This is a genomic window from Rania fehmarnensis (assembly GCF_056494185.1).
The window spans coordinates 3,881,789-4,343,161 of the sequence record NZ_CM151398.1 but is presented as its reverse complement, the minus strand read 5'-3'; the positions used below and the strand labels follow the sequence as shown (position 1 = coordinate 4,343,161).

The following is a 461,373-nucleotide window of genomic DNA, read 5'->3' as shown; positions in this document are numbered from 1 at the left end:
GGTGGTAGCAGACAATGGGATGGCCACTGGCATTGATACGTCGCACAGCAAAGCCTGAGCCACCCTATCTCTGGATGGGGCGGAGGTTCAGCGTGTGGCTGGAGTTGACCTCAGACGATTCTCACGAGGCCTTGGATGTAAACGTTGTCCAATTAATCGAACGATTCGCTGCCAAAGTAATTGAAGAGTATCCCCCAGGGGGCCACAACTGTGACAAAGAGTACATTACGCTTGCGATAGATGGCCAAGAGTTTATGCTCATGCGGCTTCGTCGTTTCGGAACACTGTCAGCCCAAGCTTGGTCCGAAGGCGGCCACCACCTGATAGCGGTCATGGCGTTCAGGAAGCTAGAGAAAAGTCAGCAGGCCGAGCTGATCCGGATCCTCAAAACGCACCCACGCTTCGAAAAAGACTGAAGTGCCTCATTACCTTACTCGACCTGAAATCGCGACGAGAGTTTTCGCTCTGTTATGAACACAGAATCATCCTATTTGAAGAGTGGCGTTTACGTTCATGCGTTCCTCGATGTGGATAATGGGACTTTAGTTCGCACAGCCGAGATTTGGAGAGCATTACGCTCGCAAAGGTCTGATATAAGCACGAGTGAATTGAAGGTGGCGGCCAAAGATGGTACCGGTATCTACTTGAAGACGCTTGACGCAGTCAATCTTCCGAACTTTTTCGTTCAGCTAGACGAGCTATTCTTATTGGCCAATAGAATTAAGTGTGATAACTTGCCCATTCGGCTCGTAGAAAACTATTCGGGTAACATCCTATCAGCGGAAGGCATCAAGGCTTCAATAGCTTTGTATCAAAGTCACCAGTTTTCGATGGTACCTTCGCTAATCGCCTTCTTCGATCGGCTCGAAAATGCTGATTGGCGCGCAGGCAAAGAGTTAACATACGTAAGCGGTTGCAAAACGGTTAATGATTTGCCACAAGAGCTTAGTCGACTGTCAGAGGTGATATTTGCGATTGCATATCATATTAGGCAAAGGCTGGATGCTGCTGGCTATCACATAGACTCTCTTGGGTATGGCTTGCGTGTGGTGGGTGGTCCCGCCAAAGATCTAGTGCGCAGGAAATTTGATGGTACTCAGTTGGCAGAGTACGAGGAATTTGTGTCGATCACTACGACGATAATAGAATGGGCATGCGCGCAATTGTTCTTTGAACCAGAAGGTGCCATGGAATTCGTAAAATGGTGCGATTTGATTTGTTGTGGATATCTGCCCGTGGGGTGGCATGGAACGAATGCCAACGGAACGCTTCTCCTATACGCAAATTGCGACAAAGACGATTGAGACATAACCCCCAACGCCTAGTATCCATCGACGCGACTTCGCTCTGCTACAATTTCCAAACGGCGCTCGGCTGGAACGAGTGCCGCTGCGGGATCTGGTGGATGATAGTGGGTATTGGAAGCGGTGAATATACGGGGTCAGGTCTCATTTTCGTGACTCAGCGAGCATCCGCTCAACTTCTCGCGTGGTTAACTTTTTGCTGGGCAAGGTCAAGTCAGTCGCGGATCAACTGAGTTAGGTCTAGATATGCCCCATTACGGTTGACGGCCAGTAAATGAGACCTGACCCCGTTATTTCGCTAGTTTAATCGGTCTGGTCCAACCAACTTCGCTTGCAAGCAGCATCAGATTAGTTGTTCCTCGAAGCAGTCGACTTGGCGCAACCAAGCGACCAGGCCCGAGGGGCCGGTATAGCCCTAGCCGGCGGTGTCAACCGCCGGTACCGATCACGCCACCATCAAGTGATCGCCCAGCGGAGTGAGCGGCGAGCCAATCGGCATCCAACACCATAAGCACGAAACCGGTGGCTGCGCCACCGGCTAAGGTTATGTCGGGCCTTCGGCCCTGGGCACACCCACTGACCAGCTGGCGTTCGCTAAGCACTTAACAGCTGAGAAGAAGACCGAGGAGTTCATTGCCTGCACGGGCATCGTCACGAAGTGGGAACGCATCCGAAAGGCCAACCACTGGTTCGATGCATTGTCTTACGCCTGCGCCATGGCGCATTACCTGGGAGTGCGGCTGGTGAAGGAGGAGGAGAAACCTAAGTCGGAGCCCAAGCCGCGTCGGGAGCCCCGCAAGAGCCCCTGGATTGATCGGGAGCGGTGGCGGGAGAGTCAACGGTGATTGCGGGATAGGAGGTGAGCCAAGGCAATGAAGGTTCGGTATTCTTCGCCGTAATGCTAGTTCCAAGCCAATTGCTGGCCTTCTATGTGTTTTAAATTTCTGCGGCCTAACCTCATTTTCATCGGCGATGCAGCAAGCTCTTACGATTGGAAATCGGTTTATTGACATCTATCGAAAGCTGCCTGAAAAACTCGTCTGCTGGCGCGGCGTTCATCGTGTCCACAGCAATTAGCTCACCTTCTCCAGACGTTCGGCTATTTAAAAAGTTGATAATTAAGAGTGCATCGATAGCTGTTATGAAAACATCTCCGCTCACGTCAAAAAACAGTGAAGTTGTATTACTACCACTCGGTGGCTGGCTTGTAGAGTTTGAATTTAACCAATTGATCACGTGGAGCACATCAAGTGGCACGACGACCCCGTCAGCGTTCACGTCCAAGGGGGCGGCAAAGTTGTGCCACGGGTTAGCACCTGTCACGCTTATGACTACATCTTGGCTGGAAACACCTTTTCCATCGCTAACGACAAAGGTAATCAAATGCTCTCCGCCTTGATCGGAAGACGGCGTCCAGCTGAAGATCTGCGTCGCTGGGTCAAACGTTGCCCCATTGGGCAATTTGTCTGCCGAATAAGTCAATTGATCCATTGGTCGATCCGCATCCGTAGCAACGACGTGGAAACTCAAGAACTGGCCCACCGATACAGATTTGTCCTCGATGCCAGTTATGACTGGCAATTGGTTTGCTTCTACTACGGTGACTAAGAATCGGCGGTTGGATGTAGCTGGTGTCGAGCCGCTATCGGTTACATTTACGGTAACCCAAAACGAGGTCCCGACCTGATCTTCTCGCGCGGTGAATTGAATCACACCCGTTGTTTCATCAACCCCGTTCCACGGCGGCCCATAGGTCAGTGCGGTTCTCTCTCGATCGCTCGCTTGGATTTGGTACGAAAAGTCTTCTCCGACTTTCAAGGTTATGTCATCAATCGGGGCAACCAGTGGTGGATAATTGGGTGGCGGCGCTGTTATCGGAATGAAAACGCCATTTCTGCTTCCTTGTTCATCGGTTGCTATTATCCGGACAGCCGTCTCTGAAAAGCCGTTTGGGGGCGATAGCGTTACGCCTCTAATGCTTCCCGTACCTGAAAATTGAACCCAATCGAGCGGCTGACTGAATGATGCGTCGGACATGGCATAAGCCTGTAGAGTAACAGTGTTGACGTTGCCGCCGGGGTCCGATAGGACGACTGGAATCACCGTGCTGGTTTCCCCACTGTAGATGTAGTCGCCACCAGTAAAGTCTAAGAAGCCCGGTGTGAATGTCATTTCACGTTTAAGCAGAATGGTCGGTGCCCAGTCGACTGAAAAAGTCCCTGGGTAGAATCCTCGATCAGCACCTGGGTCAGCGTTTGTTGTTATGATCCAACCAAGATGAAAGTTGGTTAAGTGCGGAAAATCATCTTCAATAAAAAGTCGGATCGTCGAATCAAGACTTCCACTTGACTGTGGGAGAACTCCATTGCTGAAGTTATAGGACCTCAGCAAAATGTCCGTTGTTGGATCTAAGGTCTCGTCAAGCGATGCATAGAAGTCAACGACTACAGTCTCGGCTAGTCGCTGCCCCCGGTTGTACGGAGTGAACCTGATTACGAAGCTATTATTGTGTATGGCGTTGCCACTATCGGTAACCAAACCGACCACGCCGGTCGGCGCAAAATCGTTGTGCGTGTCAAACAACTCGTCGTAACTGGCGATGATCGCACGATCTTCCACGGCTTCGGCCGGCGCGGTAGCAAAGTGAATCCCTGAACCAGATATGCCGGCCACCGAATTGAAATCAGTAACCATCCGCGTGGTGACGGGCGTGTAGATGTTACCCGACGGCCCACTATTGGATACGAGTCCGACAAATTGATACTCCTGACGACCACTCGAGCTGTCGTGCCATACCCATAGCGGACCACCACTCATCCCTTTGTAGGTATCTAGTCCAGACGTTAGGCGAAACTGTTGAGTTCGAAGATTGTATGCAGAATTGGTTTCACCAACCAACCTTGGTATCAAGGTGGACCACGGGTTAGGGATGGAGTAATCTCGTGCATCGGATTTGATTACGCCATTGGACGTGAAGTGTGCTGGGCCCGTTGAGACGACCTGCGGATAATTGAGATTGCTCCATGGCGTATCTGCTGGGTAACCTGATACAAAAAGTTGGTTTGTACCTGAGGGAGCTGACGAATCGTCAATGCTTTCGTTCACCAACTCGACTGTGGTCGCAGGCACTGGATAGAATGAAACCAGTGTGTTCGACTTTATATTTTGGTCGAGTTCGAGGAAGGCGTAGTCAAACAGTGCGGCACTTTCGGTTATTAGACCGTTTCTATGTCCCTCGTCCAAAGTTACATAGTTTTTCCATTCATTGGGCAGTAGAATTCGCTTTACACCGACGACTCCACCAAACGCTTCTAACCCATTCCAGCCAAAGCGAATGAACATTTGGCTAGCTTGTGACGTAATCAGTTGTCCGTTTTCATTGCGAGAATAGACAACGTGTGCAGCGGTCATTGCGTAGTTTGGCCGGACCAAAAAAGCTGTACCAGCGGTGTCAGTTCCCGTAAAATCGCGATCACCGTTGCGGTCAGTTATGACTTGTCCGATTCCCGAAAACGCGGCAATATTGCCAAGGCTGTCGACCGGATTGTCGAGCATGCGATCAGGAATCTGAATTCGCGAATCGAAGCCGAAGTTTGCGAAATTTAAACGTTCTTCAAGCGTCTCTGTTGAAAGCTTGCGCCCCAAGTGCCTTGAACTCATTGCTAGTTTCCGAAGGAACAAGAAACTTAAGAAAGTGAGCAGCTCACTGTAGTCATGAAAATCCGATGCTGCCAGGGGAAGACCCCCACAATCGCAGATCGTTTAGGCTCGTACGGCACTGCGGCTACGGGTCTGCGATGACAAGCCGCAGGTAGCACTGCCGAGGCGCTCAGAAGCTTTTTCGTTGAGTAATAAAAATGTAGCCTTCTACTTTACCTGTTATCAGTTGATGCTTTGGACTCCCCTGGTAGTCTTCTCGTGGCGACTGACGAGAGCAAAGCACGTTGTCCTTTATTTGGGTATTTCAATAATCGCTATCTTTTGGGGACCAGGTTTGGCTTCTGGGATCGAAAGAATCACAATGCCGAACTCGCGCTACAGTGACTGAGTCCATACTGAAATTTGTTCGTTGAGTGCATGCGAGTTGTAACAAAAAGACGCCCCAGCAAATGCTGAGGCGAAGTACGAGATGGCGAAGCAATACGGCGTACACACTGTCACGCGAAGGTGCGCCTTCACCGTAAACATGTTGCCCACGGTCCACAGGATCACGTGGAGCATACAACACGAGAAGACTCCGAGAGTTGCCATGGCGGATACCACTTCAAAGGAACGCACAAGATGTCAGGCCACCCCGTGAGTTGAGACTAGTCAGCAGTCGCGTGAATTTTCAAATCGAGTAGCACCAGATCCGCCACCACCAACCGCCTGAATCGATTTAGTTCCTCACACACCTGTTCATCACTGTAGTGCTCGCCGATCCACTGGTCGTTGGCGAAGGCATCGAGGAGAGCGGCGAGGCCTAGTTTGTCGGTGCCGTGGTGGTGGGCGGTGAAGGGCATGGTCGAAACTCCGCGTCAAGGATTTCTTTGATTAGGCGTTCCAGCGAGTCGTCATTGGACGTCTCGACCGTGGGCTGGATGTAACTGTATGATTAGCTTGAGGCCGGCCCAACGACCATTCTGCCAGGACCCGCCGATGACAGTCACTCCATACGAACCCACTTCCGACCCTGGCTTTGAAGTGGATCGTTCCCGTCGGCGTCTATAGGTATAACCATCGGCATCCCCTAAAAGCTATAATCGACGCCATCATGAAAACTACACTCTGCCTAATTCTAGCTCTCCTCCTGATCCTTCCGCCACTTCCAGCCCAAGCTTGGTCCGAAGGCGGCCACCACCTGATAGCGGTCATGGCTTTCAGGAAGCTGCCGAAGGAACAGCAGGCAGAGCTAATCCGCATCCTGAACGCGCACCCGCGCTTCGAGCAAGACTTCCGCTTACCGAAGAACGTCCGCAACGCCGACAAGTGGTTGATCGGTCGCGCTGGCTACTGGCCGGACGTTGCTCGTAACCAGCCAGAGTACAACAGGCCTGATTGGCACTATCAACTGGGCGGTTGTGTGGTGGTCGGAAATTGCGAGGTGCACGAGCGTTCGTGCGAATTCCCAACCGACGCCACACTGGAGACCAATTCTCTCCACATCGGTCAGGGGCTGAACCTCTGCGCGCGAATCCTCCACGACAAGACGAAACCCGACTCTGAACGCGCCATCGCACTCTGCTGGGTCGCGCACCTAGTTGCCGACGCGCATCAGCCATGTCATGCTGGTTCGCTGTACGTGGAAGGCGTCTTTCCAGAAGGCGATCGAGGTGCTAACGAGATCAAGACCCGCCAACGCAAGAACCTGCATGCGCTTTGGGATGGTTTGCTGGGTCCGAAGTGGGATGAGGCTGACGTGGATCGACGGGCAAGGGAGATGCCTAGTGCTGAGCTTCGTCCGCGGTGTGGAACAGTGGTTGGCTGAGAGCCGGGGACAAGCTATCCAGCACGTCTACACACCTGAGGTCATGGAGCCAGTGTCGGTGGCGCTACGTGGCGTATCTCCAAGCGGCTGGCTCCATTGCTCAGCAGCGGGCGGCTGAGGCAGCGGTGAGGTTGGCGGAAGTGTGGGACTCGCAATGAAACTAGTGGTGGAGTCTTTCGTGACAGTCAATTATTTCAGTGAAGGTACGTCAAGTGCAAAAAATACCGCCTCATCAAATTGCAGGATTTATTTTTGGTACTCTGGCGGTGTTGACCGTTTGGTTCTTTCCAACACCAGAAAAAATCTTCGCTAGAAAGCTAATCTTGGGCCTTTGGCTAACAATCCCGCCGATCTACGAGTTCTTAGAGTATCACCGCGTTCGTGGTGATTCCAAAACCGATGCGGTCAAGCTTCAAAACTTGTTAGGCAGCCAGGAAAAGGCTCGATATGTTTGGGCTGGCTACTCGGCATTGCTTGCGCTGATGTATTTCGACAAATCCTGAATCGAAAATAGGCTGGCTCAGTCAGCACATGGTCGGGCGACTTAAATCGAAAAGATACTGTTTAAGAATAGTTTTCAGCTCCCGCTGTGAACGCTTCTGTCGAGCAGGAGTCTGAGATGAATCGGGCCTCCACACTGAACACGCTCAGCGAAACGAGGTCAGGGCTGTCTTAGGTGGAAGTCGCGAATTTGCGCACACTTTCAAAGAACGTCTTACTAGGCGTCAGAAATCCTCGGACCGAATCGTGTGCAAAGCGCGAAGGATGTCCAAATTACAACCAAACAACCTGCAAATAAGCCAAACACAATGTTAGGTAATGTTAGCTCGGGTAGTCCATATGAATGCAAGGCTGCGGCATATCGATTTCCCAAAACTAGCATCAATACAATCGCGCCTAGAGCGATGGTTGCTATCGAAGCGGAATTTGCAGAAAAACGGCAATTGTTCGGTAGGGAGTGGATTGGCTTATCAATAGTTTTCATCCAAAGTACTGCAAACGCTAGAGTAAACAGCCCGAACGTCTCACGTGGGTCCCAGCTCCATAAACGGCCCCAATTGGCTTGAGCCCAAATAGCCCCAAGAATAATCCCCACAGCATATAATATCGCTGAAGAGAAAAGGATTCTCAGCTGAGTTGAGGAAGAAGAGCCTTGCGGTCGCGATTTTCGCCAATGATCAAGGAAGCAGCGGGAAATGGCAATCATCCAAGTGACTGCCATTCCTCCAAGACCAAGCATTAGCACTGTTACGTGGGCGATCAATAAAAGTCTAAGAGCGTAGCCCATATCACCTTTTTGCTGCGACGAGTCTGACGTCCTTTCTGCAAGTGTGCTCAACGGTCGTGGTTCGTTCACTGGATCAGAAAAGTCCTCGGCTACCTGTGCCCAGACCTCTGTCGACGCGATGCCACAAATGCAGAAAACCAACAAGCTTGCAGCCACCATCAGCCATGGATTAGTGCTGGCGTAAATTGAAGCCAGTGGGGCCGAGGTTTGAACAGGGACAGAAATGGAATCGCGAGCCGAATGTAATTGATTCATTGCACAATCAACTTCAGCAGGTGTTGGTTCGGTTGCAAGAAGCGAAGCGAGGGCCGAACAAATCGCTGGTTCGAGTTCTTCACCGTTCTGGACGACTATGGCAGCACGGCCGTTGGTAGCTCTACTCATGTGCATTCTCCGGTTTGTTAGTAAACAATTTGCGCAGACTTTTTCGTGCCTTGCAAAGCGATGTCGAAACACTGCTTTCGCTGATCGCCTCGATTACCGCGATTTCTTGATTTGTTAGACCCTCGACATATCGCAACCAAAAGCATCGAGACTGCTGTGGAGGCAGCCGCGAAATCGCTTCCCGCAATAAATCCGCACTTTCCTCGTTTTCAATGGCCTTTTCGACCGACCGAGACTCGAATTGACTGATATCGTCGTCAAGCGGCACGGTTGCAACGCGTTGACGAAGTCGGTCAATCGCTCGGAAAGCGGCAACGCGCCTCAGCAGAGATGCGTCCGGAATTTCTGGCATCCTGAACACCTCCAGGAGCACTTCTTGCGAAACATCTTCGGCATCATGGACGGATCGCAGCAGTCGATATGCGATTCGGAAAATCGCTTCGCCGTGTTCGTCGATGATCGATTGCCACGTCAATTTCTTGTAAATCCTTGCTCGCTGTCTTCCCTTCGGATCAACCAAGCTGTGATTAGCTCCGCCAGTAGCTAATCGATCGAGACAGGCCATTTGTCACCTACTTTTTGACACTTCCGCGAGAGAGTGTCGAAAAATCGATCCTTGTCTCGACGCATCAACTGAAATTGTCGCTGAGTCGCCGAAGTCACCATGCGTCGGAAGCCACAAGAGTTCTGGTTCGAAGGAGAAGCAGTCGTGGAGAGAGCAAAGCTAGTTGACGGCCAGGAAGTGCCGCTGTCACTTCGCTCCTGCCTCGGACGACGCACACGCCTGATAGCCATCGACGGCGACTTCGCTCTGCTACCATTTCCAAACGGCGCAGTCCTAGAGAAGGTGCCGCTGCGGGATTGGGTGGATGATAGCGACGAAAAACGTTCGCCCTGAAACTCGATGCCATCTTCCAGAACCTTCACCCTTAGCGTCCGACCTTTGTATTCCCGCGTGATCACCGTCCCCGGCGTCAGTCCCACCACGGCGGCGCGTGGCGCTATCGGGATCGATACTTGGCCTTTGGGCGGGATCACCCGGATGTCGGCGTCGTTGGCTAGTTCTGCGGCCCTACGTCGGGCACGCTCGGATAGGCCGCGCAGTGCATTTGCCTGCATCCGCCAAGCGATCCGTATGATCAACCACGATTTGTTGTTCGTGCGCGTGTCCTCGCCGAACACGTCCTGGTACTTTTCCCGCAGCTGGCTGACCTTCATCTCTGCCATCAACGAAACCTCACGTTCCACGTAGGCCCACGTGGCAGCGTTCATGGCACGACCGTTCTCAAAGAATGGTTAGAACGAGCAAACATTCCCTTGAGAACATCCGCGCATTCGCTTATGGCGACTCCGCAGTTTTCGCGCAACGATGCACTTGGCACCTCACGGAGACCGGCCATGCGGAAGTAGCATCTCTTTTCGTGGTCAGAAAAGGACGGGTCGCCCGCTATCAACGATTCACTGAGGTGCATGCTGCACTAGTGGCTACCGGCCTAGACGAATCAAACGAAGTAAATCTGCCTAACAAGTAACGCCATGCTCGACCGCCCCACCCAAATCAAACGCATCTAAGCTGGTAAGAAGTTCAAGATCCGTACCGCCTTGTCGATTCCACCGTGTTCAGTTCGACTATCATTGAGCAATTAATCCAAGTACTCCGCCATCACAGAAGGTTTCATCTCATGTCTCCGAAAACACAGCGAATCATTGGGTGGGTCTTGACGGGCCTAGTCACGGCGATGCTGTTGATGAGCGGAGTTACAAAATTCCTCGACTTTCCCGGCAAGGATGAAGCGATGGCAACGCTTGGCGTGCCCGTCGCCTTGCTTCCCAAACTTGGAGTTTTGGAGATCTGTATAACTCTGCTCTACGTGATTCCTCGCACTTCGTTTTTGGGTGCGATCTTGATAACCGGCTATCTTGGTGGCGCGATCATGACGCACCTTCGAATTGCCGAACCATGGCAAGTTCAGCTTCTGGTCGGAGTGGTCGCTTGGATCGGCCTAGCGCTTCGTAGGCCAATTTTGTTCAAGCTGCTCGTGTCTGACCGAGAAGCCGTTCTGGTTGAGGAAACGAAGTTCCAGTAAGCCGACGTTTACTTCCTTGCCGACGAAGCTCCACAGGACGTACTAGTGCCAGGCAACCGGTTCCGGCTTTTCGATGGAAAGAAGTGTGTGGCGAATGGTATCCTGCTAGACTCGCGTCCTTGTTAACCCGCCCACCACTTTCTCCCCGCTCGGAAAAACTAACCCTCCAGTTAACAGCCAGCGCGAGTTTTGGAAGTTGAGGGAGTGCGAGCGCACTTATCTAACAGAGGTTGGAGTCGAAGCATGATGGAGCGCTGTAGAAGCACCGGGTAGAGATGAACGAGCACACCCGGCAACAGCATCCAAAGTGCGCCCCACGGGTGCCCGGTGAAAACCGCCAGAGCAGCGAACAACATGTGGATTACAAAGCAGGCTCCGTGCGCACCTGCACCGCCTCGCGCAGCCAGCGCTCGAAGGGTTAAGCGGGTTCTCGTAATTGACAACTCCCACGCGGGATAGACGTTGCGGCGATTCCATCCGGAGCGCTCAAGCAGCCAGCCGAAGATGCTGACTCCCAGCATGCGGTGGAGTAAGTGCTCGCCCGACGGGACGCGATGCCAAGAGGAAGGCAAACGTTTCAAAACCGGGACGGCCAGTCCGGGCGTTAGAATAAACGTCCAAAGAGTTAGTATTAGCGCACAGGCCGGATGGTCCGGCCCGTGAGCGCACAACCAGACCATCAGAACGCCCAGGCCGATCAGCATCCCGATCCAGTACGCCACTGCGGCGTGAGTGTCGTTGTTGATGATTGTTACCAGGTCCCTGGACCCGTTTTTCGTTGACGCTTCAATGTTCACGCGTTCTCGCCAAACTAGTGTTCGACCCTCGAAGAGTGTAGAGTTCTACCACTCTTCAACTGCGCAGTTTGGGCTTGAGAGCATTGCTTTGTCAATCGGCAAGTGTCCGCATTTCCGGGACTAGACACCAGTTGGGATCATTCGCTGCAGACTCTCGCCCCAGTTAACTCTTCGCCCGTTTTCTTTCCATTCGGAAAAACTAACCCGCTCATTGCCCGCATCAGCGAGGTCTTTCCAGGCACTGCAGTTATCGATCCAGATTACTACTCGACACTGCTTCAACGATTCGTTGAAGTCGCGGCTCAATGAAAGTGCGGAAGGCCGACGCCAGGGCTATCGTCGCAGAAGGCAACGTGCGCAAGTTCAGCCAGAACGGCTATCTGCGAAACTTCCTCTTGTCGACCGGCTACGCAGTCCTAGTCGAAAGCTGCACCACGCGATCAAATCTGGGGCATCGGACTCGATGCCGATAACCCTCGTGCACAAGAACCTACCCAGTGGCGCGGGCAGAATCTGCTTGGCTTTGCGCTCATGGATGTGCGGGAGAGCGTGCCATTTGAACCTCCGGAATGTGAAAATAGACTTCAAACGAACACAAAAAACTTCCAAACCAGTGATGGGTGGTTTGGTGGTGGTATATTAGTGGCTAGGTTATAATTTCTATCGCGATTTCACAACTCTGCAGCGGGTAAATGCAAATGCGTGGAGATTTCCTTATTTTGCTTTGTGGCTCGTCACCAATCTGATACGAATGATGTCGAATCCGAACGTACCTGGAAGGTCCAAGCGAATACGTGGATCGATGCTAAGAGAGCTAAGGAGTCGGTGTGGTTGGACTCAAGAAGAACTGGCAGCTCGATCAGGGCTAACTGACCGCTCAATTCGGAGTGCAGAGGCAGGGCGGCCTATTCAGCTAAGTTCTATCAGAGCCCTTTGTGATGTATTCAATCTGGAGCTGATGTCGTCGTTATCACCTACACAGTTGATGGAGGCCCAAGGGTTAGCTTCTACAACTGAAAACTCTGCGGTTCTTGATCGCCTTCTCAAGTATATGTTTAGCTCAAGTGACGACCACGCGTTGAACGATTTGTTTTCAGATCAAGTTGTTTACTTTTGTGAACTTGGAACGCTGTTGGGCCTTGCCGAAGTCGAACATCGCATTTCAGCTGTGAGGAAGTCGTGTGAGTTCTTATCCCCTACTATTCTGGGCACGCGTAGATCGGGTCAATACGCCGCGGCGAGTTGGGGGTTGTTGCCGACCCCGTCTCACGTGCCGAGTGATGCGGTGCAGTTTGGGGTGACCTGCGTTCGCATCAACGACGATCGAATCGAAGAGGCGTGGGATTTTCCTGCTTGCTCGTCGAAAGTCGAGGACTTTCCAGGGCCAACTTCGGAATCTGTAGCGAAGTCAGTTAAAGTTCATGGCCAGCTACTACGAGTTCACAGGACTGCCAATGCCCTCACTCAAGCGGACCTCGCCTTCCGGACAGGCCTTAGCGTTCGACTGATTCGTCTAGCCGAGTCAGGAAAGTCGATCTCGATGAAATCGAGTGAGCTGATCGCGAAGGAGCTTGGTATTCCCTGCGTATCACTAGAACGCCATGATGTTAGCAATCAACCAGTGTCCACAATGGCAGCGCGGGCTAAAGAGTTTCTAGAGCAGGTCTGGAATCATGAAAACTACTCGGTAATTCAGTCACACCTTTCCCCGCAATTTCGTTTTCATCATGAAGCCGGCGTGGTTTGTGATCGCGACGAAATGAAGAAGCGAATCGAGAATTTCCGCGGTTCCTTCAGCGATTTTGTTTTTGTGGTAACCAACACGGTCGACTTCGGGTCGTTCATCGTATGTAAGTGGCATGTGGAAATGACTCACACCGGACCTTGGACTGATTTGCAATCAACAGGAAAACGCGTCACTGTCAACGGAGCGAGTTGGGTCCATGTGGTCGGTGAGAAATTCGGTGACGCGTGGGACTTTTGGGACCCTCGGCTGGTTTATTCACAGCTGTCCAAAAAGTAGGCCCTGGACAATTGATGCCTATATTGCCGGTATCTTTCCTGTTCTGCTCCCGCCGCAATCGACACAATGTTTGCGAACAGAAGCACCAAAATCGCCCTGTTGGTTATGCAGATTCGTCACCACGCTGCTAACGCTGCAACATGGCGCTGTTGCAATTACACTTGCGAAACTTAGGATACGGAATCTACATCATGGAGACATCTCGAAAGCCAACGCGACTGTTGGCAGTGGAATCCCTTGAGTCACGGTGCGTACTTGAAGGAAATCCACTTCTAGATTTGTCTTCAATAAGAGCGGATACCAATCGTGATCGCGGCATAACTGCGATCGATGCATTACTTGTCGTAAACGCCGTTAACACTCAAAGCTCGATTACCGAGAGCAACGACGTAAACGGCGACGGTACCGTTAGTCCTATCGACGCGTTGCTAGTCATCAACATGATCAATGTGAACCGAGGTGTCGCCGACCGACCAGAACAAATCATGGGCGAGGCTAGCAAGTTCCTTACAGCATCGGAGCAAGAAACATTGCTTGCGCTGATCGTTGAATCTTCAAGTGCATTTGCCTCAGGTGCACTTACGACCGATCAGCTTATTCGGCAACTGGCAACTGTCAATTTGGCAACTGTCACGAAGGCCGGCGCAAAACTGATAATTAATGCTACTGTTCTCAATGACGCAGTTTTTGTTCAGCGTCTTCAACAAGACGGTGTGTTCAAAATCGTTGTATCCAACTTCGATGTTCGGACAATTCTGTTCCCATCCGTTGGTATTGAGGTAGTCGAATTAAATGGCCTCAAAGGAAACGATACCTTAGTAAATCTCTCCGAAGTGCCAATGGCAATTGCGGGCGGGGAGGGCAACGATGATCTGTCCGGAAATACTGCTCAAGACTCGTTGTTCGGTGAAAGCGGAGATGATCTGTTGTACGGAAGCAATAACGTCGACAGCATTATTGTCATTGGCTCAACTCTAAGAGTTGGAGGCACAGACAAAGCAGATGCTCTTTCTGTCGCGCAAAACGATGGCTACATCTACCTAAGGGATGACGGAAAAGACTTGTACAAGGTCTCAACAGGGGATTCAGTAAGGTGGCCGTACCACGTTATAGCGGGCGAAAACGTTACGCTGACTAGGGTCGAACTCCTTGGCAATGGTGGTGATGACACGCTCACGACCATCGCCAGCGATATTCTTACAGTCCTCGATGGAGGCGACGGGAATGACACGATTCAAGGCAGCGGTAATGCCGCTGATTTTCTAACCGGTGGTCCTGGTACCGACACTCTTAACAACAGCAAGCAGATCGATAACTTGAGTTGGCAGGGTATTAGTTTGGTGATTGAGGGAACTGTTGGTTCCGATGAGTTTTCGATGGTGCCCAATGGCGACCGTATTAAGCTCCTAACGCGTTCAGCGGGGCAGGTGAACTGGACCGAAATGTTTGGTAGTGGTTTGTGGGCACCTAGCCAAGTGGAGATTTCAGCGCTCGGTGGCGATGACAAGGTTGAGAATACTTCGGGATTTAGGCTCATTGCACACGGTGGTGCGGGAGCCGACACATTATCGAGTAGCAATTACAGCGATGGCCTATTCGGGGACGCAGGCGATGACGTCCTAGATGGCAGTCCGAACATCGATTCCATTTGGGTAGAGGCCGATTATGTACTTCAAGTCCATGGAACCGAAGCTGGCAATTCCATCCACGTCGCACAAAACGACGGTTTTATTCTGATTCGCGACGGGGTCAAGGATCTGGTGCTTCCCAGTTCGGGCGCGACGGTCAAATGGCCCTACACTTCCATCCCGTCATCGAATGTCAAACTGCGCCGTGTTGAAGTGTACGGGGATGGCGGTGATGACACGCTCACGACCATCGCCAGCGATATTCTTACAGTCCTCGATGGAGGCGACGGGAATGACACGATTCAAGGCAGCGGTAATGCCGCTGATTTTCTAACCGGTGGTCCTGGTACCGACACTCTTAACAACAGCAAGCAGATCGATAACTTGAGTTGGCAGGGTATTAGTTTGGTGATTGAGGGAACTGTTGGTTCCGATGAGTTTTCGATGGTGCCCAATGGCGACCGTATTAAGCTCCTAACGCGTTCAGCGGGGCAGGTGAACTGGACCGAAATGTTTGGTAGTGGTTTGTGGGCACCTAGCCAAGTGGAGATTTCAGCGCTCGGTGGCGATGACAAGGTTGAGAATACTTCGGGATTTAGGCTCATTGCACACGGTGGTGCGGGAGCCGACACATTATCGAGTAGCAATTACAGCGATGGCCTATTCGGGGACGCAGGCGATGACGTCCTAGATGGCAGTCCGAACATCGATTCCATTTGGGTAGAGGCCGATTATGTACTTCAAGTCCATGGAACCGAAGCTGGCAATTCCATCCACGTCGCACAAAACGACGGTTTTATTCTGATTCGCGACGGGGTCAAGGATCTGGTGCTTCCCAGTTCGGGCGCGACGGTCAAATGGCCCTACACTTCCATCCCGTCATCGAATGTCAAACTGCGCCGTGTTGAAGTGTACGGGGATGGCGGTGATGACACGCTCACGACCATCGCCAGCGATATTCTTACAGTCCTCGATGGAGGCGACGGGAATGACACGATTCAAGGCAGCGGTAATGCCGCTGATTTTCTAACCGGTGGTCCTGGTACCGACACTCTTAACAACAGCAAGCAGATCGATAACTTGAGTTGGCAGGGTATTAGTTTGGTGATTGAGGGAACTGTTGGTTCCGATGAGTTTTCGATGGTGCCCAATGGCGACCGTATTAAGCTCCTAACGCGTTCAGCGGGGCAGGTGAACTGGACCGAAATGTTTGGTAGTGGTTTGTGGGCACCTAGCCAAGTGGAGATTTCAGCGCTCGGTGGCGATGACAAGGTTGAGAATACTTCGGGATTTAGGCTCATTGCACACGGTGGTGCGGGAGCCGACACATTGTCGAGTAGCAATTACAGCGATGGCCTATTCGGGGACGCAGGCGATGACGTCCTAGATGGCAGTCCGAATGTTGACATGATTTGGGTTGAGGACGGGAAGGTACTGCAGGTGGCTGGCACCGACAGCAACAATGAGTTGAGTGTTGCTCAAAATGACGGGTACATCTACATCCGCGACAAGGGAATTGACCTTTCTCAGTTATCCAGCGGTGCGCCTGTTAAGTGGCCTTACGTTCATGTAGCCGGTTCTACAGTGAAACTGACCAGCGTCGAGCTCCTGGGGGGCGACGGAGATGATACGTTAACGAGCATCGCGAGCGACGTGATTACAGTGTTAAGTGGTGGTGCCGGGAATGACCAGTTGCTGGGGTCAAGTGGCAATGACGTACTTAATGGCGGTTCCGGTGGTGATCGTCTTGTTGGGAGCCAAGGTGATGACACGTACTGGTTCGACGACGTCCCTTTAGATACTTTCGAACTCGATTCAATACTGGAGAGCCGAGACGGCGGTTGGGATAAATTAGATTTTTCGGCTATGTCCATCAGCGTTACTGTGAAATTGACAGAACGACTTAACATCGCTTATTCCCAGTCTCGGCTAGTAATTCCGGCAATTGATGAAGTCGGCGCATTTCTAGAGGAGGTACAAGGGGGAATCGGGGACGATTACATTTTTGGCAACAGTGGTGATAACAAAATTTATGGTGGACCCGGAAATGATCAGCTGGATGGCAGCTCAGGGAATGACATTCTCTTTGGAGATTCAGGGAACGATGGACTCTTTGGAGCTGAAGGTAGTGACTCGCTCAATGGCGGTGGTGGCTTCGACAGATTTTTGGTTAATGCAGAAGAGCATCCTTCCTTCACATCGTACAGGGGTGACACCATGGAGGATCGCGACAGTGACGATGCGTTGTTGCTGTTTATCGACGCTCAAATGAGTTGGGGCGATTCCGAAATTCGCAGGGCCGGAAGCCTTTTCAATGACCTTGTAGCTGCAACTGGCAATAACAGACTGTTGCGGCTGTCCCACACAGAGGCACCGCTCCGCTTTTACAGACAAGGATACAAAGCAAACACCCTTGGCGATAATGACAGCGACGGTACTATAAATATGTATCAATTGGCATTCGACCCATCCAACTGGTGGAATCCGGAATTGGTGTTGTGCCACGAAATTGGCCATAACTGGGATACACTTCACGAGGCTGAAGACAACCCTTTTTGGGGAAACTTCTTAGCAGCGCGGGCAGGTGGCGAAGGTTATACATCGGAATATGCTAAAGAAAGTCCATTTGAAGACTTTGCGGAGTCGTTCGCCAACTACTTCGTTCAATATGAAAATCTTTGGATCGGAAGTCGCGAAGTCATCAGAGAAAAACTTGACGTGGTAGGAAATCTCATTCAATGGTTGCGCTAAGTCGTTCGGGATTGGTGCGCGTCGAATCTCGGTATGCGCGCCCCAGTTAACCCGCTGCAACCTTTCCTCTCGTTCGGAAAAACCAACCCGCCAGTTAACAGCCAGCGCGAGTTTGCTACCACCGGTTCTCCGGCTGCAGACCACCGCTACGCCGCCACCACACCTTTTCCCTTGCAAATGCGTTATCTCTCGCGCCAGATTTCGAAGAGGGTTGGGTTCGGGGAGCTTTGGCTTCCAAGTGCCGAAATCTCACTACCCAAGTTTAAACGCCTGGAGCTGTTAAACAGCTCTCGGGCGTTTTTCGTTTCCACCAACAAATTCGTTGGTTCTGCGAGTCTCGCGCCTCAAAAGTTCGAAGAGGGTTGCTCTCGGGACCCCGAACCAAACCCATCGGGTTGGGATCGGTACCTATGCGCGAGGTATCGAACTTTCTGACTCTCTTTTAACAGCTAAACTGGGGAGTTAACAGGGTCTCGTTTCAGACCGAAAAGGTCTGATTTTCATGTGCGAGACTAACGCCAGCTGTGCGGCGAATCCAGATTCAGATCCGGAAAATGGAATCACCAATCGAGGAGCGCCTGATGACAGTGGGCTGATGCGTTCATGCTAGGTATGCAAGACTACTTTGTGTGGTGAGAATTCCCGAATACGAAAATCAACATCCTGACAGGATCAAAAAATGGACTTCAGTTTTGCAGACAATCATGCGCTCATTTCAGGTTCTAGTCATCGCAAAGACGTTACTCAGCGAGTGGTCACCAGCTACTGTTCGATCATCGCAGGGTCTAATCCTCTAGATGGTCGGCCATTGAGACTCTTATAGGATTGCTTTGTTGTTCTTTGCGTATCGACGCATGCGAACGCGTTTATACCGTTGATGAAACACGGGAAACAGGTTAAAGACTAGGTTCGTTCCAAGTATCAACATGCCTATAAAATATTGTTTCGAATAAAATGCATGAAACACCGTCAAGGTTCCGGCCAGGAAGAATGCAAGATGCCATCGTTCATTGGAGTATGTGCCATTAAGATGCTTCAGCAACGAGGCGCGGTCGTGGATGACGCGATAGGTAGGCTCGATTCGTCGCAAAAATCGGTTTATCAAATCACCATCCGTTGCGAGGTAGCGAAACCATCGTAACCCGAGTCTAGGATAGAAACCTCCGTATTCAAAACTGCGAGGTATGAAATACGATTGCGGCAGAAAGAACGGGAGGCACGATACCGCACATCCCATGAGAAAAACAAAGCCGGAAGGAACCGGCACTTCGAAATGAAAGGGCCTTGTCGGCGGGTAGAACCTCAACCAGTAATACGCCATTAGCCCGAACCACTGTCCAGGCAGTACAAGAACGGCTGTGTTGAGCCTGTCACGCCACTTCTCAAGTTGATCCACTTAACTTACTCTCCAGCCAAACGGCACGGTTCAGCGGGCGGCGAAAGTTTCAACCATAGCCCAAACGGTCGCCACCGCCGCCTCCACTACATGCGATGGTTACCCGCCGTTGGATTGCGATTCTCGTTCCATCCGTCGAAGACACCATCGCGTCGAAACGTCACCGCGCCGATACAAATCAAGCAAATCCGGTGTAGCCGCCCGTCTGTTCGGAGCGAAGCCGATCCATCGCGGAAAAGTTGAAGTGTAGCAGTCCCACATGGTGGTGTCATCCATCTTTGTACCCCGGATCAAGTGCGTACGAAGGTTGAAGACCATACGCAACGACCAGATCAGCTCGACAGGCATGTCCAATGTGGTTTCGTCTGACCAAATCAATGCATCGGACATCACATCGTACCGTGCGGTCGCGCTGGGATCAGCGGCATCGATCCCATTGAGCACATGAGCATGCTCGATTAGCACTGGATCTATTTTGACGTGCGGCATCGCATTGCAATTCTTAGCGAGATCAATCGGTCCCGTCGCAAGTCAGTGGGGTAACGACTCCGTTCACCCAGCCCGCGAGATGAAGGTAATTTATTTCAGAAGCACCTGAACGCGGGGTTGGGTGCAACGGTTGGTTACCGGCCTTCTGAATCACGTTCCGGCATCCCAGCATCGTCACGTTCGTCATTGTAATCGAGTTCATCGGATTCAGCCAACCGAGTAAACCGACCGAACGCAGCATACTTGAAGCCGGGATAGCCAAAAACAATAAGTCCAAATAAAGCTTTGAGCGCTGTGGTTGACGAGCGACGTCCATCGCCGAACCATTGGCCTGATACGATCATTAAAATGAGATATGCGAAATAGCCAACAAAGACAATGCCGCCGACGATTCGCCAGCACCAATTGAAGCGACGAGAATCATATAGACCGAAGAGTGTGAAGGTGGCGAGTGCTTCGAATGCCCCCAATACTATCCATCCAGGCAACCCGACAGGATTCGAAAGAAAGGGCAGGAGCGCTAGCGTCAGGACGATGAACGGCGCTGTACACCAAAACATGAATCGCGTCGGCCTTGGAAGGTTCTGGATTCGCACGGATTCTTAATCCCGTCTTCCCGGTAACGTTTGCGATCAGCCGGTTCGAGCGTTTGATTGGTTAGTAAGTTGACACGATCGAAAACTCGGTTGCATCGAATTGTTCCCGATGTTTTTCTGCACCCGGCAATACGGCGTGAAGTATAGCTATAGGTCAAGTTGAAAGCCACGACGAGGCGTCCTTAACGGCCGTTGTAGTCGATCCGGAAACAAGTAGCTCAACGACCCGAGTTTGTTCCTGGGGCGTTAGCGTGGCCCACAGGTCATCGAATTCCGACAGTGCTTTGGACGCTTCTTCGGGGTCGATGATGACGACGGCGGCTTTGGCTTCGTGGAGTTCGGTGGCTCGTTGCTCGGCTGCGGAAAGGCGTTCGTGTAGGTCTGTTTGTCGGTTGGTTGGAGCGGATGGTAGTTCTTTGGTCCATGCGGCGACGTCCTTCTTCAGCCGAGCCAGTTCCCGGTCCAGCGCCTCCACTTCTTCCCTCGCTCCTCTTCAATCGTCGATGCAGTCAGCGCCGGATCCTGGACAATGCTGCGGATATGCTGAACGACGTACTTCTCGATCTCCAGCGCGGGAATCGACTTCGATGGACAGTTCGACCAGCCGGTCGTCTGCGCGTTGTCAAAGAGCAGCCTGGTCGAATCAAATGCTTGAATTGTCATCGAGCAGTCAAGTAGAGCTTTTTACAGTTGCAATCGGCGTTCCACAACTCGTTAACTTCTCTCTGCGACAATTTTTAAACGGCGCTTAGCTGGAGCGAGTGCCGATGCGGGATTTGGTGGATGATAGTGGGTATTGGAAGCGGTGAGTTTGTATGCGTCTAGTATTGACGGTCAAACCTGATGAAGTCGCCAAAGTCCGCCGATTCGTGGAACAACATCGCGACAACTTGCTCGTTCGTCGACGGCAAATCAGAAACCTGAACGACTCGCATCCGTTTCCATCGCGAGAAGAAATCTGGGAGGCAATTGTCGCATGCTTGCTCACAACTCAACAGAAGTCGGGGCCAACCAATCCCGTCACAAGATTTCTTCCGACCGAGCCGTTCCCCTTGTCACGTGATAACACACATGAGCCATGGTTTTGCGACGGCAGCAAGCGGTCGTGCCCAGAGTTTCGTAATGTTTTCCTAGCTGGCCCAGGGACGCACGAATTGGCGCACGCGACGTTTATCCCAGCCTACGCCTTGGAATACGTGTCGGCGCAAATTGTGGCCTCACGGAGCCGTTCGGGCAGCTCTTCCAGCGGAGGGATGTGACCGTAGTGGCCATTGTGCAAATGTGCAACTTGCCAAAACGTAGACGTGCGGCCGGCCCTTAATTACACTCTTCCACATACTCCACCGCATAACATAAAGGAAGTGCCGATAAATGAACATGCTTTATTCGAGGTTCGCTTTATTCATAGTCTGGCTGACTGCCTCGAATACGGGCCTCGGTGATTTCCTATATGCCTACGATGGCATGAACTATCCTGCAGGTAGTCAACTGGTTCAACAGAATGGCGGATCTGGCTTTCTTGGATTCTGGACTGCAACAGGTTTCAACATTGCAAGAACGAATTTCACGAATTCGGTGACCACATTGCAGTACAACGGACTTAGCACAACGGACGGTAGAACAACTGCATCCTCCGGACAGACAATCAACGGAATCGGTCGAAGTGTCGATACGAATGTATCACTAGCTGGAACTCACTATCTGAGTTTTTTGATAAGGCGTGAGAGTACAGCCGGGGCGTTCAATGGCTTTGGAGGCTTGTACCTGGACGGAGCATTTTTGGATGTGTTCGTCGGAAAGCCGGGCACAAACAACTTGTGGTCCCTAGAGGACCGGGGCGGTACTAACTCACTTTCAAGCAACGTGACTGCGAATGTGGGCGAAACAACCTTGCTGGTCTTGAAATTCGAAACGCACGTCAACTCCAGTCTAAACGATCGATTCGAACTATTCATAAATCCAGTAGTTGGGGCAGCAGAACCTACTGCCAACTTGATTCGGAATACACCAACCATCGGCAGAATGACGCAGATTATTCTGTACAACAGCGGCGATTTCAGCTTTGATGAGATACGAATCGGTGATACTTTTGCCTCTGTCACACCTCTCGCGACTGCAGTGCCGGAACCAGCCACCTTGAGCTTTTTAGCAATGCTTCCTGTCGGCGCGTTTGCAGTTAACAAGAGAAGAAGGAAGGTTATCACTTGAGCGACATGGCAGCTGGAACCACGGGACTTTGGCCGGAACCCATACTTCTCAAGACAATGAAATCCATCATGAATTGTTTGCGCGACTCACGACATGTTCTATTTGCATTGCTGGTACTTGCGATAATGCCTGCCTCCACCGGGAGTGCTGCAATTGTCTACAATCTCAATAGCTATGCCGGTGAGCAAGAAGGGGGAACGCTGTCAGGCTTCATAACAGTCATCGACTCGGCCGCAGTTGATGGATTCTTAGAGCCATCCGAAATAACCAACTGGCGTTTTACATTAAGTCACCCGACACTTCCGACACTGAACGTCGACTCGCTAACCGCCGTGAATCCATCTTTATACATGAGCGGCGCGTTCCTGAGCATAGATGCCAACTATATTTCATTGCCTGCAACGCAGTTTGTTTTTCAGGACAACATTTTCGGGATGGGCGAGAATACACCGGACAATAGTGCCTATATAGGGCTAATCGACTGGCGTCGCTCAATTCCAGGAGTGTCTGAGGTGTACGTCGCCAGAAACGGTAAGGGCACGCCCGGAATCGCGGATGACGACGTGTATTGGGAACGGAGTACGTTCGCAAGTGATCCCCCACTAACACTTGGCGGCCCGAACCCTTGGATCATTGCATCTGTCGTGGCCGTTCCAGAGCCAACGTCTTTGGGATTAGTCTCCTTGTTCGCTGTCGTTCCGCTCGCTCGTCGGGCTCGACTCAGTCGTAAGCTACCAGCACATGTAGAGTGAACGAAGCACCAAAGAAAAATTACTCGATCCGGTCGCTGCTGGTGATTATGACTTTGCTGGCGGTGTGGATGGCAGTGCCCAAAGACTTTGTGCACATGACATTCGGTGGAATAAGCCCGGTGCTGTTTTCGTTGACCTGCACTTGGGCGCACCAATCATTCCCGTGAATACTTGTTTTCACGCTTGTCTCGCGACTGTCCGGCAAACTTAGAATCTTGCTCTACGCGGAAGCCGTCATTGTACTCGCGTTTTGGGGGACCTATCGCGTTTGCGATTGCTGAGGGTAACATGATTTAGTGGGCAACTATCCAATCCTGCGTTCTGCTCTCTCGGCGGGCGGCCTATACCAAGGCTATGTTGAACTTTGCGATAAGCTGTATGATTGGCTTGATTATGAGCCAGTCGAGCCCCCGACGACCTAGTTGACGACTAGTCTGAGATCCACGACAACTGAACTTATGTAGTCACATGTCTCTAGCTCCAATCGATGTCTCCAACGCCAAACCTTTCGGACAAAGGATTTGCCAACCTTGCCAATTCAATCTAAAGCAACCCCCACAAAGATCGCGGCTAGCCAGTGGCTAGACTTAACCAGTCCTCTGCGGGGACTACTAGAGGGGAAAACACTTCAAACCGGCATTACATTAATCCGCTACGTTACTGACGTTACCGGCGAAGGACCATCGCTTCACGTTCATCCTTATGACGAGATATTCACGATATCTGAAGGGCGGGCGCGCTTCACCGTTGGAGACAAAACAATCGATGCTGAAGCCGGTGACATTGTCTTCGGGCCAGCAAACATTCCACATGGCTATCAGAACTTGGGCCCAGGACGTCTTGATTCGCTGGATATTCATTTGAGCCCTGAGTGGATTCAATTCAACCTCGCGAACGGATGGGGAACAGCGAGGTTGCTCGTTTCCTCAGATTCGAAGGTGAGTGAAGCGAAATCGGACTCATGTTAACGGATCGGAATTTGCCCCCACCAAATCGATTGCTCTAAGATGGAGACGCCTTGCAAAGACGACCGTTGCATTTTCGAAGTCTCAGAAACCTTCACAATTGCAAGTGTGTATGCAGATGGTTCCTAGCACCCCCCGACGACATTGCCGACCACTGGGCCGAGATCCAGAAAAGCCTATCCGATGCACTCGTGCAGAATCAGTCGCCGCTAAGGCTGGGATCAAAGATGAGTCGGTACGCATACCGTTTGCTGACTCAGACGTTTACCGCGTGGTGAAGATAGAGGGTGCCGAATTTCGCATGTTGGACCTGCTTGTCCCGAAGCGGCTGGATGACTCGCAGGCCATTCACTAGCTGGTCACCCAGCGATCGCTACCTTAGGCCCCTCATGGAATCCCGTTCGGCAGTTCCTTTACAACCTGTAAGTTACAAGCTGTAAGGTGTAAGGTGTAAGCAAGAAGTGATTAGCTTATACCTTATTCCTTGTCGCGCAAAGCTTTTCGAAAGACACGTTTGTCGTCAATTGATGAGCCATCATTTCGACCGAGTTCATTATTTGAAAACCGAACTTGGAATGGATAGACTATTAACAGGTGAAATGGCTCGCCTCCAGACCCGCGGTAAGGGTTTAACCTCGCCAAGAAATGTTGCACTATATGTGTGATTGCATTCTTCTCAGTCTGCTGTGGGTCCAGGCAACCAAGGAGAATGACATAGCCAAGAAACTCGTATCTCGTCCCAATATCGACCACCTGCGTGCACAAGCCAAGCGATTGCTCGTTGAACTCAGGCAGGGGGACGTTTTCGTCATCAGCGGCTCTTGTAACGGAAAATCGCGATGGCGAAGCTGAGTGCCCAAGCCTTCCACCACGCTCGACGAAAAACCATAGTTGAAAGTCGATGCAAATGGATTTCTCGAATTCGATCATCACGTTCAAGATTCCAAGCCCATCAGTGGTAGGCCTGTTCAGCGCAAAGACCCGGCCTACGATCGATTCATGAAGCTCGCCAGCGTTTCGGTTGAATTCAACGTCCGTACGGAGGTCATCAAGTACTAACGTGTTCCAATGCCCACAGCTCTCAATAGTAGTGAACAACGTCAGGCGTTGGCGAAGCGAGCGATAAAGAAAATCGAACTGTTGATTGAAGTCTACGTCCTCTCTGATTGGTCGGGTAACGTTGGAATTCACCACGCCCGCGCGTTTGATCAACCATCAAGCAAAGCACCGTCGCGGGCTGTGGTGCAATTCTTAGTTCCCGATGTTTTTTTGAACCCGGCAACGCGGCTCGGAGTATAGCCGGTCTGCAGTCGAAGCCGCAACTGGTTTTGCCGATCGCCAGTTTCAACGATCAAGATTTTGAACCACGAAGATCACGAAGAGCACGAAGTTTCCGATTCAGTCCTTCGTGCACTTCGTGGTAGAAATCAATGATTCGGTCAACGAGCTTTGCGGCGCCTATCATGAACCTGCCAGCCATTTTGGCTGATCGTAGTAATCTTCGAAACAAGCCATCTCGAAGCAATGAGACCGGCAGAGATTCTACCGGCCCTTCAGGCCTGGACGTTCGCTGATGAGCGTTTACTCCTTCGATTCCAGACCAGCGGTCTGTGCAGCTAAGTTTCAATGCTCGGAGCGTTGGAGTCAAGCCAACTCAGTGTCCAGGCCTGAAAGGCCGATGGAACCTCTGCCGGTCGCCGTAAGGCACCGGCAGGCCGACAGCGCAACGGCCGGTACGAACAAGAGCAAGCATTAGTTTATGCATAAAGTCGGCATAAAGAAGCGTACCGAGGCGCGAGATCGTCAGTACCAATTTACTTTCCCGCTCGCTTGCTCAGTTCAACGCGGAAGTCCGGCAGGTCAAAATCCTCAAGCCCTTTTATCCTTGATCGGCTCATTTGATACCATTCGCGCCACCATTTGGCAGTCCACTGAGCGTCCACAATTGCTTGCATGTCAAACTGTTTTTCTTTGGCGATTGCATTGTAGAGTTGACGGACGAAGGCATTGCTCTCCTCCTTCATTCCTGCTTCGTCACATGCAACCCAGACACCAATCAGCATCGCAATCATGCGAGGATCAGGATACGACTCCAGTCCCTCGGCTGCGGTATCCAGTCGAGAATCTGCGATGGCGAGTTCGCGTCGAAGATAGTCCACGCGACCTTCAAACGTATCCATATTGGCAGGAAACGGTCGATAGGATTTTCCGTGTTCAGATTTTGGGAAGTCTGGAATTGGGACTGCCTGCACTTCTGGCGGAAAGCGATGTTTGTTCGCTTCCCACCACCGCCGCCACCACGCACCGTCATGATAGGGACTGTACTCGACACCAGTGAGATTCACACCCTTAAAAAAACCGAGTCCGTAGTATCCGAGTCCGTAGATCGTTTCGTATGAGTTATCCGAATCAATGGCTCCAATCAGGATTGGAATTCCCCGCAAATCCTGCTGCATGGAAAATAGCCACCCTAGACCAAAGTAATTAGGGCTATCCTCCTTAAGCTCTTGCTCTAGATAGGCCTTTAACCCCTCATGGGTATCCATGTCTGCCGGGAACGGCACATAGTCTTTACCAAACTCTGTCTTCGGGATGTCTCGAATGGCGACCTGCCGGAGAGGTTCGGGCATTCGCTGTCGGTGTTTCTCCCACCAGCGGCGCCACCACGGGCCATCGCGCATCGGTCTCAATTCCTCTCGAACCCACATCTCTCCAAGTCGAAAGGAGGTTAAAGCACCATCGATCGTGCCAATTGTTTCCCTGGAATTGTCACAATCCATAATGGCAATCAACTCAGGAATCGTACGCGGCTCACCCAACTCGGACAGTTTCCAGCACAGTTCATCGCGTATTCGAAATTCACCAGCTTTGTCGCTATTTTCATCCCGAGTGATCTCCTCAATCATTAGTAACATGGAGTCGATGGCTGCATCGCGATCAAGCTCGGCCAGTGCGATGGCAGCGGAAGAACGTAGCATCCATGGCCCCTTGGCATCGATCCATGACTGTAAGACAACCATGGATTCCAACGGACGCCCTGGGATTTGCCGAAGTAGCTTGCATGCATAGGCCATCTGGTCTTGATCGAGCGTGTTAGAGCGAATCCACTGTATGGGAAAGGCACCAATTCCAGATTCTCTGAGCGCGTTCCTCCGGACTTCGGACCACAGAGATTTCCACTTGTCGTCGATGGTTCGCTCCCGTTCCTGCAGCTTTTGAATCGCTTCTGTTGCAGGCAGTTTGTCGCACATCTGGGCGATCTCTCGATAGCCGTTCAGCAACACATCCTTGAGCGATTGTCCGCGGTGCTTCGCATACCACGCGGCGTATTCCGGCGAGCTCCTTTCGAATTTTTGCAGAGCCCAATAGCAAAGATAGTCTTGAGCGTAGTCTTGCACGACTGGATCGGCGTCCGTCATCCCGAGATGGAGTACCTTCAAAATGTTAGGACTTTCAGAGAACTGAAATGCTTTGAGGATGCCATTCTTGACTTGACCGACTTGAATCTGCGGCCAGGCACGTTCGATGATGGACAAACCTCTCTCTCGATCGAGTGCTACAATCTGAGGCCCATGTTCAAACGCTACAGGATTGTGAGATTTGGACGAAACCAGAATTGCGATCCACTCATCATCACTCCTCGACGGCACCTTTCGCGCGTCGTTTTTCTTTGCATCGCGTTTTTCATCGTCAGCAATCATTGTTGCGTTTTCGATCTTGGTCGACTGGCCCCGAAGAATTGGGATCGCAGTGCCCAGCAAGCATAGCGACGCAACGAGCTGAATTCCTAAGCGTTTCATTGACGAGAGAGGCTGTAGGTCGAGTTGAGTCACGTTACACAAGACCTGCATTCGTTGGGCAATATCCCCGACTTCATCCCCGATCGAGCTGAGGCAGGGCAAACGCAAACGAGGTTCAACAGCACACCGCGCGATCTGCAGCAATGCCTCCGCCAAGTTTCGACCGTCCCCTTCAATCTCGACGACTCTGTGATCGCAGAGAAGTTCACGAAGTTGGTCCAATTCCATGCTGCGTCGCAAAATCCACGGATGCCACCAATAAAGTGCATGGCACACTTCCTGTAACAGGCCGACATACGAGTCGCGTCGATCTAGGTGAGCCATTTCATGTATCAGGACGGCACGTTGCTGCTCCGGAGAAACTTGTGACGCAAAGAACTTCGGTACAACAATGATGGAGCTAAGAATTCCAAACGAAATCGGAACTGAATTCGACGACGATTGAAATATCTTTACATGGCCACGCAAACCGATCCGTTGTTGGGCTTGGTGCACAAGCAATAGCAGTTCCTGATCCTGGACGGCATCCAATCGCTTGAGCAAGAAGTGCAGCGATCGCAGATCTCGGACCAACCTGAAGAAGCAAACGAGCGAACCGATCAGCCAAGCCGTTCCAGTGAGAATCAAAGCCAAGCGAACCATTGAGACCCAACGGATCGTAACGGGCTGACTGGTATCGACGATGGCTATGGGACGATCGGTTTCGATTGGGACATGGATGGAGTTTACCTCTGCCGGCTTCCTGTCACTTTCCTTGTCACTTGGCCCAACACCAGGTTGGGCTCGAAACTGTTCGTCGATGTTTGGTTGCCAGCGTTCCGATGGCTCCCGAGGAACGTTTTCTATCTGGGCAATTTGTGAGAGCAATTCCCAGTCGAGATAAGCGACTCCAGATCGAGAAGCGATGGCCAGAGCTATTGGGGCGAGGAGAAACGTAGCAAGAAGGGCTAAGGTCAAGCAGTGGCGACTGGCGATCGTCCATCGTCGCGATACCGACGTGACAATGATTCCGAGGAGCGTCAAACCAACGAGGGCAATGAGCCAATTGAAAAGAAAAATCAGGGGGGAGTCGAGTTGAGTGCTTCCGAGCATGGCTTGGTTCCTATTTGGATCCAGGGGGATTCTTGTCGAGTATAGAACGCAGGTACTCAATGTCTTCCTTGCGGAGTCGTTTCGCCCCCAACAAGCTCATTACGAGTTTTGAGGCAGAACCGTCAAAGTAGTCATCCAGAAATTCACTGGCTATTTCTTTGTCAGTGGTGACTTTGGAAACAGCAGCGACATAGTGAATACCATCCTCGCGTTTGATTCGCTTGAGCCAGCGTCGTTCGACCAAGCGATCAAGTAGATTCTGTGCGGTTGTTCGAGCAATGGATCGTGAGGCATCCATCCGTGACCATACCCCTGTCACCGTCACCCCTATTTCTCCCGCATGCCATGCCATCTGCATGATCGAATGTTGTACAGGGGTCAATTTTCCATCTGGTGTCGCCATCGAACTCTTTCCTGCTTCTACGTCGTATCTCAGTGTTGAATCGACGACAGTGTGCAGACAACTGTCGGCAAACATCCTACAATTGCCGACAGATGTCGGCAATGGGAGTTCTAGATTTTTCTCACAAAGCGTGTGCTGTCTAACAACCACTCCACGTTTAAAAAAACGACGCGCTAGTTCGTAGATTGATATCAAACGTTGACGGTCAGCCTCGCTCGCACGCCTGAGGACCAAGTAGAGCAATTGCAACCGGCCCATCGTTGTGGATGAACTCGTCATCCATGTCGTCGAGGAGCAACTGTCCTAGGAGATCGCGCTGTACACTCGCACGTATTCTTAATTCCGTCTTACCGAATTTTCGGGGTCAGGTCTCATTTTCGTGACTCAGCGAGCGCCCACCAAAATTCTCGCTTGGCGCATTACCTCGGGGATGCAACGGAAAGGTAAAGTATAAGGCGGGAATGCGATTGGCAATTCATGGGCTGATACTGCATCAAGACTATGGCATTTGGTCCATTTGGGTTTACACTGCCTCCCTGCGCAGCAACTAGTCGACGGTTGCCCTAACGTCGAAACGCCGAATGAGTCCATCTTCCATCTGGAAAAAGTGGACCCCGGTTTTATCGAAAATGACCTCGCCGTCGAGGTCGCGCGCTGTGAGGTTGGTGCCGTGGTGGTGGGCGATGAAGTGCATGGTGGTAATATAAGGGGTTCTTTTGCTGAATCCAGTGCGATACCATTGCGGCGTGCAGTTGATTGGACGACACATGCCGATAGTTTACCAGTTTGACCAAGCACTTCAGGTGCTTGCGGTCCGAGCATTTAGTCATGTCACAACTTGCGAACGTGCGCAGTTCGTTGAAACTGTCCTCAATACTCGCTGAGTAGATGGATCGAGCAAATCTGTCGGTTGAAACGTTGCGGGGATATGCTCTGAATGATGCTGAACGCTTACAGTGAGCCAATTATGCAGACTGCCAGAAGCGGGAGCGGCGAAGCAATGAACAAGGCTACACCACCACGGAGCAGATGAAGCGGACAGACACCTGCCGGAACTCACCTTACGCGGCGGCGACCGAGTTGCTCTGCAACATCGAATAAGAAAGCTGAATCCTCAGCCGAATCGCCATACCAATACGAATCGATCAATGAGTCATCGACCGCAAAAGTCTTCGTCTGGTTCCCAACGTGCTGAGTCTCATTTATATGAAGACCTTCGAAGAACCTGGCCCTTTCGCCTTCCCCTTCTGCATTGAGACGTGCGAGATTGAGATCGTTGATTACCAATAAAGCATCAATCGGTGTCACTTGATAGTCGGCATTCACATCCAAATAAGGAGGAGCGCCGCCGCCGAGGTCTTCAATCGGCGTTGCGCCTCTTTGATTCAACTGGTTGACAATTAACAGTGCATCCAGCGCGGTGACGTTGGTATCGCCAGTAACATCAAACCTGTTACTCGGATTCTGGTAGAGGCTCCCATCTATCGTAATGATGACTTCTGCTGGCAGTGAACGAACGCCTAAAATATTCTCAATGGAATAACGAAACTGGGATTGTCCTAAGTACTTGGCCGCGGGTGAAAAGCGAATTTTTCCTTCGCTGACGGTTGCTTGCCCGTTGGTGGGCTGCTGTTCGATTCGCAGGGAATCCGGGACGAGTGGGCTCTGGACGAATGTGTCGTTGGCTAAAACATCGATAACAATGTCTTCATCGCGGCGAGCGCGACCTGCATCCCCGTTCGCATTGGGCCTTTCATTCAACAAAAGTTCGACTTGTGCAACATTCGAAATGGCACCGTTTACGTGGCGGATACGATAGGTGAAAGAGTCATTTCCAACTGAGTTACCAGTAGGTACGAATTCGATCTTTCCTTGCTTGACTTGGACGGTTCCTTTGCTCGGCTGGCTCACAATCTCAAGGCTGTTCAGTGCCAAGCTCGGGTCAAAATCGAGGTCATTGGCGGCAACGCTTAGTAATTGCGATTCTGTGATCAGTACCTCAAATTGGTCATTCACTGCGACCGGTTGATCGTTGACATTAGTTACTTGGATCGTAAACGGGGTCGCTATCCAGACGCCCTGGGCATCTGTGTTTCTTACGAGAATTGAATACGACGCCTTTGTTTCGAAATCGATCGGTACCCTCGCTTTGAGGACGTTCCCAGAGACTTCGAACGCACTATTCTCTAGTCCGCCATCAGCCAAATCAAAGGTATACCCAGCGCTACCAGCCGTGGTGGAAAGTGTTCCAATGACCGTGCCAATCGGGATGTTCTCGCTCATCGAAAGTTCACTTAAGGTATTTCGAGGTACCTTAGAATCGAGGGTATCGACCACTGGCAGTCCTGCTTTACTTTTGATCGTCACCCCTAAGTCTTCAAGAACGGCTAAGTCGAGTTTGCCAATATCCAGGCGGTTACCTTCATAGTTGCCGAATTGAAACAAGAGTCCGGAGGTTAGCGTATTACCAGGCAGATCAACATTGCCATAGTGGTCCTGCAACGCTCCTCCTAACCTTGGTGCCAGCGGTAGCTTTCCACCAAACACCTGTTCAGTAGCACTGCCAATGAAATAGTCGGTCCCGTCGATAGTTGTGGTGTTATTTCGAAACTCTTGAGTTGCGGCGAAGAAACCCATCCCGTGAAAGACTTCATGAAGAAAGACGCCGATGTAATCAAACTTCCCCGCTGGAACATCTGCTGGAACGTAATCGATCGGATTGGGATCGAACCAGACAGGGAGTCCATAATTCCGAATTTGGCCATCATCACCCAAGTAGATCGTCATGCCGACATCGGCGGCAAGCGGTTGGCGATCGATTCCTGTCTTGAATTCATAGAGCGTATCATTGCTCCAATCATTGTCGATCCACGATACGCTAGTTATCGATGGCAGCAAACCATTCGTGTTCGGAAAGGGATTGTCGGATGCAGGGCGAACGCGAACCTCAGCGTCAAGCGTACCCTGCCACGCTATATGTCTGGAAATGCGATTCAGAGCGTACTGCGCCGAATTTGCGATCGATTGTTCGGTTTCTGCCGGGATTAGATTGAGATCGTCGACGACTTGAAACGTATAGCCCGCGAAAACGGTTCGGGCTTCAAGCAATTCGGATAGTAGGCGCTTAGGCCGCATAAGATCACCGGCTGGTCTGACAATATAGCGTCCGTGGGAATGACAGAACTACCACTTTAGCTTAGTAGGATTTGCTGTCAAATCAGCGTTCGCTCCGGCGGCAAACAGAGATCGAAGGAAGGAACACTGATAAACGCTACTTTTCACTAATAAAGTATGTGCCAAGCCTGTGGTCGCGGCAAGGCGGCTCGGAGTATTCGTGGTAGAAATCAATGATTCGGTCAACGAGCTTTGCGGCGCCTATCATGAACCTGCCAGCCAGTTTTGCTGATCGTAGTAATCTTCGAAGCAAGCCATCTCGAAGCAGTGATAGGTGATTCCACTGCCATCCCGGCACCCGGCAACACGGCTTGAAGTATAGCCGGTATGCAATCCAAGCCGCAACTACGTTTTGCCGATCGCCAGTTTCATCAGTGTGCAGGAATACAAAAGACAGATCGAACCACAGAGACACGGAGACACAGAGAAGAACAACCGCAGTTGCCGTTCGTTGCTTTTGCGGCGCGTCTTTTCTAGCACCCACCAATCCGAGCTAGGTACAATCCGTGTCGGGCCGGAATGATCTATCTGTACAAGCGAGTCTTTCAGGTATGGCACTAGCACAGCGACTTCGGCAAATCAGCCTGAAAGAAATACTGGTCGGAATGATCATCGTTTCGCTTTTGGTCCTCATGATAACTCAACAGCAACGACTCGTTGCAGCGCACAAGCGAATCGTCGACCTCACAAGGCAACTGCACAGCCAATCACCATTGAGGCCTTTTGTCGAGATGGACGCTAGTGAGCAGCCAGTCAGATACAAACAAGGCGCTTCGATTGCTTTCACCGGTTATGCAAACCTGCCTCTGGGAACCTCGGTACGACCGCCGGTTCGTTTCAGGGCGATGCTGTTCGAGAATAGTTCAGCCAAAACAGTCTACGACGATGTATTCAAGGCTTCCAACAGCGCAAATCCACGACGAGCAGAATTCGCATACACCATTCGGAACACTGGCAACTTTGAAATTGGCACATATCTATTGGTAATCTCTGTGCTTGATGATCATGAGAATGCCCTTGCGCGGGCAAACACGTTAATCGAAGTCGTTGAATGACGAACTCACCACTTAACCTCAATCCCAAAGGTTGCGGGAGAAGTAATCGATTCAAAGGTCTACTGGCGCCTCAGTCGGTGAGCATCCCCAGAGGATAGAAACATCGTGGCGATTTATCAAAATATTTGAGGCCGGAGTATTCGTCGCAGTGGCATAGTTAGTTGACAAATCCCTTATGTACTTTCAACACCTGTGCCGCAAAAGGAGATTAGCCATGCCAGATACTTGTGACCCAATTCGCGCCGAAGTTGCCGATTTGGAAGTGCAACTTGGAAATACTGATCCATTCATCTTTGATCCAGAAGGGCCTCGTGCACCTCCTCGTCCAAACCCTGTGTATCGACAGATTCTTGCAAAGCTCAGAAATGCCAAGAGTAGACTGCGCGACTGCGAGGGACCGGTAGTTACACCTCCTGCCGTACCAGTCCCTGTAACGCTCAGTGCAAGCGGAGTCCGATGCTACGATCAGAACGACACGGATCGGGGAGGCATCTTTGATATCGAAGATGATGAACCCTACGTCCTGGCGTTCGCAGTCGATGTTTCACTCCCACTCGGCTTTACAAACTCGAAGGTAACGCGGATTGGCCCAATTAGCGACGTGGATGAGGAAGGCGCTTTTTATTCACTACCAAACAATCTGATCTGGGGATTAAATGGTTCCGCACAGTTGATCAGTGCAGCGAGGAACTTCATTTGTATTGTCGCGTGCATGGAAAACGACGACGCGAATCCAGACACGGTTAGGACGATTGTCGAGATAGATGCTCAAGCGTCCCTAGTTCGCAATCTCGCGCCTTACGCTGCAGGCCTGATATCAAGAGATGAGTTAGTCTCGCGACTCGTCAATGATTTAAATGGGGCAATTCCAATTGCTACGGTCGCCTTTCCTGGTCCCGATGACCAAATTGGTTCCGTGCAAGAACTGAGGTTCTCACAGGAAGAACTCGACGCCCTATATCGAGACCCTCAGCAAGTCTTAGATAAGAAGCTTTACTTCGAAGGTGACAGCGCCAAATATGATGTCTTCTTTCGTATGTCGCGATAGGTGAACGTCGAGCGTTAAAATCCGGAGATGATTCTACCAACGAAAATCGCCAGCCAACACATGCCCGTTTCTTTGCTGACTGGCGATCGAAGGCGACAAGGCACACTCATTGATTCGGACATCACTGGTTGTTTAAAAAATTGGGTTCATCACGGATTTTAGTGGGTGGCCTGCGAAAACTCACGGTGGCCCGGTACGATATTGGGCATGAGCCAATTAAGTGAACACTATCGGATGCTGCTAGGCCTGGACGATGCCTGGCAGGTTGATTCAGTCGATCTTCAGCTGGAGGAGCAGATGGTCGTCATTCGCTTGGAGCACAAAGGGCGGGGGCTCGTGTGTCCTGAGTGCGGAGGGGCCTGCACGCAAGCGGATCTTGCTCCTGAACGAACGTGGCGACATCTGGATACGATGCAGTTTACGACCGAGCTTCGGGCTCGCGTGCCGCGGTCCAATTGTAGCAAGTGCGGTGTGAAAACAGTTGATGTTCCATGGGCTGGCAAGCACTCTCGTTTCACTTTGATGTTCGAGGCATTTGCGATTGAAGTCTTGCAGGCTTGCAGCAATGTGAAGCGGGCGGCCACTCTGTTGCGATTACATTGGGACTCGGTCCAGGCGATTATGGAAAGAGCAGTTGAGCGAGGGCTGGAGCGTCGGAGCACTGAATCCGTCAAGCGAGTGGGCATGGATGAAAAAGCTTTCAAGAAGGGACACTCGTATGTGAGCATTATGACTGACATCGATGGTGGACGCGTGTTGGATGTGGCTCCTGAGCGGACACAGGAAGCAGCTGAGAAACTATGGGAAACATTGCCTCAATCACAGCGAGAGCAGGTTGACGCGGTAGCCATGGACATGTGGCAAGCGTATATGAACGCTGCCAAAGTGATGGCTCCCAATGCTGACATCGTACATGACAAGTTCCATATCGCTGCACACTTGAACGAAGCTGTCGATCAGGTTCGTCGGCGCGAGAACAAGCAGTTAAACAGCGAAGGAATCGGCGTACTCAAAGGCACTCGACAGATGTGGCTTTTCAGAGAGGAAAACCTCGATGATGCTTACCTGGAAAGCTTTGACTTCCTCAAGGAACTGAACCTCAAGACAGCCAAAGCCTGGGCTCTGAAAGAACAGTTTCAAGGCATATGGACATTCCGACTACCTGGCTGGGCCAAGAGGTTCTTTGAACGTTGGCACAAGTGGGTCGACGAAAGCGATTTGGCTCCTATGAAGAAGAAGGCCAAGATGCTCAAACGCTTCTTGCCAAACATCCTCAACTACTTCAAGCACTTCATCACCAACGCCACAAGTGAAGGCTTCAACAGCAGCATCCAGACAATCAAATCAGCTGCCAAAGGCTTCCGCACGTTCAAGAACTTTCGCATTCGAATCCTCTTCTATTGCGGAAAACTCAGCATGCAACCCGCCCTCGCCACCCACTAAAATCCGTGATGAACCAGCTTTTTGTCGCTGATATTGAAATTTCAATGTGAGGTTAAAACAATGGATCGTCTCGATCTTCAAACCGAGTATTTTGTAGAAACGAATCACCAATACAGAGTTGCTCACTATACACCTCGCGAACCGAATGCAGGTACGGATGAATGGGTATACGTCCATCTTCGTGGCCAACAAGGGGATGTAATACAGCTCCTTGCCAATCCACACGTAAACGAACGAGAGCAGGGTTCAAGCGATTCGTACTTTCTCTCAGCCGCCCACGTTGGACCAATTCAGGCTATCGGCTTTCGGCTTGTTAGACGTACCGACGATCATAATTGGGCGTGGTACTGTAGAAGTGTCTTGGAGACAATCTGACAACTGGATATTCTGCATACATAAAAGATTTTGGTTGGGTCAATGAATTCAACAAAATATTCTGGCGGTCGGCGTTCAATTTTGCCGGTGACTGAATGAACACAGATATCCGCGAAACTCGGCACGATGAGTTAAATATCAGTGGCGTTGAATGCCTCGATAACTAATCCAAGAGAGCATGGTGTGCTTCTGGACTCGCGCTCCTGTTAACCCGCTCGCACCTTTCTTCCCGTTCGAAAAACTAACTCACCGATGCTCGCAGAAGTTCACTGGCTTACGGAGAAAGAAGGTGGACGCGCAAAGCCACCAAGCGGCGTTGGCCTCAGTCCATACAGCGCGGTCGTGAGATTCGACGGCGATCCGTGGCCAGTCAACATCGGTTGGTCATTGCTCGTCGAGAGGATCAGCAGCGAGGGTGAGTTCGAGTGGAAAGCCGACGTTTACTTCCTTGCCGACGAAGCTCCACAGGACGTGCTAGCGCCAGGCAACCGGTTCCGGCTTTTCGAGGGAAAGAAGTGTGTGGCGACGGGCGTGCTGCTAGACTAACGCGTCTGATTGTTCGCCGCACGGCTACTTCTGTGGAATCTCGGTCACTACCGCGGCGATGAAAAATCCAATTCGGACAGAAATCAATTTGGGTTCGTCTTACCGGTTTTTCTTCACGGCTTTGAAGTGTGTGAACTAATTACTTGGAGCGGCGAAATACTCGCAGCTCAATTTCCGGAAGACTGGGTTGATTGGCTAGCATGCCGGAAACGATCCGTAGCTCTTCGTCTTTTAGATGGTAGATGAAAGTTCCACCAACCTCTGCACTGTTATCGAGGTACATCGTCAGTACTTTTGTACCGCCGCTTCTCGAAAGGTCGAAGCGACCTGATCGACCTCTTATCACTCGATCTTTTTCATCAACCCAGTGTGTCGTACTGTCGTTGCCAGAAAATGCGACTCGCATTCGCTCGGCTAACTTACCGTCTTTCCACAGCTCGCATCGCCAGCTACCTTGCAAGAGTTTAAGATCCGCTGAGAGCTCTGAATCATCTTGGCTGACGTTGTTTGCATCAATGCGCCCAGTGTCGATGATCGATTGCAGGCTAGACAATAAGCTCGTGCTTACCTTTCCAGAACTCATAAGGTTGTCGACTGCAGCGCGAAGTCGCTTTAAGTCAGGTTGAGATGGCGGTGCCAAGTGCTTTTTTTGCAAGGCTAAGTAAATTTCTAGTTGAGATACGGCTTCCTCGGTCCGCTCGGCGCGAACTAACGCAGAGGCATATTGTGGAAGAAGCAAAACTGTCCGTGATTTATCTTCAGAAGCTGAAAGGCCCTGCAAGAGGTCTCCGTATAGGTCAGCCGATAGCGAAGGGCTGTCGCCGCTTGATTCCAGCAGCTGTATGCGAAGGTTGCAAAGTGCCAGAAAGGTTGGATCGGAATATCCTAAGTCGCTCTTGGCTCGCTCATAGATGTCGGCGGTAAGTTGTAGTGCTGACTTAAGCTGCAGATGTTGGGCTAACCAAGTCGCGTGCCACACTGTGTATTGTGACTGACTCAACACCGCTTGATCGTCTTTGCCTTCGGCTTTGAGTTCTTTAACCTCTGCGAGCCAACCTTCAGCCAGTCGATTTGCTTCGGTTTCTGGAAGAAGCATTGATGCACCTGCTGCAGTAGCGGCGCGAATCGCTTGTCGTTCACGTGACTCCGCTTGAGCTTTCAATTCCAGCGCAGTTTTCGCAGCGTAGCCAGTTGCCGCGATTCCAATAAGCAGGGTTGCGACCACTGCGGTTGAAGCTAAGAGCAATACTCGATTACGCCGCGCGAACTTGCGAAACAAATAAAGACGACTGGGTGGTGTTGCCTCGACGGGTTCATCATTGAGGTATCGCTCGATATCGGCGGCGAGCTGACTGGCGGTTGGATACCTGCGGCTACGATCTTTATCGATTGCCTTAAGCACAATCCAATCCAGTTCCCCACGCAGCAAAGCACTTAGCTGTGACTTATCCTTCAGTAGTAGCGATCCCTGAGATGCATCCAGTCGAAGTGAAGACACCAAGACCGAAGGCCTCGAGGGCTCTTCTTCAAGAATCATTCGCTGAACTTCCATCCAACCTGCCGTGGATATTCGCCCTGGATCGATTGGCGTGCGTCCGGTGAGCATTTCGTACAACAACACGCCAAGTGAGTAGATATCGGTTCTCGTGTCGACGTCGACTCCCGATTGCTCAGCCTGTTCAGGACTCATATAGAGCGGAGTGCCCAGTAGTTGTCGAAATTCGGTGAACAACGTTTTATCCGTGAGCGGCCCGGTAGTAGCTTTTGCGATTCCAAAGTCGATTACTTTTACAACTGGCTTATCATCGCATACCGTCACTAGCACGTTGCTTGGCTTAATGTCGCGGTGAATGATGCCCTTTTGATGTGCATGTTCAACCGCACTACAAACATTTTGAAAGAGCCTCAGCCGCTCGTGGAGTGCTACTCGCCTTTGATCACAGAATTTGGTGATGGGGTCGCCGCGAACCAGTTCCATAACAAAGAAGGGACGCCCGGAAGTTGCAGTTCCCGCATCAATTACACGGGCGATGTTTGGGTGATCCATGACCGCCAGCGCTTGCCGCTCGGATTCGAATCGGGCAATGACTTGCTTGGAGTCCATTCCAGGTTTGATAATCTTCAATGCAACTCGCCGGCGAATAGGTATGTCTTGTTGGGCCATGTAGACAGTTCCAAACCCGCCTTCGCCGATCTGCTCCAACAGCTTGTAGGGGCCAATAGACGTACCCGGTTCCTCGATACCTGCGCTGTGAATCAAGGTCTCATCAAGAGGCTGATGGGAGTCTCCAACTGACCGGTCAAGGAAACGACCGGCTTGTTGGTGCGCAGCAAGTAAACTGCGAACGTCTGCTAGCAGCACATTGTCATCGCCGCATAACTTCAACAACTCTGACTCAATTTCATGGCTACTAAGATCGGAGAGGCTCTCGAAGATCTCAGACGAACGTTGCTTCATTTTGTTTCAACGTCCTTCTGGGGAGAATTCTGTGCCGATTTCAGCAACGCACCAAACATCGAGGTCGATCCGCCCGCAAGCATCAGCTGAAGCAGTGGCATCAGAATGTCAAATATCTTGGGGTCTTTGCCGGCGAAGGCAGGAGCGACGATTGGCAAGAGTATTGCAAATCCCCAAAGAGCCATATTTGTCAATTGAACTTTTCGCAATTGTTTTTCGATCATCGAAAGGGTCCTCAATCGTATTAGCGGGATCATGTCACGATTGAGCAACGTCAGGCGTCGCATCATCCGCCAGTTCACGGAACAGCCAAGCTCTGGCGAATTGCCAACGTCGATCAACGGTACGTGGTGCGATTTGAAGCAACTCGGCAATCTGATCCATGCTCAATCCAGCAAAGAACCGCAGCCGAACAACTCGGCCGACTTCAGGCTCTTGTTGCTCTAAGCGACAGAGGGCTTCATCGAGCGCCAAAATTTCGTCGGAATTTTCCATGGCTGCCACATCAGCCAGATTCAGGGCCTCACGAACTCGCTTTCCCCCTCTTTTTTGGCGACCTTTGGCCTTTGCATGATCTACCAGAATCTGCCGCATGGCTTCGGCCGCCGCCGCGAAAAAATGGGCTTCCCCCGCCCAGGGGGTAGCGCGTGGTCCGACTAGTTTCAAAAAAGCTTCGTGCACAAGGGCAGTCGGTTGAAGTGTGTGATCAGATCTCTCAAGCTTCATTCGCTGGGCAGCGAGTGCTCGAAGCTGGCCGTAAACCAAGGGGAGAAGATCCAGAGAAGCCTGTTGGTTGCCCTCCGCTGCCGCGCACATGAGTCTTGTCGCGTTATCTTGGTTTTCTGGGTTGCTGCTCATCCTTTACATTCTAATCCTAGCAACGCTCATCGAACGATTGGTACGAGTCTGGAATCCCGAATCCGTCACCGAAAATAGTCGTGAGTTCAAAGGTTCCGTTTACATCGCTCGCAAGTCAACGCTAGCCGATGTATCGTTCGTGGCGCTTGTCTGGTCGTTGTAGTTCAAGTCTTACAGAGACTTGCCTAGTGGTCTGTCCCTTGAGAAGACTAAGATTTTTCATCGACAACATCGGGGTCAGTCGTTGTCTATCGGAGCGGCGGTCATCTATTCTGTCACTTTCGGATTGGACTCAGCGTTCTTCACGGACTTCGACGGTTAGCGGTGCGGGTTGTTTCACACTTGATAGAAGACTAATCTTGAATAGGAGTCCGACCAACCCGAGCACTAGCAGGACGGTGGTGATAAGCACTACAAAGGTTCGATTCGAAAGTCGAGCCTGAGGGCCGGTGAGGTTACGCACACCCTGCAAGGTTTCCGGGTTCTTAATGATCTCAAGGTATACCCAACTGCAGTACGACATGAAGATCAACGTGGGGATGATTGCGGCTCCCATCAGCGTTCGCGACGAAATCTCGTTTAGATTGCCAGCAAAGGGCATCCGAGCCACCGTGGTCCAGAAATAGCCGAAAGCCATACAGCCCAACATCGAAGAACTCAGTAAGGCCCACGTTCGCAATGGTACACCGCTTGGTATAAAGATTTTTGTACCCAGCATCATCATGACCCAAATCCCAAACAATGAAGCTGGAAATTGAAATGCTTCCGCGATGAGCTGTGTCGAGTTCGCTGCCAAACTGAGTGTTGGGTGAAGGACTAATGAAAGCACGACTCCGCCCAGCGTCAACAGAATCCAGGTGCGACCGATCGACTTGACGGTTGTGTAGTGCAGTGCAGCTTCCAACGGAACGGACGTAACAATTCCGCCAAACTGCATGGAAACATTCTCGGTAGACGAGCCTACAAATGGAGCGTTGACGGACTTGGATTCAGTTTCGAACGCAGTTTGAGAGTATGCTTGCGATGTAACGCGTCGGTGTTTGCGACGTTCATTGACTGTAAAAAGGGTCTGAAGCGTCGCTGCAATTAAAGCTCCGAAAGCGGCAAGAGTTGGCATTTTTTGAGCGAACACATAAGTCCAAAAGTCTTGCTCAAGAATTGAGAGACTGTTTCCATTGCTTAAGTCTCGTACGGCCAGTGACGCTAGCCACAGAAAAGGCAATATCAACAGTGAGGCCACGACCAAGAACACTGAGAGAAACGCAAACCGATAGCTCAGCCAGCCAGTGTCGATCTTGATAGTTAGCCCTGCTTTGTCGTTAGTGGTTTGAATTACTGACGCAGCATCTTGGATCGTGTCGCCGGGCCTAGGTGACTCTGACCCCTTGGCGGGAACCTGCTGATTAATCGCCGAGTGTGAGCCAGACTCACTCGGGTGCTGAATGCGGGATAGATGCTTATCCAAAATCACCGCTAGATCGTTGGCGGATTGAAAACGATGCTCAGCCTTCTTCTGAAGAAGCGAGTTGATGATCTCAGTCAGCCAAGCCGGAATTTCAGGGTTTTGATCGGCTATGGATCGTGGCTCGTCTTGGGTGACTCGCTTGATGACATGAGCAATACTATCACCGCGAAAGGGACTATGGCCGGTACACATAGCGTACATCACACAGCCCAGACTGAATAAATCGCTGCGATGATCAACCCGATCGCCACAGGCTTGCTCAGGCGACATGTATTGCGGCGTGCCACAGACTTCACCTGTGCGAGTAACGGTTATATCGTCGATCGCTCGAGCCAAACCAAAGTCAGTAATTTTGACACGTTCGACACCGTTCTCGAGCAAGATGTTCGCGGGCTTGATATCGCGATGCACCAATCCTTGCTTGTGGGCAGCGGCGAGTCCATCGCTGATCTGTCGACTAATTCGAAGAATTTCCGTTAGTCGTAGCGGGCCAACTTTGTCAAGCTTCTGTTGTAACGATTGCCCGACGATACACTCCATGACGAGGAACGGTGGTACCGGCGTGCCAATATGATACTGATCGCTATCGTCTACCGCGTGGATTGAGACAACATGGGGATGGCTTATCGCGGCTGCCGCTTGTGCTTCTCTTAGAAACCGGCGTCTAGAGTTGGGGTTCGATGCCAACTCTGGCAACAAGGCTTTCACGGCGACAATGCGATTTAGTTTGGGATCAAAGGCCCGCAGGACAACACCCATTCCGCCTCGACCGATGGCTTCCAGCACTTCGTAAGGCCCGATGGTTCCCAGAACGCCATCCTTATTGCATGGCTTCAGGAATCCGAGTGAGATTGGGGCATTTGTAGGCCGATCCACCGCTGGGTTTTCGAGAAAATCACCCGCGTCTGCATGTGCCCTCAGAAGAGCCAGCACTCGCTTGCGGTTTTCTGGTTCGTTCTGACAATTGCGATCGAGGAAAGCCTCTCGATCCGATGGGGAAGGAAGTTGCAATGCCTGTAGGAACAAGCCTTCGATTGAATTCGGGGCGACGGATAGCTCCGGCTGCAATTGACTTTCGCTCGAAGCCGCACCGGCTGGCGCTGCTTCGGGGATGCCAGTTGGTTCATTGCGATGTTTTGTTTCTTCAGGTTCCGTCATGGTAGGTCGCTTCTTAGGGTAGTCGCCAAAGTAATCGTCTCAACCTGCCATGCGACATTAAAGTGTGGAGCGCCTCATCAAATTGCAGATTTTCACGTAGGCGAGTCACTCCGAGACTCGCGTGACCGGCTTTTCCCCGCGTCTAGTGTCTCGGAGAGACACCGCTACGTGGAAGATTCTAAACGTTGAAAAAGCCAGGCTCGGGAAAATGTCCACCAACGCGACGCGGTGGCTCGGGAAATATTCAACGTTTTTGCGGCTTCGTCTTCCGTCAAACCGACAAAATAGCGCAAGCGAACGAGTTCCGCCTTTGCCGGCTCCTCTTTTTCAAACGCACAAAACGCCTCATGGATGTCTAAAAGTTCCGAGTCCGAAACTTGTCCGGAAACTGCAATGTCCACTTCGATTAGATCAACTCGCTCGAGATTTCCACCCCGCTTGAGCTGTTGCCGGCGACGAGCTTGCTCGACAAGAATTCGTTGCATCGCCAGCGCGGCTGCGCCAAAAAAGTGTCGACGATTCTGCCAATTCAGTTGTTCACCGCTGGTCAAACGAAGAAAGACTTCGTGTACCAGCGCCGTTGCCTGTAACGTTTGGCCAGCACGCTCATGCTGCATCTGAGCACCCGCCATTCGGCGCAGTTCGTCATAGACCAACGGCAGCAGGTCTTCCGTCCTTGCTTGGCCTGATTCGATAGCGTGCAATACAAGAGTCAAGTTGTTCATGGTCGATAAAGTATAATACGAGCCGCGACTCTTTGCGGGCAGTGCCGATTACATACGCAACAATTGCTAGGGGTGCAATGTACAGAAGTAGGACGTCGAAAGTCCTTTCAACGCTGACGAACTTAGGCAACTAAAAACCAGTATTCCGCAGGCTCGGATGAATGGACGATGACTTTGGTTATACTTCTTTAGGGATCGCTTTGGACAACGTCGTTGCTCGAATCGGTTCAGGTTGCCAGCGCCTAATGGATGAACTGAGCTGATGTCAAACTCTCCTTTCAACGAATTCAACGGCCCTGGTGGACGCTACATTAGCGTTGATTCGGGGCGTATAGCAGAATGCATGGGTGAATGGCGGGCCAAGAAAATGATTGGTATCCATATTTCATCGATGGGTGCCTTCAAGGCTACAGACGTCAATTTTCTCAAAGACTATCCTGACGTAACCTCGGTATTTGTTAGTGAAGGTGGCGCGATCGACCTGAGGGGGTTACTGTTTTTGCAGGGGTTAACGAATCTTGGCCTTAACAACTACCAGAAACCGGTCCCTTTGAGCGAGTTCAAGAGGCTCAAGTCCTTCGCCGGTGATTGGTCGCCAGGTCTTGATCTAGGCGTTCATTGCAGGAGTCTAGAATCCGTCACACTTTGGAAATACAGAGGCAAGGACTTCACTGAGTTTCCGTTTGTACCATCACTTAACACTCTTGAGTTAGTCCAGCCAGCGTTCGTCTCGCTTGATGGAATCAAACGACACACACATATTCAAAGGCTACAGTTTGAACGATGTGCAAAGCTGACGTCAATTAATGCGATTGCTGAACTAGATGGGGGAAAGCTTGAGTCGTTAGTTTTTAGTCGATGCAGAAAGATTTCAGATTTCGGAGCACTTGGTAGGCTCGCGACCATAAAAAAGATTGTTATCGAGTTTTGCGGATCTCTAGACTCACTCGAATTTTTGACTGGGTGCAGCCAGTTGGAAACGTTTGGTTGTTTTGAAACGAGCGTAGTTTCTGGTGACTTAAGTCCATTGCTACGACTTCCCAAACTAACCTTTGCAGGTACCGGCAACAAAAAGCACTATTCACACAAGGAGTCTGATCTAAACGATGCTCTAAAACGGCAGAACGATAGCTTGATTTCGCGGATCAAAGACTCAGGGTATGCGGCTTCATAGTCTGATTTCTCTCAATTTATCGGCCAGTCGTTGATCGAACGGCCTGCGTGGATTGCAACACGCCATCAAGGCCCTGGCACCGCGTCTTGCCCACACGCCACTTGCTCGAAAACGTTTTGCTCGCGAAGCGCAGGCTGCTGCGGCGGTCGTCAATCTGCACGTAAATGCAATTCATCAGGTACAACCCAGTGGCCGCTTGCCGTTTCTTGTGACGCCGCTCTTGACTGGCGAATCGCTTGCACATCGACTAAAAGCATCGGGGACCATGGAGGTAAAGGAGATACTTCGCATCGGCATGCAAGCGGCGGACGGGCTTGCAGCGGCTCATGCACAAGGGTTGATTCATCGCGATATCAAACCGGCGAACATACTTCTTGAAAAAGGTGTAGAGCGTGCAGTGCTGACGGATTCTGGTTTGGCTCGAGCCGCCGATGATGTTTCGATAACTCGTCAAGGGTTCATCGCGGGGACGCCAGAGTACATGTCGCCCGAGCAAGCGCGTGGAGGGTCGCTGGATGGTCGCTCGGATCTCTTCAGTCTGGGTTGCGTGCTGTACGAGATGGCGACGGGCGTTTCGCACCGATTCCTCGCTCGCTACTCTTCGGCGGATCATCTTTGCTTCACTGAAAATCACTAAACCAGGAAAGTGTCTCAACGACGGACATTTGATGGTCTGGCACCGGTATCATCATTTCTTGGGCACACGAGCGAGTATATCTGATGGGCGGCAGATACGGCCTCCCCGCAAGATAAGTTCGATTTGCCTCGCATTCCGTATGTCTTCTAACGGGTTTGCCAGCAACAATAGAATGTCGCCCAGCTTTCCGACCGTCACTGATCCCAACCGATCTATTTCCCCTAACGCAGTTGCATTGTTCAACGTTGCGGCTCGCAACGCATCGGCCGGTGTCAAACCCGACTCCACTAGCATCTCCAACTCTTGGTGCATTGAGAATCCAGGGGTAACCTGGGGTTCAGGCGAGTCGGTTCCGACAAGGAGCGGCACGCCAGCTCGATACAATTTCCCCGTCAGTTCTTGGTACTTAGAAAACTCTCTCCGCCGGTCTTCCAACGGGCCACCTTGTGGACAGCCGGTTTGCTGCAAGTAGATTGGCCAAAACTCACGAAGCCGCTCTGGTACTAAAGCGTTGTCAAGGTGATCACGAATTTCTGGCACGTCGGGAAGGAGGATCATGTTTCTAAATACGGCCAGAGTTGGATCGACGTATACCTTTCGCTTTGCCAACTCGCCAACCAGCGAATCGCAGAGCGGATTGCTGAGATCAAGCTTTCCGCGATACCCTGGCTCTCGCTTGACGTCTGTAGGTATAACATAGTTGTACACCGACCAGATGTGCTCGAGCCCATCAATGCCATCAGTGACCGCGTCCTGTGCCGAGTAACTTCCTAGATGAGCGGTAACGAACATTCCCCGCCGATGCGCCTCTTCAATGATTTTTCTCGCGATGGGTCGTCCAGTGCCAGCATATATCTTTACCGTTTTGATATTCCACTTCGAAAGATCATCTATTAACGGCGCCACTTTGGCTGGATCAATGATGGCGTGCCCAACGTCCCGATGAATCGGCGGATCAGCGTCCAGCAACGGACTGCATGTGAAAACTCGTGGACACGATTGCGGATGCGCTGATGCAAACCGAGCAACAAGGGTCGCGGCCACGATTTCGTCACCGGTGCTACGGATTGAGGTTACTCCGGCGGCTAAATACAGAGGCAGGACCTCGTCCCCAGTGAGGTGCGCGAAGTCGAGCACATGCACAAGGTGTACATGAGCATCGATCAAACCCGCCATCACATACTTCCCTCGCCCATCAATCCGAATAGCGTCTTCCGGAACAGGACCAGTTTCGTCAGCGCCAGTGACGCTAACTATCCATTCGTTCTGAACAACGATCGTTCGCTCAGGTAGCATCTGCCCCGATTCGGGATCGAATAAACTACAACGCTCGATCACGACCACCGAATCATCAGATGCAATGCTCCGCGAAATACCACCCCACAGACTAACTACTGCTACTAAAACAAGCCATGTGCCGGCGATTTTTGGAAACACCGCCAACCAACTAGAAACCGCGCGGAAAATGATTAACAGTGTAGCCGCTCTTACTTTGGCAGGATTAAAGCCAAATGTATTCGTGTTGCCAGCGTTCCCCATCACTCCAACCTTTTTGGTGAAAATTGCCATCGCGGCTCGTTGTGACTGAACGCGAATGTCAGGCGGCGTTCCTGTGTATGAAGGCTCAGTCAGCACATTGGTATCCAGGATACCACTTTTTGGTGTCCTCGAAATTAAGCGTTGGCAACGCAAGGTTATCAATGGTTCGCAGACAGTTGTTCTGCCGGCGGATCGAAGGGTTGCTAACTCAACTGATCTCGATCGGTTCAAACATCCAGGCCGAAGTGACGTCGCTTCGGCCTGAGTCGTTTGAAGATCAGGGTGCAGAATGACCATCCAGAAAGTTTTTTGGAAAGATAAACTGGGGTGCTGTGTGTTACTTACAGAGGAATCCAGATGCACCATTGGCCGGAAACGAACGAAAGCTTGATTTTGCGGGTTAAAGACCCTGCGGATGCGGCTTCGTGGTCTGATTTTCTCTCAATTTATCGGCCAGTTGTGGTCCGCATGGCATGTGGGCGGGGATTGCAACACGCCGACGCCGACGACTTGGCACAGCAGGTTTTCCTGTCTGTCGCGAAAGCGATCGAGGATTGGGAGCCTGACTCGCGCCAGCCGCCGTTTCGAGTGTGGCTCTCTCGTATCACTCGCAATGCGATCGTTAACGCGTTGACTCGTAGAAAACCAGACGCTCCCGGCGGCTCAACCAGTGTGCAGGAGATGCTGCGTGAATTGCCAGAGCGAAACGATGAGACTCCCCAGCAGTTGATGGAAGAGAGCCGCCGCGAGGCCATGCGATGGGCGGCCGACGAGATTCGAAGTGAATTCACAGAAGCAATCTGGGCCATGTTTTGGCTGACATCAATCGAAGGCGAGAGTGTTGCCGATGTAGCTCGTCAACAAAACAAATCACCCGGAGCGGTCTACATGGCTCGCTTTAAAGTAATGCAACGATTGAAAGAAAAAGTGCTCGAAGTATCCGAAGTCTGGAGTGATGTGAAATGAAACTTTCTACTGAATGCCTGGAAGCGTCTCAAGTCGATTCGCTGCTGCACGGGAACTTGACTCCGGAAGAATACGAATCAGCGCAGGACCATTTGGAACTGTGCGAATCATGTCGGGCTCGCGTCGAAGCGACAATCGGACCCGAGCAGTGGTGGAGCGATGTCCAATGCGTGCTACGCAGCCATGCATCGCTTCACGTAGCAGCGTCTCTCCGAGACGCTGAAGACGGACGTGCTGATGTTGCGAGTCTCGGAGAGACTCGCCTACGTGAGAACGTTCTCGACTTACTCGGCCCGACCGATGATCCCAATATGCTTGGTCGCATCGGACCCTATGAGATCATCGGGCTCCTGGGGCAAGGTGGCATGGGAGCCGTCTTTAAGGGTTTCGATCGATCGCTCAATCGCTTCGTGGCTATCAAGATGTTGTTGCCGCATTTGGCTGCATCGGGAGCTGCTCGAAAACGCTTCGCTCGCGAAGGGCAAGCGGTCGCGGCGGTGGTCGATGATCACGTGATGGCGATTCACTGCGTCGACGAGTGGCAAGGTGTGCCGTATCTGGTGATGACCTATTCACGCGGCGTTTCATTGCAAAAGCGACTTAGCGACAACGGGCCATTGGAAGTTCGCGAGATCCTGCGCATCGGCATGCAAGCTGCCAAGGGACTAGCCGCTGCTCATGCACAAGGCATCGTGCATCGCGACATCAAACCGGCCAACATCTTTCTCGATCAAAACGTCGAACGCGTGCAGTTGATGGATTTTGGCCTCGCCCGCGCCGTCGATGACGCTAGTCTCACTCGTAGCGGAACACTCGCAGGTACACCGCAATACATGTCGCCCGAACAAGCACGTGCTGAAACAGTCGATCATCGCAGCGACTTGTTTAGTCTCGGCAGTGTCATGTACGCCATGTGTACGGGGCATGCTCCCTTCCGAGCCGAATCCAGCTACAGCGTCCTGCGTTTGATCACCGACAAAGAGCCTCGCCCAATTCGCGAAGTAAATCCTGATGTGCCCGAATGGCTGTGCACGATCATCAGCAAGCTGATGGCGAAACAAGCAAAAGATCGGTTTTCATCGACCCAGGAAGTTGCCCAGCTTCTCGAAGATTGTTTGGCTCACGTGCAACAGCCGACTATGGCTGCACTACCGGATGGACTTGTCGATAGGTCAGTACCTCGTGATTTCTCGTTTCGCTCTCGCACCATTGGAGTTTTCGCCATGTTCGCTGTCGTCTGTTCGATCATAGTGGCGATGTTGCTGATGCAATCTCCCGACAAACCAAACCAAGACGGTGTTAGAGACGCGGGCGGAGTGCAAGTTGCTTTAACCAATCCGGCGGATGCGCGTGATGCGGGCATGGCGAACTTGACCGAGTTACTCGAAATGCAGAAGCTGCGGGAGAAGTCGTTGCGTCAATTAAGTTTGGTTGGCAACATTCGTCAGACACAACAAATCGAGACAAAGCGAATCGAGGGCGAATCGAACGAAGAATATATCAAGCGCTATACTTCGCCGGATAGAAGCTTTGACGGGCTGGGACCGTTTCCAATGTTGATTGAGCGGGACTATACCGCCGATTTGGGGCACATCAGATACGGTGACCTCAACGGTAAGTTGCCCATTATGTTTCGGGAGTGGTTTTTCAAGCGAGATGTTTTCACGCAGCTTATAGGCGTGGAGGCAGGTCGCAGTCAGGCAACGATTACCAGGAAGCCAGCAGATGAACTTCGTCAACCCTGGTCAGGTTGGATTCGGGCTGACGTCTACACCTTCCGACCTATTCTCGATCACGAATTGTCTATCGTTCTGGAAAAGGCAGCTCACACGCCTGGCATTCCTGATCCCGCTGGACGGCCGTTGTTCCATTTAGACAAAAAGAAATCTGCTGATCAGAAGGTTCAATGGATCGCCACCTTTCTGCATCAGGAACCAAGTGAAGTGAATGGACGAACTGCGTTTGAACATCTTTGGTATCGAGTCTTCTGGGAACAAGTTGACAAAGAGCTACTTATTACGCGCGTTGATGAATTGAGCGTAGTAGGTGATGCAGACTCAATGCCACTTCGAGTTGCATTGGTCGACGATTACCGAACGATCGACAGTATCAAAATCCCTCACCGCGTTCGCACTTACATGTTTGCGAATCCTAGCGGGATGCTCGGCGCGGAGTTTGTCGCTTCGGAAGTAAAAGTCAACGACGCAGTGGATATGCCCACGCAATTGCGGATTCCGCCTGGGACCTCTGTCACAGATGAATTGACTGGCAAAAAATATCGCCAGCCTATTGATGTGCCGAAGAGCCCTCAAGACTCACCCAACGTCTCGACCGGCCATTCGGGAAGTACGACCATCAATCCCGATATTTCCGCCGTAGGCAAGCCGATCGACAAGAACAAGCTGCTGGATGAACTTCGTGAACGCGATCGTAAGTTCAGTCAACGCACTATCGAGTTGGAACGAACTTGGGACACGCTGACGTCACCGCGTGGAAAGGCCGAACAAGAGCGATTCCACAGCAGGAAGCTTGGTCAACCTGATCCCGGTATCCCGGAAGGACTGCCAGAAGATTATCAACAGCCGCACCGCATTCGATATATCTGGACGGGTCAAAATTTCGATAGTACACTCGAAGTACTTGCCGACCTTGAAACAGCCATTTATCCCGAGCACGGCAAACTCGAGTCGCGTTCCATCGAAAGCGATTGTTTCAGCTACTACCGGTATTGGAATCGGGATTCGGAGATCTTTCACCATAGCTCGGACATTGCCAAGCTCGGTGGCGGCAAAAAGGCTTGGGAATACTTGCTCCCCAGCGGAGTTGGAATCACGCAAAGCATGCTCAGCGTATCGAATGCCGTCGAAGTCGATGACGGATACGTGTTGAAAGGCCTGATCAGCCTCCCCAGTGCCACCATCGGCAATCGCAAGAACTGCTTTGAGATTCACCTCGACAAAGAGTTGATCCTCCGCAACGCGGTGATTCAGTACCACGTTTATGATTTTGTGATCGTGACATCTGGCCGGAGTGAGTTTGATGGAATGCCTCCCTTGGCGAAACTCGCAGCTGTCTCGATCCACAATATTGGACAAGATGAAAAACGGTTTAGCGATGTCGGTAACTACAAGTACGAATTGATTTCGCTTTCTGAGAAGCTGAGCAAAGAAGAGTATGACTTGCGAGTCAACTTTGCGATTCCCAAGGGTACGAAGCTATCCGCCGGTCTGAATCTTGTCGAAGTCAATCTGCAGGGACTCCCGGGCGTAACCCAGGTCGAACGCGATGCCCCCGCCGCGCGCCCTGCGATGACCCCTCGCAAACCAGATCAAGCGATGAACATTCTAAATCCAAAACGTCTCCAAATCCGCGAGGCGACTGGTGTGAAGGTCGGCACAGATTCATCCCAACAGTCCGTTGAGACCAAAGTCGTGGAGTTCTCCGGAATGCAGCTGCGACTTAATTCCGCTCAACCAGCGATTCTGACTGAAGATGACATCATGACGGTCGAGTCGGTCACCGACCCGAACAATCCTAAAGCGTCCCAAATCGTTTTGACTCTAACGCCGGAAGCTGGCGAACGATTTCTGATCGAAACAACTCGACTAAGCAGCCAGCCAAATCCTGGGTATTTGGTAATCGAGTTTGATGGGACAATTCTCAGTGCTCCGCGAGTGAACAATAAGATCAATAGCAAGGTGGCCATTTCCTTTGCTGAGCGAGATAGGCTCAACATGGGGAGAGTCGTGAGCGCAGTCCGTGAGTCGATCGCGTCTAGTAGTAAATTGGCCAAGAAGGTACCCGATGCCCGCACGGTTGTCGAAGCCTATGTTGCGGCAGCAATTGGAGATGATAGGAAGACGGTGCAATCGCTGACCGGAGGTAATTTGCAGGAACCGGAACAACTCGCCAAATCAATCGATTCTCTGATACTGAATCTTACAAAGCTCGAATCCTTGGCAACAAAGACGGTCTATGTCAACTCACCAGATTGTCCGTCGAAGGGGATTGCACTAACTGAAACACTCAAGTGGGAACATCCAACCAATTCGAGTGCTGATCGAAATGACGTGAGACTACGGTTTGAACTTAGGAAGAGCGATCAAAGATGGTCTGTCACCGAGATCGGCATCGAAACGGAGGAACTCGCCGATGAGTTTTTGACGAAGTTCGTTGAAGCCAACCCGACTGCGATCAGTGTTCTACCGCAGGGCAGCACCGAGAAGGCTTCGGGGGGAAACACTAAGTTCCTTGTCCTTGATTGTGATGAAATTAACGATCTTCGCCCTATCCTGGGACTAACGCAATTGGAAGAACTCTCTATAAACCAGTTCGTTCACCCCAGCACAGATTTCAAGATCCTTACGGACTTGCCGCATCTTAGAAAACTGACCTTTTCCAAATGGTCCGGTCTATCAAGCGATGAGATTGCAACGATCGCAGAGTCTCTACCCGGCATCGAGGTTGTCGAGGAGGAAAATCAACTGGATCGTAAGAACGCCCGCTCCGTCGTCGAAGCCTACGTTGCGGCGGCACTTGCAGGTGATGTCGCGAAGGCGGCGGCGTTGGCAAAGAACGCTCCGGCGGACCCGAAACGCATCAAGGAGCTTCCTGAGTTTCTCAACGTCCAGAGATTGAAGATCGAAACGGTCTACGTTAACGATCCTGCGAAACCGACGCGAGCCTTGGCACCCTCGCAGTCCATCAAGTTCGACGACGAACACAAGCAACCCGATGGCCAGCGCGATGGCTTCATGGTGTTCAGTCTTGAGCTGACCGATGACAAATGGCTCGTGATCGATATCGACTTTGAAACGGAATCAGGTGCCGAGAACGAACTGAAGCGATTCCTGGAAGCGAATCCAAATTCAATCGGACTGCCTCCGCTGACGTCCGGCGAAGTGGTTGTGCAAAATGCCAACGTTTCGGCGCCACCTGCTGACGATGCTGCCAAGGCGGCTCCAGCGGAATCGCCGTTGCTAGTCGAGGCAAGGAAAGCTCTACAGGCTTGCCAGAATTCTCTTTCTTGGAAACAAAAATTCGATATGCGAGTTACGAACTCGTACGTTCACAGTCAGGTGGGCAAAGTCACAATTGAAAGTCGAGTCCGCCGCGATGCGCCCCGCATGGTCGAAAGCAGTCTTCAAACATTTGACGATCAGCCCAAGGACTATATTCCGCTCGACAATTGGCGTCTTGACGATGGTGAAATGTTTATCAGTAGAACGACAACGGTCGGACAAAAGAAACTCACTGGGCTAGTAACGATCAAGGGTCGCCAAAAAGCAAGTTGGCGAATGTTTGAATCCAGCAGCAGCTTTGCCATGGAAGGACACTTTCCTGGAAATCAAGGAAGAACATTGATGGAACTCCTAATGGAGTCAAAGGAACCCGATGTTCGAATGGAGAAGATTGGCGACCAGGATTGTCTAAGGATTTCCGCCCGCAATGATTGGGGAACCATGACTGTCTGGATCGATGCTGGGCCATCGAGGCGTCTACGGCAATGGGAAAGCTCCAAAGAGAGGGGCAATCGCTTCGCTGACGGACGCGTTGGCGAAGACAAGGACACTGCAAATTTAGAGTCGTTCTCCTACTTCGTAGAAGACATTCAGTATCAGGTGTTAGATGGAATCGAAATCGCCGTAAGTTGCCGTCTCCGAAGTACATCGATTCCGAACGGCGGTACAAAGCAAGAAACCTCGACCGAATACAAGCGGACGGAGGTCCATCTGCGACCAGACTTCGCCATCAACAATCCCTTTGTAGGCGATTTCGATAATGGTGCCAGAATCAACGATGGCGATGCCTTCGATCGCGATGCAGCCTTTCGTTGGCAGGATGGCAAATTGACCGTGTTGTCTGGTCAAGCAAGCGGAAGCGGGTTAGATCCTTGAGCTTTTTACTGTAAGCTGTTGCCTCTAGCCTATGTATTCGAGCGTGCGCAGATTGGCGGATGACCAACAAAACTCGTGGGCTGCACAACTTTCGCGTGACATGCCGTCTGACATCCCGTTTTTGTGTCAGAATTCTGGGAAGGCTGTGTTTAGCCTTTTAGACGCGAGTTTATTCTAACCCCTGAGATCACCGTGACACAATTCCCCGAAACACGTGAAAGCCTGATAATTAGGTTACCTAGCAGCATCGCTGAAATACGCTGTGCCTTGCTTTCTATTCGCATCGTGGATGTGCAATGAAAGAAGATAATCGACAGTTCGGACCTCTCACAATCGGCGTTGCATTGGGTGCTTCGATTGGACTCGCAGTCGCCGCGTTTGGTCTTTATGTACTCGAGGCAGGTGGCAGCGACAACGATTACGATTCGATCCTAGTGGTAGCGTTATGCGCAGCGACGATAGGTTTTCTGCTGGGCTTCGCAGCCGAGTTGTTGCCATTGCATCCCAAGCTCGTGGGAAGACCGTGGATAAGGTACGTCATTCGGCCAATCTCATTTTGCTCTTTACCTTATGCAGTGCTTGCTTTGTCGCTTCGTCAATTCGGCTATGACAAGCTGATGGGCGGATTAGGCTTCTGGGTTTGCATTGTCCTCGTACCTTTGCTTGGGATAGCTGTTACTTTTCAACGGGTGAGAGTCATTCTGGGAAATCAGAATATTCCAGAAAAATCTGCGGGCTCGCGCAAGAAACCGACCTGACGTGGAACTTACTGGTGGCGACAATGTGCAAAACCACCAGCGAGTCCGCATGGTTGCCAGTCCACCCGAAACGACTTCGTGATTCTCATGATAATGAATATGTGCCAATCAACCTAACCAACGTAGCTTCCGCGAGTCATCCGATGTGCTCATCGCCGTCAATATCGTCCAGTAGTCACTCGAATTTGCCGGCAAATGCAACGCGGTTCGCGCTTGCATCAATCCTTGTGTTCGCCGCACTGATTATGGGCGGGCTCGGCGTCGCTCACACTTTTTCGATGCTTGGCAACAACTGGGTATTTCAGAAGCCAAAGAGAATTGCTGTTTTTGCGGCGTCTTTCTTTTCCGCCTTCATTTCTAGCTCGCTGTTTCTGGTTGCGGCGAGATTATTGTATTCCACAACACAACAGAAACCGATCGCGGGATCTCAGCGATTCTCCACGGCGGCGATTGTCTTAGCATTGTATGCCCCGTTCTATTGGGCCTTTAACAGCTCGTGGCTGCACCTGTTGCCTGTTCTCCCCGGATTCACAGCTGGCATGTTCACTAAGCCGCTGGATAGCAGGCTCGCGTTCTTCGCGGCAAGCGGCACATGCACCGTATTGTTGTTGGTCTCACTTTGCATCATTCGCAATCGGGTGCGTTACGGACGCTTTAATGCTCCCGTAATCGCATGGTGCGCTTCCGTCATCGCCTCTTACGCTGCTTATTCTTTCATGCGAGCATAGTCTTCCCGTCATGGTACGTAATAAAATTTTGGTATTCACCGGATATGAACCAGTCGATTTCCCAAATACGGGAACAGAATCAGCAACCACTTAGCTTGGAAAATCTGATGAACGAACGCACCGCTCACACTCAAATGCGTCAACTACTCTGCCTGCTGCTCTCTTTTCTGTATTCCGTCAGCGATATAGATGCCGTCCTCGCTCAACAGCGATATCAGGCAATGTCGTTGAGTTTTTTGACTGAACTCCCGGAGCGAGATGGATCTAACGTTCCATTTGCTTCGCAGCAGAAGCCGAACAAAGGCGAGCTGAAAGTCTCAAGCGAAGCCAGAATCACTCCTCCGTTCGCCTACGACCGGCCCGACCAATACGTAGCGCCCGATTTCAATTCCTTCTTCCCAGATGATCCAGCGGGGGGAAAACAACTGGATGCCTTATTTAGCGGCTCACTGGGCGGACATCACAAACCGGAAGATGTTCTGGCCGCGATTCGGCAGGGGCTCAGGCACACTCAGGTTTATCACAGTCAAGTGTTGGCACAGGTCGGGGGATTCGTTTGGGGCGTCAAAGAACAGAATCCGCAAGCGATCGAGTTGCTGTATCACGCCTCGGACGCTCGCGGGTCAGGGGCACATGAAGGGATGTACTACGGATTGACTGTATTGAAAGACCGTCCGCCGAATGTCGTCCGAACGCTCGTAAACAATTACGACCAATATGGCGGCCTTATGCAACAACGAATTGTCTGGGGGCTGAAGACGTATGGTGGTTCATCGCAGTTCGCCAATTCATTAGAGCAGTTGCTTGAGCAACCGGACACACTCAGTGACAACGCGGTGATCGCTGCGTTGGAATTGTATGAAAAAGCCACGGGTAAGCGATCATCCAAAACTAGCGATCTTGCCAATCGCGGAAGGTTTGTCGTAGGGTTTACGCACCAGGACGCGCAAAGCGATCAGGCACTACGAGAGCATCTTGAACGCTTTGTTAAGCCGAAGTCGATCCTATCCTTCGTGACGCGAATCGACCGAGGAAAACGCGTCGGTGTTTGTCTGTTGCAGGGTATCAGCGCGCGCGATCAGTTGATCGAAAAGCTGGACACTGACCCACGGAGCGAGATCGCATTGAAAGAAACGTTCTCCCCGATGGTGTTGCAGTATCGACAGCTCCGCGACTTTGCAGCGTTTCTGCCCGATGGCCTGCCCATCGGAGCCAAGCCGCCGTACGAGCCACCGCCAGTGAACGAATCCTTCGCATTCAACGCAACCGATGGCTATCAGCCGCCAGACTTCGAGAACTTCTTCCCCGCAGATGAAGCCGCTGGTCGACGACTCGATGAGCTGTACGAGAACCGTGAGAACACCAAACTCACAGCACGACAGCAACTCGAGATCTTTCGCAATGGACTCAAGAAAGCCAAAAATGGATTCAGAATATGTGGATGGGCGGCGGAACTTTCTGGCTGGCCAGAAGATCCATTGGCAAAGGAGATCTTCTATCACGCCGCAGACCCGAATTCGCCGGAAGTATTAAGGTATGATGCCATCTACAGTGGTTTGAGCGGCAACTGGGACATACCACCCAACGTACTGCAATTGTTTGCAGAAATACTGATTGGTGCTTCATCAAATTCCATGCATTCACGCGAAACAAACAGTCGAATTATTTGGTCTCTGACAACCGAACAACAGAAAAACGTCGTTGCGGCCCATCTCGAAAAAGCGCTGGAGAAGTACGATGTTTTTACGCCGGACAAGCTGGTCGAGCTGACTGCAATTTATGAGCAACTGACCAAGCGAAAGCCATCCAGTTTCGAGAAGTTTGCCGACGCGGGGACGTTTGTAGTTGCGTTTCGCCATCGTGATAAAGGTTCGCCTGAAGCCATGTCGGAGTTTTGCCAGACGCAGTTCCATGAAAAGCCTTACGTGGAGAAATATGTCATTGGCTCAGAAGGCAAAATCAAGGGTGCGGCAGCCGTGATCGTGAAAGGCCAGCGTGGCATTAAGCAGTGCGTTGAAGATTTGAAAAAGGATCAACGCATTCAATTTGGCTTTTCTGGAGCAATTTCCCAACTCAAGCAGATGCCGGAATGGAAAACGGCGCTGGAAGGCCAAACTGTGATCGAGGAATTGCCCAGTAACTACGCCGAAGCATTCGATCAGCTTTATCGAACGCTGGGTAATGACTACGCTCACTTTGAAATCAAACAGATCGACTGGAAAGCTGTCGGCGATGAGTTGCTGCCTCGCAGCAAAACGCTCAAGACACGAGACGAGTTCTGTCTATTGTGTCAGGAATTGGTGGCCAGGCTTGAAGACAGTCACGCTTACCTGATGCCAGGCAAGCTACAACCCGCAGTTGTTCCTGTGCCAACCATTGATCCCGGTTTCGCTTGTTTACTGGACGCTGAAGAGCGGTTGATCGCTTATCATGTTGACCCGCAGTCCTCAGCGCAGCAGGCTGGCTTGAAAGTCGGCAGTGTGGTCACGCACGTTGGCGGAATCGAAGCTGGCGAAGTGTCGAATCGAATCATGACGCAAACCAAACGCTACGCTGGTTACTCAAGCGAGCGTTACTTGAAATACCATGCGGCTCAATGGCTAGGGCGGCAAATGGAAAAAGGCACGCCGGTCACTTTGCGAGTGATCGAACCAGACGGTAATGAGAAGGAGCTGAAAACTAACGCGGAGAGTGGCGTTCGGTACTTGCCAAGGTTGCCGGTTCCCATCGAGGGCATTGAAGACTCGGCTAGTATCGACTGGATGCGTTTGGACGAAAAGACAGGATACATTTTCATCCGTCAGATCCGCAATGATTTGATCACTCAATTGGATACTGCTGTCAAGGAATTGGGTGACTGCAAAGGCTTGATTCTGGATGTGCGCGGCAACAGTGGTGGCGGATTTGATGCGGCGAGATCGTTTCGCAACTTCGATGTGACGGATAACACCGAACCAGATCGACCCAAGTTCGCTGGTCCGATCGCTGTCTTAATCGACTCGCGTTGTATCAGCGCCGGTGAGGGCTGGGTGAGTTGGTTTCGGGCGAATGAACGTGCCAAATTCTTTGGCACCACAACTGCCGGTGCCTCTTCACGCAAGAATACAATTGATATTCTCGGCGGAACTTACCGCGTAATCTACAGCGTCAAAGCCTATCGCGGTTTCCTGGATAGACCCATCGAGCGATTGGGAATCGAGCCCGATGTTGTCGTCCACCACAAAGCAGAATCTATCGCCCAGGGTAGAGATGAAGTGCTCGAAGCAGCCCGCAACTATCTTTCCAAACCGAAGGAATAGCCTTGGATCTCCGTTCAAATCGAAATGAACGAATCCGAGGAAACGGCCCAACTTGTCTTAGAGGGGGATAACTTGGACGATGGGGAAAACCCGGGACGGCAGGTTTGGAATGCACTTGTCTACAAACGAGGCAACGAAACTTTGATAATGAACTTTGAAGCCAAAGATATTGATCTTTGGGACGGTGGGATTTGGTTCTGTCGAGTTGTCGGTTAACGAGTCATTCCTATACATTTGCGCCAACCGCGATCATCTGCGCGTCTTGCACTGGTTGTTGCCATTTTCGGACGCAAAGTCGATACCCGCAATGATCTTGTGTGGCCACCGCTGCCAAGCGGAGCAGAATTACTTGGGGCGTTTACACCGTCTGGCGATGGTGGCTGCTACTATTTTTAGATTTTTGCGTGAAGACCGGGTGCGCTCTTGGCTATTCGCCGTTTAGATGGGTAATCCAGGAGCGTATGAGTGAAACAATCGGTGCAAGAACTACTAGATCTGCTTGAGACTGTCGGTCCACGCGTCCACGTTTTGTTGACGAAGTTGACTGGGCGAGTTGATGCTGCGGAGGATCTTCTCCAAGAACTGTTTCTCAAGCTTTCTCGATCTAGCGGATTCAAAACAGCTCCCAACCAAGAAGCGTACCTTCTGCGATCGGCGATTCACATCGCATTTGACTGGCGCAAACAGAATCGAAAGTTGATTTCACTGGAGGATTTCAAAACTGAAATCACCCAACCTGGAATTAGCCCTGCCGATGGCTTGATTCATGCAGAACTGGTTGGGAAGGTGCTACAAGCTTTGGAAATGCTCTCTGATAACGATCGTGAGTTGTTATGCATGCGATTCCTGGAAGAGATGTCGAATGAGACGCTCGCAACGCATTTGGGAGTAAGCGCACATCAAGTGCGATCTAAATGCTCAAAGGCGATGGATCGATTGCGTCGTATCCTGCAAGCCGATCAAGTCATAATTGCAAACGGAGATCAACCATGAATGATTCGACAATCATCGCAGCTGTTGTTTGTCATCTGCTTCAGCCCACGGCTGAGGAAACAGAAAGAGCACTTGAACGAACGCGGAGCGCCTTGCTAGCCGAATTGGATAGCCCGACATCGGACGTGCTGATTGAGAACACGGAACATCATGTCGCTGGAAGAGAGCGTTCGGTCCCATTTTTCAAAATGCGAAAGTGGACTCAAGTTGCAATTGCGGCATCGATCATTCTGATGGTGTTCACCGGCTGGGCTATCGTATCACCGAAGTCCGTTATGGCCCAAGCAATTTCGCAAATGGTACGTGCCAACTCATTTCGCCTTACGGTCGAAAGCCGAGGTAAGGACCGAAGTTGGGTTCGATCGGATGAAATGCTTTTTTCGCAGTCACTTGGGATACTTCACCGTAGTTTTGAAGATTCCAAAGTCGTACGATTGGAGAAGGATAATCGCCAGCATCACTGGTTGTATCGAGATGGTCAGTCCATCGCTATTCGTTCAGAGTCTATAGGTTTTGACGCCGCACTAGAACGCTTGCTAGGCCCGCTGGCTGAAAGCAAATCTAGCTTCAAAAATATCGCAGAAAAGAGTTTAGTCGTAAGCAATGAGAGACTGGAGTGTTACGTCTTGAGCGACAAGCGATCGAGGGCAACGATTTGGGTTGATCGAGTTGGCCGACTTCGTAGGTTTGCACTTGAGAGCTTGCAAGAAGATCAGTGGACGCAGTGGCAGCGAGGCGAAGTACTCTATGATGTTGCGATTGATGAGAACTTATTTAACAGTTCATTCGGTGAGGGCGTACGCGAGGTCGCTCCTCATGACTTGCTCAACGAGCAATTTGCGTTGGACCAAGCCATTCATCGAGAGGTCCAGTTGGGGTTCGAGATCGCCGTGCACGACCTAACGCGGCTTGACGAGAATCGATACTACATGCTGTTATCATTTCGCCCGACGGAAGCTACCAAGCGACGAGCAGAACTGCGACGAGGCGAAAAATTAAGCCAGTGGTACGTTGGATTTCGACAAGATGCTCCGGGAATCGTCGAATCGTCGTTCTCTTTAGCAGAGATTCAATCGGGCGATCTAACCATCTTGCCAGTCATCGGCAAGCTGGGAGGCTTTAACAAGGACAAAATAGATCGAGCGCGCCCCGCTTTCACTCTGTCTACCCATCATTCACTGTGGAAGGAGATGAAAGCGATTAGCCATCTTTCGATAGATGTTCCATTGCCAAATGAAACTACCGATATCGAGGATTCAATCCGTTCAGCATACGAGATTTGTGCGATTCTCGAATCGATTCCAATGGACACGCTGAATCTGGCCGACCCATGGGATACTCGGGAATTCGTTGATCATGAGAATGTTGGGTTTGGGCAATCGATGAGTCGACATCGAGTTGGTCGACCACGGCCGAGTGAAATCGACTTCAAGCTGTTCCTCGAACATATTCAGAGAAGTGAGCGAGGGGAAATGCCTCCCAACGAACCGGATCCTAAGCACAACATATCTAACTGACTTGATGAAAGCTGAAAGTGAGAGACATAATGAATGCAGATGAGTTCCTTCGATCGGCGAAGGTTTTGGATTTATCTTGCGATGTTGCTTCGGCTTGCCCAGACTACGAGTCCGCGGCTTCGATTGCTGGAAAGGCTATCATCCAGTTCATTTCAAAGTTTGAGATGCAATGCTCTCAGACGTCACGAGTTCTTGCATGCTGGCCTAAGACCAGATGGAACGATGACAATGAGGATAGTAAGTATACCCCTGGATTGCTTGCGGAAATCCTCACTATCTCCGCAGAGGAAGCTATTCGCGTAGCGACTTCACTGCTGGTTGGTGTCGCCATCGAGGGAACTCTAACGATCAGAGATAAGCATGTCGAGGAGTGAAGTTTTTTGGGTTGACGAGTCAGTTCGATGCCTCGAAAGCTCGCAGTTATTCAGAGTGGCAGTCTGCGAGGTGCTGAGTGACGACCCTACAAGACTCAATCGCGTTTCGACCAATACTCACTTTTCCGACTGGTGTGTGCGATAGCAACTACCAAGAGAGTTCCGTCCGGTTTTGGACGGAATACGACAATGTACGGAAAGCCAACAATACGTGCGTATTGATAGTGTTTTCGGATCTGTGCGAACTGCTCCGGCGATCGTTCTATTCTGGCGATCGTCGCTTGCAATTGAGCTTGGAAGCTGCCTGCAGCCCGTTGCGATCGTTCGGAGTACCATGCTTGAGCGTTCCTCGCCTCAGACAAAGCGAGTTCATGGAACTCAATCACTTGTTCAGATCGTCCTTCAATTGCTGGCTAACATCCTCCCAGGATACGGACTTGGTACCATCATGGAACCGCCGCTCAAGTTCCTTTTCGAATTCAGCATCATCGACTGAAAGACCAGGAAGCGTACCCGGAATTGAATCGAGTAACTCAGTTGCCAATAGGATTCGTTCCGACTCAGGGAGCGTCAAAGCTGTTTTGAGAAGGTCGTCGTGAGCGGTTGACATGGGGTAAATCCTCTTTCAGATATCTTACTCCGTTGATTCTAGCTTTCGAGAGGCAGGAAATAAAGGTCTTTAACCAATACAACTTCTCACTGGCAATGTCTTCGTTGCTTCAAATTTGTTCCAAAAAACTCTCTCGCTCATGCAAGATTCACGTCTGGCGTGGAATTTACTGGTGTAGCCACCGCTGCAAACGCAGCCACTGCTGCCAAGGGGTGGAGAATTGCCTGAAAACCATCCACCGTCTGGCGACGCTGGCTACGGGTATACTTGAGCGCCCATGATTCCCAGTCCACCCGAAACCAGAGCTAGCTTAATCGTGCGTCTTCGCGACGCGGCGGATGTGGCGGCATGGGATGAGTTCGTGGCTATCTATGGGCCGCTGGTGTACCGGCTCGCACTGCGTCAGGGGCTGCAAGCGGCCGATGCTGATGATGTCGTGCAGCAAGTTTTCGCTGCAGTGGCTCAGTCGGTCCACCACTGGCTGGAAAAGCCTCAGCGTGGTCGATTTCGCGGATGGCTACTGACGATCGCCCGCAACATTGCTATCAAGACATTGACTCGCAGGCCGCATGGAGGCATTGGGCAAGGCGGCGATCCAGGCATTGGAACGCTGAACGAGCTTGCTGCCCCCGATGCCGACGTTTCGAGCCAGTTCGACCTTGAGTATCGCCGCGAAGTGTATCGGTGGGCAGCGGAACAAGTTCGGGACGCGGTCGCTGCCAGCACTTGGAACGCTTTTCAACTCACTCACATCGAGGGAGTTTCGATCGCCGATGCGGCTAAGAGGCTGAATTTGTCTGTCGGCAACATCTACATCGCTCGCAGTCGAGTCATCAGTCGCCTGCGCGAGCTGGCCAAACAATTTGAGGTGTCCGAATGAACCCTTCATGCAACAGTTGCTCGGACGAACAGTTGTGGAACCTACTGCAAGCCGATGATGTCGAGGACGCCACGGTCTCAGCCAACCATCTGGCCGAATGCCCACATTGCCAGGCTCGCTTGGAGCAATTGGCCGCCGAGCCCGCGCAGTGGCTTGATATTCGAGACAGCCTGCAGCCAGATCAAGAGCTCGATGCAGGCAAGTCCTCTCAGATCGACATATTGAAACGGGACAAACCGCGTTGGGGCCGCGAGCGTTGGCAGCGACCGAACGCCTGGACGGAGTCGATGGCCAAGTCGTTGTTATCGACGGCCTGTCACCCAGAGATGCTTGGCCGAATCGGTCGCTACGATGTCGAACGCTTGATCGGCAGCGGCGGCATGGGGGTCGTCTTCAAAGCCTACGACACGGAACTCAATCGACCGGTGGCAGTAAAATTGCTGGCTCCCTATTTGGCCAGCAGTGGTTCGGCGCGGAATCGGTTTGCTCGGGAAGCTCGAGCTGCAGCAGCAGTCGTCGACGATCATGTCGTCCCGATTCACAACGTAGAAACGGATGGCGAACATCCCTTCCTGGTAATGAAGTTCATTGCAGGTGGCTCGTTGCAACAACGCATCGATCGCGAAGGACCGCTCGAAGTCTGCGAAGTGCTCCGCATCGGCATGCAGACCGCTAAGGGGCTTGCGGCCGCGCATGCTCAAGGCTTGATCCATCGCGATGTGAAGCCATCGAATATTTTGCTGGATGAAGGCGTTGACCGAGCGCTGCTGACTGATTTTGGATTAGCAAGAGCCACCGATGACGCCAGTCTAACTCGCAGCGGTTTTCATCCCGGCACACCGCATTACATGTCGCCAGAACAAGTTCGTGGCGAAGCGATTGACGCTCGTAGCGATCTGTTTGGGCTCGGCTGTGTGCTGTATGCGCTCTGTACCGGCCATCCACCGTTTCGTAGCGAAACCAGTTATGCCGTCCTGCGCCGCATCACCGATGACATTCCGCGATCCATCCGCGAAACGAATGCAAGTATCCCACAGTGGCTTGAACGAGTCGTGATGAAGCTACTCGCCAAATCGCCGGACGATCGCTATGCGTCGGCGGTTGAGGTTCACACGCTGCTTGAAAAGTGTCTCGCGCATGTTCAGCAGCCGACCACAGTAGAATTGCCTGTCGAGTTGCAGATAGAGGTAACTTCACGCAAATGGTTTGCCGCGTTGGCAATGGTGCCCGTTTGCATTGCTCTCGTCTGGGGCGTTTGGTGGTTCAACAATCGGCCTACAGAAATCGGTGACAATGCTGCATCGGCACAAACAGGAACATTGTCGCTAACGGCTGAGCCCCAGTTGCAATGGGAGAGCGATACGGCTGAGTTAGAATCACTTCGGCAAGATTTTGCACCAATAGAATTGAAAACTAAGAAGCTGTGGGACATTGAACCAACAAAGGAATGAATTTGGCTTTAAGCCCGAAGGGCTGACACATCCTCTGCCGGTGGAGATAACCACCGGTTGGACGGTCGAAATGAAGGATGGTGTGTCGGCCCTTCAGGCCCTTCCGATTCCATGTCAAACGTTACCGGGGCCTTCGACCCCGGCAGAGGATGTGCCAGCCCTTCAGGCTTAAAACCAGAAGAGCAAGCAGACCAGAAGAGCGAACAGACCAGAAGAGCGAACAGACCAGAAGGCTAGAGATAGACCTGAAGATCTAGAGATAGACCTGAAGATCTAGAGATAGACCAGAAGATCTAGAAACAGATCAGAAGACTCGAGATATACCCAAGAGGAAAGAAAGCGCTTCCAGCATCAACGGAAAAGACCAAAGGGGCTGGGAGCTGCTGTCCAGGTCGCCGGACCAGCAATTGAATTTAAGCCTGAAGGGCTGACACAACCTCTGCCGGTGGTGATAACCACCGGTTGCAGAACCAAACTGAATCGAAAGCCTGAAGGGCTGACACATCAATCGAACACATACTTTGGATCGTATTCAACTTCATGTTTAGCCAACATTGCCTGATATTCATCTTCAAAGGTTTGCTTCTTGTGATGCTCCATCTGTTTTTCAATGTAAGCATCCACTGCGTCTTTGGCAGAGAGGCTAACCGTGAAGGCTCCGTAACCATCCTGCCACCCAAACTTGTGGATCAAACCACTTGTGTCATTGATGTGCTTGCTGGTGTTGGCTTTGAGCTGTCCAACAAAATCGGAGACTGCGATCTTCGCTGGAATGCGAACAAGCAAGTGGGCATGATCATAGAACCCACCAACCTTGATCGCAAAACCGCTCAACTCTTTGGCAGTACCAGCCATATACGCAAAGACATTTTCTCTAAAACCGTCGGTGAGCCATCGTTGACGGTTCTTGGTGCTGAAGACGATGTGGTAAAGCAACTGTTGATGTGTACTCATCGTTATCCTTTCGCATTTGGTTTCTTGAGTTGTAGAGATCAGCATATAGGATTATTCTCGGGCCGCCAACCAATTTGTCAGGAGTTCCGTGGGTGTGTCGGCCCTTCAGGCCTTTCCGCTTCCATGTCATACGTTACCGGGGCCTTCGACCCCGGCAGAGGATGTGCCAGCCCTTCAGGCTTAAAACCAGAAGAGCAAGCAGACCAGAAGAGCGAACAGACTACAAGAGCAGACAGACTACAAGAGCAGACAGACTAGAAGAGCAGACAGGCCCAACTGGAAAGCTTGTGCTTCCAGCATGAATGAAACTGACCAAAACGCTGGGAGCTGCTTTCCAGGTCGCCGGACTAGCAATTGAATTTAAGCCCGAAGGGCTGACACATCAATGGACCTCACAACCACCTTTCAAACGGAGTTGAATTATGCCTTCTCATCAACGCAACCACACGGCGGTCATCAGATGGTTGCTCATTGTCTGCCTGCTTTATTCGGGCGCAGACGTTGAGGCCCAAACAGGAGTGGCAACAAGAGTGCCAACACCGGCAACTCCAACACAGGCAGCTCCATCCAAGTCAACCGAGGCTTCAGGCGGATTCGAAGAAAAACTTGTGACCTACCAACTCAAGCATGCCAAAGCCGACGAGGTACTGAAGATCTGGCAGAAACTCCTTGGCGGTTATGTGCGCAGCATTACCGTTGATGAACGGACCAATTCGATAGTGTTGATTGCAGTCAAAGCGACTGCCGATGAAGCACTAGCAACCTTGGCCTTACTGGATGGCGAATTGCCAAGCTCAATTGGTAACCGTCCGTCACCGGAAGTTCACTCTCAACTGCCGCTTCGCAAGGTCACATTCAAACATGCCAGAGCTGCAGATGTCTTGAAGATTATGCGGGATCTTGTAGGTGACGCTCTAGACGATGGAAAGGGATTCGTCGTCGATGAACGCACTAATTCGTTGCTCTATCTCTCACAGGATGTAAGCTCCCCCGAATTTGAAGAGGGCTGCAGTTCGCTAGATACTCCCACGCCATCTCAAGGCGATACAGGCAGCGGGAAATCGATCGATCTGCCCGCAAACGGCCCGAAACCTCAAGTGTTCAGTTTCTCAATCGGATTCGAACGCGGTGAATCACTTGAGTCACTCAAGCAGCGATACAACGAACTCGAGCAACAAACTCATCAGCTCGCGGACAAACTCAAGCTATCCAAGTCGCCAAGCGAACCAGAACGAACTGAACTAAAAGCTGCAGTTCGCAAATCCTTCGAAGCGCGCCAAGCACTGCAGCGTGCCGAGTTGGCCGATCTAGCTCAGCGAATGCAGAGCATGCAGCAATCGATCGACATGCGAGACAAGCTGGCTGAAAAGGTCATCGAGCGACGGGTCGAAGATTTGCTAAATCCCAATTTGAAATGGGATGCAGGGAAAGTGAGTGAGCAGCTTCTTGTTGCCCCGAATCAAAGCTCAAGCAACCTCGCAATGCTGTTGCCTCCGTCTGTTTCCCCGTCAAATGTAAGTATGCCATACGTCCCCCGTGAGCCACCGGCGACGGTTATCAGGAAGAGAATTCAGGGTCGATGGACAGTTCAGACGCATTCCGCTGGCAACAAAGATGCATTACCCGATTCGGCTGGTCAGGTGGAGGTCGAAATTGAGGGAAATTCGTTGAGATACCTGGTTGGCAAACAAGATACAACAGGACCAATCTTTCTGGCTGACTGCAAGGAAGTCGTATCGCCAACACTAACAGAAGAAGGTCCGCTTCCAATTGACTTTATTTATGACCCCAATGGAGATCCCCAAACTATTCGCGGAATTATTGCTTGCGATGGAACAAAGCTTTCAATTTGCATGGCAAGCGACGAAGGAAGGGCCAACAAGGACTTTCGTCCATCGTTATTCGTTCCCGGTACGAAGGTAACTTTGATCAAATGCCGCCGCGCTGAACCAGAGAACACAAAAGCAGTTTCGGTTGATCACGCAATTTGGAAGTCCCCAGTACAGCAAGCAACTTCGAAACTATTGGCTGCCTTTCCAGTTCCACCTGCAATTCATCAACACGACGCCCCAAAAGTGATCGCGATCGTAGATGTCGACTATCAAGGCAAACAAGAAGCGGTCAGTCTTCAAGAAGCAATTTACCAATGGATTGCGGCTGATATTCCGTTCGCGTGTGTCCAAGGCAGTTACTCGTTGCTTAGCCGCTCGGCCGTCAAACTCGCCATGCAGGAGACTGGACTTAGACCTCGCGACTTAACGCGCAGCAGCCCCTATTACATCGATAATCGAATGCAACTTCTTAAGCAGTTGAGGAGCCACGAATTGAAAGTGGACGCGCTTCTTATTACTTCTCTCAAGCACCTTGAAAATGTAGAAGACGCTTATCCAAGCCAATTCGAAATAGCGATTGAAGGGTTTATTGATGCTCGCACAACAAACTGGATTGAACGCGTAAACATCGACGGGAAGGCCAAAGGGCAGTCGAGTGAACTTCTGGGTAATTTGCTACCTCAATTCGACACTCCGCAAGCCTTGCTCGCTCGAGTGGACGAGTGCAGTAATAACGGATCGTACGAAGAGTTTGTATCGCTGTTTAGCGACGATGGGGTTCGCGACTTGGCGGGTAGTTTGATGGTATCGGCGATGCAAGTTACGACAATGACCGATTTAGCGAAACAAAACGGAGGTGACTTGGGTCAGGGACCAGCACGAATTCAAGAAGCCCTGAATCGCTGGTTGAAGCCCAATCCTACCCCCGAGCAACAGCAGGCGGCGAGTGAAGCACTCTCATTGATGTTTGCTATCGGATTCGGTGGATCGATACAGGATAAATCTGTGATCACCGCTTATGTTGCAGGCGTAAGGAAAAGCGCTGAAAGGGTCACCGACCTGCGCAAGTTTTCGGTCGACATGTTAAAGGCATACCATGAACTCACCGGAGAACCATTTGGGTACTTTAATAAGGAAAAAGATAGGGAATGGCGTGTCACACAAACCGGAGATAAAGCGGTGGCGACACTCGTTGTGAAGATTGAGCCAACGCCTGCAACTGTGGGTATCGGATCGAACATTGCGGAGCAGTCTTTTACTTCAAATGGTTCAGAACAATTGCCGGTGATGACTTTAACGAACCTAGATGGGACTTGGCGAATCTCTAGCTTGTTCGATGAACTGCTCAATGTTGTTCAACCAAACATTGAGACTCCCAGTGCGGCTGTCCCGGAACAGTCGAACTCTAAAATGATTACCCGCCGCTACTCCGTGGGGAGCTTTGTTACAGAGAGCTTCTTTACAGGCAAAGGCAATTACGACACGAAGCAAGTTTACGAAAAGTATGAAACCGACATCGAGCAGTCGCTAGAGGATTTGGCCAAAACCGTGACAGCGACGTGCAGTCAGCCTCCGAAGTTTGTGCAGGTCCTTAGTAGCTCGCGATGCTTGCTGATTGGGCACACGGAAGCGGGCCATCAGGAAATCGCAAATTTCATGAGCGATATCGGCATCAGCAACGACCGAATTCGCTTGCGCGGAGTCGGGATTGAGATCACCAAAGACGATGTAAAGTCGCTCGGCATCGACTTGACACAGGAGTTCATACAGTTACTTTCATCAGAGAAAGCTGAGGAACTACGAGCGTTTCAGAAAAATGAGAAGTCTGAAAGTGAGAACAGTTCGCGTGATTTCAGCTTTGTTGCGATGGACGAGGCGGTCCAATCAGGAACGCGTACGCACGTGAAGACAACGGCAGTTGGATTGCAATTCCCGTTTACAGCCCGAATCGTTCCAGGGACGAAGAACGTACAAATCCGCATGGACTTTCATAGTGCATCCGGCGGTGTTGAGATTTTCTCGCCTCGGATCCAATCTCTGAGCGACGCTCAATCGGTGCTGTTTGTATTTGGTGACGATCTCTATTGGCTCGCATCTGCAGATATCGTTCAGGATGCGATCGTCGGCGCTGAGCACAACGACAAAGCGGCTTCGAATCCTCTGCCATCAGACACGCCTGCAATGGAGAGCAGCCCGCAATGAATTCGAACGGAGAATCGCCGCCAACCGCAGGACCAACTTACTCTGGTCATTCGATCCCATGGTGGTTGGATAACTACTGGGACAACGCAACGGCGAATCCGAAGTCACAGGAAAATGGCGTTCAAGAATACGTGGCCACTGAAGCGATTCGTAAAATGCATAACTTGCCGGCCTGCCAGCCAGCAATCGAGGCCGCGTTAGCGAAATGGTTTGCTTCCGTAGACAGCGAATACAACGAGATCCAGTTGGTGCGAGCAGCCAAATGCATCATCGTCGCCGCTGGGCCGAAGCATCAAAAACTAGCGGTGGATTATCTGTTTACAATCTGGAAGCGACTGCCGACTCTCTCGCTTCAAAAACTAATGGAGCTGATGGATGGCAAGTATGGACTCAACGATGAGAGTGTTGGGGAACTCGTCGATGGGCGCATCGCAATCTTGAAGCAACTGGATCTCACTCTGCGAGACGTAGTTCGCGAGTCCGGGAAATTCTAAATGAGCCGAGAAACGGAATGCAGTGCGACGACTCCAATTGGATTATCGCAGTCAATCCAGGCACCTGGCTGAGTCGGTAAGCGGGCACACTATCCCGCTGGGAAAACGCTGAATCTGGTGCTTCATTGTACGGATTGGCTATCCGCTTTTAACTCGTTCTGCAGCGGTGGGCCGCCGTACCCTCGTGGATTCGTTTTCCACCATCCCAACGCAGCGATAAAGAAAAAAACAGCTAAAGCGAGCAATTGAGTACGCGAGCTACGACAACTCTTCGTGCGGGCCGCAATGCGCAATAAAACAAGAATGAAGACAAGCGTCATCACGTACTCAGGCCAGAGTGCTGCCAGGGTATTCAGGGGATCTAAAACCATCGTTTGTAGTGGAAAGAGAGTGCCGATTTGTGGTGAAAACGGAAGCGTTATGAGTAGGAGTACCGCGGCAGGTTGAGTTAGTCGGCCTAGGATCACAAGGATAATGGCTATCAGATATGCAACGACCATATCGACACTTCGAATGAACAATCCCCCCAATGATTCGCAGACAGGCGTTGGGAGTGTCGACATGAAGTTGGTCGATGCAATTGAGTCAAACCAAAATTTGGCAAATTCCCATTCCACATCATAAAGCAGATAGTTTAACGCCGCGTTTACATTGAATGCAGCGATTGCGACCAAAGGCAAAAGAAGTAGCTCTCTAGTACTGAACTGGTAGCGAGATTCGTTCATCAAAGTCCAATCGGATTACGTTCGCGTTGACCGGTACTGCGGCCCAAGATGCAAAAAGCTTGCTCGCTCGTTCCCCTCCAATGTATGGTTCGCCAACGGCTATTTCCTCCTGTGCTATCGATTCTTACAAACGATGCCAAAGCAAGCGAGATCATACCCCTCGATGCACCTCCTGTAAAATCAAGAGGCAGCGAACCCTAAGCCGCAGGTGACCTTCATGCGCCGAGCCCACCGACGCCTTAGGCTTGTCGTTTATCGTCTTTCTTGACGATTTCCTTTTCCGCGCGCACGCGGTGGCAAAGAAACTCCATAATGATGAGGTTGTGCTGTAAGGTTTCGCAATTCTCGTGTTTAATCCTTTAGATGCGAGAATTCCCGGCACTTTTCAGCAGCGAGACCTGTCTTGACGCCATTCCCCGAAACACGCGAAAGCCTGATCGTTCAGGTTAAAGACCCGAGCAATCGGTTGGCGTGGGAGCGGTTTGTCGCGATCTATCAGCCAGTGATCTACCGGATTGCGATCGCTCGCGGTTTGCAGGATGCGGACGCTCACGATGTGACTCAGCAAGTTTTGATGGCGATCGCGATGGCGATTCCACGCTGGGAACGCTCGTCTCCTTCGGCTCGGTTTCATCACTGGCTTCGGCGAGTCACGCGCAATGCAATCATCAACGCTGTGACTCGGCGGAAAGGTGAACTGGCGACAGGTTCGAGCAGCGCTGGTGATCTTCTTGCTGAGATCCAGCAACCGGAACCGGCAACGGAATCGCTGTTTGAGCTGGAGGTGCGTCGCGAGTTGTATGCGATTGCCGCCGAGACTGTTCGCGGCGAAGTTCACCCGGACACGTGGCGGGCTTTTGAGCTAACCGTGGTGGAAGGCATCAGCAATGCCGACGCGGCAACCACTTTGGGAAAAACAACGGGTTCGATTTACACCTGTCGCTGTCGCGTGATGCAAAAGTTGCGCGCGGCGGTTGAGAAGCTAGAGGACGTGAACGAATGAACATACAACAAACATGCGATCCCGATCGACTCGATGCCTTCGTGCGCGGCGAACTCAGTGAACAGCAGGAGAGCGAATTGACGGCGCACCTGGATCAATGTGCAAGCTGTGGCGAAGAACTGGAACGTCGCGTCGCAGCGGCAGACCAGTGGCGGGAGGCGGGCGAATTGTTGACTCATCGGGCGCGCCGATCCAACGTGATAGATCTTGCTAACAATCCAAGCACTAACGAAGGTCTAACAACTTCCACTACATTCGCTGAACAGATGGATCAAGTCGTTGGTATGTTGGCTCCCACCGACGACCCGGAGATGCTCGGTCGCATCGGGGGCTACGAAGTCTCGGGCGTGATTGGTTGCGGCGGGATGGGAGTCGTCTTCAAGGCGCATGACCGTTCGCTTGATCGTGTGGTGGCTGTGAAGGTCATGGCACCGCATCTGGCTGGCAGCGGCGCGGCGCGAAAACGGTTCGCTCGTGAATCGAAAGCGGCTGCTGCCGTGCTGCATCCGAACGTCATCGCCATTCACTGCGTCGCCGACGACCCAAAATTGCCTTATTTGGTGATGCCGTACATCGGCGGAGCATCGCTACAGAAACGTGTCGAAGCCGATGGGCCCCTGTGTACGCAAGACACGCTGCGGATCGGTCAACAAATCGCAGCCGGCCTGGCCGCCGCACACGCTCAGGGGCTGGTGCATCGCGATATCAAGCCAGCCAACATCCTGCTGGAACGAGGCGTCGAGCGCGTCACGATCACCGACTTCGGATTGGCCCGCGCGGTCGATGATGCCACGATGACTCGCAGCGGAGTGATCGCAGGGACGCCGCAGTACATGTCACCCGAGCAAGCACGTGGCGAATCGATCGATCATCGCAGTGATCTGTTTTCGCTGGGGAGTGTGTTGTACATGATGTGTGCTGGCCATTCCCCTTTCCGAGCCGAAACAACGTTCGGCATCCTCCGCCGCATCACCGACAACCAGCCAAGACCGCTTCGCGAGATCAATCCCGACGTGCCCGAGTGGCTGTGTGCGATCATCGAAAAGCTACACGCCAAGGAGCCGAGCGAACGTTTTCAATCGGCCGAAGAAGTCGCTGAGTTGCTCGAAGGCTGTCTGGCTCATGTTCAACAACCCACGTCCGCGCCTCTACCAGCGTCGCTTGTACCTCAAGCCACTACCGGCCGTTCTGTTTTCAATGTCACTCGTATAGGAGTATTGATAATGGTTGGTATTTTTGGAATGACTTTACTCGGAATGGTGTTATGGCAAGCTACCGAACCGCCCGACATCAGCGGACAATGGACCAGCGACGAATGGGGGACTGTGGTGCTCAACGATAAAGGGCTTGGAAAGTACGAAGGCACTTTTGGCGGCATCGGTGGCGACAGGCCGGCAGAGGACGATACTGCCAGACTTTTTGACGGTGGATCGCTCCTCAGACCTGTTCCCAATATCGCCATTCGCAAAGGCGAATCGGGCTCGTTGCGCTTGAAGTGGTCGCGTCTCGAACAACGCTTCAACGGCACTTGGAAGTCAGGCGAGAATCACAACGGCAAAATGTCGCTCCGACTGGTTGACAATGAAATCCGGGGGGCATGGACTACAAACAAAGGTACTCAAAAGGAATCCGGCAGTCCTAGGCTCGCTGATTTGACATGGAAGCGAAGCGTGGTCGCCGATGGTGTATACGGTGAACAAAAGACTTACGAAGATCCAGATTCAGGAGCGCACAACAACAACAACAACAACAAGTTACCCAAAACAGTTGCGCTGTACGTACGCTCTACAGATTATCAGGGGGGGCCATTTGACCTTGGTGACTATGTAGACGTCTATCAATCGCGAAGGAACTACGATCATGAGCCTTGGCGAGAATGGCATGTTTTCAAGAATGTGAAGATACTTTCGATAACGGAGTTCGTCGATACGCCAATTGATAACGGTTCCGCTTGGAGCTTTGAAGTGAGCTTAGGAGCCGATTCATACGTGACCGATGTTGATATGGCGACCATTTTGCCGTTGTACGAGAAGGCGATGCAACAAGGTAAAATGAGGTGGATCGTACGTCCTGCAAAAAACAAACAGAACGGTTCATCAGCAATCATTGTTCCCCTTGAGCATCCGAGTGCGGATTCAAAGGGAGGCGGCGACCTGGCTGCAGGAATTCCCAAAGGTTCGTCTAGTCAAGCAAGCGTTGACGACAAGGCACCTGAATTGGTCGAAACTCCACAACCACCGCAACAAGCGACTGCAAGTGACCCCGACACAAATCATTCAAGAGATTTGAACGGATTCTTGATTGCTTGGGACTTCAATTATCCTTTGCTTGGAAAGCGCATGGCAAAGCTCCGTGTTTCGACGGATATGAATCTGGAGTCCGTATTCCCTGGCCGGCCGAGCGTGAAAGGGAAAGCTCCCATTGAAGATGTCAAGAAACTGGTGGAGTTCATCGCCGCGCAAGTTGATTGGGCGGGGGATATCGGAGCGGAATATGAAAGTACCGTTTCGTCGATGGCTGAGTTCGAACGAGACGACACGAGTGTCCGCACCGAACGTGTTGCTATCAATCTAGAGGGAAGAGTGGGCGAGCTACAACTGGACAAGAGACGCAGAGAGCATCGTGAAATTGTTAACCGCTTATGGAGGCTCGAGGGAATTGTAGCCATTGGAGGAAAGGTGGGGTTGACCGAGCTATTGGCTGTTGCTGCACAGCGACTGAGTATCCAGTTTCCCGAAGTCAGATACAAACTGTCATCGGGAGACTTCCGGTTCGGCATCAAGGATGAGATGGGAACACGAATCGCCTACTTTCGTATCCCGCCTGATAGAAACAGGCAAGAAATGAACTTCACGCTCACTTTGCTGCCAACCGGTGAGCCAAAATTCGAACTCGACGAAAACTCAAACGACGAACCAACAAAAAATGAAGATACACCACCACAACCAAATGGAGACGCTCGATCTACCGATTCGTCGAAGATATACACGGTGGAAGAAGTTATTGCCAATGGAATGGAGCTCAGTAACAAACAACTGCCAATTAACGTTCGGGTCAAGGTGGTTTCGGTCCGACAAGAAGGAACTGTGAATGCCGATGGCACGAAGGCTCAGCATTGGTGGCTGAGCTCGAAAGCGTACAATGGTGGACTCGATCCCTCCGCACTTAAGATCCGTGTTTCGGAGAATGTTGAAAAGGCTCTTGAAAGAAACGGAGTGACAGACATCGTTGCTCACTTCACTGGGAAGGAACTGACGATCACAGGGAAGCTATCCATGGGAGGAGTAGATCTTCCGGGGCGCGACACGATTTTGCTTTTCGATATAAGCTTGGACAGCCTGGATCAACTAATCTTACCGGTCGCCGAAACCGAACACTCAAATGACGAACCAACTAAAAATGAAGATCCACCACCACAACCTAATTGATTCGCTCGTTCACCAGGTTCGTCAAAGATCTACACGGTGGAAGAACTCATTGCTAATAGGATGGAACTCAGCAATAAACAACAGACCTCCCTGCTCACTTCACTGGCAAAGAGCTGACGATCACAGGAAAGCTCTCTTTCGGTGTAGCAGACCTTCCATTCCAGGACGACATTTTCCTTTACGATATTAGCCTCGACAGCTTGGATCAACTACCAACGCAATCCAATCGCAGCGAAGGTAAAAGTAGCCAAGGTCAAGACCAGAAGCGCAACGTACAAGATTAATCTACTCGTGTTGGCAAGCGATGATTTAAAACCCGTCTCTGGGGCTACGGGGCGATGTCACAGTGAGCTCAAGCAATTCGACGGCGACAAGCTGTTGCTTTCTGTAACCTTGAAAGAGGGCGAATCGAAACCAGGTCGAGTTATCGTCGGCTTCGTGGCCGCGCGTGGCAATCTATCAACACTTTCCTTAGAAATAATTGCAAAGGATGCAAGCGGTAGCCGAGTCTCATACCTGCTACCTATGAAAGATTTTGTCGCAAAGCCCGAAGGGCCGACACAACCCTAGCCGGTGGTGCTCCCCCGGTTACGAAGAATATAGAACCAGAAAGGCCGAAGGGCTGAAAACAGCAAAGCCCAGCGGACTGCGATGTCAATCAAACAGGAATCTGGCAATCAACTCACCCATTGGAGAACACTGATGAAGCAAATCCTAACGCCACTCACGACCATTTTATTGTTTACCTTCGTCTTGCCGCTATATGCGGATTACGGCGTGACCGATCACGGAACTTGGCCCGAGAATTGGCCCAAGGAGTTGGAACCGCTGCGAAAGCAATCGCGAACGTTTGAAGGCCCAAAGCAGCCACTGCTTGCATATGCGATCCCATTCACCGAGCGCGCCGACTTCGAGGCCGCGTGGCCGCACTTACTCAAGGTGAAAAGCAAGGGAGCACCTATCGTTCTACGACGTGGTCCAAGTTTTTGGATAGATGGGAAGAGCCCTGGCGTTTGCATCCACACTCCGCCTAGAGGCCAAGTCGCCATCGCTGACGCAAAAGATGCCAAAGGAAACTGGGAGCAAACGATCTATATCGAACTGATTGTTGACGGCGAGATCATCGATCTCAATCGAATCCAACTTCCGCCCGATACACCCGTTATCGACGAACGTTTCAAGGCGCCAACAAGCAAATGAGATATCTAACACGAACTGTAGTTTGCATCACACTAAGCGTCCTTTGTTTCACGAACTCTGCCTATGCATTGTATTCGGTAGCCAACAAAGGACTTTGGCCGGATAGCTGGCCATCCTTTGTTTCGAAGAATCGAGTTGGCAGGAACCTGTGAAAGAACTTGCAATTCTACGCGTGTAGATTTTCTACATTGACATCCGGCGACCTTGATCGTAACATCTACAAGCGTAGATATTGCGGGCGTGAACAAGGAGATGCGATGAGACGCGTGAATCCGACGGAACTAGAACTGCAAGTATTGAAAGTCTTATGGGAGCAGTCGCCGATGACCGCTCGAGCGATTCGCGATCAGCTGGCGGAGCAAGGGCGTTCGCTGGCCTATACATCGGTCATCACAACCGTTCAGCGAATGGTGGACAAGCAGCTATTGAAACAGCTTGATCCGACAGAAGGTAAGGCCTTTCGCTTCCAGCCGCGCGTCAGCGATTCTCAAGTCACTCAGGGAATGTTGGGCGAATTCGTTGATCGCGTATTTGATGGGTCGGCGGAAGCGGTGGTGCTAAGTCTGTTTGATGCTGCCGAATTGGACGAAGACACAATCAAACGTCTGCGTCGCGTGTTCAACCAGAAACTGCGGGAGATGAACAATGAGTGAGCGTCTAAATGAACTGTTGTTGCTGGTGGGAAACGACCTGAGTCTCCGCTGGATGTTCACGCTAGCGCATTTTTTGTGGCAAGGCACCTTGATCGCTTTGGCTGCGGCAATATTTGCTAGAGTTTTTCAAAATGCGTCGGCGTCATTGCGATATGCAATCTACGCCGCAGCCCTATTTGGTTTTCCAGCCTGCGTTATTGGTACATTTGCAATGGTAGATGTGCCTGACGCCTTGCGAAAGACGTCACGCGCAGTTGTCAAAGTCGATTTTCCAGCGATTCCTATTCTTGAACAAGACTCTGGTCTCATCGCGGATCAGCCGGGGGCCAACTCAAGCTTGACACCATCGCCCTCACTCCCTGAACCGACTATCGAGAATATAGTTGCTAGTAATCCAGTCCCGATGATTCCGCCACAATCCATTGCGTCGCCACGGTTTTCATTGATCAGTTTTATGTGGTTGGCTCCTTGGATTTCGGCCGCTTATCTTTGTGGAGTTGTCCTGCTTCTGATGCGGCTCGGCAGGGCGCTTTGGGGCGGGCATAGACTGCGGTCCATTTCGCAACCACTTTCAGATTCTGCAGTGATCCAAGGCATGCGAGAGCAGGCAAATCGAATCGGTCTGCGAGTGATTCCAGTGGTAGGGTACTGCGAACGGGTCGCTGTGCCGACCGTGGTTGGTGTGTTGCGTCCAATGATCTTGCTGCCCGCTTCGATCATGACAGGATTGACGTCGCAGGAACTGTCTGCTGTTCTGAGTCATGAGCTGGCCCATATTCGGCGATACGACTTGTGGATGAATCTGATGCAGCGTTTGATCGAATCGCTGCTGTTCTTTCATCCGGCGGTATGGTTCATCAGTCGGCGACTAGGGGCTGAACGAGAGATCTGCTGCGACGATTTGGTCGTGCAATCAGGCCACACGCCGATGAATTATGCCGGTGCCTTGTTGAGAATGGCAGAACTGTGTGTTGCGGTGAACAAATCACAACTTGCAACCCTCGCCGCTGCTGGGCATTCCCCAAGCGAACTAGAACGTCGCATTGAACGACTGATGAATATCAGGCATCAGGCAACGCTGCGACTTACGCGAGCCGGAGTCATGCTCGTGATTGGATCACTGCTTACCTGTATTGCAACGCCTGCCATGCTTGTTGCGTTGGCACAGTCGGATACGCGAGAACAGGCGAAATCAGACGCATTTTTGCAGAGTGTACCCACGGACTTCGATCTGGCCACCAGCAGGAATATTCGCTGGCGAGTACCACTTGGTTCCGTCACCATGCGAGCTCCGCTTGTACATGACGATCATATTTACGTCGGCACTAACAATGACCACGCTTACAATTCGCGATATCCAACGAGCGTTGACTTGGGAGTACTGCTCTGTTTTCAAAAGTCGAACGGCAAGTTTCTGTGGCAGCATTCCAATGAAAAACTCCCCACGGGCCGCGATCATGATTGGCCCATGCAAGGTGTGACAAGCCGTCCCTATGTGGAAGGCGATCGTTTGTGGTACATCACCAATCGATGTGAGCTTGTTTGCTTGGACACTCAGGGGTTTCACGATTCGGAAAACGATGGATTCGTCAAAGATGAGCAACTGGCGGAAGCAAACGACGCAGATGTTGTGTGGCGTTACGACATGATGGATGAACTTGGCGTTCGTCCGCACAACATTAGCACCTGCACTGTCGCGGTATGGAAAGATCGAGTGTTTGCTGTGACCGGAAACGGTGTTGACGAGTCTCATCAAGCTGGTGTGGCGGATGCCCCGAGTTTCATTGCAGTCGACAAACAAACGGGCAAGCTGTTGTGGTCGGACGATTCGCCAGGGCAAAACGTCCTGCACGGACAATGGGGATCGCCGCTCATCGCGGAAATTGCGGGCAAAACGCAAGTCATCTTTCCTGGCGGCGACGGTTGGATTTACAGCTTTGATCCGTTGGGCACTGGGGACGGAAAGAGCAAGTTGATCTGGAAGTTCGACTGCAATCCGAAAGAATCGGTGTGGATATTGGGAGGCGGATTTAACGGAGGTAGTCGCGGCGCACGCAACAACCTGTTGCACGCGCCAACGGTCGACAAGGGATTGCTTTACATTGCCATGGGAGAAGATCCTGAACACGGTAGCGGACCAGGTCGAGTTTGGTGCGTTGATCCAAGTGGCACTGGCGATGTAAGCCCCGAGTTGGTCTTTAACAAAAGCGATCCGGACACACCAGTCCCTCATCGCCGCGTTCAAGCTTGCATTGTCGAAAATGGTGACTTTACACGACCTAATCCAAATTCCAAAGCCGTGTGGCAGTTTACGGGACAGGATGTCGACGGCAACGGCAAGCTGTCCATTGAAGAAACGATGTCGCGCAGCCTGAGTACGATTTCGATCAAGGACGATTTGCTGTTCGTCTCGGATATTGAAGGCATCCTGCATTGCTTGGATCGTCGCACTGGATTGCAGCACTGGGGATTTGATTTAATGGCAAACATTTATTCAACTCCCATGATCGCAGGCCAGTATGTCTACCTCGGCGATGAAAATGGTGCCCTTTCAGTTTTCGGTTGTTCGTCGGATCCGAAAGTCGCTATCCCCAACGGCGCTCCCCTCCGTCAGATGAATTTTAGTAATAGCATCAGTGCATCGATGATCATGGATGAAAGCGTAATGTACGTTGCCACTCGAAACGAACTAGTTGCGATTGGCGAGACGCAAGGAAAAGCACAACAAATCGATCTGGGCGATTTGAAGGTTGGCGATCCGAGCGTTAAGGACAGGCCGAAGGACCGGACGACGCCGGATGAATCAGACGCGTCGGCAAAACTCAAACAAAACTCTGGCCACGAGGAGAAGAATCCAATCCTCGGCCAGTGGGATGTGTTGTCGACGCCCGGAAGCAACAGTGTGGTTCCAATTGCGGAGTCGACGACGCTGAAATTTTCTGAGCCCGATAAATTTGATCGCTATGTACAAAAGCAGAATTACGTAGAATTCTCTACCGGCTCGTGGAAACTCGAGGGCGATAAAGTCTCGGTGAAGTTCCAATCGTTTGTGATGCAGCCAACCGACCAAGCGAAAGGCGAAGCGACATTGGAGATCGTGGCGCCCGATACACTATTGCTCGACGGAACTCGCTTTCGCAAACGCTCCGCCGCGACGCCGGTAACACTTGCAGCGAGTCATCCATTGCATGATTTGGCGAACGAATTGCTGGCAAAGCTGAACGCGGATACTCCTGCAGAAACTTGGCAAATTGTAAATCTCAGCGATCAGCCAACGGTGGTCGCTCGGCAAGTCGTTGACAACTTTGATGCAACGAAGTCAGCCGGTTATCGCTTGGTGCTCGCGCGAGATTACCGTGAATCAGGAAACCTGATGCAACAAGCGGTTATGTTACCAACTGACCAGCCGTTTCGATGGCGGACCGAACAGATCGAAATCGTGCTGTGCGCTGAACAACCATTGAAGGCTCCCATTGAGTTGAGATCGCGCATCGCGTGGTTGCCAGCCAAGTCACGTTGGCCAACTTACGACATGTGCTTAGGAGACGGGCTGGGTTACACGTGGTTTGTGCGAGCTCCGATGCAAGTAGGCTATTCATTGAAGTATGAGTTGCAGCTTGCGGGCGGCGACGACATGTTTGATGCGTTAGTTCAATCTGCGATTTCTATGAAGAACATGCCGCCCGCCGCTGATTCTCAAATGGCTTCGGCGTTGTTATCGGCCCATGGTGATCGCGCCGTTGCCGCTGTGGAGCAAGCTGTACGCAGGAAGAAGCCACAGGAGGACCTTTCTCGCCTCATCGGTTGCTTATCCGGTATTCGAACCGATGCGTCGACCAGGCTGTTGATTCAACTTTATCAATCTGACGATACGGACATTCGCAGTGCAGCAGCATACTCCCTGATCAACAAACCGTATCGCCCTGAAGCCTCGCCGGTTTATCTCGATTTGCTCAAGAACCGCATGAGAGTCGAAGCCGCGAGTGCAGCTTGTATCGAACTGGGCCTGAAAGATGCGATCCCGATTTTGAAAGAGCTGTTCTCGAACACCACCAAGCCATCTTCTTTGCGAGAGCTAATCACGATCTTTGCAGCCCGCCGAACTTTGGAAGGCAATCCGATTCCAAAATCGCTGTTGGAGGCGTCTGAAGTCATCTATCAATCACGTCCATCTGACCCAATTGATGAAGGCTCTGTGATTGGCAATGCAGTCAAGCAGTTCACGGAGTCCAAGGATTACGAAGCGGTGATCATGTTAGCGCTGGAGATGGCCAATTATACAATGAAAGCTTCGTTCGAACACATTCGTGCTATCCGCGATCACGGAACGGCGATTCTCAAGTCGCAAAAGAGTGCTGAGGCGGTTTTCTTCGCTACGAGAGTTTTGGATTCCTTGGACCCGCGTGAACGCGAGCAGATTTTGCAAGCCATGAACCCCCTCGTTCAGCCCAACTCTGTACTAACGCCTTCCCCACAGCCGAGCCCTTATCAGCCTGACTCCAATACCACATTACCCGCAACGAAGCCAGTGCCGACGGGTCCAAGAAAGTTGGTCGCCACCATCTTCGGTACGACTGTCTTTCTCGATCAGTTGGAGCCTGAGGAAAGTTCGAAAGCGGAGCTCAGAAAACTTCCTCAGGACCAGGCTGCAGCCAAGCGACTCGAAATGATGGGTGAAGTGTTGCTCAGGATGATCGCTCGCCGCGCCGTCGAAGATTACGTGCGTCGCGAACGGATCGAAATCACTCCTGAGATGTCCAACAAGCTGTTCGAAGTCGTTAAGACAGGGGAGTTGCCCGCCCATCCCGGGTCAACGATGAGCGACGATAAGCGCCGGGCGGGGTTGCTGTTCATGATGCGTGCCTCGCTCATGGATTGGCTTGTGTGCAAGTCGCTTTACGAGAAATACGGTGGCCGCGTCGGCATGGGAAGTCTCGGTCTGTGGATCGCCGTCGACGGACGGAACGAACTGATGCGCGAGTATCTAAAGAAAGGCTCGATCGTGATCAATGACGCGGAGCTTGAAAAAGCTTTCTGGAATGCTGCCAACAAACCCAATTTCGCCGATGCTTATCCCAAAGGCGAAGAACTCAAGCGTCTCATGGCGACCCCGCCGCTTTTTGGCGATCGACAGTAGTAGTTGGTCAGGCCGAACGGTTGGTTGCTGTCGCATAGTCCCCGCCACACGACGAGCAATCTGCACAACCGACGGACCGAACAGCTTCGGCCTAGGAGACGCTATTTCTATTGTTCTAGAGATAGTCTTGACTCGAGCGTGTTGCGCCCATAAACTCTAGTTAACTAGAGATTAAGTACGAAAGGGCGAACTATGGCGAGACCACATTCGGAGTATCCAACGGAGTTGGAGTTGCAGATACTGAAAGTGCTGTGGGATACCGAGCCGATGACGGTTCGCGAGGTGCGAGATGCACTTGCTGTCGGTGGACGTGATCTGGCACATACAACCGTGATCACCATGCTGGGCACCATGGTCGATAAAGACCAGATCGAAAAGCTTGAGCCGACTCAGGGTAAAGCGTTTCGGTTTTCGCCGCTGCTGAAACGTGAGGATGTTTCTCGAGGCATGCTTGGCGATTTAGTCGAACGAGTCTTCGATGGTTCGGCCGAAGCGGTGATGCTGAGTCTGTTCGATGTGAAGGAGCTCAACGAAGATGAGCTTGCTAGCCTTCGCAAGTTGCTGAACAAGAAAATGCGGGAGGCCAAGTCATGAGTCGTTTCTCGATGGATTGGTCGGAGCTTTCGCTGCAAGTGGTCATCACGTTTGGCCATTATTTGTGGCAGGCTTGCGTTGTTGGTTTCGTGCTGTTGGTCGCTCAGCACGTAGGCGAGTCTCTCCGAGATTCGCGTTCTCTTCTTCGACTTCGTCGTGGTAATGTCAGTCTCGGAGAGACTGACCTACGTGGGGCGAACATTCGCAACACGATCGCCTGCGTTGCCTTTTTCTCACTACCGATCTGCGTTATCGCTACCTTCGCGTGGGTTCATCAATCGCGCGGGCCGATCGTGTTGATTGCAAGTGATCCAGTTGAGTCGCCAATGGCGACAGCAAATGAAGCCATCCCCACAATGGCTAACGCAGAAGCTCCCGAACTATCACCGTCAGCAAGGCCAGTTAATGCGGAGGTGCTAGCGACTGAATCGATCGAACCGCCGACTCTTGTGGAGGAGCCCCAGACTTCACGAATAAACCGCATTCAAACATTTGCGCCGTACCTTTTGCTCGCTTACATAGTCGGTGTCGGTTTTATGTTGGCTCGCTTCTTATTGTCGATCATTGGCAGTTCCCGGCTGCGTCGAACCATTCAGCCGATTGCGGATGTCAAGTTGCTGAGAACCATCGCGGAACAATGTGCCCGCGTAGGTTTGAAGCGAATTCCTGTCGTAGCTCTTTGTCAGCGAGTATCAGTGCCGGTTGTGGTTGGCATCGTCAAGCCGATGATACTTCTGCCACCTGTGTTGTTGTGCGGTCTTGATCCAAATCAAATTGCCGCGATCCTCAGTCATGAGTTGGCTCACATTCGGCGATACGATTTGGTCGTCAATTTTCTGCAGCGCATCGTCGAAGCATTACTCTTCTTTCACCCAGTCACTTGGTGGATCAGTCGCCGTGTAAGTATCGAACGCGAGAATTGCTGTGACGATGTAGCGGCGGCTTGCATGGGAAGATTGCCCTATGCGGGAGCGCTATTGCAAATGGCGGAGCTGTGCATTGGCAACGACCATCGACGCAAAGCGGCTCTGGCAACCTTGTCGGCAAGCGGTAGCAATTCCACGGACCTCGGCTATCGCATTCGGAGATTGATCGGTGCTGAAGAAACGACTCGAGTGGGATTTACACGCCGCAGCGTCAGCATAGGCATGGCATTGATCTCATTGCTAGCCGTTTCACTCGTGGCATGGGGGCAGAATCAAAAATCGCAGGATGAAGAATCGGCGGATGAGGCAATGCAGATGATCTTCACTCCTGTACCGCTTTGGCAAACAAAGCTCGCGGCTGATGACGCGGCCTCTGAAATGTTTCGCATTTCACCCATGGTTGTTGCCGCGAACCGCGTGCTGAGCATTGGAAAGGATTTCGATCTGACAACGGGGATGGAAATCCAGAAACCTTTCGATCGTTTACCGCGAAGCTACGAATTTGAAGTTACGCTTGACCCCGTCTTTCGTCGCAGGTCATCGGATCATAAATACATCGTTGAAGCTTCAAATCGCGCGCCAGGGAAAACCTGGTCAATGCCCTCGTATGATCTGAGGGTGCTGCGAGCGAAAAACGGGTCACAAGTGGGTGTCACAATCACAGCCGCTGGGTTTTTTGGATCGTTTGATTGTGATGTGGATGTCGAGAATGGTGGCGATTTTCTTCTGCTTGGTTCGGGCGATGAAGTTCGAGTCTACCGCACTGAGACTGGTCATGTCGAAACGACGATGCCGGTCAAAACCAAACGTGTTGATGCGGTCGCCATCAGCCCTGATCGAGAGTGGCTAGTTGTCTCTGATCAAAACGACTTGCACTTCTGGAGGTGGCGCGATCAGACTCCGGTAAAAACGATTCATGCAGGCCGCAAGATCGATAGCCTGGTGTTTACACCGGATGGTCAATATCTGGCTGAAGGGCCTGATTCGGGTGACGGCATCCAGATCCGCGACATGCGGACACTGGAAATCAGCGCGTCGCTCAAGGACGAAGTCGGTTCGCCGTTAATGGTGAGCTCGATGGATATCACGCCTGACGGTCGTTATCTGGTTGCCCACAATGAAGTCTCCGTCGATAAATCGAAACTTACGATTCCGCATCGCATCCACGTGTGGGACCTACAGTCTCGCGGCAAGCCAGTCTTCCAGATCGCCACCGGTGAATGGGTGCGCAAGGTAGAGTTTAGCGACGATGGGCGGATGATCGTGGGTGAGTTCAGCGGAGCAGCGCACGGCGCCTTGCTGGCCGCGTGGCAATTACCAAACGAAATAGTCCAACGACAACTTGATTCTCCGATCGACTCCAAAGATCGGCTTGGCGATGGCATCCAGTGGTCGCGTTTTGGGGACGAGAACGGTCTCCTTTCCGGCGCACGATTGATACTGCCCAAAGACGGACTGAAACCAGGTCAACCGCTGGTTGTTGAGTATCGATTAGCCAATGTTTCGACGGGAACCAAGACGCTGAAGTGCTACTTAAACAAAGGAATGCAGTTCACTTCGCTTGGCCACGGAAATCGCATCAGCGGCTTTGGACTCGACCGGCAACGCGAGCCCGTGACACTCACAATCGAACCCGGTGAAGTCTTCATCGACATCAAACATCTCGTTTCGATCGACACAACAGGATTGGAACCTGGTGAGTATCATGCCGCGTTAGGTTCGGCATTTTTCTATCCCGACTCAGTTGAGCCGAATACGACGCGCGAGATTCCCCATCGAGGCAGCATGCCGTTTACGATCGTTGGCGAATCAACAGTGAAGATACTTGAGATACCCAAAAGCGATATTCATTGGGGCAAGCCAATCGCGGGACTTCAGGTCGGAGCACGCTTCACCGACGATCCGAAGGCGTATTCAATCGGCGCAACGATCGAGGCAGATCTCTTTGTCGCCAATGTAACCGAGCAACCGATCGACTGTTCGCTCGCCTTGCCGCACCCAGGCGATGGTTGGCTGTTTAATGTGGAAGACAAGACCGGTTCCACAATCATGTTCGAGCGGCAACCGCCCGTGGATTTCTTCAGCCCCCAGCAGTACGTCCATCTCAAACTTGCTCCCGGCGCAGTAGCACCGATTACGGGTGTAAGCGTCCTCTCATCGTATTCCAGGGCTTCATCGAACGATGCTTTCTCGACCACTTTACCCAAAGCTAGGTTTCAGGTTGTCGGAACGAAAGAGGACGCCGAAGCGCCAAGGAAAGACGGCAGCGAAAAGATTCAGGGAAGATTGGTAACGCAAGGTGGCACGTACTCTGCGATCTTTGATGTCACGATTCTTCGCTCTGAGATTCCGGCCCTCCGATTGGAACTCGTTTCGGGCAACGTTCCGTTCTCTGTGGTCGATAAAGATGATTTAGCCAATGTCGCAGTCGACGACGAAAAGGAGAACAATTCGGAAACCGCCGAGACTCAGGAGCCGGAAAGTTCTTCAGGTGCTAACGCCCAAACCGACCAAGTCGAAACCAGCAAAACGACGGAGGTCGATCGGTCCTACAGTGCAGAGCGATTTCGATTGGCGGCGAATCAAAAACCTACGAATTCCAACTGGATCACCGCACCTCAAATTTGTGTCGGCAAGGCGTATTCAGAGACCGCAAAGGCCACGAATTGGAAATGGGACCAAGAACTACGAGCTTCGTTGGCCAAGCCTGAAAATGGCGAGATGCTTGCCAGCGTTCTGCCTGGCGTTGGCGCAGACTTTGTGGTGACGGTTAGTTTGCAATTCATCGACGATGCGCAGTGCCGTTTGATCGTTGGCGAGACGACATTCGACGTCTCACAAGCCACTCAGCATACCAAGATCAAAGTCGGGGAAAAGGAACACAAGTTCCGAAACGACGACAAAGCTGACGAATGGACGCTACTTCAAATACAACGCCGCAACAACTTATTGTCCGTTCAAGTCAACGAGCAATCATCCATCAATCTTGGCACGATAGCCGGTGCAATCCCAAAGATCAGTATGCAATCCTCGCGCGGAACGATTGCGGTCAAAAATTTCGTTGTGACTGGGAACGTACAAAAGGTCAGGAGGCGATAAAGCCTATGATGATCACGGCGGCAGTTATCCCGGTCGGCCATGAATCGTCTGGCTCGCGTTTTTTAGCACGAGATTGAAGGCCGATTCGGTTCAGGCCGTTAATGAGCTTTTTCACATCTGCAATTGGTGTGCGATCCTAGCCCTCTCGTTTATTCAGATAGTAGCCTCGGCCTGAAACTTCAATCAAATCAGCAGTGGCAACGACTGAATCGATGGAGTTAATCAAGAAGTATCCTTGGTCGACTGAGGGCTGAAGAAATGCTCCGAGAAAATCGTCCCACATGTAGGTTTGCAGGGCTTCGGCTAATGCTACAGGCGTGTTCAACAATTCTTGCATCGGCGGATAGCCTACATCGCGCAAAGAACATTCGCAGCTGGGGGCTCCGATCGAGTCGTCGTGCTTCAGTTCGGCTATACACTGCTCGTAATCGCGTTCAAGCCGCCGCGCAAACTCCGATCGCGCTACTTTCAACACATAGCTGTCGACGGGGCAATCATATCGAAACTGGCCAAAATTCGACGTCTCCCAGCGCAGGGCATCGAGCGAAGTTGTTGCTCCGCCCACAAGGACGATCACGTCAAATGGAGGCGTTGCAAACTCTGCATCGAGGATTTCGTTGATCAACTTTTCCAGTGAGTCGTTGTGACAAACTGGCGTCGGGCCGCGCAGGTGCTGACGCAGCGGTTGGAGATGGAGCATGCCATTTTTGGAGTGCGCGATGCGCTGAAGCTGGTCGTAACGCTGGTCTCTTGTCATCGCATTCTTCTTTGGGAAAATGCAGCCCGCAGTATAGGCGACGGGCCGAGTGGGTCGCGTAAGTTTACTGCCGGTAGGTCATTCAGCACTTTGGAGCATCAACAGGCCTATCTCCTCAAGGGTTGGATTGGTGCTCGAATAAAGAAAGTATCGACAAACAAATCGTTTTGGTAGACATCGTTGAGTTAACTCTGCTTCGCGAAAGCCGCTCGCAATTCCTATATGATGAGGCACCACTCAGTAGACCCGGCGCAATCAACTCGGCGAACATCGACTGTCACCATCAAAATCTACTCTGCCCAATTCTATCCCTGCTACTAGTCCCTCCGCCACTGCCTTCCAGTTCTGTATATTGACGGTAATTTGAGCTACTTCCTTGGGGATACAAATCGGTTGGCTTCGCTGAATACATAGAAACTTCTTACCTGTCATGAGTTCCAATTCTCCTGTTACTAGTTGAAAAATCACCCGAATCGGCTGTCCGTTGCATGAAGACGCGCGACACTGGGTATTTTAGACACACAAAGAGAGAATTTTTTGAAGTGAGTGTTGATTGCTACCTCCACGTGCTTAGTCCTGCTCCTGCTCGAGCATCACGCTGGCAGACTAGGAGTAGGAGCAAGCGCACCGATGCCATAGACTTTCAGCAGACTGCCTCACGCAAAAGCGCCAAGCCGCGAAGAGCTGACGCAAGTATCTTTGCGCCTTCGCGCCTTTGCGTGAGGTAAGTGTTGATGAGCACAATTGCATCTCCAGACCATCTTCATGCTGCCACACCCAGCCACCAAGATGAGTCTAGTGCAACCGTCGTAGTCGATACACTGGATGAGCAACTCCGCGCGACGCTGATCCCGAAAACAGGCCAGCGATTGCGCAGAGCAAACAGACATACCGGTCTGGTCTGATCATTCTGGGATCATGCGAGCAATTCAAGCGGTCCTCGCTACTATTTTATTGCTCCGGGAGCATCGGATAGTTCCTGCATGTCGATGATTCGAGGCGTCAATGCAACGATCATCGTGGTCTCCGCATCGGCACCTGGCTTATTATCGAATACTCGAGGAATAGCCACGACAATTGATTCTCCCGCAGCCAACTTCACCGCTGAGCTTACTTCGTATTGTTCCCTGGCTGGGACTTGCACCGTGAACAGAGGCTCTGCGTTATTCGTGCTTCTTATTGGCAAGTTTGCGAACGAGACCTTACCGATGCTGGATGCCGTAACTTTGAAATCTAAGGTGACGCAGTCGTCTTCGCCAGCTTTCGGAGTGAGAACAAAACTCAGCCCTTCGTTGACGATAGAAACGACTGGCTGCATTCTGCCATCGGCTTTCGGATCAACGCCCGTAATGAAGGGACGCTGCACCTGATCCGCTATGCTCGCCGTCTGACCATCATACATTGTTACCTTAGGCGCAAGTAAGATGTTGCCTTGACGGTCCGCCGATACAGTTCGAACCAACTGTGCTAACTCGGTTTCGTTAATACGAGCGGCAATAGCTGGTCCCAGCCCGCGGACAATCAACCCTTCAATGCTTCGTTCAGCCCACTCAATCGAGCCAGCAGTCTTGAGATTGGTTTGAATAAACCTTGTTTCGATTGTAATCTGTCCAGGCTCTCCATCTTTCCAAATATCCAGCGTTTGCTTCAGTGATTGATGCTGGCTTGCGGTCAGTTCTGCTGAAAGCGTTTTGCCGTCGACGTGTATTTTTTCCTTCATCCATGGCGGCAATGGAATCCAAGTAGTCAACTGTTCCAAGGCAGATTTCCCATCCAATTCAAGTGTTTTTGGAATGGATTCCAGAACGGACGTCAGATCATATGTTTCAACGAATGTTGGACCGCCGGCATCTTCGTCGCTAAGAGGCCCAAACCATATTGGAGCCACTTTCGACTGGATTGAATCACCGCCGTCCATATAAATTTTCGGCCACTGTTGATTTTTCGCCTCCGTTGCGTCAGTCAGGCCGATGAGTGCTGTGGTCCCTACCAGTCCCGCAGACAGACATTTGGCTAAAAGGCCATTGGGCTGGCTGTCTCGCATCAACAACTTCACTCGCTGCTTGAGATGCTTGCCTGATGCGAAGGAGATTAGTCCAAGTGTTGGAGACTTTTTTGCAGCGACGCTATCTTGAGCAAATCTAAGCAGTAGATTTCCGTATGCGGAAACTTCGCTCTGCGTAAGGCTCTGCACTGCTAGTCGATCTGCGGCACCTTCCATCGCAGCACGGAGACGGCTTACGATCATCCAAACCACAGGGTTGAACCAATGGAATGCCCCTGCGATTGACGCGATAATCACGACTGGAATGTCGCGGCGACGAATATGGGCAAGTTCGTGGCGAATCACCCAACGCAATTCTTGTTCGCTCAAGGTTTCGGTGAGGCCGGTCGGAAGACAAATCGTTTGTCGAAACAGCCCAAATACCGCTGGTGCAGCAAGTGAATGCACTTCACGCAACGCGGGCCGCCGTCCCACGGCCAAAGAATCGCACTCGCGTAGAACCAAATCGATCAGTGGCTGACTATCGAGCATGCGGCAGGAGCGTAGTCCCAACGCAAATCGGATATGTGAAAATACACTGCGAAAAAGTAGACCCATCGAAACTGAGATGGTAGTTAACAAAAGTGCGAAGCAGAGAATCTCCTCTAGCGCGAATTCGTTCGTTTGCGAAGATTGCACTTGAGCTTGAACAGGAGCGTCTCGCACAACGATCTGGTCAACATTTGGCAGAATTGCATACCTGTGATCGTGAGCTATCATCAGCCGATGTTGATTCTCTGATTCTAGTGATTCGCCCGAAAACCATTTGTCGATCGGTTTGTGAAGACTCGCCGGGCTTCCGATCGAAACTGGAATCAATAATCTGACAACGACGATTGTCAAAAGCAGTGCGTGCAGCGAAGGCGTTAACTTTCGCCCAAAAGCCAATCCAACTCCTATCACAAGGACCAGTATCGGAAAAGCTCTCCAGGTTGCGAGCATGACCAACCAAAACCAAGTTGTTGCAAGCTCAACGAATCGATCCATCAATTCTGCGATCATCCCTATTCTCCTTCGTTTCGGTTAGATTTCTTGTCGAGCATTGCTCGAATCTCTTCTACATCCTTATCAGTCAGCTTGGCCGTCTTCACGAAATGGATTAATGCCGGGGCCGCGTCGCCACCGAAAACGCGTTCCAGGAACGATCGACTTGCTTGACGCACACAGGCGTCTCTGCGAACCGCAGGCGTATACACATACTTCTTGCCGTTCGGCTCAGTCGCCAGCGCGCCTTTGCGAACCAATCGATGAAGCATTGTCTTTACCGTGGCCGCGCTCCAACCATTGTCGGCAGCAATTTGATCAATCACTTCCGCAGCTTCGATCGGAGAGGAACTCCAAATCAAGTTCATTACAACCCATTCGGCATCCGAAATTTGCATGTGAGCCTCCTTTATTATGCTGCCATAGATTACACATGTAAACGGTTGTTGGTCAATGCCGATTCACTCGGCCAATTGCCTATAATGCAAGTGGATCTTCGGTCGATTCCGCTCCGCAAGGCCCTGTTTAGAGTGAAGAAGCAAACCGTGAGAACAAAATTGACTATTCCTCTCTTCATCGTCTACTTCACACTGCTTCATGTCAGCTTCGCCGCTCAGGGCGCTGGTTCTGACGGGGCTGATGAGTCGGAGAAGCTGGAGTTCTTCGAAAACAAGGTCCGCCCGGTGTTGGTGGAGCATTGCTATAGTTGCCACTCCAATGAAGCGGAGGCCAAGGGCGTACTCAAGGCTGGGCTACGCGTGGATTCGCTGGAGAGCCTGAAAAAAGGTGGCGACTCCGGATCAGCTCTCACGCCGGGTGAACCCGCGAAGAGCCTCATTGTAGAGGCGGTAAACTACCGGAACGATGACATGGCCATGCCGCCAAAGAGGAAACTGGATGATGCTCAAATTCAAATCCTCACGGATTGGGTGCAAATGGGTGCGCCGTGGCCCGGCAGCGATCGCGCAGTGACTAAGCCGCATGGCGACGAACCCTACAACTGGGAGAAGTTTCGGACCGGCCATTGGTCGTTCCGCCCCATCGTGAAATCCGCGCCGCCTGCGTTAACGGACGCCGTATGGGTCAAGTCAGATATTGATCGTTTCGTGCTTGCAAAGCTCGAAACCGCAGGGCTGAAGCCTAACGTTCCGGCTGAGCGAAACCTGCTGGTCCGTCGGGCTTTTCTGGATCTCATTGGCCTGCCACCCTCACCGGAACAGGTCGCGGATTTTCTCTCAGATGAATCGCCGGAGGCTTTTGCGAAGGTCGTGGATTCGCTTCTTGAATCTGTTCACTACGGTGAGCGCTGGGCGCGGCATTGGCTCGATGTGGCTCGCTACTGTGACGGCTACGGTGGCAATGGCGATGGCGAGCCTCTGCCGAATGCCTGGCGTTATCGCGACTGGGTCGTGGCATCGCTCAACGCAGACATGCCTTACGATCAGTTTGTTGTGCGACAGATCGCCGGTGATACTTTGCGTGAAAATCCAGACCACGTTGCAACGGGATTCTTTTTCGTCGGCCCGACCTATCGAGACGACGGCGGTGATCCGGAAGCAAAGGCTCTCTATGAAGCAGAGACGCTGTCCGACCGCGTGGATACTTTTTCGCGCGCCTTTTTGGGACTTACCGCTGCCTGTGCACGATGCCACGATCACAAGTTTGATCCCATCACGATCAAGGACTACTATGCCATCGCTGGCATCTTTAGGAATACCGGTTATGGGGAGTATCCAATCTCTCCCAAGGCCGAGGTGGACGCCTTCCATGCGGCGCAAGCGGCCATCCAGCAGCAGGACAAGAAGGTCAACGACTTCTTCAGTGCCGCTGCCAATCGGTTGAAAAGAAATCCCGAGGAAGTGGAAGCGTTGCTGGAGGAGGAGCCGAAACGCGAACTGGTGGCTATGCGTGCGCGACTGGAGGAGTTAAGGAAATCCGCACCGGCACGCTATGAATCGGCGCATTGTCTCTATGAATCCGGGAGCGTCGACATGCCGGTGGCTCTTCGCGGTGACCTGCGCAAACCTGGTGAAATGGTGCCGCGTCGATTCTTAGAAATCATCGCTGGAAAAGAGGCTCCACCATTCACGGAAGGCAGTGGCCGTTCGGAACTGGCGAGGGCTGTTGTCGCCACCAACAACCCGCTCACAGCTCGCGTCATCGTCAACCGCGTTTGGGGATGGCACTTTGGCGAGCCACTGGCGCGGACTCCGAGTAACTTGGGAACGCTGGGTGAAAAGCCCTCACATCCTGAATTGCTAGACTGGTTGGCCGCTGACTTCGTGGAGCACGGTTGGTCGCTCAAACGCCTCCACCGTCAGATTCTGCTCTCGTCCACTTGGCAAATGAGCAGCAAGTTCGACAAAGAGAAGTTCATTCGGGACGGCGATAACCGACTGCTTTGGCGCATGAATCCGCGCAAGCTAGAGGCAGAAGCGTGGCGCGACAGTCTGCTGGCAGTCACGGGCGAGCTTGATCGCAACACGGGCGGTCCCTCCTCCGATGCGATTTGGAACAGCAAACGCCGCACGCTCTACATCAAGACCAGCCGATCGGGTGACATCTTTGAATCCGATGACTTCCTTCGGCTGTTCGATCTGCCCTCGCCCGCTGCCACTAGCGAGAAGCGTGTCACCACCACGGTGCCGCAGCAGTATCTCTTCATGATGAACAGCGCATTCATGAAAGCCCGCGCCGAAGCCCTCGGCAACTGGATGCGCCAACTACCGGGAGAGCTCCCGCAGAAACTGGATGCCGCCTATCAACGACTCTATTCACGCGCCCCCGAGCCCTCCGAAGTTGAACTCGGTGTCCAGTGGCTGGGCACGAACGCCGAACCCGAGCGCTGGCATCGCTACGCTCAAGTCCTGCTCAGCGCCCACGAACTCATTCAGGTACAATAGCTAGGTCGAACAGCCAGGTACATTATGAAATTCCTCCAGCATGAACTCGCCTATCGTCTTGCAACACAGCGCCTGCTTTCCCGACGCGATGCGCTGTTCAAAATGGGCGCTGGCATTGGAGCCATCGGTCTTGCGTCCATGAGTTGCAGCAATGCCACGGCGGCGGAACAGGTGTCGCCGTTGGCCCCCAAGCCGCCGCATTTCGCACCGAAGGCGAAGCGGCTGATCCAGCTTTTCATGCCTGGCGGGCCATCCCAGGTAGATACTTTCGACTACAAACCGATGTTGGCGAAACACGCTGGAGAGCGTCCTGCCGTTGTGGACCGCAAGACTTTGCGGAACACCAAAAAGGGTCTGATGGCCTCACCGTTCGGCTTCAAGCAATACGGGCAATGCGGGAAGTGGGTGAGCGACATTTTTCCAGAAGTGGCAAAGTGCGTGGATGACATCACGTTTATTCATTCGATGTATACCGACATCCCCGAACACGCCGGTGGCATTTTGATGACCAATCTCGGTGCTTTGCAGCCCAACCGCCCGAGTCTCGGCGCATGGTTGACCTATGGGCTCGGCTCTGAAACTAAAGACCTGCCAGGTTTCGTTGCCATGTCCCCGCGCGCTTTGCCTCGAGGTAAATTCGCCAACTGGGGCAACGCCTTTTTGCCGGGTGCTTATGCTGGAACCTATGTGAATATTCACGAGATGCGGCCCGAGGCGATCATCAAAGATTTGAAGAATGTCGGACTCTCTTCTGCTGAGCAGCGCGAACAACTCGATCTCCTTGCGAAGATTAACCAGATGCAGTTAGCGCGCCTCGAACAGGATCAAAATCTAGAAGCAGGCATTCAAGCGATGGAGTTGGCCTTCCGTATGCAGGCTTCAGTACCGAAAGTGTTCGATGTTTCCAAAGAGAGCGAAGCAACGCTCAAGCTGTATGGCGACTCTGAGTTCGCCAAAGGTTGTCTCATTGCTCGCCGCCTTGTGGAGGAGGGCGTGCGCGTCGTGCAGCTCTCCCACAGCATCGACGGCTACGACATCGCCTGGGACACCGGCCACGACGACATCATCGGCGGTCACGCAAGGTTGGCCAAAGCGTGTGATCAAGGCATCGCTGCACTGCTTGTGGATCTCAAGAGCCGCGGCCTGCTCGACGAAACGCTAGTCATCTGGGGCGGAGAATTCGGTCGCGCGCCAACATCCGAGGGAGAAAGAGGCCGGGATCACGACCACTACGGCTATACCGTCTGGATGGCGGGCGGCGGAGTAAAGAGAGGATTCAGCTATGGCTCAACCGATGAATTCGGCTGCTCTGCCGTCGAGAATCGAGTGCACGTTCATGACATGAACGCGACGATCCTTCACCTCATGGGCCTCGATCATGAGAAGCTCACCTACCGCTACTCTGGTCGCGACTACCGCCTTACCGATGTGCACGGTCAGGTCGTGCATGACATCATCGCGTGAGGGCAGCAGACACTCTCACTCCTTATGGAAGTCGCACAACTGACTCGCAAATGAGCTGACAGTCCCTGGACGACTTTAACCAAAACCACGCGTCACCAACATGAGACTCAAATTTGGCAAGAAAATGGGGGCAAGAATATGAATGCAATATCATCTTCTTGCCCCCATCTTCCTGCCAATTATCAGTCGACTCAATCTATAACATTCTTATGACGGTTTTGAAGGTCACGCACTTCACACCTATATTGATCCAATGGATCGCATCCAAAGGACCTAGCTGGAGAAGGGATCGCTGATTGCCTAAGGTGGTCAGTAAGCAAATCGACTATTTGGCAAGAAAATGGGGGCAAGAATATGAATGCGCATCAACATCTTCTTGCCCCCATCTTCCTGCCAATTATTAATCGACCCGATCTGTAGCTTTCTCATGACGGTTTTGAAGGTCACGCACTTCACACCTATATTGATCCAATGGATCGCATCTAAAAGACTTAGCTGGAGAAGGGACCGCTGATTGCCTAAGGTGGTCAGTAAGCAAATCGACTATTTGGCAAGAAAATGGGGGCAAGAACATGAATGCGCAACAACATCTTCTTGCCCCCATCTTCCTGCCAATTATCAGTCGACTCAATCTATAACTTTCTGGTTCATCACGGATTTTAGTGGGTGGCGAGGGCGGGTTGCATGCTGAGTTTTCCGCAATAGAAGAGGATTCGAATGCGAAAGTTCTTGAACGTGCGGAAGCCTTTGGCAGCTGATTTGATTGTCTGGATGCTGCTGTTGAAGCCTTCACTTGTGGCGTTGGTGATGAAGTGCTTGAAGTAGTTGAGGATGTTTGGCAAGAAGCGTTTGAGCATCTTGGCCTTCTTCTTCATAGGAGCCAAATCGCTTTCGTCGACCCACTTGTGCCAACGTTCAAAGAACCTCTTGGCCCAGCCAGGTAGTCGGAATGTCCATATGCCTTGAAACTGTTCTTTCAGAGCCCAGGCTTTGGCTGTCTTGAGGTTCAGTTCCTTGAGGAAGTCAAAGCTTTCCAGGTAAGCATCATCGAGGTTTTCCTCTCTGAAAAGCCACATCTGTCGAGTGCCTTTGAGTACGCCGATTCCTTCGCTGTTTAACTGCTTGTTCTCGCGCCGACGAACCTGATCGACAGCTTCGTTCAAGTGTGCAGCGATATGGAACTTGTCATGTACGATGTCAGCATTGGGAGCCATCACTTTGGCAGCGTTCATATACGCTTGCCACATGTCCATGGCTACCGCGTCAACCTGCTCTCGCTGTGATTGAGGCAATGTTTCCCATAGTTTCTCAGCTGCTTCCTGTGTCCGCTCAGGAGCCACATCCAACACGCGTCCACCATCGATGTCAGTCATAATGCTCACATACGAGTGTCCCTTCTTGAAAGCTTTTTCATCCATGCCCACTCGCTTGACGGATTCAGTGCTCCGACGCTCCAGCCCTCGCTCAACTGCTCTTTCCATAATCGCCTGGACCGAGTCCCAATGTAATCGCAACAGAGTGGCCGCCCGCTTCACATTGCTGCAAGCCTGCAAGACTTCAATCGCAAATGCCTCGAACATCAAAGTGAAACGAGAGTGCTTGCCAGCCCATGGAACATCAACTGTTTTCACACCGCACTTGCTACAATTGGACCGCGGCACGCGAGCCCGAAGCTCGGTCGTAAACTGCATCGTATCCAGATGTCGCCACGTTCGTTCAGGAGCAAGATCCGCTTGCGTGCAGGCCCCTCCGCACTCAGGACACACGAGCCCCCGCCCTTTGTGCTCCAAGCGAATGACGACCATCTGCTCCTCCAGCTGAAGATCGACTGAATCAACCTGCCAGGCATCGTCCAGGCCTAGCAGCATCCGATAGTGTTCACTTAATTGGCTCATGCCCAATATCGTACCGGGCCACCGTGAGTTTTCGCAGGCCACCCACTAAAATCCGTGATGAACCAACTTTCTCATGACGGTTTTGAAGGTCACGCACTTCACACCTATATTGATCCAATGGATCGCATCCAAAGGACCTAGCTGGAGAAGGGATCGCTGATTGCCTAAGGTGGTCAGTAAGCAAATCGACTATCTGGCAAGAAAATGGGGGCAAGAACATGAATGCGCATCAACATCTTCTTGCCCCCATCTTCCTGCCAATTATTAATCGACCCGATCTGTAGCTTTCTCATGACGGTTTTGAAGGTCACGCACTTCACACCTATATTGATCCAATGGATCGCATCCAAAGGACCTAGCTGGAGAAGGGATCGCTGATTGCCTAAGGTGGTCAGTAAGCAAATCGACTATCTGGCAAGAAAATGGGGGCAAGAACATGAATGCGCATCAACATCTTCTTGCTCCCATCTTCCTGCCAATTATTAGTCGACCCGATCTATAGCTTTCTCATGACGGTTTTGAAGGTCACGCACTTCACGCCTAGATCGATCCAATGGATCGCAGCCAAAGGACTTAGCTGGAGAAGGGACCGCTGATTGCCTAAGGTGGTCAGTAAGCAAATCGACTATCTGGCAAGAAAATGGGGGCAAGAATATGAATGCGCAACAACATCTTCTTGCCCCCATCTTCCTGCCAATTATTAGTCGACTCGATCTATAGTTTTCTTATGACGGTTTTGAAGGTCACGCACTTCACGCCTATATTGATCCAGTGGATCGCATCCAGAGGACTTAGCTGGAGAAGGGACTGTAGATGCTGTTCGTACTGTGCGGTGACGTTTTGAAAACAGCTTAGGTGAAAGGACTCTGTGGAGGTTGCAAGGCAGAATCGCTGATTGCCTAAGGGGGTATAGCCATCGGTTAATGGGATCATCGCTACTACGGACTCCTCCCCGCCCAGTAGATGAACCACTATTTCTTGATAAAGCGATAGTGATAGGGCTGTGCCAAGATCGCAAAGCATCTCGAGGACGAGGTCAACCAAATAGTCTGTCCCGTTTCTATTCTGGCGCGTGACTTCAAAGGCACGACGCGTCGAAGCGGTCAGTGGTGCGTTGACGAACCGCGATTCGACTTTTGTCGAACGGAAGTTGATCAGTTTGCCACGTGTCAGATTGAGTAGATGAAGATAAGTCAACAACTGAGAAACATGCTCGCCCGTAAGCTGCGAGACAGTCTTAAATTCGTAGACTCCACAACAGTCAACTACGGCGTCCAGAAAGTATGTCTTGTGAAACGTGTTATGCTCGACGTGGATGGGAACTTGTCGGCGACAGGCTAGTCCGATTTTCTCAAGCTGGCAGGCAAGCGCCGCTTCATAGATGCGTTCATCGGCCAACCGACCAATCTGGTTTTGGCTGGCGTATGCGCAACTCATCACGCGATAATCGAGAGTGGCAAACGCCTCCGTAGTCAACGGCTCGATTCGCATTCCACAGGTAACTGGCATCGAGCTCTCTCCTAGACAAGAAGATGGGGGCAAGAAAATGAAGACGGTAACAAGATTTTCTTGCCCCCATTTTCTTGCCGTAAGGTAGATAGGTTCAAGCTGCTTAGACAAAAGACCCCGTTTTCTGCGAAATTGCTGCGTCCCTGTTTATCCGCCGCAAACCTTCTTTCCCTTCGGAAAAACTCCCGCCAGTTAACAGCCAGCGCGAGGTTTGGCACTAACCGACGACAAGCACGCGACCTAAAAGTTTTACATACGCACACCTTTAATTGCAAAGCCATTTTTTCTTTGCAACAAACGTGAAGTGTTATTGCGGCAAGGAATCGAAGGGGCCCGGGTTGATGTCTTTTTCCAGAACAGTATCGGCTGCAGTGCCATTGCTGGACCAGAGTTCAAAGCCATGCGTATCCGTAAAGGCAGAAAAGTACAATCGCCCTCCGATATTCTTCAAGTCCGCAGGTTCGCCACTCGTGAGTTTTCGAGTTTGAAATAGGATACAGTCACAATATTGGCCCTTTAACCTGCCTCAGTTGTTGCATTCATTTTGTCGTCGAAAAGCCATTGGTGTTCGAAGTCCTTAAACCAGTCGGATTCTCTTTTCAAACCCGACGATATAAGAACTGATTCAAATTCTCGTTCATTAGGGTCGCGAGGGAAACGCTCGAGAGCGTTTGCGATAAAAATCGCTTGCGGAGGGATTTCATCCTTGGCTATCAGAGACTGTCCTGGCCTTGGAACACCGCGGAGCACTCGCGCGACCCTAGCCCACCAGTCGTGCTTCCACCGACGCAAGGTCGGTGGAGAGCAGTTTGAGCAACCTGTCTGTCTACGCAAGTGCATTGGTTTGCCACTTCGGTTTTGGGGTCACGAAAGGCGAAACAGGATGCACACAACTGGTGGCGGACCTCCAAAGATGTGTCGATCAATCCAATTTGCCGGTGCAAAAACGACAGCCATTCTATGATGAGTGCTAAGATCTTCGGATGCGAAGATTTCGTCGGCAGGAACGTAGAGGAAAGCATCTAGTCCGTAGTTCTTTGCTTCGGCCATCCCACGACGCGATATTTGATAGTACGCCGTACCGTAGGCCACAAAGATCGAAACTATGGTTACGCAAATAAAGAAGGTACGAAGTCGAAAGCGCAACGGTCGAGGCGTGTTGGGCTTTGTGACCGCTTTCATGAACTAAATCTCCATCCCATCCACAGCTTCTCAGACGTAACACTACGCCGTCACCGATGATCGAGCGGTGGCAAATTAAGTCTCATCAGTAAGCGGCCGACAATTGAAGCCGCAATATCGGTGTCTGCATCGACCAACGCCTATTGAACCACAGAGACACAGAGAAATACAGAGAAATACAATTTCATCCGCAAACTTGAAACACTCGAGGCAAAATGCCAATGTCTACGAGGCCGGTTGGACTGATCAGTCCAGAGGCAGGCAACGCGCGAATCAATTACAATTGTCAGTCTCCAAGCCTGCTATCACCGCCCGATAACCAAGCCACCCGCTAGCTCGCCATGAGTACTCCGCCCGACAATTTCGATACCCTCGTCGACCAATTCGAAGCACAATGGCGATCCGGCTCACCGCCCTCAATTGCCGAATACCTCTCTCAAGTTTCAGAACAGCAGAAACTGTCGTTAGCCAAGCTGCTCCTTCAGATCGATATCGAGTATCGCATCAAGCGTTGGGAAAAGGTCTCTATAGCTGACTATGAGCAACTCGGCCAGGAAATGCTACCTCTGGTCCAGGATGCGATTGTCAGCCATCTCGCTCAACGTGTTGAAGACAGCGATGCTACTCAATCGCACGAAACTGACAAGCGCGAGCGCAAGTCGGGAGTCATCGGCAATTATAAGCTGCTTCAGAAGCTCGGCGAGGGAGGGATGGGGACAGTTTGGATGGCCGAGCAAGAGAAGCCAGTCCGCCGCAGAGTGGCCTTGAAGCTGATCAAGGCTGGCCATGACAGCAAAGAGGTCGTAGCTCGCTTCGAAGCTGAACGTCAAGCCCTAGCGATGATGGATCATCACAACATTGCCAAGGTGCTTGACGGTGGTACGACAGAAATTGGTCAGCCGTATTTTGTCATGGAACTGGTACAAGGTATTCCGTTCAACAAGTACTGCGACCAGCACAAGCTGTCGATCAACGAGCGACTGAAACTGTTCGTACCGATCTGCAATGCCGTTCAGCACGCGCATCAAAAGGGTATTATCCACCGCGATTTGAAGCCCAGCAACATTCTCGTTTCACACTACGATGGCGAGCCGGTTCCGAAAGTCATCGACTTCGGCTTGGCGAAAGCTTTGCAACATCAGTCCAAGCTAACCGACAAAACGCTGTTCACCGAATTCGGCCAAGTCGTGGGGACTCTGCAATACATGAGTCCGGAACAAGCCGAAATGAACCAATTGGACGTCGATACTCGCACAGACATCTATTCTCTCGGTGTCATCCTCTACGAACTGCTCACCGGCAGCACGCCGATCGACGCCGAGACACTGAAGAACCAAGCCATCTTAAAAGTCCTCGAGTCAATCCGAGAAAAGGAGCCACCCCGCCCAAGTGTTCGACTGAGCAGTTCTACCAATGAAGCCGTTAGCGGTATCTCCCAACAACGTCAGATCGACCCAAGCAAACTCAAGAATATTCTTCGCGGTGAACTCGACTGGATCGTCATGAAGGCGCTGGAAAAGGAGAGAACGAGAAGATACGAAACGGCTTACGGGTTTGCGCTCGACATCCAAAGGTTCCTTGTCGGCGAAGTCGTCACAGCACGACCGCCGTCATTTGCGTACCTCACGAAGAAGGCTGCGAAGCGGCATCGATTTGCGATTACTGGTGCGTTTGCAATCATGTCAGTGCTGCTCTTTGCCGCCATTGGCGTCGGCTGGTATGGATATCAAGCTGAGAAAGCGAGATCGCGCGAGGCTGCCAAGAATATTCAACTGGAACTCGCAAAGCAGGCAGCAGAAAACAGTCGGGAAGAAGCTAGGACTCAAAGTCAACTGGCATTCTCAACACTTACGTCAGTCGTAACCGACATTCAACAAGGCTTGGCTCAATTTCCAGGAACCGGCGAGATTCGGCGTAATATGTTGAACAAAGCGCTTAATGCTCTCGAAACAGTCTCTACCGAATTCTTGGATCAAGCACAGGTTGATCTGAGTACGGCGCAAGCACTTCATCACATGGGTGGCGTGCTTAGGTCATTCGGCTTGGAAAGAATTGGGGACGATACATACCAGGACAGGTCCGCTATCAAGCTCGCCGAAAACTACTTCTCTCGCGCACTGGAAATTTCAACACAACTAGCAGAGGGGGATCCCGAGAATTTAGAGTTTCGTCGCCAACAATTCTACTCTCGACGTTCTCTTATTTTTCTATACAGGGATACTGCGAGACTCCCTGAATCGATAAAACATCTAGAGCAGTCGCTTAGAATACAAACAAAGCTTGTTCAAGCGCAGCCAGAAGAAGACGACCTTCTTCGTCAGCTGGCGATACTCTATTCAGATTGCGATGCCATTTTCAATAAAGAAGGCGACATCCAAAAGCAGGTCGAATACTCACAGAATTGTGTTGCGGTTTACCGCAAATTAGTTGAATCAAATCCGAATAATTCATTGCTCCAAAGCGAGCTTGCCGTCGCCCTACACAAGTCCGCCTATGCAATGTACATAACGGGGAAACTGCCAGAAGCGATTATCCTCACAGAGGAAGAGATGCGAATCAATGAGAGTCTGGTGGCATCTTTTCCGGACGAGGTCGATTATCAGAATCAGCTAGCTGGCACCTGTATTGGCATGGCAAGCCTCATGCGAAAACAGGGCCGGTACGACGAGCAAAGAACTATGTGCCAACGCGCCGTCGACATTCGTCGTAGAACGGTCGCGCTGGATCCGGAGAAAACATCCGAACAGAAAGGCTTATCACTGGCACTCGAACGACTGGGTGACGCGTGTAGCGATTTGGAGCTACATGATGAAGCTATGCAGGCCTATTTAGAGTACTTTTCTATCCGAAAGTCTCTTTCCGATAAGGATCCTTCCGACTTGAGCCGGACTCTCGATGTCTGGTATGCGCATGAACGTATCGCGCGGCTTCACATCGAAGCTTCGCAACATCCCCTAGCCCTTGAACGGCTTCAACAGGCACTGGAAATTTCCGATCTGCTGATTAACGCAGACACATCAAACTACGAATACAAGCATGTTCACTCGCAAACACTGCATTCGATTGGAACAGTGCTTTCTTTACAGGGACAATTTGAAGAGAGCTCGAGATTTCTCGAGCAAAGCGTGACGATTCGAAAGCTGCGGCTGGAGTCAATGCCGCAGGATACAAATAACCTAAGACTTTATGCTGGGTCCAGCGAGCGCCTCGCGGATAACTACGCGAAGTTGAAAAAGCGAGTCGAGGCGGTCGACAATTATGCGATTGCGTTACGCCTAAGAGCGAAGATGGCCGAACAGGACGCATCATCGAGTGAAGAATCTCATTGGTCTAATTTGTCCTCAATTCATTTTAAAATGCATAAGGTTTTGATTTGGGCAAAGAATTATGATGAAGCTTTGACTCACCTTCAGAAAGACCTTGAACTCAGTCAAAAACTGGTTGAAAAAAGTCCGGGAAAGGTGGCATACCGACTTGGACTTCTGCAGAGCTTAGAATCTATGGTAGATTTGAGATTGATACGAGACGAGCACGATTTGTTCAAATCAGCAATAGTCAACGCAAAAAACCTTGCGAAAAAAATGGTCGAAGAAAAGGTTTTGTCAGACGAGGCCAGCGAGTTCATAGCGCGCATGGAGGCTAACGAACAATTGGGGGTTGCCCTTGGTGACATGGCCCAAATTATGCGGCAGGCCCCCGATAGAATTAACGATCTTCTCGAGTTGCGTTGTATAGTTTTATATAGGAAGGGCGACTTACTCGAGTCTGTTCGTGCTGCAAACACATTAGTCAAGCAATCGAACGCTAGTGAGAACCATCTCTATAATGCGGCTTGCATCTTTGCACTTTGCTTCGCTGCGGGTACGGAACCAAATCGAGGCGATGTTCCCGATGCGATTAAGGAAAATCGTGAAAGACTGCGTTCGTTAGCAATTAGTTCGTTGAAATTGGCAGTCAAAAAGGGCTTCAGCGACATTGAGCATATTAGAGCAGACACTGATTTGGATGGCATACGCGATTCGACGGAATTCAAAGAACTAATCAATGCGGCAAGTTCGACCCCGCAAACCAAATAGGTATTTCGTGGAATCACGCGCTGAATTTGCGGAAAAATCAAGAATCGGGGACAATAGCTCGAGCCATGTAGGCGAGCCTCCGTGGTTTTATTGATCGCTCGAAACAACTTCTCCGAAATGGTAGCTAAAATGTAACAAACTTGTCCCATTATGGAATTTAATGGGCACGCAAGTCAGCGTGTTTTAATGCGTCTTGCGCCTGGCTGTAGATCCCGTACTTGGAAGTCGTGAAGTGAGACGAGGTTCCCAATGTCGGCGGCGATACCATCAGATGTTAGAGCTTCATTGTTGCAGGCCATCGCAGAGCTTCAGCGTCGACATGCCTTGCGTGAATCCAAGAATTGCGAGTCGGTACTGGCAGATTTTCCCGAACTGAACGGTCAGCGGGAGGCTGTCCTGGAGCTGATCTATCTGGAATACGTGCTCAGCCAAGAGGCAGCTCGACCGATTTCCCTCGATGAGCTCCAAGTTCGCTTTCCTGACTATCAGGCTGACTTGCGGAAAATCCTGAGTATTGACGAGGTCTTTCGAAATCAAACCGCTACTCCGTCTCCAGCGGACTCGACGATTGACAACGCCCCGGAAAACTGGCAAGGGGAGAGTATTGAACGGAGAGTTCCGTTTGACCAATTGGGCGACTACGAACTGTTGGAGGTTATCGGCCACGGCGGTATGGGAGTCGTCTATCGAGCACGTCAACGGCGACTCAATCGCTTAGTGGCAGTCAAGACGCTCAATATGTTGTCGAGTTTGAATCCGGCCGCAGTTGCCAGATTCAACAACGAAGCAGAACTGGTGGCTAAGCTGCAACATCCCAATATAGTGCAAGTCTACGAAGTGGGTTCCAATTTGGGCGTTCCCTACTTTTCGATGGAGTTGGTCTCGGGAGGGACGTTGGCACAAGCCACACAGGAAAGACCGTTGTTGCCTACAACGGCAGCCAAAATCGTGGAGACACTCGCACGCGCCGTACATTACGCGCATAACCAATCGGTGGTCCATCGCGACTTAAAGCCTGCTAATATCTTGCTCACGCCAAGTGATCGAAGCCAAGCGATCGAGGTACCGTCGATTACTCCATTAGCGATGTTCGACAGCAAACAATTGTCAATACGCTGCGAGCCGAAAATCGCCGACTTTGGATTGGCCAAATTTTTGGAAGGTGCGATCGAACGGACAGCCACTCAAGGCATGATCGGCACGCCCAGTTACATGGCGCCCGAACAGATCGACTCTGAACTTGGAACCCTGGGACCGACCTGCGACATTTATTCATTGGGGGCGATTCTTTACGATGCGATGACCGGGACTCCTCCCTTCAATTCAGCCACGGTCATGGAAACCATTCAGCAAGTTCGATCCTCCGAGGTCATTCCGCCATCTAGGCTACAAACCCAGATCCCACGCGACCTAGAGACGATATGCTTGAAGTGCTTGCGCAAGGAGCCCGCCAAACGCTACCAAACCGCCTACGAATTGGCTGATGATTTGCAGCGATTTCTTGATGGCAAGCCGATTTTTGCCCGCCCTACAGGATTGCTGGAACGCTATTGGAAATGGACGTGTCGCCATCCTTCATTGGCGGCTCTTTTCGCAATGATTGCCGTTGCATTTGTGTCCCTGTTTTACGCCTCCACGTTAGTCAATTCGAAGAACCGAGAATTGACCGAAGGGAACGCCAAGTTGAGCCTGGCACTGGCCGACTTGGAAAAGGCGAATACTGACTTGGAAAAGGCGAACGAGTTGGCGAGTGCTACATTGCAATCGGTGTTTGATAATGTAACCGCCTCGCGGTTGGCGGCCCAATCCGAGTTGTCCGAAAACGATCGAAACTTCCTAAATACTTCGTTACAGCAATACCTCCAATTCGCCGACCTTCAGCATGATTCGGAAAAAAACAAAGGCATCCGCGCTCAAGCTTACCTGAAGAGCGGCCTAATTCACTGGAAACTCTCGCAAGCACCACAGGCCATGCAACACCTCGAGAAGGCTGTTGATATGTACGAAGAATTGCTGAGCGAATACAACAATCCTAGCTACCAGGATTGTTTGTCGCAGGCATGTTGCGCTCTTGTACCGCTCCAGATGAATGACTCGCTTTTCGAAAAATCGATTCTGACCGCAAAGCGAGGCTTGAAATACTTTGAGTCAATCGGATCCGATACGAAACTCATGACTTCCAAGGAATCCACATCTCTGATACACAGCCAAGCAGATCTACTGAATGCCCTCGCCGGCGCTTACGAAGCCGCTGGTCAGCTAAATGAGTCTGTTCGTGCCTTTGAAGATTCACGGCTATTGCTAGAAGAACTCTTGATTGCCGATTCCGACGAGCCAAGTATCAAGAAGACACTTGCTTCATGCTATCGATCGCTCGGAGACTTACTGGGCAATTCGTCCGTTACGAAGGAGGAAACAGGCAGAGACGTCATCTATGCAGACCGAGCCATCGCGTTGTTGCAAGAGCTAGCGGATGCAGAGCCGGCCGATAGCAGCTACTTCTACGGGCTTTCCTTGGCCTACTACGATCGCGCTAGAGTACGTGAACGTAAGGGAGAATTGGGGCAGGCGATTGACGACGTCGGTAAGGCGATCACCATTATTGAGTCGCTTCGTAAACAGTATCCGTTGATCGAAGACTATAACGTTGTCTTTCGCGCGATGCGTATGCGGCGCGCCAGACTGGCCGTTAGTGCTAAACGTTTTCGCGAAGCTGCGGAGGACATCCGGTGCATGGAACCAGGGATGGTCACCAACGCGGAGGACGTGGCCTTCTGCGTCTATGCTTTACAGAAGCTAAACAAAGCGTTCCCCAAACAACTGGAATACGAGATATTTTTGATTGATATGCTTCGCCAACAAGCGGCCTGGCATGAGGCGAGGAAGAACTATCAAGCTGCCGAGAACGACTACAAAGACGCGTTCGGTTGGTGCGAGTTTATACTAGAGCGCTTGGAAGAAAACCCGATCGCTGAAACACGGATGGTGCTCTGTTTGCTTGAGCTTTCCCGAGTCCATGCGTTGCAAGGCGACACCGAGAAAGCCAAGTCCGAATACGATCTGGCGAGATCAAAAGCGTCTTCGATCAAGCAACTCGCCGCTACGGAAACGGAGTTGCTCGCAGCCGCTTTTAAAGAGTACGACAGGCAATTACAAACGACGAATTAGCTGACTATCTCGTTTATGAGTCAGCCGGCGAAGTTCTGCAGGGACATACTCGCTCATCTCTATCTGCTATGCCCTGGCAAGATTTGAGAATCGGTCGATACGCTTCATCAATGGTGAATTTCGGATCACTAAACGTCTATGACGATTTCACGGTTGGTTGTTCGGCGACAATTAGTTTTCCTCTTTAGCGACAATTAGATTTCCCCAGTCGAAAAGGTCGAGAATCAGGAAGAGGCCTGTTGGTTCTGGGCCTCTCGTTGTCGATTGGCTTCCTCCAATCGAGCGCTCGGTACATTGAGCTCGAGGATCATGCTGTGGTGCACCAGTCGATCGATGGCAGCGGCTGTTGTCATCGGGTCTTTGAAGATGCTCTCCCACTTCGAGAACGGCAGGTTCGAACTCAAGAGGATACTGGCTTTCTCGTAGCGATCGGCGATGAGTGTGAAGAGCACTTCCATCTCTTCGCGACTCTGTTGCACATAGCCCAAGTCGTCGATGATCAAGGCAGAGAACTTCATCAACCGTGATAACATCTGTGGCAGTCTCAAGTCTCGTTTGGCAGCCAGCAGATGTTGCACTAACTTCGCACATGGTGCAAAGCACACTGTGTGACCCGATCTCACGAGCGCATCTCCCAATGCGCTCAGTAGCAACGTTTTCCCAGAACCTGGTCTGCCGAATATCAAAACGTTGTTGGCAGTTTTCAAGAACTCGCCGGTGCGAAGTATTTCCATGCGTTGTCGAATGAGCAGTGGAAGGCGATTCCAATTGATCTGCTCCCAAGTCTTGTTGCGTTCCAGTTGGGACGTCTTCAGTCTTCGATAGACTCGATTCTCCCATCGCGATTGGCATTCGAGTATCGTCAACTCGTTGAGATACTCCAAGTGGCTCCAGTTCTCCTTGGCTGCTTGCTCGGCCAGTGTTATCGCACTGGTCCTCATCGTTGGCAAGCGAAGCATCTTCAAACGGGAAACCATTGCAGATGGGTCGAGTTGCCTCGTCGCAGGGTCCGTTGGTTTCGTGATCGAGGATTCGTTGTGATTCATCCAGCACCTCCTTATGCTCAAGCAAAGAATCGAAATCATCGAGATCCGGTATCTCGACTTCACAGTCTTCAATGGCCGACGACACAGCGATCGATTGAATATCCTTCAGCATGGCCAACGCTGACTTCTTAGTGAGCGTACAGTCCATGGCAATCATCTTCTGAGCGATTGATTCAGCCACTGCCAATCCTTCCTGCTTGGCGCACTGAAGCACATGCAAGTAGACGCTGGTACCAGCAGGTTCATTCAATCGTTCAACCAATTTGTCGAACAGCTGTCGAAATTCGATAGAGGGATACATGTGCTCACGGTAACGATAGTGCGCGAATGCACCTGGCTTGCGAACCAGTGAATCGATCACATGCCGAAAGTCGATGAACTCCTTGTCTTTTCCGATCATGCGAGGCATGGCTAGTTGTTTCTTGCTTGCGTACCACAGCTCAACTTGATCAGCATGCACACGCACGTTAACTCGGCGACCGATGAAGCAGCTTGGAACCGAGTAACGATTCTGCTTTACAGTGATAATTGAGTTTCGATTGACCGTACAATCGAGCTGTGTATAGCAAGGGAAGTCAGTGGCAGGAAGTGCTGCTAGGGTTGATTGCTCTCCGCGAAACTGATCTTCGCGTGAGTGGTTGCGAGCCTGGAGACATCTAGTGAGAAAGGCTTTGTACTGCGCCAAGCTTTCGAAGCTTCGATCACCGCGCAGTCGAAGGCTTTGATCGATGTAATCTTTAAAGTGTCCATGCGATGACTCGCAATCTCCATTCTCTTCAGGCGCTCGAATGTTAATGCGATGAGGTTCGACCTGGAAGTGGCTCAGCAGTCGCTTGTAGTTGGCACGAAAGTGACGATCTGTACTCAGGTTGTTCACCGCAGCTGACAATGAGTCAGTACGAAGGCGCATTGTTACTCCGCCGATCGCTTGGAAGCAACGTTGAATGCCACCAGCCAAAGCTTCGAATGATTCCGATTGACAGACCTCGGCATACTCCCAATTGGAGAATGTTAACACGCCATGAAAGACCATGTGATCAAAGCGCTGATGGGCAATCATCACACCGAGTTCGTTCATGCTCGAGAAGTCCACTGCCAACACATCGCCTGGCTCATGTTCTTGATCAAAGAAGACTTCTTGTTCGACTTGTTGTTCGACCTTCCAGAGGTTCACACGTCGCTCAAGCGTGCGCTGCCACTTGGCTGAGAAGCTATCTGGATGCCGTCGACACATCTCTTCCAAGAGGATGTATGGTTTGAGCTTCGGATCCTGCTTGAGCAGGCCTTCAATCTCAAGCCAGAACGGAGCCAGCGGATCATGTCGCGTTCGATACGTACGCGGCTCTCTTGGCGCTGGCGGCTGTTGTTGATTGAGAATACTCGACACTGTTTTGCGATCCATTTTGCACTTCCTTGCGCAAGCTGTTATGCCCAGTCCCTGATTGCACAGTCGACGAACTCGTGCTTTCTGACTATCCGTTTTCATGGCAAGCCTCCGTGAAAAAGTTGCTTGCCATAAGTTGAACTCGCCCACCACCGCGCGGGGAATTCTAATTGTCGCTGGACGCCATAAATCCTTTTGCTAGCGTCACTTAAGCACGGGGAATTCTAATTGTCGCTGAGAGGCGAAACTGAGGATTTTTAATTGTCGCTATACAGTTGGTGGATCGGGTTGGATCGTCAACAGAGTGGAATTCAGTCGTGGCTGATGAGCCTACCCCACTACAACTTCGATTCCATTGGCTGCTCCAGCAGGCTCGCCTGCCGCTAGTCAAGGGTGTTGAGACAGGAGTCATAAAATCAATTTATCTGCTTGGGTCGAAACGATGATCGATAGGCGTTGGGGGTTCGCCCAGTGGCTCTGCGAAAGTGAATTCGAAGCAACTGTGCTGAGGTGAAGCCAGATCGAGTAGCAATCTGGTCAACGCTCAGTGAAGTTGTTTCTAGTAACTGCTGTGCCACCTTTATTCGTTCAAACGCCAGCCATTGTACAGGTGTCGTACCGGTTTGATCTCGAAAGCGACGAGCAAATGTGCGCTCGCTCATACAGGCACGCTTGGCCATCGACTTGACAGAATGTTCTTCTGCCAGATGCGCCAAGATCCACTGAAGCAATGACCCAATCTGACTATCTTCGCAACGCGTAATTGGCCGATTGATAAATTGGGCCTGACTGTTGGGATGTGCATCATTCGCTTGCAAACGACGTCGCGAACTTTGTACTGCTGGACGTACGATCGGAAAGTCTGTTTAAGTCTGGTCATGTACCCTCAGCCATTCATCTGCCGCATTCACAGATACGTACCGAGACGCTTCCGCAATTGCCAACAGGTGGCATTTTTGTCGTGTATTGTGCGGGACCTCACTGCAACGGCGCAAACAAAGCAGCCATCAAGATCGCACTCTTAGGGCTACCAGTCAAGGAAATGATTGGTGGCATCGAAGGTTGGAAAGACGAGGGTTCTGAACTTGCCACTTGCTAATGACGAAGTCGTCAGTTGAATGCGGAACTTCTTGTCTGCCACATGTGGCTGCGACGCCGCGTGCGAGCTAGCATCTGGAAGCAGTGGAAGTATTCATTAATCGACCATTGAATATACGGGGTCAGGTCTCATTTTCGTGACTCAGCGGGCGTCCGCTAAACTTCTCACGTGGTTAACTTCTTGCTGGGCAAGGTCAAGTAGGTCGCTGATCAACTGGGGCAGGTCTGGATATGCCCGATTATCTTGGTTGACGGCCAGTAAATGAGACCTGAACCCGTTATTTCATTTGTTGGTTATCGCTACCATTTTGAATACTGGATCTGCCAGATGGCCTCGCGCCATGGTGCTGTCGACAGTGTTTTGTGAATGCCCGCATTTAGGATCGCCACTCGTGAGTTTTGACGTTTGTAATAGGATACTGTCACCATATAGGCCCTTTCACCTGCCTCAGTTGTTGCATCCATTTTGTCGTCGAAATACCACCGGTGTTCGAAGTCCTTAAACCAGTCGGATTCTCTTTTCAAACCCGACGATCTAAGAATTGATTCAAATTCTCGTTCATTAGGGTCGCGAGGGAAACCTTCGAGAGCGTTTGCGATAGATATCGCTCGCGGAGGGATTTCATCCTGGGCTATCAGAAACTGTCCTTGGCCTTGAAACGCCGCGGGGCGATTGGGATCGCGGCATCCGATTAATGTAACAGCGAGCATGAGAAGGAGCCACTTCATTGTTTCAACTTTAGTCGCAATAACGCCTGGTATAACGAAGTCGCCGGGATTGATTTCCCTTTGGCATCGGACGCTTTCAGCGACTTGCGCGCATCTCTTGGTTCCGCTCGCTTGCGTCGAGTTGCCCCAAGTCATTGCTCCCCGAATTAACTTCTCTTTTATGCCAGTCGCAACCCCTGCTTCAACATTCGACATTATGATTCTCCACAATGTTTGGTGTTCTGGACCGGCCTGCTGTAATATTACTCGTTGGCGCCCAGCAATGGGAGCACACGCCACGTCACCTTTGGCGCACTAGTTATCCCTACGCAAGTGGATACGTCCATTTCGGGATTAGGGCACTCTACGTGTCAGGGCGAGTTGAGGCTCGAATGAACTACAGAATCTGAACAAACTTAAGGCGATACTTGCAATGATCGGGCTGCTTGCCTTTGCTGCAGGAACACTTCTGGGTGTTTTGGCGATGGGTTTCTTCTGGTGGTGCTATGATTCGGTAGTGAATGAACAAGCTCTCAATCCTCTCGCCGAACTCGGCCAAATGCCATCGTCCCTATCCATCGCCGAAGTCGGTACGTATGTAAGCCGGTTGGGCAAACGTTTTCACGACAATAATGTTGCCTGTGTAGCCATTGTGGCCGTTGTGGGAGATCGACAGAAATATTATTCCTTCGGAACTTTGCCCAACGGTGATCCACCCAGTGAAGACACGATCTTTGAATTAGCCTCAGTTGGTAAGACGTTTACTGGACTATTTCTGGCAGATCTGGTGACCCGTGGAGAGATTCAACTCGAAACGCGGGCCATAGAATTGTTGCCAGACCTTGTCGAATTGTCGACCGCACCTATAGCGAGAGTCTCGCTCAAGCATCTCGCTACTCATTCATCCGGTATGCCATCACTACCTAACAACATGCCCGCCACGAATCCGAAGAATCCGTACATTGACTACACAGTTCCACTTCTGCATCAAGAGCTAGCCAAATTGGACTTGCAATCTGACCCAGGTCGGACCTACGCGTATTCAAACCTCGGTTTTGGTGTTCTCGGCCAATGCATATCAAACGTTGCGAAGTGCGATTATGAGACGGCAATCGTGGATCGCATTTGCCGTCCACTCGGTATGGACGATACTCGTATGACATTAACAGCGACACAGAAATCCAGAATTGCGCAGCCTCATGATGGTAAGCTCGAAGTGGAGGTATGGGAAGACACAACCTTAGCAGGAGCAGGATCGTTTCTTTCGACGCCCCACGACATGGCCATTTACATACGCGCACATTGGGACGGAAAGGTACCGGCGCTGGGCGATGCCATGCTACTTGCTACTCGAAAAACTGGCACAACAGACCATCCCCAGCGCTCCATGGGACTTGGTTGGCATATTGATTCCGAGAACGCGATGGACATTATCTGGCACAACGGCGGCTCGGGTGGCTCACGTTGCTACGTCGCGATGCTTCCGGACAAAAAACTTGGTATTGGCGTATTTGCTAACTGGTCACAGGCAAATGTCGAGGAACTTGGAAAAAAGCTCTTGTACCTGCACCTCCGACTTAGCTAGGGCTAGTGGACGTCCGTGCTTGCTTCTTGAGTCTCCGTCTCCGCCGCCAAAACAATGCTGCCGATAACAAGATCAGGCCTGTGGCAGCTAAGCGCAATACGACGCGTTGCGGATTGCTATAGGGCGCGTCCAAGTTCCTATTCGAATGGAAGTAAACGACACCATTCTGATTATCCAGCACCAAATTGAATCTCTTGAGAATATCGTTTCCCAAGAGTCCGATCCTGTCATCGTCCCCCTTTTGCGAATGGACGTTGTAGTTGGTATTCGTGAAAACCAATCCGCCAACATGAATTTCAGGACCCTTCGCGCCTCGGACGAGAGGTCTTGCCAAGCGGGTCAATTCATCACCGAATTTGCTGAATCGATGCAATGGGCTGGGGGCCAGGATGCTTGTGTAGGCACCAGTGTCCAGCATGAACCAACCCTCTTTTACCGAATCGGCCACGCCAATCTTTCCACGGACAAAGGGCACGGTGCACCCGTCCAAGAAGATCGCTTCTCGATGCCAATCACTGGAGAGTTTGGGGAGTGAGCTGTGTATGGACAACGTCATCTGGTCGTAATCAATCTCGACTACCTTATCGCGAAAAAGTGAGTTCCCGACAATCATGTCCTCACGGTGAGTCATGTTGTCTGCTACGGCAATATCCACTCCGCTCCAAATCAATCCTCCAATCTCAAGTTGATTGTTTCGACTCAATGGCACTTTTTGGATGCCACTGGAGTTTTGAAGGGTGATCGTTTCGTCAAAAGTAGCCGCTATTTTCGAAGTAGATGACTCCTTGATAATCGTCCCTCCGGCACCGAGGTCAAATTGTATGTTCAGGATCGATCCATCGTTGATCCTACCTTTCAGGTAGATCTTGTCATTGTCACCTAGTGTAAATGGAATTCTGTCCATTGAGTCGGTTGAGTTGGAATTGGCCCGGCGGTACGAAACAAGCTCCTTGAATTCGGCAAGAATCTCTCTGCGAACTTCCGTTCCGTCTTCAAAAATAATTCGGAAAGGTCGTCTCATCCCATATGTCACGGGGAGAGTCAGTGACTCAAGATCCGTGACGATTGTCACATCGTGTGCCCAAAGTGGAATCTCAACGTAGTACGGATCGGGATTCTGACTTTCGGGCGTGATGTACCAATAGTTCTTCTTCGCGTGCAATCCATCGATGAAAGTCAGGTTCTTCGAACGAGCGCGAATCGTCGGCATCTCTTCTGTTGGTGCCGATTGAGTTACTCCTGGTTGCGAATCTTTTTCGCTCGTTTGTCCGTACACCGCTCCAGAGACGTCTAGCCAAACGCACGCGAGGAATGGCAGCATAAAAAACCAGTCAATCTCATTCCTGCTTCTGGCCACTATTGGTGCCCTCAATCACGAATTGTACTCTGGCCACGTGCCTAGAATTGCGATTCTGTATCATAAAGGATCTCACGGACCTCCTGGGGGCAGCGGCACGCCTGGGCAAACTCGGCAGCCTCGCTCACGCCAAGGCGCGAAGGCGCAAAGAAGTTGACGCAAGTATCTTTGCGCCCTCGCTCCTTTACGTGAGAGATGCGCTCGCGCCCGATCGGCCAAACAGGACTGCTATCGGCGGCGGCGCGCTCGTTCATCGAGTAGGAGTGCGAGTACCGCTGCGCCAAGTAGCCTCCGGAGTTCCAGAATGCCCAACTCCCTGGTGTGGCATGGTATCGGGCTTGAATGGACAGACAGTCAAAATTGAATTTCAAGAGCGCCTGGCCGGCGGCGGCCCCTTTTATGCGTCGCCAGTAATGGGCGACGACAAAGTCTACCTGGCAGCGGCGCGAGGTCATCTGAGCATCTTATCCGTGAAACCATGGCCACCTAAGCAATTATCGATTCATGACTTGGGAGAGCGTATCATGGCCACACCCGCTCTCTGCGAAAAGGACTGGCAGTGAGAAGTGAAAAATCGTTGTGGCTGTTCGGAGTTGCTCTGATGGATGTGTCCACGTGCTTAGCGAGTCGGCAGTGATTGAACAAATTTGACAGCCGCCTCTATCCAATACTTCAAATTTGCGTCCGATTGGATTCCCGCTGGCTCGACTCGTGCCCAGCCTTTCATGATTTTACCGGTGATATCCATCGGCTTAACATGAGGCATAGATTGCGTAACTTCATGATCCTCCTTTGCAAGTCGAACGATGAGGGAGCCTTTCCAAGGCCCAACACACATGTTGCCGTTAATCATAAAGCACAAGCCTCCAAACATCTTTTGCTCGGAGTAGCCTTTGCGACGCTTCATGAAAGGTCGGATATGGCCAACGAGGGCTTCGTCTTCTTCGGTCATTGCGGTTTCTCCTGGTTGCGATAAATCCATGCGAACAGGAAGCCCCCGAGCAAAAATTGAATCGCGAGATAGGTAGTCTCCAACGCAAACCATGTCGAAAGAGGTTCGATGGATTGCTTGGCAGCTTCCGCTAGCACATGAACCGTCCAATGGTAGCCACCGATGAGGATCGCAAATTTCAACGCACCGGCAACCAAAGACTTGCCCTTGCAGAGTTGCGGATAAATAAGTGAAAGCAAAATACCCTGGAGCAGTATGGCGCCAAACCCAAAAGCGATGATGGGTTCCTTACGGGAGTAGCTACCCAGGCCATCGTAAGTTTCCTTGAATAGAACCAGATGCCAAACAAAAGCTAGTGGAAAGGTGACCAGCAAATACCCGATCGTTCCGAGAAGTACCTTGGATGGGGAATACGAAGGATTCATTTGTGGCTATCCCTTTATGAAGCTCATTTGCATTTCGCAGTGCCGCAAGTTGAATTGGTCCCATTCGTCGCGCGTGATATAACCGAAAGCAGGATGCATCACTCGATTGGTCTCCGACTTCATTCGGTCAACGGCCTTACGCAATTCGCCCAGAGCTTCTCGTGTGTCGATGGGTCCCGGTTGAAATCTATTAGGCGCTTTGAACCCCGCCGGCAGTGAATCGTACAAATATTTACGCTTCATCAACATCGTAAAGATAACTCGGATCGGCCAAGGTAGCACAAAACCACTTCCGTCAATGGAACTTTCGATAGCGTCGGCCAAGTGTTTGAAGATCTGGCCCGGCGACCAATTCCCGAGAGTCTGAATGGAGTCTATCGATGCAATTCGCTCAGCGTCGCTAAGCAGATCATCGTAGGATTCATACCGAACCTTTCTTCGACCTTCGACTGATTTTGTACTTACGGTCATCGGCTCCACCTCATTTATCGTGCATCTATATTCTGTTCACCGTAATTTACTCACTTGACATTACGTGACCTTTGGGTAACGTATTTAGACTGCGTTGACTTGTCAACCCCTTCAACCTCATATTCACGCCGGAGCGAACGACATGAGTCACAAGATAGAGCTTTCACTTGATCTCGAGCAGTCTGTAGCAATAAGCTCAGCTCTGGGAGATGCCTACCGCGCATTGCTGAGTCGCTTGACGGATGCTAACTCGACACCGGACAACAAGCCGATGCCGATGGTTCTTGAGCAGTGGCCAGGCGGCCGATGGTTTCGCGACCTGGGTGCCGGTCAGGGACATTTTTGGGCATTTGTGCAGGTGATCAAGCCACCAACGCTACTCGAACTCCACGGTCCAATGTTTATGTCCTATCCCGTAGCGAGCCACATGCAGTTTCGATTGACGCAGGTCGCTGGCGGCGTGGAGTTGTACTTGCGCCATCGAGTGGTAGGGCCAATGGAAGAAGATCACCGGACGCGAGTTAAGCCGGGATGGCAGTATCTCTTGGATCAGACCAAACGTTTGGCCGAGCAGTCGAAATGAACAAGCATGATGCTGACGAAACATGGAAAGCGTTGTCAGACCCGACGCGCCGCGCGATACTTGACCTGCTGCGAGACGGACCGAAGCAAACGACAGCGATTGTCGAACGCTTCCCAGAGCTTTCGCGGTTCGCAGTCATGAAGCATCTGGATGTGCTTCGATCCGCCAAACTTGTGAATACACGAAGTGAAGGACGGATTCGCGTCAACTCGTTGAATGCAGCCCCTATTCGCGACATCCTCGAGCGGTGGATCAACAAGTATGAAGCCTACTGGACAAACACACTACTTCGCGTACGAGATGACGCAGAACGAAAATCGCAGAATTCAACTGCTAAGAAGCGAAGCAGTGGCGCTTCGTAGCGAACGAATTGCGGTGTTCGAATCCATGCGTTCTTGCTTTCGCTGAAACTGCCTCAGTGAAGGTTGGTATAAAAGTCATAGCACTACCGAGAACCCAGGTAACCTCCCTTGCTTGCAATATAAGAGCAAGTACGACAATCCAAAATAAGATTTGAACAAGTGTAGCGACAACCCCCGTAGCTGTCGCGCATGACCCAGCATAGGCCATGCCAGTTGCCCTAGCCTTAGACACTGACTTCAACAACTCATAAAAGAAATGAATCATGCCGACCCATTCAATCATTCCTACAAGTCATGGCTCGTTAGCCGCTTTGCTGATTGCCATTCTGATTGCGGAGTCAGTGGCACCGGTATCTGGACAAGACGTCGACAGACAGACCAGAGAACAAATCGGTGAGGCTCTGGGTAAGCCGGTGTATCGTGACGAGATTCGCACCGAAAAAAATGTCACCCTTGATGGTGAACTTCATCGCCTTTTCACGGCTGCCGCCATTGCAGAGTATCGCAGTCAACACGAAAAGGAAATTACGCCAACGCCGCCTGAAATTTCTGCGGCAAGGAAATACTACGATGCGAAACACGCTGAGCGCATGAAGGAGCAGGAATCTGAACTGCTCGATTTGCTGAAAGCGATTGACGCGAAACTCGCCCTGGCGGAACTCAATGCGGACGAAAGAAAGAAGCTGCTGAACGAAAAGCAGTCGGTGGAGAGAATGCGACTTCCGCCGGGTGAATTCTATGCTGCCTGGACAATGAAGAACTGGAAGTTCCAACAACACCTTTACAAAAAGTATGGTGGTGGCCGCCTGCTCTTCCAGCAGGCCGGAGTTGAGGCTTTCGATGCGACCCTCAAGTGGCTCGAATCCCTTGAGGCTGCTGGCAAGTTCAAGATCACAGATCCGAAGTTGCGATCCACGCTCTACGAATATTGGACACGTGACCAAGGCTCGTGGATCATTAAGGAAGAGAAGGACATCCAAGAGTTTATAGAGCCAGAGTTTCTTCGCAAATCGCCCAAGAACGAATAGCCCAAGAGTCGTTTACGATGCACCGGCAGGGCGGCTACGCAATGCCGGAACGAACACGAGCAAGCATTAGTCTCTGGCTCTCGGTTAACAGGGCTAGTGGAGAGTTAACGCGTGTGACTCAGGCGTACATGGAAAGTGGAAACACGCGAGTTGCGCCTGCCTGTGAAGCTTGATAGACAACATTGGTCTGCACATCGAGGCATGAAAGCCATTTGCCGCCGTGTGGAAAAGTATCGATGCACACCCACCCATTAAAAACAAAGGGAACTCCGCTCGTCTGGGTCGTGTGCCCGCAAACAACTCGCTTTCCGGATAGATGCGGCCGTTCGCAACCGCCGATGTGTTTCCACCTCAAGAAGTCGGATGTTTGGTTTGGCAGTGACAATCTCGGTTCCAGGCACGCATGAACAAATATTTCCGACTCCGTTTCAAAATAGGGGATGGTCGAAACGAGCAAGCGAATGTGATCTGCCGGTATGTCATCTATTGACCCACCGTACGATTCGAGAGTTGCAGTACCGCCAGCATCCAGCCACGCTTGGAACATCCCCTTTCCACAAATCGCGTTACGCATCATCTCCTCGTGATTGCCGTCAATCACGAGAACTCTGCATTGGGTGCGAAGCAACAAAACTTGGTCGACGACTTCCTTACTGGATGGTCCCCGGTCAATCAGATCGCCAAGAAAGACCAGTGTGTCAGCTGAATTAGCAGAGATCATCTGCAGCAGCGCATTTAAAGCAGCGTGACAACCGTGAACATCACCAATTGCGAGAATGCGACCAGCCATCGATTTGTCTCTGCGTTACCGACTCACCCAATCGCGGCAAGTACTTGACCATTAGTTTAGCACCGTCAGCGACTGGGAGTGAGTTATTAGAGCGAGCTCTTGCTTGCAAGTTTAGCATAATGTAGGGCTTCGTCGATTGCACGTCGCCCCCTCGCAGAACCGGACGTACGCCGTTAACGCATCCGGCTCCGGTTGGCGTCGCGCAAGTAGTGCCGCAGTCCTGCTCCTGCTCAAGCATCACGCAGGCAGACTAGGAGTAGGGCAAGCATTGGGTTGATGCATCGAATACCGGGCAAGTCGACATCGCCGCCTTCGGCGCGCACCTCATGTAGCACTACATGTTTGTTGCCGCACCGATGCCATAGATGGTCTGATCATTCTGGGATCTTGCGAGCAATTCAAGCGGTCCTCGCTACTATTTTATTGCTCGGGGAGCATCGGATAGTTCCTGCATGTCGATGATCCGAGGCGTCAATGCGACGATCATCGTGGTCTCCGCATCGGCACCTGGCTTGTTATCGAATACTCGAGGAATAGCCACGACCACCGATTCACCCGCAGCCAGCTTTACCGCTGAGCTTACTTCATACTGTTCCCTGGCTGGCACTTGCACCGTGAACAGAGGTTCTGCGTTGTTCGTGGATCTTAGTGGCAAGTTCGCAAGCGAGACCTTACCAATGCTAGTTGCCGTAACTTTGAAGGCTAAGGTGACGCTGTCGTCATCGCCAGCTTTCGGAGTGAGAACAAAACTCGTACCGTGTCGCCACCGAAAAGGCGCTCGAGGAACGAGCGACTTGCTTGACGTACACAGGCGTCTCTACGAACCGCAGGCGTATAGACATACTTCTTGCCGTTGGTCTCAGTTGCCAGCGCGCCTTTGCGAACCAATCGATGAAGCATTGTCTTTACCGTGGCCGCGCTCCAACCATTGTCGGCAGCAATTTGATCAACCACTTCCGCCGCTTCGATCGGAGAGCTACTCCAAATCAAGTTCATCACAACCCACTCAGCATCCGATATTTGCACGTGAGCCTCCTTCAGTTTGTGGCCACAGATTACACATGTAAACGGTAGTTGGTCAATGCCGGTTCTGAGTTACGGGCAATTTGCAGGTTTGTCCGCAACGGAGACGAAAGCGCTTGGGCAGCCTGCGAATCGATGCAATGGCACCATGCGAATATTCGCTCTACGGTTGCCTGGCTGTGCGGCCATGGCGTTTCGATGGGCCTGTGCGAATTTAAGTCCCATCGAGTAAACTGAGGGGGAGATTCGCATCGTACCAGTTACAGGTTTGAATGAAAGATGAAAAGTCCCTTTCCAGGAATCGATCCCTATCTGGAACAACATTGGGGTGATGTCCACACTCGCCTCATGGTTTATATCAGTGACCAAGTTGCTGATCAGTTGCCAGGAGACTTGCAAGCGCGTGTTGAAGAGAGCGTTTGCGTGGACTTGGATGAATCGTCACGCTGGATCTACCCGGACGTGAAGGTCGTAGAAAGCCTGGAGACAGCTCCTGGAGCAGGTGTCGCGATAGCAGAAGCCACCATTACCGAGCCGACCATCATTCCGCTGCCAAACGAAAAACCAACTCAGCGGCACATCGAGATTGTAGACATTAATAGTGGTAACCGAGTTGTTACGGCGATCGAATTACTCAGCCCAACAAACAAGAAAGAAGACGCGGGTAGAAATGCCTACCGTCGAAAGCAGCTGGAGTATATCGCGGCGGGTGTCAACCTGGTTGAGATCGACTTCATACGCACTGGCTCTTTCATCGTCGCAGCTCCCGAGGATAGGATTCCTTGGGATATGCGGACTCCGTACATCATTTGTGTCCGTCGAGTACAACGTCCTGAACAAGCGGAAATTATCCCGATCGCGATGGATCAAGCCGTTCCGAATTTCCGAATTCCACTTCGACCTTCTGATGCTGATATCGTGCTGCGATTGCAACCGCTGCTGGACGATTGTTATCGACGCGGTCGCTATGCTTCCATCGATTACACAGTTCCTCCGCGCCCACCGCTCGACGCCAAAGCTGCGGTTTGGGCCGAGAAGTTACTTCTAAGTCCTAAATCGTGAACGCAGGAAGTTTTTCGGTAGCGCAACTTCTCGTTCGAGTTCGAGTTCGATCACGCCACTCGAGAGAATGAGTGAATCCATGAAGATCTCGTTCGTGCCAAGAAGACTTAGCGAGACAAAGACTGGCCAACGCTCCGCCGCCCTTGCCTCTCCACCCATGGAAACCTTCGTTATCCGCGCAGCGTTAGCAGGCGGCACTGAAACAAGTTACACCATTCTGATGCTCGTCATGAATGCTGAGTAATCAACGATCATCTTGGTCCCCAGCTGTGGCGCGTCGTACATACGAATCGTATAAAACGCCGTTCGTTGATCGACTACCATTGTCTTCATGCGGACGGGCGTTGGCTGCATGTTTTCGTGTTCGAACGTAAATGTTGAGTCGTAAACTGCCGCGTCGCAAGCGGAAATCTTCAGTTGCCATCTTGGAGAGACTGTCACAAAGTCCCTTAGGATACCCGCGCAATAGTCACAATCGTCCTGAAGGACAACATCAAGTAAGTGAGTATCCGCTGCTCGTAAAACATCGTTGGGAGTAAGGCGATTCAAGAAAATAGTGACACCTGGCTCAAAGCGGTCGGAGTCAGCGTGCATCGGCTCTCTTGTTACAGTTAGTATCGGCAACTCCGTGGCGTCAACAATCAATTGTGATAGCCCAGGGTCATCAAAATCGAGTATCTGACCAGCTTTGACATCCGCCATTTGCCGGACGCTGGCGAAGTGCCAACCATCCGGTTTTTCGAAGGCGATACCCAGCCTCCGATTCACATACTGATTGTCTGAGATCATGATCGCAGCGGTGGGAGATGCCGCAGTTGCGATTGCTGCACCGCACAGTTTTAAAAATTCACGACGGCCAATTCCCATGATAATCTGTTCACACAACCATCGACCACGTTGCCTCAACACCGATCGAATGCAAGCGTAGCAGCCTGTATCGTACCATTCAAGCATGGAACTTCTGCTACCTCCCATTCACCTCCAAACAAACTGCCTGCAGTACATTCAACTCTCAACGTGCGCGAACCTTTGCTTCGCAGACAGCAGCTTCTGGACGTGTCCGAGTCCTTAGCAAAGGATGTCCGACAACGCGCGCTCGTGCTAGCTAAAGCTCAGTCGGTAGTTGTACAACGTTAAGGCCCCCACTACACTTTTGGTGTTGTTGGTAACTGTTTTTTTTGCATCTCCCACCGGAGCAAGCTGACATGATAATCTCCATCCCGAATCGACGAGAGCGAAGTCATCGATGCGGCAAGCGGAAGTGGCTGCGATTCGAATCCCTGGAAACCCGCGCTGTGCTGTCGGCGACAATTTTCGTGCCGACTGATTTTGCGACGATCCAAGCAGCGGTAGACGCGGCAGAAGAAGGCGACAAGATCCGAGTTTTGCCAGGTACGTACACCGAGAGCGTTACGATCGACAAGGACAACCTGGAGATCAAAGCAAGCCAAAGGCTCGCAGCTATTGTCAAGCCAGCCATCGACGGCAATTTCATCTTCTTTGTAGATGGAGCACACAACGTCAAGATCGAAGGCTTTGAGGTCAGCGGGCCCTTCACTGCCACCGAGTTTTCCGGCATCGAGGTTTCCAACGGAGGCTCGGCAAAGATCAAAAACAACTTGATTACCAAGATTCGGAACGAGCCGCTCAGCGGTAACCAGGAAGGCATTGGCATCCTGGTGATGCAACCAAATGTACCAGGTACCGCCAGCGCTGTGATTGAAGACAACGTGATCACCGACTACCAGAAGGGCGGCATCGTCGTCAGCGTTGGCCTGGGTTTGGTCGATGTTGATGATATTGTCGCCGGCGCCAAAGCGCACGCGAAAATTGAAGATAACGTCATCACCGGTATCGGTTTTACAAGTGTAATTGGCCAAAACGGCATCCAAATCTCCGATAAAGCCACGGCTGAAATTGAGAAGAATAGAATCTCTGGCAACTTCGCCGATCCACTCGTGGCCGGCACAGCTGGAATCCTTATAACCGATTTTGCAGGACCGACAGAGGTTTCAAAGAACAAAGTCTTCGACAACCAAATCGGCATTTGGGTAATCGATACCACGAACGTGGAGGTCGACAAGAACAAGGTCTACGACAACAGCGAAGGAGGTATCTTTGTAGACTCCAGTTCCAATGTTGAAGTCACTAAGAATGATGTCTACGACAATGAGTACTATGGCATTTCACTGTCTGGCTCAACAGATGTCGAGATCTCCCAAAACGACGTCTTCGGCAATGGCCTGAACGGTATTTCGTTATTCAGCTCTTCATTTATCGAAGTTTCGAAGAACGACGTCTACAATAATGGCTTCCAGGCTGCGGCCGATGACGAAGGCGCAGGCATTCTGCTGGTCGACTCGACCAACAACTGCATTTTCAAGAATGAGGTCAGCGATAGTTACTTGGAAGGCATTGCGCTGCTGGGTGAATCGACCAACAATGCGATTATCGATAACGAAATCGAGGACAACGGAAGTCTTGGGTTGTTTCTGGAAGCGGACAGCGTCGATAATTTCATTGCCTTTAATGAGTTCGACGACAACGTGGGCGGTGCCTACGTCGACGAGTCAGGTTCAAATACCTTCTGGCGGAATAAGAAGAGGTAGCTTGAACACACGCCAAGTGGGCCAGCGTCTTCTCACACTGGCCATCGAGTAACTGGCGAATAACGGACAATCGGTCTCTCTCGCGCGTAACATTTCGATTAGGGTTGCGCGCGGGGAGCTTTCGTTTTCTCTACGGAAGTTACGGCAAGGTGCTCGTATAGAGTATTTTCCTATCGTATATCGTCCGATTCGGAGAGGACAATCTCCAGCAGCGCTGTCAAACCCCGCGCGTGAGCAGATTCACGAATAGAGGTCTGCTGATCTGAATTGCAATTCCGATAAATGCCCCGAAAATCGCGACGGCTCCTATGGCTTCCTTTATCGATCCAAATGAGCTTAGACAGTGCCGCATCGATTCGAGAGACAATCGGCAGATAAACGCCCTCGAAAAGCTCAGCGGTTTCTGATCGCCCTAGCTCTCCTGGAATCAACTCTCGTGGGTAGATGTCCAGTTTCAACGACTCCCTTGTATCAAGCAACTGAAACATCTCTTCCCGCACGACACCCTGGCGTATCACTTCTGCTGTGTACAAGAAGTTTGATCGGCTAAGCGCATCGATTAATTCGTCGAGCCGTCTTTTGGTAACTTCTGGCGAAACAACGATATCAATATCTTGAGTCAATCGGGGCTCGCCATAGGCAGAGCTGATTGATCCGCCAGTAATATGAAATGGGATTTCGAGTTGCCGTAAGATCGAGACGAACTGCTCGACCGTGCGCTGGAAAGCTTCAACCGGAAACATTGGCCAACCGACCGTGTATCATTTCAACGACAGCAGGCTCCGACTCATACAGCTTCAGCGCGACATGCCATTTTAGTTGTTCATCGGTAAGCTCAGGAAATTCATTCCGAATTCGAGCCGCTATCTGCTGACGAGTCCACGCGAGCATGGCAGCCGATCGCTCAACTTTTTCTTTGATCGACATGGCATCCACGCGCCGCTGATATTCGATTTCGACTTCGGTGGCTTGCATATTTCCTCTTCGCGTGACTCCCCTTGCAGCCTTCCAGGTTGATGAAGCCCCAGTTTGCTATCTCAAATTTTACTGGGAAACATAGCCAGAGGGTAGCTCCGTTTCCGCTCCCCGCGCTGATTCCACAGCGTCGGCATCGAGCTCAGTGTATTGGCCCTAAAGCGCCAGTATCACGACTCTGGATCGTAGAGGATCTCACGGACCTCTTGGGCGCAGCGGCACGCCTGGGCGAACTGGCCAGCCCATTGCAGAGCATCATCACGAGTGGGGACTTCGATGATCGAGAACCCGCCGAGGACCGCTTTGGTCTCAGGAAAGGGGCCGTCGGAGATGGTGTGGTCAGATTCGACGATGATCGCCTGTTGGCGCCGTATGCCACAACCGAAGATCCAGACACCCGCTGCTTTGGCCCGGCGGACAACGGTACGTGCTGCATCGCCAACGGACGGCAGGTCCAGTTCGGAAATGTGGTCCATCGAGCCATCGTCGAACGAAATTAAATACCGGGGCATAGAGTGGTCCTTCGTGAAGGTGCGACATTCTGAGATTGGTCCAGAAGTCGTGCCGGTCAATTCGCACTTCCATAGTCGGGCATGTCGAGCTTGTTTGGATCGGTTATAAACCACGCTTGGCTGTTCAATGGATTGAACGGTATGGAGACGTGTTCATGAATCACTTTCCACTTGCCATTGATTTTCCGATAACCCACCGTCACGCGCATCCAAGTTTGGCCGCTGGGATGGTCGGCAGGCGTGGGGATAAAGTGATGCATGCAGTGAGCGAAGGCGGTATCGCCCGCGACGTGAATCTGAATGTCGCGGTGTTCTGATTGGAATTGCTCGGGAAAAAAAGGCAGGCAGTTTTCCCAGACTTGTCGAATACTATCCGCACCAACAATCTTATACGGAGGAATTGCGTCGTATAGCACGGCGTCTGGTGCGTAGTCTTTGACCAGGCCAGCCGCGTCCTTAGCTTCCAGCGCGCGGGACCACTCGTGCATCATATGACGGATCTCTGCTTCGTCGCCCGACATGTTCTCGATGGTAGTGTAGAGTTCTTTTTCTTTCTCGATCAGTTCGCCTGTCGGATTGACTTCGGCAAAGTCTTCGATGCCGAAACAGGGACGAATCTCGATGTCCGATTCTTCGTTCATCGGATTGGGACAGCGTTTGACCCAATCGATCGCTTCTTGCATCGAACGGACTTCCCAGATCCAGAAGCCGGCAACAAGTTCCTTTGTCTCGGCGAACGGCCCGTCTATAACCGAGCGGTTCGCGCCGCTGAACCGGATGCGTGCCCCGGCACTGCTGGGCTTAAGTCCTTCGCCCGCCTTCATGATTCCGGCCGCGACCAGCTCTTCGTTGTATTTTCCCATGTCGGCCATCAACTGTTCGCTGGGCATCTCACCCGCTTCGGAACTGGCGGTGGCTTTAACAAAGACTATGACTTTCATAATTCGATTCTATTGGCTTGTGGTGATGTTTCAGTGGACGTATGTGGAGCGTGAGGTGACTACGGATTTTCGCCGGGGATCATGACCATCCAGACGACGTTAAATTTGTCTGTCACCATGCCGAAGCAAGGCGACCAGAATGTCTTGGTGAGCGGCATTTGCACGTTGCCTCCTGCGGACAGCGCGTCAAACACTGTGTGTGCGGTAGCTTCCGTGTCCACGTTCAAGGCCAACTGAAAACCGTGCAAGGTGGATTTGTCGTCGCAGCCATCGGAAGCCATCACTCGGATGCCGTTGACGGTAAACGACGAATGCATGACCTTGTTCTCGAATCCGGCTTGAAGCATACCAGGCGGCGTGGGGTCAGGTGATTCATTGAAACGCATTACCATTTCAACTTGCGCTCCAAGTGCCTGGCGATAGAATTCCAGTGCCTCTTCGCAGCGACCGGAGAAAAACAGATAAGGGGTAATAGCGCTAATCACGATTTCACTTTCTGTTGGAACCAATGTCTGTAAACGCTCAGCGAAGAACGTTTCGCCGGGCGTGTGGCTGTTATCTAGTCGATTCGAATGGTCTCGAATCGACAACAATGGTCGTGGATTACGAAGTTTTCTGAATTCCTGACACGTCGAACAGCGGACGTACTTCGACTGTGCCAACGCGGTTCCCCGGATGGCGTGCAGCAAAACTTACTGCTTCCTGCTGATCGCCAGCCAGGATCAAGTAGTAGCCTCCGAGAACTTCTCGTGTTTCCGCGAACGGCCCGTCGGAAACGTGGCGTTGTCCGTGGCGTATGCGAATGGACGTCGCCGTCGAGCTGGGATGCAGAGGCGATGCGCTGATGAATTGGCCGCGCCCCTCAAGTTCACGCGTAATGCCCACGGCTTCCATCATAGCCGCGCGATGTGCCTCGGGACCGACAGATCGCCAGTACTCTTCGTCGTCATAGCACAAGAAAATATAGGGCCGTAATGAAGCGTCGTGCAGATGAATCAGCTCGAACCTCTCTGGGGGCAATTCACTCAACTCAAAAATTGGACGAATCTCGATCGTTCCCTTCTTGGCTGGCGGCAAACAGCTCGCAACTGCAATGGCTTCGTCCAGGTTATCCAAGTCGAGGATGTAAAAGCCGCCGAGTTGTTCAGTTGTTTCGGCGAATGGGCCGGTTGTGACCTGTGTCTGGGCGTTCCGCACTCGCACGCAAACGGCTGACGCCACATACTCCAATGGCGAAGCGGCGATCAACTTTCCCTTCGCCGCCAGGTCGTCGCAGATTTGCATCGACTCGACCATGCAGCCACGCCGAGTCTCATCAGTCCAGCAGCTTTCCGCGCTGTAGACCAGGAACATGTATTTCATAAGTTGACTCCCGTTCTGAAAGCCCAAGGATCCAAATTTTACACACTGTCCGGAAAGGACATCCGGACTCGTCCTCCCGCTCGAGCCTCCATTTGATCGACATGGCTAGTGAATCCATGATGCTCAAAGGCCGTGGACATTCGAGCCGTTCACCTAGTTATCGAACGAGAAAGGCCTGCATCGACAAAATCGCGTTTATTCGCCTTCAATACTGTGGGCGAGGCTGGCGCTGGCTTTGACAAAGTTCATTCCTCAGCGAGCAACTGCAACTTGCGTGTGAGGAACCGACGTTCAGGTTCCTGCTTAGTCAGCGACAAGGCCCGCTCAAACGCTTGCCGTGCTGCCCGAATGTTTCCCAGTTGCCGCAATAGCTCGCCGCGAGCCGAATGCGCCAGATAGTATTCGACCAGTTCGTTGCGTGAGAGGATCGCGTCAATCAGCTCGAGCCCCGCTTGCGGACCATCACGCTTCGAGACGGCCACGGCGCGATTGAGTTCCACGACCGGAGATCGTGCGGCTCGCAACAGAACATTATAAAGACCAACAATGCGGGGCCAGTCGGTGTCGTCGGGAGTCGCCGCATCGGCATGAACAGCAGAGATCGCAGCTTGTAAGGTATAGGCTCCCAGCCACTGCGATGCGAAGGACTGTTCGATCAATCGCTTGCCTTCGTCGATCATCGCACGGTTCCAGCGACGACGATCCTGGTCTTCCAGCAGCACAATATCACCCTCGGCATTGGTGCGTGCCTCGCGGCGGGATTCGTGTAACAGCATGAGTGCCAGCAGCCCCATCACTTCCGGATCGGGCAACAGCTCCAACATCAGACGAGCCAACCGCACTGCCTCGCTCGACAGGTCTGCTCGCGTATGTGCGTCGCCTGACGACGCGGAATAACCCTCATTGAAGACCAAATAGATCACTGAGAGCACAGCTTCCAACCGCTCCGGCAAATCCGCCCGCGATGGGATGACGAACGGAATTCCCGCATCCCGAATCTTGGCCTTCCCGCGCACTAGCCGCTGTGCCATTGTTGAAGGTGCCGTCAGATATGCGCTGGCAATTTCCTCGGTGGTCAATCCACAAACCTCGCGCAGCGTCAGTGGCACTTGAACTTTCGCATCAATCGCCGGGTGGCAGCACGTAAAGATGAGCCGCAGTCGGTCGTCTTCGATCTCCTTGCCGGCTCGCATCGCATTGGACGTGGCGATCTCCTCCATTCGCTCGGCAATGTCCAGCTTCCTTTCATCTAGCCGCCCGCGCCTTCGCAAAACATCAATCGCTTTGAATCGGCCCGTTGAAACCAGCCACGCGCGAGGGTTCTCGGGAATACCTTCCCTCACCCAGCATTCAAGCGCAGCGGCAAAGGCTTCGTGCAAAGCTTCTTCGGCGAGGTCAAAGTCTCGCAGAAGCCGTACCAAGGTCGCGAACACTCGCCGCGCTTCAGAGCGATAAACTTCCTCAATTCGTTGATGTATCTCGTTGGGTTGTTCCGGCATCAATCGCGTTTCACTTTCATGGCCCTCGTCTTAGGACTTCGAATACGGAACTGACTGTGGTTCAAGCTGTGTTCGCCATTTTACGCGATTGCCCCTGGCCACCGGCACGTAGTGATCAAGGTTCTCTTGCATCGCTGCTTTAAAAGTAGCGACTAGATACCTTCAAATCAATGGAAATCAACCGAGCCGCAACTGGTGTGACGATTGCCGAAGTACCAGTCGATGCTGGCTCGGCGCTATTTTTTCCGCTCGGGTTAGAAACGCCAGTGGTATCATGACCACTGGGCCAAACTAGGCAAGACGTCAATCGAGGCAGCGTTGGAAAGAGAATCATGAGCAAATCAGAGTATGAATGGGAGCTAGATCCGTATTGGATCGAGGCGATGAAGAAAGCGGAAACGGTTTGTTCCGAGCAGACTGAACTGGTAATCAATCTCTCTGGGTTAGGGAAGATGATGTATCGAGAGGACGGACCAGCGTACAAATTGATGAACGCCATGAGCGCCATCAAGGAATCGGGTGGCGACAATTACTATCGAAGTGCCCCTCACCTCTTGTTGGCGATTCTCGTGAAGCTTGCTAGTTACAGTGACCAAGATCATGCTCTTAAACGATAATTCCACCGGGGATGCACCGATTGTTGAACCGGTCACACCGAAGAAAAGTTTTTCGATCTGGTCGCTGCTGGTGATCACGACGCTACTGGCTGTGTGGCTAGCAGTACCAAGGAAGTCAGAATGGTTCGCGATGCACAACGACCACGTCGCGATTTATTTTCTCGGTCATCAGCTTTTGTTCTGGGTGCCGCTGGCTGTCATACTCTGGTTGCTGACCGGGAAGAGTCGCTTGGTACTATGCCTTGAGTGCATCGCCATGGTGGCTACATTAGGGCCATTGGTGGCTGCCTGCCTTGAGCGCCTTGTGCGCCAATCTGACAACCATCCATTGACTGAGATTATCTTGAGGTCTGCAGGAGTCTACGCTGGATACGGACAATTCTACGACTGGATGTACAAGGTGTTAGGCTACGGATCCAACGACTAACACAGCCGACTACTTGTACGAGATTCGCGAAAGGGCATGCGCTCCCGATTTGTGTAAGCACGATCGCCGCGATACATTGACGCGTCGATACACCTTAAGGGTCACCGAAGTTGGTATCTATCGTTCTGGCAGACATCCTGTTCAGTTGAGGCTCCACCGAGGTCGACTCGGTTAACCACTGACTTGTGCGGCTAGCCAAAGAAGTCTGGCTTCCACCGACCAAGGTCGGTGGAGAGCCGATGCAAGAACCAGTGTGAATCGCACTAATCGAGTTTCGCGACAGACCAGTGAGTGAGTTTGTCGGGATGCAAGCACATGTAGACGCCTCTCACGCCATCTTCGACGCGCACTGAAGCGACGTGGACGCATTACTTAGAGAGCTGTCATTTCTTCATGGCGTGCGAAATCGAGCAGATACAAGTCAATTCCGCATCGGGGCTGTTGATGAGGCTACATGGATCATTGGGGTCGGTCGCTTTTTTCAATTGGGCGGTCTCGCGGGGCTTCAGCTCCATGTGTACGAAGTTCAGCATGTACCTAAGGTGTCGAGTCAAGAACTCACGAGTTGCGGGGTCGAATGGACTCGAGCGGTCGGCGGCCAAAGTGCGTCTGACCGTTGGCTTTAGTCCAGTATCGCGAAACTCGGCCCGCAGATTGCGCGTCTGGGCGAACTTGGCTGCGTCCCCATACCGATGTTCGCACTCGTCACGCACCGCCCGCTGCACGACATGCTCCAAGCCGACGGGCCACGGTAGCAACACATGATGGTACTCGTCGCTTTCAAGCACCGCTACCTGGCCACCTTGGCGCAATACACGGGCGAGCTCTCGCAGGGCTTTAAGAGGGTCATCCAACGTAATGAAGCTCTGAGCGCACCATACAAAATCAAACGAGCCATCGTCAAACGGGAGGTCATAAGCGTTGGCTGTATAAAACTCTACGGCCAGCGTCGTCGAGATAGGCTGCACGGCGTTTCGAGCATTCGTCAAGCACTCTGGGGACAGGTCAGCCGCAATGAGCGCGCCGGACCGCATGTGTCGCGCTAGCAGGCTAGTATAAAATCCATTACCGCACGGCGAGTCGAGAACACGCGCATCCACAGGAAGATCATACGAACGAATGGCCGCTTCCAACTCAGGCCGAAATGCCTGCTGGAAAGCCAACATGACGCCGTCGGATGCTGACGTAGTGCTCATGAATTCGCTCGATCGTGTCGCGGGGTACTCGTGTGATGATTAGCAAAAGAGATTTGCAACTCTTCCCTGACGATACAAGTCTCGCGCCACCATCGACCGTGTTCACAGCTTCAAAACGAGAGTCGCACAATACTTCCGTGATCTTCTTTGGCCAGGGAGTGCGAAACACAGAACACGCCCAAGCAAATGCCGGGGCGCGTTCGTTCAGAATTGAATTTCGCAGACCGTTATGTTCGCTTTCGCGACGAACTAGCGACGCGTTCCCACGCGTCCTTGGTCGCAAACCTCGCTTTGTCCCAAGTTAGCTTGGTCTCGCCTTTTTCTGCTTCCCACTTTCTCCGAAGATCGCTTTCTCTATCTTCAAATCGCGAATTCGCATCGTACGATTCCCACCCAGCACGATATGCAGGCTCGAACTGTTCATAGTCGAGGTCAGTTTGTGCATACGGACGGCTCGCGTAGTTGGTCCGCCAGTAATCAGTTTCAACGGTCGGGTCGATGCCTTCAGCGATTGCCTTGCCGCCCAAGCCACCCGCAATTCCGCCGACAACCGCACCCACTGCTGCTCCCACTGGCCCGCCGACAGCGCCCGCCACTGCCCCTGCTGCTGCTCCACCCGCTGCAGCGCCCAGACCGGTACCCACAGGGTGAGAACCTGGCTCGCCAGTCAACGGGTCTTCATTACGTTCGTCTGCACGATCACGATTAGGTAATGAGTTTGAGTTCTTGGGTTGTGCCATCATCGCGCCTCCGATAGTAAGGATTTCAGTAAACCTGATCTCAGCAGGTCCATACAGATCGAGAGAAGCAAACGTTGTTCCGCAATGCTAATATTCATTGATCGCCAACTGATTATCGGCGGTCTTCCTGCTGTCACAGTTACTCGCTGCGCCGCAGTAACGGCTTGTGCACATAGTCCGTGGGCACTGATAGGATTGGATCACTTAGACAAGCATCAGGCCGACGGCGACCGATCACACGGTTGTACCCGAGGTAGTGGCCACTATCGGCTTCAAGGGTTTCGATTTCCAGACGGTTCTCCGGAGCAATGGTTTGAATCCACTCAAGCCAAAGCCGCCATCCATCGGGCATAGAATCGGCGATCTCCACAGTAACAGCGCCAGTCCGTTCCCAATGGTGACGCCACCAACCCGCAGAGTGCATCGACCACAAAGACGGCTCAGCCTCGAGCCACTTCGTAAGATGGTCGGGAGCTTCGCTTTCGATCTCGTTTACGAAGCCAGCGAGCGCGATGGCAATTGTTCCACCCGGCTTTACGAACCGTGCCAGATAATTCAAATAGTGATCATCGGTGCCAAAGTAAGGAAAAGCGTCGATCGATACGATCGCGTCAAAGAACTCCGATGCGAACGGCAATGTACGCGCATCAGCGTGGATGGGATAGATGTTGCGATCAAAACCTGAATCACGGATACGTTTCAAATTCTGCGTCGGATCAAACCACAAATCTGTAGCCCAAACCGTTACCTCGTATTCCCTCGCCAGAAAGATTGATGACGCCGCGCGTCCGCATCCCAAGTCTAAGATGTTCATTCCGGACTTAAGATCAAGGTCAGATGCCAGCCAATCAACGAGCCAAATAGAATTGGCACCCCCGCTTGCGCTTTCGAGAACCCATTCAGGATTATACTTATTTGACCGCGGCAAATTGGAAGCCATAAAACGCTCAGTCATTGTCTGACTCTCCAGTAACGGCCAACAACCTATTTGTACGTTCTCAAGTCTACAAACCGCGGCCGGGCACTGGGTTGCTCCCGGCCAGAGGGAAACTTCAAAAAAGTGATTTCCCGTTGCGCCCCAAAGGTAACAGGCCATCACTTGTGAATCAAGCATCGCGTCTCCTCGGTCCACCATCCCTTGCACCTTTGTTGTCAGCGCCACGAGTTTGAGGATGCATGGTAAACCCGTGGCGTTTTGCGAATGTTCGACGGGAACCTGCTGGAGTTGTAGCATTTGCATCAACAGCGGTTGGGATGGCCGTTTGTCCATTCGATACAACGCGGAGGGAAAGAAAATCGTTCCAACGCAGCATTCTGGCATTACGCTGCCAAATAACCAAGCATGAACGCATCTGCGCATGCTGTGCTTTGGCTGTACTGACGGTCGTGAAACTAACGAGAGTTTTTGCGAACGCTAGAATGAATGTATGACCCGCCCTATGCATTGGTCCAAACATGTCGGAAAGTTACTTGAGGCAGAGATGGCAGGAGTGAGTATGAGTGATCGCGCGAGACTATCCGACCTGTTTATCGCAACTGCAGTCGTGGCAGCATTTGCGACTGCCCCGACATTTGGATCTGCTCTACCAGGGTTTATTGCGCTCACGCTGACCTTTCTCGCGGTATGGAATCGGCCGCTGATTTTACGCTTCTGGGCGTGCGGAATGATTGGCCTGGGAACGGGGCTCTTTTGGGCTGGCGTCTACGATCTCCAAGGTTTTTTCTTCCAGCGAGCTGAGACTGTCGGCTGGGGAGCTGGGCTTGTGCTTGGGACGATTGCGGCAATCGTGTTGTTCATCGGACCGTTAAAGATCAAAGATGACGAACATGTTTAACGCGAACAACTTGGTCACAACGGATTAATGCACTACCGGTCAACCGCGGCTAACGCCGTCGGCTTACCCACGTAGGTCCGCCTTTCCGAGGCGGACATCGGCGCCTCGGAGAGACGCCGCTACGTGGAACGTCTTCGCGAGGTTCTCTTGACACGGAGCCACGAGCATGGACAATAGTGTCCATCATGTTGGAAACTACAGGTGATATAAATCAACGAATTGCGGGGCAAGTCCGGCGGTTGCGAGCGGCGGCGGGTTTGTCGCTAGATGCTTTGGCTGCGAAAACCGGGGTCAGTCGGTCGATGTTGTCGCTCATAGAACGTGCTCAAAGCAGTCCCACGGCGGTGATTCTCGAAAGACTGGCTGTCGGTCTGAACGTGACGCTGGCGACGTTGTTCGAAGCGGCTGCTGAAACCGAGGTTCCTAGTGAACCCATTCAGCGGCGTGCTTGTCAAGCTCAGTGGCGTGATCCCGAGACGGGATATGTCCGAAGAAATCTGTCGCCACCGCATGTGCCACAGCCGCTGCAACTGGTGGAGATCGAGTTTCCAGCGAAAGCCCGCGTCGTTTTTGAAAGCCAAGGACGCGACGTGGCGATCTATCATCAGTTCGTAATGCTAGAGGGAACCATCGACATCACTTTCGAAAACCAATGTCATCGCCTCAAGGCGGGCGATTGCCTGGCCGTGAAGATGGAGGGGACCAACGTCTTTGAGAATCCGACACGTAAGCCTGCTCGCTATCTAGTGGCCTCAGTGACGGAAGTCACTTCCAGGAGAAAAACGTGATGCATCAGCACCTCATCGAGCGACTTGTGGAACTGACCGACGAGCACATTCAAGGTCTGTGCGCTGTGTTGGCCGATTGCGTAGAGGGCGGGGCTTCGGTCGGCTTCATGTCTCCCTTCACTCAAGACAGAGCCGTAGAATTCTGGAGTCGCGTTGCCCAAGCGGTGGCAGCGGGCAAACGAGCATTACTTATCGCTAGGGACGAACTGGGAATCTGCGGCACGGTGCAACTGATACTCGATCTGCCGGAGAACCAGCCACATCGAGCCGATCTGGCGAAGATGCTAGTCCATCGCCGCGCGCGACGACGAGGTCTGGGAGCCGAACTGATGCGGGCAGCAGAAGCGATGGCTCGAGATTGTGGCAAAACACTGCTCGTACTGGATGCTGTCACCAACGGAGATGCCGCTCGGCTCTACGAACGTCTCGATTGGATCCGCGTGGGTGACATTCCTAACTACGCACTCATGCCCGATGGCTCACCGTGCAGCACAACGTGTTACTACCGTAATTTGAGTGACTTGAAAACTGATGCGCGACTGGACTCAAAAGCATGACTAATACTTCCATTAACTTCCGGGAAAAACTGAGCCAGTTCCAGGATCAATGGTCGCCGAAAGTGATCGCCGAGCTCAATGACTATCAGTTCAAATTAGTCAAAGTCCAGGGCGAGTTTGTCTGGCATGAACATGCGGAAACAGACGAAGCGTTTATCGTGTTGGCGGGCCGATTGAAAATCGAACTCCCGGAGACGACTGTCGAATTGACTGCGGGTGAATTATTCGTGGTGCCACGCGGAATCCAGCACAAGCCATCTGCGGACCAAGAGTGCCATGTGCTGGTGATCGAGCCACGCGGCGTCGTCAACACCGGCGACGTCGGTGGGGACATGACCGCGCCGAACGATGTGTGGCTTTAAAGTTTGATAATCGACCCAATCGCAACCTATCGAGGAAAGATTTTCTATGGGCACGTACGCGGCCACCATCACGTGGCACAGAAACGAAGCGATCTTTACAGACAAGCGTTACAGCCGCGCCCATATTTGGCAGTTCGATGGCGGTTGCATCGTGCCTGCGTCGTCTTCGCCACACATTGTACCGCTTCCGTATTCTGACGCGTCAGCAGTTGATCCTGAAGAAGCATTCGTGGCGAGCTTGTCAAGTTGTCACATGTTGTGCTTCTTGTCCATTGCTGCCAAGCGCGGGCTGGTCGTCAACATCTACCGTGACGATGCACAAGGCGTGATGGAGAAGTGCGCTGATGGTAGACTGTCGATTACCGTGGTCACATTGCGGCCCTGCGTGACCTTCAGCGGTGATCAGATTCCGTCCACACTAGATATTCACGCCATGCATCACGAAGCCCACGAAGAATGCTTCATCGCCAGCTCGGTGAAAACGGATGTTCGTTGTGAACCGGTGCTATAAACTGAATAGGCACATCTTGACAGCAGTATGCCGTCAAGAGGAACGTTGTAACTAGGGTTTCACAGCCAGCGGTGGGCGCGATCTGGCCAGTCTGTCATCGGCGCAACGAGACACGCACGTTAGTGCCGGAGCAGTCCGTTTCAGCTGCCAAGATGTGAAATTTAGAAGAGATTCCGTTGACTTTAAAGTTAGCCCCCAACATTGCCTGTTGAGAGATGAAGAGTCAGAATTTGATACGCGATTTCGCCAGAGTTGTTCCAATCCTCATGTTTTCGATACGTGGACGAAGACTTGATGGCGATTCGATTTCGACCAGGTGGCAAGGTTATGGACGCGTCGCGCATGAAAGATTTGTATACAGCACTTGGACGCACACCCTTTGTTTCACTCTACGGAAGTTCGGCCCGCACTGAAGACCTCGCTGAGTACCTGACTGTCTACCATGTCACCCAAAAGCTGCATCAGCCATTTCGAATCTCTGTATACGACGGCGAGCGCGAAGTGCTCCTTCATGATCCGATGGCTTCTGAGATCACTCGAAGTCGATTCGAAACTATGCGACAGTTCTACGAATCCACTAGCGACAAACAATCGCAAGGCGTCAATCGAAACGTACAACAGCATGCCCGCTCGCAGAGAGCAGAGTCCCTCAAATGCCAATAAAACTACAAGGACTATGTCCTCTTCTTCAGGTATTCGACATGCCGACCTCTCTTAAATTCTACAGGGACATACTCGGTTTCTCCGAAGTAGCCAAGTCCAGCGAGGGTGAGGAAGCTGACTGGGTTTGGTTGAAACATGGGGCTGCCGAATTGATGTTGAACACAGCCTATGAACGCGATTCGCGTCCAGCGAAACTTGAAGCAAGTCGCACTAATGCTCACCATGACACCTGCCTGTATATGGGATGTGAAAATCTCGACGCAGCCTTTGCAAGCCTGATCGAAAGCGGCATAACGGCGGATGCACCCAAGATTGCTCCTTACGGTATGCGACAACTGTATCTGTCAGATCCTGACGGTTATCAAATTTGCTTGCAGTGGCCGGCCGACGCTGTGTCAGGCTAGACACATGGGCACCTAGAGCAATCAATCCCCTGCACTGTCAAAGTCCCATCAACGGATCGAACGGAATCGCACCATGGCGTTTCGCTGCAACTTCTCCGGTGAGCTTTGGAAGTATGGTGGCCACGTAGGTCCGCCTCTCCGAGGCGGACAACGGCGTCTCGGAGAGACTACTCACGCGAGTTTCTCTGCCGATCGGTAATCATAGCGTCGCTCCCAATTGGCTGTGATTTATCACGTAGGTGGCGCCTCTCCGAGGCGGACAACGGCGTCTCGGAGAGACTACTCACGCGAGTTTCTCTGCCGATCGGTAATCATAGCGTCGCTCCCAATTGGCTGTGATTTATCACGTAGGTGGCGCCTCTCCGAAGCGGACAACGGCGTCTCGGAGAGACTACTCACGCGAGTTTCTCTGCCGATCGGTAATCATAGCGTCGCTCCCAATTGGCTGTGATTTATCACGTAGGTGGCGCCTCTCCGAAGCGGACAACGGCGTCTCGGAGAGACGCCGCTACGTGAGACCGATCTAGCGTGCCGATGCTAATATCATTCGGCATTCCATTTGCTAGATCTAGCACTCTTCACCGACAAGTGGCAAAGGTTTTGTGCGCATGCTTGTCAATTTATTCCCTTTACACCTGTGAGAGTTTGATATGAAGATGGTACGAAAAGGCTCGGTAGTTTGGCAGGGCGGAATCAAAGAGGGTAAAGGGGCTATATCCACCGAAAGTGGCGCATTGAAATCGTACCCGTACGGATTCGCCAGCCGGTTCGAGGGACAACAAGGTAGTAATCCAGAAGAGTTAATAGGAGCGGCCCATGCCAGCTGTTTCACGATGGCGCTGGCTCTCATACTCAGCGAAGCCAAGCTAACCGCTGAGAAAATGGAAACAGAGGCAACGGTGACCCTGGAGAAGGTCGAGCAAGGGTACTCGATTACTTCCATTCACTTGGCGCTCGTTGCAAAAATCCCAGATGTGAACCAGTCCAAATTTGAAGAACTCGCGGACAAGGCGAAAACTGGTTGCCCAGTATCCAAACTGTTCAACACCAACATCACCCTCGACGCCAAGCTTGAAAGTTAGATTGTCCGCGAATGCATGTCCTGACATACTCTCCATCTTTTCGAAGTGTCACATTTAAGGCGTTGTCCGAGTCAACGCAGCCTCCGCTGCCTGATCCAGGTTCCCTTGGGGCCGAGAAGTGAACTTCATCGACCCAGCAGGCGTGTGCTGGCATGTGATGCAGCAGTGAAGTGGTATCCGACTTTCGATGTCAATAGAGAACCTACGACACGGTGATATTTATCTTTCGACAAGAGGAAGAGGATCGATGACGCGCTACTTCTATTGGACTGAGAGCCACTCGGCGAGGTTTTTGACTGTCTTGGAAGACTCAATGGAAATGAAGTTCATAGAAGCCAAGCTTGGGCAACTTGGTGTCAGGCACTTATCGCGGGACATGTCGGCCTCAGAAATTGCTGAGAATATTGAACAAGCATTGGAGTTTGGTTTCCGCGAAGTAAGTGAAGTCGAGTTTTCCAAAGAGCAGGCCAGGATCAGGATGGAACTTGAGAAGTTGACTACCGAGCCCAAAGTTCCCGAGGCAACAATCGCTACCTGGCAAGATCTAAAAAGTGAGTTCAAAGAATATTTGTCTAACGATCCTGAAGAGTATCTGCCTCAGACATTGCAGTCGTTCTGTGTCTATGAAGAACCCTGTCGACTGAATTGTGATTTAAAGATCTCGTTCGACTCAGAAGGCCCGACTACTCAAACGGCGGGACGCAATTTGATTTTTAAGCGAGGCTTGACGATCGACGGTAACTTCGATGCTGGTGGCTTTACGACAGAGTTGCCACAGTTGGTGATCGTCAACGGCAACCTGCAGGTCAAGAACCTTATTCTGACAGGTTGGGTGGAGGTCATTGTAACTGGCGATGTAAAAGTCGATGGCGTCCTGTTTGGCTATGATGGCGAAGCAGGTGGCCGGCTAAAGGTTCAAGGCAACCTGACTGCGAAGCAAGTGTTGGGCGGGATGATGTACAACATCGAGATCGCCGGGCAAACAGAAGGAGCGGTGTATTGGACGGATGATGACGAAGCGACCGTGCCTAAAGCCACAACAGTTCCTTGCACTCTTTCAGGAGCAGTAGTTGAGTTTCAAAAGCACACGCCTCTGGTCAAAGAGGCATACGACGTCGACAGCAATTGGGCCACTGGTGAAGAGGTCCAGACGCATGACTTTACACCTTCGCAGGTGGTTGAACTTATCCGCGAAGGCAAACGAGTATTCTCCTAAGCGGTAGCGGAATGCGTCAAGCATTTCGGGGTTGCAGGTACGAAAGCCTTGACGCCTTCCGCTACAAAGATCGAGAGAGCCTCATAGCATCCAGTAGAAGCCCAGTTGCAACCAGGCTCGTTCCGCCATTTCCAAAAGCAACTCACGTAGGCGAGTCTCTCCGAGACTCGCAGTCTTGAATTCAATCAGCGTCTCGGAGAGACGCTGCTACGTGAGACGCTACCACGTAGGCCAGCCTCTCCGAGACAGGCAAATCGGCGTCTCGGAGAGACGCCGCTACGTGGGAGTCCCTTCGACAATCAGTCCCCGGTAGATTGCGCCACGGTGTCGGTGGGCGGCCGCTTCCTGGTAAACAGGGCTGTCGTACCATTGGCGAGCGGCTGCGGCACTTGGGAATTCTGCAATCACTACTCCTTCAACGTCTGGCCCCTCAAGCGTCATGTGTGGACCGTAAGCCGAGAGCACCTTGATCGGAACTCCTTCCAGCGTGGCTGCAACCTTGGCCCAATACGCTTCGAGCTCAGCGCGATCGAGCGTTTGCTCACGAATGAATAACATGTAGGCAGGCATCGAAATTCTCCAGATAGAAGTTAAGTTTGAATGTTTGTCAGAGGCCACCGGTTGCATGGATGATTTCTCCAGTCAACCATTCGGAATCCTCTGAGGCTAGAAAGGCGACAACTCGCGCGATATCCAGTGGCGTGCCCATGCGTCCCAAGGGAGTCATACTGACAAGTTGCTTCTCGATATCGCTGCCCACGCCGTATAACCCAGCTTCCTTTGTGCCTTCGCTGAGCGTGGCCCCTGGATTTACGGAGTTGACTCGAATTCCTCGCGAGGCCAGTTCCTTGGCCAGCACACCTGTGATGGCGTCCAGGCCACTCTTGCTGGCTGCGTAAATCGAGAATCCAGCTGGCAAAGATCGAGAGGCAGCCGAGCCAATATTGATAATGCTGCCGCCACTGGAACTGAAGTGCTTGAGCGACTCGCGGATCGTCAACAGAGGGCCGAGCAGATTGATGTTCATCTCGCGATGAAACTCCGCTTCGGTAACCTCTGCAATGGGCATAGCTTGATACACGCCAGCGTTGTTGACCAAGATATCAATCGAACCGAACGCGCTGGCCGCCTGATTGAACATCCGCATCACGTCCTCAGCGTTGGCCACGTCGGCTTGTACGGCAATGGCCCGACCGCCGCTGCCATTGATCGAACGCGTGACCGCCTCTGCCCCGTTTTTGTCAGACGCGTAATTCACCACCACGGATGCCCCAGCTGAGGCGAGCTCTAGAGCGATACCTGCCCCAATCCCCTTGGATGCACCCGTCACTAAGGCGGTTTTTGCTTGCAGTTTGAACATGGTTTGTCCTCCTACCACTTTTGACACCATCGAAGGAGGACTGTGACAAACCTGTCGCATTTTTTTCAGTTCAAGTGCAATGTATCGCGGATGTTACGTTGCGATAGCATTTTTCGCAGCCAAAGAACCTGGTCTTTCGGCTCTAAGAACGGATGATCGCGAAAGAGCGCCGCATACTGCTGATCCAAGACATCGTCAATGTGAGCAGAGGTGTCAGCGGCTACACTCCGAATTTTACTGGCATGTGAAGACGAAAACTTCAAGTTGTGTGGATCGACATGGCCTGCCTCAATAAAACCTTTGGTCTTCTTGGGGCAGCGACACGGGTTGTTGGCGTTAACGAGACCACATTGGTTGTTCATGAACTGGTACAGGTCGCGGCGTGAGCGAGACAGTGACTGACGGAAGTTGTCAGGCGATATCTCGAGGATCTCGCTACCGACTGAGTCGCTAACACCGAATATTTCTGCCAAGACAAATACGAGCCGTTGTTTCCGATCAAGACACAGCAGCATGCCCATCGTGCAAGAGAGCTTGGCTTCCTCAACCAACAGCGGCACTTCGACCGGTACCGACTTCGGATCGGGCAGGTCAAGGTCAGGCGTGCCGTTGATCGCGTCAGCGTAGCTGGAGAAAGTCTGATTCTCCGCTTCACCGCCCCGACGCTTCATGTTCAGCACATGATTCGCGGTGATTCGATAGAGCCAAGTGCGGAACTTGCTTTGCCCATTGAATGTACTGAGCCGCGTAATGACCTTGATCAAAACTTCTTGGGTGACTTCTTCAGCATCCTGTGGATGAAACACCATACGCAAGGCGATATTGAAGATCCAGGCTTGATGACGAAGTACCAGTTTCTCGATAGCAGATTGGCTACCCTGCAGTGACTGTTCGATCAACTCGTTGTCGGTGGATTCATCGACTGATTCGGCGAACGGATTGTGCATGGCTTATTCTTCCTTCAGCAACAACGGGACTTCATCGGCGAACGGCTCACGTAGGTCAGTCTCTCCGAGACTGACATTCGGCGTCTCAGAGAGACGCCGCTACGTGAATAATCTATAAAGGCCCAATCCCAAACCTTGTCGGCGTTTTCTGACTGGCAGAAGGGGCGAGAATTTGCGTTAGCAGAATTAGTGAGCAAGCTATCGCACACGCTTCTTAGAAAGCTATTCGGGAGCCAAAAAAACGAAAGGTTCAGCTGCTTTGAAGCCGTCGGTTTGGTCTCCGCCAATCACGGATTTTCCATGGAGATCCAATTTACGAACTCCCGTACCCTCTGCGAAATCAACGCGCTTCAAGTCGACCCACACGATACTGGGACTCGCAGTGTCCTCGAAGTAGTAAACACGATTTTTCTGATCGGCGACGGTTCGCCAAATGGTGGACGATATATTGGGTTGGTTGGGCGTGCTGATTCCTCGCGGAACGCTGACGTTGCGCATGACACGGAATACTGCGGCCACCGCTTCTTTGGAGTCAGCCGATTGCTGAGCGGCGTTGACATAGAAACTCGCGCGGGCAAATCGGTCCGCTGCGCGATTGGTTCCGGGCAGCATTACGGTTCCGCCAATCTGTTTCCAATACTCATTGAGAGCCAATTGTTGGTCGTATTGCGGTGAATTGGTCATCACCTGGAACTGCCGGCCATGGTGAATCACCAATTTCCCGCGGATGTACTCGAAAATGGCTGAGTCGCCTGACGGATCAGAAATCGATAAGTGGATCTTGCCTTCAACTCCATTGGGCGCCACCACGCTTACCGGACGGAAAGATTCATTGCGAAGTGCTTTAACTGCCTCATCGACCGTTTCGAAACTATCGAGCACATACTGAGTCCAGGCCGAAATCGACATCAACGGCCGGTTGTCACCCTGAGGACTGGGATACTCGCTCTCGACGAGAAACAAAAGGTTGGCAACAAGCCCCTTCTCATTCATCCCATCGGCTGTTCCTGCCTGGTAGACCGATGCAATGACGCTGCCGTATTTGCTCGTCCACTTAAAACCTCTCTCGCCCATACCACCGTCCCGCTTCAGGCCTCGCGGAAAGATCCACAAGTCCGTGTGCATATCTTCCTGCCAGTCCATGGTGCGTCCGGTAACGGTCTGTCCCATCTGACCAAAATAGACAGCGCGACTACAAGCATCCGCCATGTTGATAGGAAGCGCCGCAATGCAAATGCAAAGCCCGGCAACGGCTTGTCGTAGACTCGTCTTCATACAGATGTCTCCACGTTCGTAAGCAAACCAACCATTATCTTACAGGCTGCACCTTTGGAGTGCGGTGCCCGAGGCACCGCTTTGATGTAAGCGTTGACTGAATCGCAGCCTGTACGCACGTTGGGTAATGGCGGCCACTGGTGCGAGCAGGCTGCGGTGCAGTTTGGTTAGTACATCAAAGCTGTGGCTGCGCCACAGCACGCCAGACTCTTCCAACGTAGGACGGGTCTCCAGGCCCGTCCACTATCTTTTTTTTAGATTGCTCAATGTTGGTCGCGTGAACATCGGGATGCGGACGGGCCTGGAGACCCAGGGGCTTTACGGGCATATATTTTAAGTAAGAGCGAGTAGCTTTGCCGTTGAATGGTGGCTGGAGGCCACGTTTCTAAACCGAAATGGGTAATCGATATTAGCATGCCTGGTGTGTAGTCTTAAAGCCCTGGGTCTCCAGGCCCGTCCGCCATATTTTTTAGATTAATCAATGTTGGTCGCGTGAACATCGGGATGCGGACGGGCCTGGAGACCCGTCCTACGAAACCCAAGGACTTTTTTCTTTCGCCAGGGACGTAAGACCTTAGCTTGAGGTGACGTCTATACTCTTGTCTGGCAGGATACACGGAACCTACCCGGGCGCGACGTGACGGTCTAAGAAGTTTAGCGACGCAACTTTAGCCGAAGATAGTGGAGATGAATTGATCATGAATCGGACAACGATTAATTGTATGTGTCTGTTGGGGGCCCTGTTGGCCGGTTCGGCTTGGGCAGCAGAGCCGATGACGCCGCGGGTCGGAGATAAAGCGCCCGATTTCACACTGCCCTCGCTGGCTGGGGCCGATGTGACCTTGTCTAAGTTAGTTGAGCGCGGACCTGTAGTAGTAGTGGTCCTGCGTGGCTATCCCGGGTATCAGTGTCCTCTATGCACCAAACAGGTCGGGAGCTTGATCTCGGCTGCCAAAGAATTCGAAAAACACGAGACTCGTGTGGTTTTGGTCTATCCCGGCGAAGGCCAGCAGCTCAATGAGCGAGCCTCGGAATTTCTGAAGGGAGTTCAATTGCCTGATCAGTTTACTCTCGTGCTCGATAAAGACTACGTGTTCACCAAGTCCTACGGGCTGCGTTGGGATGCGGCTGCCGAAACTGCTTATCCTGCAACCTTTGTCATTGACAAATCACAAAAAGTCCATTGGTCTGTGATTAGTAAATCGCACGGTGGCCGCGCAGAGACGAAACGCATACTCGATGAACTACCTTAGTCCAAGTTGCTTGAGCAATCTCTGACCCGCCTTTAATGTCTGTCGTTTGGGGGTGAGGGTGCTGGGGACTTTGCCAAAGGCAGTGATCAGCATATCTTCGGAAACTTCCGGAGCGTCCCAGTCCAAATTGATAAACAAGCGTTTGCAGATTACGAACGTTCCCCAGCGTTTTGCTCGTTGGTTATTGTCCGCCTCCCATTGATCAAATGTTGCCGAGGCTCGATTCTTAACGCGTTTTGGCAGTTTTTGATGGCTCTTGGCCATTGGAAAGGCCTGGTTGCGTGGGACCATACAATTTTTCGGTAGCCGGAGACGCTGTTGGCGATACCATGCAGCACCTTCAGCGTGCGTCCCGTGAACCAGAATAACACGCAAGACGACTGCCAGCCGCTGGTGTTTGTAACCCATGCCATAACATCCCTTCTTCAGCATGTAGGCAACTAAATCGCCTTTCTTGAGTCGCCGCACCAAAGCGCGATTTCGTCCGCGGCCCAGACAGCTGATGGCGGGATACTCATGCTCAAAGTCGGGTTCACGGCGGATCGAGCCATCAACGAAGGGTGGCAGCGAGTACTTAATGGCCGCATGACGCCCAGCTTTGGTGGTCACCAGCGGAGCGTAGGTGTTGAGGTAAAACGAACTCATGGTCGTAAAGCCGCAAGGTGCCAGCTAGGTTAGCTTTTCAAGCTTGCCCTTGCGTTTGACAATGTTCTTGTAGTCCCACTGAATCGCAATCGATTTTCTCAACCAACGACCAAGGGCGGCCTCGTCGATCTCTGAGAGCCCATTGTAGAAGATCGAAGCATCTTTGAACTTGGGGCCAACCACATTTAGCTCGGGTTCTTCAAAGTCTGCTCCGCTCCAAAACATCAAGCGTATGCCTGGCTTTTGTCGACTGTAGCCTACTATTGGATTGCCATCTAGAAACCAGACGGGGTGCGCATGCCAAATCTTGCTGGTCGCTCCAGACAAGTCGCGGTCGATCAAAGCGGCCAGTTTTAGACAAATGTCCCTATCAGATGGACCGAGTTGCTCGTTAAACGCGGCAATTGATTGTTCCAAAGCTGGCGCTCCCTTGGTATAGAAACGTGGCGCTGATTAACTACTTCTTCTCTACAAGTCGAACTGCCAGCTTAGATACGAGCTGTGGTATCAAGTTGATGGCGTCCTCTTCATAGGGTTCAAACAGTTCGTCACCGCCTTTGGCGAGTTCTAGAAACAACGTGAGGCGGGCTATGTTTCGAGCCAGGTTCTGACATTCCCACTTTTGAGTCTCCGTGCTCATCGGCGTCGCCAGAACTTGTTTGGCCTGGTCAACCTGCTCCAACAGATATCCGGGGTTATCGCGGGCGAAGCCGGGCTGAGTGAGGATGGCACTGAGCGAAGTTTGAATTTGTGACTTCCATTGGCCATTGCCCAAATGAACGAGCAACCCATGGTGTAAGGAAGCGGGTGACCAAATGTGGAAGTTGAATCGTCCTCTGGGCAATTCGGGAGGGGATGGTATGGCGACGATAACGGTCTCGGCGATGCGCAACGCATCGTGGCGACGTTCCAAGGCCCACAAAAATACTGTCAGATCGCTCATCTCCCACAGCGATTCAGCTTTAGTATAGGACCATCGCTTGCAGAGTGAGGTTTTGAACTTTTTCACGTATGGTACCGACTCGACATCCGGTAGTGCCTCGGCCGGCGGAAGGACTGCAGGTTTAGTCTTAGCCATTGTCATTCTCCAAAGCATGGCCAACGAATTGGGCGATGGCAGTGATGATGAGCGTAGCAGTTCTAGAATTCAAGAGGATTTCTCTACATTTGTCGCAGAGCAGCCATGCTGTAGCTGTTGAATGTGCTTTTCATATTGGAGTAGGATAGCAACGGCAACTGCAAATGTTTGCTGGGTATGCCGGATGAACTATTTTTAGCGGATCAACCATGGCCATCGGTGGTCTAGCAATTCTGATTTTTGTATTTGTGGCCGGTGTGTCGATCGGAATGGCACTCACCGCCATCGTGATGTCCGCTCGTCAGTCGACTACGATTGCATCTGACGAGCCGCCACAGATCACTAATTCGTCGAACCCGTATGAGCCCTCGAGCATTGCGCCGCGAAAAATTCGCACGCAAGCCGGCTGCGGATTTGTGGGCATCCTCCTGCTCATTCTCGGCGGATTGATGATGATGGCCCTAATAGCGATCTTGACGTGGAGAGTCAGCAGTGTAGCGCCGGCTCCACCTCCTCCGCCACAAAGAGCCGTGAATCCCTAGATTGTTGGCCTCATCTCAGCTCGCGCTCTCGCACTCCTACTCGAAGTCGTTGCGCGTGGGAGTAGGAGTCAGCGCGCGGCTGACAAAGTGGGGCCGCGTCGAGACAATCCGACAAAGCAGCGGCTGTCCATGTAAACTGGTTCAACTAAGCCGTAGGCGTTAGCCGGCGTTGGCCTCGGTTATTGAACGTTCACGGCCGTTGGACGCAGCAACCGGGGCTAACGCCCTCGGCCTAGACAATCGTGAATGATTGGGTACCAACTGACTGGCCGTTGATCTGAATGGTTAGATGGTGCTGGCCAGGGTAGAGTTGATAAGTCGTTGCCTGCGCGTGCAGCTTGTGGTTCTTGCGCACGATCCGAGTCTCGCCCTTTTTCAGTTCAAGCTTGGCAGCCTTGAAGATCTTGATCGACCGTTTGCCGCCGGCCTTTACAAAGTCGATGGCGTAGTCGACCACCAAGGACTCATCGCGCAAGGCCGTGATCTCCACCGTGAACTCGAGCGTGTCGCCAGCAGTCAGTCTGGGTTGGGCCACCGTGATAGCGCCAATGGTTAACTTAGGAGCTGGATTGAATCCGAGTAAACGCAACGAGTCTGAGTGACCACGTTTAATCAGCGTGCGCAGGGAATGACGCGTCATCCACTGTAACTCTGCGGAATCTTGCTTGGCTTGCTGATGCCATTTCTGAAGCGTTTGGATGACTAACTCCGGACTGGACTTGGCGATATCGTTCAAATGGTTGGCCACGCTGCGGGTCACGTAGCGCGTTGGATCGCCGTGGAGTTTATCGAGTAACTTGAGCGTCGCCTCGGCAGGCAGATTGATTCTTCCTGACCAAGGTAGCAGCGGACGCGTTGACTCGCTAACCAACCGCCTGACGTGGTAGTTGGGATCGCTGGTCCAACGCGCCAGCTCGCGCAGCGTTTCCTTGGGGAACTGCCGGAGAAAAGCGCGTAGTGCATCTTCCATCGAGAACCGCTTCGTGATTTCCTTGAGCGTGCAAAGAGCAAGCTCCAAATGCTCGCGGTGCAATCCGTTGCGGACCACAAACTCACCCAGCGGAGCGAAAATGAAGTCGCCAAAATCGTCATCGCTTTTGGTTTCGTCTAAGGGTGGTGGCAGACTGCCGACAATCAGCGCAGCTGCGTCTGGAAAATGAGTCGGGACATGAGCCGCGAGGACCTCGGCGATCAGGACAATTCGCTGCTTCAGCTCTAACTCGGGCAGTTTCTTCATAACGCTGGCCACGAACTTACGCTCAGCAAAGTCCGGGTGATGCGCGACCAAAAGAGTCGCCAGGTATTCGACTTTTGGGCGATTAAATAGGTGATCTTTTAGGCTGAAACCGGTCATATGCTTTTCGTTCGTGCCTCAGTGCTATTGGTCGTTTCAAACTGTCGTGATCATGGCTACTCCCACCGATTGAAGTCGACCTGTTTGCGATTGCGACATGCGTAGCTTGGTTGATTTTGCGACAAGCTTCAAGTAGCGACTTGGCTGGTCCTGATCTCAGCTGCCTGCAGACTGGGTGGTCAGCCTGTTGACGGCTGAGAAACCGGAGCTCCCCAATGCAAAAATCCGCTCAGTGACAAAATTAGCAGCTTGACACAACAGTACTACTGTACTATAACTGTGTACTCTGCTTCATTTGGAACGGATCGAAGGGGCGCTCCCATGTACATTCGAATCGAACGAGGGTCATCTTCGCCGATCTCACGGCAGATAGCCGAGCAGATACGGGCGCAGTGCCTGGCCGGGGTGTTGAAGGCGGGGCGTTGCCTACCCTCTGTACGGCAACTTGCCAGCGAACTAGGTGTCAACGTCAACACCATCGTCCGCGTTTACGAACGACTAGCTGCGGAGGGCCTGGTAGAAATGCGGCATGGAGAAGGCACATTTGTATTGCCGCCCGCACGAGCTTCCATAGTCGACTCTGAGCTTAAAGAACAAAGGGAACAATTTCGACGTGAGTTCGAAGCCGTTGTCCGGCGTGGGTTGTTGCTTGGTCTCTCCACCAGTGATTTGCGTGCCATGTTGACGGTCGCGGCCAATGAAGCCAAATCGATGATTCTCGAACAAACTCAAGCGGAGAAGTAACCATGAGTAACATGGCCATTGAAATTAGCCGGGTTTGCAAGTCATTCGGTCGGGAACAAGTGTTACAAGATGTTTCGCTGAGCATACCTGCCGGTCAAACGCTGGCCTTACTGGGGCGCAATGGCGCGGGCAAGTCGACGACGATCAAAATACTGTTGGGGTTATTGCCGGCCGATTCTGGTTCAGTCCGTCTAGATGGCCTGGATCCTGTCGAGAGTTCGACCAAAGTGCTAAGTCGAATTGGGTACCTGGCCGAAGACCAAACGATGTATGCCTGGATGACGCCCATTGAACTGTTTAAGTTCTTGGCCCCGTTTTATCCGAGTTGGGACACGAAATTAGCTCTCAGCTATCTTGAGCGCTTCGAAATTCCTGGGCATGCCAAAATCGGCAGGTTATCGAAGGGACAGTCCGTTAAGCTGGGGCTAGGGCTCGCCCTGGCTCATCGTCCAGCCATAGTTATCCTCGATGATCCAGCCATGGGCTTGGACCCGATCGCACGTAAGGAGTTCAACCGTGATCTAGTTGAGCATTTGCAGGTGTCCGGCGCCACAGTGCTTTATAGCTCACATCTGCTCGATGAAGTCGAAGCGGTGGCGGATGCGGTGGCCATCCTGGATGGTGGCAAGATTGTGCGTACTGGCTTGACCGAATCGATACGCGACGAAGTCAAGCAATTTATGCTGTCGTCGGATTGCGACCTGACCGAATTGAAGCCGGCGGGTTTGCTTGACGTGCGCCGCTTTGACGATCGTTGGGCAATCATCACGGATAATGCGGGACAAACCATCCGTCAGTTGTCCGCCAGGGCCATCGATTTTGATGTAATTGATTTGCGCCTGGATGAGATATTCGAGGCGTTTGTTATTGGCAGGGTACAAGGGTGGCCTAGTCAGCCAACCCGCGATGCAATTTCTGTGTAAGGAATCGTAACCATCAGTGCTAAGCACGTGGACACGCCCTAATCCCGAATTGGACGTGTGCACGTGCTTAGGGTTAGTGGCAGGGGGAGCATGTCGATGAATAGTCTAATCTGGAAACAATGGCATGAGTCCAAAGTGCACTTTTGGATTTTCAATGCTTGGATAGTCTTGGCCGCTGGTTACGCGATTGCGTATGAAGTGGGGCATCACTATCGCGCGGCCATTGGCAGCTTTAGCTCGGGAGCCATGCTGTACACGTTGATTGCTGCAATTATTCTGGCAACCCGTGCATCGCAAGGAGAGCAAGCCGCAGGTACATTGCCGTACACTCAGTCGCTGCCTATCTCGATACGCCGCGTGGCAACCGTACGCATCCTGGGCGCGATAATCACGCTTTCAACTCCGGTAGTGGTAGGCGCCTTGATAATGGCCGGTGCCTTGTCATCGGGGCTGATCGAACAAGCCGCACCGCGGACGGCGTTCATCGATTACATACAGATGCCGCAGAGACCCACTGGCTCCTTGCCCACTTCACTGGAACAGCTTGCGAGTGTGACGGGTGTATTGATTCTTGGCGGGGTTGAGATGCTGCTCGTCGTTAGTGTGATTGGTTGTTGGTTGCGCAATCAGGCTCAAGTAGGCTTTTTGGGAGCGGTAACTGCGTTGGCATCTTTGTTGACTGCGGAACTGCTCTGGTACAATCCGGCGCGCTCGACAATCGGACAAATGCTCTATGGTGCGATCCATCCCCGGTCTTTGATCATTTTTTGGGGATACGGGGATAGAACTGGCTCGTACGCTGATCATGAACTGGCCGAGCTTCGCTGGCTGGCCATGGGACTGGCGATTCCGTTATTAGCGATTATCGCTGGATGTTTTGTACTTGTTTATGGACGAGCAAACTCAGCGCCAGTCACGAACAAATGGACTCGTGCCCGATTAGCAATCCCATCGCTCTTGGGGTACGTCGCGGTGCCCTTACCGACACGTTGGCTGGCGCTTGTATGGCTTGAACTGCGGCAATCGCTGCCGCTGGCGTTCTTTGGATTGTTGTTCGCGGTACTTTCCACCATTGCTGTTCAGATCAGTCAGCCACACCCTGGCAGCGATTTTGCAACTGCCCTGCGGAGCAACGTACCGCATTCCGTGGTCTTTGTAGGCATGTTGTGGGTCGTGGTGGTTGGTTCGAGTCTTTACTCAGCGGATTTGAGCTCGAGCCTGGGTAGCTTTAGACGATCGCTACCCATTTCACATGCGACCTGGTTTTGGAACAAGTATCTGATTGGTTTGGCTGCTGTTTTGCTCGTGTTGCATGGACCAACCATCATGGTGGCGTGGAGTGCGCCACGGCAGGATATGACCAGTGGCATGAGCTATGCCTACATCGCATGCTTTCCAATTCTCCACGCGTTCATGTACTCTTTAGCAGTTCTGGGAACCTGTTGGTTCAGACAACCGCTTAGCGGCAGTGTCTTCGCGATCCTAAGCTATGTCGTCGCCACCATTGCGCTGACCTCGTTTCCCGCCAGCCTTTCTCTGGAGCCGGTAAATGTGTATAACGATCTGCTCTCTGACGAGCGCGCTGGCCGGGTAGATTTCACACGGCATGGATATCCACTTGTCTATGGTGTGCTAACCGCATCGACTATTGTCTGCTGCACGCTGGCGGGGCGCCTATCGAAGCCGTTTCGCACTAAGCACGTCGACACATCTCGAGATCTGAAAATGCCGTTAATTCCGACCGACTAAAACGGTCAGTGAGTAGTCAGTCCGAACTTCAGCCAACATCTGGGCCGTCGATGGTGCCAAACACGGATCGCACTTGGGATCTACCAAAGAAACCTTGGGTCATGCGCATGACCTGGTCTGAGTTGTTATTTGCACATTGGTCAGTTGCGCCAGAAAATTTGGCCCCGCTGATTCCTGAAGGACTTCAACTCGATACTCGTGATGGCAGAGCGTGGATCGGCGTGGTGCCATTCTTGATGTCGGATGTTGCCCCCAGATGTTGTCCAGCGATCCCAGGGTTGAGTCGTTTTCTGGAACTGAACGTTCGTACGTATGTGAGTTACGAAGGCAAACCGGGTGTCTGGTTCTTTTCCCTCGATGCTGCCAATCGAATCGCAGTCCGCGTAGCGCGGGCTACATTCAACCTGCCGTACATGGACGCGGCGATGTCGCTGCACCAGCCAGGCGATACGATTGCATATCGAAGCAGGCGAACTCACCGTGGAGAGCCTGCGGCCGAGTATGATGCCAGCTACCAGGCGACCGGCGATGTTTTTCGTGCTCAACCAGGCTCGCTTGAACATTGGTTGACCGCCCGATATTGCTTGTACAGTGCGGATCGCCAGGGCCACTTGTTCCGAGGCGAGATCGACCACCCGCCGTGGACTCTTTCAAAGGCCAGTTGTACACAGCGTCGCAATACGATGTGTGAGCCTTTGGGTATTGAACTAGTTGGCCAACCGCATCTTCTGTTTGCCCAGCCGATTCAGGTCCGCGCATGGATGGCAACCCACGTAGCCGAGTCTCTCCGAGACTCGCCTTCTCTACCATAATTATGCCTACACTCTGGGCGTTACGCTAGTCAGCGTCTCGGAGAGACGCTGCTACGTGTTCCACGTAGTCGAGTCTCTCCGAGACTCGCACACGAAATGCTTGACGCATTCCGCTACGAGTAGCGCTACGTTTATGCGATCAGCGACTGATAGAAATTGCGGGTAAATTGCTGATAGCTGTCATTGTTGAATGGATCTTCGACGGGTGGCTCGTTGTAGTCGATCAAGGGTGGAATAGTATCAATGTCGATCGGCTGCCAGGAGAATTCATTGTTGACATTGGGATCGGGCGTTTGAGTAGGATCGCTGGGACGCGGCCCTTGATCATCGCTCAACACATCGACGCGCAAATTGAATGGAGTCGGTGCAGATGCGCCGCTGCCGGCTCGCACACGCTGGGTGGCGCGCAAGAAGTAGGAACCGGCGCTCAGCCATACGTATTGCGTCTGCGTTGATCTGGGTTTAACCGCCAGAACCAATTCGATGTCGCCGGTTCGCGCGTTGTAGATGGTCAACTGCACTCCTGCGGTGGCTGTCAGGCTGGCGATGCCTAGGTCGAAACGCATCAGCTGCGTTTTGAGGACGTTCAGCTGAGACACATGTTCGGTGGTGGCACTGACCGTTGAGCTATAGAGAGTGGTTAGTTGATCGACTGGGTCAGTAGCGAAGTCGATCGTAACTGCATAGTTGCCAGCTGCCACAGCCGAACCGGAGGCGGAGCGTACAAAGAGCACATAGTTGCGAAGGGCACCTGGTGCGTTCATCACTAGAGTCATGCCGCCGTCGGCTTTGCGAGTGGCTCGTGCTCCCATGCGATCTCCGACACTATTCAACACGTAGGCTTCGATATCCGGATTATCCAACCCTAGCGTATCGATTGAAATCGTCATCGTTGGACTGGCAAACTGTGGAGTTTGAAAACTCCATACGTCGCGATCCGTACGCTCGGAAAGAGCCGATGTCACTTCATAGCGAGACCTGGCCAGGTAACCGGCGGGAGTTGGTAACGGGCGAGCTGTGGCTAGCGTGTCGTTTGCGCCGCGTTCGGTATCCAACAGACCGGCTTGCGCAAACAGCTGATCTACTGAGATGAAGTCGACAACTGGGTCGCTATCGATCGCATCGGCATCGTGCGGAGGTGGAATAATGCTCGGCTGTAGCGAAGGATCACGATAGTCTAGTTCCAAGCGGTAGTCGCCAATCGCAAAGACGTCGCTGGTGTTGCGCAGGACGCGTACATACAGCAAGGGATGATCTCGCAGCGAGCCAATCTCCAGCTGCAAGTTATTCTCAAAAATACTGTCGGCTTTAGCGTCTGAGATCACATTGCCGTGACGATCGAGAACCTCCAAGCGGGCTTTGAGCAGGCTGATGCCAGCAGCCATTAATCGTACGGTTACTTTCTCCTGGTTGCGCAGTGGAGTAAAGCGATAAACGTCCACATCCGCTTGAGTATTCAAACTGCCTGATACGGACAAAGGCACATTGATGTTGTAGCCAAGAGGTGTCGCAATGGGAGTTGCAGAGACCAAAGCATTGTTGGACCTTGGTTCGTAGATATCGCGGCGTACTCCTCCGTACAACTGCCGGATAGCTGCGATATCTGAAGTGGTTAATCGGCCACGCGGTACAGAGTAGGTTCCGTTCATCACCGTGCCGGGGGTCGTCGTATCGGCCAGTCCCAGCGCATTGCCGGCTTCATGCAACAAGACTGAAAAGAGTTCGACCGCGGGTCCATCTTCGTTGGGTGGTGGCACAGTTATGCCGCTGCTGGAGTTCCAATCGCCGAGAAAGTAATTGACATCGGTGTTCAAGAGCACATCGCCACTCCACGTGCCGCTAAGCGGGTCGAAGGGAGCAGCGTTGGCGAGTGTGGCACCTTGAGGGAATGCACCGACTCGAATTTCGCCGAAGCGCGGATCAGCATTGGTCAAACCCACAGTACCGAAATCGTCGCCGCGATCGGGAACCAAACCCACGTTGATGTTGGACATAGTCGACCAGGTTTGAAAGGCGCGCAAGACTTCGTATTGCCACTGCAATCGGTCGGTGACTTGATCAAACCGCTCGCGAATCGAGTTCGGAAAGGCTCCGATGGATGCACTATCTGTGGGAAAGCTGACGGACAGACTGCGCGCGTCGGGCCAGGGCACGCCAAAGGTCGCCATCAAATCGCGTCGTTCTAGCGATTCAATTTGGAGAGTGCAACGGCGAGTTCTAGGTTTGCGTTTCATCGGGCGGTCTCCAATGTTGAGGGTGAATTGCGGGATATGTTGGGTTACCAATACTATTTCTGCTCGAGAAGTCGCGCCAGTTCGATCAGTTCTTCGAACTTGGGATCCTCGCGCAGCGGATCAAGATCTTTGTCACTGGCCAAGATGTCGTGTCCGTACCCTTGTTGCAGAGCGCGCATCAAAAATCGCAAAGCCTCGACGCGCAAGACTGGTTTGAAGTTAGTCAGTTGCGCATAAGCACAACCAACTTGATACACAGTGGCCGGTAGAGGCTTGGAGAAGTGTTGCTGGATGTAAGCGATATCGGCCTGAGCCAACTCTAGCCGACCGGCTCGCGCATGCAAGACGCAACGACCGGCTCGGGCCTCTTGATGATCAGGCTGAAGCTTGACCACCTGGTCCAGCGCTTCAAGTGAAGCAGTCTCGTCATGGAGGTATTCCGATTGCACGAAGGCGATGTTCTGCCAGGCACTAACGGAAGTAGGATCAATGCGCAGGGCGTGCTGGAGGTCTTCGAGCGCTGGCTGCGGTTCACGAGCAGCTCGGGCCAATGCACGCGATATCCAGTCGGCTGCGGAGATTGGCGTTCGCTCCATGGCTGAGCGCATAGCTGATTGAGCTTGCTGAGCGTTGCCCGCTTTCCGATGAATTCGCGATTTAATGAACCACAAGCGTGTCGACTCTTCAGCGTAACTTAGGGCTCGATCGATATCCGCCAAGGCCTCATCCAGCTTATTGAGTCGTTCGTGAATCAACGCACGCTGAACGTAGACACTAGCTGTATCGGGGCGAATCGCGATGGCGCGATCGCAATCCTCTTTGGCCTTCTGCCAATCGTTGGCGGCCATGGAGGCTTGTGCTCGCTGAAGATAGGCGGTTTGACAATTGGGGGCATGCTGAATGGCCAATGTAAAGGCCAGCTGCGCGCTTTCCGCTTCGCTCAACTGCAACTGCGCCGCTCCTGTGGTCAACCAGAACAACAGACGTTGTTGCTGGGTCGTTTCGACATACTTCAACCAGTTGAGCGCCTCTTGAGGTTTGCCGGCAGACAAAGCGACGCGTGCCAACAGAATGAACTCAGTTGGACGGTAAGCAACTTCAGTGGTAGAGAAAGAACTCGGAGCTTCGACCAGGCTCAATTCAGGCAGTGAGGCTTTGTTCAAAAAGTTCAATAAACGACTGGATTGAGCATACTCTGGGTATCGCTGGCCGGCCTGGAGAAGTTGATCCAGCAGAGCCGTGGCCTGCTGGTCACCCACGCGGCGTTCATTCAGAAGTAGCGCGGCCGTTATGCAGCTGTCGAACTCCGCTTGACGAGTTTGTTGTAATTCTGCGTTTGTCAGATACTTAGCGGCGTTTGTCGATGTTTCGAGCGTTGACTGCGTTAAGTGGATTAACGCTGATGGTAACTGCGTCGTTGGGCCTTGGTCCAAAATCGCAGGCACGATCTGCTCCAACGCCTGCAGATGGCTATTCATCGCGCTCAGGGCGCTGAAGCGCTCAGCCCGATTCCAGGCGGCCAAGGCCACGGAGGCAATGGCCACACACATGGCGACGGCCAGAATTGACACACTGGTTAAGGAGAAAGCGCGTGGATAGCGACGAGTAAGTTTGGCGAAGCGCGAAGATAAGGACTCGCGAGCATACACCAGCGGTCGGTGATTCAATTGAGCGTCGAGGTCTTCGTGCAGCTGCTGGGCTGTGGAATACCGTTGTTCAGGTTCAAAGGCCAGGCACTTGGCCAGGATAGCGCGATAGCCTGGAGCGATGGCCAGCTTGTCCAGCTGAGGGCGCCGCGATTTGCGGACGTCGATAGCGCTCTGCAGATCGCATTCGGCTGTAGTCAGCGCAACCGGATAAGCCAACTCGCCGCTTAACGTTTCAACCAGCACCAATCCCAACGCATAAACGTCAGCCGTAAACGAGATGGTCACTTCGCGTCCCATCAACGAGGCCAATTGCTCAGGTGCCATATAAGGTAAGGTGCCGCCCACGTAACGCAGTTGGTCGGCATCGGTCTGACGCGAAAGGTTGAAATCGATCAAAGCTGGTTCGCCATCGTTGCGGATCAAGATATTCGCAGGTTTGATATCTCCGTGAACGATGCGCCGCGCATGGGCATGTGCTAAAGCAGCCGAAAGTCGATGGGCGAGCCACAAGGACAACTGAGCATTATTGAATTGACTAAGCTTGTCCAGCAAACTGCGCGCGGGTGTGCTGTTGCGCGGTGGCGACGGCGGAACGCTGGAGCCGTCGGTAGTTCCAGCTTCGGTCGATGAATCGGAAGTTACTGTCTCGCTGCGCAGCTCAGCTTGTCGATTGTCGACCGTGTCGATCAAGCTGCGACCATCGCGCTGAACGCTGCTGCTGGTTCGACTTGGCTGGCCGGATGGGGCATCGACTGGGTGACTGGTCGATTGGTTCTTGGCTGCTGCCAACCAATCTGCCAGGGTGGCCGCGCCCGAGTACGGCATGCATAGGACGCTATAGGGACCGATGCGGTGCATGGAATACAGCGGCACAACACCAGTATGTTGCAGTTGAGCCAGGTGATGAGCTTCGCCAAGCGTGCGCCGCGTGACTTTAATCGCTACGTATCTGGAACTGAGCGAAGTCTGGGTAGCCAAGAATACGCGACTGAACGTACCGCTACCCAGTTCGCAGATGATGGTAAAGTCACCGAAGGTCGAACCTACTTCGGGCTCGATCACTGACTGCGAAGTCGCGCTGATCTCGGGCTGGTCCTTCAGGTCTTGGTACCAGGCTTCGCCGGTGACTTCGGGCATCCAAGACCAGCGAGATTGAAAGCATGTCAGGCCCCGAGAACGCCGTGCTCGAAAATCTTCGAACGCGATTTCCATCGCGGCCCGACTGTGTTTTCGCAAGACGGGGAATTGACGGAAGTACTGGCTCAGGTCAACCGGTTCATCGGCTTGATAACGACGGTCAATGTCAGCTCGCACGATTTCGCTCAGCGCGACCGCTTCGTTTTCGAAGCCGGATTCTTGTGCAATTTGCTGCAAGGCTGCGCCGGTGGGATCCCAACGCTGCTCGAACTGATCGAGCCATTGATTGATGAGCGTATCGTTGGGCGCTGCCGCCGTGCCTGTTGAGCCAGGCAAGCGGAACAGAGAATCATGAGGATTACTCATCGACCTCTCCCATCTCCAGTTCGGTGGCCAGTCTCTGTCGAGCATGTTGCAAGAGCCGCTCGATCGTACGCCGTGACTTGCTGAGCCGCTGGGCGATCTCTTCAACACTAAAGCCTTGAACCCGCAGCAGTACTACCTCGCGTTCGCTGGGCTCGAGACATTCGATGGCTTCAGCGATCGCGACTTCGATCTCGCGCATACTCGGGCGATCCGAGGCACTGGAATCGGCCTCTTCTATCAAACTCTCCGTTCGACGTGCATCGCGCATCCCGGCGGCGTGTCGCCTGCCGCTGCTGCGGACCTTGTTGACGGCGATGACGGCCATCAGATGCCAGAGCGAGCCACCGTCCGGAGCGTCGTATCCACCGGCACTCATTCCCCGAAATATGCTCTTGAAGACGCTTTGCACAATATCCTCAGGGTCGGTTCGCAGTTGCAGATATTCGGCCATCTGTCCACGGACCAGGCCGAAGACGCGAGCGGCATATCGCTCGTAGAGCTGGCGGGCGGCACCTTCGTCGCCAGAACGAATCTGAATCACTAAACTTTTATCACTTCCCGACATGTCATCCGCTCCAACCACTGAGAAGCTTTGGCGTGCTTCTCTGTTATAGTAGACCGTCTAGGCCCTTATGGGTGATTCGAATCAACCAAGAAGTGCTAAGATGGCGATCGGAAGGTTTTCCGATCGCCACCCGCCAACAAAATCCTCGGTCAATTCGCCCTCGAGCGCGAATGACGGGATCGTTGCTCTACCGCGTAATGTTCTCAAATCCCTTGATTTCTTTCTTACTGCCGCCAGTGATGCCCAAGTCGCTGAGGCTATCCCGGCCATCGCCGCCTTCGAAGACAGCATCGCTACCGGCCGCGACGGCTTGACCACTGACGCGATCATTGCCCACGTCGACATTAACGTTGATGTTTTTGTCGGCGATCATGTTGACCAGGCTGACCACATCGGTGCCTGGGCCAGTGAAGATGCCGATGTCTTCATCGGCCATAAAATCCGTGACGGTAATAACATCGTCGCCTAGATCTGCGGAGATATCCAAGCCTCGAGCCATCGCGCCTTCGATCGTCACTCGATCATTGCCGGCTTTGGTTTCAATCGAAATGCCGTCCAGCACAATAGTTTCGCTGACGGTCACAACGTCGTTGGTCAAGTCGGAGATGATGGTCAGATTCTTGCCACCTTGCAGACCGACAACTTCCGCGGTCAAGCTGCCGATACCGCCGTCGATATATGTGTCTTGACCGACGGTGGCATCGATGACGCGGACTACATCTGTGCCGGCTTCGCCTTCGATCGCCAAGTTGGCACCCACCGTAATCGGGCCAGAAGTTGTGACTCGATCGTTGCCTGCGCCCAGGTTGATGAAGAAGTCGTTGTTGATATCCAGTCCCCGCATGGTCACAACATCGTTACCGCCTTCCAACCGCAGATCAACAGCGTTCAGAGCGACTCGACGCAGCGTCACCGAGGCTCGACCATTGACCGTCGTGGCGGTGCCCGCGGTGACGAAGATGTCTCCGACGGCAGTCTGTACAAGGGAAATCGTGTCCGCCGTGCTGCTGCCGCGAATCTTCAGTAGCGAACCTTCCAGCGTGACTTGAACATTGCCCGCCCACGCGGAAGCGGCGAGGGCTGTGCATCCCAGAGCGAATCCGGAGCCTTGCAGCAGTAGACGAGTGACTTGTTTAACGAATCGACGCATGACTGGAACCCTCACAAAAATGGTGTGTTTCACAAGCCTCAGTGGTTGAGGTACACCAGGTAAAGGTCGCCGGGCTTTCGCCGCCCGCCAAAAATTTTTTGATCCCAATCCAAGATTCACCATCCGCCTGGAATTCGAGGTGATATGTTTTTGCCAGTCTCAAAATTCGCTTCGGGAACTGAGTTTATGTTGATGCCGCAATTGGTTGTTGGAATCGCTGGTGGCTCGGGATCGGGAAAGAGCACCGCGGTCGAGCGGTTGCTGGCGGGGCCGCATGGGGCTTCGATTTCGCTCATGCCACATGATGCCTACTACTACAGCTTTGACCGTTTGCCGCAGACTGCCGACGGTCAGCGGAATTGGGATCATCCCGAGGCGTTGGAAACTGCGCTCTACGTGCAGCACGTTGAGCAGTTGCTCAGCGGCCAGTCGGTCGATCGCCCCGTTTATGATTTCGCGGGTCATTGTCGTTCGTCACAGACGGTGCGAGTCGAGCCGCGGCCGATCTTGATTTTGGAAGGCATTCTGCTGTTGGCGATCCCCGAGATTCGCAACCTGATCGACTTGAAGGTGTTCATCGAAACGCCGTCGGATCTTCGCCTGCTGCGTCGCACGGTGCGTGACTTGGAAGAGCGTGGCCGCGATCCCCGCTCGATCGCTCTGCAGTATGAAACCACCGTGCGGCCGATGCACGAGTTGTACGTCGAACCCAGTCGATATTATGCCGACGTCTGGATCCCGTGGATGAAAGAAAACACCGTCGCCTTGGAGTTGATTGAAGCGCGGCTTTGCAGTGCGGTGCCCGCGGCACCGCTTTGATGTAAGCGTTGACTGCTTTGGAGTGCGGTGCCCGAGGCACCGCTTTGATGTAGGCGTTGACTTTTCCGCAGCCTGCATGACCAACGGTTCTAGCAGGCTGCGGCGCAGTTAGATTAGGACATCAAAGCTGCGGCTCTGGCCACAGCACCCCAAAAGGGCCACAGCACTCAAAAGGTGGGACAACGCGGCCGAGTACGCGACTAAAACACGGATTGCGGCAGTTTGTCCGACCGCCGCATTTAGGATCTCAGCAATAAGCGATTACGGGAAACAAAGCAAGCGTAAACACCTAAATTAATTTGCAGAAATTATTGACTTCTATTAACGCAACGTGCTATCATGCCGCGGCAATCCATGCAGTGGTAAGGTGGGCGCATCTTCCCTAGGTGGAAGGTAGTTCCATTCCTTGCTTACGTTTTATTCATGAGCTGTTGTCTAGTGGGCGGCTCTGGAGTCTTTTCTTCAAAAGGGTTGGATCGTGAAAGTTCGACGTAGTGGTTTTACCTTGGTCGAGTTGCTGGTGGTCATTGCGATCATCGGTATTCTGGTTGGTCTATTGCTTCCAGCGGTTCAAGCCGCCCGCGAAGCTGCCCGGCGCATGTCGTGCACCAACAATGAAAAGCAGTTGGCGCTGGCTGTGCACATGCACCATGACACTTTCAAGAAGTTTCCTTATGGGATCCTTCGCAATGACGGTCTGTTTCCGCACCCAGACTTGGGTAAAGCAGGTACACCACCTCCCCAAAATCGTCGCTATCCATTGATGTTCCAGTTGTTGCCCTTTATTGAGCAAACGGCTCTGTACAACTGGTATGACCAATTCGATTTCAATCGCAATCGTCGCGACAAAGACAATCCGACTAGCGACTGGGTTGGCAATTGGTTTCTTAAGCAGACCGTGCCGACCATGGTATGCCCATCGAACCCAGGCAGTTTGTGGAACGAGTCGGCCGATGGTTCGTCTACCGGGTTTTACTTCCGTGGCCATTACTACGGCTGTGCAGGTACACGCTCGTACCCACGCGTTGACACTTCCAATTCGCGGCCATGCCTTTACAACCCGTTTGCGCCTGCGGTGACAGCCACTTTCGTAGCGGGCGGCCAAAAGGCAGACGGTTTGTTCACTCGTTGCATTCGCTACGGTATGTCCGATGCAATCGACGGTACTAGCAACACGATCATGTTGGGCGAGCGTCGCTTTGAAGACCGAGTGTTCGATTCCAGCCCTATCATCGACGACCGGATTCGCGACTGGGGTTGGTTGTGGTTTGGTGGTGAAGGCGATGCTAATCTTGGTACGAGCGTGCCGATCAACTTCGTACTGCCAGCCAACTTTGATACCCTCGGCGGCGGCGTCCAGCAACTGCTGTTCGAAGACCGCATCAATTCGTTCGGCAGCATGCACCCAGGCGGAGCCAACTTCGCTCTGGCCGACGGTTCGGTGACCTTCATCTCGCAATCGGTCTCGCCCATTGTCTTCCGCTCGCTCGGAACCCGTGCTGGTGGTGAAGTTAACGGCGAATATTAATCGTTCGGATGAAGGCCGGATTCACTCTTGCAAAGTGAATTCGAAACCAGGTTTGTTCACACTTCGCTGAGCCCGTTATGGGCTCGGCGAATCTTTTTTAGTGCCTGGCGTGGCCTTATCGAGCGACGACGGGCGTCAATGCGGCATTCACTTACGCGTATCTGGATTATTGGATCACTAAATTGCGCAGAGTAAAAGCATTTGTTGGGCTGATGTTGACAATGATCGCCTTCGCTGGCTGCGGTGGCGGTCCAAAGATCGCCCCCGTTGAAGGCACTGTCACTCTTGACGGCAAGCCGTTAGACAAAATCATGGTTGAATTTTGGCCGATCGGAGAAGGGCCACGCTCCTTTGCCGAAACGGATGCCCAAGGACACTACGCCTTGAAAACAGACGACGGCAAGCACGCGGGTGCGGTTCTCGGCAATCACAAGGTAACTCTGAAAGACGCAGCGGTTTTAGGTGAGAAGTTTATGGGGCGAAAGGCAGAGACCATGGACATTACCGAAGGTCGCAAGCCGCGCATCGCGGGCATCTACAACAATACCGACAAGACTCCGTTTAGTCACAAAGTTGAATCGAGCAACAACAAGTTCGATTTCCAAGTCAAAGCGAAGTAGCTGCCTTGCTTGTCAATTGAGGGGTCAGTCCTGGCCGTGAATTGGTGTTTCCGTTCACGGCTGGGTTGTCCCTTCTATTGCTCTATTGATTTTCATCGCTAAATTGCACAAAGTCGGTGTGCAGCGCGACCCCCTGGCGGTCGTCCATCGTTATCTAGAGGCCACGGCAGAGCTTAGTCATCGCTACCGCCATGTTCTCGGTTAGAAGGTTGGCAACGATGGTCTGAGTCGACCCATTGGTCCGCGTTTGTCAGGTTGCATCGCTGTTCACTGTCTGCAAATACGGTTTCAGTTCACAAAAATCAAGCATCTGCTATGTCTAATTTTGCTACTACGCCTACGACTGCCAAGCCAGCTGGATCGATTCCCACTTCGGCCTCAACTCGCCTGGCATCGCTTGACCAGTTTCGTGGATACACGGTCATCGGCATGCTGCTGGTCAATTACTTCGGTGGTTACTTGGTCTGCCCGCAGATCTGGAAGCATACACATGATTACTGCAGCTACGCCGATACGATCATGCCGCAGTTCTTGTTTGCGGTGGGTTTTTCGTTGCGACTGACCATTGGTCGCAAGCTGCAAGCGCAGGGCCTGAGCGCGGCGCTCGACTGGCGCATCTTGCGTCGCTTGTTGGGATTGGTTTTAGTATCGATCGTTGTGTACAACGTGTCCGCGCGAGCGCCGAACTGGGAAGCGCTGAAAGAACTCGGAGCTTGGGGCGCCCTGTATGAACCGTTGAAACGCTCGTGGTTTCAAACACTGATGCATATTGCGGTGACCTCGCTGTGGCTGCTGCCAGTGATCGCTCTTGGAGCGCGAGCCCGAATGCTGTGGATGTTGGGCTCGGCCCTGGCTCATGTGCTGCTTTCGTATTGGTTCAATTTCGAGTGGTGCAACACCAATCCAAATGCCGTCGATGGTGGTCCCCTGGGCTTTCTGACGTGGTGCGTTCCAGCCATCGTCGGCACTCTGGCCTGCGATATGTTTGTCGACGGGATCGCCAAGACGGGCAATTGGCAAGCGGCCATGGGCAAAGCGTTTCTAGGCGGCACGGCGCTTATGGCAGTTGCGTGGCTCATGTCATGCGGTACTCGGCTGTACGATGTCCCGCCCAACCAGGTCAGTTTGGATTATGAAGACGAGATAAAGCAACTGGAAACTCAGATTACCGAACTCAAGAAAGCCGAACAGCGCGATCAAGCGATAGATCCTAAATTGGATGAACTGAACAAACAGTTAAACGCGCTTAAAACCCAAAAGCTTGCCGCCCACCCAGTTTGGCCCAGCCAACAGCAGTTAGCTGCCAAGCGGGCCATGAGTGAAGGTTGGCAGAGCTACCTGGCTGAACCGCCATTTGTTAAACCGCCCGACCAGACGCAACGCAAATGGAATTACTGGATGATGAGCCAGAGAGCCGGTACGCTTTCCTATCCCACCTTCGCGGCCGGCTTGGCACTGGTGCTCTTTGCGCTGTTCTACCTGTTTTGCGATAGGCTAGGATGGCAGTTGTCAGTCTTCCGCACCTTCGGAACCAACGCGCTCCTTGCGTATATCCTGCACAGCATGGTCGGCGAAGCCGTCCAACCATTTTTTCCCAAGGATTCACCCTACTGGTATGCCTATACCGGATTAGCATTGTTCTACCTGATCAATTGGCTGTTTTTACGCAGTCTGGAAAAGCAAGGGATCTTTGTCCGCGTGTGACTGTGGCATAGGCTTGCGTGTGGCATAGGCTTCCAGCCTGTGAACATGTGGCATAGGCTTCTAGCCTGTGAACATGTGGCATAGGCTTCCAGCCTGTGTTAACTGGTTTTTGTAATCTAAAAGCACGTTTGACTGGTTGGGAAAAGATACTCCATGGGACTGGGATTTAAGGTCTTAGTACACAGGCTGGAAGCCTATACCACATTGGGCCCACATGATTGAGCGAGTATGAACGCAAACTTGAATCCGCCGGTCGCAGCGCAGAAATCAATCCGCATGGTCTCGTTGGACCAGTTTCGCGGTTATAGCGTGGCGGCCATGTTCATTGTGAACTTCATCGGTGGCTTGGCTGTTACTCATCAAGTACTGAAGCACAACAACACGCACTTCAGTTATGCCGATTCGATTATGCCCAGCTTCTTGATGATCTGCGGTTTGACATACCGCATGAGTTATCTGAAGCGGATCACGCAAATTGGTGTGGGCGCCGCTAACAAGTCGATCATCCGTCGCAGCCTGGCCCTTATTTGGCTGTCGCTGATGCTGACCGCGTTTAATGCGAACTTCGGGTCATGGGACAAGATGACAGGTGCGGCAGTATTGAATTGGTTTGCCGAACTGATCAAAGCCAATATGTGGGAAGTGTTAGCAATAATCGGCGCGGTTCAGATCTTGACCCTGCCGATCATCGGCAAGAGTTTTCGAGTGCGCTTGTGGACGGTCATCGGTCTGGGGATGCTGCACATCTTTTTCTCGTGGTCATTCAATGCTGATTTTGTATACGGCCGGCCCAATTGGCTGAATGCCTACTTTGGAGCCGGATCCAAACGTGCATGGGATGGTGGGCTGTTTGGATTGATGTCCTGGGCCGAGATCATGCTGATCGGCTCGCTAGCCTACGATGTGTTGCAACGAAGCTCGCTCATGTCGGCTGCGCGCACGTTGGCCCTGGCTGGACTTGGATTGATGATCGGCGGATATGGCATGTCGTGTCTGACACGTTTGTACGATGTCAGCTACGCAGCCCAGCATGGACAAGTCGAACGTTTAATGGACGACAGCGGATTCGCCAAGTCGCCAGTGCTACCCGATCTGTCTCAAATTCAAGAACGTCCTTGGCACGAGTTGCTGGCCGAACCGCCCTTTGTTCCACCGCCACCAGCTACCGAGCGAGCCATCAACTATTGGCGAATGGACAAACGCTTCGTCACCCAGTCCTTCGTGCTTTTCAGCAGTGGCTTTGCGGTAGCGCTGTTGGGTCTGTTTGTACTGGCCTGTGATGTACAGGGCAGAAGTCTGGGGCTGTTTCGCACCTTTGGGCAGAATCCGTTAGCTGCTTACATTATCCATCACTTGGTGGCCGTCGCCTTCTTGTCAGTGGTCCCCAAAGATTCACCGCTGCTACTGGTGCTGTTGGGTTTAGTGATGTACTTCGGCACCACCTACTTTTTCGTCCGCTTTCTAGAACAGCGGCAGTTGTTTTTACGGCTCTAAGCCGAAGGCGTTAGCCTCGGTTGCAACTAAGCCGATGGCGTTAGCCTCGGTTGTTGAACATTCAGCATAGTTGATGCCGAGGCGTCGCCCGTATTTGATCGACGCAGGCGGAGCCTGCAACGCAATCGGTTACCAGGCAGCGCCTGGTAACCAGGTACATTCAGAGCGGGTGCGGAGCGGCTGGGGACAGCCGCTCTACTGCTAGCGGTCGAGGTTCATGACTTTGGTCCAGGCGGCTACGAAGTCGTGGACGAACTTGGTTTGTCCGTCTGAGCTGCCGTAGACTTCCGCGATGGCTCGCAGTTGCGAGTTAGAGCCGAAGACCAAATCGACGCGCGTGCCAGTCCATTTCACTTCGCCAGTTTTGCGGTCTTTACCTTCGAATACTTGTTCGTCAGTGTCGGCCTTTTGCCACTGGGTGTTCAAGTCCAACAAGTTGACGAAGTAATCGTTGGTCAGTGCCAGTGGCCGTTTGGTGAACACGCCATATTTGGTGTGGCCATGATTGGCACCCAGAACTCGCAAACCACCGACCAAGACCGTCATCTCAGGTGCAGACAGCTTGAGCAAGTGCGCGCGATCGACCAGCAGCGCTTCGGGCGAGTTCGATATGCCTTCGCTCAGGTAGTTGCGGAAGCCATCGGCTTTGGGCTCCATCACGGCGAACGATTCGACATCGGTCATCTCTGGCGTTGCATCGGTGCGGCCTGGCGTAAACGGTACCTGAACGGCCACTCCAGCGGCTTTGGCAGCAGCTTCAACACCAGCACAACCGCCCAGGACGATCAAGTCGGCCATAGAAATCTTCTTTCCACCGCTTTGAACGCTGGGGCTGCGATTGAATTCTTGCTGAAGCTTCTCATAAGCCTTCAACACCTTGGCCAACTCGGCTGGTTGGTTGACAGCCCAATCCTTCTGCGGTGCCAGGCGAATACGAGCACCGTTGGCTCCACCACGGTTGTCGGTACCACGGAAAGTAGCCGCTGAAGCCCAGGCGGTGCTTACCAGTTCGGGCACCGTCAAACCACTGGCCAGAATTCGGGCTTTCAAGTTGGCGACATCTTGAGCACTAGCCAACGCATGGTCGAGCTTAGGTACAGGATCTTGCCAAATTTGAGCTGGTGGAACTAATGGTCCCAAGCAGCGTGAAACCGGTCCCATGTCGCGATGTGTGAGCTTGTACCAGGCTTTGGCAAAGGCGGCCTCGAACTCCTTGGGGTTCTCGTGGAAACGCTTGGAGATCTTGGCATACTCGGGATCCATCTTCAGCGCCAGGTCGGTGGTGAACATCATGGGCGCGTGCGATTTGGATTTATCATGAGCATCGGGGACGGTCCCCTTGGCTGAATCTTCCTTAGGTGTCCATTGCCATGCGCCCGCTGGGCTCTTGATCTGTTCCCATTCAAAACCGAACAGATTGTCAAAGTAGCCATTGGACCATTGGGTAGGTGTGGAGGTCCATGCGCCTTCCAGTCCGCTGGTAATCGTATCGCCCGCGTTACCTTTGCCGAAGGTGTTCTTCCAACCCAGGCCTTGTTCTTCGATGCCGGCGCCTTCTGGTTCGCGACCAACGTTGTTTTGCGGACTGGCTGCACCGTGAGCCTTGCCGAATGTATGACCACCAGCGATCAAGGCAACCGTCTCTTCATCATTCATCGCCATGCGTGCGAAGGTTTCGCGAATGTCTTTCGCGGCAGCTAGTGGATCTGGTTTTCCATTGGGACCTTCGGGATTAACATAGATCAAACCCATTTGCACGGCAGCCAAGGGATTTTCGAGCTGTCGCTCACCGCTGTAACGCTTGTCCCCCAGCCATTCTGTTTCAGGGCCCCAGTAAATATCTTCCTGTGGTTCCCAGACATCTTCGCGGCCACCAGCGAATCCGAATGTCTTGAAGCCCATCGACTCCAAAGCGACATTGCCGGTCAGTACCATCAAGTCGGCCCAAGATAATTTGTTGCCATACTTTTGTTTGATCGGCCACAACAGGCGGCGGGCCTTGTCGAGATTGGCGTTATCAGGCCAGCTGTTTAGAGGTGCGAAACGTTGCGTGCCGTAACGCGCACCACCACGACCATCCGACACGCGATAAGTACCAGCGCTGTGCCAGGCCATACGAATGAACAAAGGACCATAGTGACCGTAATCGGCTGGCCACCAGTCCTGCGAACTAGTCATTAACTGGGCGATGTCTTTTTTGACCGCGCTTAAGTCGAGTTTCTTGAATTCGTCGGCATACTTGAAGTTTGGACCCATCGGATTGCCCATCGGTGAATTCTGATGCAGAATTCGCAAGTTCAATTGATTGGGCCACCAATCCATCGTGGAGTAGTTGGTCGAGCCCTTCATTTCAGCGGCAGGCTCAGGGGTGGCCGTGGGCGTGTTGACGGCAGTCAGAGTTTGCACAGCGCCGGTAATAGGACAGCGAGTGCCTGGTGGCAAGCCAGCGCCATGCGGCGATACTTTCGCAGGTTGCTCAGGCTCTTGAGCCATGGCCAGGTTACTGGTCGAAGTGGGACATCCCAGCGCCAGCGCTATGAGCCACGCGACCTTTCGACGACTTGAAGTTCTACTCATCGTTCCTTCTCCTTGCATGGGGTAACAAAAAACCGAACAACCGAACAAATTAGCCCGGGCGGATTTTAAGTACCGCAAGTATCGCATCTAGCTAGACATGCGTCCAATGCATTATTTGCATAACTTTGATGCGTAGAACGCATAGCTCGTAGAGCGGCTGTCCCCAGCCGCTCAGCACCTGCTAACCAAATTCTCTACCGACCATTGGTCTCCCGGTTGGGCGAAGGCTCCTGCTGAGCCGAACACTGCCTGAAAGAACGGTTGGGCAGACAGATGAGAAAATGTAGAGCAGCTGTCCCCGGCCGCTCAGCACCCTCTAACCAAATTCACTACCGACCAATGAAAAGAACATTGGAACAATGCCGAAGGTAGCCGACTTGCCGGGTGCTTAGCGGCTGGGGACAGCCGCTCTACACCCCCCGGGTTCCTCCTCCCTGAAACGCCGAGCGACTTCTACAACGTGAGTTAACCGTTAATCCACTCGACGACCTTTTGAGTTGTGAGAGCTTTGCCTTGTGGCGCTTGCAGGTTGTGGTCGACATCTTCGAGAGTGACGAACCGCCCGCTGCCTGCTTGCCGTTTGTTGGCAATATCAGCGATCCATTGATGCTGATCGGCCGAGGTGACTATATCCGCGTCGCCCCATAATGCTAACACCCTGCCATCAAATGAGTCCCAAGCAGCTGGGATATTCGACTTACCAAGCTGCTGAAAGAATTTGTAGTGGATGCCGGAGAAGTATTCGCCATCGACCCAATTTTGATCGACCCATTCGGTTAAGTCTGCTTGTCGGTTGGCGATTTCGTCAGGTGACAGACCTTCGTAAATCAAGTAGTGCCAACCGGCGGACTGTTGCACCACGATCTGCTCAATCTGTCCCGGCCCCACGCCAGCCAACCGCAACTGTCGGCGAGTAGTGGACTGCAGATACTCTTGCCAATTTAGTGAGAGACATCCGAAAACCGCGATTCCAGCTACAGGCACCTGGTTGGCAACTAGTGGAGCTTGTAATCCGCCGGCACTGAAGCCCAGCAGATAAACTTCGTCGCTATTAATGCGCGGAGATAGTTTGAGTGCTTGCGCGGCGGCGATGTAACCGGCTACCACGGACTGGAAGTCAGCATCACGGGCGGGGCCCCCTTGGCTGTCGCCACATCCGGGCCGATCAACTCGCATGACGGCCAAGCCTGCATCGGTTAATGCGTGGGCGATTTGTTTCATTCCGAGCGGATCGGCCGTTGGATGTTCGACAAACCCCAGTCCCAGACCTGCCAACAGCAGCACCGCTTTATGTTTGTCAGCACCTTTAGGTATGGTCAAGACCGTACGTAGCTTGCCAACTTTTGTGTTGACGAATGAATATTCGATGTCAAATTTGGACGAGGTTTCTTGCGGCAACGGTTGCAGTTGAGCATTGATTGTTCGCTCACCCTCAGCACGTTGCAACTTGATAGGTAGTTCGCCGCCGGCTCGCAGTTGACCGATTTGTTCGACAAAGTTCGGGATGTCGTCCAATTCGGATTCGCCTAACTTGAGCAGTACATCACCTGCTTGGAGCCCCGCCGTACTGGCCACTGAATCTGGCAAGACCGACACGACCTCAACTCCGCGCGTATTCTTCAGCTTCAAGCGTGTCTGAGCTTCGTCGCTAACCGGCTTTACTTGAACACCCAGCGAAATGCGCCGCGGCAACGCGTCTTGCGCCTGCACTGGCAAAAGATGAGTTGCCACGGCTAAGAGCACAAAACAGCCAACGTGAGTAGTACTTCGCATCATCGACTCGATTACTCGGGGTGTCAGTGGGAGATTAGAATCTGTGTACGCCCATATGGTTGCCGAAGTTTACCGAGTGTTGCTGACAAATTGGAATTGGTACGCGATGAGACTAAACAGATCACTAGCTTGCGTGTGGCTCGCGGTTAGCATTTTCGTTTCGACAGTTCAGTCCACCGAGCCTACGCAGTTGATTTCGGTAGCTGATTATCCTTCCGTTCAAGCAGCCCTGGATGCCAATCCTGGCAAGGTTGTTTACGTTCCCTCCGGCGAGTATCTGATCGCAGATAAGGTTCGGATCACGAGCGATAACTCTGGACTGGTTGGACCCGGTACGATCATTCAGCAGAACTCCGGCGCACCTATAATTGAAATCGAGGGTGTGGCCGGCGCTGAATTGCGTGACCTGACGTTAACCAGGCTCGAGGGTCAGCAAGAGACGACATGCGAAGCGGTACTGGCGATTAAAGCTCGCGAACTCGTACTGCAGGGACTAAAGGTCAAAGAGAATCGCACACGTTCCGCCGCGATTTCCGTGCGCAACAGCAGCGGAGCGCGCATATGCGAGTGTAATATTCGTGACTACATGCGCGTCTCGATCGATGATCGGACCGCCGATGCCAATTGGGGATACGCGTTCAATTGCACCGATGGAACCGGGATCAGCGTCGTGAGTTCCCAAGGTACTCTCATCGCCAATAACCAGATTGTCGAAACCACCTTTCGGGCGACACCTGAGATCAAGGAGAAATACAAGCTGGGGCAATGGGTCAAGCAGAATCCGACCAAAGGCAAGCTAATGGCTCAGCAGGTATGGGATGCAGCCTACTCTGATAACTGGCAACAAGGGTCGGCCATTGTGGTGACCGCGCCGGAAGAAAGCGATTTGACGCGTATACTCGGCAACCACATCGACAGTGCAGCCCAAGGGATTGACTTGCACTGCGATCATGCAATTGTCACTGGCAACCTGGTGGTCAATTCGTTCATCGGCATGAAAGCCATGCATGGCTCGCGCAACGTACTGATCGCGAACAATCAATTCGTTAGAAACTCGCTGTGGGCGATTGGACTGATGCCAGGCGTGGCATCGCACTCTGGCAATACCGATGGCGGCTCGATCATTTCGGCAAACATCATTTCCGATTTCGGTGAAGGCGACGCCGCTTGGATGTGGGGAACCGATCGAGCTCCGCTGCGATTTGATCATGGGCAAGAACCCACCGATCCGCCCCTGACCGATGTTCTGATCCAAGGCAATCTGATCAGCAGCCGAGGCGCCCCCAAGTATCGCTTTGCGGTAATCATCGAAGGCGAACCGAATGCTCCGCGCGGCCTGCGATTTGCCAACAATATCTTTCCAGCTGGTACCGAGTCGATCAGCAATAGCCCAGCGTTTAAATCAGATAATTGACCATCACAATACAAACGGACATAGGAGCCCAACACCGCCGATGTAGAGCGGCTGTCCCCAGCCGCTCAGCACCCTCTAACCAAATTCTCTACCGGCCGCTGGCCCGGGAGGGCGAAGGTCCTCCTGAGCCAAACACCGCTCTGAAGCACGGACATAGTTCCGGGGGAAAGTGATGCATCAGCGAAGGTTTGTCTGAGCCCAGCGGTTTGGGTCACCGGGACGTTGTCCCGGTCACTCGGTCGGTCGAGGATTGGGTTAGAGGGTGCTGAGCGGCTGGGGACAGCCGCTCTACATAGACGGTGTTGGGCTCAGGAGGACCTTCGCCCTTCCGGGACTATGCGATAGAATCACTGGCCATCGTTGCTGCACATGTAAAACACTATTAGATAGGCGATGGCCGTGGCCAAGATCTTAGTTTTGTATCATTCCAATTCTGGTAATACTCGACGCATGGCGGAGCTGGTGGCCGAAGGTGCCCAGCAACTAAGCGATACTGAGGTTCGGTTGAGAGAAATCTCCGAAGCGGACCATACGGACTTGCATTGGTGCGATGGGATTGCGCTGGGTTCGCCCACCAACTATGGCACGGTCAGCTGGCAAATGAAGAAATGGTGGGACGAGCAACCCATCGACAATTGGGGGCAACGCGATGGGCGCATCGGCTGCGTATTCAGTTCCGGTGGTGCTTGGGGTGGCGGTCAAGAATGGACATGCATGACGCTGATGGCTATCCTGATCAACTACGGCTTCCTGGTATTTGGGCTGACCGACTACACGGGCGTCAAGTTCTCTGCGCATTATGGTGCCGTACTGGCTGGACCACCTGCCGATGATGCACAGGAACTAGCCTGCCGTCGCTTGGGATTGCGTTTGGCCGAGTGGAGCGCGAACATGATTCAAGGTCGCGCGGATGCTCATCCACTCAAGCAAACCTATCCGCGTTTTGAGCATCGAGGCGAATAACCATCGTCTAGTTCATCACCGTTTTGCCGTCGGCTGCCGCCTCGACCAGCCACGCCCTGCCCACTCCCCTAGCAATACGATAACAGCTAGTACAAGCACCGCTGGTAAGGCTCTCCAGCCGACGAACAGCAAGCCTATGGAAGAATTGGCGTCACGATGAAGATAAAAGACATCTGTGTAAACATGCAGGAACCAAGCGCCATAGGCCAGCGAGCCTAAACATAGTAGTGCCTGGCACCAGACCGAGCGGCAGATCCACATCGGCAAAAGCAGTGCGATCATTGGACCGAAGACAAACGGCACGAAAAACAAGCCGAAGAAGAAGGCTTTCGAGTGAAGGCAGATTAGAACAGTGCCAGCCAAGATAACGGCTGCACCACAATAAAATGCAATCGGAAAGTTGTAGCGCATTGGGCCGGCTGTCGGTCCAGCGGATGTACGCTCAGTCTCGTTGGCTTCGTATGGATTCACGGTACTCCTCCAACGCTGTAGATATCGTCCCAGGCGTTAGGGCTCTCGATCTGTAGTGTACCGTTATCACGAAAGCCATGCTCGAAATGCTTGACGCATTCCGCTACGGCTTACGCAGCGTATCTTAGTAGCAGGTTGTCGGTCAACGTGGGGGCTAGCCGGCTGAGCCACACAAGGGCTTTGCCGCCAGGGGAAAGGATGAGTTCTCGTTTACCTTGGCGAATTGCGCTGAGGATATTCTTGGCTACGGCTTCCGCGGTCATCATGCCAAAGCTAGGGCTGCGTTCGGTTGGCTCGGTATCTAACAGCGACTCAAAGAATTCGCTTTTGGTAGTGCTGGGTGAGACCGTGATCAGGTCGATACCGGTCGGCTTGAGCTCCAGGCGTAGCGATTCGCTCCAACCGCGCAGAGCAAACTTGGCAGCGCAGTATTCGCTCTTGCGTGGGACGCCGCGATGAGCCAGCACGGAACTGACGATGCAGACGGCCGGCGAGGAGCCTTGGTGCAAAAGTGGCAAGGCCAAGCGGGTGAGTTCAGTCACGGCAAAAAAGTCGACTTCGAAGATTCGTCGCAATCGTTCGGGACTGGCCTTTTCGAACGGACCCACCGCGCCAATGCCCGCATTGTTGATAACTAAATCCAGGCCGCCCAACTGTTCATGAGCAGTCTTTATCAAAGCTTCACGGTGGCCGGGATCGGCCACATCTCCGGGGACAGCGATCAAGCGGCGCAGCGGATTGCCGACGGCCAATCGCAATTGTCGCAAACGTTCATTGCGCCGCGAGGTTACAACTACATATGCGCCCTGATTAACCAGCTTGGTCGCCAGGTACCAGCCTATGCCGCTGCTGCCACCGGTTAATAAAACTCTTTTGCCAGCTAAATCGCGTTTGCACACAATCAGTCTCACTCCTTTGCGCCCCAGTTAACATCGATCACAGAGCCCTTAGGCATTCGGCTCCCGGTACGAGTGGCATGGCTGGCGGCACGGGCCAGTATATTGGTCCACGCTGTGCTCTGTGCCGCGGCCTATGGTCACGGTCCGCAGAGACTTGCCAAGCTATCCACATTACCAGATCGACAAGGCTTACCATCGGTTATTGCGGGCTGGGAAAGTTGGAACGGGTCAAAGAATTCGCTTTGGGACGTTTGAAACTCCTTTTTGCAAATATCCAATAGAGGGGGAAAAGCCTCTCTGCCGGGTTGACAAACGCTTCAGGTTGGATAGCTTATTGACCAGTTTTCGCAGATACCCCATACCGTTTAATCGGCAATCTTCAGCAGCTGGCCAATCCAACTGCTCCCGAACAAGTCGGGCTTGGAGGAAGCACTGCTGGCTGCGGAAGGGTTGCGAGTAGATAGGGCCAGCGACGGTCGCTCCCTATTGGTTCTGGTTGGGAACCAAAAAAGCTTTGGGTTACTTTTGGAGGGTTTTCCATGAGTCGAGTTTTCGTAACGGGCATCGCAAGTTTTGCCCTCCTGCTATGTGCAGGTCTGATGTTGGACACGCAAGCACAAGCTGGTCGTCGCGGTTGCGGCGGCGGCGGCGGTTTGCTGGCACATGCCAAGAAGGATTGCGGTGGCGGTGGTTTGTTCGCTCACCACAAGAAGGAATGTGGCGGTGGTTTGCTGGCTCGCCTGCATGCCAAGAAGAATGATTGCTGCGGCGCTCCTGCACCAGCATGCGCTCCTGCTTGCGAACCAGTTTGTGCACCTGTATGTGCACCAGCACCTGTTTGTGCACCAGCTTGCGCACCAGCTCCTAGCTGCGGATGTGAAGTTGCAGCTCCTAGCTGCGGCGGATGCGAAGTTGCAGCACCTAGCTGCGGCGGTTGCTCGGCTCCAGCTCCTAGCTGTGGCGGATGCGGCGAAGTTGTTAGCAGTGGTTGTGGCAGCTGCGGTACCGCAGTTGTTAGCACCGGCTGCAGCAGCTGTGGTGGCGGCGAAGTGATGAGCGCCGGTTGCAGCAGCTGCGGTGGCAGTGTTGTAACTAGCGGTTGCACCAACTGCAGCAGCACCATGGACAGCGGCGCGATCAGCGTCGAAGCTGGTTCGCCATCGAGCGCTCCAGTTATCAATGCACCTGCCGAAGCAGCAGCACCTGCAGCTCCAGCAGCACCTGCTACCCCAGAACCACCTAAGGCTTAATTTTAAATAGCCAAAGGTGTTTCGCTGACGCTTGGGCAAATGCCCAGTGTTGATTACACTCGAAGCCGAGTTGGTCGAACGATCATCTCGGCTTTTTTTGTTTTACGGACATGTGCCTATGCAGCCAACGCTTAGACCCTGGTTAAGCCTCTGGGTGACCATTCACTTCGTCATCCTAGCGCTCGGCTTGCTCAGCAATAACGGCGGAAGTCAATTGATGACGCGCATGGGCCGAGTCGTGTCTCCGTACGCTGTGGCACTGCACCAGGACTACGGCAATCTGCCGCTGGCGATGACCACCGGCGAAGAGCTCGATCAGCAATGCCGTTTGGAAGTGCGCCTGCAGGGTGAAGCACCTGAACAATGGCAAGCAGTGACAATTGGTACGGGTTCATCTCTAGAGTTCGTCGATCAACGGGCCATCAATTTCGGACACATGCTGTCCATTGTGGGGCAAGACAAGAACGAAGAAGTACTGACCCTGATTTTTGATCAGGTTGCTCAGCAATATGCTCAATCCGAGCTACCCATCGATGCGATTCGACTGCGCAGGATAGCGGCTTATGACTACGACCAGGCGATTTTAGAAAGTGCTGGGGAATTGCCACCGGGAACTGTTGACGATCGCACTATCTTTGAATGCTCAATCATCCAGATGCCTGGTGGTACCCATCGATTGTTGCCAGTCTTAGACAAAGTGCGACGCGCACAAGTTGCAGGAGCGGGCAATTGAAGAAGCAAACCAAAGGAACGGGAAAGGACAAACTGCACTCACAGGCTGCAGCGAGCGTTGTCGAATCTGGCGCTCGGTCAGCCAGCGCTCCAGTCTCCGCGCGGCTTTCCAGTTGGGATGAGTTTTGGTTTGGTGACAGCTCACCTGCCCGCCTGGCGCAAGCACGCGTTGGCGTATGCCTGGTAGCAGCCGTTTACTTGGCGGCCATCGCCAGCATGTCAGAATCTTGGTGGGGGGCGTCAGGTTGGCATGCAGCCGACTTGAGTCGCAAACTAGCCGTGACCAGTGAAGGAACCTGGCCAGCCCGCTTTCGCATCTCGCCTTTGTGGCTGACCTCGGCATCATGGCCGATCAGCATCTGGTGCCTGCTAGGCGTCGTCACCAGCCTGATGGCCGTGTTTAACCTGGCCACACGCGTCATGCTGGCCCTGAGTATGTTGTGCGTGCTCTTTCTGGCGCAGCGTTTGACCTGGAGCACCGGCGCCCTGGAACCCTTGTTGGTGGCTCTGCTGGGATACCTGGCCATTTGCGATTGGCGTCAAGATAATCACTGGACGCACACCTTCAGTGGTCGTCTGATTCAAGTCCATCTGTGGTTGGTTATCGCAACTGCCTTGGTATCGCAGTTATCCTTCACAGCCTGGTGGCGTGGCGTGGCTGCCTGGTGGTTAGCCAGTACAGGACATAGCCACCTGCTGAGCACCAGTCTGCTCGAAGGACATATCCTGCTCGTCAACATGATTACACATGGTATCACTCTTGCCAGCGCTGCGGCAGTTTATGGGCTCTGGCCAATACTTTATCCATCAAGTATTTGGCGACGTCGCATCGGAGTCATTGCAGGCTGGGCGTTGGCGCTCAGTTATGCAGTGCTGGCCGATCAGACGCTGTACGGAATTTTGCTGGCCGTCGGCGTATCGGCATTTTGGCCGAATCGAAAACTTTATTATTGAAGTACTTAGTTTTCAAGCGGTAGCGTGCACGCAAAGATGCGGATAGGCAAGTGTTGATCGTGTAAGTCGACCAGCTCTTCACGGCAATGCCAGCCATGCTCGCGAATCCAGACACCAAACCGATCGCCGGTATGGCGCTGCGGTTCGCTTAACAACCAAATACCATCCGAGTCCAGGTGCGCTCGGGCGCACTTCTCGAGTTGTGGAAAGTGATTGGGGTCGTAGACCAAGTCGGAACTGAGGATGATTGGAAAGGGTGGCACGCTCAGTTGCTGATCACCCCAGCGCAAACGCTGCAGGGTGATGCGCTGGCGGCAGAGCCAGCCATTTAGTCGCGCGACCAACAAGGCGATATCGACTGTGTCAGTGATCGTCACCTGTGCTCCACGCAACGCCGCCCCCACACCTGCTCGGCCTGAACCGGCTCCTAACTCCAGCACGCGTCGGCCCGCCACTTCGAGCTTGGATAGATACCGATCTAGCCCATAAGCGGCTCGCCAGTCGGCAGACCAGAACGGATCGATGTCAGTGGAAGGCAAAGGCGATTGGCCGACCGCTTCTTCGAGCAATGGTTCAGCATCAATGGGCTTGTACCATCGCAGGTTTTGACCGGCCAGTGTTATCTGCTCGGTGCGCAGCGGCAGGAACAGGCTGATTGCATCTGCCAATTCACTTTCACTGAGCGCACTCAGATCGTTGCGTTGGATTAGCTCCGCCGCAGCTTGGGCGATACTTAGCGCGTGGACACGTCCAATGTCGGCCGACATATTTGCCTATCAACTATTTGCCAATCAACCTGGAACGCTGATGAGTGCTTTATCGCTGATATCTTTGCGACACCATCCGCCCGACCAACGCACCTTTTGCACGGCTGTGTAGGCTTGCAGTTTCGCCGCGGAGATCGTGTTCCCCATCGCGGTAACCCCTAACACGCGGCCACCATCGGTCAGCACGGTGTCACCATCCAGACGCGTTCCAGCGTGAAACACTTTAACGTCGTCGAGTTCATCGGCGGCATCGATGCCGGTGATGGGCCGGCCTTTTTCGTAATCGCCGGGATAACCTTGACTGGCCATCACCACGCAGATCGAGGGCCGTGGATCGCACTCTGGTGGCTCCAGTTCACCCAACCGCTGATCCACCGTGGCTTCCAGCAGATCAACGATATCGGATTTGAGCCGCATGAGCAGCGGTTGGCATTCGGGATCGCCAAACCGTACGTTGTACTCGAGAACTTTAGGGCCCGTGGGTGTTAGCATCAAACCTGCATACAGCACACCGCGAAATGGTTTGCGATTGCGTTTCATGGCGTGCACTGTAGGCACCAGCACATGCTCTTCGATCCACGCCATCATGGCATCATCCACGATCGGGGTAGGGCAATACGCGCCCATGCCACCAGTGTTAGGCCCCGTGTCGCCATCGAACGCAGGTTTGTGATCTTGCGCCGGAGGTAGTGGAATGATCGTTTGACCGTCGGTGATGGCCAGCACGCTGGCTTCTTGACCTTCGAGTTTTTCTTCGATGATGATTTGATTGCCGGCCTTGCCGAATTCACGACGGCGTGAGATGCGATCGATGGCTTCTAGAGCATCATCGCGACGTTTGCAGACAACGACGCCTTTACCGGCAGCCAAGCCATCGGCCTTGACGACCACTGGGCAACGATCGCGCTCGCCTGGAAAGCGCCCTTTGATAAAGCGCATGGCATCATCAGGATCGCGAAACACTTGGAAGTCAGCCGTCGGCACGTCTGCTTGACGCAGCAAGCTCTTGCAGAACACTTTGCTGCTTTCCAGTTGAGCGGATGCCTGCGTGGGTCCGAAGATCCGCAGGTTCTCCGCTTGAAAAGCATCGACCACGCCCAGAGCCAACGGGGCTTCGGGACCAACGACCGTCAAGTCGATCTTTTCTTCTTTGGCAAACTTTACCAGACCAGCGATATCATCAGCTTGGATCGGCACATTTTCGGCATCGCGCGCGGTACCCGCATTGCCGGGTGCGACAAAAACCCGCTTGGCTCTAGGGCTCTGTTTAATTTTCCAAGCCAGAGCGTGTTCTCGGCCGCCATTGCCAATGATCAAGATCTTCATAGGTTGAGATTCCAAATATACGAATCGGTATTCAAGCCCAAGATTATGACCGCGGTAACCCGATTAGCATAGAGTATGTGTAGAGCGGCTGTCCCCAGCCGCTCAGCACCCGGCAAGTCGTAAGCCTGTAACACAAGACCAGCTGGGCCGCTTGGTCGGAAGAAAATTTGGTTAGAGGGTTCTGAGCAGCTGAGGACAGCTGCTCTACGTCAGTTGTAGAGCGGCTGTCCCCAGCCGCTCAGCACCCGGCAAGTCGTAAGCCTGTAACACAAGACCAGCTGGGCCGCTTGGTCGGAAGAAACTTTGGTTAGAGGGTTCTGAGCAGCTGAGGACAGCTGCTCTACGTCAGTTGTAGAGCGGCTGTCCCCAGCCGCTTAGCACCCGGCAAGTCGTAAGCCTGTAACACAAGACCAGCTGGGCCACTTGGTCGGAAGAAAATTTGGTTAGAGGGTTCTGAGCAGCTGAGGACAGCTGCTCTACGTCAGTTGTAGATCGGCTGTCCCCAGCCGCTTAGCACCCGGCAAGTCGTAAGCCTGTAACACAAGACCAGCTGGGCCACTTGGTCGGAAGAAAATTTGGTTAAAGGGTTCTGAGCAGCTGAGGACAGCTGCTCTACGTCAGTTGTAGAGTGGCTGTCCCCAGCCGCTCCGCACCCGGCAAGTCGCTTGCCTGTAACACAAGCCACAGAGGGTCACTTGGTCGGAAGAAACTTTGGTTAGAGGGTTCTGAGCAGCTGAGGACAGCTGCTCTACACTGTGGCGGAGACTTCCTGGCCTATGGTAGGATTACGCGTACAAGCACAATGCACATGTGGGCCAAACAGCCGAAGGCAAAAAAGATAGGCTGGAAGACCAGGCCACATATCGATCACGAACTTCAGGGCGGTTGGATTCATGCGTAAAGTCGATTCTGGGGGCGGTTGGCCCGCGATCTTTTATTCGTTCACCAAAGCTCGCCAGGCAGGCGGATTTTGGAAGTTCTACAAAGCACTTCGCAGCAAGAACGCTTGCAAGACCTGCGCGCTGGGCATGGGTGGCCAACAAGGCGGAATGGTCAACGAACGCGGTTCGTTTCCCGAAGTTTGCAAGAAGTCCATGCAAGCCATGGCTTCCGATATGCAACCAGCCATCACCGCCGATTTCTGGTCGCGCCACTCGATCAGCGATCTGCAGGGCTGGTCGCCACGACAACTGGAATATGCCGGCCGGCTGATTCAGCCGGTGCTGTGGGAACGCGGGGCCCGACACTTCAAGCCGATCACTTGGAATGAATCGTTTGAGCGAATCACGCGCAAGCTCAAAGCGATCCAACCCGACGAAAGTTTCTGGTACTTCAGCGGTCGCAGTAGTAATGAAGCCGCCTTTCTGTTGCAGCTGATGGTTCGTCTGTATGGTACGAACAATATCAACAACTGCAGCTACTATTGCCATCAAGCTAGCGGCGTCGGGCTCAATGCGACACTGGGTACCAGCACGGCTACAGTGACGCTCGATGACTTGGAGTCGTCGGACCTGGTCATGCTCATTGGCGCGAACCCGGCCAGTAATCATCCTCGCTTGCTCACGTCGCTAATGCACTTGCGTAAGCGCGGCGGACGCGTCATCGTGATCAATCCGGTTCGCGAATTGGGGCTGAAGAAGTTTCGCATCCCCAGCTCGGTCAAGAGTTTGCTTTTTGGAACCAAGATTGCCACGGACATTATTCAACCGCATATCGGTGGTGACCTGGCGCTGCTGAGCGGTGTAGCCAAGGCAGTGGTCGAGATGGGCGCGGCCGATGCATCTTTCTTGCAACGACATTGCCGCGATGCGGATCCCTATGTCGATTGGTTGAAAACGCTGACGTGGTCAGAACTGGAAACCAAGAGCGGCGTGACCGAAAAGGAAATGCGCCACATCGCCGAGGTCTATGCCAATTCGCACTCGACGATCTTTGGCTGGACGATGGGCATCACCCATCATGTGCACGGAGTCGAGAACGTCGAAGCCATCGTGAACCTGGCTCTGCTGCGCGGCATGGTCGGTCGCGCGGGCGCAGGCCTGATGCCCATTCGTGGCCATTCCAATGTTCAAGGTATTGGCTCAGTCGGTGTGACTCCCAAGCTGAAAGATGCCATCTTTGAAGGGCTGGAAAAGAACTTCGGAGTCAAACTGCCCACGTCGCCGGGTCTGGATACCATGGCCTGTATGGAAGAAGCCATGCATGGCAAGCTGAAGTTTGGACTGCTGCTAGGTGGTAATCTGTATGGCTCCAATCCAGATGCGCAATACGCACGCCAATCGCTCGGACGCTTGCAGACTTTGGTCACCTTGAGCACAACAATGAACACCGGTCACGTGCATGCGCTGGGCGACGAAACGATTATCTTGCCCGTAATGGCTCGCGATGAAGAGCCGCAACCGACCACGCAAGAATCGATGTTCAATTTTGTACGCTTGAGCGATGGCGGACCGACGCGCTTGCCTGGACCACGCAGTGAGATTCAAGTCGTCGCGGAACTGGGGCAGCGCATACTTGGAAATTCGACCCCAGTCGATTGGACGCAGATGCAGCAAGGCAATACGATTCGCGAGTGGATCAGCACGGTTGTGCCAGGCTACGGCGCGGTCCGCGATATCGATAAGACCAAAAAAGAATTTGTTATCGATGGTCGTATCTTTCATGAGCCCAAGTTCAATACGCCGGATGGCAAAGCCATCATGGTCACACACAAAATTCCAGGACTGCTGGGTAACGGTGAGAACGAATTGCGCCTGATGACCGTGCGCAGCGAAGGCCAATTCAATACAGTGGTCTATGAAGAAGAGGATCTGTATCGCGGTCAGGAACGACGCGATTTGGTATTGATGAATCCAGACGACATTAAACGCTTCGGACTGCAGAATGATCAGCCCATAATCGTGCGCAGTTCAGTAGGTGAGATACGTGGCTTCTTGGCTCGGGCTTATCCTTGGATCAAAGCCGGTAATGCACTGATGTATTATCCGGAAGCCAACGAGTTGGTGCCACGTACGCTCGATCCCCGTTCGAAAACACCTGCGTTCAAAGCGGTGATTGTGACGGTATCATCGATGCATGCGACCAATGACTTGGTGAACCTGGTCGCTGAACCGCATCTACTAGGCTTGAAACCAACTCCCGCGACAACTTGATCCGATGCTGCTTCACAAAGTTCGTCAGAAACTGGTTTCCTGTCCACTCCAAGATATTCGCGCCGAAGTCTTCACGCAGCTGGACAGCCTGCGCAGCGTGCCTCGCGGCCGTATCGCGATAACTGTGGGCAGTCGTGGCATCGCGAACTTGCCCAGCATCGTGCGGGCGTGTGGTGATTGGTTGCGCGAGCGCGGGGCACAACCCTTTATTGTGCCAGCTATGGGCTCGCACAATGGCGCCACGGCGGCAGGCCAGCGCAGCATGGTCGAGTCGCTGGGCATCACCGAGACCTCGATGGACATGCCCATTCTCTCCAGCATGGAAGTGGTCCACTTAGTGGATGTAGCTTCGGGGCCGGTCTTCATGGATCGAAATTGCTTCGAAGCGGACGGTGTTTTGGTACTGAATCGCGTGAAGTTGCACACTTGCTTTTCGGGGCCCGTGCAGAGTGGCTTGACCAAGATGATGGTCGTGGGCATGGGCAAGATTCGATCGGCTCAGACCTTTCATTCAACGCCCACCGCGCGCATGAAAGACATGTTGCTGGAGATGGGCCAGGCGGTGCTGGATACCGGCAAAATCTTCGCTGGCCTGGCCATTCTCGAAGATGGCTTTGATCAAACTGCCGAGCTGCATGCAGTTGCGCCGACGGACATTTTGCGGCGCGAGCCGGAGCTACTGGAGCGTCATCGCCACTACTTTCCTGAACTGCCTGTCGATGATTTAAATGTGCTGATCGTCGACGCTGTTGGCAAGACCTATAGCGGCACCGGTATGGATACTAACGTCATCGGCCGTCGAGGGATCGCCGAGTATGAGGATCTAGCGCGGCCACGTATCAAGAACATTGCTGCGCTGTCGCTGGTAGCAGAATCGCAAGGCAATGCTATCGGTATCGGCCTGGCGGACTTTATCACGCGTCGTCTGCGCGATGCGATCGATGAACATAAAACGCTGATCAACGTACTGACCACAGGCGATATGGATCGCGCCAAGATCCCGGCAACCATTGCCGATGACGAGGCCCTGGTGAAGCTAATCGCCGAGCGTTTCGGTACTGAGCGCTGGATGTTCATCCCGAACACCTTGCATCTAGAAGAGCTGTACGTCTCGGGCGACCTCTGTCAGGAACTGAGTCGACATCCGCTGTGCGAAGTCGATGCACTGCCGATCGAACTGCAGTTTGACGCCGGGCGCATGCGTCTATTCGCTTGACTCTGAATAGACAATCAGTCGGACGAGACTTTGGTTAGAGGGTGCTGCTTTCTTAAACGCAGAGAAAAGGAGATCGCAGAGAAGACGGCCTTTCCTCTGCGGACTCTGCGGCCTCTGCGTTTGAAAAAATTAGTCGGACGAGACTTTGATTAGAGGGTTCTGCTTTTTAAAACGCAGAGATATGGAGGATCGCGGAGAAGACAATTACAGTTTCGCAACCGCAGCCCGATATTCGCGAAGGGCGACTTCAGCTTCCAGGTACTCCACCAGCAGTTCATGGTCAGCGACACCTGCGCCGGCCGTGTCGAATCGCAGACTGGCCATCTTCCAGCGACGATCGAAGGGAGTTTGAATCAGATCAACATCCTGCAGACGATCCCAAAATCCAAATGATGTTTTCTGAGTCAGAGTTCCACTGCGATATATGAAGCCCAACGGTGTATGCGCAAATCGGCGACTCTTGGCGCGGCGCAGGCAAACGAACACGGCTACGACACCTAACAATACTGCCAGGCTGGTAACGGTCGAGCCGGTGGCTGGGCTGACCCAGATGATCATCGCTATACCGACTAACATCGCTAGCGTACAAATGGCTAGAGGGATACGAATCATGCGCGAGAAGGCGAATCTGGAGAGCGGCTGCCACTGAGTCTCAGGCGATTGCCAATTGAGCTCAGGCTGTAGCGTCTGGAGGACTTCAGGCAGTTGATCCTCGATCATGACTGGGATGAACCACCGACGAGCGACGGTGGCTGAAGCATCTTCATCTTCTTTGCCACTGCCGCCCAACGTCTCGACACGCACCGAGGCCAAGCCGAATTTGCGTGCCAGCCAGCTACGCTGCACGCTGACAACCTGAATTCGACTTCGCGGCACAGTAGCCGATACTTTCGTCAGCAAGCCACAACTAATTACCAAATCGTTGTCCCGCAGTTGCAATTGATAGTCGTAGAATTTTAAGACATACCATACGGCACTGAATACTCTCAGCAGAAATAGGACGACAATTACCGCCAGGCAAGCCAAGAGAATTCCAGTGACACTACTACTAGCGCTTCCAAACCACTGACCGGCTTGCTCCGTTTGAAATGTTTCGCGCAGCCAGGAGCGTACCTGTGACTTGTCAGAGGCATCAAAGTCGCGGCCAGTAAACTGCGCTTGCCAGAAGTAGCCGAGCGCGATACTGGCGAGCACCAGACCGCGGTTGCTGAGTAGTCCTGCCAGGATCAAGCGTTGGGTAGGAATCGTCAGGATGACCTGGCCCGCGGGCATAGAGCTGCCCAGGGGCACGGCGTTTGCCGATGAGCCACTTTCCGCAGCTTGGGTTGTGGATGCGGTAGGCTTACCAGCCAGCCAGCGACCTTTCATGGAAAGATTGCTGCGCAACTGTTCGACTTCGGCCACCGTCAGCACGCGCATCACAGCTTCGGGTTCGTTGCCCGAAGCCGTCTCGATTCGAACCTCGGCAACTCCCATCAGCCGATGAAACAAGTTTTGTACCGAGTCGATGTTCTGAATACGTTCGATGGGAACAGAGCGATGTTTGCGAAAGATCAGTCCTTGATCGATCAGCAAATTGGTATCGGTGATTGTGTAGCGAAACGTCAAATACTTGAATACGGAGACCAGAATGGCGCCGCCGAAAATGGTGAACCCGATGCCGGCTCCAATGATTCCACCCGATGCCGCAGAGAAGCTGGCAAAAATTGCTGGCAGCAGATTGCTGCGAACCAGGTGCGCAATCTCAAAAACGAGCGATAGCGGATGTAGACTTCGAGTCACACTGGTCTGCGACTGATTCAGCTGCAACTGATTCGGTTGAGCCGGATGCGACTGAGCGACGGTCGCGACGATGGGCGGTTCTGCGACTGGATCAGGTTCCACGATCATCCTGCGGTAACAGAGACTGTCTGAGCTTTTCAGCTTGTCGATACTCGAGGCCTTCCAGCGTGATTTGATGATTGTGGGTGCCGGCGGTGTGAATGACCAACGTTGCCAGTCCATATTTTCGGGCCAGCGGCCCGCGCACTACATCGGTATGTTGAATGCGCTGACGAGGAACGAAGATATGGTGTTTCCACCAAATGCCGCGTTTGATCTCAAAACCGCTTGCCGCTTCACGCCAACCGATGGTTTCAAAGTTCCTTTGCGGCAGATACCAGAACAGCCAGCCCAGCAGAGCCAACACGACTAAAGTGCCACAACCCAACACCAGGCTGAACCACGTTTCCAGATAGAATACCAGCGCGATCAAAGTGCCCACGGACCCTAGCGCCACTAGTGCCAGCACGGCCCAGAAGATGGCACTGGCGATACGTTCGACGGTCACATAGTTGGCATGTAGCCGTTGCCACTGGCCATCTTCAGTGTCGACAGTCGCTGGCCCCATAACCGCCGGTGGCAACGCCGCTGGCGCAGCACTTTCGGAATCCGTTTGCATTTCGCCCATCAAACAATCGTCCAAAGATCCAAACCTGAAACGCCCCAGTGTAACTCAATTCGCTACCAGAGAGGGATTCTTGGCAAGTCTTTTGGACAGCTGGGGCGCCTATGAATTCGCGGAATTACGCCGGCAGTATCCCACGGAGGAATAGCATGTCCAGCGGATCTCTCTTCGAAACGCAGAGTTCGCAGAATCCGCGGAGAAGCCATCGACCTGTCTTCTCTGCGATTCTCTGCGTCTCTGCGTTTTATGAACAGCACCCTCTAACCCACGCGTCCATACCACCAGAATCGCGGTCTCGACCAGTCCAACGCTATAATCTTTACGCGTCAAATTCTTCAGTATGATATCTTCATCCTACCGCCATAAATTTATTAATCCAACACAGATCGACTCACGAGGACCTGCGCCTTGATTATTGCTCGCCTGCGTCTGTTGTTGCTCGCTATGCCGTTGGCGGCACTTTGGTGGTGGCTGTGCACAGGTGTTCCATTCATCTGGAAGATTGGAAACTTCAGCCTTAGTAGCGATGGGGAGCGTTTCTACTCACGCTTACAGAACGGTAAATATCAAGAACACATTGAATACGACATTGACAAGCGAACGATCTCCGCCGGGAAAGACTTTGTCGATGCAAATTCAGCTCTGGATCTCTCGTTGCGAACTGAATTTGTACGCGCCAAAAAGACGGGCAGCGTAATACGGGTGAATGTGCATAGTCACTCGCAACAAGGCATCGTGCGGAGCTTTGAACATACATTTTCGCCAATGACTGTTCCGCGGTTGGTCGCCGGACGATGGATCGTGGCCGACAACTTCAAAGAATTGTCTTGGCTCGATCTCCAGTCCGAGCAGCATCGATGGCAGGTCCTGCCGGTTCCTCACGTAGCTGAGACATGGTTGATCCCCCATCCAACTTTGCCCGTATTTGTGCGCTCATCTGTTCAGTTACCGCTAGCTGCCAACCCTGGTCCATCTCGCTTCGGCGCGGAACTTTATGGCCTGGATAAACAAGGCGAAATAGTGCCTCTGTCCAGTTGGTCGATCGCCGCATCGAACGTTTATACCGCTGTTCAATTTGAAGAAGAGGCAGTCGTCAGTCTTGACGCCAACTCCCAGCAGGTGGAGTATCGCTCGTTGCGAGCTGGCCAATTGACCAAGGCGGTGAAACTGGCCAAGCCCATCGATCCAGCGACTGAGAAGTTTAGCCTCCACAAGTTTGGAGTGCGTGTTTACGCCGGCCCCAGTGTGCGCGAGTATTCACTAGCAGACGGTCGCTTGCTCAAGAACCCGTTTCAGACCGGCGGCGACGAGTTTCGAGGCCGAATTCATTTTTCACCCGATGGAGCCAAAACCGCATGGGTGAACTGGAGGACCCGGCAAGCCATCATCTGCGATCCGCAAACCGCTGAAGTCTTACAAAAGCTCGAAGATGTCGACCCAAATATCATACTTCTTAACGGCAATAAACTTGTTTCCTGGACAGAAGCCACCACAATTCGCCAGCATGACATCCGCACCGGACAGACCGTCGGAACATGGCGACCTTTCTGGTGGGTCGTACCTGTGCTAAGTTGCGCTCTGGTTCTAAGTGCCCTTTGGATCTGGGCCTGGCTGCGACTGGAACGTACAGGCAGTTACTGGGGCTGGGGTGACCTGATCATCCTGTTGATACTCCTGTTGAGCCTGTTGGTTTATCGAGTGATTTCGACTGGGCCAGTGCTCGAGATCAGTCGTTGGCCGTATCAACACGCGGTGTACCTGTGCAGCGGGTACCTCTTTGTGGCTTGGACCTGGCTAATTCTGGCCAAGTGCTCCATCGTCAATCGAGCTGCGACCTGGTTGGGTATCTACGCGATTATCCTCGGTGCCTTGGCCTGGACTTTGATCGACTCAGCCGGTTTGGCGTGGACCGGTATCGCACTGGTGTCCTATCCCAGCGTGTTGGCGGTACCAGTTTTAGTCATCGCCAGGCTTCGAGGATATTACTTGTCTGACGGGGCTGACTCGCTGTCGAAAGACCAACGACCTGAAGACAAACAAAGTCGTGTGACCTTGAGGCAACTGTTGATGGTGACGTGCGTTTGCGCGCTGCTTTCAATTGCGGCTCGACCTCTGTGGCCAGGCATTTGGGGACTGGTCAATCTCAACTGGCACATAGGTTCAGCATCGCTCATTACGTTGTGCGCGGGTCTGAGCTTTTTTACGGCAATGTCGAGGCGCAACTGGGTTTTTCGATTGGGAGTTGGAGTTACAGTGACAGCCATCGTGCTGTTAGTTCTCGGCAGCGTCATCAACGACTACAACTTTTCGTTCATCGGCGCGACCGAAGTACCCCAAATGATTGGTCATGGCCTGGGCATGATAGTGGCCACGTTTATGGTCACCTACGTGTTACGCACCGCTGGAGTTGCGCTGAAGAGGCCAAGCACCTGATGAATTTCGATTGTGCAATGACTCACTATGCCTGGCTAGCGCAGGATCATAACCAGGTAACATCCAGCCAGAATCAAGATCGCTCCCACGATTTGCAGCGCTACGAAGGGCTCGTTGAAGAGTAGGACACTACCTAGAGCGATCACCACGGGAACGCAAATTTGAAACGCGCCACCGACCGAAACGGTCAAGTGACGAAAGCCCTCGGTCATCGCCAGTTGCCCGATGGTGGCGCTGACCCCGGCAAAGATCAAGAACGCCAGTCCGACGCCACTAAGCGGGTGCTTCTGCAACTCCCAACATGCGAAAGGCAAAGCTCCTAGCAGTACGTAGATACACTGCGACGCGTAGATCATGGCTGTCGATTCAGTCAGCGTCAGCTGGCGAATGATAATTACAGTGCCCGCGGCGGCTACTGCCCCCACCACGGCCAAAACTTCCCAGCCGCTTACGCTGCCAGTGCGGATCGAAGGCGCCAATAGCAAGGTCAGCCCGGCCAGCGCTAACACGTTTCCGGCCAGCTTGCCCAAGCCAAACGATTCCTTCAAGAACCAGACGGCCATCAACGCGCCCAGCACGACATACGTATTGCTAATCAGCGTGGCTTTGCCGGCCCCCAGGGCTGGGATCGTGAAGTAATAGGCTATCGTGCCCAAGACGCCCAGCAAACCGCGACTGGCCAGTAGCCTGTCTGTAGTGGCCCGAACAAAGCTGACCTGGTGGCCATCTCTAAACACTGTGGCCACCACAATCATTCCAATACCCGCTCGGAACAACAGACCGACCCACGGACTGACTCCGAGTTGCGATAGGTACTTGAGCGTTAGGGAATTGACGCTGAAAAAGCCGACCGACAGCAGCATGCAAATCATGCCCCAACGCGGATGTGACGTGCGCGAAGGCAATATTTCTGCAGAAGTGGACATTAAGATAGACTGTCGTTGGCTACACTGGTGGGTTCAGCCAGGTATTGTAGTGCAAAATCCAAATAGCGATAACGGCTAGCGTCTCTATAATCAGTGACAACGTCCAGCGATTGCCAATATTGTCGCTCATGGTGCGAATAACAAGCAACCACAACGGAGGCTACCACTATGCCTGTCCAATTCGATCCGCGTTCGATCGAACGTCCCCACCCGCGACTCATGCGCTACTACTTTTTCTCGTCGCTGCTGGCGGGACCAGCTTTTCCGCTGGTCTTGTTGCCACTGTATTTCCGATTCATCACGTTGCGTTACAAGTTTGATGACGATGGTGTCTCGATGAGCCATGGGATTCTGTTTCGCCGCCAAGTAAATCTGACCTATCGGCGGTTACAGGATATCCATTTAACCCACAATCTTCTGCAGCGGTGGATGGGTCTGGCCACGATCAGCCTGCAAACCGCCTCCGGCAACGCCGGTGCCGAAATGACCATTGAAGGTGTCCTTGAGGCCGAAGCCCTCCGCGATTTCTTATACGCCGAAATGCGCGGCGCAAAGGGTGACTCGCGGGATGGCGCAACTGTGACTGCCAGCGTCGTCTCTCCGACATTGCAAACCCTGACCGAAATCCGGGATGCTTTGCAAATCCTCGTCAACCGTTCAAAAGCCTGAAGACAAGTTGTTCGTTTAACCCGTAGCCGCCAGGCGAGGCGCGCCCTCTACGAAACTCTGCTCTGATGCAGATCGGAATGTGGTCTCATAACGAGTAGTCAAGCATGATTGGTGATGAAGTAGTCTTGCGAGCCAGCAAGTGGTGTTACGAAGGCGTGTGGGCCGGTGTGACTCGTTGGTTATACGTCCCGGCTGCTCCACCGGAACTAACCGGCGCAGCCGACCAAAATGTTCGCGCCTTCCGTCCCGCTGAAGGTTATTTGCGTTATCGCAAGTTGTTCTTCTGGATCGGCCTGTTTGCAGTGGATATCGTGCTCGTGATCCTCTGGTTGGTGTTGCTAGTGAATCTGCCAGTGGCCGGGATTGTGTTAGCGCCGCTGTTTTGGTTTGTGATCATCGTACCCGACATCTTTGTCTATATCGGTATCCACTTGCGCTACGATACCACGTGGTATGTACTGAGTGATCGAACCTTGCGTATCCGTCGCGGCATCTGGATCGTCAACGAAGTTACGATAACGTACGAGAACATTCAAAACGTCTCGGTTCGTCAAGGACCGCTGCAGCGCTATTACGGCATCTCCGACCTGGTCGTGCAAACAGCCGGAGGCGGCGGGGCAGTGGGTGGTCATGGCGAACAAAACTTGAGCGGCCACATGGGCTTGCTGGAAGGCATCGATAATGCCGAAGAAGTACGCGAGCTGATCATGGTCAAATGGCGGGCCGCCAAAAATGCCGGACTGGGCGATGATGCACCACACGCGGACAATGCCGAGCTAAAGGTGCTCGGCGAAATTCGCGACTTGGCAGTCCAACTGAGCACGTGGACACATCCAATTCGGGATTAGGGCACTCTTCGTGTCAGGGAAAACTAAGCCCCGAACGAACCAAAGGCTCTATGAAAGAAAATACTAAGTGTTGTTCATTCGGATATGGTTTGTGCCAACCACTATCCTCGATTCCTGTTTGTGCCCTAATCCCGAATTGGATGTGTCCACGTGCTTAGCGAACTCATGAACCTCGCTGTACTTACTTTCGCAACACGACGCGGCGAATATCCATGACAGCCACGCCCACTTTTGATTTGGGTTTGATGGCCAAAGTGTGTTCACCCGCGGTCAGTTCGACCGTTCCAATCGTGCGCTGAATCATGTGTTGAAAGTGACCAGTTTGTATCACGGTGAACTTCAAGACTTGCCCACCGACTTCGACGTCGACCTCCGATCCACCTTTGTCACCACAGCCTTGTTGAATTTCAACTTCATAAGTTCCGGGCTGGGCGACTTGAAACTTCCACTCGGCCCAATCATCGGGATTGGTCCAATACCCTAAGACATTCTTGTGCGATTCGGGTTCATATCGCATGGTCTTGGCGTGAATCGTAGCGTCTTTAGCGTGCAGACGAATATCGCCTTCGGCCGGTGTGACTTTCGGCTTTTTGTTCTGGGTAACGGAGTTCATCCAAGTTCGCCAGGCTTTCCAAGCAGGTTCCGTGGCGGCTGCCGTGGCTTCGGGCATTAGCTTGGATGAATCTTGATCGCTGTAGATGGTGGCATGCAGTTTGGGATCGTAGTCGGGGTTTTCAACGGGCATCTGAGCCCCTACGCGGACGCGCCATTGCGCAAGTTCCGCTTGCATTTGTTTGGCGCGCTCGGGCTCTTGTTGTGCCAGGTCATGTTGCTCAGAAACGTCCTGCGCCAGGTTATACAGTTCCAGCGTCCCGAACTCGAAATCTTCAATCAGCTTCCAATCGCCCGTGCGAATAGCTCCGGCTGGCTTGCCACCTTGATTGGTGTAGTTGGGAAAGTGCCAATACAGCGAACGCTGCATGTCCTTGCCTTCTTTTAGCAATGGCATCAGGCTAACACCATCTAGTGGACCAACTGTCTTGCCCAGATCGATGCCAGCTGCCTCAAGCAAGGTGGGAACCAGGTCGGTCAACACAACTGGTGTATTGATCGTAGTGCCAGCTTGGATGTTCTGCGGCCAGCGGACGATGAGCGGTTCGCGCAAACCACCTTCATAAACATATCCCTTGCCAGCTCGATAGGGCGTGTTGTGAGTCGCTGGCGTTCCAGGAAACTCGAGCACATGCAGACCACCGTTGTCACTGGTAAAGATGAAGATCGTCTTGTCCGTCAAACCCAGTTCATCGACTTTGCGCATCAGTCGCCCAACACAATCATCAATCGTTTCGATCATGGCGGCGTAAGTGGGATGAAAACTGTCCTTGTACTTTTCGACTAGTTCTGGTTTGGCAGCCAACGGGATGTGCGGGTTATTGTGAGGTACGTAACAGAAGAACGGTCGATCGCGATTGTCCGTCATAAACTTTTCCGCGGCTTCGGTAATCGCGTATTCGCCTTTGCCGCCTTCGACATCGCTGGGCTTGGTATTGGCCGGGGGCGTAACCACTACATCAAACCCCTGCTCCGACGGTCCAAAGCCCTTGTTGCCCAAATGCCACTTGCCAAACAAACCAGTTGCATAGCCCGCGCCCCGCAGCCATTCGGCGATCGTTGGTTCCTCCAAGGGCAGTTGTCCTTCGATCACTGGTTGCAACAACTTCTGTGAGTTGGCATCGGGTCGGCCGGGCAAGTAATTGGTCAAGTGCAACCGCGCTGGGCACTTGCCGGTCATCAAAGCCGCCCGCGAGGGCGAACAGATCGGCTGGGCCGTGTAGGCGGTGGTAAAGCGTGCACCTGACTTGGCTAATTGGTCAAGGTTGGGTGTGTGCTGGTCCTGGCGTCCATAACACGACAGATCATTGATGCCCAAGTCGTCCGCCAGAATCAATACGATGTTTGGCCGAGCAGCACTCTGCGCCAGCAGCGTCGAACAGCCACAGCAGAGAACAAACCAAGCGAGCGCAATGCGTAGTGACATGAGACATCTCGTGGGGGTCGGGAGGAGTTGGGTAGCCACCAGTGGATTCTTCGTAGCCACCGTCGCCAGACGGTGGATTGAACAACGTCCACCGCCATTGTAGCCACCGTCGCCAGACGGTGGACCGAAGAACCTACGCGTCCACCGCTTGGCAGCGGTGGCTACCAAAACATCCACCGCTTGGCAGCGGTGGCTACCTGCGATTAGCTGAAGTTTAGGGAGTGTTGACAGGCTCGGACGATACGGCAGCGTTGGCAGGCTGGGCTGGTCCGCGCACTTTCAAAAATCCGGACATGGCCACGATCACAGCCGCGACCAACACGATGATGTTCAGCCACTTACCGCGGGCGGCCCGGAACGATTCAAAAGCGGCCGACCGACCGACCAGTGCCGAGGCCACAAAGAAGATGAAGAAGGCTAACAACATCTTGGTGCCAATCAGCGCATGATAGAGACCATCGCCTTTGTGATTGGGCATTTGGCGAAAGTAGTTGTAAAACCCGGTAACCAGAAACAACAAGATTCCCATGTGCACAAAGCGTTTCCACTTGCCGTTAATCAAACTGCGCAGTTTGTCATGTTCATTCTGCTCGAGTTGGGCGGAGCTAGGTAACAAGACATACGCCATAAATGCGCTGCCACCGATCAGCATGATGGCCGTTGATACGTGAAGGATGCGGGAAATGACATCGATCGCAAATAAGTTGTCCATGGACAGTTTCTGTTCTTGAGCGTTTGTGAGAGAACCTTGCAGGCCGTACAATTCTAGGCGAGCCGGGCAGAGCCTACCACTCCGCTCACGCTCGCTCAGCCGTGAATTTGCGGATCCCACCTGAAGCAACGACCATGAAAACAGCATTTGCAATCAAGGCCTGCCTCTGCTTGATCATGCTTTCGCGCGCAGGGCTTCATGCACAAAGCGATACCGTGCAGCAACTGCCGCTCGACATCCCATCGGTCATAGCCTTTCCGATCGGAGTGACTCGCACGTCAGCCCCAATTACCGCTTGGATAACGGCTGAGGACTTGAATATCGATTCCGCAAAACACCGTATGCTCCTCGTGGCCGGGCTGGACGGTTCACCCGATACCACCGCAGCCGCCAGGCATGTCATGCGGCGTTTTTATACTGACGATCAATACACATCGCTTCGCCGGGTCATGGCACTTTCAGCCGTAGTCGCGGGTAACCCCGACGGGCTGATGCGCGGGCTGATCAACGATAACGGGCAAGGCGGTAATCCTGCGGTTGGTTATCCGCCGGCCGGCGAATACTATAACAGCCGAACACAGGTCGAGTCGCAGTATCTGTGGCGTTGGATCGGCATGCACGCGCCCGATCGAGTCGTCGAGCTGATACCTGGGCCACGGACCGCCACGATCGATCCAGCCCATAGACCAGCCGATTGCCTTGTCCGTCAGCTGGGACAGCTGCCCGCGGCCAACGTCGGACTTATTCAGGGCTTCACCCGCAGCGTCAAAGCTGGCGACTTGGTCCCGTTTGCGGATTTGAATTTGGAAAACTTTCGACTCGAAACTGCGAACGAAAAACCGATTGCGCTGGAGAACATATCGCCGGCTCGTCGCGAGCTGCAGACGCGAATTGCACGGACGGCTCGGGAAGTGGCCGGTCAACTGGCTGCGGTTTATGGCCACGATCTGCCAACCATGGCATATATTCCCGCCGTGGCTTGCATGGCGCGATGGCGCTGGGCACGGCTCATCGGCAACCAAGAGGCACAAGCGGAAATCGAGCGATTGGTTGATGACTACGTTGCAGGTCGTCGATTTGGCTTGACGGACAAGAGCAGCAACAGTGATATCGCGGGCCATATCTTGTGGGGCGAGTTATTCACGGATCATGTCGTGGAACGCTATCGCGAACTGGCGCAAGCGGCCGCAGACCGCGCCTTCGATGCGCAGGGCCAACCGCTGGAGTCGATGCCCGGTCACAACGAGATGAGTGATGCGGTCTTCATGGGCTGTCCGATCCTGGCCACGGTCGGTCGACTCACTGGCGATAACAAGTATTACGAAATGTGCCTGCGCCATATGCGTTTCATGCTGCAGCTGAACCTGCGCGAGGATGGCTTGCATCGACATTCACCCCAGGATGATACCGCCTGGGGACGAGGCAACGGCTTCCCTGCCTTGGGGCTGGCGCTGGTGCTCGAGAACCTGCCCGAGAATCATCCCGCCCGGCCTGAGATCTTGGCTGCCTGGACTGCGCATTTGCGAGCTCTATTGCCGCACCAAGATGTCACGGGTGCCTGGCATCAAGTTATCGATCATCCCGAGAGCTATCGAGAGCTGAGTTGTACCTGTATGATCACTTACGCCGTGGCTCGCGGTGTCAGAATGGGTTGGCTGTCCAAGCAAGAATTTGCTACAAGCGTCGATCGAGGCTGGCAAGCGATTAAGGCGCGGGTCGCCTCCGACGGTAGCCTGGTCGATGTCTGCACAGGTACTGGCAAAATGAACTCGTTAAGAGAATACTTGGATCGTCCGGCCATCCTGGGCCGTGATCCACGCGGTGGAGCTATGGCTCTGCTGGTGGCCACCGAAATGATGCAGTGGCCGGGACCACCCAACCCTTGATTGATCCTCCCTTGACCCACCTTCCCAAAACATCCCCACCCATCTGCTGCTTGTGTGGCCTGTTGTGTCCCGTGCCCATGAAATGGCCGGACCACGACCAACCGCCAGCCTGTTCGCGCTTGCACGCCTGGCTGAATGTACAAGATACTTTACGTATAAAGCATTTGTCATTACCGCCAGATGCCCCGCTGGATTGGCTAAGCCGCCAGGCACATTTGTTACGCGCAGCCCACAGCCCGCTGGTCTGGCTGGAAAGCTGCGATGTGGAGACCGCGCGAGCTGCAGTCCGGTTGGCGGAAAAAAGTGGAGCCACCCTGCATGTCGCGCAGTCGCCGGGCGAACATTTGGTTTCTGCAGTCATCAGTTCCATTGGCTGGCAAGGCACCTCGCTGGCCGAAGTGCGCTCTGCCGCCACGCTGATTGTGCACGTTGGACAACAACACCTGCGAGAAATGCCTTTGCTTCTAGCCCGTTTTGCACCGAACACTTGCGAACACATCTTTCTGGACCATTGCCCACCTGAAGTGCGTGAAGACGAGTTGTCCACGGATGGTCAACAGGTAATCGAACTCGGCTGGCAAAGACATCAATGGTTGGATGGTTTGATGCGCACACTGCTGGCCATTCGCGACGAGTCGGTCGTTTCGCAGCGCACCGCGACCGAGATGGATGCCAGCGCAGGATTTTTGGCCGAGCGTCTCTTGGTCAATCGCTATTGTGTCATCATCTGGAATCAAGACGAATTGACTGATCAAGCCGATCGACTGTTGCTAGAAAGACTGGTCGAGCTGACAGATGTTGTCAGTGCCATTACACGCTGCACGCTGTTACCATTGGCCAGCGATCCAGGGCGCGTCACTAGCCATGATACTGTCCTGTGGCTGACCAATCTGACTACTCCATTGCGGTACTGTGATCGCGGCTGGCAGCGAGCCGATTATTCGGCTGGACTCAGCCTGGATCAGTGGCAAGCCCAGTATGATTATCGACTGTGTGTGCGATCGTTGCCCAGCGATACGCCTTTGCCCGAGATGGCCTTCCATGCTCTGATCGATGCTGACTGCAACGTCCCGCAGTCCGGTAGCCATGGCTCGGAAAGCTGCTACGTTTGCTCGATTGGATTAAACGGATCCGGACATCTCACCCGCGGTGATCATGGCCTGGCAGCGTATGCGAGCGGCATTGAAGTGAACGATTCACAGCGAGCCACCGCCTGGGAAGTTCTTCGAGGACTTAGTGCACAGTTGGATCTTAAACACTGGCCAACGTTGCACACGCCCTTGGCTAAATCTGCCGAAAGGAACGTATGATGCATCATGCCATCCTACGCGGCGCACAGCTGATCGACCCGACGCATGTTCTGAACGGCCAGGTGGTGGATATACACGTGAGCGCGGGACGCATTACCCGCGTAGCTACGCATGATCCACGACGAGCGCTCAGCCTGGCCCCGGGCAGTACATTGCATGATTACACGGGCTGCATCGCCATGGCAGGTGGAATTGATTTGCATACGCACATCGGCGGTGGCAAATTAAATTTGGCGCGATTGCTAACTCAAGATCTGAGCGCGCGACGCCATCACGACGCGCGTGGTCCGATTTGGTCATCTGTTGAGACCGGATTGAAGTATTCGGCCATGGGGTACACTGCCTGCTTTGAGCCGGCCATGCTGCTGCCTCAAGCTCGCTCGACCCATCTGCAATTAGCCGACACACCGCTGCTGGATAGCGGTGCCTACGTCGTCATGGGAAACGAAGAATGGCTACTGCGAGCCATGGGTCGCGGTCTGGAACAACCGCTGTTAGAAGAATTGGTCGCCTGGACAGTTCAAGCCAGTCACGCGATGGCCGTAAAAGTGGTCAATGCCGGGGGCATTAGCGCGTTCAAATTCAATCAACGCTCATTGGATGTCGATCAACCGCACGCGCGCTATGGTGTAACTCCACGCTCGGTGCTGCGCAGCCTGGCCGCGGCCGTCGATGCGATTGGGCTGGCTCATCCGCTACACGTGCATGCCAGCAACCTGGGCGTGCCTGGCAACATTCGTTCAACCTTGGCCACGCTACAGGCCGTCGAGGGTCATCGCATTCACTTGACACACGCTCAGTTCAACGCCTATAGCGATGTGGGCCCGATGAACATGGGTAGCGGGGCATCCGAGCTGGCAGAATATGTCAATCGCAGTCCGCAGGTCAGCTTGGACGTCGGTCAAATTGTCTTTGGTCAAACCGTAACCCTCTCGGCTGACTCTCAAGCACAATATCGCAATCGCCGTCATGCTCAACCCTCCAAGTCGATCGTGTCGGATGTCGAATGTACCGGCGGGTGTGGTATCGTGCCTATGCGTTATGCCAACACGCACTACGTCAGCAGCTTGCAATGGACGATAGGTTTGGAACTCCTGCTGCTGATCAAGAATCCGTACCAGGTGCTATTGACGACCGATCATCCCAACGGTGGTCCGTTCACCAGCTATCCACATTTGATTCGCTTGTTGACCGATCGCACGTTTCGCCAGGCGGCGCTGGAGGCCATCCATCCCCTAGCGCGGGAGCGAACCCTCTTGAAGGATCTCGAGCGCCAATACACGCTGGATGAAGTGGCGATCATTACACGCGCGGCACCTGCCCGACTGTTGGGCCTGGCTGACCGTGGACAGATTCGGCCCGATGCCGTGGCTGACTTGGTCTTTTACAAACCGAATGACAATGTGGAGTCGATGTTCTCTCAGGCGCAATCCGTTTGGAAGAGCGGAGTCTTACTGCCGCAGTTCCTGTTGACTCGCGACTATCAGCCATCGACCTCGCGCTCGGACCAAGTCACGACGTTAGATGCACTCGACGCCTGTCCACGCTCAACCGCGCTGCGCAGCACACCCCGGCAAGGTTTGTCACTATCTGTGTATTGGCAAGATGCCATCGAGCCAACCTTGGGCATTCCGATCGGCATGCTCGAGATTTCCGAAGATGAATTGCAAAGTCGGCTGCTGTCGGGCGGACGAGCCGAAATCGCAAATGCCACTGGAGTCAGTCTATGAACGCGACACCAGTCTTCATGCAGATCAACGGGATCGATATCGAAGATAGTTTTGCGGAAGCCTTTCCCATGAAGGCGACTCGCTTGATTATCACTGCAGAAGATCGTTATTGGGCCATGCATGCTGCGCAGGCTCTGACTGGTTTTGCAACCAGCGTCATTGCCTGCGGTTGCGAAGCCTCTGTCGAGCGCGAGCTGACCAGCGACCAATCGCCCGATGGACGCCCTGCGATCGCCGTGCTGTTGTTTGCAATGAGCGCCAAAGAGCTTGAAAAGCAAGTTGTACGCCGTGTGGGTCAGTGTGTGCTCACTTGTCCATCGACTAGCGTTTTCGCGGGAATGACCGGTGAGAAGGAAGTAGCTCTGGGCAGCAAGCTGCGTTACTTTGGCGACGGTTATCAAATATCCAAAGTCATCGGCGGCAGAAGATTCTGGCGCGTACCGGTCATGGATGGCGAGTTTGTCTGCGAAGCAACCACGGCTCGAACCGACGCGGTTGGCGGTGGTAACTTCCTGGTGCTCAGCGAATCGCTCAGCGGTGCCCTGCGCGCCTGCGAAACAGCCATGGCTGCGATGAAGCAGCTGAACAGTGTCATCATGCCTTTTCCCGGCGGAGTAGCCCGATCGGGATCAAAGGTTGGGTCCAAGTACAAGTGGTTAACCGCTTCGACCAATCATATGTACTGTCCCACCCTGCGCCCCATCACTGCGTCCCGTTTGCCTGCAGGCGTGGGAGCGGCGTTGGAAGTTGTCATTGATGGGCTGACTCAAGCCGACGTGGCACGGGCCATGCGTGTAGGTATCAAAGCGGCGTGTGAAGCCGGCACGCGTTATGGTCTGCGAATGGTGACTGCTGGCAACTACGGTGGCAAACTCGGTCAGTATCACTTTCATTTGAAAGATGTCCTGGCATGAGTAGTTTAACGCTGTCCTTAAAACCAGAGGTGCTTGGTCGATTAGACTTGACTGGCCTGGTGCCCGATCGCTTGGGCTGCCTGGATGTGGCCAGTATCGCTGCGCAAACCGTCATCCTCGATGGCACGCCGCGCGCAGTTGGTGAAGTGTTCACCATTGAAGATGGTGATCGTCAGCGCTTGATCCTACGCGGAGATCTATCGCGGGCTGATCGCGTGGGTGGGGCGATGATTGATGGTCTAATGCAAGTGGACAGCAGCACTGGTCATCGCCTGGCCGATCAGATGCGAGGTGGAGTGTTGAAAGTTGGCGGCTCGGTTGGCGATTACGCGTGTTCCAACTTGCGTGGTGGTCTGGTTGAAATCGAAGGCAGCGCTGGCGATTACTGCGGTGGCGCGAGTCCTAACTTTCGTCGAGGCATGCGGGGTGGCGTGTGCCGCGTTGAGCAGTCGGTGGGCAAATATGCTGGCTTTCGCATGCGCCGCGGTACGTTGATTGTGGGTGGGTCAGTTGATTTGGGGTTAGGTTGCTCCATGATTGCAGGGACAATCGTAGCCTTTGGCAAAATTACGTCGCCCATGGGCGTGGGCTTGAGACGCGGCACGTTGATTGTCGCACGAGATGATCAACCCCAACTACACGTCGGATTTACGCCCTGGGAGTCCGTTCAGCTGGCGTTTTTGCCAATTTTATTGGCAGATTTGCAAAGGCATGTTTCGCCCAGGCAACAGGCGGCGCTACACGCAGGCCGCGTAATGCGAGCCCTGGGTGATCGATCCAGCGGTGGTATGGGTGAATTGTTATGGATTTCGACGCTCGACCAGGATGATAGTCTGGAGACTGGTTTCCATATTGCAGCAACCCTCTAAAATGAAGGAGTGATGCCTATGAACCTTAAATCTCCGACCCTCCTATCTTTCGCCAACTTGAGCCATGTGGTTAGGCATGCCCGCGCGAGTACTGTCTGGATATGGCTCTTGGCAACTGCTTTATCGCTGTTGGCGCAAACGGCTTCTGTGTCTGCTCAGACTGTGCCGCGTGCGGAAAAGCTGCGTGTGTATTTGATTGGCAATTCGCTGACCTGGGATTGCGTGCCTGCCGCGTTGGGCGTGGATGCTCAGTGGCATGTGGACTGTGGCAAGAACCTGAAGCAGATTTTCAATGCTCCCGAGAAGCCATGCGTTCCGTCGAGCCTGGTTTGGACCAAAGCGCTCCAAGAGAACAAGTACGATGTGTTGTGCATCCAACCTCACTACGGTACCAAGCTGAGCGAAGACATCGATTTGGTCAGTCGCTGGGTGGCCATGCAACCTCAAGCGATGCTCGTTTTGCATTCGGGTTGGCCCAAACATCTCGAGATTAGCCAAGAATCCGCAGATGCGGGTACAGAAATAACTGTCACCGGTGCATCGACCATGCACCATTCAGTGAACTACATGCACGAATTAGCTCTCGGAGTGGCCGACCGCCATGCCGGGGTCAGGATTCGACACACGCGCGTCTTGGAGGCGTTGCAGCAAATTGAGCTGGATATCCGCCAAGGCGGGGCCCCTATTAAAAAGGTGAGCGAACTATATCGCGACGACATTCATCTAACCTTTGCTGGTGGACGCTACTTGGCGCACAATATGTTGCGTCAATCACTGGGCCTGGCGCTTAGCTCCCAAGGTTTTCAGTTGGATGACGACTTGAAGAGTTACCTGGACAAAACTATTACTCGCTTTGGCGAGGCACGCTAAAAAATGTTGATTGCACCACCGCTCAAAAACAGCCAAGGCAAACTGCCGTTGGCCGATTTCAAGAAACGGCCCAATGAAGAACTGGCGTCGATCATTGCTGAGGCCAAGCAGCAATTGGGCTCGCGCTTGCTCATCCTGGGGCATCACTATCAACAAGACGAAGTGATCGCGCATGCAGATTTGACTGGCGACAGTTACCAGCTGAGCCAGCTGGCTGCGGCCAGTCGGGATTGCCGCGTAATCATTTTCTGCGGCGTGCACTTTATGGCTGAGACCGCGGATATCTTGGCCAATCGACCCGAAAAATTGTCCGAGCGCGGTGGGCAGCACGTTACCGTAATCCTGCCCGACATGGCTGCCGGTTGCTCAATGGCTGACATGGCTGCCATTCGACAAGTGGAAGACGCCTGGAATCAACTGGGTGAAGTGATCGATACGCAGCGCGTTATCCCGGTGACCTATATCAACTCAGCAGCTTCGCTGAAAGCCTTCTGCGGCAAACATGGCGGGATTGTCTGCACCAGTAGTAACGCAGCTGCCGTACTGAAATGGGCTTTTGAACGCGGTGATCGCGTGTTCTTTTTCCCCGATCAACACTTGGGCCGCAATACCGCGCTGAAGATGGGTATCACGGACGATCAGATGCCGGTCTACGATCCTTATGCCGAATCGCTCGGTGGAAACACAGCCGAGGCGATCACTGCGAGCAAGGTGGTTTTGTGGAAAGGTCACTGCAGCGTACATCAAATGTTCACTGCCGCTCACGTGGCCCAGTTTCGCCAGCGGATCCCCGGCATCAAGATCTTGGTACACCCTGAATGTCCGCGCGAAGTCAATGACATTGCAGACGTCTCGGGTTCGACCAGCAAGATTATTCAAACCGTGAAGCAGTCGCCTGCAGGCACCAAATGGGCAATTGGTACCGAGTTGCATTTGGTCAATCGCTTAAAGGCCGAACATCCAGAACAAGAGATTCACTTCTTGTCGCCTGTTGTCTGCATGTGTGCGACCATGTATCGTATCGATCTCGCGCACCTGGCGTGGACGCTAGCCAACTTGTTGGAAGACTCAGTGGTCAACGCCATTAAAGTCGACCCGGAAGTAACTCGCAATTCCCTGATAGCTCTGCAGCGCATGTTAGAAGTCAAGTAACTGGCGAACCAGTCTGAGCACGCCAGCGAGGAATGCCTTACCACACCCAGAAAGCAACAACTGAATGTCGGATTTCGTCGAAGTGGCTCGGATGGCTGACCTACCCGAGGGCGGAAAGCAATGTTTAGAAATCAACGGCCACTACGTGGTCATCGTGCACTTGGACGGTCAGCTGTATTGTTTGGACGATGTGTGCACGCACGACGGCGGACCACTAGGCGAAGGCGAACTGGATGATCATTGCCTGGTCTGCCCGCGGCACGGAGCCAAATTCGACATTCGCACCGGCGCCGCCGTCTTAATGCCCGCCACCGAACCAACAGCCGTGCACGAAATCAAGCTCGAAGGCGATAAGATCCTCGTGCGTTTATCGACGTAAGCGCACGGTATTAGCCTCGGTTGGATTCGTACTCCTACTCCTACTCCTACTCGAATTTGTATGTACTCGCAGCTATCGAGTACGAGTAGGAGTACGAAGAGCCGTGCTTACGGGTGTTAGACGACGTACGTGCAACGGCCTTGCACGTTCAATAACCGAGGCTAACGCCTGCGGTTTAAAATAGGCGGGCTGCTAATTCACTGTCTAGCAGCAATCGGCTGCGCTGTTGAAGAGCAGTCTTGCGATCGCTAGTTAACTGTTGTTGGGCGGCTTTGGCGGTCTTCCAGCTGCGCTGGAACTGTTCCATAAACCGTGAGTATGCGTCGGTGAGACGATTCACGGTGCCCGCATCGCGGTGAGTGCGAACAGTGGAAATTAGCGCTGGGCCAAACAAGTCTTCGTTCAGTTCCGTTGGTATCGTCTCAACGCCGTTTAGTCCAGGCAGCCACTGCACTTGAGTACGCTTATTCGACCAAGCCCCGATCGCACTTTGGAAACTTAACTTGCTCAGTCGATATTGTTCGCACAGCGCCCCGAGTTCGTTTTCCATGGCGACCCGGTCTTGGTTCAGCTTGCTCAGTTCTAACTTCAGCTCATTTTCCGTTTTGACCAACTTGTCCACTTCCGATTGAGCCTGCGCGCGTGTTCGCTTGGCAGTTTCACCAAGGGAAGTCAGCTGTTGCAGTTGAGCCTGGCCGGTGGCGGCAGCGGCTTTTAAACTTTCATACTCCGCGCAGATCGGCGACGAACTAGCTGCACTAGCGGACGAGTCGGCATCGAGTCCTTGTTCGGCCAGGTATGCGTTGACCAGTGGCCGCGTGGCTTCCACGCGCAAGTTCGCTTGATCAGCTGCCTGGCGCGCCGCCTCGTAACGTTGGTATACGGGCTGATACTCCATATCCGCCCTGTCGAAAGCACTCTGTGCGGTTCGCAAATCGCTTTGTAGCTTGTCACTTTTGGTTTCGATCAACTTGGCCTTAGTCGGCATGTCGTGTAAGGCCACAAGTTTTTGCTTAATTTGGCCCAGCAATTTGTCGCGTACATCTACCGTGGGCTGAGTGTTTTCACATTGTGCGACGAACTCAGTTAGCTGCACGAGGTGTTGCTGCAGGGTATGAAACTCAGGATTGCTCGCTGCCATTTCTTGCTCGACCAATTGCCGCAACCGATCATCCGCGGCCGCCACCAGTTTCTTCTTGCCTTCAGTGGCGCTGGTAAGCTGACCAAGCTCGGCACGCGCTTTCTCAAGTCCTGAACTCTGCAGTTGCTGGTCGTCCGGCTGCGCAAAGCGAGCGGCTGAAAACGCATCGATATCAGTTTTTAGTTGAGCCACGAACTGCTCGGCAGTATGAATATCTCGACTGGCGTCGACTACGATCTGACCAAAGGCGCGAAGATGAATAACCGAATCATTGGCGGCCAACTGCTCGCGATAATAGCTACTAGGCCTACCGCCCCGAGCCTCTGCGGGCGGCAACAATGAATCCTTGAGCATCTGGGCTCGTGCGATCACAAAGTTGTCAGCCAGGATCTCCGCTTCTTGATCGCTGACCATATCTCGCAGTTCAACATCCTGCTTTCGCGTGGCGGTAAACGGTAGTTTACGCTTGAACCAGCCAACGACACCTGCATTTTCGCCTTTGAAAGCAGCGTACTGCGCATGGAATTCCGCCAACTCGCCTTGATCCCGAATCCGTTCTTCCTCGATGCGTCGAATCGCTTCATCTATCGAGCTGGCCATCTGTTGATCCACGCCTTGACGACCAATTGCCGCCGCCATCTGGTCGAAAGCTTCTTGCAGTTGTCGGTAACTGGTAGCGTGCTGCAAACCTTGAAGCCAGGTGGGATCGGAAGACATACGGGAAATGCCTTTCTGCACAAGCGATAAAAATTTGGGGCAGGCGATTGTTGGATCGCCGATTATACACTATTTATCATCTTCCAGAAAACTGGTGCCGTTGTATTGGTTTACATATAAAGCAATCGCAAATCGAAAAAATCCTGATTGCTTTACGCATCAAGTAAGAGCTGAGCGCAGGGGCCCCCCTTCTCCCTCGATGTAGTGAGATCGTCCAGCTTTTAACTATCGAAATTCAAAGGCCTTAGGGTGGCACTGGCAATGCGCAGCATAGCCAGTGCATGGACCGAAGTGGTGCAGTTGGCCGGGCCCTGTTTCTGGTCCAGTGGCAGCGAAGTTTTGGATACAGCCTGCCAGGGTGCAGCCTGGGACGGGTTCTTTCGTTGGCCAATGAGCCCTCTCAGGGTGCTTTGAAACTTCGGTTTCATTAGCCCGGGTCAACTGCAGCCCGAATATCGATCGCTTCGTTTTGAGCACTGGCTATGCTGCGCATTGCCAGTGCCACCCAGAACTCTAAACGCCATGCAGTGGCACGACTAAAAGCTGTACGATCTCAGTACATTGGGGGAGAAGGGGAGAACCGGGCGCGTCGCATCAATACCGTATCAGCCTGTCAACAGTTTCGTTAGCACCTCACCGGCCACGTCGGTCAGGCGGTAGCGACGACCGTTGTGCAGATAGGTTAAGCGCTTGTGATCCAAGCCCAAGAGATGCAGCATCGTGGCATGCAAGTCGTGGACGGTGACTGGATCGACGACTGCCTTGTAACCGATTTCATCGGTCTCGCCATGGCTTGTGCCACCCTTGACACCAGCGCCTGCCATCCAGGCCATGAAGCCGTGCGGGTTGTGGTCTCTTCCATCTTTGCCTTGCGAGACCGGCATGCGGCCGAATTCGCCACCCCAAATCACCAACGTAGATTCGAGCAGACCACGCTGCTTGAGGTCGGTCAACAGTCCATCGATGGGTACGTCGGTGGCCAGGCAGTGTCCCGTATGATTGCCGGTGAGGTCGCTGTGGGCATCCCATTCGCCATCGCTATAGACTTGCACAAACCGCACACCGCTTTCGACCAGCCGGCGTGCGAGCAAACACTTCGAACCGTAGGACTTCGTTTCTGCACGATCGAGCCCGTAGGACTGGCGCGTCAGCTCCGTCTCATCCGAAAAGTCGATCAACTTCACCGCGTCGGCTTGCATGCGGTACGCGAGCTCGAAGGACTGGATACGTCCCAACAAATCAGCTTCGCCAGGATGCGCTTGCATATGTTCGTCGTTCAACCGAGCGAGCAAATCAAGCTGCCGGCGCTGGTCGTCACGCGTGACGTCATTGGGGCGACTCAGATTGAGGATCGGGTTGCCCTCGGGCCTAAAGAGCGTTCCTTGATAACTGGATGGCAGGAACCCCGCATGCCAATTCAAAGGACCGCCTTTGATGCCTTGATTATTTCCGAGCACAACATAGCCAGGCAGATTCTGATTCTCACTCCCCAGAGCGTAGGTGATCCAGGCTCCAGCCGACGGAAAGCCTGGACGGGCAATTCCGGTGTTGATTTGATACAGGGCCGGAACGTGATCGTTCGAATCGCTGTAAAGAGATTTGATGAAAGCAAAGTCGTCGACATGTTTCGCGACATGCGGATATTTATCGCAGACCCAAGCCCCACTCTCGCCGTACTGCTTGAACTTAAATGGCGACTTCATCAGCGGACCAGGACTGCCGTTGAAGACATTGATCTGAATATTCTGCCCGTCGCGCTTGGTTAATTCCGGCTTGGGGTCAAAGGTGTCCACAGCACTGGGCGCGCCTTCCATGAACAGCCAGATCACCGATTTGGCTTTGGGTGCAAAGTGCACAACTTGCGGTTGCACCAGAGCTTTGTCGTCAGGGTCGGCGGCCAGCAAGCCTTGCTGGGACAGTAAATCGAGCAAGGCCAGTCCGCCAAAGCCTGCACCGGCGCGCTGCAGGAAGTGTCGACGATTGCCTGCTACTTCGTATCGACCGCAATGTGAGCTGGGTGGGATCATCGCTTGGCATCTCACTTAATCAACATAGATGAATTCATTGAGACCAAACCAGGTTTGGCATAGATCTGCTAACGCGCGGCGACGAATCTCTTCGGCCGATTCCTCGGGCGCCCGAGCTGTGCGGGCGCTGATTTGTTCTTGGACAAAGGCGAGTGAAACGCTCTTCTCCGAAGCACTGGCGGATCTGCCTAGCGCATATCTATAGCCACGCTCGATCCAAGCATCCTCGTCGATGCCTACCTCGGCGATCAGCCGGTCGGAGAAACTCAGGGCGGTGGAGCGCACAAAGGGATCGTTCAGCAATGCCAGAGCCTGCGGCGCGACTGTGGTCGGGTCGCGGCGATTGCAACTTTGTTGTGCGTCTGGTTTGTCAAACGCTTGCAGTAGCGGATAGGGCACCACTCGTTTGTGAAACATATAGATCGAGCGGCGACGCACGTCGGGAGAATCTTCGATCTTCCCAGGATAAGGATCTTTGGTGTTGCGAGCCACAATGGCCTCGGCACTGATCTGAGGTTTGAAGCCTGGGCCATAGGCCTTCAGATTTATGGTGCCACTAACAGCCAGCATGGCATCACGCAGCACTTCCGCTTCCAATCGTTGCGGTCTCATCCTCGATAGCAGGCGATTGTCAGGGTCGATCTGGCTAGGTGCGATACCTGCTTGCTGATAAGCAGCGCTGGTCAGTATCATGCGATGCAAGCGCTTCAACTTCCAACCGTGCTGCACCAAGTCGTTGGCCAGCCATTCCAATAACTCTGGATGCGTTGGTGCATCAGAACGCACGCCAAAGTCGCCAGTGGTGTGAACGATCGCTTGACCGAAGTGATGTTGCCACAGGCGATTAACGATCACTCGCGCCACCAGCGCTCCGGCGCCTTGGTCGATGTCGGTCATCCATTCCGCCAGCGCTCGGCGCTGCAGCGTACTCGACTTGTTGGGACTGCTTTCGCGCGCCTGTTCCCAGTAATCTTCAGGGTTCTTGTGGCGGGTCATGATCGAGACAAAACCCAGAGGCACGGGTTGCTCATGATCATAAAAGTCGCCACGACGGAACAGCCAAGTCGGCTTGGGTTGCGGACCAAAATCGCGATAGGCATACACCTTCTCGCTCGACCCCACGGTGACTTCGCCGCGATCACCGCTGTGCAGCGCGCTTAAGATTCCATAGTAGTCGCGCGCAGGAATTGCGTCGTATTTGTGATCATGACAGCGGACACATCCCAGAGTCAAACCAAGCATGCCGGTACCGATGGTCGAAACAATATCGTCCAACTCGTTGTACCGATTGCGTAGTCGCTCGTCTTCTAACAAATTGTCGCGCAGACCCGCAAAGGGTCCGGCAGCCAGAAAGCCAGTCGCTGCCACAGCCGATGGATTGTCGGGTTCGTATTCATTCCCAGCTAATTGCCAGCGAACGAATTGATCGAACGGCATGTCGTCGTTAAAAGCGCGGATGACAAAGTCGCGATAGTGATACGCCAACGGGCGATCGCGATCGGTCTCCTGGCCATCGCTGTCCGCATAACGGGCGACATCCAGCCAATGTCGCCCCCAGCGTTCGCCGTGACGCGGACTATCTAGTAGGCGATCGACCAGGGCCTCGAGGGCGCCTTGCGAATCACGAGTCGCGGCGTCGACAAACGCTTGGACTTCTTCCGGCGAGGGCGGCAAACCGATTACATCGAAATACAAGCGACGAATGAGTGTTCGAAGTGCGGCAGGAGGAGCGGGTTGCAGTTGATTCGATTCCAAAGATGACAAAATGAAAGCGTCGATCGGAGTGCGGGCCCACACCTGGTTCTTAGTCACCGGTATCTCAACCTCGCTCAGAGGTTGAAAAGCCCAGTGCTGTTTGGCTTGCTCGCTGCGCGGATCCAGTACGTCGGCATGGCTGGGCCAATTTGCACCTTGATCGATCCAGGCACGCAGAATGCCCACTTGTTCATCGGTCAGGGCGTTGCCCTCGGGAGGCATAATGTCCGTTTCAGGAATGGCGGATACCAAGTGAATTAGGCGACTGGCTGCACTGTTGCCTGGCTCAATTGCCCGACCACTTTTGCCACCTGCCATTGCCAGCCGTTTAATGCCGAGATTCAATCCACCTTCTTCATTGCCTTCCGCATGACACTCAAAGCAGCGCTGGCGTAGCAGTGGTTGCACGTCTTTAATAAAGTCCACCTCTCGGTCGACGGGCTTCGGCAACAGGGCGGCGTAATCAACCCGCGCGGGAATGCCTGCCGCAAAGTTGCGTGCGACTTCCTGGGCCGTTAACGCGCGGTCATAGATGCCGACCAAATGCAGCTGGCCATGCCACGGACGATCACCCGTCCATTCGTTGGCCAATGACAATTGAAATTCATCACTCCAGTTGGACAGATCGCCTGCCACCGTGTGCGCACCGACCTCTTGGGCATTTACATACATCCGCGTCATACCGGAGGGATCGCGCGAGCAGAGCACATGCGTGAGTTCAGTGTTAACCACGCTTTCTGTGGACGCTAACGACGGCATGCCATTGGTACTGGTGGCTGTCGTTCGCAAACGCAGTTCGAAACGCGAACCATCTTGGCCGAGAGTCCAGTTTCGCTGATTCGCATCCGCTGAGAGCGTAACGATGCGAGCCGGGCCCTTCTGCTGGATGTCACTCGGCTTGAGCCAAACTTCTACGGTCAGCGCATTGGATGCTTTAGAAGCCGCGATAACTTTCTTGGCTGGCCCGTCGGATGTGATACGACTAGCGGAACTCACGTCCAGTCGATCATCGCGCCACTTAACACCCGCCTGCCTGGCAATGCGCAGATTTAGTGGCTCACCTACTCCAGATCTATCTCGTAAGATTTCATCTGCCGGGCGATCAAACAGGTAGAGTACGGTCAAGCCGTCGGTGACTCGCTCCGAACTGTCCTGCGAAAATGCCACCTCGCGAAAGGATAAGAGTAAAGCTAATGTCAGGATTATCCATCGATGAGTCACTATGCTCCTCCGCTATGCAAATCACTTCGGCACTCTGCCACGCCTGGGCCAGCAGCTATTGTAGCTTGAAGTGGCAGCGGTGTTGACTGCTGATTGAACGGCTCCATGCTTAAAACGCTGAGACGCAGAGGATCGCAGAGAAGACCATCGGATGAGGACTTGAAAGCCTACGGACTCCGCGGACTCTGCGTTTCAAATTGGGAGCTGCCAAACCAATCGCACTTGGGATAAAGCACTTAGCTCGCCAAGTATCGCACAGCTGACGCCACGCCAATTGTAACTTCAGTCATGCGTTGGTAGTTCAACGTGTCTGGAGTGTCGCTGGCTCGGTGGTAGTTGGGGTTTCTGAGGAAGCTGGTATCGGTCAGCATCAACGCGGGATAACCTTGATCCCAGAACGAGCTGTTATCACTCAGTCGAATATCGTTGATGCGCTCGGGCAAGCAGATCGAGAATAGCGGCATTGCTCGAGCGCCGCGCTTGAATCCTCGTCGGAATCGCCAACAGAGTTTCCATGAAGCCAGGTTGCCCACGGCCGCCAGAAAATCACCTCGCTTGGGAAAGAAACGATGCATCCATTTTGGAATCAACGGCGGTACGGCTTGCGAATTATCAGCACTGGTGTAGTAGCCGACCATCTCCAAGCACAGCATTCCCAGGATCTTGTCGCCTCGCATTCGCGATTGCCGTGCGTGATGTTGGCTGCCCATGGAGTTCAAGTTGAAGTAGGGCGGCTCTTCGCAGGCGAAGGCGACATAGCGAATCGTTCGCTTGCCGTGAAACTCTTGTAGCAAGCGACCGACTTCCAGCAACACGGCTACCGCCGATGCATTGTCGTCGGCACCCGGGGTAGAAAACACCGTATCGTAGTGAGCTCCCAGCAAGATGATTTCGTCGGCTCGCCTGGTACCAGCTTGCTCAACAATCAAATTGGTCGCCCGGTCGTCCAGGGCTTCGTAACACTCGCGCGAGTTGTGGTAGCTCATCGCGGCCCACTGGCCTTCGATGTATCCAATGGTCGCTTCGATCGTCTTAGGCTTGCCGAGGTACCGAGGACCGATCAACCCCGCCAAGCGATCGACATGCAGTCGCAAATTGGCTTCGATTTGATGTTTGTCAGGTGTCATCAGCAAGTCTGGGCGGGCCTCATGTAGCCACCGCTGCCAAGCGGTGGACGTAAGAGCTAAGAGTCTATTGATCCAATTTTAGTATCGGGAACATGATGATCGCAGTGTAGTGACAGGCGCTGGCGAGGATCACCATGAGATGCCATACCGGGTGGAAGTACCAACGTCGGTGATCGCTGTGCAGGAACAACGTTCCTAAAGTGTAGACTACTCCGCCCAGAGCCATGGAGCCGAAGCAGACCAGCGTCACTTTGTTCATCAACAGCAGCGCGGGGATCCAGCCCAGCAGCACGTAGGTTATCGAGGTCATGTTATCTAGCCGGTGGCCAGCGAAAACTTTCGAGTAAAATCCCAGCCCCGCTGTACCCCAGACCAGCAGCAGCAAAGCGCTACGTTGCCAGTCCTCCATATAGGCCCAGATGAATGGTGTGAACGTTCCGGCAATCAGCAGGTAGACGGCTCCCTGGTCCATAGCCCGCGCGCGGTGCCGCCACTCGGGAACTCTCACTGCGTGCGACAGCGTCGAAAACAGATACATCGCGGCCAGCGTGACGCTATATACCAAGCAGGCGTAAAACATCGACGCATGATATTTGGCGGCCACCATCGTGATCGCTACTCCAGCCGGCAGACTGGCTACAAATCCTAAACCGTGGGTCCAGGCATTAATTTTCTCCTGTGCGGCATTCTCCGCCGTCCAGCGTATCGCCATGCATTCCTCAGTGGGTAAATCGTTCCATCGCAGCTATGAATTTCCTAACCAGTTCAGCACCCACCTTATTGCGTTGCCCGCTTAAAGGGCAACGCTCGTACGGGTGGCCAAATCTCACATCTTCCTACATTCGATAGCCTACCCGCTCCAGTTAGATGCACAATGGGATAGGTGGCCACCCTGATTTCAACAATATCCGCAATCGCATGCTTTCTGAAACCAAACGGCTCACGCGAGTTATCACTGTGGGGGCCGAAATGTCAGCCAGGGCATTAGCGCAAAGATTAAAAGTGCCACATAATATGCCGTCCCCGATACCGGGTCCTTATCCAGCAAGGCTTCAGCTGGCATCTTCTGAAACAAGATGGCAGCCAACCCGACCTCAACACTCAAGAGCATCGCCAGCCCTAGCAACCCAACACCCAGAGCGTGCCGAGCACTACTTGACTGCCTAGAAATCCAGCGGCCGACTATAAAGACCACCACGAGCATGATCGGCAACTCTAGTAGTTCGGCATAGCGAGCTCCAATTCTCGGCACGAGTAGCCCGACACGCATCATGCCGAGAATGAACCCTGTTCCAAAGAGAATCGCGAAGTATTGGGCGGCTAGTCGTATCACTTAGGAACCGCAAGAAAATAAATGTCCGGACTGACAGTAACGAACAATTTCAACATCAAGAACTCATTCCCCCTGATGCGATTAGACTGGACCTTTATTTTTTTACGGTTCCTATGTTCCTGTTAGCTATCGTCCTAAGCAGGTCAAGAAACCGCAGGTCCTCGGTTCCGAGTCCCGCAGCCGATGATGCTCGGGCCGACTTAGTGGCCTCTTCATAAACATCCAAGATCGCACCGCTGGTCAACGTCAACCAATGCCGGTGGTCGGCTGACAATTCTGATTGCATGTAGCTGTGTAGTTCCAACATCGGATCGTATTGATCTTCATCAGTTCTGAGTGCTCGATCCAAAATTCCCAAGACTGGGTTGGTAAAGCTTTCTGCCTTGGACCCTTTGAACTGCGTGAGAACTTCATTCTCCGCCTGCTTGGCTCGGCGTTGCATCTCAGCATGCGTGAGCGACTCTTCGGCTATGCGCAAACCGTACTTCGATGCAAACATACCTAACGACGGGATGAGCGACTTGGCTGCAATTACTGCTCCAGCCAATGGATTGAAAATGGCCACCAGGCCTCCGATCAGCAGTACTCCCCCAAACACTCGATCATCCAGCACATCGATATAGTCAGCGATCTCGCGCGTTCGATCGGCCATTGTCTTTTTGTCAGTTGGTTTAGCCAACTCCTCAGCCTGCGTCTGCTTTATCAAAAGACTGCGCAGCATGGCTTCCGAATCCGGATGTGGCAGATGAAGCACGCGGCGTTTGCGAAGTTCATTGATGGGCGGCACACCTTCGGGCAGGCAGCGATGAATGGCCAGGGCATACGCATCTGGGCTGCGTTTATCTGGAATCAAGAAATAGTGACGCTCGTCGAAACTTTGTTCCTTGTCGGCGATGGATGTGGAACCAAAGACATTCAGGGTGCCGACCATGTTGGTGACATAACCTACACCTACGCCTGTAAGGCTCCAACCGCTTGACATGGCACTATAACCAAAGTCCGCAGTTTGCTTGAGGAGCGTTCGAATATCCATGTTGTGGGTCTCTCGATCCAATGGCAAAGAATGGCCCGGGCGTTCCTACTCCTACTCCTACTCCTACTCCTACTCCTACTCCTACTCCTACTCCTACTCCTACTCCTACTCGTAGGTTCATCGAGTAGGAGTAGTACTTAACCCTTCGCACTTCGTTAGTTCATGCGAGTATCTTTTAACCCCTCTGAACAGTCAGCTCAACACCTGGCCCCGGCCGAACAAAGTCGTGCCACTGGTAATTGTCCGGCAGCGGCTTGGCCGCCGCAAACTCCAAATGCAAAATGCGTCGATGCCGAAAGGTACCAGCGTGAGAGGATCCACTAGCGTGGCTAATCAATGGTCGCATGGCCAAGACATCACCGACTTGCGCATGGATAACTACTGCGTGATCGGCGCTCACACCGTTACTTTCGCTGGAGACGTGTGAGCCAGGAACAACGCGCAGCGGTCCATTTTCATCGGTCACTTCGTCCAAGTGAATTCGCAACGTCAGCATGGATCGCAACACTTCATCACTCGCAATCACATGCGGCACGCCCGCTTTGATTGTAGGTCTTGAGAGCTTTGTGGATTTGGTCGCGTGGTGTCTAACTGCGATCGAAGTGTCTTTATGCCACGGAAGATTCCAAGTGCGTTCTGGTGGTTTATCAAAGAACAAAGCTCGGACCAAGCCAAAGTCGTCACCCAGTTGGTTACGCAAAAATGTCAGCAGCCGTTCGGTTTGCCAAACTGTGGTAACTTCCGGAACCGAATCGATCAAGTTCCTGGCTGCGTAAACATGGCCGCGACTCGATCGAGCCCTGACCGCCGGCGACTCTGCATCAAAAGCCCCCTCGAAAACGCTCAACATGCGCTGCACAGCCAGCGTATCTACTGCCCGAGGCAGCATGCAGAAACCATCGCGTTCCAGATTCCATTGAGTCAGCATGGCTTGATCCCTGACAATTTACCGCACATATCCATTCAGCCCTTTCGCGCCAAACATAGCGACACCTTCATGTGCTTAGCCCCGCTTAGGCCACAAAAGTTGGACCTGCCCCATTTCGCTGAACTCTCACAGTATAAAGATACCGGTGAACCTCACCTACTTCAAAGGGCGTCGTACACGTATGAGTTACATTGTTGTAGACATAGAAGCCGACGGGCCGATTCCAGGTGACTACTCCATGATATGCTTTGGAGCTGTCGTGGTGGATGACCAACTGGATAAAACCTTCTACGGCCAACTGAAACCCATTTCCGAGCGGTTTAATCCAGAGGCGTTAGCCATTTCAGGTTTTTCGCGCGAGGAGACGTATGCATTTCCAGATCCGCGACAGGTCATGCGAGATTTCGCCGACTGGATCGCCGTGCAATCGAAAGGTCGGCCAATTTTTGTCAGCGACAATAACGGCTTTGACTGGATGTTTATATGCTGGTACTTTCACCACTTTATCGGGAGCAATCCGTTTGGTTACTCCTCCAGACGAATTGGCGATTTGTATTGCGGTCTAACCAGCGATGCCCAGGCTCAATGGAAACACCTGCGCAAGACAGCCCACACGCATCACCCTGTCGACGACGCCAAGGGTAACGCGGAAGCCCTGCTGCATATGAAACGTGAAATGGGCTTGAAGATCCGCTTCTGAAGGTCTCTGTTGCCTAAGTCGCGACCTGTCCCGGGCTCAGACCATACTGGCTGCGGATGGCGTCAAAGGTTGTTCGGTCCTCCCACGTAGCAGCGTCTCTCCGAGACGCTGACTAGCGTAACAGCTGGTTTCAGAACGTAGTTACATATAGGTATGCGAGTCTCGGAGAGACTCGCATACGTGACCACGTAGCAGCGTCTCTCCGAGACGCTGATCAGCGTAACAGCTGGTGTCAGAACGAAGTCACGTATAGGTATGCGAGTCTCGGAGAGACTCGCCTACGTGACCACGTAGCAGCGTCTCTCCGAGACGCTGACTAGCGTAACAGCTGGTGTCAGAACGTAGTCACGTATAGGTATGCGAGTCTCGGAGAGACTCGCCTACGTGACCACGTAGCAGCGTCTCTCCGAGACGCTGATCAGCGTAACAGCTGGTGTCAGAACGTAGTTACATATAGGTATGCGAGTCTCGGAGAGACTCGCCTACGTGACCACGTAGCAGCGTCTCTCCGAGACGCTGACTAGCGTAACAGCTGGTTTCAGAACGTAGTTACATATAGGTAGGCGAGTCTCGGAGAGACTCGCCTACGTGACCACGTAGCAGCGTCTCTCCGAGACGCTGATCAGCGTAACAGCTGGTTTCAGAGCGTAGTTACGTATAGGTAGGCGAGTCTCGGAGAGACTCGGCTACGTGGGAATGCGTCAAGCACTTCGGGCATCACGAACATTCAAATGCCGAAAGCCTTAACGGTTTCGCTACGATCGAATTATGCGGGCCGCAGGCCTAAGAACTCGCGCGTCCAGTGAATGCGTTTGAGCAGCATTTGTTCCAGCAGCCATACGACTATCAGCGAGGCAGCGAATAGTGGCAGGTAGATGGCTAGGAGCGCAACCCAAGCGACCAACACCCAAGACCAACCCACGTGAGCTAGCGGTATGGGCGCGCCAAGTTTCCCAGGCGTGCGCCGTCGCCACCACATGATGTAACCACTGACGCTCAGCAGTACCAGTCCAAGAGCTGCGATCAGACCCAACAACTGATTCAGCCAACCAAACAGCTGCCCTTCATGCGCGGCGATGCCCAGGCTGACTGCTTTGTCCAACCAAGGTTTACTGGCAAAGTCCTCGCGCGACAGCACCTCGCCGGTTTGCCCGTCTAGCTTCATGGTGACGCGGAGTGGTCTATTCTGAGCGTCAGACTTAACGATCCACTCACGACCTCCCTTGGTTGGCGGTTCGATAGTCGCTGGATAAGCCAGTCGCATGGGTGCGACCGCTGCTGCCAGGCGATCGAAGCACGTTAGGTCGCTGGGCATTTCGACTTCGCGCTGCCTGCGTCCACCTTGACGCGCTTTGCTCGTAGCTGCCTTGCTGGCCGCGCCGTGACCTTCATGTCCGCCGTCCGACTTCATCACGCCACCGATAGTCCAATCGGTTGATCCGGCCGTAACGCCGACCAATTCGCGGGCCGAGCGAAAGTAGTTGCCCCAGAACTTGGCCCAGGGCAAACCAGTAGCGAGCAGGAACAAGACCAGCAGCGATATCCACACGCCTGTCACACTATGCAGATCGCGCAGCAGCACCTTCGAGCCTTTGCGCAGCCGAGGATAGACAACGCCAGCCAGTTTTTCCGCTTGTCTTGGCCACCACAAGCACAGCCCGGTTACGACCATGATGATTGTCCATGACGCAGCCAGTTCGACCAGGTTCGAACCGCGCTCGCCCATTCCTAGTTGGCCATGAAAACTGCGCACTTGTCGCACGAATCCGCCATCGTCAGGCCTGGAGCCGAGCACCTCGAGCGAAACTGGGTGCACGAAGACACGCCGCGCCTGGCCGTCGACTTGCAAGATGACACGCGCCGCGTCTTGGGAGTTGGTGGGTAACTCGTAAGCCGTCGGCACTGCTGCCGGAAAGGCCGCGCAAGCCGCTTGGACTTGCGCTGAGACCAGTTGTGCTTCGCCTTGGACACTCAAGTTGTCGTACTGGCTATCCGCCCACTTGTCCAACTGAGGTTTGAACAAGTAGATCGCGCCGGTAATCGACAGCACGATCACAAACGGCATGCAGAACAGACTGGCGTAGAAGTGCCAGCGCCAGATCGCACGATAATCTGGCCAGCGTCGTGGATTGTCAGTCATCACTTAAAACTCCCCGACCACCTCGCCGCCATTGCAGCTATGCAGAGCGCGATGAACGTTGGCATCGATGCCATCAGAGATAAAGTGTACCGAACCGTCGGCCAGTCCCACGTTCGCTCCGCCGGTGTGATAACTCCGCGGTCCAAAGTAACCCGTGAAGTGTACGACCAGGTCAGGCACGCGATTGTTGGGAGTTTGATAACCATTGGTCAATGAATTGATCGCGCCGCCAAAGGCCCACGATATACCGCGGCCACGCAAAGCGGTACTTGTACCGCCGCGCCACACCGTAAACGTATTCCAAAACGTTTCGATTTGCGGATTGAATATCATGCCGTTGCCATCCACATACGAACTCCATCCAGAACCCGTGGCTTTCAAACCTTGAACCGTATTCAAACCAGAATTGACTCCACCCGAACCGTTTAACGTGTATTGATACGGGAACTTGGGCAATGTACCTGCCGGCAGCGCCATGTCGTCGCCCACACTGCGAACAGATTCACTGATGATGACCGTATTGGAACTGCCATCGATGATGTCGTTGAATCCAGCTTTGGAACGTTGGTAGACAATTCCATCGGTGCGCCAGCGCAAGTCATAGTTGACTCCTTTACCACTGCCATAGCTGATCATGTAATTCAGTCCGCCGTAGGAGTAGGTCGTACCACCCACCACCACGCGCGAGACGCTGGGCGCCGGATCGCTGGGACAGAGAAACAGGGGCAACGGGTTAGCAAAGGCCGCGGCAAAATTCGGATTCGGGACTTTCGCATTGAAAGGCCCAGTGAAAGCGACTTGCGAGTAGTCCAACAGATTGTTCAAGTTCGCTTGCTCGACGTAGGGTAACAATCGCGCTTGAATCGAAAAGTCCGCATCGACAGTACCAGCCATTGGAAACTTGCGATGCGCCGATTCGTAGTTCAGCATGGCCAGGCTGAGTTGTTTAATGTTGTTGCTGCACTGCATGCGCCGCGCTGCCTCGCGTGCCGCTTGCACCGCCGGCAACAACAACCCAACCAGAATACCAATTATGGCAATCACCACCAACAATTCCACGAGCGTAAAGGCAGTACGAGTATTACAACGTTTCATTTCATTTCTTTATAGGAAAGCGAACCTCTCGTTTTGAGGTTCAATTGGTTTGAGTAACAGTAAAGTACGCGGTCCAAGACGGCGAGCTTGCCACGACACAGCCCAACTTGTGGAGAGCGGGCTCTTGCATCGAGCAAGCCCACCATCTCAAACCGCGCATATACAGCAGATGTCCGTTTCGTAGAGCGGCTGTCCCCAGCCGCTCAGCACCCGGCAAGTCGTTTTATAGAGCGGCTCTCCAAGGCCGCTCACGCACCCGGCAAGTCGTCAACCTGTAACGCTGGCCCCCGTAGAGCGGCTCTCCAGGGCCGCTCAGCACCCGGCAAGTCGTTTTGTAGAGCGGCTCTCCAGGGCCGCTCACGCACCCGGCAAGTCGCCAACCTGTAACGCTGGCCCCCGTAGAGCGGCTCTCCAGGGCCGCTCACGCATTACTAGGCCAACGCCCAGATCTGCGTGGAACAGCTATGGAACGCCGTTCCCCGGCTGACGACTCAACAGCTGCGAGCTTCGACTAACTTGGGTGGCGGAATCGCTGGCTCATAGAAAACCGACGCAGTGGTCGGCTGCGCGAGACTGATCACAGCCCCGCGGTCGCATTCATACAGAGTTTGAGAATGCGTTCGAACAAGAATGGTCCACGGCAAGAGTGTAAATTCCGAGCTCTTACCTTGACACTGCAAAGCACACCAACTCAATACGAGCTTGGTTTTACTTTTCGTTTGGGCAACTTGATCCTTGCACTTGGCTTGGCCGGCGCCCCCAACTTTTTGTTGACAGCAACTCTTCTTCACTTGGCTAGTCGGTTTGCTTTCAATTAGCACCGCATAGGCAGGAGGCGTAACGCCATTCTTCTTAGCCCAGGCCACTCGTTTAGCGGGTGAATGGCAACAGCAAGTGGTCCAACACTGATGAGCCGACTTGCATCCGCACGGTGAATTCTGGCACGGAAAGGCTTGATCTTCTTCGGGTGAGACGTCAATTCGCGCTACAGGGATGGGCACGCTGGCCGCGCAGAAGCACACGAGCACCACAAAGGTTAGAACTTTGCGGCAACGGAATCCGAAACGAGTTCGTAAGGATATTGCAAACAACGAATGACTAACTACGGTTCTCGACCATCGATCGCTCGAGCCCGCTCTCCACGCTTATTAATCTAACAATCCAAATGAGTTTAGCAAGCCTCATCGTCGTAGAGCGGCTCTCCAGGGCCGCTCAGCACGAGGGAGGGCGAAGGTCCACCTGAGCCAAACACCGCACGTAGAGCGGCTCTCCAGGGCCGCTCAGCACGGGGAGGGCGAAGGTCCTCCCGTTTAGCTACTTCACAAAGAACCGCACGCAGACTGCGTTGGCGATCTTGGTACTCTTGCCGGTTGGCTTCAGAGCGCCGTTGGTGGGATCGATGGCCAAGACCAAGACATCGCCGCCTGATTGATTGGCGACTAACATGTATTTGCCGCTGGGCTCGATCGCGAAATTACGCGGTGTTTTAATGCCCGAGCCCTGATGGCCTGCAGCGGTCAGTTGCCCGTTGGTCTGATCGACTTTGAAGATCGCGATCGAATTGTAGGGATCGCGATTGGAGACATACACGAACTTGCCCGAGGGATGCACGACGGTTTCAGCCGTGCTGCCACCGCTGGCCGTCACATCGCTGGGCAGCGTCGACAGTACTTGTTTCTGAATCAACGTACCTTTGTCAGCGTCGTAGTCGCAGGCGAGCACGGTCATATTCGCTTCGCCGTTCACATAAGCGCGACGACCATCGGGTGACCAGGCGAAATGGCGAGGCCCAGTGCCTTTGGGCGTGTTCATAACGCTATGCGGTTTGAGCGCTCCGGTCGATGCATCGAAGGCATAGATGATGACTTGGTCAAGCCCGAGGTCACAGCACAAAGCGTACTTGTTGGCTTGATCCAAATGAATGGAGTGGCCATTTTTCTTGGGGCCTTGGTGCTGTTGCAAAAACGACTTGGAACTAAGTCGCCCGTCGGCTTCCAGCGGTATCGAGATGCAACTGCCACCGGTGTAGTTAGCGATCAGCACACTTCCCCCGGTCTTATCGACCACTAGGTGGCAAGGCGCATCGCCTTGAGTTGACTGCGAGTTGAGCAGCTTCAGCTTGCCGGACGGCTCCTCGATGGCGAAGGCGCTGACTTGGGCCTTGTTCTCGTTTACTGCGTACAGGAATTTTTTGTTCGGATGGAAAGCCAAGAACGACGGGCTGCTGGTTTCCGCGACCAGCGACACTTCGGAGAGCGACCCATCAGCGAGATTCAGTTCGCACTGATAAATGCCTTTGCTCTGTTGATCGGTATAAGTCCCCAGATAAACGCGTAACTTATCTTGCGCCTCGGCCGCCGATTGCCAACTAGCCGCAGCCGCCACTATCGCCCCGACCAAAAACGTCAAACGCAGCCCTGGGACGCTCAATTGAATCCGCATGTGAATTTCTCTCATATAACTGTCGGTCACCCGAAACCCGGCAGGTCAAGCCAGGAACACACGTCAGTGTAGCGAGCTGAGCGTTTACCGACGCGCCCATCGAGCGGCCAGAAAAATGCATTTTCCGACAAAAACGCGGGCAGCTCTCAAGAAAAACAAGTAGCCAAGGCGGGGATCGAACCCGCACGCCCCTTACGGAGCACAGGATTTTAAGTCCTGTGTGTCTGCCATTCCACCACTTGGCCTAACTACTTGAAATCACGCCACTTAGGACCGCTAAAGAGGGTCATTGTTTTGCAGGTTGTGGGTCCAAAATGGGTCCAGTTGCCTGCCGAGCGTAATTCCATGAGCCGCTATCATACCCGATGGGCTTGCGCATGCAACGCGAAGTCCGCTAACGGACCGTGCCGACGGCACCAACGAGCTTGCCTCGGTGGACCGGTGACTGATTGCCTAGATCGCTATAACGCAGAATCCGACACCGCATCGCAGAGGAAAAGCATTACTTTACATGTAAAGTAGTTTGCAGCGCGAAGCCACGCTGGTTACCAGGCTCTGCCTGGTAACCCACTGCCTGGCAGGCTCCTGCCTGCGCATCGGCAGTGGCGTTGGAAACAACGGAGCCGCAACAAAGAGTTACTTTATATGTAAAGTATCAACTTTCTGCCCCGACATCTTTTTGCCAAGCTTGACCCATTGCCTCGCAGGCTACTGCCTGAGCATCATAGCTGCCTCGTCGCGTTAGAAGCACAGGAGGCGGAGCCTCCAAGGCAGTGCGTGCCCAGGCGGGCCTGGGCACGAGCGATATTTAAAGCGTGTCGGACCAAACATCGGCAAGCAAATCATCCAGTAGTTGCCGTGATTCTTGCGGCAGACCACGTTTAATCACGGCTAAGCACTCTTTCTCATTCCGCATCCGTTCAAGCTGCACTTCCTTATAGCCAGCCTCACAGACCTTCATAAACGCTTCGGACTGTTCTTCTTTTACTTGCAAGTAAGCATAAACTCTTGCAGAGGTTAAAATTGTGAGGTCGGTTCGCAATGCATGCAGGTGACTGGCTTCAATGATTGCGATTCTCTGGGATTCGTCGAGAATACGGTTGACGCCATCCATCGCCATCTTCGCGGTATTGAATGCACGATCTTTGGCTGCACGCTGCCGCATTTCTCTACTCAAACTAATCAACTCCGTGCGCTGAGCCTGAGTGATCGGCTTGGGCTCTGTCAGTACCAGTAGAATGGCCGAGTTCATAATAAGCTCGGCGCGATCAGCATCAACAACACCGATCGAATTCAAAGAGACCTTGGCATCTTTCTTCATTGACTTTGGCAAAAGCGTTTCACCAAAACACTCAACAAAACGGTCCTTGAATTCGGGCGACACCTCAAGCAGTTTCGCTATATACTTCCTGCGAACTTCATCGACTCGATCTGACGCGGCCGAAATCTGGGTGTGCCATTCGGGCTCAAGCTTTTCGTATTCGTCAGGTGACAATCCAATTTGCCTGAACAGATCGGAGTAGAAGATGTCCAACGGATGGGCAAAGCGAGACTTGAGATAACGGATTCGCCGCTGCTCAAGCTGGTCGGCTTCAAGTATCTTTGAAAAGACCTCCTTGTAGATTTTGTCTGCCTGTCGCACTGCAGCAGTATCATGGGCCAGCCGAGGATGAATGGCGGTGTAGCCATCGACTCCCGGCAAACAATTCATCAAATCTCTATCTGCGAACATTTTGCGAAGCTTCTCCAACTGAACAGGAGAAACCTCTAGATCTGTCTGCCACTCAGGCGAGTCGAGGATCTCCCGTACACCATGCACTCCAGTCGCCATGGATACTACATCCTCCGTACGGGCGAGAGAGGTCATCAGACAATACAGAGTTAGAACCAGGCATAGTCGAGTCATATTGTGCTCCGATACGCAACATCGCTGGTTACCAGGCTCTGCCTGGTAACCCACTGTCCCGCAGGCTACTGCCTGCGCATCATACACGAGCTGTGACGCTGGAAGTCACGGAGGCGGAGCCTCCGAGGCACTGCGTGCCCAGGCGGAGCCTGGGTACGAGGAAAATCTATCTGCCACTCAAGCGAGTCAACGATCTCCCTTACACCATGCACTCCAGTCGCCATGGATACTACATCCTCCGTACGGGCGAGAGAGATCATCAGAACTGGCGAGAGAGATCATCAGAATGAAGGATTAGAGCCAGGCATAATCGAGTCACACTGTTCTTCGATACTCTCGCACATGCAATAAACCACTGCCCCGCGAGCTCCCGCCTCGCATTATCGTAGCCGCTATAATGTTGCAAGCAACGCAGGCGGGGCCTCCAAGTCGGTGCGTACCCAGGGCAGTGCCTGGGCACGAGCTATATGTCCACTGAATGAACAATCATGAAATACAGTATCTCAAGTTTACTAGTAAGTCTGTTTTTAATCAGCGTATCATTTGGCCAAGGCCTAACACTAGAGGATGACGAGCGCTTTCAGCTTTTTATTTTTTTGCAGAAGCCGAGCGTTCAGAAGTTGATTGGAGTCACTCCCGAGCAATCCAGACTTGTGAAGGAAACCGATGAGGCAGGCCAAGAGCTATTGCGCGCCGCGATGCAGAATAATCCACAGGCATTCTTAGCGGCGGACTTGAAGAGACGAGCCACTTCGCTCGCATTGCTCGATGAGTTGCTTCCACCCGACAAACAGAAGGTACTCGCTCAGCTTAAGCTCAGACATGAAGTCTCATTGTTTGGCTTGAAGACCGCTTTGTTGGACGGTGTATTAGGAGGCAAAATTGGGATTCATGCGAACCAGCGAACCAATTTGGAAGATAAGGGATCACGGATAATGGCGGAGGCAGAAGCCCAGATAGGGCAAATACGCAAGGCGGCGGAAGCTAGACTTTTGAGTGAGCTTAGCGCGGAACAACAAGCAAAGGCGGCTGACCTTTTGGGGCCATATGTTGAATTTTCAGAGGTAGAAGAGAGAGTAGCCAAAATTGAAGAGATTAAGGCGCGGAGGCAAGAGCCAGAAAAGAATCAGAAATGAGCCGCGGCTCCGGTGCACGGGTGCACGGGTGCACGGGGTGGCTCGCCGCAGTTTTCATCGCCAGGAACGCACGTACTGTAGGAAATCTTGATAATCGTTGACATTGGGGAATTCCAATCCCTGCGCTGCGACCGCTGCTGCAATCGCGTTCTTCTTCAACTCGTATTTCTGTTGATACGTAGCGCCGCTCGATGTCATCCTGGCATAGCTGTTCCAGATTGCATCAATGGCGAACCTGTCAGGCCCGTTTGTGCGCGTGTCGTCTAGTGTTTGTTCGACCTGACGAATGGAACTGTAGGACGCGTGCTCGCGGGGCATCGCGTTGCAGTGAAGATTGTGCGTCCAATAGACGTGTACCGCCCATTCGAGTTCGCTCATGTCGCTAGGTGGATGTAGCGCGAGTCGATCAATCTTCGCCAAAACCCTGTTGCAAAGGCGAACACGCACGATGTGATACGCGACGCCGCACACCGCGAGAGCAATTAGTACCGCAGCGATCAAAATTCCAGTTTGGCGTATTCGATTTCGTTTGGGCATCGGATTCCGTCGGCGAACGCCTGAAGTCACGCGGTTGCGGCTGAGTGATTTACCATCAGGAAACGCGCGACTCGCAGTCAATCACGTTCCACCTTCACAGAACCGGCGCGCTGGTCATTGTAATCGGATACATCTGATTCAGCCAACCAAGTAAACCGACCAAACGCAGCGTACATGAAGCCGGGATAGCCAAAAACACAAAGTCCAATTAGTGCGTTGAACGCAGTGCTCGAGGAACGACGTCCGTCGCCGTACCATTGGCCTGATACGATCATTGAAATGAGATAAGCCAAATAGCCAACAAATACAATCCCGCCGACGATGCGCCAGCACCAATCGAAGCGACGAGAATCATATAGACCCAAGAGTGCGAAGAAAGCGAGCGCTTCGAATGCCCCCAACACTATCCATCCAGTCAAGCCGACAGGATTCGAAAGAAACGGCAACAGCGCAAGCGTCAGGAGGAAGAACGGCGCTGTACACCAAAACATGAATCGAGTCGGTCTTGGAAGTTCCTGGATTCGCACGTGTTCTAAATTCCGTCTTCCCGGTAACGTCGCCCGTCACCGGGCCTGAAATGTTAATTGTCCATTGTGTAAAACCCTGCAAGCCCGGCTCCGAGCGAGTAGAGCGATCTCTCTCTTTCAAGCTTAGCATAAAGCTTGGGCTTAATCGATTGAGCGTCGACGGACGTGCGCCGTTAACCTCCTAAAGCGAACTTAAGCGAAACTGTGCTGCAGGCATTCTTACGTCCTGTATGTCTCCCTCGTAAGTTCGCTAGGGGCGTGGACTTCAGCGACTGTCAGAGCCATGTTTAAATCGCTGAGTTCGCAGAGCATCGCAGAGAGAAGGCCGAAGTTCAACTATCCCTGAAACGCTCGTCCCTGGATGCCTCCCAACTATCATCCGACCTCTCTTCTCTGCGATTCTCTGCGACTCTGCGTTTTGAACAAGGAACCCTCGAACCGTTGACAATTCTTTTGCAACTGCGAGACGGGAGAGTGTAATCCGTGCGGGCAGAATTACTTTATGCGTAAAGTCTTTGGCAGCATTTATCTGCCAGGATACCTTATTGACCAGTTTCAACTAGTGACGCAAGCGGAGCCTCCCGAGGCAGTGCGGAAGTGCGTGCCTTGACAGAGCCTGGGCGCGAAAGCGATCATCTAATGCTCCAGACGCAATATGCGTTGTGCAGGTGCGTCAGTATTGCAACCAGCGAAATCGCTGTCAAAGTGAATTTCGATCGGCGAACTTGCTTGAAAATTGTCGCAATCGGCAGAACCCCAAGAGCAACCAGCCACAGCCATTGCATCCATCCGTACGGTCCGAAGTACACGTTTGTCAGTACGAACATTTCGTAAGGATTGCCGGAGAAATAGGGAATCCAAGAGGCTGCAAAGGCCAGCGGCAAGCCAATCACCGGGACAACCATCAGCAGAGAAATCGGCACTCTATCTGACGTAGTATGTGCAAGCAGATTTCTCAGATGCGCAACTGCGGAAACGGGCGCCAGAATTAAAACTACATGCATAAACGAGTTAGTGAGCGATACCGTCGACCTGGTGGCATTCAGATAGTGCAATGCCACCGCACAGTAGAGGCTGACGACAATCAAGATTTCCCAAACTGAGGGCAACCAAGTTTGTTCGCTCTTAATGGGATTTGCCGGCGTGTATGGATTTTCCATGTGTGGCTTCTGCCTGAGCGACATAGAACTGGCTGTGGTGCATGAAACAACGGAGGCGAAGCCTCCGAGGCAGCGCGTGCCCAGGCAGAGCCTGGGTACGAGGACTCAAGGCGGTCGCGTCCGTAAGACCTGGATGACTACGTATCCAATGACGGCACCTAGTAGTCCGCCGATCACGTTATTCAATGGTGTCTCTGCACCGCCAAGGTGGTCATAACTTCCTCGGATCGCTGGGTCGCTAAGAGAAATGCCTGAAAGGGTGAAAACGAATAGAATGCTGACGTTGCGAAAGACTCGAGCAGCGTTACGAACATTGACCATACAAACCGCGGTGCAAAATATGACCGCTGCGCCCACGTGCAAATATGTTCCCTCATACCTAGCTCGGCCAACATGCGACAGCCGCTCAGATGTACTTACATCCAGTAGATGGGCCGCGAGTATGGCCATCACCAAACCAATGGTGATTGTCTTCACAATCACAAGTGCGATTCTGTAGAGTCGTTCTTTGCGCATAAACAGCTGCTTTGCCTGGTAACCCACTGCCCCGCAGGCTCCTGCCTGCGCATCATAACACTGGCCGTGGTGCATGAAGCAACGGAGGCGGAGCCTCCAAGGCAGTGCGTGCCCAGGCAGAGCCTGGGCACGAGGTGCACCGCCAAGTAACCCATTGCCTCGTGGGCTGTGCCCGTTCATCATAGCATTCACGTGGTGGTTGAAGCATAGGAGGCGGAGCCACCGAGGCAGCGTGTGCCCAGGCAGAGCCTGGGCACGAGAAAGGGAGATGCACATGACTTCAGAATGCAACACTCAAGCCATACCGGCTGAGCAGGGACTTACCAGGCGGAGATTCTTGCAAACCTCGGTGCTGGCTAGTACAGCTCCGTTGTTTGGCCCGCTGGCTCTTGCAACTGCAGATCAAGTGGCGAATCAGTGGAAGCCCAACTATATCGTGGCATCCTGTATGTATGGCGGTATTTATCTGGGTGATATCTTGCCCGAAGTCACCAAGTGTGGCTCGCAGTTCATCGATATCTGGCCCAAGCCTCACGGTAACCAGCGCGAACAACTGGACGGACTGGGCGAGGAACGCTTCGTGGCACTGCTGGAAAAACATCAAGTGCGTTTGGGATGCATCACGCAGTACAAGTTAGGTCCGTTCGGCTTGCAAGACGAAATGCGTTTAGCCCAACGCTTGGGATGTCAACTGATTATTACCGGTGGTGAAGGACCTGTTGGTTTGAAAGGCGCCGAACTGAAGAGCGCCGTGGCGACATTCATCGACAAGCTCAAGCCGCACCTTGAGATAGCTGAAGAGACAGGCGTGACCATCGCCATTGAAAATCATGCCAACAACCTAATTGATTCAGCCGACTCTCTGCGTTACCTGGCTGAACTGCGACCGTCGCCTCATTTGGCGATTGCCATGGCACCGTATCATTTGCCCCAAGACACCGATTTGCTGAGCGGCTTGATTGGAGAACTGAACGACGCTTTAGCCATGGTGTATGCGTGGCAACATGGGGACGGCTGCATGGAAAAGCTGCCCAAAGAGCGCGAACTGCTGCAGATGCCGGGTCGCGGAAAATTGGACTTTGGTCCATTGCTGCAATCATTGGCGCGGATTCAATATACCGGTTGGCTCGAGATCTTCATGCACCCAGTCCCGCGTGGCATACCCATTTTAGAAACACCCGCGCAAGTAACCGCAGAAATCAATCGCGCTCGCCAGTACTTAACAACCCTCAGTACGCAGTAGGTATCTTTCAATGCAACCGATTCGCATTCAAAAAAAGTGGTAAATCTGTCGGTACGACCACTAGTTATGGAGCTTGAGCCACATAAGGTAGCGATTCACCTTCACCTCGAGCGATTGTTCTTTCAACAGAGTTTTGCGATTCTCTGACGATCATCTTAAAAGGGTTACCTGAGTAACAGACTTCACCAAAGAACGCAAAGACAGAGGCGTTCTCCGTATCAAACATCGGCGCGAGCGCGCCGGCCGTGGTCGTGTACGAGAATCCACCCAGTATTTCGCTGCGTCCACCTGTGACTGTCTGCAGCAGAGTACCACCGCGCTCCGTCTTGTAGCCCAACACCCAAACGTCGCTGGCTCGATTGACTAGATGCGTGCCCTCATTCTCGATGTTCAGTTGCCTGGCCCATAGCTTCTGTTGATCCAAGGCCAAATTGTTGGTGGTTACATCTTCCATAAAAACTTTCGAGCCGCGTGCCTTGGCGGAGAACCGTACGAGTTGGACGCCCAGACTCTTGAGCGAAATCGTTCTGTCAGTATCCACCTCGATTCCACCATTGATCGACGATAGATGTTCGATCTGCACGATGGGACTGGTGCCGTCTACGATTTGCAGATCGGGACTAGCCTGTTCATCGTAATCGAGCCAACCGCCGGTGCCGACGATGCGACTGGCGTTGGCGCGTACGATTACAGTCGATTGTAGGCGGAAGAACCCGGGCAAGAAAATCGTCGAGGCACCAGAGTCAATCGCCCGCTGAATTGCTGGTGCGGAATCTTTCTGGCCAGTTGCATCGGCGCCAAAGTCGACCACATTGGCCCACTGAGATACGGACACTTCTGGTAACGTTGGTGCGTCGGAAACAGGCAATCGCAACGCTTCCGATTTGTCACCAAACAAGTTCAGCGCTGGCTGCGACGAGTGTTCCACAATGTTCGGACCGATGGTTGGTAACTGCTCACCGGGTGGAAGGCGATAAGCTTGAGATTGATCGGGCGAATCTATAGTAACGAGCGCTCTGGCATATCCCTTGGACTTAAGATCACGCACATAAATGCGGCCGCCATTGAAGTTCAAAACCGCTGGGTGTCTTTCGGCTCCCGGCAATCCTTCGGCGATCGAATCGATCAAGGCAAATGTCCCGTAGGTCTTGATCGCGGGCACGTTGTTACGACTAAACAGTTGTCGCACCGAAATGGTTTGTCCTTCATTAACGAAACCAACTTCGCTTTGGTTGTTTAAGCTAAGGCCCTCGAAGGTCTGGCTGTTGACGGCGTGACCGGTTTTTACGCCCGTGCGAAAGCCCATGACTTCGCAGTTCTTAACCAGCAGTGGACCATTCATATCTTGGAAGCTTAAGTCAAGTCCAATGGCTGCCTGGGAGGTGGCATCTACGAAGCGACAATTGCGCACTGCCCCATAGTTGTTGGCGTAGAACTGGAGTGCGATGGCGCCGGCATTGTTATGGCCGACATCGAAGGTCAGATCTTCAACGTAGTTGTGAAACCAATCTGCCGAACCAAAACCGCCGCACCACATGATGCTCTGTGGATGCGCAGGGTCCGAGAAGCGACCATCTTTGAGGATGATCTTGGTTTTGTTGACGTGCTCGCCTTGCAGCCAATTGTGTCCCCAAGCCTCGCGGCCACTGGAGTGCTTCTTGGACCACTTGAGCGTGCGTGACACCAAGTAGTTGCCGGCTGGGAAGTAGAGCACCCGATGTTGCCCCATCAAGTCATCCAGGGCGTTCTGAATCGCGTCCGTGTCGTCGGTCACCCCGTCACCTTGGGCATTGTAGGGCGGCTGTTTGACGTTGATGACTGCGGCGCAAGTGGGCAAGGCAACATCGATCAGCTTTGAAAAATCTGCACCACACTTCAGGGGCTGAGCGTTACCGGGCGTGTTATCGCCGGCCGATTGCCGCGAAGGAGTGGGCGATGTTGCCTTCGATATTTGTGCAAGAGCAGCGGACACATCGAGGCACAGGCAGGCAACTACTGCGATCACAGTTGTGGTGCGCGAGTTGATTTGCCTGAATTGAGATGGCATCGGATGCTTCACGAGTGAGTGGATGTCATGATGGGGTGGCCAGTAGCTAATAAGACTCTAGTCTACCATCGAAACGCTATTCAGAACGCTCCACTAAGCCGTGGGCGTTAGCCCCGGTTCCACCATCAACTACCTGTGAATGTTCAATAACCGAGACTAACGCCTGCGGATTTTTACTGAGCCCGGTTCGTTGCACCAATGATCTATACTCTAGAATGCCTGAACCGAGCCGACCACTGGCGCGACCAGCAAATTCGACTGGGTGATGGCGAGCGTATCCATGGCGTTCGTATCAGGGATACAAATGAAGGAAGAACACTTATGATAAACGTAGCCAGGCATGGGATGATGCTGTTGGTTGGGCTGGCGATGCTCGTTGGTCTATCTGAGCATTGTGCCGCGCTGGACACTGGGCAATTCAAGGTCACTCCTGCAGCGACTGGTCGGCAATTAGTGCGCGTCTCGTTGCCCTGGCCCGAGGCGTTACCTGGCAATGAGCTCTTGCGAGAGGCACAGGCAAGTGGCCCGGCTCATTCAGCACCCATGGTGCGGGTGCGCGTCTTGGGCGATGCTCGTGAACTGGACGCCAGCGTACGAGTGATCAGTCGCGGGATGGTGGGACAGCATAAAGGCTCTGCGCCGCGGCGCGTCATGGTGACCTTTGAGTATGTGTTTCCCGATACTTCACCCGTTATCTTTCAGTTGGCCTCGGTGACATCATCACGCGAGGCAAAGGACCAGCGACCTGGCGACTGGCCGGTGACCGCTGAAGTTCACGGCTCAGAAGTGCATCTCCATTTCGCCTCAGGACAACAACTGATCTGCCGCTACGATGCTCCGCTGCGCAGCGTCGATTCGGCTCCAACCGAAGAAGTCATCGAATCGAATTTTCATTATTCGTGGAAGCGTATTTATTTTCCGGATCCCTTGTGGCCTCGTTGGTTGGAATTGCGGATAGACCGACTCGGAAGTGTTGTTTTGATTGGCCACCTGCAGCGAGTGGCCAAGGACAATGGCTATGCGCCCGATCTAGGCTGGACAGTTGAAGGTGCCCGCGATGAGCGCTGGTCGCTAGATCATCCATTGGCCAGGCTTCATCAGCGGGGAAAAATTGAAAGCGGTGAGCAAGACTCGAGCACCTACCGCTACCAGCGCTGCTCGGCTGCCGACCGCGTCCCCATGCAGCCATATGCCTGGCTGCGCACGGAGCTGGTGATCGCACCCTCTGACGTGGCGAGACTACCAGCTTCGTTAATGAGCCCGCATCAGGTTGAGGACTCTGCGATCGACCTGGCGAAACTCTATCCGCATTGGCACGCTGACCATCCACGCACTCGGCCTTTTACTGAGTTGGTCGAGTATCATCGCCAAGCCATTGCGGCAGCGAGTGCGGTGGGTGACGACTTCGGGAACGTAACCGGATTCAATCATGGCGCCAAACACAGCGGCAGTTTTGGCATGAATCGGCTGAACCACAACGCCGCTATTTTCGAGCAAGCCTGGCGAGCTGGAGATCAGCGTTTGATGCAAACCGCTGTGCTGTGGTGCGATAACTTTTACGATCAATCAATCTGGTGGGGCACGCCCAAGCAGGGCGGCACTCGGTACAACAACGTAGCTGCGTTACAACAAACGCCTCCCACCACCGATTTTATGTGGCGATCAAATTCGGCGGTGCATTTCTGTACCAAAGGTTACGACTCATTTTGGCTTGCCTGGGAAGAGACGGGTGATCCGCGAATGCTCGAAGCCTTAAACGCACAGGTTGCCTATGCTGCAGAGGAACTGCATGCTGATCGCGGTGAGTGTCGCAACGTGGGCGACGTTCGCGATTTTGTACGCTTGTATCGCATGACGGGTGAACGTCGTTATTTGGACGAAGCGTTGCGATTATTTCGTGAGCTCCGCACCAAGCTCTCGACGGGCAACTTGTTCGATCAAGGCGGCAAGGCACTCGACCCTCAGCCGCCTTTTATTGACGACGATGCACTCGGACTGACCGTTGGATACGCGAAGCCCTATATCATCGGTTATGCGCTACCTGGCTTGCCTGAATTGTGGGCCATTGTCCCCGACGAGCCCGAGTTAGAGGAAACGATCCGCGCCGTGGCAGACTTCTTGGCCGAGACGGTTGATCCAGCTGGAGGCTGGCGTTACCCACATCCGCGTTCCAGCGCGACATTGGTGAACTTTGGACCCGAGCACGCCTGGCATCTATGCCAAGCCTGTCGGGCGCTTGGTCCTGAGCCTAAGTGGTTGGACGCGATAGAAACTGTCTTGCGGGCCCGCGTGCTGTCGTGGAACAAAACGGGTCGCATCTTGTCCGGCGTCGAAGGCTGGGAGATTTCTACCGGTAAAGTGAAGGACCGCTTGGAGCTGCAATCTCTATACGCTCACCCAGATGACCGTCCCTTTCAACGGGATTGGGACGAAGGTCGCGTCAGCTATGGTTCATCACCGCCTGAAGGACTCGTATACTTCGAAGAGGTGCTGGATTATTACTTGCAGCACCGTCCGGCAGATCGATTGTTAGCCACACCCCTACCAGACGAACCCTTGGGCAAGATTCTCAGTCGTCCTTAGTGAGCGAAAAACCCGTAGCGGAAGCCGTCAAGGCTTTCGTGCGTTTGAATGTCCGTGGCGAAGTGGATTCACGAAATGCTTGACGCACTCCGCTACGGTAGAGGCCGCGCAGGGCGTTAGCCCAGCTGTTTTACGCTTCCCTTCAATGTCGTTCAATGCAACAATTGCAGAGGATAAGCGCAGGAAGCATCTGTGCTGAGCCTACAAACCACTACTTTGGGAGCCAATTTCAACGTGCGCAATCTCTCCAACGATGGAAAGCAATTAGTTCAAGACCTGGCTCAGCGACACCAAGTGTCCACCGATGCGGCTACGCATATGCTGATCGCGGTTCACAATGGCAATGGCACGATGGCGCAGTTCAGCCATCCAGAGTTTGGTGGCTCGGGCCAGTGGATGCGTGGCGGAATGACGATGGTCAGCGACCTCTTCAATTACCAGTTGAAGAGTCGCGTCGATAATCTATGCAACGATATTTCGAACGTGCTCAGCACGCATCAGTTAGTGCCCTTCGGTGGTTCCCTCCAATCGCAGAGTCAGAATGGAAACACTTCGCAAACACAAACGGCAGGGATGATGGGATCGGGCAGCCGTTTGTTTGAGCCCGACCGAAACTCGAATTGGTGGCCCCAGGAGTTTGTTTCTCCCTCGGCCACGGGCTCGCAGAACAACGTGCGCTATGCTTACTTTTCGGGTGCACACCGCCTGGCGGTGAAGACCGGCGAGGATGTCTGGGTTTACGACACCCTCGATCACAACATCGGCGGCTTCTCTCAGCAACAAGGTTCGGGAGGCTCAATTACATTCTCGAGCCAATACGGCACGGTCAACCTGGCCACGCTGCCCGTGGTCTCGCGTGGCGGTGTTCCTCAAGCCCCTGGCTCCCCAATGAACGCACCCTCGGTTGTCGTCAACACACCACCGCGCGAAGTTCCTCAGACGATTCCACAGCCCGCGTCTCCATCAACAGCGAATGCTGCTCAGTCCACCAGCGACGCAGGCCAAGACATCTTGGGCACGCTGGAGCGTTTGGGAGCGTTGAAAGAAAAGGGGTACATAACGGACGAAGAGTTCGCCAGCAAGAAAGCTGAACTGCTATCGCGACTCTAGGTGGCGATGTCCCGTAGCCACCGTCGCCAGACGGTGGATGCGTAACGACCGATCTGCTGAGCCGTGGTAAAACGCAGCTTAGAGATCCACCGTCTGGCGACAGTGGCTAGCTAGCCCGTGGAACGTAGGACGGGTTTCCAGGCCAGTCCGTGTGCATTCATGATGCGGACGGGCCTGGAGACCCGTCCTACTAAAAGGCAGCTCCCGCGAGGTAGCTCCGCGTCGGCCAGCGCTCAGCAACAGCTTCACGCAGTCGAAATAGCGTCTTGACCGTCAGCGGCCACCGGTTGCGAATCTTGCGATGGCAAGGCCCATACGCCTTTTGAAATTAAAGTGGCCGAGCCATTGATAGTGGCGAAAGCCACGTCGGCTGCATCGCGACCAGTACCGATACGAACCAAGCCGGTCAGTGGAGCCAGCTTGGTAGGATCAAACAGGAACCAACGACCATCAAGGAACGCTTCCATGAATCCATGATAGTCTGGCGGATCCAAATCCACGGCGTACCCGGATACATAACGCGCTGGGATGCCAATTCCACGGCACAGCGAAATGGCCAGGTGAGCGTAGTCACGACAGACACCCGTGCGCATCAATAACACATCCGAAGCGGTTGTGGTGGAGTTGGTCGATCCTGGTGTGTATTCCAAGAAATCATGTACCCAATCGCAGATGGTCTGGACACGCTTGTGTCCAAGCTCTAGATCGCCGAATTCTTCGAAAGCAAATCGGGCCAATAGATCACTTTCGCAATAGCGGCTCGGATTCGAGTAGGGTAGTACGTCGGCCGGTATCTGGGTCTTGGCGGCTTCGGCAACGTCTTCTGGGGTAACCACGTCCGGGGTAAGTTCAATGGTCGCGCGATAAGAAACATTCAGCTTGCCAGGTTCAACGATGGCGCGATAGATTCGATTTCCGTCCAAACCAACTTCTAGGGCTTCCACTTTCGGCTCTGGGGAGAACTTCAACTCCTCGTGAATCAGCTTCTGGTGATCGGTTTGAGCCGCTGAGATTTTGAAGAGGAAGATCGTAGGTTGGCGAACGTCGTAATCCAATTCACTGCCGATCAATATCGTACTCATCTAGCGTGTGTTCTTTCAGGTCGTTGAAGGATGCGAATTAGGCGGCTCGTCGGGTGGGTCGTGGGGATAGCTTGCCTGCTGTAGCAATTCTTGAGCCCAATCCATTGGTATAGAGTCAAGAGATTGAATCAGCACCTGAGACCACCACGCGGTTGTCCGTTGCAGATCGTGCGCGTCGTAGCGTCTGAATATGGGGCGCTCAGCGCCTACGGCCATTACAGCCACATCAATGGGATAATCGACATCCGTAACGCTGGTGCGCGTGGCATCAAACGCCAGTAGCGCTAACGCCAAAGCAGATTGAAGCGAGGTCTCATATTTCAACAAGCGATCGAGAATCGATTTGCCGTAGTAAGTCCGGCCAACGATGAAATAGGGCGAATCGGGAGCTGCCTCCAGCCAATTGCCTTCGGGATAAACGTAAAACAATTGCGGGGACGGATCGGCCGTTAAGCAACCACCGATAATAGCGTGGAGATTAAACTGCAAACCTGCGGAGGCCAGGGCGGCACCATCTTCGCTTCTGACGCGGCGCAGTTGATCACCAAACAGGTTGACGAACTGATACAGCCGCTCCACGGGAAAGGTCGCATCCCTTAGAGTCTCTTCAACGTACACCAGCGCCTTATCACGAATCGATCGAAGTCCGCTGGTCATCGTGAACAGCGAGACATCTTTATGCTGAAATTCAGCCAGCTTTTGCTTGTTGATCTGTTCGCTACCGCGCACGATGCGCGTATCAGCCAAAGCGACCACGCCGTCGCGAACTCGAATACCGATGCAAAATGTCAAATGCGTACCACTAAAGTAAAAGATCTCCGCCATGGAGCAACCTGAAGTGTATGCGTTATCTAGCTTGCGTTCAATGGCGTAGCACTCGTAGCCACCGCTGCCAAGCAGTGGGTAATCAAGCGTTACGCGTCCACCGTCTGGCGACGGTGGCTACGGTATCAGAGTCCACCGTCTGGCGACGGTGGCTACGGTATCAGAGCGTAGTGCCATCTAATAATGGCTTGCCGGCATGAAACCGGCTGATGTTCTCTGTAGTCACACGCGCGATTTCGCTGAGTGCTTCGCGGGTCAAGAACGCTTGGTGAGAGGTTATCAGCACGTTAGGAAACATCAGCAGGTGCGAGAGTTCGTCGTCCAGCAGCACTTGTCCGGATAGATCCTGGAAGAAGATACCCTCTTCTTCTTCGTAGACATCCAAAGCTACACCGCCAACATGCCCAGACTTAAGAGCCGCGATCAGGGCGGTGGTATCGATTAACTTGCCCCGACTTGTATTGATGATGAACGCGCCACGCTTCATCTGGGATAACGTTTGCTCGTTGAGCAAGTAAAGCGTCTCGGGCGACAGGGGTAAATGCAGTGAGACAATATCGCTCTCGGCCAAGAGTGAATTTAGATCGGTGTAACGGATCTGATGCGCTTGAGCCCAATCCTGTACAGGGAATGGATCGTAAGCGAGAACGTTCGTTTCGAAGCCTCGCAGAATCTGCGCTGTGATACGTCCAATTCTGCCCGTGCCGATGATCCCGACCGTCTTACCGCGGAGGTCGAAGCCCACCAGTCCATTGAGCGAGAAATTCAATTCGCGAACTCGGTTATAAGCTCGATGAATTTTGCGATTGAGCGTCAGCAGCAACCCCACCGTGTGCTCCGCCACTGCGTGAGGTGAATAAGCCGGCACGCGTACCACCGGCAGGCCTAACTCCTTAGCTGCCACCATATCGACATTGTTATGGCCAGCACATCGCAATGCGATCAGCTTCACATCAATGGATGCTAGCATCTCCAAACACGCGCGATCAGCATGATCATTGACAAAGATGCACACTGCCTGTGCACCTTTGGACGCCTGCGCCGTATCCACACTCAGCCTGAATTCATGAAAGCGAAACTGAATGCCCTCCGCGCAGGGAGCACGCTCGAGGTATTCGCGATCATAAGACTTCGAATCGTATACAGAAACTTCGATCATACTAATCACTTTCTGATTTCTGGTTCCCAGGCTCTGCCTGGGAACCCGCTGCCTTGCAGGCTCCGCCTGCGTCCCCTCATAGCATACAGCAACACTCCGCCCCTCAAACCGTAGCAAAAGCCGTCAAAGCTTTCGTGAAGTGTCAATCATGCTCGAAATGCTTGACGCATTCCGCTACGGCTCAAGTAAAAATTTGCCGTCGAGCGTCAATTCTGGACCAGCAGATGGCTCCCAGCAGCAATAAACCGCTGGCGACGTAGAATGCTTGATCCCAATTCTCGCGCGGCAAACTACCAAACAGAACTTGGGCAGCTGCGCCGCCCAGAGCGCCCATGGAGTTGATGACACCAAACACAGCGGCCATGTGACGACCGCTGATGGCGCTATTGACGCCCCACCAGGCCGCTGCATGCATGTGGATACCCAAGCAAGTGAGGCTCAGCCAGCCAGTCTTCCAGGCCACCGACTCGGTCATGGCAGCGGCCAACATGGCCAGCGCAGCCAAGGTGAACGCAGCAGTGCCTACAATGCACTTCTCCCATCGCAAGTGCGTTACTCGCTGTCGCGCAACGTCTACCAACCAACCGCCGATCAAGCAACCGATAGCACCGCCCAACATGATCGAGCTGTTCAACCAGCCAGAATTGACGTTGGACACGCCATGCAGCTTTTCCAAGTACGTCGGATACCAGGCAAATATCAAGTAAACAGTGCTGGAACCGGTCACCATCACGCAGCTGAGTAACCAGACATTCAAGCTGCGGACGATGGGCATCAGCGGCAGTTCGGGTCGACCTTCGTGAGTAGGAGGTGGACCAATCAAACGCAGTTCAGCAGGATTGACCGACCGATGATTAGCCGGGTTGTCGCGAAAGAATCGATAGAAGGCGACCGACCACGCAATTCCCACCAATCCATAGACACCAAAGACCCATCGCCAACCAATCCAGGCTATTAAGTAGGCCGTCATCACGGGTGCGATCATGCCACCCAAAAGCGCCGGCATATGCACGAAACCGCGGATCTTGCCGCGGGCCAAGACCGGAAACCATTGGTCCACGATACGTGAAACATTCGGCAATGCACCGGCTTCGCCGGCACCAAACAGAAACCGCGTGATCAGCAGCATCACAAATCCGGTGGCTGTGCCGGTTAGCATCGTAAACACTGACCACCAAATAACAATGCGCGTCAGTATTTTGCGCGTTCCATGTCGATCAGCCAGGTGCCCCGTTACAACTTCGAATAAGCCATACGCCAACATGAAGGAAGCATGCACCATGCCCATCTGAAAGTCGCTGAGTTTCAAATCTTCTTGAATCAGCGGAGCAGCTTTGCCAATACACATGCGATCGAGATACAGGATGAATGTGACCGCGCATAAAAATGCCAAAACTCTGAAACGCGTTCCCGTTGGCAGATCAATTTGAGAGTTAAGGCGCTGGTCCATGGTCGCTTTCAGTGCGTTCTATATTTTGCAATTGTGTCCAAGTTGACCGTCACGCCCAGGCCAGGAGCGTCCGACACCGATACCATACCATCGCACAGTTCGAAACGCTCATGGGTGAGTTCGTGACGCAGCGGCGAATCGGCCATGCAGAATTCCACTACATCGACATGTGGCATGGCGGCCATGACATGCAATGAGGCGGCGATAGTGATGCCGCTCTTGAAGGTGTGATTGCAAATTCGTTTGTGCCTGGCTGTCGCGGCGCGGCCCACCGCCAGCATCGTTGAAATGCCGCAGCGCGATGGATCGGGCTGAATCCAATCCAGTCCCCCTTGGTCGAGCATCCGCAGAAACTCATCAAGCCGCGAAGCCGTTTCTCCGGCAGCAATCGGCGTCGGACTCACTGCCGCCAGCATGCGATAGCCTTCGAGGTCCTCGGGATGCAACATCTCTTCGAGCCAGTAGGGACAGTACTCCGCAAACTGATTGGCTCGGCGAATCGCTGTGCGCGCATCAAAACACTCGCCGGCATCAATCAGCAGATCGATCGAATCGCCCAGCCCACGCCGAGCTTCGCGCACCAGGGCGATATCCGTTCTCTCGTCGCGGCCCATAGGCCCCCAACCAAACTTGACCGCGGAAAATCCGCGCTCGGCCCATCGACAAGCGGCTTCATAGGTTGCTTCAGGCGTGTCGCCGAACAGCACACTAGAGTAAGCGCGAAATGTCGTCTGAAATGGTCCGCCGAGCAACCGATAAATCGGCTGTCCCAAAGCCTGCCCGGCGATATCCCACAGAGCCATATCGATACCGGCCATCGCATGAATCGCCAGGCCAGCATGCGCGTAATAGTTAGCGGATTGTTGCATGCGATGGTGACAGACTTCGATCGCCATCGGATCCAAACCCACCAGTACACGCGCCAAACCCGAACAATTGGAGTGCGACATGGGTGCATCGATAACAGCTTTAACAGCCTCTGGACATGAATCTACTTCGCCCCAACCACTGATGCCTGAATCAGTATCAATGCGCACCAGGCAAGTATCTTGAGTACCATCGGCGACTGCGTTGATACTGGGCAATCGCAGAACGATCGCTTCAACTTTGGTTATTTTCATGAATGGCTTTGTCCTTACTTGTCGTCCGAGGATGGGAGCGATTGCTGCCCCCAGGGCATGGCCATTTTCGGCGGTTGGCGATGCAGATCGCGCCGCACGTCTTTGGGACGAGCTTGCCACCATGTGACCAAGCCAACCAACTGACGGACAGCTTCCATGTAAGCGCGTTCGCCTTTCTCTGCCGAAGCTTTCTCAGGCTCACCGAAGGCACCCGTATCCGAGTAGGCACTTGTCCAAGGTACAAACGCCATAGGCCCGGATGCAAAAAGATCCAGCCATAAGTATGGGCTTCCTTCAACGTTGAACTTGATGTCGCCATTGCGTATCAAATCGCGCCGCACATGTCCGCCTTCCAAGTACATATACAGCGATGTTTCCAACTCACAAGCATGTGCACAGCCGCCGGGAAATTTGCTTTCACGCCAACTCGGCAAGAACGTTTTGTCAACCGTCAACAAGCTCCACCAACAAACCGCTGCGCACTCGGCACTGGTTTCCAGATTGGTCCGTCGCGCAACCAAATCCAGAATGGGAAAGTTCGACCCATGCCCGTTCAACAAGATGATCTTTTCGAAACCGTGATACGCCAGGCTGCGCGTAACATCCAGAATAGACTCCAGCAGCGTTGTATGGTGCGCGTTCAGCGTGCCAGGAAAATCCATCACGTGAGCAGTGTAGCCATTCCAGTGGGTCGGCAACACCAGCATCTTGTCCGGGATCTCGCGCCCCGCGCCATCAGCAATCCCCTTGGGGCAAACCACGTCGACATCCAACGGCAGATGCGGTCCATGTTGCTCGATACTGCCAACTGGCAGCACGCAGATGGGTCGCCGCGCCACCGCGTCATTGACCTCCGACCAGGTCAGCTTCTCATAACGATACTCATGTTTTTCAGCGGGTCTATTCATCGAGCAGAAACTCCAAGCAGACAAAAGACATCGATAGTGCGTTCTCAAGACGGGAGAATGTCGAGTGATGACGCACGGCCATAGTTTGCGCAGGTCATCATCATCCACCGCGGCCAAACTGTGGACGACCGAACCTGCGTCGACCATGCCGAACAGTCATTGCACAAACGCTTCCGTGAGGTAACAGCCTGTTTGAAGGAACCTAAGCCGGCAGGTCCACCGCCTGGCAGCGGTGGCTACCACCTGATCGCACAGCACCCCACCCCACTAAGATCATCGGAATCATTGACAAGTTGCGGTGGCTATCCTATAGTCCGATTTTTGGATTGTCAACAATCTGGCAATAAAGCATTGTCGCCATTTAGAGTCTTGGGCTTCATGTTCCATCGCACGATCCTCAGTACGCGTGATCAGATTACGGACCGACTACGCGAAGATGTGTTCTCTGGGCGTCTAACGTCCGGCGAGCGAATCTCAGAAGCCGCCTTGGCCAAACGTTTTGGTGTGAGTCGCGGACCAATTCGCGAAGCGCTCTCACTGCTGACCAGTGAAGGTATCTTCGTGGCCAAGCAGAACTGTGGTGTCACGGTCGCGCCACCTGCGCCCCAAGCGATTCGTGAAATAATCCTGCCCATCCGCAAGACGCTTGAACTGTATGCCTTCAAACAAATTTATAATGAACTTAATGCCGATGACTATCGCGTGTGGGATGGTCTGATCTTTGAAATGGAGCGCGCGGTTCGACAACGCGACATTCAGAGTTTTCCTCAGATCGATGCAGCCTTCCATCGTTATGTACTGGAACGTGCGGGTTCAGCCGATCTGCTGGCCATCTGGCAGACAATCGTCAATCGCTTGCGGGCTCACTTCTGGGAAACGGTGCAAGAGCATGATGCGCGCAACGATCTCAAGCATCTCTACGATCATCATGTGGAACTACTAGCCGCGTTCAAAAAAGGTCCTAGGTCAGCAGCCATCAAGGCACTCGAGCGTCACATTGATGAAAACTAAAACATCCAGCATGCCGACTGCAGCAGCCTCCAAGATATTGGCGTCGGTCAATCGCGCGCGTTTACTCGACACGGCCATGCGGTTGATCAGTCAACCTAGTCCAACGGGCCAGGCCGGAGCAGCTGCAGATGAGCTGGCCGCCGTGCTGAAATCAGATGGATTTGAAGTCGTGCGATACGAGGCTGGTCATGCGGCGGCACCTGCCGTCGTGGTGCGCTACTCCTCCGGTCTGCCCGGAAGCACGCTGCAGTTCGATGGTCATCTCGATACGGTCCATCTGCCCTTCGTGCCGCCTCAAATTACTGGAGATCGACTGACGGGCAGTGGCGCAGCGGATATGAAAGCCGGCCTGGCTGCTGCGGTTGAAGCGCTGCGAGCCCTGCGCGATTCCGGCGAGTTATCGGGCGGCGAAGTGCTGCTGACCGCGCATGACTTACATGAAGCCCCGTGGGGTGACGGTCGGCAACTCGACACGCTGATCGCCGATGGAATCGTCGGCGATGCCGTGCTGATACCTGAGTACTTGAATGAAGTGCTGCCAATCGTTGGTCGCGGGGGCTTTATCTGGAATGTCGAAATTACGCGGCCCGGACCATCCATCCATGAAGTCCTGCGGCCCGATGAACCGAGCGTGATCTCCGCCGGCGCGCAGCTGGTTAGTCGCCTGGAACAGTTGAATCTCGAACTATCACAATTGAAACTACCCTTGGCTGGCTCGGAGAGCATGTTCATCGGTAGCATCCAAAGCGGGTCGATCTATAACGAGTACCCTCACACCTGTCGATTGGAAGGTACGCGACGTTGGTTGCCTGGGACGCGCCTGGCGGATGCTGACCTGCAGTTTCGTGAAATATGCGAAGGGGTAGCCCGAGAAACCGGTACCAGTATCCAAGTAAAGACGCGGCTGATGCGCGACGCGTTTCGACTCGATCTGGAACATCGTTTTACCAATGTTTTTCAGTCAGCCTACACCGATATCTGCGGGCGAAGTTTGCCTCATGGCGGCAAGCCCTTTGTGGACGATGGTAATTCGTTTTGGAGTGGTGCCGACATCCCTGCGATAACGCACGGCCCTAATGCCGGCGGCGCGCATACTACTTCCGAATGGGTCGACATCGATGACTTAGTGCGAGTAGCCGGTTTGTACGCCTTGATCGCATCCAGGTACTGCCCACCCTCCAATACAGATAGTCTGTGACCAGCACTTCTACGTTTAGGTTAAGCCAATGAACGATGCCGCAGTGCAATCCAGTGAGTTAAACGATCTTTGCGAGCGATTGCGGTCTCTCTCCTACGTCGCAGCAGTGTGCGATGTTTTGGACACGTTAGGCTTGCGACAACAAGCCATGCATCATCGTCTGCGACCCTTGTTGCCTGAGCGTGAACAGTGCGGCTTCATTGGTCGAGCGCGAACCATGCGCTGGATGGAAGCCGATTACACCGACGACTCGAACCCGTACGGCTTGGAAATTGAAGCGATCGATGCGCTGCGACCGGGTGATGTGGTTGTCCATTCAACCGATTTTGCTGGCACCAACGCTCCGTGGGGAGAATTGATGTCGACCGCCGCACAATGCCGCGGCGCGGTGGGTTGCGTATGCGACAGTCAGATTCGAGACTGCTTGAAGATTATTGAACTTGGCTTCCCCGTTTACTATACGGGCATCCGGCCACTAGACTCCATGGGTCGCGCCCGAGTTATGGCCTACGATGTGCCTGTACGTTGTGGCGATGTATTAGTGCAGCCCGGCGATATTGTCTTTGCCGACTTTGATGGCATCGTCGTCATCCCAATCGAAGTCTTTCCACAAGTGGTCGAGCAAGCCTGTTATAAGTCCACTCAAGAATCGTTGTCGCGCACGGAACTGAAGGCAGGCAAGACGCTTCGCGAAGTCTTCGATCGTTATGGAGTCTTGTAAGTAACTATGTCACGCAACTTACTCGCTCCACGCTGTTGGCTGGTATTCTTGGGACTTATACAAGTTGGGGCTGCTCTTTGCTTCGGGCAGCCATCGGGTGACTCAGATTCAGCAGCTGAGGCGGCGATCGAATCGCAACTTCAGCAGCTCAAGGGCGACCTGGCGGCGCTGAAGGGTGTTTCAGACTCCGATCGCGCGGACGTACAAATCTTCTTGAAGGGCGTCGAGTGGGCGCTGCGCTTTGATCAAAAATTCACAAACGAAGATCGGTCAATTCAACAGCGCGGCCTCCAGCAAGCTTCCGATCGCCTTAGCAATTTACAATCCAACATTCGCCCTTGGCGTGAACAGAGCGGTTATGTTGCTCTCGGGCATATCTCGCGCGTAGATGGTTCGGCACAACCCTTGGGTCTGATTGTGCCACAGGGTTACAGCTCGCAGCGCCCTATGCGACTGGATGTTGTGCTGCATGGCAGTTCGTCGCCGGTGGGAATGAGCGAACTAAGATTCATCAATCGGTTTCTGGATCAACCCACTTCCTCTAGTAACGACGCGCCTTATCTCGAACTACACCCACTGGGCAGAGTTGAAAACTGTTATCGCTGGGCCGGAGAAACCGACGTATTCGAAGCGATTGAAGAGGTATGCAGGCGGTACAACGTCGATCGGCAACGCATCGTCCTCAGAGGCATGTCGATGGGCGCCTCGGGAACCTGGCACTTGGGCCTGAAGCATCCGGACTTCTTTGTCGCTCTTGGTCCGTATTGCGGTTATGTCGACACGCACCGCTTCTCTGAGACACCCATACCGACTTTTGTAAAGGTGGGCACACTACCGGAACATCAAGAACTCGGGTTGCACATGTTGGACTCAGTTGACTACGCCGCCAACGCGCGCACTGTGCCCGCCATCGCCTGCATGGGCGACCAAGATGTCTTCTTTCAAGCTCACGTCATCATGGGCGAGGCGATGCAGCGCGAAGGGCTCGCGATGGTGAACTTGATCTCGCCTGGTACTGGCCACGTGATCGACCCCGTAACTCACGCCGAACAAATGAGACGCATCGCGGAGATTGCCGAGCGTGGACTCGACCCACATCCCGATCACGTATCGTTCACTACTTGGACACTAAAGTATAGTCGTTGTCACTGGATTGAAGTGCTGGGACTCGATCAACACTATGTGCGCGCCGACATCCAGGCCGCCGTCGTCGATGATGGTGTAACCATTTCGAAACTCAAGAACATCAATCGCCTGGCGATCGAGCCCAGTAAAATGCCCCAGCGGCCCAACTGGGTGCAAGTCATGGACACCAAACTGGCGATCGATGAATCGCTGGCGTCGGGCGCGGATGGAATTGTCTTGGTGCGTAAACAAGGCACGTGGTCCATTCAAGGCAAGTTGAATCGCCACCAACTCGCCGGCAAGCGACCAGGTTTGCAAGGGCCTATCGACGATGCATTTTCGAGTGCATTTCTATGTGTGCGCGGAACAGGCCAGGCTTGGAATCCGCAAGTCCACAACTATGCTGAGGCCAGCCTCAAGCGATTCGAAGCAGAATGGGCGCACTATTTTCGCGGCCATCTGCCAATCAAGAACGATACGGACGTGACCGAAGAAGATGTGAAGACTCGAAACCTCATCCTCTTCGGTGATCCAGGCAGCAATTCGTGGATCGCGCGCGTACTGCCCCAGTTGCCGCTAACTTGGACCACCGAGTCTTTGCGTCTGGGGAACCAGGACTATTCAGCCCAGGATCATGTGCCAGCCATCATAGCGCCCAATCCACTGGCGGGAGGCGAAAATCACTATGTGGTGCTTAATACCGGGCATAGCTTTCACGAAAGTGAGCTGGCCAAGCTAAACTATCTGCTCTTTCCACGCTGGGGCGATTGGGCTGTGTTGAAGATTCCCGCTGATGTGAAGGAAGAGCCACTATCGGAAACAGTTGCCCAGGCTGGCTACTTTGACCAGCAGTGGCAATTCAGTAGATAATTGTTATGTCTCCTTTCGCTCCGCGAAAGGCACATGGCAGCATGACTCGTACCTCAGCGTGTGAGTACAATTTCAGAATGCCTTTCGCGGAGCGAAAGGAGACTTACTATACCGGGGGCGAGAAACTCATGATGTTAGCGCCTGATCGACAAATCTCGTGGTGGATTGGCCTGGGGTTCTGCGCGCATCTGCTGTTGGTCAGTGTATTGGCAGCCGACGACGAATCAGAAGCGGATTTCTTCGAGAATCGTATTCGCCCCATATTGATCGATCGATGCCAGGTATGTCACTCGGCTGCCAATGGTAAAACCAGTGGCGGTTTGGCGCTCGACACACGCGATGGCTGGAGCCAAGGTGGGGACAGTGGACCTGCGATTGTTCCAGGCGATGCCCAGCAGAGCCTGCTTGTTCGCGCGATCCAACATGCGGAGGATGTTTCACCGATGCCTCCTCAGGATAAAGGGGAATCACTCTCTGCAGCGCAAATCGCTGACTTGATTGAGTGGATCCAACGCGGCGCGATCGATCCGCGAACGAGCGTGCCGAAGCTGGGTGGTATGACCGTAGAGCAGGCTGGCAGCTGGTGGGCTTTTCAGCCGCTAATAAAACCCGAACCGCCCGTCGTCAACGAAAGCGGTTGGCCGATTAACGATATCGATCGCTTCGTCCTGTCGCAGCATGAGTCGCGCGGCTTGCAACGAGTTGGACCGGCTGACAAACTTGCCCTGATTCGGCGGGCCACATTTGACTTGACTGGACTGCCGCCCACACCCGCCGAAATCGATGACTTCGTGCACGACGTTGCGAGCGACGCTTTTGCCAGGCTGGTGGAACGCTTGCTATCGACAACCAGTTATGGAGAACGCTGGGGACGGCACTGGTTGGACGTGGCTCGCTATGCAGACACAGCCGGTGACGGAGCCGACTATCCAGTACGCGAAGCCGGTCAGTATCGCGATTGGGTGATTCATGCGTTCAATATCGACAAACCCTACGATGAATTCATTCGCGAGCAGATTGCGGGTGACATCTTGGCTAAAGATGGTCCGCCGGAATTGCTGGCCGGGCGTGTAACTGCCACCGGTTTCCTGGCCATCGGTAAACGCTACGGATACAACCCTTCACCGGACTTTCAATATCTGGACTTTGCCGATGTCATCGATTCGGTGGGGCGATCGATATTAGGTCTCTCGCTGGGTTGCGCGCGTTGCCACGATCACAAGTACGATCCGGTGACTATGGCCGACTACTACGCGCTCTACGGAGTTATGCAGAGCACGCAGTGGCCTTTCCCAGGTGGTGAAGAGCAGAAGCGGCCAGTTCATTTTGCACCGCTAATGCCAGCGGACGAAGTGGCCCGGCTGGATCAAATCAAAGCTGCTGAACTCGCTCAACTGGATGCAGATATCGAACGGCTGAAAAGCGAACTAGCTAAAGAAGAAACCAAGGCTGACCCTGACAAGAGCGCCGGGTTGGACGCGCAGATGAAAGCACGCGCTAAAGCTCGTGAGCAAAAGGCCGCCGAGATCCCTTACCCAGTCGCTTATGGACTGAGTGAAGGTCAACCGGTAAACGCCCGTATCCAACTTCGCGGCGAACCAGACAAACTGGGTGACGAAGTGCCGCGTCGGTTTCTGCAAGTCCTGGGGAGCGATCCAGTGCCGGCGGAGGCTGCGGGTAGCGGCCGACTTGAATTGGCTAACTGGCTAACGCGTTCTACCAATCCGTTGACCGCTCGAGTGTTTGTAAATCGCGTTTGGCAATGGCACTTTGGTGTTGGACTTGTGCCCACAGCCAGTGACTTTGGTATCCGCGGCGAAGCCCCATCTCATCCCGAATTGCTCGACTGGTTGACCGCGCAATTTATTGACGCGGGCTGGAGCGTGAAATCGTTGCATCGCTTGATTATGGCTTCCAGGACCTATCAGTTGTCCAGCGAAGACGACCAACGTAACTTGAAGTTGGACCCGGGAAATCGCTGGTTGTGGCGGCACACTCGTCGGCCATTGGATGCTGAATCGATTCGTGATGCCATGTTAATGGTGAGCGGAAGGCTGGATAGCTCCACCGCTCCGCCGCATCCGTTTCCTCCCGTCGATACTTGGGGCTTTACGATTCACGCACCGTTTCAAGCTGTCTATGAATCGAATCATCGCAGCGTCTACTTGATGGTGCAGCGCAATCGGCGACACCCTTATTTGTCGCTGTTTGATGCTGCAGATCCAAACCAAAGTGTGGCTGACCGACTGCCGACCACTACCCCGACGCAATCATTGTTTCTGATGAACTCCACTTTCATTCACGAGCAATCCACAGCGTGGGCTAACAAGCTGCTGTTGATCGATGGCGATGCAGTCGCGCGAATTCAGTATGCATTCCAGGCGGCACATGGTCGTTTACCAACCCAGGCCGACCAGGCTGAAGCCTTGAACTTTATCAGTGCTTATGAAGACAGGCTGGCTGGTCAAGATCTGACGCCGGAACAACGCACGTTGAGCGCCTGGTCGGCTTTGGCCCGCGTGCTTCTGACCAGCAATGCTTTCCTGTATGTGGATTGAGAATTGATATGACACGATTGCCCTCCGACAGCATTTTTAACCGACCGAGTTCACGGCGCAGCTTCTTAAGCGCTGCTTCTGGCGGCTTCGGAGCGCTTGCCTTGGCGGGGATCATGGCCGACGAGGCAAAAGCCAGTACGGTTGATCCGCTGGCTGCCAGGCTGGGACATTTTGCGGCCAAAGCCGAGCGTGTCATCTTTTTGTTTTCAACTGGCGGTGTATCCCAGGTCGACACCTTTGATTACAAGCCCGACCTCTTTGCGCATCATGGCAAATCGATCGTCGCTTCGCGGTGGCTGGGCAAGCCCGGCGACTTTCAACGCTTTCTAATCCGACCGCGATGGTCGTTCAAACAATACGGTCAGAACGGTACCTGGATAAGCGATTTGTTTCCGCATCTCGGATCAGTTGTTGATGAGCTCTGCATTCTGAACGCCATGCACTGCGACAGTGATGGGCACGACAAGGCCACCTTGGCCGCACACGGAGGCTCAGCCCAGTTCGCTCGGCCTAGCCATGGATCGTGGGTCAGTTACGGCTTGGGAACTGTCAATCGCAATCTGCCATCGTTTATGGTACTCGCCCCTGCGGCTCCTTATGCTGGAGCGCAAACGTGGAGTAGCGATTTTCTACCCGCGTGTCATCAAGGCACTCATGTCGTGCCAGGCGATGAACCGCTGCCTAACATCCGCCCTCGCGTTGGCAAACCGGAACTGCAACAGCTCGAACTCGATTTGCTTGGCAAGCTGAATCGTCGACACTTGGATTCCAGAGCCCATGATCAAGCGCTCGACGCGCGCGTGCGCTCGTACGAGACTGCCTTTGGTATGCAGCGCGAAGCGCCCGAGGCCTTTGATCTTTCTCAAGAGACAGAGGCCACTCTCAAAATGTATGGCCTGGAGCGTGGCATAACGCAGGGGTTCGGCTGGCAATGCCTGGTCGCGCGGCGGTTAGCCGAACGCGGTGTCCGCTTTCTGGAACTGATCGATGTTGGTTCGAGTAGCAATTGGGACTCGCATGCCAACATGGGAGATCATGAGAAGTTGGCGAAGGCGATCGATCAACCAATCGCTGGGCTGTTGCAGGATCTCAAGCAACGTGGGCTGCTCGAAACAACCTTGGTGGTATGGACATCTGAATTTGGTCGAACCCCATTTCACCAGCAAGCTGATCATCTGGGGCGCGAGCACCACAATCTAGTCTTTTCATCCTGGCTAGCCGGTGGCGGAGTCAAACCGGGTTTTGTTTATGGTCAATCCGATGAATACGGCATTCGTCCCACCACTGGAGCAGTTCACACGCATGACTTGCATGCGACTATGCTGCACCTGATGGGCATCGACCACGAACGTCTGACTTACCGTCACGCCGGCCGAGACTACCGGCTAACTGATATTGCTGGCCGAGTAGTCACCGAGATCTTAACCTGACCTTTTCACGTAGCAGCGTCTCTCCGAGACGCTGAGCGAACATCGCAATCCAGTGCAATCGAGTCTCGGAGAGACTCGGCTACGTGGGACACGTAGCAGCGTCTCTCCGAGACGCTGATTGAATTCAAGACTGCGAGTCTCGGGGAGACTCGGCTACGTGGGACTCGACACGCAACCAAGGCTATCGCCATCGGCTTAGGTTAGATCAGTTCTTTGATCGGTTGGACGTCGTTATCGACCAAGTAGTGTGGTCGTCCGGTTAAGTCGGTGACTGTGGTGGTGGTCGCGTTGATGCCCATGTTGTGATACAGGGTGGCAAAGACCTCTTGGAATGAGACAGGGCGTTGGACAGCTTCGCCGCCTAAGCGATCTGTGGCTCCGATGATTTGCCCGGTGCGCATTCCGCCTCCAGCCAAGATCGCGCACGACACGTTTGGCCAATGATCGCGACCAGCATCTTTGTTGATCTTGGGTGTTCGACCAAACTCACCCCAGGCGATGACAGTCGTCGTATCCAGCAGGCCGCGCTGATCAAGGTCTTCGATCAAAGCGCTCAGGGCTTGATCAAAGTCGGGCAAGTTCTGCTTGGCGATGGCAAAGTTGCTACCGTGCCAATCCCAGAACGAATAGCTGAGCGTCACCACACGCACGCCGGCTTCGACCAGGCGACGAGCTAATAAGAACTGTTCGTTCAAACGTGGGGCGGCATCACCTTGTTCTTTGTCTGTACCTTGACCGTAACGCTCACGCGTAGCGGCAGCTTCCTTCGAAACATCCAAGGCCTCCAGCAACTTGCCGGAAGTTAACATTTCAAAGGCGCGCGACTGAAATGCGTCCAGCCCTTCCATAATTCCACTAGCATCGCTTTCGCGTTTAGCGCGATCAATACTAGTCAGCAACGTCTTACGATCCGAGAGACGTTCGAGCGTAATGTCGCCCAACACCATATCGTCTTTGATCGAGCCCAGTGGCATAAAAGGCGTGTGTCCAAAACCCAGGAAACTGTTGCGCCCATAGTTGTAGGGTGTGTGCCGCATCTTGGGCGACAAGTTCACGTACGATGCTAGAGTTGGATCGCTGGTGCCCTGCAGTTTCGAAATTACCGAGCCGAACTCGGGCCAGTTGCCTGGCGGATTGCGCTCGTTCAGTCGACCGGTCATACATTGAAATGATTCATGTCGATCCTTGGCACCGACCATTGTACGAATGATGGCCAGCTTGTCAGTCAGTTTGGCCAGCTGCGGCATGTGCTCGCAGATCTGAATGCCAGGAACTTTGGTAGCGATTGGACGGAACTCACCCCGCACTTCCGAGGGCGCGTCTACTTTGATGTCGACCATGTCTTGATGAGGAGGTCCGCCGGGCAGGTAGACCATGATGATCGACCGCGCCGAGCTGCGGCCTTGGGTTTCCTCGGCTCGCAAAAGTTGCGGTAGCGATAGACCACCAACGGCCGTGCCGCCCAGACCCAGCGCACCTATTTTCAGGAAGTTTCGCCGCGGGAGACCATCGCAAAATCGAGCGCTAGCATGCTGGGAGTGCAAAGTGAGCATCAGGTGTCCTTCTGGTAGGCTACGATCGAACAGCGGTGTAGGGTGGGATTGCACTAGGTGATTGCACTGGGGTGGGAACTGTCACGACCGAGCGATATTGTAGCTGAATTCGATATGTCTTACACTAGAATCTCTGTTCAATTGGGACCCCGGCCAATGGAGAACATGATGGAACCTAAGCCGCTCGATAGTGCTGCCTTTAATTGGAACGCTGGCAATTGGTGGGGTGGAGCTGTGCTGGGCTCTAGTGCATGGCTGATCCCGGTCGCGGGCTTCTTGATAGCTTTTCAGCAAATTCCGCTAGCCTGCGTCCCAATTGGCGCGTTGATATTCAACCTGGTTCTCGCCGGTTGGTTGTGGAATCAGCGTGAGCAGACAACTGCCTTTGCAGGCCTTATGCTCTTCGGCGGAATGCTGGCCATCGAGCTACCAGTCGTCTGGCATACGATCAGCTTTTTTGCTTCGCCAGCGGCCTTAAACGCCATGAACTGGCCGAACTGGGGCTGGCAGCTGATTGCGGTCTGGGGAATAGCACCCGCTATCTTGATCAAGTTCTACTTCACAGAAATGTCGGCTCGACGGTATGTTCAGAATCGTGGCGTATGAGCGATGCCAATTTCAATCCTTCTCCCCAAGTACATCGCCTGATTACTTGCGGGTGCTTGGTGTTGGGTCTTGGACTAACACTCGTAGCCGGATTTGGCGTTTATGTAGCTCAACATTCCCTGAGGGCCGAAAGGCACTTGCAGCATTTTTTGCAAGTCGAGAAAGCAATCAACGCATACATCAGACAAAACAATGGCAGCTGGCCAAGTTCGTGGGAGGACCTGATAGCAACAGAGCCGAATCTGAATCTGGAGGAGATTTCGCGGGTAGTCAAAATTGATTTTGGTGCCAACCCCCAGATAATTGCCCAACAGACACCACAAGAATTTACCGCAATACAGGTTGCAGATCCTTGCTACGATATCGAACTAAAGGTCGCGCGTCTCATTGAGAATTTGAAACGTTTTCACATTTCTGATTGAATCGATCGACTATGTCAGCTCGCTTTAAATTTCCGGTGCGGAGCGACCATCGCTTTTTGCTCAACGGTCGGTGGTATCGAATCACATTCGACGGTGTTGAAGTCATCCGCCTCCTCGCTCAGCTTTATGATGCACACAACGCGAGCGACCGCATCACTTGGGCTCTGCCGCTGCGTCACATTATCCGCAGAATCGAAGCGCTCAACGCGCGAGCCACGCTTAGTTTAGTTATCGAAACCACGTCCGACCGCCGGCTGCGTTTGCTGGCGATATGGTTGCGAGGACGCTGCGGAGGATACACCGGCGCGCCAAATGTAGCGCGCTATCTAAACGATCCAGAATATCAAGTTCGCAAAGAAACGATTAGAGCGCTCAAGCGGATCCACGGTTGGGGATTTCTACAATCTACGCTGGCGAGTGAACAAGACGATCGCCTGCGCAGGTTCGCTGTCAGTCGTCCACCCCGTCCCTACCGCAGTCGATTGACAGCCTTCGCGCGCAACGTGCATGCTTTGCCGCTGTCGCGCCGCTTGACCAATTACTGGATATCCGATGACGTGCGACTGGGCGAAGGCAAACCGCCCAAGTCGCTATGGACGATCCGGCAAATTCTGCTGCGCATTCGCAGCCTGGTTCACCAATGATGTCGACATTGTAGAGCGGCTGTCCTCAGCCGCTCAGCACCCTCTAACCAAATTCTCGACCGACCGAACGTCCCGGGAGGGCGAAGGTGTTTGGCTCAGCAGGAGCATTCGCCCTCCCAGGGACCAGTGGTCGGTGGACAAATGGGTTAGAGGGTTCCTTTTTCCAAACGCGGAGACGCAGAGGATCGCAGAGAAGACACACCGCACAGACCATCGGTCGGTAGAAGATTTGGTTAGTGGGTTCCGAGCAGCTGGGGACAGCTGCTCTACTCGCCGCGCTTCAATACCACGATGCCATATTTGTCAGCTACCTGGACAAATCCGGCTGCGCTAGCTTCAGCTGCGACCGCTTCGATTTGAGCTGGTGACTGTTGGAAACCTTCTTGGTAATCGAGAATGATCACATCATAGTGTGCGATCGGTTGATCTTGGCGGTCAGATAATTGGCTCAGCTTGGGGCGACGCTCGGCATACTGGCCAACGGTTTCGATATCGGGAATACCCACCAGGTGCGCTGCGATGCGGCCAGTGGTCAAACACTTGGGCTGGTTGTCGCGAATACTTTCGATCTGCTCAGCCAACCACACACCATCGGGATCGTTAACCCGCCTGCGCATCAGTGAGTCACCGCCATAGGTGCGTGCATCCACATCGGTTAACGTAGGATTGCTGAAGGGCAATTGTCCAATGAATAGGCTTAATGTAATTCCGGTCGCCAGTGCGGTCATTGCGTAACGCATGTCAGTTGGCGCTGTGTGGGGCACAGTCGAGCAGGAGCCGGCCATCGTCGCCACCCAAAACAAGGGCAGTAATGTCGACGCATATTGAAACGTAATGCTATGCGCGGGCGCATGATCCCACACCATCAACACGCCCAGTGGCAATAACGTCGGCAGTACATAGGGCCAACCACGTATGAGACTCTTTAGTCCACATGGCAACCACAATAGCATCAACCAATACCAGCGATCCCAACTAAAGAGTGATCCCCAAAACGCGGTTGGACGCAAGATCGGCGAGAGAATGACTTCCGTCAAATTGGAACCCAAAGCAATAAAGCGCCCAGTTTGAAACTCGGCCAGGCCGCTCAGTTTGTAAACCAAGACAAAGGCAACGGCCACAATCACGCCAATCGCAAACCACAGGCTAGATGAAAACAACTGTACGAGTCGTATAGATGGTTCATGAATCAACTTTTCTGAAATCCAACGTTTGTCGTTCAGCCATCGCAATGCGCCGCAACTGAAGCCAGTCAACGAGACGACGACAAAGACTCCCTCTTCCATCGATAGGGCGATAACGCAACACATGACTGCGATCCAATAGCGATGACTTAGGAGCGCCCAGATGCACCCCAGCAGCAGAGGAATGGCCAGCGTGATAGGATGCCAACCATACGTATAAGCCAGGTTCATCTGTCCCACTACCGGCTGGACCAACCACGCGACCCCAAAGATAGTCGCTGCAGACTGGCTGACTCCGAGCTTCATTCCGATGCGATAGACCAGGTAACTACTACCCGCCAGCGCCGCAGCTTGCCATAAAAAAGCTTGATGCACATCGGGCCACGCTACCCACAATGGCACCAGCAATAACAAGCCCGGATTAAAATGGTCCCAGAACGCAGGCAAGACGGGCGTTTCCAACAATATACCGCGACCGCTGGCAGTGTTAGCAATGCGCTGCAAGAAGTGACCGTAATCATTAAAGCCAAATAGAAAACTATGGTGATACCACCACGCTTGATAGAACCACCAACCAATACAGGCGATCACCAGTGCGATCAGCACAACGGGATACCAAACGATCACCTTCAAATCCGGCCTCGGTGAAGTAATCGAGCTCTCATCGCGAGTTTGCCGTCCAAGTTCACCGAAGCTCAAACCGGTCCACGCCGCAAACCAGATGGTCTCAATAAACAGCGGTGGTGTGATCAAGACCCCAGCGACTCGTAAGATCCAAAACACCGTTGACAAACTGGCTACCAACAGGAAGGTAATGGCCTGATAGCGACACGTACCACGATAAGCCAGCCGTACCCAAATCAGCGCCACTAGCAGTCCGCTGGTTAAGAGCGATACGGATGCACCGAAGGGTTCCAGGGCCGGCGTCAATAAAGAGTTGGCGGCGTAAGGCATTAAGAAATAGGTACGGCTACCCAGCACTGCCAAGGCAATTAGCCAAGCCAATATGGCAAGGCCCGGAATAAACGCCGAGCGTGACGCTGGTTGTGGCAACGCTTGCAATACCCTGTGTCCTTCGAAACATTACCCGTAGCGGAAGCCGTCAAGGCTTTCGTTGATCTAGCATACCCGTAGCGGAAGCCGTCAAGGCTTTCGTTGATCCAGCATACACGTTTACGCTCGAAATGCTTGACGCATTCCGCTACCTTACCCGCTCGAAATGCTTGACGCATTCCGCTACCCGCTGTGGCGGCGGACCTGATTTCTTCCGAACGCTCAGATTAACTACACCTAGGCTAAAAGCCTATGCCACACGGCTGGCAAATGAACTAGAATAGGAGTCCAACTTTCTACCTCATCCCTACTGCAGGAACTGACATGATGGCCAAGAGCTTCTCCGCTACTCGACGCAATTTTCTTCAAGGCTTAGCGACCGCCGGAACTGCTGCACTTGTTCTACCTTCGGCCAACCGCGCCTTTGGCTACATGTCGGCCAATGACCGGCCTATCTTTGCGACCATCGGCTTGCGCAATCAGGGTTGGGAGATCACGAACAAGTCGTTCAAGTTTGCGGACTTCGCAGCCCTGGTGGATGTCGATGCCAACGTCTTGGCCGCCAACCAGGCCAAGTCTGAAAAGGCTCAAGGTAAGAAGCCCGATGGTTACAAAGATTATCGCGAAGTGCTGGAACGTAAAGACATCAATGCCGTCATGATTGCGACGCCCGACCATTGGCACACCAAAATTGCCGTCGAAGCCATGCAAGCTGGCAAGGATGTGTACTGCGAAAAGCCGCTGACGTTGACGATTGCGGAAGGCAAGCTGATTGAGAAAGTGGTGAAGGAAACGGGCCGCGTATTCCAAGTCGGTACGATGCAGCGCACCGAAATCGACCAGCGATTCTTGCTGGCAGTGGCTTTGGTAAAACATGGTCGCATCGGAACGGTCAAGAAAGTGACTTGCGGTATCAACTCGATGGAAGCATCGCCGGTAATTCCCGAAGCCCCAGTGCCTGAAGGGCTCGATTGGGATTTCTGGTTAGGCCCAGCACCCAAGGTGGCTTATCGCGCGTTGCCGCAACTACGTGAAGGTTATGGTGGTGGCGTACCATTGTTTAGCAATTGCCATTACTCGTTCCGCAACTGGCATGAATACTCGGGTGGCAAGTTGACCGACTGGGGCGCGCACCACGTCGACATCGCTTGTTGGGCGTTGGGAGCCACGGAGACTGGCCCCAGCAAAGTGACACCGGTCGATTACAAGTTGCCCGTTGAATACAAGGATGGCAATCCAACGGTACAAGACCAATACAACGCCGCGACCAACTTCAACATCCGCGTGCAAATGCCCAATGAAGTAGAAATGCTCATCACCAGCGAAGGCGACAACGGTATTCTGTTCGAAGGTACCGAGGGTCGCTTCTTCGTCAATCGTGGCAAGATCACAGGCAAACCTGTCGAAGAGTTGAAGGAAAAGCCACTGCCGGAAGATGCCATCGAGAAGATCTACGGTGGCAAAGTGAGTGCCAATCATACCGCCAACTTTATCGAAGGCATGAATGCTCGCAAGCAACCGATTTCGGACGTCTGGTCCCACAACCGCATGCTCGAGATCTGCCATCTCTCCAACATCGCCATGCGCCTGGGTCGCGAACTGAATTGGGACCCCAACAAGCGCGAAATCGTCGGTGATGAACAAGCCAATTCGTTCCTCTCACGCGAAAACCGCAAAGGCTTTGAAGTTAAAGCATAGTGCGGCTGACCGTTGTAGAGCGGCTGTCCCCAGCCGCTCCGCACCCGGCAAGTCGTTCGCCTGTAACGTTGATTCATTGGTCTTTGCTGGTGTGAAGAGGCATGGGTTGGAGGGTTCTGAGCAGCTGAGGACAGCTGCTCTACGTCGTTGTAGAGCGGCTGTCCCCAGCCGCTCCGCACCCGGCAAGTCGTTCGCCTGTAACGTCGGTCCATCGGTCTTTTGTTGGTGTGAAGAGGCTTGGGTTGGAGGGTTCTGAGCAGTTGAGGACAGCTGCTCTACGTCGTTGTAGAGCGGCTGTCCCCAGCCGCTCCGCACCCGGCAAGTCGTTCGCCTGTAGTGTTGATTCATTGGTCTTTGCTGGTGTGAAGAGGTGGGTTAAAGGGTTCTAAGCAGCTGAGGACAGCTGCTCTACGTCATTGTAGAGCGGCTGTCCCCAGCCGCTCCGCACCCGGCAAGTCGTTCGCCTGTAGTGTTGATTCATTGGTCTTTGCTGGTGTGAAGAGGCATGAGTTAAAGGGTTCTAAGCAGCTGAGGACAGCTGCTCTACGTCGTTGTAGAGCGGCTGTCCCCAGCCGCTCCGCACCCGGCAAGTCGTTCGCCTGTAACGTCGGTCCATTGGTCTTTTGTTGGTGTGAAGAGGCTTGGGTTGGAGGCTTCTAAGCAGCTGAGGACAGCTGCTCTACGTCGTTGTAGAGCGCCTGTCCCCAGCCGCTCCGCACCCGGCAAGTCGTTCGCCTGTAACGTTGGTCCATCGGTCTTTTGTTGGTGTGAAGAGGCTTGGGTTAGAGGGTTCTGAGCAGCTGAGGACAGCTGCTCTACATGGGAAATCATCATGCTACGTCACTTTCTACTCGCATGCTTCGCTTTAGCAGCCGCCACGGTCGGGGCCGACACTCCGAACGTAATCGTCATCATGGCTGATGATCTCGGATACGGTGACGTGTCCTGTTATGGGGCTACGGAGATTTCCACACCCGCCATAGATGCACTGGCCAAGGGCGGATTACGACTGACTAGCGGCTACTGTTCGGCTTCCACCTGCACACCCACGCGATTCTCGCTACTAACTGGCACGTATGCGTTTCGTCAGAAAGGTACGGGCATCGCGCCGCCCAACGGGCCCGCGATCATCAAGCCAGGCACGACCACCTTGCCCAGCATCTTGAAGAGAGCTGGTTATAGAACGGCAGTCATAGGCAAATGGCACCTGGGTTTGGGGGAACCGTCACCGAACTGGAATGGCCAGTTGCAGCCTGGCCCGCTGGATATTGGCTTTGACCACTGTTACCTCTTACCCACCACCAACGATCGAGTTCCTCAAGTCATCGTCGAAGATCGTCAGGTTAAGAACTTGGATCCCAACGATCCCTTGTGGGTCGGCGACAAGCAGCCCAGCCCGGATCATCCGACTGGTCTCACGCATCGCGACTCGTTGAAACTCAATTGGTCACATGGACACAACCAAACGATTCATAACGGCATTAGTCGCATTGGCTTCTATACCGGCGGCATGCAAGCTCGCTTTCGGGATGAAGACCTGGCCGATATGTGGATCGACCAGTCGCAACGCTGGATCCAAGCCAATCGAGAACAGCCCTTCTTTTTACTGCTAACACCTCAAGACATCCACGTACCACGCATCGCTCACGAGCGCTTCCAAGGTCAATCGAAATTGGGCCCGCGCGGAGATTGCATCTTGCAACTTGATTGGTGTGTGCAACGCATTACAGAAATACTTGACCAGAATGGCTTGACCGACAAGACGCTGATCGTCTTCTGTTCCGACAATGGTCCGGTCCTGGACGATGGTTACCAAGATGACGCAGTTGAGAAACTGGGCCAACATCAACCGGCAGGTCCATTTCGCGGCGGCAAGTATAGCGTCTGGGAAGGCGGCACACGCATACCCTTTATCGTTAGTTGGCCGGGCCACGTGCAGCCGGGCGAAAGTGACAAGCTTGTATGCACGATCGACTTGGCAGCTAGCCTGGCAAGTTTGACTGGTCAAACCCTATCTAGCGCCGATTGTCTCGATAGTTTTGATTGCTTGGATGCGCTACTTGGCCAGGCTCAAGCCGAAGGCCGCGATCATCTGCTCCAACAAGATAATGGAAGTGGCAGTTACGGTTTGCGTGAGGGGCAGTGGAAACTCGTACGCATGAAGCAACGCGGTAAATCACCAGCCGTTGTCAGCACGCGCAACCCAGAGCCACCCAAAGAACTGCATACGCTCTACAACTTGCAGAACGACCCTAGCGAATCGCAAGACGTCGCGCAAGCCAACCCCGACGTGCTCCAACGCATGATTCACAAGCTGGACACCATCATCTCCGCCGGCCGCACCCGATAGTAGAGCAGCTGTCCTCAGCTGCTCAGAACCCTCTAACAACGATTCCTCCGGGGCGAAAGTCTTGCGGAATTTTAAGAGCGGCCCTGGAGAGCCGCTCTACGACTTTCGCGTGCTTCCACGGCTTGTGTTATAATCAGCGAACCTGCCCGCCTCCACCTCCCTCCTCCGCGACTCACCAACTATGCTCAGACCACGTACTCTGGTCGTTTCCGGTCTATGGATTCTGGCCGTAAGCCTGGCCCAAGCCGCTGACTTCGCTACGCTGCAACGCGAGTACGTCGGCCAGATATTGCCGCTGGTAAAAGCCAAATGCCAAACCTGCCATTCCACCGACAAGCAAGAAGGTGAATTGGACCTGGAGCAGTTTGGAGCAGTCGATCAAATTCGCCAAGCTTCCAACACTTGGCTAAAGGTCATCGAGCAACTCGACACTCACGAGATGCCCCCCAAAGATTCACCGCAGCTGAGCGATGCAGAGTTCAAGTCGCTACGAAAGTGGTTGGATGACTTTGTAGCCGCTGAAGCCGAGGCGACCGCGGGTGATCCTGGCCCAGTTGTCTTGCGACGCCTGAACAATGTCGAATATACCTTGACCATTCAACAGCTGACCGGCCAGCCATTGGAACCGGCTCGTGAGTTTCCAGCCGACAGTGCGGCCGGTGAGGGCTTTACGAACACCGGCAATTCATTGGTCATGTCACCCGCGCTGTTATCGAAGTACATGAATGCGGCCAAAGAAGTCGCTGAACACGCCAGGCTGCTACCGGATGGCATCCGCTTCTCGCAATTCTCCACTCGTCGCGATTGGACCGACGATGTATTGCGACGACTGCGCGAGTTCTACGCCAGGTACACCGACCAAACCGGTGGCACACAAGTTAATCTGCAGGGATTGCAGTGGGAAACCAATCAAGGCGGACGTTTGCCGTTGCCGGCTTACATGGCTGCTTTATTAGAGGCCCGCGACGATCTAAAGTCTGGCAAGCGTACTCCGACACAGTTGGCCGCGCAACATAAACTCAATGAGAAGTACATGCAGTTGGTCTGGCAGATGGTCAGCCAACCACAGCCTACTGCGTTACTGAACCGTGTGCAGCAACAGTTTTGGTCTATAGGGGCCGAGCGACTGCCCGAACTGTTGAATGAAATTGCAGCATGGCAAAATGCGCTCACTCGATTTCAGAGTGTAGGTCACATGAAGCAGTGGTTGGCAGGTGTGGAACCATTCATCGATCGCTTCGACGCCCGCACGAAACTTGAGCCTTCACCGGATAACGCCCTCGTTACGGTATCGTTGGCTGCAGGAGATGCGGGCGATGGTGGTGAGAGCGATGTGGTTATATGGAACCAACCTCGTTTAGTAGCTCCAGGTCGAACCGATATCTTCTTGCGCGACGCGGCGCTTGTAGCCAATCACTTCAAGCTTCAACAGCAACAAATTCTAGCGGCTACCCAGTCAGCCTTAGCGGCCGCCGCTGCGTTTCAAGCCAGCGAACACCAAGAGACCCCGAATTTCGAGGCGCTGGCCAAAGAGCACCATCTCGACAGCGCCGCCTTGGCCGCTTGGTTCGACTATTTGTCGGTTGCCCCCAGCGGACCGGTACGTCTGGAACAATTGTTTACTAATCAACAAAAACGCGGGGGCGGTTACGACTTTGTCAATGGTTGGAGCACTTCGGAATTACCCAGCATTATGGCTAGTTCGGGCGAAATGCATGTTCGCATCCCGGGCAACTTGAAACCTCATGGAGTCGTCGTCCATCCGGCCCCCACGCTGAGCTCAGTTGTCAGCTGGCGCAGCCCCATTCAAGGTACAGTTAAGGTTGAAGGTGTGGTGACCCACGCGCATCCCGAATGTGGCAACGGTGTAACCTGGGCTATCGAACTGCGTCGTGGATCTGGTCGTCAACGCCTGGCAGCTGGAGTTGCCGCGGGCGGTACGCCTGTGGTCATCCCAACGATCGACAACATTCGCGTGCGACCCGGCGAATTGCTTTCGATGCTGATCGGTCCTCGCGATGGGAACCATGCCTGCGACTTGACCGATATCGAATTCAAGATCAGCCAGCTAACCTCAAAAGAAAATCAAGCCGCAGAGCCACAAGTCTGGAACTTGACGGCAGATGTTTCTCCGAACATTTTGCAGGGCAACCCACACGCGGATCAATACGGCAACCAGGACACCTGGAGCTTCTATGCTGAACCGGTGCAGGCTGGTGATGCGAACCGTGCGGTCGTACCACCCGCCTCTGTACTAGGTCAGTGGCTGGCGGCCAGCGACAACACCACGAAATCGAAGCTGGCCCAGCAAGTTCAAACTTTATTGCTCGCCGCGAGACCGCAGGCTGAAGGAGCTGATCGCGACTTGTGGGATCAAGCCCATGCCACTAGTGGACCACTGCTAGGCCCGGCCCTGGATGCACTGGCTCGAGCCGCCAAGGACAAGCAATTGGCCGCTCTCCCTGACACGCAGGCGTCCAATGACCATGTCGCTTATGGACGATCGGCCGCGGGTGGCGTCGCCATCGATGAACTTAGCTTCGCGGTCACCGCACCGAGCGTAACGACGCTGACCATTCCCGCCGAATTGTGTCATGGTCGTGACTTAGTGGTGGCAGCTACGCTCGACACGCAGATCGGCATGGAAGGCAGCGTACAAGTACAAGTCGCGGCTACCAAACTCGACGCCGCTCCGCCACTGACGGCCGCCTTGCCGCTGTTGATGCACAACAGCAGTAAAGCCCGCCAGCGATTCACTGCCGCTGCCAACGCGTTTCGTGATCTGCTTCCAGCCGCCTTGTGTTACACCAAAATTGTGCCCGTCGACGAAGTGGTTACCTTGGCATTGTTCCATCGCGAAGATGAGAACTTGCAACGTTTGATGTTGGGTGATGAGGAACGAAAGTACTTGGATGATCTGTGGCAAGAACTGCACTTCGTTAGCAATGATCTGCTGACGGTTGAAGACGCTTACGAACAACTGATGCAGTTCGCGACGCAGGACAGCGATCCAAAACTGTTCGAGCATTTGCGTGAACCCATCAAGCAACGCGCCAACGAATATCGAGCGGCCCTGATTGCGGCTGAACCAAGTCACATTCAAGCTGTCATCGACTTAGCGGGCCGCGCGTTTCGCAGACCGATGACTTCAGACGAGGAAACTGGACTGCGCACGCTCTATGGACAGCTTCGCCAAGAAGGACTGAACCATGAGGCGGCTACGCGGTTATTGATTGTCCGCGTGTTGGTTTCGACCAGCTTTCTCTATCGGCTCGAGAATTCACCTTCGGGCGATGGCATCACGCGCATCAACGATTGGGAGCAGGCTTCCAGGTTAAGCTACTTTTTGTGGTCGAGCCCACCGGACGAAGAGTTGTTGGAGGCTGCGGCGAACCATCGTTTGCAGCACCCCGAATCGATCAAGGCTCATACACAGCGAATGTTGCAAGATCCTCGAGTGCACAACCTGGCGCGCCAGTTCGCTTGTCAGTGGTTGCACATTCAAGACGTAGCCGAACTGGATGAAAAGAGTGAGCGACATTTTCCAGAGTTTGCGGATATTCGTCAGCCACTACAACGCGAAGCCGAACTGTTTTTTGCGGATCTATTTCAAAACGATGGCTCAGTGCTGAACGTCTTCGATAGCGACTATACCTTCTTGAATGAACAGCTGGCCAGGTTCTACGGCATCGACGGTGTTACGGGCGACCAATGGCGCCGGGTCGACAACGTCAAAGTACACGGACGCGGTGGCGTGCTGGGACTGGGAGCGACTTTGGCTAAACAATCGGGCGCCTCGCGCACGAGCCCCATTCTGCGTGGCAACTGGGTCAGTGAAGTTCTGCTAGGTGAGAAGTTGCCCAAACCACCGAAGAACGTGCCGCAGCTGCCGACTGATGAATCGACTGAGTCACTGACCGTGCGCCAACTGGTCGAGATTCATTCGCAAGACGAACTTTGTTCCGGCTGCCACAATCGCATCGACCCCTTTGGTTTCGCTTTAGAAAGTTACGATGCCATTGGTCGCCTGCGCAAACTCGATATGGCTGGCCATGCACTGGATACCGCGGTCAAGCTGCCCGATGGTACACCCGTTGCCGATGCAGCTGGCCTGAGATCCTACCTGGTTGAGACCAAACGCGATGTACTGGTCAAGCAGTTTTGTCGTAAACTACTGGGATACGCCTTAGGCCGCAGCGTGCAGTTGTCTGACGAAAAGTTGATCAATGAAATGGTGACTGAGCTGAAAGGCAACGACTATCGCTTCACCTCAGCCCTCATGCCCATCGTGACCAGCCAACAATTCACGCACATCAAAAATTCATCGAACCCCTAACCCCGCCAGCAACTCACCCATTCGCTCAAATCCAACCTACCCCTGAGCCTATCCCTGGCTTCGATTGGGTAACCGGATATCACGGAGACCTTCAATGCAAGACAAACGAGATTTTTCACGGCGTACGATGTTGCGTGGCCTGGGCGTAACGATGGCGCTGCCTTGGATGGAGTCGATGACCAGTTGGGCTGCGGATGTACCGGCTAGCTTGAACTCCAATGCCGCTCCGGTGCGCATGGCCATCTTGTTTGCGGGCAACGGATTTCACCGAGAGTGGTGGGCAGAGAGCGCGGACAAGGAATTGAAGCTGGGCAAAGTTCTCCAGCCGCTGGCCGAAGTGCGCGACAAGACAGTGGTCATCAAAGGCCTGTTCAACGCCGAAGCGCTCAAAGGTAATATTCACTCCTCGCAGACTGGTAACTTGCTCTCCGGAGCACCACTGGCTTCGGGTGGTGATATTCGCTCGGGCACTAGCGTCGATCAATTGCTGGCTCAACATCAGGGGCATGAAACCAAGGTGCCCAGCCTGGTGTTAGCCTGTGAGAAAGCTAATCCGTCGGTCCACAAGAACTATTCGATGCTCTATAGCAGCCACATCTCGTGGAGCTCTCCTACCACGCCTACGCCCCTAGAGCTGTACCCTGCCCTCGCGTTCGATCGCTTATTTAAGGACGAAGCCCAGCAGGGAGACCAAAGTGTACTCGACGCAGTGCTCAGCGAAGCCAAAGATGTCCGTCGTCAGATCAGTCAGCGCGATCAGCGCAAGCTGGACGAGTACCTCGACTCGGTACGCGAAGTCGAGCAGCGCATTGCGCAGGCCGGCAAACGTGGAGAGATGCAAGGCTGGCGACCCACGCTGAGTGAACCGAACATTCCGCGACCAGCCGATGGAATACCGCAAGATGTCGGCGAACACATGCGATTGATGTGCGATATCCTCGTGTTGGCTTTTCAGACCGATACCACGCGACTGTGTACGCTCAAGCTGAACAATGACCACTCGTCGCTACGATTCCCGAATTTGGGAGTCGATTACATGATCCACCATTTGTTGTCTCACTCCGATACGGATGATTGGTTGAAGGTGAATCAGTTCTTTGTATCGCAGCTGGGTTACATCGCTGGCAAGTTGGCCGCCATTCAAGAAGGCGAGCGCAGCGTGCTGGACAATTCGATGCTGATGTTGTGCTCCAGCATGCTCAACGGCAACCACGACGCGACTCAATTGCCGGTGGTGGTGGTGGGTGGTGGCGGCGGCCAGATCCAAGGCGGCCGCGTGCTAGACTACCGTCAAGCTCCCAATCGTCAAATGTGTCGGCTCTACCTATCGATGATGGACAAAATGGGTCTAAAGCAAGACAAATTCGGCGACGCCACCGAGCCCATCGACCTTTAAGTAAGTCGTGTGACTCACGGCACCACCGAGCTCGTCTCGGTGGACCGATGACTGACTGGCTAGACCGCGGCCGACGGCACCACCGAGCTCGTCTCGGTGGACCGATGTCTGACTGGCTAGATCGCGCACCCGGCACCACCGAGCTCGTCTCGATAGACCGACGACTGACAGGCTAGTCCGCGACTCACGGCAACACCGAGCTCTTCTCGGTGAACCGATAACTGATTGGCTAGACCGCGACCCCGGCACCACCGAGCTCGTCTCGGTGGACCGTTGACTGACAGGCTAAAATTGCGGCCATAACTGAGCCATTCGCGGACTTTGGTGCCCCGCTTGGTTAGCGACGACGCCAAGCCAGTGTCGCACAGTTTGGATATCAAAGCGACGACGAGTATGAACGCAGCTACCAAGCATATCAAGTCCGCTAGCCACTCAAATCGTGGAGCAATGATGTTGGGACCATGCAACCGAGACATCATGGGCCTGTTATTCCATGTGAGATAGATGAATCCTCAAATCCGGCGCGACTGTCGGCTCCGTTGCATGCGATTGCTATTTCTTCCACTCAGCGTGCAGTCGCCGAAGGGCCGTCACCAAGTCTGCCTCCGACCACTCCATCGAACCATCTTTGAGCCTTGAGATAACGCTCTTGTCATCGTCACTTATTGTGATTGCAAGTCCACCGAATTCACGAAGGTCGAGCACTGGAGCCCAATTTCCAATGAGCGCGTCGTCGATGGGGGAGGTACTTGCTGGGGGGAGAAAGTCGAACGACTCGGAATTCAGAAGTACGCAGGCCTCGGCACAGTTCTCGAACAGTTCCATGTACTGCCGGTGAGTGGGAGAAGCAGTTGGCCGAGCCACATCGGTACGTGGAGCCCCGAACCGACGAAGGATTCCATCGTTTTCAAGATCGGCAATCCAGCTTGACGCTTTAGGCGCATCAATTAGGGACGGAATCATCACATTTGTGATGGCTGGATTCTTGAGCTCAAATTTCAGGGGATTTACAACGGGGGTCGCGGGCCTCAATCGGATGGATGCCAGCATACCCCCACTGAAACATATGACTCCGTTGGCGTTTGATGCATGTACGTCGCAGAGAGTGAACTGATCTTTGACACCGTAAAACTGTGAACACTGGTAGGAGTAGGCTGCAGCGAGTTCTGTTGGGTCTTGAGAGCGGTATGCGATGTAAAGCGCCTCGATTTGATCCGAGAGAACACTTCGAAGCGATGCCACATGGCGGTCCGATACCAAAAGGTCGTGCAACTGCAATTCGTATGGCAGCCAGCACTTCGTTTTCCTAAGTCGCCATCGATGGAATCTGGCAATCACATTCATAATGGTTGCTTCGCACTGTTCCTCGGATAGAATCCGAAATTAATCTCGAACGCAATTCTGCACCGAATAACTGCGATCCGATTGATTGCTTGAGCATCACAAATTGGACTCTGGCTTCGGAATCGTAAGAATAGTTCGTCACTACTATCGACAATTGAAACGTACCCGGGCTCTTCTGCGTTGTCTGCTCTCGCGAAATAGGTTTGGTTTGCGGGCGCGTACGATATCATGTCCGTGGTTTGGATCTTTGGGTGCAGGCACGGGTCAATGATCGCTTCTTCCATCCAACGGCCCTCTACCTCGTCGAACTGATAACCGTCCGACGTGCACGCGAATCGGATCCGCACCCTGCGACCAGCAAATTGCGACATGTTGGGCACCACGATTAGTCGACCAGAGTAACGATTCTGCAGTTCATCGAGCGATGCCTGATCGGCAAGCAGTACTGACTCGCCGACGCGGAATGCTTGCAGCAATATGGACATCTGATTTGCCCCGATAAAGCCTGAGATCACGCAGTCGCCTTACATGATTCACAATTGCCAAAGCACGCGAACACCGGCAAGGCGGTTTGCAGTATAGCTGGTCTGCATCGACAGTCGCAACCAAGCGATCTGAACCGACAAACGTCCAAAGTTGAGCCACTGGAAAGAACTGTTACAAGTTGTTTCTGTCAGCTACGATCACTAACCTCACGCAAAGGCGCCAAGCTCGCAAAGGTACGATCCTGAATGCCGACGGCACCACCGAGCTCGTCTCGGTGGACCGATGACTGACAGGCTAGATTGCGCACCCGGCACCACCGAGCTCGTCTCGGTGGACCCATGACTAAGTAGCTAGAACGCCTCCCAACGCCCGGAATCCAATCAATTCCGGGTTTCGATAAGTGCCTTCAAGATTGAGCTAAGATTCGCATAGATCAACTTATTGGCAATTTCGTTCATTTCCTCAGGTGTTCCATTTTCTGGAAGCGGCCATGGTAAGCCATTCGCTTCGGCCAACTTCTGTTGCTCGGCCATGAAGGCTTCGGTATCCTGAGGTCGAATGTCAGTGCGATATGCGATCTTCCCGTTTCGGTCGATGATCACCCAAGTAGGCGCACCGCTGACTCCATACTCCAGCCAGGTATCACTATCCTGAATGGAGGAACCTCGATCGAGTGCACTAGCAATCGACCAGTCCTTGAGCCTTTTAAGCTTCTCGATTTGTGCCATGTCACCATCAGCGGTGTGGATACCGAAGAAAACGACGCCGTCATTCTGAAATTCAACTTCCAACTGCTTCATCGCAGGAATGGAAGTTATACAGCCTCCACACCACATACCCCAAAAATCGATTACGACAATCTTGCCTCTGTAATCCGACAGTTTACGTTCCTTGCCATCTGACCAGGCGGCGACGGTCCACTCGGGCGCTTGCGTACCTACAGCCAGCGACTGTTTCTTCTCAGGTGCCGTAGCAGTCTGGGGGACGCTTTGTGCCAGCCGAATGGTCGCCTGCGACGAAGAGTTATTACTATCGACCACAACTTTACTCGACGCCATTGCCTTTCCGTTCGATGCATGAATACGAATGACGTCCGCTGGCAGCCCACGGACAGTTGCCAGACCGTCAGCGTCTGTCCGTGCGGTCATGATCTCTTGCGTCGCCGGGCTGAAGAGTTGCAGTGCGGTACCAGGCGCTGGGGCTCCAGTTGAATCGAGTACTTGTAAATCTAAGGAATGCCCAGGTGTTAGCATGACCCTGCCGAATTCGAGCTGTTGCTTATTCTCCGTCCAGGGAATATAGCGCGACTCTGTAGTGACAAAATTGATATGGCGAATGTTTGCTGCCACAGACATGGTGGATTTGTTCAGCATCGCCCAATCTTGTGCGAAGTCGATGTCAAGATTGAATAGCCCACGTTCGTCAGTCTTCGTACTGCTAGCAGGCCATATGCCGCCGCCTGACTGCTGTCGCATTGCCATGCGAACTTCTGCGCCCACAACTGGTTTGCCGCTGCTGTCAACAACTTCGCCAGACAGTTTAACTTGGGATCGATCGCTAATCTTTGAACTGAAGTGCAGTGTGGCGACTCCATTTTCCAGAGTCACTTTGGCACCATTAACCGTTGCCTTGAGTCCGTTGGCATCGCGCATCTCAGTGGCATCGCTTCCGTCGATCTGCTTCACCGAAGCTACGCTAGAATTGTTGAAGCCACTTTCGATCAGTAATTCGGCGCTGGCTGTGCCGACGCCAAGGATCAGCTTGCCACTTTCGCCGATCTGCGTGAATGCGCCGGTTTGGTCACTGCTCAATAGCGAATTCCACTGATTGATCGGCTCCTGCGAAGACCATTGTTCTTGATTGATGATTTTGCGACGCAGAACATCGTCTGGCACCTCCATGACTGCCACGATTCGGCCCATCTCATCTTCTGGTAACTCACCGGAAAAACTGACTTCCCAAGCTGGCGCGGGAGTGGCTGTGATATTGTGAACCGCGATGGGCGTGGACGTCGACGTCGATAGCTGAGTCATATTGTCTGCAGGGCTCTTGATCCAATATCCGGGCTTGATCGAGGGAAACCAGAGACGCACTCCTCCCAACGGAACTGCAACTCGGTAATGACCATTGAGATCGCTCCGAGTTTTTAGAATCCGTTTATCGATATTCTCTTCCGATGGAACCAGGATCTGTACTTCAGCGTCTGGCACTCCATCACCGGAAACTTCATCCGTAATCCTCCCTTCAATAAAGTACTTTCCGTCGCCAGCAATTGCAGATTGTGGCTCGGCCTGGCTCGCCACTGGGCTGGCCTTCTTGGTTGGTGGAGAGGCGGTACTTTCCTGCGTGCGAGCAATGTCGCTCAGGCACGTGACAATCAGCAACAGAATCGCTCCCAGGCAACAGGCAGATCGGAGCGTCGTATTCTTGATGGGCGAAGCCAATTCGGCAATGCGTTGCTTGAGGTTCGATCTTCGGTCCGCCATCGACGCCAGCCCAAGCGAGCGAGCACGTCGCGTGGCGAGCCGTATAAGAAGATTCCCATAAGCGATCCGCGACTGATCATCGATGTGCTCGACTGTCGCCGCGTCGACAGCCAGCTCAATCTCGGCGCGAATGCGAGCAGACAACCAGTAAGCGAGAGGGTTGAACCAGTGGAAGCAACAAACCAATCGACCAAGTAGCAAATAGAGAGCATCGAAGCGATGAATATGTTGCAGTTCGTGTTCGATGATCGTCATCAATTGATCATCATTAAGCTCCCGAAGAAGTGCCTGCGGGAGCAGGATCTTAGGGCGTATCAGTCCTGTCGATGCAGGCCCAATTTCAGCGTCAACAATCAAGCATGTCACCCGCCGCCAAAAACCCAGTGCACGGCACCGTGATGTAAGCCGCTCTGCGAGGGCTGATCGGTCTAGAGGCATGGCTCGGGCGATCACTCTCGCTAGGTGCGCTTTACCGAGGAAGAACAGTAGGCCGCTAAAGGCGCAGCCAATCAACCAAGCCCAAAACAGGCTGGCGAATTTGCCTGGCTGGTCGGCGGACTCGACTTCCTCACCAACCATCCTCGGAATAACTCCAGAGGATGCAGGCGCGGACCGGTTGCTGTCCGCGATGACAGGCAAGTCTACTGGGTCCGTCGCTATCAGTGTACCGCTGAATGCAATGTTCGAATCAGGAGTGGCGATCATCGATCCGACTAGAGAGGACGCTCCAATTGCGTGTGTTGACTCAAACATATTAAAAAGACTCAGGCTACTGCCGGGAATCACCAAAAGCGCCAGCCGAACTAACGGCAACGTCCAGAGGATAACGCGCCAACGCGGTGCGATTTGTTTCCGAGCTACAAGCATAAGCACACCCACTACCGCGGCCAGCGCCGCCGATTGCCAAGTGGCTCGCCACAAGAGTTCGACAACAAGCTGAGGTTGAAATGAGTTAAACATGATCAGCAACCTCGTTTGCGTCGAGTGGATTTGGAAGCGGATTTGGAACGACTTGGGAGCTTGTCCAATTGCTGTTTGAGTTGTTGAATCTCGTCATCGGTCAGCGATTCATCTTTGACGAAATGCAGCAAGAGGGCATTCAAATTGCCGGCGAAGAAGCGCTGGGAAAATGACCTGGCTACAGTTCGGATACACGACTCGCGTGAAACGCCAGCGGAGTAGAGATGCTTGGCACCCTCAACGCGTACCGTGATCGCTCCTTTCTCAACCAGCCGAGCCAAGAGAGTGCGCAGCGTCCGGTGACTTCGATCACCGACGTCGATTCGTCCCAGAATTTCTGCCGGTGTCTGATGGGGAGCCTGCCAGACGCTTTCCATGACTTCCCATTCCGCATCGGTAATGGATATCTCCTGCGATTTCATACTCACTGCCTCGACAGTTCTGACATTTGTAGTAACTGCAGGCGATGTTACCACGTGGGTAGTAAGCAAGTCAACTCTCGCCCCAGGCTTTTTCTGTAATTCCCGACAGCACCACCGAGGTCGCCTCGGTGGACCGCTGACTGACAGGCTAGCTCGCGTCCGATGGCACCACCGAGCTTGTCTCGGTGGACCGCTGACTGACTGGCTAGATCGCGCCGACGGCACCACCGAGCTCGTCTCGGTGGACCGCTGACTGATTGGCTAGAACGCGCCGACGGCACCACCGAGCTCGTCTCGATGGACCGCTGACTGACTGGCTAGATCGCGCTGACGGCACCACCGAGCTCGTCTCGGTGGACCGCTGACTGATTGGCTAGAACGCGCTGACGGCACCACCGAGCTTGTCTCGGTGGACCGCTGACTGACTGGCTAGATTGCTCGAATGCCTTGCCTGCCTCGTCCACTCCGCTCAAGTTTAAGAAGCGCTCATCGTCGCCCAAGAAGAGTAGGCGGTGCCGATGGCTCCGTGTTCGTCGATAGACCACGACCATTACCCAGCCGAACCACATGATCGCGCCCGGCACTAGGACAACCCACATCACGCTAGGGAGGTAAAGCAAACCAGAGATGGACAGGAGGCCCAGGGCGACCCGCAGGCTCGCGTGCGTTTCTTTATTATCGGGCTTACCTGCCAACGAGTAGACGTTCGCCATGCATATTGTCAATTTCTGGGATTGAGCGAATCTTGTTCAAAGTTGCCATTACGTTGTACTGGACCCTGTGAAAGGTAACGTAGTCGCCATCGATCACCAGGAAGGCTGCGCGTGGATCATCATCGCGCGGCTGTCCAACCGAACCGACAGTCAATATTGTCTTTCGTCCGGCTTGCAGTTCGTAACGCTCTCCAGTCTGTGGCTGAACAAACTCCCATTCCGATTGGTCGTTTCGTTTGAAAATGCCTTGAATGTGGGAGTGTCCGCAGGCGCAGACAGCGTCAAATTGCTTCGCGATTCGGTCTAGCTTTTTGGGATTGTGTATATCCTCGGGAAAGACCCATTCACGCATGTCATCGGGGGTCCCATGCGTGAAATGGCGTCCATTTTCCACGAACGACCGACTAAAGGAACCGATGATATTCAGCAACGTCGCCGAATCAGACGCCGCCAGGAATTGACTACGAACCCATTTGATATGTTCATTGATTGTCGGGATCCATTGGGTTGGATCATGGTCTATCATCGCGACGTCCCAATCGCCAGCGAGTACAACATCCCAATCAGCAGAACGGCGTACGCATTCGATCGAGTCCGGGCCGTAGCACACCAAGTCGCCCAGGCAGATGATTCTCGCCGCGCCGAGCTGACGAATTGCATTGAGTACGGCGTCTAGCGCTTCGAGGTTACCGTGAATGTCGCTGATTACGGCGTCCATGATTCTGCCCGCTAACGCGTGCGATCAGCGGGCGGGAATGGCGCGAGTGATCTTGATGTTGGGGAAAAATCGGAACGCCATTTCTGCTCCGTTGCATCGCTTGGTTCTGCCACGGCTTCCGTGGTCGTTACATTATGCTGTCGGGGCTCTGAGAGTACCGAGTCATGAATTCGCGAAATGACGTTGCCATTTGTTCGCCTGGCGGATCGCCTCCGGTTACGCGAAAAACCGGGGCAGGTTGCCAAGGGTCAGTCGTGAGTCGCACGGCGTAGACCCAACAATTTATACAGTGATCTCCAAAGGCGAAACAGTCGGGATAAGAATATCGGTCGGAGTATTCGAACCGGTCGGACACCAAAACTTCATGAACTGGTCGCACTTCAGAAAGTGGCCAGAATCGGTACAAGCCGTCGTCCATATCGACGCCCGTTCCGTCTGCTGCAATGAAGTAAGCGCGAACATCTGGCGCCAATACAACGCCGTATTTCGATTCGAACGCGTTAATGTCGGTTGGCGAAACACCGGGACGAATCGCGATCTCGGATCGACGCCAAGCTTCGTGAACTTGCATCCAAAGGAAATCGGTCGTCATCGGCTTGGATCTAGTGGCAGAAGGTTTGCGATCAGCCGGTTCGAGCGGTTGATTGTTTAGTAAGTTCGAGATGACCGGCGTCTCCGTCGCATTGCCGGAATCCCTATGTTTCGGCTCTCAGTCAACCCAGCTTGCAGTATAGCCGGTCGACAATTGAAGCCGCAACTTTCTTTGGCCGATCGCAAGTATTATAGGTGGCTGAATTGACCAAGACCGATTGAACCACAGAGACACGGAGAACACAGAGAATTGTAACCATCGATTGTCCGTTCTACAGCATGTCTTGAACCTGCCAACCACCTTCGACGATCGCGAGTGCCGGTGCCCGACGGCGACCGGCAGGCCGGCAATGCAACTTCTGGTTATGCCACTATTCCTTTGTTAGAGGCTCCGAAATTTCGATTGTTCCCGCTGTCTTACGATGACCCAAAGGTAAGTTATGTAGCTTGGCGTTGATCGCTGTAAGATTAAATTGGCAGTCGGTAGGCTTCAACTCCAACAAGCCTATTGGCAGCCATGACATCGTTACTTCGTCGTAGACTTGCCCTTTGGTGTCGACTTCAAGGCCGTCAATGGCGACGTTCCGGATGGCGTCCTTTCCCCGCTCCCATGTCATGGGAGCCATGTTGTACCGGTTGTCTGGATCAACGCCTTTGATAACAAGGCGATTGATCTTGGCATTCACAGTTTGGGCTTCGCCGCCCCAGCCAAATTGCAATGGCGCACCATTCCTATGGTGTTCAATCGTTACATTCTCGATCGATATATCGTTGTAGATTTTGATGCCATCATCAGCCGTACTTATCAGGCTGTCTTTCACCGATGACCCGGCGGCACCAGCGAAGCCATCGCTGTTATTGTTGTTGCCAGAGCGTGTGTCAATCAGTGAGCACGAGTCGACGTGAATGACGGCGTGTTTTGCGTATCCCGATATGATGTATCCTCGAGGGTTCTGGCACGTGATGTTGGAAACATAGACAACGGCATCCTCGACTACACTGATACTGCTGTATTTCCATTTTTCGTTTTCCGAAATGCTGTTTCTATCTGTCCACTTCTCTTCGTCTGTGCCATAAATGACCGACGACGATCGGTCTTTGCCGACAATGTGAAGCGGATTCTCCTTTGCCCGGTAAAGAACGCGAAAACCACCCCTAATCTGTACGTTGGCATCAATGACTATCTGCTTCACCCGTGAAGGAACCGAAAAGAAGAAGCCCTCTTTGGCATCGGGCATGGTGCCACTTGTGCGAAACGTGATAGTTGCGGTTTGTTCGTCCCAATCGACGGTGCCGGAGTATTCAACGGGCAGTTGAGCCCAAGCTGTCATTGGGAGGAGCAGAACACAGGTGAAAGCGAGAGTATGCAGTTTGTATCGTTTCATTTGGCTGTCTAGCTTAACGTCTGCATTCACCCATTTGTAGCGAGTGATTGTCAATTTCAATTGACCCGGCTACCGCGACTTGGGGGCAATGCTTGGTTCGTCGCAGTTTCGCGTAAGGGTCACTTTACCACTGACGATTTTAGCCGCTCGACAATTGAAGCCGCAACTGAGCGCTGGCCGCTTGGCCAGTTTCATACGCGTGTCTGCATCAGCCAAAGCCTATTGAACCACAGAGACACAGAGGGATACAACCACGGTTTATCGATTGTCCGTTCTGCAGCATGTCTTGAACTAGCCAACTACCTTTGCCGTTCGCGCCCACGCCCGCGCGTTTGATCAACCATCAAGCAAAGCACCGTCGCGGGCTGTGGTGGAACTCTTTGTTCCCGATGTTTTTTTGAACCCGGCAACGCGGCTCGGAGTATAGCCGGTCTGCAGTCGAAGCCGCAACTGGTTTTGCTGATCGCCAGTTTCAACGATTAAGATTTTGAACCACGAAGAGCACGAAGTTTCCGATTCAGTCCTTCGTGCTCTTCGTGCACTTCGTGGTAGAAATCAATGATTCGGCCAACGAGCTTTGCGGCGCCTATCATGAACCTGCCAGCCAGTTTGGCTGATCGTAGTAATCTTCGAAGCAAGCCATTTCGAAGCAGTGATAGGTGATTCCACTGCCCACCCTCGTCAGCATGGCAGATTGATCGGCATGTCTATAGCGGCATGTCGGTTTTAACAGCGGGAACGTCCGCAATCACCGCGGCCGCGGCGATTGACTTTGTTAGAAAGTTGGAGACCGCCCGCGGCTCCGGTGGATTGCCAGGTTCCCGATGTTTCGGCACCCACGCAATCCAGCTTGCAGTATAGCCGGTCGACAATTGAAGCCCCAACTTCGCTTGGCCGCCTTGCCAGTTTTATAGGCGTGTCTGCATTGGCCAAGACCGATTGAACCACAGAGGCACAGAGAACACAGAGAGTTACAACGACAGTTTATCGATTGTCCGTTCTGCAGCATGTCGATCTTGAACGAGCTGGATTATAGCGTGCAGCGGCCAACGAATCGACTTCGTCTGTCCAGCTAATCCGATCGTAACGCAATGCGATCCCATTTTCAAACATTTCGACATGCATAAGAGCGTACTCGTCGTTTGCAATTTCAGGATAACGTATCAAAGCGGCAACAACGTTTTGCCGATCGCTAGTTTCATCGACAAAGATTTTGAAACCACGAAGGACACGAAGAGCACGAAGTTTTGGATTTGAATCCTTCGTGCACTTCGTGCCCTTCGTGGTAACAGTTTGGAATTGTCCAGAGTAGAGCCAGTTGAAGAGTCGACCAGCAGTTCATTCTGTCCGCTCCATGGACTCACGCATTGGCGCGACGATCGCAAAGGTCAAACCGAAATCCTTCGCGGGCTTAGCGCCTTTGCGTGGAACCCTGTTGGAGCAACTGAGTTTCACTCGCATACCAAAATACAATGAAGCAATTTAGAATAACGCACTTACTTTACAGGTGAAGTATTATGACAGCGGGAACAATGTATTTATCCCGCTTCTTGGCGGGTATATCCAGTGTAGTTATCCCCGCTGGCGCGGCGGATATCCGCTGGATATACACGCTAGGAAATTTTCGGGGGTGACTCAACCCCCCGCTATCTAACAGCCTGAAATAAATACTAAACTTCCGCTTGGAAAGCAGGTGGGTGCCGGTGCCTGACGGCACGAACAAGAGCATGCATTAATTGATGCATAAAGTATGCGAGCATGTGCCATCGGCAACTTGTTCTTATCCCGGTTTGCTGCAATAGAATCGGCAGACCAGGAGACCTAGGAAGACCTTTGCCCGTACATCGCTCCATGGCTCAGATCTGAGAGTAGGAACCGAGGCTAACGCCTGCGGCTTAGTAGGAACCGAGGTCAGTGGACGCCACTGGACTCGAACCAGTGACCCCCGCCGTGTGAAGACGGTGCTCTAACCAACTGAGCTAGGCGTCCATGAATAACTACCTGCCAACAAGATAGAAAACGATCAGCCTCCAGTCGAGAGGGTGTCGAGGAAAGAGCTGCCCCTAGCGCCGACGCGTCTTGCTCGCCGGGATGCGGGCTGGCGGTTGCAGTAGGTCGAAGGGCGATTGAAGCGGGTGTTCGAAGTCGTCGGTTTTGATGTCGATATCCGTTGAAGGCTGACTGGCTACAAAGCCGGCGCGCGAACGGATGACACCGAAGCCATCAAAAACTTCAGCCGGCAAGATGCCCAGGGCTGCTTCGGCAATGTTCTGATTCAGTCGCGGATGAGCGGCGGTGGGGCGATGATCGCTCTGGATCGACTGCTCCAACGCTACCAACAAAGCATGCACACGCAAACGATCGAGGGCCAGGCGAAATGGGTAACGGATAAACTGACGCTGCTGATGCGTTGCCAGCTGTAAATCATGGGCGTAACGGTCCAGCGGTTGCCCAGGCGGAAGAGCACTAATGAGCTGGTCGGTGAAGAACTCGACCGTCCTCCGCAAACGATTCAGGCCAACAGCTCGCTCCACTGGGAAACCATAACCGAAGACCATTAAATTCAGGCACCGATGGCGGGCTTCGATATGGCTGGTCAGCACACTATGAGATAGCGCCGACCAGTCGGCATCCGCCTCATGCGTCTCCAGCACAGCCGACAGATAAGCCACTACCCGCGACAGCGACTCGCTAATCAAAATCTCTTCCAACGTCGGCAGCACGTCGAGCCACAGCCGCGTTCGTCGACTGGTTCCACAGCGGTCAATGGCTGCGCGATGTTGGCTGATCCGCTGATGCCAGGCATCGAAGCGAAAGCGATTGGCCAGCCAATAGCCATGAGCCGCGTCGCCCACCGCCCGCACCTCGGGGTGCTTGAGCAAATGGCCAATCGTGGTAAAGCTGGTGGCAATTTGCGCAAGTTGCCTGGCATGCATTCAGGAATTCCTTGGTAAGGCTGGCCGTAGCGGAAGCCGTCCAGGCTTTCGGAAGTGACGGGAGGCTCGAAACGCTTGACGCGTTCCGCTACTTCGAAACGCTTGACGCGTTCCGCTACGGGGGGCTCTAGCAGGGGTGATGCCAGGAACGAGATTTCCGTTTTGCGAATACCCGCTGGCAATTCGCAAAGGCTTAAACCACAATGGGTTGCAGCCTGCTGTCTCGGATGACTGGGATGGACTCCCAGCCGGACATGATGTTGCCGAAAAGCAACATGGGACCTCGTCGTGGTGCAATTTTCGCATGGCCAATACCAGTACACTCTTCGCAGTTCGCTACCGCTGTGTTTGCGGCATCGAATTTGTCGTGCAACCGGATATGGTTGCGGAGTGTCCTGAATGCCATCGCAATTGGCACTATGCCGCCATCCGGGAATCGATGTCAGCCACGATCAGCATCGATTTCAATCGACACCGTCAGACCGACGAGACCGCTTTCGATCTGCACAAAGATTTGCTGATCGGCCACAAGCTGGACCACTTTCAATTGGACGAACGGCTGGGCCGAGGTGGCATGGGGTCGGTCTACCGAGCCTTGGATACTTCGTTACAACGGTATGTAGCTGTAAAGCTTTTGCATACGCGGCAGTCCGGCGACAATCAAAGCGATGTCGATAAAGTTCTGCAAGAAGCCATCACACAAGCTCGACTGAATCATCCCAACGTTGTAACCATCTACTACGTCAGTCGCGATGAGACCAACCCGTTCTTTGCGATGGAACTGCTCGATGGACATACGCTCCAAGAAACGCTGCGCAATGGACCGTTACCCTTTGCCGAGGTGATGAGTATCGCCCTGCAGATCATTGGTGCTCTGGAACATGCTACTCGTTACGGCATTGTGCACGGCGACATCAAGCCGGCTAACTTGTTGCGTTCAGGCGACGGCACGATCAAACTGTCTGACTTTGGCCTGGCCTGCTTTCTCGAGTCCGAACCCAACTCGTCGCTCTCTGGCACACCCAATTATTTAGCCCCTGAGATATTGGATGGCGCGGCCAACAGTGTGCAAACAGATTTGTATGCCCTCGGTGTGACGCTGTTTGAATTGACCTTTGCCCAGTTGCCCTTTCAACTGCGAGGCAGGAACCTGCGCGAGCGCTTGGAGACTCATCGCACGGCTGAAGTTGATTTTCCCGAAATCTGGCCCAAGACGTTGCCGGTGGCTTGGCGAGATATCCTATCCAAGCTGCTCGAAAAGGATCCGGCCAAACGTTACGCGACCTATGAAGACTTGCGATTGGATCTGGAGAACTTGCAGCCCCGCGGTTCCACACCCGCAGGCTTTCCAGTCAGACTACTGGCCTACGGCATCGACCAAATTGGGTTGATGGTGCCGACGCTGGGGTTGGCTTATGTTCTGAAGCGCAGTCAGGAGTCGCTCGACCAGATGAGCGCCTATTTGATCACGCCGATGGTAAGTTTGTTTTTGATGCTGGTGCCTCTCTGTTTGTTAGCCTTCATCTGGTGGGATATTCGAACGCCGGGTCGCTGGCTGAGCCAATTGCGGGTGGTCGATCCGTTTGGTTTGCCGCTGGGTAGATCCAAGCGCGTAACGCGGGAATTCTTGCGCAACATTCCGCTGTGGATGGTGATCTTGTCGATCGTGCTGGTGACCAACTTTGGTTGGGAAGGCATTTACGTAAACATCGCCACTGGCATCTTTATTTTGGCTGACGTGGCTTGTATGTTCTTTGGTTCTCAACGCAGAACGTTGCACGATTACACGTGTGAATCCAAAGTAGTATTGGCGGCAAGTTCATGATGGATGGCTGGATAGTTGGACTGGGCGAAGTCTTATGGGATGTGTTTCGCGATGGACCAGTCTTCGGAGGAGCTCCTGCAAATTTTGCGTGCCACGCGCGAGCTCTGGGTGGCCGAGTTGCGATGGCCAGCGCGGTGGGACCCGATAGCGATCCGCTGTCGCAACCGGCCATCGAAGCCCTGGTCTCGCACGGAGTGGAAACACGCTGGCTCCAACGCAATACTCATGAAACCGGCCGAGTGATCGTCGATGTGGATGACCAGGGTCAACCCACCTACACGTTCAGCGAACATCCAGCGTGGGATGCAATTCAGTGGAATGACCAGCTGGCACAACTGGCCTGCGAATGTCGTGCGGTTTGTTTCGGAACGTTGGCTCAACGCGCGGCGAAGTCGCAAGACACCATCATGCAGTTCCTGAAAGCGGTGCCGACTGAAACTTTGCGCGTGTTCGATGTGAACCTGCGGGTGACTTACTGGAGCGAGCAGACGATTGCTCAGTCGTTGGCCGTGAGCGATGTATTGAAACTGAACGAAGATGAATTGCCCATCGTCCTGCGCGCCTGCTCGATTGGCTCAGCCGACCAACTGCGGAGTGAAGAAGAGTTGCGACTTGCAATCGAGACCCTGCGTCGGAAGTTCGACTTGCAGTTGATTGCGTTAACTCGAGGCTCTCGCGGTGCAACGCTGGTAACAGAGACCAACCTCGATCATTGTGCCCCGCCCAGCGTGACGATTCGCGATACCGTGGGGGCGGGTGATGCGTTCACCGCGGCCATGCTGATGGGCTGGTTGCAAGGTTGGCCACTAGCGGTCGTCAACCAGCGAGCCACCGACGTCGCGGCCTTTGTCTGTACCCAAAGCGGCGCGACTCCTCGCTTGCCTGCCGAGCTGATCGCGCCGTTCAGGCAAGCATAAGCCTGAAGCGGAGCGTTGAGTTCAAGCCAATGTTATCCGCGAGGCTATGATCAGTCTGATGCTCTTGCCCGCTTGGTAGAGTAACAACGTGTAGCTCTCGCCCTCTGCGTTGTCGGTGTTGCTCAGCCGGACTTGCAGGTCGTTGGCATTAAGTGATACGTGCCGCGTTTTGACTTCGACGATACCTGCCGCATGCTCGCGCAGCCACTTGCGTACGCGTCGGTCGTCCCATGACATTTCGGCTACGACTCGATACGTCTGCATCCAAGGGGACATAATCGCCTGGTCGGCCGTGAAGTAGTTGGCGGGATGACAGAGCGCTACAAGGGCGTTATCGACTGCATAAGACGAGGCCAGTCCGGAAGCGTATAGGGCTGGATGAAAGTCGTAAACATACTGTCCGGCAGTGGCAGTGCGATTACAGAAACGGGTTGGTTGTCCGATGTAGAGTTGTGGTGTTTCGCCAACTAAGGCTGCGGCTATTGAACCGGCAGGGAGGACATTAGTCAATTCACCGCGTAGCAGCAATTGCTGAGGGCAATGCCGAGAGGTGCCCAGCCAGCAGCGCGACCAATCCGCCGATAAATCAATTTGCGTGGCGGGAGCCAGTTTGATGATGCACGCGCGGCTCTGCAGGCCGAGCGTCATACAGTCGGATAACGCGGGACTAAACGCTTCACCATGCGTGGTCCGCGTGTCGCGCCCGGTACCCTGCCGACGATCAGGATCGATGTGCAAACAGGCGTCTTTCAGATCTCCGAAACACGTTGGCAGTTCGGCTTGCAGATAAGCGGCGTCGCACTGATGTGCGTCCACATTCGACCGAGCAAGCTGGAGCATGGCCAAGTCGCGATCAACACCCAGCACGTGGAGATGACGTTGAGCCAAGGCCACTAAATCGGCACCGGCTCCACAGCACGCGTCAACGATGGGACCGCCAACTGGCAGCAACTGCGCCTTGAATGAAGCACACTGCCAATCGGATGCTTGTTGCAGACTGCGATCAGTCCACAGCCACTGTGCCGGATCCGGAAATCGGTCACGGCTGCGATGTCGCAGTTTGGACTGTTCGTCCAGCAACGCCGATTGCCAGGCATTTAGATGTAAGCTTGTCGATCTGTCCTGAGCGAGCAGTCGCCGACCAGCTTGGATTAACCAGTTTAGTTGTTCTGTATTCATGTTAGCCGATCTCGCCAGAGATGGGTGTCGATTCGTAGCCGATCTCGCCAGAGATTGGACGCGATATGGTAGATCATCCAAAGTCTGGCGACTTCGGCTACGGGGAGGCGTTACTGTAGTTCGTCCAAAGTCTGGCGACTTCGGCTACGGGAGAAAGAGCTCTTTTACGATTTACAAGTAAAATCGCGCGGATTTGCCTCCGATTCTCGCGTGTTTTTGGCGCACAAGTCGAATAGGGCGCTCGTTCGCTTGATGCGAACAAGCCGCAAGTGCGCTTGGTCGGCTAGACGAAAATAGAGAGTCAGTCCCAGGCAAGCACGTGGCCTCGTCGCCCGACAGCCAATGGCTACATACTTGGAGTGAAATCATGCTTACCCCACTTCTGAAGAAACCCGTTATCGGCGCACTACTGTTGGCCGGAGCTGCCGGTGGTCCGTATGTGTTGTATGAAACGGATGCAGGACAATCGGCACGGCAAGCTGCAGGGTCATTGATGAGTACATCTTCAGCGACTTCACCGCTCAGCCCTGGCACTACGACCCAAGAGCTGTGGAACTTCAATGTAGGTACGCCGTCGGTCGATCAACTGCAATCGATCGCTCCCAATCCGACGCTAACTGGCCCCGCCGTTCAAGATCTGCGGGAAGTTTTGCGTTTTGATATTACTCCCCAGTGGGTGCCGCAACGCTTTGCTCGCGTCAGTACCGTCTTGGCCGACTTGCACTTTGATGGCCTGCGCGTGCCGCTGGTTACAGGCACCGAAATTGGTGACCTGGCTGGCACGTTGACGTATTACTTTGATCGCTACCAGCGATTGCAGCGCGTTAAAATTCACGCGCTCACCGGCGATCCCGCGCGAGTCGTGCAAACCCTGCAAGGCTACTATCAGCTCAAGCAAGAGCCCGCACTAGGTGGCGGTTTGTACCTGATCAAATGGAATGGTCAGCCCTCGAGCGTACTGCATATCGCGCCCGCTCCCATCATTTACTCAACCGCCGAGCACTCGCGTTACACAGTGTTCCTCGAACTCAACCAGCCCAGTATCCCTTACGGGCTGAGCGATGAAGCCCGACAATTTATGGCCCAAGGGCATATGAGTAATCGCTGGTAGGTTTCGATACAGACTGTAGCCGAAGTCGCCAGACTTTGGACGCGTCACCAATCGATTTCCAATCTCTGGCGAGATCGGCTACAAAGGATGCTTACAAACTTCGATCTCCTTGGTTTGTGCAACCGAGAGATCGAATATCAGACGCTTCGTTTTGAGCACTGGCAATGCTGCGCATAGCCAGTGCCACCCAGAACCCTTAACAGTCGCCAGACTTTGGCGAGATCGGCTACGTGCCAGGACCCCTCCCGAATCTTGCTGCGCTCGATTCGACCTCCCCAAGGCGAAGCCTTGGGGAGGTGACCGCCACGTGACGGTTATCTCTTGATCGGCGTTTCGGCTTGTTGGCGAGCTAGTTCGTCCCAGAACGATACGTACTTTTCGTGGCGTTTAATGTACGTTGGATCGAATACGGCTTTGCGAAGTTCTTCGCGCTGCTCGACCAATCGTTGGTGATCTTTGGGTTCATCGGGTTTGAAGACTGGGCAAGGGCGATCGTAGACGATTGTTGCTCCTCGGTCGCCGCCTTCGTAAAAGCGTGACAAGCCGATGACGCGATCAGCCACGTATAGAGCTTCTGTAAGCTCGTGTGTCACGATCAAGATGGTGGTCTCGGGCTCGCGACCTTCGCGGATCGCGTGCAAATTCTCTTGATAAAGTTTCAAGAGCATGACTTGCAAACTTTCGCGTGTGGCTTCGTCCAGTGCCCCGAACGGTTCGTCCAACAACAATAGTCGCGGCTTGACGATCAACGCTTGTGCGATGGCGACGCGCTGTCGCATGCCACCCGACAACTCCGATGGATAATGACCGCAGGCAGCTTCTAAGCTGACATGCTTGAGAAATTCGCGGGCCTGTCGCAAATGATTTTGCCGGTCCTTCAGCCACCATGGCAAACCAAAGTAGCGATACAGTAGCGAAGTCTTATCGAGCTTCAAACCAAAAGCCACGTTGCCTTCAGCCGTCAGGAAGTCGAATAACGTGTAGTGCTGATACACGATGCCCACATCGCGCGACGGTTTGGTGATCACACGTTCGTTGGCAATCACTTGCCCTTCTTTAGCTGGATCGGTACCCAGGATGGCTTTCAGCAACGTGCTCTTGCCACAACCGCTGGGACCTACCAAGGCCACAATCTGGCCCGGTTGGATCTTCAGGTTGATACCGTTGAGTACTCGGTTGTCGCCATACCAGTGCGACAACCCTTTGACCTCCAAGGCGACATCACTCTGAATGGATTGCGAGACGCGTTCCATGGTTACTTGTCTCCGAACCAGGGGAACCACCAGCGTCGCAACTTGAGCAACAGCGAATTCAGAATCAATCCATTGGCACCCAGCACAAACAGATACACAAACACCACATCCATGTTGGCAAAACGTGATTGCATCTTGATGCGGTACCCAAAGCCTTCAGCGGCGAATAACGCTTCTGCAGCAATCAAGTAAATCATGGCTGGACCGAGTTGGCCGCGGATGGCATCGATGACCCGCGGCAAAACTTGGGGCCAGACAACTTCCAGTAGGGCTTCCGCTTCCGATGCCCCGAGGGTGTAGGCTTTATCGATGTGATCTTGACTAACGTCAGTCTGTACTGCCTGGGCAATTGCTTGAACCATGGAAAAGAACATGCCAAAGGCGACCAGGGCCACGTAGGCTGCCAGGTGCGTACCGAAGATAATCATGTACACGCCCAGCATGGCGGTGGGCGGCACGCTGGCCATGAAGGTAATCATCGGATTGAGTGATGCCTCCACGGGCGTGTAAGCACCCACCGCTACTCCGACAATGATGGACATGGCAATGCCGCACATCACGCCGAGAAACAGTCGCCAGTAGGTCGCTTTAAAATCTTCCCACAGCCAGCTGGGCTTGGGCTTCTCGGGAGTGCCTTGCGGCTTGAGAACTTTCACTACACCTTTGAAGATGCCAGTCACTCCCGGCACCACTGTCTGATCGGGATTGATTCGAGTCTGGCGTATCGACAAGCCCTCGTAAACGAGGGCTACGATGAACACGCCCGCGATTCCGAGCGTGATCGTCAACCAGTAGGGGATCGGACTGCGAATCATGTCTACTTCACAGCGTCTGGTTGAATGCCATCGCGCAGCCCGGTCATGAACTCGCTAGTGAAAGTCAACTGCGAGTCGCCAGCGGTGAAACTGACCGTGGGCTTCTTGTCGGTGATTCCATGTGACTGGCAAAAGTCGACCACGTGCGGCATGGTCTCTTGGCGGAATTTGTCGCCTTCGAAGAGGGCCAAGGCTGTCTCTGGAGTTTTGTAGAACTGAGTTTGCGTTACGATCAGTTTCATATCTTCCAGCGGCGAGCCGCCGAACTTGGCGCCCAGTGCAACTAGGGCACGATCCGAAGTGGTTGGATCTTCGATCAACTTGCTGACGCGATAGAAAGCTTCCGCAATGCAGTACGCGAAGCGCTTGCCACCAGCTTTGTTAAGTGAGTCTTTGCCTACGACCACCATGTCAATGATCTCTTCAGGGATCTTCGAGGAATCGAAGAGAACTTTAGCATCGGCCCGCTTTCGCAGGGTCTGAATCACAAACGGATTCCAAACCATAATCGATTTGAAGTCCGCTTGACCGGTTTGCATACCAGTAGCCGCCACGCCTGGATCTTTGGTAACAAACGGGAAATCCTCAGGCTTTTGACCAGCCATTTCCAGGCAGCGTTCAAAGCAGTATTGCGAAACGCTCTTCTCCAAGCCGTAGGTATTCACACCTTTTAGACCAGCGATGTCGTTGATACCAACGGCGATACATGCATCGGCGCCGACGCTGGTTGAAGTCGGCATGATGGCCACGCTATGGCGACCGATGCTGGGAGCCAGGATGTCCATGTTCGTGATACAGACAGCATCGACGGCGGAGTTGGCGTATTGCTGGATGCAGGGGTCATAGTCGGCTTGGTTCAGCACCACGTCGACATTCCACTTCTTTTCCAACTCACCTTGTTCGCCGGCAGCGCCGTTGAGCAGCCCTTCGCCACTGGCCACATCAAACACGCTCCAAGATGGATACTCGCTCCAAGCGAGCGAGAACTGTGGAGCGGGTCCGCCGCCGCCACCACTTGCCGAACCGCCATCGGTTGAAGACTTATTGGCGGGCGAGCAACCGACAGCCAAGGTGGTCATCGTTACCAACAAGAGTAGCTTATGAGTAATCTTCATAGTTGAACTTCTCCAAATGGGGTTCGTGTTTGACCGTGCCTTTCGCGGAGCGAAAGGGGACAATCTTACGCTTCAGGGATCTTGGATTCTTGCTGGGCGGGAGCGGGAGTTTCCTTCTTAGCCAAGCCAATCAGGGCATCGAATTCATCGTCTGCGTCACTGGACTGGGCGTACTCCATAAATTCCGCTTCGGCACGTTTGGTATCCATGCCGGCCAGTTCGCGACTGACGCGGGCATTGGCGGACGATTTCTGGCGGAGTTCGCGGAGTTCGCGAAGTTCTTCGCTGGTGCGATCGTTCGACAGTCCGGTCATCATGTCCGCGATTTGCTTCTCTTCCGAAGCGGACAAGATGTCGGCCACGGCGTCGTGCTTTTCTTCCTTCAGTTTGTCCAAATCGCGCATGAGCGATTGAATCTGCGTTTTGTGTCCGCTGACATTGGCCACCAGTTGCTTCAGATCATCATCGATCTCGGTGGCCCGCTGTTGCTTTTCAGCCAATGTACTGGAGAAATCTTTGAAAGCTGCCTGGCACTTCAGGTACTCGGGATCTCGTTTGACTGCTTCGCTATCGCCGTTGTATTGATCGACCAGTTTCTTGGCCTTGGCCGCCGCGCCGGAGCGGAGCTTTTCGAGCTTGCCGATTTCTTCGGTTACCTGACGCAGTTTTTCCTTCTTGGATTCCTCTTGGGCAATCATCGCGCTGACGGCGTCTTTGTATTGGTTCAGACGCTGACGCTTTTCATCGATGATGCGATCGTAGTTGGCAGAAACTACTCCAGGATTCATACGCAAGGTTTCGCTAGCCTTGTCGACGCGAAAGGTCATCAAGTACCAAACGGCTCGAAAGTACTTGCCAACGGCTTTGAACATGTTGTGGCTCCTCTGCTACTGCTGACGTGCTAAGTTCTGGTGGCCCAAATGCCTGGTCAGTTAGGCGCTACAAATTTTTTGGGCCCGGATAATTTTATTCTCGAACGGATTCAGGGCTATCCAGTTGCGTCTCAGATTCCAACTCGCGCAAACGCTGTTCGGTCAACTTGGCCACGCGCAAGGTCGTTTCCAATTCACCTCGTAGGGTACTTAAGTCCGCGCGGATATCTTTCTTAATCAGGTCGTTGAATTCGCGAATCGTCTGTCGCAGGTGGTCGATGGCGGTGGCAACTTCCTGCATCAGTTGTTCTCGCTCCGATTCAATCTTGCGACGCGTCGCGCCACCGAGCTTCATCGCCAGGCGTCGCAAGCGCAATGACTCGCGCAGTTGATCGACACAGCCTTGGAAGACTTCGCCAATTCGATCACCCAATTGCTGACTTCGACCAGCTACACCAGCCTGGTTGCTCACCTCCGCAAATTCGTCGCGCAAAGATCTTAACAAAGTCAAATAGTCTTGTGTGCGGGGGTCGCCATCCGTCACCAATTGAGAGTGCAATTGATCTAGTTCCGCTTGAGTCGCCAACTGCTTCTGAGACAAGTGCAGCTTCATGGCCGCCTCCGTGATCTCTTCGATTTTGAAGATGATGCGCGTGGCCATCCATCCTAGACCACCCAATATACCAGCCACGGCCACAGCGCTGAGATAGTTGACGCCGCCACCGGCCCAAGAGAGCAAGCCGGCGCTGATCCCGGCCACAATCGGCAACACCACACTGGGGGCAAAGAAGAGTTCTGAGATAACCTTTTTCTTAACCGGATCCATGGGGCGCCCAAAAGCAGGTCAGTATCTGTGGCATAGGCTTTCAGCCAATCTTGGCTACTTGCAGTGTTTCTCTGCAGAAACTCCCAGCCCTGGCCACTACCAGCGAAAGACTAATATGGTATCTGCCCAAACACAAAGGTGACAGACATTTCGCCCAGACTGTCGCCAGTTTGTGCTTTGATTCGTTGTGGTGGTACACCTTTGGCCACCAGGTAATCGACCGCCGCAGCGGCGCGCGCGCCGGCTAGCTTGCGATTGGCCTCGGAATCACCGACCGAGCCCGAATTGCCGACGACGCGCACGTAATAGGTGGGCCAGCTATTCAGCTTGTCGATCAACTCATCCAGCACCAATTGACTGGATTCGGTCAGGGCTGCCCGACCCCGCGCAAAGATCAGCGGTGGTGAAGAGACTGTGCCCACCGGCGCCAGCTTGTTCCACTGGTCCTCAGTCAGCTCCGGTAACAAGATTCCCGAACGAATCTTTTCCGAAGTGCTACCAGGCACAAAGCCTGAATCGTTGAGCTCACGCAGTACGCGCTCCGTGAACAGCTTGGTCGAGTCGATTTGTTGCGCATCCGCTGGAAAGGCTTTGGTGTCGACCAATACGCGTTTAACGCGATCGATCATGTCTTCGACACTGGGAACCGATGAGTTGACCAAACCAAAATGCGCCAGGTTCTCTTGCGTGTTTTTCCACTGGATACCTTTGACCAGTTCCGCCGCTTGAGCGCTTGTTAGCGGGGATCCAATGGCCTTGGCGTCGGATTCGATCGTGGATGTCCACGTATCCTTCTCGTTGGTCTCATACAACACCGTAAAGTAGGCTTCCAGCACTTGGCGCACGACCGTTTGATTCTTGATCAAGAAGTCGCGGCTGACGACCAGGCTGTCGACGATGTAACCACTTTGACGCGACGTATCCAGCAGTACGCTCATATTTTCGTTGGCCTTGAGCTGGCTGACGTAAGGCTCCCAGGTGACGTACACTTCGTTGCCACCGGGCTGGGCAGCTTTGTAACGACTGATTACTTCTTCACCGCTTTTGACCGACAAAATGGATTGAGCTGAAACACGGTCGAGTTTGAAGTCATGCAGCAGTACGCGAAACAATGTTTCGCTGGGCGAGCCACCCACCAATACAAACCGCGTGTCCGGTCGGTTGAGCGAGTCGATATTCGGAAAGCGTTCGCGATAAGCTAGAATTGCATCGGCCCCGCGCGTCTCATCGATCAAGGCAACCACCGTCGCGGGCATGTTCTTGCGCGCCGCTGTGGCTGACAATAACGCATCGATTGGGAAAGCAGACATTTGCAAGCGACCGTCGGCCAGCGCGCTCAGCCGCTCACCGTAGTTGGCACCATCGTCCACAATCTCTAGCTTGATACCTTTCGATTTCAATTGACTGGCCAACCCAGGGCTGCGCAGCAGGGCATAACCAGAGAATCCATCCAGCCCCAGTTTGATTGTGTGCTGATAACTGGTCGAAGAACTGGTCGCATCGACGATCTCCTGCTCACGCTGAGCTTGCTTCGCCTCTTCGGAGGGCTTCCACCAAAGCCGATACAAAAGTACGGCGATGGTCAGGATGACTAGCCAGACCAGCGAAGCCAGAAATATTTTAGCTTTACTCACAGCGATACAACCTGTTGGTCAAACACTCGTCACTCCGATGACTCGAAAACCCTGCAGACCGATTCTTAGCTCTTCGTATGATTCTTGACTGCGTTCAAGACGATGGCGACGACGATCAGCAAAATGAAGCAGAAACTCCCGAAACAACATATCGTACTCAAGATCGCGCTGACTACCGTACCGACTCCGCTTTTCGGCTGGGCCGTGGGAGCGTTCCCAGGTGTTCCGGTTGAAAAGGGCGGCACATTGCCTGGCACGTTGGTCATACCGAGATCTGAGGGAGCTACTGCGGCGATGGGGTCATTGCGCGGCGTGGATAGTCCCTTAACGACCTCAGAGGCAACATCATCAGGCATACCGCTGATCAGGTCGAAATCGGCCTGAGCCGCTTGATCGTTGCTGCCCGTTTCTGCAAATACTTCGCTGAGCGCTTCGGTCAAGCTCTGAGCATTGTCGGCCGAGCGATACGTATGGGAAGACTGGGCCAGCGAATGCTGCTCCTTCATGGCTACCCCGATCACATCCAGGTTGATACCGCGAGAGACAACATCTGGCAGAATGCTGGCCAGGAACGGCGCATCGGTCGCTTCGCCATCAGTGACCACTAACAGTCGGTACGTTTCAAAGGGCTCATGCGCGCGAAGCTTCAGCAGTTCATCCGCACCTTCTTTGACGAATTGCCCTAACGGCGTGCCACCTTTGGCGCGGACTTGTTCCAGCAGCGGAGCCCAACGGCTGGCATCGGGCGATCCGATCGGCAACATCCAGTGGGAACCTTTGACAGTCGAATTGAGCGTTAATACGCCGACCTTGGTATCGTATGGCAAGTTGCGCAGCACGCTGGCCAGCGATTGCTTGGCCGCAGCCATTCGCCGCACATTTTTGTCCATCTGCTTGTCCATGGAACCGGAGTCATCCAGTACCACTACGACAGTTTGCCCGGCGCTCAGTGGCACACATGCCAGCGCAAGCATCAAACATAACGTCCCCAATGCCGATCGGCGCATCGCCGCGCGGAAGTTGACGTTGTGAACTGATCGTTTAAACAGTTGCATCAGGATCAACTCATATCTTTGTTGATGCGTGGTCACAGGGGGGAAGGTTAGGATGCAGAGCACACAGGCTGGAAGCCTATGCCACATTGGACACAGGCTGGAAGCCTATGCCACAGGGGCGCTAAAAATTGAAATCGGTGGGCGTAATCGATTCTGCATCGACTTTGACGATGCGGAACTCCACGCGCATGTTTTCTTTGGCTTCGTCCATCGAACGCGGTTTGGCGATGACCGGTTCAGAGATACCAGCGCCGACCGGTGTGATCTGCGACAAGTCAACCGTGACGCCTTGTTGTTTGGCAAACGACAGTAGCGAAGCCTTGACCTTGTCGGCTCGTGCCTTCGAGAGTGCCAGGGCGGCTTGCATCGTGACCATTGGATCATCTTTGCCACCACCCACTGCGCCCGACTCGATCATCTTCATGACTTCTTTGATGTTGCCTAAGTCCAGCGGCTGCTCTTTGTAGAAGTAACGATAGTTGCCAGTGGTCCCCGTTTGCTTGATCAAGCCGCGTTGCATGCCCGCGGTAATAAAGTCCTTCAAGGTCTTGGTAGGATCCGAATGCCCACGAACCACGACGCGGGCGTTACCGAATGTCGAAGCGGCCTTTAGAGCCCGATTGAATTCTGCACCATAACGATCAGCCGAAAACTCTTGTTCGTTGGGTTCGAAGTTGATGGTAAAGCTGACGATGGTGTTGGCGTCCAGGTTGGCACCGAAGAAGACATCGGTCGATTCGGCTGCTGAAAAGCGCTCAGCCGCCGTCGGAGCTTCGTAATTCAACCCGGCCAACTTGGCGATCTCGTGATAGTCCAGACCACTGGGCTCAAAGCCCAGCCGCGACTTGGCGTATCCCCAACCCGTCGCCAGATCCAGCGCTTCTTTCATCTTCGCTTCGTAGCCGCTCAGATTGCCGCTTTGTTCGAAGAATGCAATCTGCCCAGGTAGCCCCACAAAACTGCAATCCAGTAGCAAACCGTGCGCGTCGACTTCCAGCGTCGGTAGCACAGCTGGGCCAAAAATCTTTTGGCTGAGAGTCAACAGACTGCGATATTCACTGCTGAGCTTTTTGGAGTCTTCAAAACTCTTGCGCATAACCACCGTGCGGTTGGTGGCGTTCAAATAACCAGCCACAAACTTTTTGACTTGTTCCTTGTTGGCTTGATACCAGTCATGGCGCACTGCATAGACGTCCGCAATCGAGCGGCTCATCTGTTGCGTGCTGTTGATGACGTGCGCCCCCTCCACCGTGCCTTCGGCTCCGCTGCCGACTGCATCAAAGCCACCGGTCAGTCCCAACATGTCGGGAGTAATCACACAGCAGGCGTCGATGGTTTTGTCTTTGCGAAACAGTTCGGCCGCTCCTTCGGGGCCCGTCAAATCCTTCGTCCAGACGATGGTGACATCACTCTTGGTCAACTGAGCCGCGCTGAGTGAATCATACAGCAGACCGACGTGCGGGCCACCTTGCTGACAAGCTACCTTTTTGCCTTTGAGGTTGTTCAGACTCTTGATGCCTTCGCGCGAGACGATGTGGTCGCCGGCACTCCAAGACAATTGCAGGATAATAACAGGCTTGGTTCGCGGATCGGCGCTCAGCACTTCACTGGCTTGACCCAGCATGTGTACCGTGCCGCGCAAGAATGGTGTCTTGCCCGTCATGTAGTTCTTGACTTGACCAACGAAGTCATCGCCCGGGACCAACTGCAGGTCCAAGCCCAGCTTTTGATACTCCGAACCGGCCTGGGTTCGCAGGTCTCCGTTGGCCAAGAAGGTCGCAACGTCGCCGCCCCAGGTAATGAACGGTACGCTGATCGGCTTGGACTTCTCGACCGGGCCGACTGGTGTATTGCCGACGAGTTCCTGGAAACTTTGCTGAGCGGAGCCGACTGACGCAAATGTCAGGGCCACCAACATCAAGATGATTGTACGCATGCGAAAAGTCCTATTTTTCAGTAATCAGCCATCTCAAATCGAACGGTAAGCGCGTGAGCCACTTAGTGTAACGATTCGACTCTGAGTGTGGCTAAGGATTCGTCAGTTTATGCACGGGGTCTCCGGCCGCCTAACGGATGCCCAGCTGTTCTAAGTGGCTGATTTCTTGTTCCCATTGGGCGCGCTGCTCATCGGTTACGTTGGGATCGGGCAACAAGCTGCGACGCGTACAATTGACCAGGGCCTGCAGAGTCTGGTAACGCCTGGTTTGTTCGATAGCAGGCTGGATGAAGTCCCTCACAATCGCCTTCAGTTCTTCTTCGCTGCCAGGCGGCAAGGCTTTGATTTGGCTGCGCAGAGCCGAAAAACCAGCGGCGGAAAAACCAGTCGGCAGACCATCTTTGTCAAGCCAGTCAACCAGATTGGTCCCTACTTCCCCAGCCGGTTTGAGCATCCATTTGATGAAGTCGACGCGGTCTTGGTCGGTGGGATCCAGCACCGGGATGATCAAATCACCCACGCGTCCCGGACGTCGAATGTCAGGCGACAGCAAGTGAATGCGCGCTGTCATTAGCAACCAAATCACTTTGCCACGCAGACGCGGATCGCTCATCATTCCTTGAATCTTGCCGGTCAAGCGCCGTTCGGTCTCATGCGTCCCTTCACCCACTCCGCCGAACTGCGTATCGGCTTCGTCTACAAAGATGACGACCTTCTCCAAGGCCTCCAACACCCGCCTGAGCCGTTCAAAGATGACATCGGTTTGTCCGAACCATTGACTACGAATGCTCTTGAGTACCAACACGGGCATGTCCAGTTCCGCAGCCACCGCTTCGAAGATAAACGTCTTACCGCCACCGATGGGACCAGCGATGGCCGCGCCGGGCAGCGCTCGGTCATCGGGCAATCGCAAACGCGGCATCATGTAGTCGGTCAAGAACTGCTTTAACTTGGAGAACCCAATAACGTCTTTGAGTGTATGCACAGGTTTCTTGAACTCGACGACATCGTCGCCCAGTTGAGCTTGAATGAACTGTTCGACTTGCAAGACAACATCGGGCCGGGAAACAGGCCGCTGGTTGTAGGCTGCAGCTAACAGCAATTGCCGCAGCGCATGAATGCTTAGCCCCGCAGTGCCTTCAGCCAACCAATTCGAATGTCCGCTGCTCTCGCTCGCGCCGGACGGTGACTGCGGTGAATCAGGAACTGGAATGGTCGCCGTGGTCGGTTGCCGCAATTGATAAGTCGTGAAGTGAGCCCGGGCTTGCATATCCGGCGCTGGTACATCGACCGAGAGCACCTGAGGCAGCCGACTAATCCGCGGATGGATCAAACTGCGCGATTCGCATAGCAGACACACGGTATCGCGGCCGGAAAAGAAGTCTGGATCGCTGAACCAATCGGTCACAATCGCCACGCGGCGCACCAGCATATCGTTCATTTTCGCCACATCGCCATCGCCAGCTGGCAAAAGCATGTCTGCCGCCTCGATAAAGATCAGCAGATTTTGTTTGAGAGTCTGACGAGAACAGATCGTTAACTGACGCAGAAACTCGAGCGCTGCGGTGGCATTGCCAATTGCATCACGCATGTATTGATCGAACTCGCGGCGACGCAATTCAATCTTGGAACTTTCGTTGGTCAGATCCTTGATTGGCAGCGACCCGGCATCCACGCCCGTCTTCCAAGCCGCCCAGGCCTCGCGCAACTTCGATCGATCTTCTTCGCTCAGCCGCACTGGGCCATTGAGTTCGTACACCACATGTAGAATGCCAGCTACCTTGGTTTTAGTGAGCAAGAACGAGACCAGCGGCACGTACTTGTCACCATCGAAGTATAAATCGTTGACATTGCCGGCGATGATGATCGAACGGGCCTGGCCCGAATTAATCATTCGCGCAAGCTGAGAAAAGAACGGGTAAGTCGGAGCAGTAGTCTCGGCCTGGCTAGTCGACATGCTAAATTTCTATTTTCATTTCTTGTGTGGCAATCAAAGCCGACATTCTAGCCTGCATGTACCCCAGCCTTCTAGCCTGCGTCGTAGAGCGGCTGTCCCCAGCCGCTCAGCACCCGGCAAGTCGCTGACCTGGACGTTGAACTGCTTCGAATGGCATGGACTACAGCGCTTAGCAGCTTCCTTCTTTAAACGCAGAGAACGCAGAGTCCGCAGAGGAAATGCGGAAGATTGGACTTTCCGGTACTACTTGATTCGTATCAGACTGCCCTTCTCTGCGATCCTCCGCCTCTCTGCGTTTGAAATTTTTCTACATAAGTTTGCCGAGGTCGCTGTTGCCTAGGGCCTGGCGGACGTGGGCGATCTCTTCGGGACGATTCTGGCTGAGTTTGAATTTGCCTTCGACACGCGTGATTTGCAGCTCCACACCCACGATCGACTGCATCAACTTATCGCGATACTCCGTCGGGATATCATAATTCCAGCGGTCTGGTCGATCCGCTTCATAGAAGTCGACCAACTGGGACAACATCTCGGCGAACCGCGTCTGATCGGCCACCTGTCGGCCGTAACCGTAGACATGAACCGCGGTGTAGTTCCAAGTCGGTACATTGGGCGTCGATTGATAGAAGCTGGGAGAGATGTATGCGTGCGGTCCGGTGAAGATGGCCAAGGCCTCGGTAGTTTCATTGAAGTGCCGCCACTGTGGATTGGCCCGCGCCATGTGGAACAGCAGCAAGCCACCCTCGCCGGCCGGCCCTTGCAGCAGCATGGGCAAATGCGTTCCATGCGGCACGCCAGCCTCACAGGTGATCAAGGTGGCAAAGCTATGTTGGCGAATGAAGTCTTGCAGAACTTGTGGGTCGTCGACTTTGAAACTGCCAGGCGTATACAACTGCTGACTCGCTTTAGTTTCCTAGTTTCCCGGCCGCCCAACTGATGCCTTGCACTAGTACTTTGCGGAAGTTCTTATCAGCAAATGTTTCGTTGCTGTGACCATAGGTCGTACCGAAGACACGCGCCTGGCCATATTGGTTCGTCCATAACACTGGATGCGAACTGCCATCCTTCTCACTGTTGGACGTCGCCAGCACGGTTGCTTTGGGCCACACTGTCTCGATGATGTACAGTTCATCTTTGGGCGTTACCCAATCGGTTTTCAGCCCCTGCGTGATGGGATGATCGGGCGCGACAATTTTGACCGGGTAGTTCGATTGATGATCATGCCGCCGACTGGTCACACCCAAGAACTGTCGCCAGTCATCGATCGAGCTGGCTCGATAGGTATGCATCGCGCAGTGAATCACCACCGCGTTGGCTCCGTTGTAGTGCGCCTGCGTGATCTTGCGAATGTATTCGGGACTGAGGGTATCGGCGAAACATTCGTTGTGGATAACCACATCGTAGCCTTTGGCCCAATCGGGATTGTTATACAAATCAATCTCGGCTTTGGTACCTTTGCCGCCTTCGTTAATCACTGTCCATTTGGCTGCTACGTTGTTTTCTTCGAATGCTTCGCGCAGCGATTTAGTTTGAAATTCGTAGTCGTGGCAACAGCCGCCGGTGATCAGCAGAATATTCACCGGCTCGGCACCGGCGATCGTGGTTGAGAACAGCAGTAGTAAAGCCAGAGCCAATGTTCGCATGATTTTAAGCCGCCCGGTGTAGTGTCTCCTTTTGCTCCGCAAAAGGATGTGCCTTTCGCGGAGCGAAAGGAGACAAAATTACTTCAAGCACTCTGTTATTCTAGTCAGCACTTCAGGCGACGCTACATTCTTGCGGCCGTTGGCGACCATAATAAAGTTGTCGGCTAGGACTTCATCGGGGTGAATAATGTAACCAGTGTTGTTGCCGATCTGGGACATGTAACCTTCGGTGGTCTTGGCGTCGAGCAGGATTGGTTGGCCGACCTCGAGCAGCGGTTGGGTGGGCTGTCCGGCTTGCGGTGGCTGGATGACGAGTAGCTTGAAGTTCATGTAGCTGAAAAACTCGCCGCCCTTCTCTGCATCGTACTTAGCCGTAGAGAACAGAATCGGTACGGCCCAGACGTTGCCCGCGTTGTGCTTGACCTGGATGCAATGATTATTAAACGGACCATCTGGATTGGTCAGCTTTAGATCTTGCATCGCTTCAGGCAACTCAACCTCGTCACACTTCTGAAAGCCGATCGTGCTGTACAGCTTTTCACGCAGTTCAGCGTCGTTGCGCGACAACACATGGAACAACTCATGCAGCAGCAGTGACTCACGTCCGCGTTTGGCACTCGCCAGTCGCTTAGGCAAGATGATGGCTGGGCCGCGCGTGTAGGCCGCGCCGCCTTCTTCCAAACCGGTGGTTTTGATCAAGAGAACCGGTTTGGGCAGGTTCAATTTGAACCCTTCCAGTTTCTTGTTGATAGCCTTGAGGTCCTCAGTCAGCGACTCGCGCTCCTGGTCGGTCCAATCAAGTGTCTGTTGGCGCACGAACTGGAGGTATTCGGCTTCTGTTACAGGCTTGGCCGCTTTCAGCCGGGCGGCGCGATCGAAGGCACTGAGAGCATGGACAAAATCATCAGCCGCGCCTAGAAACTCTGCGGCTTGGTCCTGCGTGGCAAACACAATGGTTGTTCCAGCCAAGGGCACGTCGGCTTGCACAGTCGCGCTCACGAGCATCGCCAAGCTCAAAAAGACCGACAGAGTCGTGGTTAGGTTGCAGCGGATGATGAAGGTCTCCAACTTGATTTGGTTCGTGAGATGCAGACTGAAACCGAAAGCCGAAAGCGGTCGGGAATCAAGTGCCCTTCAGCTGTGGTTCTAATTCTACGAAACGCTTGGGCGTCTCACCGGGTTTACGTCTTAGTTGCCCGCAGGCGGCCTGAATACGATCGCCTTTGCGTTCGCGGAATTGGACGTTGATACCTGCATCCACCAGGATCTTCCGAAATTGGGCGCGGGCCACCGACGAAGGCGTTTCATACGGCAAACCTTCAACTGGGTTGTACGGAATGACGTTCAGCATACTCGTGCGGCCCTTTAGCAATGCGGCTAATTGCTCGGCGCATTGCGGCGTGTCGTTGATGTTACTCAAAAGCACATATTCGAAAGTCAAACGACGACTGGTGGCTTGAAAGTAACGTTCAGCCGCAGCCATGATGTCATCGATGCCGATGTTCTTGTTCACGGGCACCAGTCGATTGCGCAGTTGGTCATTGGGTGCATGCAAACTAATGGCTAGGTGAAACGGTGTCGCATGCGCGGCCAGTTTGTCGATAGCCGACGGTAGACCAACTGTGCTTATCGTAATGCGTCGAGGACTGATGCCCAGTCCAATGGGTGACTTGGCAACTTCGAGTGCGGCCAACACATTGTCCAGGTTCGCCAGTGGCTCACCCATGCCCATCATGACGATATGGCTCAGTCGTTCCGTGGGCGGTAGCAATCGTTGCAGGCGAAGCATTTGCTCGAGGATCTCGCCACGCGTCAAGCTGCGTTCGACGCCATCGAGTCCGCTTGCACAAAAAACGCAACCCATCGCACAGCCTACCTGGCTGCTGATGCAAATCGAACGACGTTGCCCATCCCGCAACAGAACACACTCGACGCGACCGCCATCGGGCAGCTGAACTAAGAGCTTCTCGGTGCCATCGTCGGCGGACTGATGAGCGACAACGCTGGTGGTCCAGAAGCTGAATGCCTGCGACAGTTGCTCGCGCAGGTCCTTCGGCAAATCGCTCATATCATCAAAGGATTCCGACCTCCGCTCGTAGATCCAGGCCAGGATCTGCCGCAGTCGAAACGACGGTTGCCCGGCATCCTCCAGCCACTCTGCCAGTTGTTGATCAGTTTGATTGAAAATATGCGGCAAAGTCAAAGTCGACATAAATTGGCAAGCAGTATGAAGGTCGTTCAGTTCGGAAGAGTATTATAGCTGCTTTTGTGTAGAGCGGCTGTCCTCAGCCGCTCAGCACCCGGCAAGTCGCTCACCTGTAAAGCTGGTCCATGGGTCGGAAGAAACTCTGGTTAGAGGGTGCTGCAGTAGAGCGGCTGTCCTCAGCCGCTCAGCACCCGGCAAGTCGCTCAACTGTAAAGCTGGTCTTTTGGTCGGAAGAAACTCTGGTTAGAGGGTGCTGCAGTAGAGCGGCTGTCCTCAGCCGCTCAGCACCCGGCAAGTCGCTCAACTGTAAAGCTGGTCTTTTGGTCGGAAGAAACTCTGGTTAGAGGGTGCTGCAGTAGAGCGGCTGTCCTCAGCCGCTCAGCACCCGGCAAGTCGTATACCTGTGAAGCTGGTCCTTTGGTCGGAAGAAACTCTGGTTAGAGGGTGCTGAGCAGCTGAGGACAGCTGCTCTACATTGTGGCACCCGGCAAGTCGCTCAACTGTAAAGCTAGTCTTTTGGTCGGAAGAAACTCTGGTTAGAGGGTGCTGAGCAGCTGAGGACAGCTGCTCTACATTGTGGCACCCGGCAAGTCGCTCAACTGTAAAGCTGGTCTTTTGGTCGGAAGAAACTTTGGTTAGAGGGTGCTGAGCAGCTGAGGACAGCTGCTCTACATTGTGGCACCCGGCAAGTCGCTCACCTGTAAAGCTGGTCTTTTGGTCGGAAGAAACTCTGGTTAGAGGGTGCTGCAGTAGAGCGGCTGTCCTCAGCCGCTCAGCACCCGGCAAGTCGCTCAACTGTAAAGCTGGTCTTTTGGTCGGAAGAAACTCTGGTTAGAGGGTGCTGAGCAGCTGAGGACAGCTGCTCTACATTGTGGCACCCGCCAAGTCGTATACTTGTAAAGCTGGTCCTTTGGTCGGAAGAAACTTTGGTTAGAGGGTGCTGAGCAGCTGAGGACAGCTGCTCTACGCCTCAATGAAAACTGCGTTTTTTCACAACACCGCCGCTAACTTCGTGCACGGGTGAGATGACGATGAAGGCCGTGGCGTCTACGGCATCGACTAGCGATTGCAGCTTGGTCAGTTCCAGGCGAGTTACAACACAGTACAGTACTTCCTGTTCTGCTTCGCTGTAACCACCGACGCTTTTCAGAATCGTAACGCCTCGACCAAGCTGATCGATAATGGCTGTGCGAACTGCCGCATTCTGGCTGGAGAAAATCATAACACCGTTGTACGCTTCGATACCGTGCAGCAAGAAGTCGATGGTCTTGAAAGCCGCAAAGTACGTTAACACCGAGTAGAGCGCCGGCTCAGGTCCAATGAAGACGCCAGCGATCACGAAGATCACCACATTCAGCACGAGTATTAGCTCGCCCACAGTCGCAGCCGTACGCTTACTCAAGACCAAAGCCAAAATTTCTGTGCCGTCGAGCACTCCGCCGGCTCGGATGGCCAGCCCGACTCCCGCACCGGCGAAAATGCCTCCGAAGATCGAGCCCAAAAACTTGTCTTCAGTCACCGGTGTGAAAGGAATCACGAGCAACCAGAAAGATAGCACCATAATCGATACGGCGCTCTTAATTGAGAACTCCAAGCCGATATGCCGATAACCCAACACGACAAAGGGCAAGTTGACCACGGTGATCCAGAATGCCAGCGGCAAACCCACGAACTTGGCGAGCAACATGCAGATACCAGTCACACCGCCATCAATGAAGTGATTGGGCAACAGAAATCCTACGATTCCCCAATCAGCGACCAGCGTTCCCAGCAAGAGCAAAGCGAAATTCAACCAACGCTGCATCGTTCAACTTCCCTGCGAAACGATCAAGTGTATAGTCTCCTTTCGCTCTGCGAAAGGCAAGCTCCTCATGCACCGCATTGCGGCTACTAGCGCGACACTTGAAACCTCAGGTAAGGCGCTTACGGCTCAGATCAGCGTTGATTTGGCTCTGGCGAAATTTCCCCACCTGCGCGCGTCAGAAGGGCCGTCAGTTCCTCAGCAGCTAAATCGGCCGGAAAATTCGTAACCGAACCATCGGCAATGCCGAAAGTGAACTTGCCGCCCTCCACGCGCAACAGCTCCGGGTTTTCCAGCGGGTTAAAGTCTTCAGGTTTGGTCCACGGCACGGCTGCTTCGTCGGTCGACAAAGCCATCAACACGGTATTGCTCGTGCCATCGGTAATCATGGCCAGCCTGGTCGGTTTGCCAACTTCACCAATTAGCCCGGGGCCTACCGGCATTTGAAAGACTGTGTATCCTGGCGGCACTTGGGCTTTGGGATGCATATAGATGGCTGGCATCCTTTCGAGCAACTTGATGTTATGCTCGCTGTCCCAAGGTTCATCCAACTTAAATTCGTTGTACAGCTCTGCCTGCTCGATAAAAGGCAGGATCATCACGCGCCAACTAAGCTGCTTGCGCTTCTGGGCACCGGTATCGCCGGCGACAGGAAAGGTTTTGTAAGCCGAGTGGTAGTTGTGAAAGGCGAGTCCGATTTCCTTCAAGCTTTGTATCGCTCCACCGCCCGCAGCGCCAAATCCCATGCCACCCATACTGTCCAGCATCATGCTGACATTCTGGAACGTAGTTATGCCGCGTGCCAAATTCAGAACCTCGTTATCAATCAGCAAAGTCACCCGTGGGCCTTTGCGTTTAGGGGTCAACATTTGCTTGACTTCGCCTTTAATGCGATCCAAGTATTGAGCCTGAGCCATGGCCACCGAGTCTTCGGGATCTTGACGCAACTGAGCTGCGAACATGTCGACTTGACCAAGTGCAATCGCGACGAGACGATTCCAACTGTCTTCGACCTCTTGGGCATCGGCATCGTTGGCGGTCTCGAAAACTACAGGAATGTTAACGTTCATATCGACTTGGGTGCGCACTGCGACCAAGGTGATCTTGCTCAGCAGCACCTTCACATCGGGCTGAATTTGCGGCGGGATATTATCGATGTCCCTCAGTACTTGCCGCTCTAAAGTTTTAGGCATAATCACGGCCACGATATGCCCCGCCTGGCTCAACCGTCCAAGTTGCTGAGCGACTCCACCCGCGCCAGGCTTAGTGGTCAAGGTAGCTTCGACCGCAGGTGCACTGCCCACAATCACTTGACGCGGATTGACGAACGAGAGCGCAACGTCAGGCTCAGGTAAAAATGGATAGACCTTTTTTCCCCCGACTGTGGTCGCACCTTCAAGGTCCAACAGTTCGGCTTTAAGTTTTTCTGGACCAGAGGCCTCCGTCAGGTTAATCACGGCCACGAATTCTTCTCGCGGTGGAGGCATCATGTAGACGTCGATCTTTTCGACCTTCGACAGTGGGATTCCCAGCGCATCGACACCTGCTGCATCCATGATCTCCCACGGAAACAGGCTTAAAGTCGGTTCTTTGCGCATCTGCTGGAGGTTGACGGTCATCCCACCCAGCGCTCCGGCCGGTGCGGGCGACGAAGTCTTGGCTGCGTCGGGGGCTTGGGCGAAGACTAAAGGACTGGCGGACAACAACAAGAGTATCGAATACAAACACGATCTGGTTGACATAGTTAAACCTGGCATGAAATGAGCGGAGAGTAGTTGTACTGAAACGAGAACAGAGTGACGCTTGGTAAGTCACCAAGGTCAAGGCAAATTGACGACCTCGCCAGCACTTCTGGTTAGCATCGCTTTCAGTACCGCCGCCGCTGTTTGTTGATCGATCGATTGAACCGAACCATCCATCATGCCAAACTGGATATTGCCATTCTTGGTTCTCAATACTTCAGGATTATCAAAGGCGTTGATGTCACCGGGCTTGGTCCAAGGTGTAGCTGCCTCGTCAGTGGTTTCCACAATCGCAATCGTATTGGAAAGCCCGTCCGTAAAGTCGCGAAATCCAAGTCGCATGCCAGCTTCTGCAGCCAGTCCTTGTCCGGTGGGCATTTGGTAAACGGTATGGCCAGGTTTGGTCTTGGATTCTGGATGCAGGAAGACGGCCGGCATTTCATCCAGCAGCTCGATGTTGTGCGGGCTGTCCCATGGTTCGTCCAAATGGAATTTGTTGTAAAGTTCCGCTTGCTCGATATAAGGCAGTATCTTCACTCGCCAGCTCAAATTGACGGGAGCTTCGTCTTGACCCTGTTCCTTTTGGTCCGTATCGGCAGGCATGCGTTTATAGGCCGATTCGTAGTTGTGAATCGAAAGCAGTAGCTGCTTTAGGTTGTTAGCTGACTGCATGCGTCGGGCTGCGGTTCGAGCCGACTGGACCGCCGGCAACAGTAAACCGACGACGATACCGCCTTGGGCAGCCGTAAGTTGATTCACATCCAGCTTGAGGAGCAACCGATTACCATTGACCGTAAAAGCCGCATTCTTTTCAATCTCAGGACCAATACGCCGCATGTACTGAACAAAGGCTTTGGGCAACTCTTCTTCGGCATCTACTGCAGCCTCTTGCATGGAGCTTACCATCAGTTGATTACCTGTTTTGATCAACCGTGCGACCGCATCTTTCACTTCACCGGCATCGGCTGGTGAAGCAGCTTCGAGCAACACGGCCGTTACTGGCTTGGCGCCCAGCTGAACTCGCAACGCCAACATGTCGACTTTGTTGGCGAGCAACTGGATGTCGCTGGCCAAGCCTGGGATCTGCTGCAACTGCGGCGCATCAGCTGCGCTGACCAGCAGATCTCGCAGCGGCTTAAGCGCGACGACGGCCGAGATCACACTCGGTTCACCCAGCCCCGCTACCAACTTGCGCAGTTCACCCTCGGTTGGTTTCGAGCGGGCAGCCCGCACGACCCAGTTCGATGTGCCAATCAACACCTGGCGTGAACTCTTAGTGTGAGCGATCAAGTTGCCTTGCGGGTCCAACTTGTACGCGTTGTCGATCTTGATGACCGCCTTGTCCAATTTCTCGAACTTCTCGAGCGTCTCGGCGGGGACATCTTGACCGAGCGTCACCAGCCCGCCGTATTGCAATCCAGCTGGACCAGGCATACCGAACAACACGTCAATGCGTTCAATCTGCAGTGGATCGATACCGAAATATTTTATACCTGCCGCACTGAAAACTTCGGTGGGCATATATTTCATCGATTGATCTTGCATGAGCAACTTGGGTTGCCAAGTCACTATACCTATCGAATCGGGCGCGATAAGTTTCAGAACTTCTTGAGTGGCCGGCGATGGCTGCTGGGCCGACATAGGCAACGCCAGGCACGTAGCCAACAATAAACCGAGAGCGTGGGTTAAGGCGCGCATGAAGAGTATGATCTCCTGAGGGAAGGGAATCGTGGCGACCAGTAGTATAACTATTTGGAAAGCACAAACAATTTTGGCCGCGTAGATTTTAGGTTTGTCCGCTGACCCGATAGCCAAATTTGCCAGGGGCGAACAGCTCGGGCAGAAACGCCGTCCCCAGCCCTGGGTCGGTCGGGGGTAGCAAATACCCGCTATCGATCACCGGCTGACGATCGATTAGACGCTCGTAGAAGGTCCGAATATGAGCGCGAACGGTTTCCTGCAGGACGACGTTGGTGGATGCCACCGCACAATGCAGACCGGCGTATAGTGTCATAGGACCTGTGCAATCATGCATAGTGGCCGGCACATTGTGGGCTTGAGCCAAATCGATAATCCGCCGCGTTTCGCTAATGCCACCCGCCCACGTTGGATCAATCATCGCATAGTCGGCCGCGCCGGCTCGCAACAGCGCTAAATAGCTCGAGCGACCAAGCAGCATCTCGGTGGCGGCAATCGGTAAGCGCGATTGGCGGCGGAAGTCCGCCAGGGTTTCCACGTTATCGACGCGCAGGACGTCTTCCAGCCAAAACGGTCGAATCTCGCGCAGAGCTTCGGCCAAGCGCAAGGCCGATGGCAATTGAAAGAAGCCGTGGCCCTCGATCATAATTTCGATCGCATCGCCCACACGCTCTCGAATCTCGCGCAGCGGTTTCATGCCGGCTTCGATATCTGCAGTGGAAATATACAGGCCGCCTTTTTGATGCACGAAGCGATCAAATGGCCAAACCTTCATACCCATGATACCTTCGCTGACCAACTCTTCCGCTAAATCGCCGGCAGCATGAAAGGCTGACCAGTTATCCTGCAACTTGCCTGGCACACCTTCATCACCGTAACCCGGCCAGCCCGGATGCGTAGTCGCCCGCGCAGCGGGTTGCACGGTTCCATAACCCGGTCCACCGCAGGTGTTGTAAATCCGCACACGCGGCTGAGCCATGCCGCCCAGTAGCTTCCAAATCGGCTGACCACAAACCTGCCCCAGAATATCCCACAGCGCCACATCGACCGCTGACAACGCGCGCAGTTCCGCTCCAGGAAAACCAAACGCCGTACAGCGCTCATACAGAAATCGCCAATGCGATTCGATGTTGGTGGCTTCGGTGCCCACCAATCGTTCTGCCATCCAGTCATGAATGAGCGCCTCGATGGCCGTCGGCGTGTAATAAGTCTCGCCACATCCCACTTGACCGTCATCGGTATGCACGCGCACCAACAACAAGTTTCGCATGATCGTGTCAGGAATACAGGTCTCAATCGCAACAACGCGCGGCATCGTCTGGGGCACTTTCAGAGTTGGGGATCAGGTGGGACATAGGCATGACGCCTATCGTGGGCTAATCATTCTAAGATGCCGATCGACCACACGGGAGGGCCACCTTGGAGTGCTGCGGCGCAGCCGTAGCTTTGATGTGATAACCAACTGTACCGCAGCCCGCGCGAACCAGGTGATCCAGGCGTTCAGAGTAACTCAGGCTGCGGCTGGAGACTGTACTTACATCAAAGCGGTGCCAAATGGCACCGCACTCCAAAGGTTGACTCCTTGGAGTGCTGCGGCGCAGCCGTAGCTTTGATGTAAGCGTGGACGGTACCGCAGCCCGCGCGAACCAGGTGATCCAGGCGTTCAGAGTGACTCAGGCTGCGGCTGGAGAATTTACTTACATCAAAGCGGTGCCACATGGCACCGCACTCCAGAGTCAGAAGGGGAAACGCTAAAGGGCGTCCGCAAAGTAACCTCGTCGTTCCCCGCTAACCGACCGCGCCCGAAATGAGCCGGTTAGCACTGATCGAGGTCGCCTCACGTAGCCCCTTAACGAATCGTTTCCCTCAAGGTGAATCGCTTTCGCATTCACGACTCGCATATAAAAACGTTTACTCGCTGAAAGGTCAATGTCGTCCAGCCTTCAATCAACATGTTTGGCGAATCTTCGCCAGCAAACCCCAAGAATCCAAGCGAATCTGCGCAAGACCGAAGTGGCAAAGTCGTCTTGCCGCCTTTACCCAATTTCACTAAAAGTCAAAGCCAACTTTCCACGTGTTGTGTGACCTGGCAGTGACTCTCCCGGCGTCCGGTTATACGAGCCAACTGTGACTATGAATCTTCGAGCCGTTCTACTGATTGCCCTAAGCTGCGCGCTTGGCTGCGCCAGCCCTACCTATCAGTACGGCCTCCCTAGACGAACAGGTCCCAAACCGTCGCTCGACAACGTCAATCCCATAACCATGGGCGGAGATCATCCCAAACTCGATCGCCTCGAACGCTTCGTGAACACTCCGATCGAGAAGATCAAGCAGTGGTTTCCCAAACGTCAACCGAACCAAGATCCACACCTACTGCGCCAGCAAGCAGTCTTCACTGCGCAAGAGTACTTGGTGCTGAACGAATTGACCGATGTACACATAGACGTGCGCGAATACGATCCCGCTACACAGTGGCAACGCTTAAAAGACAACCAGCGCATTCATCCGCTTTGGAAATATACCGGCGGGACCCTGGCGCATCTGAGTTACTCGTGGTTACCAGGACGAGTGTTCCACTACGACAGCTATAACCCTTACACCAACACGCTCTCGATCAACTCGACCAAGCAATCGATGGCGCTCTACGAAGCAGCAGAAGCCAAAAACTTTCGGGCACGCCAATATCCAGGCACTTATCTCGCTGCCTGCTACTTGCCGGTCGTGCCACTGGTGAAAGATGTGTATGTGGCCAACGACGTACTCAGCTACGCACGCGTGCGTCAAGAATGGGAACTCGAACAACAACTAACGCCAAGCATCTATGCGTCGTTTGGTGCCGACCTGGTATCGCAAGCGACTTCGTTAGTTCCCGGCGCTGCTTACATGCCTTTCTACTACAAGCCGTTACTCTCACTTGCTGGCCGCGTCTCAGGAGCAGCAACAGGCAAAGCTGTTATTAAAGAACGCGAAATGCAACAGAAGTTACTGGAGAGCCTGCGAAAGTAAACGCGATGAGGCAGCTACGAGCGTTTCACTTTGTTGGCCCGATCGCTGGGTGTTCCCTGCAGCGATTCAGCGGTCTCGCTGAGCATGAACACTTCAACTCGCGCATTGCGCATCATGTCACCTTCTTTAGGTTCCAAGGTCAACGGCTCGTGGGCTCCAGCCAGGCTAATGCGCAATCGCGATTCTTCGATTCCCAAGTCGGCGAGCTCGTTCATGACGCGCATAGCGCGTCGATACGACAAGTTGTATAGCTGCTCGACGGACTTGGCCTCGTTTCCTGACTGCGGGGCGATATGGCTGCGGATATCGATTTTGTGCGGCAATCCGGTTAGGTTCGGAATGAGATTCTTGAGCGCTTCTTCGGCATCAGGCACGAGATCATCCGAGCCTTCCTCGAAGTAGATGATCGATCCGGCCGTGGTACGTTCGGGAGCGCGCACAATTACTAGCTTGGGCGTCTTGCGATCAGGCGCTTCGGGATCGTCGTGCGGAATCGATCGTGGATTGCTGCCCAAGTGTTTTTTCTTGGGATCGGTATCGCCCGATCGTTTATCGGTGACCGATGGATCGCGCGAGCGATTGGTGTTCAATCGCGAGCGAGCGAACGGATCGTTGAAGTAGTCCTCAATGGCCTGCTTGGTTTCAGGTTTTTGGCTGGTCAGCCACATCACCATGAAAAACGCCATCATGGCGGTTACGAAGTCGGCGTAAGCCACTTTCCATGCACCACCGCCACCTGCCATTTATTCAGTCCCCATCCAGCTTGAAAACGAACCGCGTTAGTCGTTATACGAATCGACTTCTTTGAGCATCGCCTCTAGTTCTTCTGCACTGGGCCGTACATCCCCTGACAGGCCGCGACGCGCCGCTTCCACTGCGATCTTGGGTGGCATGTTGTTCATAAAACATGTAATCGAACTGGCGATCGTCCGCATAAAGGCCGATTCAGCGTGACCAGCAAAGTCGAGCTTGACCACCAAGGGAGCGATGAAACCGTACGAAGCCAAAATTCCGAGGAACGTTCCTACCAGAGCGGCACCCACGGAGTGACCAATCTCTTCCACCGGGCCACCAATGTGACCCATCGTCACCACGATACCCAACACAGCGGCCACAATCCCGAATCCTGGCAGACCGTCGGCCGTTTTCGACAGCACGTCGACCGGTTCATGGTGCTCGTGCTCCATGGCCGTGATTTCAGCATTCAGGAGCATCTCGAGTTGAGCACCATCGACACTGCCGTCAAGCATGGGGCCCAAGGCGCCTGCAATGAAGGCAGTAGCATGGTGGTTGTTGTAGATCTTGGGATAGCGTTTGAAGATGGCGCTCTCATGCGGATTGGCTACGTGAGGTTCCAAGGCCAGCAGTCCGTCGCGTCGCGCTTTACGGAAAAGCTGGTACATGAGCTTGAACAGTTCGTCGTAGGTTGCCCTGCCAAAGGGATTCCCTTTGAGGGTGCCGATCAAACCGGCTACCAGTCGCTTCAACACCGGCATAGGGGACATAACGATCAGTGCGCCAAGCGAAGCGCCGCCGATAGTTACAATTTCCGAAGGGTGAACGAGGGCACCCACGTGTCCGCCGGCCATTGTAAAGCCACCGAGCACCGCGCCGACTACCACTAACAATCCAACAATCGTAACCATATAGAGACTCCCCACCTAACTATGCACCGCATTTCGTGCACATCGACTCGATCGAGTCCTGGAAGACCATTTTTAGTTAGTTAGACTCAGCCCAGGGTTCAATCAGGCCCGACATGCACAGCGTGACTAAAGTGGCAATGATGCGGTACTACAATCCTCATCCACAATAAAAAGTGCGAAATTGACTAAAGTCGAGCCCGTCAATCAAAATGAAGGTCCACCACGCACAGTCCGCCGGAGATTCTGGCTGGTCGCTGTCATCCTGCTTGTCTGGGTAGGATTGATCTTTGGCACTTCATGCACGGTGATTCGCCCACAAGAATTTTTCGCCATCATTTCCAGAGTGACCGGCGCGAGCCAGCAGTCCATGCTGCGGTTTCAAGTCTTCTGGGGCATATCGTGGTTCGCCATCGTCAAGAGCTGGCACTTTACCGAGTACATCATCCTGATGCTGCTGACGACCAAAGTCGTGCATCGCCTGCGCCGCCGATTGGATCAAACCACCATCTTAATCGCCATGGTCTTCTGTCTACTGTTTGCCGCTTCCGACGAATGGCATCAGACCTTCGTTCCTGATCGCTTTGGCACAGTGCAGGACGTCATGATTGACGGACTGGGTGTCTGCCTGACAGCTGCGTGGTTGATTCAACGCACGAAGCGTGCTGAGGTCGCAAACCGCCGCGACTGACATTCAGGAGAAAATCTGACGTTGATTGCGCATCGGTGATGGTGATATAGTCGACCGCAAGGTTGCCACCCACATCTCAATCAACCCTTGACGACGCTGCGACCAGGTACAGATGTGGGACAGTCATTTAACGGAGACAAACCCAGATGTCCGCGCATTGGGTAATTGACTGGAAGAAGATTGAATCGATCGAAGACATCAAGATTCTGTTGAGCTGTTGCGATCTGCATCCGCGACCTCAACATCCCGACTTCGAAACCCTCCGTCCACTCTGCAAGCTTATCGATGACGACGGCCGCGAAGTAAAAGAAGTCCAGGCCGAGTCCGTGCCTTAGATGCCACACGTAGCCGAGTCTCTCAGAGACTCGTATTCGACTCCACCACCACACGCCCCATTGGACAAGTCAGCGTCGCGGAGAGACGCTGCTACGTGCGAACGCAGCTAGAATTGGATGTGCTTATTTCTTACGCTGCGAGCGGTACCAGACCAAACCCGGCAAGGCTAACCACAGCAGACCTTTGGCCGTAAAAAAGCCCACAGTGGCGATGCTCACCCACGCAGCGTTACCCCAAATTGACTCAAGCATCTTTACTCCTTTGCCAGTATATGACATAGACTCCGTGGGCATTATATCAACTTGCCCGATTCCGTAGGAGTCATGATCGGTTCGTGGGAGAAGCTTAATAGAGTAAAGCCCGCCCCCAAGTCGAAACACGCCAATCAGTCCAAACCGTTCATGGTTCCTTTGGAGTGCTGCGGCGCAGCCGTAGCTTTGATGTAAGTGTTGACTGTCCCGCAGCCTGCATGAACTAAGCGACTCCAAACTTCCAGAGCGACTCCTTGGAGTGCTGCGGCGCAGCCGTAGCTTTGATGTAAGCGTTGACTGTCCCGCAGCCTGCACGAACCAGGCGACTCCAAACTTCCAGAGCGACTCCTTGGAGTGCTGCGGCGCAGCCGTAGCTTTGATGTAAGTGTGGACTGTCCCGCAGCCTGCACGAACCAGGCGACTCCAAACTTCCAGAGCGACTCAGGCTGCGGCTAACGACTTCGCTTACATCAAAGCGGTGCCAGATGTCACCGCACTCCAAAGCCGCTCAATTCTTTGACTTTTCCAACGATCACTTCTTCGATCTCGGGGGCCCAGTGGCAGGGCAGTCCGTAGTAGAGCATGGCGCCGCCGCCTTCGTATCCGCCTTCAGTCAATACTCGGCGGCTGGGGATGTAGGCCATCACATCGTGAGCGTAACCAGCTACCCACACGCCTGCACCTAATTCCGCTTTGAGACGAATGGCATAGTCGACCACAACTTCGCCACCCAAGCCAATGAACTTAATCTGGTCTCCGATTTGCCAACAGCTAATGGGATACGGATAGCTTGGGCTCAGCGGTTGTCCAGTTGCGATTTGTGCTAACAGTTGCTTGGCTCGCACAGCTTCATACTTGTTGGTTGAATTCTGCTGCTTCTCAAGTTCTTCAGGGGTAGGCAAAGTAGCCAATGGCGCGGCGACTTCGGCGTAACGGCACAGTAGCTTTGAAGCCACTGGCTCCATCTTGGTGGTCATCAGCACACGCTCCACGGCAACACCCAGCCGTTCACCGTAGTGCTGTGCCAGTTGAGGAGTTCGTCGCGGCAGCGGGTTCTGGTCGGCGCCGCATCCTGCCCAGAACAACGCGATGGCGCCGGGATGTTTGGCTTCGAGATAACTCTGCGCGTAACCTGGATAGTCGGCGCTCCAGACGTAATCGGATAACACGGTCGCGTGACACGCGTAACCGAATAAAACGGCGATCAACCGTCCATCGGCCGATCTGGCTGCCAGCACTGGCACGTCATGATCAGTGGGCCCCAGCAGTTTAGCGGCGGCTCGCAGTGCCGGTACTTCCGCTTCCGCATTGGCGCGGCGATTGGTGGCAAAGTCAGTTGTGCTACTACCCCAGCTCAGCTCGCACTCTTGTGACGATTGCTGTGCATCGCGAGCAACGCTGACACAATGTTCGAGCAGTTGTTTCTCGTAAGCATCCATCTGCTTTTGAAAATTGGGGGCAACTTGCAAGTAATGCAAGGTGGCCAGGTTCTGACCAACCACCGGTCCGCTATGAGTGTGCGAAGTCGCGATCAGGACGTTTTCCGGCTTAACACCTACTTGGTTACCGATTGCGTCGCGAACTTGCTGAGACAACGTGCGTCCGATGCCTACCAAGTCCAACGTCAACACCAAGGCAGAATCGCCTGAAGCCGGTTTCAGCCACAGTGCTTTGGCATAAAGTTCGGATAGTTTGCCACTGGACGGTGCATTGCGACTGCCGTAGCCTGCCATCCACATCGGTTCGGTGGGCGTGATGATGCGCGCCGCAGCGCCCACTTGCCAGGCCTCGGCTGCATAGACTGTGGTGTGTGCCAGTCCAGCCAGCCAGAGGCAGACCAACAGTGCTGTGACGAGACGGCGCGAGCCAATCATAACGGTGAGGCGACTCATAGGTGGGTTCCTAAGGCAGGCTGTGATCGCTAACTTGGTAGGCTTGCGCGTCGACCGCTTGGGTTCGGCGACGCCTTTGACTCCGATAGGTATAGCATGAGTTCCACCGTTCTGCTGGTAGTGATCTTTGGATATTTTGGACTATTGTTGGCCATTGCATGGTACACATCACGTGGCGCTGGCGAACACGCTTTCTACAGCGGCGAACGCAAAAGTCTCTGGTGGGTCGTCGCTTTCGGTATGGTCGGGACGTCCCTGAGTGGGGTCACCTTTGTCAGCGTGCCGGGCAAGGTGCAAGCCGATCACTGGAACTATCTGCAGATGATATTCGGCTTTGTCATCGGCTACTGGATTATCGCCGGCGTGCTCTTGCCGCTCTATTATCGACTTGAGCTGACCAGCATCTATGGCTACCTGCGTCAGCGCATGGGACCAGTCAGTTATCGCACCGGCAGCGCAGTATTCATTATTAGCCGACTGCTAGGCGCGACTGCTCGCATCTATGTGGTGCTGTATGTGATCCACCGGTTTGTGCTGCAAGATATGGGCGTACCGTTTTGGGTCAGTAGCGGGATCGTGATGCTGCTGATCTTCTTGTATACCCTCCAGGGTGGCGTGAAAACGATCGTCTGGACCGATACCCTGCAGACACTGTTCATGTTAGCCGCCGTCGTGGGTACCATCCTCTACATTGTCAACGATCCCTCCATGGTAGGCTGGCCGGAGAAGCTGCGGCAAAGCGAGATGCTGACCGTGTTCAATTGGGACTACAAGCATAGATTCTTTTTCTTCAAACAAATTCTCAGCGGGATCTTTGTCACGATTGTGATGACCGGTCTCGATCAGGAGATGATGCAAAAGAACCTCAGCGTGCGCACACTCTCAGACGCTCAGAAGAACATGCGTGTATTCAGCGTGATTATCGTGCTGACGAATCTACTGTTCTTGTTCTTGGGAGCTTTGCTGTATTTGAAAGTGGCTCAACTTGGCATTAGCTTGCCGGCCAAGAGTGATGACTTGTTTCCTACGCTGGCTCTCATGCACTTTCCACCGGTACTCGGCCTACTGTTCATCATCGGCTTGATCAGCGCCCTGTTCCCCAGCGCCGATGGCGCCTTGACGGCCCTGACGGCTAGCACCTGTATTGATCTGTTAGGCATTCGCGAGCGGCAGTGGAACGAGGCAACGCAAGCCCGCATCCGCAAGTACATCCATGCTGGTATCGCCGTGGTCTTCTGGTTGATCGTGCTCTTCTTTTACTGGTTGCAGCGCGACGCGATTATCGATGTGATCTACGACCTGGCCGCGATTACCTATGGGCCGCTGCTGGGTCTGTTTTCCTTCGGTATCTTCACGCGTCGCCAAACGCGCGAAGGCTGGGTGCCGCTAGTGTGCATCGTCGCCGCTGCCGGATCGTTCCTGCTACGCGCCAACAGCCAGCAGCTGTTCAGCGGCTATGCTATCGGCTTTGAAACATTGATTATCAACGGAGCCCTAACCTTCGCTGGCCTCTGGCTCACATCACGACCAGCCACACGGTAGCGGAACGCGTCAAGCGTTTCGTTGCATCATCAATACCCAAATCCTCGAAAGCCTTGACGGCTTCCGCTACAGCCTAAAATCAGGCACATTTCTTGTAGAGGTGGCTGTTGCCTTGTTTGCCGATCGGTTCAATGGCTTGGCACTGTCGCAAGCAGTAAGCGACTTTCTGGGCGAACCAACGCGGACGATTGATTTGCACGGCCAGCTCAGCGGTATCGAACGACCTGGACAATTTCAGTTTAGGTAACAACCGCCACAGGTCCTTGGCTTTGCGCAACTCCATCCGCTCCCCGATGCCCAGCAGCGTTTGTTCCAGGCTCGTATAGTTCTTGCGGCGAAAGCGATGTTTGGTCTTCGGGATACGCTGCTCCTCCAAGTCGATCAAGATGACTTCGAGCGTCAGGCGGGGATGCGGAAAGAGTTTGGTGAAGTGCACCAACTCCAGAAAGATATCGCTCAATTGTCCGCGCTTGGGACTTAAACGTTTGCGAATAACCTCTTCGGTTTGGGGATCGCGCATCACGATCCACTTCTTGGCCACAATCGGTTTCACGATGCGCAGACGTGGTTCATTCGCATGATCCAACAGCGTTCGCACTTTCGACTTGAGAGCTCCCAGCCCAGCGTGCTGTATCTCGATCAAATGCCCGCGACGGTCGATTGCATCGATCCGGTAGCCATCGTAAGAGACCTCGGTTTGGAGAACGCTTGCCGCGTAAGCCAGCTTCAGTTGTCGATGCACCGAGGTTTCCATACCTCCATCTCCCGATTTTTGAGTAGGCGCTTCTGCGGCGCTCGAAACGCTTGACGCGTTCCGCTACCTCTGAGGAATCAGATCTTAATGCCAAAGTCTTCGACTGTCAGTAGCGTTTTTAGGCTCAGTCCGGCTGCTTCCACGGCGGCTCGGCCGCCTTCCAGCCGATCGATGACCGCTAGGATGCCTTCGACCTGCAAGCCAAATTGACGGGCCGCTTCGACGGCCGCCAGGGCACTGCCCCCGCTGGTGACGACATCTTCGACGATGATAACCCGTTGACCGGCGGTGACTGGTCCTTCGACTTGACGCCCCATACCGTGCTGTTTGGCTTCTTTACGAACAATAAAGCCCATGAGGTTCAGTCCTCGCTGGCCGGCTAGCGTAATGGTCGCAGCCGTGATCGGGTCGGCACCGATGGCCATACCACCAATGGCATCAGGCAAATTGTTGCCCAGCAGCTCGAGCATCCCGGCGGCCACCTGGTTGGCCCCTTCCGGATGCAGCGTCAGTTGCCGACAGTCCAGATAAAAGCTCGCCTTCTTGCCGCTAGCCAAAGTGAAATCGCCGAAGCGCAGCGATTGTTGACGAACCAGTTCTTGTAAGCGATCGCGACTATAAGTTGTCATGTGTGAACATTCGATTAGAGTTCATAGTCTGCTTTCGCTCCGCGAAAGGCAGCCACTATTTGCGAAGCAAACAAACGTCCCTGCGCAACAATTACTAAATCCAAATCCAAAACCAAAACCTTTTGCGGAGCAAAAGGAGACTAATTGCTTACATATTCGATCAAGCTGCGCAGCATGCAACCGGTAGCGCCTGCGTCCTGATAGGGCTTGGGTTTATCGGCGAAAGCGGGACCGGCGATGTCGATGTGCAGCCAGGGCTTGCCGCCGACGAATCGCTCTAAAAACTTGGCGGCGGTAATCGCGCCGCCCCACCGGCCATCGCCCACGTTCTTGATATCGGCTACTTGGCTATTGATCTGTTCATCAAAAAACTTGTGCATGGGCAGCGGCCACACCAATTCACCGGCCCGCTCAGCAGCGGCTTGAAAATCACTTTGCAACTTTGCGTCGTTGGTCATCAAGCCGGCGATGTCCACTCCCAAGGCAACGACACATGCCCCAGTGAGCGTGGCCAGGTCGATGATGCAGGCTGGGTCATAATCCAAAGCCACGTTCAAAACATCTGCCAGCACCAATCGCCCTTCGGCATCTGTATTATGAACTTCGATCGTCGTCCCGGAGCGCGCGGTCAAGACATCGCCCAGTCGAAACGCACTGCCGCTGATCATGTTTTCGACCAGGCCCACCAGCCCGATCAGTGGTTGATCCACTTGCAACATGGCCGCGGTCGCCAGAGTGCCCAGCACTGTAGCAGCACCCGCCATATCGCACTTCATCGTCAACATACCGTCGGTCGGCTTGATCGACAGTCCACCACTATCGAAGGTCACTCCTTTACCAACCAAAGCCACCGGGGCGGTATCGCGTTTCCCTTTGTACTTCATGATCAACAGGCGTGGTGGCGTTTGCGAACCAGCAGCCACGCCCAGCAGCGATCCACAACCTTCTTTGCGCAATCGAATCTCATCCCAGACTTCGATCTCGATCCCACATTGTTGGCATACCTGGCGAGCTTCAGCAGTAAACGTCGCTGGTGTCAGTAGATTGGGCGGTAGATTTACCAAACGACGCACCAGCAACATGTTTTCGGCGATGACTTCGCCGCGTCGGACACTGGCTGCATCTGCGGTCAGCCAAAGCATGGCTTGCGGCTGTTTGAAATTCTTTTCCGCGCGCAGTAGGTCCTGACCGATGAAACCTCCCATGGCGGCGCTGACGGCTGCGCTGATGATCTCGCTGCTGCCTTCCAAGGCGAATACCACGATTGACCGCGGCTTGTCGGCCAAACGCTTGGCGGCTGCCCCGGCAACGCGGCCAGCTTCGGCGACACCAAATGCCGCTTGCGAACCCGCGCCGGCCACGATTAGCAGCTGGGTATTGAGACCCACGGGCAAGACGAACGAGCTGATTTTGCCTAGCTTGGCCGGCAATTCGCCGGCAGCGGCGTATTGATCCAGCAGCCCATCCATCAGCCGATTGACCTCCTGCGCGTGGGTACTCAGTCCCTCTTCAAAGTTCAAAACCACCAGCGCATCGGCTTCCAAATTTGCTAAGGAAGCGGTTGATGTGGAAACTTTCATGCCAGATTGTCTTCCTGATAGTACACGTGCCGACAGCGAATGATTACAACTACCAACTCTCGTACTTCGCCCGCACACCTAGAGTTGTTATGGCCGATATGTTACTGCATTTTTATGCTTTTGGGCTGATCCTGCTGGCCCTCTTGCCTCTCGGGATGATGAACAGCAATTTACCGCTGTTTTTCAGATTGCCAACCGCAGGCAAGAAGCAGAAACAGGCCACTGGGGCCGCGACCACCGTCTCTGTGTTGATCCCCGCGCGAGATGAAGAGGCGGCCATCGGTCAGTGTTTGGATAGTGTGTTGGCCTGCGAGTGGTCCACTTTGGAAGTGCTGGTCATGGACGATTGCTCGACCGATCGCACTCTGGAAATTTGCGAAGCGATCGCCCAAAAAGATCCAAGGCTAAGAGTTTTGCCAGGCAAACAACTACCGATGGGATGGAATGGAAAACAGCGTGCATGCTGGCAATTGGCATTAGCAGCGCAGGGAGAGTGGCTGCTGTTTATTGATGCAGATGTTCGACTGAGCGACGATGCGATTCCGCGTTTGACTGAGGCCACCACTGCCAGCGAGGTTGATTTGTTGAGCGGCTTTCCACGGCAACTTACCGGCTCATTGTTGGAGAAGCTGCTTATACCACTGATGCATTTTATCTTGTTAGGTTACTTGCCGATTGCCAGGATGCGTCAGTCGACTTCACCGCAATACGCGGCCGGTTGCGGTCAGTTGTTCTTTGCACGCCGATCCGCTTACATGACATGCGAGGGCCATAAAGCGATTTGTGCGTCGCGTCATGATGGTCTAAAGCTACCCGGCGCGTTTCGCAAACAACGATTCAAAACCGACATTTTCGACGCGCAAGACTTAGCGACCTGTCGCATGTACAGCACCGCGGGCCAAGTGGTGCGCGGGCTGCTGAAGAATGCCACCGAAGGCATGGCCCATCCTCAGCGGATCGTCATCTTTACCGTGTTGCTCAGCGGGGCTGCAATTTTACCTTTGGCATCACTGGTGGTCGGACTGGTTCAGGGTTGGTCGCCCGTGGTGATAGGCGAGTTGTCCATCGCCACGATACTCTCGTTTGTACCGCGCGTGATGGCAGCCCGCCGCTTTCATCAATCGTGGCTGGGCGTCCTACTGCATCCGCTGAGCGTGCTGTTGTTTCTAGCTCTCCAATGGCTGGCCCTCCTGGGCCAACTGCTGGGCCTACGCGTCCGCTGGCGCGGTCGATAATACATGGCTCACCACCGACTTTATGTCGGTGGGAGCATGACTGGTTGGCTAGTCAGGGTCGCGATCTAGCCAGTCAGTCACCGGTCCACCGAGACAAGACAAGCTCGGTGGTGCCGAAACTTATCGCACTAACGCTTTGCCGGATTCATCCCACGTGCGCAGTTCGCCTTCCGGTTTACCAGCGACGTAAGTGGCGACAGCTTTCTTCATACCATTGGCATGTCGCCAAAGCCACGGACCAACTTGTTGACCTTTGTCGTACTGACCAACGGAAGCGACTTCGCCGGTGCGATGCCATGTTTCGAAGTCCCCGTGCAATTTACCATGATCGTATGTGCCTTTGGTCGCGACCTGGCCGTTGTCGTAGTACGTAAGGAAGTCACCGTGCTGCAGTCGTCCGCTTGCCGCGCTATGGGTGGCTAGGGTGGTTGTTGTCCAATCGTCTTGAGTGGCGACTTTGCTGGGAGAGGTCAAATACCGCATGACGCTCTTGACGTGTTTGTTGCTGTAGTGCTCCGTTTCAACGGCGATCTTTTGACCAGCTGTGTACAATTCTTCGCTTATAACTTTGCCATCGACATTCTTTTCAAGGTACGCTCCATCCAATACGCCATTGTCGTACTGCGATTGCAAGTAGATCTGACCATTGGGATGGTAGAGCGTCATCGTTCCTTGACGCACTCCTTCACGCAATTCGACTTGCATGGCGATGCGTTTATCGCGATCGGATATAACCCAGACCCCATGCATCTTGCCGTTTTTATACTCAACGCTCGAGCTCAGCGGCGCGCGGAATTTGTTGTATGGATACCCCGCCATTAATTTGGCATCGTTCATGTTTAAGAAGCGAGCCCATACGCCTTCGCGCTGCCCTAAGTGATACGTGCCGGTGACCAGCAGGTCGCCTCGCTCGGAGTACTCCCGATAATCGCCTTCGTTGACATAGTTACCGTCGGCATCGAGCACCACCGTGCGTTCGATGCGCAGCTTACCACTGGGGAAGCGGTCGCGAACTAGCTCACCTTCACGCTGCTCCTCACTGAGCGGCTTCACAGTGCTTTTGCCACCGGATATCAAACTGATCGCAGCTGGTGGAGTAGCGGTTTTCGCAGCTGCGCCACCTGCGCTTTCGATCACCAAAATAGAGTGCTGAGCTTGATCCTGTGCGATGGCTAGCCCACATGACCACGGCACCGACACGGATAGAGCAAGTGCGATCAGACGAGACATTGACAGCATTGAGGGGCCTCCGGGCGTAAAAAGGCTGACAACAATCGTTACTCTTATGACATGGAATAATGTTCGGTTGTACAGGCTTGCGGTCTGTCGACTGGAACAAGATTCAGCATGGGATTCCACAGACAGCCAAGCGTCTGCTTACCCAGCTTGCCTTGGTTCGCCGCAAGGATCATCGAAGAGTTTATGAAATTAAAAACGCAAGGATAATCAAGGGCGTCAGTGGCAAGTGGGGTGCGGCGTCACAGCACATATTCAAGTGACTATAATGGTCCTCTTACAATGAATGGTCACGCGCGGCGACACCCGCCTGAGAATTGTCGATTTGCGCAACTGGCCACGACTGCCACACCCCGCCTTCCTCTTCATCACCTCGAGAAGCACTATGCGTAGTAGCACCACGAAGCTGCTCTGGCTTGGACTCGTTTGTCTTTCGAATTTGACGCTAGCCGCTGATGCGGTACTTCTGGACTTTAAAACGCAGCAGCTCTCCAGTGAGTATTACTCAGAGGGAGCTGGAGCGGGCGACCTGAACAATGATGGAGCGGTCGACATTGTTTACGGCCCCCACTGGTACGCAGGTCCCGATTTCACGCAGAGCTTTGAGATCTACCCACCGAAGCCACAGAATCGCGAAGGCTACGCCGACCACTTTTTTGCTTGGGTCTATGATGTCGACAAAGACGGCTGGCAAGACATCTTCGTGGTCGGATTCCCGGGCACGCCCGCTCATGTCTACAAGAACCCAGGCAAATTGGACGCGGACAAGTCGAAGCCGGCCCATTGGCAAAAGGTTCAAGTCTTTGATTCTGTTTCTAACGAATCACCACACTTCACCAATCTAGTGGGTGATGCGACGCCGGAACTAGTTTGCACGCGCGATGGATTTTTCGGCTACGCCACGATCGATCCAGCCAAGCCGTTAGCAGCCTGGACGTTTCATGCGGTCTCGGCACAAGTCACTGATCGTAAATTCGGCCATGGTCTGGGCGTCGGCGATGTCAATGGCGATGGCCGAGCAGACATCCTTCATTCCAAGGGCTGGTTTGAACAACCTGCAAACTTGGAATCAGCCGGTGGCCGCTGGGAATTGCGCGAAGCTGCCTTTACCAACGCGTACGGTGGCGCGGATATGTTTGCCTACGATGTAGATGGCGATGGCGATAACGATGTCATCACCAGCCTGGCTGCCCACGACTATGGTCTGGCTTGGTTCGAGCAAAAGCGCGCAGGCGACCAGGTCGAATTCGAGCAGCACCTGATCATGGGCTCCAAGCCGGTTGATAACAAATATGGCCTGGCCATCAGTGAATTGCATTCGGTCAACCTGGTCGATATGGATGGTGATGGACTGAAAGACATCATCACGGGCAAGACTTATTACTCGCACCACAAACAGAGCCCAGGCTGGAACGATGGCGCTGTCGTCGTGTGGTTCAAGCTAGTCCGTAACGAACAGGGCATCGACTGGATTCCCCAGCGCGCTGCCGATGATACGGGCATCGGGCGACAACTGAGCGTCTTTGACATCAACAAAGATCAATTGCCCGATATTGTTGTCGGCGGCATGAAAGGCTGCGCAGTGGTTACGCAGACGCGGCGCGTGGTTGACCAGGCCGCGTGGAAGAAAGCCCAGCCTGTCGCTTACGAGCCAACGGCCGAAGAAAAAGCAGCGTTAGCTGCCGAAGCCAAGAAGAAACAAATCCTCGCGCAGAATATGCCTGGTAAGACATTGGAAGGCGAAGGACTAAAAGTTCTCAAGGCCACCGGTGGCAGTGCCGATCCACAAGGGATGGGTGGTTTCTCGGCAGATAGATGGAGTGGCAATTCGCAGTTGTGGTGGACCGGAGCCAAACTCGGTGACAAACTTGAGTTGGAATTGCCAGTCGAAAAAGCGGGCACCTTCGATTTCATGTGTGTGCTCACCAAGGCTAGTGATTACGGCATCGTCGAGCTGGCGCTGGATGACAAACGTCTGGGAGCTGCTATCGATCTCTACAATTCACCAGACGTCGTTACCACTGGCCTGCTGAATCTCGGTCCAGTTACATTGACGGCCGGCAAGCATCGTTTGAGCTTGACGATCGTCGGTGCCCATCCCAAAGCCGTCAAACAATACATGGTCGGTATCGACGCCATCCAGCTTGGCCTGCCGAGCGGTTATTTGCCCAAGAAGAGTGATGGCACTGCGCTTAACTTAGACTTTGAAAGCGGCACCTTGGCTGATTGGACTGCCACGGGCGATGCCTTTGTCGGCCAGCCGGTTGAAGGTGACGCGGTCGTCAAGCGACGGGCCGACATGCGCAGCGAACATGCAGGCAAGTACTGGATCGGCACCTTTGAAATCAAAGGCGATCAACCTAAGGGTACGCTTAGCTCAGCGCCATTCAAAGTGGATGCACCGTTCGCTTCCTTCCGCATCGGAGGCGGTGAAGGTCCAGAGACGCGGATTGAATTAGTCGATAAGAGCAGTGGCAATGTGCTGGCCAAATACTCGGGACGCAACAGCGAAAACATGCGACTCGTAATTGTTGATCTGAAAGCCCACGCAGGCAAAGAGATCTTTATCAAAGTCGTCGATAACTCCAGCAATGGTTGGGGACATATCAATTTCGACGAATTTCGACTGCATGCCGAACAACCGGGACCACCGTCTGCCTCCGATACGCCGCTAGTAGCCGACGACTATCCCTTCAAGGGACAAGCGGCTGGACCGGCTGCGGCTAACATGAAGGTGCCCACTGGTTTTCGCGTCATTCCTGCTGCTGCCGAACCCGATGTTAAACAACCGATCGCTATGGCATTGGATGATCGCGGACGGGTGTGGATCGCTGAAGCCTACGAGTATCCCAGACGTGCCGCAGGCGACCAAGGTCGCGATCGCATCTTGATCTTCGAAGATGCCGACGGTGACGGCACGCTGGAGAATCGCAAAGTATTCGCCGAAGGTCTCAACCTGGTCAGCGGTATCGAAGTCGGTTTTGGAGGCGTGTGGGTGGGAGCAGCGCCATATTTCATGTTCATTCCCGACGCCGACGGAGATGATGTTGCCGACGGCCAACCACAGATTCTGCTGGATGGTTGGGGACTCCAGGATACTCATGAAACGTTGAACACCTTTATTTGGGGACCCGATGGTTGGTTGTATGGTTGCCACGGCGTGTTCACGCACTCGCGCGTGGGCAAGCCCGGGACACCTGATGCCGAACGTCAACCGATCAACGCTGGCATTTGGCGTTATCATCCGACCCAACACATCTTCGAAGTGTTCGCCCACGGCACCAGCAATCCTTGGGGCGTAGATTTCAATGATCGCGGTCAGGCGTTCTTGACCGCATGTGTTATTCCGCACTTGTATCACGTGATTCAAGGCGGACGTTATGAGCGTCAAGCTGGGAATCACTTTAATCCTTACACCTACAACGACATCAAGACCATCGCCGACCATTTCCATTATTTGGGATCTGGTCCACACGGTGGCAATGGCCGTTCCGACGCAGCTGGCGGCGGACATGCGCACGCAGGTGCCATGATTTATTTGGGTGGCACCTGGCCTGCCGAATATCGCGACAAGTTGTTTATGAACAACATTCACGGCCAGCGTTTGAATATGGACGTACCCAAGCCGCAGGGTTCAGGTTACGTCGGGAGCCACGGACCGGACTTCTTGCTCACGGGCGACCAGGCTTCGCAGATTCTCAATCTCCGATACGGGCCAGATGGCCAATGCTGGATGATCGACTGGTACGACATGCAAGCTTGCCACTTGAACGAGATCGAGCGGCACGATCGCAGCAACGGCCGTATCTACAAGATCGTGTACGGTGCGAATAAGAGCGAGCAAGTTGACCTGGGCAAAATGAATGATGATCAACTGGCAGCGTTGGTAAGTCATGACAACGATTGGTATGTGCGCCACAGTCGCCGACTGCTGCAAGAGCGCGCAGCCAAAGGTTCGATTGCTCAATCGGCTGTAGAACAATTAACGCAGGTAGCGCTCAGCCACGCAAAAGACACCGTTCGACTGCGAGCCGCTTGGGCCCTGGCGGTCACTGGAAACCTGAAGGCTGCTACGCGTGATCGTTTACTTTCCGATGCCAGTCCGTATGTTCGCGGTTGGGCGATTCAGCTAAGTCTCGACCACGCGGCCACCGATAAATCGCTGGCTGGGGATGGCCTGGTGAAACAATTGGCTGCACTGGCCGGCAAAGATGATTCACCTGTAACGCGTTTGTACCTGGCTTCGGCCGCTGGTCGTTTGCCACTGGCAGAGCGCTGGGACATTCTCCAAGGCCTGGTATCCCGCGCCGCCGATGTCAATGATCATAACTTGCCTCTAATGATCTGGTACGCGGCGGAGCCATTGGCAGAAGCGGATCCGACTCGAGCTTTGGCCTTTGCAATTTCAGCTGGCGAGAATATTCCGCTAATACGCGACTACATGCTGCGTCGCATTGGATCTCGTGGTGATGCACCGGCGCTGGCTTCGCTGGTTGAAGGACTGGGCAAAGCAGAACAAGCTGGCGTACAGTTAGCGTTTCTGGACGCGATTCGCACATCGCTCACCGGTCAACGTCGAGTCACTCCGCCCGCGGCTTGGGCGGCAGTTTCGGCGAAGCTGCTCAAGAGCAACGATGCGCAGGTCAAGCTGCAAGTCGATTCGCTGGGCGTGACCTTCGGCGACGAAGCCGCGCTGGCCAAAGTCAGACAACGTGTGCTCGATCGCAACCAGGCGGGCGATGCGCGACGCGAAGGGCTAGCGAGTTTGCTGGCCGCCAAAGACCCCAAACTGGCTAGCGTCCTCACGGCTGTGCTGGATGACGCAGCCCTGCGCGAGCAAGCTCTCGGTGGACTGGCTCAAGTCAACGATGCCAAGACGGCCGAGTTAATCCTCAGCCGATACGCCGACTTCTCACCCAACGAGAAACGCACCGCGTTGGCCACGTTATCGGCTAGAGCTGAATCGGCCATTGCTATGTTGAAAGCGGTCGAAGGCAAGAAGATTGCGAGCAATGAACTGTCCGCTGATCTGGTTCGGCAACTACAAAATTTGAATCATCCCGAAGTGAATGACCTCTTGGGCAAGACTTGGGGCACGGTACGCGAAACCGCAGCCGACAAGGCCAAGTTGATTGAAGAGTACAAGAAACTCGTCAGCACCAGCAAGATGAAGCCCGACTTGGGACATGGTCGAGCCGTATTCGCGCGCACGTGCCAACAGTGCCATGCGCTCTTTGGTATCGGTGGCAACGTCGGCCCCGATCTGACTGGATCCAATCGAACCAACCTCGATTATCTGCTGAGCAACATTGTCGATCCCAGCGCGGTGATGGCCAAAGAGTATCAACCGACAATCGTACTCACGAGCGATAACCGGGTGATCACCGGCATTGTGCGTGGCGAAGACGACAAGGCACTGAAGATTCAAACCGCTACAGCATTGGAAGTTGTGCCGCTTGATGAAATTGAGAGCCGCAAGCTCAGCCCGCAATCGATGATGCCAGACGATCAATTGAAACAGTTCACACCTGCGGAAGTCCTGGCCCTGATCGCCTATATGGCCTCGCCCGCGCAAGTTCCGATCTTGGCTGATGAGAAGAACGCCATGAACCTCTTCAATGGCCGCGACTTGACCGGCTGGCAAGGCAATATGGAACTGTGGTCCGTGGTCGATGGGCAGATCGTCGGCAAATCCCCAGGCATCCAGCACAACGAGTTTCTAATCAGTGAGATGGCGGCGGCCAATTTCAAGTTGACGTTTGAGGTGATGCTCGTGAATAACGCAGGCAATAGCGGCGTTCAGTTCCGCAGCACGCCCGCTGAACAGGGTGTCAAAGGTTACCAAGCCGACATCGGTGCCGATTGGTGGGGCAAACTGTATGAAGAAGAAGGTCGCGGATTATTGTGGCCGAAATCCGGTGAGGAGTTTGTCAAGAAGGGCGATTGGAACACGTACGAGATCATCGCCGATGGACGACATATCCACACCTCGATCAACGGCCAACCCTGCGTTAATATGGATGACGCGCCAGGAGCCCGCCGTGGTATCTTTGCCCTACAACTTCACTCAGGAGATGCCACCGAAGTCCGCTTCAAGAACTTTGTCCTTGAGGTGAAGTAGCCCGTAGCCACCGCTGCCAAGCGGTGGATTATCAGAGGTAACGCATCCACCGTCTGGCGACGGTGGCTACTCGTAACGCATCCACCGTCTGGCGACGGTGGCTACACGTAATGCGTCCACCGTCTGGCGACGGTGGCTACAGCTTCACCTACTTGCTGCGGTAAACTTCCACTTCGCTGATAAACCCGAAGAATTTCGAATAGTTGCCGGTTTCTGCATCGTGAAAGTCTTTGAACGTCAGACGAACGTAGCGAGCGGGGGTATTCTTGAAGACAGCCACGGATCGTTCGGCCTTGTTCTGGCCAAACGCATGGCTACCAACTTCGGTGAATTGTTTGCCGTCGCCACTGACGGATATCGCAACCGTCTTGGTCGAACCAACGTTGGGTACACCGTATCTAACCTGGTTGATTTCAGTGGGTTGCTTGAGATCGATCGTCACATGTTTGGGAAACGCATCCGAAATGCCAGTGGCGAAACACTGAGGTGCCGCGTTACCCCAAGCCCCGTCAGTCAGCCCCACATTCCATCCCCAGATGTTTGGGTCGCTACATTCGAAGGTGCACTCTTCGGCCAGGTTATCACCGAGATCGGGATCCACTGGCCAATGCGTATGAAAAGCGGTAGCTTGCAGTTGGTCGCCGTTCATCAGATTGGGCATAGCCAATTTGTTCCAAGCAAAGCGAACTTGTTTGGGCTGCGCGATCTTGTCAGAATTGACTACGACACTAGTGCCATCGATCTTGGCGGTTGCCGGCGCAAACGCGCCATCAGCACCCGCGACTTCGAAATCGTGTAGCTCTTTACCATCACGTGCGGCCAGGCCGCCATGAGTATGATCAAACAGTACTCGAATGTTCGCGCCTTCGATCTTGTGTGAAGCATAGGTAGGGCCACTTGGATCGATGTCGCTCTTGCCATAGTCTTTGGCCAAGGCCCACAGGGCCAATCGGCGGGCGACTTCTTTCTTATTACCTGGATGGATGTCCTGCAATTCAGCGATGTCCGTGATCACGGCCATGCCCGTATGAGGTAGCTTGAGGCATGCTTGCTGGGCGATCCAAAACTGAGGCAGAATCTGTGGATCTTCGTCGCCGTATTGCCATGAGGCGATTTGAACAAAATAGAACGGCAGGTTCGGGTTCTTGAAGGCCGTCCGCCATGAATGCAACAAGGCCGCAGTTTTATCGACATAGGCAAAACCCTCAGCGTGATTCGACTCGCCTTGATACCAGATCGAGCCTTTCAAACCGAAGGGTACCAAAGGGTGAATCATGGCGTTATAAAGTGCCGTTGGTGTGCCGGGATCGGCTGAGTAGCTCGTGGGCTGTGCAGGCAGAGCGGGTGGTGCGCTGCCCGATTGCACGAGTTGACGAGCTTCGGTCAACCACTTTTCTACATTCTTGAAATGTTCGGCGTATTTGGCTGCATACTCCGGACTACCGGGCAGTTGGGCGACAGCGGATTGTCCAAAATCGCGCAGAGCCGGCACTGCGGCAAATCCGGACGGATCGGTCCAAGGCTCGATGCGCGTACCACCCCAAGCACTTTGAATAACACCGATAGGCACTCCGACATCTTGATGTAGTTTCAAACCGAAGTAATAACCGACGGCCGAGAAACTAGCTACGCTCTCCGGTGTGCAGCGAGCCCAAGAGGCGTTGACCGAGTCTTGAGGCGTCAAACTGGCGATCAGCGGAATTTGAATCAGTCGCAAGTGAGGATGATCGGCACCAGCAATGTCGTCCTTTGAATCCTGCTTCCAACCCATCTCCCATTCCATGTTCGATTGACCTGAAGCCAGCCACACATCACCGACGACAACGTCAGATAGCTTGATGGCTTTCTCGGGCGTCGACTTCAACGACGCTTTTAATTCAACGCCGGCACCATCGGCTGGTAGCGCATCCAGTTGCAGTATCCACTTGCCATCGGCACCCGCTTTAGCGGACTTCTTTTGATTCTTAAATTCAATTTCGACGGTTGCATTGGGATCACTAGTACCCCACACCGCCACCGGTCGGTCGCGCTGCAACACCATGTGATCAGAAAAGATCGAAGCAAACTTCAGCTCAGCCGCCGAGGCTACTGTCGCCAATAGCAACACAGTAGGGATGGCAATCAGTTGAACGTAGGTTCTCATTGGAGGATCTCGCGAGGGTAAGGAAGAAGTTGGGCAGGAAGCGCATTGTACACGTCACCTCTCCAAGGCTTCGCCTTGGGGAGGTCGAATCGAGGCTTTGCGAGATTCGGGAGGGGTCTTGGCAGCATAGGTGCTTAGTACCGCAGGAGTACAGCTTGACGCTGTGCCCCCTCCCGCCGACGACGGCTAAACGCCGCGTCGGCGACCTCCCCCGCTGCGCAGGGGAGGTGACACGCGTTATTGCAGGTTCTCTTTAAACTTCTCGCGGACCGCTTGGACGGCTTTGGCACCGGTGGCGCTGTTGATGACTACGTTAACGCGCAGTTCGCTGGTGTTGATCATCTCGACGTTGATGCCCGCATTACCTAAGACATCGAACATACCGATCGCCACGCTGGTGTGACTGCGCAGCCCAATACCGCTGACGGAAAGCTTGGCGATGTCTTGCGAACCTTGCACGCGGCGAAACTTGAACTGTTTGCCCAACTCGTGCATGACCTTCATGGCGTCATTGTATTGCGATCGTGGTATCGTAAAACTGATGCTCGTCTCGCCCAGGTATCCGTCGCAGCTCTGCACGATCATATCGACGAAAATTCCAGCGGCAGCGATGGCATCGAAGATGTTCGCAGCCAGGCCAGGTTGATCGGGGACACCAATCAACGTCACGCGGGCTTGATCGTCAACCAAGCTGACATCGCTCAACGACAGTTGCTCCATGTCAGCTGAATGCAGGTCAGCAACCATGCGCGCGACGTCAGTATCAGATGCTTGGCGTTTCGGAATCTCTTCCCAAGCTGCGGCATCGCTCGGTCGCTTATGCAGTTCGAAGACTTGATGTACGGCTCGCAGCGCTGCTTGCGATTGATCGCGTTCGACCAAGACTGAGATCTTGATTTCGCTGGTGGTGATCATTTGAATATTCGTGCCCGCATTGGCGATAGCGCGAAACATCTTTTGCGCTACCCCGGTTTGCTTGGCCATGCCCAAGCCGACGACTGAAACTTTGGCGACCTTGTCGTCGTGGGTATAGCCAGTAGCACCCACCGAGGCTGCAGCCTCGGCGATGGCTTCCAACGCGGCAGGCAGTTCTTCGTTGGGTACGGTGAACGAGATGTCGGCGCGATCGTCTTGGCCGATGTTCTGAACGATCATGTCGACCGTGATTTTACCGTCGGCCAAACGTTTGAAGATCTCAAAGCTGGTGCCGGGTCGATCGGGTACGCCCTGAACCGTGATGCGTGCTTCGTTGCGCGTCAGGGCTGCGCCGCACACACCAGCCGAGGCCGACTCAGGTTCGCTGACAATCATCGTGCCTCGAGCGTCGCTGAAACTACTGCGAACGCGGATCGGCACGTCGTACTTTTTGGCGAACTCAATCGAGCGATTGTGCATGACGCTGGCGCCCAGGCTAGCCAGTTCCAGCATTTCATCGTAGCTGATGCGTGACATCTGCCGCGCTTCGGGCAGCTGGCGTGGATCGGTCGTGTAAACGCCATCGACATCCGTATGAATCTCGCACGCATCAGCTTGAAGGGCTGCGGCCAGCGCGACGGCCGTCGTATCGCTACCGCCGCGACCGAGGGTGGTGATGTTATCGTCGTCATCGATCCCCTGAAAGCCAGCGGCGATAACGATGTTGCCTTCGTCCAGCCGTTTGCGAATGCGTTCAGCAGAGATGTTACGGATGCGAGCCTTCGTATAACTGCTGTCGGTGGTAATGCCCATCTGCGCGCCGGTCAAGCTGACGGCTTTGTAGCCCAAGGCATGCACGGCCATGGCCATTAGCGCTACACTCACTTGCTCGCCGGTCGAAAGCAGCATATCCATTTCGCGAGCTGGTGGCTTGTCATTGACCTGGCGAGCCAGGTCGATCAGCAAGTCGGTGTTGTGGCCCATGGCACTGACCACAACCACGACTTGATTGCCTTGTTGTTGAGCGCGAATGGCTTTGCGAGCTGCCGACAATATCTTCTCGGGGTCAGCTACGCTGGTGCCGCCAAACTTCTGCACAATCAAACTCATAATTGCGTGTCTCAGTCGCTTCGGTTGTGGGTTATCGATCGTTGGAGTTACAGAGCGGAAAAACTGGAACGTGGTTTAGAATGAACCACGAATGAAAGCGTCCATCATTTCCCAGCCGTTGGGGAAGGCGACATTCGATTGAGCTGCCGCGGCTTCGCTGTATTGTGATGCGTCACTAGCTGCAATCCCGCGTCCGCAGATGGCCATAGGAACCATGCCGTGGCTGTGCTTTTTGGTCGAGCACGGCGTAGGATGATCTGGCAAGATCAGCAAACGGTAATCGCCCATTTGTTTCAGCCGCTGATGAATGGGGCCGACAATATGTTGATCGATGGCTTCCAGCGCTTTGATCTTTTCGCTGGACCTACCTTCGTGTGAGGCTTCGTCCGTCGCTTCGATATGTACGGTAACGATATCGTACTTGTCGAGCGCCTCGATAGCCGCCTGACCTTTGCCTCGATAGTTGGTGTCCAGGTAGCCTGTGGCACCTTCCACCGCAATGTTATCCCAACCAACGAGCACTGCCAGGCCGCGCAGCAGATCCACCGCCGTGATCATGGCACCTTTCAGTCCAAATCGTTCATGAAAGCTTGTCAGCGATGGACTGCCACCTAGTCCCCACAGCCATACATTGGTGGCCGGACGCTTCCCGGCGGCAACGCGTGCATGGTTAACTGGATGAGCGGCGAACAGCGGCACACTGCGATTCATCAAATCGACTAGCAAATCTGAGCCTGGTCCACGCGGAAAGTCATCTGCGATTGGCAAGTCGGTTATGTCATGAGGTGCGCGCGTACGGGTGTCGGCGCTAAACGGAGCCGGCTCACCAGGCCGACCGCGAAAGATCAGCAAGTTGCGATAACTGACGCCCGGTACAAATTGCAAACGCTCATCGGTAACCGTCTGCTGTAAGGATTGCAGCAGCTCTGCACCTTCGGCGCTGGAGATATGGTCAGCCGTAAAGTCGACCATGATCTGGTCTTCGATGGTCACCAGATTACATCGAACGGCCCAGTCGCCTGGGCCAAGTTGAATGTTCTGGGCGGCAGCTTCGATCGGCGCGCGGCCTGTGAAGTAAACATTCGGGTCGTAACCGAGCAACGTCAAGTTGGCGACTTCGCTGCCAGCCGGAAAGTGCGCGGGCACATTATCGGTCTGAGCCACGATGCCTTCGGCCGCGACACGATCCATGTTGGGAATGTTGGCGACTTGCAAAGGCGTTTTGCCACCCAGTTCATCAAGCGGCAAGTCGGCGCAACCATCGGGAATGACTATGACGTATTTCATTGTTGAAGATTCGAATTACATTTGGCTGGAAGATTAGTTGCGTTCATCCATAACACGCATGCGTACGCTTGGTCCACTGACAACGCCCAATTGGCTGATCTTCTCGACCGCTTTGCGAGCAGCACCCTCGGGGGCTTCATGAGTCATGATGACCAGTGGAACCATCGGAGTTGTACTTTCCGCATTCGGTTCATGTTGAATGAGCGACGCAATAGACAGTTGATATTGCCCGAGTATGGAGGTTATCTGGCCCAGCACGCCAGGTTTATCGACTACGTGCAAACGCAGGTAGTAGCGACCTGGCAGATCATCGTAAGGCCGCAAGTGAACTTTGGATTCGCGGCGGCTCCACAGTTCCAATGTTCGGAATGTAATCCGCGCTCGTCCCACACACATGTCGATCATATCGGCCACTACTGCCGAAGCGGTGGGCATCGCGCCGGCACCTTGACCATGAAAGAACAAATCGCCGACGGCATCGCCGACTACTTTGATCGCGTTGTAATTCTTGCGAACTTCAGCCAGTGGTCGACCGGTACGAATGAGCGTCGGCGAAACGGAAAGGTCCAGGCCGTCATTGACCAGTCGAGCTTCCGCTAACAGCTTGATACGGTAACCGAGTTCAGCCGCGAAACGAATATCGCAGATGTCTAGCTTGTCGATGCCGAAGCGCGGAATCTCGCGCCAAGCAACGCGGGCACCAAAGGCCAGGTGAGCCAGGATGGCCAGCTTCTGAACAGCATCGCTGCCATCGACATCCATGGTCGGATCCGCTTCGGCGTAACCCAGTCGCTGCGCTTCCTTCAGGGCTTGCGAGTACTCCCAGCCCTGCTCTTCCATCTGCGTGACAATGAAATTGCTGGTACCGTTCAGAATGCCATGCAGCGAGCGAATTTGGTTGGCGGACAAACACTGCGAGATGTTGGCGATGATCGGAATGCCGCCGGCCACGGCCGCTTCGAAAGCGATAGCTCGGCCCAGTTGTCGCGCGCGATCGAACAGTTCACCACCGTGCTCAGCCAGTAGGGCCTTGTTGGCCGTGACTACATCCTTGCCGGCTTCCAGCAATCGCAGCGTGATCGTGCGGGCTGGTTCGAGCCCCCCGACCAACATAGCCACGACTTCGATTTCCTTACTCTTGAGCACATCGTCGAGCGAGTCGGTCAGAATGCCGGCCGGCAGGTCATAACCGCGCGGTTTGTCGAGGTCTTGAACCACCGCTTTTTCGAGCCAGAGCGTGCGGCCGGCGTGCCGCGCGGTGCGATCACCATGATCGATCAACAAGCGTGCCACCCCGCTGCCGACTGTCCCTAGTCCAACGATGGCTACTTTGGTCTTTTCCATAATATGGGGGCCGGCTACTCCACTGGGCGTGAGATCTCGCAAAAGGCGTTTTCAAGCCTGCGAATATACATGAATGTGGCATAGGCTTCCAGCCTGTGTCTGTAGAGCGGCTCCAGACGCTGCGTTTACATCAGCCTCCATCGTTTAACCCGTAGCCGCCAGGCGAGGTGCACCCTCTAACGACCGTGGCGTTTACCCGAGCATCTTCGTGCTCAAGACAAAACTACCCACTGCCGAGTGTACTCCTTCGATTGCCTGGCCTGCGGCCACGGGTTAAACGATTGCCGCCAGGCGAGGTGCACCCTCTAACGACCGTGGCGTTTACCCGAGCATCTTCGTGCTCAAGACAAAACTACCCACTGCCGAGTGTACTCCTTCGATTGCCTAGCCTGCGGCCACGGGTTAAACGATTGCCGCCAGGCGAGGCGCACCCTCTAACGACCATGGCGTTTACCCGAGCATCTTCGTGCTCAAGACAAAACTACCCACTGCCGAGTGTACTCCTTCGATTGCCTAACCTGCGGCCCTGCGGCCACGGGTTAAACGATTGCCGCCAGGCGAGGTGCGCCCTCTAACGACCGTGGCGTTTACCCGAGCATCTTCGTGCTCAAGACAAAACTACCCACTGCCAGATGTACTCCTGCGCTCGCCTGGCCTGCGGCCACGGGTTAAACGATTGCCGCCAGGCGAGGCGCACCCTCTAACGACCGTGGCGTTTACCCGAGCATCTTCGTGCTCAAGACAAAACTACCCACTGCCGAGTGTACTCCTTCGATTGCCTGGCCTGCGGCCACGCGTTAAACGATTGCCGCCAGGCGAGGCGCACCCTCTAACGACCGTGGCGTTTACCCGAACATCTTCGTGCTCAAGACAAAACTACCCACTGCCGAGTGTACTCCTTCGATTGCCTAGCCTGCGGCCACGGGTTAAACGATTGCCGCCAGGCGAGGCGCACCCTCTAACGACCGTGGCGTTTACCCGAGCATCTTCGTGCTCAAGACAAAACTACCCACTGCCGAGTGTACTCCTTCGATTGCCTGGCCTGCGGCCCTGCGGCCACGGGTTAAACGATTGCCGCCAGGCGAGGTGCGCCCTCTAACGACCGTGGCGTTTACCCGAGCATCTTCGTGCTCAAGACAAAACTACCCACTGCCAGATGTACTCCTGCGCTCGCCTGGCCTGCGGCCACGGGTTAAACGATTCATCCCAACTGCCCACCCATCGCACAATCGGTACAGGTTGCGCAGGCGATGGGGATACCGGGAAACAAACAGCTTACCACTACCTCAGCGGCCGCCTAAGCGCAAATTGGAGTGTACTGTTTGATGACTTTTGAGCGCTTGTCGCTTTCGGTTGGCTAATCAAACCTAACCCTGACGATGGTTTGGATGGCACACTGAATGTGATTTGCTGGCCGGATTCCCCTCAGCCCGACCTGCTCATCTTCACAAACCTGGAACTGTCCCTATTAACCTACGGACAAGCCCGGGAAGGTCTTTGCCCAAAAGACTGACTTTGAAGATGCGCAGAATGCCACGCGATAGTAGCTGGATGCAGTCATCGGTTGGTTGTGGTGGAATACGAGAGCAGAGTCGTCTTGCAACTCTTTGCGACCTGTCGCATCTAGCGACGTTCACCCGCACCGACACGTTTCTGCGTTTGGCGTTGTTGCCTGGTGATTGGCTGATCGAATCGGCGTTTGCAGAATTTGCGCTCGCACCAAAATTGATGGGGGCCGCTTCGCGATCGATAGCAACACAGGGGCAAACAGTGTTGCAGGGGCAATCGGTCGCGAAGCCCTTTCCCGTACACCGAAGCGGTCTATCAAAGCACCGCCACAGTTCAACAAAGATAGGGGCAGCTTCACGGCCGATAGTAACACAGGGGCAAACAGTGTTGCAGGGGCAATCGGTCGTGAAGCCCTCTCTTTGTATCATCTTAAATTTGAATTTCAATTTAAAAATTCAAATTTTGTTTCACGACCAATCAATTGGTCGCTCTTTGTCAAGCTGTACCACTCAGGCGCTTGGTAACAGCAACGCTTCCACCGTCTGGCGACGGTGGCTACCTCTTAACTTGCTACAGCAACTGTTGCATGCCCCCCGACAAGACGTTGTCTACTTCTGGACTGCTCCAAGCCACGCTGACTTCGTAGCCCAATTGTGGGTAAGCCTGCGTGGTGGGTATGTACCAAGGGCCGCCATCACCATAGGCGGCTGTGGCCACAAATTTGTTCTTGGCCAACTCTTGAGCACGCAATTGGTACTCGACAAAACATTCGGCAGGCAAGTGCAACATGGATACGTCGTTGATATCCAAACACGATAAAACAATCGGCAACTGTTTGGCATGCCGACGAATCCACGACACAGTGTATGCCGGTCGGCTGCGACTGACCAAACTCTGCGAGGGGTCTTCGATCTGAGCCATGATCTGTGCTTCATCCCAGCGTGGATCGATGGCCGGCAAGATCTCGCAGGTTTTCCAACTAACATTTTCGATCGCGACTGGTTTCAGCTCGCGCTCCGAAGCCACGATGCCGTCGTAGATGCGACCGGTCAGAATGGGACGCATCGCCGGTGAACCATCGTTGTATTTGCCAGCTCCGATGTTGCCCCCGCATCCATTGAAGTAAAGATGCGCGCAACCCGGTTCGTCACCTTGCCGGCGTTTGCGCGCTAACCCGCAGAAGTCGGAGCTTGCACGACCATCGCCGTAGTAGCTCATCGGATGACAAGCATAATAGTGGCAGGCGGCCAGTTTGAGATTGCCCGCATAGAAGGCCACGGTCTTTAGATATGGATCGATCAAACCCTCGGGCAGGGCGCGCAGCGCGGGATCGGCACATGAGCTACTGCGACTGGCGCGCACCTTTCCATCGTCACCCAAGATGCGCCGATTGGCGGCCACTTCCAACACTTTGGCTTGACCCGTGGCGATGTGCGTAACATTCTCTCCGCGCTGCATGGCTTGCCCCACCGCCAAACGGCCGGCGTCCAGGCAGCGGTTGAAGAAGTCGACGTTCAACATGGACGGCAACGTCTTTTGATCAGCCACAATCTTGGCAGCTTCTAGACAAGCAAACGGTGCGTTGTGTTGATGCACAACTTGCACCGCCACGCGGTCGGGCGTCGTACCTGCCGCTTCGGCAAGCGCTACGCGCCAGGCGATATGAGCTTCGTTCAATAAACCTGTCCAATCTACTGCGCAAATCACAATCGGCAGGCCAGCGCCCAGAATCACCAGGCCGATGGCTTCCAACGGGTCGTCGTATCCTTCGATCGGCTTAATCCAGTTGCCGCAACAACCATGACCAAGGGGCGGAGTCACATCAAAGCGAAACGAGGCTATATGCAGCTCGCTGACTCGATGCTCATCAACTCGAGCCGCCGACTGATAACCCAGCGCACCTCCGGGCAGCGCCAGTCCCGCCAAGGTCGCACCAGTTACGCTAACAAACTCGCGGCGTTGCATTGGAGTATCCTTCGAATATTGTCACTTCCGACCGGCACTTGTATTTCCAGAGCGGCCCTGGAGAGCCGCTCTACGTCGCTGCACTCTATAATACAACAATCCCCACCTCATCGCTCACCTTCAATTGTGTCTGATTATGATTCGACTCTTAGCAATCTTGAGTTCAGTACTCTGCGCGTCGAACCTCTGCCCTGTGTTGGCGCAGGAACGGTGGCCAGGACTGATAGCTGAAATTTCCGATGGTGAGTCTGCATGGAAACGTGTGGATCTCGAACCAGCCTGGATCTGGAGTTCTTCGCAATCGCTCGACGAACGCCTGTCCGCGTCACAACCAATTACGCTAAAGGTTACTGGCTGGATCGAAGTCAAAACGGAAGGCAAATACTCGCTGGCCACCTACTCGAGAGGCAACTGCCATGTCACTTTGGATGATCGCCAAGTGATTCAGAGTCAAACGGCTGTAGCTCAGTGGTCCCATAGCGACGAGCTCACGCTCAGTTTTGGATATCACCCGATCACGATCGAATATCGCTCGCTGGCGGACGCTGGTGAAATAAAACTCTACTGGCAAGGACCAGGCTTCCAACTGGAGCCCATTACCTCGCGCTATCTCAGCCATTTATCGGATCAACACCCAGACGATTTATTTCCTCGCGGCAGACTCTTGGCGCATGCTCTGCGATGCGCCGCCTGCCATGACTCTGATACGGGCCACGCGCCGACTCCTGCCGCTGATTTACGGGCACTCGACGGCAATCTGGAAAAGGCGTGGTTAATCGACTGGTTGATGGGCCAGGCGAAGCCCTCAACTGCGGACGATATCTTAGCCGACGACGAAGTCCCGCGACGCATGCCACACCTGGCCTTAGACTGGCAAGCAGCTGCAGATATTACTGCTGCTTTACTGACCCATTCCAAACCGCTCGAGAACCAGAAACCGCCCCAGCCACCCAAAATTGCAAAAGAACAAACCAAAAAGAATGACAAATCAAAATCCAAACAGCGTAACGGCCCCAGTGCTGAGACGGGTCGCGAGCTACTGCTAACCTCCGGCTGCCTGGCTTGTCACTCTATTGACCAGCAATCCATTGGCGCTCGCGATGAAGACGATGACTCAATTACCTTGCCACACCGTCGCCTGGAATACTTTACATATCAACTATTTGCGGGCGGAGATTTATCGCTGGTCGGTAGCAAACGCCCTGCACACTTTTTTTCGCGGTGGTTGGCACAACCAGAGCAGATCAATACTGCGCATCGCATGCCACTAGCGGACATTGATAGCGACCAACGCGACGACCTGGCAGCCTACCTGGCGACGCTTCAAGCTTCAACGCCGTATCCTGCACCCAACCAAGGCAATAGCGAACGTGGCAAACAGTTGATCGCTCAGCATCGCTGTGGTCAGTGCCACTCGCTTCCAGAGCCATTGAAGTCGCCTGTTAAGATGAGCAAATTGCTGTCGTCGGCCAGTGATGGGGCGGGAGGTTGTTTGAACGCCGCGAACGCTACTCAGTTGCTGCCGGGCTTTGGATTAACTGCCAATCAGCGACTAGCCTTGAAAACCTACTGGACGCAGCGCAAGGCTGTACGTCGTGCCGACTCGTCGCCCGCTGAACCACTGCCCTTGCCCGCCGACTTGCTGTTGGCTGAGAATAACTGTCTGGCATGCCATGCGCGCGATGCTGGTTTGGGTCTGACCAGCCGAGCCATGCAAGCGCTTAATCAGCAGCGGGAATTGGCTGCACGTCTACCGGCCATGTTACCTCCGTCGCTTTCGGGAGTGGGCGACAAGTTGCACGAGCGGGCACTCCAGTCGGCCATTAAACGTGCCGATCAACCGCTGCGGCCCTGGCTAGAAGTTCGCATGCCCAAGTATCGATTGACGGATGAAGCACTTACTTTATTAGTAAAGTATTTTGTGGATAACGATCGGATCGCAGAATTACCCGCGCATCGCAAGCAGCGGTTACCAGACGATGTGACGACCCGCGTGGCGGCTAGCCGGCTGGTTACCTCAGAAGGCTTTGGTTGCCAGAGTTGCCATAAGATTGGCGACCAACCATCGCCTACTGTGGCTTTGGGAGCCCGCGGAACCGACTTGACGATGTTGGGCAGTCGTGTGCGACAGAGCTGGTTTGATCGCTGGGTTCGCAATCCAGTCCGCATCGTGCCTCGCATGGAAATGCCGGCCATTCAAATTCCGGTTCGCGGTGTTCTGGATAACGATGTCCATAAACAAATCGATGCCGTATGGGAGATGCTCAATACACCTGGCTTCCAGCCGCCAGCGGCCGCGCCAGTCCGCATTGTGCGTGGACACAATGATCCAGGTTATTTGAACGAGCCGACCCATGTGCTGACTGATGTCGTGGAGACGAAACAAACCAAGTACTTGAGACCGCTGATTCTGGGCCTGCGCAATCGACACAACGTGCTGGTTGACTTGGAGCGAGGCGAACTGGGTCGCTGGTGGATTGGCGATACGGCAAGCGAGTTGACGCGTGGCAAGTCGTGGTATTGGGAACTGGGTGGTCAGCCGCTAGGCAATAACCTCTCAGATCTGTTCCGCGTTGGTTTGATGGCGGCCGATGATAAGCCGTGGTGGCCCAAAGCCCCGGTACAATTCGCGATGGAACTCGATGGGATTGAACACACTGACGGTAGCGTACAGTTGCGCACGCGACTCCATGTGGCGCATCAGCAGTCCCAACAAACTGTGCCGCTCAAACTGCGAATCGGTTCTTACCACTCTCCCGAGTCTGACCAGGACAAGGACATGCGTTCGGGTATCAGCCTGGACATTAACTGCCAGCCGCCGCCTGGGTTCGACTTCCTGATCAAGCTGAATCAAGACTTGCCTGGGCTTTCTTTTGATGCCGAGCGTTCTCTGGGTATCGCCATCGTCGACGATCATTCCATCGTCCGCATTCAATCAAGCTCGTCCAGCGAGTCCATAGCAGAACACGAACTGAAGATTCGCGCTGGTGACGATGGAGCTGTGAACGTGAGTATTCAATTGATCACGGGCTGGCCCGTCGATTCAGTCCCCGTCATTCCTTCGAACGTACCGGGTACATTGAGCACATTGAGCAAGCCCGATGACAAGATAGCGCCGATCGAGTTGGACGTGGTCCCCGGCTTTAGAGCCGTGCAGCTGCCGCTGCCGCGCGAAGAGATGCCGACCGCGCTCACCTGGTATCAAGGACGATTGGCCATCGGTTCTTTGAAAGGTCGCGTTTGTTTAGCGATCGACTCCGATAACGACGGCCTGCCCGATCAATGGAAAGCCATTAGTGATGATCTGCCAGCCCCCTATGGCTTGGCGGGGCATGCTAACGGTTTGGATGTCTTGGTCAAATACGGGCTGTTGCGTTTGACCGAGCGCGACCTGGCCTCCAATCAACCTTGGCCGCTGGAGACCGTGGCGGATGGTTGGGGATATACCTCCGATTACCATGACTGGGCCGTGGGTTTGGAGCGTGACAAAGCGGGCAATTACTACATGGCCTTGCCTTGTCAGCAAGATGATCGCAGTCTTAGCGCGGCTCGCCTGCGTGGCACCATTCAAAAGTTGATACCGCAATCCCCCACTAGCCAAAAACCGCGCGGGTTTCGCTTAGAGACAGTGGCCGCCGGACAACGTTTTCCCATGGGATTGGCACTGGACAAGCAAGAGCGTTTGTTCACCACCGACAATCAAGGCAATTACAATCCCTTCAACGAAGTCAATCACATACAGGCGGGCAAACGTTATGGGTTTATCAACAAACTCGAAAACCAACCAGGCTTCGCCCCACCGCTCGAATCACCCGCAATCAACTTACCGCATCCATGGACACGTAGCGTCAACGGTATATGCTTCTTGAATACGCCCGCGGAATTCGAAGCCCCGCTGTTTGGTCCTTTTGAAGGTCATCTGATTGGTTGTGAGTACAACGGGCTGTCCTTGATTCGTATGAGCCTGGAAGAATTTCATGGCGTAATGCAAGGCGGTGCGTACATGTTCTCGCGACCCGTAGAACCTGGCCAGCCAACCTTTGAGGGGCCGGTTGTATGTGCGGTATCGCCAACCGGCGCGCTTACCGTCGGAAACATTCACGACAGCGGTTGGGGCGGCGGACAGAACACCGGTTCGATCGTACAACTGACTCCAAAGGGTCAATGGCCCTTGGGCATCGCGTGCGTCAAAGCTCAAACCAGTGGTCTACGTATCGAGTTCACCGGAGCGGTCGATGCGTCCGCAGCCACGAGTACGACCAACTACTCCATTCGATCCTACCGCCGAATCTCCACGCCTGCCTACGGTGGCAACGACGCCGAGGAGCGCAACGAAAAGATTGAGCGAGTAGCGATAGATCCTACCTTAGACGCAGTTAACTTGGAATTCGGTCCGCTCCGCGCCGACTGCGTCTACGAAATCCGAGTTGGCCAGGTCGCCCTTGAGCAAAGCCTGTTTCCCAACGAAGCGCACTACACGATGAAGGTGTTGCCATAGTCGTCAGACAACGTTTGAGTCAGCCTTAATCGTTTAACCCGTAGCCGCCAGGCGAGGTGCACCCGCTAACCATCGCTGCGTTTACCTGAGCGACTCGTTTAACCCGTAGCCGCCAGGCGAGGTGCACCTGCTAACCAACGCCGCGTTTACCTGAGCGTCTGCGTGCTTAAGACAGAGATTCGCCACGGCACGTGAACGCCTTCGTTTGCCTAGCCTGCGGCTACGGGTTAAACGATTTGCCGCCAGGCGAGGTGCACCCTCTAACCAACGCTGCGTTTACCTGAGCGACTCGTTTAACCCGTAGCCGCCAGGCGAGGTGCACCTGCTAACCAACGCCGCGTTTACCTGAGCGTCTGCGTGCTTAAGACAGAGATTCGCCACGGCACGTGAACTCCTTCGTTTGCCTAGCCTGCGGCTACGGGTTAAACGATTAGCCGTCAGGCGAGGTGCACCCTCTAACCAACGCTGCGTTTACCTGAGCGTCTGCGTGCTTAAGACAGAGATTCGCCACGGCACGTGAACTCCTTCGATTGCCTAGCCTGCGGCTACGGGTTAAACGATTTGCCGCCAGGCGAGGTGCACCCTCTAACCAACGCTGCGTTTACCTGAGCGACTCGTTTAACCCGTAGCCGCCAGGCGAGGTGCACCCTCTAACCCAACGCTGCGTTTACCTGAGCGTCTGCGTGCTTAAGACAGAGATTCGCCACGGCACGTGAACTCCTTCGTTTGCCTAGCCTGCGGCTACGGGTTAAACGATTTGCCGCCAGGCGAGGTGAACCCTCTAACCAACGCTGCGTTTACCTGAGCGTCTGCGTGCTTAAGACAGAGATTCGCCACGGCACGTGAACTCCTTCGTTTGCCTAGCCTGCGGCTACGGGTTAAACGATTTGCCGCCAGGCGAGGTGCACCCTCTAACCAACGCTGCGTTTACCTGAGCGACTCGTTTAACCCGTAGCCGCCAGGCGAGGTGCACCCTCTAACCCAACGCTGCGTTTACCTGAGCGTCTGCGTGCTTAAGACAGAGATTCGCCACGGCACGTGAACTCCTTCGTTTGCCTAGCCTGCGGCTACGGGTTAAACGATTTGCCGCCAGGCGAGGTGAACCCTCTAACCAACGCTGCGTTTACCTGAGCGTCTGCGTGCTTAAGACAGAGATTCGCCACGGCACGTGAACTCCTTCGTTTGCCTAGCCTGCGGCTACGGGTTAAACGATTTGCCGCCAGGCGAGGTGCACCCTCTAACCATCGCTGCGTTTACCTGAGCGCCTGCGTGCTTAAGACAGAGATCCGCCACGGCACGTGAACTCCTTCGTTTACCTAGCCTGCGGCTACGGGTTAAACGATTTGCCGCCAGGCGAGGTGCACCCTCTAACCCAACGCTGCGTTTACCTGAGCGTCTGCGTGCTTAAGACAGAGATTCGCCACGGCACGTGAACTCCTTCGTTTGCCTAACCTGCGGCTACGGGTTAAACGATTTGCCGTCAGGCGAGGTGAACCCTCTAACCAACGCTGCGTTTACCTGAGCGTCTGCGTGCTTAAGACAGAGATTCGCCACGGCACGTGAACTCCTTCGATTGCCTAGCCTGCGGCTTTTGAAGTTGCGCCTTTTTTGCTTAAATCATACGGCTATCCTGTATTCTGTTGGAAGTGCTGCAGCCATCAATCGTTTGAGTTTGTTGATGCCTCCAGAAGTTTTTAGGCGGTCGTTGATGTACTTTAGTTCTTGGCCCATACTTTCTTGGCGGTAGGCTAAGCACAGTCCATGCAGTCGCTGCATGGCCCACCATCGTCGCCTCTCCTCGTCGAGCCTACGGTCATTCATTCTTGTGATACGCATATCTTCCAAGAACAATACCGTAGTAATCGCCAACTCAGTCCAAGTCTCCACAGCTCGGAAGTCTTTGAACGAGTACTGATCGAAACCGAGCGTAGACTTTAGTTCTTTGAAGAATAGTTCGATTTGCCAGCGGAGCGAGTACATCTCGATCACTTCAAGCACACTCAAATCAACAGCATTCGTCATCAGGATTTTGACGTCGTCGGAAGTCGCCTTCACTAGATTGGATTTCGTTGTCGAAAAAATCAGTAGCACTGAACCGACGTTCCGTACCTCTGCTTTTTCCTTGTGCGTATAGTAATCGCGATGTTTCGTTTTCGGCCCAATACGATACTTGGAAAGCCGCCGGTAAGAGGCGTACTTGCCCGTACTCGCGTGAAGCCTGGTTCGCTTGAGCGACAAACTCGTCCAATCCTTTAAACGAGACCGCAATTTGGGGCGGTTGCCCTTGGTGCCTTGATAAACTCTTTCCGAATTAGCCGGAAAGATCCATGTGTATCCTTTTTCCTCACAAGCTTCGCGTACAACCTGAGATTCATAGGCCGTATCGCCTATCACCACTACTTCCGCATCATCTGGCAATGGGAGCGTGCGGATCATTTCCGCAGCACACTCTGCCGTTGTCAGCATCGGAACTTTTCGATGCTCGCTGTATTCTTCCGTGTAGTGGGGCATTTGCCTTGGCACACGGATGCCACTGGGAGTGATCAGCACACCGCACGTGAAGCTGTGGATCGATTTAGCATCCGTCTTCACGCGCTTCCTGTTTTTACTATTCCCGTTCTTCTTGCGTTGGCGATTGCCAGCGCTACATATGTATGTGTTTTGAGATGTCTTACCAGACTGCGTCTTCTGCGTTGCATCCACAATGAAAAAGAATTTGCCGCGCTTCGACTCTTTCGCGAGCAGTGCCTTGGCCAGACCTTTATTGAAATCGAATTTCCGCCAACGTGCCTGCGCCAAGAAACGAGTTACCTCCCCGCGATGAACTGCCTCGGAGCAAATACTACCAGCAGCAGCCGAGCAACTCATTCGGCCGCGATGCAGAATAAAGGCGAGCACCATTCGCATGAACATCATCAATGCGCGTTCTTTGAGATTACATTGAGCCAAATACCCCTTGAGCGACTTGGCAGATTCGGCGACGATAATCATTGCGGGTCCTCCTCCATGTTTGGTGATATTCAACAAACTTTTCATGGAATGGACCCGCTTTTTTTGCAATAGCAGTTTTTTTGCTAGCATGAAAAAGGCGCAACTTCAAAACCTGCGGCTACGGGTTAAACGAGTACTGGTCATATCAAACCCAAAATCGAAAATCGAAAATCGAAAATCGCTACACTGGGTGCGCCTCGCCTGGCGGCTACGGGTTAAACGAGTCTGCCGATCTCGCCAGAGATTGGATGTGTCCAACGTGGTTCATCCAAGTCTGGCGACTTCGGCTACGGGTTAGACGATTCTGCTGGTTCGCGTGCACCCCACCAGGAAGCCAGCAACGATCCTGAGATGTTCATCCAGGGGCCGAATATGGCTGGGGCCAAGGCGGCTAATGGGTCTTTCAGCGTGTTGATCGCCAAGGCGGTCGCCATGCCGCCATTCTGCAATCCCACTTCGATGGCGACCGTACGACAACTGCTTTCGTCTAGCTTAGCGAGCTTGGCGCCATAGTAGCCGAGCACGTACCCGGCCAAGTTGTGGATCATAGATGCGGCGACCAGCGTCACGCCAACAGTCAGAAGTTTGTCGCGTGAATCCGCGATGATGATCGCCAGAATGAAGCAGATACCTGCCATGGCGATCAACGACAGGCATCGATCCATCCATGGGCTACGCCACTTCAGCGCGATCAGCAAGCGATTGACAATCAGCCCGATGGCAATTGGGATGATGATGATCTGAAAAATGTTGATCACCCAATCGATGAATACAATCTCAACTAACGTCCCTGCCAACATGCTCATAAGGAGTGGCGTAGCAATCGGAGCAAGCAACGTCGAGCAGGCTGTCAGGGTTACCGAAAGCGCGACGTTTCCTTTGGACAAATAAGTCATCACATTGGATGCGACTCCACCCGGACACGACCCGACGAGTACGACACCAGCCGCAATCGATGGCTCAAAGGCAAACGCTTTGGCCAGTCCAAATCCCAGCAAGGGCATGATGGTGAATTGCAGAACGGTACCGACCAGCACCGCTTTGGGCATCTTAAATACTCGGGTGAAGTCCGACAGCGCCAACGTGGCTCCCATGCCGAACATGATGACTTGGATGAGCGGCACAATGAGTGTCTTGAGCTGGAAATCACCCCAAGACCTAAATGCGCTCGGAAACAGAAAGCCTGCCAGAACACAGGTCATGACCCAGGCTGTAAAGGCAACACCTTTAGCATCCGGTTTGAAAGTAATTCGCCCCGCCCACGCGATCACTAACAGCAACGCCAGGGTTTTTGCAATTGCTTCAATTTCCACAGTAGTTCCCTTTGGAGTGCGGTGCCCGAGGCTTTGGAGTGCGGTGCCCGAGGCATCGCTTTGATGTAAGCGTGGACTGCGCCGCAGCCTGCACGTACGACAATTTGCTCATGACAAGTGGTTCGTTCAGGCTGCGGTACAGTTTGGTTATCACATCAAAGCTGTGGCTAACGCCACAGCACTCCAAAGTTCAGGCTGCGGTACAGTTTGGTTATCACATCAAAGCTGTGGCTAACGCCACAGCACTCCAAAGTTCAGGCTGCGGTACAGTTTGGTTATCACATCAAAGCTGCGGCTAACGCCACAGCACTCCAAAGTTCAGGCTGCGGAACAGTTTGGTTATCACATCAAAGCTGCGGCTAACGCCACAGCACTCCAAAGTTCAGGCTGCGGTACAGTTTGGTTATCACATCAAAGCTGTGGCTAACGCCACAGCACTCCAAAGACGCCACAGCACTCCACGGAGCTTACGGCTTAGCATGGTGGCTGCTGTGGTAATTTAAGGCCAAGCGCAGTTGGCCGTAATCATACTTCGTGCCGAAGTGCGCTTTTACTTCTGCCAATTTGTTGGTCGGGTTGGCTTCGACGTACTGGGCAATCTCGTCTAGTTGAGCGGCTGAGAGCACACGATGGATATCGAGTTGATTCAGCTCGACGAAATGCGCCAAGTGTCCATGAATGGTGCCAAGACTAAGCTTGCGTTCTTGGGCAATCTGCTCGACTGTTTTGCCTGCCTCGAACATCGTCAATGACAATTGTTTGGTGTCCTGAATAGGTTCGGAAGGTGGCGATTTGGAACTGGAGATTTGGCCCGGACGAATTTGATTGGCTTTGCAATACGCGGTGATAAGCGCTTCGAGATCCTTGCCGTACAGCTCGAGCCGCTTGCGAGCAATACCATGAATCTTGCGAATTGCATGTTGGTTGGTCGGCAGGACGGTCACCAATTGCCTCAACGAATCGGTAGTCAGTACGGCGCGTGGTCCGACGCCCTGTTTCTCAGCCATCTGTTGGCGATACTCGAGCAGTTGGGCGTATAATTTGGGATGTGGGATACCATCGGGCACGGTATCGACCTGGGCCTGGCTGGGGAATTTGCGCTGGAAATCCAAATCCGCATCAAACTGTGCACGTTTGTAGGCCACGGTCGAAAATCCTTGACTACAAACTGCAAAGCTGGCTTGTTTGACAAACAGTTGTTGCTGTAACTTTTCGAACTGCGACAGAACCATTTTTCGGACTGCCTGGTTATCGGTAAGCTTGGGTATGGCCATGGCCAACTGCATTAATTCCGAGAGCTTTTCGGTAAAGTAAACCGCGGCTTTGATGATCCGTTCTCGCAGCGCGGGATGCAACTCTGGCAGCCAGTCTTCTTTAAAGTAAGCGAGTAGTTGCGGACGAAATTTTTCGGCGATCGTCGAGAGTGTCTCGCGCGCACGGTGGGCCAACTGGCTGACTTGACTAGCCGCTTCTGCGCTCAAGGAACTCTGATGCTCGTGATACGTTTTTTTCAAGCGACTTATACTTTTCTCGATCGATTCGAAACTGAACAGATCTTTGATCAGTTGCTCTTGGTATTGCCGTTTGGCTTGTGCAACCTGAGCCTGGTCGGGCGCATTGTTTTCTGCTTGAGCACTATACTGCTTGACGACCGGGTCCGTCTTGACACTGCCAAAGTCGATGCGTGATCGCAGGACGATCCCTTCAAAACTCTTGCAGCGGCTGAGAGCAACGTAAACTTGACCGTGAGCGAAGGCGGCTTGCGCATCGATAATAGCGCGCTCAAATGTCAAGCCTTGGCTCTTGTGGATCGTAATTGCCCAAGCCAATTTGAGTGGATACTGAGTAAAGGTTCCCAGCACTTGTTCTTCGATTTCGCGCGTGGTTTCATTCAAGACGTATTTGACGTTCTTCCACTCATCTGGCATTACGGATATGTCGCTGACATCTCCATCACAGCGCACGCGAATCGCCTCGTCAGTGATGCCCACGATGCGACCAATCTTGCCATTGAAGTACTGCTTCTCGGGTTGCAAATCGTTCTTGATGAACATTACTTGCGCTCCGCTCTTGAACTCTAACGTTTGTTCAGTCGGATAGAAGCTCTCCGGAAACTCACCCGCGATCTCCGCTTTATAAAAATGGGATTTCCCAGGCAAGGCTGCTAAGCTGCGCATGTTGATGTCGAGCGCAGCCGCGTTGGTGGCCGTTAACGTAATATAGGCTTCGTTAGGTGGCGGCTGGAAATTGGGCACGTAACGACTGTTGAGCGTATGCAGGGTGGGCTGATCCAGTTGATTGTCGCGAACTTTGTTCAGTAGCTCGATAAAGGTCGCATCGGACTGGCGATAGATGTGCTTGAGCTCGATCGACACGTAATCCGTTTTCTTGAGCGCCAGGCTGCCAAAGAAATAGGGAGTCTCGTAGTAGCGGCCCAGCGTTTCCCAATCCTCGTTTTTGACCACCGGCGGTAACTGATGCAAGTCGCCGATCATCAGCAGTTGCACATTGCCAAACGGCCGATCGTCGCCACGAAACTCACGCAGCGCATCATCGATTGCGTCCAACAGGTCAGCGCGAACCATGCTGATTTCATCGATAACCAGCAGTTCGAGACTGCGTATCAGATTCAACTTCTGCCGGGAGAATTTTCGATGCTCGTCGCGGCGATGTGTATCGGGCACATGCAACCCAAATGGCAACTGAAATAGCGAATGGATCGTCATGCCGCCGGCATTGATGGCAGCCACACCGGTCGGCGCTACGATGGCCATCCGCTTCCAACCATTCTCTTTGACTTGGCGCAAGAACGTGGTTTTGCCACTGCCCGCCTTGCCGGTCAAAAAGAGATTCTTGGATGTCTCGCGGACGTACTCAAAAGCGAGCTCCAATTGTGGATTGGTGTGTAGGTTCATGGTTTGCTTCTCGCCAGCGGATGTTCATACCTTGAATTGTGCATCCACCGTTTGCGTACTCTCGGCCAGGTTTCAGTCTCGGGTAAGTGCGAACAGTATAGCAATTACAATCGTCGTCATTTGCGTAGCGGAACGCGTCAAGCGTTTCGAGATTGCGAGTCCCAACGACGTAGCGGAACGCGTCAAGCGTTTCGAGATTGAGAGTGAGATTGCGCTGACCGAAAGCCTTGACGGCTTCCGCTACGTTTATGACCGAAAGCCTTGACGGCTTCCGCTACGGCTGTGATTTGACGTACAATAAGAGGTATCGACTCGGCGGACTCTCGATAAGGTGCTCAGATGTACCGATTATTACTGTTGTTGGGACTGACAAGTGGATGGGCATCGATGTTGACTAGCCTGATATATGCCCAAGGCGCCGATCCGTATGCCGTCGCCCGTGCCAGACTGGTCGATACCGTTTTGAAAGGCGGGGGCATCACCAACCCGCGCGTGCTGAGCGCGATGAGTTCCACGCTGCGCCACGAATTTGTGCCTGCAGAATTTCGCCAGCAATCGTATTTTGACAAAGCCATTCCAATCGGCGAGTCGCAGACGATCAGCAGCCCGTACATCGTAGCGGTGATGACGCAGGAGCTCGATCCACAGCCTACCGATAAAGTGCTTGAGATCGGAACCGGTTCGGGCTATCAAGCAGCGGTTCTAAGTCCGCTGGTCAAAGATGTGTATTCGATCGAGATCGTGCCCGAGCTGGGGGAGAAAGCCGCCAAGGTGCTCCGCAAGTTGAAATATGAAAATGTGCACACTAAGGTAGGCGACGGATATAAAGGCTGGGAAGAGCACGCACCCTTCGACAAGATCATCGTGACGTGTAGCCCAGAGAATGTACCTCAGCCATTGATCGATCAATTGGTCGATAACGGTTTGATCATTATTCCCATCGGCGAACGTTATCAGCAGACGCTCATGCGCATGCGCAAGCAGGGCGGTACTTTGGAAAAGGAAGCCCTACGTCCAACCTTGTTTGTACCCATGACCGGCACGGCCGAAGATCAGCGCAAAGTTCAAGCCGATCCGACCAATCCCCAACTGATTAACGGCGACTTCGAAGAGCAACCGCTCAAGTCGGGTGACGTGCCAGGCTGGTATTATCAGCGCGGGTTGGCATGGAATGCAGATAACCGCAGCCCCTCAGGCGGACACCATGTGAGCTTCAGCAATGATGACGCCGGGACACCTACCACGCTGTTACAAGGGTTTGCAATCGATGGCAGTGTCGTCCGCAGATTGCGTGTCGAAGCCTTTGTCCGCACACAGAATGTTGGCGCGGGCCAGGCCAAAGACGAATGGCCGGCGATTACGGTGCAGTTCTTTGATGACAAACGCGAACGCTTGGCGATGAGCTGGATTGGACCTTTTAAAGGTACCACCGGCTGGGTTGAGAAGAATAGAGATTTCACTGTACCTCCCAACACCAAGGAAGCCATTCTGTCGATCGGGCTCTTCGGTGCCGTCGGCCGCGTCTCCTTCGACAACATTCGCATTACCGGGCTCAAGTAGAAGTTGGAAGTTTGAAATTTGAAACTCAGTAGCCTGCGCTGTGGAGTGCGGTGCCCAAGGCACCGCTTTGATGTAAGTAAAGTCTTTAAACGCAGGCTGAGTCAATCTGAAAGTTTGGAGTCACCTAGTTTGTGCAGGCTGCGGTACTGTTGGATTAGGACATCAATGCTACGGCTAGCGCCGCAGTACTCCAAGGAGTCACCTCGTTCGTGCAGCCTGCTACCGATTCTGATGATACTGCTGTCGCACTCATTGGTTGCGCAGGATCTAGAACCCGCCTATCGCTGGCGCCAAGTTACCGAGAAAGCCGACTGGCAACCGCGCGATTCCAGTGCTGAACTGGTATTCGATCAGCGGATGTGGATCATGGGCGGCTGGTTTGATTCCTTCGCAGCTCCACCACGCGATGTGTGGTGTTCAACTGACGGCAAGAGTTGGCAACTGGTGACTGCCGAAGCGCCGTGGCGCTACAGCGACTTGCCCATGTCGCTCACTTTCAACAATCGCATGTGGATCATGGGCGGCTGGACCAACGGTCGCCTGGCCGGACATGGCGCGACCAACGAAGTCTGGTCGAGTATCGATGGCGCTAAGTGGGACCTCAATGGCCAGGCGGCCTGGAGTCCACGCATTGCCGCGGGGGTAGTTGAATTTCAAGGACGCATGTGGATTCTTGGGGGTACCGAAAATTACTACTTCGGCGACAACAGCAGCCTCAAGAATGATGTCTGGTCATCAACCGATGGCGTCAACTGGCAACTTGAAATCGAACACGCGCCGTGGCTTCCACGAGCCTATCATCAAGCGGTGGTGCTAGGGGATCGCATCTTTGTTATGGGCGGCGGAAACTACGTGCCTGAGTACCAGGCGTTTAATGACGTCTGGAGTTCGACTGATGGCCGGCACTGGGAACAGTTAACGGACCACGCCCCCTGGTCACCCCGCTTGTGGTTCGCGGCCACAGCATATCGGCAGCAGTTGTGGGTGCTGGGCGGCTGGTCGAATAACCCGGCACAAAATTGGGACGACACCTGGTACTCGCGCGATGGCAAAAGTTGGCAACAGCTATCGGCAGGCGACGGCTGGAAAGCCCGCCATGAGCATTCGGCCTATGTTTTTCAAGACAAAATCTGGATTGCCGGCGGCCATGCAGCTCCATTGAACAGCGAAGTCTGGGTTCTCGAAACGCAAAAATGAAAGTTGACAAAGTTCTTTACACATGTAGAGCTTTCAGCGCATAATAGCTTCCATTCATTCTGGCAGAGTTCATGTATGAGCGGAATTTATTATGCGTTTCAGAACATCTCAGCGCAAGCGCAAGTTGGCCATCGAGTCCATGGAACCGCGGCGACCGCTGGCGGCCTACATCAACGAGATCCACTTCGCACCACTCTTTGGTGACAACGATCAGGATCAATATGTTGAGCTACGCAGTCAGCCCAACGCCACGTTGGGCGCAGATACCTACCTGGTCGTGGTTCAGAGTTCCGATGGCGTCAAGGAACTAGGCGACATCCGCGCTATCTTTAACCTGAGCAATCAGTCGGTAGGTTCCAACGGCATGTTGGTTCTACTGCAATCAGCCGCTGGCTACGCAGTCAATCCACAAGCTCGAGTTCTACGAGGCACCGATGGCTTTCTGGGTATGCCAGGGGACGTCTACCAGTCCGACAGTAGCGCCAAATCGTTCGGCACAGGCTCGACAAGTTTTCTGTTGATTCAGTCCACAGTGGCTCCATCGCTGCTGAATGATATTGATGGTAACGACGATGGACAACCCGATGGTGCTTACCTGAACTGGGCGATCCTCGATAGCGTCGCGGTCTTTCCGTGGGGCGAGAGTGTTTGGCCGCAGAAGTCGTATGCACAGATTACGTTTCGTGAAGACAATGTGGGTACGGTAATGGCGGGTACGACTTCAGTGGTGACCGACCAATTGGCGTATGTGGCCCGCATCAATCATTCGACAGGTTACAACGCCGATGACTGGGTAGCCGGCAATACAGTTGAAATGGGTCAGAGCAGCAATCCTAGCTGGCAATTCCAACTGCAACACGGAGTCTTTGGCACGCCGCGTCCATATGCTTATGGCGGCAGAATCTTGGATAACTTGGGTTCGGAGAACTGGGTCGGTAGTATCAGCGGCACCGTATTCGAAGACGGCAATGACGATGGTGTACCACAGGCGGGCGAAGCTGGCGTGGCAGGAGCGACGATTCGAGCTATTGCCAACGGCGATACGATGGCAGGCTACGATGTCGATCGCATTTTGCCCAATACATTCTTGCTGAATGCCGACGTCAGCAATGCGTCGCCCTATGTCACCATCATTTCGGCAGGCAGCGATAATGTTCCGCAAGGTTTCAAGATTCGCGTGGTGCAGCGGCCCTTTGCCCCAACCGGCGAATACATATTTTCGCACGAAGGTGTGGGGTTCTTCAACGAAGACCGGCGTATGCGCATGGACTTTTATGAACCCGCCAAGGCCATCGCCATCACCGTCATTGGTAACAGCAACTCCCAACCAACTTATGGCAGGCTGGAGATTTTTAATAAAGCCAATCAATCGCTGGGCTTTGTGCGCACGCGGGCATTGGGTGCCGACCAGGCCGAGCGACTCACGATCAGTTCACTGAACGACGATATCGCCTGGGCCTTGGCCTATCCCGAAAACAGCTATCAAGACTCCTCGCCCTTCGGCCGTCTGGACGACTTGGAAGTGATTATTCCCGAAAAGAAAGCCACCACGGATGCCAACGGTCGCTTTACCCTGCCCACAATTCCTAACGATACTTTCTCCGTGCGACTGGAAAAACCTGCGACCTACGATCAAGTCTTTCCTGCCAATTCTGCTGGTCACAACGTAACGATCGCAGGGAACGAACACGTCGATGACATTAATTTTGGGCTACTCGGAAATCGTCCACCACTACTGGCCGACCAGGTCTATTCAGCCAACGAACTACTATCGGCTGGTTCCGTCATAGCCACGTTGCCCGTGACGCTCGGCTATCCGAGCCAACAGCTCAAGTACACGATTACGTCGGGCGATCCCAATGGACTCTTTGCCATCGACTCTTCGGGTCAATTGAAGCTGACCAAAGCTGAATTGAATTTTGAAGCTCTGACCAGTTACACGCTGGCTGTCAAGCTGGAGGACGTGAACAATGCAAACCTGAACGATATGGCACTGGTGGATCTGGCCATTGAAGACGGCAATGAACCACCCAGCATTGCGACTCAGAGCCAGACACTACCGGAAAATAGTCCCGCGGGTACCGTCGTAGCCACCATGACCGCTACCGATCCCGATGCAGGCGCTGCCGGCCAGTTTACGTGGAGCATCGTCGGTGGAAACCCGGATAACGCGTTTGAGATCAATCCTGCCACCGGCCGCGTTAGTGTTCGCGATGCCGCACCTCTCAACTTCGAGCAACTCACGCTGATCAATCTGTTGGTTCGCGCCACCGATGGTGGAACGCCACCGCAGTTGGCTCAAGCAACTCTGACCATCAACTTGAGCAACGTCAACGAAGCGCCTCAACTTCTGAACCGCTCGCTGTCCATCAAGGAGAATAGCGCCAGCGGTACATCAGCCGGCACACTTACCGCGCTGGATCCAGATCAAGGCCAACTGTTGACCTGGCAGATTCAGGGTGGTGATGGACAAGCTTTGTTTCAAATCAATGCCAACACGGGCGAAGTAACTCTGGCGGCCGGGGCGCAGTTAAACTTCGAGTCCAAGAGCCAATATCTGTTGGAAGTTAGCGTAGCCGATTCGCACGGCTCGCCACTAACGAGTTCTGGAACTGCTACGATTTCGGTAACGAATGAAAACGACAGTCCCATACTGGGAGGCAGCAGTTTTGAACTGAACGAAAACGTAGCGAGCGGAACCGTCGTGGGCAGCGTCAGCGCCACCGATGAAGATACCGCGCAGTCGGTGGTTTACAGTTTGTCAGGGACCGACGCAGCCGACTTTGTGATCGATGCGGACAGTGGTCAGATTCGTACCGCAGCCAGCAGTCTGCTCAACTACGAAGCGAAATCGAGTTATGTGCTAACTGTCACCGCGACTGACAATGGAGTTCCACCAGAATCTACATCGGCCCTCGTTACGATTGCACTGCGCGATGTGAACGAAGCTCCTAAGATAACGACGACGACCCTAAGTATCGCCGAGAACAGCCTGGCCGGCAGCGCGGTAGGTCAGTTAGCTGCCAGTGACGAAGACGCGGATGATACGCTGCAATGGAGCCTGGTATCGCAGTCGCTCGCTTGGGTAACGCTCAATCCATCCACTGGGAATTTAACCGTCAATGAAGGCGCTGTCATCGACTTCGAAGGTGCCAAGACGAGTTTGGTGGTCGTGAAGGCAACCGACGCAGCTGGACTGGAAGCGACATCCACGATCACCATCTCGGCCACGGATCGCAATGAACCACCAAGTGTTCATGCTTCATTACCAACTCAAGAGGCGATGGTCGACACGCCGTTCAGCTTTGCTATTCCAGCGAGCACGTTCTCTGATCCTGATGCGGGTGACCAGCTGAATATCTTCGTCACGTTGGAATCTGGCTTCCCGCTGCCTGCCTGGTTAACCTTCAATCGCGATACGATAACGCTGAGCGGTACGGCAGGAGCTGCACAGGTTGGTTCGTTGCAGTTAAGTGTAACGGCGATCGATTCGGGTGGTGCGTCCGCCACCACTGGCTTAACCATCAACGTCGTCACCGCGACGCCTTGGCATAACTCAGCCATGGCATTGGATGTTACAGGCGATTCAACAATCAGTGCGCGCGATGCGTTACTGATCATCAACTACATCAACACCCAAGGCCCAGGTTCCGTGCCGTCAGACGCACCACCGTCAGACGGCTTCTTGGACACCACGGGCGACAACTCAGTCACTGCTCGCGATGTGCTGCTAGTCATCAACCAGCTTAATCTACAAGCTGCCGGGGAAGGGGAAAGCGCCATCGAGTTTGTAGCCATCGAGCAGGAGCGGCTTGCCTGGCAGTGGTGGAGCTTCGATTCGAATTCGATGGTCAATAAACGCGTGCGCTAGCACTCAAGTCGTCACCTCTCCAAGGCTTCGCCTTGGGGAGGTCGAATCGAGCCATAGCGAGATTCGGGAGGGGTCTGGGCAGTGGAGGTTGGTTAGTACCGCACGAGTCTTGCCCAGCGCAGTGCCCCCTCCCGCAGACGAAGGCTGAACGCCTCGTCTGCGACCTAGTATATAGCGGCCAACTAAGATGTTCATGTTCGACGTCGTTGCAACGGTGTCGGACTCAGCTACCCAGACAGTTTATCGACCCCGAACGAATGTACACATTTGTAGCTCGTGGGGGAGCGAAGTCGGGCAGCTGATTGTTTTCTATCCGAACGGTCGCTGAGTGCTCTTCGCCAAGTGCGAGGAAGCCTGAATTTACTAGGTAGGAGTTTACAATGACAACATATGATCGCGTGATCGGCATTGATGTAGCTTCCAAGAAGCTAGACATTTCCGATTCCCAGGGCAAGCTGCCTTCAACGATTAGCAACACGGTCTCGTCCATTGGCAAGTTGATCGAGCGCATCCAAGAGCCTGAAAAGACACTTGTGGTTTGCGAGAGCAGCGGTGGTTATGAGAATATCATGGTTGACCTGCTACACGAGGCGAAGGTCAACGTGGCGGTGGTCAACCCGCGCAAGACTCACTACTACGCCAAGGCACACGGGTATCTAGAAAAGACGGATACCATTGATGCCAAAGTAATTCGGCATTTTGGTGAGCAGGTCAAAGTCCATTTGACCAAGCCGCTTACCGAGCGAGAGAAGAAGCTTCGGTTGCTTACGCGTCGTCGAGTACAGGTCATGACGATGATCAACCAAGAGAAGAATCGCTTGCGTTTTGAGGATGAGACGGTCAAGCAATTCGTTGAAGAGAGCTTGAAAATGCTGAAAAACCAGCTAAAAGCTCTGAACGAGCAGCTCAAGGAGCAAGCCAAGGAGATGAGCAAAGAGACACCTAACGTAAGGATCATCTCCAGCGCGCCAGGCGTGGGTCTCATCACGACAGTCACTCTGTGTGCTGAACTTCCTGAACTTGGAAAAATCTCTCGTACGGAAATTTCCAAGCTTGTTGGTGTAGCTCCGATGGCCAACCAAACCGGTCAGAGCGATGGCAAGAGACGCATTCGCGGAGGTCGATCAACGGTGCGTCGTACACTATACATGGCGGCCTTAGTGGCAACCAAAAAGAATCCAGTGGTCGAGAAATTCTATTCGAGGTTATTAAGCCGAGGAAAACCGAAGAAGCTGGCGTTGATCGCGAGCATGCGAAAGCTGCTCCTGATCCTTCACGAGATGGTACGTACGCAAACGATGTGGGACCCCGAGAAGAAGGCACGTGACCAAGCTGTCGCCAGCCTGGCCACGGGCGCTACGTGCTCGGCGGGTCATTGACTCACCGGCGACTAAGTTATCCCTTACAAAGTTGCGTCCCCGCAGAGCTTTGCTATGTTTCACTTAGCACAGTTCATAGTAATGCTGCGCCTGTAGGAAATCAAACATTGAGTTACCGGCGCCATGCCTTGAAAAATCCCGGGGGTTTGGGGGCTGGCCCCCAAGATGCCCAAGCGAAGGGAAGAAATTTAAGATTCTTCCTTGACTACCAACTAGACGGTCGCTCCCCCGCTGCGCGGTGGAGGTGACCCGTCACCTCTCCAAGGCTTCGCCTTGGGGAGGTCGAATCGAGCCGAAGCGAGATTCGGGAGGGGTCTGGGCAGTGGAGATGATTGGCACCGCACGAGTCTTGCCCAGCGCGGTGCCCCCTCCCGCAGACGAAGGCTGAACGCCTCGTCTGCGACCTCCCCCGCTGCGCGGGAGAGGTGACTTTTTGTTACGATACGTCCGCAAATCCTGAATTGGACGTGTCCACGTGCTTAGAGGTTAACACCCGATCTATTTCAATTGCCGAGTGACCGAACATGACAGTTGATCCACAACGCGTTCAAGAACTGTTCTTGAGATTAGTGAACCTTTCGCAGTCAGAGCGCGAGCAAATCCTGCGCGATGAATGTGCCCAGGACGAAGTTCTCCGGCGGCGAGTGGAAGCGATCTTGTTGGCTAACGATAGCCCAGAGAGTGTTCTTGATGTGTCACGGATCGAAATTCCTTTGCCACAGAAATCGAAGCCGGAACTTGGTGAAACGCTCGATTCTGAGGGGTCCGCGGGAAACGCTGCCACGAGTGACTTTCAGCCGATGATCCACTCTGGAGTGACCATCAACAATCGTTTTGCGCTGCAGAAAAAAATAGGCGAAGGTGGCATGGGGGAAGTTTGGGTCGCCAAGCAGTCTTCGCCCGTGAAGCGAACTGTGGCGATTAAACTGATAAAGCCTGGGATGGATTCTCGAGCGGTCATCACGCGTTTCGAACAGGAACGCCAGGCACTTGCCATGATGGATCACCCGAACATTGCCAAAGTACTGGATGCTGGCATAACGCACAGCGGGCAACCTTTTTTCGTGATGGAGCTGATCAATGGCTTGCCACTGACAGAATATTGCGACCAAGCCAAACTTCCCCCACGCGAACGGCTGGCTTTGTTCGTCACGATATGCAACGCGGTTCAGCACGCTCACCAAAAAGGCATTGTGCATCGCGACTTGAAGCCAGCGAACATTCTGGTGACGATGGTCGACGGTCAACCAGTCCCAAAAGTCATCGACTTCGGGGTCGCCAAAGCCACAGGTGGCAAACTAACCGATGCCACGCTATCGACTGAATTTGGTGCCGTCGTTGGAACGCTCGAATATATGTCACCTGAACAAGCTGGCTATTCGGGAGTCGACATTGACACGCGATCGGACATCTACTCGCTGGGCGTCATTCTCTACGAGTTGTTAACGGGTTTGCGGCCCATTGACTCGACGCGATTGAAGCGCGCCGCTATTGGTGAGATGATCCGCATCATTCAAGAAGAATTACCATCTAAACCTTCGACGCGATTGTCTACAAGTGATGCGCTACCATCGCTGGCTGCTATGCGGCAAACCGAACCCCGTAAACTGATGGCCATCTTGCGCGGCGAACTCGATTGGATCGTACTGAAGTGCCTTGAAAAGAGTCGTGATCGTCGTTACGAAACAGCCAATGGATTGGCCCGCGATATTGAACGTTTTTTGCAAGACGAACCGGTGGAAGCCCGTCCGCCAAGTACAACCTATCGACTGGGGAAGTTCTTGCGCCGAAACACTGCCCTGGTGACCGCCGTCGCAGCGGTCATACTGGCGCTGACAATCGGAGTTGTTGGAACGACATTAGCGCTACTTCGCGCCCAAAGAGCAGAGACGCTGGCCAACGAGAATGCCACGGAAGCGAACGAGGCTCGCGCAGCGACGGAAGATGTCAATCGCGCTCTGCAAGAATCGATCACACGCGAAGCTGCCCGCTTCGAACTGGCCCGCAAGGCAATCGGCGTTTTTCATGGAGACGTCAGTCAGGACTTGCTATTAAAGGAGAGCAAGTTTCAAGGATTGAGAACGCGTCTATTGGAGAGTGCCGCTGATTTTTACGACGAGCTTGAAACACTGCTCAAGTCACAATCGGACCGCAAATCGCAAACCGCTCTCAGTCAAGCCTACTTTGACTTGGGTGAACTAACCACCAAGATCGGCGATCAATCGCGCGCGTTGGAGGTCCATCAGAAAGGCCTAATGGTCGCGCGGCAAATCGCGGCCGATGATTCCCGCGCGCCGGAACTACAACGCGATGTGATGCGACGATTGTACTTCATTGGTCAATTGCATTCTGCGTTAGGCAATCTCTCCGATGCCGAGGCTGCATATCGGGAAGGGATCAAAATTGGCGAGTCGCTACAGGCCGCGTCAGCGCAAGTGGACGATCTTGCTTTTGGACTCGGCTCATTGATGATCAATATGGGTAACTTGGCAAGTAACTCAGGCAAAGTCGACGAAGCCCTCGACTGGTATCAACGTGCAAAAGGAACACTGTTGGCGGCAGCCGACACACCTAATTCGGTTCTGGCGCAAAGCGCGCTGGCGATGGTGCAAAATAACATCGGCGGCATTTTGGCCAATCAGGGCAAACCCGAAGCAGCGTTGGAGATGTATGAGAACACGCTGGAAATCCAAAAGAAGCTTGTTGAACAAGAGCCGGGCAATACGAAACTGAAGCAAGATCTGGCAATGAGTTACCAAAACATTGTCTACATCCACACCAAGACTGGTTCGGCCGAAGCTCAAAAGAAAACTGCCGCCGTCGCCTTGGCCATTCGCCGCTCGCTGGTGGAAGAGAATCCCGCTATTACCGAATTCAAAACACAATTGGTGAGTTGTTACGACGATTTTGGCTATGCCAATCTGTCTAAAGGAGCTTTGGCTGAAGCATTCGAATCGTATTCCAACGCCCTTTCCATTCAGGAGGGCATCGTCGCGGAGAATCCTGAAGTGGTCCAGTACCGCGCTAAACTGGCAGTGATACATAATAATCTCGGTGCAACGTTGCGAAACGACATGCCAGCAGCCTTGGTCGAGTTCAAGAAGGCGGTCGAGGTTCAAGAGGAAATCGTTAGACGCTATCCCACTCTCGTTAAGTACCGCAGCGAACTGGCACAGAGTTATCAGAATGTGGGGATCGCGTCGCGATTCGCGGGAGACAACGATGCGGCGTTAGTCCAATATCGCAAAGCGATTGACATCTTGGAGCAATTGCGAATCGAGGATCCCAAGCGTACCGATTACGGCTTGGCAGTCACCAAGAATTTGCAGAATATCGCCATCGTCATGAATGCCAAAAAGGAATACGACGCGGCCGCCCGAGATCTGGAGAAGGCCATCAAGATTCAAGAAGAGCTAGTCGCTGCATCTCCCGGCGATGGCAACTTCAGGCGAGAACTTGGTCGGAGTCTGACGACGCTCGCTAACAACTACTTTGACGCTGGAAAGTTTGATGCGGCGCAACCTCACTTCCAGCGAGCTCGAGATGTACACCAACAACTCGTGAAGGACTTTCCCGACATTTACGATTACCAGAACGGCCTGGCCTTTTGCCTATCAGGGTTGGGACGCACGGAGCATCGCTTGGGAAGGATTGTCGAAGCGGTTAGTTCGTTGAAAGGAGCCGCAGACACGCGTCGGGCAATGTCGTCTCTTTCCCTCAATGCAAAATATGACATGGCCTCCAATTTGGCACTCTTGGTTTCATTGGCTACCGATGAGGCTTCCTCAATACCTGCCCCAGAAGCGCAGCAGTTTGTGGCCGAGTCTCTCAATTACCTCAAACAGGCGATTGCCGCCGGCAAGAATGTCGCGAGCGACGTCCAAACGGATACCAATTTCGACGCGTTACGAAACAACGAAGACTTCAAGCGATTGCTACTTCCTGGGAACTAAGGAACGCTTACGTCCCAGAGACCGCGTAGAAAACCACATGCGTGCGCGGTATTATAGAACTGTGAGAAGTGGTCGGTTTTTGGGTTTAGGCACCTCCATGACTTCGATCGATTCAAAGACGAATACGCCATCTCCTTCGACGGTTACACCCGCATCAATGGCGAGAACACGTCATCTCTTTACAGTTGAGCAGTACCACGAGATGATCGAGCATGGAATCTTCAGGGAAGACGAGCCGATCGAACTCATTCGAGGGGAGATTATTAGGAAATTGCCCATCGGAAATCCCCACGCCGCTGCCGTAAATCGCTTGAATCGCCTTCTCTCGAAACGCATTCAAGACGATGCAATTCTCAGCATCCAAAACCCGATTTGGCTTGGTAACAGCGAGCCCGAACCGGATGTTGCCATCTTGAGTTATCATCAAGATCTCTACGCGTCGCGGCGCCCCGTCGCAGCAGATGTACTGCTATTGATTGAAGTGGCGGATTCGTCTCTGGCCTTTGATCGCCAAATCACAGGATCTGTGTACGCCGAGGCGGGAATTTTCGAATATTGGATCGTGAATTTGAATCAGGCCACCATCGAGGTTTATCTTGACCCACAATCCGATGGCCGCTTTGCAACCGTCATGACCGCGCGTTCCGGAGACACATTGACGCCACAGAAAGTCGCTGGGCTGGCCATCGAAGTCAGCTCGATCCTGGGTTGATTCGGCAAGGGTCAGTTTGCCTTAGGGTACCTTTGAGGGAAACGCTACTGTGAAAGGATTGGTCTTCGGGAATGAACCTCAGTTGGGGACTCGCAAACTTCGATTTCGTTGGTCTATGCACGCGAAAAGCCGAATATCAAACGCTGCGTTGTGAGCACTGGCAATGCTGCGCATAGCCAGTGCCACCCAGAACCTTAGGAGAGATGACTACGTTTCGTCTTTTCACCGCTAGGCGAAACTTCTACATTGGCGCAGCTTCAGTTCGTTGAACGCTTGTTGAGAATTAAACGCCATGACGCGTGTGTGGGCAATAGTGATCATGATTGTCTTGCTGCTGGATGTTTGTCCCAGCAGCTGGCCGCTGGTGAGTTACGTAAAGAGGCCTCTATCGGCAGTGCTCAACCGCGTAGGGCTGACACAAGGGGAATGGGCCATGTTTGCGCCCAATCCTGTGATCAATAACGGCTGGATCACGGCCGAGATGACGACCAAAAGTGGCGAAAAACTTCAGTGGGAGTCGCCGATCTGGTCGCGTGCAAGTGGAATTGAAAAGTTCGTTAAGTTCCGGACGGTCAACTACTTCAACCGCATAACCAAGCCTACCAACTTTTTTGCCGTCGGCGATTTGATCGAGTATTTGGCGCGCAATTCACAGGAACCGGTCGAGCATGTGCAACTTTTTCGCAATCGGATGGATCTGATTGTGCCCGAAGATGGAACCTTGACGCCTCGCGATGAAGCCGAGTGGCGACTGACATCGGCTCCTTGGCTGGATCGGCAACAGACGAAATGAGTGGATGGGCAGTCAGACTCGGCAAACCATTTGATCACTGGCTGTTCGTGGAGAATAATCCTCGAATCGTGCCGCTGCTGCGCATCATGTTGGCAGCTATGCTGTTGATCTGCGTGGCTGGATTCTGGTTGCATGCGGGACGTTGGTTCACCGATGAAGGAATTCTGACCGCGCAGACGGCGCAAAAGTTAGGCGGTCACGGCAACTGGTCGCTTCTGTATCTGCTGCCTGCGACGACTTGGGTGGTGCACTCTTGTTTGGCGACCATGTGTTTGCAGTGCATGTTACTGCTGGTTGGCGTATGGTCGCGTTTCAACATGGCCTGCATCTTTGTGTGGTTGGTATCGTTTCAGAATCGCAATCCATTGATTCTGGATGGCGAAGACACGCTATTCCGCCTGTTTGCCTTCATGATGATTTGGCTGCCACTGGATTGCGGTTGGTCGCTGACTCGCTGGTGGGCCTCGCGCATGGGCCACACGGTATCGCAGCCAAGCTCACGCGATGCTTGGGCGCTGAGCTTGATGCAATTCCAGATGACGCTGATTTATTTGTCAGCTACGTGGAATAAACTACACGGCGACACCTGGCGTGATGGCACAGCCATGTACTACGTTTCTTACATGACTGATCTTTTTGGACGCATCCCCGTTTCGCGATACTGGTTCGATCATTTGTGGTTTGTGCAACTGACGACCTGGAGTGCGTTGGGTTTCGAAGCCGTCTTGCCCATCGCGCTGTGGATTCCCAGACTGCGAGTCTGGGCGGTTATTGTCGGCGTGCTCTTCCACCTCGGGATCGAAGTCACGATGCACCTGTATTTGTTCCAATGGGTCATGATCTTTGGGCTATTGAGCTTTCTAGGTCGCCAACGCGTGCCCCATGTGGCATAGGCTTCCAGCCTGTGTGTGGCATAGGCTTCCAGCCTGTGTGGCATAGGCTTCCAGCCTGTGTGGTATAGGCTTCCAGCCTCTTCAAACAAGCCTTGCCGAGGAAGAAGCCGTTTACACAGGCTAGAAGCCTATGCCACAGAGAGTTACACAGGCTGGAAGCCTATGCCACAGCCTGCATTTTAATTGACAGGCGTTTGCCGGCGGGTAGAATCCAGATTGCCCTCCGTTGTGGGGGCAGAAATCCCTCACCCGTTCTTTAAAAGGTTCGTCTTACGATGCGCACCCCGAGCCTGCATTTCTCGGCTGCCCAACGCTCTGCGGTTTCCATAGTCATCGCTCTCATATCACTTTTCACGACACGAACGATCTATGCTCAAGGTTCCTTGGCTGACACGATCGAGCGCTGTGAGCGCAGCGTAGTGCGCATCGAAGTGAAATCGAAAGATGGTGGAGGCCAAGGTAGTGGTTTCGTGATCGCCAAGAATACGATCGCTACCAACGTGCATGTATTGATGGGCGGCCAAGAAGCTACGGCTATTTTCCCTGATGGCAAGCAGGTCAAGATATCTGGAACAGTGCGCATTGATAGTTCGCGTGACATCGCGCTAGCTCGGTTGGACGGTAACGCTGCCGATGACGTTCCGATTCTGCCACTATCATCAACGACCGCCCGCAAAGGCGAATCCGTAGTAGCCCTGGGTTCACCGCTAGGACTGTCTTTTACCGCCACCAGCGGCGTGGTGAGCGCTATTCGCGATGGAGCTGAGATCACTCGCGAACTGCACAGTGAGTCGGTTCAGGGGGAAGAGCATCGTGGTTCCTGGGTTCAATTGGATGCCGCACTCTCACCAGGCAATAGTGGTGGCCCGGTGATCAATAGTTTCGGACATGTGGTGGCGATGAGCACGCTGGCTTCGCAAGGTGCGCAGAATTTGAACTTTGGCATCTCGTCGCAAGATATCGCACAAGTACTATCGACGGTCAGCGCCAACGCGCCGGTAACGCCCCTGGTAACCGGGGTAGGCACGATTGAACATAAAGAAGGTCCGCGGCGACGCGGTGGAAGCGGTGGAAAAGAGAGCATCGTCGACACGCCCACGATTCCCAAGTCGGCCATTGAGCAATATGCCTCTACCGGTAAGAGCGATTTCAAGTCTCTTAAGCGAGACTTGGTCAGCGAAGTTGCTCGTCTGCGCAAAACCGTCAAGGAAATGAGTAATGGGCAAACCTCCATCCCGCAGCAGTTGCAGTCGCGGGCTAACTCGCGCGTCGGGGAATCGACTCCCGACATCGTGCGCGCCCAGGGCCCGCGCGGCACGACCTGGTACTTCCGCAGCAAGGCGATCAAGGACAGCATCGTTGGTACCATTCAGGCGCAAATACGCGATCTGAACAAGATCAGTCAAAGCACCGCTGATGAGAAAGACAAAAATGCGCTGCTGCAGCTGCTAACCATGTATGGTCCGCCGCTAGATACGCGTCGCGTGGGTTCGGTGGGCTTTGTGTCGGAAGCTACGGTCTTGCATGCCTTCAACGATCGTGACACCATTGTATTGATCGACGACGTGCCCTACATCTTGGTGATGAATTCCACCTCCGGGCTCTATCCTGGTTCGGAAATCATTCCTACGCCTGTTTATGTATGCGGTACCCAAACTATACAAATTCCCAGTGGGCCGTCGGCTTCGCTGACGATCCTCAAGCAGGTTGCGCCCGAGGAACTGAGCGACGTCGTCATGGGCAAAACAGTTTCGGCCAGCGAAAAAGAATCGATTGCTTCAGCTGCGCCGGGAACAGGCGTCACCGTACCTTCGACCGATGCCGGGGCCAGTGGATATCGCATGTGGTACGATCGCTCAGGCAGTTTCTCCATCGAAGCAATCTTGTTGGAGGCCACTGACAAAGAAGTGGTGTTGCGTAAGAAGGACGGCAAAGTAGTCCGCGTGCCGCGTTCGCGATTGAGCGAAGCCGACCAACGCTACTTGCGGCAGTAGGCTTTACGTGCTTGAGCCGACTGCTGACAGCGTTGCTCGACGTGCGCGCCTGAAAGTCTATGGCAATGTAGTGTTGCCTGCGTTTCTGATTTCGATCGTGGCCTATCTCGATCGCAACAATCTCAGCTATGCCACGCTGACCATGCGCGAAGACTTGAACTTTTCGCAAACCGTGTATGGATTGGGTGCGGGCATCTTCTTCGCGGGCTATTTTCTGTTCGAGATTCCAGGAGCGTTGATCGCCGAACGCACCAGCCCGCGCATCTGGCTGGCACGCATCATGATCTCTTGGGGAGTTCTTACTGCGCTGATGGCCTGGGTCACCAACGCCACCGAGTTTTACGTGTTAAGGTTTTTGATCGGTGCGGCCGAAGCCAGTTTGTATCCAGTGCTGTATGCCAGTGTGATACCGCGGTGGTTCGCAGCCGGCGATCGCGCACGAGCCATAGCGATCATGCTATCGTCGCTGCAAGTTTCGGCCATCATCGGCGCGCCGTTGGCCGCCTGGCTGATCGATAGCCCTTTCTTTGGAATGAAGGGCTGGCAATTTCTGTTCATCATCGAAGCCCTGCCGGCCGTCGCTCTCGGGGCAGTGGTCATCTACTGGCTAGCCGATAGTCCCGCAACAGCCTGGTGGCTAACAACTCCCGAACGAGAACACCTCCAAAAGGTTGTGGGGGATTCTTTGAACAAGTCAACCCATGAAACATCTTTCGCGCGAGCGCTGTCCAATCCGCAGGTATTGAAACTGAGCTTGATCTACTTTTTGTGGATGACAGGGTACTGGGGGTTCAACTTTTACACACCCAGCATTCTGAAGGGGCTTGGGTACAGCAATCAACAAGTCGGCTGGCTGTTTGCGGCGGCGATGACCGCATCGCTGGTGGTAATGTTATGGGTCGGTCACAATTCATCGCGGACGGGTGAAAAACGTTGGCACGGCGCCAGTGGAATGTTCCTGGCTGCGATAGGCCTGGTCGGTGGTACTTCGACCAGTGAGGCTCACATTGCCTTTGGCTTTTTGACGCTTGCCGCGATCGGTGTGTATGCTGCTTTGGGCGTCTGGTGGTCATATCCCACTACTTTTCTCAGCGGAAGTGCGGCCGCTGGCGCTGTCGGCATGATCAACTCCTTGGGTAGTCTGGGTGGTTTTGTAGGACCATTCATGACAGGCTGGCTAAAAGACACTAGCGGCGTATACGCAGGAGCTGGACTGCTCCTGGCTAGTATGCTGGTCGCCTCAGGCGTACTGATTCTCTCGCTGCATCGAAGTTCGGCAATTGAGCGCAGTGCATGATCAAATGCGCACAACTATCATGTACAATCTGCCGCAGCCGTAGTACGACTTCTCTGCGATCCCCTCTGCGTTGCCCCACCGTCCAGGCAAAGTTTGCAATGCCTCACCTACACCTCAAGGACTGCCATGAGTACACAAACCCAACTGGTACTGCTGTTCATGTTTGCCTCGACATCGATTGCTTATGGTCAGTCGGCCTTGCCACGCAGCACGCCTGAAGCGCAAGGCGTCAGCACTCCCAAGATTATCGAGTTCATCGAGACCGCGAACCAACAGGTCAAATCGATGCACAGTTTCATGTTGCTGCGCAATGGTCAAGTAGTGGCCGAAGCCTGGTGGTCGCCTGAGGCCGCCGACAAGCCTCACGTGTTGTGGTCGTTGAGCAAGAGTTTCACGTCGACGGCGGTAGGCTTGGCTGTGGCAGACGGCAAGCTATCGATTGACGATCCAGTGTTGAAGTACTTTCCAGACGAAACACCCGCTGAGCCTTCGGCCAATTTGAAAGCCATACGCGTGCGCGATCTATTGACCATGTCGACGGGCCATCAGGACGAAGTTGCCTTGCGCGATAAGAAAGAATGGGCACGCGAGTTCTTGGCGCATCCTGTTCCACACAAACCCGGCACACATTTCAAGTACAACACCCCAGCCACTTATATGCAGTCGGCCATCGTCCAGCGCGTGACGGGTGAGAAAGTTGTCGACTATTTGCAAACGCGTTTATTTGATCCACTGGGTATTGCCGCACCACGTTGGGATGAAAGTCCCGAAGGTGTATCGCTGGGTGGATATGGGCTGTTTCTGCGCACCGAAGACATCGCCAAGTTCGGTCAGTTGTTATTACAGCGAGGCCAATGGAATGGTAAACAACTGGTGCCCAGTGCGTGGATCGATCAAGCCACTAGCAAGCAAGTATCCAACGGTAGCGATCCGACCAAAGACTGGGACCAAGGCTATGGATTTCAATTTTGGCGTTGTCGCCATGACGCTTTTCGCGGTGATGGCAAAGACGGACAGTATTGCATCGTGATCCCCAAGCACAATGCGGTGATCGCAATTACAGCCAACACAGCCGATATGCAAGGTGAATTGAACATTGTCTGGGACAAACTACTGCCGGCCTTCGAGAGCCAACCCCTGCCAGACGATCCTCAAGCAGTAACCCAGATGAAATCGTTGGCGGAACAACTTAAAGCTTCGCGCTAGTTTAGGTGCTCACTTCCATGGCTCAGTCACGCACAATAACCATTCGCCCGCGAGCGACCGCGCTGACGATCGCAGGTTCGGACCCCAGCGGCGGCGCGGGCTTACAAGCTGACTTGAAAACTTTTCAGCAACTGGGCGTGTATGGCATGTCCGTGGTCACGCTGCTGACTGTGCAGAACACCAAGGGCGTGTCACGCGTCGAGGTGATGACACCCGACTTGGTCGCTGAGCAATTGCTGGCGGTGCTGGATGACATTCCGCCACGCGCTATCAAAACCGGCGCTCTTGGGACGGTCGAAGTGGTCGAAGCGGTCAGCGACCTGCTAGACCAAGTCGACGTTCCTAAAGTGATCGATCCGGTGCTGATCAGCAAACACGGTCATTTGCTGGCCGACGCTGAAGTCGTCGAAGCCGTGATGCGATACCTGTTGCCGCAAGCGGCCCTGGTGACCCCCAATCGCTTCGAAGCGGAACGTTTAACTGGCTTGACGCTGGACTCCGACGAGCGAGTTGCTGAGGCAATCTACCGTTTGCAAGATGCAGGCTCCCAACACGTTCTGATCAAGCTTGGAGAAGTCGATGGCAAATCCTACAACGTGCTGGGGTTGGAAGGCGAGAATGTTTGTATCCAGACGCCGCGCATCGCCGACGCACGTAACACACATGGCAGTGGTTGCATCCTAGCCGCCGCCATTACGGCTCACCTGGCCATCGGCGGCAAAGACATGCACGCATGTGTCAGTCAGGCAGTCGATCAAGTCTACCAAGCGATCTACTGCAACACCGAACTCGGCCAAGGTATTCATCCAGCCGAAACTCGCGTCATTCAGTCAATCTGAATCCGTAGCCGAAGTCGCCAGACTTTGGATGCATCAAGTTGTGCTCGTTTAACCCGTAGCCGAAGGCGAGGCGCACCCAGTGTAGCGACTCTACACAATGCCGTAGCCGAAGTCGCCAGACTTTGGACGCATCACGGTTGACTCATCCAATCTCTGGCGAGATCGGCTACAACCACCGTAGCCGAAGTCGCCAGACTTTGGACGCATCACGAGTGACTCATCCAATCTCTGGCTAGATCGGCTACTCGTCATGTAGCAGAGTTGGGTTAGAGGGTTCACCTCGCCTAGCGAAGGCGAGGCGCACCCAGTGTAGCGACTCTACACAATGCCGTAGCCGAAGTCGCCAGACTTTGGATGCATCACGAGTGACTCATCCGATCTCTGGCGAGATCAGCTACTCGTCATGTAGCAGAGTTGGGTTAGAGGGTTCACCTCGCCTGGCGGCTACGGGTTAAACGATTCCTCGCCTAGCGGCTACGGGTTAAACGAGAGCTAGCCAACTCTTCGATGGCGACTCGATAAAGCCAGGCTGCGGAACCGGTGTACCAGGTCCAGCCGCCGCGGCCGACGTGGCCCGTGGCGTAGTAGACGTCGGCGGCCACGACGTAGGGTTCTGTCTTGTAGACGGCAACCTGTTCGGGCGTTGAGGTATGATTGATCGGATTTATCATGTCCCAAAGGTTCATAGCCGCTTGTTGTTGGCCGAGTCGCGCAAGTGCTTGGACCATCCAGGTGGCGGCGTGAGTGTACTGACCGCCGTTCTCGCGAATGCCAGGCAAATATCCTTTGATGTAGCCTGGATCCTTGGAGCCCTTATCGAAGGGCGGCGTAAAGAGCAAGATCAGACGCTCGTCGGTTCGAACCAAGCGGGTCATGGCCCAGGCCATCGCCTGTTGACAACGAACATGATCACCGCCGGCCAACACGGCCCAAGTTTGCGTTAGCGAATCGATCTGACAATCATCGCTACTGCTGGATCCAAGCGGTGAACCGTCATCATAAAACGCGCGACGATACCACTGGCCATCCCAGGCGTGAGTTTCAAGGGAACTTCGCAACTGCTGGCTGGTCAACTGCAACTGATCCGCCTTTTCATGCCAACCTCGAGCGCGCATGATGGGTAAGAATTGATCAAGGATAACCAGCAGGAACCAACCGACCCAGACGCTTTCCCCTTTCCCACCTTCACCTACTTTGTTCATGCCGTCGTTCCAGTCGCCGCAACCCATCAGCGGCAATCCATGTTGCCCGAATTGCATGCCGCGCTCGAGCGCTCGCAAACAGTGCTCAGCCAGCGAGCCCGATTCAGACGACACGCGCGGAAGTTCGTAACGTTCCATCTCATGAGGCTGCAATTCTGGAGACTCGAGATAAGTGATGGTTTCATCCAGTATGGCAGTATCGCCCGTGATGTCGATGTAGTGGCAGACGACCAATGGTAGCCATAGCAGGTCATCGGAAAAACGCGTCCGCGTGCCTTTGCCCAGCGGAGGATGCCACCAGTGTTGTACGTCGCCTTGCTTGAATTGACGCGACGCAGCCAGCAATATCTGACTGCGCGTAATCTCGGGTCGACTGTAGACAATCGCCATGGAGTCTTGCAACTGATCACGAAACCCGTAGGCACCACCCGATTGATAAAAGGCGGAACGTCCCCAAATGCGGCAGCATAATACTTGATATATCAACCAATTATTGACCATGATATCCAGGCCGCGATTTTCAGTCTGGACGCGTACGGCAGAGAGCGTGGTTCGCCAACTTTCTAGCGCCGCCTCAACCGCTTCGCCCGCCACTGAATTGTTGACATACTTCGCGAGCAATTGTCGAGCTTCAGCCCAGTCGCGTCCAGCGCCCAGCATGAACACAACTTCTTGCGCTTGCCCAGGTTCAATCGAAACCATCGTCCGCAAGGCCACGCATGGATCAAGATCAATTCCAGTACGACCCGATAAGCGCTGAGTTCGAACAGCTGCCGGGGCAAAGCTGCTGCCCATCCGTCCCAGGAATTCCAAGCGATCGGTGGTGAAGCTGGAAGTTAACGAGAGCGACTTGGCAAAGACGACCTGCGTTGAGTATTCCGGATGATAGGGATTGCGGCCAATGATGGCTCCATGTTCGACATCAAACTCAGTCTGCAGATGCCAGGCCGACGACTCACGCGAGACCCCTAACACTAACTCTGCGAAGTAAGTGACCGATAATTGGCGAGCGACCGAGCCGTGGTTGGTAATGGTCAAGCGAATGAATTTTACCGGGTCGCTCTCAGCAACAGCTAAGTGGACCGAAGTTTTCAAACCCGCGCAGTGTCTTTCAAACTTGGCGAAGCCAGCGCCATAGGTAACATCAAGTGCTTGATTGCAACCAACCACTTCGGGCTGAAAGGTCATCGGGAGAACGACTTCCCCCGTCTGCTCGTCGCAGATTGTCAGCAGTTCGCCAGGTGAATCGCTGGTCGGATCGTTGCACCAGGGTGTCAACTTGTTTTCGCGGGAGTTCTCAAACCACGTAAAACCTCCGCCGCTTTCGGTTGCCAAAAATCCCAGGCGTGGATTGGCGACTACTTGAGACCAAGGAGCCGGGGGCACACGATCTTTTCGGACATGAATACAATAGCGACTACCGTCCTGATCGAATCCACCATAACCGTTGTAGAATTCCAGTGCCTGACCGTTGCCTGGCTGGGGCGATACCGGGCTTGCGCGCATATGGGGTGGATCAGCGGCTCTTAGCTCGGCCAGTTCGACAGCCCTCAACTGGGCGCGGACTTGAGCTGCATCCAATTGCTGAGCGACCGTGCCTTCCTGACCCTCGAGCACACAAGCAGCCACGCTGTGGAACAGCGCTACCTCTTCAGGCGGCAACTGCGATCCGCGCAGCACGAATACGCCGGTCAACTCTGGCGAACGATAGATGTCGCGCAGCACGTTGGTGATTTGATCTTGGAGCGCGTCGTAGTAACTGCCTGGATAGTCGTTGATCAAGACCAGATCGGTCATGAAGCCGCGTTGACGCCAGAAGCGTTGCGCCAGTGCAAGTTCGCGTACCAACGCAACGTGCTCGGGCTCAGTGATGCGAGCCATCAAAATGGGCTGATCGCCTGATATGCCATGCCGCCACAGCGCACTTTGTCCCAAACGACTATGTTTGATCAATTGCAAATCACCACGCATGCTCCAATGCGGGTAGAGCAAGTAGGCGGACAGTCGCTGGTAGAGATGCACCTGCGCCGGTCCAAGGTGTTGATGTCGCAGTTCGACTTGCGCGTAAGCCCATGCCAATTCGAAAACGCGCTGCACGTTGCGTAGCTCGTGATATTGATCAACCAGCGTCAACGCCTCGTCACGCGACTCGGCTACCGCGGTTGTCCAAGCCACCAAAATCGAACCGCCGGGCGGTACTTCAACGTCGCACCGCAAGGCGAACACGGGATCCAACACGGCCCCGGCGGTCGCAGATAACTTGTCTTGGGTTACAGCTTGCGGCAACTCCAGATTTCGCCGACGGCCAAGAAAGTGATCGCGACTAGATTCGAACTGTATATGGCTGGCACCTTCCGAGGGAGTCGCCAAGACATGGACTGCATACTGTGCAGGTTCGGCCTGATCGCGTGGCCGGCGTCGAGCGATCAGCGCATTTTCGTCTTGGATATACTCAGTTTCGACGAATAACTTTTGAAAGGCGGGATGAGCCGCATCGGCAGCTTGCCGGGCTAAACAAACTTCCGCGTAACTGGTCAACTGGAGCGTCTTGGTCTCTGTGCTGTGATTGGTGATGCGCAGCTGGCGTACTTCGGCATTGTTCTCGGGCGAGATCGCGACCTCCAGGACCGTTTCGATTTCGCCCTGACGTCGATGAAAGTCGACTTTGTCTATCGCGAACAGCACTTCATAGAAATCGGGCATGATGCGTGTGGGCTGATACGTCGCCGACCAAATTTGGTCGCTCGCCATATCGCGAATAAATATGTACTGCCCCCAGTAGTCCAACGTGGTATCCGAGCGCCAGCGTGTAACATCCAGCTGGCCTGATCGACTGTAGCCGCCACCTGCGCTGGAGAGCATGACACTGTAGTTGCCATTGGACAGTAGGTGTGTGCGTGGACAGGGACTTTCCACTCCCACCAGGCGTCGGCTGGTCAGGGACTGCGAATCGACTTGCGGCTGAGCGTGTTCGCTCTCGTCGGCGTGCGGTTCGAACGGGGTGATCGATTGTGGAATCCGCTCTTGCAACAACAATTCAGCTGCCCGCGGCATGGGATGCGAACTGAAGCGACGTTGAATGCACTGGTTATTCAGCACATTGGCCAGCGCCAGCAGTCCCATGCCTTGATGATGGGCCATGTAGCAACGCACCATCAGTAATCTCTTATTGGCCGGTACACGTTCGGCCGTGTAGTCGATTGCTTCGTAGTAACCGTAGTGCCCAAGAGCGCCCTCTTTGATTAACGCCCGCAGATTCGCAAAGGCTGCACTGGGATCAATAGTCAAGGCCATCAAAGTAGAGTAGGGCGATATCACCAGGTCTTTAGTCAATCCACGTTTTAGTCCCAGACCTGGAACGCCAAATGAACGATAGTGATAATCGGCGTTAATGGCCAAGGCCCCGAAAGCTGACTCCGAAATACCCCAAGGCACACGATTCTGACGACCATAGTCAGCTTGTCGCTTGACCGCAGCCTGGCAGCTCTGCGTCAACATCGAACCTGCATACTGTCGCTGGAACAACGGCGGCATCAAGTACTCAAACATGGTTCCGCCCCATGACAACAGCGCAAACTGCCCTTTAACTAGCGTGGCATGTCTGCCCAAGCGAAACCAATGCAAAGATTCAACATCCCCTTTGGCGATCGCCAGGAAACTGGACAGTCGCGATTCGGAACAGAGCATATCGTAGTGTGACCGATCGAGCATGCCTTCTTCGATGTTGAAGCCGATCGAGAACAGCTTGCGCTGTGGATTATAGAGAAAGCGAAAATCCATACCCAAGGCGAGCGATTCAACTCGAATGGCGATGCGCTCTAACTGCTTGCTAACGCGACGAGCAGTCTCGCCACTGGCGACCAACAACTCACTGCACGCTGGCCGACTGGCTGTAGCGATGGTCAAACCAAATTGCGAATGCACGTATGCACTTGCAGCTTCGGGCTGAGACGGGATATTCGATAGCTGCTTAAGACTCGACAGGGCACTCAGCGAGGCCAGCGATGCATCGCTTGCATCTTGCTGAATCAGTGGTAACCAGGCATACAACGTCTTGTACTCGGCGACCAGCCCATCCACTCTGCGGGCGGCGATGGTGATCTTGTTGGCCATGCGACGCAAGCGATCGGCCGTTCGACGCGTCAGTTTCCAACTGATCGGAAGCGAGAGCATCTCCGACAACCTGGCGAGGTCCGACTGCACAGTGATCCACGCTGCCCAAGCATCGCTATCCGGATTAACCTTCAGCAGGCGACCGCGCAAAATATGCGAAATTTCCCGTATTTGAGCCACAAACATCGAGACTTCGGGAGGATCCTCCGAATTTAACTCACCGCTGGCGCTATCCAACAGATCGAGCGCCAGTTCGAGGCCCGTTAGGTAGCGCTGCGGCTGCGGTCGGTAGTCCTCCAGCACTTCTTGGATACCTTGGTCAATCGTCAACAGGCAAGCCATCAGATTGCCGCTGTCGACTGTCGAGACATACCGAGGATGCAAAGGCTCTAGCGTTTGCGTGTCATACCAGTTGTAGAGGTGTCCATGCAGCTTTTCGAGCCGATCGACGCTATCGAGGTTGTTGTTCCATGCATCTATCAACTGATGCAAGCCTATAAAACCGAAATCGTGCGCGATCAGCGCCGAAACCAGGTACAAGCCTTCGTTGGTGGGTGACAAGCGGTGCGCGATCTTTTCTTGTGGCTCTTCCTGAACATTGTCGACCGGCAACCAATTGTCATCTGCCCCTACGTAGGCTTCGAAAAAGCTCCAAGTCTCTGAAGCCCGCACCAGCAGTTCACGCTTCTGTGCATCATCCAGTAGGGAGCGTTTGGTTGTCAGCGGTCTATTGGTCAGCTCTACCAACCCAGGGGCCACCAACCACAGCAACAACAGTGGTGCTGCCCAGCCGACTGCGCTCGTTGGCAACAGAAACACCAAAGCGACGACCAGTATCGGCATGTACCAATACTGCCACCACCACTTATGTTTGAGGCTGCTCAACTGCTGCTCGACAGCCGAGGCCGTTTGCCACTGCAGCATACGTTTGCGGGATACGAACATTCGCCACAAGGTGCGGAGGATGGCATCCACCATCAGCATAGCTTTGTGCGGCAACACTGCAGTTGCGAACGTACACTGCATCACTGCCCGTTTAAAATCTCCCGCCGCGATCAATAAATGATCACGGGCGTCTAACTTGGTTGGCCAGTTGCGAATGGCCAGCAGCAGAGTCGACAATGCGGGAAAGAAGAGGACTAGCAGCCCAGAGATCGTCCAGAGCCAGGCCAACTTCGGTGCTAACAGCCATCCGCAAATCAGGGCGACCATCATCAGCGGTCCTACCAGGCTGCGACGCAGATTGTCAGCCACCTTCCACCATGAGAGCCATGAAAGTGGATTCTTCTTCCAGCCGTCTGCATAGGGTACGCGGGGCATAAGCCAAGGCAGCAACTGCCAATCGCCACGAACCCAACGATGGTGCCGTCGCGAGTCTGCATCGTAGCGAGATGGGAATGCGTCGAAGACCTCGATGTTGCTGACCAGGCCTACCCGCGCGTGGCAACCTTCGATCAGATCGTGACTCAAAATGCTATTCTCTGGGAATGCATCACCTAGCGAACGTTCAAAAGCATGCAGATCGTAGATGCCTTTGCCTGTGAAACTACCTTCACCGAACAGGTCTTGATAGACATCGGACGCCGCAGTCACATACGGATCAACGCCGGGAGAACCCGAAAACAAACTCGCGTACTGCGACTTCGAAGCACTCTCAAGTTGCACGCTGACGCGCGGCTGGAGAATCGTATATCCACTGACTACGCGCTCAGTCTCGAACGCGTGCGCTGGCACATCGTCGCCGTGGCTACCCACGGACTCATGGGTTCCTGAAAAACGCGGACGATTAAGTGGATGCGCCAAGGTGCCGATCATTTTACGCGCCGCCTCAAAAGGCAACTGCGTATCGGAGTCGAGTGTTATGATGAAGGGTGTGACATCTGGTCGACGCAACTGAACCAACGACTCTAGACGCCCCTCGGTAACTGTATAAGTGGTATCTTGATGTCCTTGCAACCACCGACCAAACTCCATCAGCTTCCCGCGTTTGCGTTCCCAACCCATCCACTTGTTCTCGGCTGGATTCCAGCGGCGAGAACGATGAAAGAAGTAAAACGGTTGGTAAGTCGTGTGTCCGTAACGCGCATTGAGCGTGCGAATGCCATCCAACGCTTGGGCAATCAACCCTTTATCTTCTGGCAGTGTCGGGGTATCTGCATCGACAAAGTCGGTCAGCAGTGCAAAGCTGAGCGCCTCATCTGAGTTGGCGAGATAGTGACTTTCCAATCTTTGCAACAAAGATTCGACCTCGCGCGAGCTGCCGAGCATCGAGGGGACCACCACGACCGTGGGAAATCGTGGCGGAATACCCTGTTTGAAATCCAGCCGCGGTAACAAGCGCGGGGGTAGCACATTCGTGATTACCAAGTTGACAACTGCTTGGGCTGTCTCGCTGAGCGGTATCAACCACAGGACGACCAGCAGGAGGCTTATGCCTGCGGAAATCTGCCAGCTTATCAGGCATGTGCAGATCAGCGCCAGCGCGATCAGTGTCAACATGCACAAGCCGCCGAAATAGGCGAAGTTCGCGTGGGCGCGCAGCGTATGCCTCAACCATCTGGCGGCGGGTATGCGATAACCCAATCGCTGCTCTAAATGCGCTCGGCCATCACTAACCAACCAGTAGCCCACATGCGCCTCGCGACTGCTAGGGGCGGTCACCGTGGAAGTGGTCACTGTGGACGTGGTCACCGTGGAAGTGGTCACCGTGGAGGTGGTCGCCGTGGGAATAGTCGCGATGTGAGCTTGTCGCGCCAGGGCGATTACTAGCTTGGCCACATCGATGTCTGAAGTGTGTGTGCGCTTGGCAAGGTGCTCTAACTCATGTCGATATTGATCACGACTTTCGAAGTGCATACCGGCATACACACCGGCCGGGTCTTCTCGCAAAACTTGCTCGGCCACGCTGACGCGTTCAAAGAACTCAATCCAATCGAGGGCCGCGATCAATCGCATGCTGGTGATGACGTTACCAATCGAAACTTGATTTGCGGCTTGGCGATGATGTTCATGGCGAACCACGTCGGCCATCTGCCAACCGTGTTCCGTCAAGCGTTGCTCCAAGCGCTGAGTTGTCTCGCGATGCTGGCTACCGTAATCAGTCAGTTGCTCGACCAGTTGCACCACCGTCGGAACGCAGTGCGGATCATCGCACAATTCTAACTCCCAAGGTTTACTGCCGTCGCTGCATTGCAGCATCGTATGAGCTCGTTGGCGACAGTGATAGGTAATCAGCATCTGCTTGCACAGGCGATGCAGATTTTCCACCAAAACCAGGCGGAGCATAATGGGCACCGCCCAGACTTCGCCGATCTGCAGCGGCGTGACCGACTGAAAGCTCTGCACGCAGCGCTCAATCAGCGTCGCATCCATGGAGCTGTCGGTATGAATGACTAGCTGTCGGGCCAGCCCATACACTCGCGGGCGACCATCGATTGTCTTGGGCAGCTCTTTGTAGTAGCCGCGCGGTAAGTCATCGCGAATCTCGCGCAGTTGCTCTTCTACAACGTAGTAATTGTCGAGCAACCATTCGGCTTCAGGAGGAACTGGTTCTCCTGAGCTGGCTGCGCGACTGACTGCAGCATGCGCCACCGCGATTTCGCTGGCCTGATTCTGAAAGCGTTCTGCGAACGCCTTGGCAGCTACACCACGGCCTGGAACCGTTTGCTGGGCTGCGGCTAGTTGGCGAAAGTGCTGCTCCAAGTGTTCAGCACTATAGGAATCACCTCGCAACGGCCTGAAATCATCGTCCAGATGGTGATCGTCCAGAGCAAATCCGGTTGGCTCATTATTCATAAACTTCTGCGTCAACTACAGCCATCAATCGAACTAAATCAACACTCCGGGCGCAAGTGAAAACCTATTTCGCTCGACGAACAGTAAATGACCGCATCGAAGGCAAATATGTATATCGCGATCCGCCGGTGCAAGCGGCCAGTTTCTGATCTACGCGCTGGCTAGGAGTCATGATCGTGCGGCTATCGGCCACCAGCTCTTCGGTTTGCTGATGATCGACGGCGGAGAGGACACGACTCTTGACAACGGAACTAGGTGTAGGCATTTTCGATCCTTTACTTGTACTGAAACCCAAAGACTTCCAGTTGGGGTTAGCCTTAACCTTACGCAAGTGACGTACCAAGACGCCTCGATTCCCCAATAAGCCTACATTTGACTGTGCATGCGATATCAATCCGGTCGCAATGAACGCAAAGCGATCAATAGCGCGATTCCTGAGCGCGCAGGAGAGGAACGACGTTTGCTAGGGGCCCACACCTCCGAGGCGGAGCGAAAGTGGATTAACGAATGTCAGAATCTCTACTCAGGGGCAACACGCCTATGCCACCAGGCATCCTCAATGAATTGCGCACGTTGGTGCGACGAGCCAAGCAAGTGTGGCCCTTTGTGGCTATCGAAGACAAGTTAACGTTGGGCGCAGCGACAGTGCTCATGGGAATTACTAGTGCCGCCAACACCGGCGTTGCCTTGCTATTGGGATGGTTAGTCGATCGAATCCAAGGCGGCATCAGCCGTGGTTTCACAAACACTGAAATGTACTGGGCAGCCGGTTCGATCCTGGGCGGCTTGGCAGGTATCTACGTGGTGCGCGAAGCCTTGAACGTAGTGCGCAGAATGTATGTCGAACGCAGCGTGGCTCGCCTCAATCGCGATATGCAGTTGAAGGTTGTCGGTCATGCGCTGCGCGGCGATTTAACAACCTTGGGTACCGAGAAGATTGGCGCATTACACGGCAAGATCTTTCGCAGTGTCGACGGTCTCATCCGTTTCGTGCGATTGATGTTTCTGGATTGCTTGCCAGCCCTGCTGACGGGCGCATTCGCATTTGTAGCGGCCGTCAGTAAGCAGCCTGTGTTGGGCTTTGTTATGTTGGGAGTCATACCAATGGCGATCTACCTGACACTTCGTCAGCTACACTCGCAGAAGGATGTGCGGCTGACGCTAATGCGCGATTGCGAAGAGCTCGATGGAGCGGTCGTCGAACAGTTGAGTGGTGCAGAGTACATTCGAGTTGCCCATACGTACGACCAGGAAATGTTGCGCCTATTCAATGTGGCTGACAAGCGCAGAGAGCGTGAAGGCAAACATCATTTCGAAATGTCGTTGTATGGCTGCGCCAAGGCGCTCAATGAAGGCTTCTTTCATATCGCTGTGCTGGCCTTGGCAACGTACCTGGCCATCGATGGCAAGATCAGTTTCGGCGATGTACTAACGTTTTCCGTTTTATTCTCAAACGTGATGACGCCCATGAACGAAGTCCATCGAGTGCTGGACGAAGGACACGAAGCCAGCTTGCGAGTAGGCGATCTGCTGGACATGTTGTCTCAACCCATGGATCGCTCGTTTGACACTCAGCTCGATCCGGCCCAACCCCTGCAACTAACGCCCGACCAATCGTTAATAGAAGCGAGCGACCTGTTGGTGCATTACCGCACGGCAGATGGTCGGCAACGAATTGCCCTGGAGCACTTGAACCTGGCGATTCAGTATGGAGAGACCATTGGCGTGGCCGGTCGGTCCGGATCCGGCAAATCAACGTGGGTGAAAGCTCTATTGAGACTCATTCATGCCAGCCAAGGTGAGCTGAAGTTGTCAGGCCGGCGGCTGACGGAAGTGAGTCGACCGGAGCTCGCGCGTTTGGTTGGCTACGTGGGCCAAAACCCCTTCGTCTTTGCCGGCACCATTCGCGACAATATTGCTTACGGTAATCACGACGTTGGCGACGAAGATATCCAACATGCCGCGCGGATGGCTAACTTGCATGATGAAATCATGGAGATGCCTGGACAATATGAGGCGGCCGTTACCGAACGTGGCCAAAATCTTTCTGGCGGCCAGCGCCAACGACTTGCCATAGCCCGGCTGTTCCTGAAGAGCGCGCCGCTATTGATCTTGGACGAAGCCACCAGTGCACTGGACAATATTAGTGAACGCCACGTGCAGGACGCGCTGGGAATCCGCGCTGCTCACAAAGATCGCACCACGATTCTGATTGCACATAGGCTATCGACGCTCAGGATCTGTGACCGGATTCTAGTTTTTGAAAATGGGAAAATTATTGAGGAAGGTTCGTACACTGAGCTAGTAGCGCGTGGGGGATTATTCGCAGAGTTAGTAAAATCTGCTGATGAGACTGCCACACCCGTCGGGGCCGCATGAACGCCTCGAAATTTCTGGTGTTACAATTTAAACCAAATGCTCACATTGGCTTTAACAACTTGTTAGACTATCGGGCTACGTTCTTTAGGGCACATCTTTGTTGATAGAGGAAGACTAACATGATGAAGACTGGAACAATTGTGCTGGCGATGGCTGCATTGATTCAAATGGCTGGATCGAGTAGCGCACAATGTGGATGTTCAAGCGGTTCTTATTCGATGGGCTATCCATCGATGAGCTCTGGATATCCATCAATGGGTTATCCATCAATGGGATACGGTTCAGCCAGTCACTACACTCCACCAGCACCGCAGTATGCTCCGCCGGTATCGCGTCCAAGCACTAGCGGACCTGCGTCGATTGCTTATGTGAATCGTTTGGCTAATCCGATTCCGCGCAACAACTACACGCTCAACTATGCAATTCACTTGACCGACGGACGCATCCTGCTGTCCGATTTCTTGCCCAAGGGCTATACCGCTCAAGGTATCGAAACCCAAACCGGTGAAGGTGCACGTCGACTCAGAACTTCCATGGCCGGCACAGGGACGATCACCGTTCGCGATCCCAACAACGATCAAACCGTAGCCAACTTCGGCACCGGCGGCTATGTTCGCTAAAGTGTGGCATAGGCTTCCAGCCTGTAGCCGAAGTCGCCAGACTTTGGAAGCATCCACGTTTGACTCATCCAATCTCTGGCGAGATCAGCTACAACGCCGTAGCCGAAGTCGCCAGACTTTGGAAGCATCACGTTTGACTCGTCCAATCTCTGGCGAGATCGGCTACAACGCCGTAGCCGAAGTCGCCAGACTTTGGAAGCATCACGTTTGACTCATCCAATCTCTGGCGAGATCAGCTACAACGCCGTAGCCGAAGTCGCCAGACTTTGGAAGCATCACGTTTGACTCATCCAATCTCTGGCGAGATCGGCTACAACTCCGTAGCCGAAGTCGCCAGACTTTGGAAGCATCACGTTAGACTCGTCCAATCTCTGGCGAGATCGGCTACAACTCCGTAGCTGAAGTCGCCAGACTTTGGAAGCATCACGTTTGACTCGTCCAATCTCTGGCGAGATCGGCTACAACTCCGTAGCCGAAGTCGCCAGACTTTGGAAGCATCACGTTTGACTCATCCAATCTCTGGCGAGATCGGCTACAACGCTGTCCCTCATGCCAGCGACTTGCAAGCTTGCGACTTAGTCTGATAGTTCGTTGATAAGCGGCTGCTGAGCCGCCCGTAGATTATCGACCGGGGCAACATGGCCGATGTTAGTTCGCGGAAAAGTTGGCTACGACTTTGGCCGGCCGTCACGGCGTACGGTTGCTTGTTGACGCTTCAGATAGCCGTATTCGGATTCGATTGGTTCGCCAGCTCGCGTGTTGCTCGCGAAATTTTCTCCGGCGTGATGATTGGATTCGCCTTTCTAGGAATCATCATTGGGGGGACAGTTGGCCGAAGCTGGGTGACTGGCTGGCTGGTGTCCATCATCCTCTTTTCCATCAGCATTGCGTGCATGATTGCACGCACCGCGTGGGATGGCGACCCGAGTGTCTATGCGGTACTGTTGACGGTTCCCCTGATCGTCTTGATGAGCTGTATGCCGCTGATCGCTATGCGGAATCTGCGAGGTTGGTCGCTGACGTTAAGCGAAACTCTCGAGCAGCCCAAAGCCCGGTCCAGCGTGGAAGACTTGTTCTTGATTGGTGTTGTCACAGCGGCGTGCATCAGCATCTTTACGCACATCGACGAATATCTTGGGGCAGGGCCGGAGGGTGGCATCCCTATCGTCATGGGTATTACGCTGGCTATCGGAGCCGTCATCGGTATTCCATCTGTTTACATCGGCTTTTGCGCTAAGAGCTGGCTTGCTCGCCTGAGTTTGTGGCTGCTGTTTATTTTTTGTGCGTGTGCGATTGCTGTTCCATGCGTAGTCTACCTGGGTGGTCTGTCTATCGACCGGGCGATAACGGATGTTGGGAACAGCTTGGCAGTAGCGTTGGTAACCACAGCTCTGGGCTGCGTCGTCTTACGTGCCAGCGGGCTTCGGCTGACACATTTCGAACGCCAAGCTGTCCATGCGGTTTCGGGAACCAGCACCGATGGTCCAACCACCGGACTACTGTCAACCCATCCGCTGGATGAGTGCGACGCGTCATCTTCTACTTCCAACACCACAACGGATATACAATCGCGCTGGTATCCTCGTGCTGTGGTTACGTTGGTCGTTGGCGTGGCTTGCTCGTTCACCGTCGGTCAGATAATTGCCGATCAACGCAAGAGGAGTTTCTGGGAGTCCGTCAGCAACATTCTCAAGGACCAAGACGAGCACATTGCAGAGATTTGGGCGCCCGATAACCGAGTCACCAAGGTTACGGTAACGGACCAATTCAACGATGCTGATCTGGCGCGGTTGCTGCTGCGGTTTCCGACCATTGAACAATTGAACCTGGCTGGATCCAAGGTGACTGGAGCGGGTCTAGCTGGCCTGGCACGTGCTAAATCGCTAGGCGTGCTGGATTTATCTGACACACAAATCACCAGTGCAGAACTTCCTCCAGTACGGGGCCCGAACCTCCATACCCTCTCGATTGCCGGTACACCCATTACGTTGAAACAAGCAATAGATATTGCTCAACAGTGGCAGCTATTTGCGTTGGATGTAGGGCGTACAGGCATTACTGACGATCAACTCGCAGAAGTCAACGGAATCGCTTCTCTCAGTGAACTGTCGCTGGCTGGCAACTCGATTACAGATGCTGGGTTGAAGCACTTAAGTACATTTACATCACTGAGAAAACTCGACTTGAGCGATACACCTATCGACGGCTCGGGCTTTTCCGCGATCAGCGGGCCACGTATCACCCGATGGATCTTGGACGGTACGCAGATCACCGACCAAAACCTGGCGGCGCTGGCGGCGGGCAGCGCTGAAGCTGTATCGATCCGCCGAACAGGCATTACGGCTGCAGTGCTACCCAGCCTGGCGGCACGACCCATGGAATTGACCTTGGGTGAAGGCCCGATCACTGAGCAAGACTTGATGAAGCTGCCGGTATGTACCTTCTCGCGATTGAGTCTGAATCATTCCAAGTTCACTGGTGCTTGTATGACAACCGGAAATTTGCGATGCGATCATATCGACCTCAGTCACTCCAGTGTCAGCGAAGTTGAATTGAGCAGATTCAACCAGCCACACCTGACGACGCTCGATCTATCTGATACTCGAGTCTCCCTGGCAGCCGCGATTCGTACAGGTGCCTATGAACTCACATTTCGCGACAACCCAATTGATCCGCGCGAACTGCTCCAGGCCGGTCGCCAAATTAGCGCTCTCATCATTCGCAGTTCGCAGGTAACACCCGAGCAAGCAGCACATGTGCAACGCGTGCTACAAAGCATAAAGATCGACGAGCAGTCCATGTGGGGTGCCTACTAACTTCGCTGTGCGGTGCCGGCTCTCCACCGACCTTGGTCGGTGGTAGCACGACTGTTTGGCTAGCCGAACAAGTCGTCGGTCCACCGAGCAAGCTCGGTGGAGCCGTGCAAAAACCGAGGCTAACGCCAACGGCTTAGATGGCCTGTAGGTGGCTTAGGGGCACGTAGAACTTGCGGTAGGATTTGCCGTCGCAGTATTTCTGACCGCTGGTGTCGGGAACGAGGATGGTCGCTCGGCGGGTGATGCGATTAACTTTCCCAATAAACGTGCGACCTTCGTGCTGGAATGAAACCATCGACCCGATGCGAATGTTGTACTTCTTGGCAGCCCGCTCGTGCTGAGTCACCAGGTCGTGTTTATGTTCAGTATGGCCAAACATGCGATGGGCAATTGTTTGAAAGCGACCGGCGGCGCAGTTGCTGTCTTCCCAGACCAACATTTCGGCCAAATGGATCAGTTCGTGTTCCAGGATCCTCTGCATGGCTTCGATGCGATTGGCGCAGGTGTGTCCCGTCACACGAATCGGTCGCTCCAAGTCGCCGAACGTCTGAAAGAGCAACGTAGCTGACAAAGCAATTTCGTACGATGTTCGCGCACCGCCTCGACCACGCAAACGATGCACGGAACGAATTGTCTTGCCACCGGCGCTCGTCATGCGACTCGACCAGCGAAACGACAAACCATGCAGTCGGGCTAGCGACAACAACCTCGAATCAAAGAACAGCACATCGTACAGTTCCGCCATCCGCTGCAAATCAGCCGCGGTGGTGGATGTAAAGTTGGCTGACTTCATCGCGCGCGAATGGCCGAGCACGGTCTCGGCAATTTGATCCGTGCGATGCCGTATGTCTTCTTTGACCAAGTGACGTTGGCCAACAACTTGACCCAGCAAGTGGGCCTGCTCGCGGTGTTTCTGCGCCAGAATGCGCTGCGCTTGAATCCGTTGAGATTGCGCGAGTTGTGCGTTGGATTTTCGGGTGCGCTGTGTCACTGTTGTCTTTGGCCGCGGAGTGCTCGCCATAGCTGCTCCAGGTCTTGCTCGTGCCTTAATACCACTTACTGCCTCGTGCCGGGCGAACAGCGAGAACGACTGCATTATAGAAAGTGATGCACGCCGAGTCGAGACTTGATTTGCGTTTGATTCAGCTACGATGTCGTCTACTTACCCGTTTTGCTCTAATCTGAATTGGACGCATCAAAGTGCTTTGCGCGCTGCTTCAACATCTGCGCGCACCATTGCTGCACCTGACGAATCGTTTGCTCAAACTCAGCCAACTGCGATTGAATCTGCTCCCACTCGGCTCGTTGCGCTAGCGTTTCGAGTTGCCCCGCTAAATCCGCAGCGGAGGTCAAGCCCACATTTCGCAAATTACTTTTCAGAGTGTGAACCGCACGTCGGGCTTCACGATTATTCTGTTGCTCAACACTGCTAACAAATAGTTGCCGCAATCGAGCAGATTCGGTGCGTAGCATGCCCACAACTTCGGTTGCCAGTTCAGAGTTGCCACCCATCAGCGACTCAATCGTGCCCCAATCGGGCAACGGTTGCGGATCAGGCTGTCTTGATTCTTGCGATGTCGATGTCTGAAAAGTCCCCGTCGATGTAGGTTCAATGGCTGGCACGGCCGCACCGATTGCTTGACGCAAGGCTTCCATCGGAATGGGTTTAACGAGAAAGCCATTCATTCCAGCCAGTCGTGCTTTTTCGCGATCGCTGGGCATCGCATGCGCAGTTAGGGCAATGATGTGCACGGGACTCAACCCACTGGCCTGTTCTCTGGCACGAATGCGCCGCGTGGCTTCCAGACCGTCGACATCCGGCATTTGAATATCCATCAGCACAATGTCGAATCGCTCGTCAGCGCATTTCTGAACTGCTTCGATGCCATTGCGGGCCAGAGTTACATAGTGTCCCAGCTGCGTCAAGATGCCTTGCAATACCGTCTGGTTTATAGGGCTGTCTTCAACCAGCAGGATATTAGCGCACGGTGTTGCCTCGGCGCTACTTAAGCTACCATAGTCCGCATCTTTGGACTGCTGATCGTTGTTGGTCAGGGCCGCTTTCAGTTCCGCGCGGCAGATGGGCCGCTGCAACCATCGATAGTCGGCGTGCCGTAACCAAGAGGGTGTTTGAGAAGGTCTGGCCAGGGCCATTGGCACGGCCAATAGGTATCTCACGACAACGGGCAAACTTCCAGGCTCTTCGTTCGCCAGTTCACGAAAGTCAGCGATAACTATCGTGTGATTGCCTGCCGCAAAGAGTTGCTTCGGTTCGCGAGCCATTAGTTGCGGAAGATCCATGGTCACCACCTGGTAGCCCAGCGCCACCAAGTCGCGCTCCAACGTTTGGCTCCACAACGTCTTTTGAGCGACGATGGCCACATGTGTGACGACTGAAATTTCTGTGCCACTAGCGATCACTCGCTCAGGTGCCGGAGTAACGACGCGCATGGGCAGCACAAATTTAAAAGTACTGCCCTCTTTAGGCTGACTGGATACAGTTATTTCGCCGTCCATCAAATGCACCAACTCGCGACAAATGGCGAGTCCTAAACCGGTGCCGCCGTAACGGCGCGTGGTACTGCTATCGGCTTGGCGAAACGCCTCGAAGATAACCGCTTGCATCTCCGGGGGAATGCCAATCCCGTTGTCGATCACTTCAAAGCGAATCCTTTCTACGACGGGCGCATGAAGCACGTGACCGTCGAGCCTGCTGTTAGGTTCAGGGCCATCCTGCAACGCAACCCGCACGCAGATGCTCCCACGCTGCGTAAACTTGATGGCGTTCCCGATCAGATTTAGCAGGATTTGCCGTACGCGTTGACCGTCGCCGGCAACTTGCTGAGGTAAATCGGGCGCACAGTCGATAACCAGTTCCAACCCGCGAAGCTGTGCACGGGCGGCCAGTGAGGCTGCGGCATCTTCAACGCACTTCACTAAATTGAATGGCTCGTTGTCCAATTCCAGTCGATGCGCCTCGATCTTAGAGAAGTCCAACAGCGCGTCGATTAAAGCCAACAAGTTATCGCTGCTAGTCCTGGCCAGCATCAGGTACTCGCGCTGCTGCTCATCCAACGTGGATCGCTCTAGCAATTCGTGCAGGCCCACGATGCCAGTCAGCGGCGTGCGCAGTTCATGACTGACGTTCGCCACAAACTCGCTTTTGGCCATATTGGCTCGCTCGGCAGCTTCCTTAGCCGTTTGCAGTTCCGCCACGTTGCGTTTGCGGCGAGTAATGTCACGAATGAAGATCGCCCACCCAGACGAATTCTCAACCACCAACGGATGCGCAGAAATCTCCGCATCGAACCAGGTATCGTCAGGGCGTTTGAGGCGGACTTCAATCCGACGACCGGTGGCTTTTTTTAGTAAGCGGTTCAGTAGCAACGCGTCGGATGCGGCTGCCGATGGAACGCGCGGTGGACTGGCTGAGTTTTGGTCGACCGTATCGTCACTGTCCTCCACACGCAGTGGACCAGAATCCGATCCGCCAATGTCCGAAGTAGCCGGACGCATGATCTCACCCAACGGAGGATGCTCTTGCTGCTGCTGTTGGTAGCCCAGGATCGTCGCCACGGCCGGGTTAACTTCCAAGACGCGACCATCAATATCGACGATCAACACTGCATCCAGCGCAGCTTGAATCAAGGCATGTGCCCAGGATTCGATGCGCTGCAACTGAATCTTGCCGCTGAGAGTCTCCGTTATATCCCAGAAGATTCCCTGGACGCCTATAATCTTGCCCTTCGAATCGCGCAAGGGTGCCTTGCGCACTTGCATAAATGCCAAGCTGCCACTGGCTAGCTGAGTGCGCTCGACCAGGTCGACGAATCTCCCGTCGCGAGTCACGCGTTGATCATCCTGACGGAATTTATCCGCGATCTCTTTTTCGTAGAAGTCGTAGTCGGTTTTGCCTAGAATGTCATCAATGCTGTGACCCAGCAATTCGCTGAAGGACTGGCTAATAAATATGAAGCGGCCATCGAGATCCTTCTGAATCACGTGTACCGGCAGATGTTCTAAGAGCGTGCGATGGGCCATCTCGGAGCGTTCAACCGCCAACTGCAGTTCGGACCCAGTGCGTTGCAGCTGCCTGGCTCGACGCTTCACGCGTCCGACCAGCTGACGCCTAATGCGGGCACGCTGCTGCAAGCGATGACGTTGTTGGCGATGAGCCCAAGCCAGCGCAAATGCCCCGACAGAAACGAACAGCATATTGCGCAGCTCGTCCCAAAACGCCTCGCCCTTGGCAAAAAAAACGGGCAAAGCGACCGTCAAGATTACAAACCAGCACAAGCGATACGAGTAACGCGCACCCAAAAATGTCAAGAAGAGCGCGTACACAACCAGTGGTAGAGCAGTTCCCAGGTCTGGCGGCCCGATGCCCAACAGAACCGGTACGATGCTGAGCGTAATTACGACGACCGCCATGCGTGCAGCAAATCTCTGCGAACGCTCGCGAAACCAGATTTCGCGAAACTTGCGGCCGTCCATTTTTTAAACTCGCAAGAAGATTCTTTGTCGATACAGAAACCACAGAAACAACCACTGACATGCAATTGTACCCGCGCTCAATACAAATTTGGCGAGTCCTGGCACCCAATAATCGCCGGCTTGTGCGGTTCCCGTCAGAAAGAATTCAGCCATACCATCAAAGTCTATGAAACGTTGCGCGACGTAGATGGTGATCGCATTCATGCCAATGACGACCCAAAAGAACGCCCACTTTCGCCAACCGATGACGTCGATGATCGCATAGAACCAGGCCAACAGAATCAGACTGCAGCCGCCGGCGACCAGTACATAAGAACTTGTCCACAAGATCTTGATGATGGGAAACGCGCTGCTCCATACAAGCCCCAGCAACAGCGAGCCCGTACCGGCCATCATCATGCCAGCCACCTTGGTCCAAGGAGCCGCTGCAGACTTCAGCCAATACCCAGTCAGTACACCCATCAGCGCAGTACCCACTGCAGGAATCGTTGACAGCAAGCCTTCGTTGTCACCGAATCCATAGTAGGTCTTCTTGATACTGCCGATCAAATAATTTCGATCGATGTAGCCCGATAAATTGCCTTCGATCGAGTAATCACCGGCGACGCCGCCAGGTGCAGGCACCCAAGCCATAATTGCCCAATAACTCAACAGAATACCGACCAGCCACGCAGCCAGTCCGCGTACGTTGAAGTGCAAGTACAGCAGTGCCGCCGCGCCATAACAAATTGCAATGCGTTGCAACACACCCGCCACGCGCAGTTCGCTCCACTCGAATCGCAAAATGCCATTGCCCAACAATCCCAAGCAGAATAACACCAGTACGCGCCGGGCGATGCGAATGTATGCGTCGCGCGGTTTGTCGCGATACTTCTCAAGGGAATAAGGTAAGACACAGCCAACCAAGAACAGGAACAGCGGAAAGATGAAATCGTAAAACCGAAATCCTTCCCACTGAACATGCTTAAACTGCAACGATAGATTCGCTGCCCAAGGCGCGGGATAGAGCGCGAGAAAGCTGAGGATCAGCGCATCGCCCCCAGTGATCCAAAACATATCGAAGCCACGCAAGGCATCGATCGACAACAAACGCGGCGACGCAGCCGGCGCAGCTGCGGAAACAGTCGACATCGATCCAGTCGACATCGAGGCAGTAGTGGTTACAGCAGGTGATGTGGTCGTCGGCGAGACAATCGGTGAGACAGCGGTGTCGGACATAGCTTACTCGGCCTGGCAGTTTTCATGCTTGAGATTTTCCGCGTACAGATCCCTAGAGATTCTAATCGGAAAATATCAAGATGAAATTGCCGGAGCACGTCGACGCGCGCAATTGCTTAGCACTTTACAATACTGGGCCCACCGTCCAAGGCACAAACTCGTCGTCGCCAATACCTAGCAACTCGCTCTTTGTTTTTTCTCCGCTGGCTACCCGCAGCAGGTGCTCGAACAGCTCTTGACCTAGTTCTTCAACGCTGTGGCCCTCAACTGCCTGTCCAGCGTTGAAATCCATGTCGTCTAGCATGCGTCGATACAATGCCGAGTTGGAGGCGATCTTCAAACTGGGTACTGGTTTGCAGCCGTAACAACTGCCGCGTCCGGTGGTGAAAGCGACCAGGTTGACACCGCTGGCGACCAGCCCCGTAACGCTGGCTGGATCGAACCCCGGACTATCCATCACGACAAAGCCCTTGGCGGTAATCGGTTCGCCGTATTCGTACACCGCTTCCAAAGCCGTATGCCCTGCCTTGGCGACCGCGCCAAGCGACTTCTCGGTGATGGTGGTTAGTCCACCGGCTTTGTTGCCGACCGATGGGTTGTTATCGATCTCTTCACCAAAGACCGAGGTATACCACTTCCACCATTCGATACGTTCGAGCAATTTATGAGCAACCGCCGGCGTGCGCGAGCGACGAGTTAGAATTTGCTCGGCACCGTAAATCTCAGTGGTCTCAGCCAGCACGGTGGTGCCACCACAGGCCACAATCAAGTCCGATGCACAACCCAAGACAGGATTAGCAGTAATACCCGAATAGCCATCGGAACCTCCACAGTTGGTCCCCAGAATCAGTTTGCTTGCGGGCACGGTCGTGCGCTCCGCTGCGTTAACATGCGGCAGCAGATTCTTAACCATCTCTACCCCGCGCTCAATGGTCTTGCGTGTGCCGCCTTCGTCTTGGATCGATAGAACTGGAACAGTGGCTGTAGCCGCACTGGTACTATGCGAGCCATTGTTCAGATGAGCAGGTAGCTGGATCTGATGAAGCCCTTGCGACTGAACCAAGTGCCCCAAGGTACCTTGTTCGCACCCCAGTCCAATCAAGATGAAGCCGCCGATGTTCGGATGGCGCGCAACTCCACCCAAGATGCGAGCCAACATGCGGTGCCGCGATCCATCGTAGGCCATCGCGCATCCACCGTCGTGTTTGAAGGCTACGACACCATCGACATTCGGGAAATCCTTCAACGACTCGGCATCGAATTTTTGCGCAATCATCCGGGCTGCTGAAGCCGAACAATTAACGTTGCTGATAATCGCCAGATAGTTGCGTGTACCCACTTGCCCGTCAGGTCGCACGTAACCTTCGAAAGTATAGTTAGTCAGCGGCTGAGGACTGGCCGGTATTTCAGTAGACAGTGCCTCCAAATCAATAGTGTGATCGCACTTTAAATTGTGTGAATGCACATGATCGCCTGGTTCAACGCGACAAGTGGTCAAACCAATGGGCCAACCGAACTTCCAAATGGATTCATTTGGTTCAAGCGTAGTGATGGCTACTTTGTGGCCTGGTGGAATCGTCTGTCGCACAGCTATGTCCGACCGCCCGACGTGGATAACGGTCCCCTTGGGCAATTCCTTGAGCGCGACTACTACATTATCGTTGGCTTGCAAATGAATAAACGAAGGCTGCGCGCCATTGGCCGGGGTCATACGATTCCTTTGGTGGAGCGAACGTGGGCAAATTTCAATGCCCACAGCCTACCCAACAGCCGATGCCCACTCAAGACCAGGCAGGCACCAGCGCGCAAATGTGCGGTGCCAACAACCCTGGAATTTCATTGCACTACACCCAGTTCAGCATGGCCTGGCGGGAGTCGATGTTCAGGTGCACATGTTCGTCGACTCGGGCGACCCACGACAGCGGAATGAAGTGATGTTGGTTATCGGGACTATCTTTACGGGTCAACTTGATCTGATTGCCTTCCACGCCATCGACCAGTCCGATGGTTTTGCCGCACGAAGCAATTACGGGCATGTGGTTGCGAATGTTGGTTGACTGATCACCTTCGTGCTCGTTCGTCCCCAGCATGTCTTTAGCACCCTCGGCCATATTTTCGGCGCCTTCAGAGATGGCGCGGCCAGTACTCTTGGCTGCTTGGCTGACCGACTCGCCCATATCCTGCAGCGATTCTTTAACATTTCGAGCCATAATAAACACCTCGTGTTGTGAAAGTTGTGAAACGGTTCACAGCGCTAAGGTGCAACCCATGTGCCGGAAGTCACCTCTCCAAGGCTTCGCCTTGGGGAGGTCGAATCGAGCCCGTAGCGAGATTCGGGAGGAGTCTGGGCACGTAGCCGATCTCGCCAGAGATTGGAAATCGATTGGTGACGCGTCCAAAGTCTGGCGACTTCAGCTACAGGTTAAGTACTGCGAGAGTCTTGCCTAGCGCACTGCCCCCTCCCGCAGACGAAGGCTGAACGCCTCGTCTGCGACCTCCCCCAGCTGCGCCGGGAGAGGTGACCGTCACCTCTCCAAGGCTTCGCCTTGGGGAGGTCGAATCGAGGCTTTGCGAGATTCGGGAGGGGTCTGGGAACGTAGCCGATCTCGCCAGAGATTGGAAATCGATTGGTGACGCGTCCAAAGTCTGGCGACTTCAGCTACAGGTTAAGTGCCGCAGGAGTCTTGCTTAATGCACTGCCCCCTCCCGCAGACGAAGGCTGAACGCCTCGTCTGCGACCTCCCCCAGCTGCGCCGGGGGAGGTAACCGTCACCTCTCCAAGGCTTCGCCTTGGGGAGGTCGAATCGAGGCTTTGCGAGATTCGGGAGGGGTCTGGGCACGTAGCCGATCTCGCCAGAGATTGGAAATCGATTGGTGACGCGTCCAAAGTCTGGCGACTTCAGCTACAGGTTAAGTACCGCAGGAGTCTTGCTTAATGCACTGCCCCCTCCCGCAGACGACGGCTGAACGCCTCGTCTGCGACCTTCCCCAGCTGCGCCGGGGGAGGTGACGCATTCCGCTACTTGATCAAGATTTCGCCGGGCATGAGTGCCCAGGCTTTCATGGCTTGGCCGCGAGGCTGCAGGCAGCTTTGAATGAGGGCGGTGGTGGCGCGTAGGTCAAAGCCTTGATGGGCCATCGTCTTGAACACACTACCGCTGAGCAAGCTGTGGACTTCGATGTCACGGCTTTCTTCTTCACCCAGGAGTTCGAGCAAATCAAAACCGGATTTGACGACTGGGCGATGAATAACTTCGAACTTATCCAGCTTCGCCTTCTTGGCCACTGCGGCCAGGCAATCATCCAGTCCGCCGATTTCATCGACCAACTTGTGAGCCTTGGCCTGGGTGCCGGACCATACGCGTCCGCCGGCCAGTTCTTTCAGTGTCTCGACCGGCAGTCCACGTGACTTGCTAACCAGTTGTAGAAACTTAGTGTAAACATCATCGATAAAGCTCTGCATGACTTTAACGTCTTGCTCACTCCATGAGCGATCGATGCTGTCGCTCTTGGCGGCATCATCCAGGGCAATGGATTCGACATGCACGCCCACGCGTCGGAAGAGCGAACCGGCGCTGATCTTCAGTGAAAAGACGCCGATGGAGCCAGTGATCGTGCCTTTCTCGGCATAAATCGGCTGGCCGATACATGAGACCCAGTAGCCGCCGGATGCTGCCATTTCACCCATCGAAATGAGCGTAGGTTTCTTTTCGGCCATCGCCGCCAAGGCGCGGCGGATGGCTTCGCTAGCCGTGGCACTGCCGCCGGGCGAATTGATGCGCACGACGATGCCCTTGACCTTGTCATTGCTGGTCAAGTCCTCGATGACTTTCACCGTTGGTCCGGACACGATAGAGCCAGGCGACTCTTTCTTGCCGTCGACAATCGCACCGCTCAAATGCAGAACAGCGATCGTGCCCTCCTTGATATTCGAAACTGGCTTCTTTTCGCCGGACATGAGAATGCCCATGAGTTCAAAGAAGCTCATTTCGCGTTTGGGGGCGGCCTTGGGCTTGGTCCATTCCAACTTCTTGCCGATCATCTCATCGATGGTGGTTTTCATCGAACCATACGGCGCAAGTTTGTCGACCAGGCCTCGACTGAGTGCTTCGCTCGGCAGGAGCATGCGTTGCTTCTGCATTTCGCGAACTTGAGCAGCAGTCAGCGAGCGACCACGCACGATGCGATCGACCTGCGCATCGTTGATAGCCGAGAGCATCTCGAGGTAATGCTCCCGCAAGTGATCGCTCATCTGCGGATTGAGATACGGTTCAACCGCACCTTTAAAGTCACCGGCCCGTACCACAGAAGCTTGCAAACCAATTAAGTCCATGGCGTCACGATAAAACATCGACTGCATCGACATCGAGGGCATATCGACGCCACCAAATTCAGCCAACACTATTTCTTTGCAAGCCACGGCCAAGGCAAGATGGGTATTGCTTGGGTTTTCAAGCCACGCAATCGTATGTTTGCCAGCCGACTTGAGCTTGTCCAAATGCCGCGAGATCTCGTCCAATTGAGCAGGGTTCATGACCAGCCCGGCGTCCGATAGATCAAAGACCACATGCGACACACTGGCTTCTTTGCCTAGCGCATCGAGATAGTCGCAGAGTTTATAGAACGACTTCTGCTTCAGTGAATCGCCACCCATTAGTAAAGCGGCTGGATCTAGCCCCATCGGTTGGGCCAGATCAACATATTCTCCTGAGAGTTCGAGCACCCGGATAACGGGAGCCGCTTCGGCTTTATCGGCAGTTTTATCGGCCGACTTATCGGAGCGACGCTGACGAGTTCGCTGCGGCTTGGCTTCGTCAGCGGCAGGCTGGTCGACTTTCTTTTCCTCGCCAGGCGCTGCCTCAGCCACAGCTTTTTGCTCAGGAGCCGGCGCCTCCCCCGCATCAGGTGGCGAAGCTTCTTTCTGCGCAAAACTGGTCGCGCATGTTCCACTTGAAAGTACCAACGACAACCATGCTGCGCACACAACATTCAACAATCGCATCGGACCACCTGCTCCTGCGGCGAAACGAACTACAGAAAAAGCACACATCCATAATAGCTGTTTGTGTGTGAGAATTCTCTGAAAGATGAGCGGAAACGACTCATGTATCCGAACTCCGTAGCCGACCTCGCCAGAGTTTGGACCGTTCTTCGTAGCCGAACTCGCCAGAGTTTGGAAAGAAAAGACTCGGGGCCACCAACGCCTGGCCGGCCGGCACGACGAAAGCCTTGACGGCTTCCGCTACAAATGCCTTGATGGCTTCCGCTACAAAAGCCGGTCTAGCTAGACAGGCAGCGAACGTTTTGCGTTAGATTGTCGAGAAATCTCGTGAAATTGTTCGTGGTCTTTAGATTCACCTAGCGGTTCTCACTATGTATAGGTAGTTCTGGAGACCAGTTCTCCCTTGCAGCCGATTTGCGAAAATCAATGGTGCCTGACTGACCATTACGAGAGCTGGGCAGATTTTCCGCCTGCGAAACTTTGTGGCTTAGACAGTAACAATAGGAGTATCAAGTCTATCTCTTGGAGCCTGTGCACTCTTGTCAGCCCCCTACAATACAGGTAAAGGATGACGTTTAAATTTTCGCGTGCTATCAAACCGATGTGACAATGGCTACATGAATCGACCTTTAAAATTGTGGCGATAATGCGCCAGAATGCCCCAAAGCATAGTGACTTAGGGGGCAGGAGTTCACTATAGTAATGATAGCGGGTCGGGATCGATGCTAGCACGTTAGGAATAAGCTTGCAGAATTTCTAGCTCGGCGGAACTAGGATTGCTCTTCGAGATTTGCCTAGAAAGATTCCGATACAGACAGTGATGACAATTCCCATTCGTTCTTTTGCAGGGTTGCAAGGATGAGGCCGGACGCCAGTTTTCACCCATTCTCGAAAGAGATTTGGCAAGCCGTTACCAACCAGGCACGCAGTGCACTGGTGCGTAAGGAGTTTTGCCCAGAACAGTCGCGCGTCGAATCAGTGCGCTGTGTTTACATGACCCAAGAGACAGAGACGTCTTTTGGCCGTCAAGTTTGGTTCTTTGAAGCCATTGGCGTCGATCCTGTAGGACGGCAACATCGACTTTATGGAGCCTTGGAGTTCTCCGTGCAGTTTGGGCTGATGGAGCCCTGCCGAGCAGCGCTGATGGATGATCCGGCTCATCGCCAGCGATTCCTCCATGGCTTGATCGAGCCGGTACCCGTGGAGCCATGGAGCGCACCCTCGACCCGCGTATGGGTGCGTATCACCTGCGCCTCGGTGGTGATCGTCAGCTCCATCTGGTTACTGGCGCTGGCTTCAGTCTTCTTAGATCACTGAATCTACACCGACCACGAAATTAGTTGCAGTACAGCATAGATCACCAGCATAAAACTGGTGATCCAAATGGCGGTTTTGCGAGTTTGGTCGAAGATCAGATCCTTGCGCTCGTGGCGCGTAGCGCCGACGACAAACGAAACTGCCACTAGCAGCGGTAGATACAGCAGTAAGTATTCAAGCGACATTGTAATTGTCATCGACGGTCCTTCGTGAGTGTATTTGTAGCGGAAGCCGTCAAGGCTTTCGTTGGTGTTGTCCATTCGAAATGCTTGACGCATTCCGCTACTGGGTAAAGACGAAATGCTTGACGCATTCCGCTACACGGTCATCGCTTTGCGCAGTTTGATCAGTAGTTTACGGGTGGCACGCACACCTTCGTATTCGTCACCTTTGCCTTCGAACTCGATGCCGATATGGCCATGATAGCCGGCATCGATCACGATCTTGAGCATCTTGGCATAGTCGATTTTTGTCTCGTTGCCGTCGGCATCAAACTCGTAACTCTTGGCGCTAACGCCCTTGGCGGTGGGCATCAAATCGGTCACGCCTTGATATCGATCGTATTCGTAGAAGTTGCCAAAGTCGGGGAGGGTACCGCAGTTGGGTAGACCTACCGCAGCGATGGTTTCGCTGAGCCATTTGCCGTTGGAGCTCAGACCGCCGTGATTTTCAACGATCACGTTGATCTTGTGCTGGACAGCGAATTCGCTGAGTTTACGCAGGCCGTCAGCCGCCAACTTCTTAGCTTCCTCAAAGTCCTTCTCTGAAGTCTGCGCGTTGACGCGAATGCTATGACAGCCAAGTGTTTTGGCAGCGGTAACCCACTTGTAGTGATTTTCAACAGCCTGCTGACGCTTGGCTGCATCGGAATCGCCCAACGCCCCTTCGCCATCGATCATGATCAACAAAGCTCGAACCTTGTGCTCTTCTTGACGAGCCTTCAGATCGGCCAGGTAGGCTTGGTCCTCGGCCTTATCTTTGAAGAACTGGTTGACGTATTCGACCGCACCAATTTTGAACTCAGTTCTGGTTACCTTGGGAAAATCCAGGTTGTCCAGCTTTCCTTTGAATAGATTGTCGTGCAGCGACCATTGGGCCAGCGAGATGCGGAAAAGTGGTGGTTTCCGGTTGCCGTCTTGAGCCTGGGCCTCTGCTGCTTTGGGTTTGGCATCTTGGGCCAGAGCCCAATGACTGGGAATGGTGGCGGCCATGGCGGCAGCGCCAGCAGAAAGCTTCAGAAATCGGCGACGTTCCAGTGAATGGGTCATTGTGCTGCCTCGTAGGAGTTGTGGACGCAGGCTCCCAGCCGACGGCTGAGATTACTTGGAATTTCAAGTCTACTCCCAATTCACACGCGCTAGAAGCCTATCCCCAACCTTGCCTCCAAATTGTAGCGGAAGCCGTCAAGGCTTTCGAAAATGCTCGTAGCGGAAGCCGTCAAGGCTTTCGAAATTCCCGAAATGCTCGACGCATTCCACTACGTGGCCCCGAAATGCTTGACGCATTCCGCTACGGCATCTGCAGTGAAATTGTACGCATCGTGAGCCTTTTTCCATCTTCGGCCATCTTATTTCCGCGGGCTAACCGCTCCCATGTCGAGGCTGGCGCTGGTTGAAATTGCGTGATTCTGGTAGACTCCGATGGTTCAGAGGACGGCCTTAGGTAGCCTCTTAGGCAGCCCCTCAGGGGGATTATCTTCCGAGGCATGCCAAGCTGACGTGAGTTATGGCGATTTTGTGTTGTGCAATTGTGGAGTAACTAATGGCGCAGTTGGGCGTCAACATTGATCACGTGGCGACGATTCGACAAGCACGTAAGACATATGAGCCGGACCCAGTGCTGGCTGCGGGCCTGGCCGAACAAGCTGGGGCAGACTTGATTACCGTGCATTTGCGTGAAGATCGGCGACATATTCAAGATCGCGATTTGCATATTCTCCGCCAAACCGTAACGACCCGCCTGAACTTGGAGTTGGCTTGCGATAGCGAAATTGTGCGTATCGCAGTTGAAGTACAACCGCATCAAGCGACGCTGGTTCCAGAACGCCGCGAGGAAGTCACCACCGAAGGCGGCTTGGAAGTGGCCGCCGACCCGCAACGCGTGAAGCGCGCGTTCGAAGATCTGGCCGCCGCCGGGATCGAAGTCAGCCTGTTTATCGATCCGGACCCAGTTCAAATCGAGGCCACGCATGCCCTGGGCGTTAAGATGGTCGAGCTGCACACGGGCAGTTATGCGCTGGCCCGTGGCGCTCAGCAGCAGGCGGAACTGGACCGCTTGAAATCAGCCGGCCAATTGGTGACCCAACTCGGCATGCAACTACATGCCGGTCACGGTCTTAATTATCAAAACGTCAACGCAGTCGCAGCCATTCCTCATATGGAGGAATTGAACATCGGCCACAGTATCATCGCCCGAGCCGTGTTCGTTGGTCTGGCCCAAGCGGTCAGTGACATGAAACAGTTGATCATCCAGTCGAGCAGCCGCTAAGCACGTGGACACGTCCAATTCGGGATTAGGGCACAAATAGAATCGACAACCAATTCCACACTCAAGTGAAGGTTAGCCAGTCAGCAATGAGTACACGTAAAGGTTCGGAGTATCGCGGTTTATCGGTCGCCATTGTTACCCCTCTGCGCGATGACAAAGTGGATATCGATCGTTTGCGCGAACAAGTCGAATTTCAAATCGCAGCTGGCACGCGTTGCCTGGTGCCCGTAGGTACAACCGGCGAATCACCCACGCTTTCGCACGAGGAACACGAACGTGTTATCAGCGAAGTCGTTCAGATTGCGGCCGGTCGCATAAAAGTCATGGCGGGCACCGGCAGTAACAGCACTGCCGAAGCTCTGCGGCTAACGCGCTGGGCAGCCAAAGCGGGTGCCGATGCTTCTTTGCAGGTTGCACCTTACTACAACAAGCCTACCCAAGAAGGCTTCTATCAGCACTTCAAAGCCATCGCGGAAGATGTGGGCTTGCCCATCTGCGTCTACAACATTCCCGGGCGCACCGGCAAAAACATCGAACCGGAGACCATTGCTCGCCTGGCCGAGTTGCCGAACATCACGATGGTTAAAGAAGCCACCGGCTCGCTCGACCAATGCTCGCAGATCCTCAACACCACCGATCTGACGGTGCTCAGTGGCGACGACAGCTTGACCCTACCGATGATGAGCGTCGGAGCCGAGGGCGTCATCTCAGTGGCGGGCAATATCGTGCCTGAAGATATTATTGCTCTGGTCGAGGCGGCTGCGGCCAATGATTACAGTCGGGCTCGTCAGCTGCATCACCGACTGTTCCCGCTGTGCCGCGACATGCTGGGACTGGCCACCAATCCCATCCCCGTCAAAGCTGCTATGGAAATGTTAGGTCGCGATACGGGAGAACTGCGATTGCCCATGACACCGCTGGATGACAAGCAGAAGGACGCCCTGCGAGATACACTAGAAAACTACGGGCTCATGGTCGGCGTTTAAGACACCTCTGCTGTTTCGGGACTAGTCATTCGATGGACAAATGTGAGTTCGAGTACTTAGGCCCTTACAAGATCCAAGCCGTGCTGGGACGCGGTGGCATGGGCGCCGTATACAAGGGCCTGCATGCCAAATCCGGCGATGCAGTTGCGATCAAAGTCATCTCGCCCGGAGTCGCCAACGAAATGCGATTCCGGCGACGATTCAGTGCCGAGATCGAAACGCTGATGCGCTTGCGACATCCCAATATTGTCCAGCTGATCGGCGTAGGTGAAGAGCAGGGCTTGCTGTTCTACGTCATGGAGTTCGTCGACGGTCATTCGCTTCATGACCACTTGCGTCAGTACAAACGCATCGACTGGACCGAAGTGATTCAAATCGGCATCGATGTCACCGCCGCGCTCAAACACGCGCATGACATGGGCATTATCCATCGCGACATCAAACCAGCCAACTTGATGGTCAACAAAGAAGGTCGCATCAAATTGACCGACTTTGGTATCGCCAAGTTGTTTGGTGCGACCGACATGACGGCTGCGGGAAGTGTCATCGGCACAGCCGACTACATGCCGCCTGAGCAAGCTGAAGGCAAGAGTGTCACCGTTCGCAGCGACATCTACAGCCTTGGTAGCGTGATGTATGCACTCTTGGCTGGCCGCGCGCCGTTTGCTGGCAAGAGCGTGCCTGAAGTGCTGTACGCGGTCCGCTATTCGCCTGCCCCTGATTCAACGCCTTACGCCGTCGACGCGCCTCCCGATTTGCACCTCTTGATCTCCGAGATGCTGGAAAAAGATCCGTTGAAGCGTCCGCCCACGGCGCTGGTCATTGGCAATCGACTAAAAGCCATTCAACAAGGCATGGCTCGCCTGGAAGCCGATCGAGCCCGCAATCAAGCGGCTGCTCCCAATCAATCTGTCTCTGGCAATACAATCGCCAAGGAACTGACCAGTATCGATCTGAATGATGTTCACGATGCAGAGCTGAAAGCCACCGGGCACATGTCGACCCAGGATCAACCAACGGCGATCGCCTCTGAGTCGATCCTAGCCAAGCTCGGTCGCGAAGACGCCGGCGCCACTAAGCCGCGACATGTCGATGGCGATACAGGCCTCTCGATGGCTATGCCTCATACGGTTGATTCACAAGCTGATTCGCTGCCCTCTACCGAGACTCCGCTACCGGCCACCACCTCGCATTATACGCCGATCACCGATGCCGACACTCGCAAGTACACGACCGAACTCTATCATCCTCCGCAAGACAAACATGCCAAGCTAATTCAGTATCTATCGATCGCTGGCATGATCATGCTGCTGCTCGGACTAGTCGGAGCTACCTGGTACATGTTGCAACCACTTACCGCGGATGCTCTGCATGATCAGATCATCACTGCCGTGGAGTCCGGTGATGACAACCAGCTGTCAGGGGTGATACCGGACATGGAAGAGTTCATCGAACGTTTCCCTGACGACGAGCGATCGGCGGAAGTCAAGCAATGGTTGGACGAAGCTGAGTTGCTCCGCATGGCTCGCAATGTTCGCCGTCGAGGACGCAACGGCAACGATCAGTTGAACGCAATCGAACAAGGTTTTCTGGACTGTATCGAAGCCATGGATCGCGATCCCACGGACGCGCGACGCAAGTTTGATGCTTTCCTAGCGGTATATCGCAACGCTGGCGATCTGGCGCCCAAGGACAAGCGTTACATCGAGTTAGCCGAACATGCATCCGAAACGCTGGCTCACGCACGCGCCACTCCCACCACCGAAGCCACCGCTCAACTTGAATCCGTCATCCACGCCGCCGAAGCCACGATGCCCAAAGCCCAGCTATCCATCTTCTACCGCAGCATTATCGAACTCTACAGCGACAAGCTCTGGGCCAAGGACATCGTCACCCGCATCAAAGCCATCCAACCGTAAGCTCCTTGGAGTGCCGTGCCTTGGAGTGCGGTGCCATCTGGCACCGCTTTGATGTAAGCGAAGTCTCAAGCCGCAGCCTGAGTCGCTCTGAAAGTTGGGAGTCACCTAGTTCGTGCTGGCTGCGGTACCGTTTGGTTAGGACATCAAAGCTACGGCTACGCCGCAGCACTCCAAAGGCGCAGCACTCCAAAACACTATTCGTAGTCCGATTCCAGGATGGCCCAATAGTCGGCGGAGGCGTTGAATTTTTCGGCGTGGGTCTGCGCAGCCACTTGCGAGTTCGGAAATGGGTTAACGAACGTAGCAGTATCGCCAAAGCTGACGCCCAGACCTCGCGCAGCCACGACGGCCGAGCCGAGTGGATCGACCGTTGAGATATGATCGACAGCTTTTGATATCGGTATACTGCCAATCTCGGGTGGATCGTAACAGACCATTTCGCCGAAGCGACGTTCTTCGATCAAACGCACGGCATGCACACCATATTGTGTTGCCAGCATGCGATCGAAATAGGTCGGCTGTCCGCCACGCTGCAAGTGCCCCAACACAACGCAGCGCGTCTCGGTGCCTAGACGAGCTTGTATTTCTTCGGCGACTACCTGGCCGATACCGCCCAATCGAATTTGTTTGTCGGAGCAACTGCCGTCGAGCGTAACCAGGCCACCTCCGGGTTGATGAGCGCCTTCGGCCACTACTACTAAAGTAAAACGCTTGCCCATCTGTCGGCGTTGGACGATTTTTGCACAAACGTTCTCGTACGTCCAAGCGATCTCGGGTATCAAAATCACGTCTCCACCGCCGGCAATGCCAGCATGCAAAGCAATCCAACCGGTGTGACGCCCCATGACCTCCAGAACCATGACTCGTTCATGACTAGCCGCGGTCGTGTGCAGCCGATCCAAGGCATCGGCCGCGCAGGCCACTGCACTATCAAAACCAAAGCTGAAGGCCGTACAACGTAGATCATTATCAATCGTCTTAGGAACACCCACCACCGGAATTCCATGGTCATGCATGGCTTGCGCAATCGACAGCGAACCATCGCCACCCACACAAATCAAACCATCGATCTGGAGCTCTTCCAAGTTCTTTCGCACTGCTGTCAGCAGTGCAGGATCCAAACCGCGTTTCTCATCAATGCCGACCTTCGCCGAGAAACGACCTTTGTTGGTCGAGCCAAGAATGGTACCACCTTGATTAAGTATGCCGAAGGTGTTGACCAAATCGAGCGTCATGGTCGACACAGGCTCGATCAGTCCTTCGAAGCCACGCAGGATCCCCAACACTTCATAGCCAAGATTGATCGCCGTCTTAACGCTGCCGCGAATAACCGCGTTCAGCCCCGGACAATCTCCACCACTGGTCAAAATTCCGATTCGTCTTCGCGCGTCGCTCACATGTGCTCCTGTGTGTCTTGTGGCATAGGCTTCCAGCCTGTGTATCTTGTGGCATAGGCTTCCAGCCTGTGTGTATTGTGGCATAGGCTTCCAGCCTGTGTGTATTGTGGCATAGGCTTCCAGCCTGTGTGTATTCTCTTCATCGCAGCCATCTGACCTGCGTCGCCCAATCGCCTCTAGTCTTGCCGTCCACCTGCGCGGACATCCGCCCACAATCGGCGCAAGACCAGCGGCACGGCAATCGCTAAGCAAACTACCACTAAAATCTGTGTCCAGTTCCGCCCAGTGACTACGGGTCTATTGCTAGTGCTAATAACTTTCACCACTGGCATGGGCTCTTGATGGCTACTGACCGCCTCCGCCTGGCCGTTGCCGTTAGGAATTGGCACCAGTTCAGGGGCAGCGTTATTATCCACTAATCCTGGAGTGGTGATCGTGGTGGTCCATGGTAATAGCTCATCCCAATTCGTCTTCAGCAGTAAATCGAAGCCTGGGTTTTGTTCTTTGACTTGGCACGAGCAGGCACCAGTTACAAAGACAGCCATTTCCCTAATGTTTTCGGCTGTAATCCCAGGTCCCACCAAAGGCCAGAGAACCCGACCGCGGCCGAAGGCCGCAAAGAGAATTGGCTGATCCAATTCTTTCAGATCAACTTCGCTATTGATGAGCATTTGAACCAGTTCATGCTCTGCGCTACGATTTCGATCCAGGCTGAGTAGTGAAAACTCGACGCGCAGTTCAGGTCCACCGACAACCGCGTCAGCCGGATCGTCGGTCAGCTTGGGCAATTCCAAAGTCGCTTGCAGCTGTCGCAACTCTTTTTCAATAATCTGTTCGGTCGCACGGTCGAGAGCCTTGTCTCCACTTTTGACCAACATCCACACCGCCGATTGACCGTGGGCCAGCCGCTGCAATAGTTCGCGACGCATGGGCGAATCAACGAGAGTTGAAACACGCGTGCCTTCCAAGGGGCTGGTTAGCACAGGCTCTCGTATGTCAAGCGCCGCTGGATAATGCAGCAACAGAGTGGGTTCGGTGTCCACCTCGATCTTGCACGTATCGACATAAGCCTGGTCTGCCTGGGACAGGGTACTCGTAGTATCGATCGAGTGGATCACCAGGTTGCACTGCTTGGACTCAACGCAAGCATTCAGTTGGTCCAGGGCTTGGCCTGCTGCAGGCGAAAGTGGTCCCTTGTGCAAGACCACAACGCGGTAGCTGTCCGCAGACCAATGGTCAAGCGCATAGCGAAAGACGGGCACGTTGCACGCCAGCGCGCTAATGGCCAAGAGCAAAACTGCAGTTGTCGATAACAAAAGCTTATACATAGTTCATTAAGCCGACTTTCTAAAAGCGGCGTCAGTTTTGTCAACAATCATCTGTATGGTGGCAACAACCGCTGCGACCTAAGGGTGCAAAGGCTACAAGCGTTCTAACTCGATACCGCAGATAACCGGCGCTCCGCGCCTGCTGTTGAACTTTAATTCAAGCCAATTTCGCAATTCGACGCGCTCAATGGTCTCGACTCGCCACAGTGGATCAGCCCCGCCTAGCTTGATCGATGGCAAGGTCGCTTGACCTGCGACATCGACATCGAATTCTCGCTGTTGTTCCGACGTTCCTTGCGGCACAGCGAAGTGTAACACGACGCGGTATGCTTGCGGAGCGACCTTACTTTCATCGACCAGCGGTACTTCATCGGCATCGATAACCAAGCGAGCCGCACCCGAATCGCGACCACGAAAAGCGGCAGCTGAACGAGTGCCCGTTCCACGCACTAGTATCACGACCGAACTGCCGGGCACCCAATCATCGCGCGCGATTACCTCTTCGATCAGGCTGCTGATGTCTGGCGACTTCTGAGCCTCTTTGGCTTCGCCTTCGGCAGTCCAGGGCTGAACCTTCCAAGAGACTTTAGCGCTGGTCAGCGCTCGCTGAGACAATTTAGCTTGGTCGCTATCCAACTCGGCTGGCATGGCTGACAACTCTGCCGCTAGCTCCAAGACCGACTCGTCTTCGTATTTGCCCTTGGAGGTCAACTGCAGATGTGCCGCGCGAACCTTGGCCCCTTTGGCGAGTGGCAAATCGATAAAGCGAAATGCTACCCATTGAGGCTCTTGGCCGTCGTGGCCCAGCTCAATTCCACTGCTGTCCAGCACAACTTCTCCCCGGCTATTCTCTTCTGCATCATCGCTGACACTTTGAATCGGCCAGCCTGTAGCCAGTTTATCGCGAGGTTCCGCGACCAAGCTTACTCGCAGACGACTGAGGCCTTCAATTCCCGAGGAGTGGACCCAGGGCAGCGAAGCCTCGGGCAACCAACTGGGATGATCTTGAAAGAGCCGCGCGCTGCCTTCCCACTTCACTGGCAGGTTAGGTGAATCACCGGACACGGAGGGATATTCAAGCCACATGCGACCGTCGGGAGCACGGCGATCTCCGGGAGCACCCAGGTTAATACCGATCTGGGCCAGTCGCCCTGACTTGGGTTCCAAGGTCGCAGAGTTGCTAATGGTCCAAGCATCCAATTCAGGCATATGCACCAACGCCAATGACGTTTGATTCTGATAAGAACAACTGCAAGTTCGCGTATAGTCGGGCGCATTCAAGACGCCATCGGCTGCGATCAGATTCGAAGTGCATCCCGAGCGAAAGCCGCCAAGATTGCCTGTGCCGGCTTCGGTATGCATGTCGTAGAAACCTGCGGCCCCAGAGCGGAAGGTGAGCAAATTCGACGAAGCGATGATACTGTTGCAACCGTACGCCCGCGTAATCTTCCAGGGCTCCAATTGCCCTGTTAGTGGATTCTTGGTCATCTTCTGCGAACCATCTTGAATGTAGAACGCGCCCGACGATTCGGTGTACGAATTGGCGTTGGTGATGATCAAGTCATCGAAGAGGACGCAAGGCCCCGAGTATTTTAAATCCTGCTTGGTCCAAACAGTTTCGCCCGTGGCCCCCTTCATGACACTCATGCCCTGTCCTACTTCGCTGGCCAGGCGATCGCTCGCGGCTGCCCCGGCTTGCAGCAACAGGTCATGTTCGCTCGAGTAACCCAACCAGGAACCAAACACATCGCCGGATTGTTCCCACAGCGTCGCCCCAGTCAGTAGATCAAAACATGCGATGCGATATGTCTTCGGATTCGAGCGACCGCGCCGACGCAGGAAGTCTTCCACAGGTTTGGGGTTCTTGTCCATGGCAAAGATGCGGCCACCACTGCCCACAATGCCGTTATGCCAAAAGCTGTGGCGCGCGTCGACTTGCCAGAGTTGTTTGCCTGTGTGGCGATCGAAACCCACGAGCGCCATACTGGCTGCTCGGTCAAGACTCTTGGCACCGAACCCTGCCTTGTTGCCCGTAAACTTCTCGGAATCATCTTCGATCGCCTGGCGTGAGCGGAACTTGGCAAAACCTTTGCCGCCGACGAGCACGTCATCCAGCACGCCTACATAGCCCCACTCATTGACATCTCCCGCTTCATTGCTCGGCATTTGTATGTCAAAGAGGTTTGCACCCGTGGCCGTGTCTAAAACGTGGCAGGTTGCCCCTTCCACCAAGTAGATGTGATCGGCAGTCACTACATAGTTAGTGCCACGCCCGTTGGCACCTGGTATATGAACCTGGTTATATGCTGGATCCAACGGCGTCTCTTTGTACGTTTCATCGAAGTACACATCCTGGGTACCCAGGTCATCGAATTTGCGCTGCCAGAGTACCCGACCTGTGTATACATCGCGAGCCGTCAATGTGTTGATGCCCTCGATAAACAAGCGACCATCGACTACTTGTTCGGGCGGCCCGTGACCATGCCGCGGCAGCACATCTTCATGAGTCACACCACCGTACCATAACACACCCAGTGGCAACTTGACCAGTTTGTCTTCCGATTTCAGCGTATTGGCCATGTTGCCATACTGATGAGTCCAACTGCCGCTGCCTGGTAGCGAACCAGTGCGTTTAATTCGCACACCCCAATCCAGCACGTCCACTTCCGCTCGGCTGAGATTGCAACGCGCAACTGCTTCTTTCAACTCTTTCAGCTTATCCGCTGCTACGGCTTCCAGCGATTCACTGGCCACCAGGCACATAACGCCGCCGTACGGTCGAATCGATTCATACAGCCGAACCAACTGGTCCGGCTGAGCCAACAACTGTTGTGTCATCTCTGGGCTGACAAACATTTCGTTAGCCAAGTAAGGCGGCAGCGCCAGATCACCGAGCGCTGAAGTGTGAGCAGTCAACTTGCCATAGAGTCCATGTTGATCAAGCTGTTGTCGAAGTTTATCCACGCGCTGGGCGCTGGAGTCAAACATGGCCAGTTCCACAAACGGTGATTGATGGGCCAGTGCGTTGACCAGCGTCTGGCTTTCGGCTCCCAGCAAAACTGCGTAACCCTCCGCCTGGCCGGATGCGCGAAGTCTCTGGGCAGCTTGCTGTGTGGATGCATCTGCGACCAAGCGATCGAATTCGGAGGACAGTACAACTGCTGCAGGCGCGGTTGCAGCGCTGGGCGTGGGATCCGTGGTCAGTGCGTGGATAGCACCTTCGCGCGTAACGGCTAGCACCATGCCATCGGCGGCCAGCAGACGCTCGACGCGACCTGCAACATCGACGCTACCCACAATGCTTGACGACTGTCCATCTTTGGGCAAGGCGATAATGTGGATGGTTGATTTGCCATCGCTGGTTGTACCGGCTGCCACCAGGCGATCGCTCAATCCGATCAAATCACCGTTGGCATTGCAGGGCAGCTCCCAGATTTTCTCTTTGGTTGCTCGGGCATAACAAATCACCAGGTCTTTGTCCTCGCTACGCTCGTAGGCGTAAATGAACTCACCGGCCAGCACTGGTTCGTTGGGCATAAATGCAGTTTTGAGGCCGGTGTCCAAGGCAAACTCGCGCGTGCCACGCTCGCGTGTGTGCACATACCACGATGCCTCGTCGGCCATCACCAGCGAACCACCGGTACCTTTACCACCAGCGTTTAACTCAAAGTAGCGAAGTTGTCCTGTGGCTCGTTCAAAGACCGCCGGCACCGAGCGTCCACCGGGCACAATCAGCGCATCTTCAGTGGCCACGAGTGCACCTTGTGGGGCTACGCCCGCAAAGGCAGGTGCACTATGCGGTTGCCTGATGTACTGCGCACCCGTTTCATCATTGCACCACTGGACCGCGCCTGTTCGAGCATCAAGTGCATAGATGAACGTTCCCATAAACGGCCAGATGCTGGCTGCTACGTACAAATGTCCATCGCGAACCACTGGTCCACCACGCATCGGCCAGGCGGAAATCAATCGCTGATTGCCCAAACTCAATCGGCCCAACGAGTCACCGCTGTGGGCTGCCCGTGTTCCACCCGGGGCACCTTTAAACTTCCACGCCGGCTTCAACCCGTCGGCCGTCATGCAGTGCAGGAAGCCATCGTCGCTGGCACAGTAAACATGTTCCTGCCAAACCACGGGCGGCAGGCGTACCGGTCCATCACAAAAATAGCTGGCGACCAGTTTCCCCGTCGCCAATTCCAGGGCGATCACTTGATCGCGGTCGTTCAGCCCGAGATAAACTTTGCCTCCGTAAATGACCGGTTCGAGCAGTCGATCGTAACTCATCAAATCGCGATTGAGCGTATCATCCCAAGCCGTTTTCCGCGGACCAATCGCGCGCGTCCAGGCGAGCTGCAGTTGGTCGCTATGCAGTCGATTCGTAGAGGACGCACTGCGATAGGCATCGAATCGCCACATCGGCCAATCTTCGGCCCTTACGCCCTGCCCACATGCCTGCCACAGCAACAGCCCCAGCAGCGTGTGCAATAACGTACTAAGAGAGCTGCCCAGCACCAAACCTTGCCAGCGAGACGACATACTGTCTTCCATAATCGTGAGTGTGCGTAAAACGAGCCTTTAGTATAGCTGGTTCAACATTGCCTGCGTACCGCGCGCGGCATCACTTGTGCCCCCCTGCGAGTTTGGAGATCGTACAGCTTTTAACTATCGAGATACAAAGGCCTTGGGGTGGCACTGGCTATGCGCAGCATTGCCAGTGTTCAAAACGAAGCGTTTGATATTCGGTCTGCGAACGCATAGACCAAGGGAATCGAAGTTTGTGAGCAACCAACGGTGGGGCACTCCCGAAAGGCCAAACCGGTCACAGAAGCGTCCCCTCAGAGGTGCGAGCACAACTTCGCTTAGCTAGTCAGCAGGCTCGCCAACCGCACCACTTCGATCCAAGCACTGGCAATGCTGCGCATAGCCAGTGCCACCCAGAACCCTTAACGCCATGCAATGGCACAACTTAAAAGCTGTACGATCTCTTTGCAGCAGGGGTTACGGCTTCAACAGCTTATCCAACCACACGTACGCGGCCAGCCGCTGCGCTTGAGGAAAGTCATGTTCGGCATCAGGTGCGTCAAGCACCAGTTTGTCGCCGGCACCGAAGATATCGTATACCCGGCCCGCTGCCGCCACTGCCTTCTCCACCCCGTTGATATCGAAGTTGTTATCACGTTTCGGCGAGCAAGAGTAGATGCCGCGCGGGGCGATGGCCGCTAAAACTTCATAGAAATCAAATGGTATTTTACTTGCATCGTTACCATAGGCCTCGCGGATGCGCGGCATATAGCGATCGCTGGTCCAGCCCGCAACTTTGCCGCCGTAGTAGTCGTGAAAAGGCGTGTAACCGCAGCTGGTAACTACCGCCTTCAATCGATCATCAAAAACCGCGGTGAACAACGAGTTATGTCCACCCAACGAATGGCCGATAACGCCAATGTGATCCGGATCGACTTGTGGCAAACTCTCAAGCAGATCGACTGCGCGCATGTTGTTCCAAATGGCTTTCATCGACCCCGAAGCGTAGTGAGCCCCCTGTTGCTTGAAATCGTATGCGTACTCTCCGAATGATGGGTAATCCGGCACGATGCAGACATAACCTCGCGCGGCCAACTCATGCGCATAGTGCAATGACGGTTTGCCACCCAAGCCCGCCGGTTCGTCTTTGCCGATTCCGACCGTTTGATGCAAACATAACATGGCCGGTGCTCGACCACTGGCTGGAAGTGTGTTGGGAATCAACAGCCACGCAGGTACTCGGTCATCGCGCTCGGGTGTGAAGCGAATCTTCTGACGCAAGTAGGAGCCAGTCTGTTCTTCCGATACGGTCTCGACCTCTAGCGGTACGCGCTGGCTACGATCCGGCAGTGGTCCCATCGCTTGTTGCATACCGGCACGAATGTGGCCTGCCCGCTGCCGCCACTGCTCAGCGGTCGTAATCGGCGACTCCTGACCCGCTGCGTCGCGCAGCACCAACAATTTGGAATGGTCAGGATAGGCGATCGCGCTCTCTGGATGCGGCGGGTCTTGGCAAAGAGCCACAGCCACCCACGGATCGAGAACAACACAAGCCAGCAATAGAATTCTATTCATAAGTGATTTCCGCATTCTGTAGCCGAAGTCGCCAGACTTTGGACGAACTACTCTGATTTATCCAATCCCGTAGCCGAAGTCGCCAGACTTTGGACGCGCTACTCTGATTCATCCAATCCCGTAGCCGAAGTCGCCAGACTTTGGACGAACTACTCTGATTCATCCAATCTCTGGCGAGATCGGCTACCGACCAATCTCTGGCGAGATCGGCTACGATTTAATTCATCCAAATCTCCGGCGAGATCGGCTACGATGTAAAATAATGCTACCTACCCCACCGCGCCAATCATGGTTTAAGTCAGCGACAACGTGCGTAATCTATCCCACCTCGCAAACTCGGGCGACCTCGCCACCATGGCCCGCATCGCAATTCTGGCGATAATTGCGATGAGTCCGTCGCTTCAAGCAGCGGATGCCATTGAGTACAACCGCGATGTGTTGCCAATCTTGGCGGATAATTGTTTCGCTTGTCATGGTCCCGACAGGGCGACGCGGCAAGCCGAGTTGAGACTGGATACGTTAGCAGACGCGACCAACAGCACTCTGCATGCTGCCGCCATTGTGCCCGGTCAACCGACTCGTTCGGTATTGATGGACCGGATCACGTCGACTGATCCCGAGCAGCGCATGCCACCACCAGTTCACGGTAAATCGCTGAACGATCAACAGATTCAAGTCTTGCGGCAATGGATCATCGAAGGCGCCGAGTATCAACTGCATTGGTCGCTAACACCGCTGTCCAACCGGCCTGACATGCGTGCCAAACTGACCGACAAGCCTACCGCCTACTCAGCGATTGATCGGTTGGTATTGGAAGCCATGCCGGAGGAACTGGTGGGTTTCAATCCTCCGGCCAGTCGCTTGACGTTGGCACGCCGTTTGTATCTGGACTTGACCGGTATGCCGCCGTCGGATGTCGATTTACGCACTATCGAAGATGATCAGCGGGACGATGCGTTGGAGCGCATGATCGATAGCGTGCTGGCCAGTCCACGATTCGGTGAACGTTGGTCGCGCTGGTGGTTAGACTTGGCGCACTATGCCGATAGCGATGGTTATCTGCAAGATTTTTTGCGACCCCATGCATGGCGTTATCGCGATTGGGTGGTCGATGCCTTCAATAGCGACATGCCATTTGATCGTTTCACCGTCGCCCAGTTGGCTGGCGACTTATTAGCTGAGGGTGCGTCGGGAGACGAAGCGCAACAACTGCGCATGGCCACAGGCTTTCTGCGCAATACTCTCAGCAATCGCGAAGGCGGTGCGGACTTGGAAGAGTATCGCGTGCGTCAAGTCGTTGATCGCACGGTTACGGTATCGACGACCTGGTTAGGTCTGACCATCGCCTGTGCCGAATGTCACGACCACAAGTATGACCCGCTGACGCAACTCGATTTCTATCGACTATACGCCTACTTTAATAACTGCGACGAAGTCAACATCGATGCACCGCTCGCTGATGAGCAAGCGACATTTGCAATCGCGTGGGCTAACTACCTGGCTAATCGGCAACAAATCATCGGCGAAAAGTCTGCAGAGATGGAGCGACTGCAAGCTGCGTGGGAAGACAAGCTGTTGTGGACCGAGAAGAATCCAGGTGTCGATCATCGCTGGGATCGGCTGCTGGAAGTGCTGGGGCTGATCTGGGGACAAGGTAACGGAGAAGGGCAACTGGAAGGCCTGAACATTGTAAAGACTCCGCGTGAGCTGCGTTCAGCTGCCGAACACGCTAGGTTGCAAGACTATTTTCTGCAGCACGGGTCGCTGATTGATTCCACCGCGTTCACACAGTTGGAATTGGAGAGGCTCAGCACCAAGCTTGCCGCTTTAACAGCCCAGCTGCCTTCAGTCAGTCGCCCCCAAACGATCACTACCGCACGCCGCTTCCGGACGACGCACGTGCACACGCGCGGAGATTTCCGACGACCAGCTCAGGCCGTTCAGCCGGGCATCCCTCAGATTTTTGTTAGTGATGCCACGCCACAACCCGCCGATCGTCATGCATTGGCACTTTGGCTAACCTCTGCCGAAAACCCGCTGGCCGCCCGTGTGCTGGTCAATCGAATATGGCAAGAGTTATTTGGCCGCGGACTGGTTAGCACTTCCGAAAACCTGGGCGTGCGCGGGGCTGTGCCATCGCATCCAGAACTGCTCGACTGGTTAGCCAGCCAACTCGTTCGAAGGCAGTGGAGTCTGAAGCAACTCATTCGACAGATTGTTAGTAGCCAAGTCTATCAACAATCTTCGTATGCCGATCCGCGTAAGTTGAACTTGGATCCACAGAATGTTTGGCTGGCCCGCAGCTCGCGCTTGCGTCTGCCTGCCGAAGCGGTTCGCGACATGATCTTGACCAGCAGTGGTTTGTTGGACCAGCGGCTTGGCGGCCCAAGCGTGCGACCACCACAGCCCTTGAGTGTCATTAGCGAAGGCTTTGATAACAAGTGGGAGGTCAGCCCTGGTGGTGATCGCTATCGACGTGGACTCTATACCTTTTGGCAACGCACCTCTCCCTTTGCCCAGTCGATTAACTTCGATATGCCGGACAGCAGCCGTAGTTGCACCAGGCGCGAGCGCTCCAATACTCCACTGCAAGCCCTTGCTCTCATGAACGATCCGGTCTTGCTCGAAGGGGCCGTGATGGCCGCGTATCGCCTCGTTCACACCCCATCCAGTTCGAGTGCGGCGCGGCTCGACAATCTGCATCGACACTTGCTAGGCCACCCACCCACTGCATCGCAGCGCGAGATCTTGATGAACTTCTGGCAAGCTCAAATGAACCGTTTCGCAAATCAGCCGTCACAGGCCGTCGATGTGGTTAGTCATCGACCGGAACATGTTGCGCCTCATAACGATGTCGCGGAGTGGGCTGCTTGGACGATGGTCGCCAGTGTCCTCTTGAATCTTGACGAAGCGATTAACAGGCCATGAATCACGCTCGCGACTATACGACGTCACCGATTGTTCACTCGCGCCGAGAGCTGCTGCAGCGTGCTGCTTACGGTTTGGGGGCCACCGCCCTGTGGCAGTACATGCAAGGTTCGGCCAGTGCACACGAACCGGCCACTCATTTTGCACCCCGAGCCAAACGTGTGATCTTCATTTTTATGTCGGGTGGACCATCGCACTTGGATTTGCACGATCCAAAACCTCTGATGACCAAGCTGCATGGCCAGCCAGTACCTGACTCGTTGTTGACTACGCTGGCTGATCCGATCATCAAGAACAGTGCGCGAGTCATGGCCAGCCCACGCACATTTCGGCGTTATGGTCAGTGCGGTATGGACTTCTCGGACTTCTTGCCTCACACAGGCAAACTGGCTGACGAGATCTGCATGATTCGCTCGATGGTGACCGATCAAAGCAACCATGATCCCGCGCAGCTGCTGCTCAACAGCGGGACGCCCTTGTTTGGCAATCCGAGCATGGGGGCCTGGGTCAATTATGGACTGGGCAGCGTGTGCGATAATTTGCCGGGCTATGTCGTGCTGTTATCCAACTCGGGCAAGGGAGTCGATGCAGGTACAGCCCTGTGGAGCAGCGGGTTCTTGCCATCGGCTTATCGCGGGGTTACCTTTCGCAGCACAGGTGATCCCATTCTGCACTTGTCCAATCCCAAAGGCATTGACCAGGCGGCTCAGTCCGAGCGATTGAATACCATTCTCGAACTGAATCGTATGCAGCTGGCGGAGTCGGGGGACACCGAAATCGAGTCGCGGATAGCTGCTTATGAGTTGGCCTTTCGCATGCAAGCGGCAGCCCCCGAGTTGATCGACCTCAACCACGAAGCCGCTCAGACTCAATCCCTGTATGGTCTGGATAACCCGGTGACACGGCCGTTTGGCGTCAATTGCCTCTTGGCTCGCCGCATGATCGAGCGCGGTGTGCGTTTCGTTCAACTATTTCATTCCACCTGGGACGATCACAGCAGCCTGAACGACAACTTGCAAACCAACTGCGCCATGACCGATCAACCCACAGCCGCGCTACTGACCGATTTGAAGCAGCGTGGTTTGCTGGACGATACACTGGTGGTATGGGCCGGCGAGTTCGGTCGAACGCCGATGGCAGAAGTGCGCCGCGGCTCAGCAACTGGTAAAGAAGGTCGTGATCATCATCCCTTCGCCTTTACGATCTGGATGGCAGGTGGAGGTACCAAGCCAGGTTACATTCACGGAGCCACCGATGAGTTTGGATACAACGTGATTAATTCGCCCGTGCACGTTCATGACTTACAAGCTACGATGTTGCATTTGCTTGGCATCGACCACAAACGCTTAACCTACCGTTTCAACGGCCGAGATTATCGTCTGACCGACGTGCATGGAAACGTGGTTAGTCAAATCCTCGCCTGATGTGATGTGATGTGACCAGCGCTCGTTTAACCCGTAGCCGCCAGGCGAGGCGCACCCAGTGTAGCGACTCTGCCAATCACCGTAACGCTTCCAATCTCTGGCCAGATCAGCTACGAGACCCAATCGTGAAAAACATCTTAGCGGTTTGTATAACCTTAACTCTAGCCGGTCTGACCTATGGTGCTCGACCCAACATTGTAGTGATGCTGGTCGACGATATGGGAGTGATGGATACATCAGTACCGTTTTTAACGGACCAGCAGGGTAGCCCCACTCGTTATCCACTTAATGACTACTATCGCACGCCAAATATGGAACGTCTGGCAGCTCAGGGAATTCGTTTCAACAACTTCTGCGCGATGAGTGTTTGTTCGCCGACGCGTGTGTCGATCATGACCGGTCAGAACGCGGCCAGGCATCGTACGACCAACTGGATCAATCCTGATCAAAACAACGGCGGTCCCCAAGGTCCGCCTGACTGGAACTGGCAAGGACTCAAGAAATCCGATGTTACCTTGTCGCGACTATTGCAAGAGCAGGGGTATCGCACGATCCACGTGGGCAAAGGGCACTTCGGTCCACGCAATTCTGAGGGAGCAGATCCGCAGAATCTGGGATTCGACATCAACGTAGGCGGTGGCGCTTTTGGCTCGCCCGCTTCTTATTACGGCCAGCAGAACTATGGCAACGCCGGGGGCAGTGTCGAAAAGTCGTCGCCATCGGCCGTGCCCGGTCTTGAAAAGTATGCTGGCAGCGATGTGTTCTTGACGGATGCGTTGACCACGGAAGCACTAAAGCATGTAGCGCAAGCCGTCAGTGATCAACGACCATTCTATTTGTACTTTCCCCAGTATGCCGTGCATGCTCCATTCAACTCTGATCCACGCTTTGCGAATCATTACGGGCAGAGCGGCCAACCCAAGCCCGCGCAAGCCTTTGCCACATTGATCGAAGGCGTCGATCATTCCTTAGGCCGCGTGCTCGATCAGCTCGAGGAACTAGGCGTAGCCGAAAATACTCTACTGATCTTTTTGGGCGACAACGGAACTGACGCGCCACTTGGACATGAACATGCTGTAGCCTGCGCGGCTCCACTGCGTGGCAAGAAGGGTTCGCATTACGAGGGTGGTATGCGCGTACCATTTATTGCCGCTTGGGCCAAGCCTGACTCGAGCCAAGTGACTCAACAGCAGTGGCCCATTGCGCAGGCAGCCATCCAATCGCAGCAGGCAGCCGTTTATGACCTGTTCCCTACGTTGTTGGAGTTGGCCAACGTAGACGCGCCCGCACAACATATCGTCGATGGCCGGTCACTGAAGAGCTTGCTGACCGGCCGGACCGATCCCAACCGCCCGCAGCAATTCTTGATGCACTATCCTCACGCACCGCATCGCACCAACTACTGGACAAGTTTGCGCGACGACAACTGGAAAGTCATCTATCATTATTTTCCGACCGAAGTATCGGGCGATTCGCACTACCAACTATTCGACTTGGCCAGCGATCCCTTCGAACAACATGATCTAGCCAGCACCCAGCCCGAAGTTTTAGCGCGCATGATGCGAACCATGGTAGCCCAACTAGACGATTGCCATGCCGTCTACCCGCTCAACGCCGGCCAACCCAAGGTGCCGTAGCGGAATGCGTCAAGCATTTCGTAAGTAGCGGAATGCGTCAGGCATTTCGTAAGTAGCGAACCGAAAGCCTTGACGGCTTCCGCTACAAGGCTACAAGGCTTCCGCTACAAGGCTTCCGCTACAAGGCTGACTTAAAGTAGCAGCGCTCCAGCCATTTGCCAAACTCCAGCACTGGCAAAATGGTGTGAGCCCAGAAGACGATGCACAACCATTCTACTAGGGTCAGCGGCGAAACTTCGAACGCGCGCTGGAGAAACGGAACATACAAGATCAATAGTAAGAGCCCAATTTCCCAAACAATCGCCAAGTTCAACCAGCGATTGGAGAACGGCCGGTGCAACACATGTTGGTGGTCCGAGCGATAGGCGTAAGCTTTGGAGAACTCAATCAACACCAATGACACAAAGGTCATCGTCATGGCGTGCTGGTCGCTATATCCCCAAGCGCGAGCGCCGATAAACAAGCTTAGATTGGCAAACGTGGACCAAAAACCACCCAGGAGCATCAAGCGCACAACTGACGGCGTAAAGATCCCAGTGCGAGGATTGCGCGGCGGCAAGCTCATGATGTCATCTTCGGGCGGATCGACCGCCAGAGCCAGCGCGGGCAGACCATCGGTGGCCAGATTGACATACAGAATCTGCACGGCGGTCAGTGGCATGGGCAGACCGACCAGCGAGGCCCCAGCCATCAATCCAATTTCGCCAATATTGGCCGACAGCAAGTACATCAAGTACTTCTTGATGTTGCCGTAAATACCCCGACCTTCTTCGATAGCCGCGACAATCGAGGCAAAGTTATCATCGGTCAGCGTCATCACGGCCGCTTCTTTGGTGACATCGGTCCCCGTGATGCCCATTGCAATGCCAATATCGGCTTTGCGCAGCGCTGGCGCGTCGTTGACCCCGTCACCGGTCATCGCCACAACTTCACCGCGAGCTTGCAACGCGCCCACGACACGCAACTTGTGGGCGGGTGATACGCGCGCATAGACTTCGATGTGGGTGATCTGATCCTGCAAGGCTTCATCGGACATCGCATCCAATTCTGCGCCCGTGACGACCCGACCTTGTTTGTGGATGCCCAGTTGACCCGCGATGGCTTTAGCCGTCAGCGGATGGTCACCGGTAATCATGATGACCTTGATGCCTGCGTCTACACACTTGGCAACGGCCGATTTCGCTTCGGGGCGCGAAGGATCGATCATACCTGCCAAGCCCAACAACGTTAGATTCTCGTTGATCGAATCGCGAGTGGCGTTTTCCTGCTTGGCAATCGCCAAGACGCGTAGCGCATTTTCGGCCATGGTTCGGGCGACCTGGTTTACCGTATGCCGATCTCTTTCACCGAGGGGTTGCGTTCCGTCGCCGGTGATCCATGAACTGCACCTGGCCAGCAAGACTTCGGGCGCGCCCTTGGAATAGGCCAACCGACTTTGCGCGTGCTGATGCAGAGTCGTCATGCGTTTAGATTCAGAACTAAATGGGACTTCGTCGACGCGCGGATATTCGTCCTCTAATTCGGGACGTTCCAATTTGGCTTTCGCCGCTACCACCACCAGCGCTCCTTCGGTGGGATCACCTTGAATGTGCCAGCGGTTTTCTTGTTTGTCGTGAACCAGGTGTGCATCGGAAGCCAACACGCCGGCTTGCAAAAATTCTCGGAGCACAGGCGTAAGTTCCGCGGGCTGGCCATCCATACTGAATTGTCCATGTGGCTCATAACCCGCTCCGGAAACTGTCAGCAGCTGGCCACCAACGTACAATTGCTGCACGGTCATCTCATCTTTGGTGAGCGTCCCAGTTTTGTCGGAGCATATCACGCTCGTGCTACCGAGTGTTTCCACCGCCGGTAGACGCCGCACCAGTGCATTGCGTTTGACCATTCTCTGCACGCCGATGGCTAGCGAAACCGTGACGACTGCCGGCAAGGCTTCGGGGACAACCGCCACAGCCAAGGCGATACCGAACAATACTAATTCGGTAATCGATTGCTCATGTTCCTGTCGGCGCACCAGTCCCGAAACTACGATGACCAGCACGATAACCAAGGCCACCACAGCCAACACTCGCCCCACGCGATCCAGATTCTCCTGGAGTGGCGTGCGCATTTGTTTGATGCCTTGCAGCATCTTGGCAATCTTGCCAAACTCGGTGCTCATGCCAGTGGCGATCACCATGGCGCGTCCACGGCCGTAGGTTACTGCCGTCCCAGCGAAGAGTGTATTGGTACGATCGCCCGCGGATAGATCTGGCTCGGGCAGTGGTTCAATGTGTTTGATGATGGGCACCGATTCGCCCGTCAACGCAGCCTCGTCCGCTTGCAAATTGTGACATTCCATCAGCCGACAGTCAGCCGGCACTTTATCGCCGGCCTTGAGCAATACTACATCGCCAGGCACCAATTCTCGCGCGGGCAGTTGAACTTCTTCGCCGTCCCGCACGGCGGTCGCTGTCGGCGCGGTCATTTGGTTCAGGGCTTCCATAGCCCGCTCAGCGCGGTACTCTTGGAAGAAACCCAAGGCGACTGCAAACAGCACAATCACGGCTATAATAATGGACTCGGTGCCATGCCCAGTGGCGATCGACAGTACCGTCGCAATGATCAGAATCAGCAGCAATACGTTTTTGAACTGATCGAGCAGAATGCTCCAGGCGGATACCTTTTGCCCGGCAGTCAGCTCGTTGGGACCATACTGGGCCTGGCGGTCGCGCACAGCCTGTTCGGCCAAGCCGATAGCGGATGACTGTAGTTTTTCAGCGACTTCATGGACTGTAAGCGCATGCCAGGCTGTGGATTGATTCGTTGTACTCATAGCGGACTCCTCTCGCATTCAGCAGGCGAAGCCCTTAATATAGCGACATTGCTATGAACATACGTACGACCTATCGCTGGTTGCTGGCAGCATCGGCGGTGATTTCACTTCCAGGGATAGTTGCATGCGTAACGTTCGCCTCGACCGCGCGCTGGGTGGGCCATGCAAGTATCGAACTTCGGTTTGAGGTTGTCGATGAAACTAGCGGTGGACCGATTGCCAACGCGATCATTCATATTCGCGCCGACGCAGAGGGATTGTGTGACGATTCGACGCAGTCCTGGTTGGTCATCGCGACCGATGGAAACGGTCAAGCAACGCAAACAGCGAATGACTGTTTGTGCACTGGATACCACACGATGTTGGTCAGCACACACAGTACCCAGCTGCCGAACTGGCGCTTTCATGCAACCGCCACTGGATTTTCAGCGACCACTTCCGAATACTTGAATGTGCCTAAAAACGCAAATCGGGTCGTGCATGCTCGACCGATATCACGGTTGTCGATACCCATCCGTATGCAGAGATTAAAGCCGTGACAATTTGAAAGACCTTAGTCAACTTCGCCAGTAACCGCTGTCGTCGACCAGATCTCGCAGCGGTACGTTTTTTAGCCAGGCACCGTTGGGAAACTGCAACAGTGCGACCTCGCCATCGATAGCAATCAACTTCGGACGAGCCCCCCTACAATATCGCATGCTGATGGGCACCTCTTGGCCCACCATGGCTTCGATACCGGCCCTCATCTCTTCGGCTTCTTGGTCAAATCTGATTTCAGGTGGATTTCTTCGCATGACAAACACTCCTTTGATGCCGGAGTATCTCAAACGATCGGACTAGGTTGGTCAAGCTTTTCAGTGCCCGACAGTTCTGCGTGCACAATTTCACCTGGAAGAAGTTGCTCGTGTTCGCGAAATTTTCTGAAAGATGCGGCATTCGCGGCGATACCTGAATTCGACAGGAGCATGAAACTCCTGACTTTACCATTCCCGACCTTACCGCGATTTGGAGCTGAAAATGATTAGCTGGCACAGAGACAACCTTTCTCCACCAGAACCAAAATCGATCATTGCTATCTTGATCGGCCTATTGCTGGGCCGATGACCATCAGCGGCGACAGGTCTCGATTGCAACTGGGACTTGTAACGACTTTTTTGAGACGCAGAAACGCAGAAGGTTGCAGAGAAGACCGGTGGGACAAAGAGCTTGAAACTTCCCGATATCAAGAGTTGCCGGACGTTTTATACTCAGCGTGTTCTCTGCGGACTCCGCGAACTCTGCGTTTCAAAACGGATCTGCTGACCTCAAATCCGTGCCAACAATCCGTGTCTATCTGGCTTTGAAATCTAACTGCCCAGCACCATCGACATTAGCTTTCAAAACGACCTTCATTTGCTCGAGCGCGTATTGGGTCTGGGATTGTTGGATAGAGGCTACGCAGTCGTGGGGAACTTGTAGTTGAAAGTCTCGCATATAGGCGTCATTGGCGGTGAATAAGACGCACACTTCAGTCGCCATGCCAGTCAACACGAGCGTTTGGCAACCTAAATATTGCAACAGCGTATCCAGCGTTGTGGAGAAGAATCCCGAGTGTTTGGGTTTGAGCACGAAGTAGTCGTCATCCTCGGGTTTGAGTAGCTCGACGATCTGCTTGCCCTTGACTGACCCATTAAGGCAATGGTGGACTTGGGCGCTAAAATCGGAACGCCACTTCCCGAAGTTGTCGTTGACATAAATGATCGGCACGCGTGCCGCGCGAGCTTTGATCTTCAAGGCACGGATGTTCTCGGCCATCGGTATCGCATGACGCAAGAGCTCCTCACCTCCGGGAAATTCTAGGTCGTTAATCACATCGATCAACAACAAAGCATATTCCGATTTGTCGGGAGCATTACCATGTAAGTCCGCATTCAGCTCCGCCATCCTGTGCCTCCGTAGTGGTGACCTTTCGCTCGACGACCCGGGCTATGAAACCTCGTCGGACACGCTCGAAATGCATATCGCATGCCGCAGGCCCCAGCGCCAGTCATAGGTTTCCGCTTGTGTGGCATAGGCTTCCAGCCTGTGTGCCATGGCTCGATGTCGGAGTGGACTGTCACCTCTCCAAGGCATTGCCTTGGGGAGGTCGAATCGAGCGCTAGCAAGATTCGGGAGGGGTACGGGCAGCGGCGGTGGTTAGTGCCGCAGAAGTCCTGGTGACTTACTTGGCAACCGGTACGATGGCGTCGATACCAAAGTCCAAGTATTGGCCGCCAGTAGTTTGATGACAGTGTATGGCAATCACGTTCTCGCCGACCTCTAACGCAGCTGCCGGTATTTCGATCAACTCGTAGTCTGTCGTGTATCCGTCCAACTCGAGCACCGGCTGACCATTGATATAGATCTCAACGGCTTCATCATGCCAGAGGCGGATGCCGACTCGTGGAGGCAGTTCGGTGAGTTTGACCGTTCTCCGCATCCATAGATCGCTCGTGTTCCATTCCGTTCCGACTTTGGCTTGCGGTGTTTCACGCGTGCCGAGCCCTCCGCGACCGCTAGTCCACTTGTCATCCGAGAAGTCCTTGGCATACCAATCGTCTGCCGGCTTCTTCGTCGTATAGCGACACGCGGCATTGTCGGTCGAACCGACGTTCACCAGTGCGAGCGTCTTGGGAGGTACCGGCATCGTGGCCCAACCCGCAGAGCGCGTCTTGTCTTGAGAAGCATACTTCTTCCAGAGTTGTTGGTCGTAGAGTAATCGCAAGAACACACCACCCACGACAGGTCGAGCAGTAAAGCCGGTCTTCTTCGCCGTCGATGTAAAGTACCAATCGGTCATCGGCAAACGATCCGGCGTCTTATGCAGAAAGCGATAAACGGGAGTTACCAGCGCAGCAAAGTCATCGGGCTTTTCGGTCAAGGTAGCTGTCCACAGAATCCAATCGAGCTTGGTGTAGTCCGAGCGATTGTCCAATGGCAGTCCGTACTCACGCTGCGTTCGCAGGTAGAAAGCCATTTCTTTTTGATACACTTCTTCGGGAAATAAATTCAGCTCCAACACTCGATCCCACACGAGATTGTATTTTTGGCTCCATGATCCGGCTTGATCAAATGCCAGGCGATAATGGTCGCCGTCGTCCGCCGCGGCGATCCATTTCGTGACGAACTGCTGCGCTGTTTGACGATATAGGGCTGCTTCATCGTTGAGCCCGCGCATCTCGCACAGCTGAGCGTAGGCGCCGAGACCACAGATGGCTTTGGCACTGAGATTGACGTTGTGGGCCATATGTCCAGCGAAATCGTCGGTGCAAAGTTGATTCTCGGGATCAAATCCCTTTTCGCGCAAATAGTTGGCCCACTGACTAAGTTGCTTCCAATAACGCGTGGCAAAGTCAGCGTTGCCTTCCATGCGTGCCAGGGCGCCAAAGAGCAGTAGCAAGTTGCCGCACTCTTCCACCGGCATTTGATCGGCTTCGTTGGTCTCGCCACCACCGTACCGTTGCCCGTTGGCTTTTGGATAAGTTCCCAAGTCATGCGGGGCAAACGGAAATCGCCAACGATCCGAAGCGGCATACTCCATGAAGGGAACCAAAAACGACTTGGTTAACGTTGGTCCGAAGAGTAAGAACTGGGGAGCCATAGGATAAAAGACATCTGATGTAGCGATACAACCATTGGAATGATTTTCTTTGCTGAACTGTAGCGGCTGGCCGTTGGCATCGGCCACGAACTTGCCTGCCGCAAAACACTGTCTGAAAGCTAGTGCGCCGATCTGGGCATACTCCTCGCCACCGACGTGTTTTAGATCGGCCATCAGCTCAGCATCAAACTCCAAACACTGCTGCTCAAGCGCAGCATGCTCTGTGACGGCCGCCGCGATCAGGTCGGCAGCCTCCCAACCATCCTTCCTCCAATAGGGTCGCAGTGGATTCTTCATGTATTCGATCGAGTACAGATCGTCATAAGCGATCAGCGCGTAGCGGGAGACTTTCTGTTTGCCAACATCGCCTAGCGACATGGAGATCGCGGCAGCAACATCTTGCGCGGCGAGTGGAAAATTCATGTGGCGTTCTTGCAGCCCACCAGTACCCCGCTGGTCGAATGCTTGACGCATTTCTAGTGCTGGACCAAACGCGGCGGATGGTTTGGCTGACTTATCGGCCGCGACGTACAGATAACCCCATTCGATACGCAGATCATCACCAGATCGCCCTAGCACGCGCTGGCGTGAGGCCCCGAGTTTGAGAGCGACAGAACTATTCAACTTTTCAACGGACCCGGTCACCTTCTGATCGGGTTGATCCGTCGCCAGCTCGCCACGCGATTCAAAGTAGAATTCGACCTGGTGCGATTTGTTGTCGACACTAGCCACTTCACAATTAACGTAAGTGGTCGGACGGCTGAGGATCGACAGATCACTGGGAAGAGCGGGGGTTGTGAATCGCAAGGTAACTGTCACACCTTGACCATTGAACTCATAAATTGTCCGCGTAGGCAGGACTTTAACGGAGACTTGTGGTAGTGCCTCAAGCGTTTGAGGCTCGGCTCCCATCAAGCGAAACGCACGGCCATCGATGCGCACCAAGGCTGCGAGTCGATGGGGGCGTCCGGTCCAGTGGGTGGTCGGGGCTTCGGCCAGGCGATCGGCAGGCGACCAGACACTGAAATACGGGTCACAACTCACCAGCGGCACCGCTGGCGGTCGAAAAGCCTCCTGAGCGTTGACTACCAGAGCCAGGACTGCGCAGAATAGTCCAGATAACACCGTGGCTCGAATATGCATACAAGTTGCCGCCTTCTATTGAAATGCTCTTTGATTGACCGCCTGAGTCATTATTCTACCAGCTGCAGATCAAATCGTGCATTGGCCTGCGGGACGTCGACGGTAAACTGCGGCCCACAGTGCAATACAACAACGGGTATGTCAAAATGTCGACTTGCTTAGTGACGAGCTACATTTTCTTCGCTGTGTGAACCTAAGAGAATTCAATGCGTATCCAACTGCAAAACTCATCTCGTCGCTGCATTCTGGCGCTAATCGCCATTGCGATCAGTAACGTAGGGCTGATCCGCTCTCTCCGGTCGCAAGAGCCGATCAATGATGTGTCACAGTTGTCGGCTCAGCTGGCCTTGCAGTGCAAGACTGCGGGATTGCCTGCCATATGGGCCGGCAGCTTTTATACAGACGGACGCCCCAGCTTGTTGGCGGCCTCGGGCATTCGCAAATGGAAAACCGACGACCAGGCGGACACTGCTGACATTGTTCATTTGGGCTCGTGCACCAAAGCCATGACGGCGATCATTGTTGGACAACTGTGTACCGAGGGCAAACTGACTCTCGATACAAGTCTCGGAGAGATCTTTACCAACAGTGAACTCATCACCGGTTCAACTTGGCGAAACGTGACAGTTCGCGAGTTACTGCAACATCGGAGCGGCATGCCTGGTAACTCCTTGAACTATGCACTCTTCGATGCGCGTCATCCGGATTCTGTGGTAGCTGCCAGGCATGCGTTCCTGGAATCGTTGTGCAAGCGCAGTCGAACTAAATCGCCGCGATTCAACTACTCCAACGAAGGCTATATCACCTTGGGCCATATTGCTGAGGAGTTAACCGGCAAACCTTGGGAAGAGTTGATGCAGGAACGAATTTTTGCGCCGCTGGAAATTACCAGTGCTGGTTTTGGTCCGGTGGGTGAGCCCGATGGAACACCTAAAGGTCAAACGCTGCCACAGCGGGCTTGGGGTCACACGCCCGCGGTCAACTTATCCGATGTATTGGCGGCATTTGTGGGTGCAGATTCCAACAAGAACTTGGAGCCAATTCAGCTTGATAATTCTCGTTGCCTCGGTCCAGCCGGCCGCGTACATATGAATTTGAGTGACTGGTCCAAGTTTGTGCTGCCTTTTGCCAGCGACGCAGGTTACCAACGGCTTAACGTTTCCGAGGAAGTTTGGGGCGAGCTGCTCACACCACCTGCCGGCAGTGCAGACGGCGAGCGATATGCGGCAGGCTGGATTGTCTTGAATCAACCCTCGCTCGGCGGCCAGGCTTACTTTCACAACGGCAGCAATACGACGTGGTATTGCTACGCGCTGGCTGTGCCTGACAAGCAGCAATGTGTGTTGATCGCAACCAACGTCTTCAGCGACGCCAGCCGCAAAGCCTGCAACGACTTAGCCTACCAGATGTTGGGACTTCCCAAATCAGCGGAGTAATCTTCGTCTCCTTTCGCTCCGCGAAAGGCCAGCGCTCGTAGAGCGCCGCATCTCCACACACTCAACGTCTGTCCCACGCTCTCGATCGCCTGAAGCGCGGGGACACCCCACTGGTCATTTTGCTAGCGTCACCAATACTCGCGCGGGGACAGACCCGACGCTCGCAATGCGTCTGTCCCCACTTCGATCCGCCCCGCTGTCTCAAGTCTCTGACACCCAACATCTGTCCCCCTCTTCGCCCCTCTCTCGAGCGCGTGAGCGTGGGGACACACTCAGCGTGGGGACACACCACTGGTCAGTTTGCTAGCGTCACCAACAATAAGCGCGCGGGGACAGACCCTGCGTGAGTGCGGGGACACACCACGGGGTGTTTTGCTAGCGTCACCAATATGCGCTCGGGGACAGACCCGGCGCACCTAGAGGGTCCGTCCCTGTCCGCTCCGCACCCGCTAGCCCATTTCTTTCACACCCAGCGTCTGTCCCCGCTCTCGAGCGCGGGGACACACCACAGACCGGACAGACCGGATAGACCCTGAGCGCTGGCGGCTTGCATCCACGTGAAGTGGCAGAAGCCATTGGCAGAGCAAAGGAACACAAGAGGCGGCCACGCCATGCAATCTAAACGCTTAGATGCTCGCAGCCAAGTTCGGTTAGTGGGTTCACCTAGCCTGGCGGCTACGGGTTAAACGATTGCAAGGCCGCTTCTCTATTGCCCGCTTCTTTTTGCGAAGCAACAGGAGACTATGTGCCAACCCAATCAAGAGGAACGTCGACGGTTCTGGGACGGCCACAAAAGTGAGGTGGCCGATCGACAATTGCGGTGCCACGCCATTGCTGCCGGTAAAGACGAATTCAATTTGGCTAATCGCTCCCAGGCCCGAGATGGGGGCAGAGAAAGACGAGAAAGGTATCAAGAGGTCGGAGTTGGCGCTAGCTGGTATCGTCGTGGTCAAGCTGGTCACCGACGAAGTTGGAGAACCCGTGAGAGTTATGGCTACATTCCAGGCTGAGTTGCTGACAATGTCGCGTAGTTCGATTCCCGAGGCCCCCATCGCTGTCAAATTGTCCGAGGGGGTGGAATCGATATAGTTCAACTGAAAACGACCCTCAAACGGATTGGCATACGGATTGACCGCCAGGTTAATCCTGCCTGCGTCAGCGGTCATCGACACGGCCGTGTTGAGCGTTCCCAGACTGTAGCCGCGACCGTCCCCGTAGATACCGGCTCCTGTCAGCGTGCCACCTTCGCTGCCTACGATAACGCCATCTATGGTTACAGACTGTGGAGTTTCCCACGAATCAATCAGGAAACCAGCCGACAGTTGAGCTGAAAAAGCCAGGCAGATCGAACTTGCCAACACCAACATTCGAGCAGCGCACATCGCGTTTCGGTCTCCATTCCCAGTTAAGTAGTGATAGCTGGGCAAAGTTTAACAGTTCCAGGCTTTGGGTAGAACCCATCGTCCACAGGGACTCAGCACCCCAAAGAGGAGTGAACCGACTGTCATTAGTCGGACACCTCCCAAACAATCAAACTGTCTGCTTAATGCAGCCAACTCATGTCTATGCCTATTCAGCGTCGATCACGTTTTGGGCAAACGCAGCATAGGCAGCTCCGATTTGCCGAGCCATCTTGTCGGGGAAGACATGAAATTGGCCGCTCTTAAAAGCATCGAGTAAGGCGGCCACGACAGTCTCCGGAGAATCGGCTACTTCTCCCAGGCCAGCCGAATGAGCCATGTCGGTCGCAATCGGCCCAGGATGTACACTGAACACCTGCGTGCCTTGGCCAGCCATGACACTCCTTAAGGCCTGAGTCAAACTATAAGCAGCTGCTTTGGAAGCGCAATACGTGCTGAAGTCGGGGAAACACTTCATCGACACGACCGAGTTGAGTTGTACGAACGCGCCTCCGCCGTTCTGTTTCAGCACCGGCGCAAATGCTTGAGCTATCCTGAGCAGGCCAAAGACGTTGGTATCCAGTTCCTCTTGCAAGCAGCCGATGGCGTCGCTGGAAAGCGGCCCAGATGTTCTTAGAATTCCTGCGTTGTTGATCACCAACTCAACATCGCTACACTGGGCAGCGGCTGCAGTGATAGTTTCTGGTCGCGTCAAGTCCAGGGCTACGGCGGTCACTTTATCGCCCAATTGCTGCTTGAGCGCGTCGACCGACTCGGGTTTTCTGACTGCAGCGTAGACTTTGGCCGCCCCTGCGCCAATCAAACCTTCCACCAAGGCTCTACCTATGCCGCGATTGGCGCCGGTCACCAAAACCACTTTGCCGCTTATTTCAAAACTCATCGTTCATATTCCTCTTAGATAGATGCACAGTTTTAGAAACGTTTGCAACTTATTCTAACCATGTAGACGGGTGTATGTGCTCAATCCGAGCCAGGGCCATTCGCGGCTGTGTCGACTAGCACCTATACTGTGACAAGCATTTCCCGCGGAAGGCGATTGGTCAAATCACGGAGGCAAAGATGGAGCCAGCACCAACCAGCAGCGTCGAGCCTGGAGTTCCTAACAAGAGTTTCGCGCGCCGCTTCAGCTTGAAGCAAATCATGGCGCAAACGGCCATTGCGTCGCTGTTCTGCGCGTCGCTCATTCAAGACAATGACTGGTGGCTGGCGACGTTAGTCACAATTACGATCGCCATCATCGTGAACGAAATTCTGGCAGTTGTCTTTGGTTTGGGAGACCGCCGAGCATTCGGCATCGGACATACACTGGCCGCCTGCTTGTTGCCGTTTTCGGTGTATGTGGGTCCCCTGACGTTGCCGTTCCTAATAACACGCGAACTAATCGAGTTTATTGCCACGTTCCGCGCAATCGAAGAAGAGCGATTCTTAATCGTCGCCTTTATCTTTTGGCTGCACGTGTCCTGTCGATCAAGTGGCTACATGGCCGTTTACTGGCATCGCCGCCGAGCGAGCATGCTGACAGGAATGCATAACGCGGGCATGGCGTAAAGCAGCCAGGAAACGACAATTATTTTACGTGTAAAGTAATTGCGGGGTGTTGTTCCTACTTCTACTTGATTCGTCAGCGCATTCAACGAGTAGGAGTAGGAGTAGGAGTAGGAGTAGGAGTAGGAGTAGGAGTAGGAGTAGGAGTAGGAGTAGGAGTAGGATTGCGTAGAGGTAGATTGGTCAGCGGGGTTGTTCAAGTTAACCAAAGGCACCGCGTGCAAAAGTGCCACTCCTGCCCCAATTCCGAATTCTACATGGCTACTTCGAAGTCAGCTCGATCTTGATATCGTCTTTGCCCGAATCCGGCACACTGCAGGTCAGACCCGAAGTGACCACCGACGAATACTTCTTGGGCAAGCCATAGCTGATGGTGACTTCTGCGCCGCCGCCCTCGTTGCCCTTGAGCAATGTCTTGCTAACTTGCACTTTGTATTCGCCAGGTACCGCCCCTTTCTTCTCGCCGTTATGGGCCAGACTGAAGCGGCCTTGAGAATCGGTGGTAGCCGAGGCTGGATTGGTAGCGTTGTTGTCAATGAAAACGACTTGGGCTTTGTCGACTGGATTGCCATCAAGCGTGACCACGCCAGAAGCATTGACCGTCTTCGGGCCCGACTCAGGAGTGCATCCAGTGGCCAAAACAGCCAGACACATTAGCAGATATTTCATAAATGTCTCAATGATCCGTGTAAACGTATTGGTGATTGATTGACGTCCGCTTACCCGTAACGGACACCGTCAAGCATTTCGTATCCTCTGCGTAGCGGATACCTTCAAGGTTTTCGTCCCATACGATCCAACCGAATAGCCACAATCGCGTGAAATTGGAGTTACAGTGAGAAAAGCACACGAAACCGCGTAGGCGGCCCGCGTGCTTTTCTATTGTCTATTCAAACTTACCTGACATGCATACTCGAATCGCAAGGCGGCGATGCCACCGACGATCTAGTCGGTAATCGCGTTAGGTTCGCCGGCGCCCTTGGTGCCCATTGCACCCCAAACTCCGTAGGGACTCATTCCGCCAGCATTGATCAGCGGTGCGACGATCGACGGATTGCCCGCGTCAACACTATCGCTAATGAAGCGAACGCTACCGTCGGCCAAAGCAAACTGGGCACCACCGGTGTGTTCACTGCCTGGAGTCCAGATACCATTGGTGTGGTGATACGAGATGCTACCCTCAGCGATCAAACATGAGGCCGAGTTGGGAGGCAGAATCGTAGTGAAAGCTGCGAAGTAAGCGTTACCGCCGAAACCGCGATAACCCACAGCATTGTCACCGGTGGGAATGGCCGCCGGATCAATATACTTTCCAGCTGCCAAGGTTGCTTTGCACACGATTGGTTGCAATGTGGTGATCGTTCCAGCCACCGCAGTTACCATCCCTCGATTGGTCAGGTCTACTGGTCGTTGACGTTCGCCCAATGCCAGTGTGTTGCTGGTACCATCGGTGATCGAGGCCATCGAAGGATAATTGTAGCGACCGAAGATCCCGCGATTGTTGATCGGTTGTTTTTGAATAGCCAACGCAGCATTAGTGCGTTCGCCAGGTGTCACTTGAGTCGAAGCGTAGTTGTCACCCACACAAAAAGCATAGCTGCTCAGAGTGTTGGTGCGCTGTGGACGCGATGGATCCGACTCACCAGCATCGCTAGGACATTGCAGGAAAGGCAGCTTGGTGGCAATCAACAAGAAGTTGCCAGTTGGATTGTCGGCCCAAGGAGTAATCTGCGCCGTTTCAATCTGTTGATACAACGGCTGCTGTTCCAAGTATGGCAACAGAGCATGCCATCCGGAATACACACCACGTTGACCACCGATCAGACCGGCAGCTATACCCGTGTTCATGTTGCCGGCTCCCATGCAGTGCGCAGGGAATCGTTTGAATGCCGATTCGTAGTTGTGTAGCGCCAATGCCTGCTGTTTCAAATTGTTGCTGCAGCTCATCCGACGGGCTGCTTCACGAGCCGCTTGAACAGCTGGCAACAACAGCCCGACCAGGATGCCAATAATTGCAATCACCACCAGTAGCTCGACCACCGTAAACGCAGCTCGGCGACGGACTCGGAGACAAGCGTCCGGTTGCCTCATAACTCACCTCATCAAAGTTGTAGGAAAACTAAGGGAAAATTGAGATCCCAGAATTCTAAGCACTAAGATGTCAGTTCGTCAATCTGAGTGCGCAGTAACTTCCCCGAGAAATGGCATGAAAGGGGAGCAATCAAACCTAAAGCCAGCCGCATTGATTCCAACTTTTTCTTTATCCCCCACCCTTTTAGTGAGGACAACTTGCCTAACGAGGTGTGCCGTGCCCTTCGATTATCAATGCGGACTGTGCTGCGGAAGTCACTAAGAAGTATTCACGCAGCCCCGAGGGCCACTGGACGTCCAACTGCAAATTAGCTGTATCCACGCCAGCTATATGCAAGTTGCTGCCGTAATGACTTTGGTATCCGCGACCCGCAAGCACCCGTTGAACTTGAATAGCCCGGTCATTGACCAACCGACAATGGCTGCCCACAGCGGAACGGTTGGCTCGCGTCCCGACTAACTGCAAACTCATTCCGTGGTGAGGTGACACTGAATCGTTGCGCAAAACACTGGGTGGCGAGTTGGCGTTGAGCACAACTACATCCACGTCGCCATCGTTATCAAAATCCTCCAGCGCTACTCCGCGACTGCTGGCAAGAATCTGCAGACCGCTACCAGCCTCATTAGAAATGTCGACAAACTTACCACCGCGATTCTCCAGAACAAAGTCACGCACCTTGACGCCGGTTCGATCATCGATGTGCTGAATGTTGTCCATGAAATGCCCACACGCAGCATAAATATCGATATCACCATCGTTATCGAAATCGACCAGTCCACATCCCCAACTGACGTGCGGGTGCAGTCGGCTATCAACCCGTGCAACCGCAGTGTGATCCATGAACTGGCCGCCTCCAAAGTTCATGTATAGCACTGGCATCTCATCTTGATAGGTCGTGGTGAACAGATCAAACAGTCCGTCTCCATTCACATCGCCGATGTCAATGCCCATGTTACCGTTGGCTTTACCTAAGCGATCAAAGGCCACTCCGCTAACCACAGCCTCATCTCCGAAGTGCCCCTGCCCATCATTGATCCAAAGTGAGTTTGGTCGTTGGTCATTGGCGACCATGATGTCGCAATCGGAGTCGTCATCGATATCCACAGCGATCACACCCATGCTGTAGCTGGACTGAGCTGCAATTCCGGACGATTGACTAACGTCTGTGAACGTCCCATCGCCTTCATTGCGAAATAGTGCGTCGGTGCTGGGCGGATAGTCAACCGGCCCGGGATGAAAGGCATGCTGACCGATATACCGCATCTTGTGATCGCTGAGGGCGAATTGCACATAGCTGCCCACGTACAAATCGAGATCACCATCATTCTCGATATCCAGAAACGCGCAGCCGGCTCCGACTCTATCAGGTAACATCAACCTGGCAGCACGGGTTGCCTCGGTAAATGTTCCGTCGCCGTTATTGCGATAGAGAAAGTTTTGCCCAAAGTTGCTGACGTATAAATCAGGATCTCCATCCTCGTCGTAGTCAGCCACGACCGCTCCCATCCCATAAGACAGCTGGCCAACTCCTGCGGCCTGAGTCACGTCAGTGAACGTGAAGTCACCGTTATTGCGATACAACCTTGGTCGATAGTCTTCGACTTGACTGGCATCGAGGGTGCCAACCTCTTTCCCCAGCGGCTTACCATTCACGAAGAAGATGTCTTGCCAACCGTCGCCGTCGTAGTCGAAGGTCGCCAAACCTCCGACGACCGACTCAACGATGTAACGCTGGCCGCTGCCGCCATCGGTATGCACGAACTTTATGCCACTCTGAGCAGTGATGTCCGTCAGACGAATCGCGGATGTGGGTCGGTCCTGCGCAAGTGCAGCCGAACCAATTAAATAGAGCGCACAGCCAATTATCTGTCTTGTAGTCTTAATCAATCGCTCTTGCATTGCGCTGCGCACTTCTTTGGACAGCCACCGGAATAGATCGCCTGGAGTATAGTCGGTAGACAAATGACGCCGCAACTATGTTTACAGTGCTACTCGTACGCCTTTCGTACTCGTACTCCTACTCGTACTCGATGGGCGAACTCGCTTACTATTTCGAGTAGGAGTAGGAGTAGGAGTAGGAGTAGGAGTCAGTTAGTGCTGCGGGGCCGCCTGCGAAACTTCTTGCACAAGATCAGCCGAGAGTTGGTTGTTGAGTAGTTCATTAGCGCGCCGTGCAATGGGTGCAGCTTCCGTGGGTTTCTGCAGCAGCAACAGAAAGCGTCCCAGCAACAGATGGAGATTGCCATCGTCAGGCATCCGCTGGCATGCCAAGCGCAAGACGGCTTCCGCGTCCTGGGGACGATTGAGCTGCATAGATACATTGGCCAGGTTCTGATAGTGAGCCGCCTCCGAAGGCTCGAGTGCAATCAACTGTCGATTGAACTGCACGGCTCGATCCCAGTCGCCCTGTCGCCGCGCCAGCGCGGCCCAGGCCGCCAGTGCAATAGCATCCTTTGGGTTCACTTGGACGGCGCGCGACAGCATGGTTTCTGCTGAAGGCACTTTGCCTTTGGCCTGGTACAGCATGGCGATAGACCGATAGATGCTGGACAACACCTTGCTCATATCGTTTGAATGTCGAACTTCGAACGATTCTTCTGGCTTAGCCTGTTCGGCTTGTGAAACCAGCTCATGCCAACGCTGCAGGGCATTGTTGGCCTCTGCTTTTTTCTTTTGGATGGCTAGTGAGCGTCCCAAGAGCTGCCATGCTTCGGGTTGATTGGCATCTAATTCCGTCGCGCGGCGAGCACTCTGTTCGCATTCACTGGCTAGAGCCAGTTGCAATTGGACTTTGCCTAGCTTAATCCAAGCCGCACTTTGTTGAGGCGCGCCAGCCACGACTTGCCTGAGCTCGGCGTGAGCCGCTTCCAAGTTACCCAATCGCTGATGACATTCCCCCAATAGCTCATACCACGCGTTCGGAGGTGACCCATCTGACCGCGCGGCCTCAAGCGTTTGCAGTGCCTCTGCGTTGCGACCAAGTTGCATGAACAGCTCGGCGAAGTCGAGACGCATCTGCCGATCGTGCGGCGCCAGCTCAATCGCACGCTGCAGACTAGGCTCAGCCAACTTCGTGCGCTTCAGTCGCATTTGGGCGACGCCGAAAAGATGTTCAGCTTGGGCATCACCAGGAAACTCGCGCATCAAAGTAGCCAACGCCCCATCGACGCTGGTCGTCCATTGCTCAATGTCGATCAATGGTACCTTGTTGTCGGAATCATCTGCAGTCGGCAGCTCAAGTCGCGCGACGAGTTGCTCAGCGGTCAAACTCGCGAGCGACTCGACGCCCGCTGATCCAAGTGGTTCAGCCTTCGACTCGTCGTTGTACGCGGGAATCGAACGGTTGGCATAGAGAGCAATAGCGAAGACGATGGCCAAAGCGGCTAAGACGAGCAGCAGCCAGCGACGGTCCGGCCGTCGATTAGCTGGTTGTTGATTTTTGTTCTTGCGATGTTTGCGTGACATTATGAGTGCGGCGGCCTAATCCGTCGCTTTCATGTAAGCGTAGTCGTTAGCTCAGTCCACTGCGGTTCAGCAGGCCGACAACCACCGTCGCCAGACGGTGGACGCTGCGGCTGGATTCTCCTCACCGCTTGGCACACGTAATCGGCGCAACACTTGCAATGATCGTTCATCGATCAACACTAGTACATCGTGCGAGGCATTGCAGTGGGCCGAAATTTAAACAGCGTGGCCGCCAACCGACCAGCGATCGCTATCGTTCTGATCGCAATTCTACCAGGGTGCTTTCAATCAACGAAGCAAGAGCCGCCGAAATTACCGCCGCCTACAGTCACTTTCAAGCGGCCGATAGTTCAGTCGGTAGTAGACTTCCGCGAATACACTGGACGCACGGCCGCTATCGAGTCAGTAGAAATTCGAGCGCGAATCGGTGGTTATCTCGAAACCATTGAATTCAAAGAAGGAGCGGAGGTCCAAGTAGGTGATCTGTTGTTTCGCATTGATCCACGCCCAGCTCAGGCAACAATCCGCCAAGCCGAAGCGAACTTGGCAGCTCAACAAGCTCAGCTGAAACGTTTAGAGTTAGATCTATCTCGAGCCCGGGAATTGATTTCCTCAAGCGCCATCAGTCAAGCCGAACTGGACTTGGCGATTTCTAGCTTCACCAGCGGTCAGGGGCAGTTGAAATCGCTCGAAGCCGCAGTGGCCCGCGCCAAATTGGACCTCGAGTACACCGAGATCCGTTCCCCGATCGCCGGCCGCACCGGCCGTGCTCTGGTGACCCTTGGTAATTTGGTAGTAGCCGATACGACCGTCCTTACCAGTGTGGTCTCGATGGATCCCATCTTCGCCTACTTCGATGTCGATGAAAGTTCAGCCCTCGACTACCGAGCGCGCGTCCGCGAAGAACAAGTCGATAGTGCCCGCAATACACGCATCGAGATCGCACTAGGTCTAGCCAACGAAAAGGGATATCCGCACAAAGGTTACATCGACTTTGTAGACAATGTGACTGATTCGGGCACCGGAAATATTTCGATTCGCGGACGTTTCGACAATCCCGATGATTCCTTGCTGCCCGGCTTGTTCGCACGCGTTCAAATTCCCTTCACACGACCCTACGAGGCGCTGTTGGTCCCACAATCAGCACTGGCCATGAATCAACAAGGCCGCTATGTGCTGGTGGTTGACCAAGAAAACAAGGTTAACGTGCACGTCGTCGAAGTCGGATCAACGCATGGCGATAATGTGGTCATTCGTTCCGGGATAAATGCCGACGATCGCGTGATCATCGCTGGCCTGCAGAAAGCGCGACCGAGCAGCATCGTTGACCCCATCGACGGGGATAAATCAGCCGCCACGCAGTCTGCAACGCCGCCCACGCTGTCGGAGTCGCCGACCGATTCCACCCCCGCTCGTGCCCAGCCTGGTGGAGACGCCACTAGCAAATGATTTCGCGATTCTTCATCGACCGACCTATCGCGGCTAATGTGATTGCCATCATCACCATGATCCTCGGCGTGGTGGCCATCTTCTCATTGCCCGTTGAACGTTATCCGAATATCACGCCACCCACGATCCAAGTGACCACTGTCTATCCAGGCGCCAATGCGCAAGTGGTGGCCGATACAATTGCCGCGCCGATTGAACAGCAGGTCAACGGCGTCGAGGACATGCTGTACATGGCTAGCTCCTCTTCAGCCAACGGTGCTTATTCGCTGACGATCACTTTTAATGTCGGCACCGATCTCGATAAGGCGCAAGTGCTGGTTGAGAATCGCGTGGCCCTGGCTGAACCTCAACTGCCATCGGAAGTGCGTCAGCAAGGCATTACGGTCAAGAAACAGTCGACGAGTATTCTGCTGGTGGTGTCCTTGACTAGCCCCGACAATACCTTCGACAGTCTGTTTCTGTCCAATTACGCCAACTTGCAGTTACGTGATGAACTTAGTCGGGTAGAAGGCGTGGGGGAAGTGACCGTCTCGGGTAGCGGCGCTTATGCGATGCGGATCTGGGTGGATCCAACCAAGCTGGACGCACGCGGTATTACGACCACCGAATTGATCGCGGCTCTACGCGCTCAAAACGTGCAAGTGGCCGCCGGTCAAATCTCGCAACAACCCATGTCGCACAAAACCGCTTTTCAATATGCGGTCAGCTCAGTTGGTCGCTTGTCTGAACCAGAAGAGTTTGAACAGATCATCGTCAAAAGCGATCCAGCTGGCGACGTAACTTACCTGAGTGATGTCGCGAGAGTGGAGCTAGGCGCGCAGAGCTACGATCAATTTACCCAGCGTGGTGGCCTGGAGTCGGCCAGCATTCTGATCTATCAACTGCCCGATGCCAACGCACTGGACGTCGCCCAGCGCGTGCGCGCCGCGGCTGATAATTTGAGTAGGTCATTCCCGCAAGGCATGCGCTACGACATCCCCTTCGATACCACCAAGTTCGTGGGGTCTGCCATCGATGAAGTTTACAAGACGCTGCTAGAAGCCGGCTTGCTGGTGCTGGTGGTGATCCTCGTGTTCTTGCAGGACTGGCGAGCTGTACTGGTGCCGGCAACTACAGTCCCCGTGACCATCATCGGTGCTTTTGCCGTTATGCCTCTGCTGGGTTTTTCCATTAACATCCTGACGCTCTTCGGCCTGGTGCTGGCTATCGGGATTGTGGTGGATGATGCCATCGTGATCGTCGAAGCCGCCGCGCATCACATCGAAAATGGGATGAGTCCCCGCGATGCAACGATCAAGGCCATGTCGCAGGTCACGGGTCCAATTATAGGCATCACGGCTGTGCTGATGGCTGTGTTCTTGCCAACCATCTTCTTGGCCGGCGTTACAGGCAGACTGTACAGCCAGTTTGCGTTAACCATTGCGGCCACAGCCCTGCTGAGTGCAGTCAACGCACTGACGCTCAAGCCCGCGCAGTGTGCCAGTTGGTTGAGAGCCCCCAAAGAGAAGAAGTTGTTTCTGTCGCGGTGGTTCAATACAGGCTTTGGTTGGCTGGAACGTTCATACACCTGGACTACCGGTTGGCTCATCCGATTGGCACCGATGGTGATGATTGCCTACTTCGTTATTGTGGGACTCACAGCCATCTGGTACGTGCGGCAACCAACTGGTTTTCTACCTACTGAAGATCAAGGGTATTTGATCGCTGTTGTGCAATTGCCCGATGCCGCCTCGCTGGATCGCACTCGGGAGGTGGTCGAGCAGATCAACCAGATCTTGCCCGAAATTCCTGGGGTTGAGACTTGGTTTACACTCGGCGGTCTCTCGATCTTGGAGGGCAGCCAATCGTCCAACGCAGCCACGATGTTTATCGCCTTGGAGGACTGGGATGAGCGCAAGAGTCCGGAGACCAATCAAAACGCGATTCTGGGCGCGCTCAGTCAGAGACTAGCGTCCGTGCAAGATGCCATGGTCTTGGCATTTCCACCGCCGGCCATTCAAGGGCTCGGGACAAGCGGTGGTTTTGAAATTCAGATCGAGGATCGAGGTGGGGCTGGACTGCAAGGTTTGCAAGCTGCTGTCAATGAAGTCATGGACGCAGCCGCCCAACGCCCTGAGCTGACGCGCTTGAACACCTCCTTTCGTGCGGGTGTGCCGCAACAATTTGCCGATATCGATCGCGTCAAGGCACTGAGCATGAATGTGCCGATCGGCGATGTCTTCTTGACGATGCAGGCCAGCTTGGGGTCAGCCTATGTGAATGACTTCAACAAGTTTGGCCGCACCTATCGCGTCTATCTGCAAGCCGACGAAGCCTACCGCGACCAGCCCGGCGATATTCGACGGCTTAAGGTCCGTAACATGGAAGGCAAGATGGTCTCGTTGGGTACCCTGGTCGATATGCGCGAGTCGTTTGGTCCGCAGATCATTCGTCGCTTCAATTTATTTCCGACAGCCACCATCACTGGTTCCTCCATTCCTGGCGTTAGCTCAGGCGAAGCGCTAACACTCATGGAGCAATTGTTCGCAGCGCACGTTGGTGACAGCCGCATCGGATACGATTGGAGCGGTCTATCGCTGCAGGAGAAACAAACCTCCAACGAAGCCCTAATCGTATTTACCTTTGCCACGTTGATGGTCTACCTGGTGCTATCGTTCTTGTACGAAAGTTGGCTCTTGCCGCTGGCAGTGATTTTGGTCGTACCGCTGGGTATCTTAGGTGTGGTGGCGTTCATCGCCTGGTTCGGCATCGACAATAACACCTACGTGCAAATTGGCGTGGTGCTGATCATCGCCCTGGCCAGCAAGAACGCCATTCTGATAGTCGAATTCGCCCGCGAGCAGCGGCAAGAAGGTAAGTCGATTCGCGAAGCTGCGGTGCAGGCAGCCAAGTTGCGTTTCCGCCCAATTCTGATGACGTCATTTGCGTTCATCTTGGGCGTGCTACCGCTGGTGTTTGCGACCGGAGCAGCCGCGGCCAGTCGCCGAGCGTTGGGGACAGCCGTCTGCGGAGGAATGCTCAGTTCGACAATCTTGGCCGTGTTCTTCACACCCGTCTTTTTTGTCGTGTTTCAGTGGATGAGCGAGAAGTTGACCTGGAAGAAATCTGAAACTTGAGAGCTCAAGTTCCAGACTTCGAGTTTCAGACTTCGAGTTTCAGATTCTAGTTTCCAACTTTCACGCTCACTTCTTGTGTGCCTTGTGACATGCGCCGCAAGAACCAGTTAGCGTTTTCATTTCCGCTGCCAAACCCGCGGCATCTTTGGCTTCGATCTTGGCCAACACGGCTTCGCTGCTGGTTTGCAGCGTCTTAACTGCGTCGGCCCAGGCAGCATCGGGACAGCGTCCATCGTCCATCAAGTTGTAACTGATCTCATTTAAGAGAGCAGCATTCGTGGCGACTGCTTCCCAAGCTTTGTCATCAGCTGGAGCGGTCTTGGCAGCATTGCCCAGAGCGGCACAATGCGGCTGCACAATACCCGCCATCAATTGTTTGGTCGTCACCAGGCGAGACTTGCCCTTCTTGATTTGCGCGTTGGCTTGAAATGCCAAGCCCAGACCGGCAACGGCCACTAGTAAAACAATTGTCAACTTCTTCACTTGTGAGTCTCCTGTAAAAACTTGGTGCAGAACAAAGTGGACAAAAATATCCACAATTGGAATGGCACGCAGTTTAGAGGAGTACGCTACTAGAATGCAAGCATTTTCTACTGTTTAGAAAACGGATCTCAAATCTTTGGCTCGAGCGTGGCCGAAAGACATGAGATCCCAAGAGATTGATGCGTTCTTAGCTGTGAATTACGTGGGTGGCAAACCAATATTCTTGGTTGCGACGCACAGATCGTCAGAGAATTTGCTTTTGCTAAAGCACGAGTAACCGTGGGCGAAAGTCCGGAAGATATACTCGGTCTGCGCCATCAGTGGCCCGCCATTGGTGCACACATCCGCTGGGAAATCGCCAATGGTCACCTGAATCGTCTCGCGGCAACCGAGCGAATACGGAGAGCGACAACTGTCGGGGGCATAGACGGCTTTGAAAATCCGCGGGTCGCGCGAAGAATACCAACGATTGCAGTTGGCTTCATAATCGGATTTCTTCATCCACTGGATAGTAAATCCACCCGGAGCACCACGCGAGCCGGCCGTTACATTGAGCGTGATTGCGGTCTCACCAACTGGCTCTACCAGACTCAAGCCAGGAGGGTGAAGTTCGAGGAACCAAAAGAAGGCCGACGCGGGCTGGGCCTGCATCGTTTCCACACCTACCACTGCGCTGGCCAGAAGCGCAGCACGAAAGAAAGTTCGACGTTCCATGGCCTTGTACTCCAATTCAAGCCGTGTCAAAAACGGTACTCTTCTCCCCGAGTACCGGAGGGGCGGACTCATGATAAACCATATGACTTTCGCGCCTACCTGCAACCTGTTATTTTTCCCTTATTATCCAGCTTCACTGCCAAAGCTGCCTGTAGCCAAATTTTCCTCCGACCGATGGACTAGCGTTACAGCCAAGCGACTTGCCGGGTGCTGAAATGTGAAACGCAGAGGTCGCAGAGGCCGCCGAGAATAGGTGTCTTCTCTGCGATCCTCTCCGTCTCTGCGTTTAATAATCAGAACCATTTAACCATTCATTCTTCAGATCAATTGACTCGCCTGTCGAACATGACCACAGATTTAACCCCCGCCACTTCCATTCTTCGCAACCATTTCCAGTTCGACGAGTTTCGCTACCCACAAGCTGAGGTTATTGAACGAACCATGCGTGGAGGTCATTCGCTGGTTATCTTACCAACCGGTGGTGGCAAGTCGCTGTGTTTCCAAATTCCCGCCATGTTGCTGGCCGAATCGGCTGACCCAACGACTAGCCGGTCCGACCAGCGTCCGTCTCCGTTGACCGTCGTGCTGTCTCCTTTGATCTCGCTGATGAAGGATCAGGTCGATCGACTGGTCCGGCGCGGTATTGCTGCCACCTACATCAATTCGTCGTTGGATAGAAACCAGCGCACGGCGCGGTACGCAGCGATCCGCAATGGGCAGTACTGTTTGCTGTACGTAACACCTGAGCGATTCAGGAAAGCCGAGTTTCTCGAAGTGCTTGAGACGCGCGACATCAAATTGCTGGCCATTGACGAGGCGCATTGTATTAGCCAGTGGGGCCACGACTTTCGCCCCGACTACTCGCTGGTCGGTGCGTTGCGCGCCGGTCTTGGCCAGCCCACTACGTTGTGCTTAACAGCCACCGCGACTCCGGATGTTCAGCGCGACATAGTACAGCAACTCGGCTTGCCGGGCTTTGGTCCATCCCTGGCCCAGTGCCAATTGTTTCATCTGGGAATCGAACGACCAAATCTCGCCCTGGATGTACGCACTGTTTGGGGCCGCGATGAAAAATTGGAGGCCATCCAAGAAACGCTGCACTACTGGCAACGCCAATCCAACCGCACACCCAGCGGTATCGTCTACTTTACGCTCATCAAAACACTGGCAGAGTATAGCGAGCAACTGGAGCAAATAGGTATTGAGCATGTCTGTTATCACGGAGACCTCGATCGCCAACAACGCCGACGCATTCAAGACCGTTTCATGTCTGGTGAAACTGAACTAGTTCTGGCCACAAACGCCTTTGGCATGGGCATCGACAAAGAGGACATTCGCTTTGTCGTGCACGCTGATTGCCCGGGAAGTCTGGAAGCCTACTATCAAGAGATAGGTCGAGCAGGACGCGATGGTCTGCCTTCTCAGTGCCTACTTCTATACGACCAACAAGACCTGCTAACGCAGATGGAGTTCATGAAGTGGTCTAACCCAGACGCCGATTTTTACACTCGCGCCTATAACATCATGACCCATCAAGCCGACGCTGTACGCGCCTTCGGTATTGAGTGGTTGCACAACCAACTTTGCGATCGACAACGCCACGACCGTCGGCTTGATACTGTACTGTCCATGTTCCAACGCTACGGTTTGATCGAAGACGAATACGATCTCGGTCAGCTCGATATTGCTCAGCCACTTCCTGCCATCCTGGCTGAACCAGAAGCTCGCCAAGCGAAACTACTAAGAGACCAACGTCGACTGTATGCACTGGTTGAGTATGTGCAGGCTGAAGATCGACGCCATTATTTGCGCGAATACTTTGGGATCGGCTGAACAAGTGAACAAAAGCTCACCGAATGAATTGCTATCAATTGGCGTATCGAGCACTGTTGGTGAAGGCAGCACGTTTACCATCTATCTGCCAGTGGACTAGATACAACGTCAGATTGGTAGTCGTACGTATTCGTACTTCTGTAGCCGAAGTCGCCAGACTTTGGACTGCATCACGTCAGACTCATCCAATCTCTGGCGAGATCGGCCACGAAATCACTTCAGTCTTCTATAAAACAACACTGCCGACGCGTTGGCGTCGGCAGTACGTTTTCCGAGGCGGGTCGCGCTTCGGCTAATATCCGGAAGTCTAGTGCGCTGGATTACCAGTCGCGACGTCCGCCGCCACGGTCACCGCGATCGCCGCCGCCACGATAGCCGCCGCCGCCGCCACCGCCACCGCCGCCACCACCACGGTCACCACGATAGCCACCGCCACCGCCACCGCCGCCACCACCACGGTCTTCGCGTGGTCGAGCTTCGTTGACTTGTAGCGTGCGCCCGTCCTGATCGCGGCCGTTGAGACCTTCGATTGCGTCAGCAGCTTCTTGTTCGGTCGACATTTCGACGAACCCGAAGCCCTTACTACGTCCGGTCTCACGGTCCTCAATTACTTGCGCGCTGACGACTGTGCCATAATTGGAGAACAGCTGTTCAAGCTGATCTGAACGCAATTTGTAGCTGAGGTTGCCGCAATACAGTTTCTTACCCATCATCAAACTCCAAAGTGTCCCGTTCTTGCATTTGCAGCTGGATAAGACACCGGGACCGAATCGCCCTACCCAACGTTTCTACCGCTGACAAGCCAAGGAGCTTGCAGCGAATTTTCTCATGTCTGTGCGCTGCAGCACTGGTAGGGCAGGTCATCAATCGCGGTAGCAAGCAAGAGACTCACGTGGTGGATTTACTCAAGAGACGAGTTGCACAACCAACCGGAGAGACCGCTGAAATCGCATTCTAATGATCCGATCAAACATAGCCTGATCGGTCTACAAGGGCTTCACGTTGTGGGGAATATAGCAGGTCGCCCACCCCGAGTCAAATAGAGAAATTTCCAGAATTATGGAGAATTTTTATTGCCATGCTCCCCGGTTCGAGCAGGAGCGTGAGAGCAAATCGACGTCGGCTAGCGGGTTCACCTCGCCTGGCGGCTACGGGTTAAACGATTTACTCCCACTCCTACTCGGCGATTGGCTATTTCAACGCTTGTAACAACTCTCCCGCTTTGGCCTCAAAAATCGCTTGCCACTCTGGTGCCAAAATGGAATCACAATCCTCTTGAGCACTGCCCGGATTCAATAACTGCTCACTGGTCGGCGCGTAATAAATGTAGCCGTTGGTATAACCAGCTACACAGGTACTGGCATGCGGCGAAGCTTGCTGAATGTTCAATCCGATCTGGACTGTTAACTCGCCGGGAAAGGTCACCATGGCCAATTCACCCAGCCGCAGCGCCGTTACATCGACGGTCACCGTCCGTTTACCCGCGGCCACCATCTCTGCTTGATGCTTCTTCAGCAAAGCCAAATTGGTTTGCACTCGAGTCAGCTCCTCCATGGTTTCGATGTTCACCAGGTATTGGTGCAGATTGCGCCGGTTCTCGGCATCGAGTCGACGCAGATCGTCTTTGCCCAGCTGATCATCGTGCAGATAACGATGCGAGTAGTAACTCGGAAACTCTTCGCTCAAGCGATATTTAACCGCCAATGCCAAAAACGTCTTGATATTCAAACTTGTGCCCTGCAAGGCGCTCAGCAATTGCCGCTGCTGTGATTCCAGTTCAGCGATGCGCTGCGTACGATCGGCCCGCGGCAATTCCAACTTGACGCTCAACGTCTTCAACTGCTCGGTGGATTGACAAGTGATCGAGCGCATGGCTCGCAGCGTACTGAGGCCCAACTTGTTTCCTAGAGGTTCCGCGCTACGCGGATGATCGACGTCCTTATAAAAGATCGGATTGATATCACCGCCGCAGCCTTGCATGAACAGGGCCAGCGTGCCTGGACTGCTGTTCTCTTCAATCACTTTGGATGCATAGCCTATTATATCCGCCGTGTTAGCACCGCTGGGCACTCCTTGGATCGGATGGCACGCAAAGTTGTACAGCACCGCCAACGTTTGACCATCTAGCTTCTCGAGCTTCAAGACGCCGATCTTGGGATCAATTGGCCCGGTCTCAATAACCTCGTCATCAGGCGGCAAAGCGTAAGCATGCCGCACATCCGCCGTGCGACCACTCTTTAACTTCAAACGGCGGTTCTCCATGATCGAATCTTCATGTCCAAAAGCGAAGCCAATTTTCACCGGCACTAAATTTCGCAGGGCTTCATCAATCGCCTCCCCCGTCGGCTTGTCGAGCTCTCCCACAACGCGGCCATGGCAGTGACTGGCATTGACAATCAAACTCTCAGCCGGCACTTGCCACTTCTTTTCCAAATGCGCCCGAACCTTCGGCAAATAATCACTGGGAATTGGACCTATCTCGCCAATTGCCACTGCGTCGACGGTGACGATTACCAACTGCGCCGAACCGCTTTTGAGCGCCAATACCTTGACGTACAGCGGATCATTGACCGGCCCCGAACGATCTGTCACATCCCGCTTGGCAATGCCTGCCAATAGCTCCGCCCGGCAAGGGAGAACCAAGAGACAGGCCAGCCATAGTGCCAAGAGTAGTTTCAACATTCGGTGTTCTTTCCAAGTCATGATTTTGTTTCGTAGCGGAACGCGTCAAGCGTTTCGAATCTTGTAGCGGAACGCGTCAAGCGTTTCGAATTCCGTCATTTCATCTCAAGCCCAAATACCGAAAGCCTTGACGGCTTCCGCTACGGAGCGGTAGTCCAAATACCGAAAGCCTTGACGGCTTCCGCTACGGATAGCTAGTGCTTCTGACGCCCCTTTATGCTAGGATAATGGAGTCCCGCCCAACTTTCCTGCCTACCTCTCACCTGCCGATGCCTGCGATTATGGAATCTCGATTCGTGCAAGCTATGCAGACTCTCGCCATTATGCTCCCGCTCGGCGTGCTGTGCAGCGCGGCTCTGGCGGCCGACGATGGAACCTCTGCCAATTCAACCGGCAGCAACCATTGGGCTCATCAGCCTTTGGCCCAAGTCTCCGTGCCTACGCCTGATAATGATCAGTGGTCGCGGAGCCCTCTCGACCGCTTTGTCCTGGCGGCCATGTTATCGCAGGGCTTAGAACCTGTGGCAGATGCGACGCGCGAGCAGCTGATCCGACGGCTTTCGATTCAGTTGATCGGACTGCCGCCAACGCAAGCGGAGGTGGCTGCCTTTCTGCAGGATACTTCGGCTGATGCAGTTCAGCGTGTTGTCGATCGCTTGCTCAGCTCACCACGCTTCGGCGAACGATTCGGTCGACACTGGTTAGATCTAGCCCGTTACGCCGACTCAAATGGATTGGATGAGAATTTCCTCTTCCGCGAAGCCTGGCGATATCGCAATTGGGTTCGCGATGCACTCAACGCGGATATGACTTACGATCGATTCTTGCTGGAACAAATTGCTGGTGACTTGCTGCCCTATGACTCTATCGCTCAGCGCGATCGGCAACGCATTGCGGCTGGCTTTATCGTGATTGGTCCCAAGGTACTACTAGGAAACAATCCAGAAAATCAAAAAATGGAAGTCGCCGACGAGCTGCTGGATACCGTCGGCAAAGTTGTGCTGGGTCAAACGCTAGGCTGTGCGCGTTGTCACGACCACAAATTCGATCCGGTGCCTACCGCCGACTACTATGCGATCGCTGGTATCTTCGCTTCGACGAAAGTCATGGAGCAACGCTTCATGCTGGGCGAACAGCGAGTAATGGAACGCCTGGTCGGACTGGGCGAGGACGGAGATAAACTGGACGAAGCGTACGAGAAGTTCTATCGTGAACTTCCGGCCACGCGAGAGAAAATCAAGAAAGCGGCCGAAGCCTTGGCGCTGCTGCGCCCCGCGCGCGATGAATTGCTGACCGACGAAGAGTTAGAAAAGTATCGCGACGCGCTGGCACCGGCGGCTCTGGATGTGCGTTTGCAGGCGTCTGATCGCATCGAGGCCCAAGCTAACTTTGTGAAAGAGCTGACGCAGCAACTGGCCAGCCCACCACCGATTCCACCGCGAGCCATGATTCCGGCCGATGTCGACAAACCGGCTGACGAGCACATTCGCATCGCGGGCAAATTCGACGAGAAAGCAGACAAAGTGCCGCGTGGATTCTTGACCGTCCTGTGCGATGGTCCGCCCACGTCGATATCGGAATCCGAAAGTGGTCGGGTGGGCCTGAGCAAATGGCTGGTCGATAGTAACCAACGCAGTGGCCAGCTGGCAGCTCGCGTGTTGGCAAATCGATTGTGGCACCACATGTTTGGCCGCGGCCTGGTACGAACCGTCGATAACTTTGGCATCACCGGTGAACAACCATCCCATCCTGAACTGCTCGACTATCTTGCAAGGCGTTTGATTGATTCTGGTTGGTCAATGAAAGCGCTCGTTCGCGAGATCGCGCTCTCGCATACTTTCGCCCTAAGCAGTCAGATCACCGACAACGGTAGCGATGTCGATCCTGAAAATCGTTATCTGTGGCGAGCCAACCGTCGACGTTTGGATCCCGAGTCGTTTCGTGATGCCATGCTGATGGCCGCCGGTCAACTCGACGTCACACCGATGGACTCGTCGGTGTGGTACTTGGGTGACCAGGCTACTGCGGTCGGCAGCAATCCAGTGCGTCGGCGCACCGATTTTCCCTGCCGCAGTTATTACTTACCGGTTATTCGCAACGATCTCCCTGAGTTGTTCGAAGCGATGGATTTCGCCAATCCTCATGCCGCCACTGGTGCTCGGCCTAAGACAACCACCCCAGGCCAGGCATTGTTCGTGCTCAACGACGATATGGTCATGAAAGCTGCCGAACAATTGGCCGATCGCCTGTTGGTCGATATTCCCAGTTCCGAGCAACCGGGAGCTCACATGAGCGAGCGTATACGTGAAATGTTCCTGCGCGTCACGGGCCACGGCCCGGCCGAGAACGTGCAACTGGCCATGCACACCTACATTTCACAATCCTTGGTTCAACTGCAGAGTCAACAAGTTGAACAAGCCGAGCGCCGAGCTTGGAGCCTGGCTTGTCATGCATTGTTGGCATCCAGTCAATTTCAATACGTAGATTAAGGAGCGGTACAGCATGGCTTGCCATAACTTCAACGCCCGCTCGACACGGCGCTCGATGCTTCGCAACTCTGCCGCTGGTTTCGGCAGTGTGGCTCTTACAGGCATTTTAGCGAACCCCGCGGCCCGCGCCGTAACGCCTGAGGCAGGCCAGAGTCATGGCCAGCTGCAGCAGTTGCACTTTCCTCAACGAGCGCGGCGCATCATATTTTTGTTCATGTGGGGTGGTCCGAGTCACGTGGATCTATTCGACCCTAAGCCACTGTTGGCCAAAGAACACGGCCAGCCGATTTCGGGCGAATCAGTAAACAGCCAGAAACGCAAAGGCAAGCTGGGCACCGCGATGGCTTCGCCCTTCAAGTTCAAACAACATGGCGATGGTGGCGTGTGGATCAGCGAACTGTTTCCGCAAGTCGCCAGGCAGGCTGATCGACTGTGCGTGATTAACTCCATGCACACCGAAGGCGCAGCCCACGGCGAAGCGTTATTGCGATTGCATACCGGGCAAGCCAACCTTGTGCGGCCCAGTATTGGATCGTGGCTCAGTTATGGCCTAGGCAGCGAAAACGAAAACCTGCCCGCCTTTGTGACGATCTCGCCACCACGTGGTCACGGTGGAGTTCAAAACTACGGTAGTGCGTTTTTGCCGGCTATCCATCAAGGAACCGCGATTGGATCGGCAGAAACCCCTATCACCAAAGCCCGCATCGCAAACCTGGGCAACGCCCGCATCGATCGCCAGACCCAGCGACAGCAGTTGGACCTGATCCAATCGCTCAATCAAGATCATCTCGGGCGCGCCGAAGCGGACCAGGGCATCGAAGGCCTGATTGCTAACTATGAATTGGCCTTCCGTATGCAAGCCACGATTCCCGAGCTGATGGATCTGGAACGCGAATCCGCCGAAACTCACGATCTATACGGCATCGGCAAAGAGCCTACGGATAACTTCGGACGACAGTGCTTGTTAGCTCGCAAGTTTGCCGAAGCTGGTGTGCGCTACATTCAAGTCTCCACCGATTACACGTGGGATCATCATCAGAAGGTCAAGGAAGGTTTGATCGGCGAAACAGCCAAAGTCGATCGCCCCATCTGCGGCTTGCTGACGGACCTAGCGCGGCGCGGCCTGCTGGATGACACCTTGGTCGTATGGGGCTCCGAGTTTGGACGCACGCCAATGGCTGAAGGCGCAGACGGACGCAATCATCATCCACAAGGCTTTACGATGTGGCTGGCTGGCGGTGGTACCAAAGGTGGATTCACTTACGGCTCTACCGATGACTACGGATACGCGCCCGTGCATAACGCAGTACACATGCATGACCTGCATGCCACGCTGCTGTACGCCTTGGGTATCGATCACGAGCAATTGACGTTTCGACACGCCGGCCGCGACTTCCGCTTGACCGACGTTCACGGCAACATCGTCAAACAACTCTTCACGTAACGGAAGCCGTCGTAGCGGAAGCCGTCAAGGCTTTCGCGCATTTCACCGTAGCGGAAGCCGTCAAGGCTTTCGTGCATTTCGAAACGCTTGACGCGTTCCGCTACGAGAACTTCGAAACGCTTGACGTGTTCTGCTGCGGACGGATGGAACATTTTTCCATACTTCTGCACGATTCGGGTCGTGTCGGCAGAAAGAGATTGAATGGTTCGTCCTCGCCCAAATCGTTTAACCCGTAGCCGGCAGGCTAGGCAAACGAAGGAGTGCACATGCAGGGATGAGTTTCTGTACAGAGCGAGTGTGGCGATAGGCATCCAAAGTCTGGCGACTTCGGCTACAAACGAAAAAAGGCTCGCTTTCTTCAGTTGGAGAAAGCGAGCCTATTAATCGTGGGTCCGGAGATCAGCGGGCTAAGTGTCAAAAGTGGTTCGTGTAAGCACCTGGCAATCGTGGAATGGATAATTCGGTGCTGAAGCTTGTATTACACGAGTTCTTTTTTGCCGCCGATCAGCGTACGCAGTCGTTCGGCCAGCAGACGAGCGTCGAATGGCTTCTTGAACGTTTCATTTATGCTTGAACGATCAAAGCTGAACGTCTGGCCGTCATCAGGCAGCAAGGCGATCAGGATGATATCGGTAAAGTCGTTATTCTTGCGCAGGTTTTGGCAGATCTGCAATGCTTCCACTTTGCCGATCGAGAAATCTACGATCATGCAATCTGGGTGGAAACTTTCTGCTTGGATGCCTGCCTCAAAGCCACTAGCAGCAGTACCGACTTTGAACGATTTCTCGAGCGGCAATTCGCGCTTGAGATTTTCGATCAAGACTTGATCTTGAGCTACGATCAAGACTTTGGCCATGGCTTCATCTTCAAGATCTCCCAGGGGCATACCATGCTCCTTGAGAAACTTGATGAGGTATTCGCGTGGTATGCGGCGATCTTGCGATCCCGGAATGCGATACCCTTTTAGCCGGCCGGAGTCGAACCACTTGCTGACGGTCCGAGGGGCCACCTTGCAGATCTTTGCGACCTGGCCTGTGGTGAACACCTTCATATTAAGGATCTCCGTTTTCCTTTCAAAATTTTCTAGCTACGCTGGACGGCGTCAATCATTGATCCATCCAACCCAGCACTGTTGGCCCCTGTCGCAAATTCGGCTTGTCAACCCAGTTGAATGTTTGTACAAGCAACTGATGGCTGACTGACCTGCTGGTCGTACCTTTGCGGGAAACGGCCGGCATTTGCGAGCACTTGGGTCAGGGCTTTCCTGTGTGGTCCGTGCGGTAAAAATGGATTCGTACCGTCGACTCCACGGTTGGACATTTGCTAGCTCTTGCCCCAGGCAAGGGATGGGTGGTTGTCGCTAGGACTTGCCACACCCCCGTACAGCTCCTCCAGCGCACGCTGACGCGCTTGGCAAATGCTTTGCTAGCTGCCTCGACTGTTGCATAGAATGCAACTACAGAGAGAATTTGAGCGGTCGCTGTGCGATGCAGGCCACCCACACCTCAGTCTGACCTTTCAGCCAGAATCGGTGCGCGAGCATGCTCAGCTCAGCGCGCAGGCCTCACACCCATGGTGTAAGCTGCGTTTTCAAATTCCCCCCTAATCGAACCAGCCGCTCCACATTCGCCCCACCACAATCGATGCGTTGGGACTGAGCAGAACAAACTGTCCGCAAATTGTTTTCGATTCGAGCCGGGTATCTACTTTAGTGAGATTGCTCGTTTGCTCAGCTTCATTCGCCATAACCGATCAACGGGTACGTTGTAAACTCGCCAACTTAACAATTCGACCAAAACAACTTATGATCAGCCTCTTCGAGTTATTCAAAATCGGCGTCGGTCCCAGCAGCTCTCATACGGTTGGTCCGATGCTAGCGACTAGCCGGTTCGCACAACAGCTAGACTCACTGCAATTGTTGCCGCAGGTCGCGCGCGTTCAAGTCGAGCTGTTCGGATCACTCGCGTTAACCGGCTTAGGACACGCCACCGATCGCGCCGTCATCCTTGGTCTAGAAGGCAATCATCCCGAGTCGATCGATCCCGCGATCATCGAACCGCGCTTTCATACGATCTGCGATACCCATCATTTGAGACTCGCTGGTGAACACAATGTTCCCTTCCAACTTGAGTCGGATTTGATTTTTCATCGCGATAAAGTCTTGCCTCGACATCCCAACGGCATTCGCGCTTGCGCAATGGACAGTAACCAAACTATTCTGCTGCAGCGCGATTACTATTCGGTTGGTGGTGGTTTTGTGATCAGTGATGATGACACGGTAGAAACAAGCGATAACCAGGCGGACGCTGAACCGCATCCGTTCACTAGTGGTCAAGAGTTGCTGGCCATCTGTGATCACTACCAACTGTCGATGGCAGATGTCGTGCATAGCAACGAACTAGCGCGCTACAGCGAAGATCAGATTTCGCAAAAGCTGGACAAGATCTGGCAAGCCATGCACGACTGCATTGAACGCGGTTGTCATACTTCGGGAATTCTGCCAGGTGGATTAAAGATCAAACGCCGTGCGCCCGCACTCTATGAACGACTGACCCAAGGCGGTCCTGAATTGAATGACCCGTTGATTCAGATGGACTGGGTCACCATGTTCGCCTTGGCAGTCAACGAAGAGAACGCCGCCGGCGGCCGCGTGGTCACCGCTCCCACCAACGGCGCGGCCGGAGTGATTCCCGCAGTCTTGGCCTACTACGATCGCTTCATGCCCGGCTCGACGCGCCAGGGCCGCCAGTTGTTCCTCAAGACGGCCGGTGCGATTGGGATGCTGTACAAACGCAACGCCTCGCTCTCGGCGGCTGAGATGGGATGCCAGGGCGAAGTCGGCGTGGCTTGCTCCATGGCCGCCGCCGGCCTGGCCGCCGTCATGGGCGGCTCGCCCCACCAAGTCGAGAATGCAGCCGAGATCGGCATGGAACATAATCTCGGTTTGACCTGCGACCCCATCGCCGGCTTGGTGCAGATCCCCTGCATCGAACGCAACACCATGGGCGCCGTCAAAGCCATCAATGCCGCGCGACTAGCCGTCCTCTACGGTGACGGCACGCATCGCGTCCCGCTAGACCAGGTCATCGAGACCATGCGTCAAACCGGCGTCGACATGCAAAGCAAATACAAAGAAACCAGCCTCGGCGGCCTGGCCGTGAATTTCGTAGAGTGCTGAGCCCTGTGGCATAGGCTTCCAGCCTGTGTGTGTGGCATAGGCTTCCAGCCTGTGTGTGTGGCATAGGCTTCCAGCCTGTGTAATTTCAACAACCTCCCGCAGCCATCCAGCCCGGTGATTCATCCCGTGTTAACGCCCCAATAGCCGCATTATTGGAATACCGGCTGCCACTAGAATGAGAAGCAAACACAGTGGTAGAAGCCAAAAACCACACAGGCTAGAAGCCTATGCCACACAAACACAGGCTGGAAGCCTATACCACACAGGCTGGAAGCCTATACCACACAGGCTAGAAGCCTATGCCACATGGCTCCTTCCGCCATTTGACCGCTGGCATTATAATTCCCACCCAAACACTGAACTATTTTGACAATGCCTTTTGGAGGAGTACGCGTCGTGCCAGTTCGCATCGCTATCAATGGATTTGGTCGTATCGGTCGTCTCACTTTCCGTATCCTTATGGAACGCCAGAATGAGTTCGAGATCGTCGCCATCAACGACTTGACCAAAAACGAAATGCTGGCCACGTTGCTCAAATACGACACCGTTCACGGCCGTTTCAACGGTACGGTCAAGTCCACCGATACGCACCTGATCGTCAATGGCAAAGAAATTCTGGCTCTCTCGGAACGTGATCCCAGCAAATTGCCTTGGGGCGACCTCAAGGTTGATATCTGCATCGAGAGCACCGGCATCTTCACCGCTCGTGCAGCCAATGGCAAAGCTGGTTACGACACGCACTTGACCGCCGGCGCCAAGAAGGTTGTCTTGAGCGCTCCTGCGAAAGATGGTGCCGATCTAACTTGCGTGCTCGGCGTCAACGATGAAAAACTGAATGCTGATTTGAAGTGCATTTCGAACGCGAGCTGTACGACCAACTGCCTGGCACCTGTGGCTAAGGTGCTCAACGATACCTTCGGCATCGAAAGTGGTTTGATGACCACTGTGCATGCCTACACCAACGATCAAAACGTGCAGGACTTGCCTCACGCCGATCCCTATCGAGCCCGCGCTGCAGCCATGAACATCATCCCGACTTCGACGGGCGCTGCGACGGCCGTCGGTTTGGTGATTCCCGAGCTGAAGGGCAAATTGACCGGTATCTCGATGCGTGTACCGGTCGCCACCGGCAGCGTGGTCGACTTGACCGCCAACCTCAAGAAGGACACCACGGCTGACGAAATCAATGCCGCCATGAAGGCTGCTGCCGAAGGCCCACTGAAAGGCATTTTGTCTTACACCGAAGACCCAATCGTTAGCTCCGACATTATCGACGACCCGCACAGCTCGATTTTTGCTGCCGATTTCACTCAAGTTTTGGGTGACAAGGGCAAGCTGGCCAAGGTCATCAGCTGGTATGACAACGAATGGGGTTACAGCTGCCGCACGGCCGACTTATGTGCTCGCTTGGCCAAGTTTTTGTAATTTCTATTCTGAGTTCTGCTAAACTATCTCTAGTCCGCCGCGCTGCTCTCTCAGCCGGCGGGGGATGGTATCGTACTTCTTGGCGGACGACTTCAATGAGCTTCTGGCGATCGCTGTCTCTTCTGGTATGCACGGCTTGTTTCTCATCTTGGGCACTAGGCCAAGAACCGCCACCACCAGCCGCTGCTGCTACGCAATCAACCCCGCCTGTTGCCGCTGCGCCACCTGCGGTTTATCCGCTGGATGCCGTGGGACTGGCCTCAGGTGACCTGATCATCGTCGATCGAAACTTGCCCGGCCTATGGAAGCGTAGCGGTGAAGAGCTCAAACCGCTGGTGACTGGCCCCAAAAAGTATCGTCAACCGCTAAATGCCCCGCGAGCAGTAGCGGTGGATAAAGATGGCAAGATCCTCGTGTCCGACACCAGCACTCGCGAAATCTATCGCTTGGATGATAACAATCAACCAGTAGCGTTAACCGGCGGTGCCATCGGCATACCGCAGGATATGGCTGTCAGGGCCGACGGATCGATCATGGTCGCAGACATGGAAACCCACGCACTGCTGCGCGTCTCGCCCGATGGCAAAGAGGTCAAGAGCATCGCCAAAGTCAATCCGCGCGGCGTGTTTGTCGACAAAGATGACAATGTATGGGTTGTATCTCAAGACCCGCAACAACTTCAAATCGTCGCAGATGACGGTACCAGTAAAGCCATCGTCGACAAACGCACGTTTGAGTTTCCTCATCAAGTCGTGGTGAATTCCAAAGGCGAAGCCTTTGTATCCGACGGTTATAAGAAGGCTCTGTGGAAGATCGCACCCGGTGGCGCACCGGAAGTGGCTGTCTCGGGTGCTCCGCTAGACAACCCCGTCGGCCTGGCACTGGTCAACGACGAAGTCATCATCATCGACCCGCGAGCTGCCACCGTATTTCGCTTCAAAGATGGTAAAGTCGAACCTTGGTTTACCGTCAAGTAAGACTTTGGACGCGTCACCAATCTATTCCCAATCTCTTGCGAGATCGGCTACGTGCCCAGACCCCTCCCGAATCTCGCAAAGCCTCGATTCGACCTCCCCAAGGCGAAGCCTTGGAGAGGTGACTGTCACCTCTCCCGCGCAGCGGGGGAGGTCGCAGACGAGGCGTTCAGCCTTCGTCTGCGGGAGGGGGCCGGACGCTAGGTAAGACTCCTGCGGTACTAACCACCTCCACTGCCAAGACCCCTCCCGAATCTCGCTAAGCCTCGATTCGACCTCCCCAAGTCGAAGCCTTGGGGAGGTGACTGTCCGGCGCAGCTAATCCAAACTTTCCAAACCTTCGAGTTCCGTACGCAGGCAATGCAGCACGCGCGAGCGGGCCTTATAAACGGCCCAGCGCGACATCGACAATTCGGTCGCAACTTCATCAGGCGTCAAGCCATCGACCACTGTCCGCCAAAAGGCATGCCAGGTCGAAGGTTCAAAACTGGTACGCATCAGTGCCAGAGCGCGTCGAACAACTTGCTGCCGATCAACGTCATTGGCCACCTCCATGTTCGATGCTTGACTATCACCAACATTGTTTTCCGTGCTGGCACTGACAGCCTGCATGTTCTCGAGATGTGTACTACCACCGCGGGCAGTTGGTTGTCGCTCTGCGCGACGAGCCAGATCGGCAGCTTTATTGCGAGCGATTGTCCACAGCCATCCGCGAAAGGTCGCCCCTGGTCGACTACTGTCGAAAGTTGGCAAACGCGTCGCCAGCGCCGCAAAAGTCTCTTGAGTTGCATCGGCCGCGTCATGCGGTTGCAACCCAGTTCGCCGCGCCCAAGCATAGACCAGGGGACCATACAGTTGCACAATCTTCTGCCACGCCACTCCATCGCCCGAACTAGCGCGACCTAACAAGCTGATCGAAGTCGGCACCGAAGTTGGTTCAACCGTTATCGACATAGATACGTCTCTAAATGTTGTGGACAAAGGTGTGAAGAGGCTGTGGGTGGCAGCATATCACTGTAGCCGAAGTCGCCAGACTTTGGACGCCTCACCGAGTAATACTTGAGTCTTGCGTAGTGCTTTGCCCCCTCCCGCTGCGCGGGAGAGGTGACGGTCACCTCCCCAAGGCTTCGCCTTGGGGAGGTCGAATCGAGGCTTTGCGAGATTCGGGAGGGGTCTGGGAAGTACAGGTGGTTAGTGCCGCAGGAGTCGAGCCTAGCGTATGGCCCCCTCCCGCCGACGACGGCTAAACGCCGCGTCGGCGACCTCCCCCGCTGCGCGGGAGAGGTGACGGCCACCTCTCCAAGGCTTCGCCTTGGGGAGGTCGAATCGAGCCTTAGCGAGATTCGGGAGGGGTCTTGGCAGTGCGAGTGGTTAATACCGCATGAGTTTTGTCTAGCGCATTGCCCCCTCCCGCCGACGACGGCTAGCGCCTCGTCGGCGACCTCCCCCGCTGCGCGGTGGAGGTGACGAGGAATTTTCCTGTCCAACGCTGGCGATAGATAGTTAGTGGCGGTGCCGAGCTGACAACTTTCTATACTGAAAGCATGAACATGATTGCCAATGCTGAAAAATGTATCCAGCGCGACGAGTTGGCTGATTGGCTGGCGGGACGATTGCCCGCGGAGCGGTTTGCGAGCGTGTTGCAGCACGTAGAATCGTGCCCGCGTTGTATAGAGCTGGCCGAGCAATCTCATGGTTCATCATTTTTCTCGTGGATAGCTCGCGCGGTCACGGCAGCTGAGCCTATTGGCTTCAATCACGAACCCGAATGCGAAGCGGTCGTGGGGCAACTGCTAATGGAACCACTGGCGCGTGCGCTTCAACATCCGCCTGGGACCCTGCCGCTGGAGATGCTGGGGCCTTACCGCTTACTCAAGTGGCTTGGCTCAGGCGGTATGGGAGCCGTTTACCTGGCCGAACATCAACGCTTGAAACGTTTGGCCGCCATCAAGCTATTGCCGCGTGAAAAGTTGCTGCAATCTGGATGGCTTGAACGCTTCAATCGCGAGATGACTTCGATCGCGGCCTTGGAACATCCTAACGTCGTGCGGGCCATGGACGCCGGTGATGAAGCGGGCTGGCACTTTTTGGTGATGGAGTATCTGGATGGCTTGGACTTGAGCAAAGTGTGTCGTCGACTGGGGCCGCTCCCACTACCCACTGCCTGCGAAGTTGTTCGCCAAGCGGCGCTTGGTTTAAGCGCCATTCATGGTTTGGGCATGACTCATCGCGACATTAAGCCTTCCAATCTCTTTCTCACCAAAACGGGTTCCGTGAAATTGCTCGACTTGGGCCTGGTACTTTCGGGCGATTCGCCTTTGGCCACCGATGAGCGATTAACGACTGTGGGTCATTTGATGGGCACTCTCCCCTATATGGCTCGCGAGCAATTGCTCGATGCCAGCACCGTGGACTTGCGCGCCGACATCTACAGCCTGGGCGCCACCTTTGTTCACTTACTCACTGGTCGAGCGCCGTTTGGATCGGTCACCAACCTGGCTCAGATGATTCAGACCATCAGTTCGACTGATTGTCCACCACTTACTTCGCTGCGCTCAGACCTACCCGACCAAGTTGCGCAGCTGGTCGACCGTATGCTCAGCCACCAGCCTCACCAACGTCCTCAATCGGCTCAAGAGATCGCCGACGAGTTATTGGCACTGTCCGATAGCCAGTCAACTGCTCCACTGGCCCGAGCAGCCCTCAGTCGCAGTGATGAATCAAGCTCCGCGCCAGTCGCGTCTTTAGTCCACCCTGTCCATCCTCTGTTGCCGCTGAAAAACAACTCAGATCAAGCGAGAGGCCGCTGGCCATGGTGGATCGCCATGCTGCTAATACCTGTGGCGTTTGCAGCCGGAATTATCGTGATGATAACTACCGACACAGGCACGCTGGTCATTGAATCTGATCAACCTGGTGTGGCCGTGAAAGTATCGCAAGGCGAAAGAGTTGTTGAAGAGCTGCGCATTGATAGACAGCCAGGCATCCTGCGACTGAGCAGTGGCAAATATGAAATTGAAGTCAGCGGGGTAGACGGCGACGACCTATTGATCAGCGATTCCCATGTGGCCCTCATGCGTGGCGACAAGCAGGTCGTCAAGATCAGCCAGCGACCAGCCAGCGGTGCAGACCAGCCGCTCATGAACAACCAAGTTGCAGCCAGCGAGGCCACCACGATGTACCAAGGCAAGCCCTTGGTTTATTGGATGGATGTTTTCGAACGCGAGAAAGATGTAGGCACACTGGCTAAAGCCATGCAAGCCATCCAACTATTAGCCGAAACAGATGAACAAAAACTGAAAGCTGCTAAATCATCACTGCTCATCGCCCGTCGACTGGGCGGCATGATCATGACAGGTCGACCGGAGAGCGGATTTTCGGATAATCCATCGGGCTGGTTCATGACGGAGTTGGTGGACCTCTACCCACGCTTCTTTCCAGAGCCCGGATTTCAAGCCATCATCGAGGAACTCGAACAGGGCAACGAGCCAAGCGGACTGGCCTGCATCATGCTCCTCAGTGCCTTTCCGAATAATAACTTCGGGATCCAAAGTACCGTTCAGAAAGCCGAACTTCTCGCGAACATGGCCTTGTCTCCCGAGTCGCGTGAGCAACTTACGAGGTTGGATGCCGGCCTGGAACAACTAGGCAAGAAACTTACCAACGAGAACCTGCGATTTCTTGATTATGTGACCACCTGGCGATCGATGGTAGTCGTCGCTCTGGGACACAATCCGAGTGAGGATCAAGAGCTTGTGCGTGGGGCTCAGGCCATGCTTGCACGCGCGGAAAACAGTTTAAACGCCGCAACGACGCCGATTGCGTTTGGCATGACACGCGAGCGCAGCCCGTTAAACTCCAGCTCAGCGCTGGTCATTCACCGCATCCTCCCCGACAATGCCAGCCTCGCGGTCCTGCTAGGGCTGCTCGAACCCTCTTTCGACAGCCGGGAAGAAGATCTGGTTGCTGCCTTAACGAAGTTAGCAAACACACATCCGCGCGAAACCGCTCAAGCCGTCGCTCAGCACTTTGCACGAACAGAACCGTCAACTGGGTTTGGCGGCATGTCCGCTGCGACACCAGTAACCAAGCGTACTCAAATAGCGATGAAGTCGCTGCTCTCTCATTCGCCTGAATCGATGACGATCGTCAAAGATTTAATGAGAATTGTTGACCTCAAATTGCCCAGCATCTTTTCGCAGCAAGACATTGAGAGTTTGCTCCGAGAGTTTGCGTGGCGGCTGGCCCAAGAATCCAACGCTAATGGTGAGCCGGATAGCTATGTAAAAACCTTGGTGGCTACATTTTTGGCGGCTCAGTATGGACTACTGGCTGAACATGAACAGGAGATGCTTCTTTTGCTGCTCAAACGTGACCCAATCGACATACCCGTAGTTGACAATAATCGCATATCCGATTGGTCAAGCTTGGTTTCGATTTGGGAAAGTGATCAGCCTGGCAAGGTTGATGCGTTCGCAGTTGGGCACTACCGATTTGGTCTGAAAACGCTTCTGGAAAAGTATCCGGCCGCGTTTCTGAACGCCTATGCCGACTTACTGGGGCACGAGCCATACCACCCGGAGCTTGGCTGGTACATGCATCAGTTGGCCATGTTTTTGCATGCCAACACTCCGCCCGATCGCCGCTTATATACTCGACCCATCGAGGCGCAGCCGGCCAACAAGCTCACGCGGCTATTGGCATCACCTGACGGTCAGGTGTTACTTGAAAAGCTTGAAGATGCGCACAGTAAGGCCTTAGCGCGGTTGATGGAAAATCGAAGCTCACCTAACGCCAAAAATCAACCTGCACTAAGCATGCTGTTGATGATGCGTGTGACGTTAAGTGTTTATCGCCAGTCCCAGCCGCCCGACGCCGAAGGGATCAAGCAAGCTTTCGATTTACTGTTTTCCGCCCAACCACGCTACCAAAACTTGGTCCATGTGCTGTATTACACCCGCACCTACGGCTTTGATTCCCTTCCCTTTGAAGTCGTGACCTACGTTGAAAATGAGATTGCTCAAAGCGAGAACTGCGAGGCCATCGAGAAATTGATTCAAGGCCTACACCAATCTCGACCGACCGAGTTCTGCAATTTCTTCACTGAGTACCTTGAGCGTTTTGTGGCCACCATGGCCAAAACCGAAGAGCTAGCCAAACAGTCGCCCACAACGCGCGGAGGACGGAGCACTCAGGCTCCTGCCGAAAATGTGTTTGGAGGCTTAGACGCCACATGTGGCGGCTGGTATCGCTCGATCACACAACCACTCATCGACAATCCCGACACCCGCGACCGCGCAGTAGCGGCTCTCAGCCGCATTATCGACCGCTTACCACCCGGCACCGAACACCGCCTGCGCGACTTGTTACCGTAGCCGAAGTCGCCAGACTTTGGATGCGTCACCAATCCAATCCCAATCTCTAGCGAGAAAGGCGACGTGCCCAGACCCCTCCCGAATCTCGCTAAGGCTCGATTCGACCTCCCCAAGGCGAAGCCTTGGGGAGGTGACTGTCACCTCCCCCGCGCAGCGGGGGAGGTCGCAGACGAGGCGTTCAGCCTTCGTCTGCGGGAGGGGGCCGGAAGCTAGGTAAGACCCCTGCGGTACTAACCACCGGCACTACCCAGACCCCTCCCGAATCTCGCTAAGGCTCGATTCGACCTCCCCAAGGCGAAGCCTTGGGGAGGTGACCGTCACCTCCCCCGCGCAGCGGGGGAGGTCGCAGACGAGGCGTTCAGCCTTCGTCTGCGGGAGGGGGCCGGACGCTAGGTAAGACCCCTGCGGTACTAACCACCGTCACTACCCAGACCCCTCCCGAATCTCGCTAAGGCTCGATTCGACCTCCCCAAGGCGAAGCCTTGGAGAGGTGACTGTCACCTCCCCCGCGCTGCGCGATGGGGCACGTTACCGACGACGAACTAACAGCTGATCCAAATCGTAATGGGGCCACCAAGTAGCCGGGGGATTTCGGTCGAGAACTTCTTCGTTCTCCCCTTCGCCAGTCGGGCGATTGAGTGCGTTAATGACTAGCAATATGTCCAGTGGAGTTAGTTCACCATCGCCGTTGGTGTCAAAATAATAGTCCTGCAGTGAAGTTGCGGGACGAGATTGTGTGACTGCGACTTCCGAACCTTGCCGAGTAAATTCGTTTAGCCGCTGAATGCTGAGCAGCGCATCGAGCGGAGTGACGACTTGGTCATTATTTACATCGACTGAGTTGGCAGGATTTTGTCGGAACGTATTCGCATCTGCGACCGCTTGAGTTTCGGAGGTTTCGACGAACTTCCATCGTCCAACGACGCCACTATCCAAATCTACGTAGAAGAGATTGCCATCGGGCCCTTGGACAATTTGCACTACGTATTGCGCATCTGTGGCAAATACTCGAACGTTTGAGATGTTGCCGGCTGCATCGACAGAGGCGGCCCGCACGATTCCCTGCCCGAGATCGTTAAAAAAGATGTTAGAAGCATACTCTGCAGGATAGTTGCTGCCACTATACACTGTGCCCATGACAATTGCGTTGATGCCGTCTGCTGCGTGATTGAGTGCGTAAGCGGCAGGTGTTGCAATTTGTCCGCTCTGATAGAACGCTTGAGATTGAGGCAAGGTTTCGTACCCAACGTTGACCCGGTTGACACCATTGCCACCTTCATAATAGGGCCAACCGAAATTGGCGCCCGCGTTGGCTGTGTCAATTTCTTCCCACTGTGTCCACCCCACGTCGCCAATGAAGACGCGACCGCTTTGCGGGTCAACAGCCATGCGAAAGGGATTTCGCAAACCATACTGCCAGACCTTAGATCGGTTACTATTTACATCACCGTCGAAGAATGGATTGCTAGTCAGCCCGCTGCCGGTGATTGGATCGATGCGCAGAACCTTGCCGGAGAGATTATCGAGGTTCTGGACACGCACCGCACGTGGGTCGACTGTGTTGTACGATGCACCATCACCCGTGGAGACCAACAAAGCCCCGTCGGGCGCGAACGCTAAGGAGGCTACCGAGTGTGATTCGCTATCGCTGTTAATGAAATCGCGAATATAGTTGCCATTGGAATCCAGTCCGCCTTCCGTGGCCTGTATGTCAATGGTGCTGTTAACAAAGGCATTGAAGTTCTCCCAGGTGCTGTTACTGCCCAGGAGCACAACTTCACTGCCAGCCAGCGCAGTCGAATAGTTGCTGGCACTATCGGCCGTAACACGCACTAGTCGTCCAGCTCGATTGCCAACACCATCCGGACCGGCCAGGCCGTCACCGATGTGCTGAAACACCTCCATTGGATCATAGGTGTATAGCAAGTACATGAAGGGCACGTTAGGAAAGTTGGGATGCAATTTGATGTCCAGCAGTCCTCTATCACTGGCTGAATTCACCTGATCAGACATATCCAAGAACGGTTCAGAGAGTCTCAAGCCATCGCGGACAACCACAACTCGGCCCTGCTTTTCAGCGACATACATCGTGTTGGATGGCCAATAGAAATCAATGGCCGTGGGCAACAGCAAGCCGCTGACCAGTGGTTCGTTGACTAAAGTCGTAGGCGGTGGCGCGCTGGGCAACGGATCTGGACGTTCAAAGTCGAGTTGCCAGTCATAGAGCCGATGAGCTTGAGGCGCACCACTGGTCGCGGCGCTAAAGCCAAAATAGGCCCGATTTGCTATTAACGCTCGCAGATCAACAGAGTGCACGAGGGTCGGCAATTCAGGTTTGATTTTAGTGGTTGACACGTAAACGCGCAGCGAGTCGCTGTCGCCGTCGTAGTCAACCCAACAATAGACTGGATTGCCAGAGTTAAGATTGATATTCAGCCCCACCCGAGCCAGGGCATTGAGCGTGTCTCCGCTAGCGTAAATGGAGAGTCGATTGGCGGCTAGCTGAGAACTATCGCCAATCGTATCGAAGGCAACTGCCAGGCTTTTGCGAATGCCGCCATATCCCAAACCTGAGCCCCCGGTGCCTAAAACTCCAGCCCCACGACTGTCGTAGTGGATAACGAAGGCGAGTCCATCGCCACCCGTACCAGGCGTAGTGCGGAACTGAAAATAGGTCCGAAACGAAGTATCATGCTGGATAGGTACCGATGTCGAATAAAACGCAGAACCGCGGCGGCCAGGCAAGTTATTGGTTAGCTGAATCGTGTTGTAAGCAGCCGCCGCATAGCCATTGATGCGCATGCCTGTGGTCGATGCAAAGTAGTTGTAGTTCGGCAAGACCAAATCGTCATCGGTGATCGTGATCGTCCCCGTGCGCGGAGCCAGTAGTTGGGCACCTCCTGTCGGATTTTCTAGCACCACACTCAGTGATTCCGGGGTCTCGATTGTGGAATCATTTAAGATCGTTACCAACAAAGTCTTTCGAACTTCGCCTGGTCCGAAAGTGATTCTTCCATTGCCATAGACATAGTCACGGTTGGCCAGAGCTGTGCCGGCGTTTAATTTGTAGTCAATGGTGACTGTACCATCGGTTCCAGCGCTACGCACGATAGCCACTTCTACAGTACCGCTATCCTCACGTGTGGCAAATTTGCTTGATGCCAGACCGATCGCACCAGGCCGCCGCATGGGACTGACATACTCAAAGTACCCGTTAGAATTCAGCCATTCCGATTGCCAGAATCCCGGTAATGTCAAATCCAGCGTGGGTACATAAGTACCTGTTGAATAAGTCGTATCCGCTTCCGTTTGAAACGTCGAACCGTCGATTACGATTCGATCAACACGCAAATTGTAGTCAATAGGCGGCTCATACACATCGTTGAGAAACCAGACCTGAATCTGGTCTGCAGTGACAACAACGGGATACTGCAATGCCAGTCGACTAAAAACCAACTGATCCGCATCACCTCCAATGGAGAGCCAGTCATTGGCAGTTTGGCCGCCGATAACGAGCGATACATTTTCTAGACCACTGGTGCCGGCGGCGTAAACCTCGATCAGCGAGCCAGGACCAGTGGCATATTGAAAGTAGCCGTTGCCATGCAAAACCTCGCTCCGACGATAGCCCGGTTGAATTCCATCCTCAGGGAGCCACGTACCTGTCGAATAGACGGTGGAGTACTCGGTCTGAAAAACAACACCGTCCAGAACAAGTTTGTCTATGTGAAGATTGCGATCCGAGCTTCCGCCGACGAGTGCATCATTGGTAAACGCGACGCGAATCTGATCGGCAGTTAGCGTTGACTCGGAGTGATACGAATACTGATAGAACTGTCGTTCATAAGGCGCGCCGCCTATGTTCTGCCAACTCCGAACCGTTTGCCCATCGATGACCAACGACATCTGCTCGCTGCCAACTTCACCAGCGGCATACAAGGTTATGTCACTGGCCAAGAGCTCTCTGCGCTCAAGTCGCTCCAATCCAAGCCGGTGCCGTCTCACGTAACTCACTCCCAAATCACCGAACCGCATCTCGAAAAACTGTCGACTGCTCGGTTAAGCACACGGACTTCTCCGGCTCGGGATTGGGCGCCAAAGAACCGACGAAGTTTACCGACTCATGAGAGCTAGTTTAGTTGGGGGCATCTTGGCAAGCTACGCCGAAAAAAAGAGCCAAGACCCCTCCCGACGGTGGAGTCTTGGGGAGGTGACTGTCACCTCTCCCGCGCAGCGGGGGAGGTCGCAGACGAGGCGTTTAGCCGAAGTCTGCGGGAGGGGGCACGGCGCTAGACAAGACACCTGCGGTACTAACGACCTGAAATGCTCGACTCGGGCGATACAGAGTTGAACGTATAATCGGCGCTGGAGGCATGGGACCCCTTTTACATTTGTCTTCTAACCCAGCTATTCCTTTTGCGGCTGAATGAGTTTCGCGTTTCCCACGTCTGTAGTATCGAGCTTGTAGAATGGCGCGTGCATATTGCCCCAAATAAAGGCGTTGGGCTTCGAAGCATCTTGAAAAACCGCGGGAGGTGGTAACATTCTCTCTAAGTATTCAATGCTCGCGCGCCCTTTGAGTACCTTAACCTCTCCCTCGCAGGCCCAAGACTCGCAGAGACCGCTCAGCGTGATCATCTTTCTAACTTCTTTGCCGGCAACATACTCGATCGCATACATCGGAGAGTGACCGCAAAGAGACTCGTCCGCTAACGCTGAACAGTCGTCCGCCAGCAGCTTTTCTAGCTCATGCGATTCCGCACTTGTAAGCCAACGTGTTGCGATCAAGTCCGTCTTGTTGGCGTTATATTTCGTGTCGAACACGGCATCAGTATGCTGAACGAGTCGTGGATCGATCAGATGAACTCTAAGCAACACGTCATTCTTGATCGTCACCTGTGCGAGCGTCGTGCTGGAAAGTAGGAGGAGGGTCAGAAAGCTGGTGATGTAGGGCATTGCGCGTGGCCTCGCTGGCTTCCTGAAAAAGGTTGTCAGGTCCATTTTTCCAATCAGTTGTGTGAAGGGCTGTATGTCACCTCCCCCGGCGAGAGGTCGTCCAGCTTTTGAGTTGTGCAAATCTATGCGTAGCATTGCCAGTGCCACCCAATGGCCTTTGTATTTCGATAGTCAAAAGCTGTGCGATTTCCTCAATCAAGTCAAATCGTACTCGAATTCGTAGAGGTGCTGACCGTCGACGATGTTCAGCTTGAACACGCCTTGGATACCTGCCAATTCGCCGGTACCTGAACCAGGCACGACGGTGATCGACAGCGCTTGGTTACCGTCGCTCATCGTGCCCGAGTGCTGAAATACAAAACTGCCGGCTCGTCCCTTTAAGGTTCCAGTTACTCTTTCAATAGCGACGTAACCTGCCGATCCTTTGATGGGCGTAAGGGCCGTGAGCATCTCTCCTTGACCGACTGCACTTAGATCACCTTCGAACTGCTTGCTTAGCGACATGCGACCGGTGCTGACGCCGTCAGATTCCACTGCATCTCCCTGCGGCTTCAGCTCGACTTTGAACGAACCTTTAGCAACTACTGACATGACATTGGTTCCATACGGGATGTGAAAAATGGCGCCGGGTCCTGGGTCAGGTCCAATTTTCCAGTCTTCAAGAAAATTGACCTGACCCTTTTTCTTATTGCGGTTTTCATTTGGCGAGGACCGTTGTGGTTCGGACCGTAACTACCATACTTATATCAAAATTGGCCATCAGCTGTTCATGACACAAAAGTGAGTCGAACAGCACATCGACTTGCAGGGCTAGCACATGGACACATCCAATTCGGGACTAGGGCACAAACAGGAATCGAGGATAGGGGTTAGCACAAACCATATCGGATTGAAGAACATCCACCCGCGCTGGTGGCGAAGTGGCAGCCCGGCAGCTAAATGGAAAAAGAAAAAACGAGTTAGTTCTCTTTTCCAAACCTCAAGGAAATAGACCTGACCCCGCTTTTTAGCGAGCCAATCGTATTCCGCTGAATTGCCAGCGGGCGTGGGCGGGGAAGAAGTTGCGGTAGCTCGCGCGTATGTGATCGCTGCTGGTGGCACAGGATCCGCCGCGCAACACATATTGGTTACACATGAATTTGCCGTTGTACTCGCCAATGGCACCTGGGCTGGGTCGATAGCCCGGGTACGCGGCGTACGAGGATGAAGTCCACTCCCATACGTTGCCCAGCAAATCACCTAAGCTAGACGAATGACTGTCGATAGCCTGAGGATGTATAGTGACGCCGCTATCGATTAGTTGATCAACGAATAACCGCGACAACGGTCGCTGCTGCGCGGCTTGCTCCCATTCGAACTCAGTTGGCAGCCGGCCACTGGACCACCGCGCATAGGCATCGGCTTCGTAATAACTGATGTGAACTATGGGTCGCGTTTCATCCAGTCTCTGCAAGCCAGCTAACGTAAACTGATACCACTGGTTGTCGCGCTCGAGCCAGTACAACGGAGCTGTCCAACGCTCTTTTTCGCGACAGCTCCAGCCCTCGGACAACCACAGCTCCGGCCGTGCGTAACCACCATCATGCATAAAGGCCAAGTATTCGCCACAAGTTACCGTGCGCGTGCCCAGGTCGAAGTCAACTGTCAACGCTTGATGCCGCGGCAATTCGTTGTCATATGCGAAGGGACAGCGGTCGCAGGCCCCAATCTCTTGAATCCCGCCAGCGAACCTTTCAAACCCCAGTGCTTGAACCGGCGAGTTCGACAGCTGGAATCTGTTTTCAGAATCCCGCGCTTGATAAACAGGAAACATCGGGTTCAGAGCCAAAGCATGCTTGATGTCGGTTAGCATCAGCTCTTGATGCTGCTGTTCGTGTTGCAAACCTAACTCAAGCAAACGCTCCGCTCCGGCTGAATCCGTCCAGCCTTCACGAAAGATCGCATTGCCGATGCGATCGTCAATTTCGCGGCGATAAGCCCAAACTTCGCGCATGGTGGGACGCGATAGCAAACCTCGACTGGCTCGCGGGAACTGCTCACCCAGAGCGTTGTAATATGAATTGAACAGGTAAGCGTAATCGCCCGACAAAGGTTCATATCCCGACGTCTGCGTCTTTAATACAAACGTTTCGAAGAACCAGGTCGTATGCGCCAGATGCCAGCGCAGCGGGCTACAATCGGGCATCGACTGAATGACGCAATCTTCGACTTCCAGTCCACTGCACAATCGCTCGGTGAAAGCCCGAATGCGCCGATATCGCTCGCCCAGCACGGAGTTCATCGGCGTCGATCCCCAGATTGCGTTTCAAAATATAGGATCGCAAAGTATCGCTGTGGATCGGTCCATTGGCCACGCAACGCAAACCCCGCGCGGAGCGCCAACTGACTGAAATCGTCAATCCGGTACTTGCGAGATACTTCGGTGTGGATCAATTCACCTTGCTCAAAGCTATATTCTTGACCCGCAACCCGGACGCGCTGCCGACAACAACTTCGCAATCCAATGTTAACTTGATGAGTCTGGGTATCGTAGACCGCCTGGTGCTCAAACTGATCAAGATCGAAGTTGGCATCGAGCTCGCGATTCATGCGCACGAGCAAATTCTTGCTGAAGGCCGAAGTTACACCTGCGCGATCATTGTAGGCTGCATTGATTACGTCGGGGTCCTTTTGCAAGTCGATCCCGATCAATAGTCCACACTGGCGACCAGGCGCCCAGTGTAAACTGTCCGCGTCGTCAATGTTCACCTGGTCACTGAACTGGCGAAAGCCGGTCATTTGCTGCAGCAACCGCTCCGACTGAGCACTCGATAGATTGCCGATAGTTGAACCGGGGCAATAAAAAACGATGGGTCCTGCATGCTGTAACTGTAACTTCGGCAAGTCTTTAGTGAAGTCGCCCGTACAGGGTCGAATACACAGGTGAGGAAACTCTCGTCGCAGTTCCCGAGCACTGCGCTGCAAGAATCGATCGGAGATGTCCAGCGGCACATAACTGTGCAAACACGACGATTCGCGCAAGAGCCAACGGGTCTTCTGGGAACTGCCGCTACCGAGCTCTACCAAAGCTGCATCATCGCCGATCAACGCTACCATTTCACCCACGTGGGCTTGCATGATCGATGACTCTGTGCGAGTCACGTAGTATTCGTCCACCTCACAAATACGATCGAACAGCTGGGAACCTTTTTCGTCGTACAAATACTTGGAAGGAATGGATTTACGAGGTCGGGAAAGTCCCGTGGTCACTGAACGAGCAAAGTGGCTCGAAGTGGATTTTGAAATGCGAATCATGGGGACTGACTTAAGGGGCTGTTGAACTGGGTGAGTAGTTTACGCGTCATAGCAAGCTACATGCCCAAAAACGAGATTGCGCCAAATTTGTGGGAATGGTCATATGGCAACTTGACCTGCGGTAGAACGATCCGGCCCCTTGCAGCCCCGTGACCATGGCAATTACGGGTTCCGTCCGGTGCAAGTTACGCGATTCTGTAAAGTCCGTTGGGCGAGTGAGTCCGTTAGGAAAAAGTGGCTTGATTCAGTTCGCAACAAAGTACCCAAGATGATCTGAACCTGCGATCTAAGCACGTGCACAAGTTCACGTGCTTAGCCTTTCAGTCATCGGCCCAC

The 461,373-nt window shown here is 53.8% G+C and carries 334 protein-coding genes, 2 tRNA genes and 5 pseudogenes (1 of these 341 running past the window's edge); 156 read left to right on the top strand and 185 right to left on the bottom strand.

Annotated elements, in window-relative coordinates:
• The 3 genes in view from SH573x_RS14690 to SH573x_RS14680 are tightly spaced (at most 54 nt apart) and all read left to right on the top strand, a layout consistent with a single transcriptional unit that may run on beyond the window.
• A protein-coding gene (locus tag SH573x_RS14690) for a hypothetical protein (protein WP_479356209.1) crosses the window boundary here: on the top strand, nucleotides 1–36 show its 3' portion. The gene continues 195 nt to the left of window position 1, outside the view; 36 of the gene's 231 nt are visible here — the last part of the coding sequence; its start codon lies off the left edge, out of view; its stop codon occupies nucleotides 34–36.
• Entirely contained in the window at nucleotides 15–416 is a 402-nt protein-coding gene (locus tag SH573x_RS14685; protein WP_479356207.1) for a hypothetical protein, read from the top strand. Before SH573x_RS14690 ends, SH573x_RS14685 begins: the two co-directional genes overlap by 22 nt.
• Before the next feature lie 54 nt (nucleotides 417–470).
• Nucleotides 471–1,304, top strand: coding sequence for a hypothetical protein (locus tag SH573x_RS14680; RefSeq protein WP_479356206.1), 834 nt, complete (start codon nucleotides 471–473; stop codon nucleotides 1,302–1,304).
• Nucleotides 1,305–2,267: 963 nt separating this feature from the next.
• Here the strand turns inward: SH573x_RS14680 and SH573x_RS14675 are convergent.
• Nucleotides 2,268–4,964 carry a putative Ig domain-containing protein gene (locus SH573x_RS14675; protein ID WP_479356204.1) on the bottom strand — a complete coding sequence of 899 codons (2,697 nt, stop codon included), beginning with the start codon at nucleotides 4,962–4,964 and terminating at the stop codon, nucleotides 2,268–2,270.
• Nucleotides 4,965–5,444: 480 nt separating this feature from the next.
• On the opposite strand from SH573x_RS14675, the gene SH573x_RS31625 reads away from it, so the two are divergent.
• Nucleotides 5,445–5,609, top strand: a complete 165-nt coding sequence (locus tag SH573x_RS31625) for a hypothetical protein (RefSeq protein ID WP_494485604.1) — start codon at nucleotides 5,445–5,447, stop codon at nucleotides 5,607–5,609.
• Nucleotides 5,610–5,611: 2 nt separating this feature from the next.
• Here the strand turns inward: SH573x_RS31625 and SH573x_RS14670 are convergent, their stop codons facing one another.
• Nucleotides 5,612–5,806 (bottom strand): hypothetical protein, encoded by a 195-nt coding sequence (locus tag SH573x_RS14670; protein WP_479356202.1) that lies wholly within the window; start codon nucleotides 5,804–5,806, stop codon nucleotides 5,612–5,614.
• Nucleotides 5,807–6,057: 251 nt separating this feature from the next.
• On the opposite strand from SH573x_RS14670, the gene SH573x_RS14665 reads away from it, so the two are divergent.
• On the top strand, nucleotides 6,058–6,771 hold the full coding sequence (locus SH573x_RS14665; RefSeq protein ID WP_479356201.1) for a S1/P1 nuclease: 714 nt from the start codon (nucleotides 6,058–6,060) through the stop codon (nucleotides 6,769–6,771).
• Nucleotides 6,772–6,968: 197 nt separating this feature from the next.
• The gene (locus SH573x_RS14660) at nucleotides 6,969–7,274 is read left to right on the top strand and encodes a hypothetical protein (RefSeq protein ID WP_479356199.1); all 306 of its coding nucleotides are present in this window, start codon (nucleotides 6,969–6,971) and stop codon (nucleotides 7,272–7,274) included.
• A 215-nt stretch (nucleotides 7,275–7,489) separates the two neighbouring features.
• On the opposite strand, the gene ccsA is transcribed toward SH573x_RS14660, so the two are convergent.
• From ccsA to SH573x_RS14645, 3 genes are all read right to left on the bottom strand, one after another.
• A complete protein-coding gene (gene ccsA / locus SH573x_RS14655; protein ID WP_479356198.1) occupies nucleotides 7,490–8,443 on the bottom strand; it encodes a cytochrome c biogenesis protein CcsA in 954 nt (317 codons plus the stop codon).
• Entirely contained in the window at nucleotides 8,436–8,918 is a 483-nt protein-coding gene (locus SH573x_RS14650; protein WP_479356196.1) for an RNA polymerase sigma factor, read from the bottom strand. Before SH573x_RS14650 ends, ccsA begins: the two co-directional genes overlap by 8 nt.
• A 68-nt stretch (nucleotides 8,919–8,986) precedes the next feature.
• Nucleotides 8,987–9,715 carry a DUF2924 domain-containing protein gene (locus SH573x_RS14645; protein WP_479356194.1) on the bottom strand — a complete coding sequence of 243 codons (729 nt, stop codon included), beginning with the start codon at nucleotides 9,713–9,715 and terminating at the stop codon, nucleotides 8,987–8,989.
• Between the two features lie 410 nt (nucleotides 9,716–10,125).
• Here SH573x_RS14645 and SH573x_RS14640 point away from each other — a divergent pair, with 410 nt between their 5' ends.
• Nucleotides 10,126–10,530 (top strand): DoxX family protein, encoded by a 405-nt coding sequence (locus tag SH573x_RS14640; protein WP_479356193.1) that lies wholly within the window; start codon nucleotides 10,126–10,128, stop codon nucleotides 10,528–10,530.
• A gap of 170 nt (nucleotides 10,531–10,700) precedes the next feature.
• Here SH573x_RS14640 and SH573x_RS14635 read toward each other — a convergent pair whose 3' ends face one another.
• Nucleotides 10,701–11,051, bottom strand: coding sequence for a glycosyl-4,4'-diaponeurosporenoate acyltransferase CrtO family protein (locus SH573x_RS14635; protein WP_479356737.1), 351 nt, complete (start codon nucleotides 11,049–11,051; stop codon nucleotides 10,701–10,703).
• Between the two features lie 711 nt (nucleotides 11,052–11,762).
• On the opposite strand from SH573x_RS14635, the pseudogene SH573x_RS14630 reads away from it, so the two are divergent.
• The 4 genes and pseudogenes from SH573x_RS14630 to SH573x_RS14615 all read left to right on the top strand — a co-directional run.
• A pseudogene (locus SH573x_RS14630) lies at nucleotides 11,763–11,984 on the top strand (NADAR domain-containing protein); the annotation flags it as partial.
• 94 nt (nucleotides 11,985–12,078) lie between these two features.
• Nucleotides 12,079–12,273, top strand: a pseudogene (locus SH573x_RS14625) (helix-turn-helix transcriptional regulator); the annotation flags it as partial.
• A 594-nt stretch (nucleotides 12,274–12,867) separates the two neighbouring features.
• A complete protein-coding gene (locus SH573x_RS14620) occupies nucleotides 12,868–13,350 on the top strand; it encodes an ester cyclase (RefSeq protein ID WP_479356735.1) in 483 nt (160 codons plus the stop codon).
• Between the two features lie 140 nt (nucleotides 13,351–13,490).
• Nucleotides 13,491–17,729, top strand: coding sequence for a dockerin type I domain-containing protein (locus tag SH573x_RS14615; RefSeq protein ID WP_479356191.1), 4,239 nt, complete (start codon nucleotides 13,491–13,493; stop codon nucleotides 17,727–17,729).
• A gap of 817 nt (nucleotides 17,730–18,546) precedes the next feature.
• Here SH573x_RS14615 and SH573x_RS14610 read toward each other — a convergent pair.
• The 5 genes from SH573x_RS14610 to SH573x_RS14590 all read right to left on the bottom strand — a co-directional run bounded on the left by SH573x_RS14610 (nucleotide 18,547) and on the right by SH573x_RS14590 (nucleotide 20,873).
• A complete protein-coding gene (locus SH573x_RS14610; protein WP_479356733.1) occupies nucleotides 18,547–18,966 on the bottom strand; it encodes a glycosyl-4,4'-diaponeurosporenoate acyltransferase CrtO family protein in 420 nt (139 codons plus the stop codon).
• Between the two features lie 258 nt (nucleotides 18,967–19,224).
• Complete coding sequence (locus SH573x_RS14605) at nucleotides 19,225–19,614, bottom strand: hypothetical protein (RefSeq protein WP_479356189.1); 390 nt, start codon at nucleotides 19,612–19,614, stop codon at nucleotides 19,225–19,227.
• 134 nt (nucleotides 19,615–19,748) lie between these two features.
• Complete coding sequence (locus SH573x_RS14600) at nucleotides 19,749–20,210, bottom strand: M48 family metalloprotease (protein WP_479356188.1); 462 nt, start codon at nucleotides 20,208–20,210, stop codon at nucleotides 19,749–19,751.
• Between the two features lie 154 nt (nucleotides 20,211–20,364).
• Complete coding sequence (locus SH573x_RS14595; protein WP_479356186.1) at nucleotides 20,365–20,685, bottom strand: hypothetical protein; 321 nt, start codon at nucleotides 20,683–20,685, stop codon at nucleotides 20,365–20,367.
• Complete coding sequence (locus SH573x_RS14590) at nucleotides 20,652–20,873, bottom strand: hypothetical protein (protein WP_479356184.1); 222 nt, start codon at nucleotides 20,871–20,873, stop codon at nucleotides 20,652–20,654. Before SH573x_RS14590 ends, SH573x_RS14595 begins: the two co-directional genes overlap by 34 nt.
• Nucleotides 20,874–21,581: 708 nt before the next feature.
• On the opposite strand from SH573x_RS14590, the gene SH573x_RS14585 reads away from it, so the two are divergent.
• The 3 genes from SH573x_RS14585 to SH573x_RS14575 all read left to right on the top strand — a co-directional run bounded on the left by SH573x_RS14585 (nucleotide 21,582) and on the right by SH573x_RS14575 (nucleotide 24,138).
• The gene (locus SH573x_RS14585) at nucleotides 21,582–22,418 is read left to right on the top strand and encodes a hypothetical protein (RefSeq protein ID WP_479356183.1); all 837 of its coding nucleotides are present in this window, start codon (nucleotides 21,582–21,584) and stop codon (nucleotides 22,416–22,418) included.
• Entirely contained in the window at nucleotides 22,415–23,170 is a 756-nt protein-coding gene (locus tag SH573x_RS14580) for a hypothetical protein (protein WP_479356181.1), read from the top strand. The genes SH573x_RS14585 and SH573x_RS14580 overlap by 4 nt, the downstream gene beginning before the upstream one ends.
• 530 nt (nucleotides 23,171–23,700) lie before the next feature.
• Entirely contained in the window at nucleotides 23,701–24,138 is a 438-nt protein-coding gene (locus SH573x_RS14575) for a cupin domain-containing protein (RefSeq protein WP_479356179.1), read from the top strand.
• A gap of 474 nt (nucleotides 24,139–24,612) precedes the next feature.
• Here SH573x_RS14575 and SH573x_RS14570 read toward each other — a convergent pair whose 3' ends face one another.
• Nucleotides 24,613–25,068 (bottom strand): hypothetical protein, encoded by a 456-nt coding sequence (locus SH573x_RS14570; protein WP_479356178.1) that lies wholly within the window; start codon nucleotides 25,066–25,068, stop codon nucleotides 24,613–24,615.
• A gap of 135 nt (nucleotides 25,069–25,203) precedes the next feature.
• Between SH573x_RS14570 and SH573x_RS14565 the strand changes: the two genes are divergently transcribed.
• Nucleotides 25,204–25,434, top strand: coding sequence for a hypothetical protein (locus SH573x_RS14565; protein WP_479356176.1), 231 nt, complete (start codon nucleotides 25,204–25,206; stop codon nucleotides 25,432–25,434).
• 515 nt (nucleotides 25,435–25,949) lie between these two features.
• Here SH573x_RS14565 and SH573x_RS14560 read toward each other — a convergent pair.
• The 4 genes from SH573x_RS14560 to SH573x_RS14545 all read right to left on the bottom strand — a co-directional run bounded on the left by SH573x_RS14560 (nucleotide 25,950) and on the right by SH573x_RS14545 (nucleotide 32,328).
• Nucleotides 25,950–28,577 (bottom strand): M56 family metallopeptidase, encoded by a 2,628-nt coding sequence (locus SH573x_RS14560; RefSeq protein WP_479356731.1) that lies wholly within the window; start codon nucleotides 28,575–28,577, stop codon nucleotides 25,950–25,952.
• Between the two features lie 460 nt (nucleotides 28,578–29,037).
• A complete protein-coding gene (locus tag SH573x_RS14555) occupies nucleotides 29,038–29,430 on the bottom strand; it encodes a BlaI/MecI/CopY family transcriptional regulator (protein WP_479356175.1) in 393 nt (130 codons plus the stop codon).
• A 547-nt stretch (nucleotides 29,431–29,977) separates the two neighbouring features.
• Nucleotides 29,978–30,124 carry a hypothetical protein gene (locus tag SH573x_RS14550; protein WP_479356173.1) on the bottom strand — a complete coding sequence of 49 codons (147 nt, stop codon included), beginning with the start codon at nucleotides 30,122–30,124 and terminating at the stop codon, nucleotides 29,978–29,980.
• A gap of 362 nt (nucleotides 30,125–30,486) precedes the next feature.
• Nucleotides 30,487–32,328 (bottom strand): Ig-like domain-containing protein, encoded by a 1,842-nt coding sequence (locus SH573x_RS14545; RefSeq protein WP_479356171.1) that lies wholly within the window; start codon nucleotides 32,326–32,328, stop codon nucleotides 30,487–30,489.
• An 881-nt stretch (nucleotides 32,329–33,209) separates the two neighbouring features.
• On the opposite strand from SH573x_RS14545, the gene SH573x_RS14540 reads away from it, so the two are divergent.
• The 5 genes from SH573x_RS14540 (at nucleotide 33,210) to SH573x_RS14520 (ending at nucleotide 37,071) form a co-directional block, all read left to right on the top strand.
• Nucleotides 33,210–33,659, top strand: coding sequence for a hypothetical protein (locus SH573x_RS14540; RefSeq protein ID WP_479356169.1), 450 nt, complete (start codon nucleotides 33,210–33,212; stop codon nucleotides 33,657–33,659).
• A 214-nt stretch (nucleotides 33,660–33,873) separates the two neighbouring features.
• A complete protein-coding gene (locus SH573x_RS14535; protein WP_479356167.1) occupies nucleotides 33,874–34,707 on the top strand; it encodes a hypothetical protein in 834 nt (277 codons plus the stop codon).
• A 207-nt stretch (nucleotides 34,708–34,914) separates the two neighbouring features.
• On the top strand, nucleotides 34,915–36,150 hold the full coding sequence (locus tag SH573x_RS14530) for an ISL3 family transposase (RefSeq protein WP_479356100.1): 1,236 nt from the start codon (nucleotides 34,915–34,917) through the stop codon (nucleotides 36,148–36,150).
• 60 nt (nucleotides 36,151–36,210) lie between these two features.
• Nucleotides 36,211–36,525 carry a PLAT/LH2 domain-containing protein gene (locus tag SH573x_RS14525; RefSeq protein WP_479356165.1) on the top strand — a complete coding sequence of 105 codons (315 nt, stop codon included), beginning with the start codon at nucleotides 36,211–36,213 and terminating at the stop codon, nucleotides 36,523–36,525.
• Between the two features lie 252 nt (nucleotides 36,526–36,777).
• On the top strand, nucleotides 36,778–37,071 hold the full coding sequence (locus tag SH573x_RS14520; protein WP_479356163.1) for a hypothetical protein: 294 nt from the start codon (nucleotides 36,778–36,780) through the stop codon (nucleotides 37,069–37,071).
• Between the two features lie 139 nt (nucleotides 37,072–37,210).
• On the opposite strand, the gene SH573x_RS14515 is transcribed toward SH573x_RS14520, so the two are convergent.
• From SH573x_RS14515 to SH573x_RS14495, 5 genes are all read right to left on the bottom strand, one after another.
• Complete coding sequence (locus SH573x_RS14515) at nucleotides 37,211–39,529, bottom strand: serine/threonine protein kinase (protein WP_479356161.1); 2,319 nt, start codon at nucleotides 39,527–39,529, stop codon at nucleotides 37,211–37,213.
• Entirely contained in the window at nucleotides 39,526–39,753 is a 228-nt protein-coding gene (locus SH573x_RS14510; RefSeq protein ID WP_479356159.1) for a hypothetical protein, read from the bottom strand. The genes SH573x_RS14515 and SH573x_RS14510 overlap by 4 nt, the downstream gene beginning before the upstream one ends.
• A 34-nt stretch (nucleotides 39,754–39,787) precedes the next feature.
• On the bottom strand, nucleotides 39,788–40,387 hold the full coding sequence (locus SH573x_RS14505) for an ECF-type sigma factor (RefSeq protein ID WP_479356157.1): 600 nt from the start codon (nucleotides 40,385–40,387) through the stop codon (nucleotides 39,788–39,790).
• 292 nt (nucleotides 40,388–40,679) lie between these two features.
• Nucleotides 40,680–43,010 (bottom strand): serine/threonine-protein kinase, encoded by a 2,331-nt coding sequence (locus SH573x_RS14500; RefSeq protein ID WP_479356155.1) that lies wholly within the window; start codon nucleotides 43,008–43,010, stop codon nucleotides 40,680–40,682.
• Between the two features lie 164 nt (nucleotides 43,011–43,174).
• A complete protein-coding gene (locus tag SH573x_RS14495; protein ID WP_479356153.1) occupies nucleotides 43,175–43,735 on the bottom strand; it encodes an ECF-type sigma factor in 561 nt (186 codons plus the stop codon).
• Nucleotides 43,736–43,997: 262 nt separating this feature from the next.
• Between SH573x_RS14495 and SH573x_RS14490 the strand changes: the two genes are divergently transcribed.
• Both SH573x_RS14490 and SH573x_RS14485 read left to right on the top strand, forming a co-directional pair.
• Nucleotides 43,998–44,909, top strand: a complete 912-nt coding sequence (locus SH573x_RS14490) for a hypothetical protein (protein WP_479356151.1) — start codon at nucleotides 43,998–44,000, stop codon at nucleotides 44,907–44,909.
• A 52-nt stretch (nucleotides 44,910–44,961) separates the two neighbouring features.
• On the top strand, nucleotides 44,962–45,546 hold the full coding sequence (locus tag SH573x_RS14485; protein WP_479356150.1) for a serine/threonine-protein kinase: 585 nt from the start codon (nucleotides 44,962–44,964) through the stop codon (nucleotides 45,544–45,546).
• Between the two features lie 51 nt (nucleotides 45,547–45,597).
• Here SH573x_RS14485 and SH573x_RS14480 read toward each other — a convergent pair whose 3' ends face one another.
• Nucleotides 45,598–47,115, bottom strand: a complete 1,518-nt coding sequence (locus tag SH573x_RS14480) for an amidohydrolase family protein (protein ID WP_479356149.1) — start codon at nucleotides 47,113–47,115, stop codon at nucleotides 45,598–45,600.
• A gap of 327 nt (nucleotides 47,116–47,442) precedes the next feature.
• Between SH573x_RS14480 and SH573x_RS14475 the strand changes: the two genes are divergently transcribed.
• From SH573x_RS14475 to SH573x_RS14440, 8 genes are all read left to right on the top strand, one after another.
• Nucleotides 47,443–48,051: an RNA polymerase sigma factor gene (locus SH573x_RS14475; protein ID WP_479356147.1), complete on the top strand. Its 609-nt coding sequence runs from the start codon at nucleotides 47,443–47,445 to the stop codon at nucleotides 48,049–48,051.
• On the top strand, nucleotides 48,048–53,948 hold the full coding sequence (locus tag SH573x_RS14470; protein WP_479356145.1) for a serine/threonine-protein kinase: 5,901 nt from the start codon (nucleotides 48,048–48,050) through the stop codon (nucleotides 53,946–53,948). The genes SH573x_RS14475 and SH573x_RS14470 overlap by 4 nt, the downstream gene beginning before the upstream one ends.
• Nucleotides 53,949–54,244: 296 nt before the next feature.
• Nucleotides 54,245–54,706, top strand: coding sequence for a hypothetical protein (locus SH573x_RS14465; protein WP_479356144.1), 462 nt, complete (start codon nucleotides 54,245–54,247; stop codon nucleotides 54,704–54,706).
• A 227-nt stretch (nucleotides 54,707–54,933) separates the two neighbouring features.
• On the top strand, nucleotides 54,934–55,434 hold the full coding sequence (locus SH573x_RS14460) for a hypothetical protein (protein WP_479356142.1): 501 nt from the start codon (nucleotides 54,934–54,936) through the stop codon (nucleotides 55,432–55,434).
• A gap of 107 nt (nucleotides 55,435–55,541) precedes the next feature.
• Nucleotides 55,542–58,733: a S41 family peptidase gene (locus SH573x_RS14455; protein ID WP_479356140.1), complete on the top strand. Its 3,192-nt coding sequence runs from the start codon at nucleotides 55,542–55,544 to the stop codon at nucleotides 58,731–58,733.
• Nucleotides 58,734–59,198: 465 nt separating this feature from the next.
• A complete protein-coding gene (locus SH573x_RS14450; RefSeq protein WP_479356138.1) occupies nucleotides 59,199–59,726 on the top strand; it encodes an RNA polymerase sigma factor in 528 nt (175 codons plus the stop codon).
• Nucleotides 59,723–61,243: a hypothetical protein gene (locus SH573x_RS14445; protein WP_479356136.1), complete on the top strand. Its 1,521-nt coding sequence runs from the start codon at nucleotides 59,723–59,725 to the stop codon at nucleotides 61,241–61,243. The genes SH573x_RS14450 and SH573x_RS14445 overlap by 4 nt, the downstream gene beginning before the upstream one ends.
• Nucleotides 61,244–61,272: 29 nt before the next feature.
• Entirely contained in the window at nucleotides 61,273–61,617 is a 345-nt protein-coding gene (locus SH573x_RS14440) for a hypothetical protein (RefSeq protein WP_479356135.1), read from the top strand.
• Nucleotides 61,618–61,712: 95 nt separating this feature from the next.
• Here SH573x_RS14440 and SH573x_RS14435 read toward each other — a convergent pair whose 3' ends face one another.
• Complete coding sequence (locus SH573x_RS14435) at nucleotides 61,713–62,003, bottom strand: type II toxin-antitoxin system RelE/ParE family toxin (protein ID WP_479356133.1); 291 nt, start codon at nucleotides 62,001–62,003, stop codon at nucleotides 61,713–61,715.
• Nucleotides 62,000–62,227: an addiction module protein gene (locus tag SH573x_RS14430; RefSeq protein WP_479356132.1), complete on the bottom strand. Its 228-nt coding sequence runs from the start codon at nucleotides 62,225–62,227 to the stop codon at nucleotides 62,000–62,002. Before SH573x_RS14430 ends, SH573x_RS14435 begins: the two co-directional genes overlap by 4 nt.
• A gap of 277 nt (nucleotides 62,228–62,504) precedes the next feature.
• Here SH573x_RS14430 and SH573x_RS14425 point away from each other — a divergent pair, with 277 nt between their 5' ends.
• On the top strand, nucleotides 62,505–63,107 hold the full coding sequence (locus SH573x_RS14425) for an RNA polymerase sigma factor (protein ID WP_479356130.1): 603 nt from the start codon (nucleotides 62,505–62,507) through the stop codon (nucleotides 63,105–63,107).
• A complete protein-coding gene (locus SH573x_RS14420; RefSeq protein WP_479356129.1) occupies nucleotides 63,104–64,558 on the top strand; it encodes a serine/threonine-protein kinase in 1,455 nt (484 codons plus the stop codon). Before SH573x_RS14425 ends, SH573x_RS14420 begins: the two co-directional genes overlap by 4 nt.
• A 504-nt stretch (nucleotides 64,559–65,062) precedes the next feature.
• On the opposite strand, the gene tnpA is transcribed toward SH573x_RS14420, so the two are convergent.
• Nucleotides 65,063–65,512, bottom strand: coding sequence for an IS200/IS605 family transposase (gene tnpA / locus SH573x_RS14415; protein ID WP_479356127.1), 450 nt, complete (start codon nucleotides 65,510–65,512; stop codon nucleotides 65,063–65,065).
• A gap of 422 nt (nucleotides 65,513–65,934) precedes the next feature.
• Between tnpA and SH573x_RS14410 the strand changes: the two are divergent.
• From SH573x_RS14410 to SH573x_RS14400, 3 genes and pseudogenes are all read left to right on the top strand, one after another.
• Nucleotides 65,935–66,279: pseudogene (locus tag SH573x_RS14410) on the top strand (secretin N-terminal domain-containing protein); the annotation flags it as partial.
• Nucleotides 66,280–66,840: 561 nt separating this feature from the next.
• On the top strand, nucleotides 66,841–69,546 hold the full coding sequence (locus SH573x_RS14405) for a hypothetical protein (RefSeq protein WP_479356888.1): 2,706 nt from the start codon (nucleotides 66,841–66,843) through the stop codon (nucleotides 69,544–69,546).
• Nucleotides 69,543–70,040: a hypothetical protein gene (locus SH573x_RS14400; protein ID WP_479356125.1), complete on the top strand. Its 498-nt coding sequence runs from the start codon at nucleotides 69,543–69,545 to the stop codon at nucleotides 70,038–70,040. Before SH573x_RS14405 ends, SH573x_RS14400 begins: the two co-directional genes overlap by 4 nt.
• Before the next feature lie 122 nt (nucleotides 70,041–70,162).
• Here the strand turns inward: SH573x_RS14400 and SH573x_RS14395 are convergent, their stop codons facing one another.
• Nucleotides 70,163–70,765: a hypothetical protein gene (locus SH573x_RS14395; RefSeq protein WP_479356123.1), complete on the bottom strand. Its 603-nt coding sequence runs from the start codon at nucleotides 70,763–70,765 to the stop codon at nucleotides 70,163–70,165.
• 403 nt (nucleotides 70,766–71,168) lie between these two features.
• Here SH573x_RS14395 and SH573x_RS14390 point away from each other — a divergent pair, with 403 nt between their 5' ends.
• From SH573x_RS14390 to SH573x_RS14360, 7 genes are all read left to right on the top strand, one after another.
• Entirely contained in the window at nucleotides 71,169–71,768 is a 600-nt protein-coding gene (locus SH573x_RS14390) for an RNA polymerase sigma factor (RefSeq protein ID WP_479356122.1), read from the top strand.
• Nucleotides 71,765–75,196: a protein kinase domain-containing protein gene (locus tag SH573x_RS14385; RefSeq protein ID WP_479356120.1), complete on the top strand. Its 3,432-nt coding sequence runs from the start codon at nucleotides 71,765–71,767 to the stop codon at nucleotides 75,194–75,196. The genes SH573x_RS14390 and SH573x_RS14385 overlap by 4 nt, the downstream gene beginning before the upstream one ends.
• A gap of 702 nt (nucleotides 75,197–75,898) precedes the next feature.
• Nucleotides 75,899–76,396: a hypothetical protein gene (locus SH573x_RS14380; protein ID WP_479356119.1), complete on the top strand. Its 498-nt coding sequence runs from the start codon at nucleotides 75,899–75,901 to the stop codon at nucleotides 76,394–76,396.
• Between the two features lie 257 nt (nucleotides 76,397–76,653).
• Nucleotides 76,654–77,049: a BlaI/MecI/CopY family transcriptional regulator gene (locus tag SH573x_RS14375; protein ID WP_479356117.1), complete on the top strand. Its 396-nt coding sequence runs from the start codon at nucleotides 76,654–76,656 to the stop codon at nucleotides 77,047–77,049.
• On the top strand, nucleotides 77,042–82,186 hold the full coding sequence (locus SH573x_RS14370) for a M56 family metallopeptidase (protein WP_479356115.1): 5,145 nt from the start codon (nucleotides 77,042–77,044) through the stop codon (nucleotides 82,184–82,186). Before SH573x_RS14375 ends, SH573x_RS14370 begins: the two co-directional genes overlap by 8 nt.
• Before the next feature lie 192 nt (nucleotides 82,187–82,378).
• Nucleotides 82,379–82,780 (top strand): BlaI/MecI/CopY family transcriptional regulator, encoded by a 402-nt coding sequence (locus SH573x_RS14365; protein ID WP_479356113.1) that lies wholly within the window; start codon nucleotides 82,379–82,381, stop codon nucleotides 82,778–82,780.
• Entirely contained in the window at nucleotides 82,777–86,805 is a 4,029-nt protein-coding gene (locus SH573x_RS14360) for a M56 family metallopeptidase (RefSeq protein ID WP_479356111.1), read from the top strand. Before SH573x_RS14365 ends, SH573x_RS14360 begins: the two co-directional genes overlap by 4 nt.
• Before the next feature lie 136 nt (nucleotides 86,806–86,941).
• Here SH573x_RS14360 and SH573x_RS14355 read toward each other — a convergent pair whose 3' ends face one another.
• From SH573x_RS14355 to SH573x_RS14345, 3 genes are all read right to left on the bottom strand, one after another.
• Nucleotides 86,942–87,562, bottom strand: coding sequence for a hypothetical protein (locus SH573x_RS14355; protein WP_479356109.1), 621 nt, complete (start codon nucleotides 87,560–87,562; stop codon nucleotides 86,942–86,944).
• A 946-nt stretch (nucleotides 87,563–88,508) separates the two neighbouring features.
• The gene (locus tag SH573x_RS14350) at nucleotides 88,509–90,608 is read right to left on the bottom strand and encodes a M56 family metallopeptidase (RefSeq protein WP_479356107.1); all 2,100 of its coding nucleotides are present in this window, start codon (nucleotides 90,606–90,608) and stop codon (nucleotides 88,509–88,511) included.
• Between the two features lie 2 nt (nucleotides 90,609–90,610).
• Nucleotides 90,611–90,988, bottom strand: coding sequence for a BlaI/MecI/CopY family transcriptional regulator (locus tag SH573x_RS14345; RefSeq protein WP_479356105.1), 378 nt, complete (start codon nucleotides 90,986–90,988; stop codon nucleotides 90,611–90,613).
• 84 nt (nucleotides 90,989–91,072) lie between these two features.
• On the opposite strand from SH573x_RS14345, the gene SH573x_RS14340 reads away from it, so the two are divergent.
• Entirely contained in the window at nucleotides 91,073–93,493 is a 2,421-nt protein-coding gene (locus SH573x_RS14340) for a PSD1 and planctomycete cytochrome C domain-containing protein (protein WP_479356103.1), read from the top strand.
• Nucleotides 93,494–93,517: 24 nt separating this feature from the next.
• On the top strand, nucleotides 93,518–94,957 hold the full coding sequence (locus SH573x_RS14335) for a DUF1501 domain-containing protein (protein WP_479356101.1): 1,440 nt from the start codon (nucleotides 93,518–93,520) through the stop codon (nucleotides 94,955–94,957).
• Between the two features lie 659 nt (nucleotides 94,958–95,616).
• On the opposite strand, the gene SH573x_RS14330 is transcribed toward SH573x_RS14335, so the two are convergent.
• The 4 genes from SH573x_RS14330 to SH573x_RS14315 all read right to left on the bottom strand — a co-directional run bounded on the left by SH573x_RS14330 (nucleotide 95,617) and on the right by SH573x_RS14315 (nucleotide 99,543).
• On the bottom strand, nucleotides 95,617–96,852 hold the full coding sequence (locus tag SH573x_RS14330) for an ISL3 family transposase (RefSeq protein WP_479356100.1): 1,236 nt from the start codon (nucleotides 96,850–96,852) through the stop codon (nucleotides 95,617–95,619).
• A gap of 714 nt (nucleotides 96,853–97,566) precedes the next feature.
• A complete protein-coding gene (locus tag SH573x_RS14325; protein WP_479356098.1) occupies nucleotides 97,567–98,361 on the bottom strand; it encodes a GxxExxY protein in 795 nt (264 codons plus the stop codon).
• 307 nt (nucleotides 98,362–98,668) lie between these two features.
• Nucleotides 98,669–98,812 (bottom strand): ELWxxDGT repeat protein, encoded by a 144-nt coding sequence (locus tag SH573x_RS14320; protein WP_479356096.1) that lies wholly within the window; start codon nucleotides 98,810–98,812, stop codon nucleotides 98,669–98,671.
• A gap of 413 nt (nucleotides 98,813–99,225) precedes the next feature.
• Nucleotides 99,226–99,543 carry a hypothetical protein gene (locus SH573x_RS14315; protein ID WP_479356094.1) on the bottom strand — a complete coding sequence of 106 codons (318 nt, stop codon included), beginning with the start codon at nucleotides 99,541–99,543 and terminating at the stop codon, nucleotides 99,226–99,228.
• Between the two features lie 341 nt (nucleotides 99,544–99,884).
• Between SH573x_RS14315 and SH573x_RS14310 the strand changes: the two genes are divergently transcribed.
• Both SH573x_RS14310 and SH573x_RS14305 read left to right on the top strand, forming a co-directional pair.
• Complete coding sequence (locus tag SH573x_RS14310; protein WP_479356092.1) at nucleotides 99,885–103,619, top strand: protein kinase domain-containing protein; 3,735 nt, start codon at nucleotides 99,885–99,887, stop codon at nucleotides 103,617–103,619.
• Nucleotides 103,620–103,868: 249 nt separating this feature from the next.
• Nucleotides 103,869–106,787: a protein kinase domain-containing protein gene (locus tag SH573x_RS14305; protein ID WP_479356091.1), complete on the top strand. Its 2,919-nt coding sequence runs from the start codon at nucleotides 103,869–103,871 to the stop codon at nucleotides 106,785–106,787.
• A 224-nt stretch (nucleotides 106,788–107,011) separates the two neighbouring features.
• Here SH573x_RS14305 and istB read toward each other — a convergent pair whose 3' ends face one another.
• The 3 genes and pseudogenes from istB to SH573x_RS14290 all read right to left on the bottom strand — a co-directional run bounded on the left by istB (nucleotide 107,012) and on the right by SH573x_RS14290 (nucleotide 109,933).
• Nucleotides 107,012–107,728 carry an IS21-like element helper ATPase IstB gene (gene istB, locus SH573x_RS14300; RefSeq protein ID WP_479356729.1) on the bottom strand — a complete coding sequence of 239 codons (717 nt, stop codon included), beginning with the start codon at nucleotides 107,726–107,728 and terminating at the stop codon, nucleotides 107,012–107,014.
• A 538-nt stretch (nucleotides 107,729–108,266) separates the two neighbouring features.
• Nucleotides 108,267–109,319: pseudogene (istA, locus tag SH573x_RS14295) on the bottom strand (IS21 family transposase); the annotation flags it as partial.
• 314 nt (nucleotides 109,320–109,633) lie between these two features.
• Nucleotides 109,634–109,933: a helix-turn-helix domain-containing protein gene (locus tag SH573x_RS14290; RefSeq protein ID WP_479356727.1), complete on the bottom strand. Its 300-nt coding sequence runs from the start codon at nucleotides 109,931–109,933 to the stop codon at nucleotides 109,634–109,636.
• A gap of 83 nt (nucleotides 109,934–110,016) precedes the next feature.
• Here SH573x_RS14290 and SH573x_RS14285 point away from each other — a divergent pair, with 83 nt between their 5' ends.
• Nucleotides 110,017–110,316 carry a rhodanese-like domain-containing protein gene (locus SH573x_RS14285; RefSeq protein WP_479356089.1) on the top strand — a complete coding sequence of 100 codons (300 nt, stop codon included), beginning with the start codon at nucleotides 110,017–110,019 and terminating at the stop codon, nucleotides 110,314–110,316.
• Between the two features lie 299 nt (nucleotides 110,317–110,615).
• Here SH573x_RS14285 and SH573x_RS14280 read toward each other — a convergent pair whose 3' ends face one another.
• Entirely contained in the window at nucleotides 110,616–111,239 is a 624-nt protein-coding gene (locus tag SH573x_RS14280) for a hypothetical protein (RefSeq protein ID WP_479356087.1), read from the bottom strand.
• Between the two features lie 217 nt (nucleotides 111,240–111,456).
• On the opposite strand from SH573x_RS14280, the gene SH573x_RS14275 reads away from it, so the two are divergent.
• Nucleotides 111,457–112,608, top strand: coding sequence for a serine hydrolase domain-containing protein (locus SH573x_RS14275; RefSeq protein ID WP_479356085.1), 1,152 nt, complete (start codon nucleotides 111,457–111,459; stop codon nucleotides 112,606–112,608).
• Here the strand turns inward: SH573x_RS14275 and SH573x_RS14270 are convergent.
• Nucleotides 112,601–113,770 carry an aspartyl protease family protein gene (locus SH573x_RS14270; RefSeq protein ID WP_479356084.1) on the bottom strand — a complete coding sequence of 390 codons (1,170 nt, stop codon included), beginning with the start codon at nucleotides 113,768–113,770 and terminating at the stop codon, nucleotides 112,601–112,603. The two genes, SH573x_RS14275 and SH573x_RS14270, sit on opposite strands and share 8 nt — an antisense overlap.
• A gap of 458 nt (nucleotides 113,771–114,228) precedes the next feature.
• On the opposite strand from SH573x_RS14270, the gene SH573x_RS14265 reads away from it, so the two are divergent.
• Entirely contained in the window at nucleotides 114,229–114,528 is a 300-nt protein-coding gene (locus SH573x_RS14265) for a hypothetical protein (protein ID WP_479356082.1), read from the top strand.
• Between the two features lie 56 nt (nucleotides 114,529–114,584).
• On the opposite strand, the gene SH573x_RS14260 is transcribed toward SH573x_RS14265, so the two are convergent.
• The 3 genes from SH573x_RS14260 to SH573x_RS14250 are packed head-to-tail and all read right to left on the bottom strand — an operon-like array spanning nucleotide 114,585 to nucleotide 115,813.
• Nucleotides 114,585–114,917 (bottom strand): TfoX/Sxy family protein, encoded by a 333-nt coding sequence (locus tag SH573x_RS14260; RefSeq protein WP_479356081.1) that lies wholly within the window; start codon nucleotides 114,915–114,917, stop codon nucleotides 114,585–114,587.
• A complete protein-coding gene (locus tag SH573x_RS14255) occupies nucleotides 114,914–115,342 on the bottom strand; it encodes a hypothetical protein (protein WP_479356079.1) in 429 nt (142 codons plus the stop codon). The genes SH573x_RS14260 and SH573x_RS14255 overlap by 4 nt, the downstream gene beginning before the upstream one ends.
• Nucleotides 115,343–115,348: 6 nt before the next feature.
• Entirely contained in the window at nucleotides 115,349–115,813 is a 465-nt protein-coding gene (locus SH573x_RS14250; RefSeq protein WP_479356078.1) for a DUF1569 domain-containing protein, read from the bottom strand.
• A gap of 142 nt (nucleotides 115,814–115,955) precedes the next feature.
• Here SH573x_RS14250 and SH573x_RS14245 point away from each other — a divergent pair, with 142 nt between their 5' ends.
• The 3 genes from SH573x_RS14245 to SH573x_RS14235 all read left to right on the top strand — a co-directional run bounded on the left by SH573x_RS14245 (nucleotide 115,956) and on the right by SH573x_RS14235 (nucleotide 117,786).
• On the top strand, nucleotides 115,956–116,396 hold the full coding sequence (locus SH573x_RS14245) for an SRPBCC family protein (RefSeq protein ID WP_479356076.1): 441 nt from the start codon (nucleotides 115,956–115,958) through the stop codon (nucleotides 116,394–116,396).
• Nucleotides 116,393–116,758 (top strand): ArsR/SmtB family transcription factor, encoded by a 366-nt coding sequence (locus SH573x_RS14240; RefSeq protein WP_479356075.1) that lies wholly within the window; start codon nucleotides 116,393–116,395, stop codon nucleotides 116,756–116,758. The genes SH573x_RS14245 and SH573x_RS14240 overlap by 4 nt, the downstream gene beginning before the upstream one ends.
• Before the next feature lie 263 nt (nucleotides 116,759–117,021).
• Nucleotides 117,022–117,786 (top strand): hypothetical protein, encoded by a 765-nt coding sequence (locus SH573x_RS14235; protein WP_479356073.1) that lies wholly within the window; start codon nucleotides 117,022–117,024, stop codon nucleotides 117,784–117,786.
• 118 nt (nucleotides 117,787–117,904) lie between these two features.
• Here SH573x_RS14235 and SH573x_RS14230 read toward each other — a convergent pair whose 3' ends face one another.
• The 3 genes from SH573x_RS14230 to SH573x_RS14220 all read right to left on the bottom strand — a co-directional run bounded on the left by SH573x_RS14230 (nucleotide 117,905) and on the right by SH573x_RS14220 (nucleotide 119,602).
• Complete coding sequence (locus SH573x_RS14230) at nucleotides 117,905–118,576, bottom strand: metallophosphoesterase family protein (RefSeq protein ID WP_479356071.1); 672 nt, start codon at nucleotides 118,574–118,576, stop codon at nucleotides 117,905–117,907.
• Between the two features lie 415 nt (nucleotides 118,577–118,991).
• On the bottom strand, nucleotides 118,992–119,231 hold the full coding sequence (locus tag SH573x_RS14225; RefSeq protein WP_479356069.1) for a hypothetical protein: 240 nt from the start codon (nucleotides 119,229–119,231) through the stop codon (nucleotides 118,992–118,994).
• 47 nt (nucleotides 119,232–119,278) lie between these two features.
• Nucleotides 119,279–119,602 (bottom strand): BlaI/MecI/CopY family transcriptional regulator, encoded by a 324-nt coding sequence (locus SH573x_RS14220; protein WP_479356067.1) that lies wholly within the window; start codon nucleotides 119,600–119,602, stop codon nucleotides 119,279–119,281.
• Between the two features lie 276 nt (nucleotides 119,603–119,878).
• On the opposite strand from SH573x_RS14220, the gene SH573x_RS14215 reads away from it, so the two are divergent.
• The gene (locus tag SH573x_RS14215) at nucleotides 119,879–120,661 is read left to right on the top strand and encodes a DUF4058 family protein (RefSeq protein WP_479356065.1); all 783 of its coding nucleotides are present in this window, start codon (nucleotides 119,879–119,881) and stop codon (nucleotides 120,659–120,661) included.
• Between the two features lie 207 nt (nucleotides 120,662–120,868).
• Here the strand turns inward: SH573x_RS14215 and SH573x_RS14210 are convergent, their stop codons facing one another.
• On the bottom strand, nucleotides 120,869–121,528 hold the full coding sequence (locus tag SH573x_RS14210; protein ID WP_479356064.1) for a hypothetical protein: 660 nt from the start codon (nucleotides 121,526–121,528) through the stop codon (nucleotides 120,869–120,871).
• A gap of 338 nt (nucleotides 121,529–121,866) precedes the next feature.
• Between SH573x_RS14210 and SH573x_RS14205 the strand changes: the two genes are divergently transcribed.
• Complete coding sequence (locus SH573x_RS14205) at nucleotides 121,867–123,270, top strand: right-handed parallel beta-helix repeat-containing protein (RefSeq protein ID WP_479356062.1); 1,404 nt, start codon at nucleotides 121,867–121,869, stop codon at nucleotides 123,268–123,270.
• A 170-nt stretch (nucleotides 123,271–123,440) separates the two neighbouring features.
• Here the strand turns inward: SH573x_RS14205 and SH573x_RS14200 are convergent, their stop codons facing one another.
• The 7 genes from SH573x_RS14200 to SH573x_RS14170 all read right to left on the bottom strand — a co-directional run bounded on the left by SH573x_RS14200 (nucleotide 123,441) and on the right by SH573x_RS14170 (nucleotide 128,559).
• Nucleotides 123,441–124,013, bottom strand: a complete 573-nt coding sequence (locus SH573x_RS14200; RefSeq protein WP_479356060.1) for a nucleotidyl transferase AbiEii/AbiGii toxin family protein — start codon at nucleotides 124,011–124,013, stop codon at nucleotides 123,441–123,443.
• On the bottom strand, nucleotides 124,000–124,245 hold the full coding sequence (locus tag SH573x_RS14195; RefSeq protein ID WP_479356059.1) for a hypothetical protein: 246 nt from the start codon (nucleotides 124,243–124,245) through the stop codon (nucleotides 124,000–124,002). The genes SH573x_RS14200 and SH573x_RS14195 overlap by 14 nt, the downstream gene beginning before the upstream one ends.
• A gap of 170 nt (nucleotides 124,246–124,415) precedes the next feature.
• Complete coding sequence (locus SH573x_RS14190; RefSeq protein ID WP_479356057.1) at nucleotides 124,416–124,757, bottom strand: YciI family protein; 342 nt, start codon at nucleotides 124,755–124,757, stop codon at nucleotides 124,416–124,418.
• 56 nt (nucleotides 124,758–124,813) lie between these two features.
• Nucleotides 124,814–125,698 (bottom strand): SgcJ/EcaC family oxidoreductase, encoded by an 885-nt coding sequence (locus SH573x_RS14185; protein ID WP_479356056.1) that lies wholly within the window; start codon nucleotides 125,696–125,698, stop codon nucleotides 124,814–124,816.
• A gap of 59 nt (nucleotides 125,699–125,757) precedes the next feature.
• The gene (locus SH573x_RS14180; protein ID WP_479356054.1) at nucleotides 125,758–126,288 is read right to left on the bottom strand and encodes a VOC family protein; all 531 of its coding nucleotides are present in this window, start codon (nucleotides 126,286–126,288) and stop codon (nucleotides 125,758–125,760) included.
• Between the two features lie 13 nt (nucleotides 126,289–126,301).
• Nucleotides 126,302–127,060, bottom strand: a complete 759-nt coding sequence (locus SH573x_RS14175; protein WP_479356052.1) for a YciI family protein — start codon at nucleotides 127,058–127,060, stop codon at nucleotides 126,302–126,304.
• Nucleotides 127,061–127,305: 245 nt separating this feature from the next.
• Nucleotides 127,306–128,559: an RNA polymerase sigma factor gene (locus tag SH573x_RS14170; protein WP_479356051.1), complete on the bottom strand. Its 1,254-nt coding sequence runs from the start codon at nucleotides 128,557–128,559 to the stop codon at nucleotides 127,306–127,308.
• A gap of 332 nt (nucleotides 128,560–128,891) precedes the next feature.
• On the opposite strand from SH573x_RS14170, the gene SH573x_RS14165 reads away from it, so the two are divergent.
• Nucleotides 128,892–129,176: a hypothetical protein gene (locus tag SH573x_RS14165; protein WP_479356049.1), complete on the top strand. Its 285-nt coding sequence runs from the start codon at nucleotides 128,892–128,894 to the stop codon at nucleotides 129,174–129,176.
• Nucleotides 129,148–129,603, top strand: a complete 456-nt coding sequence (locus tag SH573x_RS14160; protein ID WP_479356047.1) for a hypothetical protein — start codon at nucleotides 129,148–129,150, stop codon at nucleotides 129,601–129,603. Before SH573x_RS14165 ends, SH573x_RS14160 begins: the two co-directional genes overlap by 29 nt.
• A 383-nt stretch (nucleotides 129,604–129,986) precedes the next feature.
• Here the strand turns inward: SH573x_RS14160 and SH573x_RS14155 are convergent, their stop codons facing one another.
• The 3 genes from SH573x_RS14155 to SH573x_RS14145 form a co-directional block, all read right to left on the bottom strand.
• A complete protein-coding gene (locus tag SH573x_RS14155) occupies nucleotides 129,987–130,799 on the bottom strand; it encodes a class I SAM-dependent methyltransferase (RefSeq protein WP_479356045.1) in 813 nt (270 codons plus the stop codon).
• A 227-nt stretch (nucleotides 130,800–131,026) separates the two neighbouring features.
• The gene (locus SH573x_RS14150; RefSeq protein WP_479356043.1) at nucleotides 131,027–131,542 is read right to left on the bottom strand and encodes a hypothetical protein; all 516 of its coding nucleotides are present in this window, start codon (nucleotides 131,540–131,542) and stop codon (nucleotides 131,027–131,029) included.
• A gap of 136 nt (nucleotides 131,543–131,678) precedes the next feature.
• Complete coding sequence (locus SH573x_RS14145) at nucleotides 131,679–132,779, bottom strand: SAM-dependent methyltransferase (RefSeq protein ID WP_479356041.1); 1,101 nt, start codon at nucleotides 132,777–132,779, stop codon at nucleotides 131,679–131,681.
• Between the two features lie 256 nt (nucleotides 132,780–133,035).
• Between SH573x_RS14145 and SH573x_RS14140 the strand changes: the two genes are divergently transcribed.
• From SH573x_RS14140 to SH573x_RS14100, 9 genes are all read left to right on the top strand, one after another.
• On the top strand, nucleotides 133,036–133,374 hold the full coding sequence (locus SH573x_RS14140; protein WP_479356039.1) for a hypothetical protein: 339 nt from the start codon (nucleotides 133,036–133,038) through the stop codon (nucleotides 133,372–133,374).
• Nucleotides 133,375–133,559: 185 nt separating this feature from the next.
• Complete coding sequence (locus SH573x_RS14135; protein WP_479356725.1) at nucleotides 133,560–134,162, top strand: helix-turn-helix domain-containing protein; 603 nt, start codon at nucleotides 133,560–133,562, stop codon at nucleotides 134,160–134,162.
• Complete coding sequence (locus SH573x_RS14130) at nucleotides 134,162–134,719, top strand: GNAT family N-acetyltransferase (RefSeq protein WP_479356037.1); 558 nt, start codon at nucleotides 134,162–134,164, stop codon at nucleotides 134,717–134,719. The genes SH573x_RS14135 and SH573x_RS14130 overlap by 1 nt, the downstream gene beginning before the upstream one ends.
• Nucleotides 134,716–135,081 carry a cupin domain-containing protein gene (locus tag SH573x_RS14125; RefSeq protein ID WP_479356036.1) on the top strand — a complete coding sequence of 122 codons (366 nt, stop codon included), beginning with the start codon at nucleotides 134,716–134,718 and terminating at the stop codon, nucleotides 135,079–135,081. Before SH573x_RS14130 ends, SH573x_RS14125 begins: the two co-directional genes overlap by 4 nt.
• 46 nt (nucleotides 135,082–135,127) lie before the next feature.
• Nucleotides 135,128–135,592 (top strand): OsmC family protein, encoded by a 465-nt coding sequence (locus SH573x_RS14120; RefSeq protein ID WP_479356034.1) that lies wholly within the window; start codon nucleotides 135,128–135,130, stop codon nucleotides 135,590–135,592.
• Between the two features lie 294 nt (nucleotides 135,593–135,886).
• Nucleotides 135,887–136,255, top strand: coding sequence for a hypothetical protein (locus SH573x_RS14115; RefSeq protein WP_479356032.1), 369 nt, complete (start codon nucleotides 135,887–135,889; stop codon nucleotides 136,253–136,255).
• On the top strand, nucleotides 136,246–136,659 hold the full coding sequence (locus SH573x_RS14110; RefSeq protein ID WP_479356030.1) for a VOC family protein: 414 nt from the start codon (nucleotides 136,246–136,248) through the stop codon (nucleotides 136,657–136,659). Before SH573x_RS14115 ends, SH573x_RS14110 begins: the two co-directional genes overlap by 10 nt.
• 650 nt (nucleotides 136,660–137,309) lie before the next feature.
• Nucleotides 137,310–137,741, top strand: a complete 432-nt coding sequence (locus tag SH573x_RS14105; RefSeq protein WP_479356028.1) for an OsmC family protein — start codon at nucleotides 137,310–137,312, stop codon at nucleotides 137,739–137,741.
• Between the two features lie 247 nt (nucleotides 137,742–137,988).
• Entirely contained in the window at nucleotides 137,989–138,957 is a 969-nt protein-coding gene (locus SH573x_RS14100) for a hypothetical protein (protein WP_479356027.1), read from the top strand.
• A 276-nt stretch (nucleotides 138,958–139,233) separates the two neighbouring features.
• Here SH573x_RS14100 and SH573x_RS14095 read toward each other — a convergent pair whose 3' ends face one another.
• The 4 genes from SH573x_RS14095 to SH573x_RS14080 all read right to left on the bottom strand — a co-directional run bounded on the left by SH573x_RS14095 (nucleotide 139,234) and on the right by SH573x_RS14080 (nucleotide 142,539).
• On the bottom strand, nucleotides 139,234–139,527 hold the full coding sequence (locus tag SH573x_RS14095) for a DUF1330 domain-containing protein (protein WP_479356025.1): 294 nt from the start codon (nucleotides 139,525–139,527) through the stop codon (nucleotides 139,234–139,236).
• A gap of 37 nt (nucleotides 139,528–139,564) precedes the next feature.
• On the bottom strand, nucleotides 139,565–140,317 hold the full coding sequence (locus SH573x_RS14090) for an SDR family NAD(P)-dependent oxidoreductase (protein ID WP_479356023.1): 753 nt from the start codon (nucleotides 140,315–140,317) through the stop codon (nucleotides 139,565–139,567).
• A gap of 65 nt (nucleotides 140,318–140,382) precedes the next feature.
• On the bottom strand, nucleotides 140,383–141,264 hold the full coding sequence (locus tag SH573x_RS14085; RefSeq protein WP_479356021.1) for an RNA polymerase sigma factor: 882 nt from the start codon (nucleotides 141,262–141,264) through the stop codon (nucleotides 140,383–140,385).
• Nucleotides 141,265–141,486: 222 nt separating this feature from the next.
• Nucleotides 141,487–142,539, bottom strand: coding sequence for a linear amide C-N hydrolase (locus tag SH573x_RS14080; RefSeq protein ID WP_479356020.1), 1,053 nt, complete (start codon nucleotides 142,537–142,539; stop codon nucleotides 141,487–141,489).
• Between the two features lie 698 nt (nucleotides 142,540–143,237).
• On the opposite strand from SH573x_RS14080, the gene SH573x_RS14075 reads away from it, so the two are divergent.
• Nucleotides 143,238–143,792: a peroxiredoxin family protein gene (locus SH573x_RS14075; RefSeq protein WP_479356018.1), complete on the top strand. Its 555-nt coding sequence runs from the start codon at nucleotides 143,238–143,240 to the stop codon at nucleotides 143,790–143,792.
• Here the strand turns inward: SH573x_RS14075 and SH573x_RS14070 are convergent.
• The 3 genes from SH573x_RS14070 to SH573x_RS14060 are packed head-to-tail and all read right to left on the bottom strand — an operon-like array spanning nucleotide 143,784 to nucleotide 145,515.
• Nucleotides 143,784–144,437 carry a hypothetical protein gene (locus tag SH573x_RS14070; protein ID WP_479356016.1) on the bottom strand — a complete coding sequence of 218 codons (654 nt, stop codon included), beginning with the start codon at nucleotides 144,435–144,437 and terminating at the stop codon, nucleotides 143,784–143,786. The two genes, SH573x_RS14075 and SH573x_RS14070, sit on opposite strands and share 9 nt — an antisense overlap.
• Before the next feature lie 24 nt (nucleotides 144,438–144,461).
• Nucleotides 144,462–144,854: a DUF1801 domain-containing protein gene (locus SH573x_RS14065; protein ID WP_479356014.1), complete on the bottom strand. Its 393-nt coding sequence runs from the start codon at nucleotides 144,852–144,854 to the stop codon at nucleotides 144,462–144,464.
• 40 nt (nucleotides 144,855–144,894) lie between these two features.
• Nucleotides 144,895–145,515: a hypothetical protein gene (locus tag SH573x_RS14060; RefSeq protein ID WP_479356013.1), complete on the bottom strand. Its 621-nt coding sequence runs from the start codon at nucleotides 145,513–145,515 to the stop codon at nucleotides 144,895–144,897.
• Nucleotides 145,516–145,724: 209 nt separating this feature from the next.
• Here SH573x_RS14060 and SH573x_RS14055 point away from each other — a divergent pair, with 209 nt between their 5' ends.
• Complete coding sequence (locus SH573x_RS14055) at nucleotides 145,725–146,057, top strand: hypothetical protein (RefSeq protein ID WP_479356011.1); 333 nt, start codon at nucleotides 145,725–145,727, stop codon at nucleotides 146,055–146,057.
• Between the two features lie 232 nt (nucleotides 146,058–146,289).
• On the opposite strand, the gene SH573x_RS14050 is transcribed toward SH573x_RS14055, so the two are convergent.
• On the bottom strand, nucleotides 146,290–147,411 hold the full coding sequence (locus tag SH573x_RS14050) for a YhaZ family DNA alkylation repair protein (protein WP_479356010.1): 1,122 nt from the start codon (nucleotides 147,409–147,411) through the stop codon (nucleotides 146,290–146,292).
• 321 nt (nucleotides 147,412–147,732) lie between these two features.
• Between SH573x_RS14050 and SH573x_RS14045 the strand changes: the two genes are divergently transcribed.
• The 4 genes from SH573x_RS14045 to SH573x_RS14030 all read left to right on the top strand — a co-directional run bounded on the left by SH573x_RS14045 (nucleotide 147,733) and on the right by SH573x_RS14030 (nucleotide 151,639).
• Nucleotides 147,733–148,155, top strand: coding sequence for a GntR family transcriptional regulator (locus SH573x_RS14045; RefSeq protein ID WP_479356008.1), 423 nt, complete (start codon nucleotides 147,733–147,735; stop codon nucleotides 148,153–148,155).
• A gap of 2 nt (nucleotides 148,156–148,157) precedes the next feature.
• Complete coding sequence (locus tag SH573x_RS14040; RefSeq protein ID WP_479356006.1) at nucleotides 148,158–149,078, top strand: ABC transporter ATP-binding protein; 921 nt, start codon at nucleotides 148,158–148,160, stop codon at nucleotides 149,076–149,078.
• 96 nt (nucleotides 149,079–149,174) lie between these two features.
• Entirely contained in the window at nucleotides 149,175–150,827 is a 1,653-nt protein-coding gene (locus SH573x_RS14035; RefSeq protein ID WP_479356004.1) for an ABC transporter permease, read from the top strand.
• Between the two features lie 50 nt (nucleotides 150,828–150,877).
• Entirely contained in the window at nucleotides 150,878–151,639 is a 762-nt protein-coding gene (locus SH573x_RS14030) for a YqjF family protein (protein WP_479356723.1), read from the top strand.
• A 131-nt stretch (nucleotides 151,640–151,770) separates the two neighbouring features.
• Here the strand turns inward: SH573x_RS14030 and SH573x_RS14025 are convergent, their stop codons facing one another.
• From SH573x_RS14025 to SH573x_RS14010, 4 genes are all read right to left on the bottom strand, one after another.
• The gene (locus tag SH573x_RS14025) at nucleotides 151,771–153,873 is read right to left on the bottom strand and encodes a matrixin family metalloprotease (protein ID WP_479356002.1); all 2,103 of its coding nucleotides are present in this window, start codon (nucleotides 153,871–153,873) and stop codon (nucleotides 151,771–151,773) included.
• Between the two features lie 53 nt (nucleotides 153,874–153,926).
• Nucleotides 153,927–157,025, bottom strand: coding sequence for a protein kinase domain-containing protein (locus tag SH573x_RS14020; RefSeq protein WP_479356001.1), 3,099 nt, complete (start codon nucleotides 157,023–157,025; stop codon nucleotides 153,927–153,929).
• Nucleotides 157,018–157,590, bottom strand: coding sequence for an RNA polymerase sigma factor (locus tag SH573x_RS14015; protein WP_479356000.1), 573 nt, complete (start codon nucleotides 157,588–157,590; stop codon nucleotides 157,018–157,020). Before SH573x_RS14015 ends, SH573x_RS14020 begins: the two co-directional genes overlap by 8 nt.
• 187 nt (nucleotides 157,591–157,777) lie before the next feature.
• A complete protein-coding gene (locus SH573x_RS14010; RefSeq protein ID WP_479355998.1) occupies nucleotides 157,778–158,740 on the bottom strand; it encodes a hypothetical protein in 963 nt (320 codons plus the stop codon).
• Nucleotides 158,741–158,926: 186 nt separating this feature from the next.
• Here SH573x_RS14010 and udk point away from each other — a divergent pair, with 186 nt between their 5' ends.
• From udk to SH573x_RS13985, 5 genes are all read left to right on the top strand, one after another.
• Nucleotides 158,927–159,559: a uridine kinase gene (udk, locus tag SH573x_RS14005; protein ID WP_479355997.1), complete on the top strand. Its 633-nt coding sequence runs from the start codon at nucleotides 158,927–158,929 to the stop codon at nucleotides 159,557–159,559.
• Between the two features lie 478 nt (nucleotides 159,560–160,037).
• Nucleotides 160,038–161,087 carry a DUF1559 family PulG-like putative transporter gene (locus SH573x_RS14000; protein WP_479355996.1) on the top strand — a complete coding sequence of 350 codons (1,050 nt, stop codon included), beginning with the start codon at nucleotides 160,038–160,040 and terminating at the stop codon, nucleotides 161,085–161,087.
• A gap of 212 nt (nucleotides 161,088–161,299) precedes the next feature.
• Nucleotides 161,300–161,707, top strand: coding sequence for a transthyretin-like family protein (locus SH573x_RS13995; RefSeq protein ID WP_479355994.1), 408 nt, complete (start codon nucleotides 161,300–161,302; stop codon nucleotides 161,705–161,707).
• A gap of 315 nt (nucleotides 161,708–162,022) precedes the next feature.
• Complete coding sequence (locus SH573x_RS13990) at nucleotides 162,023–163,411, top strand: hypothetical protein (protein WP_479355992.1); 1,389 nt, start codon at nucleotides 162,023–162,025, stop codon at nucleotides 163,409–163,411.
• 228 nt (nucleotides 163,412–163,639) lie between these two features.
• Nucleotides 163,640–164,905, top strand: a complete 1,266-nt coding sequence (locus SH573x_RS13985; protein WP_479355991.1) for a hypothetical protein — start codon at nucleotides 163,640–163,642, stop codon at nucleotides 164,903–164,905.
• A gap of 201 nt (nucleotides 164,906–165,106) precedes the next feature.
• Here the strand turns inward: SH573x_RS13985 and katG are convergent, their stop codons facing one another.
• On the bottom strand, nucleotides 165,107–167,482 hold the full coding sequence (gene katG, locus SH573x_RS13980; protein ID WP_479355990.1) for a catalase/peroxidase HPI: 2,376 nt from the start codon (nucleotides 167,480–167,482) through the stop codon (nucleotides 165,107–165,109).
• Between the two features lie 465 nt (nucleotides 167,483–167,947).
• Nucleotides 167,948–169,258 carry an alpha/beta fold hydrolase gene (locus SH573x_RS13975; RefSeq protein ID WP_479355989.1) on the bottom strand — a complete coding sequence of 437 codons (1,311 nt, stop codon included), beginning with the start codon at nucleotides 169,256–169,258 and terminating at the stop codon, nucleotides 167,948–167,950.
• 103 nt (nucleotides 169,259–169,361) lie between these two features.
• On the opposite strand from SH573x_RS13975, the gene SH573x_RS13970 reads away from it, so the two are divergent.
• Together SH573x_RS13970 and SH573x_RS13965 are read left to right on the top strand one after the other, a co-directional pair.
• Entirely contained in the window at nucleotides 169,362–170,669 is a 1,308-nt protein-coding gene (locus SH573x_RS13970; RefSeq protein ID WP_479355987.1) for a right-handed parallel beta-helix repeat-containing protein, read from the top strand.
• 399 nt (nucleotides 170,670–171,068) lie between these two features.
• Nucleotides 171,069–171,632: a flavodoxin family protein gene (locus SH573x_RS13965; RefSeq protein WP_479355986.1), complete on the top strand. Its 564-nt coding sequence runs from the start codon at nucleotides 171,069–171,071 to the stop codon at nucleotides 171,630–171,632.
• Nucleotides 171,633–171,647: 15 nt separating this feature from the next.
• Here SH573x_RS13965 and SH573x_RS13960 read toward each other — a convergent pair whose 3' ends face one another.
• Nucleotides 171,648–172,103, bottom strand: a complete 456-nt coding sequence (locus tag SH573x_RS13960) for a hypothetical protein (RefSeq protein WP_479355984.1) — start codon at nucleotides 172,101–172,103, stop codon at nucleotides 171,648–171,650.
• Nucleotides 172,104–172,213: 110 nt separating this feature from the next.
• Entirely contained in the window at nucleotides 172,214–173,002 is a 789-nt protein-coding gene (locus SH573x_RS13955) for an SDR family NAD(P)-dependent oxidoreductase (protein ID WP_479355982.1), read from the bottom strand.
• A 539-nt stretch (nucleotides 173,003–173,541) separates the two neighbouring features.
• On the opposite strand from SH573x_RS13955, the gene SH573x_RS13950 reads away from it, so the two are divergent.
• From SH573x_RS13950 to SH573x_RS13940, 3 genes are all read left to right on the top strand, one after another.
• Nucleotides 173,542–174,252: a hypothetical protein gene (locus tag SH573x_RS13950; RefSeq protein WP_479355980.1), complete on the top strand. Its 711-nt coding sequence runs from the start codon at nucleotides 173,542–173,544 to the stop codon at nucleotides 174,250–174,252.
• Between the two features lie 118 nt (nucleotides 174,253–174,370).
• A complete protein-coding gene (locus SH573x_RS13945) occupies nucleotides 174,371–174,985 on the top strand; it encodes a DUF1905 domain-containing protein (protein ID WP_479355978.1) in 615 nt (204 codons plus the stop codon).
• Nucleotides 174,982–175,938, top strand: a complete 957-nt coding sequence (locus SH573x_RS13940; protein WP_479355976.1) for a hypothetical protein — start codon at nucleotides 174,982–174,984, stop codon at nucleotides 175,936–175,938. The genes SH573x_RS13945 and SH573x_RS13940 overlap by 4 nt, the downstream gene beginning before the upstream one ends.
• A 5-nt stretch (nucleotides 175,939–175,943) precedes the next feature.
• On the opposite strand, the gene SH573x_RS13935 is transcribed toward SH573x_RS13940, so the two are convergent.
• Both SH573x_RS13935 and purD read right to left on the bottom strand, forming a co-directional pair.
• Entirely contained in the window at nucleotides 175,944–176,705 is a 762-nt protein-coding gene (locus SH573x_RS13935; RefSeq protein ID WP_479355975.1) for a class I SAM-dependent methyltransferase, read from the bottom strand.
• Between the two features lie 24 nt (nucleotides 176,706–176,729).
• Nucleotides 176,730–178,031, bottom strand: coding sequence for a phosphoribosylamine--glycine ligase (gene purD / locus SH573x_RS13930; RefSeq protein ID WP_479355973.1), 1,302 nt, complete (start codon nucleotides 178,029–178,031; stop codon nucleotides 176,730–176,732).
• 893 nt (nucleotides 178,032–178,924) lie between these two features.
• Here purD and SH573x_RS13925 point away from each other — a divergent pair.
• Nucleotides 178,925–181,183, top strand: coding sequence for an FdhF/YdeP family oxidoreductase (locus SH573x_RS13925; RefSeq protein ID WP_479355971.1), 2,259 nt, complete (start codon nucleotides 178,925–178,927; stop codon nucleotides 181,181–181,183).
• 4 nt (nucleotides 181,184–181,187) lie between these two features.
• On the top strand, nucleotides 181,188–182,399 hold the full coding sequence (locus SH573x_RS13920; protein ID WP_479355970.1) for a nickel pincer cofactor-dependent isomerase, group 22: 1,212 nt from the start codon (nucleotides 181,188–181,190) through the stop codon (nucleotides 182,397–182,399).
• Nucleotides 182,400–182,603: 204 nt separating this feature from the next.
• On the opposite strand, the gene SH573x_RS13915 is transcribed toward SH573x_RS13920, so the two are convergent.
• Both SH573x_RS13915 and SH573x_RS13910 read right to left on the bottom strand, forming a co-directional pair.
• The gene (locus tag SH573x_RS13915) at nucleotides 182,604–184,283 is read right to left on the bottom strand and encodes a PH domain-containing protein (protein WP_479355968.1); all 1,680 of its coding nucleotides are present in this window, start codon (nucleotides 184,281–184,283) and stop codon (nucleotides 182,604–182,606) included.
• Nucleotides 184,273–184,848, bottom strand: coding sequence for a PH domain-containing protein (locus SH573x_RS13910; RefSeq protein ID WP_479355967.1), 576 nt, complete (start codon nucleotides 184,846–184,848; stop codon nucleotides 184,273–184,275). Before SH573x_RS13910 ends, SH573x_RS13915 begins: the two co-directional genes overlap by 11 nt.
• A gap of 405 nt (nucleotides 184,849–185,253) precedes the next feature.
• Between SH573x_RS13910 and SH573x_RS13905 the strand changes: the two genes are divergently transcribed.
• Nucleotides 185,254–187,278: a hypothetical protein gene (locus tag SH573x_RS13905; RefSeq protein ID WP_479355965.1), complete on the top strand. Its 2,025-nt coding sequence runs from the start codon at nucleotides 185,254–185,256 to the stop codon at nucleotides 187,276–187,278.
• 35 nt (nucleotides 187,279–187,313) lie between these two features.
• Here SH573x_RS13905 and SH573x_RS13900 read toward each other — a convergent pair whose 3' ends face one another.
• Nucleotides 187,314–188,204 (bottom strand): DMT family transporter, encoded by an 891-nt coding sequence (locus tag SH573x_RS13900; protein ID WP_479355963.1) that lies wholly within the window; start codon nucleotides 188,202–188,204, stop codon nucleotides 187,314–187,316.
• Nucleotides 188,204–188,425 carry a hypothetical protein gene (locus SH573x_RS13895; RefSeq protein ID WP_479355962.1) on the bottom strand — a complete coding sequence of 74 codons (222 nt, stop codon included), beginning with the start codon at nucleotides 188,423–188,425 and terminating at the stop codon, nucleotides 188,204–188,206. The genes SH573x_RS13900 and SH573x_RS13895 overlap by 1 nt, the downstream gene beginning before the upstream one ends.
• Here SH573x_RS13895 and SH573x_RS13890 point away from each other — a divergent pair.
• Nucleotides 188,424–188,873 carry a PH domain-containing protein gene (locus SH573x_RS13890; RefSeq protein WP_479355961.1) on the top strand — a complete coding sequence of 150 codons (450 nt, stop codon included), beginning with the start codon at nucleotides 188,424–188,426 and terminating at the stop codon, nucleotides 188,871–188,873. The genes SH573x_RS13895 and SH573x_RS13890 overlap by 2 nt on opposite strands.
• A 104-nt stretch (nucleotides 188,874–188,977) precedes the next feature.
• Complete coding sequence (locus tag SH573x_RS13885) at nucleotides 188,978–189,721, top strand: PH domain-containing protein (RefSeq protein WP_479355959.1); 744 nt, start codon at nucleotides 188,978–188,980, stop codon at nucleotides 189,719–189,721.
• Nucleotides 189,722–189,902: 181 nt separating this feature from the next.
• On the opposite strand, the gene SH573x_RS13880 is transcribed toward SH573x_RS13885, so the two are convergent.
• Nucleotides 189,903–191,759 carry a sulfatase-like hydrolase/transferase gene (locus SH573x_RS13880; RefSeq protein ID WP_479355958.1) on the bottom strand — a complete coding sequence of 619 codons (1,857 nt, stop codon included), beginning with the start codon at nucleotides 191,757–191,759 and terminating at the stop codon, nucleotides 189,903–189,905.
• A 214-nt stretch (nucleotides 191,760–191,973) separates the two neighbouring features.
• Nucleotides 191,974–192,471, bottom strand: coding sequence for a hypothetical protein (locus SH573x_RS13875; protein WP_479355956.1), 498 nt, complete (start codon nucleotides 192,469–192,471; stop codon nucleotides 191,974–191,976).
• A gap of 134 nt (nucleotides 192,472–192,605) precedes the next feature.
• Between SH573x_RS13875 and SH573x_RS13870 the strand changes: the two genes are divergently transcribed.
• The 8 genes from SH573x_RS13870 (at nucleotide 192,606) to SH573x_RS13835 (ending at nucleotide 201,581) form a co-directional block, all read left to right on the top strand.
• Nucleotides 192,606–194,357, top strand: coding sequence for a glycoside hydrolase family 88 protein (locus SH573x_RS13870; protein ID WP_479355955.1), 1,752 nt, complete (start codon nucleotides 192,606–192,608; stop codon nucleotides 194,355–194,357).
• Nucleotides 194,358–194,434: 77 nt separating this feature from the next.
• Complete coding sequence (locus SH573x_RS13865) at nucleotides 194,435–195,667, top strand: molybdopterin-binding domain-containing protein (protein ID WP_479355953.1); 1,233 nt, start codon at nucleotides 194,435–194,437, stop codon at nucleotides 195,665–195,667.
• Nucleotides 195,664–197,397 carry a formylmethanofuran dehydrogenase subunit A gene (locus SH573x_RS13860; protein WP_479355951.1) on the top strand — a complete coding sequence of 578 codons (1,734 nt, stop codon included), beginning with the start codon at nucleotides 195,664–195,666 and terminating at the stop codon, nucleotides 197,395–197,397. Before SH573x_RS13865 ends, SH573x_RS13860 begins: the two co-directional genes overlap by 4 nt.
• Nucleotides 197,394–198,311: a formylmethanofuran--tetrahydromethanopterin N-formyltransferase gene (gene fhcD, locus SH573x_RS13855; RefSeq protein WP_479355950.1), complete on the top strand. Its 918-nt coding sequence runs from the start codon at nucleotides 197,394–197,396 to the stop codon at nucleotides 198,309–198,311. The genes SH573x_RS13860 and fhcD overlap by 4 nt, the downstream gene beginning before the upstream one ends.
• Nucleotides 198,308–199,180: a formylmethanofuran dehydrogenase subunit C gene (locus SH573x_RS13850; RefSeq protein ID WP_479355948.1), complete on the top strand. Its 873-nt coding sequence runs from the start codon at nucleotides 198,308–198,310 to the stop codon at nucleotides 199,178–199,180. Before fhcD ends, SH573x_RS13850 begins: the two co-directional genes overlap by 4 nt.
• Before the next feature lie 18 nt (nucleotides 199,181–199,198).
• Nucleotides 199,199–200,050, top strand: coding sequence for a hypothetical protein (locus SH573x_RS13845; protein ID WP_479355946.1), 852 nt, complete (start codon nucleotides 199,199–199,201; stop codon nucleotides 200,048–200,050).
• A gap of 3 nt (nucleotides 200,051–200,053) precedes the next feature.
• Nucleotides 200,054–201,202, top strand: coding sequence for a quinolinate synthase NadA (gene nadA / locus SH573x_RS13840; RefSeq protein ID WP_479355945.1), 1,149 nt, complete (start codon nucleotides 200,054–200,056; stop codon nucleotides 201,200–201,202).
• A gap of 64 nt (nucleotides 201,203–201,266) precedes the next feature.
• Nucleotides 201,267–201,581 carry a Rieske (2Fe-2S) protein gene (locus SH573x_RS13835; protein WP_479355943.1) on the top strand — a complete coding sequence of 105 codons (315 nt, stop codon included), beginning with the start codon at nucleotides 201,267–201,269 and terminating at the stop codon, nucleotides 201,579–201,581.
• A gap of 175 nt (nucleotides 201,582–201,756) precedes the next feature.
• Here SH573x_RS13835 and SH573x_RS13830 read toward each other — a convergent pair whose 3' ends face one another.
• The 8 genes from SH573x_RS13830 to SH573x_RS13795 form a co-directional block, all read right to left on the bottom strand.
• Complete coding sequence (locus SH573x_RS13830; protein WP_479355941.1) at nucleotides 201,757–203,439, bottom strand: coiled-coil domain-containing protein; 1,683 nt, start codon at nucleotides 203,437–203,439, stop codon at nucleotides 201,757–201,759.
• 605 nt (nucleotides 203,440–204,044) lie between these two features.
• The gene (locus tag SH573x_RS13825) at nucleotides 204,045–205,466 is read right to left on the bottom strand and encodes a DUF1501 domain-containing protein (protein WP_479355939.1); all 1,422 of its coding nucleotides are present in this window, start codon (nucleotides 205,464–205,466) and stop codon (nucleotides 204,045–204,047) included.
• Between the two features lie 15 nt (nucleotides 205,467–205,481).
• The gene (locus tag SH573x_RS13820; protein WP_479355937.1) at nucleotides 205,482–208,442 is read right to left on the bottom strand and encodes a DUF1553 domain-containing protein; all 2,961 of its coding nucleotides are present in this window, start codon (nucleotides 208,440–208,442) and stop codon (nucleotides 205,482–205,484) included.
• Nucleotides 208,443–208,678: 236 nt separating this feature from the next.
• Complete coding sequence (locus tag SH573x_RS13815) at nucleotides 208,679–209,569, bottom strand: M28 family peptidase (RefSeq protein WP_479355935.1); 891 nt, start codon at nucleotides 209,567–209,569, stop codon at nucleotides 208,679–208,681.
• Nucleotides 209,570–209,633: 64 nt separating this feature from the next.
• Complete coding sequence (gene trhA / locus SH573x_RS13810; RefSeq protein WP_479355933.1) at nucleotides 209,634–210,281, bottom strand: PAQR family membrane homeostasis protein TrhA; 648 nt, start codon at nucleotides 210,279–210,281, stop codon at nucleotides 209,634–209,636.
• A gap of 240 nt (nucleotides 210,282–210,521) precedes the next feature.
• Nucleotides 210,522–210,902, bottom strand: a complete 381-nt coding sequence (locus SH573x_RS13805; RefSeq protein WP_479355931.1) for a hypothetical protein — start codon at nucleotides 210,900–210,902, stop codon at nucleotides 210,522–210,524.
• Between the two features lie 94 nt (nucleotides 210,903–210,996).
• Entirely contained in the window at nucleotides 210,997–211,935 is a 939-nt protein-coding gene (locus SH573x_RS13800) for a hypothetical protein (RefSeq protein ID WP_479355929.1), read from the bottom strand.
• A gap of 175 nt (nucleotides 211,936–212,110) precedes the next feature.
• Nucleotides 212,111–212,863, bottom strand: coding sequence for a phytanoyl-CoA dioxygenase family protein (locus SH573x_RS13795; protein WP_479355928.1), 753 nt, complete (start codon nucleotides 212,861–212,863; stop codon nucleotides 212,111–212,113).
• Between the two features lie 181 nt (nucleotides 212,864–213,044).
• Here SH573x_RS13795 and SH573x_RS13790 point away from each other — a divergent pair, with 181 nt between their 5' ends.
• Nucleotides 213,045–213,563 (top strand): 3'-5' exonuclease, encoded by a 519-nt coding sequence (locus SH573x_RS13790; protein WP_479355927.1) that lies wholly within the window; start codon nucleotides 213,045–213,047, stop codon nucleotides 213,561–213,563.
• A gap of 13 nt (nucleotides 213,564–213,576) precedes the next feature.
• On the opposite strand, the pseudogene SH573x_RS13785 reads toward SH573x_RS13790, so the two are convergent.
• The 6 genes and pseudogenes from SH573x_RS13785 to SH573x_RS13760 all read right to left on the bottom strand — a co-directional run.
• Nucleotides 213,577–213,645 (bottom strand): annotated as a pseudogene (locus SH573x_RS13785) (DUF2805 domain-containing protein); the annotation flags it as partial.
• 684 nt (nucleotides 213,646–214,329) lie between these two features.
• Nucleotides 214,330–215,703 carry a PepSY-associated TM helix domain-containing protein gene (locus SH573x_RS13780; protein ID WP_479355925.1) on the bottom strand — a complete coding sequence of 458 codons (1,374 nt, stop codon included), beginning with the start codon at nucleotides 215,701–215,703 and terminating at the stop codon, nucleotides 214,330–214,332.
• Nucleotides 215,704–215,706: 3 nt separating this feature from the next.
• Nucleotides 215,707–216,798 (bottom strand): DUF1559 family PulG-like putative transporter, encoded by a 1,092-nt coding sequence (locus SH573x_RS13775; RefSeq protein WP_479355923.1) that lies wholly within the window; start codon nucleotides 216,796–216,798, stop codon nucleotides 215,707–215,709.
• A gap of 1,314 nt (nucleotides 216,799–218,112) precedes the next feature.
• Nucleotides 218,113–219,240: a lactonase family protein gene (locus SH573x_RS13770; RefSeq protein WP_479355921.1), complete on the bottom strand. Its 1,128-nt coding sequence runs from the start codon at nucleotides 219,238–219,240 to the stop codon at nucleotides 218,113–218,115.
• A gap of 160 nt (nucleotides 219,241–219,400) precedes the next feature.
• A tRNA-Leu gene (locus SH573x_RS13765) sits at nucleotides 219,401–219,485 on the bottom strand.
• Nucleotides 219,486–220,048: 563 nt separating this feature from the next.
• Nucleotides 220,049–221,071, bottom strand: a complete 1,023-nt coding sequence (locus tag SH573x_RS13760; RefSeq protein ID WP_479355920.1) for a hypothetical protein — start codon at nucleotides 221,069–221,071, stop codon at nucleotides 220,049–220,051.
• Between the two features lie 563 nt (nucleotides 221,072–221,634).
• Between SH573x_RS13760 and SH573x_RS13755 the strand changes: the two genes are divergently transcribed.
• Nucleotides 221,635–222,282 (top strand): hypothetical protein, encoded by a 648-nt coding sequence (locus tag SH573x_RS13755; RefSeq protein ID WP_479355918.1) that lies wholly within the window; start codon nucleotides 221,635–221,637, stop codon nucleotides 222,280–222,282.
• 54 nt (nucleotides 222,283–222,336) lie between these two features.
• Here the strand turns inward: SH573x_RS13755 and SH573x_RS13750 are convergent, their stop codons facing one another.
• The 4 genes from SH573x_RS13750 to SH573x_RS13735 all read right to left on the bottom strand — a co-directional run bounded on the left by SH573x_RS13750 (nucleotide 222,337) and on the right by SH573x_RS13735 (nucleotide 225,097).
• Nucleotides 222,337–222,783 carry a hypothetical protein gene (locus SH573x_RS13750; protein WP_479355916.1) on the bottom strand — a complete coding sequence of 149 codons (447 nt, stop codon included), beginning with the start codon at nucleotides 222,781–222,783 and terminating at the stop codon, nucleotides 222,337–222,339.
• A gap of 113 nt (nucleotides 222,784–222,896) precedes the next feature.
• Nucleotides 222,897–223,310, bottom strand: a complete 414-nt coding sequence (locus SH573x_RS13745; RefSeq protein WP_479355914.1) for a hypothetical protein — start codon at nucleotides 223,308–223,310, stop codon at nucleotides 222,897–222,899.
• 668 nt (nucleotides 223,311–223,978) lie between these two features.
• Nucleotides 223,979–224,434, bottom strand: coding sequence for a hypothetical protein (locus SH573x_RS13740; RefSeq protein ID WP_479355912.1), 456 nt, complete (start codon nucleotides 224,432–224,434; stop codon nucleotides 223,979–223,981).
• A 177-nt stretch (nucleotides 224,435–224,611) separates the two neighbouring features.
• On the bottom strand, nucleotides 224,612–225,097 hold the full coding sequence (locus tag SH573x_RS13735; RefSeq protein WP_479355910.1) for a hypothetical protein: 486 nt from the start codon (nucleotides 225,095–225,097) through the stop codon (nucleotides 224,612–224,614).
• Between the two features lie 199 nt (nucleotides 225,098–225,296).
• Between SH573x_RS13735 and SH573x_RS13730 the strand changes: the two genes are divergently transcribed.
• Nucleotides 225,297–226,265 (top strand): sugar phosphate isomerase/epimerase family protein, encoded by a 969-nt coding sequence (locus tag SH573x_RS13730; protein ID WP_479355908.1) that lies wholly within the window; start codon nucleotides 225,297–225,299, stop codon nucleotides 226,263–226,265.
• Nucleotides 226,266–226,329: 64 nt separating this feature from the next.
• On the opposite strand, the gene SH573x_RS13725 is transcribed toward SH573x_RS13730, so the two are convergent.
• Nucleotides 226,330–228,312, bottom strand: a complete 1,983-nt coding sequence (locus SH573x_RS13725) for a glycosyl hydrolase family 28-related protein (RefSeq protein WP_479355906.1) — start codon at nucleotides 228,310–228,312, stop codon at nucleotides 226,330–226,332.
• A 321-nt stretch (nucleotides 228,313–228,633) separates the two neighbouring features.
• On the opposite strand from SH573x_RS13725, the gene SH573x_RS13720 reads away from it, so the two are divergent.
• A complete protein-coding gene (locus SH573x_RS13720) occupies nucleotides 228,634–230,895 on the top strand; it encodes a hypothetical protein (protein WP_479355904.1) in 2,262 nt (753 codons plus the stop codon).
• A 192-nt stretch (nucleotides 230,896–231,087) separates the two neighbouring features.
• Nucleotides 231,088–232,005 (top strand): SHOCT domain-containing protein, encoded by a 918-nt coding sequence (locus SH573x_RS13715; RefSeq protein ID WP_479355902.1) that lies wholly within the window; start codon nucleotides 231,088–231,090, stop codon nucleotides 232,003–232,005.
• Nucleotides 232,006–232,250: 245 nt separating this feature from the next.
• Here the strand turns inward: SH573x_RS13715 and SH573x_RS13710 are convergent, their stop codons facing one another.
• The 6 genes from SH573x_RS13710 to SH573x_RS13685 all read right to left on the bottom strand — a co-directional run bounded on the left by SH573x_RS13710 (nucleotide 232,251) and on the right by SH573x_RS13685 (nucleotide 238,550).
• A complete protein-coding gene (locus tag SH573x_RS13710; protein WP_479355900.1) occupies nucleotides 232,251–233,087 on the bottom strand; it encodes a transglutaminase-like domain-containing protein in 837 nt (278 codons plus the stop codon).
• 15 nt (nucleotides 233,088–233,102) lie between these two features.
• Nucleotides 233,103–233,912 carry a proteasome-type protease gene (locus SH573x_RS13705; protein WP_479355898.1) on the bottom strand — a complete coding sequence of 270 codons (810 nt, stop codon included), beginning with the start codon at nucleotides 233,910–233,912 and terminating at the stop codon, nucleotides 233,103–233,105.
• A 160-nt stretch (nucleotides 233,913–234,072) separates the two neighbouring features.
• Nucleotides 234,073–235,071 (bottom strand): 2-hydroxyacid dehydrogenase, encoded by a 999-nt coding sequence (locus SH573x_RS13700; RefSeq protein ID WP_479355896.1) that lies wholly within the window; start codon nucleotides 235,069–235,071, stop codon nucleotides 234,073–234,075.
• A 181-nt stretch (nucleotides 235,072–235,252) separates the two neighbouring features.
• The gene (locus tag SH573x_RS13695) at nucleotides 235,253–236,521 is read right to left on the bottom strand and encodes an MFS transporter (protein WP_479355894.1); all 1,269 of its coding nucleotides are present in this window, start codon (nucleotides 236,519–236,521) and stop codon (nucleotides 235,253–235,255) included.
• An 8-nt stretch (nucleotides 236,522–236,529) separates the two neighbouring features.
• Nucleotides 236,530–237,642, bottom strand: a complete 1,113-nt coding sequence (locus tag SH573x_RS13690; RefSeq protein ID WP_479355892.1) for a mandelate racemase/muconate lactonizing enzyme family protein — start codon at nucleotides 237,640–237,642, stop codon at nucleotides 236,530–236,532.
• A 14-nt stretch (nucleotides 237,643–237,656) separates the two neighbouring features.
• A complete protein-coding gene (locus SH573x_RS13685) occupies nucleotides 237,657–238,550 on the bottom strand; it encodes a creatininase family protein (RefSeq protein ID WP_479355890.1) in 894 nt (297 codons plus the stop codon).
• Between the two features lie 351 nt (nucleotides 238,551–238,901).
• Here SH573x_RS13685 and SH573x_RS13680 point away from each other — a divergent pair, with 351 nt between their 5' ends.
• The 6 genes from SH573x_RS13680 to SH573x_RS13655 all read left to right on the top strand — a co-directional run bounded on the left by SH573x_RS13680 (nucleotide 238,902) and on the right by SH573x_RS13655 (nucleotide 247,463).
• Entirely contained in the window at nucleotides 238,902–239,561 is a 660-nt protein-coding gene (locus SH573x_RS13680) for a GntR family transcriptional regulator (RefSeq protein ID WP_479355888.1), read from the top strand.
• Entirely contained in the window at nucleotides 239,551–240,759 is a 1,209-nt protein-coding gene (locus SH573x_RS13675) for a M20 family metallopeptidase (protein ID WP_479355887.1), read from the top strand. Before SH573x_RS13680 ends, SH573x_RS13675 begins: the two co-directional genes overlap by 11 nt.
• Nucleotides 240,760–240,787: 28 nt before the next feature.
• Nucleotides 240,788–241,480: an RraA family protein gene (locus tag SH573x_RS13670; protein ID WP_479355886.1), complete on the top strand. Its 693-nt coding sequence runs from the start codon at nucleotides 240,788–240,790 to the stop codon at nucleotides 241,478–241,480.
• 6 nt (nucleotides 241,481–241,486) lie between these two features.
• Nucleotides 241,487–243,475 carry a prolyl oligopeptidase family serine peptidase gene (locus SH573x_RS13665; protein WP_479355884.1) on the top strand — a complete coding sequence of 663 codons (1,989 nt, stop codon included), beginning with the start codon at nucleotides 241,487–241,489 and terminating at the stop codon, nucleotides 243,473–243,475.
• A gap of 128 nt (nucleotides 243,476–243,603) precedes the next feature.
• The gene (locus tag SH573x_RS13660; protein WP_479355882.1) at nucleotides 243,604–246,033 is read left to right on the top strand and encodes a PSD1 and planctomycete cytochrome C domain-containing protein; all 2,430 of its coding nucleotides are present in this window, start codon (nucleotides 243,604–243,606) and stop codon (nucleotides 246,031–246,033) included.
• Between the two features lie 8 nt (nucleotides 246,034–246,041).
• Nucleotides 246,042–247,463, top strand: coding sequence for a DUF1501 domain-containing protein (locus tag SH573x_RS13655; protein WP_479355880.1), 1,422 nt, complete (start codon nucleotides 246,042–246,044; stop codon nucleotides 247,461–247,463).
• Nucleotides 247,464–247,663: 200 nt separating this feature from the next.
• Here the strand turns inward: SH573x_RS13655 and SH573x_RS13650 are convergent, their stop codons facing one another.
• The gene (locus SH573x_RS13650) at nucleotides 247,664–249,016 is read right to left on the bottom strand and encodes a DUF1501 domain-containing protein (RefSeq protein ID WP_479355879.1); all 1,353 of its coding nucleotides are present in this window, start codon (nucleotides 249,014–249,016) and stop codon (nucleotides 247,664–247,666) included.
• Between the two features lie 165 nt (nucleotides 249,017–249,181).
• On the opposite strand from SH573x_RS13650, the gene SH573x_RS13645 reads away from it, so the two are divergent.
• Genes SH573x_RS13645 through SH573x_RS13635 form a run of 3 tightly spaced genes read left to right on the top strand, consistent with a single transcriptional unit; the run spans nucleotide 249,182 to nucleotide 250,688 of the window.
• Nucleotides 249,182–249,622 carry a hypothetical protein gene (locus tag SH573x_RS13645; protein WP_479355877.1) on the top strand — a complete coding sequence of 147 codons (441 nt, stop codon included), beginning with the start codon at nucleotides 249,182–249,184 and terminating at the stop codon, nucleotides 249,620–249,622.
• A complete protein-coding gene (locus SH573x_RS13640) occupies nucleotides 249,619–250,044 on the top strand; it encodes a hypothetical protein (protein WP_479355876.1) in 426 nt (141 codons plus the stop codon). The genes SH573x_RS13645 and SH573x_RS13640 overlap by 4 nt, the downstream gene beginning before the upstream one ends.
• A gap of 11 nt (nucleotides 250,045–250,055) precedes the next feature.
• Nucleotides 250,056–250,688 carry a HEAT repeat domain-containing protein gene (locus tag SH573x_RS13635; RefSeq protein WP_479355874.1) on the top strand — a complete coding sequence of 211 codons (633 nt, stop codon included), beginning with the start codon at nucleotides 250,056–250,058 and terminating at the stop codon, nucleotides 250,686–250,688.
• 266 nt (nucleotides 250,689–250,954) lie between these two features.
• Here SH573x_RS13635 and SH573x_RS13630 read toward each other — a convergent pair whose 3' ends face one another.
• Nucleotides 250,955–252,877 (bottom strand): DUF2079 domain-containing protein, encoded by a 1,923-nt coding sequence (locus tag SH573x_RS13630; protein ID WP_479355872.1) that lies wholly within the window; start codon nucleotides 252,875–252,877, stop codon nucleotides 250,955–250,957.
• 375 nt (nucleotides 252,878–253,252) lie between these two features.
• Here SH573x_RS13630 and SH573x_RS13625 point away from each other — a divergent pair, with 375 nt between their 5' ends.
• The 4 genes from SH573x_RS13625 to SH573x_RS13610 all read left to right on the top strand — a co-directional run bounded on the left by SH573x_RS13625 (nucleotide 253,253) and on the right by SH573x_RS13610 (nucleotide 262,705).
• Nucleotides 253,253–254,623 (top strand): Gfo/Idh/MocA family protein, encoded by a 1,371-nt coding sequence (locus SH573x_RS13625; protein WP_479356722.1) that lies wholly within the window; start codon nucleotides 253,253–253,255, stop codon nucleotides 254,621–254,623.
• Between the two features lie 832 nt (nucleotides 254,624–255,455).
• Nucleotides 255,456–256,973, top strand: a complete 1,518-nt coding sequence (locus SH573x_RS13620; protein ID WP_479355870.1) for a sulfatase family protein — start codon at nucleotides 255,456–255,458, stop codon at nucleotides 256,971–256,973.
• A 181-nt stretch (nucleotides 256,974–257,154) separates the two neighbouring features.
• Nucleotides 257,155–261,309, top strand: a complete 4,155-nt coding sequence (locus SH573x_RS13615) for a DUF1592 domain-containing protein (RefSeq protein WP_479355868.1) — start codon at nucleotides 257,155–257,157, stop codon at nucleotides 261,307–261,309.
• Nucleotides 261,310–261,403: 94 nt separating this feature from the next.
• Nucleotides 261,404–262,705, top strand: coding sequence for a DUF1552 domain-containing protein (locus SH573x_RS13610; RefSeq protein WP_479355866.1), 1,302 nt, complete (start codon nucleotides 261,404–261,406; stop codon nucleotides 262,703–262,705).
• A 116-nt stretch (nucleotides 262,706–262,821) separates the two neighbouring features.
• Here the strand turns inward: SH573x_RS13610 and SH573x_RS13605 are convergent, their stop codons facing one another.
• From SH573x_RS13605 to SH573x_RS13565, 9 genes are all read right to left on the bottom strand, one after another.
• Nucleotides 262,822–263,184, bottom strand: coding sequence for a hypothetical protein (locus SH573x_RS13605; RefSeq protein WP_479355864.1), 363 nt, complete (start codon nucleotides 263,182–263,184; stop codon nucleotides 262,822–262,824).
• Nucleotides 263,185–263,257: 73 nt separating this feature from the next.
• The gene (locus SH573x_RS13600; protein ID WP_479355862.1) at nucleotides 263,258–263,947 is read right to left on the bottom strand and encodes a hypothetical protein; all 690 of its coding nucleotides are present in this window, start codon (nucleotides 263,945–263,947) and stop codon (nucleotides 263,258–263,260) included.
• A gap of 968 nt (nucleotides 263,948–264,915) precedes the next feature.
• A complete protein-coding gene (locus SH573x_RS13595) occupies nucleotides 264,916–267,981 on the bottom strand; it encodes a M56 family metallopeptidase (protein WP_479355860.1) in 3,066 nt (1,021 codons plus the stop codon).
• Nucleotides 267,982–267,983: 2 nt separating this feature from the next.
• Nucleotides 267,984–268,403, bottom strand: coding sequence for a BlaI/MecI/CopY family transcriptional regulator (locus SH573x_RS13590; RefSeq protein ID WP_479355858.1), 420 nt, complete (start codon nucleotides 268,401–268,403; stop codon nucleotides 267,984–267,986).
• A gap of 684 nt (nucleotides 268,404–269,087) precedes the next feature.
• Entirely contained in the window at nucleotides 269,088–269,834 is a 747-nt protein-coding gene (locus SH573x_RS13585; RefSeq protein WP_479355857.1) for a metallophosphoesterase family protein, read from the bottom strand.
• 127 nt (nucleotides 269,835–269,961) lie between these two features.
• Nucleotides 269,962–270,426 (bottom strand): SMI1/KNR4 family protein, encoded by a 465-nt coding sequence (locus tag SH573x_RS13580; RefSeq protein ID WP_479355855.1) that lies wholly within the window; start codon nucleotides 270,424–270,426, stop codon nucleotides 269,962–269,964.
• Nucleotides 270,427–270,796: 370 nt separating this feature from the next.
• Nucleotides 270,797–271,810 carry a hypothetical protein gene (locus SH573x_RS13575; RefSeq protein WP_479355853.1) on the bottom strand — a complete coding sequence of 338 codons (1,014 nt, stop codon included), beginning with the start codon at nucleotides 271,808–271,810 and terminating at the stop codon, nucleotides 270,797–270,799.
• Between the two features lie 1,915 nt (nucleotides 271,811–273,725).
• Nucleotides 273,726–273,799 (bottom strand) — tRNA-Val (locus SH573x_RS13570).
• Nucleotides 273,800–273,873: 74 nt separating this feature from the next.
• Nucleotides 273,874–274,746 (bottom strand): hypothetical protein, encoded by an 873-nt coding sequence (locus SH573x_RS13565; RefSeq protein WP_479355851.1) that lies wholly within the window; start codon nucleotides 274,744–274,746, stop codon nucleotides 273,874–273,876.
• A gap of 304 nt (nucleotides 274,747–275,050) precedes the next feature.
• Here SH573x_RS13565 and SH573x_RS13560 point away from each other — a divergent pair, with 304 nt between their 5' ends.
• Both SH573x_RS13560 and SH573x_RS13555 read left to right on the top strand, forming a co-directional pair.
• Nucleotides 275,051–276,571: a protein kinase domain-containing protein gene (locus SH573x_RS13560; protein WP_479355849.1), complete on the top strand. Its 1,521-nt coding sequence runs from the start codon at nucleotides 275,051–275,053 to the stop codon at nucleotides 276,569–276,571.
• Nucleotides 276,568–277,488 carry a PfkB family carbohydrate kinase gene (locus tag SH573x_RS13555; RefSeq protein ID WP_479355848.1) on the top strand — a complete coding sequence of 307 codons (921 nt, stop codon included), beginning with the start codon at nucleotides 276,568–276,570 and terminating at the stop codon, nucleotides 277,486–277,488. Before SH573x_RS13560 ends, SH573x_RS13555 begins: the two co-directional genes overlap by 4 nt.
• Before the next feature lie 21 nt (nucleotides 277,489–277,509).
• On the opposite strand, the gene SH573x_RS13550 is transcribed toward SH573x_RS13555, so the two are convergent.
• Nucleotides 277,510–278,667, bottom strand: a complete 1,158-nt coding sequence (locus SH573x_RS13550; RefSeq protein WP_479355846.1) for a class I SAM-dependent methyltransferase — start codon at nucleotides 278,665–278,667, stop codon at nucleotides 277,510–277,512.
• A gap of 367 nt (nucleotides 278,668–279,034) precedes the next feature.
• Between SH573x_RS13550 and SH573x_RS13545 the strand changes: the two genes are divergently transcribed.
• The gene (locus tag SH573x_RS13545) at nucleotides 279,035–279,778 is read left to right on the top strand and encodes a DUF6690 family protein (protein WP_479355844.1); all 744 of its coding nucleotides are present in this window, start codon (nucleotides 279,035–279,037) and stop codon (nucleotides 279,776–279,778) included.
• Nucleotides 279,779–280,092: 314 nt separating this feature from the next.
• On the opposite strand, the gene SH573x_RS13540 is transcribed toward SH573x_RS13545, so the two are convergent.
• The 17 genes from SH573x_RS13540 to SH573x_RS13460 form a co-directional block, all read right to left on the bottom strand.
• Nucleotides 280,093–281,031, bottom strand: a complete 939-nt coding sequence (locus SH573x_RS13540) for an ABC transporter ATP-binding protein (RefSeq protein WP_479355842.1) — start codon at nucleotides 281,029–281,031, stop codon at nucleotides 280,093–280,095.
• 2 nt (nucleotides 281,032–281,033) lie between these two features.
• Nucleotides 281,034–281,846, bottom strand: a complete 813-nt coding sequence (locus SH573x_RS13535; RefSeq protein WP_479355841.1) for an ABC transporter permease — start codon at nucleotides 281,844–281,846, stop codon at nucleotides 281,034–281,036.
• Between the two features lie 2 nt (nucleotides 281,847–281,848).
• On the bottom strand, nucleotides 281,849–282,961 hold the full coding sequence (locus SH573x_RS13530) for a type 2 periplasmic-binding domain-containing protein (RefSeq protein WP_479355839.1): 1,113 nt from the start codon (nucleotides 282,959–282,961) through the stop codon (nucleotides 281,849–281,851).
• A gap of 65 nt (nucleotides 282,962–283,026) precedes the next feature.
• A complete protein-coding gene (locus tag SH573x_RS13525) occupies nucleotides 283,027–283,833 on the bottom strand; it encodes a PspA/IM30 family protein (RefSeq protein ID WP_479355838.1) in 807 nt (268 codons plus the stop codon).
• Nucleotides 283,834–283,927: 94 nt separating this feature from the next.
• The gene (locus SH573x_RS13520) at nucleotides 283,928–284,659 is read right to left on the bottom strand and encodes a hypothetical protein (RefSeq protein WP_479355836.1); all 732 of its coding nucleotides are present in this window, start codon (nucleotides 284,657–284,659) and stop codon (nucleotides 283,928–283,930) included.
• Nucleotides 284,660–284,769: 110 nt separating this feature from the next.
• Nucleotides 284,770–286,293, bottom strand: coding sequence for an OmpA family protein (locus tag SH573x_RS13515; RefSeq protein ID WP_479355834.1), 1,524 nt, complete (start codon nucleotides 286,291–286,293; stop codon nucleotides 284,770–284,772).
• Between the two features lie 65 nt (nucleotides 286,294–286,358).
• Nucleotides 286,359–287,348, bottom strand: a complete 990-nt coding sequence (locus SH573x_RS13510) for a vWA domain-containing protein (protein WP_479355832.1) — start codon at nucleotides 287,346–287,348, stop codon at nucleotides 286,359–286,361.
• A 121-nt stretch (nucleotides 287,349–287,469) separates the two neighbouring features.
• Nucleotides 287,470–289,284 (bottom strand): ABC transporter substrate-binding protein, encoded by a 1,815-nt coding sequence (locus tag SH573x_RS13505; protein WP_479355830.1) that lies wholly within the window; start codon nucleotides 289,282–289,284, stop codon nucleotides 287,470–287,472.
• Between the two features lie 130 nt (nucleotides 289,285–289,414).
• Nucleotides 289,415–291,241: an AAA family ATPase gene (locus tag SH573x_RS13500; protein WP_479355828.1), complete on the bottom strand. Its 1,827-nt coding sequence runs from the start codon at nucleotides 291,239–291,241 to the stop codon at nucleotides 289,415–289,417.
• 307 nt (nucleotides 291,242–291,548) lie between these two features.
• A complete protein-coding gene (locus tag SH573x_RS13495; protein WP_479355827.1) occupies nucleotides 291,549–292,133 on the bottom strand; it encodes an FMN-binding negative transcriptional regulator in 585 nt (194 codons plus the stop codon).
• A gap of 13 nt (nucleotides 292,134–292,146) precedes the next feature.
• Nucleotides 292,147–292,884: a ThuA domain-containing protein gene (locus SH573x_RS13490; protein WP_479355825.1), complete on the bottom strand. Its 738-nt coding sequence runs from the start codon at nucleotides 292,882–292,884 to the stop codon at nucleotides 292,147–292,149.
• 78 nt (nucleotides 292,885–292,962) lie between these two features.
• Nucleotides 292,963–293,883 (bottom strand): hypothetical protein, encoded by a 921-nt coding sequence (locus SH573x_RS13485; protein ID WP_479355823.1) that lies wholly within the window; start codon nucleotides 293,881–293,883, stop codon nucleotides 292,963–292,965.
• 124 nt (nucleotides 293,884–294,007) lie between these two features.
• Nucleotides 294,008–295,096 carry a dual-specificity RNA methyltransferase RlmN gene (gene rlmN, locus SH573x_RS13480; RefSeq protein WP_479355821.1) on the bottom strand — a complete coding sequence of 363 codons (1,089 nt, stop codon included), beginning with the start codon at nucleotides 295,094–295,096 and terminating at the stop codon, nucleotides 294,008–294,010.
• Between the two features lie 964 nt (nucleotides 295,097–296,060).
• Nucleotides 296,061–296,894: a YitT family protein gene (locus SH573x_RS13475; protein WP_479355819.1), complete on the bottom strand. Its 834-nt coding sequence runs from the start codon at nucleotides 296,892–296,894 to the stop codon at nucleotides 296,061–296,063.
• A 131-nt stretch (nucleotides 296,895–297,025) separates the two neighbouring features.
• Complete coding sequence (locus SH573x_RS13470; protein WP_479355818.1) at nucleotides 297,026–298,633, bottom strand: DUF1559 family PulG-like putative transporter; 1,608 nt, start codon at nucleotides 298,631–298,633, stop codon at nucleotides 297,026–297,028.
• A gap of 78 nt (nucleotides 298,634–298,711) precedes the next feature.
• On the bottom strand, nucleotides 298,712–300,331 hold the full coding sequence (locus tag SH573x_RS13465) for a DUF1559 domain-containing protein (protein WP_479355816.1): 1,620 nt from the start codon (nucleotides 300,329–300,331) through the stop codon (nucleotides 298,712–298,714).
• 88 nt (nucleotides 300,332–300,419) lie between these two features.
• Entirely contained in the window at nucleotides 300,420–301,646 is a 1,227-nt protein-coding gene (locus SH573x_RS13460; protein ID WP_479355814.1) for a mandelate racemase/muconate lactonizing enzyme family protein, read from the bottom strand.
• A gap of 818 nt (nucleotides 301,647–302,464) precedes the next feature.
• On the opposite strand from SH573x_RS13460, the gene SH573x_RS13455 reads away from it, so the two are divergent.
• Complete coding sequence (locus SH573x_RS13455) at nucleotides 302,465–303,337, top strand: hypothetical protein (RefSeq protein WP_479355812.1); 873 nt, start codon at nucleotides 302,465–302,467, stop codon at nucleotides 303,335–303,337.
• 14 nt (nucleotides 303,338–303,351) lie between these two features.
• Here the strand turns inward: SH573x_RS13455 and SH573x_RS13450 are convergent, their stop codons facing one another.
• A complete protein-coding gene (locus SH573x_RS13450; RefSeq protein WP_479355810.1) occupies nucleotides 303,352–304,080 on the bottom strand; it encodes an OmpA/MotB family protein in 729 nt (242 codons plus the stop codon).
• Between the two features lie 36 nt (nucleotides 304,081–304,116).
• The gene (gene motA / locus SH573x_RS13445; protein ID WP_479355809.1) at nucleotides 304,117–304,983 is read right to left on the bottom strand and encodes a flagellar motor stator protein MotA; all 867 of its coding nucleotides are present in this window, start codon (nucleotides 304,981–304,983) and stop codon (nucleotides 304,117–304,119) included.
• A gap of 181 nt (nucleotides 304,984–305,164) precedes the next feature.
• On the opposite strand from motA, the gene SH573x_RS13440 reads away from it, so the two are divergent.
• Complete coding sequence (locus SH573x_RS13440) at nucleotides 305,165–305,671, top strand: VanZ family protein (RefSeq protein ID WP_479355807.1); 507 nt, start codon at nucleotides 305,165–305,167, stop codon at nucleotides 305,669–305,671.
• Nucleotides 305,672–305,817: 146 nt separating this feature from the next.
• A complete protein-coding gene (locus SH573x_RS13435; protein WP_479355805.1) occupies nucleotides 305,818–306,006 on the top strand; it encodes a hypothetical protein in 189 nt (62 codons plus the stop codon).
• A gap of 123 nt (nucleotides 306,007–306,129) precedes the next feature.
• Here SH573x_RS13435 and SH573x_RS13430 read toward each other — a convergent pair whose 3' ends face one another.
• Nucleotides 306,130–306,258, bottom strand: a complete 129-nt coding sequence (locus tag SH573x_RS13430; protein WP_479355803.1) for a hypothetical protein — start codon at nucleotides 306,256–306,258, stop codon at nucleotides 306,130–306,132.
• A 488-nt stretch (nucleotides 306,259–306,746) separates the two neighbouring features.
• Entirely contained in the window at nucleotides 306,747–308,150 is a 1,404-nt protein-coding gene (locus SH573x_RS13425; RefSeq protein ID WP_479355801.1) for a neutral/alkaline non-lysosomal ceramidase N-terminal domain-containing protein, read from the bottom strand.
• A 96-nt stretch (nucleotides 308,151–308,246) separates the two neighbouring features.
• On the opposite strand from SH573x_RS13425, the gene SH573x_RS13420 reads away from it, so the two are divergent.
• Nucleotides 308,247–309,692 carry a sodium:solute symporter gene (locus SH573x_RS13420; RefSeq protein WP_479355800.1) on the top strand — a complete coding sequence of 482 codons (1,446 nt, stop codon included), beginning with the start codon at nucleotides 308,247–308,249 and terminating at the stop codon, nucleotides 309,690–309,692.
• Nucleotides 309,693–309,771: 79 nt separating this feature from the next.
• Here the strand turns inward: SH573x_RS13420 and SH573x_RS13415 are convergent, their stop codons facing one another.
• From SH573x_RS13415 to SH573x_RS13405, 3 genes are all read right to left on the bottom strand, one after another.
• Entirely contained in the window at nucleotides 309,772–310,446 is a 675-nt protein-coding gene (locus tag SH573x_RS13415; RefSeq protein WP_479355798.1) for a DUF8091 domain-containing protein, read from the bottom strand.
• A 77-nt stretch (nucleotides 310,447–310,523) separates the two neighbouring features.
• Nucleotides 310,524–311,075: an orotate phosphoribosyltransferase gene (pyrE, locus tag SH573x_RS13410; protein ID WP_479355797.1), complete on the bottom strand. Its 552-nt coding sequence runs from the start codon at nucleotides 311,073–311,075 to the stop codon at nucleotides 310,524–310,526.
• Nucleotides 311,076–311,215: 140 nt separating this feature from the next.
• The gene (locus tag SH573x_RS13405) at nucleotides 311,216–312,655 is read right to left on the bottom strand and encodes a leucyl aminopeptidase (RefSeq protein ID WP_479355795.1); all 1,440 of its coding nucleotides are present in this window, start codon (nucleotides 312,653–312,655) and stop codon (nucleotides 311,216–311,218) included.
• On the opposite strand from SH573x_RS13405, the gene SH573x_RS13400 reads away from it, so the two are divergent.
• A complete protein-coding gene (locus tag SH573x_RS13400) occupies nucleotides 312,640–313,890 on the top strand; it encodes a glycosyltransferase (protein ID WP_479355794.1) in 1,251 nt (416 codons plus the stop codon). The two genes, SH573x_RS13405 and SH573x_RS13400, sit on opposite strands and share 16 nt — an antisense overlap.
• A gap of 120 nt (nucleotides 313,891–314,010) precedes the next feature.
• Here the strand turns inward: SH573x_RS13400 and SH573x_RS13395 are convergent, their stop codons facing one another.
• Nucleotides 314,011–315,129, bottom strand: a complete 1,119-nt coding sequence (locus tag SH573x_RS13395; RefSeq protein ID WP_479355792.1) for a toxin-antitoxin system YwqK family antitoxin — start codon at nucleotides 315,127–315,129, stop codon at nucleotides 314,011–314,013.
• Between the two features lie 382 nt (nucleotides 315,130–315,511).
• Between SH573x_RS13395 and SH573x_RS13390 the strand changes: the two genes are divergently transcribed.
• Entirely contained in the window at nucleotides 315,512–321,247 is a 5,736-nt protein-coding gene (locus tag SH573x_RS13390; RefSeq protein ID WP_479355790.1) for a PVC-type heme-binding CxxCH protein, read from the top strand.
• 148 nt (nucleotides 321,248–321,395) lie between these two features.
• Here the strand turns inward: SH573x_RS13390 and SH573x_RS13385 are convergent, their stop codons facing one another.
• The 5 genes from SH573x_RS13385 to SH573x_RS13365 all read right to left on the bottom strand — a co-directional run bounded on the left by SH573x_RS13385 (nucleotide 321,396) and on the right by SH573x_RS13365 (nucleotide 331,520).
• On the bottom strand, nucleotides 321,396–323,390 hold the full coding sequence (locus SH573x_RS13385) for a sialate O-acetylesterase (protein WP_479355788.1): 1,995 nt from the start codon (nucleotides 323,388–323,390) through the stop codon (nucleotides 321,396–321,398).
• A gap of 237 nt (nucleotides 323,391–323,627) precedes the next feature.
• The gene (locus SH573x_RS13380; protein WP_479355787.1) at nucleotides 323,628–325,415 is read right to left on the bottom strand and encodes an aspartate kinase; all 1,788 of its coding nucleotides are present in this window, start codon (nucleotides 325,413–325,415) and stop codon (nucleotides 323,628–323,630) included.
• Nucleotides 325,416–325,490: 75 nt separating this feature from the next.
• On the bottom strand, nucleotides 325,491–326,702 hold the full coding sequence (locus SH573x_RS13375; RefSeq protein WP_479355785.1) for a cofactor-independent phosphoglycerate mutase: 1,212 nt from the start codon (nucleotides 326,700–326,702) through the stop codon (nucleotides 325,491–325,493).
• Between the two features lie 33 nt (nucleotides 326,703–326,735).
• The gene (locus SH573x_RS13370) at nucleotides 326,736–328,046 is read right to left on the bottom strand and encodes a homoserine dehydrogenase (RefSeq protein ID WP_479355784.1); all 1,311 of its coding nucleotides are present in this window, start codon (nucleotides 328,044–328,046) and stop codon (nucleotides 326,736–326,738) included.
• Nucleotides 328,047–330,125: 2,079 nt separating this feature from the next.
• Complete coding sequence (locus tag SH573x_RS13365; protein WP_479355782.1) at nucleotides 330,126–331,520, bottom strand: hypothetical protein; 1,395 nt, start codon at nucleotides 331,518–331,520, stop codon at nucleotides 330,126–330,128.
• A gap of 136 nt (nucleotides 331,521–331,656) precedes the next feature.
• Here SH573x_RS13365 and SH573x_RS13360 point away from each other — a divergent pair, with 136 nt between their 5' ends.
• The gene (locus SH573x_RS13360) at nucleotides 331,657–336,018 is read left to right on the top strand and encodes a PA14 domain-containing protein (RefSeq protein WP_479355781.1); all 4,362 of its coding nucleotides are present in this window, start codon (nucleotides 331,657–331,659) and stop codon (nucleotides 336,016–336,018) included.
• Between the two features lie 1,617 nt (nucleotides 336,019–337,635).
• Here SH573x_RS13360 and SH573x_RS13355 read toward each other — a convergent pair.
• From SH573x_RS13355 to SH573x_RS13345, 3 genes are all read right to left on the bottom strand, one after another.
• Entirely contained in the window at nucleotides 337,636–339,009 is a 1,374-nt protein-coding gene (locus SH573x_RS13355; protein WP_479348747.1) for a transposase, read from the bottom strand.
• Between the two features lie 287 nt (nucleotides 339,010–339,296).
• The gene (locus tag SH573x_RS13350) at nucleotides 339,297–340,322 is read right to left on the bottom strand and encodes a bile acid:sodium symporter family protein (protein ID WP_479355779.1); all 1,026 of its coding nucleotides are present in this window, start codon (nucleotides 340,320–340,322) and stop codon (nucleotides 339,297–339,299) included.
• Nucleotides 340,323–340,789: 467 nt separating this feature from the next.
• Nucleotides 340,790–343,237 (bottom strand): helix-turn-helix domain-containing protein, encoded by a 2,448-nt coding sequence (locus SH573x_RS13345; RefSeq protein ID WP_479355778.1) that lies wholly within the window; start codon nucleotides 343,235–343,237, stop codon nucleotides 340,790–340,792.
• 339 nt (nucleotides 343,238–343,576) lie between these two features.
• Here SH573x_RS13345 and SH573x_RS13340 point away from each other — a divergent pair, with 339 nt between their 5' ends.
• The 12 genes from SH573x_RS13340 to thiD all read left to right on the top strand — a co-directional run bounded on the left by SH573x_RS13340 (nucleotide 343,577) and on the right by thiD (nucleotide 362,931).
• A complete protein-coding gene (locus tag SH573x_RS13340) occupies nucleotides 343,577–344,797 on the top strand; it encodes a protein-L-isoaspartate(D-aspartate) O-methyltransferase (protein ID WP_479355776.1) in 1,221 nt (406 codons plus the stop codon).
• Between the two features lie 165 nt (nucleotides 344,798–344,962).
• Nucleotides 344,963–345,994 (top strand): Kelch repeat-containing protein, encoded by a 1,032-nt coding sequence (locus tag SH573x_RS13335; RefSeq protein ID WP_479355774.1) that lies wholly within the window; start codon nucleotides 344,963–344,965, stop codon nucleotides 345,992–345,994.
• Between the two features lie 91 nt (nucleotides 345,995–346,085).
• Nucleotides 346,086–349,865, top strand: a complete 3,780-nt coding sequence (locus tag SH573x_RS13330; protein WP_479355772.1) for a cadherin domain-containing protein — start codon at nucleotides 346,086–346,088, stop codon at nucleotides 349,863–349,865.
• A gap of 380 nt (nucleotides 349,866–350,245) precedes the next feature.
• Entirely contained in the window at nucleotides 350,246–351,244 is a 999-nt protein-coding gene (locus SH573x_RS13325; protein ID WP_479355770.1) for an IS110 family RNA-guided transposase, read from the top strand.
• Nucleotides 351,245–351,768: 524 nt separating this feature from the next.
• A complete protein-coding gene (locus tag SH573x_RS13320; protein ID WP_479355769.1) occupies nucleotides 351,769–355,197 on the top strand; it encodes a protein kinase domain-containing protein in 3,429 nt (1,142 codons plus the stop codon).
• Nucleotides 355,198–355,354: 157 nt separating this feature from the next.
• Nucleotides 355,355–355,909, top strand: coding sequence for a Uma2 family endonuclease (locus SH573x_RS13315; RefSeq protein WP_479355767.1), 555 nt, complete (start codon nucleotides 355,355–355,357; stop codon nucleotides 355,907–355,909).
• Nucleotides 355,910–356,201: 292 nt separating this feature from the next.
• Complete coding sequence (locus tag SH573x_RS13310; protein WP_479355765.1) at nucleotides 356,202–356,702, top strand: hypothetical protein; 501 nt, start codon at nucleotides 356,202–356,204, stop codon at nucleotides 356,700–356,702.
• Nucleotides 356,699–357,595, top strand: coding sequence for an HTTM domain-containing protein (locus tag SH573x_RS13305; protein WP_479355763.1), 897 nt, complete (start codon nucleotides 356,699–356,701; stop codon nucleotides 357,593–357,595). Before SH573x_RS13310 ends, SH573x_RS13305 begins: the two co-directional genes overlap by 4 nt.
• 275 nt (nucleotides 357,596–357,870) lie before the next feature.
• The gene (locus SH573x_RS13300; protein ID WP_479355761.1) at nucleotides 357,871–359,589 is read left to right on the top strand and encodes a trypsin-like peptidase domain-containing protein; all 1,719 of its coding nucleotides are present in this window, start codon (nucleotides 357,871–357,873) and stop codon (nucleotides 359,587–359,589) included.
• A 7-nt stretch (nucleotides 359,590–359,596) separates the two neighbouring features.
• A complete protein-coding gene (locus SH573x_RS13295) occupies nucleotides 359,597–360,886 on the top strand; it encodes an MFS transporter (protein WP_479355759.1) in 1,290 nt (429 codons plus the stop codon).
• Between the two features lie 126 nt (nucleotides 360,887–361,012).
• Nucleotides 361,013–362,092, top strand: coding sequence for a serine hydrolase domain-containing protein (locus SH573x_RS13290; protein WP_479355757.1), 1,080 nt, complete (start codon nucleotides 361,013–361,015; stop codon nucleotides 362,090–362,092).
• Nucleotides 362,093–362,109: 17 nt separating this feature from the next.
• Complete coding sequence (gene thiD / locus SH573x_RS13285; RefSeq protein ID WP_479355755.1) at nucleotides 362,110–362,931, top strand: bifunctional hydroxymethylpyrimidine kinase/phosphomethylpyrimidine kinase; 822 nt, start codon at nucleotides 362,110–362,112, stop codon at nucleotides 362,929–362,931.
• A 467-nt stretch (nucleotides 362,932–363,398) separates the two neighbouring features.
• Here the strand turns inward: thiD and SH573x_RS13280 are convergent, their stop codons facing one another.
• Nucleotides 363,399–372,041 (bottom strand): glycoside hydrolase family 94 protein, encoded by an 8,643-nt coding sequence (locus tag SH573x_RS13280; protein WP_479355753.1) that lies wholly within the window; start codon nucleotides 372,039–372,041, stop codon nucleotides 363,399–363,401.
• A gap of 64 nt (nucleotides 372,042–372,105) precedes the next feature.
• Nucleotides 372,106–372,306, bottom strand: coding sequence for a hypothetical protein (locus tag SH573x_RS13275; RefSeq protein ID WP_479355751.1), 201 nt, complete (start codon nucleotides 372,304–372,306; stop codon nucleotides 372,106–372,108).
• A gap of 242 nt (nucleotides 372,307–372,548) precedes the next feature.
• Between SH573x_RS13275 and SH573x_RS13270 the strand changes: the two genes are divergently transcribed.
• From SH573x_RS13270 to SH573x_RS13260, 3 genes are all read left to right on the top strand, one after another.
• On the top strand, nucleotides 372,549–374,420 hold the full coding sequence (locus SH573x_RS13270; RefSeq protein WP_479355749.1) for an ABC transporter ATP-binding protein: 1,872 nt from the start codon (nucleotides 372,549–372,551) through the stop codon (nucleotides 374,418–374,420).
• 119 nt (nucleotides 374,421–374,539) lie between these two features.
• Nucleotides 374,540–375,040, top strand: a complete 501-nt coding sequence (locus SH573x_RS13265) for a hypothetical protein (RefSeq protein ID WP_479355747.1) — start codon at nucleotides 374,540–374,542, stop codon at nucleotides 375,038–375,040.
• A gap of 707 nt (nucleotides 375,041–375,747) precedes the next feature.
• Nucleotides 375,748–377,856, top strand: coding sequence for a hypothetical protein (locus SH573x_RS13260; RefSeq protein WP_479355745.1), 2,109 nt, complete (start codon nucleotides 375,748–375,750; stop codon nucleotides 377,854–377,856).
• 133 nt (nucleotides 377,857–377,989) lie between these two features.
• Here SH573x_RS13260 and SH573x_RS13255 read toward each other — a convergent pair whose 3' ends face one another.
• The 6 genes from SH573x_RS13255 to sppA all read right to left on the bottom strand — a co-directional run bounded on the left by SH573x_RS13255 (nucleotide 377,990) and on the right by sppA (nucleotide 388,570).
• A complete protein-coding gene (locus SH573x_RS13255) occupies nucleotides 377,990–378,847 on the bottom strand; it encodes a hypothetical protein (protein ID WP_479355744.1) in 858 nt (285 codons plus the stop codon).
• Nucleotides 378,848–379,032: 185 nt separating this feature from the next.
• Nucleotides 379,033–382,350, bottom strand: coding sequence for a hybrid sensor histidine kinase/response regulator (locus tag SH573x_RS13250; protein WP_479355742.1), 3,318 nt, complete (start codon nucleotides 382,348–382,350; stop codon nucleotides 379,033–379,035).
• A gap of 3 nt (nucleotides 382,351–382,353) precedes the next feature.
• Nucleotides 382,354–383,568, bottom strand: a complete 1,215-nt coding sequence (locus SH573x_RS13245) for an acyltransferase family protein (RefSeq protein WP_479355740.1) — start codon at nucleotides 383,566–383,568, stop codon at nucleotides 382,354–382,356.
• A 124-nt stretch (nucleotides 383,569–383,692) separates the two neighbouring features.
• The gene (locus tag SH573x_RS13240; RefSeq protein ID WP_479355738.1) at nucleotides 383,693–385,279 is read right to left on the bottom strand and encodes a UxaA family hydrolase; all 1,587 of its coding nucleotides are present in this window, start codon (nucleotides 385,277–385,279) and stop codon (nucleotides 383,693–383,695) included.
• 133 nt (nucleotides 385,280–385,412) lie between these two features.
• Nucleotides 385,413–385,778 (bottom strand): DUF2171 domain-containing protein, encoded by a 366-nt coding sequence (locus SH573x_RS13235; protein ID WP_479355736.1) that lies wholly within the window; start codon nucleotides 385,776–385,778, stop codon nucleotides 385,413–385,415.
• A gap of 809 nt (nucleotides 385,779–386,587) precedes the next feature.
• Nucleotides 386,588–388,570 carry a signal peptide peptidase SppA gene (gene sppA / locus SH573x_RS13230; RefSeq protein WP_479355734.1) on the bottom strand — a complete coding sequence of 661 codons (1,983 nt, stop codon included), beginning with the start codon at nucleotides 388,568–388,570 and terminating at the stop codon, nucleotides 386,588–386,590.
• Between the two features lie 858 nt (nucleotides 388,571–389,428).
• On the opposite strand from sppA, the gene SH573x_RS13225 reads away from it, so the two are divergent.
• Entirely contained in the window at nucleotides 389,429–389,887 is a 459-nt protein-coding gene (locus tag SH573x_RS13225; protein WP_479355732.1) for a hypothetical protein, read from the top strand.
• Nucleotides 389,888–389,889: 2 nt separating this feature from the next.
• Here SH573x_RS13225 and SH573x_RS13220 read toward each other — a convergent pair whose 3' ends face one another.
• Nucleotides 389,890–390,084, bottom strand: a complete 195-nt coding sequence (locus SH573x_RS13220; RefSeq protein WP_479355730.1) for a hypothetical protein — start codon at nucleotides 390,082–390,084, stop codon at nucleotides 389,890–389,892.
• A gap of 120 nt (nucleotides 390,085–390,204) precedes the next feature.
• On the bottom strand, nucleotides 390,205–391,155 hold the full coding sequence (locus tag SH573x_RS13215) for a sugar phosphate isomerase/epimerase family protein (RefSeq protein ID WP_479355728.1): 951 nt from the start codon (nucleotides 391,153–391,155) through the stop codon (nucleotides 390,205–390,207).
• Nucleotides 391,156–391,648: 493 nt separating this feature from the next.
• On the opposite strand from SH573x_RS13215, the gene SH573x_RS13210 reads away from it, so the two are divergent.
• From SH573x_RS13210 to SH573x_RS13200, 3 genes are all read left to right on the top strand, one after another.
• Nucleotides 391,649–392,374: a pyridoxine 5'-phosphate synthase gene (locus tag SH573x_RS13210; RefSeq protein ID WP_479355726.1), complete on the top strand. Its 726-nt coding sequence runs from the start codon at nucleotides 391,649–391,651 to the stop codon at nucleotides 392,372–392,374.
• An 86-nt stretch (nucleotides 392,375–392,460) separates the two neighbouring features.
• Complete coding sequence (gene dapA, locus SH573x_RS13205; RefSeq protein ID WP_479355725.1) at nucleotides 392,461–393,360, top strand: 4-hydroxy-tetrahydrodipicolinate synthase; 900 nt, start codon at nucleotides 392,461–392,463, stop codon at nucleotides 393,358–393,360.
• 32 nt (nucleotides 393,361–393,392) lie between these two features.
• Entirely contained in the window at nucleotides 393,393–395,279 is a 1,887-nt protein-coding gene (locus tag SH573x_RS13200; RefSeq protein WP_479355723.1) for a serine/threonine-protein kinase, read from the top strand.
• Between the two features lie 194 nt (nucleotides 395,280–395,473).
• Here the strand turns inward: SH573x_RS13200 and SH573x_RS13195 are convergent, their stop codons facing one another.
• From SH573x_RS13195 to SH573x_RS13180, 4 genes are all read right to left on the bottom strand, one after another.
• Entirely contained in the window at nucleotides 395,474–396,760 is a 1,287-nt protein-coding gene (locus SH573x_RS13195; RefSeq protein ID WP_479355721.1) for a 6-phosphofructokinase, read from the bottom strand.
• A gap of 92 nt (nucleotides 396,761–396,852) precedes the next feature.
• The gene (locus SH573x_RS13190; protein ID WP_479355719.1) at nucleotides 396,853–398,004 is read right to left on the bottom strand and encodes a hypothetical protein; all 1,152 of its coding nucleotides are present in this window, start codon (nucleotides 398,002–398,004) and stop codon (nucleotides 396,853–396,855) included.
• Between the two features lie 93 nt (nucleotides 398,005–398,097).
• The gene (locus SH573x_RS13185) at nucleotides 398,098–402,540 is read right to left on the bottom strand and encodes an outer membrane protein assembly factor BamB family protein (RefSeq protein ID WP_479355717.1); all 4,443 of its coding nucleotides are present in this window, start codon (nucleotides 402,538–402,540) and stop codon (nucleotides 398,098–398,100) included.
• A 462-nt stretch (nucleotides 402,541–403,002) separates the two neighbouring features.
• Nucleotides 403,003–404,100 carry an alpha/beta hydrolase family protein gene (locus SH573x_RS13180; protein ID WP_479355715.1) on the bottom strand — a complete coding sequence of 366 codons (1,098 nt, stop codon included), beginning with the start codon at nucleotides 404,098–404,100 and terminating at the stop codon, nucleotides 403,003–403,005.
• Between the two features lie 387 nt (nucleotides 404,101–404,487).
• Here SH573x_RS13180 and SH573x_RS13175 point away from each other — a divergent pair, with 387 nt between their 5' ends.
• From SH573x_RS13175 to SH573x_RS13165, 3 genes are all read left to right on the top strand, one after another.
• Nucleotides 404,488–407,028, top strand: coding sequence for a PSD1 and planctomycete cytochrome C domain-containing protein (locus SH573x_RS13175; RefSeq protein ID WP_479355713.1), 2,541 nt, complete (start codon nucleotides 404,488–404,490; stop codon nucleotides 407,026–407,028).
• A complete protein-coding gene (locus SH573x_RS13170) occupies nucleotides 407,025–408,452 on the top strand; it encodes a DUF1501 domain-containing protein (protein WP_479355712.1) in 1,428 nt (475 codons plus the stop codon). Before SH573x_RS13175 ends, SH573x_RS13170 begins: the two co-directional genes overlap by 4 nt.
• A gap of 125 nt (nucleotides 408,453–408,577) precedes the next feature.
• Nucleotides 408,578–410,089, top strand: a complete 1,512-nt coding sequence (locus SH573x_RS13165; RefSeq protein ID WP_479355710.1) for a sulfatase — start codon at nucleotides 408,578–408,580, stop codon at nucleotides 410,087–410,089.
• Between the two features lie 118 nt (nucleotides 410,090–410,207).
• On the opposite strand, the gene SH573x_RS13160 is transcribed toward SH573x_RS13165, so the two are convergent.
• Nucleotides 410,208–412,904 (bottom strand): cation-translocating P-type ATPase, encoded by a 2,697-nt coding sequence (locus SH573x_RS13160; protein ID WP_479355708.1) that lies wholly within the window; start codon nucleotides 412,902–412,904, stop codon nucleotides 410,208–410,210.
• A 53-nt stretch (nucleotides 412,905–412,957) separates the two neighbouring features.
• Between SH573x_RS13160 and SH573x_RS13155 the strand changes: the two genes are divergently transcribed.
• Nucleotides 412,958–413,443 carry a hypothetical protein gene (locus SH573x_RS13155; RefSeq protein WP_479355707.1) on the top strand — a complete coding sequence of 162 codons (486 nt, stop codon included), beginning with the start codon at nucleotides 412,958–412,960 and terminating at the stop codon, nucleotides 413,441–413,443.
• Nucleotides 413,444–413,461: 18 nt separating this feature from the next.
• Here SH573x_RS13155 and SH573x_RS13150 read toward each other — a convergent pair whose 3' ends face one another.
• The 3 genes from SH573x_RS13150 to SH573x_RS13140 all read right to left on the bottom strand — a co-directional run bounded on the left by SH573x_RS13150 (nucleotide 413,462) and on the right by SH573x_RS13140 (nucleotide 417,666).
• Complete coding sequence (locus tag SH573x_RS13150) at nucleotides 413,462–413,698, bottom strand: hypothetical protein (protein ID WP_479355705.1); 237 nt, start codon at nucleotides 413,696–413,698, stop codon at nucleotides 413,462–413,464.
• 535 nt (nucleotides 413,699–414,233) lie between these two features.
• Nucleotides 414,234–414,827 (bottom strand): cysteine hydrolase family protein, encoded by a 594-nt coding sequence (locus tag SH573x_RS13145; protein ID WP_479355704.1) that lies wholly within the window; start codon nucleotides 414,825–414,827, stop codon nucleotides 414,234–414,236.
• 277 nt (nucleotides 414,828–415,104) lie between these two features.
• Entirely contained in the window at nucleotides 415,105–417,666 is a 2,562-nt protein-coding gene (locus SH573x_RS13140) for a glutaminase family protein (RefSeq protein WP_479355702.1), read from the bottom strand.
• A 206-nt stretch (nucleotides 417,667–417,872) separates the two neighbouring features.
• Between SH573x_RS13140 and SH573x_RS13135 the strand changes: the two genes are divergently transcribed.
• On the top strand, nucleotides 417,873–419,102 hold the full coding sequence (locus SH573x_RS13135; RefSeq protein ID WP_479355701.1) for a serine hydrolase domain-containing protein: 1,230 nt from the start codon (nucleotides 417,873–417,875) through the stop codon (nucleotides 419,100–419,102).
• 659 nt (nucleotides 419,103–419,761) lie between these two features.
• On the opposite strand, the gene SH573x_RS13130 is transcribed toward SH573x_RS13135, so the two are convergent.
• Together SH573x_RS13130 and SH573x_RS13125 are read right to left on the bottom strand one after the other, a co-directional pair.
• The gene (locus SH573x_RS13130; protein ID WP_479355700.1) at nucleotides 419,762–420,484 is read right to left on the bottom strand and encodes a PEP-CTERM sorting domain-containing protein; all 723 of its coding nucleotides are present in this window, start codon (nucleotides 420,482–420,484) and stop codon (nucleotides 419,762–419,764) included.
• 187 nt (nucleotides 420,485–420,671) lie between these two features.
• Nucleotides 420,672–421,403 (bottom strand): SDR family oxidoreductase, encoded by a 732-nt coding sequence (locus SH573x_RS13125; RefSeq protein ID WP_479355698.1) that lies wholly within the window; start codon nucleotides 421,401–421,403, stop codon nucleotides 420,672–420,674.
• Nucleotides 421,404–421,582: 179 nt separating this feature from the next.
• On the opposite strand from SH573x_RS13125, the gene SH573x_RS13120 reads away from it, so the two are divergent.
• The gene (locus tag SH573x_RS13120) at nucleotides 421,583–422,071 is read left to right on the top strand and encodes a hypothetical protein (protein WP_479355697.1); all 489 of its coding nucleotides are present in this window, start codon (nucleotides 421,583–421,585) and stop codon (nucleotides 422,069–422,071) included.
• 258 nt (nucleotides 422,072–422,329) lie between these two features.
• Here the strand turns inward: SH573x_RS13120 and SH573x_RS13115 are convergent, their stop codons facing one another.
• The 4 genes from SH573x_RS13115 to SH573x_RS13100 form a co-directional block, all read right to left on the bottom strand.
• On the bottom strand, nucleotides 422,330–422,737 hold the full coding sequence (locus SH573x_RS13115) for a carboxypeptidase-like regulatory domain-containing protein (RefSeq protein WP_479355695.1): 408 nt from the start codon (nucleotides 422,735–422,737) through the stop codon (nucleotides 422,330–422,332).
• Between the two features lie 276 nt (nucleotides 422,738–423,013).
• Complete coding sequence (locus SH573x_RS13110) at nucleotides 423,014–424,159, bottom strand: DUF1559 family PulG-like putative transporter (protein ID WP_479355693.1); 1,146 nt, start codon at nucleotides 424,157–424,159, stop codon at nucleotides 423,014–423,016.
• 202 nt (nucleotides 424,160–424,361) lie between these two features.
• On the bottom strand, nucleotides 424,362–426,059 hold the full coding sequence (locus tag SH573x_RS13105; protein WP_479355691.1) for a CRTAC1 family protein: 1,698 nt from the start codon (nucleotides 426,057–426,059) through the stop codon (nucleotides 424,362–424,364).
• Between the two features lie 192 nt (nucleotides 426,060–426,251).
• Complete coding sequence (locus SH573x_RS13100) at nucleotides 426,252–427,625, bottom strand: tetratricopeptide repeat protein (RefSeq protein WP_479355690.1); 1,374 nt, start codon at nucleotides 427,623–427,625, stop codon at nucleotides 426,252–426,254.
• Between the two features lie 204 nt (nucleotides 427,626–427,829).
• On the opposite strand from SH573x_RS13100, the gene SH573x_RS13095 reads away from it, so the two are divergent.
• On the top strand, nucleotides 427,830–429,074 hold the full coding sequence (locus tag SH573x_RS13095; RefSeq protein WP_479355688.1) for an efflux RND transporter periplasmic adaptor subunit: 1,245 nt from the start codon (nucleotides 427,830–427,832) through the stop codon (nucleotides 429,072–429,074).
• On the top strand, nucleotides 429,071–432,190 hold the full coding sequence (locus SH573x_RS13090) for an efflux RND transporter permease subunit (RefSeq protein ID WP_479355686.1): 3,120 nt from the start codon (nucleotides 429,071–429,073) through the stop codon (nucleotides 432,188–432,190). Before SH573x_RS13095 ends, SH573x_RS13090 begins: the two co-directional genes overlap by 4 nt.
• Nucleotides 432,191–432,256: 66 nt before the next feature.
• On the opposite strand, the gene SH573x_RS13085 is transcribed toward SH573x_RS13090, so the two are convergent.
• The gene (locus SH573x_RS13085) at nucleotides 432,257–432,673 is read right to left on the bottom strand and encodes a hypothetical protein (protein WP_479355684.1); all 417 of its coding nucleotides are present in this window, start codon (nucleotides 432,671–432,673) and stop codon (nucleotides 432,257–432,259) included.
• A gap of 198 nt (nucleotides 432,674–432,871) precedes the next feature.
• Complete coding sequence (locus SH573x_RS13080) at nucleotides 432,872–433,387, bottom strand: hypothetical protein (protein WP_479355683.1); 516 nt, start codon at nucleotides 433,385–433,387, stop codon at nucleotides 432,872–432,874.
• A 345-nt stretch (nucleotides 433,388–433,732) separates the two neighbouring features.
• On the opposite strand from SH573x_RS13080, the gene SH573x_RS13075 reads away from it, so the two are divergent.
• Entirely contained in the window at nucleotides 433,733–435,220 is a 1,488-nt protein-coding gene (locus tag SH573x_RS13075; RefSeq protein ID WP_479355681.1) for a RecQ family ATP-dependent DNA helicase, read from the top strand.
• A gap of 320 nt (nucleotides 435,221–435,540) precedes the next feature.
• Here the strand turns inward: SH573x_RS13075 and rbp are convergent, their stop codons facing one another.
• A complete protein-coding gene (gene rbp / locus SH573x_RS13070; protein ID WP_479355679.1) occupies nucleotides 435,541–435,933 on the bottom strand; it encodes an RNA-binding regulator in 393 nt (130 codons plus the stop codon).
• Nucleotides 435,934–436,411: 478 nt separating this feature from the next.
• A complete protein-coding gene (locus tag SH573x_RS13065; protein WP_479355677.1) occupies nucleotides 436,412–437,902 on the bottom strand; it encodes a hypothetical protein in 1,491 nt (496 codons plus the stop codon).
• 281 nt (nucleotides 437,903–438,183) lie between these two features.
• Between SH573x_RS13065 and SH573x_RS13060 the strand changes: the two genes are divergently transcribed.
• Together SH573x_RS13060 and SH573x_RS13055 are read left to right on the top strand one after the other, a co-directional pair.
• Nucleotides 438,184–440,391, top strand: a complete 2,208-nt coding sequence (locus SH573x_RS13060; RefSeq protein WP_479355676.1) for a DUF1549 and DUF1553 domain-containing protein — start codon at nucleotides 438,184–438,186, stop codon at nucleotides 440,389–440,391.
• 13 nt (nucleotides 440,392–440,404) lie between these two features.
• Nucleotides 440,405–441,835, top strand: a complete 1,431-nt coding sequence (locus tag SH573x_RS13055) for a DUF1501 domain-containing protein (RefSeq protein ID WP_479355675.1) — start codon at nucleotides 440,405–440,407, stop codon at nucleotides 441,833–441,835.
• Here SH573x_RS13055 and SH573x_RS13050 read toward each other — a convergent pair.
• Entirely contained in the window at nucleotides 441,802–442,005 is a 204-nt protein-coding gene (locus SH573x_RS13050; protein ID WP_479355674.1) for a hypothetical protein, read from the bottom strand. The two genes, SH573x_RS13055 and SH573x_RS13050, sit on opposite strands and share 34 nt — an antisense overlap.
• 308 nt (nucleotides 442,006–442,313) lie before the next feature.
• Nucleotides 442,314–442,886: a response regulator gene (locus tag SH573x_RS13045; protein ID WP_479355673.1), complete on the bottom strand. Its 573-nt coding sequence runs from the start codon at nucleotides 442,884–442,886 to the stop codon at nucleotides 442,314–442,316.
• 753 nt (nucleotides 442,887–443,639) lie between these two features.
• On the opposite strand from SH573x_RS13045, the gene SH573x_RS13040 reads away from it, so the two are divergent.
• The 3 genes from SH573x_RS13040 (at nucleotide 443,640) to SH573x_RS13030 (ending at nucleotide 447,415) form a co-directional block, all read left to right on the top strand.
• Complete coding sequence (locus tag SH573x_RS13040; RefSeq protein WP_479355672.1) at nucleotides 443,640–445,013, top strand: L-serine ammonia-lyase; 1,374 nt, start codon at nucleotides 443,640–443,642, stop codon at nucleotides 445,011–445,013.
• Between the two features lie 396 nt (nucleotides 445,014–445,409).
• Entirely contained in the window at nucleotides 445,410–446,438 is a 1,029-nt protein-coding gene (gap, locus tag SH573x_RS13035; RefSeq protein ID WP_479355670.1) for a type I glyceraldehyde-3-phosphate dehydrogenase, read from the top strand.
• A gap of 95 nt (nucleotides 446,439–446,533) precedes the next feature.
• Nucleotides 446,534–447,415 (top strand): NHL repeat-containing protein, encoded by an 882-nt coding sequence (locus tag SH573x_RS13030; RefSeq protein WP_479355668.1) that lies wholly within the window; start codon nucleotides 446,534–446,536, stop codon nucleotides 447,413–447,415.
• A 315-nt stretch (nucleotides 447,416–447,730) separates the two neighbouring features.
• On the opposite strand, the gene SH573x_RS13025 is transcribed toward SH573x_RS13030, so the two are convergent.
• Nucleotides 447,731–448,366 carry an RNA polymerase sigma factor gene (locus SH573x_RS13025; protein WP_479355667.1) on the bottom strand — a complete coding sequence of 212 codons (636 nt, stop codon included), beginning with the start codon at nucleotides 448,364–448,366 and terminating at the stop codon, nucleotides 447,731–447,733.
• A gap of 590 nt (nucleotides 448,367–448,956) precedes the next feature.
• On the opposite strand from SH573x_RS13025, the gene SH573x_RS13020 reads away from it, so the two are divergent.
• Nucleotides 448,957–452,787 carry a serine/threonine protein kinase gene (locus SH573x_RS13020; RefSeq protein WP_479355666.1) on the top strand — a complete coding sequence of 1,277 codons (3,831 nt, stop codon included), beginning with the start codon at nucleotides 448,957–448,959 and terminating at the stop codon, nucleotides 452,785–452,787.
• 528 nt (nucleotides 452,788–453,315) lie between these two features.
• Here SH573x_RS13020 and SH573x_RS13015 read toward each other — a convergent pair.
• The 5 genes from SH573x_RS13015 to egtD all read right to left on the bottom strand — a co-directional run bounded on the left by SH573x_RS13015 (nucleotide 453,316) and on the right by egtD (nucleotide 461,037).
• Complete coding sequence (locus tag SH573x_RS13015; protein ID WP_479355664.1) at nucleotides 453,316–456,744, bottom strand: PQQ-dependent sugar dehydrogenase; 3,429 nt, start codon at nucleotides 456,742–456,744, stop codon at nucleotides 453,316–453,318.
• A gap of 450 nt (nucleotides 456,745–457,194) precedes the next feature.
• Complete coding sequence (locus tag SH573x_RS13010) at nucleotides 457,195–457,743, bottom strand: hypothetical protein (protein ID WP_479355662.1); 549 nt, start codon at nucleotides 457,741–457,743, stop codon at nucleotides 457,195–457,197.
• 195 nt (nucleotides 457,744–457,938) lie between these two features.
• The gene (locus SH573x_RS13005; protein ID WP_479355660.1) at nucleotides 457,939–458,334 is read right to left on the bottom strand and encodes a DUF3224 domain-containing protein; all 396 of its coding nucleotides are present in this window, start codon (nucleotides 458,332–458,334) and stop codon (nucleotides 457,939–457,941) included.
• Nucleotides 458,335–458,749: 415 nt separating this feature from the next.
• Nucleotides 458,750–460,024 (bottom strand): ergothioneine biosynthesis protein EgtB, encoded by a 1,275-nt coding sequence (egtB, locus tag SH573x_RS13000; protein ID WP_479355658.1) that lies wholly within the window; start codon nucleotides 460,022–460,024, stop codon nucleotides 458,750–458,752.
• Complete coding sequence (egtD, locus tag SH573x_RS12995) at nucleotides 460,021–461,037, bottom strand: L-histidine N(alpha)-methyltransferase (RefSeq protein ID WP_479355656.1); 1,017 nt, start codon at nucleotides 461,035–461,037, stop codon at nucleotides 460,021–460,023. The genes egtB and egtD overlap by 4 nt, the downstream gene beginning before the upstream one ends.
• Between the last annotated feature and the right edge of the window lie 336 nt (nucleotides 461,038–461,373).

Excerpts from the sequence above, each read along its gene's own strand:
- SH573x_RS14685 (WP_479356207.1), top strand. The coding sequence starts at position 15 with ATGGGATGGCCACTGGCATTGATACGTCGCACAGCAAAGCCTGAGCCA.
- SH573x_RS14680 (WP_479356206.1), top strand. The coding sequence starts at position 471 with ATGAACACAGAATCATCCTATTTGAAGAGTGGCGTTTACGTTCATGCG.
- SH573x_RS14675 (WP_479356204.1), bottom strand. The coding sequence starts at position 4,964 with ATGAGTTCAAGGCACTTGGGGCGCAAGCTTTCAACAGAGACGCTTGAA.
- SH573x_RS14670 (WP_479356202.1), bottom strand. The coding sequence starts at position 5,806 with ATGCCCTTCACCGCCCACCACCACGGCACCGACAAACTAGGCCTCGCC.
- SH573x_RS14665 (WP_479356201.1), top strand. The coding sequence starts at position 6,058 with ATGAAAACTACACTCTGCCTAATTCTAGCTCTCCTCCTGATCCTTCCG.
- ccsA (WP_479356198.1), bottom strand. The coding sequence starts at position 8,443 with ATGAGTAGAGCTACCAACGGCCGTGCTGCCATAGTCGTCCAGAACGGT.
- SH573x_RS14645 (WP_479356194.1), bottom strand. The coding sequence starts at position 9,715 with ATGAACGCTGCCACGTGGGCCTACGTGGAACGTGAGGTTTCGTTGATG.
- SH573x_RS14640 (WP_479356193.1), top strand. The coding sequence starts at position 10,126 with ATGTCTCCGAAAACACAGCGAATCATTGGGTGGGTCTTGACGGGCCTA.
- SH573x_RS14635 (WP_479356737.1), bottom strand. The coding sequence starts at position 11,051 with ATGCTGGGAGTCAGCATCTTCGGCTGGCTGCTTGAGCGCTCCGGATGG.
- SH573x_RS14620 (WP_479356735.1), top strand. The coding sequence starts at position 12,868 with ATGAAATCGAGTGAGCTGATCGCGAAGGAGCTTGGTATTCCCTGCGTA.
- SH573x_RS14615 (WP_479356191.1), top strand. The coding sequence starts at position 13,491 with ATGGCGCTGTTGCAATTACACTTGCGAAACTTAGGATACGGAATCTAC.
- SH573x_RS14610 (WP_479356733.1), bottom strand. The coding sequence starts at position 18,966 with ATGGGATGTGCGGTATCGTGCCTCCCGTTCTTTCTGCCGCAATCGTAT.
- SH573x_RS14605 (WP_479356189.1), bottom strand. The coding sequence starts at position 19,614 with ATGCCGCACGTCAAAATAGATCCAGTGCTAATCGAGCATGCTCATGTG.
- SH573x_RS14590 (WP_479356184.1), bottom strand. The coding sequence starts at position 20,873 with ATGACAATTCAAGCATTTGATTCGACCAGGCTGCTCTTTGACAACGCG.
- SH573x_RS14585 (WP_479356183.1), top strand. The coding sequence starts at position 21,582 with ATGAACATGCTTTATTCGAGGTTCGCTTTATTCATAGTCTGGCTGACT.
- SH573x_RS14565 (WP_479356176.1), top strand. The coding sequence starts at position 25,204 with ATGCCCACAGCTCTCAATAGTAGTGAACAACGTCAGGCGTTGGCGAAG.
- SH573x_RS14560 (WP_479356731.1), bottom strand. The coding sequence starts at position 28,577 with ATGGTTCGCTTGGCTTTGATTCTCACTGGAACGGCTTGGCTGATCGGT.
- SH573x_RS14555 (WP_479356175.1), bottom strand. The coding sequence starts at position 29,430 with ATGGCGACACCAGATGGAAAATTGACCCCTGTACAACATTCGATCATG.
- SH573x_RS14550 (WP_479356173.1), bottom strand. The coding sequence starts at position 30,124 with ATGCACTTCATCGCCCACCACCACGGCACCAACCTCACAGCGCGCGAC.
- SH573x_RS14540 (WP_479356169.1), top strand. The coding sequence starts at position 33,210 with ATGATCATCGTTTCGCTTTTGGTCCTCATGATAACTCAACAGCAACGA.
- SH573x_RS14535 (WP_479356167.1), top strand. The coding sequence starts at position 33,874 with ATGCCAGATACTTGTGACCCAATTCGCGCCGAAGTTGCCGATTTGGAA.
- SH573x_RS14530 (WP_479356100.1), top strand. The coding sequence starts at position 34,915 with ATGAGCCAATTAAGTGAACACTATCGGATGCTGCTAGGCCTGGACGAT.
- SH573x_RS14525 (WP_479356165.1), top strand. The coding sequence starts at position 36,211 with ATGGATCGTCTCGATCTTCAAACCGAGTATTTTGTAGAAACGAATCAC.
- SH573x_RS14520 (WP_479356163.1), top strand. The coding sequence starts at position 36,778 with ATGCTCGCAGAAGTTCACTGGCTTACGGAGAAAGAAGGTGGACGCGCA.
- SH573x_RS14515 (WP_479356161.1), bottom strand. The coding sequence starts at position 39,529 with ATGAAGCAACGTTCGTCTGAGATCTTCGAGAGCCTCTCCGATCTTAGT.
- SH573x_RS14510 (WP_479356159.1), bottom strand. The coding sequence starts at position 39,753 with ATGATCGAAAAACAATTGCGAAAAGTTCAATTGACAAATATGGCTCTT.
- SH573x_RS14505 (WP_479356157.1), bottom strand. The coding sequence starts at position 40,387 with ATGAGCAGCAACCCAGAAAACCAAGATAACGCGACAAGACTCATGTGC.
- SH573x_RS14500 (WP_479356155.1), bottom strand. The coding sequence starts at position 43,010 with ATGACGGAACCTGAAGAAACAAAACATCGCAATGAACCAACTGGCATC.
- SH573x_RS14495 (WP_479356153.1), bottom strand. The coding sequence starts at position 43,735 with ATGAACAACTTGACTCTTGTATTGCACGCTATCGAATCAGGCCAAGCA.
- SH573x_RS14490 (WP_479356151.1), top strand. The coding sequence starts at position 43,998 with ATGTCAAACTCTCCTTTCAACGAATTCAACGGCCCTGGTGGACGCTAC.
- SH573x_RS14480 (WP_479356149.1), bottom strand. The coding sequence starts at position 47,115 with ATGGCAATTTTCACCAAAAAGGTTGGAGTGATGGGGAACGCTGGCAAC.
- SH573x_RS14475 (WP_479356147.1), top strand. The coding sequence starts at position 47,443 with ATGCACCATTGGCCGGAAACGAACGAAAGCTTGATTTTGCGGGTTAAA.
- SH573x_RS14470 (WP_479356145.1), top strand. The coding sequence starts at position 48,048 with ATGAAACTTTCTACTGAATGCCTGGAAGCGTCTCAAGTCGATTCGCTG.
- SH573x_RS14465 (WP_479356144.1), top strand. The coding sequence starts at position 54,245 with ATGAAAGAAGATAATCGACAGTTCGGACCTCTCACAATCGGCGTTGCA.
- SH573x_RS14455 (WP_479356140.1), top strand. The coding sequence starts at position 55,542 with ATGAACGAACGCACCGCTCACACTCAAATGCGTCAACTACTCTGCCTG.
- SH573x_RS14445 (WP_479356136.1), top strand. The coding sequence starts at position 59,723 with ATGAATGATTCGACAATCATCGCAGCTGTTGTTTGTCATCTGCTTCAG.
- SH573x_RS14440 (WP_479356135.1), top strand. The coding sequence starts at position 61,273 with ATGAATGCAGATGAGTTCCTTCGATCGGCGAAGGTTTTGGATTTATCT.
- SH573x_RS14430 (WP_479356132.1), bottom strand. The coding sequence starts at position 62,227 with ATGTCAACCGCTCACGACGACCTTCTCAAAACAGCTTTGACGCTCCCT.
- SH573x_RS14425 (WP_479356130.1), top strand. The coding sequence starts at position 62,505 with ATGATTCCCAGTCCACCCGAAACCAGAGCTAGCTTAATCGTGCGTCTT.
- SH573x_RS14420 (WP_479356129.1), top strand. The coding sequence starts at position 63,104 with ATGAACCCTTCATGCAACAGTTGCTCGGACGAACAGTTGTGGAACCTA.
- tnpA (WP_479356127.1), bottom strand. The coding sequence starts at position 65,512 with ATGAGTACACATCAACAGTTGCTTTACCACATCGTCTTCAGCACCAAG.
- SH573x_RS14405 (WP_479356888.1), top strand. The coding sequence starts at position 66,841 with ATGCAGCAATCGATCGACATGCGAGACAAGCTGGCTGAAAAGGTCATC.
- SH573x_RS14400 (WP_479356125.1), top strand. The coding sequence starts at position 69,543 with ATGAATTCGAACGGAGAATCGCCGCCAACCGCAGGACCAACTTACTCT.
- SH573x_RS14395 (WP_479356123.1), bottom strand. The coding sequence starts at position 70,765 with ATGAACGAATCTCGCTACCAGTTCAGTACTAGAGAGCTACTTCTTTTG.
- SH573x_RS14385 (WP_479356120.1), top strand. The coding sequence starts at position 71,765 with ATGAACATACAACAAACATGCGATCCCGATCGACTCGATGCCTTCGTG.
- SH573x_RS14380 (WP_479356119.1), top strand. The coding sequence starts at position 75,899 with ATGAAGCAAATCCTAACGCCACTCACGACCATTTTATTGTTTACCTTC.
- SH573x_RS14375 (WP_479356117.1), top strand. The coding sequence starts at position 76,654 with ATGAGACGCGTGAATCCGACGGAACTAGAACTGCAAGTATTGAAAGTC.
- SH573x_RS14370 (WP_479356115.1), top strand. The coding sequence starts at position 77,042 with ATGAGTGAGCGTCTAAATGAACTGTTGTTGCTGGTGGGAAACGACCTG.
- SH573x_RS14365 (WP_479356113.1), top strand. The coding sequence starts at position 82,379 with ATGGCGAGACCACATTCGGAGTATCCAACGGAGTTGGAGTTGCAGATA.
- SH573x_RS14360 (WP_479356111.1), top strand. The coding sequence starts at position 82,777 with ATGAGTCGTTTCTCGATGGATTGGTCGGAGCTTTCGCTGCAAGTGGTC.
- SH573x_RS14355 (WP_479356109.1), bottom strand. The coding sequence starts at position 87,562 with ATGACAAGAGACCAGCGTTACGACCAGCTTCAGCGCATCGCGCACTCC.
- SH573x_RS14350 (WP_479356107.1), bottom strand. The coding sequence starts at position 90,608 with ATGATCGCAGAATTGATGGATCGATTCGTTGAGCTTGCAACAACTTGG.
- SH573x_RS14345 (WP_479356105.1), bottom strand. The coding sequence starts at position 90,988 with ATGCAAATTTCGGATGCCGAATGGGTTGTAATGAACTTGATTTGGAGT.
- SH573x_RS14340 (WP_479356103.1), top strand. The coding sequence starts at position 91,073 with ATGCAAGTGGATCTTCGGTCGATTCCGCTCCGCAAGGCCCTGTTTAGA.
- SH573x_RS14335 (WP_479356101.1), top strand. The coding sequence starts at position 93,518 with ATGAAATTCCTCCAGCATGAACTCGCCTATCGTCTTGCAACACAGCGC.
- SH573x_RS14330 (WP_479356100.1), bottom strand. The coding sequence starts at position 96,852 with ATGAGCCAATTAAGTGAACACTATCGGATGCTGCTAGGCCTGGACGAT.
- SH573x_RS14325 (WP_479356098.1), bottom strand. The coding sequence starts at position 98,361 with ATGCCAGTTACCTGTGGAATGCGAATCGAGCCGTTGACTACGGAGGCG.
- SH573x_RS14315 (WP_479356094.1), bottom strand. The coding sequence starts at position 99,543 with ATGAAAGCGGTCACAAAGCCCAACACGCCTCGACCGTTGCGCTTTCGA.
- SH573x_RS14310 (WP_479356092.1), top strand. The coding sequence starts at position 99,885 with ATGAGTACTCCGCCCGACAATTTCGATACCCTCGTCGACCAATTCGAA.
- SH573x_RS14305 (WP_479356091.1), top strand. The coding sequence starts at position 103,869 with ATGTCGGCGGCGATACCATCAGATGTTAGAGCTTCATTGTTGCAGGCC.
- istB (WP_479356729.1), bottom strand. The coding sequence starts at position 107,728 with ATGAGGACCAGTGCGATAACACTGGCCGAGCAAGCAGCCAAGGAGAAC.
- SH573x_RS14280 (WP_479356087.1), bottom strand. The coding sequence starts at position 111,239 with ATGTCGAATGTTGAAGCAGGGGTTGCGACTGGCATAAAAGAGAAGTTA.
- SH573x_RS14275 (WP_479356085.1), top strand. The coding sequence starts at position 111,457 with ATGATCGGGCTGCTTGCCTTTGCTGCAGGAACACTTCTGGGTGTTTTG.
- SH573x_RS14260 (WP_479356081.1), bottom strand. The coding sequence starts at position 114,917 with ATGACCGAAGAAGACGAAGCCCTCGTTGGCCATATCCGACCTTTCATG.
- SH573x_RS14255 (WP_479356079.1), bottom strand. The coding sequence starts at position 115,342 with ATGAATCCTTCGTATTCCCCATCCAAGGTACTTCTCGGAACGATCGGG.
- SH573x_RS14250 (WP_479356078.1), bottom strand. The coding sequence starts at position 115,813 with ATGACCGTAAGTACAAAATCAGTCGAAGGTCGAAGAAAGGTTCGGTAT.
- SH573x_RS14245 (WP_479356076.1), top strand. The coding sequence starts at position 115,956 with ATGAGTCACAAGATAGAGCTTTCACTTGATCTCGAGCAGTCTGTAGCA.
- SH573x_RS14240 (WP_479356075.1), top strand. The coding sequence starts at position 116,393 with ATGAACAAGCATGATGCTGACGAAACATGGAAAGCGTTGTCAGACCCG.
- SH573x_RS14235 (WP_479356073.1), top strand. The coding sequence starts at position 117,022 with ATGCCGACCCATTCAATCATTCCTACAAGTCATGGCTCGTTAGCCGCT.
- SH573x_RS14230 (WP_479356071.1), bottom strand. The coding sequence starts at position 118,576 with ATGGCTGGTCGCATTCTCGCAATTGGTGATGTTCACGGTTGTCACGCT.
- SH573x_RS14215 (WP_479356065.1), top strand. The coding sequence starts at position 119,879 with ATGAAAAGTCCCTTTCCAGGAATCGATCCCTATCTGGAACAACATTGG.
- SH573x_RS14210 (WP_479356064.1), bottom strand. The coding sequence starts at position 121,528 with ATGGGAATTGGCCGTCGTGAATTTTTAAAACTGTGCGGTGCAGCAATC.
- SH573x_RS14205 (WP_479356062.1), top strand. The coding sequence starts at position 121,867 with ATGATAATCTCCATCCCGAATCGACGAGAGCGAAGTCATCGATGCGGC.
- SH573x_RS14200 (WP_479356060.1), bottom strand. The coding sequence starts at position 124,013 with ATGTTTCCGGTTGAAGCTTTCCAGCGCACGGTCGAGCAGTTCGTCTCG.
- SH573x_RS14195 (WP_479356059.1), bottom strand. The coding sequence starts at position 124,245 with ATGCAAGCCACCGAAGTCGAAATCGAATATCAGCGGCGCGTGGATGCC.
- SH573x_RS14190 (WP_479356057.1), bottom strand. The coding sequence starts at position 124,757 with ATGCCCCGGTATTTAATTTCGTTCGACGATGGCTCGATGGACCACATT.
- SH573x_RS14185 (WP_479356056.1), bottom strand. The coding sequence starts at position 125,698 with ATGAAAGTCATAGTCTTTGTTAAAGCCACCGCCAGTTCCGAAGCGGGT.
- SH573x_RS14175 (WP_479356052.1), bottom strand. The coding sequence starts at position 127,060 with ATGAAATACATGTTCCTGGTCTACAGCGCGGAAAGCTGCTGGACTGAT.
- SH573x_RS14170 (WP_479356051.1), bottom strand. The coding sequence starts at position 128,559 with ATGCCGGAACAACCCAACGAGATACATCAACGAATTGAGGAAGTTTAT.
- SH573x_RS14165 (WP_479356049.1), top strand. The coding sequence starts at position 128,892 with ATGAGCAAATCAGAGTATGAATGGGAGCTAGATCCGTATTGGATCGAG.
- SH573x_RS14155 (WP_479356045.1), bottom strand. The coding sequence starts at position 130,799 with ATGAGCACTACGTCAGCATCCGACGGCGTCATGTTGGCTTTCCAGCAG.
- SH573x_RS14150 (WP_479356043.1), bottom strand. The coding sequence starts at position 131,542 with ATGATGGCACAACCCAAGAACTCAAACTCATTACCTAATCGTGATCGT.
- SH573x_RS14145 (WP_479356041.1), bottom strand. The coding sequence starts at position 132,779 with ATGCAAATGCTACAACTCCAGCAGGTTCCCGTCGAACATTCGCAAAAC.
- SH573x_RS14140 (WP_479356039.1), top strand. The coding sequence starts at position 133,036 with ATGAGTGATCGCGCGAGACTATCCGACCTGTTTATCGCAACTGCAGTC.
- SH573x_RS14135 (WP_479356725.1), top strand. The coding sequence starts at position 133,560 with ATGTTGGAAACTACAGGTGATATAAATCAACGAATTGCGGGGCAAGTC.
- SH573x_RS14130 (WP_479356037.1), top strand. The coding sequence starts at position 134,162 with ATGCATCAGCACCTCATCGAGCGACTTGTGGAACTGACCGACGAGCAC.
- SH573x_RS14125 (WP_479356036.1), top strand. The coding sequence starts at position 134,716 with ATGACTAATACTTCCATTAACTTCCGGGAAAAACTGAGCCAGTTCCAG.
- SH573x_RS14120 (WP_479356034.1), top strand. The coding sequence starts at position 135,128 with ATGGGCACGTACGCGGCCACCATCACGTGGCACAGAAACGAAGCGATC.
- SH573x_RS14115 (WP_479356032.1), top strand. The coding sequence starts at position 135,887 with ATGGCGATTCGATTTCGACCAGGTGGCAAGGTTATGGACGCGTCGCGC.
- SH573x_RS14110 (WP_479356030.1), top strand. The coding sequence starts at position 136,246 with ATGCCAATAAAACTACAAGGACTATGTCCTCTTCTTCAGGTATTCGAC.
- SH573x_RS14105 (WP_479356028.1), top strand. The coding sequence starts at position 137,310 with ATGAAGATGGTACGAAAAGGCTCGGTAGTTTGGCAGGGCGGAATCAAA.
- SH573x_RS14100 (WP_479356027.1), top strand. The coding sequence starts at position 137,989 with ATGACGCGCTACTTCTATTGGACTGAGAGCCACTCGGCGAGGTTTTTG.
- SH573x_RS14095 (WP_479356025.1), bottom strand. The coding sequence starts at position 139,527 with ATGCCTGCCTACATGTTATTCATTCGTGAGCAAACGCTCGATCGCGCT.
- SH573x_RS14090 (WP_479356023.1), bottom strand. The coding sequence starts at position 140,317 with ATGTTCAAACTGCAAGCAAAAACCGCCTTAGTGACGGGTGCATCCAAG.
- SH573x_RS14085 (WP_479356021.1), bottom strand. The coding sequence starts at position 141,264 with ATGCACAATCCGTTCGCCGAATCAGTCGATGAATCCACCGACAACGAG.
- SH573x_RS14080 (WP_479356020.1), bottom strand. The coding sequence starts at position 142,539 with ATGAAGACGAGTCTACGACAAGCCGTTGCCGGGCTTTGCATTTGCATT.
- SH573x_RS14075 (WP_479356018.1), top strand. The coding sequence starts at position 143,238 with ATGAATCGGACAACGATTAATTGTATGTGTCTGTTGGGGGCCCTGTTG.
- SH573x_RS14070 (WP_479356016.1), bottom strand. The coding sequence starts at position 144,437 with ATGAGTTCGTTTTACCTCAACACCTACGCTCCGCTGGTGACCACCAAA.
- SH573x_RS14060 (WP_479356013.1), bottom strand. The coding sequence starts at position 145,515 with ATGGCTAAGACTAAACCTGCAGTCCTTCCGCCGGCCGAGGCACTACCG.
- SH573x_RS14055 (WP_479356011.1), top strand. The coding sequence starts at position 145,725 with ATGGCCATCGGTGGTCTAGCAATTCTGATTTTTGTATTTGTGGCCGGT.
- SH573x_RS14050 (WP_479356010.1), bottom strand. The coding sequence starts at position 147,411 with ATGACCGGTTTCAGCCTAAAAGATCACCTATTTAATCGCCCAAAAGTC.
- SH573x_RS14045 (WP_479356008.1), top strand. The coding sequence starts at position 147,733 with ATGTACATTCGAATCGAACGAGGGTCATCTTCGCCGATCTCACGGCAG.
- SH573x_RS14040 (WP_479356006.1), top strand. The coding sequence starts at position 148,158 with ATGAGTAACATGGCCATTGAAATTAGCCGGGTTTGCAAGTCATTCGGT.
- SH573x_RS14035 (WP_479356004.1), top strand. The coding sequence starts at position 149,175 with ATGAATAGTCTAATCTGGAAACAATGGCATGAGTCCAAAGTGCACTTT.
- SH573x_RS14030 (WP_479356723.1), top strand. The coding sequence starts at position 150,878 with ATGGTGCCAAACACGGATCGCACTTGGGATCTACCAAAGAAACCTTGG.
- SH573x_RS14025 (WP_479356002.1), bottom strand. The coding sequence starts at position 153,873 with ATGAAACGCAAACCTAGAACTCGCCGTTGCACTCTCCAAATTGAATCG.
- SH573x_RS14020 (WP_479356001.1), bottom strand. The coding sequence starts at position 157,025 with ATGAGTAATCCTCATGATTCTCTGTTCCGCTTGCCTGGCTCAACAGGC.
- SH573x_RS14015 (WP_479356000.1), bottom strand. The coding sequence starts at position 157,590 with ATGTCGGGAAGTGATAAAAGTTTAGTGATTCAGATTCGTTCTGGCGAC.
- SH573x_RS14010 (WP_479355998.1), bottom strand. The coding sequence starts at position 158,740 with ATGCGTCGATTCGTTAAACAAGTCACTCGTCTACTGCTGCAAGGCTCC.
- udk (WP_479355997.1), top strand. The coding sequence starts at position 158,927 with ATGTTGATGCCGCAATTGGTTGTTGGAATCGCTGGTGGCTCGGGATCG.
- SH573x_RS13995 (WP_479355994.1), top strand. The coding sequence starts at position 161,300 with ATGTTGACAATGATCGCCTTCGCTGGCTGCGGTGGCGGTCCAAAGATC.
- SH573x_RS13990 (WP_479355992.1), top strand. The coding sequence starts at position 162,023 with ATGTCTAATTTTGCTACTACGCCTACGACTGCCAAGCCAGCTGGATCG.
- SH573x_RS13985 (WP_479355991.1), top strand. The coding sequence starts at position 163,640 with ATGAACGCAAACTTGAATCCGCCGGTCGCAGCGCAGAAATCAATCCGC.
- katG (WP_479355990.1), bottom strand. The coding sequence starts at position 167,482 with ATGAGTAGAACTTCAAGTCGTCGAAAGGTCGCGTGGCTCATAGCGCTG.
- SH573x_RS13975 (WP_479355989.1), bottom strand. The coding sequence starts at position 169,258 with ATGATGCGAAGTACTACTCACGTTGGCTGTTTTGTGCTCTTAGCCGTG.
- SH573x_RS13970 (WP_479355987.1), top strand. The coding sequence starts at position 169,362 with ATGAGACTAAACAGATCACTAGCTTGCGTGTGGCTCGCGGTTAGCATT.
- SH573x_RS13950 (WP_479355980.1), top strand. The coding sequence starts at position 173,542 with ATGAGTCGAGTTTTCGTAACGGGCATCGCAAGTTTTGCCCTCCTGCTA.
- SH573x_RS13945 (WP_479355978.1), top strand. The coding sequence starts at position 174,371 with ATGCAGCCAACGCTTAGACCCTGGTTAAGCCTCTGGGTGACCATTCAC.
- SH573x_RS13935 (WP_479355975.1), bottom strand. The coding sequence starts at position 176,705 with ATGTCGGCCGACATTGGACGTGTCCACGCGCTAAGTATCGCCCAAGCT.
- purD (WP_479355973.1), bottom strand. The coding sequence starts at position 178,031 with ATGAAGATCTTGATCATTGGCAATGGCGGCCGAGAACACGCTCTGGCT.
- SH573x_RS13925 (WP_479355971.1), top strand. The coding sequence starts at position 178,925 with ATGCGTAAAGTCGATTCTGGGGGCGGTTGGCCCGCGATCTTTTATTCG.
- SH573x_RS13920 (WP_479355970.1), top strand. The coding sequence starts at position 181,188 with ATGCTGCTTCACAAAGTTCGTCAGAAACTGGTTTCCTGTCCACTCCAA.
- SH573x_RS13910 (WP_479355967.1), bottom strand. The coding sequence starts at position 184,848 with ATGGGCGAAATGCAAACGGATTCCGAAAGTGCTGCGCCAGCGGCGTTG.
- SH573x_RS13900 (WP_479355963.1), bottom strand. The coding sequence starts at position 188,204 with ATGTCCACTTCTGCAGAAATATTGCCTTCGCGCACGTCACATCCGCGT.
- SH573x_RS13890 (WP_479355961.1), top strand. The coding sequence starts at position 188,424 with ATGCGCTACTACTTTTTCTCGTCGCTGCTGGCGGGACCAGCTTTTCCG.
- SH573x_RS13895 (WP_479355962.1), bottom strand. The coding sequence starts at position 188,425 with ATGAGTCGCGGGTGGGGACGTTCGATCGAACGCGGATCGAATTGGACA.
- SH573x_RS13885 (WP_479355959.1), top strand. The coding sequence starts at position 188,978 with ATGATTGGTGATGAAGTAGTCTTGCGAGCCAGCAAGTGGTGTTACGAA.
- SH573x_RS13880 (WP_479355958.1), bottom strand. The coding sequence starts at position 191,759 with ATGTCACTACGCATTGCGCTCGCTTGGTTTGTTCTCTGCTGTGGCTGT.
- SH573x_RS13875 (WP_479355956.1), bottom strand. The coding sequence starts at position 192,471 with ATGGACAACTTATTTGCGATCGATGTCATTTCCCGCATCCTTCACGTA.
- SH573x_RS13870 (WP_479355955.1), top strand. The coding sequence starts at position 192,606 with ATGAAAACAGCATTTGCAATCAAGGCCTGCCTCTGCTTGATCATGCTT.
- SH573x_RS13865 (WP_479355953.1), top strand. The coding sequence starts at position 194,435 with ATGAAATGGCCGGACCACGACCAACCGCCAGCCTGTTCGCGCTTGCAC.
- SH573x_RS13860 (WP_479355951.1), top strand. The coding sequence starts at position 195,664 with ATGATGCATCATGCCATCCTACGCGGCGCACAGCTGATCGACCCGACG.
- fhcD (WP_479355950.1), top strand. The coding sequence starts at position 197,394 with ATGAACGCGACACCAGTCTTCATGCAGATCAACGGGATCGATATCGAA.
- SH573x_RS13850 (WP_479355948.1), top strand. The coding sequence starts at position 198,308 with ATGAGTAGTTTAACGCTGTCCTTAAAACCAGAGGTGCTTGGTCGATTA.
- SH573x_RS13845 (WP_479355946.1), top strand. The coding sequence starts at position 199,199 with ATGAACCTTAAATCTCCGACCCTCCTATCTTTCGCCAACTTGAGCCAT.
- nadA (WP_479355945.1), top strand. The coding sequence starts at position 200,054 with ATGTTGATTGCACCACCGCTCAAAAACAGCCAAGGCAAACTGCCGTTG.
- SH573x_RS13835 (WP_479355943.1), top strand. The coding sequence starts at position 201,267 with ATGTCGGATTTCGTCGAAGTGGCTCGGATGGCTGACCTACCCGAGGGC.
- SH573x_RS13830 (WP_479355941.1), bottom strand. The coding sequence starts at position 203,439 with ATGTCTTCCGATCCCACCTGGCTTCAAGGTTTGCAGCACGCTACCAGT.
- SH573x_RS13825 (WP_479355939.1), bottom strand. The coding sequence starts at position 205,466 with ATGATCCCACCCAGCTCACATTGCGGTCGATACGAAGTAGCAGGCAAT.
- SH573x_RS13815 (WP_479355935.1), bottom strand. The coding sequence starts at position 209,569 with ATGACACCTGACAAACATCAAATCGAAGCCAATTTGCGACTGCATGTC.
- trhA (WP_479355933.1), bottom strand. The coding sequence starts at position 210,281 with ATGGCGATACGCTGGACGGCGGAGAATGCCGCACAGGAGAAAATTAAT.
- SH573x_RS13800 (WP_479355929.1), bottom strand. The coding sequence starts at position 211,935 with ATGGATATTCGAACGCTCCTCAAGCAAACTGCGGACTTTGGTTATAGT.
- SH573x_RS13795 (WP_479355928.1), bottom strand. The coding sequence starts at position 212,863 with ATGCTGACTCAATGGAATCTGGAACGCGATGGTTTCTGCATGCTGCCT.
- SH573x_RS13790 (WP_479355927.1), top strand. The coding sequence starts at position 213,045 with ATGAGTTACATTGTTGTAGACATAGAAGCCGACGGGCCGATTCCAGGT.
- SH573x_RS13780 (WP_479355925.1), bottom strand. The coding sequence starts at position 215,703 with ATGACTGACAATCCACGACGCTGGCCAGATTATCGTGCGATCTGGCGC.
- SH573x_RS13775 (WP_479355923.1), bottom strand. The coding sequence starts at position 216,798 with ATGAAACGTTGTAATACTCGTACTGCCTTTACGCTCGTGGAATTGTTG.
- SH573x_RS13770 (WP_479355921.1), bottom strand. The coding sequence starts at position 219,240 with ATGCGGATTCAATTGAGCGTCCCAGGGCTGCGTTTGACGTTTTTGGTC.
- SH573x_RS13760 (WP_479355920.1), bottom strand. The coding sequence starts at position 221,071 with ATGGCGACTGGAGTGCATGGTGTACGGGAGATCCTCGACTCGCCTGAG.
- SH573x_RS13755 (WP_479355918.1), top strand. The coding sequence starts at position 221,635 with ATGAAATACAGTATCTCAAGTTTACTAGTAAGTCTGTTTTTAATCAGC.
- SH573x_RS13745 (WP_479355914.1), bottom strand. The coding sequence starts at position 223,310 with ATGTTTTGGTGTACAGCGCCGTTCTTCCTCCTGACGCTTGCGCTGTTG.
- SH573x_RS13735 (WP_479355910.1), bottom strand. The coding sequence starts at position 225,097 with ATGCACCACGGCCAGTGTTATGATGCGCAGGCAGGAGCCTGCGGGGCA.
- SH573x_RS13730 (WP_479355908.1), top strand. The coding sequence starts at position 225,297 with ATGACTTCAGAATGCAACACTCAAGCCATACCGGCTGAGCAGGGACTT.
- SH573x_RS13725 (WP_479355906.1), bottom strand. The coding sequence starts at position 228,312 with ATGCCATCTCAATTCAGGCAAATCAACTCGCGCACCACAACTGTGATC.
- SH573x_RS13720 (WP_479355904.1), top strand. The coding sequence starts at position 228,634 with ATGATAAACGTAGCCAGGCATGGGATGATGCTGTTGGTTGGGCTGGCG.
- SH573x_RS13710 (WP_479355900.1), bottom strand. The coding sequence starts at position 233,087 with ATGAGTACGATATTGATCGGCAGTGAATTGGATTACGACGTTCGCCAA.
- SH573x_RS13705 (WP_479355898.1), bottom strand. The coding sequence starts at position 233,912 with ATGGCGGAGATCTTTTACTTTAGTGGTACGCATTTGACATTTTGCATC.
- SH573x_RS13700 (WP_479355896.1), bottom strand. The coding sequence starts at position 235,071 with ATGATCGAAGTTTCTGTATACGATTCGAAGTCTTATGATCGCGAATAC.
- SH573x_RS13695 (WP_479355894.1), bottom strand. The coding sequence starts at position 236,521 with ATGGACCAGCGCCTTAACTCTCAAATTGATCTGCCAACGGGAACGCGT.
- SH573x_RS13690 (WP_479355892.1), bottom strand. The coding sequence starts at position 237,642 with ATGAAAATAACCAAAGTTGAAGCGATCGTTCTGCGATTGCCCAGTATC.
- SH573x_RS13685 (WP_479355890.1), bottom strand. The coding sequence starts at position 238,550 with ATGAATAGACCCGCTGAAAAACATGAGTATCGTTATGAGAAGCTGACC.
- SH573x_RS13675 (WP_479355887.1), top strand. The coding sequence starts at position 239,551 with ATGAAAACTAAAACATCCAGCATGCCGACTGCAGCAGCCTCCAAGATA.
- SH573x_RS13670 (WP_479355886.1), top strand. The coding sequence starts at position 240,788 with ATGAACGATGCCGCAGTGCAATCCAGTGAGTTAAACGATCTTTGCGAG.
- SH573x_RS13665 (WP_479355884.1), top strand. The coding sequence starts at position 241,487 with ATGTCACGCAACTTACTCGCTCCACGCTGTTGGCTGGTATTCTTGGGA.
- SH573x_RS13660 (WP_479355882.1), top strand. The coding sequence starts at position 243,604 with ATGATGTTAGCGCCTGATCGACAAATCTCGTGGTGGATTGGCCTGGGG.
- SH573x_RS13655 (WP_479355880.1), top strand. The coding sequence starts at position 246,042 with ATGACACGATTGCCCTCCGACAGCATTTTTAACCGACCGAGTTCACGG.
- SH573x_RS13650 (WP_479355879.1), bottom strand. The coding sequence starts at position 249,016 with ATGCTCACTTTGCACTCCCAGCATGCTAGCGCTCGATTTTGCGATGGT.
- SH573x_RS13645 (WP_479355877.1), top strand. The coding sequence starts at position 249,182 with ATGATGGAACCTAAGCCGCTCGATAGTGCTGCCTTTAATTGGAACGCT.
- SH573x_RS13640 (WP_479355876.1), top strand. The coding sequence starts at position 249,619 with ATGAGCGATGCCAATTTCAATCCTTCTCCCCAAGTACATCGCCTGATT.
- SH573x_RS13635 (WP_479355874.1), top strand. The coding sequence starts at position 250,056 with ATGTCAGCTCGCTTTAAATTTCCGGTGCGGAGCGACCATCGCTTTTTG.
- SH573x_RS13625 (WP_479356722.1), top strand. The coding sequence starts at position 253,253 with ATGGCCAAGAGCTTCTCCGCTACTCGACGCAATTTTCTTCAAGGCTTA.
- SH573x_RS13620 (WP_479355870.1), top strand. The coding sequence starts at position 255,456 with ATGCTACGTCACTTTCTACTCGCATGCTTCGCTTTAGCAGCCGCCACG.
- SH573x_RS13615 (WP_479355868.1), top strand. The coding sequence starts at position 257,155 with ATGCTCAGACCACGTACTCTGGTCGTTTCCGGTCTATGGATTCTGGCC.
- SH573x_RS13610 (WP_479355866.1), top strand. The coding sequence starts at position 261,404 with ATGCAAGACAAACGAGATTTTTCACGGCGTACGATGTTGCGTGGCCTG.
- SH573x_RS13605 (WP_479355864.1), bottom strand. The coding sequence starts at position 263,184 with ATGATGTCTCGGTTGCATGGTCCCAACATCATTGCTCCACGATTTGAG.
- SH573x_RS13595 (WP_479355860.1), bottom strand. The coding sequence starts at position 267,981 with ATGTTTAACTCATTTCAACCTCAGCTTGTTGTCGAACTCTTGTGGCGA.
- SH573x_RS13590 (WP_479355858.1), bottom strand. The coding sequence starts at position 268,403 with ATGAAATCGCAGGAGATATCCATTACCGATGCGGAATGGGAAGTCATG.
- SH573x_RS13585 (WP_479355857.1), bottom strand. The coding sequence starts at position 269,834 with ATGGACGCCGTAATCAGCGACATTCACGGTAACCTCGAAGCGCTAGAC.
- SH573x_RS13580 (WP_479355855.1), bottom strand. The coding sequence starts at position 270,426 with ATGACGACCGATTTCCTTTGGATGCAAGTTCACGAAGCTTGGCGTCGA.
- SH573x_RS13575 (WP_479355853.1), bottom strand. The coding sequence starts at position 271,810 with ATGAAACGATACAAACTGCATACTCTCGCTTTCACCTGTGTTCTGCTC.
- SH573x_RS13565 (WP_479355851.1), bottom strand. The coding sequence starts at position 274,746 with ATGCATGCCAGGCAACTTGCGCAAATTGCCACCAGCTTTACCACGATT.
- SH573x_RS13560 (WP_479355849.1), top strand. The coding sequence starts at position 275,051 with ATGGCCAATACCAGTACACTCTTCGCAGTTCGCTACCGCTGTGTTTGC.
- SH573x_RS13555 (WP_479355848.1), top strand. The coding sequence starts at position 276,568 with ATGATGGATGGCTGGATAGTTGGACTGGGCGAAGTCTTATGGGATGTG.
- SH573x_RS13550 (WP_479355846.1), bottom strand. The coding sequence starts at position 278,667 with ATGAATACAGAACAACTAAACTGGTTAATCCAAGCTGGTCGGCGACTG.
- SH573x_RS13545 (WP_479355844.1), top strand. The coding sequence starts at position 279,035 with ATGCTTACCCCACTTCTGAAGAAACCCGTTATCGGCGCACTACTGTTG.
- SH573x_RS13540 (WP_479355842.1), bottom strand. The coding sequence starts at position 281,031 with ATGGAACGCGTCTCGCAATCCATTCAGAGTGATGTCGCCTTGGAGGTC.
- SH573x_RS13535 (WP_479355841.1), bottom strand. The coding sequence starts at position 281,846 with ATGATTCGCAGTCCGATCCCCTACTGGTTGACGATCACGCTCGGAATC.
- SH573x_RS13530 (WP_479355839.1), bottom strand. The coding sequence starts at position 282,961 with ATGAAGATTACTCATAAGCTACTCTTGTTGGTAACGATGACCACCTTG.
- SH573x_RS13525 (WP_479355838.1), bottom strand. The coding sequence starts at position 283,833 with ATGTTCAAAGCCGTTGGCAAGTACTTTCGAGCCGTTTGGTACTTGATG.
- SH573x_RS13520 (WP_479355836.1), bottom strand. The coding sequence starts at position 284,659 with ATGGATCCGGTTAAGAAAAAGGTTATCTCAGAACTCTTCTTTGCCCCC.
- SH573x_RS13510 (WP_479355832.1), bottom strand. The coding sequence starts at position 287,348 with ATGCAACTGTTTAAACGATCAGTTCACAACGTCAACTTCCGCGCGGCG.
- SH573x_RS13505 (WP_479355830.1), bottom strand. The coding sequence starts at position 289,284 with ATGCGTACAATCATCTTGATGTTGGTGGCCCTGACATTTGCGTCAGTC.
- SH573x_RS13500 (WP_479355828.1), bottom strand. The coding sequence starts at position 291,241 with ATGTCGACTAGCCAGGCCGAGACTACTGCTCCGACTTACCCGTTCTTT.
- SH573x_RS13490 (WP_479355825.1), bottom strand. The coding sequence starts at position 292,884 with ATGCGAACATTGGCTCTGGCTTTACTACTGCTGTTCTCAACCACGATC.
- rlmN (WP_479355821.1), bottom strand. The coding sequence starts at position 295,096 with ATGTCGACTTTGACTTTGCCGCATATTTTCAATCAAACTGATCAACAA.
- SH573x_RS13475 (WP_479355819.1), bottom strand. The coding sequence starts at position 296,894 with ATGCAGCGTTGGTTGAATTTCGCTTTGCTCTTGCTGGGAACGCTGGTC.
- SH573x_RS13470 (WP_479355818.1), bottom strand. The coding sequence starts at position 298,633 with ATGTCAACCAGATCGTGTTTGTATTCGATACTCTTGTTGTTGTCCGCC.
- SH573x_RS13465 (WP_479355816.1), bottom strand. The coding sequence starts at position 300,331 with ATGCGCGCCTTAACCCACGCTCTCGGTTTATTGTTGGCTACGTGCCTG.
- SH573x_RS13460 (WP_479355814.1), bottom strand. The coding sequence starts at position 301,646 with ATGCCGCGCGTTGTTGCGATTGAGACCTGTATTCCTGACACGATCATG.
- SH573x_RS13455 (WP_479355812.1), top strand. The coding sequence starts at position 302,465 with ATGAATCTTCGAGCCGTTCTACTGATTGCCCTAAGCTGCGCGCTTGGC.
- SH573x_RS13450 (WP_479355810.1), bottom strand. The coding sequence starts at position 304,080 with ATGGCAGGTGGCGGTGGTGCATGGAAAGTGGCTTACGCCGACTTCGTA.
- motA (WP_479355809.1), bottom strand. The coding sequence starts at position 304,983 with ATGGTTACGATTGTTGGATTGTTAGTGGTAGTCGGCGCGGTGCTCGGT.
- SH573x_RS13435 (WP_479355805.1), top strand. The coding sequence starts at position 305,818 with ATGTCCGCGCATTGGGTAATTGACTGGAAGAAGATTGAATCGATCGAA.
- SH573x_RS13430 (WP_479355803.1), bottom strand. The coding sequence starts at position 306,258 with ATGCTTGAGTCAATTTGGGGTAACGCTGCGTGGGTGAGCATCGCCACT.
- SH573x_RS13425 (WP_479355801.1), bottom strand. The coding sequence starts at position 308,150 with ATGAGTCGCCTCACCGTTATGATTGGCTCGCGCCGTCTCGTCACAGCA.
- SH573x_RS13420 (WP_479355800.1), top strand. The coding sequence starts at position 308,247 with ATGAGTTCCACCGTTCTGCTGGTAGTGATCTTTGGATATTTTGGACTA.
- SH573x_RS13415 (WP_479355798.1), bottom strand. The coding sequence starts at position 310,446 with ATGGAAACCTCGGTGCATCGACAACTGAAGCTGGCTTACGCGGCAAGC.
- pyrE (WP_479355797.1), bottom strand. The coding sequence starts at position 311,075 with ATGACAACTTATAGTCGCGATCGCTTACAAGAACTGGTTCGTCAACAA.
- SH573x_RS13400 (WP_479355794.1), top strand. The coding sequence starts at position 312,640 with ATGTGGAAACTTTCATGCCAGATTGTCTTCCTGATAGTACACGTGCCG.
- SH573x_RS13405 (WP_479355795.1), bottom strand. The coding sequence starts at position 312,655 with ATGAAAGTTTCCACATCAACCGCTTCCTTAGCAAATTTGGAAGCCGAT.
- SH573x_RS13395 (WP_479355792.1), bottom strand. The coding sequence starts at position 315,129 with ATGCTGTCAATGTCTCGTCTGATCGCACTTGCTCTATCCGTGTCGGTG.
- SH573x_RS13390 (WP_479355790.1), top strand. The coding sequence starts at position 315,512 with ATGCGTAGTAGCACCACGAAGCTGCTCTGGCTTGGACTCGTTTGTCTT.
- SH573x_RS13385 (WP_479355788.1), bottom strand. The coding sequence starts at position 323,390 with ATGAGAACCTACGTTCAACTGATTGCCATCCCTACTGTGTTGCTATTG.
- SH573x_RS13380 (WP_479355787.1), bottom strand. The coding sequence starts at position 325,415 with ATGAGTTTGATTGTGCAGAAGTTTGGCGGCACCAGCGTAGCTGACCCC.
- SH573x_RS13375 (WP_479355785.1), bottom strand. The coding sequence starts at position 326,702 with ATGAAATACGTCATAGTCATTCCCGATGGTTGCGCCGACTTGCCGCTT.
- SH573x_RS13370 (WP_479355784.1), bottom strand. The coding sequence starts at position 328,046 with ATGGAAAAGACCAAAGTAGCCATCGTTGGACTAGGGACAGTCGGCAGC.
- SH573x_RS13365 (WP_479355782.1), bottom strand. The coding sequence starts at position 331,520 with ATGCAACGCCGCGAGTTTGTTAGCGTAACTGGTGCGACCTTGGCGGGA.
- SH573x_RS13360 (WP_479355781.1), top strand. The coding sequence starts at position 331,657 with ATGATTCGACTCTTAGCAATCTTGAGTTCAGTACTCTGCGCGTCGAAC.
- SH573x_RS13355 (WP_479348747.1), bottom strand. The coding sequence starts at position 339,009 with ATGATTATCGTCGCCGAATCTGCCAAGTCGCTCAAGGGGTATTTGGCT.
- SH573x_RS13345 (WP_479355778.1), bottom strand. The coding sequence starts at position 343,237 with ATGAACCTACACACCAATCCACAATTGGAGCTCGCTTTTGAGTACGTC.
- SH573x_RS13340 (WP_479355776.1), top strand. The coding sequence starts at position 343,577 with ATGTACCGATTATTACTGTTGTTGGGACTGACAAGTGGATGGGCATCG.
- SH573x_RS13335 (WP_479355774.1), top strand. The coding sequence starts at position 344,963 with ATGCTACGGCTAGCGCCGCAGTACTCCAAGGAGTCACCTCGTTCGTGC.
- SH573x_RS13330 (WP_479355772.1), top strand. The coding sequence starts at position 346,086 with ATGCGTTTCAGAACATCTCAGCGCAAGCGCAAGTTGGCCATCGAGTCC.
- SH573x_RS13325 (WP_479355770.1), top strand. The coding sequence starts at position 350,246 with ATGACAACATATGATCGCGTGATCGGCATTGATGTAGCTTCCAAGAAG.
- SH573x_RS13320 (WP_479355769.1), top strand. The coding sequence starts at position 351,769 with ATGACAGTTGATCCACAACGCGTTCAAGAACTGTTCTTGAGATTAGTG.
- SH573x_RS13315 (WP_479355767.1), top strand. The coding sequence starts at position 355,355 with ATGGCGAGAACACGTCATCTCTTTACAGTTGAGCAGTACCACGAGATG.
- SH573x_RS13310 (WP_479355765.1), top strand. The coding sequence starts at position 356,202 with ATGACGCGTGTGTGGGCAATAGTGATCATGATTGTCTTGCTGCTGGAT.
- SH573x_RS13305 (WP_479355763.1), top strand. The coding sequence starts at position 356,699 with ATGAGTGGATGGGCAGTCAGACTCGGCAAACCATTTGATCACTGGCTG.
- SH573x_RS13300 (WP_479355761.1), top strand. The coding sequence starts at position 357,871 with ATGCGCACCCCGAGCCTGCATTTCTCGGCTGCCCAACGCTCTGCGGTT.
- SH573x_RS13290 (WP_479355757.1), top strand. The coding sequence starts at position 361,013 with ATGAGTACACAAACCCAACTGGTACTGCTGTTCATGTTTGCCTCGACA.
- thiD (WP_479355755.1), top strand. The coding sequence starts at position 362,110 with ATGGCTCAGTCACGCACAATAACCATTCGCCCGCGAGCGACCGCGCTG.
- SH573x_RS13280 (WP_479355753.1), bottom strand. The coding sequence starts at position 372,041 with ATGAATAATGAGCCAACCGGATTTGCTCTGGACGATCACCATCTGGAC.
- SH573x_RS13275 (WP_479355751.1), bottom strand. The coding sequence starts at position 372,306 with ATGCCTACACCTAGTTCCGTTGTCAAGAGTCGTGTCCTCTCCGCCGTC.
- SH573x_RS13270 (WP_479355749.1), top strand. The coding sequence starts at position 372,549 with ATGTCAGAATCTCTACTCAGGGGCAACACGCCTATGCCACCAGGCATC.
- SH573x_RS13265 (WP_479355747.1), top strand. The coding sequence starts at position 374,540 with ATGATGAAGACTGGAACAATTGTGCTGGCGATGGCTGCATTGATTCAA.
- SH573x_RS13250 (WP_479355742.1), bottom strand. The coding sequence starts at position 382,350 with ATGGACGGCCGCAAGTTTCGCGAAATCTGGTTTCGCGAGCGTTCGCAG.
- SH573x_RS13245 (WP_479355740.1), bottom strand. The coding sequence starts at position 383,568 with ATGTCCGACACCGCTGTCTCACCGATTGTCTCGCCGACGACCACATCA.
- SH573x_RS13240 (WP_479355738.1), bottom strand. The coding sequence starts at position 385,279 with ATGACCCCGGCCAATGGCGCGCAGCCTTCGTTTATTCATTTGCAAGCC.
- SH573x_RS13235 (WP_479355736.1), bottom strand. The coding sequence starts at position 385,778 with ATGGCTCGAAATGTTAAAGAATCGCTGCAGGATATGGGCGAGTCGGTC.
- sppA (WP_479355734.1), bottom strand. The coding sequence starts at position 388,570 with ATGCGATTGTTGAATGTTGTGTGCGCAGCATGGTTGTCGTTGGTACTT.
- SH573x_RS13225 (WP_479355732.1), top strand. The coding sequence starts at position 389,429 with ATGAGGCCGGACGCCAGTTTTCACCCATTCTCGAAAGAGATTTGGCAA.
- SH573x_RS13220 (WP_479355730.1), bottom strand. The coding sequence starts at position 390,084 with ATGACAATTACAATGTCGCTTGAATACTTACTGCTGTATCTACCGCTG.
- SH573x_RS13215 (WP_479355728.1), bottom strand. The coding sequence starts at position 391,155 with ATGACCCATTCACTGGAACGTCGCCGATTTCTGAAGCTTTCTGCTGGC.
- SH573x_RS13210 (WP_479355726.1), top strand. The coding sequence starts at position 391,649 with ATGGCGCAGTTGGGCGTCAACATTGATCACGTGGCGACGATTCGACAA.
- dapA (WP_479355725.1), top strand. The coding sequence starts at position 392,461 with ATGAGTACACGTAAAGGTTCGGAGTATCGCGGTTTATCGGTCGCCATT.
- SH573x_RS13200 (WP_479355723.1), top strand. The coding sequence starts at position 393,393 with ATGGACAAATGTGAGTTCGAGTACTTAGGCCCTTACAAGATCCAAGCC.
- SH573x_RS13195 (WP_479355721.1), bottom strand. The coding sequence starts at position 396,760 with ATGCCACAATACACACAGGCTGGAAGCCTATGCCACAAGATACACAGG.
- SH573x_RS13190 (WP_479355719.1), bottom strand. The coding sequence starts at position 398,004 with ATGTATAAGCTTTTGTTATCGACAACTGCAGTTTTGCTCTTGGCCATT.
- SH573x_RS13185 (WP_479355717.1), bottom strand. The coding sequence starts at position 402,540 with ATGTCGTCTCGCTGGCAAGGTTTGGTGCTGGGCAGCTCTCTTAGTACG.
- SH573x_RS13180 (WP_479355715.1), bottom strand. The coding sequence starts at position 404,100 with ATGAATAGAATTCTATTGCTGGCTTGTGTTGTTCTCGATCCGTGGGTG.
- SH573x_RS13175 (WP_479355713.1), top strand. The coding sequence starts at position 404,488 with ATGAGTCCGTCGCTTCAAGCAGCGGATGCCATTGAGTACAACCGCGAT.
- SH573x_RS13170 (WP_479355712.1), top strand. The coding sequence starts at position 407,025 with ATGAATCACGCTCGCGACTATACGACGTCACCGATTGTTCACTCGCGC.
- SH573x_RS13160 (WP_479355708.1), bottom strand. The coding sequence starts at position 412,904 with ATGAGTACAACGAATCAATCCACAGCCTGGCATGCGCTTACAGTCCAT.
- SH573x_RS13155 (WP_479355707.1), top strand. The coding sequence starts at position 412,958 with ATGAACATACGTACGACCTATCGCTGGTTGCTGGCAGCATCGGCGGTG.
- SH573x_RS13150 (WP_479355705.1), bottom strand. The coding sequence starts at position 413,698 with ATGCGAAGAAATCCACCTGAAATCAGATTTGACCAAGAAGCCGAAGAG.
- SH573x_RS13145 (WP_479355704.1), bottom strand. The coding sequence starts at position 414,827 with ATGGCGGAGCTGAATGCGGACTTACATGGTAATGCTCCCGACAAATCG.
- SH573x_RS13140 (WP_479355702.1), bottom strand. The coding sequence starts at position 417,666 with ATGCATATTCGAGCCACGGTGTTATCTGGACTATTCTGCGCAGTCCTG.
- SH573x_RS13135 (WP_479355701.1), top strand. The coding sequence starts at position 417,873 with ATGCGTATCCAACTGCAAAACTCATCTCGTCGCTGCATTCTGGCGCTA.
- SH573x_RS13130 (WP_479355700.1), bottom strand. The coding sequence starts at position 420,484 with ATGTGCGCTGCTCGAATGTTGGTGTTGGCAAGTTCGATCTGCCTGGCT.
- SH573x_RS13125 (WP_479355698.1), bottom strand. The coding sequence starts at position 421,403 with ATGAGTTTTGAAATAAGCGGCAAAGTGGTTTTGGTGACCGGCGCCAAT.
- SH573x_RS13120 (WP_479355697.1), top strand. The coding sequence starts at position 421,583 with ATGGAGCCAGCACCAACCAGCAGCGTCGAGCCTGGAGTTCCTAACAAG.
- SH573x_RS13115 (WP_479355695.1), bottom strand. The coding sequence starts at position 422,737 with ATGAAATATCTGCTAATGTGTCTGGCTGTTTTGGCCACTGGATGCACT.
- SH573x_RS13110 (WP_479355693.1), bottom strand. The coding sequence starts at position 424,159 with ATGAGGCAACCGGACGCTTGTCTCCGAGTCCGTCGCCGAGCTGCGTTT.
- SH573x_RS13105 (WP_479355691.1), bottom strand. The coding sequence starts at position 426,059 with ATGCAAGAGCGATTGATTAAGACTACAAGACAGATAATTGGCTGTGCG.
- SH573x_RS13100 (WP_479355690.1), bottom strand. The coding sequence starts at position 427,625 with ATGTCACGCAAACATCGCAAGAACAAAAATCAACAACCAGCTAATCGA.
- SH573x_RS13090 (WP_479355686.1), top strand. The coding sequence starts at position 429,071 with ATGATTTCGCGATTCTTCATCGACCGACCTATCGCGGCTAATGTGATT.
- SH573x_RS13080 (WP_479355683.1), bottom strand. The coding sequence starts at position 433,387 with ATGGAACGTCGAACTTTCTTTCGTGCTGCGCTTCTGGCCAGCGCAGTG.
- SH573x_RS13075 (WP_479355681.1), top strand. The coding sequence starts at position 433,733 with ATGACCACAGATTTAACCCCCGCCACTTCCATTCTTCGCAACCATTTC.
- rbp (WP_479355679.1), bottom strand. The coding sequence starts at position 435,933 with ATGATGGGTAAGAAACTGTATTGCGGCAACCTCAGCTACAAATTGCGT.
- SH573x_RS13065 (WP_479355677.1), bottom strand. The coding sequence starts at position 437,902 with ATGTTGAAACTACTCTTGGCACTATGGCTGGCCTGTCTCTTGGTTCTC.
- SH573x_RS13060 (WP_479355676.1), top strand. The coding sequence starts at position 438,184 with ATGGAATCTCGATTCGTGCAAGCTATGCAGACTCTCGCCATTATGCTC.
- SH573x_RS13055 (WP_479355675.1), top strand. The coding sequence starts at position 440,405 with ATGGCTTGCCATAACTTCAACGCCCGCTCGACACGGCGCTCGATGCTT.
- SH573x_RS13045 (WP_479355673.1), bottom strand. The coding sequence starts at position 442,886 with ATGAAGGTGTTCACCACAGGCCAGGTCGCAAAGATCTGCAAGGTGGCC.
- SH573x_RS13040 (WP_479355672.1), top strand. The coding sequence starts at position 443,640 with ATGATCAGCCTCTTCGAGTTATTCAAAATCGGCGTCGGTCCCAGCAGC.
- SH573x_RS13030 (WP_479355668.1), top strand. The coding sequence starts at position 446,534 with ATGAGCTTCTGGCGATCGCTGTCTCTTCTGGTATGCACGGCTTGTTTC.
- SH573x_RS13025 (WP_479355667.1), bottom strand. The coding sequence starts at position 448,366 with ATGTCGATAACGGTTGAACCAACTTCGGTGCCGACTTCGATCAGCTTG.
- SH573x_RS13020 (WP_479355666.1), top strand. The coding sequence starts at position 448,957 with ATGAACATGATTGCCAATGCTGAAAAATGTATCCAGCGCGACGAGTTG.
- SH573x_RS13010 (WP_479355662.1), bottom strand. The coding sequence starts at position 457,743 with ATGCCCTACATCACCAGCTTTCTGACCCTCCTCCTACTTTCCAGCACG.
- SH573x_RS13005 (WP_479355660.1), bottom strand. The coding sequence starts at position 458,334 with ATGTCAGTAGTTGCTAAAGGTTCGTTCAAAGTCGAGCTGAAGCCGCAG.
- egtB (WP_479355658.1), bottom strand. The coding sequence starts at position 460,024 with ATGAACTCCGTGCTGGGCGAGCGATATCGGCGCATTCGGGCTTTCACC.
- egtD (WP_479355656.1), bottom strand. The coding sequence starts at position 461,037 with ATGATTCGCATTTCAAAATCCACTTCGAGCCACTTTGCTCGTTCAGTG.